Source organism: Mycobacterium leprae TN (assembly GCF_000195855.1).
GTDB lineage: Bacteria > Actinomycetota > Actinomycetes > Mycobacteriales > Mycobacteriaceae > Mycobacterium > Mycobacterium leprae.
Genome location: NC_002677.1, coordinates 576,715 through 1,038,087, shown reverse-complemented (window position 1 = coordinate 1,038,087; position 461,373 = coordinate 576,715). Strand labels below are relative to the sequence as shown.

341 protein-coding genes, 2 tRNA genes, 1 other RNA gene, 100 pseudogenes and 1 riboswitch (2 of these 445 cut by a window edge) are annotated in these 461,373 nt (G+C 58.6%); of the genes and pseudogenes, 180 read left to right on the top strand and 264 right to left on the bottom strand.

Annotated elements, in window-relative coordinates:
* On the top strand, positions 1 to 482 hold the end of the coding sequence (asnB, locus tag ML_RS04415; protein WP_041323738.1) for an asparagine synthase (glutamine-hydrolyzing). The gene continues 1,501 nt to the left of window position 1, outside the view; only the last 482 of its 1,983 coding nucleotides appear in the window; its start codon lies beyond the left edge, outside the window; its stop codon occupies positions 480 to 482.
* A 182-nt stretch (positions 483 to 664) separates the two neighbouring features.
* On the opposite strand, the gene ML_RS04410 is transcribed toward asnB, so the two are convergent.
* The gene (locus tag ML_RS04410) at positions 665 to 1,639 is read right to left on the bottom strand and encodes a carbohydrate kinase family protein (RefSeq protein WP_010907983.1); all 975 of its coding nucleotides are present in this window, start codon (positions 1,637 to 1,639) and stop codon (positions 665 to 667) included.
* A 192-nt stretch (positions 1,640 to 1,831) separates the two neighbouring features.
* Between ML_RS04410 and ML_RS04405 the strand changes: the two genes are divergently transcribed.
* Positions 1,832 to 2,473 carry an Rv0361 family membrane protein gene (locus ML_RS04405; protein WP_041322541.1) on the top strand — a complete coding sequence of 214 codons (642 nt, stop codon included), beginning with the start codon at positions 1,832 to 1,834 and terminating at the stop codon, positions 2,471 to 2,473.
* 34 nt (positions 2,474 to 2,507) lie between these two features.
* Here the strand turns inward: ML_RS04405 and ML_RS04400 are convergent, their stop codons facing one another.
* Together ML_RS04400 and ML_RS04395 are read right to left on the bottom strand one after the other, a co-directional pair.
* On the bottom strand, positions 2,508 to 2,864 hold the full coding sequence (locus tag ML_RS04400; protein WP_010907981.1) for a HesB/IscA family protein: 357 nt from the start codon (positions 2,862 to 2,864) through the stop codon (positions 2,508 to 2,510).
* 50 nt (positions 2,865 to 2,914) lie between these two features.
* A pseudogene (locus ML_RS04395) lies at positions 2,915 to 4,005 on the bottom strand (glycerate kinase).
* 252 nt (positions 4,006 to 4,257) lie between these two features.
* On the opposite strand from ML_RS04395, the gene ML_RS04390 reads away from it, so the two are divergent.
* The 3 genes and pseudogenes from ML_RS04390 to ML_RS04380 all read left to right on the top strand — a co-directional run.
* Positions 4,258 to 4,887, top strand: a complete 630-nt coding sequence (locus tag ML_RS04390) for a DUF3043 domain-containing protein (RefSeq protein WP_231846780.1) — start codon at positions 4,258 to 4,260, stop codon at positions 4,885 to 4,887.
* An 86-nt stretch (positions 4,888 to 4,973) separates the two neighbouring features.
* Entirely contained in the window at positions 4,974 to 6,032 is a 1,059-nt protein-coding gene (cobT, locus tag ML_RS04385; RefSeq protein ID WP_162618317.1) for a nicotinate-nucleotide--dimethylbenzimidazole phosphoribosyltransferase, read from the top strand.
* Positions 6,029 to 6,771 (top strand): annotated as a pseudogene (locus tag ML_RS04380) (adenosylcobinamide-GDP ribazoletransferase); the annotation flags it as partial. The gene cobT and the pseudogene ML_RS04380, both read left to right, overlap by 4 nt.
* A 29-nt stretch (positions 6,772 to 6,800) precedes the next feature.
* On the opposite strand, the gene ML_RS04375 reads toward ML_RS04380, so the two are convergent.
* The gene (locus tag ML_RS04375; protein ID WP_010907978.1) at positions 6,801 to 7,907 is read right to left on the bottom strand and encodes a branched-chain amino acid aminotransferase; all 1,107 of its coding nucleotides are present in this window, start codon (positions 7,905 to 7,907) and stop codon (positions 6,801 to 6,803) included.
* Positions 7,908 to 7,963: 56 nt separating this feature from the next.
* Positions 7,964 to 9,067 (bottom strand): glycine cleavage system aminomethyltransferase GcvT, encoded by a 1,104-nt coding sequence (gcvT, locus tag ML_RS04370; protein ID WP_010907977.1) that lies wholly within the window; start codon positions 9,065 to 9,067, stop codon positions 7,964 to 7,966.
* A gap of 166 nt (positions 9,068 to 9,233) precedes the next feature.
* Between gcvT and ML_RS04365 the strand changes: the two genes are divergently transcribed.
* Entirely contained in the window at positions 9,234 to 10,802 is a 1,569-nt protein-coding gene (locus ML_RS04365; RefSeq protein ID WP_041323734.1) for a leucyl aminopeptidase, read from the top strand.
* A 542-nt stretch (positions 10,803 to 11,344) separates the two neighbouring features.
* Here ML_RS04365 and ML_RS04355 read toward each other — a convergent pair.
* The gene (locus ML_RS04355; protein ID WP_010907974.1) at positions 11,345 to 13,135 is read right to left on the bottom strand and encodes an SDR family oxidoreductase; all 1,791 of its coding nucleotides are present in this window, start codon (positions 13,133 to 13,135) and stop codon (positions 11,345 to 11,347) included.
* Positions 13,136 to 13,374: 239 nt separating this feature from the next.
* Here ML_RS04355 and sucB point away from each other — a divergent pair, with 239 nt between their 5' ends.
* The 6 genes from sucB (at position 13,375) to ML_RS17290 (ending at position 18,549) form a co-directional block, all read left to right on the top strand.
* Entirely contained in the window at positions 13,375 to 14,967 is a 1,593-nt protein-coding gene (gene sucB / locus ML_RS04350) for a 2-oxoglutarate dehydrogenase, E2 component, dihydrolipoamide succinyltransferase (protein WP_010907973.1), read from the top strand.
* 15 nt (positions 14,968 to 14,982) lie between these two features.
* Positions 14,983 to 15,906, top strand: a complete 924-nt coding sequence (locus tag ML_RS04345) for a TIGR01777 family oxidoreductase (protein WP_010907972.1) — start codon at positions 14,983 to 14,985, stop codon at positions 15,904 to 15,906.
* Positions 15,907 to 15,967: 61 nt separating this feature from the next.
* Positions 15,968 to 16,678, top strand: a complete 711-nt coding sequence (gene lipB / locus ML_RS04340) for a lipoyl(octanoyl) transferase LipB (protein WP_162618236.1) — start codon at positions 15,968 to 15,970, stop codon at positions 16,676 to 16,678.
* Entirely contained in the window at positions 16,675 to 17,619 is a 945-nt protein-coding gene (lipA, locus tag ML_RS04335; RefSeq protein WP_010907970.1) for a lipoyl synthase, read from the top strand. The genes lipB and lipA overlap by 4 nt, the downstream gene beginning before the upstream one ends.
* 26 nt (positions 17,620 to 17,645) lie before the next feature.
* Positions 17,646 to 18,398, top strand: a complete 753-nt coding sequence (locus ML_RS04330; RefSeq protein WP_010907969.1) for a DUF4191 domain-containing protein — start codon at positions 17,646 to 17,648, stop codon at positions 18,396 to 18,398.
* Between the two features lie 22 nt (positions 18,399 to 18,420).
* Positions 18,421 to 18,549: a hypothetical protein gene (locus tag ML_RS17290; protein ID WP_269147067.1), complete on the top strand. Its 129-nt coding sequence runs from the start codon at positions 18,421 to 18,423 to the stop codon at positions 18,547 to 18,549.
* A 986-nt stretch (positions 18,550 to 19,535) separates the two neighbouring features.
* On the opposite strand, the pseudogene ML_RS04320 reads toward ML_RS17290, so the two are convergent.
* The 5 genes and pseudogenes from ML_RS04320 to ML_RS04300 form a co-directional block, all read right to left on the bottom strand.
* Positions 19,536 to 20,509 (bottom strand): annotated as a pseudogene (locus tag ML_RS04320) (nitronate monooxygenase).
* A gap of 55 nt (positions 20,510 to 20,564) precedes the next feature.
* Positions 20,565 to 21,950: a M16 family metallopeptidase gene (locus ML_RS04315; protein WP_414085554.1), complete on the bottom strand. Its 1,386-nt coding sequence runs from the start codon at positions 21,948 to 21,950 to the stop codon at positions 20,565 to 20,567.
* Complete coding sequence (locus ML_RS04310) at positions 21,928 to 24,249, bottom strand: polyribonucleotide nucleotidyltransferase (protein WP_010907967.1); 2,322 nt, start codon at positions 24,247 to 24,249, stop codon at positions 21,928 to 21,930. The genes ML_RS04315 and ML_RS04310 overlap by 23 nt, the downstream gene beginning before the upstream one ends.
* A 321-nt stretch (positions 24,250 to 24,570) precedes the next feature.
* Positions 24,571 to 24,840: a 30S ribosomal protein S15 gene (gene rpsO, locus ML_RS04305; RefSeq protein ID WP_010907966.1), complete on the bottom strand. Its 270-nt coding sequence runs from the start codon at positions 24,838 to 24,840 to the stop codon at positions 24,571 to 24,573.
* A 117-nt stretch (positions 24,841 to 24,957) separates the two neighbouring features.
* On the bottom strand, positions 24,958 to 25,929 hold the full coding sequence (locus tag ML_RS04300) for a bifunctional riboflavin kinase/FAD synthetase (protein WP_049769711.1): 972 nt from the start codon (positions 25,927 to 25,929) through the stop codon (positions 24,958 to 24,960).
* 183 nt (positions 25,930 to 26,112) lie between these two features.
* On the opposite strand from ML_RS04300, the pseudogene ML_RS04295 reads away from it, so the two are divergent.
* A pseudogene (locus ML_RS04295) lies at positions 26,113 to 26,783 on the top strand (metal-dependent transcriptional regulator).
* A 127-nt stretch (positions 26,784 to 26,910) separates the two neighbouring features.
* Here the strand turns inward: ML_RS04295 and ML_RS04290 are convergent.
* The 3 genes and pseudogenes from ML_RS04290 to ML_RS18745 form a co-directional block, all read right to left on the bottom strand.
* Positions 26,911 to 28,054, bottom strand: a pseudogene (locus tag ML_RS04290) (thiolase C-terminal domain-containing protein).
* A gap of 1,105 nt (positions 28,055 to 29,159) precedes the next feature.
* The gene (locus ML_RS04280) at positions 29,160 to 29,996 is read right to left on the bottom strand and encodes a CbiQ family ECF transporter T component (RefSeq protein WP_049769936.1); all 837 of its coding nucleotides are present in this window, start codon (positions 29,994 to 29,996) and stop codon (positions 29,160 to 29,162) included.
* 11 nt (positions 29,997 to 30,007) lie between these two features.
* A pseudogene (locus ML_RS18745) lies at positions 30,008 to 31,267 on the bottom strand (ATP-binding cassette domain-containing protein); the annotation flags it as partial.
* Positions 31,268 to 32,242: 975 nt separating this feature from the next.
* Here ML_RS18745 and ML_RS15445 point away from each other — a divergent pair.
* Positions 32,243 to 32,566, top strand: a pseudogene (locus ML_RS15445) (MarR family transcriptional regulator); the annotation flags it as partial.
* A 596-nt stretch (positions 32,567 to 33,162) separates the two neighbouring features.
* On the opposite strand, the pseudogene ML_RS18740 reads toward ML_RS15445, so the two are convergent.
* Positions 33,163 to 33,253 (bottom strand): annotated as a pseudogene (locus tag ML_RS18740) (hypothetical protein); the annotation flags it as partial.
* Positions 33,254 to 33,356: 103 nt separating this feature from the next.
* Between ML_RS18740 and ML_RS04270 the strand changes: the two are divergent.
* Positions 33,357 to 33,972 (top strand): annotated as a pseudogene (locus ML_RS04270) (acyl-CoA dehydrogenase); the annotation flags it as partial.
* A gap of 3 nt (positions 33,973 to 33,975) precedes the next feature.
* Here ML_RS04270 and ML_RS04265 read toward each other — a convergent pair.
* The 4 genes and pseudogenes from ML_RS04265 to ML_RS04250 form a co-directional block, all read right to left on the bottom strand.
* Positions 33,976 to 35,529: a nitrate/nitrite transporter gene (locus tag ML_RS04265; protein WP_010907961.1), complete on the bottom strand. Its 1,554-nt coding sequence runs from the start codon at positions 35,527 to 35,529 to the stop codon at positions 33,976 to 33,978.
* Positions 35,530 to 35,689: 160 nt separating this feature from the next.
* Positions 35,690 to 36,174 (bottom strand): annotated as a pseudogene (locus ML_RS04260) (LppP/LprE family lipoprotein).
* A 127-nt stretch (positions 36,175 to 36,301) separates the two neighbouring features.
* Entirely contained in the window at positions 36,302 to 38,206 is a 1,905-nt protein-coding gene (locus ML_RS14265; RefSeq protein WP_172591903.1) for a family 2A encapsulin nanocompartment cargo protein cysteine desulfurase, read from the bottom strand.
* Positions 38,193 to 39,116, bottom strand: a complete 924-nt coding sequence (locus ML_RS04250) for a family 2A encapsulin nanocompartment shell protein (RefSeq protein ID WP_010907959.1) — start codon at positions 39,114 to 39,116, stop codon at positions 38,193 to 38,195. Before ML_RS04250 ends, ML_RS14265 begins: the two co-directional genes overlap by 14 nt.
* A 382-nt stretch (positions 39,117 to 39,498) precedes the next feature.
* Between ML_RS04250 and ML_RS04245 the strand changes: the two genes are divergently transcribed.
* The 3 genes from ML_RS04245 to cysE are packed head-to-tail and all read left to right on the top strand — an operon-like array spanning position 39,499 to position 42,418.
* Positions 39,499 to 40,803 carry a TQXA domain-containing protein gene (locus ML_RS04245; protein WP_010907958.1) on the top strand — a complete coding sequence of 435 codons (1,305 nt, stop codon included), beginning with the start codon at positions 39,499 to 39,501 and terminating at the stop codon, positions 40,801 to 40,803.
* Positions 40,800 to 41,732 (top strand): cysteine synthase A, encoded by a 933-nt coding sequence (cysK, locus tag ML_RS04240; protein ID WP_010907957.1) that lies wholly within the window; start codon positions 40,800 to 40,802, stop codon positions 41,730 to 41,732. Before ML_RS04245 ends, cysK begins: the two co-directional genes overlap by 4 nt.
* A gap of 2 nt (positions 41,733 to 41,734) precedes the next feature.
* Complete coding sequence (cysE, locus tag ML_RS04235) at positions 41,735 to 42,418, top strand: serine O-acetyltransferase (protein ID WP_010907956.1); 684 nt, start codon at positions 41,735 to 41,737, stop codon at positions 42,416 to 42,418.
* Positions 42,419 to 43,661: 1,243 nt separating this feature from the next.
* On the opposite strand, the gene ML_RS04225 is transcribed toward cysE, so the two are convergent.
* From ML_RS04225 to ML_RS14250, 4 genes are all read right to left on the bottom strand, one after another.
* Positions 43,662 to 43,826 (bottom strand): hypothetical protein, encoded by a 165-nt coding sequence (locus tag ML_RS04225; protein WP_156511977.1) that lies wholly within the window; start codon positions 43,824 to 43,826, stop codon positions 43,662 to 43,664.
* Positions 43,823 to 44,206, bottom strand: a complete 384-nt coding sequence (locus ML_RS04220) for a class II aldolase/adducin family protein (RefSeq protein ID WP_010907955.1) — start codon at positions 44,204 to 44,206, stop codon at positions 43,823 to 43,825. Before ML_RS04220 ends, ML_RS04225 begins: the two co-directional genes overlap by 4 nt.
* Before the next feature lie 130 nt (positions 44,207 to 44,336).
* Positions 44,337 to 44,612, bottom strand: a complete 276-nt coding sequence (locus tag ML_RS14255) for a translation initiation factor eIF-2B alpha/beta/delta subunit family protein (protein WP_049769709.1) — start codon at positions 44,610 to 44,612, stop codon at positions 44,337 to 44,339.
* On the bottom strand, positions 44,596 to 44,793 hold the full coding sequence (locus ML_RS14250) for a hypothetical protein (RefSeq protein ID WP_049769708.1): 198 nt from the start codon (positions 44,791 to 44,793) through the stop codon (positions 44,596 to 44,598). Before ML_RS14250 ends, ML_RS14255 begins: the two co-directional genes overlap by 17 nt.
* A 735-nt stretch (positions 44,794 to 45,528) precedes the next feature.
* On the opposite strand from ML_RS14250, the gene ML_RS15440 reads away from it, so the two are divergent.
* Together ML_RS15440 and ML_RS15435 are read left to right on the top strand one after the other, a co-directional pair.
* Positions 45,529 to 45,828, top strand: a complete 300-nt coding sequence (locus ML_RS15440; RefSeq protein ID WP_231846736.1) for a hypothetical protein — start codon at positions 45,529 to 45,531, stop codon at positions 45,826 to 45,828.
* 56 nt (positions 45,829 to 45,884) lie between these two features.
* Positions 45,885 to 46,052, top strand: a complete 168-nt coding sequence (locus ML_RS15435) for a hypothetical protein (protein ID WP_231846735.1) — start codon at positions 45,885 to 45,887, stop codon at positions 46,050 to 46,052.
* Positions 46,053 to 46,234: 182 nt separating this feature from the next.
* On the opposite strand, the gene ML_RS15430 is transcribed toward ML_RS15435, so the two are convergent.
* Positions 46,235 to 46,516 carry a hypothetical protein gene (locus ML_RS15430; RefSeq protein WP_231846734.1) on the bottom strand — a complete coding sequence of 94 codons (282 nt, stop codon included), beginning with the start codon at positions 46,514 to 46,516 and terminating at the stop codon, positions 46,235 to 46,237.
* A gap of 190 nt (positions 46,517 to 46,706) precedes the next feature.
* On the opposite strand from ML_RS15430, the pseudogene ML_RS18735 reads away from it, so the two are divergent.
* Positions 46,707 to 47,039, top strand: a pseudogene (locus tag ML_RS18735) (malic enzyme-like NAD(P)-binding protein).
* Between the two features lie 132 nt (positions 47,040 to 47,171).
* Here ML_RS18735 and ML_RS04205 read toward each other — a convergent pair.
* Positions 47,172 to 47,244: transfer RNA gene (locus tag ML_RS04205), tRNA-Asn, on the bottom strand.
* 185 nt (positions 47,245 to 47,429) lie between these two features.
* Between ML_RS04205 and ML_RS04200 the strand changes: the two genes are divergently transcribed.
* Positions 47,430 to 47,687, top strand: coding sequence for a hypothetical protein (locus tag ML_RS04200; RefSeq protein ID WP_041323729.1), 258 nt, complete (start codon positions 47,430 to 47,432; stop codon positions 47,685 to 47,687).
* A gap of 14 nt (positions 47,688 to 47,701) precedes the next feature.
* On the opposite strand, the gene dnaG is transcribed toward ML_RS04200, so the two are convergent.
* Positions 47,702 to 49,630 carry a DNA primase gene (gene dnaG, locus ML_RS04195; protein WP_010907953.1) on the bottom strand — a complete coding sequence of 643 codons (1,929 nt, stop codon included), beginning with the start codon at positions 49,628 to 49,630 and terminating at the stop codon, positions 47,702 to 47,704.
* A gap of 694 nt (positions 49,631 to 50,324) precedes the next feature.
* The gene (locus ML_RS04185; RefSeq protein WP_010907952.1) at positions 50,325 to 51,614 is read right to left on the bottom strand and encodes a deoxyguanosinetriphosphate triphosphohydrolase; all 1,290 of its coding nucleotides are present in this window, start codon (positions 51,612 to 51,614) and stop codon (positions 50,325 to 50,327) included.
* 178 nt (positions 51,615 to 51,792) lie between these two features.
* Between ML_RS04185 and ML_RS17860 the strand changes: the two are divergent.
* Positions 51,793 to 53,795, top strand: a pseudogene (locus tag ML_RS17860) (TPM domain-containing protein).
* A gap of 1,135 nt (positions 53,796 to 54,930) precedes the next feature.
* Here ML_RS17860 and ML_RS15395 read toward each other — a convergent pair.
* Positions 54,931 to 55,051: pseudogene (locus ML_RS15395) on the bottom strand (RNA polymerase subunit sigma-70); the annotation flags it as partial.
* 1,302 nt (positions 55,052 to 56,353) lie between these two features.
* Here ML_RS15395 and ML_RS17285 point away from each other — a divergent pair.
* The 3 genes and pseudogenes from ML_RS17285 to ML_RS18730 all read left to right on the top strand — a co-directional run.
* Positions 56,354 to 56,476: a hypothetical protein gene (locus ML_RS17285; protein WP_269147066.1), complete on the top strand. Its 123-nt coding sequence runs from the start codon at positions 56,354 to 56,356 to the stop codon at positions 56,474 to 56,476.
* A gap of 92 nt (positions 56,477 to 56,568) precedes the next feature.
* Entirely contained in the window at positions 56,569 to 56,979 is a 411-nt protein-coding gene (locus ML_RS04170) for an IS3 family transposase (RefSeq protein ID WP_162618235.1), read from the top strand.
* 578 nt (positions 56,980 to 57,557) lie between these two features.
* Positions 57,558 to 57,640 (top strand): annotated as a pseudogene (locus ML_RS18730) (hypothetical protein); the annotation flags it as partial.
* 215 nt (positions 57,641 to 57,855) lie between these two features.
* On the opposite strand, the gene ML_RS04165 reads toward ML_RS18730, so the two are convergent.
* Positions 57,856 to 59,247, bottom strand: a complete 1,392-nt coding sequence (locus tag ML_RS04165) for a glycine--tRNA ligase (protein ID WP_010907951.1) — start codon at positions 59,245 to 59,247, stop codon at positions 57,856 to 57,858.
* 166 nt (positions 59,248 to 59,413) lie between these two features.
* On the opposite strand from ML_RS04165, the gene ML_RS04160 reads away from it, so the two are divergent.
* Both ML_RS04160 and ML_RS04155 read left to right on the top strand, forming a co-directional pair.
* Positions 59,414 to 59,836 (top strand): ArsR/SmtB family transcription factor, encoded by a 423-nt coding sequence (locus ML_RS04160; RefSeq protein ID WP_010907950.1) that lies wholly within the window; start codon positions 59,414 to 59,416, stop codon positions 59,834 to 59,836.
* A gap of 76 nt (positions 59,837 to 59,912) precedes the next feature.
* Positions 59,913 to 60,305, top strand: a complete 393-nt coding sequence (locus tag ML_RS04155; protein WP_119607924.1) for a Fur family transcriptional regulator — start codon at positions 59,913 to 59,915, stop codon at positions 60,303 to 60,305.
* Positions 60,306 to 60,987: 682 nt separating this feature from the next.
* Here the strand turns inward: ML_RS04155 and ML_RS18725 are convergent.
* The 5 genes and pseudogenes from ML_RS18725 to ML_RS19815 all read right to left on the bottom strand — a co-directional run bounded on the left by ML_RS18725 (position 60,988) and on the right by ML_RS19815 (position 68,307).
* A pseudogene (locus tag ML_RS18725) lies at positions 60,988 to 62,036 on the bottom strand (potassium channel family protein).
* 482 nt (positions 62,037 to 62,518) lie between these two features.
* Positions 62,519 to 62,701 (bottom strand): hypothetical protein, encoded by a 183-nt coding sequence (locus ML_RS17275; protein WP_269147064.1) that lies wholly within the window; start codon positions 62,699 to 62,701, stop codon positions 62,519 to 62,521.
* A 320-nt stretch (positions 62,702 to 63,021) separates the two neighbouring features.
* Positions 63,022 to 63,288, bottom strand: a complete 267-nt coding sequence (locus ML_RS17270; RefSeq protein ID WP_269147063.1) for a hypothetical protein — start codon at positions 63,286 to 63,288, stop codon at positions 63,022 to 63,024.
* Positions 63,289 to 64,151: 863 nt separating this feature from the next.
* Positions 64,152 to 64,667 (bottom strand): hypothetical protein, encoded by a 516-nt coding sequence (locus tag ML_RS17265; protein WP_269147062.1) that lies wholly within the window; start codon positions 64,665 to 64,667, stop codon positions 64,152 to 64,154.
* A gap of 536 nt (positions 64,668 to 65,203) precedes the next feature.
* Positions 65,204 to 68,307, bottom strand: a pseudogene (locus ML_RS19815) (PD-(D/E)XK nuclease family protein).
* A gap of 784 nt (positions 68,308 to 69,091) precedes the next feature.
* Here ML_RS19815 and ML_RS15385 point away from each other — a divergent pair.
* Positions 69,092 to 69,262, top strand: coding sequence for a hypothetical protein (locus ML_RS15385; protein ID WP_231846727.1), 171 nt, complete (start codon positions 69,092 to 69,094; stop codon positions 69,260 to 69,262).
* Positions 69,263 to 69,637: 375 nt separating this feature from the next.
* Positions 69,638 to 69,995: pseudogene (locus tag ML_RS04125) on the top strand (MGMT family protein).
* 27 nt (positions 69,996 to 70,022) lie between these two features.
* Here the strand turns inward: ML_RS04125 and ML_RS04120 are convergent.
* From ML_RS04120 to ML_RS04110, 3 genes are all read right to left on the bottom strand, one after another.
* Positions 70,023 to 70,877 (bottom strand): TIGR02569 family protein, encoded by an 855-nt coding sequence (locus ML_RS04120; RefSeq protein WP_041322530.1) that lies wholly within the window; start codon positions 70,875 to 70,877, stop codon positions 70,023 to 70,025.
* 93 nt (positions 70,878 to 70,970) lie between these two features.
* Positions 70,971 to 72,158, bottom strand: coding sequence for an adenylyltransferase/sulfurtransferase MoeZ (moeZ, locus tag ML_RS04115; RefSeq protein ID WP_010907947.1), 1,188 nt, complete (start codon positions 72,156 to 72,158; stop codon positions 70,971 to 70,973).
* Positions 72,159 to 72,361: 203 nt separating this feature from the next.
* Positions 72,362 to 73,387, bottom strand: coding sequence for a DUF3152 domain-containing protein (locus tag ML_RS04110; protein WP_010907946.1), 1,026 nt, complete (start codon positions 73,385 to 73,387; stop codon positions 72,362 to 72,364).
* A gap of 186 nt (positions 73,388 to 73,573) precedes the next feature.
* On the opposite strand from ML_RS04110, the gene ML_RS04105 reads away from it, so the two are divergent.
* The gene (locus tag ML_RS04105; RefSeq protein ID WP_010907945.1) at positions 73,574 to 74,260 is read left to right on the top strand and encodes a TetR/AcrR family transcriptional regulator; all 687 of its coding nucleotides are present in this window, start codon (positions 73,574 to 73,576) and stop codon (positions 74,258 to 74,260) included.
* On the opposite strand, the gene ML_RS04100 is transcribed toward ML_RS04105, so the two are convergent.
* Positions 74,247 to 74,495, bottom strand: coding sequence for a DUF3107 domain-containing protein (locus ML_RS04100; RefSeq protein ID WP_010907944.1), 249 nt, complete (start codon positions 74,493 to 74,495; stop codon positions 74,247 to 74,249). The two genes, ML_RS04105 and ML_RS04100, sit on opposite strands and share 14 nt — an antisense overlap.
* 298 nt (positions 74,496 to 74,793) lie before the next feature.
* On the opposite strand from ML_RS04100, the gene ML_RS17855 reads away from it, so the two are divergent.
* Positions 74,794 to 75,381, top strand: a complete 588-nt coding sequence (locus tag ML_RS17855) for an MmpS family transport accessory protein (protein ID WP_010907943.1) — start codon at positions 74,794 to 74,796, stop codon at positions 75,379 to 75,381.
* A 114-nt stretch (positions 75,382 to 75,495) separates the two neighbouring features.
* Here the strand turns inward: ML_RS17855 and ML_RS04090 are convergent.
* Positions 75,496 to 76,080 (bottom strand): annotated as a pseudogene (locus ML_RS04090) (ferritin-like fold-containing protein).
* A 322-nt stretch (positions 76,081 to 76,402) separates the two neighbouring features.
* Between ML_RS04090 and ML_RS04085 the strand changes: the two are divergent.
* Together ML_RS04085 and ML_RS04080 are read left to right on the top strand one after the other, a co-directional pair.
* Positions 76,403 to 77,971, top strand: coding sequence for a DEAD/DEAH box helicase (locus ML_RS04085; protein ID WP_041322529.1), 1,569 nt, complete (start codon positions 76,403 to 76,405; stop codon positions 77,969 to 77,971).
* A gap of 11 nt (positions 77,972 to 77,982) precedes the next feature.
* Positions 77,983 to 79,206 carry an Rv3212 family protein gene (locus ML_RS04080; protein ID WP_010907941.1) on the top strand — a complete coding sequence of 408 codons (1,224 nt, stop codon included), beginning with the start codon at positions 77,983 to 77,985 and terminating at the stop codon, positions 79,204 to 79,206.
* Between the two features lie 29 nt (positions 79,207 to 79,235).
* Here ML_RS04080 and ML_RS04075 read toward each other — a convergent pair.
* Positions 79,236 to 79,994, bottom strand: a pseudogene (locus tag ML_RS04075) (ParA family protein).
* 205 nt (positions 79,995 to 80,199) lie between these two features.
* On the opposite strand from ML_RS04075, the pseudogene ML_RS04070 reads away from it, so the two are divergent.
* The 3 genes and pseudogenes from ML_RS04070 to ML_RS15370 all read left to right on the top strand — a co-directional run.
* A pseudogene (locus tag ML_RS04070) lies at positions 80,200 to 80,454 on the top strand (histidine phosphatase family protein); the annotation flags it as partial.
* Positions 80,455 to 80,832: 378 nt separating this feature from the next.
* Positions 80,833 to 81,933 (top strand): isochorismate synthase, encoded by a 1,101-nt coding sequence (locus ML_RS04065; protein ID WP_041323726.1) that lies wholly within the window; start codon positions 80,833 to 80,835, stop codon positions 81,931 to 81,933.
* 50 nt (positions 81,934 to 81,983) lie between these two features.
* Positions 81,984 to 82,409, top strand: a pseudogene (locus ML_RS15370) (GNAT family N-acetyltransferase).
* Here ML_RS15370 and ML_RS04060 read toward each other — a convergent pair.
* A complete protein-coding gene (locus ML_RS04060) occupies positions 82,361 to 82,816 on the bottom strand; it encodes a hypothetical protein (protein WP_165443167.1) in 456 nt (151 codons plus the stop codon). The pseudogene ML_RS15370 and the gene ML_RS04060 sit on opposite strands and share 49 nt — an antisense overlap.
* 1,352 nt (positions 82,817 to 84,168) lie before the next feature.
* Here ML_RS04060 and whiB1 point away from each other — a divergent pair.
* Entirely contained in the window at positions 84,169 to 84,423 is a 255-nt protein-coding gene (gene whiB1, locus ML_RS04055; protein ID WP_010907938.1) for a transcriptional regulator WhiB1, read from the top strand.
* A gap of 59 nt (positions 84,424 to 84,482) precedes the next feature.
* Here the strand turns inward: whiB1 and ML_RS04050 are convergent, their stop codons facing one another.
* From ML_RS04050 to ML_RS15365, 4 genes and pseudogenes are all read right to left on the bottom strand, one after another.
* Complete coding sequence (locus ML_RS04050) at positions 84,483 to 85,985, bottom strand: sensor histidine kinase (RefSeq protein ID WP_010907937.1); 1,503 nt, start codon at positions 85,983 to 85,985, stop codon at positions 84,483 to 84,485.
* Positions 85,986 to 86,034: 49 nt separating this feature from the next.
* The gene (locus ML_RS04045) at positions 86,035 to 86,250 is read right to left on the bottom strand and encodes a biotin/lipoyl-binding carrier protein (RefSeq protein ID WP_041323723.1); all 216 of its coding nucleotides are present in this window, start codon (positions 86,248 to 86,250) and stop codon (positions 86,035 to 86,037) included.
* Between the two features lie 384 nt (positions 86,251 to 86,634).
* Positions 86,635 to 86,937: pseudogene (gene rsrA, locus ML_RS17850) on the bottom strand (mycothiol system anti-sigma-R factor).
* A pseudogene (locus tag ML_RS15365) lies at positions 86,930 to 87,560 on the bottom strand (sigma factor); the annotation flags it as partial. The pseudogenes ML_RS15365 and rsrA, both read right to left, overlap by 8 nt.
* A gap of 174 nt (positions 87,561 to 87,734) precedes the next feature.
* Between ML_RS15365 and ML_RS04040 the strand changes: the two are divergent.
* The 7 genes and pseudogenes from ML_RS04040 (at position 87,735) to ML_RS04010 (ending at position 94,527) form a co-directional block, all read left to right on the top strand.
* Positions 87,735 to 88,566: pseudogene (locus tag ML_RS04040) on the top strand (SDR family NAD(P)-dependent oxidoreductase).
* A gap of 73 nt (positions 88,567 to 88,639) precedes the next feature.
* A complete protein-coding gene (locus tag ML_RS04035; RefSeq protein ID WP_010907935.1) occupies positions 88,640 to 89,047 on the top strand; it encodes a YbaK/EbsC family protein in 408 nt (135 codons plus the stop codon).
* Positions 89,048 to 89,785: 738 nt separating this feature from the next.
* A complete protein-coding gene (locus ML_RS04030; protein ID WP_010907934.1) occupies positions 89,786 to 91,564 on the top strand; it encodes a nucleotide-binding protein in 1,779 nt (592 codons plus the stop codon).
* 1,333 nt (positions 91,565 to 92,897) lie between these two features.
* Positions 92,898 to 93,356, top strand: a complete 459-nt coding sequence (locus tag ML_RS18690; protein ID WP_145985177.1) for a PPE domain-containing protein — start codon at positions 92,898 to 92,900, stop codon at positions 93,354 to 93,356.
* Between the two features lie 89 nt (positions 93,357 to 93,445).
* Positions 93,446 to 93,535, top strand: a complete 90-nt coding sequence (locus ML_RS18685; protein WP_119607918.1) for a PPE domain-containing protein — start codon at positions 93,446 to 93,448, stop codon at positions 93,533 to 93,535.
* A 244-nt stretch (positions 93,536 to 93,779) separates the two neighbouring features.
* On the top strand, positions 93,780 to 94,112 hold the full coding sequence (locus ML_RS04015; protein WP_164920140.1) for a hypothetical protein: 333 nt from the start codon (positions 93,780 to 93,782) through the stop codon (positions 94,110 to 94,112).
* Between the two features lie 265 nt (positions 94,113 to 94,377).
* Positions 94,378 to 94,527, top strand: coding sequence for a hypothetical protein (locus tag ML_RS04010; protein ID WP_156511808.1), 150 nt, complete (start codon positions 94,378 to 94,380; stop codon positions 94,525 to 94,527).
* An 861-nt stretch (positions 94,528 to 95,388) separates the two neighbouring features.
* Here the strand turns inward: ML_RS04010 and ML_RS04005 are convergent.
* From ML_RS04005 to ML_RS03985, 4 genes are all read right to left on the bottom strand, one after another.
* Positions 95,389 to 95,568: a response regulator gene (locus tag ML_RS04005; protein ID WP_041322524.1), complete on the bottom strand. Its 180-nt coding sequence runs from the start codon at positions 95,566 to 95,568 to the stop codon at positions 95,389 to 95,391.
* Positions 95,569 to 95,645: 77 nt separating this feature from the next.
* Positions 95,646 to 95,822 (bottom strand): response regulator, encoded by a 177-nt coding sequence (locus ML_RS13930; protein ID WP_010907933.1) that lies wholly within the window; start codon positions 95,820 to 95,822, stop codon positions 95,646 to 95,648.
* Between the two features lie 842 nt (positions 95,823 to 96,664).
* Positions 96,665 to 97,051 (bottom strand): hypothetical protein, encoded by a 387-nt coding sequence (locus ML_RS17845; RefSeq protein ID WP_049769705.1) that lies wholly within the window; start codon positions 97,049 to 97,051, stop codon positions 96,665 to 96,667.
* 1,231 nt (positions 97,052 to 98,282) lie between these two features.
* Positions 98,283 to 98,462, bottom strand: coding sequence for a hypothetical protein (locus tag ML_RS03985; protein WP_145985175.1), 180 nt, complete (start codon positions 98,460 to 98,462; stop codon positions 98,283 to 98,285).
* 203 nt (positions 98,463 to 98,665) lie between these two features.
* Here ML_RS03985 and ML_RS03980 point away from each other — a divergent pair, with 203 nt between their 5' ends.
* Entirely contained in the window at positions 98,666 to 98,869 is a 204-nt protein-coding gene (locus ML_RS03980; protein WP_049769704.1) for a hypothetical protein, read from the top strand.
* A gap of 1,613 nt (positions 98,870 to 100,482) precedes the next feature.
* On the opposite strand, the gene ML_RS03975 is transcribed toward ML_RS03980, so the two are convergent.
* Positions 100,483 to 101,232: an SOS response-associated peptidase gene (locus ML_RS03975; protein ID WP_197492469.1), complete on the bottom strand. Its 750-nt coding sequence runs from the start codon at positions 101,230 to 101,232 to the stop codon at positions 100,483 to 100,485.
* Positions 101,233 to 101,293: 61 nt separating this feature from the next.
* Between ML_RS03975 and aroA the strand changes: the two genes are divergently transcribed.
* The 4 genes from aroA (at position 101,294) to ML_RS15345 (ending at position 104,716) form a co-directional block, all read left to right on the top strand.
* Positions 101,294 to 102,580, top strand: a complete 1,287-nt coding sequence (aroA, locus tag ML_RS03970; RefSeq protein WP_162618315.1) for a 3-phosphoshikimate 1-carboxyvinyltransferase — start codon at positions 101,294 to 101,296, stop codon at positions 102,578 to 102,580.
* Positions 102,577 to 103,560, top strand: a complete 984-nt coding sequence (gene rsgA / locus ML_RS03965; protein ID WP_010907930.1) for a ribosome small subunit-dependent GTPase A — start codon at positions 102,577 to 102,579, stop codon at positions 103,558 to 103,560. The genes aroA and rsgA overlap by 4 nt, the downstream gene beginning before the upstream one ends.
* 601 nt (positions 103,561 to 104,161) lie before the next feature.
* Positions 104,162 to 104,398 carry a hypothetical protein gene (locus tag ML_RS15350; RefSeq protein ID WP_049769703.1) on the top strand — a complete coding sequence of 79 codons (237 nt, stop codon included), beginning with the start codon at positions 104,162 to 104,164 and terminating at the stop codon, positions 104,396 to 104,398.
* Between the two features lie 156 nt (positions 104,399 to 104,554).
* Positions 104,555 to 104,716, top strand: coding sequence for a hypothetical protein (locus ML_RS15345; protein ID WP_231846723.1), 162 nt, complete (start codon positions 104,555 to 104,557; stop codon positions 104,714 to 104,716).
* Between the two features lie 61 nt (positions 104,717 to 104,777).
* On the opposite strand, the pseudogene ML_RS03955 reads toward ML_RS15345, so the two are convergent.
* The 21 genes and pseudogenes from ML_RS03955 to ML_RS15310 all read right to left on the bottom strand — a co-directional run bounded on the left by ML_RS03955 (position 104,778) and on the right by ML_RS15310 (position 128,120).
* Positions 104,778 to 106,037 (bottom strand): annotated as a pseudogene (locus tag ML_RS03955) (fatty acid desaturase family protein).
* Between the two features lie 108 nt (positions 106,038 to 106,145).
* Positions 106,146 to 107,243, bottom strand: a pseudogene (locus ML_RS14245) (flavin reductase family protein); the annotation flags it as partial.
* Between the two features lie 211 nt (positions 107,244 to 107,454).
* Positions 107,455 to 107,736 carry a DUF6912 family protein gene (locus ML_RS03945; RefSeq protein WP_414085520.1) on the bottom strand — a complete coding sequence of 94 codons (282 nt, stop codon included), beginning with the start codon at positions 107,734 to 107,736 and terminating at the stop codon, positions 107,455 to 107,457.
* A gap of 855 nt (positions 107,737 to 108,591) precedes the next feature.
* Positions 108,592 to 109,907 (bottom strand): annotated as a pseudogene (locus tag ML_RS15340) (wax ester/triacylglycerol synthase domain-containing protein); the annotation flags it as partial.
* Between the two features lie 855 nt (positions 109,908 to 110,762).
* Positions 110,763 to 111,920, bottom strand: coding sequence for a cation:proton antiporter (locus ML_RS03930; protein ID WP_010907929.1), 1,158 nt, complete (start codon positions 111,918 to 111,920; stop codon positions 110,763 to 110,765).
* A 4-nt stretch (positions 111,921 to 111,924) separates the two neighbouring features.
* A complete protein-coding gene (locus tag ML_RS03925; protein ID WP_010907928.1) occupies positions 111,925 to 112,407 on the bottom strand; it encodes a cation:proton antiporter regulatory subunit in 483 nt (160 codons plus the stop codon).
* Between the two features lie 675 nt (positions 112,408 to 113,082).
* Positions 113,083 to 113,259, bottom strand: a complete 177-nt coding sequence (locus ML_RS15335; RefSeq protein ID WP_231846722.1) for a hypothetical protein — start codon at positions 113,257 to 113,259, stop codon at positions 113,083 to 113,085.
* A gap of 284 nt (positions 113,260 to 113,543) precedes the next feature.
* Positions 113,544 to 116,366 (bottom strand): preprotein translocase subunit SecA, encoded by a 2,823-nt coding sequence (secA, locus tag ML_RS03915; protein WP_010907927.1) that lies wholly within the window; start codon positions 116,364 to 116,366, stop codon positions 113,544 to 113,546.
* Positions 116,367 to 116,445: 79 nt separating this feature from the next.
* Positions 116,446 to 117,060 carry a ribosome hibernation-promoting factor, HPF/YfiA family gene (hpf, locus tag ML_RS03910; protein WP_162618233.1) on the bottom strand — a complete coding sequence of 205 codons (615 nt, stop codon included), beginning with the start codon at positions 117,058 to 117,060 and terminating at the stop codon, positions 116,446 to 116,448.
* Between the two features lie 572 nt (positions 117,061 to 117,632).
* Positions 117,633 to 117,858: pseudogene (locus tag ML_RS03900) on the bottom strand (ComF family protein); the annotation flags it as partial.
* 92 nt (positions 117,859 to 117,950) lie between these two features.
* Positions 117,951 to 119,696: an MtrAB system accessory lipoprotein LpqB gene (gene lpqB / locus ML_RS03895; RefSeq protein WP_162618314.1), complete on the bottom strand. Its 1,746-nt coding sequence runs from the start codon at positions 119,694 to 119,696 to the stop codon at positions 117,951 to 117,953.
* Between the two features lie 20 nt (positions 119,697 to 119,716).
* A complete protein-coding gene (gene mtrB / locus ML_RS03890) occupies positions 119,717 to 121,405 on the bottom strand; it encodes an MtrAB system histidine kinase MtrB (RefSeq protein ID WP_010907922.1) in 1,689 nt (562 codons plus the stop codon).
* A 127-nt stretch (positions 121,406 to 121,532) separates the two neighbouring features.
* Complete coding sequence (mtrA, locus tag ML_RS03885; protein WP_010907921.1) at positions 121,533 to 122,219, bottom strand: two-component system response regulator MtrA; 687 nt, start codon at positions 122,217 to 122,219, stop codon at positions 121,533 to 121,535.
* A 92-nt stretch (positions 122,220 to 122,311) separates the two neighbouring features.
* Positions 122,312 to 122,944 carry a dTMP kinase gene (locus ML_RS03880; protein WP_010907920.1) on the bottom strand — a complete coding sequence of 211 codons (633 nt, stop codon included), beginning with the start codon at positions 122,942 to 122,944 and terminating at the stop codon, positions 122,312 to 122,314.
* 42 nt (positions 122,945 to 122,986) lie between these two features.
* Complete coding sequence (gene ahcY, locus ML_RS03875; protein ID WP_010907919.1) at positions 122,987 to 124,465, bottom strand: adenosylhomocysteinase; 1,479 nt, start codon at positions 124,463 to 124,465, stop codon at positions 122,987 to 122,989.
* Positions 124,466 to 124,601: 136 nt separating this feature from the next.
* Positions 124,602 to 125,133 (bottom strand): annotated as a pseudogene (locus ML_RS15330) (TetR/AcrR family transcriptional regulator); the annotation flags it as partial.
* Positions 125,106 to 125,288: pseudogene (locus tag ML_RS03870) on the bottom strand (rubredoxin); the annotation flags it as partial. The pseudogenes ML_RS03870 and ML_RS15330, both read right to left, overlap by 28 nt.
* A 1,369-nt stretch (positions 125,289 to 126,657) precedes the next feature.
* Positions 126,658 to 126,888, bottom strand: coding sequence for an amino acid permease C-terminal domain-containing protein (locus tag ML_RS15325; RefSeq protein WP_231846776.1), 231 nt, complete (start codon positions 126,886 to 126,888; stop codon positions 126,658 to 126,660).
* 51 nt (positions 126,889 to 126,939) lie between these two features.
* A pseudogene (locus ML_RS15320) lies at positions 126,940 to 127,488 on the bottom strand (amino acid permease); the annotation flags it as partial.
* Between the two features lie 27 nt (positions 127,489 to 127,515).
* Entirely contained in the window at positions 127,516 to 127,860 is a 345-nt protein-coding gene (locus tag ML_RS15315) for a hypothetical protein (protein WP_231846721.1), read from the bottom strand.
* Positions 127,854 to 128,120, bottom strand: coding sequence for a hypothetical protein (locus ML_RS15310; RefSeq protein WP_231846720.1), 267 nt, complete (start codon positions 128,118 to 128,120; stop codon positions 127,854 to 127,856). The genes ML_RS15315 and ML_RS15310 overlap by 7 nt, the downstream gene beginning before the upstream one ends.
* A gap of 693 nt (positions 128,121 to 128,813) precedes the next feature.
* On the opposite strand from ML_RS15310, the gene ML_RS18680 reads away from it, so the two are divergent.
* Together ML_RS18680 and ML_RS18675 are read left to right on the top strand one after the other, a co-directional pair.
* Entirely contained in the window at positions 128,814 to 129,128 is a 315-nt protein-coding gene (locus ML_RS18680) for a hypothetical protein (RefSeq protein WP_231846719.1), read from the top strand.
* The gene (locus ML_RS18675; RefSeq protein WP_231846718.1) at positions 129,125 to 129,592 is read left to right on the top strand and encodes a hypothetical protein; all 468 of its coding nucleotides are present in this window, start codon (positions 129,125 to 129,127) and stop codon (positions 129,590 to 129,592) included. Before ML_RS18680 ends, ML_RS18675 begins: the two co-directional genes overlap by 4 nt.
* Before the next feature lie 80 nt (positions 129,593 to 129,672).
* On the opposite strand, the gene manA is transcribed toward ML_RS18675, so the two are convergent.
* The 4 genes from manA to ML_RS03840 all read right to left on the bottom strand — a co-directional run bounded on the left by manA (position 129,673) and on the right by ML_RS03840 (position 133,969).
* A complete protein-coding gene (gene manA / locus ML_RS03855) occupies positions 129,673 to 130,905 on the bottom strand; it encodes a mannose-6-phosphate isomerase, class I (protein ID WP_010907918.1) in 1,233 nt (410 codons plus the stop codon).
* Between the two features lie 7 nt (positions 130,906 to 130,912).
* Positions 130,913 to 132,010, bottom strand: coding sequence for a hypothetical protein (locus ML_RS03850; RefSeq protein WP_010907917.1), 1,098 nt, complete (start codon positions 132,008 to 132,010; stop codon positions 130,913 to 130,915).
* A complete protein-coding gene (locus ML_RS03845; protein ID WP_010907916.1) occupies positions 132,007 to 133,413 on the bottom strand; it encodes a phosphomannomutase/phosphoglucomutase in 1,407 nt (468 codons plus the stop codon). Before ML_RS03845 ends, ML_RS03850 begins: the two co-directional genes overlap by 4 nt.
* A gap of 109 nt (positions 133,414 to 133,522) precedes the next feature.
* On the bottom strand, positions 133,523 to 133,969 hold the full coding sequence (locus ML_RS03840) for a DUF3499 domain-containing protein (protein ID WP_197492465.1): 447 nt from the start codon (positions 133,967 to 133,969) through the stop codon (positions 133,523 to 133,525).
* Positions 133,970 to 134,143: 174 nt separating this feature from the next.
* Between ML_RS03840 and ML_RS03835 the strand changes: the two genes are divergently transcribed.
* Complete coding sequence (locus ML_RS03835; RefSeq protein WP_041323718.1) at positions 134,144 to 134,563, top strand: metallopeptidase family protein; 420 nt, start codon at positions 134,144 to 134,146, stop codon at positions 134,561 to 134,563.
* A 28-nt stretch (positions 134,564 to 134,591) separates the two neighbouring features.
* Here ML_RS03835 and ML_RS03830 read toward each other — a convergent pair whose 3' ends face one another.
* Entirely contained in the window at positions 134,592 to 134,927 is a 336-nt protein-coding gene (locus ML_RS03830; protein WP_041322511.1) for a WhiB family transcriptional regulator, read from the bottom strand.
* Positions 134,928 to 135,323: 396 nt separating this feature from the next.
* Here ML_RS03830 and cofD point away from each other — a divergent pair, with 396 nt between their 5' ends.
* From cofD to ML_RS03805, 5 genes are all read left to right on the top strand, one after another.
* On the top strand, positions 135,324 to 136,325 hold the full coding sequence (cofD, locus tag ML_RS03825; protein WP_041322508.1) for a 2-phospho-L-lactate transferase: 1,002 nt from the start codon (positions 135,324 to 135,326) through the stop codon (positions 136,323 to 136,325).
* Complete coding sequence (locus ML_RS03820; RefSeq protein ID WP_010907911.1) at positions 136,322 to 137,695, top strand: coenzyme F420-0:L-glutamate ligase; 1,374 nt, start codon at positions 136,322 to 136,324, stop codon at positions 137,693 to 137,695. Before cofD ends, ML_RS03820 begins: the two co-directional genes overlap by 4 nt.
* Positions 137,696 to 137,726: 31 nt before the next feature.
* Positions 137,727 to 138,428: a hypothetical protein gene (locus ML_RS03815; protein ID WP_231846717.1), complete on the top strand. Its 702-nt coding sequence runs from the start codon at positions 137,727 to 137,729 to the stop codon at positions 138,426 to 138,428.
* Between the two features lie 21 nt (positions 138,429 to 138,449).
* Positions 138,450 to 140,117 (top strand): Eco57I restriction-modification methylase domain-containing protein, encoded by a 1,668-nt coding sequence (locus ML_RS03810; protein ID WP_010907909.1) that lies wholly within the window; start codon positions 138,450 to 138,452, stop codon positions 140,115 to 140,117.
* A gap of 217 nt (positions 140,118 to 140,334) precedes the next feature.
* A complete protein-coding gene (locus tag ML_RS03805) occupies positions 140,335 to 140,595 on the top strand; it encodes an NUDIX hydrolase (protein ID WP_010907908.1) in 261 nt (86 codons plus the stop codon).
* A 939-nt stretch (positions 140,596 to 141,534) separates the two neighbouring features.
* On the opposite strand, the gene manB is transcribed toward ML_RS03805, so the two are convergent.
* Genes manB through rfbD form a run of 3 tightly spaced genes read right to left on the bottom strand, consistent with a single transcriptional unit; the run spans position 141,535 to position 144,467 of the window.
* Positions 141,535 to 142,611, bottom strand: a complete 1,077-nt coding sequence (gene manB, locus ML_RS03800; protein WP_010907907.1) for a mannose-1-phosphate guanylyltransferase — start codon at positions 142,609 to 142,611, stop codon at positions 141,535 to 141,537.
* Between the two features lies 1 nt (position 142,612).
* Positions 142,613 to 143,539 carry a glycosyltransferase family 2 protein gene (locus ML_RS03795; RefSeq protein ID WP_010907906.1) on the bottom strand — a complete coding sequence of 309 codons (927 nt, stop codon included), beginning with the start codon at positions 143,537 to 143,539 and terminating at the stop codon, positions 142,613 to 142,615.
* Positions 143,532 to 144,467 carry a dTDP-4-dehydrorhamnose reductase gene (rfbD, locus tag ML_RS03790; RefSeq protein WP_010907905.1) on the bottom strand — a complete coding sequence of 312 codons (936 nt, stop codon included), beginning with the start codon at positions 144,465 to 144,467 and terminating at the stop codon, positions 143,532 to 143,534. The genes ML_RS03795 and rfbD overlap by 8 nt, the downstream gene beginning before the upstream one ends.
* Before the next feature lie 88 nt (positions 144,468 to 144,555).
* Here rfbD and ML_RS03785 point away from each other — a divergent pair, with 88 nt between their 5' ends.
* The 7 genes and pseudogenes from ML_RS03785 (at position 144,556) to ML_RS17835 (ending at position 152,305) form a co-directional block, all read left to right on the top strand.
* Entirely contained in the window at positions 144,556 to 146,025 is a 1,470-nt protein-coding gene (locus ML_RS03785; protein ID WP_010907904.1) for an LCP family protein, read from the top strand.
* Positions 146,013 to 146,177 (top strand): annotated as a pseudogene (locus ML_RS18670) (TIGR03089 family protein); the annotation flags it as partial. The gene ML_RS03785 and the pseudogene ML_RS18670, both read left to right, overlap by 13 nt.
* Positions 146,178 to 146,183: 6 nt before the next feature.
* Positions 146,184 to 146,683 (top strand): annotated as a pseudogene (locus ML_RS03780) (TIGR03089 family protein); the annotation flags it as partial.
* A 145-nt stretch (positions 146,684 to 146,828) separates the two neighbouring features.
* On the top strand, positions 146,829 to 147,107 hold the full coding sequence (locus ML_RS03775) for a DUF1490 family protein (RefSeq protein WP_010907903.1): 279 nt from the start codon (positions 146,829 to 146,831) through the stop codon (positions 147,105 to 147,107).
* A 22-nt stretch (positions 147,108 to 147,129) separates the two neighbouring features.
* The gene (gene ctpC / locus ML_RS03770) at positions 147,130 to 149,295 is read left to right on the top strand and encodes a manganese-exporting P-type ATPase CtpC (protein WP_414085553.1); all 2,166 of its coding nucleotides are present in this window, start codon (positions 147,130 to 147,132) and stop codon (positions 149,293 to 149,295) included.
* 859 nt (positions 149,296 to 150,154) lie between these two features.
* Positions 150,155 to 151,170 (top strand): annotated as a pseudogene (locus ML_RS03760) (class I SAM-dependent methyltransferase).
* Positions 151,083 to 152,305, top strand: a pseudogene (locus tag ML_RS17835) (CoA transferase). The pseudogenes ML_RS03760 and ML_RS17835 overlap by 88 nt, the downstream one beginning before the upstream one ends.
* Positions 152,306 to 154,102: 1,797 nt before the next feature.
* Here ML_RS17835 and ML_RS03750 read toward each other — a convergent pair.
* Positions 154,103 to 155,225: pseudogene (locus ML_RS03750) on the bottom strand (substrate-binding domain-containing protein).
* Positions 155,226 to 155,616: 391 nt separating this feature from the next.
* On the opposite strand from ML_RS03750, the pseudogene ML_RS03745 reads away from it, so the two are divergent.
* Positions 155,617 to 156,254, top strand: a pseudogene (locus ML_RS03745) (ATP-binding cassette domain-containing protein); the annotation flags it as partial.
* Positions 156,255 to 156,601: 347 nt separating this feature from the next.
* On the opposite strand, the gene ML_RS03740 reads toward ML_RS03745, so the two are convergent.
* Positions 156,602 to 156,745 carry a hypothetical protein gene (locus tag ML_RS03740; RefSeq protein ID WP_156511806.1) on the bottom strand — a complete coding sequence of 48 codons (144 nt, stop codon included), beginning with the start codon at positions 156,743 to 156,745 and terminating at the stop codon, positions 156,602 to 156,604.
* An 803-nt stretch (positions 156,746 to 157,548) separates the two neighbouring features.
* Between ML_RS03740 and ML_RS03735 the strand changes: the two are divergent.
* Positions 157,549 to 158,567: pseudogene (locus tag ML_RS03735) on the top strand (ABC transporter permease).
* A gap of 498 nt (positions 158,568 to 159,065) precedes the next feature.
* Here the strand turns inward: ML_RS03735 and ML_RS03730 are convergent.
* From ML_RS03730 to ML_RS03720, 3 genes are all read right to left on the bottom strand, one after another.
* Entirely contained in the window at positions 159,066 to 160,235 is a 1,170-nt protein-coding gene (locus ML_RS03730; RefSeq protein ID WP_010907901.1) for an acyl-CoA dehydrogenase, read from the bottom strand.
* Positions 160,236 to 160,329: 94 nt separating this feature from the next.
* Positions 160,330 to 160,845 carry a 5-(carboxyamino)imidazole ribonucleotide mutase gene (gene purE / locus ML_RS03725; protein WP_010907900.1) on the bottom strand — a complete coding sequence of 172 codons (516 nt, stop codon included), beginning with the start codon at positions 160,843 to 160,845 and terminating at the stop codon, positions 160,330 to 160,332.
* A complete protein-coding gene (locus ML_RS03720; protein WP_010907899.1) occupies positions 160,845 to 162,164 on the bottom strand; it encodes a 5-(carboxyamino)imidazole ribonucleotide synthase in 1,320 nt (439 codons plus the stop codon). The genes purE and ML_RS03720 overlap by 1 nt, the downstream gene beginning before the upstream one ends.
* An 87-nt stretch (positions 162,165 to 162,251) precedes the next feature.
* On the opposite strand from ML_RS03720, the gene ML_RS03715 reads away from it, so the two are divergent.
* Positions 162,252 to 162,938 (top strand): GtrA family protein, encoded by a 687-nt coding sequence (locus ML_RS03715; RefSeq protein WP_010907898.1) that lies wholly within the window; start codon positions 162,252 to 162,254, stop codon positions 162,936 to 162,938.
* On the opposite strand, the gene ML_RS03710 is transcribed toward ML_RS03715, so the two are convergent.
* Positions 162,893 to 163,411, bottom strand: coding sequence for a PH domain-containing protein (locus ML_RS03710; protein ID WP_010907897.1), 519 nt, complete (start codon positions 163,409 to 163,411; stop codon positions 162,893 to 162,895). The two genes, ML_RS03715 and ML_RS03710, sit on opposite strands and share 46 nt — an antisense overlap.
* A gap of 132 nt (positions 163,412 to 163,543) precedes the next feature.
* A complete protein-coding gene (locus tag ML_RS03705; RefSeq protein ID WP_172591953.1) occupies positions 163,544 to 164,341 on the bottom strand; it encodes a biotin--[acetyl-CoA-carboxylase] ligase in 798 nt (265 codons plus the stop codon).
* 89 nt (positions 164,342 to 164,430) lie between these two features.
* On the opposite strand from ML_RS03705, the gene ML_RS03700 reads away from it, so the two are divergent.
* From ML_RS03700 to ML_RS03675, 6 genes and pseudogenes are all read left to right on the top strand, one after another.
* Positions 164,431 to 166,080 carry an acyl-CoA carboxylase subunit beta gene (locus tag ML_RS03700; protein WP_010907895.1) on the top strand — a complete coding sequence of 550 codons (1,650 nt, stop codon included), beginning with the start codon at positions 164,431 to 164,433 and terminating at the stop codon, positions 166,078 to 166,080.
* Positions 166,077 to 166,331, top strand: a complete 255-nt coding sequence (locus ML_RS03695) for an acyl-CoA carboxylase subunit epsilon (RefSeq protein WP_010907894.1) — start codon at positions 166,077 to 166,079, stop codon at positions 166,329 to 166,331. Before ML_RS03700 ends, ML_RS03695 begins: the two co-directional genes overlap by 4 nt.
* Complete coding sequence (locus ML_RS03690) at positions 166,328 to 166,969, top strand: Maf family protein (protein ID WP_010907893.1); 642 nt, start codon at positions 166,328 to 166,330, stop codon at positions 166,967 to 166,969. Before ML_RS03695 ends, ML_RS03690 begins: the two co-directional genes overlap by 4 nt.
* A 200-nt stretch (positions 166,970 to 167,169) precedes the next feature.
* Entirely contained in the window at positions 167,170 to 168,060 is an 891-nt protein-coding gene (locus ML_RS03685) for a sulfurtransferase (RefSeq protein ID WP_010907892.1), read from the top strand.
* 10 nt (positions 168,061 to 168,070) lie between these two features.
* Positions 168,071 to 168,485, top strand: a pseudogene (locus ML_RS03680) (SufE family protein).
* 110 nt (positions 168,486 to 168,595) lie between these two features.
* The gene (locus ML_RS03675) at positions 168,596 to 170,392 is read left to right on the top strand and encodes an acetyl-CoA carboxylase biotin carboxylase subunit (protein ID WP_010907891.1); all 1,797 of its coding nucleotides are present in this window, start codon (positions 168,596 to 168,598) and stop codon (positions 170,390 to 170,392) included.
* A 7-nt stretch (positions 170,393 to 170,399) separates the two neighbouring features.
* On the opposite strand, the pseudogene ML_RS03670 reads toward ML_RS03675, so the two are convergent.
* The 6 pseudogenes from ML_RS03670 to ML_RS03645 form a co-directional block, all read right to left on the bottom strand.
* Positions 170,400 to 171,149: pseudogene (locus ML_RS03670) on the bottom strand (sigma-70 family RNA polymerase sigma factor).
* Positions 171,145 to 171,515: pseudogene (locus ML_RS03665) on the bottom strand (anti-sigma factor). Before ML_RS03665 ends, ML_RS03670 begins: the two co-directional pseudogenes overlap by 5 nt.
* A gap of 446 nt (positions 171,516 to 171,961) precedes the next feature.
* A pseudogene (locus ML_RS15280) lies at positions 171,962 to 172,273 on the bottom strand (protein UsfY).
* A gap of 108 nt (positions 172,274 to 172,381) precedes the next feature.
* Positions 172,382 to 172,758 (bottom strand): annotated as a pseudogene (locus tag ML_RS03655) (hypothetical protein).
* 104 nt (positions 172,759 to 172,862) lie between these two features.
* Positions 172,863 to 174,214 (bottom strand): annotated as a pseudogene (locus ML_RS03650) (aminotransferase class III-fold pyridoxal phosphate-dependent enzyme); the annotation flags it as partial.
* An 80-nt stretch (positions 174,215 to 174,294) separates the two neighbouring features.
* Positions 174,295 to 174,689: pseudogene (locus ML_RS03645) on the bottom strand (Lrp/AsnC ligand binding domain-containing protein); the annotation flags it as partial.
* Positions 174,690 to 174,975: 286 nt separating this feature from the next.
* Between ML_RS03645 and ML_RS19810 the strand changes: the two are divergent.
* The 5 genes and pseudogenes from ML_RS19810 to ML_RS03625 all read left to right on the top strand — a co-directional run bounded on the left by ML_RS19810 (position 174,976) and on the right by ML_RS03625 (position 178,171).
* Complete coding sequence (locus ML_RS19810) at positions 174,976 to 175,050, top strand: hypothetical protein (RefSeq protein WP_231846775.1); 75 nt, start codon at positions 174,976 to 174,978, stop codon at positions 175,048 to 175,050.
* 336 nt (positions 175,051 to 175,386) lie between these two features.
* Positions 175,387 to 175,596, top strand: coding sequence for a 2-oxoadipate dioxygenase/decarboxylase family protein (locus ML_RS19805; RefSeq protein WP_064430272.1), 210 nt, complete (start codon positions 175,387 to 175,389; stop codon positions 175,594 to 175,596).
* Complete coding sequence (locus tag ML_RS19800; RefSeq protein WP_438501726.1) at positions 175,521 to 175,808, top strand: 2-oxoadipate dioxygenase/decarboxylase family protein; 288 nt, start codon at positions 175,521 to 175,523, stop codon at positions 175,806 to 175,808. The genes ML_RS19805 and ML_RS19800 overlap by 76 nt, the downstream gene beginning before the upstream one ends.
* Before the next feature lie 244 nt (positions 175,809 to 176,052).
* A pseudogene (locus ML_RS17830) lies at positions 176,053 to 177,438 on the top strand (aldehyde dehydrogenase family protein).
* 61 nt (positions 177,439 to 177,499) lie between these two features.
* The gene (locus ML_RS03625; protein ID WP_010907890.1) at positions 177,500 to 178,171 is read left to right on the top strand and encodes a TetR/AcrR family transcriptional regulator; all 672 of its coding nucleotides are present in this window, start codon (positions 177,500 to 177,502) and stop codon (positions 178,169 to 178,171) included.
* Between the two features lie 75 nt (positions 178,172 to 178,246).
* Here ML_RS03625 and ML_RS17825 read toward each other — a convergent pair whose 3' ends face one another.
* Positions 178,247 to 178,444 (bottom strand): hypothetical protein, encoded by a 198-nt coding sequence (locus ML_RS17825; protein WP_330944638.1) that lies wholly within the window; start codon positions 178,442 to 178,444, stop codon positions 178,247 to 178,249.
* Positions 178,445 to 179,388: 944 nt separating this feature from the next.
* On the opposite strand from ML_RS17825, the gene ML_RS17820 reads away from it, so the two are divergent.
* From ML_RS17820 to ML_RS17805, 4 genes and pseudogenes are all read left to right on the top strand, one after another.
* Positions 179,389 to 179,667 (top strand): hypothetical protein, encoded by a 279-nt coding sequence (locus ML_RS17820; protein ID WP_064482976.1) that lies wholly within the window; start codon positions 179,389 to 179,391, stop codon positions 179,665 to 179,667.
* A gap of 1,037 nt (positions 179,668 to 180,704) precedes the next feature.
* Positions 180,705 to 180,752: pseudogene (locus ML_RS17815) on the top strand (hypothetical protein); the annotation flags it as partial.
* A gap of 94 nt (positions 180,753 to 180,846) precedes the next feature.
* Positions 180,847 to 181,296 (top strand): hypothetical protein, encoded by a 450-nt coding sequence (locus ML_RS17810; protein ID WP_049769695.1) that lies wholly within the window; start codon positions 180,847 to 180,849, stop codon positions 181,294 to 181,296.
* Between the two features lie 309 nt (positions 181,297 to 181,605).
* On the top strand, positions 181,606 to 181,776 hold the full coding sequence (locus ML_RS17805) for an Lhr family ATP-dependent helicase (protein ID WP_306455860.1): 171 nt from the start codon (positions 181,606 to 181,608) through the stop codon (positions 181,774 to 181,776).
* Positions 181,777 to 182,397: 621 nt separating this feature from the next.
* On the opposite strand, the gene ML_RS03615 is transcribed toward ML_RS17805, so the two are convergent.
* From ML_RS03615 to ML_RS03600, 4 genes and pseudogenes are all read right to left on the bottom strand, one after another.
* Complete coding sequence (locus tag ML_RS03615) at positions 182,398 to 183,312, bottom strand: extracellular catalytic domain type 1 short-chain-length polyhydroxyalkanoate depolymerase (RefSeq protein ID WP_010907889.1); 915 nt, start codon at positions 183,310 to 183,312, stop codon at positions 182,398 to 182,400.
* 250 nt (positions 183,313 to 183,562) lie between these two features.
* Positions 183,563 to 184,386 (bottom strand): annotated as a pseudogene (locus tag ML_RS15255) (pseudouridine synthase).
* The gene (locus ML_RS03605) at positions 184,383 to 186,140 is read right to left on the bottom strand and encodes a glycerol-3-phosphate dehydrogenase/oxidase (RefSeq protein WP_010907888.1); all 1,758 of its coding nucleotides are present in this window, start codon (positions 186,138 to 186,140) and stop codon (positions 184,383 to 184,385) included. The pseudogene ML_RS15255 and the gene ML_RS03605 overlap by 4 nt, the downstream one beginning before the upstream one ends.
* A 90-nt stretch (positions 186,141 to 186,230) precedes the next feature.
* Positions 186,231 to 187,652, bottom strand: a pseudogene (locus ML_RS03600) (NAD(P)H-quinone dehydrogenase).
* Positions 187,653 to 187,780: 128 nt separating this feature from the next.
* Here ML_RS03600 and ML_RS03595 point away from each other — a divergent pair.
* Positions 187,781 to 188,260 (top strand): gamma-glutamylcyclotransferase, encoded by a 480-nt coding sequence (locus ML_RS03595; protein WP_010907887.1) that lies wholly within the window; start codon positions 187,781 to 187,783, stop codon positions 188,258 to 188,260.
* A gap of 456 nt (positions 188,261 to 188,716) precedes the next feature.
* On the opposite strand, the gene ML_RS17795 is transcribed toward ML_RS03595, so the two are convergent.
* The 3 genes and pseudogenes from ML_RS17795 to ML_RS03580 form a co-directional block, all read right to left on the bottom strand.
* Positions 188,717 to 189,067 carry a hypothetical protein gene (locus ML_RS17795; protein ID WP_145985174.1) on the bottom strand — a complete coding sequence of 117 codons (351 nt, stop codon included), beginning with the start codon at positions 189,065 to 189,067 and terminating at the stop codon, positions 188,717 to 188,719.
* Positions 189,068 to 189,337: 270 nt separating this feature from the next.
* Positions 189,338 to 190,477: pseudogene (locus ML_RS03585) on the bottom strand (amidohydrolase); the annotation flags it as partial.
* Positions 190,478 to 191,716, bottom strand: a pseudogene (locus ML_RS03580) (zinc-binding metallopeptidase family protein); the annotation flags it as partial.
* A gap of 105 nt (positions 191,717 to 191,821) precedes the next feature.
* Between ML_RS03580 and ML_RS03575 the strand changes: the two are divergent.
* Both ML_RS03575 and ML_RS03570 read left to right on the top strand, forming a co-directional pair.
* On the top strand, positions 191,822 to 192,628 hold the full coding sequence (locus ML_RS03575) for a purine-nucleoside phosphorylase (RefSeq protein WP_010907886.1): 807 nt from the start codon (positions 191,822 to 191,824) through the stop codon (positions 192,626 to 192,628).
* A gap of 8 nt (positions 192,629 to 192,636) precedes the next feature.
* Complete coding sequence (locus ML_RS03570) at positions 192,637 to 194,241, top strand: phospho-sugar mutase (protein ID WP_041323714.1); 1,605 nt, start codon at positions 192,637 to 192,639, stop codon at positions 194,239 to 194,241.
* A gap of 12 nt (positions 194,242 to 194,253) precedes the next feature.
* Here ML_RS03570 and upp read toward each other — a convergent pair.
* Positions 194,254 to 194,883, bottom strand: a pseudogene (gene upp, locus ML_RS03565) (uracil phosphoribosyltransferase).
* Between the two features lie 150 nt (positions 194,884 to 195,033).
* Here upp and ML_RS14230 point away from each other — a divergent pair.
* From ML_RS14230 to ML_RS17260, 3 genes and pseudogenes are all read left to right on the top strand, one after another.
* Positions 195,034 to 195,865: pseudogene (locus ML_RS14230) on the top strand (alkaline phosphatase family protein).
* A gap of 69 nt (positions 195,866 to 195,934) precedes the next feature.
* A complete protein-coding gene (gene satS, locus ML_RS03560; protein ID WP_010907884.1) occupies positions 195,935 to 197,206 on the top strand; it encodes a protein export chaperone SatS in 1,272 nt (423 codons plus the stop codon).
* A 743-nt stretch (positions 197,207 to 197,949) separates the two neighbouring features.
* Positions 197,950 to 198,078, top strand: coding sequence for a hypothetical protein (locus tag ML_RS17260; protein WP_269147061.1), 129 nt, complete (start codon positions 197,950 to 197,952; stop codon positions 198,076 to 198,078).
* 40 nt (positions 198,079 to 198,118) lie between these two features.
* On the opposite strand, the gene ML_RS15245 is transcribed toward ML_RS17260, so the two are convergent.
* Together ML_RS15245 and ML_RS03545 are read right to left on the bottom strand one after the other, a co-directional pair.
* Positions 198,119 to 198,544, bottom strand: a complete 426-nt coding sequence (locus ML_RS15245) for a vWA domain-containing protein (protein ID WP_231846714.1) — start codon at positions 198,542 to 198,544, stop codon at positions 198,119 to 198,121.
* Between the two features lie 776 nt (positions 198,545 to 199,320).
* A complete protein-coding gene (locus ML_RS03545; protein WP_010907883.1) occupies positions 199,321 to 200,409 on the bottom strand; it encodes an adenosine deaminase in 1,089 nt (362 codons plus the stop codon).
* 393 nt (positions 200,410 to 200,802) lie between these two features.
* Here ML_RS03545 and sdhC point away from each other — a divergent pair, with 393 nt between their 5' ends.
* From sdhC to ML_RS03525, 4 genes are read left to right on the top strand one after another with little or no spacing between them, the layout of a single operon-like run.
* On the top strand, positions 200,803 to 201,159 hold the full coding sequence (sdhC, locus tag ML_RS18660) for a succinate dehydrogenase, cytochrome b556 subunit (protein ID WP_041322498.1): 357 nt from the start codon (positions 200,803 to 200,805) through the stop codon (positions 201,157 to 201,159).
* Positions 201,156 to 201,647, top strand: coding sequence for a succinate dehydrogenase hydrophobic membrane anchor subunit (locus ML_RS03535; RefSeq protein WP_010907881.1), 492 nt, complete (start codon positions 201,156 to 201,158; stop codon positions 201,645 to 201,647). Before sdhC ends, ML_RS03535 begins: the two co-directional genes overlap by 4 nt.
* Positions 201,648 to 201,667: 20 nt before the next feature.
* On the top strand, positions 201,668 to 203,422 hold the full coding sequence (gene sdhA, locus ML_RS03530; protein ID WP_010907880.1) for a succinate dehydrogenase flavoprotein subunit: 1,755 nt from the start codon (positions 201,668 to 201,670) through the stop codon (positions 203,420 to 203,422).
* A complete protein-coding gene (locus ML_RS03525) occupies positions 203,422 to 204,216 on the top strand; it encodes a succinate dehydrogenase iron-sulfur subunit (RefSeq protein ID WP_010907879.1) in 795 nt (264 codons plus the stop codon). Before sdhA ends, ML_RS03525 begins: the two co-directional genes overlap by 1 nt.
* Positions 204,217 to 204,797: 581 nt before the next feature.
* On the opposite strand, the gene ML_RS03520 is transcribed toward ML_RS03525, so the two are convergent.
* On the bottom strand, positions 204,798 to 204,965 hold the full coding sequence (locus ML_RS03520) for a hypothetical protein (RefSeq protein ID WP_156517076.1): 168 nt from the start codon (positions 204,963 to 204,965) through the stop codon (positions 204,798 to 204,800).
* An 899-nt stretch (positions 204,966 to 205,864) separates the two neighbouring features.
* Between ML_RS03520 and ML_RS03515 the strand changes: the two genes are divergently transcribed.
* Positions 205,865 to 206,104: a carboxymuconolactone decarboxylase family protein gene (locus tag ML_RS03515; RefSeq protein WP_064430266.1), complete on the top strand. Its 240-nt coding sequence runs from the start codon at positions 205,865 to 205,867 to the stop codon at positions 206,102 to 206,104.
* 200 nt (positions 206,105 to 206,304) lie between these two features.
* Here the strand turns inward: ML_RS03515 and ML_RS18655 are convergent, their stop codons facing one another.
* Complete coding sequence (locus tag ML_RS18655) at positions 206,305 to 206,481, bottom strand: hypothetical protein (protein ID WP_414085519.1); 177 nt, start codon at positions 206,479 to 206,481, stop codon at positions 206,305 to 206,307.
* A 434-nt stretch (positions 206,482 to 206,915) separates the two neighbouring features.
* On the opposite strand from ML_RS18655, the pseudogene ML_RS03505 reads away from it, so the two are divergent.
* The 6 genes and pseudogenes from ML_RS03505 to ML_RS03485 all read left to right on the top strand — a co-directional run.
* Positions 206,916 to 208,085, top strand: a pseudogene (locus tag ML_RS03505) (aminotransferase class III-fold pyridoxal phosphate-dependent enzyme); the annotation flags it as partial.
* A gap of 890 nt (positions 208,086 to 208,975) precedes the next feature.
* Entirely contained in the window at positions 208,976 to 210,211 is a 1,236-nt protein-coding gene (gene dacB1 / locus ML_RS03500) for a D-alanyl-D-alanine carboxypeptidase DacB1 (protein WP_010907878.1), read from the top strand.
* Between the two features lie 353 nt (positions 210,212 to 210,564).
* Positions 210,565 to 210,807 carry an MFS transporter gene (locus ML_RS14225; protein WP_064430264.1) on the top strand — a complete coding sequence of 81 codons (243 nt, stop codon included), beginning with the start codon at positions 210,565 to 210,567 and terminating at the stop codon, positions 210,805 to 210,807.
* A 279-nt stretch (positions 210,808 to 211,086) separates the two neighbouring features.
* Positions 211,087 to 211,251 (top strand): MFS transporter, encoded by a 165-nt coding sequence (locus ML_RS14220; protein WP_111480989.1) that lies wholly within the window; start codon positions 211,087 to 211,089, stop codon positions 211,249 to 211,251.
* Between the two features lie 794 nt (positions 211,252 to 212,045).
* The gene (locus ML_RS03490; RefSeq protein ID WP_111480988.1) at positions 212,046 to 212,276 is read left to right on the top strand and encodes a hypothetical protein; all 231 of its coding nucleotides are present in this window, start codon (positions 212,046 to 212,048) and stop codon (positions 212,274 to 212,276) included.
* A gap of 223 nt (positions 212,277 to 212,499) precedes the next feature.
* Positions 212,500 to 212,667, top strand: a complete 168-nt coding sequence (locus tag ML_RS03485; protein ID WP_156517075.1) for a phosphoheptose isomerase family protein — start codon at positions 212,500 to 212,502, stop codon at positions 212,665 to 212,667.
* 1,132 nt (positions 212,668 to 213,799) lie between these two features.
* Here ML_RS03485 and ML_RS03480 read toward each other — a convergent pair.
* From ML_RS03480 to trpS, 3 genes are read right to left on the bottom strand one after another with little or no spacing between them, the layout of a single operon-like run.
* Positions 213,800 to 213,955, bottom strand: coding sequence for a hypothetical protein (locus tag ML_RS03480; protein ID WP_156511805.1), 156 nt, complete (start codon positions 213,953 to 213,955; stop codon positions 213,800 to 213,802).
* A gap of 22 nt (positions 213,956 to 213,977) precedes the next feature.
* The gene (yhjD, locus tag ML_RS03475) at positions 213,978 to 214,919 is read right to left on the bottom strand and encodes an inner membrane protein YhjD (RefSeq protein ID WP_010907877.1); all 942 of its coding nucleotides are present in this window, start codon (positions 214,917 to 214,919) and stop codon (positions 213,978 to 213,980) included.
* Between the two features lie 11 nt (positions 214,920 to 214,930).
* Positions 214,931 to 215,962, bottom strand: a complete 1,032-nt coding sequence (trpS, locus tag ML_RS03470; protein ID WP_010907876.1) for a tryptophan--tRNA ligase — start codon at positions 215,960 to 215,962, stop codon at positions 214,931 to 214,933.
* Between the two features lie 113 nt (positions 215,963 to 216,075).
* Between trpS and ML_RS03465 the strand changes: the two genes are divergently transcribed.
* Entirely contained in the window at positions 216,076 to 216,909 is an 834-nt protein-coding gene (locus tag ML_RS03465; RefSeq protein WP_172591901.1) for an alpha/beta fold hydrolase, read from the top strand.
* Here ML_RS03465 and ML_RS03460 read toward each other — a convergent pair.
* Positions 216,906 to 218,117 (bottom strand): annotated as a pseudogene (locus tag ML_RS03460) (NADP-dependent isocitrate dehydrogenase). The gene ML_RS03465 and the pseudogene ML_RS03460 overlap by 4 nt on opposite strands.
* A gap of 149 nt (positions 218,118 to 218,266) precedes the next feature.
* A riboswitch (SAM riboswitch) is annotated at positions 218,267 to 218,385 on the top strand.
* Positions 218,386 to 218,542: 157 nt separating this feature from the next.
* Here ML_RS03460 and ML_RS03455 point away from each other — a divergent pair.
* The 3 genes and pseudogenes from ML_RS03455 to ML_RS03445 all read left to right on the top strand — a co-directional run bounded on the left by ML_RS03455 (position 218,543) and on the right by ML_RS03445 (position 221,741).
* Positions 218,543 to 219,819: pseudogene (locus ML_RS03455) on the top strand (PLP-dependent transferase).
* 11 nt (positions 219,820 to 219,830) lie between these two features.
* Positions 219,831 to 220,979, top strand: coding sequence for a homoserine O-acetyltransferase MetX (metX, locus tag ML_RS03450; protein ID WP_010907874.1), 1,149 nt, complete (start codon positions 219,831 to 219,833; stop codon positions 220,977 to 220,979).
* Positions 220,976 to 221,741: pseudogene (locus ML_RS03445) on the top strand (class I SAM-dependent methyltransferase). The gene metX and the pseudogene ML_RS03445 overlap by 4 nt, the downstream one beginning before the upstream one ends.
* Positions 221,742 to 221,936: 195 nt before the next feature.
* Here ML_RS03445 and ML_RS18650 read toward each other — a convergent pair.
* The 3 genes from ML_RS18650 to ML_RS15235 form a co-directional block, all read right to left on the bottom strand.
* The gene (locus ML_RS18650) at positions 221,937 to 222,527 is read right to left on the bottom strand and encodes a DUF222 domain-containing protein (RefSeq protein ID WP_081439318.1); all 591 of its coding nucleotides are present in this window, start codon (positions 222,525 to 222,527) and stop codon (positions 221,937 to 221,939) included.
* A 1,188-nt stretch (positions 222,528 to 223,715) separates the two neighbouring features.
* Positions 223,716 to 223,943, bottom strand: a complete 228-nt coding sequence (locus tag ML_RS15240) for a hypothetical protein (protein WP_010907873.1) — start codon at positions 223,941 to 223,943, stop codon at positions 223,716 to 223,718.
* A 100-nt stretch (positions 223,944 to 224,043) separates the two neighbouring features.
* A complete protein-coding gene (locus tag ML_RS15235) occupies positions 224,044 to 224,199 on the bottom strand; it encodes a hypothetical protein (RefSeq protein WP_162618211.1) in 156 nt (51 codons plus the stop codon).
* Here ML_RS15235 and ML_RS15230 point away from each other — a divergent pair.
* Positions 224,129 to 224,656 carry a transposase gene (locus ML_RS15230; protein ID WP_010907872.1) on the top strand — a complete coding sequence of 176 codons (528 nt, stop codon included), beginning with the start codon at positions 224,129 to 224,131 and terminating at the stop codon, positions 224,654 to 224,656. The two genes, ML_RS15235 and ML_RS15230, sit on opposite strands and share 71 nt — an antisense overlap.
* A gap of 348 nt (positions 224,657 to 225,004) precedes the next feature.
* On the opposite strand, the gene ML_RS18645 is transcribed toward ML_RS15230, so the two are convergent.
* Positions 225,005 to 225,385: an FAD-binding protein gene (locus ML_RS18645; RefSeq protein ID WP_172591900.1), complete on the bottom strand. Its 381-nt coding sequence runs from the start codon at positions 225,383 to 225,385 to the stop codon at positions 225,005 to 225,007.
* Between the two features lie 540 nt (positions 225,386 to 225,925).
* Between ML_RS18645 and ML_RS03415 the strand changes: the two genes are divergently transcribed.
* Positions 225,926 to 226,273, top strand: coding sequence for a DUF732 domain-containing protein (locus ML_RS03415; RefSeq protein ID WP_231846713.1), 348 nt, complete (start codon positions 225,926 to 225,928; stop codon positions 226,271 to 226,273).
* Here ML_RS03415 and ML_RS03410 read toward each other — a convergent pair.
* Both ML_RS03410 and ML_RS03405 read right to left on the bottom strand, forming a co-directional pair.
* Entirely contained in the window at positions 226,270 to 226,569 is a 300-nt protein-coding gene (locus ML_RS03410) for a DUF3017 domain-containing protein (RefSeq protein ID WP_269147089.1), read from the bottom strand. The genes ML_RS03415 and ML_RS03410 overlap by 4 nt on opposite strands.
* Positions 226,548 to 227,396, bottom strand: coding sequence for a bifunctional methylenetetrahydrofolate dehydrogenase/methenyltetrahydrofolate cyclohydrolase (locus ML_RS03405; RefSeq protein ID WP_010907869.1), 849 nt, complete (start codon positions 227,394 to 227,396; stop codon positions 226,548 to 226,550). Before ML_RS03405 ends, ML_RS03410 begins: the two co-directional genes overlap by 22 nt.
* Before the next feature lie 71 nt (positions 227,397 to 227,467).
* Between ML_RS03405 and ML_RS15225 the strand changes: the two are divergent.
* Positions 227,468 to 228,314, top strand: a pseudogene (locus ML_RS15225) (oxidoreductase); the annotation flags it as partial.
* Positions 228,315 to 228,664: 350 nt separating this feature from the next.
* Here ML_RS15225 and ssrA read toward each other — a convergent pair.
* From ssrA to prfB, 6 genes and pseudogenes are all read right to left on the bottom strand, one after another.
* Positions 228,665 to 229,033: a transfer-messenger RNA gene (ssrA, locus tag ML_RS03390) on the bottom strand.
* A gap of 1,066 nt (positions 229,034 to 230,099) precedes the next feature.
* Positions 230,100 to 230,582, bottom strand: a complete 483-nt coding sequence (gene smpB, locus ML_RS03385; RefSeq protein WP_010907868.1) for an SsrA-binding protein SmpB — start codon at positions 230,580 to 230,582, stop codon at positions 230,100 to 230,102.
* Between the two features lie 2 nt (positions 230,583 to 230,584).
* A complete protein-coding gene (ftsX, locus tag ML_RS03380; protein ID WP_010907867.1) occupies positions 230,585 to 231,478 on the bottom strand; it encodes a permease-like cell division protein FtsX in 894 nt (297 codons plus the stop codon).
* The gene (gene ftsE / locus ML_RS03375) at positions 231,479 to 232,168 is read right to left on the bottom strand and encodes a cell division ATP-binding protein FtsE (protein WP_010907866.1); all 690 of its coding nucleotides are present in this window, start codon (positions 232,166 to 232,168) and stop codon (positions 231,479 to 231,481) included.
* A 331-nt stretch (positions 232,169 to 232,499) separates the two neighbouring features.
* A pseudogene (locus tag ML_RS03365) lies at positions 232,500 to 233,448 on the bottom strand (mechanosensitive ion channel domain-containing protein).
* Positions 233,438 to 234,562: a peptide chain release factor 2 gene (prfB, locus tag ML_RS03360; RefSeq protein WP_010907865.1), complete on the bottom strand. Its 1,125-nt coding sequence runs from the start codon at positions 234,560 to 234,562 to the stop codon at positions 233,438 to 233,440. Before prfB ends, ML_RS03365 begins: the two are co-directional and overlap by 11 nt.
* Before the next feature lie 179 nt (positions 234,563 to 234,741).
* Here prfB and ML_RS03355 point away from each other — a divergent pair, with 179 nt between their 5' ends.
* Positions 234,742 to 236,112: an FAD-dependent oxidoreductase gene (locus ML_RS03355; RefSeq protein ID WP_010907864.1), complete on the top strand. Its 1,371-nt coding sequence runs from the start codon at positions 234,742 to 234,744 to the stop codon at positions 236,110 to 236,112.
* Here the strand turns inward: ML_RS03355 and ML_RS18640 are convergent.
* Positions 236,113 to 237,555: pseudogene (locus ML_RS18640) on the bottom strand (FAD-binding protein).
* Between the two features lie 153 nt (positions 237,556 to 237,708).
* Complete coding sequence (locus ML_RS18635) at positions 237,709 to 237,882, bottom strand: hypothetical protein (protein WP_414085518.1); 174 nt, start codon at positions 237,880 to 237,882, stop codon at positions 237,709 to 237,711.
* 31 nt (positions 237,883 to 237,913) lie between these two features.
* Between ML_RS18635 and ML_RS03340 the strand changes: the two genes are divergently transcribed.
* Positions 237,914 to 238,105: a hypothetical protein gene (locus ML_RS03340; protein WP_162618210.1), complete on the top strand. Its 192-nt coding sequence runs from the start codon at positions 237,914 to 237,916 to the stop codon at positions 238,103 to 238,105.
* Positions 238,106 to 238,112: 7 nt separating this feature from the next.
* On the opposite strand, the gene ML_RS03335 is transcribed toward ML_RS03340, so the two are convergent.
* A complete protein-coding gene (locus tag ML_RS03335) occupies positions 238,113 to 238,427 on the bottom strand; it encodes a hypothetical protein (RefSeq protein WP_010907862.1) in 315 nt (104 codons plus the stop codon).
* Positions 238,428 to 238,536: 109 nt separating this feature from the next.
* Here ML_RS03335 and hisN point away from each other — a divergent pair, with 109 nt between their 5' ends.
* From hisN to ML_RS03320, 3 genes are all read left to right on the top strand, one after another.
* Positions 238,537 to 239,322, top strand: coding sequence for a histidinol-phosphatase (gene hisN, locus ML_RS03330; RefSeq protein WP_162618313.1), 786 nt, complete (start codon positions 238,537 to 238,539; stop codon positions 239,320 to 239,322).
* Between the two features lie 76 nt (positions 239,323 to 239,398).
* Positions 239,399 to 240,796: an acyl-CoA dehydrogenase family protein gene (locus tag ML_RS03325; RefSeq protein ID WP_010907860.1), complete on the top strand. Its 1,398-nt coding sequence runs from the start codon at positions 239,399 to 239,401 to the stop codon at positions 240,794 to 240,796.
* 42 nt (positions 240,797 to 240,838) lie between these two features.
* Positions 240,839 to 242,041 (top strand): acyl-CoA dehydrogenase family protein, encoded by a 1,203-nt coding sequence (locus tag ML_RS03320; RefSeq protein ID WP_010907859.1) that lies wholly within the window; start codon positions 240,839 to 240,841, stop codon positions 242,039 to 242,041.
* A gap of 63 nt (positions 242,042 to 242,104) precedes the next feature.
* Here ML_RS03320 and ML_RS03315 read toward each other — a convergent pair whose 3' ends face one another.
* Positions 242,105 to 242,335, bottom strand: coding sequence for an aldo/keto reductase (locus ML_RS03315; protein ID WP_111480985.1), 231 nt, complete (start codon positions 242,333 to 242,335; stop codon positions 242,105 to 242,107).
* A gap of 386 nt (positions 242,336 to 242,721) precedes the next feature.
* On the opposite strand from ML_RS03315, the gene ML_RS03305 reads away from it, so the two are divergent.
* Together ML_RS03305 and ML_RS18630 are read left to right on the top strand one after the other, a co-directional pair.
* A complete protein-coding gene (locus tag ML_RS03305; protein WP_049769683.1) occupies positions 242,722 to 242,946 on the top strand; it encodes a hypothetical protein in 225 nt (74 codons plus the stop codon).
* A gap of 584 nt (positions 242,947 to 243,530) precedes the next feature.
* Positions 243,531 to 243,791, top strand: coding sequence for a hypothetical protein (locus ML_RS18630; RefSeq protein ID WP_414085552.1), 261 nt, complete (start codon positions 243,531 to 243,533; stop codon positions 243,789 to 243,791).
* A gap of 281 nt (positions 243,792 to 244,072) precedes the next feature.
* Here ML_RS18630 and ML_RS15215 read toward each other — a convergent pair whose 3' ends face one another.
* The 3 genes from ML_RS15215 to ML_RS15200 form a co-directional block, all read right to left on the bottom strand.
* Complete coding sequence (locus tag ML_RS15215; RefSeq protein ID WP_197492912.1) at positions 244,073 to 244,294, bottom strand: hypothetical protein; 222 nt, start codon at positions 244,292 to 244,294, stop codon at positions 244,073 to 244,075.
* 367 nt (positions 244,295 to 244,661) lie between these two features.
* A complete protein-coding gene (locus ML_RS15210; protein ID WP_231846711.1) occupies positions 244,662 to 244,856 on the bottom strand; it encodes a hypothetical protein in 195 nt (64 codons plus the stop codon).
* A 2,623-nt stretch (positions 244,857 to 247,479) separates the two neighbouring features.
* Positions 247,480 to 247,839 (bottom strand): hypothetical protein, encoded by a 360-nt coding sequence (locus ML_RS15200; RefSeq protein ID WP_231846710.1) that lies wholly within the window; start codon positions 247,837 to 247,839, stop codon positions 247,480 to 247,482.
* Between the two features lie 414 nt (positions 247,840 to 248,253).
* On the opposite strand from ML_RS15200, the gene ML_RS15195 reads away from it, so the two are divergent.
* Positions 248,254 to 248,757, top strand: a complete 504-nt coding sequence (locus ML_RS15195; RefSeq protein WP_049769681.1) for a DUF222 domain-containing protein — start codon at positions 248,254 to 248,256, stop codon at positions 248,755 to 248,757.
* Positions 248,758 to 248,885: 128 nt separating this feature from the next.
* Here ML_RS15195 and ML_RS15190 read toward each other — a convergent pair whose 3' ends face one another.
* Positions 248,886 to 249,152: a hypothetical protein gene (locus tag ML_RS15190; RefSeq protein ID WP_049769680.1), complete on the bottom strand. Its 267-nt coding sequence runs from the start codon at positions 249,150 to 249,152 to the stop codon at positions 248,886 to 248,888.
* 354 nt (positions 249,153 to 249,506) lie between these two features.
* Positions 249,507 to 249,741, bottom strand: a pseudogene (locus ML_RS03270) (helix-turn-helix domain-containing protein); the annotation flags it as partial.
* A 74-nt stretch (positions 249,742 to 249,815) separates the two neighbouring features.
* Here ML_RS03270 and ML_RS15185 point away from each other — a divergent pair.
* Positions 249,816 to 250,929: pseudogene (locus tag ML_RS15185) on the top strand (phosphotransferase family protein).
* Between the two features lie 1,069 nt (positions 250,930 to 251,998).
* Here the strand turns inward: ML_RS15185 and ML_RS18625 are convergent.
* Together ML_RS18625 and ML_RS18620 are read right to left on the bottom strand one after the other, a co-directional pair.
* The gene (locus ML_RS18625) at positions 251,999 to 252,136 is read right to left on the bottom strand and encodes a hypothetical protein (RefSeq protein ID WP_414085517.1); all 138 of its coding nucleotides are present in this window, start codon (positions 252,134 to 252,136) and stop codon (positions 251,999 to 252,001) included.
* Between the two features lie 6 nt (positions 252,137 to 252,142).
* Entirely contained in the window at positions 252,143 to 252,454 is a 312-nt protein-coding gene (locus ML_RS18620; RefSeq protein ID WP_414085516.1) for a hypothetical protein, read from the bottom strand.
* Positions 252,455 to 253,552: 1,098 nt separating this feature from the next.
* Here ML_RS18620 and ML_RS15180 point away from each other — a divergent pair.
* Entirely contained in the window at positions 253,553 to 253,930 is a 378-nt protein-coding gene (locus ML_RS15180; RefSeq protein ID WP_269147088.1) for an FAD-dependent oxidoreductase, read from the top strand.
* Entirely contained in the window at positions 253,816 to 254,106 is a 291-nt protein-coding gene (locus tag ML_RS17255) for an FAD-dependent oxidoreductase (RefSeq protein ID WP_269147087.1), read from the top strand. The genes ML_RS15180 and ML_RS17255 overlap by 115 nt, the downstream gene beginning before the upstream one ends.
* A gap of 398 nt (positions 254,107 to 254,504) precedes the next feature.
* Here ML_RS17255 and ML_RS03255 read toward each other — a convergent pair whose 3' ends face one another.
* Entirely contained in the window at positions 254,505 to 254,723 is a 219-nt protein-coding gene (locus ML_RS03255; RefSeq protein ID WP_145985173.1) for a hypothetical protein, read from the bottom strand.
* Between the two features lie 1,556 nt (positions 254,724 to 256,279).
* Here ML_RS03255 and ML_RS17250 point away from each other — a divergent pair.
* Positions 256,280 to 256,414 (top strand): hypothetical protein, encoded by a 135-nt coding sequence (locus tag ML_RS17250; RefSeq protein WP_269147060.1) that lies wholly within the window; start codon positions 256,280 to 256,282, stop codon positions 256,412 to 256,414.
* Between the two features lie 1,313 nt (positions 256,415 to 257,727).
* Here the strand turns inward: ML_RS17250 and ML_RS03250 are convergent.
* The 3 genes from ML_RS03250 to ML_RS03240 all read right to left on the bottom strand — a co-directional run bounded on the left by ML_RS03250 (position 257,728) and on the right by ML_RS03240 (position 262,080).
* Positions 257,728 to 257,804 (bottom strand) — tRNA-Met (locus tag ML_RS03250).
* Positions 257,805 to 257,960: 156 nt separating this feature from the next.
* Positions 257,961 to 260,912 carry a UPF0182 family protein gene (locus tag ML_RS03245; RefSeq protein WP_010907856.1) on the bottom strand — a complete coding sequence of 984 codons (2,952 nt, stop codon included), beginning with the start codon at positions 260,910 to 260,912 and terminating at the stop codon, positions 257,961 to 257,963.
* 145 nt (positions 260,913 to 261,057) lie between these two features.
* Positions 261,058 to 262,080, bottom strand: a complete 1,023-nt coding sequence (locus ML_RS03240) for a YlbL family protein (protein WP_010907855.1) — start codon at positions 262,078 to 262,080, stop codon at positions 261,058 to 261,060.
* Positions 262,081 to 262,181: 101 nt separating this feature from the next.
* On the opposite strand from ML_RS03240, the gene ML_RS03235 reads away from it, so the two are divergent.
* From ML_RS03235 to ML_RS03225, 3 genes are all read left to right on the top strand, one after another.
* Positions 262,182 to 263,582, top strand: a complete 1,401-nt coding sequence (locus tag ML_RS03235) for a zinc-dependent metalloprotease (RefSeq protein ID WP_414085551.1) — start codon at positions 262,182 to 262,184, stop codon at positions 263,580 to 263,582.
* 594 nt (positions 263,583 to 264,176) lie between these two features.
* On the top strand, positions 264,177 to 264,374 hold the full coding sequence (locus tag ML_RS14205) for a hypothetical protein (RefSeq protein ID WP_064430259.1): 198 nt from the start codon (positions 264,177 to 264,179) through the stop codon (positions 264,372 to 264,374).
* 311 nt (positions 264,375 to 264,685) lie between these two features.
* Complete coding sequence (locus tag ML_RS03225) at positions 264,686 to 266,020, top strand: macrolide-binding ATPase MABP-1 (RefSeq protein ID WP_041323706.1); 1,335 nt, start codon at positions 264,686 to 264,688, stop codon at positions 266,018 to 266,020.
* A 76-nt stretch (positions 266,021 to 266,096) separates the two neighbouring features.
* On the opposite strand, the gene ML_RS03220 is transcribed toward ML_RS03225, so the two are convergent.
* The 3 genes from ML_RS03220 to ML_RS03210 form a co-directional block, all read right to left on the bottom strand.
* Positions 266,097 to 266,366: a WhiB family transcriptional regulator gene (locus ML_RS03220; RefSeq protein WP_010907852.1), complete on the bottom strand. Its 270-nt coding sequence runs from the start codon at positions 266,364 to 266,366 to the stop codon at positions 266,097 to 266,099.
* On the bottom strand, positions 266,360 to 266,662 hold the full coding sequence (locus tag ML_RS03215; RefSeq protein WP_010907851.1) for a hypothetical protein: 303 nt from the start codon (positions 266,660 to 266,662) through the stop codon (positions 266,360 to 266,362). Before ML_RS03215 ends, ML_RS03220 begins: the two co-directional genes overlap by 7 nt.
* Positions 266,663 to 266,816: 154 nt before the next feature.
* Positions 266,817 to 268,961 carry an ATP-dependent DNA helicase UvrD2 gene (locus ML_RS03210; RefSeq protein WP_162618312.1) on the bottom strand — a complete coding sequence of 715 codons (2,145 nt, stop codon included), beginning with the start codon at positions 268,959 to 268,961 and terminating at the stop codon, positions 266,817 to 266,819.
* Positions 268,962 to 269,119: 158 nt separating this feature from the next.
* Here ML_RS03210 and ML_RS03205 point away from each other — a divergent pair.
* Positions 269,120 to 269,239, top strand: a pseudogene (locus ML_RS03205) (glutaredoxin domain-containing protein); the annotation flags it as partial.
* A 1,248-nt stretch (positions 269,240 to 270,487) separates the two neighbouring features.
* Here ML_RS03205 and ML_RS03200 read toward each other — a convergent pair.
* The gene (locus tag ML_RS03200) at positions 270,488 to 271,378 is read right to left on the bottom strand and encodes a decaprenyl diphosphate synthase (protein ID WP_010907849.1); all 891 of its coding nucleotides are present in this window, start codon (positions 271,376 to 271,378) and stop codon (positions 270,488 to 270,490) included.
* On the bottom strand, positions 271,371 to 272,177 hold the full coding sequence (recO, locus tag ML_RS03195) for a DNA repair protein RecO (protein ID WP_010907848.1): 807 nt from the start codon (positions 272,175 to 272,177) through the stop codon (positions 271,371 to 271,373). The genes ML_RS03200 and recO overlap by 8 nt, the downstream gene beginning before the upstream one ends.
* 61 nt (positions 272,178 to 272,238) lie before the next feature.
* Here recO and ML_RS03190 point away from each other — a divergent pair.
* Positions 272,239 to 273,634: pseudogene (locus ML_RS03190) on the top strand (amidase).
* A 69-nt stretch (positions 273,635 to 273,703) separates the two neighbouring features.
* On the opposite strand, the gene era reads toward ML_RS03190, so the two are convergent.
* From era to ML_RS03145, 9 genes and pseudogenes are all read right to left on the bottom strand, one after another.
* The gene (gene era, locus ML_RS03185; protein WP_041323703.1) at positions 273,704 to 274,606 is read right to left on the bottom strand and encodes a GTPase Era; all 903 of its coding nucleotides are present in this window, start codon (positions 274,604 to 274,606) and stop codon (positions 273,704 to 273,706) included.
* A 123-nt stretch (positions 274,607 to 274,729) separates the two neighbouring features.
* Entirely contained in the window at positions 274,730 to 275,056 is a 327-nt protein-coding gene (locus ML_RS03180; RefSeq protein WP_010907846.1) for a hypothetical protein, read from the bottom strand.
* Positions 275,049 to 276,361: pseudogene (locus ML_RS03175) on the bottom strand (hemolysin family protein). The gene ML_RS03180 and the pseudogene ML_RS03175 overlap by 8 nt, the downstream one beginning before the upstream one ends.
* Entirely contained in the window at positions 276,358 to 276,894 is a 537-nt protein-coding gene (ybeY, locus tag ML_RS03170) for an rRNA maturation RNase YbeY (RefSeq protein WP_010907845.1), read from the bottom strand. Before ybeY ends, ML_RS03175 begins: the two are co-directional and overlap by 4 nt.
* A 30-nt stretch (positions 276,895 to 276,924) precedes the next feature.
* Entirely contained in the window at positions 276,925 to 277,974 is a 1,050-nt protein-coding gene (locus tag ML_RS03165; RefSeq protein ID WP_010907844.1) for a PhoH family protein, read from the bottom strand.
* 299 nt (positions 277,975 to 278,273) lie between these two features.
* Positions 278,274 to 279,047: a 16S rRNA (uracil(1498)-N(3))-methyltransferase gene (locus ML_RS03160; protein WP_010907843.1), complete on the bottom strand. Its 774-nt coding sequence runs from the start codon at positions 279,045 to 279,047 to the stop codon at positions 278,274 to 278,276.
* A 31-nt stretch (positions 279,048 to 279,078) separates the two neighbouring features.
* Positions 279,079 to 280,215 carry a molecular chaperone DnaJ gene (gene dnaJ, locus ML_RS03155; RefSeq protein ID WP_010907842.1) on the bottom strand — a complete coding sequence of 379 codons (1,137 nt, stop codon included), beginning with the start codon at positions 280,213 to 280,215 and terminating at the stop codon, positions 279,079 to 279,081.
* A gap of 71 nt (positions 280,216 to 280,286) precedes the next feature.
* The gene (gene hrcA / locus ML_RS03150; RefSeq protein WP_010907841.1) at positions 280,287 to 281,318 is read right to left on the bottom strand and encodes a heat-inducible transcriptional repressor HrcA; all 1,032 of its coding nucleotides are present in this window, start codon (positions 281,316 to 281,318) and stop codon (positions 280,287 to 280,289) included.
* 191 nt (positions 281,319 to 281,509) lie between these two features.
* Positions 281,510 to 281,653, bottom strand: a complete 144-nt coding sequence (locus ML_RS03145; protein ID WP_162618229.1) for a hypothetical protein — start codon at positions 281,651 to 281,653, stop codon at positions 281,510 to 281,512.
* Between the two features lie 450 nt (positions 281,654 to 282,103).
* Here ML_RS03145 and ML_RS15175 point away from each other — a divergent pair.
* From ML_RS15175 to ML_RS15165, 3 genes and pseudogenes are all read left to right on the top strand, one after another.
* Positions 282,104 to 282,425, top strand: a pseudogene (locus ML_RS15175) (type II toxin-antitoxin system VapB family antitoxin).
* A gap of 94 nt (positions 282,426 to 282,519) precedes the next feature.
* A pseudogene (locus ML_RS17785) lies at positions 282,520 to 283,098 on the top strand (carboxymuconolactone decarboxylase family protein); the annotation flags it as partial.
* Positions 283,099 to 283,803: 705 nt separating this feature from the next.
* Complete coding sequence (locus ML_RS15165; protein ID WP_231846709.1) at positions 283,804 to 284,007, top strand: hypothetical protein; 204 nt, start codon at positions 283,804 to 283,806, stop codon at positions 284,005 to 284,007.
* 45 nt (positions 284,008 to 284,052) lie between these two features.
* Here the strand turns inward: ML_RS15165 and ML_RS03130 are convergent, their stop codons facing one another.
* Together ML_RS03130 and ML_RS03125 are read right to left on the bottom strand one after the other, a co-directional pair.
* The gene (locus ML_RS03130; protein ID WP_010907840.1) at positions 284,053 to 284,556 is read right to left on the bottom strand and encodes an MTB12 family secreted protein; all 504 of its coding nucleotides are present in this window, start codon (positions 284,554 to 284,556) and stop codon (positions 284,053 to 284,055) included.
* Positions 284,557 to 284,964: 408 nt separating this feature from the next.
* The gene (locus tag ML_RS03125) at positions 284,965 to 285,150 is read right to left on the bottom strand and encodes a hypothetical protein (protein WP_145985172.1); all 186 of its coding nucleotides are present in this window, start codon (positions 285,148 to 285,150) and stop codon (positions 284,965 to 284,967) included.
* 609 nt (positions 285,151 to 285,759) lie between these two features.
* Between ML_RS03125 and ML_RS03120 the strand changes: the two genes are divergently transcribed.
* On the top strand, positions 285,760 to 286,047 hold the full coding sequence (locus ML_RS03120) for a sodium-dependent bicarbonate transport family permease (RefSeq protein ID WP_269147086.1): 288 nt from the start codon (positions 285,760 to 285,762) through the stop codon (positions 286,045 to 286,047).
* A 732-nt stretch (positions 286,048 to 286,779) separates the two neighbouring features.
* Here the strand turns inward: ML_RS03120 and ML_RS18615 are convergent.
* The 5 genes and pseudogenes from ML_RS18615 to ML_RS03095 form a co-directional block, all read right to left on the bottom strand.
* Positions 286,780 to 287,011: pseudogene (locus ML_RS18615) on the bottom strand (ATP-binding cassette domain-containing protein); the annotation flags it as partial.
* A gap of 193 nt (positions 287,012 to 287,204) precedes the next feature.
* A pseudogene (locus ML_RS03110) lies at positions 287,205 to 287,830 on the bottom strand (ABC transporter permease subunit); the annotation flags it as partial.
* Positions 287,831 to 287,919: 89 nt separating this feature from the next.
* Positions 287,920 to 288,601, bottom strand: a pseudogene (locus ML_RS15160) (ABC transporter permease subunit); the annotation flags it as partial.
* A 58-nt stretch (positions 288,602 to 288,659) separates the two neighbouring features.
* Positions 288,660 to 289,706 carry a sulfate ABC transporter substrate-binding protein gene (locus ML_RS03100; RefSeq protein ID WP_010907839.1) on the bottom strand — a complete coding sequence of 349 codons (1,047 nt, stop codon included), beginning with the start codon at positions 289,704 to 289,706 and terminating at the stop codon, positions 288,660 to 288,662.
* 317 nt (positions 289,707 to 290,023) lie between these two features.
* Complete coding sequence (locus ML_RS03095) at positions 290,024 to 290,218, bottom strand: hypothetical protein (protein ID WP_197492460.1); 195 nt, start codon at positions 290,216 to 290,218, stop codon at positions 290,024 to 290,026.
* A 1,140-nt stretch (positions 290,219 to 291,358) separates the two neighbouring features.
* On the opposite strand from ML_RS03095, the pseudogene ML_RS03090 reads away from it, so the two are divergent.
* Positions 291,359 to 293,374 (top strand): annotated as a pseudogene (locus ML_RS03090) (glycoside hydrolase family 15 protein).
* A gap of 57 nt (positions 293,375 to 293,431) precedes the next feature.
* Here ML_RS03090 and lepA read toward each other — a convergent pair.
* Entirely contained in the window at positions 293,432 to 295,372 is a 1,941-nt protein-coding gene (gene lepA / locus ML_RS03085; protein WP_010907837.1) for a translation elongation factor 4, read from the bottom strand.
* Positions 295,373 to 295,479: 107 nt separating this feature from the next.
* On the opposite strand from lepA, the pseudogene ML_RS18610 reads away from it, so the two are divergent.
* A pseudogene (locus tag ML_RS18610) lies at positions 295,480 to 296,027 on the top strand (type II toxin-antitoxin system PemK/MazF family toxin).
* 69 nt (positions 296,028 to 296,096) lie between these two features.
* On the opposite strand, the pseudogene ML_RS03075 reads toward ML_RS18610, so the two are convergent.
* Positions 296,097 to 296,310 (bottom strand): annotated as a pseudogene (locus ML_RS03075) (CBS domain-containing protein); the annotation flags it as partial.
* Positions 296,311 to 296,524: 214 nt separating this feature from the next.
* On the opposite strand from ML_RS03075, the pseudogene ML_RS03070 reads away from it, so the two are divergent.
* Positions 296,525 to 297,362 (top strand): annotated as a pseudogene (locus ML_RS03070) (MBL fold metallo-hydrolase).
* Positions 297,363 to 297,376: 14 nt separating this feature from the next.
* Here the strand turns inward: ML_RS03070 and ML_RS03065 are convergent.
* The 4 genes from ML_RS03065 to ML_RS03050 all read right to left on the bottom strand — a co-directional run bounded on the left by ML_RS03065 (position 297,377) and on the right by ML_RS03050 (position 301,539).
* Positions 297,377 to 297,718: a hypothetical protein gene (locus ML_RS03065; RefSeq protein WP_041322476.1), complete on the bottom strand. Its 342-nt coding sequence runs from the start codon at positions 297,716 to 297,718 to the stop codon at positions 297,377 to 297,379.
* Positions 297,719 to 298,037: 319 nt separating this feature from the next.
* The gene (locus tag ML_RS03060) at positions 298,038 to 298,877 is read right to left on the bottom strand and encodes a transglutaminase family protein (RefSeq protein ID WP_010907836.1); all 840 of its coding nucleotides are present in this window, start codon (positions 298,875 to 298,877) and stop codon (positions 298,038 to 298,040) included.
* A complete protein-coding gene (locus tag ML_RS03055) occupies positions 298,877 to 299,854 on the bottom strand; it encodes an alpha-E domain-containing protein (RefSeq protein ID WP_010907835.1) in 978 nt (325 codons plus the stop codon). The genes ML_RS03060 and ML_RS03055 overlap by 1 nt, the downstream gene beginning before the upstream one ends.
* Positions 299,854 to 301,539 (bottom strand): circularly permuted type 2 ATP-grasp protein, encoded by a 1,686-nt coding sequence (locus ML_RS03050; protein WP_010907834.1) that lies wholly within the window; start codon positions 301,537 to 301,539, stop codon positions 299,854 to 299,856. Before ML_RS03050 ends, ML_RS03055 begins: the two co-directional genes overlap by 1 nt.
* A gap of 134 nt (positions 301,540 to 301,673) precedes the next feature.
* Between ML_RS03050 and rpsT the strand changes: the two genes are divergently transcribed.
* Positions 301,674 to 301,934, top strand: coding sequence for a 30S ribosomal protein S20 (rpsT, locus tag ML_RS03045; RefSeq protein ID WP_010907833.1), 261 nt, complete (start codon positions 301,674 to 301,676; stop codon positions 301,932 to 301,934).
* 36 nt (positions 301,935 to 301,970) lie between these two features.
* On the opposite strand, the gene holA is transcribed toward rpsT, so the two are convergent.
* From holA to ML_RS03020, 6 genes are all read right to left on the bottom strand, one after another.
* Entirely contained in the window at positions 301,971 to 303,140 is a 1,170-nt protein-coding gene (gene holA, locus ML_RS03040) for a DNA polymerase III subunit delta (RefSeq protein WP_269147059.1), read from the bottom strand.
* A 42-nt stretch (positions 303,141 to 303,182) separates the two neighbouring features.
* Positions 303,183 to 303,422 carry a hypothetical protein gene (locus ML_RS17245; RefSeq protein ID WP_197492472.1) on the bottom strand — a complete coding sequence of 80 codons (240 nt, stop codon included), beginning with the start codon at positions 303,420 to 303,422 and terminating at the stop codon, positions 303,183 to 303,185.
* 43 nt (positions 303,423 to 303,465) lie between these two features.
* Positions 303,466 to 303,699, bottom strand: coding sequence for a ComEC/Rec2 family competence protein (locus ML_RS17240; RefSeq protein ID WP_049769670.1), 234 nt, complete (start codon positions 303,697 to 303,699; stop codon positions 303,466 to 303,468).
* A gap of 561 nt (positions 303,700 to 304,260) precedes the next feature.
* Positions 304,261 to 304,401 carry a hypothetical protein gene (locus ML_RS18605; protein ID WP_156517073.1) on the bottom strand — a complete coding sequence of 47 codons (141 nt, stop codon included), beginning with the start codon at positions 304,399 to 304,401 and terminating at the stop codon, positions 304,261 to 304,263.
* Between the two features lie 12 nt (positions 304,402 to 304,413).
* Positions 304,414 to 304,707 carry a hypothetical protein gene (locus ML_RS18600; protein ID WP_156511799.1) on the bottom strand — a complete coding sequence of 98 codons (294 nt, stop codon included), beginning with the start codon at positions 304,705 to 304,707 and terminating at the stop codon, positions 304,414 to 304,416.
* A gap of 236 nt (positions 304,708 to 304,943) precedes the next feature.
* A complete protein-coding gene (locus ML_RS03020; RefSeq protein WP_197492459.1) occupies positions 304,944 to 305,114 on the bottom strand; it encodes a hypothetical protein in 171 nt (56 codons plus the stop codon).
* A gap of 1,303 nt (positions 305,115 to 306,417) precedes the next feature.
* Between ML_RS03020 and ML_RS03010 the strand changes: the two are divergent.
* Together ML_RS03010 and ML_RS18595 are read left to right on the top strand one after the other, a co-directional pair.
* Positions 306,418 to 307,518, top strand: a pseudogene (locus ML_RS03010) (acyl-CoA dehydrogenase family protein).
* Positions 307,519 to 311,091: 3,573 nt separating this feature from the next.
* Positions 311,092 to 311,355 carry a hypothetical protein gene (locus ML_RS18595; protein ID WP_111480980.1) on the top strand — a complete coding sequence of 88 codons (264 nt, stop codon included), beginning with the start codon at positions 311,092 to 311,094 and terminating at the stop codon, positions 311,353 to 311,355.
* Here the strand turns inward: ML_RS18595 and ML_RS18590 are convergent.
* The gene (locus tag ML_RS18590) at positions 311,339 to 311,719 is read right to left on the bottom strand and encodes a P-loop NTPase family protein (protein ID WP_111480979.1); all 381 of its coding nucleotides are present in this window, start codon (positions 311,717 to 311,719) and stop codon (positions 311,339 to 311,341) included. The two genes, ML_RS18595 and ML_RS18590, sit on opposite strands and share 17 nt — an antisense overlap.
* Positions 311,720 to 311,907: 188 nt before the next feature.
* Between ML_RS18590 and ML_RS18585 the strand changes: the two genes are divergently transcribed.
* Positions 311,908 to 312,030, top strand: a complete 123-nt coding sequence (locus tag ML_RS18585; protein WP_414085515.1) for a hypothetical protein — start codon at positions 311,908 to 311,910, stop codon at positions 312,028 to 312,030.
* 435 nt (positions 312,031 to 312,465) lie between these two features.
* Positions 312,466 to 312,573: pseudogene (locus tag ML_RS18580) on the top strand (hypothetical protein); the annotation flags it as partial.
* Between the two features lie 188 nt (positions 312,574 to 312,761).
* On the opposite strand, the gene ML_RS02995 reads toward ML_RS18580, so the two are convergent.
* From ML_RS02995 to ML_RS02960, 7 genes and pseudogenes are all read right to left on the bottom strand, one after another.
* Positions 312,762 to 313,109, bottom strand: a complete 348-nt coding sequence (locus tag ML_RS02995) for a metal-sulfur cluster assembly factor (RefSeq protein ID WP_010907831.1) — start codon at positions 313,107 to 313,109, stop codon at positions 312,762 to 312,764.
* The gene (sufU, locus tag ML_RS02990) at positions 313,084 to 313,581 is read right to left on the bottom strand and encodes a Fe-S cluster assembly sulfur transfer protein SufU (protein WP_010907830.1); all 498 of its coding nucleotides are present in this window, start codon (positions 313,579 to 313,581) and stop codon (positions 313,084 to 313,086) included. The genes ML_RS02995 and sufU overlap by 26 nt, the downstream gene beginning before the upstream one ends.
* Positions 313,578 to 314,834, bottom strand: a complete 1,257-nt coding sequence (locus ML_RS02985) for a cysteine desulfurase (protein WP_010907829.1) — start codon at positions 314,832 to 314,834, stop codon at positions 313,578 to 313,580. The genes sufU and ML_RS02985 overlap by 4 nt, the downstream gene beginning before the upstream one ends.
* A 2-nt stretch (positions 314,835 to 314,836) precedes the next feature.
* Complete coding sequence (gene sufC, locus ML_RS02980; RefSeq protein ID WP_010907828.1) at positions 314,837 to 315,619, bottom strand: Fe-S cluster assembly ATPase SufC; 783 nt, start codon at positions 315,617 to 315,619, stop codon at positions 314,837 to 314,839.
* The gene (gene sufD / locus ML_RS02975) at positions 315,616 to 316,794 is read right to left on the bottom strand and encodes a Fe-S cluster assembly protein SufD (protein ID WP_010907827.1); all 1,179 of its coding nucleotides are present in this window, start codon (positions 316,792 to 316,794) and stop codon (positions 315,616 to 315,618) included. Before sufD ends, sufC begins: the two co-directional genes overlap by 4 nt.
* A complete protein-coding gene (sufB, locus tag ML_RS02970; RefSeq protein ID WP_010907826.1) occupies positions 316,791 to 319,400 on the bottom strand; it encodes an intein-containing Fe-S cluster assembly protein SufB in 2,610 nt (869 codons plus the stop codon). Before sufB ends, sufD begins: the two co-directional genes overlap by 4 nt.
* A pseudogene (locus ML_RS02960) lies at positions 319,397 to 320,216 on the bottom strand (helix-turn-helix transcriptional regulator). Before ML_RS02960 ends, sufB begins: the two are co-directional and overlap by 4 nt.
* Before the next feature lie 115 nt (positions 320,217 to 320,331).
* Between ML_RS02960 and mptB the strand changes: the two are divergent.
* The 3 genes from mptB to ML_RS02945 all read left to right on the top strand — a co-directional run bounded on the left by mptB (position 320,332) and on the right by ML_RS02945 (position 323,854).
* Positions 320,332 to 322,113, top strand: coding sequence for a polyprenol phosphomannose-dependent alpha 1,6 mannosyltransferase MptB (gene mptB, locus ML_RS02955; protein ID WP_010907824.1), 1,782 nt, complete (start codon positions 320,332 to 320,334; stop codon positions 322,111 to 322,113).
* Positions 322,110 to 323,057 (top strand): ABC transporter ATP-binding protein, encoded by a 948-nt coding sequence (locus ML_RS02950; protein WP_010907823.1) that lies wholly within the window; start codon positions 322,110 to 322,112, stop codon positions 323,055 to 323,057. Before mptB ends, ML_RS02950 begins: the two co-directional genes overlap by 4 nt.
* Positions 323,058 to 323,143: 86 nt before the next feature.
* Positions 323,144 to 323,854: an ABC transporter permease gene (locus ML_RS02945; protein WP_231846707.1), complete on the top strand. Its 711-nt coding sequence runs from the start codon at positions 323,144 to 323,146 to the stop codon at positions 323,852 to 323,854.
* A 133-nt stretch (positions 323,855 to 323,987) separates the two neighbouring features.
* On the opposite strand, the gene ML_RS02940 is transcribed toward ML_RS02945, so the two are convergent.
* A complete protein-coding gene (locus ML_RS02940) occupies positions 323,988 to 324,227 on the bottom strand; it encodes a PPW family C-terminal domain-containing PPE protein (protein WP_231846706.1) in 240 nt (79 codons plus the stop codon).
* A 239-nt stretch (positions 324,228 to 324,466) separates the two neighbouring features.
* On the opposite strand from ML_RS02940, the gene ML_RS02935 reads away from it, so the two are divergent.
* The gene (locus ML_RS02935; protein WP_414085514.1) at positions 324,467 to 325,420 is read left to right on the top strand and encodes a COX15/CtaA family protein; all 954 of its coding nucleotides are present in this window, start codon (positions 324,467 to 324,469) and stop codon (positions 325,418 to 325,420) included.
* A 75-nt stretch (positions 325,421 to 325,495) separates the two neighbouring features.
* Here ML_RS02935 and ML_RS15140 read toward each other — a convergent pair whose 3' ends face one another.
* The 3 genes from ML_RS15140 to ML_RS15130 form a co-directional block, all read right to left on the bottom strand.
* The gene (locus ML_RS15140) at positions 325,496 to 325,633 is read right to left on the bottom strand and encodes a hypothetical protein (protein WP_231846705.1); all 138 of its coding nucleotides are present in this window, start codon (positions 325,631 to 325,633) and stop codon (positions 325,496 to 325,498) included.
* Positions 325,634 to 325,708: 75 nt separating this feature from the next.
* On the bottom strand, positions 325,709 to 326,074 hold the full coding sequence (locus ML_RS15135) for a hypothetical protein (RefSeq protein WP_231846704.1): 366 nt from the start codon (positions 326,072 to 326,074) through the stop codon (positions 325,709 to 325,711).
* Positions 326,049 to 326,186: a hypothetical protein gene (locus ML_RS15130; protein ID WP_231846703.1), complete on the bottom strand. Its 138-nt coding sequence runs from the start codon at positions 326,184 to 326,186 to the stop codon at positions 326,049 to 326,051. The genes ML_RS15135 and ML_RS15130 overlap by 26 nt, the downstream gene beginning before the upstream one ends.
* A 520-nt stretch (positions 326,187 to 326,706) precedes the next feature.
* On the opposite strand from ML_RS15130, the gene ML_RS15125 reads away from it, so the two are divergent.
* Complete coding sequence (locus ML_RS15125) at positions 326,707 to 327,042, top strand: MDR/zinc-dependent alcohol dehydrogenase-like family protein (RefSeq protein ID WP_231846702.1); 336 nt, start codon at positions 326,707 to 326,709, stop codon at positions 327,040 to 327,042.
* Between the two features lie 176 nt (positions 327,043 to 327,218).
* On the opposite strand, the gene ML_RS02920 is transcribed toward ML_RS15125, so the two are convergent.
* Positions 327,219 to 328,121 (bottom strand): heme o synthase, encoded by a 903-nt coding sequence (locus ML_RS02920; protein WP_041322471.1) that lies wholly within the window; start codon positions 328,119 to 328,121, stop codon positions 327,219 to 327,221.
* A 262-nt stretch (positions 328,122 to 328,383) separates the two neighbouring features.
* Here ML_RS02920 and tkt point away from each other — a divergent pair, with 262 nt between their 5' ends.
* From tkt to pgl, 5 genes and pseudogenes are all read left to right on the top strand, one after another.
* Positions 328,384 to 330,483, top strand: a complete 2,100-nt coding sequence (tkt, locus tag ML_RS02915) for a transketolase (protein ID WP_010907818.1) — start codon at positions 328,384 to 328,386, stop codon at positions 330,481 to 330,483.
* A gap of 16 nt (positions 330,484 to 330,499) precedes the next feature.
* Positions 330,500 to 331,627, top strand: coding sequence for a transaldolase (gene tal / locus ML_RS02910; RefSeq protein ID WP_010907817.1), 1,128 nt, complete (start codon positions 330,500 to 330,502; stop codon positions 331,625 to 331,627).
* A 98-nt stretch (positions 331,628 to 331,725) separates the two neighbouring features.
* Positions 331,726 to 333,116 (top strand): annotated as a pseudogene (gene zwf, locus ML_RS17235) (glucose-6-phosphate dehydrogenase).
* A gap of 182 nt (positions 333,117 to 333,298) precedes the next feature.
* Positions 333,299 to 334,087: a glucose-6-phosphate dehydrogenase assembly protein OpcA gene (gene opcA, locus ML_RS02900; RefSeq protein WP_231846699.1), complete on the top strand. Its 789-nt coding sequence runs from the start codon at positions 333,299 to 333,301 to the stop codon at positions 334,085 to 334,087.
* Between the two features lie 15 nt (positions 334,088 to 334,102).
* Positions 334,103 to 334,846, top strand: a complete 744-nt coding sequence (gene pgl / locus ML_RS02895) for a 6-phosphogluconolactonase (RefSeq protein ID WP_010907815.1) — start codon at positions 334,103 to 334,105, stop codon at positions 334,844 to 334,846.
* Positions 334,847 to 335,069: 223 nt separating this feature from the next.
* On the opposite strand, the gene ppc is transcribed toward pgl, so the two are convergent.
* The 9 genes from ppc to gap form a co-directional block, all read right to left on the bottom strand.
* Positions 335,070 to 337,874: a phosphoenolpyruvate carboxylase gene (ppc, locus tag ML_RS02890; RefSeq protein ID WP_010907814.1), complete on the bottom strand. Its 2,805-nt coding sequence runs from the start codon at positions 337,872 to 337,874 to the stop codon at positions 335,070 to 335,072.
* A gap of 30 nt (positions 337,875 to 337,904) precedes the next feature.
* Positions 337,905 to 338,138, bottom strand: a complete 234-nt coding sequence (gene secG / locus ML_RS02885; RefSeq protein ID WP_010907813.1) for a preprotein translocase subunit SecG — start codon at positions 338,136 to 338,138, stop codon at positions 337,905 to 337,907.
* Positions 338,139 to 338,149: 11 nt separating this feature from the next.
* Positions 338,150 to 338,380, bottom strand: a complete 231-nt coding sequence (locus ML_RS02880; RefSeq protein WP_010907812.1) for a hypothetical protein — start codon at positions 338,378 to 338,380, stop codon at positions 338,150 to 338,152.
* Positions 338,381 to 339,195: 815 nt separating this feature from the next.
* On the bottom strand, positions 339,196 to 339,414 hold the full coding sequence (locus ML_RS02875) for a hypothetical protein (protein ID WP_010907811.1): 219 nt from the start codon (positions 339,412 to 339,414) through the stop codon (positions 339,196 to 339,198).
* A 157-nt stretch (positions 339,415 to 339,571) separates the two neighbouring features.
* Positions 339,572 to 339,850, bottom strand: coding sequence for a hypothetical protein (locus ML_RS02870; protein ID WP_231846698.1), 279 nt, complete (start codon positions 339,848 to 339,850; stop codon positions 339,572 to 339,574).
* A 35-nt stretch (positions 339,851 to 339,885) separates the two neighbouring features.
* Positions 339,886 to 340,071, bottom strand: coding sequence for a hypothetical protein (locus ML_RS02865; RefSeq protein ID WP_231846697.1), 186 nt, complete (start codon positions 340,069 to 340,071; stop codon positions 339,886 to 339,888).
* Positions 340,072 to 340,144: 73 nt separating this feature from the next.
* Positions 340,145 to 340,930: a triose-phosphate isomerase gene (gene tpiA / locus ML_RS02860; RefSeq protein WP_010907808.1), complete on the bottom strand. Its 786-nt coding sequence runs from the start codon at positions 340,928 to 340,930 to the stop codon at positions 340,145 to 340,147.
* A complete protein-coding gene (locus ML_RS02855; RefSeq protein ID WP_010907807.1) occupies positions 340,927 to 342,177 on the bottom strand; it encodes a phosphoglycerate kinase in 1,251 nt (416 codons plus the stop codon). The genes tpiA and ML_RS02855 overlap by 4 nt, the downstream gene beginning before the upstream one ends.
* A 2-nt stretch (positions 342,178 to 342,179) precedes the next feature.
* Positions 342,180 to 343,199, bottom strand: a complete 1,020-nt coding sequence (gene gap / locus ML_RS02850) for a type I glyceraldehyde-3-phosphate dehydrogenase (RefSeq protein WP_010907806.1) — start codon at positions 343,197 to 343,199, stop codon at positions 342,180 to 342,182.
* Between the two features lie 471 nt (positions 343,200 to 343,670).
* Here gap and ML_RS02845 point away from each other — a divergent pair, with 471 nt between their 5' ends.
* Complete coding sequence (locus tag ML_RS02845) at positions 343,671 to 344,477, top strand: L,D-transpeptidase (RefSeq protein ID WP_197533041.1); 807 nt, start codon at positions 343,671 to 343,673, stop codon at positions 344,475 to 344,477.
* A gap of 989 nt (positions 344,478 to 345,466) precedes the next feature.
* Here the strand turns inward: ML_RS02845 and ML_RS17230 are convergent.
* Positions 345,467 to 345,595 carry a hypothetical protein gene (locus ML_RS17230; RefSeq protein ID WP_269147058.1) on the bottom strand — a complete coding sequence of 43 codons (129 nt, stop codon included), beginning with the start codon at positions 345,593 to 345,595 and terminating at the stop codon, positions 345,467 to 345,469.
* A gap of 3,242 nt (positions 345,596 to 348,837) precedes the next feature.
* On the opposite strand from ML_RS17230, the gene ML_RS02835 reads away from it, so the two are divergent.
* The 3 genes and pseudogenes from ML_RS02835 to ML_RS17225 all read left to right on the top strand — a co-directional run.
* Positions 348,838 to 349,122 carry a hypothetical protein gene (locus ML_RS02835; RefSeq protein ID WP_064430319.1) on the top strand — a complete coding sequence of 95 codons (285 nt, stop codon included), beginning with the start codon at positions 348,838 to 348,840 and terminating at the stop codon, positions 349,120 to 349,122.
* 242 nt (positions 349,123 to 349,364) lie between these two features.
* Positions 349,365 to 349,604, top strand: coding sequence for an ATP-binding protein (locus tag ML_RS18575; RefSeq protein WP_081439315.1), 240 nt, complete (start codon positions 349,365 to 349,367; stop codon positions 349,602 to 349,604).
* Positions 349,565 to 349,732: pseudogene (locus tag ML_RS17225) on the top strand (ATP-binding protein); the annotation flags it as partial. The gene ML_RS18575 and the pseudogene ML_RS17225, both read left to right, overlap by 40 nt.
* Positions 349,733 to 350,681: 949 nt before the next feature.
* Here ML_RS17225 and ML_RS02820 read toward each other — a convergent pair.
* The 12 genes and pseudogenes from ML_RS02820 to ML_RS02770 form a co-directional block, all read right to left on the bottom strand.
* On the bottom strand, positions 350,682 to 351,275 hold the full coding sequence (locus tag ML_RS02820) for a hypothetical protein (protein ID WP_010907804.1): 594 nt from the start codon (positions 351,273 to 351,275) through the stop codon (positions 350,682 to 350,684).
* 1,250 nt (positions 351,276 to 352,525) lie between these two features.
* Positions 352,526 to 352,750 carry a DUF3556 domain-containing protein gene (locus ML_RS18570; RefSeq protein ID WP_368730482.1) on the bottom strand — a complete coding sequence of 75 codons (225 nt, stop codon included), beginning with the start codon at positions 352,748 to 352,750 and terminating at the stop codon, positions 352,526 to 352,528.
* Positions 352,701 to 353,240: pseudogene (locus ML_RS15100) on the bottom strand (DUF3556 domain-containing protein). Before ML_RS15100 ends, ML_RS18570 begins: the two are co-directional and overlap by 50 nt.
* A gap of 546 nt (positions 353,241 to 353,786) precedes the next feature.
* Positions 353,787 to 354,222: pseudogene (locus ML_RS02810) on the bottom strand (wax ester/triacylglycerol synthase domain-containing protein); the annotation flags it as partial.
* A gap of 109 nt (positions 354,223 to 354,331) precedes the next feature.
* Positions 354,332 to 355,309 carry a DNA-binding protein WhiA gene (gene whiA, locus ML_RS02805; protein WP_010907803.1) on the bottom strand — a complete coding sequence of 326 codons (978 nt, stop codon included), beginning with the start codon at positions 355,307 to 355,309 and terminating at the stop codon, positions 354,332 to 354,334.
* The gene (yvcK, locus tag ML_RS02800; RefSeq protein WP_010907802.1) at positions 355,306 to 356,385 is read right to left on the bottom strand and encodes a uridine diphosphate-N-acetylglucosamine-binding protein YvcK; all 1,080 of its coding nucleotides are present in this window, start codon (positions 356,383 to 356,385) and stop codon (positions 355,306 to 355,308) included. Before yvcK ends, whiA begins: the two co-directional genes overlap by 4 nt.
* Positions 356,382 to 357,278 carry an RNase adapter RapZ gene (gene rapZ, locus ML_RS02795; RefSeq protein WP_010907801.1) on the bottom strand — a complete coding sequence of 299 codons (897 nt, stop codon included), beginning with the start codon at positions 357,276 to 357,278 and terminating at the stop codon, positions 356,382 to 356,384. Before rapZ ends, yvcK begins: the two co-directional genes overlap by 4 nt.
* On the bottom strand, positions 357,275 to 359,218 hold the full coding sequence (gene uvrC, locus ML_RS02790; protein ID WP_010907800.1) for an excinuclease ABC subunit UvrC: 1,944 nt from the start codon (positions 359,216 to 359,218) through the stop codon (positions 357,275 to 357,277). Before uvrC ends, rapZ begins: the two co-directional genes overlap by 4 nt.
* 314 nt (positions 359,219 to 359,532) lie before the next feature.
* The gene (locus ML_RS02785; RefSeq protein WP_010907799.1) at positions 359,533 to 360,003 is read right to left on the bottom strand and encodes a PH domain-containing protein; all 471 of its coding nucleotides are present in this window, start codon (positions 360,001 to 360,003) and stop codon (positions 359,533 to 359,535) included.
* Complete coding sequence (ribH, locus tag ML_RS02780; RefSeq protein ID WP_010907798.1) at positions 360,000 to 360,482, bottom strand: 6,7-dimethyl-8-ribityllumazine synthase; 483 nt, start codon at positions 360,480 to 360,482, stop codon at positions 360,000 to 360,002. The genes ML_RS02785 and ribH overlap by 4 nt, the downstream gene beginning before the upstream one ends.
* Complete coding sequence (locus ML_RS02775; RefSeq protein ID WP_041323693.1) at positions 360,479 to 361,756, bottom strand: bifunctional 3,4-dihydroxy-2-butanone-4-phosphate synthase/GTP cyclohydrolase II; 1,278 nt, start codon at positions 361,754 to 361,756, stop codon at positions 360,479 to 360,481. Before ML_RS02775 ends, ribH begins: the two co-directional genes overlap by 4 nt.
* A 156-nt stretch (positions 361,757 to 361,912) precedes the next feature.
* Positions 361,913 to 362,536, bottom strand: coding sequence for a riboflavin synthase (locus ML_RS02770; protein ID WP_010907796.1), 624 nt, complete (start codon positions 362,534 to 362,536; stop codon positions 361,913 to 361,915).
* A gap of 156 nt (positions 362,537 to 362,692) precedes the next feature.
* On the opposite strand from ML_RS02770, the gene ML_RS02765 reads away from it, so the two are divergent.
* Entirely contained in the window at positions 362,693 to 363,409 is a 717-nt protein-coding gene (locus ML_RS02765) for an LppX_LprAFG lipoprotein (RefSeq protein ID WP_010907795.1), read from the top strand.
* Entirely contained in the window at positions 363,409 to 364,938 is a 1,530-nt protein-coding gene (locus tag ML_RS02760; protein ID WP_010907794.1) for an MFS transporter, read from the top strand. The genes ML_RS02765 and ML_RS02760 overlap by 1 nt, the downstream gene beginning before the upstream one ends.
* Before the next feature lie 43 nt (positions 364,939 to 364,981).
* On the opposite strand, the gene ribD is transcribed toward ML_RS02760, so the two are convergent.
* The 4 genes and pseudogenes from ribD to fmt form a co-directional block, all read right to left on the bottom strand.
* Positions 364,982 to 366,001: a bifunctional diaminohydroxyphosphoribosylaminopyrimidine deaminase/5-amino-6-(5-phosphoribosylamino)uracil reductase RibD gene (gene ribD / locus ML_RS02755; protein WP_010907793.1), complete on the bottom strand. Its 1,020-nt coding sequence runs from the start codon at positions 365,999 to 366,001 to the stop codon at positions 364,982 to 364,984.
* Positions 365,998 to 366,696 (bottom strand): ribulose-phosphate 3-epimerase, encoded by a 699-nt coding sequence (gene rpe, locus ML_RS02750; RefSeq protein ID WP_162618309.1) that lies wholly within the window; start codon positions 366,694 to 366,696, stop codon positions 365,998 to 366,000. The genes ribD and rpe overlap by 4 nt, the downstream gene beginning before the upstream one ends.
* Before the next feature lie 23 nt (positions 366,697 to 366,719).
* Positions 366,720 to 368,039: pseudogene (locus ML_RS02745) on the bottom strand (RsmB/NOP family class I SAM-dependent RNA methyltransferase).
* 89 nt (positions 368,040 to 368,128) lie between these two features.
* Entirely contained in the window at positions 368,129 to 369,079 is a 951-nt protein-coding gene (gene fmt, locus ML_RS02740; protein WP_041323689.1) for a methionyl-tRNA formyltransferase, read from the bottom strand.
* Positions 369,080 to 369,265: 186 nt separating this feature from the next.
* Here fmt and ML_RS02735 point away from each other — a divergent pair, with 186 nt between their 5' ends.
* The gene (locus tag ML_RS02735) at positions 369,266 to 370,090 is read left to right on the top strand and encodes a class I SAM-dependent methyltransferase (RefSeq protein WP_010907790.1); all 825 of its coding nucleotides are present in this window, start codon (positions 369,266 to 369,268) and stop codon (positions 370,088 to 370,090) included.
* A gap of 181 nt (positions 370,091 to 370,271) precedes the next feature.
* Here ML_RS02735 and ML_RS02730 read toward each other — a convergent pair whose 3' ends face one another.
* Positions 370,272 to 370,757, bottom strand: a complete 486-nt coding sequence (locus ML_RS02730) for a MarR family transcriptional regulator (RefSeq protein ID WP_010907789.1) — start codon at positions 370,755 to 370,757, stop codon at positions 370,272 to 370,274.
* Between the two features lie 1,115 nt (positions 370,758 to 371,872).
* Positions 371,873 to 373,828, bottom strand: a complete 1,956-nt coding sequence (locus tag ML_RS02725) for a primosomal protein N' (RefSeq protein ID WP_010907788.1) — start codon at positions 373,826 to 373,828, stop codon at positions 371,873 to 371,875.
* Positions 373,829 to 374,566: 738 nt separating this feature from the next.
* Between ML_RS02725 and ML_RS18565 the strand changes: the two are divergent.
* From ML_RS18565 to ML_RS15080, 3 genes and pseudogenes are all read left to right on the top strand, one after another.
* Positions 374,567 to 375,557 (top strand): annotated as a pseudogene (locus tag ML_RS18565) (alpha/beta hydrolase fold domain-containing protein).
* 338 nt (positions 375,558 to 375,895) lie between these two features.
* On the top strand, positions 375,896 to 376,198 hold the full coding sequence (locus ML_RS15085) for an alpha/beta hydrolase fold domain-containing protein (RefSeq protein ID WP_231846694.1): 303 nt from the start codon (positions 375,896 to 375,898) through the stop codon (positions 376,196 to 376,198).
* Between the two features lie 805 nt (positions 376,199 to 377,003).
* Positions 377,004 to 377,141, top strand: a complete 138-nt coding sequence (locus ML_RS15080; RefSeq protein ID WP_231846693.1) for a hypothetical protein — start codon at positions 377,004 to 377,006, stop codon at positions 377,139 to 377,141.
* A gap of 14 nt (positions 377,142 to 377,155) precedes the next feature.
* On the opposite strand, the gene metK is transcribed toward ML_RS15080, so the two are convergent.
* The 14 genes and pseudogenes from metK to ML_RS02640 all read right to left on the bottom strand — a co-directional run bounded on the left by metK (position 377,156) and on the right by ML_RS02640 (position 393,047).
* A complete protein-coding gene (gene metK, locus ML_RS02705; RefSeq protein ID WP_010907787.1) occupies positions 377,156 to 378,367 on the bottom strand; it encodes a methionine adenosyltransferase in 1,212 nt (403 codons plus the stop codon).
* Positions 378,368 to 378,495: 128 nt separating this feature from the next.
* Positions 378,496 to 379,755, bottom strand: coding sequence for a bifunctional phosphopantothenoylcysteine decarboxylase/phosphopantothenate--cysteine ligase CoaBC (gene coaBC / locus ML_RS02700; RefSeq protein WP_010907786.1), 1,260 nt, complete (start codon positions 379,753 to 379,755; stop codon positions 378,496 to 378,498).
* A gap of 20 nt (positions 379,756 to 379,775) precedes the next feature.
* Positions 379,776 to 380,108, bottom strand: a complete 333-nt coding sequence (gene rpoZ, locus ML_RS02695; protein WP_010907785.1) for a DNA-directed RNA polymerase subunit omega — start codon at positions 380,106 to 380,108, stop codon at positions 379,776 to 379,778.
* Between the two features lie 81 nt (positions 380,109 to 380,189).
* Positions 380,190 to 380,816, bottom strand: coding sequence for a guanylate kinase (gmk, locus tag ML_RS02690; protein WP_162618226.1), 627 nt, complete (start codon positions 380,814 to 380,816; stop codon positions 380,190 to 380,192).
* A gap of 59 nt (positions 380,817 to 380,875) precedes the next feature.
* Complete coding sequence (mihF, locus tag ML_RS02685) at positions 380,876 to 381,193, bottom strand: integration host factor, actinobacterial type (RefSeq protein ID WP_010907783.1); 318 nt, start codon at positions 381,191 to 381,193, stop codon at positions 380,876 to 380,878.
* An 844-nt stretch (positions 381,194 to 382,037) separates the two neighbouring features.
* On the bottom strand, positions 382,038 to 383,654 hold the full coding sequence (locus ML_RS02680; RefSeq protein WP_010907782.1) for a PPE family protein: 1,617 nt from the start codon (positions 383,652 to 383,654) through the stop codon (positions 382,038 to 382,040).
* A complete protein-coding gene (locus ML_RS02675) occupies positions 383,651 to 383,959 on the bottom strand; it encodes a PE family protein (RefSeq protein WP_010907781.1) in 309 nt (102 codons plus the stop codon). The genes ML_RS02680 and ML_RS02675 overlap by 4 nt, the downstream gene beginning before the upstream one ends.
* Before the next feature lie 286 nt (positions 383,960 to 384,245).
* Positions 384,246 to 385,094 (bottom strand): orotidine-5'-phosphate decarboxylase, encoded by an 849-nt coding sequence (pyrF, locus tag ML_RS02670; protein WP_010907780.1) that lies wholly within the window; start codon positions 385,092 to 385,094, stop codon positions 384,246 to 384,248.
* A complete protein-coding gene (gene carB / locus ML_RS02665; protein ID WP_010907779.1) occupies positions 385,091 to 388,456 on the bottom strand; it encodes a carbamoyl-phosphate synthase large subunit in 3,366 nt (1,121 codons plus the stop codon). The genes pyrF and carB overlap by 4 nt, the downstream gene beginning before the upstream one ends.
* A gap of 82 nt (positions 388,457 to 388,538) precedes the next feature.
* Entirely contained in the window at positions 388,539 to 389,666 is a 1,128-nt protein-coding gene (carA, locus tag ML_RS02660; RefSeq protein ID WP_010907778.1) for a glutamine-hydrolyzing carbamoyl-phosphate synthase small subunit, read from the bottom strand.
* Positions 389,667 to 389,742: 76 nt separating this feature from the next.
* A pseudogene (locus ML_RS02655) lies at positions 389,743 to 390,256 on the bottom strand (PH-like domain-containing protein).
* Complete coding sequence (locus tag ML_RS02650) at positions 390,253 to 391,545, bottom strand: dihydroorotase (protein ID WP_010907777.1); 1,293 nt, start codon at positions 391,543 to 391,545, stop codon at positions 390,253 to 390,255. Before ML_RS02650 ends, ML_RS02655 begins: the two are co-directional and overlap by 4 nt.
* On the bottom strand, positions 391,542 to 392,507 hold the full coding sequence (locus tag ML_RS02645; protein ID WP_010907776.1) for an aspartate carbamoyltransferase catalytic subunit: 966 nt from the start codon (positions 392,505 to 392,507) through the stop codon (positions 391,542 to 391,544). Before ML_RS02645 ends, ML_RS02650 begins: the two co-directional genes overlap by 4 nt.
* Positions 392,504 to 393,047: pseudogene (locus ML_RS02640) on the bottom strand (bifunctional pyr operon transcriptional regulator/uracil phosphoribosyltransferase PyrR). Before ML_RS02640 ends, ML_RS02645 begins: the two are co-directional and overlap by 4 nt.
* A 464-nt stretch (positions 393,048 to 393,511) precedes the next feature.
* Here ML_RS02640 and ML_RS15075 point away from each other — a divergent pair.
* The gene (locus ML_RS15075) at positions 393,512 to 393,721 is read left to right on the top strand and encodes a hypothetical protein (RefSeq protein WP_231846691.1); all 210 of its coding nucleotides are present in this window, start codon (positions 393,512 to 393,514) and stop codon (positions 393,719 to 393,721) included.
* A 243-nt stretch (positions 393,722 to 393,964) separates the two neighbouring features.
* The gene (locus ML_RS15070; RefSeq protein ID WP_111480977.1) at positions 393,965 to 394,408 is read left to right on the top strand and encodes a hypothetical protein; all 444 of its coding nucleotides are present in this window, start codon (positions 393,965 to 393,967) and stop codon (positions 394,406 to 394,408) included.
* A gap of 478 nt (positions 394,409 to 394,886) precedes the next feature.
* On the opposite strand, the gene ML_RS02630 is transcribed toward ML_RS15070, so the two are convergent.
* The gene (locus tag ML_RS02630; protein WP_064430321.1) at positions 394,887 to 395,129 is read right to left on the bottom strand and encodes a hypothetical protein; all 243 of its coding nucleotides are present in this window, start codon (positions 395,127 to 395,129) and stop codon (positions 394,887 to 394,889) included.
* A 106-nt stretch (positions 395,130 to 395,235) separates the two neighbouring features.
* Here ML_RS02630 and ML_RS18560 point away from each other — a divergent pair.
* From ML_RS18560 to ML_RS15050, 4 genes and pseudogenes are all read left to right on the top strand, one after another.
* A pseudogene (locus tag ML_RS18560) lies at positions 395,236 to 396,226 on the top strand (serine hydrolase domain-containing protein); the annotation flags it as partial.
* 2,930 nt (positions 396,227 to 399,156) lie between these two features.
* The gene (locus ML_RS15060; RefSeq protein WP_231846690.1) at positions 399,157 to 399,375 is read left to right on the top strand and encodes a hypothetical protein; all 219 of its coding nucleotides are present in this window, start codon (positions 399,157 to 399,159) and stop codon (positions 399,373 to 399,375) included.
* 80 nt (positions 399,376 to 399,455) lie between these two features.
* Positions 399,456 to 399,785 (top strand): hypothetical protein, encoded by a 330-nt coding sequence (locus ML_RS15055; protein ID WP_231846689.1) that lies wholly within the window; start codon positions 399,456 to 399,458, stop codon positions 399,783 to 399,785.
* Positions 399,786 to 400,137: 352 nt separating this feature from the next.
* On the top strand, positions 400,138 to 400,275 hold the full coding sequence (locus ML_RS15050; protein ID WP_231846688.1) for a hypothetical protein: 138 nt from the start codon (positions 400,138 to 400,140) through the stop codon (positions 400,273 to 400,275).
* Between the two features lie 317 nt (positions 400,276 to 400,592).
* Here ML_RS15050 and ML_RS02610 read toward each other — a convergent pair whose 3' ends face one another.
* From ML_RS02610 to ML_RS02595, 4 genes and pseudogenes are all read right to left on the bottom strand, one after another.
* Positions 400,593 to 403,445: an aminotransferase class I/II-fold pyridoxal phosphate-dependent enzyme gene (locus tag ML_RS02610; protein ID WP_010907773.1), complete on the bottom strand. Its 2,853-nt coding sequence runs from the start codon at positions 403,443 to 403,445 to the stop codon at positions 400,593 to 400,595.
* Positions 403,446 to 404,102: 657 nt separating this feature from the next.
* Positions 404,103 to 404,555, bottom strand: a pseudogene (gene nusB, locus ML_RS02605) (transcription antitermination factor NusB); the annotation flags it as partial.
* A gap of 2 nt (positions 404,556 to 404,557) precedes the next feature.
* Positions 404,558 to 405,121 carry an elongation factor P gene (gene efp / locus ML_RS02600; protein ID WP_010907771.1) on the bottom strand — a complete coding sequence of 188 codons (564 nt, stop codon included), beginning with the start codon at positions 405,119 to 405,121 and terminating at the stop codon, positions 404,558 to 404,560.
* Between the two features lie 15 nt (positions 405,122 to 405,136).
* The gene (locus tag ML_RS02595) at positions 405,137 to 406,267 is read right to left on the bottom strand and encodes an aminopeptidase P family protein (protein WP_010907770.1); all 1,131 of its coding nucleotides are present in this window, start codon (positions 406,265 to 406,267) and stop codon (positions 405,137 to 405,139) included.
* Between the two features lie 33 nt (positions 406,268 to 406,300).
* Here ML_RS02595 and ML_RS02590 point away from each other — a divergent pair, with 33 nt between their 5' ends.
* A complete protein-coding gene (locus tag ML_RS02590; RefSeq protein ID WP_010907769.1) occupies positions 406,301 to 406,909 on the top strand; it encodes a B-4DMT family transporter in 609 nt (202 codons plus the stop codon).
* 88 nt (positions 406,910 to 406,997) lie between these two features.
* Here the strand turns inward: ML_RS02590 and aroQ are convergent, their stop codons facing one another.
* The 15 genes and pseudogenes from aroQ to ML_RS18555 form a co-directional block, all read right to left on the bottom strand.
* Positions 406,998 to 407,435 (bottom strand): type II 3-dehydroquinate dehydratase, encoded by a 438-nt coding sequence (aroQ, locus tag ML_RS02585; RefSeq protein ID WP_010907768.1) that lies wholly within the window; start codon positions 407,433 to 407,435, stop codon positions 406,998 to 407,000.
* Positions 407,435 to 408,520 carry a 3-dehydroquinate synthase gene (gene aroB, locus ML_RS02580; protein ID WP_010907767.1) on the bottom strand — a complete coding sequence of 362 codons (1,086 nt, stop codon included), beginning with the start codon at positions 408,518 to 408,520 and terminating at the stop codon, positions 407,435 to 407,437. Before aroB ends, aroQ begins: the two co-directional genes overlap by 1 nt.
* The gene (locus ML_RS02575) at positions 408,517 to 409,116 is read right to left on the bottom strand and encodes a shikimate kinase (RefSeq protein ID WP_010907766.1); all 600 of its coding nucleotides are present in this window, start codon (positions 409,114 to 409,116) and stop codon (positions 408,517 to 408,519) included. The genes aroB and ML_RS02575 overlap by 4 nt, the downstream gene beginning before the upstream one ends.
* 7 nt (positions 409,117 to 409,123) lie before the next feature.
* On the bottom strand, positions 409,124 to 410,347 hold the full coding sequence (gene aroC, locus ML_RS02570) for a chorismate synthase (protein ID WP_010907765.1): 1,224 nt from the start codon (positions 410,345 to 410,347) through the stop codon (positions 409,124 to 409,126).
* A gap of 228 nt (positions 410,348 to 410,575) precedes the next feature.
* A complete protein-coding gene (locus ML_RS02565; protein ID WP_414085513.1) occupies positions 410,576 to 411,406 on the bottom strand; it encodes a shikimate dehydrogenase in 831 nt (276 codons plus the stop codon).
* Positions 411,390 to 412,655 (bottom strand): endolytic transglycosylase MltG, encoded by a 1,266-nt coding sequence (mltG, locus tag ML_RS02560; protein WP_010907763.1) that lies wholly within the window; start codon positions 412,653 to 412,655, stop codon positions 411,390 to 411,392. The genes ML_RS02565 and mltG overlap by 17 nt, the downstream gene beginning before the upstream one ends.
* Positions 412,648 to 413,202, bottom strand: a complete 555-nt coding sequence (gene ruvX, locus ML_RS02555; protein WP_010907762.1) for a Holliday junction resolvase RuvX — start codon at positions 413,200 to 413,202, stop codon at positions 412,648 to 412,650. Before ruvX ends, mltG begins: the two co-directional genes overlap by 8 nt.
* Positions 413,203 to 415,929 (bottom strand): alanine--tRNA ligase, encoded by a 2,727-nt coding sequence (gene alaS / locus ML_RS02550; protein WP_010907761.1) that lies wholly within the window; start codon positions 415,927 to 415,929, stop codon positions 413,203 to 413,205. It abuts the gene before it with no gap.
* A 147-nt stretch (positions 415,930 to 416,076) separates the two neighbouring features.
* Positions 416,077 to 416,169 (bottom strand): annotated as a pseudogene (locus tag ML_RS02545) (secondary thiamine-phosphate synthase enzyme YjbQ); the annotation flags it as partial.
* An 831-nt stretch (positions 416,170 to 417,000) separates the two neighbouring features.
* Positions 417,001 to 418,356: a replication-associated recombination protein A gene (locus ML_RS02540; protein ID WP_162618308.1), complete on the bottom strand. Its 1,356-nt coding sequence runs from the start codon at positions 418,354 to 418,356 to the stop codon at positions 417,001 to 417,003.
* A 254-nt stretch (positions 418,357 to 418,610) separates the two neighbouring features.
* Positions 418,611 to 419,653 (bottom strand): annotated as a pseudogene (locus ML_RS02535) (putative zinc-binding metallopeptidase).
* A complete protein-coding gene (locus ML_RS02530) occupies positions 419,646 to 420,587 on the bottom strand; it encodes a transglutaminase family protein (protein WP_010907759.1) in 942 nt (313 codons plus the stop codon). Before ML_RS02530 ends, ML_RS02535 begins: the two are co-directional and overlap by 8 nt.
* A gap of 153 nt (positions 420,588 to 420,740) precedes the next feature.
* Positions 420,741 to 421,307, bottom strand: a pseudogene (locus tag ML_RS17775) (alpha-E domain-containing protein); the annotation flags it as partial.
* 98 nt (positions 421,308 to 421,405) lie between these two features.
* Positions 421,406 to 421,843, bottom strand: coding sequence for a hypothetical protein (locus ML_RS17770; RefSeq protein ID WP_064430351.1), 438 nt, complete (start codon positions 421,841 to 421,843; stop codon positions 421,406 to 421,408).
* Between the two features lie 251 nt (positions 421,844 to 422,094).
* Positions 422,095 to 422,771, bottom strand: a pseudogene (locus tag ML_RS18555) (circularly permuted type 2 ATP-grasp protein); the annotation flags it as partial.
* Between the two features lie 1,813 nt (positions 422,772 to 424,584).
* Between ML_RS18555 and ML_RS02515 the strand changes: the two are divergent.
* The 6 genes and pseudogenes from ML_RS02515 to ML_RS02490 all read left to right on the top strand — a co-directional run bounded on the left by ML_RS02515 (position 424,585) and on the right by ML_RS02490 (position 427,010).
* A complete protein-coding gene (locus tag ML_RS02515) occupies positions 424,585 to 424,854 on the top strand; it encodes a hypothetical protein (protein ID WP_041322436.1) in 270 nt (89 codons plus the stop codon).
* A gap of 86 nt (positions 424,855 to 424,940) precedes the next feature.
* Positions 424,941 to 425,147 carry a hypothetical protein gene (locus tag ML_RS02510; RefSeq protein ID WP_041322433.1) on the top strand — a complete coding sequence of 69 codons (207 nt, stop codon included), beginning with the start codon at positions 424,941 to 424,943 and terminating at the stop codon, positions 425,145 to 425,147.
* Positions 425,148 to 425,194: 47 nt separating this feature from the next.
* A pseudogene (locus ML_RS15045) lies at positions 425,195 to 425,293 on the top strand (transposase); the annotation flags it as partial.
* A gap of 477 nt (positions 425,294 to 425,770) precedes the next feature.
* Positions 425,771 to 425,968 carry a hypothetical protein gene (locus ML_RS02500; RefSeq protein WP_049769667.1) on the top strand — a complete coding sequence of 66 codons (198 nt, stop codon included), beginning with the start codon at positions 425,771 to 425,773 and terminating at the stop codon, positions 425,966 to 425,968.
* 134 nt (positions 425,969 to 426,102) lie between these two features.
* Positions 426,103 to 426,279, top strand: coding sequence for a hypothetical protein (locus tag ML_RS02495; RefSeq protein ID WP_156511882.1), 177 nt, complete (start codon positions 426,103 to 426,105; stop codon positions 426,277 to 426,279).
* 503 nt (positions 426,280 to 426,782) lie between these two features.
* Positions 426,783 to 427,010: a hypothetical protein gene (locus tag ML_RS02490; RefSeq protein WP_049769666.1), complete on the top strand. Its 228-nt coding sequence runs from the start codon at positions 426,783 to 426,785 to the stop codon at positions 427,008 to 427,010.
* A 2,159-nt stretch (positions 427,011 to 429,169) separates the two neighbouring features.
* Here the strand turns inward: ML_RS02490 and ML_RS18550 are convergent.
* From ML_RS18550 to aspS, 3 genes are read right to left on the bottom strand one after another with little or no spacing between them, the layout of a single operon-like run.
* Entirely contained in the window at positions 429,170 to 429,271 is a 102-nt protein-coding gene (locus tag ML_RS18550) for a hypothetical protein (RefSeq protein ID WP_414085512.1), read from the bottom strand.
* A gap of 8 nt (positions 429,272 to 429,279) precedes the next feature.
* Positions 429,280 to 429,426: a nitroreductase/quinone reductase family protein gene (locus ML_RS18545; RefSeq protein ID WP_414085550.1), complete on the bottom strand. Its 147-nt coding sequence runs from the start codon at positions 429,424 to 429,426 to the stop codon at positions 429,280 to 429,282.
* A gap of 53 nt (positions 429,427 to 429,479) precedes the next feature.
* A complete protein-coding gene (gene aspS, locus ML_RS02480; protein WP_162618225.1) occupies positions 429,480 to 431,255 on the bottom strand; it encodes an aspartate--tRNA ligase in 1,776 nt (591 codons plus the stop codon).
* A 279-nt stretch (positions 431,256 to 431,534) separates the two neighbouring features.
* Between aspS and ML_RS18540 the strand changes: the two genes are divergently transcribed.
* From ML_RS18540 to ML_RS02465, 3 genes and pseudogenes are all read left to right on the top strand, one after another.
* Positions 431,535 to 431,750 carry a hypothetical protein gene (locus tag ML_RS18540; protein ID WP_049769665.1) on the top strand — a complete coding sequence of 72 codons (216 nt, stop codon included), beginning with the start codon at positions 431,535 to 431,537 and terminating at the stop codon, positions 431,748 to 431,750.
* Positions 431,751 to 431,770: 20 nt separating this feature from the next.
* Positions 431,771 to 431,983, top strand: coding sequence for a ketopantoate reductase C-terminal domain-containing protein (locus ML_RS02470; RefSeq protein ID WP_049769664.1), 213 nt, complete (start codon positions 431,771 to 431,773; stop codon positions 431,981 to 431,983).
* Between the two features lie 89 nt (positions 431,984 to 432,072).
* Positions 432,073 to 432,895 (top strand): annotated as a pseudogene (locus ML_RS02465) (neutral zinc metallopeptidase).
* A 205-nt stretch (positions 432,896 to 433,100) separates the two neighbouring features.
* Here ML_RS02465 and ML_RS15040 read toward each other — a convergent pair.
* Positions 433,101 to 433,608, bottom strand: a pseudogene (locus ML_RS15040) (dihydrodipicolinate synthase family protein); the annotation flags it as partial.
* Positions 433,609 to 434,226: 618 nt separating this feature from the next.
* Here ML_RS15040 and ML_RS02455 point away from each other — a divergent pair.
* Positions 434,227 to 435,746: pseudogene (locus ML_RS02455) on the top strand (purple acid phosphatase family protein); the annotation flags it as partial.
* A gap of 418 nt (positions 435,747 to 436,164) precedes the next feature.
* Here the strand turns inward: ML_RS02455 and ML_RS02450 are convergent.
* The 5 genes from ML_RS02450 to ML_RS02430 form a co-directional block, all read right to left on the bottom strand.
* Positions 436,165 to 436,356 carry a hypothetical protein gene (locus tag ML_RS02450; protein ID WP_041322431.1) on the bottom strand — a complete coding sequence of 64 codons (192 nt, stop codon included), beginning with the start codon at positions 436,354 to 436,356 and terminating at the stop codon, positions 436,165 to 436,167.
* A 125-nt stretch (positions 436,357 to 436,481) separates the two neighbouring features.
* Entirely contained in the window at positions 436,482 to 436,742 is a 261-nt protein-coding gene (locus tag ML_RS02445; protein ID WP_145985170.1) for a hypothetical protein, read from the bottom strand.
* Entirely contained in the window at positions 436,739 to 436,876 is a 138-nt protein-coding gene (locus ML_RS18535) for a PE family protein (RefSeq protein WP_081439391.1), read from the bottom strand. The genes ML_RS02445 and ML_RS18535 overlap by 4 nt, the downstream gene beginning before the upstream one ends.
* Before the next feature lie 188 nt (positions 436,877 to 437,064).
* Positions 437,065 to 438,348: a histidine--tRNA ligase gene (gene hisS, locus ML_RS02435; RefSeq protein ID WP_010907757.1), complete on the bottom strand. Its 1,284-nt coding sequence runs from the start codon at positions 438,346 to 438,348 to the stop codon at positions 437,065 to 437,067.
* A 3-nt stretch (positions 438,349 to 438,351) separates the two neighbouring features.
* Entirely contained in the window at positions 438,352 to 439,008 is a 657-nt protein-coding gene (locus ML_RS02430; protein ID WP_010907756.1) for an MBL fold metallo-hydrolase, read from the bottom strand.
* A gap of 163 nt (positions 439,009 to 439,171) precedes the next feature.
* Between ML_RS02430 and ML_RS02425 the strand changes: the two genes are divergently transcribed.
* A complete protein-coding gene (locus ML_RS02425; RefSeq protein ID WP_010907755.1) occupies positions 439,172 to 440,059 on the top strand; it encodes a peptidylprolyl isomerase in 888 nt (295 codons plus the stop codon).
* A gap of 58 nt (positions 440,060 to 440,117) precedes the next feature.
* Here the strand turns inward: ML_RS02425 and ML_RS02420 are convergent, their stop codons facing one another.
* From ML_RS02420 to yajC, 6 genes and pseudogenes are all read right to left on the bottom strand, one after another.
* Positions 440,118 to 442,481 carry a RelA/SpoT family protein gene (locus ML_RS02420; protein ID WP_010907754.1) on the bottom strand — a complete coding sequence of 788 codons (2,364 nt, stop codon included), beginning with the start codon at positions 442,479 to 442,481 and terminating at the stop codon, positions 440,118 to 440,120.
* 96 nt (positions 442,482 to 442,577) lie between these two features.
* A pseudogene (locus tag ML_RS02415) lies at positions 442,578 to 443,097 on the bottom strand (adenine phosphoribosyltransferase).
* Positions 443,098 to 443,126: 29 nt separating this feature from the next.
* The gene (locus ML_RS02410; protein ID WP_010907753.1) at positions 443,127 to 444,794 is read right to left on the bottom strand and encodes an ABC transporter substrate-binding protein; all 1,668 of its coding nucleotides are present in this window, start codon (positions 444,792 to 444,794) and stop codon (positions 443,127 to 443,129) included.
* Between the two features lie 44 nt (positions 444,795 to 444,838).
* Complete coding sequence (gene secF / locus ML_RS02405; RefSeq protein WP_010907752.1) at positions 444,839 to 446,254, bottom strand: protein translocase subunit SecF; 1,416 nt, start codon at positions 446,252 to 446,254, stop codon at positions 444,839 to 444,841.
* A gap of 4 nt (positions 446,255 to 446,258) precedes the next feature.
* On the bottom strand, positions 446,259 to 447,974 hold the full coding sequence (gene secD / locus ML_RS02400; protein ID WP_010907751.1) for a protein translocase subunit SecD: 1,716 nt from the start codon (positions 447,972 to 447,974) through the stop codon (positions 446,259 to 446,261).
* A 117-nt stretch (positions 447,975 to 448,091) separates the two neighbouring features.
* Entirely contained in the window at positions 448,092 to 448,436 is a 345-nt protein-coding gene (gene yajC / locus ML_RS02395; RefSeq protein WP_010907750.1) for a preprotein translocase subunit YajC, read from the bottom strand.
* A 268-nt stretch (positions 448,437 to 448,704) separates the two neighbouring features.
* Between yajC and gabT the strand changes: the two genes are divergently transcribed.
* Together gabT and car are read left to right on the top strand one after the other, a co-directional pair.
* Positions 448,705 to 450,045, top strand: a complete 1,341-nt coding sequence (gabT, locus tag ML_RS02390) for a 4-aminobutyrate--2-oxoglutarate transaminase (RefSeq protein ID WP_010907749.1) — start codon at positions 448,705 to 448,707, stop codon at positions 450,043 to 450,045.
* A 137-nt stretch (positions 450,046 to 450,182) separates the two neighbouring features.
* Entirely contained in the window at positions 450,183 to 453,707 is a 3,525-nt protein-coding gene (gene car, locus ML_RS02385) for a carboxylic acid reductase (protein ID WP_041322427.1), read from the top strand.
* Between the two features lie 617 nt (positions 453,708 to 454,324).
* On the opposite strand, the pseudogene ML_RS18530 reads toward car, so the two are convergent.
* The 4 genes and pseudogenes from ML_RS18530 to ruvC form a co-directional block, all read right to left on the bottom strand.
* Positions 454,325 to 454,635 (bottom strand): annotated as a pseudogene (locus ML_RS18530) (DUF1304 family protein); the annotation flags it as partial.
* Positions 454,636 to 454,643: 8 nt separating this feature from the next.
* Positions 454,644 to 455,693 (bottom strand): Holliday junction branch migration DNA helicase RuvB, encoded by a 1,050-nt coding sequence (gene ruvB, locus ML_RS02375; protein ID WP_010907747.1) that lies wholly within the window; start codon positions 455,691 to 455,693, stop codon positions 454,644 to 454,646.
* Positions 455,690 to 456,301 carry a Holliday junction branch migration protein RuvA gene (ruvA, locus tag ML_RS02370; protein WP_010907746.1) on the bottom strand — a complete coding sequence of 204 codons (612 nt, stop codon included), beginning with the start codon at positions 456,299 to 456,301 and terminating at the stop codon, positions 455,690 to 455,692. Before ruvA ends, ruvB begins: the two co-directional genes overlap by 4 nt.
* Positions 456,298 to 456,864, bottom strand: coding sequence for a crossover junction endodeoxyribonuclease RuvC (gene ruvC / locus ML_RS02365; RefSeq protein ID WP_010907745.1), 567 nt, complete (start codon positions 456,862 to 456,864; stop codon positions 456,298 to 456,300). Before ruvC ends, ruvA begins: the two co-directional genes overlap by 4 nt.
* Positions 456,865 to 457,752: 888 nt before the next feature.
* Here ruvC and ML_RS15025 point away from each other — a divergent pair.
* The 4 genes and pseudogenes from ML_RS15025 to ML_RS18525 all read left to right on the top strand — a co-directional run.
* Positions 457,753 to 458,012 (top strand): annotated as a pseudogene (locus ML_RS15025) (DUF2617 family protein); the annotation flags it as partial.
* Positions 458,009 to 458,398: pseudogene (locus ML_RS02355) on the top strand (DUF4247 domain-containing protein). The pseudogenes ML_RS15025 and ML_RS02355, both read left to right, overlap by 4 nt.
* 65 nt (positions 458,399 to 458,463) lie before the next feature.
* Positions 458,464 to 458,757, top strand: a complete 294-nt coding sequence (locus ML_RS02350; RefSeq protein WP_049769663.1) for a hypothetical protein — start codon at positions 458,464 to 458,466, stop codon at positions 458,755 to 458,757.
* A gap of 127 nt (positions 458,758 to 458,884) precedes the next feature.
* Positions 458,885 to 459,521 (top strand): annotated as a pseudogene (locus tag ML_RS18525) (hypothetical protein); the annotation flags it as partial.
* Between the two features lie 1,450 nt (positions 459,522 to 460,971).
* On the opposite strand, the gene ML_RS02335 reads toward ML_RS18525, so the two are convergent.
* A protein-coding gene (locus ML_RS02335; protein WP_010907744.1) for a YebC/PmpR family DNA-binding transcriptional regulator crosses the window boundary here: on the bottom strand, positions 460,972 to 461,373 show its 3' portion. Its footprint extends 354 nt past the window's final position; only the last 402 of its 756 coding nucleotides appear in the window; the start codon falls outside the window, past its right edge; its stop codon occupies positions 460,972 to 460,974.

Here is a 461,373-nt window from a genome sequence, read left to right as displayed (position 1 = left end):
ATCTGTTCACCTGGCTACGTGGCGACATTTTGGCCAAGGCCGACAAGATGACAATGGCCAATTCGCTGGAGCTGCGGGTACCGTTCCTTGATCCCGAAGTGTTCGCCGTGGCGTCCCGGTTACCCATGCAGGCAAAGATCACCCGCACCACCACGAAATACGCACTGCGGCGCGCACTGGAATCCATCGTCCCGGCACACGTGTTGCATCGCCCCAAACTCGGGTTCCCGGTCCCAATCCGGCATTGGCTGCGCGCCGGCGAACTGCTGGAATGGGCGTACGCGCTGGTGAACTCGTCGCAGGCCGAACATCTGGTCAACCTAGCCGCCGTGCACCGGATGCTTGACGAGCACCGAGGTGGCATCAGCGATCATAGTCGCCGGCTGTGGACGGTGCTAATTTTTATGCTGTGGCACGCCATCTTCATCGAACACAGTGTGGTGCCACAGATCAGCGAGCCACAGTATCCGGTACAGCCGTAAGTAACTAACCGGGCCGCAGTTAAGCCGGATGCGCGGATAAGGGTACAGCCATGCGATGAAGGCAATAATTTAATTTAAGGTGACGACACCGAGCAGCTAGACCCGCGTATCGTGAGTTGCCGGAACCCTACTGCTCCGACCAAATAACTACATATTTAGGCTCACCTGGCCGAGCTGGTGCACTAGGAAAGCACAACGGTGATTTCAGCGGCAGCTTCCTCCCCATAAGCGCCAGCTAGCCGAGCCACAGCAACGTCGCGATCCCAACCCCACTGCTGGGTTCCGGTTGATTCCAGCACCAACACCGCGACCAACGAGCCCAGCTGCGCCGAACGCTCCAGACTCAGACCGGCGCTGCGTCCAGTTAGGAAACCGGCCCTGAACGCGTCACCAACGCCGGTGGGATCAACTTGGCCTGCCTCAGGCACCACACTGACGTGCACACGGGTGCCGTCGGGTTCTACCAGGTCCACCCCCTTGGCGCCCAGCGTGGTCACCCGCAGTTGAATCTGCGCCATCACGTCGGCCTCAGACCAGCCAGTTTTGGACAGCAGCAGGTCCCATTCGTAATCGTTAGTGAACAAGTAGGTGGCGCCGTCGATGAGGTTGCGGATTTCCTCGCCAGATAGCCGTGCCAACTGCTGGGATGGGTCAGCGGCGAAGGCTAGCCCGAGTTTGCGACACTCCTGAGTGTACCCCAGCATGGCGGCCGGGTCGTTGGCCCCGATGATCACCAACTCCGGCGTGCCGATGGTCGCTATCGCGTCGACAAGCTTGATGTTGCGGGCCTCCGACATGGCGCCGGTATAGAACGATCCGATCTGGGCCATGTCCAGGTCGGTGGTGCAGACGAAACGCGCCGTGTGCGCGGTCTTGGAGATCAGCACGCTATCGCAGTTGACTCCGTGATTTTGCAGCCAATCGCGATAGTCGGCGAAGTCGTCGCCGACTGCACCGATCAGTGCGACGTCACCGCCAAGCACGCCGATCGCGTAGGCCATGTTTCCAGCCACACCGCCACGATGAATTACCAGGTCGTCGACCAGAAAGCTGAGCGAGACCTTGTGCAGATTGTCGACGAGCAGTTGCTCAGAGAATCTGCCCGGAAACCGCATCAGATGGTCAGTCGCAATCGAACCGGTTACAGCGATCGTCACCAGATCTCACCCTTCGTCCATCAAGTCGTTTCACCTATCCACGGGTACAAACGTTGCGAATAGCCCCGATGCATCCGCGACCGCGGGCAGGTTTGCGCTAGCCTGCCTAGAGAGCTCGTCTGGTTGCCCCAAACGCCAATGTGGAGCGGCAACTGCTCGTCGCCCCATCCACCCCACCGCAGGAGAACCACGATGGACGGTCCGCATACGCCGAATCCTACTGTCGGCACCGACAAACCGTCACCTTATGCAGACACCGCCTTCGCAACCACCCAGTCCTCCATCCATGTAGAAGACAAAACACCCGCCTATCCCAGGATGCTGCCACCTGCAGTGTCATACCCGAGGCGACGGTCGAAGCGACTAATCATTAGCGTGCTGGTGGCTATCGCGCTGGTAGCCGCGATGACGGCAGTAATCATCTACGGGGTTCGGACAAACGGATCTAAAACAGGGGGCACATTCTCCGAGGTAACGGCCAAAACGGCGATTGAAGATTATCTGAAAGCCCTCGAACAGAGCAACATCAACACCATCGCCCGCAACGCGCTGTGCGGTATGTACGACTCCGTCCGCGACCAGCGGCCCGACCAGGCGCTGGCACAGCTGAGTAGCGACGCGTTCCGAAAGCAGTTCTCCCAGGTCGAGCTAACCTCGATCGACCAGATAGTGTACTGGTCACCTTACCAGGCCCAGGTGCTATTCACCATGCGGACATCACCTGCCACCGGAGGCCCGAAGCGCAGGCAGATACAAGGCATCGCACAGTTGCTTTACCGACGCAACCAGGTCCTGGTGTGCTCGTACATGTTGCGCACCGCGGACTCGCACTAGGCCGGCTACGACCGAGCCGACCCCTGCGGTCTCGTCAGTTGAACGAATCCCCGCAAGCGCAGGAGCCATTGGCGTTGGGATTGTCTATGGTGAAGCCCTGCTTTTCGATGGTGTCCACGAAGTCAATAGACGCGCCTTCCACGTAGGGGGCGCTCATTCGATCCACCGTCAAAGTCACACCACCGAACTCCGCAGTGAGATCGCCATCCAGGGTCCGGTCGTCGAAGAAAAGATTGTAGCGCAGCCCTGCGCACCCACCCGGCTGAACCGCGATACGCAACGCCAGGTCGTCACGTCCCTCTTGGTCCAGCAGCGACTTCGCCTTAGTGGCAGCGACATCGGTCAGGATCACTCCGTGGGTCTTGGCACTTAACTCGTTCTGCACAGCCATTGCTTCTCCTACATGCGTGATTATTTGGGTGGGTTCGCCAACCCATCACCTTAACGATACCTTGCAGTACCGCTATTCCCGAGTCGCTCCGCGACAACAAACGCCAAACCCATGACCTAGTTGACCGTGTTATTTCACGCTAGCCGCACCTAAACTAACGTATTTGACAATCGACTAAATAGCTATATTACCCGCTAATCGCGATGCGGACTTGTCCAGGCACATCTGCTCGACCACGACTACCGGAATTCCCAGCAGACCGGCTGCGTCAGATATCAAACTAACTACCATTTCGTGCAGGGACTGTTCGTCGAACCAGCTCTCACCAGTAACAATTAGCCCGGCCGCGACAAGACCATCGCCCAAGTGTGGTGTGTTCGGAGATGATTGCCGCGCCAGACTCACACCGGCCACCCAACACAAGTAACCCGGCGCCGATACCATCACCGGCACACGCACCAGGCTCGGCACTAAAATCCATCGCGCCCGACCTTGGCTGCCACCAATTCGGCGATTGTCCAGGCCACTAAGCGGACTTCATGCTTTGCGACGCTATGTTGTGTCTGCGCCCTTCTGCAGACCAAACACCCCGGACGCACCTCACGGTCCCAGCAGCCGATATTCAAAGTCTGAAACAGCGATCAGTTCGACGTCGGGCAGCTGAGCGCAGCAATCATTCTTTGTCCGCCATCACTGTACACAGTACCATCCACACTAACAGTAATATCCTTGTGTCACCCCGGCAACATTCTGGGTCACCCTGGCCCGGAGCGCCTCGGCGATGAATTGCCTTACCATCTGCTGTTACGCCAACAGCACAGCCTCTGATTTGGGCGAACTGCCAAGCGGAGTCAGACCGCACTCCAGGTACGGAGCCCACAACCGAACCGGTATCAAACATACACTTGAGCGTCCAGCGGCCTAAAAGCCTGCAACTCCCGCAGCTCCCCCAATCGACTGGCCAGTACCTCGACAAAACCGGGGACGCTGTAATAAAATTAAATTACTGTCAATAGTAATAATTATCTTTTGGGGGTGCGAGGAGGAGCCGATCGCCCGGATGTGACTGGGTCCAGCCGGTCGAGATAGCGGCGGTGGCTTGCACCGCGGACAAACAATTCAGCGGCACCAGCACGCGCATCGCAATCGCAGGAGGAACTGGATTCAAGGCTGGCGCATGGTCACGGTATTGAGCATCCGAGGCCATCGAGCCCGTTCATCACAGTGCAGTCGTTCATCACACACAGATTAGGACTCAAGTAACATTAACGCACGCACAATGCGGGCACATGCCAGTGGGCAGCCTATCTGCCGGCGAAGTAGCCTGGCTATTGTGAAATTGCTGGGCCGTAAGAAGAGCTACGGACAGGACATCGAGACATCGGACGACAATGTGGGTTCGGAAGCTAGTTTGCCGGACACGCTATCTCGCGGGTCCAGTACGACCGCTCCTAAGGGCCGACCCACCCGCAAGCGTGACGATGCCGACCGACGCCACACGAAAAAAGGGCCAATCACGCCGGCGCCGATGACTGCCTCCGAGGCGCGAGCTCGGCGCAAGTCGCTGGCTCCCCCCAAGTGCCACCGTGCGGAACGTAGGGCCAAGCGAGCCGCCAGCAAAGCCCAGATTACTGATCGCCGGGAGCGCATGATGGCCGGCGAAGAGGCATACCTGCCGCCACGTGATCAGGGCCCGGTACGCCGCTACATCCGAGACCTCGTGGATGCTCGGCGCAACGCGCTCGGCCTGTTCACACCGTCAGCGCTAGTTCTGTTATTCATCACGTTCGGGGTTCCGCAGCTACAGTTGTACATGTCTCCAGCGATGCTGGTGCTGTTGTCCGTGATGGGTATCGACGGAATCATCTTGGGCCGCAAGATCAGCAAGCTGGTCGACGTGAAGTTTCCATCCAACACCGAAAGCCATTGGAGGTTAGGCCTTTACGCCGCCGGTCGAGCATCCCAAATGCGCCGGCTGCGCGTACCCCGACCCCAAGTCGAGCACGGCAGCAGTGTCGGTTAAACCTCTCCTGAAAGCCGTCTCGACCCGGCAATGAAGTTGACCCGAGTGGTAGCCGGGCAGCCGGGACCAATCAAGGCACCGAGAACCTGATGGAGTTCGCGCCAGTGTCGCCGCCCGACGGCCACGCCGCAGCAGCTGCCCGCGCTCGCCAGGACACCCTGACCAAGCCGCGCGGCGCGTTGGGCCGTCTCGAAGATTTGTCGATCTGGGTGGCGTCGTGCCAGGGACAGTGTCCGCCACGCCAGTTCCAGCGTGCTCGGATAGTAGTGTTCGCCGGTGACCACGGTGTCGCCCGGTCCGGGGTGTCGGCATACCCACCGCAATTGACCGCTCAGATGGTAGCTAACATCGACCGCGGCGGGGCGGCAATCAACGCACTAGCGAGTATCGCCGACGCGACGATACGAATCGCGGATTTAGCTGTCGACGCAGACCCATTGTCGCAGCAGATCGGCATCCATAAAGTGCGACGCGGCAGTGGCGATATCGCGATCCAGGACGCGTTAACCGAAGACGAGACTGCCCGAGCGATCATAGCCGGTCAACGCATCGCCGATGAGGAAGTCGACCGCGGTGCTGACCTGTTAATCGCCGGCGACATCGGAATTGGAAACACCACCGCAGCGGCGGTTTTGGTGGCGGCGTTGACGAACGCCGAACCAGTCGCCGTAGTGGGCTTCGGAACCGGGATCGATGACGCCAGTTGGGCACGCAAAACGGCTGCGGTGCGCGATGCCTTATGTCGGATACGGCTGGTGTTGCCCGATCCGGTCGGGTTGCTGCGCTGCTGCGGCGGCGCCGACCTGGCCGCTATGGCGGGCTTCTGTGCGCAAGCAGCGGTACGACGTACCCCGTTGCTACTCGACGGCATGGTGGTGACGGCGGCCGCACTGGTCGCCGAGCGCCTGGCACCGGGTTCCTGGCAATGGTGGCAGGCCGGTCATCAGTCAACCGAACCGGGTCATGCCCTGGCTTTGGCAGCTTTGGACTTGGATCCGATTCTGGACCTGCGGATGCGGCTGGGCGAAGGAACCGGTGCTACGGCAGCGTTACTGGTGCTGCGCGCCGCAGTAGCCGCGTTGACGTCAATGACGACCTTCGCAGAGGCTGGTGTGGCCGGTACGTCGACCTCGCCACCATCGTGATGCGCTGTCTAGCAACATTTTTCGCATTTGCAACGGCGATTCCCCTCCCCAGGGCCACTAATAGCCCAACAGGTCACGACAGGATGACTGCATTGCCGGTGGTCGGCGCCGCGTTGGGCGTGCTGGCCACGGCCGTGTCGTGAGGTAGCGCACTTGTTTTCGGTCCGTCCAGCACGCTATCCGGACTGCTCGCAGTGGCGACACTGCTGATCGCGATCCGCAGCTTGCACATCTACGCCGTTGCCGATACGGCTGACGGGCTGGGCTGCTACGGTCCGCTGCAGCGTGCACTTACGGTAATGCGCGACGGGTCGACCCGGACCATTCGGGGTAGCGGGCTGTAGTATTGGCAATCACGGTACAGCGGCTGACGTTCTCAATGCTTAACGCGGCGGCCATCATCCTAGCTGTGTTTGCCGGCCGGGCCACCGCATTGCTAGCCTGTCATCGGTCGGTGCCAGCTACTGACGGAAGTGCCCTGGGCGCCCTGGTTGGGTTGCCGGTACCCGGCCTGGCACCGGTGGTGTTGGCCTGGTTAGCGGTGCTGCTGGTCATTGCACTGCCGGAAAGCCAACGACCGTAGCAGAGGCCGATCGCGGTGCCGGTGGCCGTGTGCTGCGGCATGCTCCTATCCTAGTTGCGCACTACTGTGTGCCGGTTCGACGACATCACCGGTAACATACTGGGCGTCGCGATCGAGCTCACCACAACGTTAAGCGCTATGCCACTCGTCGTCTTGGTGTCCGGTTTTAGCTGGCACCCAACCAACTATCCCAGCCGGGCCATCCAGCCGTGGGTGTCGGCAAAAGTACCGCGCTGGATTCCAGTTAGCGTGTCGCGCAACGCCATAGTCACCTCACCTGGTGCGCCACCGGCGATGGTAAACTCGGTATCACCGTATTTCACCCGCGAGACCGGGGTAATGAAGGCGGCAGTGCCGCAGGCAAACACCTCGGTGATCTCGCCAGCAGCAGCTTTCTTCTGCCACTCGTCGATATCGATCTTACGTTCTTCGACACTGAATCCGGCATCAATAGCCAACTGCAGCAACGAAGCGCGTGTGACCCCGGGCAGCAGTGAGCCAGACAGCTCCGGGGTGACCAGGCGTGCCGACCCGCCGCTGCCGAGCACAAAGAAGATGTTCATCCCGCCCATTTCTTCGACGAAGCGGCGCTCGACGGCGTCTAGCCACACCACCTGGTCGCACCCGTTGGCTGCGGCTTCGGTCTGAGCCAGCAGCGACGCAGCGTAGTTGCCGCCAAATTTGGCCGCACCGGTGCCGCCCGGGCTAGCTCGCACGTACTCCATCGACACCCAGACCGTGACAGGGTTGATGCCGCCTTTGAAATACGCCCCGACCGGCGAGGCGATCAACAGGTACCGATACTGCTTGGCTGGCCGTACCCCCAGCCCCGGCTCGGTCGCGAAGATGAAGGGCCGCAGATAAAGCGCCTCTTCACCGCCGACCCGGGGCACCCAAGCATTGTCGACAGCGATGAGCTGACACAGAGAGTCAATGAATAACTCGTCGGGCAGCTCGGGAATCGCGATTCTCCGCGCCGACGAACGCAACCTGGCCGCGTTAGCATCAGGGCGAAAAGACACGATCGACCCGTCCGCCCAGCGGTAAGCCTTGAGTCCCTCAAAAACTTCCTGCGCGTAGTGCAGCACTATCGCGGACGGATCCAGCTGAATCGGGCCGTAGGGAATGACCCGCGCATCGTGCCAACCTCGGCCATCAATGTAATCGATCGACACCATGTGGTCAGTGTGGTACTTACCGAAGCCCGGCTCAGCCAGGATCGATTCACGTTCCGCATCAGTCACCGGATGGGCCGAGAGTGACACCGTGAACTCGAGGAAGCCGCTGGTCATGGCGCCAATTGTATATGTGCGTGCGAACGGGTTTTTGTGGCGCTAAAGCAAAGAGGCTAGCGGGTCTTCACTTCGATGAAGGGCGGACGCACCACTTCGCACTCGACAGCACGGCCACGAACGTCGACGATAATTTGCTGACCGTCCTGCACCGCGGCTTCGCTGTCGATCAACGCCAACGCGACACCAACTTGCAACGTCGGCGAGAACGTCCCCGACGTGGTGACCCCGATCGGGATGTCGCCAGCACACACCGTCAGCCCAGGTCGCAAAACTCCCCGGCCAGCCATTCGCAGGCCCCGCAACAGCCGTCGCGGCCCCGCCGCCTTCTCGGCCAGCAACGCATCCCGGCCCAAGAACGCATCCTTCTTCCAGCCAATCGCCCAGCCACACCGGGCCTGCAGCGGCGAGATGTCAAGCGAAAGTTCGTGCCCATACAGCGGGTAACCCATCTCGGTGCGCAGTGTGTCACGAGCGCCCAGGCCGGCCGGCTCCCCGCGTGCGTCAACCACAGCGGCGACCAACGCGTCGAACACCACATCTGCTGACTCCCAGGGCGGCAGCAGTTCGTAGCCTTGCTCGCCGGTGTACCCGGTGCGGCAGACGCGCACCGGTACTCCCGCATAGGAAGCATCGACGTAACCCATGTAATCAATCCCAGTTGGCAGCCCGAGCTCGCCGAGCACGTCCGTTGATCGAGGACCCTGGACCGCCAACACCGCGTGGGAGCGATGCTGGTTGATGATGGTAAGGCCGGCCGGCACTACCGCCTGCAATGCGTCGACCACCGCGGCGGTATTGGCGGCATTGGACACCAAAAAGATCTCATCGTCATCGACGTAGTAGGCAATCAGGTCATCGATAACACCACCAGACTCTGAGCAGCACAACGTATATTGCGCCTTACCTGGCCGTATGCGGCCCAGGTCGTTGGTGAGCACGGAGTTGACGAACTGCGCGGCACCCGGCCCACGAACTAACGCCTTACCAAGGTGGCTGACGTCAAATAGACCCACAGCATTACGGGTGGCGCTGTGTTCACTGACGGTGCCAGCATACGACACCGGCATCAGCCAGCCACCGAACTCGGCAAAATTCGCGCCAAGCTCGCGATGACGGTCTTCCAACGGCCCCTTGAGAAGCTCTGGCGCATCGGTCACGTCGTCCCACCGTAATCCACCTCCGCTACTGGCTCACGTGGGGAGATTCCCGCGCGCTGATCAGCTACCTGGATGAAACTTCACGGCCGACGGCAGCCCAGATTGATTGGGCTTGAATTAGCAGACGCCGAGCTAATCTCTGCCCCGGTGACTAGGGTGATTGCCCGTGACCACCGATCCGGGCTACCAAGGCCCTTCAGTCCATGTTGCCGCGTCGCTGCCAAAACACGATGTCAGTTCTTCGGTATTGATCGTGCCCGTCGTCTCAGCCAGCGACAGCGACGAGTCCGAAGACCGGCCGGGCGCGGTCGTTGCTGCGGCCGAACCTTTCCTAACCGCAGCTGCGGTCGCCGAAATCGAGGCCGGCCTGCGCGCACTGGAAGCCACAGGTGGCAGTGATCAGGTACACCGGTTAGTAGCACCGTCGCTACCGGTAGGCAGCGTGTTAACGGTCAGCTTGGGTAAGCCGCGGTCAGAGTGGCCCGCCGATACGATCCGTCGCGCCGCTGGTGTGGCGGCGCGTTCACTCGGCAGAGCGGAAGTGGTTATCACCACACTGGCCGAGTTGCCTGGGGAATCCGGTGCCAGTATCTGCTCAGCCGTCGTTGAGGGGCTGATGCTAGGCAGCTACCGGTTCACCGACTTCCGCAGCCGCAAAACCGCACCTAAGGACAACGGACTGCGCAAAATCACGGTGCTAGCTAATGCAAAAGACGCTAAGAAACAGAGCGCGCACGGCGCCACTGTGGCAAGCGCGGTTGCCACCGCCCGTGACCTGGTTAACACTCCCCCAAGCCACTTGTTTCCCGCCGAATTTGCAAAATGCGCAAAGACTTTGGGCGAATCCGCTGGTCTTGAAGTGGAGGTGCTCGACGATAAGGCGTTACAGAAAGCCGGCTACGGCGGGGTGATCGGTGTCGGTCAAGGTTCATCGCGTACGCCGCGGCTGGTGCGGCTGATTCATCAGGGATCAAGACTGGCTAAGAACCCCAAAAATGCCAGGAAGGTGGCCCTGGTCGGTAAAGGCATCACCTTTGACACCGGCGGCATATCGATCAAGCCAGCGGCGTCGATGCACCATATGACCTCGGATATGGCTGGAGCCGCCGCGGTCATCGCGACCATCACGCTGGCCGCACAATTGAAGCTGCCGATTGACGTAGTCGCTACCGTACCAATGGCTGAGAACATGCCGTCGGGAACGGCGCAGCGGCCAGGCGACGTGCTGACGCAATACGGCGGAATCACAGTCGAGGTGCTCAACACCGACGCTGAAGGCCGGCTTATCCTGGCCGACGCCATTGTTCGGGCATGCCAAGACAACCCGGACTACCTGATCGAGACATCCACCCTGACCGGTGCGCAGACAGTGGCGCTGGGCTCCCGCATACCCGGGGTGATGGGCAGCGACAAGTTCCGCGACCGGGTTGCCAAGACCTCGCAGCAGGTCGGCGAGAACGGCTGGCCGATGCCGCTGCCCGACGAACTCAAGGATGACTTGAAATCGACAGTCGCCGACCTGGCCAATGTTAGCGGGCAACGTTTCGCCGGAATGCTGGTGGCTGGCGCGTTCCTCCGCGAATTCGTCGCCGACGGAGTGGATTGGGCGCACATAGATATAGCCGGCCCGGCATACAACACCGACAGCCCGTGGGGGTATACCCCCAAAGGCGCCACCGGTGTGCCAACCCGGACCATGTTCGCAATGCTCGAGGATATCGCCAACCACGGATAAACCGCTTCGCCGACGACCAAGCTGGCTAGATGAGGGAAGATCAACCAGGCGCGAGCTCAGAGCGGACAGGTTAGCCGGATCGTCTCGCGGCTCCAACCTGATAGCGATCAAAATCCTGTGGAAGGCCGACTGTGACTGTACAGCGGCTGATCTTTACACCACTAAGCACCGTGGTGCTGATAACCAGTGTGATCGGGGCTTGGTGTCCGGTATCGGTGCCGGCCAGCACCAGCCGGTTGTTGCCTGCAGAAATGCCCTCAACATCGATCTCACTACGGCCTGGAGCACTGACAACAGTAATCCTAGCTGCATGCCGATTATCGACCAGCCGATCCCGCATGCCAACTATGTGGTCCAATGCGAGCCATCCGTGTTGACCCGGCACGCGTGGAGTATGTCCCTTGTGCCGTTATCGGGGCTATTGCGGTGGTCGGCGTGTAACTGGATCGACAGCCGAAGTCAACGCCAGCCAGTAACCCAACCACAAAGCGCTCCGTCTGACTGCTGTCGTAAGCTCCGTCTGACTGCTGTCGTAAACTGGGCTAGATCACTCGTATCCGCGCGGTACTGCGCAATACTTGTGGCAGCACCCGGGAAATGCCATAGAGCGCGTAGGCCTCCGGCGCGACCGGGCGGATCGGCTTGTTCTTCTTAATCGCGGATAAGATCGTGTCAGCCACCTTGTCGGGTCCGTAGCGGCGCAACCTGAACATCATGTCCAGCTGCCCGCGCCGATCCCGGACTCGCTCTTGTTTTGCTGTTGGTGTGTCGATGCGAGTAGATTGGATAATGTTGGTGTCGATGACACCAGGACAGATTGTGGTTAACCCAACCCCGACGGCGTCGAGTTCGGCTCGCAAACAATCAGAGAACATGTAGGTGGCCGCCTTGGAAGTGCAGTAAGCGCTCAGCGACTGCAGCGGAGCGTAGGCGGCCATCGACGACACGTTGACGATGTGCCCGCCGGTGCCACGTTCCACCAGGCGTTGCCCGAATGCCCGACAGCAGTTCACCACGCCGCCTAGATTGACCGCAAGCACACGATCGAACTCCTCGGGCGGGGTGTCCAGGAACCGCCCAGCCTGCCCAATGCCGGCGTTGTTGACCACAATATCGGGGACGCCATGCTTAGCGCTGACCTGTTCGGCGAATGCTTCGACCGCTGCCGCGTCGGACACATCGAGTGCATAAGCGTAGGCGACACCGCCACTCGCGACAATCTGCGCTGCAGTATTCTTGGCAGCGGCCTCGTCGATATCGCTGACAACCACCTCGGCGCCACGGCGCGCTAAGGCAAGCGCGGTCTCGCGGCCGATCCCACTGCCAGCGCCGGTAACCGACACCAGGGTGTCACCAAACGTATCGCGGGAACGTCCTACCTGCGCACGCAATAGCGCACGGCTCGGCTGTTTGCCGTCGACCAGGTCGGCTAAGTCGTGCACCGCTGCGGCCATCACCTGCGGATGAGACATCGGTGAAAAGTGACCGGCCTTGATGTCGCGTCGCCACAGCCGGGGCACCCACCGCGCGGTCGCGTCGTACCCGTAGGGCCGCACATACCGGTCCATGGTGTTGACGATCAGCTGCACAGGCACGTTGACTACCGGGACGCCCTTGCCGCGTCGGCGTCCGGAGAACGCTCTAAAGTAGTTGGCGGGATAAGTTTTCACCGAGTGTGCAGCATCCCTGGCCAAGGTGGCGGAGTGATGGATCTGATCCGTGGAAATGTTGTCGACCATAGTGCGCCGAATCGTCGCACTCGACAGCGCGATCCACAGAACCATCGGCACCAAAACCGGTATCGAAAACAGCACCATATAGGTCAGCCTAAATAGCTGACTCACCGCGCGCGCGAAGGTACGCGGGCGCCAGGGCCGCCGCAGACCACTCAGGATGTAATCAACTAGCTGGTCCTGACTGGGGCCGGACACCGACGTGAAAGAGGCGACCCGGTCGCTGGCACCGGACCGGCTCAAGTACTCCCACACACCCACCGAACCCCAGTCGTGGGCCAGTACGTGCACCGGCCGATCGGGACTCAGCTCGTCGATCACCGCGGCGAAATCGTCGGCGAACCGGGTCATGGTGTACGCCGAAACGGGCTTGGGCACCGAGGACTGGCCGACACCACGGTTGTCGTAACGAACGATTCGGAACCGCTTGGCTAGCAGCGGAACAACACCATCCCACAACACATGTGAATCGGGGAAGCCGTGCACCAACACGATGGCCGGACCTTCGGGTTGGCCGCTTTGATAGATAGCGAGGCGGACGCCATCCGGACTTTCGACGAACTGGTGGGGCACCTTGTGTATCGACTGCGTTGCTGGCATCCGACCTCCGCCTACCGCTACCTGCTATAAGATCTGCTAATAGTTTAAGTCGCCACACAGTAGCAAGCCCATTGCGCTACCCTGTGTACCGCCATACGCTCCGCCCTGAGTGCATGCCGCCGAAGGCGTAGTGACAGGATGGTTCCGATATCCACTGGGTCCCCCGCCCGGTACACCGCGGTGTGGTAAGCCAGATGTCGACCTGCTCCTAACTATGAGCGATCGAGGAGTCAAAACAGATGGCCTGCTCCGTCCAGATGCCGGCACTCGGTGAAAGCGTCACCGAGGGGACAGTTACCCGCTGGCTCAAACAGGAAGGCGACACGGTCGAACTCGACGAGCCACTCGTCGAGGTGTCGACCGATAAGGTCGACACCGAAATCCCCTCGCCTGCCGCGGGTGTGCTGACCAAAATCATCGCCCAGGAGGACGACACCGTTGAAGTGGGCGGTGAACTTGCCGTTATCGGCGCGCCTTCCGAAGCGGCTGCAGCGGCGCCTGCGCCCCGGCCAGAACCTAAGGCCCAACCCGAACCCGCAGCATCATCCCAACCTGCCGCACCGGCCCAGCAACCTTCCGGCGCAGCAACCGCGACACCGGTTCTGATGCCCGAGCTCGGCGAGTCTGTAACCGAAGGCACGGTGACTCGCTGGCTTAAGAAGATCGGAGACTCGGTTCAGGCTGACGAGCCACTGGTAGAGGTATCGACCGACAAGGTAGATACCGAGATCCCGTCACCGGTGGCCGGCGTTTTGGTCAGCATCACCACCAACGAAGACACAACCGTCCCGGTTGGCGGTGAGTTGGCACGGATAGGTGTTACTCTCGACAGCATCGCCACCCCCGCGCCAGCGCCCAGAGCCGAATCCGTACCGTCCCGGCCGACGCCAGCCAGGAAAGAAGCCAATGGCGCACCGTACGTGACCCCGCTGGTACGAAAACTCGCCACCGAAAACAACATCGACCTGGCCAAAGTGATAGGCACCGGTGTGGGCGGTCGCATCCGTAAGCAGGACGTGCTGGCCGCGGCCGAACAACGGAAACAGCAGCAGGCACCGACATCCGCGCCATCAGCAGCCGCTCCCACCCCGACACCCGTGCTGGCCCACTTGCGAGGCACCACCCAAAAGGTCAGCCGGATTCGGCAAATCACCGCGAAAAAGACCCGCGAATCCCTGCAGGCCACGGCGCAACTCACCCAGACCCATGAGGTCGATATGGCCAAGATTGTGGGGTTGCGAGCCAAAGCCAAGGCAGCTTTCGCCGAGCGCGAAGGGGTGAACCTGACTTTCCTGCCGTTTATCGCCAAGGCAGCGATCGACGCCCTCAAAATTCATCCCAATATTAACGCCAGCTACAACGAGGACACTAAGGAGATCACCTATTACGACGCCGAGCACCTCGGCTTCGCAATCGACACTGACAAGGGCCTGCTCTCCCCTGTTATCCACTATGCCGGTGATTTGTCGCTGGCCGGGCTGGCCCGCGCAATTGTTGATATCGCCGCCCGGGCTCGGTCAGGCAATTTGAAACCCGAGGAGCTGTCCGGTGGCACATTCACCATTACCAACATCGGCAGCCAGGGCGCGTTGTTCGACACACCGATCCTGGTTCCGCCGCAGGCAGCAATGCTGGGCATCGGAGCCATCGTAAAACGCCCGCGGGTGGTCATCGATGCTAGCGGTAATGAGTCGATTGGGGTCCGCGCGATTTGCTATCTGCCGCTGACCTATGACCACCGACTGATCGACGGCGCCGATGCCGGACGTTTCCTCACTACCATCAAGCACCGGCTCGAAGAGGGAGCATTCGAGGCCGACCTAGGTCTTTAGGAGAGGCTTGCCAACGTGGCTCAAGCTAGTCGTAAGGCCGTTGTCGCGATAGCGGGTTCGTCCGGCATGATCGGCTCTGCTTTGGCCGCGGCGCTGCGCGCTAACGATCACCTGGTGTTGCGCATCGTGCGCCGGACGCCGGCTAACGCCGAAGAACTGCACTGGAATCCCGAAAGCGGTGAGTTCGATACCGACGCAATAACCGACGTCGATGCTGTCGTTAACCTTTGCGGAGTCAACCTGGGCCAGCGTCGGTGGTCAGGCTCCTTCAAGCAGAACCTACGGGACAGCCGCATCACTCCGACCGAAGTGCTGTCTGCCGCGGTCGCGGAAGCTGGTGTCAAAACCTTCATCAACGCCAGCGCGGTGGGCTACTATGGAAACACGCGGGATCGCGTGGTCGATGAAAATGACCGAGCAGGAACAGGTTTCCTGGCCCAGCTGTGCCAGGACTGGGAGGGTGCCACGCTGCCGGCTCAATACGCCGGTACCCGTGTGATACTCGCCCGAACAGGCATGGTGTTGGCTCAAGAGGCTGGTGTACTGAGCCGGATGCGGCCGTTGTTTTCTTTCGCCTTAGGCGCCCGGATAGGCAACGGCCGTCAGTACATGTCGTGGATAAGCCTCGAAGATGAAGTGCGGGCGCTGCTATTCGCTATCTCGCACCAATCGCTCTCCGGCCCATTAAATCTGACCGGCCCTGCACCTGTCACCAATGCGGAGTTCACCACCGCATTCGGTCGCGCAATCAACCGCCCGACTCCGTTGATGCTGCCCAGTTTCGCGGTGCGGGCCGCCCTCGGAGAGTTCGCCGACGAAGGGCTGCTCATCGGTCAGCGCGCCATCCCTGCCGCGCTGGAGCGCGCTGGTTTCCAGTTCCACCACAACACCATCGGTGAGGCGCTCAGTTACGCGACCACCCGACCGAGCCAGAACTAGGCTCGGGCCGCAACACACCCGACGACCCAAACACCCACAGGCTACGGGTAGCCTGGGCTCCGTGATGGATTCCATCCGGTCGATCCCGACCGCGATCGATGTCCGCCAGCTAGGCACCGTCGACTACCACATCGCCTGGCAACTACAGCGAGACCTGGCCGACGCCAGGGTCGCCGGCGGACCCGACACGCTGCTGCTACTGCAGCACCCGCCAGTCTACACCGCCGGACGGCGAACTCAGCCACACGAACGACCAAACCCGTCGCTGCACGGCGTTCCCGTTGTGGAAACCGACCGCGGAGGCAAGATCACCTGGCATGGCCCAGGGCAGTTGGTCGGCTACCCGATCATTGGGCTTGCCGAGCCGCTCGACGTAGTCAACTATGTTCGACGCCTCGAGGAAGCATTGATCAAGGTCTGTGCGGAACTGGGCCTGGACACCAGCCGAGTCAACGGCCGCTCCGGGATCTGGGTGCCGGGCAGTGCCGGTCAGCCTGCGCGCAAAATCGCCGCTATCGGCGTCCGGGTGTCACGTGCGACGACGATGCACGGATTCGCGCTTAATTGCCAGTGCGATCTGGACGCCTTCCACGCCATCGTACCTTGCGGCATCAGCGACGCCGGGGTGACATCGTTGTCCGCCGAACTCGGACGCACCGTTGCCGTCAACGATGTCCGCTCAGCGATCGCCGAGGCCGTCAACGACGCTTTGGACGGTTGGTTAGCCCTGAGCTGGCTGTCCACTCCTGCCAGCGTAACATCGACACTGTGACTGTTGCGCCCGAAGACTGCCGCTTACTGCGATTAGAAGTGCGCAACGCACAGACCCCGATCGAGCGCAAGCCGCCATGGATCAAAACCCGGGCCCGCATGGGACCAGAGTACACCGCGCTAAAAAACCTGGTCCGCCGTGTTGCTCTGCACACGGTCTGCGAAGAGGCCGGTTGCCCCAACATCTTCGAATGCTGGGAAGATCGGGAAGCCACCTTTCTGATCGGTGGTGATCAGTGCACCCGCCGGTGCGACTTCTGCCAGATCGACACCGGGAAGCCGGCTGCGTTGGACCGCGACGAGCCCCGACGGGTCGCCGAGAGCGTGCAAACCATGGGGCTGCGGTATACCACCGTCACTGGGGTCGCCCGCGACGACTTGCCCGACGGCGGTGCCTGGCTGTACGCCACAACCGTGCGAGCCATTAAAGAGCTCAATCCGTCGACCGGGGTCGAACTGTTGATTCCGGACTTCAACGGGCAGCCCGCGCGACTGGCGGAAGTCTTCGACTCACGCCCACAAGTGTTGGCGCACAACGTCGAAACCGTGCCACGCATCTTTAAACGGATTCGGCCTGCTTTCACCTACCAACGCAGCCTGGACGTGCTCACTGCAGCGCGCGAGGCCGGCCTGGTCACCAAAAGCAACCTGATCCTCGGCCTAGGCGAAACCGCTGATGAGGTGCGCACTGCCCTGGCCGATTTGCGCAAAACCGGCTGCGACATCGTCACCATCACCCAATATCTGCGTCCGTCGATGCGCCACCACCCGGTCGAGCGCTGGGTCAGGCCTGAGGAGTTCGTCGAGTACACGCAATACGCCGAAGGTTTGGGCTTCTCGGGTGTGCTGGGCGGGCCGCTGGTGCGGTCATCGTATCGCGCCGGTCGGCTCTACGAGCAGGCTGCAGGCACCCGGACCGTCGGTACCTCGGTATCCCGTTAAGCCGCACCTACGTATTCTTGATAACTATGGCTAAACCCCGAAATGCCGCTGCGCACAAGGCCGCGAGAGCGGAGGCGAAAGCTGCCCGTAAGGCCGCGTCTCGACAACGCCGCCTTCAGTTGTGGCAGGCGTTCACGATTCAACGCACGGAAGACAAGCGACTGATACCGTACATGATTGCCGCCTTCTCCTTGATGGTGAGCGCCTCGGTGACGGCAGGAGTTCTAGTCGGCGGATTGACCATGATCACCTTGATCCTGCTCGGCGTGGTGCTCGGCGCGTTGGTGGCGTTCATCATCTTCGGTCGACGGACCCAGCAATCGGTCTACCACAAAGCCGAAGGCCAAACCGGCGGAGCGGCATGGGCCCTGGACAATCTGCGTGGCAAGTGGCGGGTGAGCCCGGGTGTGGCCGCTAATGGCCACTTTGACGCGGTGCATCGGGTGATCGGCCGTCCTGGCGTAATCTTCGTCGCCGAGGGATCGGCTGCCCGAGTCAAACCGCTGTTAGCGCAGGAGAAGAAGCGCACCGCACGCTTGGTCGGCGACGTACCGATCTACGACATCATAGTCGGCAACGGCGACGGTGAGGTTGCGCTGGTCAAGTTGGAGCGCCACCTCGCCCGCTTGCCTGCCAATATCAGCGTAAAACAAGTCGACATACTGGAATCGCGGCTGGCAGCACTGGGATCGCGAGCTGGTGCGAGTCTTATACCGAAGGGACCGCTGCCCAACGCCGGCAAGATGCGCGGCGTGCAACGCACGGTGCGCCGCAAGTAGCGCTCGGCTCGCGGGTGACACCGTGGGCGACTGGTGCGACGACCCCGACCTTTCAAGCAGGGCAGTTATCGCTCCTTGCTACGACCGTAGGGTGTTGTTGATGTTGGGTTTGGTTTGGGTGGTGGTGTTGTGGTGGGGTGTGGGTGGTTGATCTGCGCTAGAAGGTTGCCGTATGTGCCGCCGACGGCCGGATCATCGATGCACTGTTCACTAACACGATACTGCTGCACCCGGCGGCATGCCTGCTTGCTGGCTGAGGGCCGGTCAACAAGCCGCCGACACCGATACCAGCGGCAGAAATGGTGCAAGGGATAACATCAGGTGCGAATAGTTATACCGTGCACGGGGACGTGCCTGTTCAGGTGCGGCCACATTGACCACGCCGACACCTCAAGGCCATGACATGCACACTAAAACGCCCCTACCCCGCGGCGCTAACAACTATCCTCACACCCACGCCTGCATCGATATCGCCTTCAGCACAGCCCAGGTGCCCAGCCCCTGGCATCATCAACATGTAGACCAAGCAGCACCCACCACCGACATGCTTACGTGCGCCGCGCTAATCGTGTCCACTGCGGCAAAGCACACGAAGCCTCATCGAAAGCAGGCAGTCAGCCACCCACCAACAAAAACCCCGCAACACAGCAAAACACGACAGCAACCTGCAGTTCAAGGGAAGCATTGGACTACAGCCCAGTTTCCACGGTGTGCTGATGTCGAGCAGATCACCCGGAAGCGCCATGTTGAGGTCGACCTCCCACCGGTCCAGCCGGGTGCAATCGCCGACGATGGAACGAACTAACCCTAAGCTACAGCGCGGCCATGCACAGGTGCGCCAACGGCATGATGTCGCCAGCCTGCGGTACCGTCACCGAAGAGTAAGGGAGCAGCGCCGCCAGATCAGTGAAAAATGTCTTGCTGCAAATAAAATTTCGTCGTGCCCAACTTTCTGCAGCACCCGCCCCGTTGGGGAGGCCTTAACGTCGAGCACACCGTGAACTGGACTTGTCCGCAGGAGGCTAGCACTGGCACAGTAGCCAACAGCCACCCACCGGCACAACATTGATGGCACAGATTCTTCCTCGTCCTAGTTTCTGTCCTAGCGAGCGCCACAACCAAGCTGCGCAATAATTTTCACAGTAGCGCTACGGCTGACCGCACGTCGGAAGCCAGCGAAGCGCTGATGTCAGCCACTAGCCCAGAGCATGTCTCCCTGTACACCGTTCCTGTCCACAGGTTTGCCCTGTTTGGATCATCCCATTCGAACGCGGGCGCCGTATGGGTGACGTCATCTGGTTTACTGGGGAATACTCTAACGCCACGTGATCCAGCAATAGGGTGAATTCATTCACCAGACCAACGCGCATACTTATCGAAGAACACTCACGTCACGACAGTTTTATCGAACAGCGGATGATTTAGCGCAAAGCTGGTGCCAGCTTCGTCGCTCAACAGCGCGGTAGCGACCTGCCGGCCCACCGTTCCCCTGCGCAATATGCCAGTGACGTCGACGGCGCCCAGGCAGTCTGCTGCGGTGATCGGTACATCGTGTGCGCTATCGATTCGCTCGAGTAGTGGCTCGGCACTGGGCTCCATGTCCACCACGAGCATGCCACGGTTCCCGCCGACACCGGGATTCTGGACCACCAGGCTGTCTGCGCCGGCGGAGTCAGCCACTCCCGCCCCGTAGGGCCCCTACGTCACCGGCAACCATCACCAACAGTACCAGGGGCGTCCCACTGCCGGATGACATCCGGGAATGGCACACCGAACGTGAACGACACCAACTCTGGGCGTACGCCGGCCACCACCTCGAACTTGCGCTCTCAGTAGTCGTTGTCACCGACATGGGGCTGACTGACTTCCACCTAGTAATGCTCGGCGACCTCCTCCAATTCTTCTGCGTAGCTACTCGAGCTACACCAAGTCGGCAACACTAGGTTGAGGCACAAAAAGTTCACACCAAGAGGACCGGTGGTGGCCGGTGCGCCTGGTGGTGATTTAGTCAGCAAACCACTCCAAACTCAGGTAGCCGGCGGGAATGAAGCCGAGCCCGTCCACATTGGACACCGCCGCGGCCAACGTGGAGAGACCAGGGCACCGAACATTGGAGCGCTCACAATGTTCCTCACTGCGATGTCTCAGAAAACCAGTACCATCCAGTTAATTTACCATTATCCGAAGTTGTCGTGGCAGAGTTTTTTTCGACGCATACGGACCCAGAACAGCGGCACCGTAGCGCTTGTTCAACAGCTGGTGAGCAAGCGCGTTGACCTGCTCGACGGTGACCTCATCGATTTGCTGCAAGGTATGCTCGATACCGCGGTACTTGCCGTAGTTCAATTCGCTGCGACCAAGCCGGCTCATCCAAGAATTGGAATCCTCCAATCCCAGGATGATCCCTCCGCGCAAAGAGCCCTTGGCAATACGGCACTCCGCTTCGGTGATGCCATCACCCGCCACCGACGCAAGCACCTCGCTGATTACCTGCATTACGTCGGCGAAACGCCCAGGAAGACACGCAGCATACACGGACAGCGCACCACTATCGGCGAAGATGTCCAGCGCGGAATACACTGAGTAGGCCAGTCCGCGGGTCTCGCGAATCTCTTGGAATAGACGAGAGCTCAGGCCTCCGCCCAGTGCAGTGTGCAACACCGACAGTGCCCAACGATGTTCCCAACTGCGGCCAGGAGTGCGTACCCCCAACAACACGTGGGTCTGCTCGGCGTCCCGCTTGCCCAGCGTCAATGCGGGGCCGCCGTTGATTCTTCCAGTGCTCTTGCGCGGCGGTGCTGACTGGCGCCCGCGAATCAAACGCGACCCAAAATGCTCACGCACCAACGCGACCATCTCATCGTGGTCGACGTTTCCGGCCACCGCAACGACCATCCGTTCCGGTGTGTAACGCCGCACATGAAAGGAGTGCAGTTGGGTCCGCGTCATCGCCGACACGGATTCCATAGTGCCGATCACTGGACGCCCCACCGGGTGGTCACCGAACAACGCCGCTAAGAACATGTCACCCAGCGCATCCTCGGGATCATCGTCACGCATCGCGATCTCCTCAAGCACAACGTCACGTTCCAACTCAACATCGTCAACGGCGCAACGACCATTGAGTACGACATCGGCGACCAGGTCGACGGCCAGTTCCAAGTCGCTGTCAAGCACGTGTGCGTAGTAACAGGTGTGCTCCTTGGCGGTGAACGCGTTCAGCTCCCCACCGACAGCGTCTATAGCCTGCGCAATATCCATGGCCGTGCGTGTCGATGTCGATTTGAACAGCAGATGCTCAAGGAAGTGCGCCGCCCCGGCCACGGTGGCACCCTCATCACGGGATCCGACACCCACCCAGACCCCGACAGACGCCGAGCGCACCGCGGGTAAGTGTTCGGTGACCACACGAAGACCGCCTGGCAGTGTGGTGCGACACACTCCAGCCGATCGTGCGGCCTTCTTTTCCGCCTTCCCCTCGGCGCCCTGCTTGCTCCGCCGCAAGGCACCCTTACCCTTAGCTCCGGGGTCAGCTACTGGCCGTCGCAGCATCGGCTGGCGCAGTACCCGAACCGAACTCCTGAGCAGCCCCAGCATCGGCCGGAGCTGCAGGGACGGTGGCCGAATCGTCGTCAGCCACCAAGACCAATGAGATCTTGCCGCGTTTTTCGATATCTGCGATCTCGACGCGCAACTTATCACCGACGTTCACGACGTCTTCCACCTTTGCGATGCGCTTACCCTTGCCAAGCTTGGAGATGTGAACCAAACCGTCACGCCCAGGCAGCAGCGACACGAAAGCGCCGAATTCCGTTATCTTTACGACAGTTCCAAGGAACCGTTCGCCGACCGTCGGCAGCTGCGGGTTCGCGATGGCATTAATCTTATTGATCGCGGCCTGCGCCGACAGGCCATCGGTCGCACCGACGAACACAGTACCGTCATCCTCGATAGAAATCTGCGCACCGGTCTCCTCGGTAATGGCGTTGATGACCTTGCCCTTGGGGCCGATGACTTCACCGATCTTATCCACTGGAACCTTGATAGTGATGACCCGCGGCGCATACGGGCTCATCTCGTCGGGTCTGTCAATGGCCTCAGCCATGACCTCGAGGATGGTCAGCCGGGCGTCTTTGGCCTGCGCAAGCGCACCCGCGAGCACCTGGGAGGGAATACCGTCAAGTTTGGTATCGAGCTGCAGCGCGGTGACAAAGTCCTTGGTACCGGCGCATTTAAAATCCATGTCGCCGAAGGCGTCTTCGGCGCCCAGGATGTCGGTCAAGGTGACAAAACGACGCTCAGTCCCTCCGTCAAACTCAACATCGTCGGAGACCAGCCCCATAGCAATGCCAGCCACCGGCGCCTTGAGCGGCACGCCGGCGTTGAGCAGCGCCAGCGTGGAAGCGCAAACCGACCCCATCGAGGTCGAGCCGTTAGAACCCAGCGCCTCGGACACCTGACGGATGGCGTACGGGAACTCCTCGACGCTGGGTAGCACCGGCACTAGAGCCCGCTCAGCCAGCGCACCGTGCCCGATCTCACGCCGCTTGGGCGAGCCGACTCGACCAGTCTCACCAGTGGAGAACGGCGGGAAGTTGTAGTGGTGCATATACCGCTTGGATGTTTCTGGCCCCAGCGAGTCGATCTGCTGAGCCATCTTGACCATGTCGAGCGTGGTCACGCCAAGGATCTGGGTTTCGCCGCGCTCGAACAGCGCGCTACCGTGCGCCCGCGGAACCACCGCAACTTCGGCCGACAACGCGCGAATGTCGGTGATCCCGCGGCCGTCGATACGGAAATGGTTGGTGAGGATCCGCTGTCGGACCAGTTTCTTGGTCAACGAACGGAATGCTGCGCCCAACTCCTTTTCCCGGCCCTCGTAGGTGCCGGCGAGCCGCTCGAGAACCTGGGTCTTGATCTCGTTGGTGCGTTGATCGCGCTCAAGCTTGGCGCCGATGGTCAAGGCCGCGGCCAACTCATCGGTAGCCATCGAAGCCACCGAGTAGTAGACGTCGTCGCCGTAGTCGGGGAACGTCGGGTACTCGACTGGCGGTTTGGCTTGGCGAGAAGACACAACGTCAGCAAGTTCCTGCTGCGCGGTACACAGCGCAGCAATGAACGGCTTGGCCACCTCGAGTCCTTGGGCCACGATGCTTTCCGTCGGCGCCTGAGCACCGCACTCGACCAGCTCGATGACGTTTTCGGTAGCCTCAGCCTCGACCATCATGATAGCGACATCAGGCTTGCCCTCGTCATCCGTGCCAACAATCCGGCCGGCAATCACCATGTCGAACACGGCCCGCTCGAGCTGCTCTACAGTGGGGAAAGCAACCCAGGTACCGTCGATGAGCGCCACCCGCACACCGCCGATAGGCCCGGAGAACGGTAGACCGCCCAGCTGAGTGGAGGCCGAGGCAGCATTGATGGCCAACACATCATAGAGATCGTTGGGATCCACGCTCAGAATCGTCACCACGACCTGGATCTCGTTGCGCAGGCCGTCGACAAAAGACGGGCGCAAAGGGCGATCGATGAGCCGGCAGGTAAGGATCGCGTCGGTGGACGGCCGACCCTCACGGCGGAAGAACGAACCAGGGATCCTACCGGCAGCATACATCCGCTCCTCAACATCGACCGTAAGCGGGAAGAAGTCGAATTGCTCCTTGGGGTTCTTGCTGGCGGTGGTCGCCGACAAGAGCATATTGTCGGCGTCCAGGTAGGCCACCACTGCGCCAGCGGCTTGCAAGGCTAAGCGCCCGGTCTCAAAACGGATGGCGCGGGTGCCGAAACTCCCGTTATCGATAGTAACGGTTGCCTCGAACACGCCCTCTTCGATTTCAGCTACAGACATAACCGTCCGCACAGCCTCTCTCGTTATTAATCTGTTTCGGCGCCACGCACGCAATCCCGGAGAGCACAGTCTGAATACGACTACGGCCATCGATCGAAGCGGCCGACCTGCTCCAGATCCGGAGAGCCCGACAGCCACTACCGAAGACCGCCCGATACAGACAGAGCAGCGCCCTCGGACTTACACAGTGACACACTGGAGCGGAACACGCGGATTTGCGAGAACCACACCACTTGCTTGGACCGAACCGGCCCAGAACTACCTCACTCTACACGGGTCACTAACGCTACATAAATAGGAACCGATCCCCCGCACCGCGGGTCAGCGGCGCAGACCAAGCCGCTCGATCAGCGAGCGATAACGCTGCACATCGATCAGCGATAGGTACTTGATCAGCCGCCGCCGGCGCCCGACCAGCAGCAGCAACCCGCGCCGCGAGTGATGATCGTGTTTGTGTACCTTGAGGTGCTCAGTCAGGTCCGCAATCCGCTTGGTCAACAACGCGATTTGCGCCTCCGGGGACCCGGTATCGGTGGCATGCAGGCCGTAGGAACTCAAAATTTCTTTTTTCTGCTCGCTTGTCAGCGCCACGAAAACATCTCCATCAATTGGTCCGCGATCATGGACAGTACTGCTGCGCGGCCACCGCGAACCGCAGCACGCACCGATGTCGTCCGGCAGTTTAGCAGCTCGCCGAACTAAGGCCAGTCAATCAGCCAGCAGGGCCCGCGCCCGGTCAATGTCCTTCTCCATCTCGGCGACTAAATCGGCCACCGAGTCAAATTTTCGTTGCCCACGAATGCGCCCAACGAAGTCCAGCGCTACATGCTGTCCATACAGGTCGGCGACGGCGTCGAGAACGAACGCCTCTACGGTGCGGGTGCGTCCGGAAAAAGTCGGATTGGTCCCGACAGACACTGCGGCCTGATAGCATTCACCTGGGACCACGGTACCAGTCACCGGACCGTGCCCAAGCACGGTGAACCACGCGGCATAGACACCGTCGGCTGGGGTGGCCGAATACATCGGCGAAGCCACATTCGCGGTTGGAAAGCCAAGCTCAGTGCCTCGGCCTTGGCCGCGGACCACCATCCCCTCGACGCGGTGTGGGCGGCCCAGCGCTTCGGTCGCCGCCATCATGTCACCGGCGTCCACACAGGACCGGATGTAGGTCGATGAGAACGCCACGGTCTCATTACCGCGATGTTCGGACAACAGTGACATCGACCCGACCGCAAACCCAAACCGCTGCCCGGCCCGACGCAACATGATGACGTTGCCGGCCGCTTTCTTGCCGAAGGTGAAGTTCTCCCCCACCACGACCTCCACCACGTGCAGGTGTTCAACCAGCAACTCGTGGACGTAGCGGTCCGGGGTGAGTTTCATGAAATCGGTCGTGAACGGCATCACCAGGAACACGTCGATGCCCAACTCCTCGATGAGTTCAGCTCGTCGGGTCAACGTGGTCAGCTGCGCCGGGTGGCTGCCTGGATAGACCACTTCCATCGGGTGCGGGTCGAACGTCATCAACACGGTAGGCACGTTGCGTGCGCGGCCAGTTTGCACCGTGTGTGCGATAAGCTCGGTGTGCCCGCGGTGCACACCATCGAACACCCCGATAGTAAGCACGCATCTGCCCCAATCCGTGGGGATCTCGTCTTGTCCCCGCCACCGCTGCACGATCGCAAGCCTACGGCTCCCCATGATCCGCCGGTGTGCAAGATCCAAATTGCGAGTTAATCCGTGCTGTACCAAGGGTTGCCGGGCGGGACGCCCAAGCAGTCAGTTCCCTACCCCAGGTTGCCTAAACATTTTCGCTGTGAGAGCTAACAACGAGCCTGGGCCGTCTAACCGTAGTTGTGCATGAACCATATTGTTAAAGTCATCGGGACTGGACAAGAGTGGTCGCTGGAAAAGGCCAGCACCCAGATGCTGGCCAAGAAAACAGCGTACCGGCCAGCACGGCTTCAAATTCTACACCACAAGCTGACCGAACAGTGGAGTGATCAAGTATGTCAAGTATTGGAACCGTGACCTTGACCGAACCGAGGCAGCGCTGGCTACGATCCGCCGGCATCAGCTGCTGGAGATCTTCCTAGTCAGTGAGCTTAGCTACACATGGGACAAGGTGCACGACGAGGTTGAAGTGTTCGAGCACACAGTATCAGATCGCCTGGTAAAACGCATCGACCCAAGCTAGGGTTCCCGCAGCACGCCCCGCACAGTGGCCCGATAACGACCTCCGATAGGCATGTGCCAACGGGGGGCCGCCCCCACGTCAACTTGGGCATGCAGCCACGGAGACGTCAAGACGGTAAACCCGCATCTCTGATGCCGACCCCGAGATGCTGCGCTATTTCGCCAGCATCGGGATCAATCTTGACTCGCGAGTGCGGATCTTGGCCCGCCGCGAATCCGCCAGGATAATCTCGGCGGCAATCGAATCAGCAAGCGCCGCGGCGACCACCGTCGAACTAGGCAACCCGGGCGATCCGGGTGGTGACCTAGCCGAACCTTGGTCGCTAGCGGTGTGAGTGTTGCCGACATTGACGTTAGCGCGAGGTCTAATCGCTCATTTTCGCGTTAGCGTCGATTTAGCCCACGCTGCACTGGAACCGGGTGCGGCAGATCGCAGCACAAACAGCCTAGCTACGATCGCGCTTAGCGGTCGGCCCGCTGATCGGCATCGACGACGGCACCACCTAGCCCGATGTTGTTGCAGTGCGGCGGTCACGTTGTCAACGTGTCGCTTGTCGGCAGTACCTCTCAGCTTCCAGGGTAGTTCGGCGCATTGCCCCAATTCAGTCACCCCCAGTGGATGCCCTGTTGGAAATCAAGCCGCTGGACGAATTCACCACCCAGCGTCCGTCATAAGTGGTGTCACCGTTGTCGATCAGCTTGGGCTCCTCACCTGGGCCACACAAGCCTAGGGCTTCATAGAACAGTAACTCGTTTGCCGAAACGTAGTCGTGCAGCTCGATCACCTGGAAGTCTTCGGAGACAAGTCCAGATTGGTTATAAACTTGTTGCACCGCATAAACATTCATATCGAAGCCGGTTAAGCCTCTTGGCGGTACCGTCGAAGGTCGATGTGAAGTCGGTCGTCATGGCCGGGCCGACAATCTTCAACGCTCGGCCGGCCAGCTCGTGCTTGTCTACATAAGACTCCGAAGCCAGGATTGCCGCGCCCGAACCACCCGATGTCGGTGAGCATTGCAGCTTAGTGAGCGTTCGGAGATCATCAGCGCCGCTAGGATGTCGTCTGGCGTGCAGGACTCTATGGAAATACGCAATACGGGTTGTTCACCGAGTACTTCCGGTTCTTTGCAGCCTATCTTGGCGAAGTGCTCCGCAGCGATGTCATATTACCCTCATACGCCTGCGACCCGCGGCACCGAACATCCATGGAGTGACGGGGCATCGCGAACGCGTCGATCTCGGCCATCGGCGATTCGCGGCCCTGGGTACCACTATTCAAAGAGCCAGATTGCATATTCTCAAAGCCCAGCGCGATGATGATGATGATGTAGTTAGAGCCTCCAACGCGGATGGCCTGTACCTCACAAAAAAGCGCCGTCGAACTGGTTGAGCAGTTGTTGACGTTGACGATCAGCATACTGGTCATGCCCAGCCTCGTAGAGCACCCGCTGCCCGGACGTCGAGTCACCGGCTACTTAGCCAACATAGCCCTGCTGCACCTCACGGTGGCCGATACCAGCATCATTGAGCGCGTTGAACTCGACTCCCTCGCCATCTAGGGATAGTACCAGCCCTCGCTAGGGCCGAACTTCCCGAACTTCGTCATACCAACACCGACAACGTAAACCCTAGTTGGGCCCGTTGATTGGGCATCCTGCTAGACATGCGCGCCGCTTCCGACCGTAAGCCGCCTAAACATCTAAATGTGCAACCTTGGCTACAACCAGGCACCGGCCCGGACCCCTACTAAGGTGGCCGGGCTGCTCAGGGGCCGAGGTACGTGGTGTAGCATCTAGGCCCTACCACGTGGTTGCCAACTTGGCCTGAGTGGCGTCAAAAATCGTGCGGTTCCCGGGCTCTGCTGTCTTGTGTCTGTGGCAGTGAGTTGTTCGGTTGGTTTCATAGGTGGTGGGTGAAATGGCTGTTTTTGCGTTTTATGACTGGCCGATATGTTCGGTAGTCGTGGGGGGCAGCCCGGAATCCTGTTGACGTGTTTTGCTGTGTTGCGGGGTTTTTGTTGGTGGGTGGCTGACTGCCTGCTTTCGATGAGGCTTCGTGTGCTTTGCCGCAGTGGACACGATTAGCGCGGCGCACGTAAGCATGTCGGTGGTGGATGCTGCTTGGTCTACATGTTGATGATGCCAGGGGCTGGGCACCTGGGCTGTGCTGAAGGCGATATCGATGCAGGCGTGAGTGTGAGGATAGTTGTTAGCGCCGCGGGGTAGGGGCGTTTTAGTGTGCATGTCATGGCCTTGAGGTGTCGGCGTGGTCAATGTGGCCGCACCTGAACAGGCACGTCCCCGTGCACGGTATAACTATTCGCACCTGATGTTATCCCTTGCACCATTTCTGCCGCTGGTATCGGTGTCGGCGGCTTGTTGACCGGCCCTCAGCCAGCAAGCAGGCATGCCGCCGGGTGCAGCAGTATCGTGTTAGTGAACAGTGCATCGATGATCCGGCCGTCGGCGGCACATACGGCAACCTTCTAGCGCAGATCAACCACCCACACCCCACCAGCCCACCACAACACCACCACCCAAGGCCTCAATCACCCCAACAATGCCCCGTCCGATGCTGACTCGCACAGGTCGCTGCGGTGCTGTGGCCCGTGTGTCGAACTCATTGGCGTGGTCGGCAACCGGCAGGATATGTCACAATTGACCTGACGTAGCCAACCGTACCCGCTGCAGTCTCAATGCATTACCCTGCACCTAGGAAGCGGTGTGCAAGATTGTCTCAAGCACCACCGCGGTGCTGCTGGTAGTGATCGTGATCGCCAGTGTCACCCAATCCGCCAATTTCGGCCGGGCCGGGTAGGCAGATAGTTGACCGATGCCACCACGGGCGGTGATCGCGTCGCCCATTTCGTCGGCGCGCCGCAGCGTCACGGTGATGGCAGCGGCAAGCAGGTCGATCAGCTCTCTGGCTTGTCGCTGTCGACGAGCCTTACGGCTGTTCAGAATTTGTTTGGGACGCAATCGGCGAGCTGCGTAGAGCACCTGGAACTCGTTGATCAGCATTGGGAAGGCGCGCAGCGCGAGCGCCACAGCCACTGCCCATTCGTCAACTGGGATCCGGAATATCCGCAACGGACGACCCAAAGTCGCCATTGCCGGCCCAATTTCGGCGACATTGGTGGTCCACGACACCATCGCCCCCAGCCCAAGTAACACCACCGACCAAGCTGTGATACGCAGGAAATTCAACACCCCGCCGAGTCCGATGTCGACCCCGCCCATCGAGACCACCGGACTGCCACCGGCCAGTGCAGCTGTGAAACCGCCCAGGACAACAACGATCCACAACCAGCGTGGCATCGACGGCAACACGTCGCGCGGAATGCGCGCGATCCAAGCTGCCCCACACACCAGGGCCGCCACCAAACCGATCGTCACCCAACCCGGATAGAAGGTCAGAAGCACCTCCACACCGAAAACAACCAGCAGCTTGGTTCCAGCCCACAAATCGTGAATGGTCGAAGTTCCAGGTACCGGAACCAACAACACAACCGGACGAGAGCGGCGACGAGGAACGTGATGTTCAGACATCGAAAGTGAGGTCACGACGTACCACCAGCGGTGGTCGACACCGATTCCAACGCACCATTACGCAAATGTACGGTGCGCGGACACACGTCCTCCAACCCGACGAAGTCATGGGAAGTAACGACCACCGTCAGACCCCGCTCACAGCGCAGGTCCTCCAGCAACCGCAGCAGGCCACGCTGGCTGACCGCATCCAACCCCGCCAGTGGCTCGTCAAGTATCAACGCGCGCGGCGAACACGCTAACAGACCGGCCAGCACAACCCGGCGCATCTGGCCGCCGCTGAGCTGGTCGATGCGCCGTTTGGCCAGCGCGGGATCTAGCCCGACAACGCCCAGTGCGGCAGCCACGCGGTCTTCGTCACGGGGCGAAAAGCCTGCCGCCGAAGCCACTTCCAAATCAACGCGACTGCGCATAAGCTGCAACCTGGCAGCCTGGAAAGACAATGCTACGGCGCCGACGTGCTCGTGAGTGGGCCGACCATCGATCAGGCATGCACCGGTCGTGGGAACCATCAATCCGGCCATGATCCACGCCAGCGTCGACTTGCCCGAGCCGTTACTCCCATACACCAGTACCCCATCTCCCTGCCTGACCACGAAGCTGATATCGTGTAGCGCGGCCTTGGCCCATGGAGTACCGCTGCCGTATTCGTGGCCAACACCTACAAGTTCGAGTACCGGTGCGTGCGGGCGGTGATCCACCGCAACGGTCGACACCGGTGGCGCAACGGTCTCAGCCATGCCGGCGTTGTCGGGTGAATCACTGAGGTTGATCGTTCGATCAGCGGTATCGGCTTCGTTGTTGTAGTGTGTGATGTGTACCAAGGCGATGGGGTGTCGTTTGGTGAGACCGGATAGCACACCCAGCAAGGCATCCCGGCCCTGTCGGTCAACCATGCTGGTGACTTCGTCGGCGATCAACAGCGATGGCTCTCGGGCTAAGGCCGCTGCCAGTGCGAGGCGCTGCAGTTCACCGCCGGAGAGGCTACCGGTGTCGCGTTCGGCGAATGCGTCGAGGCCGACCTCCCGAAGTAACCGGTTGACGTCGACATCGGTTCCCGGCGGCAACCCCCACACCACATCGTCGGCGACCCGGGTGCCCAGAACCTGGCTTTCGGGGTGTTGCAGAACAACGGCAGTGCCACCGAGCTTGCCCAAACCCACCGCGCCCGGACGATCCACTGTGCCCGACGTCGGTTCCCTGCCGGCAAGGATCAGCATCAGCGTGGTCTTCCCGGAACCGTTGGCACCAGTGACCGCCACATGTTCACCGACCCGCAGGTCCAAACTGACCTCACGCAACGCGTCTTGACCGGCGTGAGGGTAACGGAAGCGCACCTTGTCTAGCCACACCGGAACTGGCCCGACAGGAGCATCCTCGTTGCAAGCGCTTGGGGCGTCCAGTTTATGGACGTCGGGGATGTCACGAATCCGCTCCAGCACGCGCGATAAGACCCACCAACCGATCAACGACACGACCAGAATGGTGATGACAAAATAGCCGAGCAGCATCCACGGCCAGTGCTGCAACCCGTCAGCGAAATACCGCTTTAGCTGGACCGCGACCCACGGCAGATGCATCCAAGTCAGGGTGGCCGCAATGCCATCCACGTTTGCAGTCATCGCTTTAAAGATCAAGTGCCGCAGCCGGCCGAGCACGACCAGCGCAACAACGTTGGCGGCGCCGAAAGCCAATCCGGCGAACAGGGCAAGCGCAATCACCGTTAGTGTGCCCTGGCCTTTACGCTTGACGACTCCGGTCAACCCGCCGATATAAGCGCTGTTGACAACAGCTATGAAACCGCCCAACCCGGTGATCAGAAAGGCAATTACCCCGGCCGCAACCATCGCGGTCATCAGCACACGGAAGCGGTAGCGGTAGGCGAGCAAGCCCATGGGCACGGTACCAAGCAAGGCTAGTCCGGCCGCGAAGGGGACCACGACCGAGACGATCGCGGTGACCGCGCACAGGGCTGCCAAGACCGAAGCTTGTGCCAATTCACCCGGTTGCAGCGATCCGCTCCGATGATGCAAATGGCGTGGATCGTGCGCGGTCACTTTACCAATTGTGCCAGTCCCTGGGGCTAAGTCCGGCGCAGCGCACCGACCCAGTTGGGTTTTCCAGCGATGGCATCGCCTAGTGGCCTGGCATAGCAAAGCCATACGACGATGGATGCATAGATCCATCTGCATCGGGCACGTGACGCCAAGGTCAGCGAACCCACGAACATTTGAGCCCAAGAAGGCTTGAAAGTGGACCCACGAACGGTGGCCACGCAGCTGAACCTATTGACTACACAGCGCATCTAAACGCCATTGCCTTCTACGCAAGCCAAGGTGCTAGCCATTATAGAAGCCCACGGTGACGCACACATCGGTGACCTGGCCGCTGTCGATCACTGTTCGCCAACCAACGATGACCACGCAGGCGCGACGACTCCAGGATGCCAGCCTAGTTACCCGAACCATCGACCATCGAAGATGGCCGTGCTGTCCGAATCCGCCACCACGCCCCAAAGGATAAACACACTGAACGCGGTCCGGGCCGACCGCATTTACTTTGTCTTCCCGACCGGTCCGGCCATTCGTGTTTGCGGCACTGACACTCACTGCTCCCCGGCAAGTCCAACCTGGACCGGGCAAACTCGAACGGCCCTAACTCGCATGAGACCATCGAGATCCTAACCGCGGCAACGTTGCCGCGGTTAGGATGGGCCCCCACCTTGGCCAGCCGCAACATGGTTTCAGAGCCCATACTTTCCACCGTGAACGGACCCGTAGGATTCTCGACAGCAGCCGACCTTATCGGCTCCACAAGGTAGATCGTCTCTGACGTCACTGCCGCTATCCTGACCGCCATCATCGTCAACCTCAAAGGTTAGCCGGTGTACGACGCCGTGCTGTTGCACAACCCCAATGTCGAGCTCTAAGGGAACGTCGCCGCCATAGGCATCATCTCGGCGATCACCGTGCCGGCACTGGTGAGCCTGCTGCAGGAGGTCTTGCCACTACTTAGGCCGATAATCCTGGCAGCACTGCTGTTCACCAGAAGCCTGGTTGCCGTGGTAGGCAAGTGGTGGTTCCAGCAGATATTTTAGTTCATCCCGACGCAGTGGAGCTTCCGCAGCACCAGCGTCCACCGTAGATCTGCACAGGGTCGACTCAGTGGCGACAAACGCAGGATATAAGATATATGCCTAAGCTGACCATCACTTTCATGGTGCAATTGCCCCACAACGAGGTAACGATGTTGCGGCCGGGCTTATCCTCTATCGGCTACGGGAGCATCACCTGACAACTGCCACAAGCGAACCAGGCAAATAAGCGGCAACGACGCCGAAGAGCAACTGCCGCTACGCGCGCTTACGTTGACGATATAAACATGTATGCGCCCGCTCGAACTCGAATGAAGTGCCGCTTCGCCCGACCAACGCTGCCAGTGAGCGGGTAACAAAACGGACTGCAACCGAAACAATTTTGCAGAGAATGGTGGGCGCCCGCCAAGACAGCGAAAAGAAGGGCAGCCTATTCAACCGCGGCACCCAAGGCACTATCTTCGAGAAGTGCGAAGACTGTCTGCTATCCGCGGTCGCGCGCCGGCGGCAGGTCAAATCCAAAGAGATGTTCGCTTTCGACACATTCAACACCGTGCAGGATCACTTGCTGCACGCGGCAAACGAGCACACCGACCGAGTGGTATTGGAAACGTTCCTAGCCGGCATCGAATCATGCAACGACCCAGCGGCTCGCAAATTGCTAGACATCGTGTGCGACTTGTATGCGTTGTCAGTAAAGGCAAGGCATGGTACATCGAGCATCGATACCTCTCCACCGAGCGCACTAAAGGCGATCGCCAAGGGGAGCAGACCGATGCCGAGCGCTGCAGCCCTATGCCGAGACGTTGGTCGACGGTTTTCGGAGTCCCAAAGCAGTTGCGTTACGCCGAGATGCCGCACTTCGAGAATCTGCCCGTCTGAGCTTCAGCCCCGGTGAGTTCTGCTGGCTCCGACGCTGGCCGCAAACGCATTAGCCGCTTCGTCGTGCAAGTTGCCTGGCAATGGTCGACACACGTACATCTTCCAGGTCAGGACACCGGCCGCGGCATAGCACAACATGAATATCCAAAACGCTGCGGTAACCCCGCCAGTGTTGAGGTAGGACTCTCGCAACGCCAGGTCGATCCCAACACCGCCGAGTGCGCCGACCTCCGCGACAAAGCCAATGACGACCCCGGAAATCACTCGTGACCAGTCGCGGCACTCGTCGTCGTTGATTCCCAGGGAATGGCTGCAGGCCTCGAAAATTGTCGGGATCATCTTGTACACCGATCCATTGCCCAACCCAGACAAGATGAACAGAGTGATGAATCCAGCGAAGTAGCTGGCCATCATGACACCCCTGATCGGGCACACGCGTGAGCCCTCAATTATGCCCAGTACACCCAGCAACCCGGCGGCAAAAACCATGGCACCGAAGACCACCAGGGTGACGCGACTCCCTCCAAGTCGGTCGGCCAGTCGGCCACCCCAAAACCGGGCTACCGCGGCCAACGTCGGTCCGATGAATGCAAGCTCAGCGGCGTGCAACGCGGCCTGAGCCGTACTTTGTCCGCCGGCGACGAAGTTGGTTTCCAGCACCTGGCCGAATGCGAATGAAAAACCGATGAACGAACCGAAACTCGCCAGGTAGAGCAGCGCGAGAACCCAGCTATCACGCGTGGAAACCACGACGAACAGTACTGGCCGGATGGTGTTCACCCCGATACGGTGATGCTCAATGTCGTTCATGAACAACATTGCTCCGATCCCGGCGATTATCAACAGCACCACATAAAGTCCACACACAATGTAAGGCTTTCGGTCACCGACGCTGGCGATGACCAGCATCCCGACCACCTGGATCACCGACACCCCAAGGTTGCCGGCCCCACCAGCGAGCCCGAATGCCGCACCCTTGAGCCGATGCGGGTAGAAGGCGTTGGCGTTAGTCATCGACGCCGCGAAATTACCGCCGCCCAAGCCGGTCAGTGCCGCGCACGCCAGATAAGGCCAAAGCGGCAAGCCTGGATGAGCCAACAGCACCATGGTGGCAATAGTGGGGATCAACAGCACCATCACCGAGAAAATCGCCCAGTTGCGGCCACCGAAAAGTGCGGTGGCCAACGAGTACGGCACCCGCAGGCACGCCCCAACCAAGGTTGCGGTGGTAGCGAGCAGAAACTTGTCACCCGCGGAAAAGCCATATACGTCCTTGGGCATGAACAGCTCCATCACCGGCCAGAGCGTCCACACCGAATACCCCAGGTGGACGGTCAGGACCGACCAGAGCAGATTGAGCCGGGCGATGGTTTTGTTGCCAGCCTCCCAAGCCGCTTGATCCTCGGGGTCCCAATGCGAGATGCGACACGCTCTCCTCAAACGCAGCCGGAAAAAGCTCGACTTTAGACTGTGCCGATGGTCAATCGGTACAGTTTTCGATCTGCGACCGGGGCCGTACAGCGACTCCTCGGCTTGCAGCAACACCAGCTGATCCATCACCCTCCTTAACCCAGCTGCGCCTAAAGCCACGGACGCCCAAGGGTGACAGGCTTCGGGGCGCGAAACGCATCCCGGAGAGCCTGAACCTCCTGTAGAACTCCTGAAAACTCTGCCTATCTGGGCGAACCGTTGAGCCAAAAAAATCAGCGCACCAAGACTACTGGTGCGGGATCGTGCCGAGAGTTTTCAGCTTGCCGTCGGATCCAATCTGGAATCGCACTGTGCCAATACCGTTAGGGCAGCACGGCTGCTCATTGCCGACCCGCCATCGATACTGAACCGTCACCGCCTCCTCGCCAGGAGGCAGCACAGTTATATAGGGTTATAGGCCTTCGGGTTCCGGGTCGGTGCACCCAGCCGGGTGTTGTGGTCGAAAAACAACAACTGCTGGGGAGTCGATTCGGTAGCAATGGTAGGGGATGATCTGCACCCACTACAAATAGCAATTCTGGGTATGTCCCCGGGCATTTCGACCCAGATCGATCCAGCTGTCAGGATCGGAACTAAGATGATGGCCTGCTGCACTGTCTGGGTCGTCGATCCGTCGGAGACTTTGCATGTGTCGAGAGGCGGTGGTGATGGTGTCTGCGGCTTCCATCCACATCCGGTGCTAGCCAGACCTGGGCACAAAGCCAGCAACATCATGACCAGCTGACGACCTGCCCCGCGAGCTTAGCGAAGCCTATGAACCTACCGTTTGTTTCGCCGAAGTCCGCGTCAGGCCCAAGGCTCAACAACCTAAATGCAGTAGAGTATAAAGGACGACCGATCAGCCGATATTGGTACCGCCCTCTGCGATCCGACGCACCACATTGATGAAGACGTCGATCTCTTCGTATGTGTTGTAAAAGGCGAACGATGGGCGAACCGTGGCCTCCAACCCAAGGCGCCGCAGAACTGGCTGTGCGCAATGATGACCAGCACGCACCGCAATCCCTTCGGCATTGAGTGCCTTGCCCACCTCTAGCGGCTCGTGTCCAGCCAGCACGAACGACAGCACGCTGGCTTTCTCCGTTGCGGTGCCCACCAGGCGAACACCGGGTATGTCGGCCAGCCGAGGTGTCGCATAGTCGAGCAGTGCTTGCTCATGGGACGCAATACGCTGGACGCCCACCCGCTCGACGTAACGCAGCGCCTCCCCCAGTCCGACGGCGTCAGCGATATTCCCGGTGCCGGCCTCAAACTTGTTGGGCGGCCCCTGATATAGCGACCGTTCCAGCGTCACATCGACGATCATGTTGCCACCGCCCTGCCACGGTGGCATCTCCGTCAGCACATCCTCGCACCCGTAAAGCACACCGATCCCGGTGGGGCCGTAAATCTTATGTCCGGAAAACACGAAGAAATCGGCGCCGAGCTCGGAGACATTGATCGGCAGATGCGGAATCGACTGTGCGCCGTCGATCAGCACCCGAGCACCGTAGCGATGACCCAACTCAACGATCTTCTCACCTTGTGTAACCGTGCCTAATGCGTTCGACACCTGAGTCGCAGCCACCAACTTCGTTCTGGGACCCAGCAGATCCTCGAATTCCGACATTAACAAGTTGCCCGCATCGTCAACCGGTGCGACTTTCAGGATTGCCCCAGTTTGTGACGAAAGCAATTGCCAAGGAACGATATTAGCGTGATGTTCGAGATGAGTGATGACTACCTCGTCACCAGGTTGCAAATGCTTACCCCCCCACGCATAGGCAACCAGGTTAATCGCTTCAGTAGTACCGCGCACGAAGATGATCTCTTGGGCCTTGGCTGCACCGATAAAACGCCGTGCTGTTTCCCGGGCTTCCTCGTAAGCATCGGTGGCCCGAGCCGCCAGTTCATGCGCCGCGCGGTGAATGTTGGAGTTTTCGTGGGCATAGAAGTAAGACAGTCGGTCGATGACTACCTGCGGCTTCTGGGTGGTCGCGGCATTGTCGAACCAGATCAACGGCTTGCCGTTGACGGTCTCCTGCAGAATCGGAAAGTCCGCCCGCACGGCCTGAATATCGAAGACGTCGACCATCTCGTGTTCATCGGCCAACCGAGGCACTTGGGGGGCTGCGATCAGAAAATTGTAATTGTGTTCGTCGCCTCCAGGCACACCCGCTGGCACCGCATCAAACCAGTCCAAATCACTCACCGACGGCACATGGTACGGCCACTCGGGCCGCAAAACAGGCGCCGAATTGCGCGGGGCCACCGGAGCAGTCGGCGGCCCGCCGGCCAACACGCCAGGAACGGTGGGCACGATACCGTGGCTGGGCACTGCGAACCCACTCAGGTGACCTACCCCGGGCGGCAGATAGGGATCGGCCACACCCACGGTTGTCCCGGCCGCCGCCGGCACCGCCGTGGTGTCGGGGACATTGCCGCGTGAGAAGACTGGTGCCACCTGTGGTAATCCTTCGGGCTCGGGTGACGTCGGCGCTGGGACATAGACGTCAGCGACACCGATCTGCGCAACTGGTGCCGGGCACGGATCAGTGGTGCCCACGGCTAACTCGCCAGCCGACGCCACAGTCGTCGTGTCTGGCGCGCTGCCGCGCAGGGCAACAGGCACCAGCTGCGGCGGGCTGTCAAACCCGGGCCGAAAGCTGGCCGCATACAGCTGCGTGGCCCGCACGGCAAGTTGGGCAGCACTGACGAACAACTCGTCTTCGGCGTCTACCGGCCGGTACTCACTTGTACTCATGGAACTGATCCACAGCTACGTTGTCAAGCACAGCCAACGCATCGTCAGTGAGGACAGCCAAGGACGTGTAGAGGGTGACCAAGTAGGTCGCGATCGCTGCCTGGTTGATGCCAGTGAACCGCACCGACAGTCCCGGCGCCTGCTCACCGACCAAGCCCGGTTGGAACAGCCCAACCACGCCCTGACGTTCCTCACCAGTGCGCACCAAGATGAACTTGGTTTCACCGTCCTGCACCGGGACTTTGTCCGACGGGATCAGCGGAATGCCACGCCAGGTGATGAACTGTGCGCCGAACAGGCTCACGACTACGGGCGGCACACCACGGTAGGTGGCCTCGCGGCCGAACGCGGCGATGCCCTGCGGATGCGTCAGGAAAAAGCTCGGCATCTTCCAGACCTTGGTAATCAGTGCGTCAAGGTCGTCGGGCGTGGGAGCACCGGCAAAAGTCCGGATCGTCTGCTCCGGAGTCACCTGCGCGAGCAACCCGAACTCGGGACTGTTGACCAGCTCGCACTCCTGCCTTTCCTTGATGGTCTCGATGGTCAGCCGCAGTTGTTGGGTAATCTGGTCATGTGGGCTGGAGTATAGATCCGACACCCGTGTGTGAATATCTAGCAACGTCGAAATCGTGCGCAGCGTGTATTCCCGCGGACTGGTCTCGTAGTCGACGAAGGTCTCCGGCAGCGGTGCCTCGGTGCCGGCGCCAGCCTCGGCTTTGACTGCAACCCGCTCGGGGTTGACCACGCGGTTCACCCGATAGACACCCGCTTCCACCGGAACCCAGTTGAGCAAATGCAGCAACCAACGCGGCGTAATAGTTGAGAGCTGTGGTACAGTTTTTGTCGCGTTGGCTAGTTGCCCGGCAGCAAGATCGCCGAGTGCCTGAGACTCATTCTGAGCCGACGTCATCCTGGTCCTTCCATGTTGATCGAATACAGCAGCTGGCTTTGAACACCCTCCCGGTGAGCACCCACTAAAAATCGGGCTCGCACTGAAGTGCAAGTAAGTCTAAGTATGAGCAAAATGATTTAAACTGCAGGGGTCTCCAACTGGCGCGCTTAAAGTCACACGACACCTTATAGTGGACCTATGCATCAGTCCACACAGCCACGCTTTGTCTTTACGCGCCGCTTTACCGTGGACTGTTATTGTCGCTGTTGCTGATTCCTGACACCTTTTAACGCTCTCAGCAAATCATTCACGTTCTCGCCTACGCGAGCGCTATACCTGCGCGTCCGGCAGCATCGAGACGCGCGCTACCCAACTCGTCCTTTAGGAAGTTCAACCACCGATGACCGTGTTGTCCATATCCAGTCGCGCCCTAGCCCAGGTGGTGACCTGCCGACGCATCACAGTGAGACCGACCACCGAACTAACTCACATGACTCGCTACCGAAGCGGTACCTACTCCCACACAGTCGACACAATTATATTTGCCGACGGCACATGCGCACGCACCGATCTGATCAGGCTCAACCCCAACCTGCACGCTTACTCTCTCGATTTCACCGGGATCGCACCGCAACACCCGTCGCGTTATCGCCTGGGAACGTTCTCTGCACTACCGCACCTGAGCGCGCACTCCTGCGAAGCCGAGGTGGACTGGATTTTGCGTCACTCCTTCCCGATGCGCTCCACCACCGACCTGAGCCAACGGATACGCGAAGCCGGCTACCCACTAGGGCCAGCCAATATCAGCGAACACGAAGCAATTGCAGCAACCCAGGCCGCGATCTGGTATCTGACCAACGGCTTGGCTCTTGATACTCGACCGCGAAACGTACCCGTCGCGGTACATCGCTGCCCTGGACCGGTGATCACGTTCGAATTCGACGGCGAACCACAGCTCGGCGGCTATTCAGCATGGGTCGACGCGGAAGCCCCGGTCGACCTGAAGCTGCAAAAATCATCCAATGGCGTTGTTTGGCAAGATGTTTCCGGATCACAACGGACTATACCCGCCGGCATCGGCCGTCACCAACAGACACTTGGCGTCGGTAGCACACTGTTGGCCAGCAGTCACGGCCGAGGTGGACGCGGCTACCGCTACTACCGATTGATCGCCACCACCGATGCCGCTTCCCCAACAATCGATCACGTAGACTTCTGGTTAACCGGCACTCGCCATTACCACAACGCCGACCGAGTTGTATACCTCTACAACTACTTGCTTGCGGAGACAAGCCACGTTCTGCACCAAACCGACGAACCGGATCTAGTCGACACGAACGCCATAGCAGAACCCGAACTCGTGGGCCCGTTCCAGGTGCGAATACCGCTGATGTTCAATGCCAGCGACGGTCACACACTCGTCAACTCCTACGGCTACGTCATCGACGACATCATCCAACCGGGAACAGACTTCTACCTGCGCCAAACTGCAGGTAAGTCGACGACAACGCTGACCGCAACCACGCCACATAACGTCGCCGGTCGAGTAGTAACCGGAGTGGCAATCGAGGGGACACCACAGCGGCTAACCCCCATTGCCCTAGCCATCCCCACTGAAATGGCCATAGAGTTCGACATTAGCTGGGAGGCCAATGAGGCTGAGATGTTTGAAGAAGCCGAGCCCCTTGGAGATGAAGATAGATGAGCATTGCTGAAGACGTCACACAACTAGTTGGTAACACGCCACTGGTCCGGCTACGCCGAGTTACCGAAGGTGCGCTGGCTGACGTTGTCGCCAAGCTGGAATCCTTCAATCCCGCCAACAGCGTGAAGGACAGGATAGGCGTGGCCATGATCGACACGGCCGAGGAAGCGGGTTTGATCAAGCCGGACACCGTCATCCTTGAGCCGACGAGCGGGAACACCGGCATCGCACTAGCTATGGTATGCGCAGCACGTGGCTACCACTGCGTGCTGACCATGCCCGAGACAATGAGCATCGAACGACGAATGTTGTTGCGAGCGTACGGCGCCGAACTCATCTTGACTCCGGGCGCCGATGGCATGTCAGGAGCCATCGCCAAGGCTGAGGAATTAGCCAAGTCCGATAAAAGGTATTTTATACCACAGCAATTCGAGAACCCAGCGAACCCAGCCATCCACGCCGCCACAACCGCCGAGGAAGTGTGGCGCGACACCGATGGCAAGGTAGACATCTTCGTTTCTGGAATCGGGACCGGAGGCACTATCACTGGTGTTGCCCGAATCATTAAAGAACGCCGGCCCGCCACGCAGTTCGTCGCCGTAGAGCCCGCCGCGTCGCCGGTGTTATCCGGTGGCCAGAAGGGTCCTCACCCCATTCAGGGCATCGGTGCTGGATTCGTCCCGTCGGTGCTGGTCCTGGACCTGGTGGACGAGATCGTTACCGTCGGCAACGAAGAAGCGCTCGACCTAGCCCGCAGACTGGCTAAGGAAGAGGGACTGCTGGTCGGCATCTCCGCAGGGGCGGCCGTTTGCGCCGCCCTGCACGTGGCCCGCCGGCCAGAGAATACAGGAAAACTGATCGTCGTCGTGCTGCCCGATTTCGGCGAGCGATATTTAAGCACGATGCTATTCGCGGACTTAGCCAACTAGCCATGTTTGCGGCAATCCGGCGTGATATCCAGGCAGCAAGACAGCGAGATCCGGCACAGCCCACGGTGCTGGAGGTCATCTGCTGCTACCCAGGCGTGCACGCCGTCTGGGGTCATCGAATCAGTCACTGGTTGTGGAATCGTCGCGCCAGACTGGCCGCGCGGGCGTTCGCCGAACTCACCCGCATCCTGACTGGGGTCGACATCCACCCCGGTGCCGTGCTCGGAGCCGGCCTGTTCATCGATCACGCGACCGGCGTGGTGATCGGGGAAACCGCGGAAGTGGGCGATGACGTCACCATCTTCCATGGAGTCACTCTCGGCGGCACCGGCCGGGAAACGGGTAAACGTCACCCAACCATCGGGGATCGAGTAACCATCGGCGCCGGCGCCAAGGTCCTCGGTGCCATCAAGATCGGCGAGGACAGCCGGATTGGCGCCAACGCAGTCGTGGTCAAGGAGGTCCCAGCCAGCGCTGTGGCCGTCGGGGTTCCCGGACAAATCATCAGCAGCGACAGCCCGGCCAACGGGGACGATTCTGTGCTGCCCGACTTCGTGGGCGTCAGCCTGCAATCCCTGCTCACCAGGGTGGCCAAGCTGGAAGCCGAAGACGGCGGTTCGCAAACCTACCGCGTCATCCGGCTACCCGAAGCCGGGGTTTGGCACGGCGAGGACTTCTCAATCTGAGTGTTTTCGACATCAGGTCGACAGGTGGGTAATCAACTTCAGCAAAGGAATGACGCCAACAGTATAGGGGCGTGAGGAGTTCGGCTGGCCTGTGCACGCCATCTCGAGCACCAGCCAGCCCGCTGCGACGGCCACATCAAGTTCGTCGGGATAGTCGAACAGAAAGAGGATCCTCTCGCGTCTGGCACTTCTATCGCATCGGAGATCTTGTGGTAGGAAGCCACCTCGCGCTTAGCGTCCGCGCTGGTGAGATCGAACCAGCCACTGATCAACGACACCAGCTCACCTCCGCGCGTGGACAGACCAAGCCTGTTGATTACGAACAGAACCCAGTGAAAACACGCGCAAAGCAATACTCATGTCGTGCCACATCGTCAATGCCTGAGGTACGTCGAAGAAGAATTCCCAGCGCAGGGCACCACTGCGGAAACCAGTTACACAGATCAGACCTTGAGCTATCTTTAGCGGTTCGTCCTTCACATCGGAATCCAGCCGACTGCAAGAGATATTCGACTTCCTCCGCAGCATCAGCGCTGGGTCGTCCGACCAATTGCCGACTGTCGATGATAACCAAATCCACAGGACTGCTTCAGTTATCGACAAGCCACTGCGCAAAATGGGGCAATTGCACTCGTGCAGACACTCGCGCACCGAACTGGTCGGACTGGTGGTTTCCCCGATGGCGATTGCGGCGAGCACAGCGCGGATCAGCTGATCCGCGCTGTGCTCGCCGCAATCGCCGGGTTCCCTCTAAGAACAGAATCGCCACGAAATCGGGATGAACGCCCATGTCACACCAATGCCGGATACACGATGGCAACAACAACAGGTCACCGCCGTCGCACACTACCGCCACGATTTCAGGTTCCAGATGCAGGATAGAAGCAGCCTCAGCCGGCGACAAAGAAGCGCACTTCGTCCTCGGCGTGCAGGTGCTCGACAAGAAACTTCGAGCGGGCCACCTTGGGCATGTCCAGCCAATGCAAGTCTCACTATAGACGGGCTGCAGCCACGCCACGTCGATGTGCTGGTAGCGGCTATCGGCATTCAGTTCGGCAATGTGGTGGCGATAGTGCGCCCGGATTTCAGTGATCGGGGTGACCGCATCGAGGTCAGGCATCGTGGGCCAGCGATCAAAAATAATCGCCACGCTTGGTTCGTTCGACGCTAATGAGTTCCGCATCGTCGGTGCGCAACCGTACGTCGACAACGTCACTGTCGGATATGACCTGGACCAACGTCATCACACCTGTGCTCCGGTTTCGCGGCATCCGATCAGTGTCGCCAGGTCGAACATCGCCTCCAAACACTTGGCGCGATCGCGAGCTTGCGCGAGGCACGCATTCCAGGAGGTGATGTCGTAGCCAGCTACGAACAAGACCGGCGATGCATCCGGATTCCCGCTCACAGATGACGCTCAATATCGATGCCGACGCGCGAAATATCGGCGTGATCGCCAAAGACCGGAATGGCAATGGTTCGTCTGATCCCCAGCCGTTTGATCAGCTCATAGCCACTGAACCGCAGCACACTTGGGACGTCAAGCGACTGTGCCATCACATATGACAGATGGATGTGCACCACGGCATCGGTATAACTAGCACGGAAAACACCGGTGTGAATGATGGCCCCTGCCGACAGGCATCGTATTCCCGAAATAATTTGGGGATCAGCAATATTCACTTTTACCATATCGTCAGCGGTAAGCTCAACCTTGGCCAATCCACTGCCGGTGATTACTACGGTCCGCCCGCTGCGAACCGCAATGTTACTGGTCGTGTCTGGCATCTAACCACACATAGAGACCCGAGGTGATGCTGGCGATCTGTGGCCCGATCAAGATCGGTGGGCGACGACGCATCCGAAAGTCGATCTGCAGCGTAGTTATCCACCACATCATTCTCGGTGACGATCACAGTCACCAATTCAGATGGGGCGAGATCGAAGTGGCAAGGGTGACGACAGCGGTGTCGTCCGGGGTGATCGCGACCCCACCCAAATGAGTGATTTCATCTGCGGCCCGCTGTTTCACAGCGATCTCGCGCCCGGTGGCGGTAGCCGGACCACCCGTAGATTCAGGAGCGACCAAGATGAACGGAATGCCGTGCCGATAAGCGACGAGTGCCATGCCATAGGTGCCGATCTTGTTGGCGACCGAACCGTCAACAGTGATGCAGTCAGCACCGACGATCACACAGTCCACCTCCCCGGGTGGCCATAGCACACACCGCAGCCGAATCGATCGTCAGCCGTTGCGGGATGCCGGCATCGGCCAGCTCCCACGCGGCCAGCCAGGCCCCCTGCAGCAGCAGGCTGGTCTCGTCGACCAAGACAGTCGCGATCTGCCGGCACGTACAGTACCCGCAACGCACCATAGTGCGTTATCGAACGCGGTCGTGGCCAATAACCTAATATTGCAGTGGGCCAGAACGCGCACTGGCGGACCCGGCTTTAACCGCTGGATAAAGTCCGCCGCATGAGTCGCGGTCGCCCGGTCTGACCTGGTCATCTTCATTCAAATCCGCAGAACCTCATGCAGCACGGCCTGCTGCCCATCGTGCAACTTGGCCAGCGCCTGTTGCACGCCCCACGCCAGATTCACCGCGGCGAGCCGAGCCGAAATGCTTTCTCGCCAGCTTCAGCTCAACCTTTTCATCATCGACGGGGTGTGCCAAAACCGCCAACACCACCTCAAACGATCCAGCCACCCCAAGTGCTGGTGCCCCTCCCCGAACCACCCGGTTTTGATCGCCACAATGAGCTCGTCGACCGTTGCGATCCGCAAATGCTGCAGCTAGTAAGGCAGCACGTGCTAATTGACGAGAACCAGCGCGCCATCGGTCCACACAATCTAATTACGAGTATTGGGCTCGGACCGCTACTCAGGTGTCACCACAACAAACATCAGAACCACAAATCAGTCCCAACGCCAACCTTTGACTCGACCAGACTGGATTGCCCGGCAAGGCATGCGCCCACTAGCCGACGACGGAACCGGGCACCGTGGGGCGGTGACACCCGAACAGTAGGTTTCAAATGCTCGTCAAAACACGTTCATCTCGATCCGCGTTACCGTGATCACACACACCAAGACACCAATGGAGGTTTTGGTGAGCGACGCCCTCACGCTACTACCCCAGGTCACGATGTCCTCACCAACTCTCAACCGCGGGGTGGGTTTCACTCACAAAGAGCGGCGACGGCTTGAACTGACCAGTTTACTACCGCCGGTCATGCTAAATCTGAAACAACAAGCCGACCGCGTCTGGATTCAAGTGCAAAGCTTCGCAACTAACCTTGACCGGATCCTGCTTACGCAGTCGCATCACCGACACAAACTGTTCTACTGCAAGGTGCTGGCCGACCATTTACCGGAGCTGATACCGGTGGTCTACACCTACCGTAGGTGAAGCCATCCAACACTTCTCCGATCAATACCGTGAGCAACGGGGACTCCTTCTGAGCATTGAAGAACCAGACGACATCACCGCGGCCTTACCAAACCTTCGGATTAAGGCCCAACAACGTCGACCCGACCGCCTGCACCGACGCCAAGGCCATCCTAGGTATCGACTATTGGGATGTGGGTGGCATCCAAATCACGGTGGGCAAACCGACGCTCTACACCGCCTGAGGCAGAGTCGATTAGCACCGCTGTCTGGCGGTCTCCCTTGATGTCTGGAATTGATTAATAAGCAACTGCCGCAAGACCCCCGTTCTATCTCGGCAACCGCCACGCGTGGAACCGAATAAGACGAATTCATCAAGCGCTACATCGAGATCGCAAACTGGCTTTGTCCGCACGTAAACCTGCATTTAGAGGACTTCAGGCCAGGAAACACGCGGAATATCCTGCAGACCTATGGCAGCGACTATTGCATGTTTCAAGTATGACATGCCAGGCACGACGCCGTGGTGTTGTCCACCATGCACGACCGATCCCGTGTCACCGGTATCCCGGATACACGACCAGATGACCGTCGTCTTCGGAACCAGGACGACCGGGATCGATGTTGCTGAATCAGATACGCGACGCAATGGATCGACGACGGCGCCACCGTCAAGCAAGCCACGTCGTAGATCTAGGGCGATTGACAAGCAGAATCTGCTACTCAACGACATGGACTAACTATGCGATTTTCAGGTACCCGATGCGAAGGACCACCGACAGCTCGGTGTGGCTACAGGAGAGGAGAGCGGATCGGATTGGTCGCCGCGATCAAGATAGCATCACCCACCCTCCTGCTCAGCGGTGTTCGGTGCGTTCAGCCGGAAAGTTGTCGAGACGATGACGGTGTCCTGCGAGCGCCCGATGATCTTTCCGTTGCCCAACCCGACCTCACATGTGTGAAGCCATGCCTACAGACATTCTGTCCTGTTCGAACGACAGAACGCTGGTTACTACCGGCAGCCCGGTCCTCCCCGTTGAATAGGACGAGCACACCACCTCATTATTGGCCAGGCCAACAACACGCCGGTGTTTACCGGACTCGGAATGGACGTCATCGTGGCCGGTGCCAAGCGGCTAACCCAGGGAATGCAGACGCCACACCCAGAATCTGGTAAATGCGCTGTTGCCGGATGTTCGGAACTTGTGCGCCGTCGCTGCAGCTGTCTATGAAGCCGCCGTCGAAGACAGTGTAGTGACCAGGATCCAGACCGATGTCGCGCAAGCCATCCGCGACGCCACGTGGCGACCGGTTTACGGGTAAACCCCGCGCCGGCAGCATGCAACGTGTGCTGCTAACCACAGCTCCCCCGGGAGGACTCGAACCTCCAACCGTTCGGTTAACAGCCGAATGCTCTGCCAATTGAGCTACAGGGGACCACTCGACCCACGTGAACGATGGCGTAGATCGCGGGATGACTCTAGCGTACTGACCTACCCGAACCCAAGAACGAGGCCAGGCAACTAGCCGGCGGCCGCCCCAGCTCGCCCGGCTTCGGCGCGCACACATCCCGGTACGTGAGGCAGGATGGAGCCAGCCGCACCGTCGTGGGAGGAACCGCTTTGATCCGGTATGTCATCGTGCTTGGACTGGGTTACGTGCTGGGTGCGAAAGCTGGCCGCCGCCGCTACGAGCAGATCGTAGGTATATATCGCACGCTTACCGGTAGTCCCATGGCCAAGTCAATGATCGCAGAGGGGCGCCGCAAGGTCGCGAATCGGATCTCACCTGACGAGGGGTTTGTGACCCTGGCTGAAATCGATAACCAGACCACTGTTATCGAACGCTCTGCCGAGTGGCGGGAGAACGGCGGAAACTGAAAGCCAACACTACCTCAGGCGGTCATATCGTCGCCGCTGGCTTGCTCCAACAGGCTGCGTCGATAAGCTTCCATGGCGACCAGATCGCCGAACAGTTCATGATATTCGTCACCCTGGTCAATCGGCGACATACGCTGCAACTTGGATTTCACCTCGGCAATCTGTCGGCCCATCCACACTTCCTGCAAGCGAGCCAGCACCCCATCGATATAGCGCGGCAGCTTCTCGTCGTCGACCTGGATCGACTCCACACCTAGCTCATTGATCAGACCGGCGATCAGCGCCGATGTGGTTTGCTGGCGCACCACGTCGATCCATTGTGCTCCGGTGATGCCGGCCGACGCCCCGCCCGCCGCGTCAATGGCCGCGCGAACGGCTCCGTAGCCGGGATGAGTGAAACTCTCGACAGTAAGTGTGTCGAATACTGGGCCCGCCAGAACTGGGTACTGCAAAACCGATTTCAAAGCCTCACGCTGCGGCCACAGTGTTGGGTCACGCGGGTCAGGACGGGCGGCGAGTTGATCGGCCGGAGCACCCGGCGGCTGCATGAATGGTGACTGTTCAACGCTCACGCTGCGCCTTCTGGTGCGTTCCGGCACGCTACGTCGGTTAGCCTCTTCGCGCACTCGAGCAAGCACTTGCCCTTCGTCCGACCATCCCGTCCAGCCCGCCAGGCGTCGCGCGTATTCGTCGCGCAACGCATAGTCCCTAATCCGAGCAACCAGCGGAACGGATCGGCGCAGCGCATCCACTTTCGCCTGTGGGTCATCGTCAAGAACCATTCCGTCAGGAATCAAACTTCGAATAGCGAATTCGAACATTGGTTTGCGGCAAGCAACCAAGTCGCGTAATGCCTGGTCTCCAGAGCTGAGCCGGAGGTCGCACGGATCCATGCCATCCGCAGCGACGGCGACGAACGATTTTCCGGCAACCTGCTGGTCGCCGTCGAATGCCTTCAGAGCCGCTGCCTGCCCAGCCGCATCGCCATCGAAGACAAAGATCAATTCACCCCGATACCAGTTATCATCCATTATTAGCCTGCGCAGCATCGCCAGATGCTCATCGCCGAACGCCGTGCCGCACGACGCGACAGCAGTGGTAACCCCTGCCAGATGCATAGCCATCACGTCGGTGTAGCCCTCGACCACAACGGCCTGATGCCCCTTGACGATATCCCGTTTAGCCAAGTCGATGCCAAACATCACCGACGACTTCTTATACAACAGCGTCTCGGGTGTGTTGACGTACTTGGCTTCCATCGGGTCATCGTCAAACAACCGCCGGGCGCCGAACCCGATCACTTCGCCAGCCAATGTGAGGATCGGCCACAGTAGCCGACGGTGAAAGCGGTCCATCGGACCACGGCGTCCCTGCCGAGACAGCCCCGCAGCCTCCAGTTCTGTGAATTCAAAACCCTTGCTTATCAGATATTTTGTCAATGAATCCCAGCCCGACGGCGCGAATCCGCAGCCGAAATGACGTGCGGCATTAGCATCGAAATTGCGCTCCATGAGGTACTGGCGAGCCGGTGCCGCCTCGTCTGACTCCAAGGCTGCCGCATAGAACGCTGCTGCGGCCGCATTGGCCGCAATGAGCCTGCTGCGACTACCGCGATCGCGCTGCACGCTGGTGGCCGTGCCGAAATAGTTAATCGTGTGGCCAATCCGGTCAGCCAGCATTTCAACCGCCTCAACAAAGCTGACGTGTTCGATCTTCTGGATAAACGCATACACGTCACCGCCCTCACTACAGCCAAAGCAGTGGAAATGGCCATGGTTTGGGCGTACATGAAACGACGGTGATTTCTCGTTGTGGAACGGACACAGGCCTTTAAGCGAATCGGCTCCGGCGCGCCGCAATTGGACGTAATCGCCGACGACTTCCTCAATGCAGACCCGTTCACGGATAGCGGCAATATCGCGATCTGGGATACGGCCGACCATAGGCTCAGTCTAGAACCCCGTGTTCAGCTTGCTGCATAGCCAACACCGCTCCGGGCTAGTTCAGTAAGCCGGGACAATGACACCGCATGCGATCCGCTCCATCCATGGCATTATCCCTGTATTCGGTGCCGTGGATCATGACTGCGGTCTTGTCACCTAACAGCAGCTCTTCCCTGGTGAACACGTCACTTGTCGGCACCAGCAGAGCGGAGCCGTCTGGACATATCTCAAGCAACGTCAGGCAGCCGCTCGGGAGTTTCTCAGTGTACACAGGATACTGGTAATGCTCACAGACGGATAAGAATGTTGCCGGGCAGGTCGCCGGCTGGGGCAACTTAATTGGTTTAGCACTTGCCGATCGGGTGGATGTGCATCCCGTGAAATCCCGGAGCCAGGATGCCAGTAACAATCGTCTTGACGATGATAGCGGCGTAATCCGTGAAATCGAAGGTCGTCATGGCCACAAATCAACCGTACGGCGTTTTCAGTTGCACTGCAAGCGATTCACTACCGGAAGGCTGGCTGGCCGTTGACGACAACAGTGAGCCACTCTTGACCGCAGGTATGGTTCCCAGCTGGGTGTTTTTGACACTGATCCAGACTAAAGACAGTCATGACTACAACTGGAAGCAGGAACAACAGAGGGCAACGGCGCTGAGTTTGATCATGTCGGACGGCCTAACCCGACTATTTGCTATGGACTCGCCTGACCGGCATCGATACGCTCCAGCCGACCTTCGGTGTACGAGGCGATCTGATCGACGATGACCCGCCAGCGGGCGTTGTCGTCAACAGCGGTAGTGAACGCCGTGACAAAAACTGGGTCGAGGGTGCTTGGCGCCCCGGAGTACAGCCAATTCGCTACCCGGTGTATACGCTCACGTTGCCGAGCCTGGCCTTCCAGATGCCGCGGATCGGACATGATGAACTGCAGTGCCAAGATTTTCAGTACCGCGACCTCGGCACGCACCAGATCGGGCACCTGCAGGTCAGCCTGATAGCGCACCAACGGACCCGGACCGGCCACCGCACGTGTGGTCGCTATCGCGACCGAGGCAAATCTGCCGACCAGTTCACTGGTTAATCGCTTGAGCGCGACCGACGATGCCAACGTAGCGTCGTACTTGCCAACCGCAGCGACCACAGGAAGCTCCGACAGACGGTGCGCGGCGGCCATCAATTCATCGGCAGTCACCCAGGAGAATTCCCCCTCCCCCAGCTTGGCCAAAGCGGCAGTCTCGTACTCGTCAGCAAGCACGCGTAAGTCTATTCGTTGCGAAACGACGCCATCCTCAACGTCGTGAACAGAGTAGGCGACATCGTCAGCCCAGTCCATCACCTGGGCTTCCAGGCATGCGCGATTCGCCGGCGCATATACACGGACCCAATCCGCAGGATCGCGGTCTTCCTCGTAAAAACCGTACTTGCTTCTCCCATGTCCAAGCCCGCCTACACGAGTCCACGGATATTTGGTAACCGCGTCCAGGGATGCGCGAGTCAAGTTCAACCCCACGCTACACCCTTGTTCATCAATAACTTTGGGCTCAAGGCTGGTCAAGATTCGGAAATTCTGCGCATTGCCCTCGAAGCCGCCGTAGCCTACTGCCACCTCATCAAGAGCCCGTTCACCGTTGTGCCCATATGGCGGGTGGCCGATGTCGTGGGCCAGTCCAGCCAACTCAACGAGGTCGAGGTCGCAACCCAGCCCGACCGCCATGCTCCGCCCGATCTGGGCCACTTCCAACGAATGAGTCAGCCGGGTGCGCGGAGTGTCTCCCTCGTGGGGCCCCACTACTTGGGTCTTGTCCGACAATCGTCGCAGCGCTGCGCTGTGAAGCACCCGGGCCCGGTCCCGTGCGAACTCAGTGCGGTGCTGACCTTCGCTACCCGGCAAAACCGCAGTCTTCGGCGCTTCATGCGCCCGCCGCTGACGATCGAAGTCGTCGTAAGGGTCGTGCTGATTCGTGTTAGCCTTCGTAGTCACCGCCGCACAGTCTGCCAGGGAAGTCTACGAGAGGACCAAGGAAGAACCATCGCACCCGACTGTCCCCCGCCCCAGCAAGACGGGAATCCCCGCCACCTCCTCGCTCCCCTTATGCCTGTGCATCTTAGCCAGGCTAAATTAGCCCATATGCGCATTAATCGCCCGCTCACCGTAGGTTCTGGCGATCATCACCGCCGGACTGCTGTTGGCACCGTCTGCTGGCGCACAACCACCGTTTCAGCTTCCGGAGTACGTCACCGACAACGCTGGCACGCTGTCAGAATCCGGTCACACCGCCATCACGTTATCCATCGACAAATTGTACGAAGATCGCCAGGTCCGGCTGGAGGTGGTCTACGTTGACGACTTTGCCGGAACAGAGCGCAGTAACCTGGGCGCAGCGCACCATGCGCGCTAGCGAATTAGGTGACTATGGCGCTTTACTGACCGTAGCCACCACCAGTCGGACGTACGCTTTCTTAGGGCCGTCCATGTTCCCGGGGCCATCAGCGAAAGTCAAGTAGATAACCTGCGGCACAAACAAATCGAGCCAGCATTGAACAATGGTGGCTGGAGCAGCGCAGCAGTAGCTACGGCCAACGGTGTCAACAGGCTGTCTAGTGCGTCCAGGCTAGTCATGCTGCTGGTTGCACTGGGCATCATCGCCATCGTCGTGGTGGTCTTGCTGGTTGTCATGCACTAACGCCGTCGCCGACAGCACGCTGCCTAGTTGGCCGTGGCACAACAAGTCGACTCCACCGACACGAATGCGCTGCCCGCCGTAACGCTGGAAGCCCTCGACGATCTGTCTCGGTCGTACAAGTTGGTGGAGGTCGACAACGCGTTACACACCAGCGACAATGGAGCTAGCAATGGCGGTTGACGAGTTCGGCAACGATCGAACCAAACCCTTCACCAAAGCGGTAATCAACACTAAATCGGCTCTGTCCTGAGCACTCACGGTACACCGTAAACTTGACGATGGCACGCCATGGACCCCGGTACAGAGCCGCCAACTGCTCACCCAAGCGATCGTGTCCGTTGTGCGCATCGACCGCGAACTGCATTCACACACCGAGGCATTCAAGACGCTACGGAAGTTGGTGATTCAACACCCCGTAGCGACTCGATGTGCTGACCGAGCAATACGTCGAACTCACCGCACGCGTCATCCCGGTCGAGCAGTGACTGAAAAAGCTGCACAACGATTTCGACCCTGCCGCATTAGCCTTGGTATCCAGTAATGTCGTTGCCGCCAAAAAGCGGTTGACGTATGCTAACATATAATATCAGTTCGTCCTGTTATCTGGCCGTGCGGCTCGCGAGTGAGCAGCAGATTGGTTTTGGTGAATGCGGTTCGTGCCGCCAAGGTACCACTCGGGCACTGCTCGATGCGGTGGACAACGCAACTAGCAACATCCGGCACGCCGTAGCCGCGTTGCCGTCGTTAGCGGACAGCCTCTAAGCGGATTAATCCTACATGCCAACGAACAATTGCAAAAAACACAACATGCCAAATTTCTGACCACTAGGGAACTGGTCGCCGCGCGCGATGCGGCGGCCCGAGCCCTAGACGGCACCCGCAGGAGCGGCTCCGCCGACCCGCTAGCCGCGTTTGCCCATTTGGCCAAAGTCGACATGAACCTTAACCGTTTACTGGGCACTCTGGCTGAAAAGCAGATAGCCGCCCGATAGGCTCCAGCCACTGTTTCGAACAAGCGTTGTTCATCGCTGAGTCGCGGGTGCGCGAAGTCTCCATCTACATGGCCACCCGACGTGGCAACATCGAAGTTGGAGCTCGGACCCGACTCGCCGAAGCGAAACGGTTAGGTCGAGACCACACAAGATATATATATATATATATATATATATATATATATATAACGACTGACCCTACCGAAGCGATTGCCTATGCTAACGCGGCGTCGATGCTGACTGCTAGCGGGCAATCGCTGGCTAACGCCGACGTGCAGTCGGCCCAGCGCGCCTACACACGACGCACGGATAGCGACACTGGTGGCTATGATCAGCAGGACAATCGTCAGCGACCTGCTAAGCGGAGGTTTGCGAAGAAGGATGGGGATGGGCTGCTGGATCCCAGCTGTATATTTTATTGGCTCGTCGAACTCATCCGAGGACTCGCCCGACAGCGGCCTTAACAGCAGCGGCGGACGATTTTGAGTTGCTCACCAGCTTACAACTGAAGCCAGCCGCCGCAAGTCGACCCGAACATTACATTGTGCACGCACTGCGGTAGTTACGGAATCGTATCCAACACCATCATCACCGGTATACTGACGTGAAAAGAATAGTCTCAGACTGTGCCAGCAGCAAATTTGTCGTTGGCACTGCTATTCCATGATTTAGCGGATGGCGATCCACCCGTGGTCAGGGTCATTGACGCATTCACCATTAAGTAGGGAGCTTCGGTATAGTGTCGAAACGGAACCGGATGATAGTGTCATTGTGGTCAAGCGATTTGGTCATCGGGTTCCATCACTTTTGTTGGAATTCCGGCTACGGGGTGTTGAACCCGTTGATGCCAGAAAGCGTCACGAAAATAGTGATCAAACAACCTGGTCTCCTACACAAACAACACGAATGGTTCGATGTCGGTCAGATGACCGGGACACGGCCCAGTGCCATAAGCCTTTTCGATCACCGGATCAGCCAGCAACATCAAAACCCTCGCTCTGGTGGCGGTGGTAATTTTTGCCAAGCACTCCCGACAAACATTCCATTGATTTGGACTACCGCAGGAGCGCAGAGACGTCGAAGCCCCAGTTCGTACTCGCCTTGATCCACGCTTACTGAAGCGGTTGTAACGACTTCAGCAAGTGTAGTGCTACAGCCATATTTGGCCCGAAAGCACACCGTCGCTATTTCCAATGATGCGCCATCAGCACATGAGACCTCATACGGCCAGGATCGTATCATTTAGCACGGGATAATAATTCGATATGACCAGGCGAAGTGATGTTTTTCAACTAGTGCCGTAGGCGGGGGTGCACTATCTTCCGTGCGTTGCCCGTCCAGTGACAACTGCGGTTAGACTCCACTGAACCCCTAGGACCGAATCGGTACTGGCCATGTTGCTACCTGCGGTTTGCAACTTTGTCCGTGATCAGACACAACTGCACCACATGCGGACTCGCGCCACCGCAGCCCATCATCTCCCCAGGCATCCTCCCGCCGCCCATACCCATCAGCAAGCCACCACCAGTAGGAGCCGCCCTGCCATCGCTTCAGCGTTTGGCATCGCACCCCCAATCCCGACACATCACCTATCCGAGCCGACATTGACCCCTGCCACATCGGCGGCACCGACATTACCGCGCAGCACTACGTCGGGATGCAGCACCGACACCAATCGGGCGAAGTCGCCGCTACGCCAGGCTGCGCAGGAACGCGTCGACTGCTTCGCATTGCGCGGCTATGGTTTTCGTCAGGAACTGGAATCGGTGTACTAGATGCGTGGTGAACCCAGTCCACGCCGTTGACACGTCCGAAACCGCCTGCGACACCAACTCCATCAACCTCACCAAATTTCAGCGACGACGCAGAACGACGTCAATGTCGATGCCACCGACGTCGCCGCAGTAAATTACACCACCATTAGCGGCCACATCTTGAGCTCACATATCCACATAATGAAACTCCGTGGCCGCAATCACCAGGAACGTTAATACTGAAGATGCTCGTTGCTAACAAAGACGACAACGTCGTCCGATTCACCGTCACCGGAGGTATCGTGGCAGCCAACGCCAACTCCGCCTGTCCCCGCCGCGTTCAACCACCCCACGTACAATGTCGCCGCCTTCGCCATCAACACCGATTCCGGGATCACCTACCCAACCCCGCAATCACCGAGGCAAATGACTACACCGGCGACTGCAAACCCGATACCAGCCCATCCTAGGCCATAGCCGCCACAAATAATTGGCCCTAACTCGCCTCCGGCAAAAAGTCGGGCAGAGCTAATATCAGTCAACAATCGTAAAACATCCTAAAGCCATCACAACATCGATCCAATAAATCGGACCGGAGCGTCCGACAATAACCCACTTCTACCGCCGGATAGCAAGACAATCTTGCGCCAAAATCCCTCCCTTTACCAAATTTTTCCACAGCTTTGTTAACGACATTTTACAGCGGTCTCACCGCCCCCAACTGAGTAAGAGAAATCTCAAGACACTGCCAAGCAAGATGTCACACCGTTCGACAAAGGATTATGACGGCGAAACATACAAACGATGAACGAAAGTTGACTTAGCAGATTTGAACTTAGTAAGAGACAACCACCCGTACAGTCAGTTGAGCATTACACAACACACCGGCTGGGCCGCTGAGCAAAGTGTTTAGAACAGTCCTAGGACGAACTCAAATCGAGCGATTTCTCCACCACCTGGCCCTCCTTCAACGGGCATTCCCTATCCATCCCCACGCGTTACCACCGATGACCCCCAACATACCGGCCGCACAACATCCTAAAACTTGTCCGCACCAACAGAGCCCGTATTTTGGGCTTCCCCTACGTACCGTAGAGATATCGTCTTGAAGGAAGTGATGGTGATGGAAAGACGAAGTGTCGATCGAGAGTTCTGTGAGGGAACGGTCTCGTATCGTTCGGGGACGGGTAAACCGATCGCGCAGGTGGCTCGGGAGCTGGGGCTGCACGAAGGCACGCTAGACTTGTAGGCGAATCTGGACCGACGCGTGCTCGAGACGGTGAGGTCCCGTTGAAACAGAGCGAACGCGAGGAGCTTAACCGGCCGCGTAAAAAGAACGCCGAATTGGCGATGAAGCGCGAGGTACTCAAGCACTCAGCAGCCCTCTGGATCAAAGAAGCGATGCGGCAGTGAGCCTGGCAGCGCTGAGTACTATACCCAGAGAGGGTGCGGCACACTAATCCCGCGCATGTGATGTTGCGCCGGGCAGTGGGCGCGGCATAAGCGTGGTTTCACAAGTGGCCCCATGGGGATGGCTCACCGCGTCGTCAGCGGAGAAAAACACCTTGGCTGCCACCGTCGTCTACCTGATTCACAAACACAAGCAAACTTATGGTTCACCACGTATCACTACCGATCTGCGGGCAATGGGTTGGCGGGTCGCGCCCAACACCGTGGCGGCGATGATGTGCGAACAGGGTTTAGCAGTTCGACGCACACGCCGCCGGTGCGGCACCACCAAGCCGAATAAATCGGCACGTAAGGCCCCGGACTTGCTACGTTGGTACTTCACTCCGCACGAGGAGCCGAACGTGGTATGGATGGGGAGTCTGACCGAGATTTCGGTCGATGAAGGCAAACTGCATCTGGCCTCGGTGCTGAACCTGCATTACGGCGAGTGCCCAATTTTGCCATAGACATCCACCACAACGCCGCGTTGGCGCGAGCAGCGTTGTGTATGGCCACCGCGGTTCTCTGTGGGTCGGTAGCCAGAGTGATTTTCCAAACCGATCAAGGCGATGTCACGCAGTCGATAGGGCGTACCGGGTCCGATCTTGACGATGCTGTCGGGGAATCTTCGAACTCCCCCATTGAATGGTAATGATTGCGTAACAACCACTTCCATAATCCATAACCGGTAAGAAACTGTTCCACGCAGTTATTGCTGGACTAACAACTTAACAGGGCACATAAGCATCCCACCAACGGCATGCTCAGTCCGATCGATTACGAACACATCTGCACACAGCCGAACAACGCGACACCTGGCACCCAGCCCGACCACGGACAAATCACACGAACCCAGATGGAAGCGGCTCCACCGCCGCTGTTCTTTCCGCCCAGCACCGCGCAGGAGCAATGGCAAGCACAGAGCCCTGCCCCGCCGAATCACGCAGCTCCCAGCTTCACACCAACAATCACCCCCACTACAAACAAAACCTCTACAGTTTCAGGGGATTGGCGACGCAGCGCTGGATAGTACAGCAAGATGACCTTCGTCGGACCACTATTGGGGTCGTTGTCACGGATCTACGGTGGAAAGTAACCGATCGCACGGAAAGTAACCGCGTCACTCTGGGCGTGCTGGGCAGCAAATGACCCCAACCCGGGATGGACAAGCGGCAACCATCTCGACTCAGAGCCCAGTCCGCGGTAGAACGGTGCTACGACATCGCGCAACAATCAAACTCAATCAGCGAACAACTTCGTTCACACTGACACCCTGCAGCGCTTCGCGGTATATCATTGACAGTAGGGCCCCGACACGCTCAAACGACCCGAGAACACTTCCACTAGCTACCTTTGAGCCGCACTGCAAGATAATCGGCAACGTTAGTCATCGCGACCCGCTCCTGCGTCATGGCGTCACGCTCGCGCACGGTAACGGCGTTGTCGTCAAGTGACTCGAAGTCCACTGTCACACAGAACGGCGTACCAACCTCGTCCTGGCGTCGGTAGCGTCGCCCAATGGCGCCGGCATCGTCGAATTCGCTGTTCCAGCATTTACGCAATTCTGCGGCCAAGTCACGGGCTTTGGGGCTCAAATCGACGTGCCGGAATAGCGGCAACACAGCGGCCTTAATCGGTGCCAACCGCGGATCCAGTCGAAGCAGCGCACGTTTGTCCATCCCGCCCCTGGTATTTGGGGCTTCATCCTCGGTGTAGGCGTCAATCAAGAACGCCATGAACGATCGAGTCAGACCGGCTGCCGGTTCTATGACATATGGCGTGTACCGAGTATCGTTGACCTGATCGTAGAACGACAGGTCAACTCCGGAATACCTTGCGTGCGTTGACAAGTCGAAGTCGGTTCTGTTGGCAACACCTTCCAATTCTCCCCACGGGTTACCGACAAAACCGAACTTGTATTCGATATCGACGGTACGGTCGGAATAGTGCGACAACTTGTCCTTCGGGTGTTCAAACAGCCGCAGGTTCTGCGGATCGATACCAAGTTCGACATACCACTGCATCCGGGTGTCGATCCAGTACTGGTGCCAGTCCCGCGCGGTCGATGGCTCCACGAAAAACTCCATCTCCATCTGTTCGAACTCGCGGGTGCGGAAGATAAAGTTTCCCGGGGTGATCTCGTTACGAAAACTCTTGCCAATTTGTCCAATACCGAACGGAGGCTTGCGGCGGGCGGTCGTCACCACGTTTGCAAAGTTGATGAAGATGCCCTGCGCTGTCTCGGGCCGCAGATAGTGCAACCCCTCCTCAGTCTCGATCGGTCCGAGATAAGTCTTCAGCATCAAGTTAAACTCCCGAGGCTCCGTCCACTGACCGGGCTCGCCGGTGTCCGGATCGCGAATATCAGCCAGGCCGTTACACGGCGACTGCCCATGTTTAGCCTCGTAGGCCTCGATCAGATGGTCAGCACGGTAGCGCTTGTGGGTGATCAATGACTCGACCAGTGGGTCGTGGAAGATCTCGAGGTGGCCAGACGCCACCCATACTTGTCGCGGCAGGATGATCGACGAATCGATTCCCACGACATCCTCACGTCCGGTCACCACCGAGCGCCACCACTGCCGCTTGATGTTCTCCTTGAACTCTACACCGAGCGGACCGTAATCCCACGCCGATTTTGTGCCGCCGTAAATCTCACCCGCAGGATAGACAAAGCCGCGCCGCTTGGCCAGGTTAACTACTGTATCGATGACGGATGCCACGAGGCAGGGCACTCCTTTTCTAATCCGAACGGTCGCGCAACAACGATCCGTGTGCGCAAAGCATCAGTCATGGTAGCGATCACCTCCACCAGCTTTGACATGCGCCATCACGCATGTGACGGTGGAATTACCCTAACGAATTCAATACCAGGTACTCCTCGAAGGTGATGACCTAAATATGGTGACGTCCCCGTCAACATCGACCACCGTTGACCTCCCATCCACGACCACCGACTTAAGCTCAGGTTTAGTTGAGGGGCACGAGCACGGCGCTGATGGGATTTCGAGGTTAGCGGATTACCCCGCACCCCCACCGCGCGAGACTCTGGATGCAGCCGGGGAGCTGTTGCGCGCACTAGCCGCACCCGTTCGCATCGCCATCGTGCTGCAACTGCGCGAATCGCAGCGATGCGTCCACGAACTAGTCGACGCACTGGGCATACCACAGCCACTGGTTAGCCAACACCTAAAAATCCTCAAGGGGGCGGGGATCGTCGCCGGAGAGCGCTCCGGACGCGAAATGCTTTACCGGCTTGCTGACTACCACCTGACGCACATCGTCGTCGATGCCGTCGCCCACGCTGGCGTGGATGCACTGTGACCCGCGCCAGCTACGATGCAGTAGAGGCACCGCTCGCTTGCGAGGGACGACGCGATGAAGGGAAGCGGCGCAGATGATGACTGGAGCCAGCGTCCGTTCCACCCGACAACGCGCGGCAATATCAACGCTGTTGGAGACGGTCGATGACTTCCGCTCAGCCCAGGAGCTTCACAACGAGCTGCGCCGCCGCGGCAATAATATCAGCTTGACCACCGTCTACCGTACCCTGCAATCGATGGCAGAGGCGGGAATGGTCGACACGTTGCGCACCAACACCGGTGAATCGGTCTACCGCAGATGTTCCAGGCAGCATCACCACCATCTGGTGTGCCGAGGCTGCGGTTCCACTATCGAGGTCGGCGACCACGAAGTCGAGGCATGGGCGGCAGAAGTGGCCGCCAAGCATGGATTCTCTGACGTTAGCCACACCATCGAAATCTTTGGCACCTGCTCAGAATGTCGGTCCTGAAACCGCCTCAAGGTGTCGTCGTGATGGTCATTTGGTGGTTATTTTTTGCTGGTTTGGTTTGGGTGGTGGTGTTGTGGTGGGCTGGTGGGGTGTGGGTGGTTGATCTGCGCTAGAAGGTTGCCGTATGTGCCGCCGACGGCCGGATCATCGATGCACTGTTCACTAACACGATACTGCTGCACCCGGCGGCATGCCTGCTTGCTGGCTGAGGGCCGGTCAACAAGCCGCCGACACCGATACCAGCGGCAGAAATGGTGCAAGGGATAACATCAGGTGCGAATAGTTATACCGTGCACGGGGACGTGCCTGTTCAGGTGCGGCCACATTGACCACGCCGACACCTCAAGGCCATGACATGCACACTAAAACGCCCCTACCCCGCGGCGCTAACAACTATCCTCACACCCACGCCTGCATCGATATCGCCTTCAGCACAGCCCAGGTGCCCAGCCCCTGGCATCATCAACATGTAGACCAAGCAGCACCCACCACCGACATGCTTACGTGCGCCGCGCTAATCGTGTCCACTGCGGCAAAGCACACGAAGCCTCATCGAAAGCAGGCAGTCAGCCACCCACCAACAAAAACCCCGCAACACAGCAAAACACGTCAACAGGATTCCGGGCTGCCCCCCACGACTACCGAACATATCGGCCAGTCATAAAACGCAAAAACAGCCATTTCACCCACCACCGACAAAACACCCACAACACAGCACCAGTACTGCGTGTCGGACATAGAGCAACCGGTCGCTGGCCTCAATGACGTCCCCCACCTCAGGTGTACCGATGCGCAGTAAGTAGCCGTCATGCACCATAACCACGCCCGATATCGCGCAAATGCCGCGGGGATCTGCCGACCTCGGTCTGCTTCATCTCACGTTCAGCAATCACCAATTCGGTGTGCGGAGTTAGCAGCCCCCCCCCGATCACTTGCACGACACCGGGCGTGGCGACACCAAGGCCGAGCAGTCGACCGGAGGTCGCCTACGAGACCAGCACAAAGCCCGCACCTGATTGCTGTAACAGGTGCTCATTCTCGTACTCATGGATCGACACAACGATCTTGACGTTAGGAGACAGCTACCGAACCGTCAAGATGACCAACACGGCGGTGTCATCGCGACCTGTAGCGACGACGATCGAGGACGGCATGCTGGCCCCAGCCAACCGCAGCACATCGGATTTGGTGGCGTCGCCGTGCACCGTGACCAGGCCGTCGGTCGAGGCGTGGTCGAGGGCAGTTCGATCGATATCAACGACGACCATCGAGCCCTGCGCAGCTTCAGGGCTTAGCCTCGCGGTTACCGCCGTTTTACCCTTGGTACCGTAGCCGATAACGATGGCGTAGTTGCGCACTCTGTTCCTCCAAAGCTGGATCTTCCACACCCGCCGCAATCGCTTGAAGAAGACCTTCGAGCATCGTGCCAACCAACACAGTTAAGAACCCGATCCGCAGAGGCATAAAGACCACGGTATGGAGCAAACGCACGGCTTGAGCACACAAAATGATGTGGTTGTAGTCGATCGCCGATAGTGACACAGCCACAAATTAAAGGCGATCTAATGGTATCCGCTTCGGTCCAGGTAGACCACAACAGTGGCCGCGAACAACACCACCAAAGCAATGACCATTCGGCGTGTAGATCACGCGTACAAGGCTAGAGTGAACCTCAGGGATACGCCAGAACACCAACCAGGATAGATAACCCACCAGGGCTGGGCAGCCAATGTCCTATAGAGACCGCCGCGCTGCCGGCAACCTACCGCTCCGCACGGCGGTCTGTCATTGCCTTAACCTAGTACACGACACCTAATGTAACCACGATCGCTGGCTCCACTAAAAGTAGTTGAACAGCTCCCGTCATACGTTGGCAGCGCAGCTGCCAACGTAATCACCCAGCAGCCCCTCCAGATCGGTAGCGTCAAGCAACTAATCGGGGGTGACCGTAACTCCGCTACGCAAGTAGTATAAAGTCCGCACGCACCGATGACTCTGGGCATCCGCACAAAACCACCCACGCTAAGCGGTAGACGGCGGCCTGACGCATGGCCTCCGCCCCGCGCGGCGACTCACCGGTCATCCAATCCATCACGATGATGTAACCATAAAGATCGACTAACACTGCGTCAACGCAACCGCGCAGCGCGTTACCACCGATTGGGTATTTCGAATAGCACCTCGACCGCCACGGACGTGCGGATAGCCTACCGCTACCGGCCAAACGCCGCCTGCAACTCGGCCAACTCCCGGGTGTCTACGACGTCGGAATCTGCAGCACCTGGCAAGTAAGCAAGATCGAACAGCCGCTCTGCGCCGTAGAACCGATGAACCCGGGCGTGAAACGCATTACCCAGTAATGCGGGCGAGTAGGCAGCCGATGTATTAGCGGTCAAACCGCACCGATTGGATCTCGAGCCAGGCCCACCAAACCAGTGACCGACACTTAATAACTGGTATAACTGGGCAGAGTGCAGGCAAGACACCTTTCAGCGCTTGAACACTCGGCCAGTAGGGCATCGACGCCGGTAACCCAGCCTCGATACCGGTGCTGGGATTAGCCATATCGTCCACCATCGTGACGACCACCAACGCTGCCCAGTGTTCGACGTCACTGCGGATCCCGGACAACATGTAAGATAAGCAAGACAAAAACTTCGATAACTTTGTCGATCAGCGTATTTCGTGCACCAAAGGCGGGAGAAGATTCCCACTGTTACACCACCCCGCAGGGATCGCCGGCCGCGGCCGATCGGTCGATAATGTCCTTGAATGCACACAGGAAATCAAAAGGACCGCGGCGGCTTGATCTCAGTGGGACCCCGCCATGCCTGAAGACCAGCAACGTGTCCTCGACACTAATGGTGCCCACGTACAACAGACGGCGTTCCTCGCTGACACGCCATTGCTCAAATTGGTGACGATGAGCGAAGATCTTGCCCGACAGCTGCTTTCGCTTGGCGACATCCGATGGATCCAGCATCGGAATACCGAGTGCGCCAGCTTAGCTGCAGTCGACGCATTGGTCTCACTCGTCGTAGCGATTGCCCGCTCGGCATACTCGGCAACCACATAGGGGAAGGCGTCAAGATGTTCGGCACCGGACCAAGCACCCGAGAGCTGGGTGGCAGCGCTCGGACTTCGCAGTCGACACCCAGCACACGACGTATTTAGGCAACCAGGTCGAGCAACTAATTACACAGATGGCCGCGTAACGCATTTAGTTCGCCGGCGAACGCACAGATACGCTGATAGCCCGGAACCGAATACGAACTGTCTGGTCCGAGACCGCCGAGCGTGACGGTCAGACAAACGATATCAACATCAAGACTACCGGCCGCCATAACAATCTACTCCGGTAAAGCGTACCTCGCAGCAGTGTAGCCCACCCAACACCAACACGCCCCGCCGCAGCAGGGCTACATCGCAACCACCAAGCTGCTAACGGGGACCAGTCAACACACGCACTGCCGCAGCGCCGGTCGTAGAATTAGCGACGAACCGTAGCAACTACCACACCAGCGACTTCAGGGATGGATAGCAGGCCGGCCCGGCCGACCGACTTCCACCAGGATTCCGCGGGCGTGCAGAGCATAAGCGATTGGGTGCAGTGTCCTCATTACAATGCACCAGCACCGACGGCAGTCGGCGAGCCGACTGCCGTCGGTGCTGGTAGTGCGCGGATATGTGGTCGGCGATCTACTCGCGTCCGGCGCGCATGTCGGGAAGTAGCGCAGCGCGCGGACCGCAACCGATCCTCGTGCTTCCGCAGATATGTCGTTGCTTACGCGTAGAGTGCACAGCGAACTACGCCAGCTGACCCGCAGCTCTACCACCGGAATAGTCCTATCCCTGGATCGAGGGAAGTCGGTGGTGGAGCGAGGCAAGTTCGTCGCGGAAGCGCCAAGCCATCCGTACATGGACGGAATGGGAATTCCTACCACTGTCCACGCCAGTTCGTCGTCTCCTTCGTTCCCGCCACCCCCGAACAGTCCCCTGACAACGTGAGGCGCCGGGCATGTCCGGTGTCTTGGTACTCGTCCGAGCACCACCACCCGGTAGCGACTGCGCAGGTCTTGAGCAGACTTGCGGGAACGTCGCGGCCAAACGCGTCGCACAGGCCATCTGAACACCGAAATCCATCATCTTCGCGACGCGCACCCACTCAACCAGCGCGTCGAGCAGCAGCACCAGCACGGCGCGCCCAGTCTGGGTGACCAACATACGCAGCAACCACTGGCTGGAGCCGCAGTCACTCTGGTAGAAGCCAGTAAACAAGGCGTGCACCAGCCACTCCAGTTCCACATGGGTGTCACAGAACTGCTGGGTATCCACCAGATATTCCGTGAGTTGACCCAACAACCGGCAACACCATTGAGGTCACCGAAGTCGGGGTCTTGTCCGTATCGTACTCGCCGCGATACCCGTTGACGACGTCGAAGGGCAGCTGCCCACAGCTCGGTCTCGCTGAACAACCGGGTGTCAAACTCGACGGGTAACAACAAGCCATAGTCATGGAGCAGCGAGCCGGCGCAAACGTGATAGGTTATGATTCTCGATTCGACGGCTGCCAGGACCGCGGGACTAGTGAGCCCCGGGCCTGATACCGACCAACCGGGAACGAACGCGGCGCAGCAGCTGAGCTGGCGGCCTTGCAGTCGAACATCAAGCACAGAACCCGGCCTAGTTCGGCGCAGCCGTTGACGACCAACGCAGACCACCGGCGCGACCATCGTTTCCGTTTTGTCGGCACCGGTAATGACGACAAAACGGACCCTACGGCACGGCGATGGCGGCTGCTTGCTCGTAGGTGGGCGACAGTCCTAGGGTACCGACTAATCCAGCCGTGCGTGGCGAATCATCACCCACAAATCTAGTCACAGCGCAAACCCGTCGGTTCAAGCCGGACAATACGGCCGTATCGCACAGTGTGCGCAACCGGGCGTTGCGCCGGGTGATGAACTGCGGGACGGTTATCGCATTGATCTTCCGCCGAACAACGTTACACCAATGATCACGGTCAGCTGGTGTTATGTGCATCCTGCGCGCGTTCGATGGCGACCGCCGGCCCAATCCTGCAAATAAACTATGCGAGCACCGCCGGGCCCCATGCTGACGGGTCAGCTGGAAACATGCTTTCGGCCACCGCCAATTTATACGTCGCTAGCTGCGCGTGTTGTTGCATATCGTCCTTACTTACCGACGTTTTGCTGATTTTGATATCGGCGATCACCAGCCGGCCAGCTACGTCGCGTTCCAGCCAATCGGCCCGACCGCGCAGCCAAACATCGCCGGCTTGATCCTAAGACTCGCCCAGCTCACCAAGCGTTCTATCGATGCCGACATCAGTCAGTTCTTATCGAATATGGGCACGCCATTCGACAAACGTCTATATCACTGCGCGATACCGGGCAAGTTCGTTGAGCGAATGCCACCGGGCGTCGAAGGGCAGGTGCTGCCAGGCCCGGTCCAGCTCGGCCAGCAGTTGCGATTCCCTTTTGCCCGGTTCAGCGATCAATGCATACAGCACCGGGCTGATGGCCGACAGCAGATCTCGCGCATTGATTCCGCCGTGCCATTCGACTAGCCAACGCGGCTAACACTCGTTGAGTGTCTGCAGAGTTGACGGCGTCAACATGACAAGATCGTTGTCACCACGGAACCGATCACTACTGCTGACCGGGAATCATGCCATCCGACTGGGTCAGCACCCGACACACCAGCGTTAGCCAACCGCACCAATTGAGTTGCTGCATACGCTCGAGCTACGTCGTCCAACATACCGTCGAGCGCACAGAAAATGCCGTGTAATCGGCCCACCAGCGCCGCTGGTCATAGCACTCATGGGTACGAAACAAGCTACGCCACTTCGTGATCACTGTCACCAGCGGCCCATTTAACGATCTCGAGAAAGAACGCCGATGGCAACGCTGCTTCCAGACCCGGCCCGTCGGTGCCACTGTCTATGACAGTCACTAGCAACCGGCGGTAGCCCATCGCCGCTACCAAGAGCCGCAGCTCTTCGATCAGGAGTAGCGCCCGCACGGAGACATCCTCGGTGACACCGTCGAGCAGTCATTAAGTGTCCAGCACACCACCACACGAAACCGTGTTGGGCCACAACCCGTCCTGTATGCCTGCGTGACTATAAAATCCCATTCATGTCACAGTGCCGCGTGCGTACTGAGCACCCTAACCTGTGCCGTCGTCACTGGCTTGCACCTGCAGGTTGGCAACTGCAGCGCAGCAACATCTTCATCTTCCGCAAGCTCGCGCAACGACGCACCTGACGTGTGGCACACGTAATGATCAATAATGTCGCATTACACGGTAACCGTCTCAAGGTCCCTGGGCCCCGGCTGGGCCGCCGCGCTCGCTGGCCGCCAGCAGGCAATGTGGCAGACCAGACCGATGCCACGCCGCCCACAATATGTAGCGCGAATCTTCGCCGTCCCTAGGACAGCCTGCGGCCGCATCCAGGACGACACGCACCATTGCACCAGCCCTGACCACCCCCCGATACCGGTACCCAATCGGCCAGCACCTCCACCAGGAGGCTATCTCGAAATTCGCCAATCGACGATCAGAGTTCCCTGCGCTGCAGCGGTCGGTGCAGTTGCCGGAGCGAGACTGGGTCGACACGACCAATTGGCCCGGTCAGTAGTAACAACGCCTGTTCGCCATCAAGCCCTACAGTCGTCGCCGCCAACACTGTGAGCAACGCTGCATGCCGCAGGCTCCGCCGACAACGGCCCACTGATAGCAGGTACCGTGACCGAAACCCCGGCGGCAGCCAAACCGCGGGGCGGCTCGCGGCATCGACCGGACGACGACCGCCATCTGGCCGACCACGGCATCCTGTCGATTAGATACGCACGCCGCAGCGTATCAACGATTATCTACGTTTCCGCGTGAATCGAGGCTGCCAGTCATACCGTGACCGATCCATTCTCGACCCCAGGGCCATCGATCTGCCTGACACCGACGCCACCCGGTAGCCGACACACGATGCTGTTGACGGCGCGCACCGCCGCCGGTGCACAGCGGTGCGACCCGGTCAACGTCACCGACCGGGAAGCAGCACCCGGTTGCAGGAGATTATCGGACAGCAATCTGGCCGGCTCGCCGCTCCGAAAACTGAACACTGCCTGGTTGGGGTCGCAGGCAATCAGTACCCGCTCCGTCCTGGCCGCCAGCACCAGAACCAGGCGAGCAGCCTGCAGGTTAAGTTGCTGAGCATCATCGATCAGCAAGAGCCGAATCCGGTGTACGTTCGGCTGCTAACAACGCAGCATCGACCGTGAAAGCCGCTAACGCAGCACCCCCAAGTTCAACCGGCGCCCAGCGCCAGAGTCGTCGAATGCGGTGCTGCCACTCCGACCGCAGGTCGCAGCAGCATCGACTTGCTCATATTACCTTGCGAATTGGCCGACAGCGGTCCATTCTGGACGCCAGCACAAAGGCCGGACCAGTCGCTCCAACTCCAGCGCTTCTACATCGCGTTGGGCTGCAGCGCGCCAAGAAGTTTCGCAGCTCTCTGGCGAAATCCGCGGTGCTTACAGCGGGTCGTAGATAGGACAACCATGCCGTCGCGGAGTGCATTACGTCTGCTAGGTCACCGGCCAGCAGCTCGCGGATGATGGCGTCTTGCTCGGCGCTGATTACTAGGCACGACGGCACATCGCCGACCCGCCGCAAGACCGCGTAGACGTAACATGCACAGTGCGCACCAACGGTTCGCGGACAGCCACCCGACAAAGTCCAGTTGTGCGCGAACGCAGCAACGACGTCGTCAGCGCGCTGCACGCCGGTATACCGATCCGGCCAGAACCAATAAGCAGCAGAACCGATTCCGGTTCAACACCGATACCAAATGTGACATAACCGCAGCGTCAACCAGCAAGCTGCTCTTGCCGGTACCCGGGTCGCCCAGGATCAGGCAACGTGCACCCAGAACTAGAACAGCGCGCGCCTCAACATCCCAGGTGTATAGTGTTGACATAGTCCGCACGCAATCATGCTGATCTGACAAAGGTATGCGCTGTATCGCATCGCTCGCATCCGCCAAATAGCTGCGACATTGCCCCAGCGTAGCCCCCAACTCTATTCACTACCCGCGCTAGGGAGTGGGCCAACGGCAAAACTAGCAACTTGGCTGGTATTGGTCGGATACTCGTACCTGGAAAGCCGAAACACGCAGCTGCAAAACGACAACACAGTGTTGCTGTCCGACAACGCCAAACTGCTGGTCTCCCGAAGGCCAATTCCTGGCTGTCCTTAGATTAAGCTAATTAAGGAAAGGTTACGATCGTGAAGGACATCAAAGGCGCCATCCCTGGTAACGAAATGATTGAAGCCGATGCGTTATAAGAGCACCTAGCCATTGCTTTCGACGACCAAGCTATGTAACTCCGATCAAGCTTTTGTTGTCCCTGCTTCAGACGACAAATGGGATGCCCACCGAGTAGTCCGGCCGACACAGCACGCCGATCGCCCGCCCAGCCGAGAATACCCGCTGTCCCAACTGGCACCGTCGACGGGTAACCACTGACCCTCACGTGCACCGCTACAGTCCGCTCGACCCAATACGAACGCTAGCTATCCATGGACTGAACGGCCACGGGCAGCGCTGGCAACATGTGACTGAATACGTGCCCAAAACCGAGATTACCGCAACGGATCTGGTAGATCACGGCAGGTGATCGTGGGCTGCGCCGTGGACCATCAAAACTAACGTTTCGGCGCTGAGCGCATTACTCGAAGATGAGGCTGAGCCCCGATACTGTTTGGTCGGCCATTCGTTCAACGACACTACACTTATAGCGTTGCATCTGGCCGCGACTTATCCGAATCAGGTGGCCACCCTACTGTCCCTCGACCTGGCAATCGGCTTAGACGGAGCGTGGATGCGCAAGATCGCTGAGGCGATGTTTACCACCCCGACTACCCGAAGATGACACAAGCGCATAGAGAAATATGGACTCTTAGGCAAAGGTTAACCCCGCGTTGCCCGACGCCAAACTCAACAAACACCTAATCAAGCTGACCAGCGGACAATATGGCTGGCTCCTAAGCATACCGGCGATCATGTCACACTGGAGCGAGTTGGCCCGTAACGTCATGCTACCCGCCTGCGGGAACGATGACCAAGCTGACACGAGCGACGCTGAACCTGGCAACCCTAGGGCAGCGACCAACTCATCGCAAGGCTCCAACAAAGATCGGGATCCGATTGCTCACTGCTCGATTTAAACTGCGGTCACATAGTGGCCGCAGCCAGGACAGCCAAAATCGCCACGGTGATCCCGCAAGTAGTTAGAAACGCACTGACCGTGCTTCCGGTAACCGACGATCAATCCGAGCGGGTCCGCTCACTGATAGCAGCGATCCCGCCAAGACGCTTCACCACCTACGACAACATCGACTCTGCCGCAGGACTTTCCAGTCCACGGATCGCCGGCCAGATCATGCGGACTGACTCCTACGACCTGCCCTGGCACCGGGTGATAACCGCGTATAGGCATCCGGCGCGACATTTAACCACCCGACAACTAGTACTGCTACACCTCCGAAAGGATTCTCGCTGTTGACAACAAAGTGGCGCTACGCGAAACTCGCTACGAATTCCAAACCGAGCACGCCATCCAAATCAACTTTACCGAGGCGAACTTCGGGATGTCTTCGCAGTAACGTCGATGTCAAATGCCGCTCCGCGGCTTAGAGCACTAGCCGGACCAACGCCGCGGTTCGAGCCAACCCTGGGAACGCCTCGGCAGTCGACCGCGGATGCAATGCATGGACGGCAAGGCGAAACATCAATGCGCGCAACAACATCTGCGGCCATTCCGGCAGCGCGTTCCAACGTTCGATAAGCCCATCGTCGGCTTCACCCCAGGACAGTGCGTCCACGACAACAACACCCGCAGCCCACGATGCGGGCCGCCAGTAGGGCGTGATGTCGGTAATTCCCGGCGCCGCTGTACCTACGAAAAGCATTGTTCCGTAAAGATCTCCATGCACCAGCTGGTTCGGGCTCCTGGTCGGCTTGCGCAGACCAGCCAGCTGGTTGATCAGATCGACCGATCTTTGACCGTCAGTCGTCATGGGTGCGGCCCACACCCCGGAGGGTACCGACTGCAACGGCCGGCCCTCCCAGGCGGCACGGTCGGCGGCAATGAAAATATCCACGTCCGCCCAACGCGCCGTGGGCCCTTGGGTCAGAAATCGAGGACGCTCGAGTTTGCCGGTGGCCTCATGCAGTCGCACCGCCGCCGAGACGACTTCATCGTGTCTAGCCTCCGGTGTCCCGGCAACGAATGTGTTGGCCCGCCAGCACGAAACCACGTACCGACCGTCGGTCGAGCGGACCGGTCGGGCCAGGCGGATACCGTCGACGAACAACGTCTCCCGCACCCGGGCCGACCAGGCCGCGCGGGCGTTGTCGGCCACCATCGACAACACAACTTCACCACACCGCCAGCCACCTTCCCAGCTGGCTCCCAATGGGACGGGCTGCACACCAGTCAAACCGAACGCCGACAACACATGCTCGGGCGGCGGCTCAACTGTCACCCGGGTCAGCCTAGTAGAGCCCGACCGTGGCGACCGCAAGCGCGGCGAAACCGAACACAGCGCGTCACCACCAGCCCAAGATCGAATCTCGTACTAGTAGATCACCATGTCGGGTTGCACCTGCTTGGCCCATGCCACAATTCCACCCTGCAAGTGCACCGCGTCGGAGAAACCAGCCTTTTTCACAGTGGCCAACGTCTCGGCCGAGCGCACGCCCGTCTTGCAATACAGCACCGACATGCGGTCCTGAGGCAGCTTTGCCAGACCCTCACCCGAGTTGATCAACGATCGCGGGATCAGCTGAGCGCCGTCGATGTGCACGATGTCCCACTCGACGGGTTCACGAACATCTATCAAGGCCAGCTTCTTGCCGGAATCCAGCAACTCGCGCAATTCCCGCGGCGTAACGATGGAGCCGGTAGCCACCTGGGCCGCATCGTCAGACACCACACCGCAAAATTGCTGATAATCTGTAAGCTCCGTGATTTTCGGTCTGGACGGGTCCTTGTGGATCCTGATCCTACGGTAGCTCATCTCCAACGCGTTGTAGATCATCAACCGGCCGAGCAGCGGCGCACCAATCCCGGTGATCAGTTTGATCGCCTCGGTGCCCATCACCGACGCGATAGAGGCACAGACGATGCCCAGCACGCCGCCTTCTGCGCAGGATGGCACCATGCCAGGGGGCGGTGGCTCCAGGTACAGATCGCGGTAGTTCAGGCCCAGCCCGTCGGGGGCATCCTCCCAAAACACTGAGACCTGGCCTTCGAAGCGGTAGAGCGACCCCCACACATACGGCTTTTTAGCCAGCACCGCGGCGTCGTTGATCAAATACCGAGTCGCGAAGTTGTCGGTGCCATCGACGATCAGATCGTACTGCTTGAACAGGTTAACCACATTACTCGACTCCAGCCTGAACTCGTGCAATCGCACCTGGACGAGCGGGTTGATTGCGACAATCGAGTCGCGCGCTGACTGGGCCTTGGACCGTCCAACATCGGCTACGCCATGAATAATCTGGCGTTGCAGGTTCGACTCGTCGACGACGTCGAAATCGATGATGCCGATCGTACCGACGCCGGCCGCGGCCAGATACAGCAATACCGGCGCGCCCAGCCCGCCCGCACCGATGACCAATACCCGCGCGCTCTTGAGCCGCATCTGCCCATCGACGCCTATGTCCGGAATGATCAAATGGCGGCTGTATCGAATCACCTCATCGCGGCTCAGCTGGCCCGCAGGCTCAACTAGCGGCGGCAGTGATGTCGAGGATGTCGACATCGAATATCTCTCCTAGGGTAGCGTCGCAGTTCAACTTCTGAGGCATGTCGTCTACAACACATCACAGCAGGTGTCTGCATCAACGGCAACGACGCTCAATGTGTAATAACACCAGGACCGCCAGCGTTGCTTCATTGTGAGCTAGGTCTGGAGCCTGTCCACGAGAAGCTCAGCCAACACCACGGCGGGTACAGTCACCGGGGCTAAGCAATTGGATACGGCCAAGGATTGAATCGGCAGGTCTTGCCATCGGGCTTGACCCATTCCGGGTCGAACTTCGCTCCATCGTTATTGGACGTGGAAAACGTTTGCTGCATCATGACCGGGGCTAAGCCACCCTGCTTGTCGCAGGGCTCGTGGCGCACATACCCGATGGCATGGCCAACCTCGTGGTTGATCACGTACTGTCGGTAGGAACCCACATCCCCTTCGAATGGAAGGGCTCCGCGCAGCCAGCGCGCCTCGTTGATCAAAACCCGAGCCTGCCGGTCCGGACCAAACGACGGATTGTAACATGACGTCTCCAGTCGGAATTCGTACCCACATCCTGCACGTATAGTCAGCGGAGACACGAGCGAAATCCGAAAGTCGGGCATCCCGGTATCAATTCGGGTGAAAGCGAATTGCGGATTGTGAGTCCAACCTTTCGGATTAGCCAGCGTCTGGTCGACCATCTGGGCGAATGCGCCGTCGCCACCGAACATAGTCGGATCCAGCCCGTTCTCGATCTCGATGGAGTACTTGAACACCTTGGTGGCGCTTTGACTGATCTGCGGCATCGTACCCGGAACAACATGCCAGGTCTTGTCGCCCGCTTCAGTGAATGCCCCCCCGTCTGGCAGTGTCCCAGCCGGCAAATTGGCGTCGAACGCGGCAAGACCTCGAGGCGGCACGTCCATAATAGCCGTGCCCACCGCACCGATGACCGGTGGTTCCGTGATGGGCTCGCTCGCTGCCGGCTCCGGCGCGTTTGTCCCAGTTACCGTTTGGTATAGGACCACCGCCGTGAGCGCCATCAGAAAAGGCAGTGCATAAGCGCGCCAGCCAAAGACGGAGACGAACCGTCCTAGCCGTGTTTGCTTACGCCATCGACGCGACCGACCACGGTTAACCCGGACCCGCCCTTCGCCCCTGGCGAGCGGTTCACGCTGGGCCCGCAGTGGTGCTCGCCACTCTTCTCGTAGCACAGGTACACGACCGGGGCTGCCAACGGGCCCGGGGGAGCTCACTTTCCCAGGATTACACAGCTCGCATCGACTGGGAGCCTTGGCACGCCAGAATGCGTGCCAAGGCTCCACCTTGCCAACGCCGACAAAGCCGGCGCTGGTCGGGCAGACAACACGGGTAGTAATGTCATTTTGACGAGCCGGCAGCTGGGCCCGACTGTAATTGGCCAACGACCAGACAAGGATTCGATGAACAATCTCGCCAAAGCAGCACAGCGGCGTACTGTTAGGCCGATCGACCGCGGTCGACTATCTGATGATATAGCGACGCCCAACCAGCGCAGCAACCGATTATCCCGCGACAAGCGTCGTGGCCAATTGCTTATCGTTGCCAGTGACGTCTTTGTCGACCACGGCTACCACGCAGCCGGGATGGACGAGATCGCCGATCGGGCAGGAGTCAGCAAACCCGTTCTATATCAACATTTTTCGAGCAAGCTGGAACTGTATTTGGCGGTGCTTGAGCGGCACATGAACAATCTGGTGTCGAGCGTACAACAGGCTTTGCGCACGACTACCAACAACCGGCAACGGCTACACGCCGCAGTCCAGGCATTCTTCGACTTCATCGAGCACGACGGGCAAGGCTACCGGCTGATCTTCGAGAACGACAATATCACGGAACCTAGGGTTGCCGCACAGGTACGAGTAGCCACCGAATCGTGCATAGACGCAGTGTTCGCTCTTATCAGCGCGGATTCTAGGTTAGACCCGCACCGCGCCCGGATGGTCGCGGTAGGTCTAGTCGGTATCAGTGTCGACTGCGCCAGATACTGGTTAGACACCAACCGCCCCATTTCCAAATCAGACGCCGTCGAGGGGACCGTGCAGTTCGCCTGGGGTGGGCTGTCACATGTGCCGCTTACCCGTTTGTAGCTGACTCGGCCCCGATTCCAAAGCCTACCCGGCGAGCGTCGGCGACCCCGATCTCCACATAGGCAATCTTGGCACCGTGTATCAGGAAACGACGGCCCCTTTCGTCGGTCAGGACCAGCAAACCCAAGCCCTCGCGCAGTGCGGCGCTAACGAGCTCTTCGATTTCACCAGGTGTCTGCGCACTGGAGAAGGTCAGCTCGCGCGGACTGTCTGTGATACCGATCTTGACCTCCACTTATTGGCCCCTTCCGTGGGTATGTCTCTGCGATTCCATGCAAACGTGTCAGCAGCCAGGCTAGTGGACGAATCAACGCGTCCGGATACAAATACAAATGAGCCCACCGGATCTCCCCCGGCGACGTTTGGCGGCAAGCCTCGACGGACAGCTAGCCGCAGATAACGATTAGCTCCCAGCTAAGCTAACACGCTGCGCGACGCCAGATACCGGTTATTCACATCGGTAACATAGGAACCATCGATAACACAATGAACCGCCTTAACAGCAGCGTTCAGGGACTATCCCGACGAGAGCTATGCGACTAACGGAGACAACCTCTATCCGCCGGACAACTACGACGAGCTACTCTGGCCATCCAATCGTAGATGGCCGCCAAGTCGCCGCACTCCTCGGCAGCGTGGCGGCACTCTGCGCCATTGCGACCGCCGTCATCATCAACAGTGGAGACAACGCAACGACCAAGGCGATAGTGGGAGCACCAACGCCCCGCCCGGTGCTCACCACGCCGTCGATCCCTTTACCGGCGACCCCGTCCAGCACGCCCCCATTACTATTACTCCCAGACACAGCAACCGCCACGATACCGCACAAAGCTGCGCCACCAGCGCTACATCCACGCACCGTCGTTTACAACGTGACCGGCATGAAGGAGCTCCTCGACCTGGTAACTGTCGTCTACACCGACGCCCGTGGCTACCCCAAAACCGAGTTCAACGTGGTGCTGCCATGGACAAAGGCTGTAGTCCTTAACCTGGGCGTCAAAACCCAGTCGGTCGTTGCCACCAGCTTCCATAGTCAACTCCACTGCTCAATCGTCAACGCCGAGGGGCAACCAGTCGTGGCGTCAACCAACAACGCGGTCATCGCAACCTGCACCCGTTAGGCTCGCCAGCTTGCTCCACGAGCAATCGGGAAGAAGCCCTAGCGAAGGGACACCCCCGAGTTCGTACACTCGGCGGTCAAGTATCCGCTGCAAACGATCGAAAAACGAGCCGAGCTAGCTCGGACCACCGCCACCGGACACCACCAAGCCAACGAACTGATCGCCGTCGGCCAGCGGGTACTGCGCCTGGGTAACCGTTTCGCCGAACAGTCGACGCCCCCACAATGCCAGCCGGCTGCGCTGTTTGCTGCTGGCAGTCACCTCAGGTGCGCACCTTGGCCACGAGAAACTGCGTAGTGCGTGGTTTCCAACAGGACCAAACGCACCAAGTCAGCGACTTCATCCAGGCAACCCACCAAGCGATCTACCAAATAGTAAGTCGGAGGCTAAGGAATCATCGACATTGGCTTTCACCAAGGCTTCCAGCCACGTGCCCGGCGTGGTCAGCCAATGGTAATTTCCAGCGCCGACACGTACTTCGACATCGCCGACACTACGGTCAACACCTCGGAGCTCCAGGGCATCACGCAGCAACGCATAATGCCCCATTTCGACGGCGGCAATGCTCGCCATCGAGATCCGTACCAGCAAGCCCAGAGCCATCCGAGCCTCGCCGGTAAAAACGTAAAACGCGGCCACTATAAACCCATAAGCCAACAACGCGAACAATTCTTTGACGACCGAACGATCCGCCGGCAACCGTAACGCCGGCGAATCAGCCAATTGGCCCGCGGATGAAGGCGGGTGTATAGCAACACTCTGGTCGGCTAGTTTAGAAAAATGGCATCCGCTGGGTGACCGGCTATCATGCTCATGTAGTCTACATAGTAGCATTTTTGTGCTGCTGCCGGCGAAATGTGCGTGCACAGCTGTCCTACCCGGACTGAAGTTCCATATAGACTGAACGTGGAGCCGCCAACTCGGCGACCTATTCGGAGTCGGAGCAAATGCGCCCGTGAACCGCGACAGCAAAACACCGACACAAAACCGATTCAGTCACCGAAAGGCTTTTCACCCACATATGACTGCACCAACCAGTACAGCTGAACCGGCCTTCGCAAAACTTGGAGTCCGTGACGAAATAGTCCGTGCATTAGCCGAACGAGGCATTCAGCAACCTTTTGCTATACAAGAACTCACCTTGCCACTTGCACTCGCCGGCGACGACGTGATCGGCCAGGCCCGTACCGGGATGGGCAAGACTTTCGCCTTCGGCGTGCCGTTACTACAGCGCATCAGCGTCACTACCACAGCAAGGCCGCTGTCCGGCGCACCCCGAGGGCTGGTCGTTGTACCGACTCGGGAGCTTTGTCTACAAGTCGCCGATGACCTGGCCACCGTGGCAAAATACCTGACCGCTGACGACGACAACCGGCGGTTCTCGGTGGTGTCCATTTATGGCGGGCGGGCTTATGAGCCGCAGATCGAAGCACTACAGACAGGCGCCGACGTCGTGGTAAGCACTCCAGGGCGGCTGCTCGACCTGTGCCAGCAGGGCCACCTGCAGCTGAGCGGGTTGTCGGTGCTGGTACTCGACGAGGCCGACGAGATGCTCGATCTGGGCTTCTTTCCCGATATCGAGCGCCTCTTAGGACAAATCCCCACCGATCGGCAATCGATGCTTTTCTCGGCGACCATGCCGGACCCGATCATCACGCTGGCACGCACATTCATGGACCAACCCATCCATATCCGGGCCGAGGCACCGCACTCCTTGGCAGTGCACGACACCACCCAGCAATTCGTCTACCGCGCCCACGCATTGGACAAGGTGGAATTGATCAGCCGAATCCTGCAGGCGCGTGGACGGGGCGCGACAATGATCTTCACCCGCACCAAACGCACCGCGCAAAAAGTCACCAACGAGCTCAACGAACGCGGTTTCGCGGTAGGCGCCGTGCATGGCGACCTCGGACAGATAGCACGAGAGAATGCCCTCGAGGCTTTTCGGACCGGCAATGTCGACGTGCTAGTCGCCACCGATGTGGCCGCCCGCGGCATTGACATCGACGACGTTACCCACGTAATCAACTACCAGTGCCCTGAAGACGAAAAGATGTACGTCCACCGCATCGGACGCACGGGCCGTGCCGGCCGCACCGGGGTCGCGGTCACCCTAGTAGACTGGGATGAGTTGCACCGCTGGGAGACGATCGACAAGGCACTGGGCTTGGGCACCCCCGATCCGGCCGAGACATACTCCAATTCGCCCCATCTGTACACCGAGTTGGCCATTCCCGCCGAGGCCAGCGGAACCGTCGGCACGCCGCGCAAGGCGCAAGTCAAACGCCGCAAGACCGACCGTGACGGGGATAAGTCAGGAACGTCAGCGCAAGCCGCTAAGGCGGCGCGAACGAGCAATAGCGTACAGCGACACCGCATCCGCGGTGGCCAACCCGTCACCGGACATCCCACCAATAACCCGTCCGCCGACAGCCTGGCCACCAACGGCAAAGTCGTCGCGGAGACGCTGCCGAACTCCTCGTCGGGCTCCCCATCCACCAACGTCCGCCGTCGTCGACACCGCCGCAAGCCGACCGAGGTCGCCGAAAACGGTCTCGACAAAAACTTGGCTGTACAGGCCAATTGAGCTGTTGACACATGGTCAGACCCGAACGCCGGACCAAGGCCGACACCATAGCCGCCATGACGATCACGGTCGTCATGGCGGCTATGGTGTCGCTGATCTGGTGGACCAGCGACGCCCAGGCCACCCACAGCCGGCCGGCCACCATTCCAGCGCCCAATCCGACTCCAGCGCGGGAAGTGCCGACCGCCTTCAACCAGCTCTGGGCCGCTGCCAGTCCTGCCACCACCGCCCCCGTGGTGGTGGGTGGTGCGGTGATCACTGGCGACGGGCACCAAATAGATGGGCGCAACCCCGTCACGGGCGAGTCACGTTGGAGCTACGCCCGCGACAGCGATCTGTGCGGAGTGTCCTGGGTCTACCATTACGCCGTCGCGGTCTATCGAGATGACCGTGGTTGCGGTCAGGTCAGCACCATAGATGGATCCACCGGCCGTCGCGAAGCCGCCCGCAGTAGCTACGCCGATCCACACGTGCGCCTATCCTCCGACGGCACGGCGGTGTTGTCGGCCGGCGATACCCGCCTGGAACTCTGGCGCTCGGACATGGTCCGGATGCTCGCCTACGGTGAAATCGACGCCCGGGTGAAACCCCCGGCGCGGGGACTTCACTCCGGATGCACGCTGGAGTCCACAGCAGCTAGCTCATCGGCGGTAGCGGTGCTCGAGGCCTGTGCGAATCAGGACGATCTGCAGCTCGTGCTGTTACGCCCGGGCAAGGAAGACGACGAACCCCAACAACACCTGGTGGCCGAGCCCAGGGTCCGCTCTGGTTCGGGAGCCCGCGTGCTGACGGTTTCCGACACCCATACAGCTGTTTATCTGCCCGGAGAAGCCGGCACACAGCCCAGAGTGGACGTGATCGACGAAACCGGAACCACCGTGGCGAGCACACTGCTGACCAAACCGCCGTCGAGCTCGGCAGTGGTCTCGCAGGCAGGCAACCTAGTGACCTGGTGGACCGGAGATACCCTCATGGTCTTCAATCAGAGCAACCTCACCCTTCGGTACACCATTGCCGCAGGCGAAACGACTGCGCCAGTGGGGCCTGGTGTGATGATGGCCGGTCAACTGCTTGTACCGGTCACCGGTAAGATAGGCGTCTATGACCTGTTCAGCGGTGCGAATAACCGCTATATCCCGGTGCGTCGACCGCCGAGCAGCTCAGCAGTGATCCCGGCCGTTTCGGGTTCTACGGTGTTCGAGCAACGCGGCGACACCCTGGTAGCGCTGGGCTAGTTGCGGGGACCATGAGCTCGTACGGGCCGCTAAATCTCGACAGTGAACGTGGGCTGGAGGTTTGCCGTTCTATCCAATGCTTGCGCAGCCCCTATGCCAGTTCGCGATAGGCCAACGCCTCATTGAAGCGCACTGTGCGGCGAGATGGGCGGTGCCAGCACAGGCAGCGCATAGCGGTCTGCGAGGTCGAGCAGCATTTCACGAGTGTGGGGGTACGGAAATCCTACAGCGTAGGTAACACGCACCCAGCAGTCGCAGAAATCCAGGTTTGGTGATCTGCTGAACGTCAGCGACGGTGTACAGAAATTGGCCGGAGCCGCAGTGCCCCAGTATCTCGCACTGCAGCGGCACGATGGCCTTGTCGGCGGCCATCAAACCGTTGAGGGTGAGCACATCACGTGACAGCGGGCAATCCGATGACAGACCACGTCGAACTAGTCGGAGAGTTTGGCCAACGCACATTTGAGCCCATATTCGCGGCCCGTCCGCATCAGCAACACCGACTCAGCGTTGGCGAGGTCAATGTTGGCCGACAGCAGCGTCATTCCCTCCACCATCGTGACCAGCGAAACAATTTGGCTCGACCTCACCGAGCAATACCTCTCGTACACAGAAACCGGGAGTTTGTCGAGATCTTGGCCCAGCACAAGAGGTCAAACAACCCGGCGGATTTCAGATCGACAAGCAGTACTCGCTCCGCAATCGCCTCACCCCAGTGAGACCACCGTTGTCATCTTGACTACGCCCCCTTTCTGGTTGGCCACAGCCAGTACCCGGGCCTTAGTCACAAGCACTGTTCTCCCCCTGCAATGAAGAATTAGGGTTCCACACCCCACCTCATCGGAAATCATCTCCTCTGCGCATCGTCACCAGCGCGGTCACAGCGCTATGCTGGCACGTTCTCCTTGATATACCTCAGACGATGGCTCCGGCTCAGGGCGACAACCTATCGTCCGGCATGGGCTTAACACAACCACCGTCTGCTGCTACGACATGGCGATACGGCGTGGTCGAAATCGGGCCAGCACATTCGGCTGTACCGAGCTGGAGTTGACCGATACCGGCCGAGCACAGGCCAAGCTAGCTGAGCGGGCCCTAGCGGAACAGAAACTCGTTGATCCGATGATGGCCAGCAACCCACGTCAATGCGACCTAGTTACTGCCAAGTTGGCCGGACTTACCGTCGACAAAGTATCTCCATTACTAGCTGAATGCACCTACGGCTCCTACGAAGACCTCACCACCGCAAAGACTCGAGAAGCCGAACCTGCTTGGTTGGCATGGACGCACAGATACCCGAGGGGTGAAAAACGTCTGGCAAGTCAGCGAACATGCCGACCAGGCCGTCGCTATGGCGTTCGAGCACTTGGAGTCACGGACCATGTAGTCCGTCAGCCATGGCCACCTCTGCTGGGCGGTGATCACACGCTGGATCGGGCTGCCATTTGTCGAGGGCCGGCGCTTCGGTATGCGCATCAGCTCGATTGGGATGTGCGGGTTCGAGTACGGGCTACGGCAACTACACACGCTTGGGTCGCCTGGCTAGCCACGACCGGTCGCACCCGGGTGAACATCAACAATGACGACGACAAACGCCGCCCAGTGGCGCAGGAGAGAGCCGAACAAATGAGACCAAGCGAACCACCGTTCGCACTATGCGGACCACGTGGGACTCTAGTTGCCGACGGGGTGCACACACGCTACGACGATGTGTATTTAGCGCAAGCTGCACTGCGTTCTGGAGTTACGCCAATACTGTTGGGTGCATTACCTTTCGATGCGGAAAGCCCCGCCGCACTGATGGCACCTAGTGCTGTGCTGCGCACCGATACACTGCCAAACTGGCAGACCGGCCCGCTACCCACCCTGCGCATCACTGCCGCCGTCCCAACGCGTGCCAACTACCGCGTCTGGATAAGCAACGCACGCGAGCAACTCACCGCACCTGGCAACTCACTACACAAGGTAGTGCTTGCCCGCGCATTGCAGCTGGTCGCGGACGCTCCACTGGACGGCCGCGCCATCCTGCGCCGGCTAGTCACAGCCGACCCGACCGCGTACGGATATCTCGTCGACTTGACCGCAGCCGGCGGCCAGTACGCGGGTGTTGCCCTGGTGGGCGCCAGCCCAGAACTGTTGGTCTCGCGCTTCGGCGACCGTGTAGTCTGCCGGCCGTTTGCCGGTTCGGCCCCACGTGCTACCAACCCCGAAGTCGACTCCGCTAACAGCGCCGCGCTGGCCGGCTCGATCAAGAACCGTCACGAACATCAGCTGGTCATCGACGCGATACGTGCTGCCCTAGAGCCAGTGTGCGACAACTTGACGATCGCGCCCGAGCCGGAATTGAGCCGCACCGCGGCAGTCTGGCACCTATGCACACCGATCAGCGGCCGGCTGCGCGACACCTCAATCACAGCAATAGATTTAGCCTTGATGCTGCATCCCACTCCAGCGGTCGGTGGGGTACCGGCGGAAGCCGCATCCGAACTTATCGCAGCGCTGGAAGGTGACCGCGGTTTCTACGCAGGAGCAGTGGGTTGGTGCGATGCCAGGGGGGACGGTCACTGGGTGGTATCCATCCGCTGTGCTCAGCTATCGGCCGACCGCCGCATCGCCTTCGCCCATGCTGGCGGAGGCATCGTTGCCGAATCCGATCCCGATGACGAAGTTGATGAAACCACAGCGAAATTCGCCACGATTCTGAACGCGTTGGGAGTTAAGCAATGACCTAGCAATCCCATTGTACCAGACTGGAGAACGCCTCAGAAATTACGGCCATGATCCACGCATTTACCGAATTCGAACATGTTGACGATCAGTGCACTGTTAGCGAAACACGAATTTCCGCAGCGTTTTTTGGAAGTTCACTAAACTGGTTCAAAAGCACGTTACCGAAGTGGACGGTGAACTCGCCGCGGTGGCTCTATGGTTCCGTAACTTCTCCACATGGGACAGCGTTGCCAGCATCTATCTGTAAGGATCTGCTCGCACGAACGAGGTTGCGTCGGCGCGGCCTGGCTCGTGCACTGCTGGCAGCCGAATGCCTTGACAACAGCCACACCGGATTGTCATGGGCGGTGCTGAACTGGAACTCCGCTGCCATTGCGTTGTATTGAGTGGGATCGGCAGACATCCGGAGCGCAAAATGGGCCACCTACCGACTGTCCGCCTTGCGATTAGCTGAACTGGCCACACTACGCTGATAGGCACCTGCGGACCAGCGCACAGCCGGTGGACTGAAAAGCAATATCAACGCGATCAGCGCCACGATTCCCATTGGAAATCCGAAGGCCGACTGATGCGAGCCCACAACGAGATACCACGCTACAGGTAACAGCAGCAATTGGGTGAACACCGCCAGACCGCGACCCCAACGCTTGCCGACCAGCAACGCACATCCGGCAGCAAGCACCGCAACGCCGACCACAACGAACCAGATCGCTGTGCCCAAGCCGTTAACAATGCGCTGATCGGCGCCGGTGAGCCCGCGAACCACCAGCGCCGCAGCCACCACCAGCGCGACTGCACCTTGCACCACGACAATTAGTCCTGCGCCCCGCACAGCAGCCGGAGCACGCGAGAATACCGCCCGCTTATGTGGGAGTGTCACAACGTCAGCGTAGTCACACGGGCCGACGATCGCCCCGCTGCTAAGCAGCGCTATTACACGGTCCACATCGTCGCCGCCCCTAAGCTCATGCGTGCCGTGCTGATCGTCAACCCAACAGCCAAATTGACCACACCGACCGATCACGACCTGCTGACGCACACGCTCAAGAGGCGATCTTCAACTCACCGTTGAGCACACCAACAAACGGGGTTAAGGCACAGAATTCGCACACAAACAACCATTGAAGACTTTAAGAGTGGACCTCGTCATACAGGCGGCGACGGCACAGTCAACTGGAGTGGCTAATGGGGTTTACTCGGCCACACCGGTACCCGAGACCCGGTCCAGGGGCCACCGTCCGGGTGCCTGTGGTCATCGTGGCGCCTGGCAATTCGGCGAATGTGCTGACCCCTTTCTCGCGACCCGCTCGCTGCCACTAACCAGCTCATCCAATTACTCGACGATTACCGGCCGTTCTCAGATTTGATGCCGCATAGAGCTAAGTCGACTACGGCTAAAGGTGGGCCGTGTTCAACGCCGGAATTGGGTGTCGATACTGAAATAGTAGCCGCGGCCGAGGCCGGACGCCACAAGAGCGACAACGTCACACCATGGCGCTATAGCCGCTCGGCAGTACCCGCCCCGTACGGGGCTCTAAACGTGCCGTGAACCTAACCCTATTACACTGCAACTTCCCGGCCGTGAATCGAGAACCGTTGTCGGCTTTAATCTTTCGTGTCCAACTCGAGTCTATGGATTTACGTGAACGACCGATCAGTGTGGACCAACTCCCGGACGCAGCTTCGACGCTGGGCTGAGCGTGTTCGTTCCGACCAACCATGAAGCCGATCCCCACCTTGGCGAATCGTCCGACAGATGTTCACCAAACAGCCCAAGTTCAAGCACTTCATCACCGTGGATGACGTGCCGTTCCTACGAGTCACATCCACTGAAGCCCCCAATCGCCAGTCAGTTCGACGGGGATGATCTTGACGTGCGTGACACCATGACGTTTCGGGTGATTTTCGGACGGGCCGCTGGTCGTCGCTTCCGCTCGCCAAAACCGCACCTGAAATGTACTAACCAAGTATCTGATGCATGCCTGGTAAGATAGTTGTAGGAAGAAGTCGGCGGCGATTTCAGTAAAACGATGTAAGGACGTGGATGCCAGACGGTCAAAGTGAGGTTGCCCACGATCCACCTCTTGCTATTGACATATGTTGCCTTTGTGAAAGAATGGAAAGGTTGCACGCAATTGCGTAGAGGTACGGAACTTTTCTTGTGCATACGTTGACAGCCGAGGAAAAATATCCCGTGTGCTTTGCTGCGCAAACGGTAAGGAGTAACAAAGTATGGATTGGCGCCACAAGGCGGTCTGTCGCGACGAGGATCCGGAGCTGTTCTTCCCCGTAGGGAACAGCGGCCCGGCAATCGCGCAGATCGCTGACGCGAAACTGGTCTGCAATCGGTGCCCAGTCACCACAGAGTGCCTCGCCTGGGCCCTCAACACAGGTCAGGACTCGGGCGTCTGGGGCGGCATGAGTGAAGACGAGCGGCGAGCGCTGAAACGTCGGAACACCCGGACAAAGGCCCGCAGCGGGGTCTGACCCAGCTCGGAACAGTGCGACCTTGATAATAATATCGGGGCCGCATTGTTTCGAGTCCGCTACAGCAGCAACCGGGCCCGCCGGCCAATCGGCACCCGCAGCACCACATCGGTGCCACGATTGGGTGCTTTCCGCATGCCTAACGAACCGTCCAACTCGGAGGACACCAAGGTGCGCACAATTTGCAGGCCCAAGCTATCTGACCGTTCCAAGTTGAATCCTTGAGGTAACCCACGGCCGTCGTCGTGCACGACAACATCGAGCCAACGCGCCGAACGCTCAGCACTAATCGCCACAAATCCTTCTTGGGACGCCGGATCGAATGCATGCTCGATCGCATTCTGCACTAGTTCGGTGATCACCATGATCAGTGCTGTGGCACGGTCTGAATCCAGCATGCCCAGGTTGCCGACTCGGTTGATCCGAATCGGCCTGTCCACCGACGCCACATCGTTCATAATCGGCAGGATCCGATCGATGACCTCGTCAAGGTTGACTTGCTCGTCCACTGACATCGACAACGCGTCGTGCACCAATGCGATCGACGACACCCGTCGCACCGACTCGATCAACGCTTCTCGCCCTTCGGCGTTGGCCATCCTCCGGGCCTGCAACCGCAGCAGCGCCGCGACAGTTTGTAGGTTATTCTTGACTCGGTGGTGTATTTCCCGGATCGTGGCGTCCTTAGAGATCAGCGCACGATCACGGCGCTTCACCTCGGTGACGTCACGGACCAGCACGGCCGCGCCCACGCTCGAACCATGCACCACCAACGGCAGCGTCCGCAGCAGCACTGTAGCCCCACCGGCGTTAACCTCCACTCGCATGCTCGGTCCGCCGTCCAGCAAGTCCTGCACATGCTTGGCCACCTCCTGCGCCTCGAAGGGGTCCGACAGCAGTGGCCGAGTGACTTTCACCAGATTGCGGCCTTGCAATTCGGCAGTCAGGCCCATACGGTGGAACGCCGACAACGCATTGGGGCTGGCAAAGGCGACGACACCGTTGCGATCGAGGCGAATGAAACCATCGCCTGCCCGCGGAGTAGAGTGCGACACCGCCACGTCCCCCACGTCGGGGAAAGTGCCCTCTGCCAGCATGTGCAGAAGATCCGTGGCGCACGCCAAGTAGGCGATCTCCAAATTGCCGGGCCTGCGACGCGCTGCCAGTTCAACTTGGTGCTGCGTCAGCACCGCGACCACCTGGTCACCATACCGCACCGGAGAAGCCGCAACGTTCCGACCGAATGGCAACCACGAATACTGCTGACCCGCAGCGTCTTCATGCTGAACGGCACCAGAGGTAAACATCTCAGTGACAAGCGGCAGCATATCGGCGCTTGCGACGCTACCCACAGCATCGGTCTGCAGAACCGTCGGCGCAGTATGCGGCCGGCATTGCGCCACACAGACCAGCACCCCGTCATCACGGCTGACCCACATCAGGTAGTCGGCAAAGGACAGGTCAGCAAGCAGCTGCCACTCCCCTACCACCGCATGCAAGTGGCCAACGGCGTTGCCCGGCAGCACCGTATGTTCAGCAAGCAAATCACCGAGAGTAGACATTTGTCACTCCCGGAACGTTTCTCGGCGGCAGGTACGAAGACTCCACCGGCTAGCTGATCACAGCAATAAGGTCGCCGGCCTGAATAACATCGCCCACCGAGACACTCACCTTGCTGACGATGCCGGCAACTCCAGCCAAGACGGGGATCTCCATCTTCATCGACTCCAGCAGAACCAAGACGTCACCTTTGCCGATTTGATCCCCCTCGCTGACAACGACTTCAAGCACACTGGCCACGATCTCGGCACGAACATCCTCGGCCATCTTCACTCCACTCATTTCGGCCACTGGCGCATGCTGGCTGCTGGTATCTCAAGCTTGATCAGGCGCAATAACATATCGAACCATAAGATCGAGTCACGACGACACGTGGGCTAGTGGCACCCCGTGAGACACTGCAAGAACGACACCATGAGACACTGACCAGCAACATGATGGGTGCCGATCCCCTAGATTTTGGGGCAACAACGGAGGTTTCCCTAAGCCCACAAGAAACACAACACGCAAACGCAGCAAAGTCAACCACGGCAACCGAACTGTCTTAACCTAGCTACTATGCTCATCGCATCTGCATTTATGTGTTATAGGACTGCAGTTGCCACCTTCCACTTGCGGGAGAACTCAACAAATCACAACCGGACGTGACTGTTACAGTATATCATGGATGATGGTAGTTTTGCAGATCTCGCGTTTGAGGCGTTCCCGTAGGCCTTCAGGAACATTGTTGCCTTTGCACTGCGTCGCGATCAATGCTTTGATCCGCTCTTCCAGCCCGCAATGCTTCAGGCATCCAGAGCATGCCTACCATGTGTTCGCGCAACCTCTCTCGAATCTCAGCGGTGCATTCACCGTCAAGCAGTGATGCCATAATCCTGACAATATACTTCCGGCGCAACCGACGCTATCGCGATAATCGCTGTCCTCGGCGCCTGGACCGGATAATTCACTCATGACGACACCTCCTTGGTAGAGCCTGCAAGACGTGGACGAAACCCCGCTCCTTGGCCACAATAAGAACACTGAACACTACAGTGACGTCTGCCGCGATGAAGCCGCGTCATCGTAGTCCCCCAATTGGGGTATACTAAATCTAGGCGATCTCCTTGCAGGGAAACCCTCAACGTCAGCCTAGTAGACTGCCATTCGGAACTTTTCTGGCAATGCCTGCAGCGCTCGTTTGATCTCGATGTCCAGTAACGTCTCAAGAGCTTCGACTTCGGCCGAGCACAGCCAGACTAAGGAATGATCGGCAGACTAAGGAATGATCGGCGTTCGACGCCAATTGCCAATCGGTGATCTCGTCGCCTGGCTGCCACTGCTTCTCGCCATAGCTGTTGATAGCACGTGTTCTTCAGCATCCGGTATAGCCTCGCCTCGAGATTCATGCCCGTGCGGAACAAGCGACACCTGAGTAGACTGTCACCGTCGCCTCCTGGAGACGGTCCTCGGCATCGACGGGATTGCGCGTTATACGCGTTATACCCAGTACACCACCATTAGAGTTGACCCCACACGGGAATCGCTTTGCGCTCAAAACGCACAGTAGGCTTTTCGTCATCGGTCTCCTCTGGCGGCCAGGCTCGAAAAACTTCCTACCCGGCTCGCGCCGTCTCGATTAACCCGGCCCTTTTGGTTGCAGTGACACCGGACAGCGCTGGCCAGCGGACTATTTCCGAGTGCCAATGATCAACGAACTGGGTTAGGTACCACAATCCAGCCAAATCGGAAACGGCGTTTAGTGTGACGCCATGTCTCTCAATAGCAAGACCATAGTTCATCTCGGGCACCAGTCGCGGCATCGGCCTTGCGACCGCCAAAACGGGCTGCACATGGTGATGCCAGCATGGCCCTGATCGTCGAGACCGCCGAGTCACAGTCCAAGCTGCCTGGCGCGGTCTTCCCCGTGGGCAAGGAGCTCGAGAACACGAGCGACCAAGCACTGCCGATCGTCGGGGACATCCGCAACCTAGATTCCGTCGAGTCTGCGGTGGCCAAGACCGTCGAGCAGTTCGGCGGCATCGATATCTGCGTCAACAACCCGTCAGCAATCAACCTGGGACCCATCAACGATGTTCCTATTACGCCCACGGCGTCACAAGCGTGCATCCCACACACGAAGAACCGCCAGAAGAACCCGCACATCCTAACGTTGTCACCGCCGATACTGCCCCAACAACAAGAAGTGGCTGACACCGACGGCCTAACTTGATATCCCAAGTTGGGGTTGGGCATAACGCTGTGCGCGCTCGGGATCGCTGAGAAGATGCGTGACGCCGGTATCGCGTCGAAACACGTTGTAGCCACGCACGCTGGTGGCCCCCGCGGGGATGCAGAACCTGCTTGGCGGCGACGAGGCGATGGCGCGAACTCGGGCAACCCGAGGTATATGCCGATGTATCTTACGCGCTCTTCAACAAACCGGCCCAAAAAATACACCTGCAACTCCGTGCTGTAAGCAAGATGTGTTGGTGGAGTCCAGCGTCACCAACTTGTCGGTCTACAACTGCGTGTCGAGCAGGAAACTCAGCGTCGACCTCTAGGGTGGAAGAGGCCAACCGGCCGGGCTACCCCCAGCCCTAAGCATATGAACGCTACTAGATTTGCAGCCCCAGGACCCGTAGCACTGATACAAGCCATCTTACTACACGAGATCTTGCAATTCGACACCGTTAACAACCTATCTCGCAATACCCTGACACCGCGTCTGAGCAGGTATTCAAAAACACTGATTATCGCGCTACCTCGCGAGCTAGCCATCGCGATACTGTCGGCACCGTCCCGATTGTCGCTGAAGGAGACTGCCGCGGCGCCCGGTGTGACCAAAGCCAACACGGCCGAACCCGCTGCCGCTCAGCGGGCTACTAGCTATGTCGTCGGCGGGGTCTTCCCTTCTGGTCAGTGGAAGCGGTTGCGGACGGTTGTGGACACCTCAGCGTTGAGCTGGGACCGGGTGCTTTGCAACGCCGGTAAGCGGCATCGACTCCTTGCGCCAGGATGCCGAGGCGAACCAGGTTATGTTCGGCATCCATCCGGCTGGCGATCGGCCGAGCGGTGCTGGTGAGCAAGCAGGTCCAGCAGTGCGGCGAGCCCGTCTGGCTCGATGGCTGGATTCGGGATTTCGGGAACTCCCTAGGGGAATATATATATATATATATATATATATATATTCAAGTAACACAGCTGCTGACTATGAGCGCCCATCACCCTAGCTTTTCTCAACTGCGCAGCCATATCAGAAGCGCCAACCCGCATATTGATCAATCAACAAATTTATGATATGGATCACATTAAGTGACAGTTCGTGTGACTGTCACACAGACAACCCCATAGCACATCGCGAAACATCGAGCAGCAGACCATTGACGGCGCAACAGCCTTGACCCACTACACCTAGACATAGACCAGCGGCGATCCACAGCGCCATCAGCTGTCGACACTGCGGTGAAATAACCGCGTTCCAAACGACAAAACCTGTCGGCTCCGGAGCAGACGGCTATCGCGGCCGTCTGGTCGCACCACACCTATAGAGTTCCACCGCCTCGCGGGAACCCACAAACTACACCCGTCACGATCCACGTAGCCGAAGATGTCTCAACCCTCAATTAACGGCCACATCAAACCGTGTTGAACTCACACAACGTCACTATTACACAACGTCACTATTCTGGGCCGCGATCGGAATAGGCAAATACCAGCAAATCGCGGCAAGCGCCAGTAAGACTGGGCAATGGGCGCGTCTGCAAACTCGGTTGCATTGCAGTAGGCTCTGCAGCCGACCATTGACCAGGAGCAATAGCCAATGACTACTTTTAGAGAACGACGCACCATGTTCGACGCCGCCGTGGCAAGTTACCAGTCCGGAGACAAGACCAGCGCTGGGGCCGCTTTCGCGCGTCTCACCGTTGAGAACCCCGACATGTCCGACAGCTGGTTGGGGCGCCTAGCTTGCGGCGACCATAATCTCGACACTTTGGCCGGAGCCCACCAGCACTCGGAAGTGCTGTACTCTGAAACCCGCCGCGTCGGACTCAAAGACGGTGATCTGCGCGCCGAGATCGCTGCACCGATGTATCTGACATTGACGACATGGTCGCGTGCTACTATCGGCCTTGCATACGCCAGCGCACTTATTAACGCAGGCCGCTACGATGAAGCGTCAGTAGCTCTCGATGATCCAGTTGTCACCGAGGACGATGACGCTGCCCTAGCCCGCCAGTTCGTCATGGCAACGTTGTTCCACCAGACTCGCTCCTGGTCTAACGTTTTGAAAGTTGCCGAGGTCCCGCCACAGAACAGCAACACCGATGATCGCAATGAACTCACCGACGCCGTGGCGGCACTCGCTTCAACCGCCGCATCGAATTTGGGCCAGTTCCAGTTCGCGTTGGAACTCACCGAAAGAGTCTCGACCACCAACCCACAGGTGGCCGCTGACGTGGCGCTTAACAGGGCGTGGTGCCTGCGGGAACTGGGAGACGATAACGCTGCCAGGGCCGCCCTCACTGCCGCTCCCGTCAACGACATCCCAACTACACACAACACGGCCGAGCCGGCTAGCCGCCCGCAACCGACCACGTTTCGGCATCCCTACGACGACGGACGTGATCTCCTGGTGGCTCGTCGGCGTCCTGCAGCCGGGGACGGTTGGCGCAAGTTTGTGACCAAAGCGACTTTAGGTCGGGTAAATCCGGAACCAAGCGCCAAGGCCGAGCAGACGAATGAATTGCATCGCCGTATCTGCGCTCCGCTGGCCGATGTCCACAAAGTAGCGTTCGTCTCCGCCAAGGGCGGCGTGGGTAAGACCACGATCACGGTGGCGCTGGGCAATACCATGGCCCGGCTCCGCGGCGATCGGGTAATTGCCGTGGATGTCGATGCCGATCTGGGGGATCTTTCGGCACGATTCCGTGAGCGCGGTGGACCGCAGACCAATATCGAACATTTCGTGTCAGCACGGAACGCCAAACGCTACGCGGATGTGCGTGTACACACCGTTATGAACAATGACCGGCTAGAAATGCTTGGTGCCCAGAATGATCCGCGGTCCACATACAGGCTTGGTCCTGATGACTATGAGACTGCAATGAAGATCCTGGAAAATCACTGCAACGTGATATTGCTTGATTGTGGAACCCCGGTCAACGGGCCATTGTTCAACAAGATTGTCAGCACAGTCACTGGCCTGGTTGTGGTGGCATCCGACGACGTGCGTGGTGTCGAAGGAGCGTTGGCCACCCTGGACTGGCTGGATGCCCATGGGTATGCTAGGCTGCTTCAGCACACGGTGGTAGTTCTCAACGCAATTCAAAAAACCAAGCCCTTTGTGGATTTCGGAATCGTCGAGAACCAATTCAGGAAGCGGGTCCCGGATTTCTATCCGATGCCCTATGACCCGCATCTGGCCACTGGTTTAGCCGTTGAATACACCTCCCTCAAGCGAAAGACAAGGAAGGCGTTGAAAGAATTGGTTGGGGGTGTGGCACAATACTATCCGGTCATCCGAGCACAGCAACGCGACGAGGATGGTTTGGGAACCTGGATCGAAACGATACGCCAGGTGGAGATGACGTCTCGTTGAGCTTGACGAGTAGCATGCTGTCACAAGATTACGCACGTACCCGATAACGATCGAGCAACCGGAAAGCCAAAGGCAAAGTAAATCTTTACGATTTGGATGCCGAAATTCCGGGAGCAGATGTTTCGGAGCAGCGAAAAGCCCGGGTAACAAGACAGAGCAGGAAATAAAAATAATGAGCATGTGGCGCCAAGGTATGAAGAACAGACGAGTAAATCTCCAGCAGATCGCGTGGAAGGCCATGATGGAAGTATCTGCGACCTAGCTACTCATACGACATCCGCCAACGCGGCACCAAAGATGGTGTGTTCCTAGCTTAGGACTACGAGGAGGATCCGCTAATAAAGTAAGGTGGCGTTAACGGCCTCCAACGAGCCCAACCGGACCTGTATCCCGCTCTACCGCCGTACGGGCAACATCAGATGGACCTCAGCGACAAACGGGTACTATAGGTTGGCTCCAGACACGGCGCCGGAGCCTCATATCTCATCCGCACCTTGCACCCGGCCGACGCCCCGATCCGGATGCTTGCTTTCGCAAAGGGTAATCGGTGCGGAAGTTATGTGCGGGATCAGGATAGAAAATTCATGGCCGTGATTGCACGGACGATGCCCATTCATTGGTATCCACATTCAATTGGTATCCCTGCGCCACTTACAGCCCGCATTACCTTCGAAGACCCTCCGGAACCTGCAATCTCGTACCAGAGATACTGCTTCGTCAAGGCGTGAGGCAACGAACCCGCTCGGTAACGTTGCCCGTCTGATCGGGGTACTCTTCCACGTTCACATTGTCGCCTGCCTATATCTGTGTTGAGTACCTGTTCAGCACCGACCCGATGACCCGCAACCGCACCGGCAGAAAGCCTACTAGTCGGTCCTCATGACGCGCGGCTACTCACCGCCCAGCAAGCTGCGCTAGAACCGGATTAGCTGGCCAACGATCGGCCAGCACCGGTCCATGGCCGAATGTGGCGAACACATAGACAATTCCTTACTCCATCGAGTAAATACCAAAAAGCACCTACTATAAGCAGTGTCTTTCCCGTCCAGGCCGGCACTAAAAGTATCGAATTATACTACCAGGAAACCAGTAATAAATAGCAACTTCCATGCATTTAACGCAAATTGGTTCAATGGACTTTATAAACGGTCTGTTCGATGTTTATCGTTCCAATATAATTAACCAAAGTTAATATAAAGAAAATGACCAAGGAGATATAGTTTAGCATCGCGCACAATCATCGCGAACAATGCCGGACTGCGACCGGTGAGGTAAGCTCTCACGGAGCGCTGGCTGAGTACCGCGCTAGTGGCAGGCGGCAGGCCCAACGGGCTTGCCGCGGCCATCGACCCGGCCAAGCCAGGGCTTCCAAGTCACCGTGCTAGAGGCCGTCGACGACGTCAACCGCAGCACTGGTGTGCTGCACTACTCCGTCGGACATCATCATGCAGCCGCTGCTAAGGCTCCCGCATCATCCGCTGATGCTGACCCGGTTTGGTGCACCCACCTTACTTCAGGGCATCGACATTCGCCCAACCGTTTCGCACCGAGCAGGAGCGGGCGCTATTTGATGGATTTCGCAACGTTACCTCCGGAAATCAACTCCCCCAGAATGTATGCCGATCCAGGTTCAGGACCGATGATGGCGGCCGTAGCAGTCTGGGACGAATTGGCCACCGAATTACACTCGGCAGTAGCCTCCTACGTCACTGTGACCGCTGCGCTGGCCGGCGTGCGCCGTGGCAAGGCTGATTCAATATCAATCACATCCGTCGTCAGCGTGGATAAGTAGCACCACTACCCACGCTGCGCAAGCGGGCTCCCAGGCCAAGGCCGCCACGGCAGCCTTTGAAGCAGCTTTCGCCATGACGGTTTCCGCCGGTGGTGATCGCGGCCAACCGTGTCCAGTTAGCTTCGCTGAATGCGACCAACATCCTCGAGCAAAACACCCCCGTGATCGCAGTCACCTAAGCACACTACGCCAAGCTGTAGACCAGGATGTCACCGCCATGTATGCATACGCCGCCGTTTCGGCCACCGCAGCGAAATTGCCACCGTACAACCCCACCGCAGTTTTTCCTGCGCCGCCGTTCGGGTCAAGAGCCGCCAATTCTCATAATCACAGAGGGCTCGGATCCAGATCGCGTGTTGCTAGATCGATCCTTGCGGCCTCACCACGCTAGACGCGTGCCATCCCTCGTGGAGCAATCGGCTTGTGATCGCGCAGATCCGCGTGCATCATCTCGACGACCAGACCACACCCGAGACGGTGGTGTTCCAGACACCGCTACGCCAATTAGTGACGACGGTCAGCGGCGATAATGTGGTGGCTGTGATTAGCGCGATGGCTGGAGCAACAGGAATTTACCTAGTCGACGGGAACAGCCGCGCCCCAGGGCTGCTGGGGCTATACGACGACACGGTAGATGGCAATCAGGCACTGCTCAAAGTTGGAGCACGAAATCTGATGTATGAGATCACCATCCGAGATACACCGGCTGGCCGGGTCTGCCTCGTCGATCCGAGCTGCCCCACCCACGATGCGTAGCGCACCATGGTCACCCTGCCGCCTCGGGAACGTGCCCACTGGATGTACCGCATTGATCGAACCCAGCCACGAACAGCTGCGTTTCTTTAGCCATTAGCAGCGCATCTGAGGAACCTCTGCTGGTGTTGTACGACATGCATGGCCAACCTCCCTACGGTGTGCCAACACCGGGGTCAGGCCCAAGTACACTGACCAACTTGGCCAGCATGCCAGGTTATTTCGTACTGGCCTGGTTTCTATATACCAAATTCACGCCCCCGCGGCGGTGTACCGGCTCGACCTTGCGGATCGACTCGTCCACCTTGACGATGCGGATGATGCCCCGTCGCCCACCGGCGCAGCCACCACGATGCATCGGATGATCTACTCCGCCGACGACAACATCCGCATGCCGATCTATCTGACCGTGGCCTGACGGGATCACCGACGGACCGTGCCCGAGAATCCTGTGCGCTTACGGTGACCTCAGAGCGTAAGCCGCCGCCTACAGTCCCTCGGTGCTGGCCTTAGGTCAAGGCGGGCGGAATCTATGCTATCGCCAGGATTCCCGGTGGCGGGGTCACACGGCAGCTGGTGACGTGCTGCGGCGCACATCCGCAACAAAGCCCTCAGCGACTTCGACGCCACCGCACGATGGCTGGACAGCAGCGGTTCGACCACTCCCGCCAGCTGGCCAGCTCCGGAGAGCCCTACACAGCGAATTCACCATCGCTGTCACGCTCACCCACGACCTACACCTTTACGCGGCCACAGTCTACTCTCGTCCACCCACCGACATGATCAGCTACTCATGACTTGAAGCCGGAGCCTTATGGACAAAAGAATTCAACGATCCCAACAACCCCGAAGACGACAACACGCTCCTGTGCTACCCTCGCTACCACAACGTCAAGCCCGGCGCCGCCTTCCCGACTCGTCTTGCTAACCAGCCCTCGCTACGACGCCCGTGTTGACTCCGGGGCATGAACATGCACCAGACCGAGAGACGTGATGTTCGGAGATGGGTTCTTAGGCGGAATAGCTCGCGCCTAAATTTGATTATGAAGGACGTCGACCGACACCGACCCACGAAAGGTCATTGCACCAAATCTACAACGCATAACCTCTGACAAGGCAGCTCCCCCGATCCGAGACACTAAGTTTGTCGCACAGGTGCTGCACATGCGTCTCAAACTGTGCTCAGGCGTCCAATGAAAATGAAGAAGTCGCGTAGCAATTTCCGAAACCGGCTATACCCGTTGACCATTATAGCCACCACCTGGGTCTCGCACTCGACTCAAAAACGCCGCCGTTCCTCTGGCCCGTTGTTTGACTTCATGGACCAACCACCCGGCTGACCCGGTGGGCAGGTACGGACTTTGACCACAGCGTCGACGATCTTGTCGCTATCGAATTCCTTAGTCAAATAGCCTGAAACGCCACCGGTCAAAGCGTGATAGGCTAGCAGAACCGTCATCAAATGCGCTCAGCCATACTACCTGAGCGGATAAACGATTACGTGTAATCTCATGAGTAATTTCAAGGCCAGCTAGCTCAGGCTCTTGTAGTCGAAAAGGCGACCACTGGCTGCAGTTCCCGGATGGCGGGCAGCACCATGCGGCCGTCGGAAACCTCCACTCGTCCGCTAGACGTTAGGGTGCGCACCACACCTGGGCGGGTAACCGGGTAATCGTCGGCTAAGACGCTGATCTGGTCAGTGCGGTAGGTCATGGGCTGCTCCAAATGCTCTCTGCCAAGTTGGCTGAATCCGATCCACAAGAAAGATGGGTGCCCAGTTGTTGTTGCTTCTCACCAACCATCGCGGCAATTTGTCACCATAGACCGAGTTATCGCTAATCGCCCGGAATCACTCAGCTCCGAAGTCGGGTTGGTCGCTAAATAAATGCCGATAGCTAGTGCCGCACGGTACCTATCGTGCTCTGCTTGCCGGAGTCGAAGAGTTCACTGTCCTCATCTAAACTGAGGACAACATTTCTTCCATAAATTCGGTACTTATCCGCCGTGACTGCGGCCGCCGCCAGCCGATATTGGTCAAAGAGCCGAACACCGGCTCAAAATTTCCCAATCCACCCACGAAGAGATCAAATGTGAGCGACACCGCCTAGTCGAAAAGTAGTGGCAAGCAGAGGCATAACGTATTGTGGCGCGCACGGTACCGGCTATCAGCCGCGGCGTCGATGGTGGCGCTGGCCATAGCGGCTGGGGCCTCCAACATCACTGCCCCTATCAGTCGCCTAGGTCGATTCCTGCACCAGCGTCAGTGGCCGCCACGTCGACAGTTGGTGAGTACGCAGACGTCGCTAGCTCCGTCGCACAATACGCAGACTCATCGGACAACTCTTCTATCCGTCGCCCGCGGAATCCGCCCCAACACTATCCCGCGGGCAGCCTCTATGAAGGAACCAACGTAAGTCGGCATGTCAGCGTCAGCGGTTGCATCGACACAGACTAGTTGGCCCTGCTTAGTAACTCCGGTCAACTGAATGGAATTGATGAGGAACACCTGACCGCGGAGCTTGCACGAAGGGAATGATTATGATGTGGACTGCCACTCATGGCACCGACGACGTCACCGCTAAAACAGTAAGCCCACCAACTAGCCGTGACAGCGCGATGACGCCAAGGACCCTAACAGCCAGTATCCGTCGATCCCGAGGCTGCGCCCGCCGGCGGGCGCGCCAAACGTACTGATCATGTTGCTTGACGATGTCGTCTTCAGCTACCCTTGTCATACATCCACTGATGAGCGCGTAGTAACCAACTTTCCCAGGCTCACCCGCTTCCACACCGCTACACTGTTTTCGCTCACTCTCCAGGAGCTGCTGACCAACCGTAACCAACACTCGGTCAACGCCAATGACGTCACCGAACTTGCCACCTCGGCAACCGAATACATCAGCGTGCAGCCTAGAGACAAGGCACCTATTGCGGACGATCATCGGCTGAATGGGTATTCAACGCCCAGGTCGGGAAGTACCACGAGGTGACCGTTTGGGAAGTTTCCGCGGTTGGGCCGTTCCATTATTGGCGAACAGATCCCGAATTTGCAGAATTTTTACAGCTTCATCGTATCTTACAGCTTTGTCGGGGCCTAGGCGAATCGTATTATTCAGGGCGCTAAGAGGGAACCACCCCCAATCGACCCCCAGACACCCGAGGCAACCCACACATTCACCGAAGATCTTGCCGGTCGTACCATGAGCTGTGTACGCCGGCAGCAGGAACGCATCTCGGACACGTCGTTCTTCATCTACTTCGCACCGAGCGCCACGCACGCGCCACACCATGTGCCCACATATTGGTTGGACAAGTACCAGGGCAAATTCCATGAATGGCTGGTATCTGTTGCATGAGCACACCTTCCAGAGGAAAAGGAGTTGGGTGTTATCCCCGCGGATGCGGAATTGACTAGGTGCCAAAGGAGATTCCGTCCTGAGACGACATGCCCGCCGAGCAGAAACCGGTACTGGCCCGGCAAATGGAGATCTAAGCCGGCTTCCTGGAACAAACTGACTACGAGGTAGGTCGTGTGGTCGATGCGATCGAAGAACTGACGTTCCTGACAAGACCTTGATCATCATCGGCCACAACGGCGCCTCGACCGAAGGTACTCTAGTCAGCTGCTTCAGCGAAGCAGAACCACACTAGACGGGCTAGGTGGCATGGAAAGCGCCGATTTCTGTGGAGCAAGATCGACACCTGCGGAACGCCAAGCACCTATAACCACTATCCCATGTACTGGGCACAAGCGTTATACACTCCGTATCAGTGGGCCAAGCAGATCGCTTCGCATTGGGGCGGCACCTGCAACGGGACAGTTGTGCACTGAACCACCGGGATTACCGATAAGGGCCAATGCGGCCGAGAATCACGATTGCAATATCAATATTTCGAATTCCTGCGCAACCGAGGAATCTACTACCGAGGCGGGATAGCGGAGACTAAGCACTGCACACCGTGGCTGCTACGTTCCGGCATTCGACGACGATGCGTGGGAGCTCTACGGAACTGACGACTGGACCCAAATCTATGGTATCACCAAAGAAAATCTAGAGAAGTTCGACGCAGCTGCAAAGGCGATAGCTCATCGAGGCAGTGCATTAAGTACACCATAATGTCGCTCGATGGCCGTTCTCTCCAACGGTTCAATTCCGACATCGCCGGACTCCTCTAGCTGATCCGTGGCAATCGCCAACTGATGTTTCCGGGGATGCGGATCAGCGAAAACTCCATGTTGGTGCTCAAGAACAATCGTACACGGTAACCGTCGATATCACCGTGCCCGAAGCCGGCACCAACAGGGTGATCATCACCCAGAGTGGCCTCGTGGTGAGCGGGCATTGTATGCACACGAAAGCAGGCTAAGGTACTGTTATAACTTCTATAATTTCCTGAACATCAATCATTACATGGTGGATATTGACAAACCGATCGCTGCGGATAAGAACCAGGTACGTACGGAATTCCACTACGGCGGTGACGGATTCGCGAAAAAATCGGTGAAGTAACGCTATGTTACGCCTGAGTGCCAGTGGGCAAAGAACCGGGTGAACATGACCCAGTCCATGGCCTACTCAGCAAACGAAACATGCAACGTTGGCCACGACACCGGCTCGCCATGCTCGCCGGACCACGGGCCAAACGACAACGAGTTCACCAGCGAAATCGATTGTTTCCTAATGGAAATTGGTAACGACAACCAGGACCAGTTGATCAATCAGCAACATCAGCTACAGGTCACGCTGGCCAAGCAATAGGTTCCTAACGCCGGCTAATTCGTCCTCGCTCCACTACGAAGCAATGCTTAATCCGTCCTGCCAAATCTGGGCCGTTATGTGCATTTTGCTTACCTACCTGGACTCGTGGCGCCGCTCTTAGCCTTAGTGCAGGTTAACCTGGAAAGATGTCAACTTAAGCGGCGTTGCCGGTAAATAATTTGTTCCACTGTCGTTCTAGTAGTATATTACAGTAGCGTTTTTTAGAGACCCTCCGGAAGTTTAACAGTATGAATTCAAGCTGGTGTCGTCGATCGCGAGGCCATCACGACGACCTTTGGCGCCCTCTCGACGCCGCAATCGATGATGTGGTCATACTGAACGTCAAAGCATTGACCACCCGTAAGTGGTTGGTGTTGTTGGAGCGCTGTGAGCGGGTGTGTCGTCGGTTTCCTGCGATGGAGCATCCTCGGATCAATTCCCTTGCTCGACAATCCATTCCAGAAGCGCTAAACTGGGCGAGAAGCTCTAACACATGATCGCCGAATGGACTCTGATCAGCCGTATCGAGGCGTCCCGCCGTATCCGGGAAACCGCCGACCTGGGACCGCGGCGGAGGTTGACCGGAGGTGAAAAATTAAAGTCGCGCTGTTGGCGGCTACAGCTGCCAACAGCGCGAAAGTAAACTCGACACTAGTTATGTTTTATGTTATAGTGCGGTAAGTAAGAGATTATACTACAAATTGCCCAGCTAGATCGATCGGACCACTCGAAAGCAAAACAAAACCAATCTGGCTAAGCACGACAGCCAACACCGGCCCGAACAACTCGCTGGGCGAGCTGACATAATCGCCTATTGCGTCAACCCTGAAAGACGGAGACTACGATGAAAACCACGCAGTGTAGACACTTAACACTAACAACCAGCAAACCGAGAACATATTAAAGCGGCACGGCTAGCGCGCCCTCTGAAGCCCACGACACCATGAAATGCAGTGTGGGCCAAACTAGCCGCGCTAGATCATGTGCAACCCCCAACAACAACGACCAACCTTCTAAACAAGCCATCAACTAAGCTACCCGAGTGCCCGCCCAACGCAACCACGACAGACTCACCGCGTTGTGTTCCCTGTGCTAAATTCGGGAAAATATTCCCGCACAACAAATTACCAGACTTCATCATCTTCACCAGGACATTAATTAAAATAAAGACCACCACCGAAAAGGAACTCACCAGCGGTGGCAATACTGCTAATTAGCAACGTAATCCACCTGGCACGGCATACCCACCATTATCTCGCAATTTTTGATAAAGGCTAAAGCCATAGCACTCGACCACACCAAACGACTCGCCTCCCCTACACAGGGAATCACTATTCACACGGCAAAGACTGCAACCGCACAGGGTCACACCCTACACCCAATACCACATAACCGATATAAACCAGCTAAACTTCGTCTACCTGTAGCCATCACCCACTAGCCAAGAAAAACTAGACCATCCGCAAACACAAAGACGAGACCATCGAGTGGATTCCACCACCCCACTTCGACCACGCCCAAAAATGAATCAACACACATCCCACCACCCGAAGATGTTACCAAGCAAGGAAGACGACGGCGAAGACGCCAACTCAGGAGCGACATGACCACTGCTACAGCAGCGTTATTTGTCCCGGCTGTAGCAGGACCGGCTCGAGCAGCTCGGGCCCGTTGTTACGTACACTATTGACCAACGTTGACACCGGGCGCACGTCGATGTCGTGCACATCCGGCGATCGCGCCAGCAACTGGGGATCCAGCGGAATGTAAGGGTTGAGCCAGACATCCCAGTCATATTCGGCAAGGATGAGCGGCATCCGATCGTGTATCTCGGCCAGCTCCCCCACCGCGTCGGTGGTGATGATAGTGCAGCTCAACAACATAGCGGAAGAATTGGCCGGTTGCCATACTGACCACAGCCCAGCCATGAACAGCGTGGCACCGTCATCGCGGTTAATGAAAAACGGTGTCGTGGAAGCCTTTTTTCCTAGAGCCGAATCGACGTTGACCTGCCATTCGTACCAACCATCCATCGGCACCAGGCAACGCTTACTCTTGGCCGAATTCCGGAAAACCGGCGATGTCGCAACCTTGTCGGCACGAACGTTGATCAACAGCGGACCTTTAATGTCCGGGCCACCGTCAGAACTTGCTTTGATCCACGGCGGAATCAATCCCCACCGCATAAGTCGCACCCGACGGGTCGGCTCGTAATCAGACTCGCTATGGCGAGACACCACTGTGGCGATGGGTACCGTGGGAGCCACGTTGTAGTTGGGAGCGTCCACAGTTGCTTCGTCAACCGCCTTGATTTTCTCAGCTAATAGAGCCGTACTGGTAATGACCGCAAACCGTCCGCACACGCCTGCCATGATGCCCGATACCCATAACGCCCGCCAACACGGCAGGATGTAGCAGGTGAGCATCGAGTCCTGGACGGCCCCCGTCGCGTCGACACCGGTGCAGGCGAACGTGACAATTCCGGGCTCTAAATCGCAAACCAACCGAGCACTGATGCTGGCAGCGCTAGCGGCAGCACAAGGCCAAGGCACCTCGACCATCGGCGGTGCACTGCGCAGCAGGGATACCGAACTAATGATTTCAGCGTTACGGACACTGGGCCTACACGTCGACGAGGCCGGCTCTGTCTTAACGGTCAACGGCCGAATTACCCCCGGCGAAGACGCTCAAGTGGACTGCGGTCTGGCCGGCACAGTATTGCGTTTTGTCCCACCGCTGGCGGCGCTGAGCGCCAACCCGGTCACCTTCGACGGCGACGAACAAGCCCGGGCCCGGCCGATCACACCGCTGCTGGATGCGCTGCGTGGTCTGGGCGTCCCCGTCGATGGCGTCGGTTTGCCTTTCCAGGTGCAAGGCAGCGGGTCAGTCGCCGGTGGCACCGTGGCCATTGACGCGTCGGCGTCCTCACAGTTCGTCTCCGGCCTGTTGTTGTGCGCAGCGTCGTTCACCCAAGGAGTGACCGTGCAGCACACCGGTTCGCCGGTACCGTCAGCTCCGCATATAGCGATGACGGTTATGATGCTGCGGCAAGCCGGTGTCCAGGTCGATGACTCGGTTGGTAACCGTTGGCAGGTGCGACCCGGTACAGTTGCGGCCCGGCACTGGGTCGTCGAGCCCGATCTCACGAACGCTGTTGCGTTCCTGGCGGCAGCAGCGGTCAGCGGCGGTACCGTGCGCATCACGGGCTGGCCAAAAACCAGTGTACAGCCCGCAGACAATATTCTGAACATCTTGTTCCGACTGAATGTCGTTGTTAATCAAACTGATTCATTCCTCGAAGTACAAGGATCGACGGTGTACGATGGCTTCGACGTCGACCTTCGCGACGTCGGTGAGCTCACGCCGTCGGTAGCAGCGCTAGCGGCACTGGCAACCCCAGGATCGGTGTCGCAACTACACGGCATCGCCCATCTGCGCGGCCACGAAACCGACCGACTCGCCGCACTGAGCACCGAAATCAACCGTCTGGGCGGCGACTGTCAGGAAACGTCCGACGGTTTGATTATCACCGCGACACCGCTGCGGCCCGGCGTCTGGCGAGCGTATGCTGATCACAGGATGGCAATGGCCGGCGCGATCGTCGGGTTGCGGGTCTCCGGAGTCGAAGTCGACGACATCGGTGCTACCCACAAGACGCTACCCCAGTTCCCACAACTGTGGGCGAACATGCTCAAGAGGTCGACCGGTTGAAGCCCGACAACTACTACGACGAATCCGATGTCAAGATTCGCTCCGGCCGAGGCTCACGACCGCGGACCAAAACCCGTCCCGAACACGCTGACGCCAAGGCTGCTATGGTGGTCAGTGTTGATCGCGGCCGCTGGGGCTGTGCACTAGACAACTGTCCCGATCGACGGATCACAGCTATGCGGGCACGCGAGCTGGGCCACACCCCGATCGTCGTCGGCGACAACGTCGAGGTGGTTGGCGATCTGTCCGGCCGACCCGATACCCTAGCCCGCATCGTTCGGCGCTTACAGCGCCGAACGGTGTTGCGGCGCACCGCCGATGACACCGACACAAGCGAACGAGTGGTGGTCGCCAATGCCGATCAACTGCTGATCGTGGTGGCGTTGGCGGACCCACCGCCACGCACCGGCCTGGTCGACCGAGCACTGATCGCCGCCTACGCTGGCGGGCTGGCACCGATCCTGTGCCTGACCAAGACCGACCTCGCACCCCTGGAACCATTCGCTAAACAGTTTGTCGATCTGGACTTGACGGTGGTCACCGCAGGTGTTGGCGATCCCCTGCTCGCCGTAGCGGACTTGCTGGCCGGCAAGATCACCGTGCTACTTGGACATTCCGGAGTCGGCAAGTCAACCCTGGTGAATCGTCTTGTGCCCGAAGCGAACCGGTCGGTAGGCGAAGTCACCGACACCGGCCGTGGACGGCACACCTCAACTCAGTCGGTCGCACTGCCACTGGAAGGTTCTGGCTGGGTGATTGACACCCCGGGAATCCGTTCGTTCGGGCTGGCCCACATCCGACCCGACGACGTGGTGCTGGCCTTCTCGGACCTAACCGAAGCAACCGAGGACTGCCCACGCGGCTGCAGGCACATAGGGCCGCCGGCAGACCCCGAATGCACGCTGGACAACATATCCGGACCCGCAGTCCGTCGCGTGGCCGCCACCAGACGGCTGCTGGCGGTGCTCAGGGAGACCTAACCGACCTCCCCGCGAGGAACGAGTGTCTGAACGCCGACACGCCACGTTAATCTTAATAGAATACACCCGCACGCTCGCAGCCCATTGAGAGGCTCAACGCGACCTAGCCAGCCACACATGCCGAGCCCGTCGAACAGCACCAGGGATCCTTACAGAAAGGTAATCCAAATTATCTCTGTGCCTTGGATTGCTCTATAATTCCCTATCCCAAGCGCCAGAGTTGCCCGACAGTGTGGCAGCAACCAGCAAGCCATCAGCTTCGCCACCCAGAGCGTGCCCACCGACGCCTACGACCCCGTCATCGCCAGCGGTATAGAATTGATATCCCGCGTGCTGCTAGGCAGCTCGGTGCTGCCAGGCAACAATCCGTTTGGCGCGGACATAACGGGACTTTACCAAATACGGCCTCTTTGACGACGATCTAAGCCCAATCACCGAGTTAGAATCCGACGCTAGCATTCGACCTGCAACGACCGTAGAGACGCTGGCCCATTGCAGCCATCGTTCTCTAACGAAGCGAGGAAAGAGTGCTTACCGTAGATCAATCGGCTGATTACCACGGGTAACTCGTCGCCACTCTACGGATGGCAGAGCCGCGGTCTTGATCACCAGCAGCAAGATTGCCAACACACTGGGCCTGCGCCCGCTAGCCTGGATCCAGGCTATAACCGTGATCGAGTCGGCTCCGCTCTACATGCCGACTGGCATCATCACCGCCACCGGCAAGGTGTTGCATAGCACCCGCTGGTTGGCACTGGCCGACATCGACCGGCTCAAGGCTAACGAGGCGTTTGCACCGATCGTGCTGCCTGAACGCAGAACAACGGAGCGGGCCTGACCAGGATCAAAGCAACGGCGCCACCACTGCGATCGGGTACCCGCTAGAAGCTAGTGGCGCCGCATCATTATCACGCTGGTTAACACTCTGCAGCAACGCTATCCTCGGTACAAAGTATATACCTTTGCGTATATACTTTGTACCGAGGCTAACGGCATGACCAACGCCACAATCATCGAGCTGCTGTCCTGGGGACCGCGCAGAGCACACAGAACTACGGCGAACTGGTCGCCGCCTCAAGTCGGGCCATGCGAATTCATGCTGTTCGGCCAGATCGACCACGACGCCTGGATCTCGACAGCCGGCATCGACAATTGATCAGCGCCGCAACAGAACTCGACACGAAGTTGGCAGAGCTGGCCGCCAAGACGACCGGCAACTAGGCCGCCAGATCGTCATCAGCACTAAACGCGGCAGCTAAGGCCCGCCTGTTATGCCGCCAACTCCGCACCGTGACGACCGCGACCTTCAACCCACGTCGGCCCAACCGGGTTGCCGTCCAGCGTACATCCGCTCACTGCGAATCTTCGGCACGTTGTCGGCGTTATCAACCAAGTACTTGTTCGGCAGCTCCAGCATGGCCAGACTGCACCAGATCTTGTCGTACTGCACCAAAAACGACCTGTGGCGTACAGCAGATCATACGTGTCGCTAATTTCACGCACCCGCACCGAGATCTCGGCCAGCCGGTTGCTCAGCAGATCAGGATAACAAATGATGCGCGATCTGATGGTACAGGTTGCCACTCATGAACCACATCGCGGTCCCGGCGTTGAAATTGGCACTAACGAGCATCTGCCGCAGCGCAGGTACCACCGGTCCTTACTCTCGCTGATCATGTCGGTTTTGGTAACTTTCTCGGTGCCATCCGAGAAATGCCCGCAGAAGCCGACGGCGTTAAACCGCACGTTGCGGATCACGGTGGACCGGTACATGTCGCGCCGGGCGACAGCATAGTCAGCGCTGGGAAAGCAACGTAATCCTTGAACACTAGGCAACCGGCCTTTAGCCAAAAATTCAACCGATCCGTTGCCAAGCCTCCTGATGATCCAGCCGCCTCTTTACGATCTCGCCGATTCCACATGCTGCAAGGCGACACCCCGATTCGAAGCCGAACGGGAGCAAGGTGTTGAAAATAAGGTAAGGATGTTGAAGCTCTTCCAACACTGGTCTCAGGTGACCCGCAACATGCCCGTAACAGACGTTGTCGTCCATACCGAGGATGTTAGTGTACTTGTGGTACACGAAATTTGTTAATGAATTACCAATACTTTAACCCACCTCATCATGTCTCACTCCCACGAAAATAAATCTCAGGGTAGTTCATCCAAATCCCACATAACCGTGCATGACATTGTGGCCAATCTCCATGTTCTCGATGATCTTGGCCACACCCAGCGTCACCGCACCTACCCACCACGCCAAACACCGACCGTGAACTGGCGGCCAGTAGTACCCCGCCAGCCATCTCCAGCACCCGCCCCCCTGCGCCGCAATGGAGCGGCGAATGCAGCGGGCGTCCCGCTGCTCATCACGCGAGTCTCCAACGTCGCTGCGGATGACATCTAACTCAACGGCCAAGTTTTCAATACCAGCGTCCGTCTAAATGCGCGAATGCGCCGACGTCTGTGATCGCCATCGTCGTCATCTCACTGCAGTTCAGTGGGCAGGCCTAAACTTAATTATTTATTCCAGACTTACGGTAGCGTAATACGCTATTAGACTGGTTGCCCTTCAGTAGCCTGTAGACGTCGAGCACACAGTCGCCAGATGCGACCGACACCCACGTCTGAATCGAGGTTCTCTGTTCGTGTTCTTGTACCCGTTTTCAGGTCACAGACGTGGACTGGGACCAATCCCGACCACACACAACTGACAGATGTCCATCCTGCAGCAGAATGGCATCTTAACACCAACGGCCTTCGCCCGTATCCATCAACGACGTTCCGGCATCAACCGCCACGCTGAGTCGACTATGAGCAAATTGACTACACCGCCGGCTCCGGCGGGCGCGGCCTTTGACACCGCGAACCGCTCCAAGTGCAGCCGGTCGCTGATATCGTCCGCCGACCAGACTGTCCCTGCCTATTTAAGCAAACCTTCTGTCCTGTATACCCAAGTATAGCATTCACACCAATCCGGGCACACCTCTTCGCCGAGCCGGGCGAAGTCGAGTCGACCTTCGGTGCGGATGTGTCGCACGCGCAGCCGATAAACAGTTGTGGCCGGATGCCGGCCTAGGCCAACTCTCCGCTGAACATTACGTCGGATCCGGTGGGTACCGAATGCAGATACGTGATGTCCGTAATTTGGTTGCAGCACGCCAACGTGCGCAGCATCACAATATCACCGGGGCGATGCCGGATCCGGCGGTGAAGAACAGAATCGACGACAGCGCCGAGTCAGGTAATACGAAATTGACCTGGGGCGCGACCAACCGGACCATGGTTCCCGACTCGACACCGGCTACCAGGTAGGTAATCCGACATCGCTTTCACGGTGATAGTCACCATCCGCCCCAACCTGGCCCCAGACACCGCAGCCAAGCTAGACGTCAGCGAATACAACTGCCAGCGCCCATCCACTACACAACCCGACCGATGTACTAGCCGGACTGATAGCTGAAGCCCAGCTCGGCTTAATGACCAGGGTTCGCCGAGCCTTCTGTCTTCCGACGGACCATCAACACGCGACCCCGCAGCTCGCGCGGACCACAGCGGATTTGCCAGGTGCAATGTAGTCGTCGGGCAATAGCGGGGTGGTAACGCACGCGGCTATCTTGCACAGCGCATGCCAACTGGCTCCGACCACGGCGGAGACGCTTAGTGTCTCCGATATTGGCCATGACCGTTGTGATTAATTTCACTCACAGGAAATTCTTGCTCACGATCAGGCTTCTGGCTTGGCTTCCACCCACGCCTGGTCCGGTTCCACACCCACCAGATCTATGGGACCGTAAAGTACGCGATCATACCTAGGCCCCACGGTCCGGACTCCGTCACACCTTGAGGGTTTAGAGCAGGAATAGCAGCTCCTGTTTGACGTATCAAGCCAGATCATGGTCCTGCACATCGCCGAACAATTAGGTCGGCGCCATCGAGATCTGAACGGCGTGACATCGTCGGCCCCGACGACCAGCACGGCGCGCCGCAGCGGCAAGGCGGACTCGCCCGCCGATGTGGTCTCTGCGTCGGGGGGGTAGCGGCAGCCAACAGGTGCAGTAATGCTAGCGCCGCCTCGCGCAACGCCACCTCCAGCAAGTCATCGTCCTCCCCCTCGGCGTAAACCTCACGCCACATCGAGGTCACCGCGAATGCGGTTCCTTTGAACAGCCACAACGAACCGTCAGCGACAAACTGCTACAACATAGCCACGAGTAGCCAGGATATAGACCTGCAAAACAGCGCCAGTCACTCAACACTCAAGCAACGACCGCTTAGTCGGTGCTCTCGATCAGCTGTTCCAACAGTTTGACCTTTGGCTTCTCCGCATCGAATAATGGATCGTGGACGGCAAGGGTGACATCATGGTCAATCGAATTAATTTTTGATATACGATTCCACCGTACACATAGGATAACCGGAGTATTGACGCGCTCCATCATCTTGTCTTTGGCGTGAACAAAATTGCTCCACCAACGCACTGACGCGAAAGTCATTGAACTGGGTTTTTCCATTGTTGCAACGGGTTCTTCGATCGTGCCTTAAACCAGCGCAGCTGTTCTGTCGTCGAGACCGAAAACGGTACCAGAATCCCATGACTTTCTCGATGTCAGCGCAGTTGTGCGGTTGTACTGCGACCGATCGAACAGCACGACTTACCCTGGCAGGAAAATGGGCTATACAGCACTGATAATACCTACTGGCCGCGTTCCCGATCACTCGGCACTGGCTAACGCGGCAACCTGGGCGACACGCGGCTGAAGTATTCGGTGATCTGTTTGATCGCACCGGCCTTGTCAGCCCTCGAATATGGCGCGATACACACCCGGAACAACATAACCACCACTGTAGCTTCACACACTCCGTTTGCAACCGCAATAATTCGACTTCGTAGCCAACGTAAAAGATAATACGACTGGCTGGCTCACTTGATTTCTTCTTCGCCGACTCGCTATCGTTTGTCGCGGTGTTCACAGCAATCGATCGTATATCGTCGCAGCAGTTTTGACCCGTAACTACCGAGAACCTTACCATAAGCTCATCAAGTGATTGGCTTAACAATCCTGGCAAACAGGTCGAGACCACTCATAGCATCGCGGTCGGCGTTGATACCGAAATACGGCATGCCGTTATAATATAATGAGGTCAGACTGATCAGCCAACACCTGATTATGCAGCGGCGGCACCGCGTAAGTCTCTACCAACTTGGTACCGGCAATGTACATCTGCGACTGGGCCCCGGGAGCATTGGTGATCAACAGATTAAACAATCGCGAATCGCGCGGAAAAGCTAGTGGCGACCCGGATAACCATGGCGTGCAAGGTTAGGCGGCGCAAAACCCGACAGCATGACAATGGTCCTGACGTCGACCAAGGCCTGGCGGCCGTCGGATTCGACTCGGTAGCGTGCGCTATCTGCGACAATCGCACCACCGCATTGCCCTCCCCCCACCGGCAAGCCAACTAGGAACGGCGTCACCTAGCTGAATGCCTGGCCAGGCCCGGTCAAAGTCAAGTTGATCATCGGCATAGACGAACAATGATGCCAGCGCTCGTACCGTACGGTAGTCCTCAAGCCCGCCCCACTGGCGACAGTGGAACCGGAACCATCAATTGCGCGAAACGGTGGCATTTAGCGGGCTACTGGATATACGGTACCGTAGGCTATTATGCGAACAACATTGAAAAACCAGAGAACAACATCGATGAATTACCCAGATTTCGTTGCCAGACCGGCGCGCACGGACCCGACAACCTGCATTCGCGAGCCTGAGTCAATCGACCAGTCACCAATGGTGCCCAACAATTAAGCGATTGTTAACTGGGTCACGTCCAGGTATCCAGATGTCTTCAACTAACTATAGTGGACGACTATGCCAATCAACGATGACATGGCCGATCTCCTGCGCAGTCATGCCGTTGATCAACGCCCATTAAAATTCAGTAACAGGGCGACGCGGTTTTTATCCAGACCCTCGACAAGATACAATTCCCACATCGGCCGCATCTTATCCAGCGGCCGCGCAACCAACCAGGCAATCAGCTCATGCAGCTGCTCGTAACTACCCGGCGATGGCAGCGCCGATCGCCCCACGTGATAGGTGATGTCGAAATCGCAATCGTCGACCCCAGACGGGCCTGATCATGGGGCCCATATTGACTCCGCGAACCTTCTGCCGGTAACGCGGAATCTGAGGCAGTCGCTGCTCGACGGTGGCCAGTAGCGTCTAATAGCATAATCCCGCACGTGGACTACGCAAGATCCACAGCGATCCGACGTACATCCAGTAGGCGGTATTCTCCAGCCGATAAAACAACGCATCCAACGGGGAAAACCGAGTCATCATTACGGTCCTGTCCTCCTTGTCGATTCGGCGCATTTGAGCAATATCTCCCACCGTAATCGCCAGCCCAGACACATCACAGCGCGAGTACACGCCAGCCTCGGACGTGCGATGATGACCAACAGGAGAAGACAACTGAAAAATTATCTGTTACTCTCCAGCAGGCCCCTATCCAATCGCTCAGTTAGTTGAGAGTGACTGTTGGTCATTGGTCCCCTGACAAACCCACCTCACCGTGACAGCTTTCGCTGTAATATCCGTTGTTGGTACGAACCACCGACACGAAACATCCTCCAGTGTCGGCAATAATTGCCCGCGACGTACCACACCTTGAGTTCACCACACCGAAGTGGCAGGTAAGCCAGGTAAGCTAAGTGGCGCGCGGCCCTAGACAACGACCGCGATGGTGTTGTCGGAATCGATGCGTAAGGCGGCTATCTTCACAGACGCTGCGCTACACCGAGCGCTGCTGGAAGCCATCGACAGCCACCGGTCCACGACGCAGCTAAAGGGCGCTGCTGGCACCCAGACTCTTCAGAGTCGGTACATCTTCGGCGAGCCCGACAGACAAAAACCCCAGACAACCACCCGAACGCCAAGGGCGCCGCAGCGCTGCGCCGGACGCGTCTGCAACCTGTCGGGCGGCACAAACTGGACCACTGCCGCTGAAGTTTTCCGCGTACATACCGTGACGAGGACCAGATACATGCTATTGCGTGCCGCGTGGAACAGGTACCCGCCAGCAACGGAAGCCGCTGGCTGGTAGTTGTCTTGCATATCGGTTGAACGGTCTCAGGTAACAGCTCTAGTAGTGGCGAGCGCGACGCAGCCAGAGCGAAGCGAGTCGCCACCAGCTGCCTAGTTGGCCGACCCAGAGCTGGTCGGCAACGAACCAGGAGTGTAGCGAGCCAGCACCGGGCCAGCGATTGCCATGATGAAGACATACGCTGTGGCCAGCGCGGCCACGGCGGGGGTCGACGTGCCGACCAATCCGATGATGATCAACGAAAACTCGCCCCGAGCGACGAGCGCTGTACCAGCGCGCAACTGCCCGCGTCGTGCCACGCCGTCGTACCGGGCGGCCAGAATTCCGGTAGCCACCTTGGTCACCGCGGTGACAGTGGCCAGGATCAGGGCTGTCGGAAACATCGGCAGGAGTTTGTGCGGGTCGACCGATATGCCGATAGCAAGGAAGAAAATCGCTGCGAACAGATCACGAAGAGGACCGAGCACCTTACGTGCGCGTTCCGCGGTATCCCCCGTCAGGGTCAAACCGACCAAGAATGCGCCTACGGCGGCCGACGCGTGCAAGGACTCGGCCACCGCCGCCACGATCAGAGTCACCCCCAGGACCCTCAGCAACAACTGCTCGGAATCGGGATGCGCCACCAGCCGACCGACATGATGGCCCCAGTGATAGGACGCGGCAAACGCCGCGAATAGCGCACAGACCGCGACTATCATGCCAACGACGGCATCCAGCCAGCTGCCACCCGCCGCAAGTACCGCGAATAGTGGCAAGTAGGCCGCCATCGCAAAGTCTTCGAGCACCAACACAGACAGCACCGCCGGCGTTTCCCGGTTACCGAGCCGACGTAAGTCAGCCAGCAAGCGCGCAATGACACCGGATGAGGAAATGTACGTGACGCCGGCCAACGCGAGCACGGCGACCCCGTCCAAACCCAGCAGCCAACCGGCCACTGCGCCGGGCGTGGCGTTGAGGATGATGTCGACACCGGCTGACGGCAGGTGACGCCGCAGACTGCTGGCGAACTCGGTCGCAGAGAACTCCAGACCCAATGTCAGCAGCAACAACACAATGCCAATGGGCGCTCCCGTAGTGATGAATTCATCAGCGGCGGACACTGGCATGATGCCGCCCTTACCGAGTGAAAGCCCCGCCATTAGATAAACCGGTATCGGAGACAAAGAGTACCGGCGTGCGCCGGCGCCCAGCACAGCAAGTGTGGTCAAGAGGGCGCCGACTTGGGACAGCAGCGCCCCCGAAATTTCCATCTCCTCAGCCCTTGTCGATGATCTGCTCGACCCCGGCGATACCTTCTTCGGTACCTATCACGATCAACACATCTCGTGCCCGCAGCGGTTCAGCCGGGCCTGGCGAAACCACGACGTCCTCGTCGCGCACGATCGCGACGATCGATGCGCCGGTACGAGTACGGGCGTGGGTGTCGCCCAGAGGACGATCGACGAACAAGCTCTCCGGTGCGATGCGAACTTGCCTGGTTTCGAGCCCGGGAACTTCACTAGCCAGCTCAGTGAACCGCTCGGCAATCCTGGGTGCGCCCAGAATCTGAGCGACAGCTTCGGCCTCGTCGTCAGTGAGGCAGAAGACCGGCTGAGCCCAGTCCGGATCGTCGCGAGCATATACGACGACATCGAAATCGCCGCTGCGCCGCGCGATGATCCCGATCCGATCACCCTTGCGACTGGTGAACTCGTACCGCAAGCCCACCCCGGGCAACAGCACCTCCTTGACGTCCATAGCCTCAATCCTTAACGAAATGCCGCCGAGAAAGAAGTGACCACGGCAATACTCTTATAGCCCAGCGGAACTAACGTTAGCGAGTCAACGGAACTGTAGTGAGTGCGCGTCAAGCACGTCTTCGATACCCACCCCAATAGTAGCGTCGCGCTGCTGACCGACTCCGACAAACACGCCAGTTTTGACTGGTCGCATACTCTGCGAACCACACTACACGGACGTCGGTTCCGCTCTCGATGGGTACGACATTGACCGATGGCGATGCACACCGAGGACAGCATGCGCACCACCCTGGATAAGATCGCCAAGTTTCTCGAGAGCTAGTCCTGACCAAACCGTTTTGACAGCTCCCCGATGTGGCTAGTGTCTTCAAGGCAGCAGCATCGGCACGTCGCTCCGGTGACTCACGGTATTTGGTTGCCCAACAGCGCCCACCAAGTCGTTCTCTTCCAGTTGGGTAACGATTAAGATGTACGCTCGCGAATAGCAGGTAACCCACCCTCATCGTGGGTGCCGCCCAGCACACAATGAGGGAGCTGGAACTATGGAGCGGGTAGCGCGGCAAGCTGGTATAGCAATGGAGATCAAAAGCCAATGGCAAGATTAAGCTTTACCGCACCATGACAAGTATACCTGTCTAGGATTCGAACAGGTCAAGATGATTAATCATAAAAGTCAACGCGAAACACTATCGCCCACCCGAGCCAAAACAGCACCCACAGCGCCAACCGCCCAGCTGGCTTCCGGCCCCCCGAACGACCCTGTTGACATGGCCCGCCATTGCCAGTAGAGCAACAGCAACGTAGCGCTGGCCAGCAGCAAATAGGTGCTGCTCTCGATCGGGGCCGACACAAACCGCGTCCACCACCATATTGCACTCTTACCGTGCCATCAAGCTATGCTGGATCGCGAGCACACCAAAACATAGCCATATTAACTACAACCGCCGCGCTGATTGGCGTGACAATCCCGTGATTGGCATCGCACGGCACCACGATGCCGACCACGAATCCAACTGAACAGAGGAAAACTACGAGGAACATGACACGCCATAGCACCGTAGGCGGTCATCAGCGAGCGTTTCATCCCCCGGTTGATCGATTGGTCTACCTCAATATTCGAGGCGAAAAGTGCCGCTATCGTTTTTTCACCGATCTCGACGGCTTGGCACCGCGGCCTCGCCGCCGCGCAGCTTCGCGCCGCTCACGTCGACTGGCCCCAACCGGGATCCCGGCTGGCGTTTTCTGCCCACCGCCGCTGTTAAGCTGCACCTGTGTCGAGCCGTCTTCGGACGGCCCAGAATACGTCAGCCCGGTCGACTCGTTATCAATATCCTTGGTGCGCAACGCGCTTGAAGCCTCTTCGCGCGGTCGGATGGCCTCGACATCCGCGACCAATCCGGTGAACCCTTCGGGTATTTCCACCGGAGCCACATGGGAAGCAGGCACCGCCTCCACAGCAAGATTGAATAAGAAGCCGACCGACTCCTCTTTCACGCCATCGAGCATGGCCATGAACATGTCGTAGCCCTCGCGCTGGTACTCCACTAACGGATCGCGCTGGGCCATCGCGCGCAGCCCAATGCCCTCCTTGAGATAATCCATCTCGTAGAGGTGTTCGCGCCACTTGCGGTCAACGACGTTAAGCAACACATTGCGTTCCAACTGACGCATCGCACCCTCGCCGGCCAGTTCCGCGAGCTCGGCTTCCCTTGCGGCATAAGCATGTTGGGCATCTATAAGCAGCGCCTCGAGCAATTCGTCGCGGCTGAGCTCGTCACACTCGGAGTCCTCGTCTGCGTGCGTCAGCGACTCGTGCTTGATCCCGACCGGATAAAGCGTCCCCAGCGCCGACCACAAAGCATCCAGATCCCAGTCCTCGACGTAGCTGTCGGTAGTCGCACCGTCGATGTAGGCAGTGATGACGTCGCGAACCATGCCCAACGCCTGCTGCTGTAGGCTCTCACCTTCGAGGATGCGACGACGCTCAGCATAGATCACCTTACGCTGCTGGTTCATCACCTCGTCGTACTTAAGAACATTCTTGCGGACCTCAAAATTCTGCTGCTCGACTTGGGTCTGGGCGCTCTTGATCGCCCGGGTGACCATCTTGGCTTCGATCGGCACATCGTCGGGCAGGTTCAGCCTGGTCAACAAGGCTTCCAAAGTAGCGCCGTGAAACCGGCGCATGAGCTCATCACCCAGCGACAAGTAGAAGCGTGACTCGCCGGGGTCACCTTGGCGACCGGAGCGGCCGCGCAGCTGGTTGTCGATGCGCCGTGACTCGTGGCGTTCGGTGCCCAACACATACAGGCCACCGGCCTCAATCACCTCGGCAGCCTCTTGACCAGCCTCCTCCTTGACCTTGGGCAGTTCGGAGTGCCAGGCCTGCTCGTACTCGTCCGGCGTCTCCACCGGATCCAGGCCACGTCTGCGCAATCGCTGGTCGGTAAGGAAGTCGACGTTGCCACCCAACACGATATCGGTACCCCGGCCGGCCATATTGGTGGCGACGGTGACACCACCGCGCCGACCCGCCACAGCGACGATGCCCGCCTCTTGTTCGTGGTACTTGGCGTTGAGCACGTTGTGCGGGATGTGCCGCTTGGTGAACTGCCGCGACAGATACTCCGAGCGTTCCACGCTGGTTGTGCCGATCAGCACCGGCTGGCCCTTCTCGTAACGCTCGGCAACGTCATCGACCACCGCCATGTATTTAGCTTCCTCAGTCTTATAAATGAGGTCAGATCGGTCTTCGCGGATCATCGGCTTGTTGGTCGGAATGGCGACCACGCCCAGCTTGTAGATCTCGTGCAGCTCAGCCGCCTCGGTCTGGGCGGTACCAGTCATGCCGGCTAGTTTGTCGTAGAGTCGGAAATAGTTCTGCAGCGTGATGGTGGCCAACGTCTGGTTCTCAGCCTTGATCTCGACGTGCTCCTTGGCCTCGATGGCCTGGTGCATGCCCTCATTGTAGCGACGTCCAATCAACACGCGACCGGTGAACTCGTCGACGATCAACACTTCGCCGTCGCGTACGATGTAGTCCTTGTCGCGGTTGAACAGCTCCTTGGCCTTCAAGGCGTTGTTGAGGTAGCTGACTAGTGGCGAATTGGCGACCTCGTAGAGGTTGTCTATGCCGAGCTGGTCTTCGACGAACTCCATGCCCTTTTCGTGCACGCCGACGGTGCGTTTGCGTAAGTCGACCTCGTAGTGAACGTCCTTGTCCATCAACCGCACCAACCGGGCAAACTCGGTGTACCAGTTGGACGCTCCATCGGCGGAACCGGAAATGATCAACGGGGTGCGAGCCTCGTCGATCAGGATGGAGTCCACCTCGTCGACGATGGCGTAGCTGTGCCCACGCTGCACCAAGTCGTCCAGCGAGTGCGCCATGTTGTCGCGCAGGTAGTCGAAGCCGAACTCATTGTTGGTGCCGTAGGTAATATCTGCGTTATAGGCCACCCTACGCTCGTCGGGGGTCATGGATGCTAAGATCACACCGACCTGCAGACCCAGGAAGCGGTGCACCCGGCCCATCCACTCGCTGTCGCGTTTTGCCAGGTAGTCGTTAACGGTGACGATATGCACACCCTTGCCGGCCAGCGCGTTGAGGTAGGCGGGCAGCACGCAGGTCAGGGTCTTGCCTTCACCGGTCTTCATTTCCGCAACGTTCCCCAAGTGCAACGCCGCCCCGCCCATCACCTGCACGTCAAACGGACGCTGGTCGAGCACCCGCCAAGCAGCTTCGCGGGCCACCGCAAATGCTTCGGGTAGTAGATCGTCGAGGCTTTCTGGGTTTTTCTCGTCGGCCAGCCGCTGCTTGAATTCGTCGGTCTTGGCCTTCAGCTCAACATCGGTGAGTTTCTCGACATTATCGGACAACGTGTTGACATATTCGGCCACCCTTTTGAGGCGCTTGACTATGCGACCTTCTCCAAGGCGCAGCAACTTCGACAGCACAGCTATGTCCCCTGTGAGTTGGAGTCTTCTTCGATAAGGCGATTCCCATCGTAAGGGACGACACGATGCTGGCCGCCGATCAAGCCAGACGAATCAAGCCATAGTCATAAGCATGGCGCCGGTAAACGACTGACGGCCGCTCACTCTGCTTATCCAGGAACAAAAAGAAATCGTGTCCGACAAGCTCCATCTCATAGAGTGCGTCGTCGACTGACATCGGCTTGGCCGGGTGTTCTTTGGTACGGACGATCCGACCCGGCTCATAGTCTGTGACCGCACCGCCGTGATCGTGCGCCGGAGCTGGTTCGGTGTTGAAGGCCTTTTCTGGCGACACAGCGACCGCGGTCGCCTCCGCCACTGAAACAGGGGTCTTGTCACCGTAGTGTACTTTGCGTCGGTCCTTGCCACGACGCAGCCGGCTCTCGAGTTTGACGACCGCTGACTCAAGTGCTGCATAGAAGCTGTCAGCGCACGCCTCACCACGCACTACCGGTCCTCGGCCCCGCGCGGTGATTTCCACGCGTTGACAGAACTTACGTTGACGACGGTTGCGTTCATGATCTAGTTCGACGTCAAACAGGTAGATGGTCCGATCGAACCGCTCCAAGCGGGCAAGTCTCTGCGAGACATGGATACGGAAGTGATCGGGGATCTCGACATTGCGGCCCTTGAACACGATCTCGACGTTCGGCATCGGTTCAACCTGTTCGTCAGATGGAACCGGTGCGGAGTTGAGAACCTGACCGAAACCCACGGTTAACCTTGACATACGTGACAACTCGTTTCTCTTTTCACGTCACACGCGCCCTGCGCGCCTAGCTTTGATGAGTGGCAGCCCGCTGCGCTCGACTTCGCCGAGCTTGCGATCGCCACTAGCTGTACAAAACCACGCCGACGGGGTGGGAGCGATTCTGCGAAAAATCAACTGCGCAAGCTGCCCGCCGGTGCAAGATGTCGATTTTCTCACCTCCTGTCGCAAGTAGCGCCGCTAGGAAAATCGCTACGGAGAATCCCCAATAAGTTTCGAGAAAGTTGCCCTCGACGTTAGCTCGTGTTCGCCTTGCCATGCCACCAATTTGGCGAGCTGTTGCGAGTTCTTAACGTCTTCCCATCGAATTCAAGCATGATTCACCGGAATCAAGCTGGCCGCATTCATTACTTTCACCGGGGTTCCATCAAGCGCGACCGCGATCGCCAGCACCTTGGTCACCCACGTCCCGGCAGCGTGCAAGATCCGAGCCGACTCACGCACTGTCGGGTCGGTAGTGCAACCAAGTTGCGGCGGCCATGCTCCTTCATCGCAAGGATCGCCTGGCGACGGGCACCAACGTAACGACCGAGCACGACCACCGGCACCAGCGGGTCGACACAGAGACTCACCACACGCGGTTCGCCAGCAGCCACTGACAGCTCTGCGGTGCAGGCGTCACTCCATCGCGTGGCGAACACACCGCAGCCAGCCACATTCCAGCGGCAGGGCGAGATCAAGCATATCCGCAGTGCGCCGATCAACGGTGAAAAGGTGACTTCGACCGCGCCGAGGTTCAGCAACCGAACCCGGTGATGCCGAAGCCATCAAACCACTCAGCCCGGCAACACCGGCTCCGCCCCCATAACAGTCAACCCCGCGACCTCCGACCAGCCCTGCTGGCTTTCAGCAACGGACGCCGAATACTGCAACACCCCTTGCGGACCCGCTACATACACCGTCGACGGGTTGGCGGCAATCACCGACAACGGAACCTGCAAACCGCGGGCCGGCGCATCAGAATTGACCCCGTCGAGGTTCACGTACGATACCGGATGCGTGGCATCGGTGCGGGTCACTACGATGTCGTCGCCAGTTCGCCAGGACAACGACACTACCGAGCTGCCCAAGCCGAAGCCCAGTCGACGCGGATATGTCAAGGCAAATTGTCCGGCCTGGGTCTGCTCGACTCCGGCGAGAATAACCTGTCCACCGATCACCATCGCGGCACGCGTCCCATCCCGGGACAGCTGCAGGTCGGTAATCGGCCCCGGGAACCGGCTGGCCACCGCGGCGGAATCCACTGGAATACGCGCGGGTTGCCCCGATGCCGGTTCCGGGATGGCCCGCAACACATTATTAGTGTCGACCACCACCCAAACCGCGTCGTCTAGCGACCAGCTGGGCCGCGACAAGCTGTGTCCGTCGGCAGACTGGACCGCCTCACCACCAAGATCACCGATCCACAGCGACGCCGCCATATCTGGAGCGCCGCGGCGCAGAGTCACCACCGATGCCACCTGCCTCCCACTGCGGGATAGTGCAGCGCCGGTCTGGTAACCCATCCGCCCGAAGGCTCCAAGCACTGTGGTAGTATTTTGTCCGATCAACGATACCAGTGCCCCACCCACCAACGCATGCAACCCCGCGCCCGCGCCGTCGGCCACGCCCGGGTCGGTGGCAGCAACGTCGGAGGTAGTCCACCCGTCGGCGAACCTGTCGTCCAGCGGCGCACCATCAGCATTTATCACATAGGGCCCTCTAATATCCGCCCTGGCCAGGGTCCAAATGATCTGTGCGGCAAGCAATTGCCTGCTGTGCGGATCGGTGGTGGATAGTTTCTCCAGATCTATCCGCGCACCGCCGTAACCTCGCCCAATCCCACTCTTGCTACCGTCGGCCCGTGTCACCGGACCACGCAGCCGCAGCGGTGGAGCCAGCAGATTGCGGACAGCGTGGGCCATCTCGGGCCGTGGACCAGCCAGCAATTTGGAAACAAGCTCGGTGGCCAACTGATCATGACCGAGAACCGCGACGTAACGGGGATCGGGAACCACGGTCTTGCCAGTCGGATCGGCAAAGTAGAGCGTGTTACGTTTGTAAGTTGCCTGAAACTGCTGCCAGTCCAAGAAAACCCCGTTGGGCAGGCGGTCAATTCGCCAACCACCTGATGTCTTGATCAATTCGACCGGACCCGGGTCTGGCAGCACACCCTCTGCAGTCTCGAACACACCCATATCCGACAACGAACCCAGGATATCTGCCCGCATTGTCGCCGAAACACGTTCGGCACCACGGGTTTCAACGAACACCACATGGTCGATCAGTAGTGCGCGACCGGCGTCGTCCCAAGCGTTGGATGCCGACTGGGTGAGGAACTGACGCGCCGCCAGATGCCGATTGGCTGGATCGGCTGTGGCCTTGAAGAATTCACGCAACAGCACATCAGGATCCATACCGGGGGTCGGCTTGGGCAGATTTGACGGCACCGGTCGCTCTACGGTGCCAATCGCCTGTGGAGCCGACGAGTTGGGTACCCCGGCACAGCCAGTGAACAACATGCCCAGACACAACAGCCGCATGATCACTAGAACGCCCCGCATCACCGGCTCCTCTCAGCGTGCTCTCGCAGGCGTTGGCGTTGGGTGCCGTGTTGTTGGCCAGCTGTGCTGGCCTGCGGACTTGGTTGCAGAATCGGTTTCATGGGCAGCGGACTTGTGGTGACCTTGTGGCCGCGAACCAACGGAAGCGTCAGTCTGAAGCAGGCGCCCTGGCCAGGCTCGCCCCATGCTTCGAGTCGACCCTGGTGCAGCCGCGCATCCTCGATGCTGATCGCCAGTCCCAGGCCGGTACCGCCGGAGCGCCGCACCCGTGACGGGTCCGAACGCCAAAACCGACTGAACACCAACTTCTCTTCGCCGGGCCGCAGTCCGATCCCGTAGTCACGCACAGTGACAGCGACAGTATCTTCGTCGGCGGCCATACGAATCCTCACCGGTTTATGCTCGGAGTGGTCGATAGCGTTGGCGATAAGGTTGCGCAAGATCCGCTCGACTCGGCGGGCATCAACCTCGGCAATCACCTCGTCGACAGGCATGTCCACCAGCAGTTCAATACCGGCCTCCTCGGCCAAGTGGCCGACATTGCCCAGCGCGTTATTCACCATCACGCGCAAATCAACCGCCTCGACAGAGAGTTCGGCCACGCCGGCGTCGTGCCGCGAGATCTCGAGCAGGTCGTTGAGCAGTGTCTCGAATCGATCGAGTTCGCTGACCATCAGTTCGGTGGACCGCCGCAACGTAGGATCGAGATCGGAGCTGTGGTCGTAGATCAAGTCGGCGGCCATCCGCACGGTGGTCAGCGGCGTGCGGAGTTCGTGGCTGACGTCGGACGTAAAACGGCGTTGTAGGTTACCGAATTCCTCGAGCTGGGTGATCTGCCGAGACAAGCTCTCCGCCATGTCGTTGAACGACACCGCCAACCGGGCCATGTCGTCCTCGCCACGCACCGGCATCCGTTCCGACAGGTGCCCCTCGGCGAACCGTTCGGCGATCCGCGACGCGGATCGCACCGGTACCACTACCTGGCGCGATACCAGCAACGCAATACCCGACAGCAATACCAGCAGCACCATGCCACCGGTGGCCATCGTGCCACGCACCAGCGTGACGGTCGCCTGTTCGTTCTTCAGCGGAAAGATCAGATAAAGCTCGAGATTGGTCACCTGCGACGACGTCGGCGTGCCGATGATCAGCGCTGGCCCCGAGAAGCCTTCAGTATGTACAGTTGCGTACTGGTAAGCCGCCTGCCCGGCTTTGATAAAGCCACGCAACGAATTAGGCACCTGATCGACGGGTCCGGCCGTGGTCGCGGTGCGCGGGCCATCACCGGGCACTATCAGCACTGCATCGAAGGCACCGACGAGGCCAGCACCAGAAGTTGGGTCAGTTTTCGATGTCAACGTGTTGCGGGCCAGCTGCAGACTGCTGTCCAGCGAACGGGTCTCCTCACCGTTGACGATCCCTGTGACGGTGGTGCGTGCCCGCTCGATCTGCTCGATGGCTACCCTGACTTTGACGTCGAGGACACGGCTGGTGAGCTGACTGGTGAGCACGAAGCCAAGCGCCAAAATCACGGCCAACGAAAGACCAAATGTTAGTGCTACAACTCGCAGTTGCAGCGACCGGCGCCAGACAACACCCACGACTCGAGTCAACGCGCCCATGCCACGCATCATGGGGCCCGAACGCCCCCAGCGACCCCGGATCCGTCGCCGCGAACTAAAGATCACAGACGGCGTCCCCCACACGCGGGTGGGTATACCTCACATTGGTGGGAGCGTGCCCCGATGTCCGCATCGCAACGCGAGCGAGTAGAGACCCTACCGTATCTCTTCGCTCCGAATCGCCGCCAGCACGTCACGGGGGTCCGGCCTTGTATCCCACTCCTCGAACGGTCAACACCACGGTCGGGTTCTCCGGGTCTTTCTCGACCTTGGCCCGTAGCCGCTGGACATGCACGTTAACCAAGCGGGTATCCGCTGGGTGACGATAGCCCCACACCTGTTCGAGCAGCACATCACGAGTAAAAACCTGGCGTGGCTTGCGTGCAAGCGCTACCAGCAGGTCGAATTCCAACGGTGTCAATGAGATGTGTTCACCGTTTCGGGTGACCTTATGTGCCGGCACGTCAATGTCGACGTCGGCAATGGACAGCATCTCGGCTGGCTCGTCGTCGTTGCGCCGTAGCCGCGCCCGTACCCGAGCAACCAGTTCCTTGGGCTTGAACGGCTTCATGATGTAGTCATCAGCACCCGACTCTAAGCCCAGCACCACGTCCACAGTGTCGGTCTTGGCGGTCAGCATCACAATCGGAACGCCGGAGTCGGCGCGCAACACCCTGCACACGTCGATGCCATTCATACCAGGCAACATAAGGTCCAGTAGCACCAAGTCGGGACGTAGCTCGCGGACCGCGGTCAAGGCCTGAGTACCGTCACCGATGACCGCGGTATCGAAGCCCTCCCCACGCAGCACTATAGTGAGCATCTCAGCCAGCGAAGCGTCGTCATCGACGACCAAAATCCTTTGCCTCATGATGTCCATGGTGTCACCAGATCGGGACAAACCTAGGGCGCCACACGGGCGTTTCACACAATGATAAGCTCAATTACCGTGAAATCCTGCCGGAACACAGTCTAACAGCCCATCAAAGTTGCTACCAACCAGCCCGAATCGATATCCGCATCGACGACTAGCCACCGCCCGCCCCAATCTGCGGCAGCCAGGCCAGCGTATACCGCGCCAGTGCGCTGCTGAAGGCCGTCGTCGCGTTCGTAGCTGTCACGCAGCCGGTCGGGATCAGTGCGGGCCCGGTAGCGGGAACGCTTCCCAGCAAGCTCGACAGAGACCGCGAGCAACACTTGCCAATCGGGAGAGGGCAGCCGCAATCTCTGGTATTCGATTCGCTGTACCCAGGCCACCGCTCTCCCGCTGCAGTCCTCATGCAAACGCGCGGCGCTGTAGGCGGCATTGGACGCGACGTAGCGATCAAGAATCACTATGTCATGGTTGCGATCCAACGCTTCGATGTCCTCGACCGCCCCGGCGCGGTCGAACGCGAACAGCAGGGCCATCGCATACACTGACGACGCGAGATCACCGTGCTGGCCGTGCAGCGCCTCTGCAGCTATGTCGGCGGCTACTGATTGCCGGTAACGCGGGAAAGCCAACGTTGCTACCGACTTCCCAGTGGCCTCAAACGCCTGGCGTAACTCCTCGGACAAAGTGCGCTTGCCAGCGCCGTCAACACCTTCAATCGCGATCAACACGGCGCGAGCCTATCGGGCCCAACTGACGAACGCTCAGCGGAATCAGTAGCGATAGTGGTCCGGCTTGAACGGGCCGTCGACGTCGACACCGAGGTATTCGGCCTGGTCCTTGGTCAGCTTGGTCAGCTGGCCGCCCAGGGCCTCGACGTGGACGCGGGCCACTTTTTCGTCGAGGTGCTTGGGGAGCCTATACACCTCATTGTCATAGTCGTCGTTTTTGGTCCACAGCTCGATCTGGGCGATAGTCTGGTTAGCGAAACTATTACTCATCACAAACGACGGATGACCGGTGGCGTTGCCCAGGTTCAGCAGCCGGCCTTCGGAAAGCACAATGATCGACTTACCGCTGTCGCCGAAAGTCCACAGATCAACCTGCGGTTTGATGTTGAGCCGCGTCGCCCCGGAACGTTCCAGCGCCGCCATGTCGATTTCGTTGTCAAAATGGCCAATGTTGCCCAGGATGGCGTGATCCTTCATTGCCTTCATGTGCTCAAGTAGAATGATGTCCTTGTTGCCGGTCGCGGTGACGACGATGTCTGAATCAGCGATGACGTCCTCGACCCGCTTGACGTCGAAGCCCTCCATCAGCGCCTGCAGCGCGTTAATCGGGTCGATCTCGGTGATAGTGACCCGCGCACCCTGACCCTTCGCCGCCTCCGCGCACCCCTTACCTACATCCCCGTAGCCACAAATGAGCACGTTCTTGCCCCCAATTAGGGAGTCGGTACCACGGTTGATGCCGTCGATCAGGGAGTGTCGAGTGCCGTACTTGTTGTCGAACTTGGACTTGGTCACCGAGTCGTTGACATTGATCGCGGGGAAGGCCAGATCCCCGGCCGCGGCGAATTGGTACAGTCGCAGCACGCCCGTGGTCGTCTCCTCGGTGACACCCTTGACCGACTTGGCGATCTTGGTCCATTTGCCTTTGTCAGTCTCGAAGCGCTTCCGCAGCAGGTTCAGAAAAACTTTCCACTCGGCGGAGTCGTCGACCTCGGCAGGCGGCACTACGCCGGCTTTCTCGTACTGCACGCCTCGCAGCACCAGCATGGTGGCATCCCCGCCGTCATCCAGGATCATGTTGACCGGCTTATCGGGATCTGGCCAGGTGAGCATCTGCTCGGCAGCCCACCAATACTCCTCGAGCGTCTCGCCCTTCCAGGCGAACACCGGTACACCCTTGGGCTCCTCGGGCGTGCCGTATGGGCCAACGACAACTGCCGCTGCCGCATGGTCCTGAGTCGAGAAGATATTGCACGATGCCCAGCGAACCTCGGCGCCAAGTGCAGTTAACGTCTCGATCAGCACCGCGGTCTGCACCGTCATGTGCAGCGAGCCGGAAATACGGGCCCCTTTCAAGGGCTGCACTTCGGCGTACTCATGACGCAGTGACATCAGGCCAGGCATCTCGTACTCGGCGAGGTCGAGTTCTTTGCGGCCGAAATTCGCTAGCGACAGGTCAGCAACCTTGAAGTCGATGCCGTTACGAACATCAGGCATCAGCGAATTTTCGGTCGTCGTCATAACGTGCCTCGATCCTTCTAGAGCTCAGAGACTCACAAGGGCAAATAAACTATTTTACAGTCACTGTAGTCGTCTTACCTTTCTGAGGCCCTGGATCCTCACAGGTCAAGGTCAAGGCACGTTGACGATTCCATGACGCTAAAGTGAACGGCGTCATCAAACGCGTCAGGATGCCAGTGTCTTCATCGCTACTGGCAACCTAGGTCGGAGTGAACGCCGTCGCCAACCGAGCCAATGCGCGAGTGATGACAAGCTCGCTGTCAGGTAGTGATTGAGCTGCCACAAACCAGGGTTAGCGACACCGGTCAGCAACGAAATCACTAATGGGTCCGCCGCCAACTCGGAGAAAACGACCGAAAACCCTGCAGGAACGATTCGTATATACTGCCAACGTTTGAGATCCAGGACGGCATGGACGTTGTCGACCAGGCGATTAGCTAGACACAGCCTATAGCCCTGCGTTAAACTTTACCGTGAACCGAACTAGTTGTAAATAGTCTGCTGGCTGATACTAGCGACACGGACGACGTTCAACAAAGTGATAGCCGACCAGCCTCGGGTCAACAGCAGATCTCACTATTGCATCCAATACCGAATCACGCGACAAGACGCGCGCCGCTTCGGCATCAAGGAATCCGCTTCACCGGCGCGAGGATATCGGAGGATATCGTTTTGGGCGCTCACAGATGCGTAACCTCTTCTTCCATATCAAAGCCCGTCTTGACCACGGGCAGCTCCAGTCCTCGGGGAGGTCATCCCAGCGGATAACGGGCTCGGTGCTATCGTCCGGCCAGCCCTGTGACTCGTCGTAAACGTAGTCGCAGACCGAGCACTGCTAGGCAGCCGTCATTGTGTAGCGCCACAGTTGGCCAGCAGCTTCTCCCTCAGTCGGGTCTGCAAGTTAGCCTAGGCGATGAAGCTCGGGAGGTGAGGGCATTTAGTGCGCCAGCACCCGAGCTTCATCGCCTTGCGTCACAGCGACGGGAAATACATCAGCCTCATCATCGACACGTACCCACTCGGCAGGTTGGACGAGCCGTCGAAGCTACGCAGCATCTGATAGCGGCGAGCCGGATTGGCGTGGTGGTCGCTGTGCTGCTGCAGGTGTTAAAGGAACAGGTTGGTAACCAGATGGTCGAATTAGCCAGCCGATGCTCAGGGGCAGCGCGCGTAGCGGCCGGCCGCGGTATTTTGCCGCAGCAGTCTGTAACGCTCGAGATAGTTCACCGTCTCAAACATGGGGTCCAGGCGTAAAACGCCTGAATAACCGCCAACGGGATCAACGCCGGGCCGAACACCGTGATCAGCCCACCCCACAACACCACCGCTATCAGCCAGACGTTGGGCACGTCGTTGCGTGGATACGTTTTTGGATTCTATGGGCTCTGCTCCGGCGCCACAGCCGCCGATCCTCCAACCGCAATGCGGAGCGCAGGCCGCCGGACAACACTGCGCGGCAGAATCTTCCAAAATATCTCGCTGAAGCGGTCTGATGCCCGATCCTCGGACGTGGCCACCCAGACGTGGTGGACACGGTTGTGCTCGATGTAGCAGCGCTCGGTAGCAGCTTTGCACGGGGTCAGCTTGGGACAGCCACCGCTCTAGGGCTTCCTTCTTGTGCCCCAATCTCGTGCGCGGCGTTCATGCTGACTGCACCGAGAACACCAGTCGACAGCACCAGCCCGATTTTCGGCGGTCAGCACAGCCCAGCCCGGATAACCCAGCCAATTCAGGCCCCACGCCGTGAACAGGTAGACACCAACGATCACGCTGGCATATTGGGAAGGGAGGCTAGGTGCACATGCAGTATTTAGAAGTACTACCTTACTGTTAATGTGCTCCTGCCGCTCCACATCTGATCATACCTCTAATGCCTTGCCGGGCCGGGTTCTGCCTGTCCGGACCAAACTCCAGGTCGAAAGCGAGCAGCAGGACGCAGACCAAGAACGGTCCGATTCACAACAACGCCGTTAAGGCATCCTGCCAGCAAACCTGATTCATGCCCCAGATGATCGACAGGATCGCTAACAGCATCTTCGGGATAATCCGGTCTTATGATCCATTTAATGTAGCGCTTCTTGTAATGCCACACCGTGAGGTCAGGTCTAAGTTCTGCAGCCATGTGCCAACACACTATAGTCAGTAACACCGTAGGTAAAGCTAGGCAATACAGCAGATTTCGTCTTCAATATCTAGACATAACGCGTTGATTTGTACTCCCTTAGACGATGCGGAAATCCATGCACCAATGCGTTGCCGGTATCAAGATCGGGGTCACGTTTGATCTGGTTGACATGGTGGGTCTGGTGAACCTTTCGACGGCCTTGCACCGAGTGCTGATATCTGTATCCGACGTAGATTGCGATTCCCGCTAACAGCCAGACAGCGCACCGAATCCAGATCAACGCGGTCAAATTCAGCATCAGCCAAACTGAGGCACAAATCAATGCGATCGGAAGCAACGGCACACGGAACCCCCACTGCAGGTCCGGCCGTGTTCGGCGCAGGATAACCACCCCAGACGACATCAGGACGAACGCAAACAATGTTCCAACGTTGACCATCTCCTCGAGCTTGACTATCAGCAACACCGCCGCAGTAACACCCACCACCGCAGCAACTAGCGAGGTGGTCTGGACCAGGGTGCCGCGAAAACCGGTCCTCGCCAACCCCCGCGGCAATAGCCCGTCCCGCGCCATGGCGAACAAGATCCGGGCACTGCCCGAGCATCAGCACCATCACCACGGTGGTCAATCCAGCCAATGCCCCAATGGAAATGACTTTGCTTACCCAGTGCACCCCGTTGGCCATGAATGCGGGCCCAGGTTTGCCGGACCATGGCCGGGTACGGTCTTGAGCTGCGTGTAAGAAACCATTCCGGATAGCACGACCGACACCGCGACGTAGAGCAGGGTCACGATCCCCAGCGACGCTGGGATCCCCTTAGGAACATCGCTCTGAGGACACCTGGCCTCCTCAGCCACAGTTGCTACTACGTCGAACCCGATAAACGCGAAGAACACAATCGATGTCCCCGCCACTACACCGTATCAGCCGTAATTGCTGCTGTGGGCACCGGTGAGCAGCGAAAACACCGACTGATTAACGCCACTTGCGTCGTGTCCGGCTTCCGGGCTCGGAATGAACGGCGAGTAGTTAGCGGCCTTGATATAGAAGGCACCGACCACCATAACCAAAATCACCACCGCCATCTTGATGCCGGTGACTACCGCGGAAAACTTCGATGACAACTTGCTGCCCAAAGCGCACAGAGTGGCCACCACTGATACGATCAGCAGCGCACCCCAGTCAACCTGCACTGTTCCGAGTCCGAGTATGCCACCAACGAATCCGAGCACAGTATCCAAGTAGCTCGACCAGACTTTAGCTACCATAGCTGAGCTACCATAGCTGCGCCCATCACCATTTCCAACAGCAAATTCCAACCGATGAGCGAGGCAATGAATTCACCGAAGTTAGCATAGGAAAAAGCATATCCGCTGCCCGCCAACGGCGGCATCGAAGCCAGGTGGGCATAACACAATACCGCCAACGCACAAGTAGCCGCCGCAATCAGAAACGCGACACAGATAGCCGGACCGGTGATGTCGCCGGCAGTCGATGCGGTTACCGGTAAAGATACCGGGGCCGACAACCACCGATACCCCGAAAACTGCCTAGATCCCGCCAAGTGAGATCCTTGCGTAGCCGGGTACCGGATTCGTCAGTGTCAGCAATTGACTGTTCGACCGACTTCATCCGCCATTGACTGGCCATCAACCTGTCCCTTCGTCAGCCGTCGTAACGGCACAGTACCGAATAACCTCCGGGGAATGCGCACGGTAGCGGAAAGCACAAGGGGCCACGCTGTTGCCATCGGGGCCAGCACTGCTGGTTTATCCGCATCGCGGGTGCTCTTGGACTTCTAACAATTTTTCAAGCACAACGACCTGCCAACGGCACCGACAAACCGCGCCACAGTCCCCAAGACCGACACCTCAATCTAGCTTGGTGACCCGTGGGACAAACGAGTTCGAGGGCTTGTTTACGGGCCTGTTGAAGGATATGTGTAGCCACCGCCGTGCCGATACTTCAGAAGAACTAACCGGACTGCATCTATCCGGGCGTCGCGGGGCATATACTTAGAATGGAACACATCCTGCACGATGAATTCACCGCCTATGTGCCCAGTCGGTCGCATCTGGAGTGGCAGCTGCGACGACGGGGCCGCTGCATCGCCAAAGTCGAGATCGTGTGGAGGTCTATCCTGCCGCCACTGTTGGACCGTTCGCAGCACCGAGTGACCGGTGTGTTGATAGATTCCTGCTAGTCGAAGTGCCCAGAGGTCGTGTGCGCCGAATTTGTGGTCGACGCTACCGGCCACGGCATCCAGCTGCCGGTGTGGTTGTCGTCGTTGGGATGCCGGAAAGCAACTGAAGACACGGTGGACATCGGCATCCGCTATACCACCCACCAACGTGGTATCCCTGAGGGCCTGTTAGTGGAAAAGGTGGTTATCACCGGTGTATCTATAGCACAAGTCGCTGGAGGTTGGGCATATTATGCTATAGAGAATGACACCTGCCTTTGGTGTAGCCTACACCAAATTCTATCGACATTTCCTGATATGATTGCGCTGGCGCCGACACGCTGCTTCTCTTGAATCTGGGTGTCCCCCTGGCGCGCGCTGACTCGTGCGGCGACCCGGAGTCTTTCACGCTTTTCCGGCCAGCAGATGGCGCCACTATAGACAAACTGGACCGTTTCCCGAGCAGGATTGTTCCCTTCGGTTACGCCGTAGCCAAGCTGCAACCCCACCCATTCGGGGCAAGAAATGACGATGGCGTCGCTGCAGGCCAAGTCCATCTACAACGGGAGCTGGAGTCCCGCAACGGCGAACTGGCCCGCGTACTGTGTTCGGCCACCTCCAAGACCACCTACCTGGTATGGGCAATGAACACCATCGCTGATCTCTGTTTTTATCTCACTTCCGGACACACACACCTCTGTCTTACCGACCGGTCGGCCGGCTGGTTGACTAGTTTCTCAGAGCCGCCGAGACCGATCCCGTTTTCGCCGAATCGTTTCTGCACCGATTCCCCACCCTTCTTGACAGCCTGTACTTAGGTCCGCCCGGTCGAAATAAAATAAATGTCGCACCAGCGCTCACACACTCCGGTTGTAGCTACGTGAGCGAAGGCAAGCCGTCACAAACCGACGGTTGCCCTGAACAGCTTGGCGGGTTGCTGCGCGACCAGCCGAATCGGGCCGTCGTCGGCCGCCATCCAGACAGCCATACCGCGTTCTACGGTGAGTGCCTGGAACTTGCCGTGCACCGTAATTTCACCCTCGGTGCACAACAAGATCTGTGGGCCTTGCGACACATCGTGGGGTGACGCATCGACCTCGTGACCCAGATAATCGCCGTCGAGCGCCAATAGCGCTACCTCGAACTCATCGGTCGGGGTCTCGTAAACCACCGCAAAACCCTCGCAGCGGGTCGGCGGGCGCAGCGCCTCCTCGGGAGTTGGGTTGAAATCCAGCACCCGCAACAGCTCAGGCACATCGACATGCTTGGGGGTGAGGCCTCCTCGCAACACGTTGTCGGAGTTAGCCATCACCTCCACCCCAACACCTCGCAAATAGGCATGCAAGTTGCCGGCCGGCAAGAAGATAGCCTCGCCGGGAGTGAGGCTGATGCGGTTAAGCAACAACGATGCCAGCACGCCGGCGTCGCCGGGATAACGCTCGCCAAGTTCCATCACCGTCTTGACTTCCGCCAGGAACTCCGTCGCTCCGGAACTGACGTAGGCGATCGCCCCCTCCAGCACGGCAGGTACCAGCATGTCGATGTCGGTCTGGGGCGCGGTTATCCAGGTAGTGAACAGCGCACGCAGACCGTCGGCGTCGGACTGGTCGCTCAGCAAATGAATGAAAGGGTCGAGGTCGGAGACGGCTAACGCCGTCAGTAGCTCAGCAGTGCGTGACGACTGACGAAATCCAGCCAACGCCTCGAATGACTGCAGCGCCACCAATAACTCCGGCTTGTGACTGGTATCCCGGTAGTTACGTTCCGGCGAGGACACCGGAATGCCCAGACGTTCTTCGCGCAGGTAACCCTCGACCGCCTGCTTGGTGCTCGGATGGGCCTGCAGCGACAGCGGTTCGTCAGCTGCCAGCACCTTGACCAGGAACGGCAGCACGTCACCAAATCGAGCGCGGGACACTGAGCCAAGCTGCCCTTCCGGATCAGCGACCAGAGCCTCCAGTAGCGAAGTTTCGCCGTTCGCTGCTTGTAGCCAAACCGAGTCACCGGGGTGCGCACCGAACCAGAGCTCAGCTTCAGGGTGAGCAGCCGGCACAGGTCTTCCAGTGAATTCGGCGATAGCGGTCCGCGATCCCCACGCATATGTCCGCAACGCTCCGCGTAGCAGTTCCACTGTCTATCTATCCCCGTACCAATCGCAAATAAACCGCGGCCATTTCAAGCCGAACAGCTAACATTGCCAGCTCTTGCTCAGCGCGATCGGCGCCACCCGACACCGGTAACCCAGCCAAGCCGCTGGGCCCGTCTGGCACATCCTCAGCCGCGACGAGGTAGACGTCGTCGAGCCCAACGACCCGGGCAGCCACTACGGTCCGCTCGCTGGCCAATGTGAGCGCCAACACCCGCAGTCGCTCGGGTAGCGATCCATCGATCTCTTCGTCGTGAAAAAGAACATCCACCGAAGTAGGGGCATAGTCGGCAACGTCGACCGAGGAACGTACCGCCACAACAGCATCCGAGAGCCCGGTGGCGGATGTAACCTGGTGTGCAATCCGCAGCAGCACCGAACTACCGTGCCGAGCCAGCGCCAGCGTCGCAGCACAGTCGCCCGCCAACGCCACCCTATGACCGGACACACTCGCAGCTAGTGTCTTGGCCGGATTGGTAAAAACCTCGTAGCCAACGCTGTTGTGCAACGCTTCGGAGTCCAACTCGTCGGCGAGCATCGCCAGATCGAGGCGCAGCCTGGGGTCCACGGTTTGCAATGCGGCCAAGCCCGCAGCCAGGTACCGGCACAATCCGAACTCGTTGGGAATTCTCAGCCGCGGCTCGAGCACCGCAACACGGCCGGCCGTCGCGTCACGGAGCGGCCCCTCGTACGGCGCCACCACGACCACCCGCGCACCCCGGCCCACTGCGGTCGCGGCAGCACCGACCAGCGCCGGATCACCGGGGTCGTCTCCCGCAACAATCAGCACATCAAGCGGCCCGACCCAAGGCGGGGCCTCGCTCGCAACGACGATCGGCTCGGTGGTAGCACCACCGGATGTCGCGGCCAACATGGCCCCAGCCGTCTCGGCGGTGCCACGGCCGGCCACCCAGATCACGGTACGTGGACGATCATGAGCACGCAGCGTCTCCAACGCACCTTCCTCGGCCGCAGCAGCGATAGCGCGCACTTGGGCACCGGCCGACGAGGCGGCCCGCAGCAAGCCGTCCCGGTCAGCAGCAATCAAGCCCTTGGTGTCTTCGAGATCAATCAACCGAGTGGCGTTCACGGTTCCGCCTCCGGACCGGATATGTGGGCAGCAATTTGAGCACTAATCTGGGCGACCACCACGTCAACATCCTCGGTACTACGGCCCTCCACATTGAGCCGCAGCAACGGCTCGGTGTTGGAGTTACGCAGGTTGAACCAGCTGCCGCCGCCCAAATCCACTGTCACCCCGTCAAGGTGATCGATGGAATGAATCTGACTACCAAAAAACTCCACTACAGCATCCATACAGCTCGGCGCGTCCGCCACGGTAAAGTTGATCTCACCGGACGATTCGTAGCGCTGATAGTCAGCGGCCAGCTCCGAGAGCGGCCTTTGCTGCTCACCGAGAGCGGCTAGCACATATAGCGCGGCCAGCATCCCGGAGTCGGCACCCCAAAAGTCGCGGAAGTAGTAGTGCGCCGAATGTTCACCACCGAAAATCGCTCCAGTCTCAGCCATCAGCGCCTTGATGTAGGAATGTCCAACACGCGAACGCAGCGGTGTGCCGCCACACTCGCTGACCAGTTCAGGCACCGCGCGAGAGGTGATCACGTTGTAGATAATCGTGGCACCAATCTCCCGTTTGAGCGCACGAGCGGCCACCAAGCTGGTTACCGTCGACGGTGAGACCGACAAACCGCGTTCGTCAACCACGAAGCAACGGTCGGCGTCCCCGTCGAAGGCCAGCCCGATATCGGCGCCGGTGTCACGCACATAGGCCTGCAGATCCACCAGGTTCGCCGGGTCCAGCGGGTTGGCTTCGTGATTGGGAAACGAGCCATCGAGCTCGAAGTACAACGGCAACAAGGTGATCGAATCAATGGCGCCAAGCACAGCAGGTGTAGTGTGACCGGCCATGCCGTTGCCGGCGTCCACGGCGACCCGCAATGGACGCAGCCCAGCGGTGTTCACCAACGACCGCAAAAACACCCCATAGTCGGCCAGCACATCACGATCGGCAATGGTTCCGGGCCGCCCTCGGGAAAGCGGGTACGGTGGGATCCCGGCGATCACATCGTCGCGGATGATGGCCAGCCCAGTATCTGCACCAACCGGTTTGGCGCCGGCAAGACACAGCTTGATGCCGTTGTAGGCCGCCGGATTGTGGCTCGCGGTGAACATCGCACCAGGGCAATCCAGCAACCCCGCGGCGAAATAAAGCTGATCGGTAGAGGATAGACCAATCCGCACCACATCAACTCCCTGACCAGTTACCCCTGTCGCAAAAGCCGCGGCCAGCGATGGCGAACTGTCACGCATGTCGTAGCCGAGCACCACCTGTCGAGCACCTTCAGCGCGCATTAACCTCGCAAATGCCGCGCCGAAATCGGCGCTAAGCGACTCATCTATTTCTTTACCCACTAGCCCGCGTACGTCATATGCCTTGACGACACGGTGAACAGCCGCGGCGGGCCGAGACATGCGGGCCTCCTGATGACGGGGACTCTTGGCGCCAGCCTATCGGCCCAACAGAGATACGGGCACTAACGGCCTGTAACGACATCGGTGAATCACCGGCTGCTGGTCCGAACTAATCGGAGGGGTCGGGCAATACTCGCAGATGTCCACGCCGCCGTCCGGAACGCAGCTCGGATGGTGCGAGCAGACCACCGCTAGGCACGGTGGCATGAGCTCCTGCAGACTGTAGCTGGGGATCTGCGAAGCCACCTAGCGATGCCCTGGCTCCGTTCCCGTAGGACCCGTGCTCACCACCCGGGCCTTCGCGTACAGCGTCTGCCAGGGCAACCAGGTCGTCCTCGTCGGGATTACTGGGCAATGGCCCGGCATGGCGCACAAGTTCCCACCCACGCGGTGCAGTGATACGAGCGGCATGATCGACACACAGATCCCACGAATGCGGTTCCCGCACGGTAGCGAGTGGACCTACCACCGCTGTCGAGTCCGAGTAAACGAACGTCAACGTCGCCACAGCGTAGTGCGGACACCCGGGCCGGCAGCAGCGACGGGGAACATTCACGACCGAAAGGCTATCGTGCGAAAACGTCGCTGAAGCGCCGGACACGCGCATCCGTTAGACACGGAATATTTAACCGTTACCATCGGCCCAGTGAGTAATTCTTGCAGTTCCTCGAGGCATGGTCAGTGGTCTCGCCGGTTCTCTTCGCGCCGAGCCGCGAAACGGGGCCGCGACATCCGCGGTCCGCTACTGCCGCCAACGGTTCCGGGATGGCGTAGCCGGGCCGAGCGGTTCGACATGGCAGTACTGGAGGCCTACGAACCCATCGAACAACGCTGGCAAGGGCGGGTGTCGGAGCTCGACGTAGCGGTCGACGAGATTCCCCGCATAGCCGCCCGGAACCCAGAAAACGTGCAATGGCCCCCCGAGGTTATCGCCGACGGACCGATCGCGCTCGCCCGGCTGATCCCCGCTGGCGTCGACGTTCGCAGCAATGCCACGCGGGCGCGAATTGTCTTGTTCCGCAAGCCGATCGAGCGGCGAGCCCACGACACCGTCGAACTTGGTGAATTGCTGCACGATATTCTGGTGGCTCAGGTAGCGATTTATTTAGACGTCGAGCCTTCAGCCATCGACCCGACGATGGACGACTGAGCCGCTGGTCCAGAGTGGGCTCTAACAATCAGATGACACCACGTTTAAGGCGGCGACGCTCACGCTCGGAAAGACCACCCCAGATGCCGAAGCGCTCGTCATGTGCCAAGGCATACTCCAAGCACTCGTGGCGCACTTCGCAACCCAGACAAATTTTCTTGGCCTCGCGCGTAGAGCCACCCTTTTCAGGAAAGAAAGCCTCCGGATCCGTTTGCGCGCATAGTGCCCGGTCTTGCCATTGGTCACTCGACTCCGGCTCAGATTCGACTTCGAATGCGACCAGCGCTTTGGGAACCACGCTCAAATAAGGCCGGGTGATTCCTGCCTGCGCTATGCCGGACGGGGTGGGCGGTGTGCTTCCCATTACGCCCCGAAGGTCCTTATAGGACATGGTCGTCCGTCTCCTCACCGTGTGATTGAGGGTGATCTTTCCCCCCGTATGCAATATACAGACAAATCGAACAAGTGATCGAATCTCGGCCTGCGACACCGGAACCGACTAACCGTGAAATGACACTACTGTGATTAGACACGGGTTGACCTGCCGGGTCAAGCGTGACTGCGAATTTCCATACCATGTTGTGATCGAATTTCGGCGTTTCTGTTGCCGTCAGCCCTCGGCATGTCGAGCGCATCTGGTCACAAGCTCTGCGCAGATCTTTTCCCGCCTTCCCTGTTCCACGGGGTGCTGTGGGTCGGGCTCAATGCCCCGACTCTCCCCCGCAAGCAGGCGGTGAGCAGAGCGGTACTATCATGCGGTGTGAGGGTCACGGTTCTGGTCGGTGGTGTGGGCGGTGCCCACTTCCTGCTGGGGGTTCAGCAACTGCTCGGCCTGGGTCAGTTTGGCCCTCAGCAATGCCCAGATACCTTAACAACAGGCCACGAGCTAACTGCCGTTGTCAATATCGGCGACGACGCCTGGATTCACGGGTTGCGTGTCTGTCCAGATCTGGACACTTGCATGTACACCCTAGGCGATGGGATCGACCCGCAGCGCGGCTGGGGTCACCGCGACGAAACCTGGCACGCCAAGGAGGAACTCGCGCGGTACGGCGTGCAACCCGACTGGTTCGAACTCGGGGACCGCGATCTGGCCACTCACTTGGTACGCACCCAGATGCTGAATGCCGGCTACCGGCTGTCGCAGATCACCACTGCACTGTGTGACCGCTGGCAACCAGGAGCACGGTTGGTGCCAGCCAGTGACGACCGCTGTGAAACCCACGTGGTGATCACTGATCCGATCAATGACAGCCGGCGCGCAATCCACTTCCAGGAATGGTGGGTACGCTACCGCGCCCAGGTACCCACACACAGTTTCGCCTATGTTGGAGCGGAAAAAGCCAGCGCCGCAACTGAAGCGGTAGCAGCTATCGCTGACGCCGACGTCATTTTGGTGGCACCATCGAATCCGGTGGTAAGTATAGGCGCCATCCTGGCCATCCCCGGTATTCGCGGTGCACTTCGGACAACCACCGCTCCGGTCGTAGGCTACTCGCCAATCATTGATGGAAAGCCGTTGCGCGGCATGGCCGATAAATGTCTCACAGTGATCGGGGTACAATCCACAGCAACGGCAGTGGGCCAGCATTATGGAGCGCGCCGCACCACCGGGATTCTGGACTGCTGGCTGGTACACGAAGACGACCACGCTGAAATCGAGGGGGTCGCGGTGCGGTCGATACCGCTGCTGATGAGCAGCCCGAAGACAACGGCTGACATGGTTAACATCGGGCTTCAGCTCGCGGGCGTGTCGGCGTGACCAGTTCGGATTCGCACCGCTCTGCACCGTCGCCTGAGCATGGCACCGCCTCGACGATCGAGATCCTTCCTGTCGCCGGGCTTCCCGAATTCCGTCCCGGCGACGATCTGAGTGCCGCGCTCGCCGCGGCCGCACCGTGGCTGCGCGACGGCGACGTCGTGGTGGTTACCAGCAAGGTGGTATCCAAGTGCGAGGGTCGGCTGGTCCCGGCTCCCGAGGATACTAGAGGACGAAATGAACTGCGCCGCAAGTTAATCAACGATGAAACGATACGCGTGCTGGCACGCAAAGGCAGAACCTTGATCATCGAGAACGGGCTCGGGCTGGTGCAAGCTGCCGCCGGTGTGGACGGATCTAACGTCGGCCGGGGCGAACTCGCGCTGCTACCTGTCAATCCCGACGCCAGCGCCGCAGTGCTGCGCATTGGGTTGCGCGCGATGCTCGGCGTCAACGTCGCGGTGGTCATCACTGATACGATGGGCCGCGCTTGGCGCAATGGCCAGACCGACGTCGCGATAGGTGCGGCTGGTTTGGCTGTGCTGCACAACTATTCGGGTGCCGTCGACCGCTACGGCAACGAGTTAGTGGTCACCGAAATCGCGGTGGCCGACGAGGTCGCGGCGGCCACCGATCTGGTCAAGGGCAAATTGACTGCGATGCCGGTGGCCGTAGTGCGCGGCCTTAGCCCGACTGACGACGGCTCGACCGCACAGCACCTGCTGCGAAATGGCCCCGACGACCTGTTCTGGCTCGGTACCACCGAAGCCCTCGAGCTGGGTCGCCAACAAGCCCAACTCTTGCGCAGGTCAGTGCGCCAGTTCAGCGATGAACCAATAGCAGCGGAGCTCATCGAAACAGCCGTGGCCGAGGCCCTCACCGCCCCAGCCCCACACCACACCCGGCCGGTACGGTTTGTGTGGCTACAAACCCCGGCTGTCCGGACCCGGCTGCTAGACCGGATGGCCGACAAGTGGCGCTTAGACCTCGCCAGTGACGCCTTGCCCGCCGACGCAATAGCACAGCGTGTGGCGCGCGGCCAGATCCTCTACGACGCACCCGAGGTCATCATTCCCTTCATGGTTCCCGACGGCGCACATGCCTACCCCGACGCCGCCCGTGCCAGTGCCGAGCATACAATGTTCATTGTCGCTGTCGGAGCAGCGGTGCAAGCCCTGCTGGTCGCGTTGGCGGTGCGCGGGCTGGGAAGTTGCTGGATTGGCTCAACGATCTTCGCCGACGACCTGGTCCGCGCCGAGCTCGAACTACCAGCCGACTGGGAGCCGTTGGGCGCCATCGCGATCGGGTATGCTCACGAGCCGACCGATTTACGCGAACCGGTAAGGGTCGCCGACCTGTTGCTACGCAAATGAATCCTCACTGCGGCGATTAAGCTTCGCACCCGTGGCCGTCTTGCAGCCGATGCCTGGGATCAACCTGCCCAAAGATGAGCTCACCGCTTTCGGCCGAAAATGGCTCTTCAGCTCGAAGTTTTCCAAGAAGGACGGGATGGACTTTGGCACGTTGATCGACGTGGCTGTCGGGGGCGCACTGTCGGTGATGCTCGGAAACATCCCTATCGTGGTTCCCACCGCCAGCCAGTTGCAACCATCGCAGCCCGATTGTGTGGAAGTTGGTGCCGTGCGAATAGTCGGCGGCGTGCGCCCGCAGAACTTCGATGTGGGCTACCGGCCGGACGGTGCGCGCATCGCGTTTGACAGCAAGACGCTGAACGATCACGACAGCGTCGGGAAGAACTGGCAGAACATGATCAACGATTTGGCAACCGAGGCAACCACAGTCCACAGCCGGTTTCCCAGCGCTGTCGTAGGATTTGTGGTCGCCATCCCAACGCCGTGCCTAGCTCCAGGAGCACGAACGAATGCCATCATCGGGGCCTTGGCTCGGCTGGGTAACCGAGAACTTGTGGACGAGCCCGACCATCGAGCAGAAGCAATGAGTCTGGTCTCCTGGGATCCAGTAACCGGCCGAGTCGACTCCAACCTGCCCGACCCGCAGAGCCCACTGCGGATCGAACGATTCAACACCGACATGTACCACTCGTACCACGCCCGATTCCAGGGCCTCCCACCTCATGCCACCTAAGTTGTTCGACGCGCCCTATGGATGGTGATCACGTATATCGGTGCTGCCCCCGATACTTGTTCCATGACGACGTTCGCGGGCAAAACGGCCGCCTCTGCCGACAAAGTTCGCGGTGGTTATTACACGCCGGCGCCCGTTGCCCGATTTTTGGCCCGTTGGGTTCGCCAGGCGGGGCAAAAGATCCTCGAGCCATCCTGCGGCGATGGCCGAATCCTCCGCGAGATCGCTGCACTCACCACCCAGGCGCACGGTGTAGAACTGCTGGCGCATGAAGCGCGAAAGTCCCGGAAATTCTGCTCGGTCGACACCGAGAACTTCTTCACTTGGTTGAGCAAGACCCAAGTAGGCAGCTGGGACGGTGTTGCCGGAAACCCGCCCTACATCCGTTTCGGGAACTGGGCAGCCGACCAACGGGATCCGGCGCTGGAACTGATGAGGCATGTGGGCCTGCGCCCAACGAAATTGACCAATGCTTGGGTCCCGTTCGTCGTGGCAAGCACAACGCTGGTGCGCGACGGCGGGCGGGTGGGCCTAGTCGTTCCAGCAGAACTACTCCAAGTCACCTACGCGGCACAGCTGCGCGAATTTCTGCTGAGCCTCTATCGGGAGATCATCCTCGTGACCTTCGAGCGGTTGGTGTTCGACGGCATCCTGCAAGAAGTTGTATTGTTCTGCGGTGTCGTCGGTGCAGGCCCAGCGCAAATACGCACCATCAATCTCCGAGATGCAGAATCCCTTAACTCTTTAGCAGAGTCGAACCTGGGCGTCGAGTCTGCTCCGGCGCTGCTGCACGAAAAAGAAAAGTGGACCAAATACTTACTCGACCCCGCGCAAATCCGATTGCTACGAAAACTCAAGCATGCCAACGCGATGACCCGGTTTGGCGAAGTGGCCGATGTGGATGTGGGCATTGTTACCGGCCGCAACAGCTTCTTCACCTTCACCGACGCCGATGCGCATGCCCTAAAGCTACGCAAGCACTGCGTACCGCTCGTCTCTCGCAGTACCCAGCTGGCCGGCATCGTCTACGACACGAACTGCCGGGCCAACGATATCGCCGCCAAGCACCGGACTTGGCTGCTCGACGCCCCGCACCACCCGACAGATTCTGCCCTGGTCACACACATCGACGCAGGTAAGCGCGCCGGCGTGGATAAGGGCTACAAATGCTCCATTCGCAAGCCATGGTGGAGCACACCGTCGCTGTGGATTCCCGACCTGTTCATGCTGCGCCAAATCCACCTAGCGCCGCGGCTGACCGTCAACGCCGCCGCCGCAACCAGCACCGACACCGTGCATCGGGTCCGCCTTATCGCCGACGTTGACCCGACCGCTCTTGCCGCAGTGTTCCACAACAGCGCCACCTTCGCCTTTGCCGAGATCATGGGGCGCAGTTACGGTGGAGGCATTTTAGAGCTCGAACCCCGGGAAGCCGAGCAGCTGCCCATTCCCCCACCGGCATATGCCAGCACCGAACTTGGCCAAGACATCGATCTGCTACTGAAGGCTAACGAGATCGAAAAGGCACTCGACATCGTGGATCGCCGGGTGCTGATCGACGGACTAGGCTTGTCGCCGGACCTTGTCGCTCAATGTCGCACGGCTTGGGCATCACTGCGCGATCGCAGAACCAAGCGGGGATCCCGGGTGAACATCTCGCGACGACCATTCGACAGTCCGCCATCGTAGTCCTCACCGACTGACAAAGCCTAATCCGGTCCAGGATATCGTGGCTGGATGCGGCACTGGCCTTTATCCACAGTCAACCCGGCACGTGCCGCCGAGGGTGCGTCCCCTGATCACGTCACCGCTTAGTCGTTGGTGCTCAACGACACCGCCAGCCAGGGTGCTCCCGTATCTTGGCCGCTGAGTCCAGCTGGCCGGGCACGACGAAGACCGCGTCGCCGTGGCACTGCGCGAGGCCACCAAAGAGTCTGGCGTGGCCGATCTGCGGATCACGCCCGAACTAACCACAATTCACGTCCACCCGGTAACCTGCTCGCTAAGCGAACCAACCCGTCATCTGGATTTGCAATTCGTGGCGCACGCGCTAGACGGCGTGCACATCGTGGTCAGCGACGAATCGGAGGCCTTAAGGTGGTGGCCAGCCGAAGCCTTGCGGCCGAAATTGACAGTGGCGCGGAAAAGTGCGAGGAGGTCACGCTAACGCCGATCTCGGTGTTAGCCACGGCGAACCAACGCTTGAAGGACGCGGTTGAGGACGTCGTCGCTTGTCCTCGGCGATCACACGGATCACAATCCAGCCTAGGTCAGCAAACTTCGCCAATCGCCTGATCTCCTTGAGATGTTACTTTCGGTCGGTGCGGTGTTGGTTGCCGTTATACTCCGCAGCGACCAAGTAATCCTCCCAACCCATTTCTAAGACACCGAATAAGTCACCAATCGTCGTAAACCGGAATCTAAGTAGTTGGTTTCGATATACCGGCGTCAATAAGAAACAACCACAACCAGCTTGCCTTCGGCGAGGCCACGCCACTGTCCACTAAGGGCAGCACCTCCGCTGGCCTTTGCACTTCACGAGCACCGCGGTGTCGTTTTGCCAATATTCGAAAGCGAACGATGTGGCACGCATGAGCGAGTGGAGTCGCGCTCATGCGTGCCACATGGGCGGTCGAGGTCGAAAGCGGTGTGGGGGCAACCCCGGTGACTGGAAGCCGCCTGATGGTGCTCGCTTCATCGGCGTCGAGCAATTCGTTGCGAACGATCAGTCCACGCTAGGTCCGGGCGCTGTTTGTGACGAATTCAATCGTCGTGTCTGCGCCAACCCACTGTGCACCATGCAAACGCCCATGCTAAAACACTTGCGATCGGCCGCCTGCCGGCGCGACCACAGCAAGGTTCCACAAAATACAAATGCGATCCTCTCGTCCCACTGCGGTATGTAAACGTCACGAAAGATCGTCCGGCACCACCTGCGTAGCAGGTAGTCATTCAGCGCACCGGCATCGACCGCTTCACTACCAATGAAGACTTCCCCCAGGCACCGATCGTCGTCTAGCCCACCGACATGAGCACCGGAGATCGACGTCAGCGCGGAAAAGTTCGAGTAGTCATCCCGGTAGCGTCGATTTCGATGCCCAAGAAGCTAGACATCGGAGGAGTAACGAATCCCGCCGTCGGGAATCGAAACACCGGGCCACACTCGAGCACCACGCAACAACTCACAACGCGCACCGATATCAGCGCCGTCTCCAATTACACCGTCGCGTATCAGTGCCCGCGGCCCAATGCGGACACCGAAGCCGAGGATCGAGCGCTCGATCACACTGCCGGCCTCAACCTTGGCCCCGTCAAAAATCACCGCTCCGTCTAACCGGACACCGGGGCCGATCTCAGCACCACGCCCAACAACCGTGCCGCCGATCAGCACCGCACCAGGAGACACCGCCGCACCGTCATGCACTAAGTGCTCGCCGCGGTGGCCGCCCAAGGCCGGTGATGGGGCAATGCCGCGCACCAGATCCGCCGACCCGCGAACAAAGTCTTCTGGGGTACCCATGTCCCGCCAATACGTGGCATCAACGTAACCACAGACCTTAACGTCGGCGTCGGAGAGTAGGGTCGGGAACACCTCGCGTTCAACCGATACCTCACGGCCTCGAGGAATCCGGTCGATAACATTGCGCTCGAAGACGTAACAGCCGGCGTTAATCTGGTCGGTAGGCGGATCTTGCGTTTTCTCCAGAAAGGCGGTAACTCGACCATCTTCGGTGGACACACAACCGAAAGCCCGTGGGTCACCCACTCGCACCAGGTGCAAAGTGACGTCAGCGAAGTTGGTTCGTTGGAATCCCAGCAACTGCCCGAGGTCAACACCGGACAACACATCGCCGTTGAACACCATGACGGTGTCGTGACGCAGCTGATCGATGACGTTGGCGATACCACCTCCAGTTCCCAGCGGAGACTCCTCAATCACGTAGTCGATTTGCAGGCCCAGCTTGGACCCATCGCCGAACTCCGCCTCAAACACTGCGTCCCGATATGAGGTACTCAGAATCACGTGCTCAATGCCCGCCGCAGCGATCCGCGACAGCAGATGAGTAAGAAACGGCAACCCGGCGGTGGGCAGCATGGGCTTGGGCGCAGACAAGGTCAGCGGCCGCAGCCGGGTGCCCTTGCCGCCGACCAGGACCACCGCATCGACTTGCAAGGTTGCCAACTCAACGTCGCCCTTCTGCCAGTTGCCTGGCCTGCTTCGCAGCCTGTTTACGACGCGAACTACGCACCATCAGGCGAGAACGCACCACCAACGAGCCACGCAGCATCCAGCGCAGCGGGGCTCGCCACCAACCAGAATGTCGATCAGCCAAGAAGATATAGGTGCTTTTGTGGTGGGCCGCCAAATGGCTTACCGGGTCACGTCCGGTGGAGTGGCCCTTGTGATGCAGCACTTCGGCCGACGGCACATAGACGCTTAGCCAACCAGCTTTGCCGAGCCGGTCCCCCAAGTCGACGTCCTCCATGTACATGAAGTAGCGCTCGTCGAAGCCACCGACCTCACGGAAAGCCGAACGCCGCACTAGCAGACACGAACCCGACAGCCAGCCCACCGGCCGTTCGGTGAGCTCGAGCCGTTCCTGGCGGTAGGCAGCTGTCCACGGATTGCGTGGCCAAACCGGCCCCAACACTGCGTGCATGCCACCGCGAACCAAGCTTGGTAAATGACGCGCGGACGGATACACCGACCCGTCGGGATCACGAATCAGCGGGCCCAGGGCCCCCGCGCGGGGCCATCGGGCGGCGGCGTCCAGCAGAGCGTCGATACTGCCCGGACCCCATTGCACGTCAGGGTTGGCCACAATCACCCAATCATCGACCCAAGGTTGGCCGGTTGCCCCGCCCTCCTCAAAAAACTGTGCGATAGCGAGATTCGCAGCGGTTCCGTACCCGAGGTTGGCCCCGGTCTCAAACAACCGAACATTGACGTAACGTTCGACCGCCACCTGCGGTGTCCCGTCAGTGGACCCGTTGTCGGCCAACACCACGCTCACCGGGCGGTCAGTGGCCAATGCTAACGAAGCCAGAAAACGCTCCAAGTGCGGTCCCGGCGAGTAAGTCACCGCGACGACGGGCAGCACGTCAGTCACGCGTAGAGGGTAACGGTCGATCGACCGGGAGGCTGCGAGATACCGCGAGTGCCTCGACAAGTGCGCTGCGCCAGGGCCTTAGCGGCGTTAAGCCAGCCGCGACGGACTGTCGACCAGATAGCGCGGAATAGGCCGGCCGGGCCGCCGAACGCGGGTTTTGGGCGGTGCTAACGGGTTGCACTTGCAGCGGGTCAGCGCCGCATTCTTCGAACACGGCGCGGGCTTGGCCGAATCGTGAAACCTCCCCCTCGTTGGCGGCGTGTAGGACGGACCCATGCACACTGCCGTCGGCGACCTGCAGCAGTGCGGCAGCCAGATCGACAACATAGGTCGGCGAGCCGATCTGATCATCAACCACGTACACCGGGCCGTCCCCAGCAGCCAAGCGTCGCATGACAGCGACGAAATCCTTGCCGGTCCCGCCGGTGTAGACCCAGGCGGTCCGGACCACGGTGGCCTCGGGCATCGCTGCCAGTACGGCCTGCTCACCAGCAAGTTTGCTGCGTCCGTACACCCCCAGCGGCCCAGTTTCATCCGTAGGCTCATACGGACGCGGAGCAACCCTATTAGCGCCCGAGCCGAAATCACCACTGAACACATAGTCGGTTGAGACGTGAATCAGGGCAGCGCCGGCGCACCGGCAGGCACGCGCGATATACTCCGGACCGGTAGCATTGACCGCATACGCGGCCAACTCGTTGCTTTCGGCGCCGTCTACATTGGTGTAGGCCGCACAGTTCACCACGACATCATTTTTTTTGAGGGCGCTGCGCCCCATCCGTTCGGCGACCGCGGCATCGGTAATATCCCATTGCGACGAGGTCAACGCTAGCACGTCCCGGCCCGCAGCGGTGGCCTGCGCCGCTAGAGCGCTGCCAAGCTGCCCACCGGCACCGGTAATCACTAGTCTGCCTGACCTGTCCGACACGGTTCGAGTCTGGCATGCCTTAGAAAGCTCGGGCCACGCCACGGCTGGGCTACCCGGCAAGCTGCTATATCACAAGTAACCTAGTGGGATGCCTGTGCAACGTGTGGTTCGTGCGGTTGTCACTGCGCTAACCCTTGCTATCGTTCTGGGGACCGGGATCACGTGGACTAGCTTCCGGTCATTCGAAGACGGCATCTTCCACATGTCCGCTCCCTCACTGGGCAAGGGCGGCAACGACGGCGCTATCGATATTCTGTTGGTCGGTTTGGACAGCCGTACCGATGCCTACGGCAACCCGCTGTCGGCCGAGGAGCTGGCGACACTGCGGGCTGGCGACGAAGAGGCCACCAACACCGACACGATCATCCTGATCCGTATACCCAACAACGGGAAGTCGGCGACCGCGATCTCGATTCCTCGGGACTCCTACGTGCAAGCTCCCGGCCTGGGCAAGGCGAAGATCAACGGCGTCTACGGTCAGACCAGGGAGGCCAAGCGAGCGAGCCTCGTCCGGACCGGTGATTCCGCCGAAGATGCCGCGGCGCAAGGCACCGAAGCCGGTCGTGAGGCCCTGATCAAGACGGTCGCCGATCTCACCGGCGTCACCGTCGACCACTATGCCGAAATCGGTTTACTCGGTTTCGCATTGATCGTTGACGCGCTCGGTGGCGTCGACGTCTGTCTCAAAGATGCAGTGTTTGAGCCAATGTCGGGTGCCGACTTTCCGGCCGGCAGGCAGAAGCTGAATGGTCCGCAGGCGCTGAGCTTCGTCCGCCAACGTCATGAGCTGCCCCGCGGTGACCTGGACCGGGTGGTGCGTCAGCAGGCGGTGATGGCCTCGCTAGTCCACCGGGTCATCTCCGGACAAACCCTATCCAACCCATCCACAATAAAACATCTCGAGCAGGCCATCCAGCGTTCGGTAGTGATTTCCTCAGGATGGAACCTGATGGACTTCCTAAAGCAGTTACAAAGTCTGGCAGATCGCAAAGTCGCCTTCGCCACCATTCCGGTACTCGACGAGACCGGGTGGAGCGACGACGGCATGCAAAGCGTTGTGCGGGTAGACCCGCACCAGGTTCAAAACTTCGTTAGTGGACTGTTGCATAACCAAGCCCAAGACAAAACCGACGAGCTGGCCTACACACCCGCCAAGATCACCGCTAACGTGGCCAATGACACCGACATCAACGGACTGGCCGCGGCGGTATCAGATATATTGACCACCAAGGGTTTTATTGCCGGCTCCGTGGCCAACAATCAAGGAAGCCATGTGAAAAGCAGCCAGGTGCGTGCTGCGAAGTCTGACGACCTCGGAGCCCAGAAGGTCTCTAAGGAACTGGGCGGGTTACCCATAGTCGTCGATGGATCGATCCCCGCAGGATCGGTGCTAGTAATATTGGCCAACGACTACACTGGTCCGGGCTCTGGGCTTTTCGGTAACGGTTCGATAGCGTCAGACTATGCATCAAACCCCGGTGCTTCGGCTGACCCCAACATCCCGGTGCCATCGCCGATCCTTACCGCCGGCTCTGACCAACCCGAGTGCATCAACTGAACACACAAACAACGCTGAGCGAGGCGATTCTGAACCCGATGCTGAGGGCCGACTCGGTCGGTCCGCGGATCACCTACTACGACGATGCCACTAGCGAGCGCATCGAATTGTCCGCAGCAACCCTGGCCAACTGGGCAGCCAAGACTGGCAACAAGATGTTGGCTGTTTTGTTCGGGGCGTGGTGGATCGGCGCCGAAACACTCCTAGGCCCAGCCGACCCGACAGCCGACCTCGCGCTGTGCACCGCTGAACGGCTGCACGAGGCCCTAGCCAGCACAGCTCCCGACGGCGAGGTGGCGGTGTTGTTGCTCGACCCATTCGGCCAGACAACCCCGGCCTGCTGGTCGGAGTCACCGACTACGCGACCACAGTGCGGATGCACAGCGATCAGCTAGTTCCCGAACGCCACCCCGGTCCCACTCTTGCCGGCCAATCAGTCGAGGAGATCCTGGCTGACTGTGAAAAGTCCGTGACGGCAAGGGGGTTGACGTCGCGCGACCGGGTGCTTTCCACCGCGTCGTGGGAAAGATCCACTGATTTGATAATTGGCCTGTTGGCGGTCATGCCCGTCGGCGCGTCATTAGTACAGGTCGCTAACCCCGACCCGGCGATACTGCAGCGTAGGATTAAGACCGAAAAGGTCACCCAGATACTTTGAGATGGACAATCTTAACTAACCAACCAAGCCACTGCAATTGATATTTATATCACAATATTTACATGTTAATCTCACGGGAGCATCAGCTGACGCGGTGCCAACATGTCACGCTAGAAACAACAAACCAATAGGTAAGGTTCGAGCAATGGTGCAAGGACTATTGGCGAAGGCAGCAACCATGGTAATCACCGGCTTGACCGGAGTAACCGCCTACGAGATGTTGCGCAAGGCCGTTACCAAAGTACCGCTGCACCAAATCGCGGTCTCGGCCTTAGAGCTGGGGCTGCGCGGCAGCCGCAAGGCCGAAGAGGCCGCAGAGTCGGCCAGGCTTAAACTTGCCGACGTAATGGCCGAAGCCCGCGAACGCATCGGCAAAGAAACGACGGCGCCGGCCGTCAGCGACATCCACCAGCACGACCATTGAGCTGCTTGACATGACCCTTGCGATGGCTGAACAGATCGCAACAGCTGACAATCCGGCCTTCGTAGTGGTTTCTGATGCGGCCGGGCGGATGCGGATTCAAATCGAGTGGGTCCGCTCAAACCCCCGACGCGCTGTGACGGTCGAAGAAGCGATAGCCAAGTGCAACGGTGTGCGGGTCGTTCATGCCTACCCGCGCACCGGGTCCGTCGTCGTCTGGTACTCGCCCCGGTGCTGTGATCGCCAATCGATACTGGCAGCGATCAGCGGTGCAGCACACGTGGCCGCGGAACTAATCCCCACCCGCGCACCGCATTCGTCCGATATCCGCAACATCGAGGTGCTTCGTATGGCGATCGGTGCTGCGGCACTGACGCTGCTTGGCGTGCGCCGCTATGTGTTCGCGCGTCCGCTGCTGCTGCCGACGACCAGTCGGCTCGTCGCCAGCGGCGTAACCATATTTACCGGGTACCCCTTCCTGCGTGGCGCGTTGCGCTTCGGTAAGACCGGCACCGATGCGCTGGTCTCAGTGGCGACCATTGCCAGCCTGATACTGCGTGAAAACGTGGTGGCACTGGCCGTGCTGTGGCTGCTCAACATCGGTGAATACCTGCAGGATCTGACGTTGCGGAGGACCCGACGAGCAATCTCAGCACTCTTAAGTGGCACCCAGGACACGGCGTGGATTCGCCTGACCGACGGACCGCAAGCAGGTACCGAAATACAGGTGCCGATCGGCACAGTGCAGATCGGCGACGAGGTGGTAGTGCACGAACATGTCGCGATACCGGTTGACGGCGAAGTCATCGACGGCGAAGCAGTTGTCAATCAGTCTGCAATCACCGGTGAAAACCTGCCCGTCAGTGTCATGGCCGGATCTCACGTCCATGCCGGTTCAGTGGTAGTGCGCGGGCGCTTGATGGTGCGTGCTAGTGCCGTCGGCAAGCACACCACGATCGGGCGCATTGTCACCCGAGTCGAAGAGGCTCAACACGATAGGGCGCCCATCCAGACCGTCGGCGAAAACTTCTCCCGCTGCTTTGTGCCCACCTCGTTCGTTGTTTCGGCAATTACGTTGGCGATCACCAAAGACGTCCGCCGCACAATGACCGTGCTGTTGATCGCGTGCCCCTGCGCGGTGGGATTGGCCACACCGACCGCAATTAGCGCCGCTATCGGCAACGGCGCCCGCCGCGGCATCCTCATCAAGGGCGGATCCCACCTCGAACAGGCGGGCCGGGTCGACGCGATCTTGTTCGACAAAACCGGGACACTGACTGTTGGTCGCCCTGTGGTCACCAATATCGTTGCCATGCATAAGGATTGGTCTCCGGAGCAGGTGTTGGCGTATGCGGCCAGCTCGGAAATCCACTCTCGGCATCCACTGGCCGAAGCGGTGATCCGTTCGACCGAGGAACGCCACATCAGCATCCCGCCACACGAGGAGTGCGAGGTGCTGGTGGGTCTGGGAATGCGGACCTGGGCTGACGGCCGGACTCTGCTGCTGGGCAGCCCGTCGCTATTGTGCGCCGAAAAGGTCAAGGTGTCGAAGACGGCATCGGAGTGGGTCGACAAGCTTCGACACCAGACGGAGACACCGCTGCTGTTCGCGGTAGACGGCACGCTGGTAGGGCTGATCAGTCTGCGCGACGAAGTGCGGCCTGAGGCAGCCGAGGTGCTAACGAAGCTGCGGGCCAGCGGTGTTCGGCGGATAGTCATGCTCACCGGGGACCATCCAGACATCGCCAAAGCCGTCGCCACCGAGTTAGGCATCGACGAGTGGCGCGCCGAGGTGATGCCCGAGGACAAGCTCAAGGTGGTCCGCGATCTGCAGAACGAAGGCTACGTCGTCGGCATGGTCGGGGACGGCGTCAATGACGCCCCGGCACTAGCGGCCGCCGATATCGGAATCGCCATGGGCCTGGCCGGAACCGACGTCGCCGTCGAAACCGCCGACGTGGCACTGGCCAACGACGACCTCAATCGCCTGCTCGACGTGCGAGACCTGGGCGGGCGAGCTGTGGAAGTAATCCGCGAAAATTACGGCATGTCTATCGCTGTCAACGCAGCCGGGTTATTTATTGGGGCGGGCGGGGCACTCTCCCCCGTACTGGCTGCGGTCCTACACAACGCATCATCTGTCGCGGTGGTGGCCAACAGCTCCCGGCTAATCCGCTACCGTCTAGACTAAATGACAACCTTCCCATCGGATGTCAAAGGTACCATGAAGGTTGTATTCCCGCGCCAATCACAACCGTGGCCGCAATTTCGCCGATAACCGATACCTAAGGCCACAGTCGTGGCCACGCCAGGCTCGAATGCCCCGACACACCACCACGACGGCGATAGCCAAGCCGATCAGCACTCCGGCGGCTCATAGGTAATTCTGCGTGCCTTAACCTCGGTGGCCGCCGAAGGTAGCCAGGCATCCACTCTGGTGGTTGGCTCAACCGAGAATCGGCATCAACACCAAGGTAAGAGGCCGTTAACCCGATGCCAATTACCGACGTCTCAGCGTGATGCTGTCCAGTCAGGTCACGGATAGATCAGCAGGAATGCCGGGGGACAATCCGTTGAAATGATACCGTCACATCACGTTGTGCGCACCGCCCGGCGGTCTCCGACGCAATGCGAGCGCCAGTGTGAAACGCTAGAGCACCATCGCGCTGGCCAACCCCTCGTATCCGCCGCCAAGCGCCCACCCGGTCAATGCGATAGATCCTACTGCCACACCACAATGACGCCCTCGATGAGCAACACGGCAAGGCTGACTCAGGCCCACCATCGCGCCCCAGAGCGCTCCGCTACCATCCAGCATCGCGCGTATGAGGTGTCGCCAATCGACATGGGCAGCCGATTTCGATGGGACCGCCTATCATGCGGGAGGTCACCTGCATCAATGCCGGTTTCCCGGCAAGCGTCCTCAATTAGGCACGCTAGAGACCATGTCACTGCGCCAAAGACCCGCCACCGCGGGTAGATTGATTAATGTTCCTAATGAGTAGGGCGCGGCGCTAGGAAGGGAGCGCACCTACAACGCCAACTGGGACATGACGACCAGCGTAGGTGCTACCCACCGCTATAGTGGCCACGAGACGAGTCCAGGGCTACCAGGGACGCCCGGATCGACAACCGGTTCACAAAAATCACTGGTGCGGGAGGTTTGGCATAAATTTTTCACCCGATGGGCGATCGACGAACTCACCTCCGCTGAGGTCCATATCCCCGACGCCTGCTGGGGCATGCAGCGGATAATCAATGTGCTCATGGTGCGTACTCGTTACATCGACATATTTCTGGCCGAAGCGGTGTTTTCCGAGGAACCGGGCACCCGCCAGGTGGTCATTTGACTGCTGACCTCGATGCCCGCAGCTATCGACTTCCTTCGTCGACGGAAATGATGGTATTCGAGATCGACCAACTGCAAGTCATCAAATTCAATATCTCCACGTTAGCCGCCCTCGGCGCTAGGCCGACAACCAACTTTCGAGCGGCACCAATCGACCTCCGCCACGCTTGGCCGTTGGCGCTGTGCCAGGCCGATCTTGACCCGGAGCGCCCCACTGCGTGGCTCGCCAAAAGCCTACTCGTGTTTCTTCCCTCGCAGGACCAGGATAGCTTGCTGGACAACATCACCGAACTCAGCACCTACGGTAGTCGACTGATAACAGAGACGTCCCTCGACGCCCCAGAGGCCATACATGCTTTGGAAGCCGCGAATAAATTATATGAGCACGGTCTTGCCGTCGTACTCGACGACAACCTCGCCTATCTAGGCGAATGCCACGACGTCACAACCCACCTCGACATGCACGGCTGGAACGTGATGGGTACGCGGTTAGAACAGTTTTTGGTCGACAACGAATTACCGGTTCCACCGACAAAAGAGAGGCCAGGGCCAGCCGTTTCCGACAAAAAACTACTGAATCGCGTTGCTACACCGGGGAAGCCACACACTAGAGACAGCCGGCCAGAGACCTGGTTAAGGGTCATCCGTCCACGCCAAATAGCAACGCTGCCAAACCACTTTACAGCTTTTGGGTACTCGATTTCACCCAAAACGTAGCTGGACAGGTGCTGACCGATCTAGACGCCGAGGCCAGCAAGATTGAAACAACCAGTAATGAGGCAGCCCACCAGATCCCCTAGTCCTTCCCGGACACCCACCGCTGACGACATATTTTCTTCCCAACGACCGTAGCAATAAATCAGTAACTGTCGCCCTGACCAACGACGAGGCCAGACAACAGATACCGCAGCTCACCGACACTACCGACTCGTTCTAGGAGGTTTCTCTCTGGGGCTATAGAGCGAATAGTCTTGGAAATCAACGACTTGCGGTAACGCAATCCCAAGCTGATCTACGCGCACTTAACGGTGTTCAGTGGCAACGGTCCACATGGAAACCGACCAGGCGTCGATATTATGCTCACCGCCGAGGCCAGCATCCCCACCGGGATGCCCACACCGGACAGCAAACCGCAGATCATCCTGTTCCAACTCGTCGACAACGCCAGCGGTCACGTGCTGGCCCAGGCAGCGCTGTCGGCGCTGCTCAACCGCGAGCGCCACGAGTTTTCGGACATCGTCGCGAGTCGCGATGTACAACGTCGCGGTAGTCCTACAAACCAAACAGCTAACAATGCATCTAAACAATGCGGACGACACCCAGATAACCGCCAAGCCAGCTTCTGGTAATGATCCAAAAATTAAGCAGAGCAAATATTTAGATTTTACACCCAACCGTCGGACGCCTTCCTGTCCTTCGATAGGTAGGTCGTAATCAGCGTGTATGTTCCTAAACACTGGAAAAAGTTGTGTAGCACCATCAGTCAAACCGATATCGTTGACGACAAGCGATTCAGCGACCAACGCACGAGGGCGGTCAACTACGCTGAGTTGGCCAACGAACTTCAGACGACCCTGACCACCAAGGTAACCGTCGAGTGGGTTGAGTTGCCTCAGCAGGGCGGTCTGATAGCCCACCTAGCCCACACATGGAAACAAGTCGTCGACACTCCGTTGTTCGCAGAGAACGACCCCGCCCTGCACGTCGGCAGCGGTAGCCGCAGATTGGAGCCATCACAAGTGATCCACACACCGGCCCGCTACTCCAGCTTCAACGCCGCGGTCACTAAATCCACCATCGGGTTGCTGGCCAGCACAACGACGTGCCTCTAACTGGACCACACAGCGATTAGTAGAGTTAGGGAGTCAATTTGACGACCTGGTCGTTGTCGCGGTCGGCGACACAGAACTCCCGTTTTGTCCACCGCGACTACCAAGGGGGTGTTGAGGCCGCTCAGTGGCAGCATGGTCTGGGTGTTTGTCGCGACGTTGAGTATCCAACACCCGGTTGTGCTCGGTGTCGGTGACATAAATTCGCTTGTGGGCGACGTCCACCGCCAGTGTCTAAGGCTGATAGAGAAGCGAAAACGGCAACACCGTTGGGGTACTGGACTCCGGAACCAACTCCACCACCCACCTATGCATGCCTTCACTGGTGACATACACACGTCGCCGTTTTTTCTGACGTCAACCCCCGCTTGAAGACAGTCGAAAGTCGATGCCATTGCACTACAGCACCGGTTTGCCCGATTTCCTGCCCAGACTGCGCGACTAGAGGCGCGATCTCAGGACCTGCGTGTTGCACAGATGGCGGCAACTAGCACGAGCACAACAGCGCCGGCAAAGATCCACCGCGTGCTTTTGCAACACCGGGATTCAAGCCTGGTACGGGCACGACGGGTGGTTGACTAAACTTGGTGGGTCAACAGGACTGACGGAGCACGGCGGCCCAGGTGGACGCCAGCTGCCAGCGCCAATGTCGGTGGTTGCCGAACGAGCCACAGTCGCCTCGCCGGGCAACCGCTCTGATGACACCATTGACCTTGGAGCAGTGCTAGGGCCTGGGTAATGGGCCCAGCCGGCATTGCCCAACATGGCCGCGTTGTCTCCGTGCTGAAGAATTGTGGCTTCCTGCTGCCCGGGGGGCAGTCAACGGCTAGCTGGCGGACTTCGTCCTAGATACCCGACAGTAGTGTAGCGTTTTACGGAGTTTTCGGCCACGCCTTTAGTAATCATGTCGTCGAACGTCGCTGGAACCATTCCCGGTCGCAGTCTGCCGGGCCACGGTGCAGACTCGAGCAGATGCGGAGCAACCATCCTTTGGACAGTTTCGGCACAATAAAGCAACGCCCCGACCAAACACTCGCCCAACACGCAAACCAGCATCTAGATATCAGCACGGCCGGTAAGCCCGTTGCCGGTGAACCACTCCAGGGCCACATAGTTGTAGGTACCAATCTCAGTCCCGCTCTGGGTCAGAAACAGCGCGCGATCCCGAAATCCACCAAATAAGCGAAGTCCTTGCTGACCTACCATGATGTTTCCCGGTTTGACGTCGCGGTGTATGACACCGTCGCGTATGAGGCCTCCAGCGCAACCGCGACTTGGGACACGATAGGCCACCCGTACGTGCCGGGCTTAACAAGCCTTACTGTGACAACGCGGTACGCAGCGAAACGCTGTCGATGAGACGCATCTCCACATAGAACTGCGTGTTGATCACCTTAGTCATGGATAGGCAGGAGTGCAGCCCAGTAAAAAACCCCACCCATGTCAGCCTCGCACCGCATCTACGCGCAAAACTCCGAATCGCTTAAATATTAAGCTGAAACCAGCTTCAATGCCACCACCCGGCGCGTGCGTGTGTTCTCTTCTGCATAGACAGCGACCTTACCCGCGAAATAGTTTCACTCACCGTCGGTGCTCCCCTCAATTGGCCACCAATCCCGACGCCCTTCCTTAGCCTCCCACATCGAAAACGATTATACCACAAGGTAAATCCATAGTCACCGGGACACAGGAACAAACTGCGCAACACGAGGTGTCCTCTGGGTGTCGTCGAAGAACCATCCAAAGCCACTAGAGCCCTGAGGAATTGGTGGCGATGGCCGATGTCCGGCACGTCAAAGAATCTCGCCCGGGCACGGGAGTTATGCGATAGCATTCACCGCTGCCGCCAGGTTAGATTGGAACGAACTCGGCAATGGAATCGCCCTATTATAGAGTCTAATCCATACCAAATTGGTAACTAAATAAACACTTTCACCGCAGTGCCGGTGGCCAAATCCAGATACTTCAAGTAGAAGATCTCACAGATCGCCGGCGTAATCAGGTACGCACTATACCGCGCTGGCTCGTAGAACGGATTACGTGTTCAAACACCAAGTCATCACCCTGCCCCAGGATCCTGGCCCGTGCAACGGTCTTGCCGACGGAGTCGATAGTAATCGAGATCGGATCCGGACCCTCTGACGTGATGATCTGGGCCATATCCAACTGCTTGCCTACCGCAAACGATCATCCGGTGTAGGCGATCGACCCGTCGATGCTCTGCAGGGGCCGCCGACGTGCTACTGTTCCCCGCTGCGCCGGCACCCCCATTGAACGTCTCGCCGACCCCCTTGCCTCACGGACCATTGGATGCGGAATCGAGGTAAATTATATGTGGTTCCGAACTTGTCGGTGCGGAAGATGACGTGGCTAGGTATCAGACGGGAGCGGGGTGCCCCGTTGAGCGCGGTGATCGCCGGGTCGTTCCACGTGGTGAAGGTGCCATTGGAGATCTTTGCCGTGGCGGGCCCGTCTATCTTCAACGAAGTTACGCCGTTAATGTGATAGATGACCGCGCTCGGGCCAAACACCGTCGGCAGGTCCCACGCCGGCAAACCGCAGCGCGCCGCCGCGATCTGGGGTTTACCTATCAATGGATCGAACGGCACGTCAGACCCCGCCATATCGGTTTCGCTATTGATGCACTCCGTAACCCCACTGCCGGAGCCGTTTGCGTTGTTGTAGTCCAACGTGCAGCCCAGGAACGCCCAGATATAAAATAGGGAAATTGTTCCATAGCGTTCTCTTGGGCGGACGAGCCGGCGTCCTTAAGCTGCTTTCATGCCGCCGCAGTGCACCGGCACCGACGGGGTGCAGGATCCAGATGACGAGGTGTTGGCGATGTTGCCCCCGCCACGCTGATAACACCAGCACGGTGGCGGCCAACAGACGCAGCGCAGCGCCAGAGCAGGTGAACTTCGCGGAACTCCTTTCACGAGTCAGAAGACAAACGCACTCATTCCGCCACCGTGAAACCCCCTGGAATGCTCTCGCCGCACGCTGGTTTGGCGACAAACACACGGACCTATGGATATACACGCCTTGCCAGTTGGAAGCAGGATTAGAGGCGCTTTTGAAGCTTTCTTGGGGAATCTAAAAGAATTTAGCCGCAGCAACGTAGATAAGCAAATACTGATCGGAACCCTTAAGGATACATAGAAGATAGCCCCGCATGACAACTTGCGTGGGGTCTCGAAGTGGTTTTGGTGGGATGTTGATGAGTCCTGAACAGCTCGGCACCCAAATCGGTACCCCGAAAACTAATGCTGCTCCACTTGTCATGGCTGCGGTGAATCTAACGTTGAATTTCGCCGCCAAAACCGTGCTCGACTAAGTGAGCCTGGATTTTCCCTCCCGCGCGGTTACGTCCTTGCTGGAGCCGACCGGCTCAGGGAAGACAACTGTGCTACGCACTCTGAAGCGAATGAATGACAAAGGTATCTGGATACCGGTACAGCGATGACGTCCTGCTAGGCGGACAAAACATCTTCAACAGCGGCGACCTGTTGGAGTTTCGCAGCCTAGTCGGCATGCCGTTCCAGCGTCCCAATCCGTTTCCCAAGTCGATCATGGACAACATGGTTGCCAACGTGCACGCTAACAAAAGATGGTGTCGCGCAAAAATTCATAAGCATTACTTAAGCTCGACTGGCCGAAGTGGGGCTCTGGGATGCGGTCAAGGAGCAGCTAGGTGATTCGCCGTTCCGGCTTTCCGGCGGTCAGCAGCAGTTGTTGTGTCCGGTCCGTGCACTTGCGGTGGGGCCGGAAGTGGTGTTGCTTGAAAAGCCCACTTCTTCGCTGGACCCGACCATGACCGAAAAGATCGAGTAGCCCATTCGGTCACTGGCCAACCGGTCTGACTTTGATCATGGTGACCCATGATCAAAGTCAGACCACTCAAATTGGTCACCGTACGGCATCATTTTCTACGTCAGACTGATCGCGTAAGGACCCACCGAACAACTGTTCCTGTAACCCAAACATGCCGAAACGTTCTGGTACATCTCCGGGCTATTCAGCGACCGCAGGCTCCTCGGTACCAGATAAAGGCAAATCGGGACCACAGAAGCAAATGGCAGAAACCCGGAATGGACCGACAATAGAAAAGTCAATTGTGTGATGATCCGTTTGCGTACGTAGTTGGCTGCTGTGCTGCTGGTCTTTTGGTGGCAGCTGCGGTTCGAACTCAACAAGTGGTTCATCCAGTATCGGAGCCGGCGGTAAAAGTCACCACCGCGACGGCGACGTCGAAGGTCACGTTGTCAAAGACCGGAAGCACACTGATTAACCCCCTGTTCAATCTATGGGGTTCATACCTACTACGAAGTAAATACCCAAACGTCACGATCACCACCCAGGGTACCGGGATCGCGCAAGCCGCTGCCGGGACGGTCGACATCGGCGTCTCCGACGCGTACCCCACCGTAGGGCGACATAGCAACGCACACAAGATTGATGAACATCGCGTTAGCCACCTCCGCTCAGCGAATCAACTACAATCTGTCCGGCATCAACGAGCACCTCAAACTGAATGGCAAGGTGCTGGCGCAGCAGCCACCAGGGCACGATCAAAACTTGGAACGACCCGCAAATCACCGCTCTCAACCCGGGTGTGAACCTGCCGGGAACCACTGTCGTTCCACTGCACCTTTCCGACGGGTCCGATAACACCTTATTGGTTCATTTGTTCACCCATTATCTTGCCAAGCAAGACCCCGACGGCTGGGGGATAAGTCGCCTGGCTTCGGCACGACCGCCGACTTCCCCATCGTTCCGGGCACACTGGGCAAAACAGCAACGGTGGCATAGTTACCAGCTGCGTCGCCTACAGGCGGCATCGACTTCCTCGACCACACCAACTAGAAGGGGCGGTGCGAGAGCCAATCGGGCAATGTCTCCTGTAACTAACTGCTGTTCGACGCCCAAAGTATTCAGGCTGCCACAGCCAGCTTCGCCTCGCACACCCCGGCGCAGCAAGGTTATTCACCTGATCGACGGGCCGACCGCTACCCCAGGCACCTGTTCGTCAACTACTAGTACGCCAGCGTCAACAGCAGATAAAAAATACCGCCATAGCACAGACGTTGTAGGGATTCCTGCACTGGACGGTGACCAACAGTAACAGCACCCCTTTCCTGGACCAACCAGGTTCACTCTCAGCCGCTACCGGAGCCGGTGGCCAATTTGTCCGACGCACAAATCGCCAATTAAAGAGTTTTAGATAACCCTTTACTGGTCTTTCCGGCCTCAGGTTAGGCCGGGCCGCATGGACATACCGCGGACCGGCCTAAGCCAGTTTCGTAACTTCAGCCGCACCGGCCTCGCCATCCGGTGGACCGGCGATGTGGTTGCGGTGATCCCGATGCTAGCGTTCGTGTTCGTGCGGGCGGCGTTGGTTATCAAGGCACTGCCGGTGATCAAGTTCAAAGGGTTACATTTCTTCACGGCCACTTAATGGAATCCGGGCAACACCGTCGCCAGCCACGATGTTGCACATACGATCGGCGCTCACTACGGAGCATGACCGCCGATTTTCGGCACCCTGGGCAGCCCTGCGATCACCTTAACCACCACGGTGCCGGTGTTCATCAGAGCGGGTGTGACGACCGCCGAACAGTTACCGAAACGTCTCGCCTCAACCCTCAGCATGGTACTCGAATTTCTCGCCGACATCCCCAGCGTTGTCGTCGGCCTGTGGGAGCGCTGACATTCGGGCCGTTCATCGCTCACCATACCGCTCCGGTGTTCGCCCACAACGCTCCGGATGTGCCGGTGCTCAACTATTTCTACAGCAATACCGGTAACGAAGAAGACATATTTGTTCCCATCCTAGTGCTGGTGGTTATGGTCATTCCTACCATCGCCAGCCAGCACCACCCGTAACTTGGTTATACAGGTTCCCCTCCTGCCCCGTGAGGTTGAAAATGCCCGGACTGGGGAATGGCGCGCACCAAATCAACTTGCCGTGGGTGTCCAGCGGCATCGTCAGTGCCGTGGTTCTCGGACTTAGGCGCGCGCCGAGGAAAACCATGGCCATCGCAATGGTATCCGGTACGGAGTGAAGGGCAATGCTCACCAACATCTATTCGAGTATGACCACTATCGCCGCTACCGTTATCTGCCAGCTGGATTCGACACTGGCTAACTCCATCAACTTAGCAGTAATGACGCTCACCTAGGTTTCTCTGGTGTTGACGGTGATCGCACTGCTGACAAATGTGGCCGCGCGTGAGCTGGTACGCCGAGAATGGAATACCGGACTAACCAGTGGGACGAGGCATCTGATATCCTGGGAAAGACACGCCCAAAGCAAGCAGTGCTACGGTTAACGATCACCATCGCCCGCAACGTTCTGAATGCTGATCGGAGTTGTCAACCGTGCTTTTACAGTATTTGTACTACTGGTAGAGTACTGGGCACAGGGCGACTGCGGTAGCCTGAGCAACGTCATCATCGGTACCGTTGTCGTGGCTTTCAGGATCGTACTGGTAGGTAGTATGGGGGAACCTGTTGGCTGGGATCTACACGACCGAATCGCGGTTACACCGCTAACCATAGACCCGTGCAAGCACTACAGCCCAGTACCGTACCGTCTTACTATTTTATCAGAACCCGTGGCCAACCGGTCAGCCAGCGCGACACATGCCAGCATCGGACAAGCTAGCCGGCAGTTCAAGACTAACGATGGGTAACCCCGGTTGTGACGCCACAGGGTTGCACATGTTCGCCCTAGTGGTGACTGCTTGTCGAGCAAGCGATTTCGCCGGCCCAACGCACCCCGGATCAGCGCAGCAGCGCCCGCGACATCACCACACGCTGAATCTGATTGGTCCCCTCATAGATCTGTGTGATCTTGGCGTCGCGCATGAACCGCTCGACGGGGAAGTCGGAAGTGTAGCCCGCGCCGCCAAACAATTGCACAGCGTCGGTGGTGACCTCCATCGCAATGTCGGAAGCAAAGCATTTCGACGCCGCTGAAATAAAGCCCAGATCCGGCTCACCGCGTTCAGCACGGGCAGCGGCAGCGTAGACAATTAACCGTGCAGCCTCCACTTTCATCGCCATGTCGGCGAGCATGAACTGAATGGACTGGAAAGTGCTAATCGACTCGCCGAATTGCTTGCGGTCCTTGGTATAAACGATGGCAGCGTCCAACGCGCCCTGCGCAATGCCCACGGCTTGGGCACCAATCGTGGGACGCGTGTGATCCAACGTGGCTAGCGCTGTCTTAAAGCCAGTACCGGGCTCACCAATGATGCGATCACCGGGGATGCGACATTTATCGAAGTAGAGTTCGGTGGTTGGTGACCCCTTGATCCCGAGCTTCTTTTCTTTCGGGCCAATGCTGAATCCCTCATCGTCCTTGTGCACGATGAACGCCGAGATGCCGTTGGCGCCCTTGTCCGGATCGGTCACCGCCATAACCGTGTACCAGGTCGACTTGCCACCGTTGGTAATCCAGCACTTGAAGCCATTGAGAATCCAGTCATCCCCGTCAGCTTTGGCCCGGGTCCGCATCGACGCAGCGTCACTGCCGGCTTCGCGCTCACTTAATGCATAGGACGCCATCGCCCCCTCCGCAGCCAACGATGGCAGAACCTGTTTCTTGAGCTCTTCCGAACCGCGCAGGATGAGTCCCATGGTGCCAAGCTTGTTAACTGCAGGAATCAACGATGCAGAAGCATCGACACGCGCCACTTCTTCGATCACAATGCAAGCCGCTACCGAATCCGCACCCTGACCACCATACTCCTCGGGAACGTGGATAGCGTTGAAACCTGATGCATTCAGGGCTGCCAGCGCTTCCTCGGGAAATCGAGCACGCTGGTCCACATCAGCGGCATGCGGAGCGATCTCTTTTTCCGCCAACGCGCGGATGGTTGCCCGCAATTCGTTGTGTTCTTCTGGCAGCTTGAATAGATCAAACAATGGGTTTCCGGACCACCCAACCATCACTGCCTCCTTCTAACCTGACCATGATGCGGACGGATTACTTGCGGTCTGCGGTGGGACCATCCCCACCCGCGTGCGGGGAGAGAGTCAGACATTAGTCGCCGATTAACTTACCTCGAAACCGCTGTAAATCCGCATCCTTGGCCCGCACGGTATCGGCCAACCGGTCCTGGAACGCGACCAGCTGCGCTCGAAGCTGCAGGTCCGACGATCCCAAAATACGCACCGCCAACAAACCCGCGTTGCGGGCACCACCGATAGACACTGTGGCAACCGGAACTCCCGCTGGCATCTGCACGATCGACAGCAGCGAGTCCAGGCCGTCGAGCCTGGCCAGCGGCACCGGCACCCCGATCACCGGCAGCGGAGTCGCGGAAGCGACCATTCCAGGCAGGTGAGCTGCGCCGCCGGCGCCGGCAATGATCACCGCGATGCTGCGGTCGACAGCATTGCGCGCATAGTCGAACATCTCAGCAGGGGTGCGATGCGCCGACACCACCCGAACCTCGATCGGGATGTCAAACTCCGCCAGTGCATGGGCCGCATCTTGCATCACCGACCAGTCGCTGTCGCTGCCCATGATCACCCCGACTCGGGGCTGCCTGGTCATCAGCGCTGCCTCTGCGCATCGTTTCGTCCTCCGCAAGCGAGAGATATCTCCACTACATCGTCGCCGGCACGGTGTGGATCCCATCCATCCGTCCACTGCCCGTGTGATAGCCAATGCGCTGCCAACTCAGCGCGTTCACGCAGCTTAGTGGGGTTTTTTCGGTCTTTATCGGTGCCGCGAAAATTGATGTGCCCAACCTTGCGACCAGGACGCTCAACCTTGTCGTAAAGATGAACCCGAGCATCGGGCATCCGCGCAAACAGGTGGTGTAGCCGTTCATCCATAGTCACTACACTCAGCGTCGGCGGTTGTGGGGCGCCTAGCACGTTAACCATCACGGTCACCGGCGCGACGGCGTCGGTCTCGCCGAGGGGATAGTCTAGCACCGCACGGAGATGCTGCTCGAACTGGCTGGTGCGAGCACCGTCCATTGTCCAGTGTCCGGAGTTGTGCGGCCGCATTGCGAGCTCGTTCACCAGCAAAGCACCGTCGGCGGTTTCGAACAACTCGACCGCGAACACACCGACGACGCCGAGTTCAGCGGCCAATCGCAACGCCAGCTGCTGCGCAGCCGAGGCCAGGTCGTCGGCCAACGCCAACGCCGGTGCGACCACCAAAACGCAAATCCCGTCCCGTTGCACCGTCTCCACGACTGGCCAGGCTGCACCCTGGCCGAACGGCGAGCGCGCTACCAGCGCGGACAATTCGCGACGCAGTTCCACTCGCTCCTCAACCAGGACCGGCATTCCGTCGACTAGATATCCGGAGGCGACCTCGCGGGCGTGTGCCGAGTCGCGGACCATCTGCACCCCCCGGCCGTCATAACCCCCGCGGACCGCCTTGACCACCATCGGGGCATCTTTCGAACCCGTAAGGCGCTGCGCGAACGCATCGATTTCGGCCAAGTCGTCCACACTGTCTAATGCCATGAAGCGAGGCATCGCAGCTCCCAGCGCCGCCAATCGCCGCCGCATGACCAGCTTGTCCTGGGCGTGCACCAGAGCTTGCGGCGACGGTGCCACATTGATGCCTTCGGCCACCAGTTTGTCCAGCAGTTCAGTCGGGACGTGTTCGTGATCGAACGTCAACGCATCGGCTCCGAGGGCAACGCGGCGCAGGTCTTCAAGATCAGTGTGCGAGCCGATCACCACATCGGGGGTGACCTGAGCAGCGGGTTCGTCTGCAGCGGTAGCTAACACCCGCAGGGTCTGCCCCAGCGCGATCGCGGCTTGATGGGTCATCCGAGCCAGTTGACCGCCACCGACCATGGCAACCAATGGAGCAACTCCAAGCGAGCATCTACTCGGCACAGCCATCATGGTGTCATGGCGACAGAGAGCATATTGACCCGTAGTAATACCCAACCGTTAGGTAGCATTTTACGTCAATCCGTACACTGACGTGTTGTGTCTTTTCCCGATGCCACGATCACGCGCTTGCCCACAGTACTGCAGCCGTATGCGCAGCGCTACCACGAACTCATTAAATTTGCCATCGTCGGCGGCACCACATTCATCATTGATTCAGCAATTTTCTACACCCTCAAACTGACGATTCTCGAGCCCAAACCGGTGACCGCCAAGGTCGTCGCCGGCATCGTCGCTGTTATCGCATCCTACGTGTTAAACAGGGAATGGAGCTTTCGGGACCGTGGCGGCCGCGAGCGCCATAATGAGGCGCTGCTGTTTTTCGCCTTCAGTGGCATAGGGGTGCTGCTAAGCATGGCACCGCTGTGGTTCTCGAGCTATGTCCTGCAACTGCGCGCGCCCACGGTGTCACTAACCGTTGAAAACCTCGCCGACTTCCTATCAGCCTACATCATCGGCAATCTGCTACAGATGGCGTTTCGTTTCTGGGCATTCCGGCGCTGGGTGTTTCCCGACGCGTTCGCCCGCAACCCCGAAAAGACGCTGGAATCTGCCCTCACTGCGGGCGGCATCGCCGAAGTCTTCGAAGACGCCATCGATGGCGTCTTCGAAGACTTCGGCGATGCCCTGTTGCGTGCCTGGCGCAATCGCTCCCGCCGCCTGGATTTGAGTCCCGCGTCTCAGCTGGGCGACTCTTCGGAGCCAAGGGTGTCGAAAACCTCGTGATACAACAACGCGTACATCTGGCGCAGGCGCGGAATGTTGTAGAATTCCACTGGATCTTGTGACGCGGATTCGATAATCAGTGTTCCGGTGCGGAACATTCGCTCGAAAAGCCGGTCGCGGAACTCTACGCTGTTGATGCGCGCCAAAGGAATGTCGACCCCGCTGCGGGTTAGCGTCCCTTGCCGAAACATCACCCTCCGGTTAGTTACGACGAAATGTGTGGTGAGCCAATTAAGGAACGGCCACAACGTGAGCCAACCGACGATCACCAGCCAGACGCCCCAGAGGACACCGTAGATCACGTTCTTGGCGACCTGCGCCCAGTGCGTCGAGTTAACATACCCGGAACCAAACGAGACCAGCCCGGTCGCCAAGATAAGTACCACAGCAGGCCAAATCAAACGCTTCCAGTGCGGATGGCGATGCAAAACCACCTGCTCGCCAGCAACCAAGGTATTACCCGGATACCTCATAGCCGCGACATTAGCGGGCTTGGTCACAAGTTCGTCTGAGGTGGAATCGTCGAGATTGACGTTTTGCAAAGAAAATCTATAGAGAATACCTGCAAAACGCCTATCCCAACGCAAGCGGCGCCCCGGATGAAACTAGCGCAAATGCACCACGTCACCAGCCGAAATCACGACGGTTTGTCCTTTGGTAGGCCCTTCTGTTTTCAAGCACAACCTTCCCTGGTCATCGATGCCGCGCACGGTTCCGACCACGTCTTTGCCGCCGGGGAGCTCCGCACGCACACGTGACCCGATTATCGGGCTACGCGCCCGATAATCGGCCATCAACTGTGGGTCGGCGCTTCGCCACTGGCCAACCCGCGCATCGAGTTCTCGCAACAGCCAGCACACCAGCTGCTCCCGATCGGGTGCCGGCACGCCAAGGTCAAGCAACGAGGTAGCCCCAGGACCGTCGACCTCTTTTGGGGCCTGCGTGACGTTAAGTCCCACACCGACGACGATGACTGGTCGCACAACCTCAGCCAGGATGCCCGCGAGTTTACCTTTGGAGCCTGGTGGACCGGCCAGAACATCGTTGGGCCACTTGAGGCCGGCGTCAACGCCGGTCACGTCAATCAACGGGGCCACCGTGTCCAGCACCGCTACCCCAGTGGCCAGCGACAACCAGGCCCACGTGGCAACCGGAACGTCAGCGATACTCACACCGATCGACATCGTGATTTGTGTGCGAGGGCTAGCCGACCAGCCGCGGCCGTGACGCCCGCGGCCAGCGGTCTGGTGCTCGGCAATAAGCACCGCTCCGTCGATGTCGATGCCTGACGCTGCCCGCGCCAACAGGTCAGCGTTCGTGGAACCGGTTTGCGTGACGACGTCCAGTTGACGCCACCGGAGCCCCGTCCCAATCAGCTCAGCACGCAGTGCCGCTGGATCCAGCGGCGGCTTGAGTAGATCACTACCCAACTCATCTCCTCGCAAACCCAGCGTAACCACCACCACAGCAGCTGCCGATAACATCGACTCCCATGACAAGCGTTACCGACCACTCGGCTCATTCAATGGAACGCGCTGCCGAGCACACGATCAATATCCACACCACGGCAGGCAAGCTGGCCGAGCTGCATAAGCGGACCGAAGAAGCGCTGCATCCGGTCGGTGCAGCTGCCTTCGAGAAGGTACACGCTAAGGGTAAGTTTACCGCCCGCGAGCGCATCTACGCCCTATTGGACGACGACTCATTCGTCGAACTCGACGCACTGGCCAGACACCGCAGCACCAACTTCGGCCTCGGTGAAAACCGCCCGGTAGGCGATGGCGTGGTCACCGGCTACGGCACCATCGACGGCCGCGACGTATGCATCTTCAGCCAGGACGTCACGGTGTTCGGCGGCAGCCTGGGCGAAGTGTATGGCGAGAAGATCGTCAAGGTCCAGGAACTGGCGATCAAGACCGGCCGTCCGCTTATCGGCATCAACGACGGCGCGGGCGCGCGTATCCAAGAAGGCGTCGTCTCGCTCGGCCTGTACAGCCGGATTTTCCGCAACAATATCTTGGCCTCCGGCGTCATCCCGCAGATCTCGCTGATCATGGGAGCGGCCGCCGGTGGACACGTGTATTCCCCAGCACTGACCGACTTCGTGGTTATGGTCGACCAAACCAGCCAGATGTTCATCACCGGACCCGACGTCATCAAGACCGTCACCGGCGAGGACGTCACCATGGAGGAGCTGGGTGGCGCCCATACCCACATGGCCAAGTCGGGTACCGCACACTATGTAGCATCGGGCGAGCAAGACGCCTTCGATTGGGTGCGCGATGTGTTGAGCTACCTGCCGTCAAACAACTTCACCGACGCGCCGCGGTATTCTAAGCCCGTTCCTCACGGCTCCATTGAAGACAACCTGACCGCTAAAGACTTGGAGTTGGACACGCTTATCCCGGACTCGCCGAACCAACCGTACGACATGCACGAAGTGGTGACCCGCCTCCTCGACGAGGAAGAGTTCCTTGAGGTGCAAGCCGGTTACGCCACCAACATCGTCGTCGGGCTCGGACGCATAGATGACCGACCGGTGGGCATCGTTGCCAACCAACCCATCCAGTTCGCCGGCTGTCTAGACATCAACGCCTCGGAAAAGGCAGCCCGATTTGTGCGGGTCTGCGACTGCTTCAACATCCCGATCGTGATGTTGGTGGATGTTCCAGGCTTCCTGCCTGGCACCGAGCAAGAATATGATGGCATCATCCGACGCGGCGCAAAGCTGCTCTTCGCCTACGGCGAAGCCACCGTACCCAAGATCACCGTCATCACCCGCAAGGCCTACGGTGGCGCTTACTGCGTGATGGGCTCCAAAAATATGGGCTGCGACGTCAACCTGGCTTGGCCGACCGCACAGATTGCGGTGATGGGTGCCTCCGGCGCAGTAGGCTTCGTGTACCGCAAGGAACTGGCCCAAGCGGCCAAGAACGGCGCCAATGTTGATGAGCTACGCCTGCAGCTGCAGCAAGAGTACGAGGACACCCTGGTGAACCCGTACATCGCCGCCGAACGAGGTTACGTCGATGCGGTGATCCCGCCGTCACACACTCGCGGCTACATTGCCACGGCGCTTCACCTGTTGGAGCGCAAGATCGCACACCTTCCCCCCAAGAAGCACGGGAACATTCCGCTGTGAGTGCAGCGAACGACGGGAGTGAGACGAACAAATTGCCCACGACCCAAAACCCACATATTCAAATAACCAAAGGACAACCCACCGATCAGGAGTTGGCCGCGCTAATCGTGGTGCTGAGCAGCATCGGCGGTGCATCGCAGGTCAAGCAGCCCGAACCCACTCGATGGGGCCTGCCGGTCGACAAGTTGCGGTACCCGGTCTTCAGCTGGCAACGCATCACCCTTCACGAGATGACGCATATGCGCCGATGACCCGGCTGGTACTCGGGTCCGCTTCCGCCGGTCGACTCAAAGTGCTTCGCCAAGCCGGCATTGATCCACTGGTCGCAGCTTCCGGTGTCGATGAAGATCTGGTCACCGCAGGCCTCGGGTCAGACACTTCGCCGCGCGATGTGGTAAGCACACTCGCCCGAGCCAAAGCCACCCAAGTCGCGGCAGCTCTGAGCCACGCAGTCGCAGACGATTGCGTTGTCATTAGCTGTGATTCACAACTTTCCATCGATGGCCGACTGTACGGCAAACCGCAGTCCGTCGCCAACGCACGGCAACAGTGGCAGTCGATGGCAGGGCGCGCCGGCCAACTCTATACCGGTCACTGCGTTATCCGGTTACTAAACAACGAAACTACTTATTCTGTCGATGAAACATCAATGACCACAATATGTTTCGGAAATCCGTCAGCTGAAGACCTGGAAGCCTACCTGGCATGCGGCGAATCGTTGCAAGTCGCTGGAGGGTTCACGCTTGACGGCCTAGGTGGCTGGTTCATCGACGCGGTCTACGGCGATCCGTCAACCGTTGTAGGGATCGGACTGCCTTTGACGCGGTCGCTACTGTCCCGTGCGGGGTTGTCTATTGCCGCAATGTGGGCAGCCAATCCGGTCATCTAGAAATTCAGCCGTTGCACCTCAGCAGCATGATGCGTTACCTGCACTGCCTCCGGCTAGTACCCAGGCCACGGTTAGTGAACCGTGTGCCGATGGGTTGCTCGGACTACCCGAGATACCAGACTGACATAGCCCAATGGACATCAGCGCTTCAGACTCTAAGCATGATCACCAACAACATCAGGATGAGTAAGCTTTAAGGTGTGCCGCTACCCACAGATCCAAGCCCTTCCCTGTCGGCTTACGCCCACCCCGAACGGCTAGTAACCGGTGATTGGCTGTACTTCCATCTGGGCAAACCCGGTCTGGCTATAGTCGAATCCGACGAGAACGTACTGCTCTACGATGTCGGACATATTCCTGGCGCGGTGAAGGTCGACTGGCACACCGACCTCAATGACCCGAAGGTGCGTGACTACATCACTGGCGAGCAATTCGCCGACTTGATGAACCGCAAGGGCATCGCCCGCGACGACACCGTGGTGATCTACGGCGACAAGAGCAACTGGTGGGCGGCCTACGCACTGTGGGTCTTTACCTTGTTCGGCCATCCCGACGTGCGACTGCTCAACGGCGGTCGTGATCTATGGCTCGCCGAACGCCGGGATACCAGCCTGGCCGTGCCGAATAAGACATCGACCAGCTATCCCGTGGTAAACCGGAACGACGCACCCATCCGCGCATTCAAAGACGACGTGTTGGCCATCCTCGGCACTCAGCCGCTGATCGACGTGCGATCCCTCGACGAGTACACCGGCAAATGCACCGAAATGCCCGACTCCCCCGAAGAAAGTGTGCTGCGAGCCGGCCACATCCCCACCGCCAGGTCGATCCCGTGGGAAATGACAGTCGACAAAAGCGGTCGATTCCGCAGCAGCGAAGAATTGGAACGGCTCTATGACTTCATCACCCCAAACGATAAAACCATCGTATATTGCCGCATCGGCGAGCGATCCAGCCACACTTGGTTCGTACTCACCCATCTGCTGGGCAAACCGGGAGTGCGTAACTATGACGGCTCGTGGACCGAGTGGGGGAACACCGTACGAGTGCCGATCACTGCAGGCGAAAGCCCCGGAGCCGTACCTGTCTGATAGCCATTCCGTGAGAATACCCGCGCCCTCGGCCGTCCTGGCCTCAGACTTCGACGAAGTCTGAGGCCAGGACGAGCTAAAACTGTTGCTGGAATTTGCCGATGACCTGCCAGCCCTGCACGCCGACTCGGCCGAAGCAGCGATGGAGCCGGCGCCCGAATACCGACCTCGCTTTTTCTGCACATCGATACATCGATCCACACGACCGAAGCTGGGTGCGCCTGTACTTCAGCGCTCCGGCCGAAGCGCCGACCACCCGTGGGTTGGCCGCTGTCTTAGTCGCCGACTTAGACCACCAATCCGCCGCTACACCTAACGGTACCCAACGATTATGTTATGTCGGGCCGGGCGTAGCTGCTCTGATCAGCCCGCTGCAGTTACGCGGAATGTCGGCGATGCTTGCCCGGATCAATCAGCCATTCTAAACAGACCGGTTACCCCCACCACCACCTGGTCGCGTCGCCGACACGACGCTTAGACTTCCCGCGACATAATTGTAAAAAATCCCTTAAAATACCGCCAAACAGGAGGCGCAGTGGCCAGTCACGCCAGCTCGAGGATCGCCAAGGTTCTCGTCGCCAACCGCGGCGAAATTGCTGTCCGGGTGATCCGCGCGGCCCGCGATGCGAGACTGCCTAGCGTGGCAGTATACGCCGAGCCTGACGCCGAGGCGCCACATGTGCGGCTGGCCGACGAAGCGTTCGCGCTGGGAGGTCACACTTCCGCAGAGTCCTACTTGGACTTCGGTAAGATCCTCGACGCCGCTGCAAAATCCGGAGCCAACGCGATCCATCCCGGTTACGGGTTCCTTGCCGAGAATGCTGACTTCGCCCAGGCCGTCATCGACGCCGGCCTGATCTGGATCGGGCCCAGCCCACAATCGATCCGCGACCTCGGCGACAAGGTCACCGCCCGCCATATCGCCGCCCGCGCACAGGCTCCCCTAGTGCCCGGCACCCCGGATCCGGTCAAAAACGCCGACGAGGTGGTGGCCTTCGCCAAAGAACACGGGGTACCGATCGCGATCAAGGCCGCCTTCGGTGGCGGCGGCAAGGGCATGAAAGTGGCCCGCACCCTCGAGGAGATTTCCGAACTATACGAATCGGCGGTGCGTGAGGCCACCGTTGCGTTCGGCCGCGGGGAATGTTTTGTTGAGCGCTACCTAGATAAGCCCCGACACGTCGAAGCGCAGGTAATCGCCGATCAGCACGGCAACATTGTCGTCGCCGGTACTCGGGACTGCTCGCTACAGCGGCGTTTCCAGAAGCTGGTCGAGGAGGCGCCGGCGCCGTTCCTAACAGACGCCCAGCGTAAGGAAATCCACGAATCCGCGAAGCGAATCTGCAAGGAGGCCCACTACTACGGCGCTGGGACGGTAGAATATCTTGTCGGCCAGGATGGCCTAATCTCGTTCCTGGAAGTCAACACCCGCCTTCAAGTTGAGCACCCGGTCACCGAAGAGACCACAGGCATTGATCTGGTGCTGCAGCAGTTCAAGATCGCCAACGGCGAAAAGCTCGAACTGATCAAGGATCCTATCCCGTGCGGTCACGCCATCGAGTTCCGAATCAATGGCGAGGACGCAGGACGCAACTTTCTGCCCTCGCCGGGGCCTGTTAGCAAGTTCCACCCGCCCACCGGTCCCGGCGTGCGATTGGACTCCGGGGTAGAGACCGGTTCGGTAATCGGTGGCCAGTTCGACTCCATGCTTGCCAAGCTGATCGTGCACGGCGCCACTCGCCAGGAAGCACTGGCGCGCGCCCGCCGCGCACTGGACGAATTCGAGGTCGAAGGCCTGGCCACGGTCATCCCGTTCCACCGCGCTGTGGTATCCGACCCGGCGCTGATCGGCGACAACAACAGCTTCTCGGTGCACACCCGCTGGATCGAAACCGAGTGGAATAACACCATCGAACCCTTCATCGACAACCAGCCCCTCGACGAAGAGGACACCAGGCCACAACAGACGGTGATCGTCGAGGTCGACGGCCGCCGACTCGAGGTCTCGCTGCCCGCCGATCTCGCATTAGCTAACCCGGCCGGCTGCAATCCAGCCGGTGTTATCCGCAAAAAACCCAAGCCGCGCAAGCGCGGTGGACACACCGGCGCAGCGACCTCCGGTGACGCGGTGACCGCGCCCATGCAGGGCACCGTAGTCAAGGTCGCCGTTGCGGAGGGACAAACAGTGATGACAGGCGACCTAGTGGTGGTCCTCGAGGCTATGAAGATGGAGAACCCAGTCACCGCACATAAAGATGGTATCATAACGGGCTTGGCGGTCGAAGCCGGCACGGCCATCACTCAAGGCACGGTGCTCGCCGAGATCAAGTAAGGCTGGCCTACTCTAGCTGGTCCCACAGCCGCGCTAGCGATGTAGCCAACAGCCAATGTCACATCGATTTGTAAAATTCCTACCCTCTCAGCAATCTGCGTCATCGACTCGAAACGCGAAGCACTAAATGCCATATCGTTCCCACTTGGGCAACACCTCAAGCAATAGAGATAGCGCCTCCCGATTTTCGATCCGCTCAAAGCCTGCGTCCACGTCGCCCAACGTATCGGCGATAGCGCAGACGTCGTCGTCATCGTTGCCGCTGTCGATGGACAAGGTGTTCTGGGAACTGCCGGCAACCAGCCCCTCGACAACCTCGTTACGATCCATGCCGAGTTCGGATGCGGTGGGCGCCCGGTCAAGACGTTGTGACAGTTCAGCCGTCGCTGTGCCAAGTTGTAAGTGCAGTTCCTTCAGACGCCGGGGAACCTGGACCGACCAGAGCTGTTGTCGCGGAAGTAACGTCGAACCCTCACTCATGATCGCAGGCACCACAAACAAGATGAAATCTGATCCCGGTTTCGGGGTCGAAACGCACTACCCGAATTGACCAATCCGACCCGCACGATCTGGACAAAGTCGTCACACGGTGCGTCGCGGCCTACGAACCTCCTGGCGATGTGACCAACCAGCGACAAGCAGCGCTCCACAATCTCCTACCGGAGGCGTCAGGACTCCGCTGAGTCGGCGGTGGATACGGCAAGCTTACGAAACATCTCCGGGACTCGGCGTATTCGTTAAGGCGGCGAAGTCTAATCGCCGGTAGCTCGCACTGTCACCGGCCGCAGAGCCGCCCTTCGTGCCTTTAAAAAGGCTGCCGGTTTTATAGGGCCGTGGCAAGTCTGTACATGGTCGGTCAACGACATTAGGAAATGCCAACTGCCACAACATCGTAGGTGTCGCAAATCGCAGAAGCCTCCACCACCAATTCGTCGTCGCGTGAATCGACCACCAGAACGAGCGTTGAGTCCGAAGTTGCCGAGCGGACCAACCGTATGTATGCTTCGTCTACCGCCAGCAGCAAGTTCGCCACAGCGCCAAAATCCAGGTCTTCAAAGGTGCCGATCACACCGACCAAGATTTGGAGCAACACCAGGTGCTCCAAATGCGTGGCAACATGCAGTTCGACAGAGCGGTGACCTCGTTATCCCCGGTTTGGGACGTAATTCCGCATTACTCACTTGTTCTCCTGGCAACATCTGACTGACATTACTCCCAGTCCCAGTGAGAAGTCCGCCTTCGAGTCGGTTAGTCATGATTGCCGTTGAGTGTTCCACCGGATACGGAGCGTACCTGATGTACACGGAAGCGAGCGCGCAACGTGTTCACGTCGAGGTTATCACCGGGACCACGGTGGTCACTCATCACAGTGTACAAAGTGATATCCGCTCGATACGACTGGTAAAACCCACGGATATTAGGTTCCCGCCAGTGTCCAGCAGGACTGGCGACCTGTAGCGGCGGCAAAGCACGTCACGAAATCCCGGCTGCCCGTTAAATGAAGTTAAAGAAAGAGCGAAAGATTTTTTACCACCCCAGACTAGTCGACGCTGAACAACCGCGAGTTGATCACGCTAGGACACTGGTCGCAACTAGCCAGCGGACTTCGGGATGTTCGGGGTACCACCGATCTGCGATCTTGCGGATCCACCGGTGCTCGTTAGCAAGACGAGCACCGTCACGGTGATCGCGACTACACTTACCGTCATGCCCTGGTTATGATTTCCGGTCCCGAAGGCCGCAAGACTGGCTAACCATACCGATCATAGCCGCCACGACAAAAAGGTTACCAAGTCAGTGCAGTACGTCGATCAGAAACTCACCAACGAAGACCCGTGTCGTCCGCAAATGGTCGACCAAATCACGATAGGTGTCTCCCATAGCTACTTCTGTCCCGTTTGTTCGTCCCATCGTTTCGCCTGCGCAAGACCAAGGACCTAGCATCAGCGGTAGAATTCACAGAACAGGTTTGGCGAGAGAGCGGACGATTCAAAGTGCCATTATCGAGCCGGCAATCGGCGGCACACCTAAAAACAGCGTTAACACCATCAGCGTCAACAAAAACCAGCCGGCGCCGTCCCAGCACCACCAGGTACCCCGGTCGTGCCAGACGAAGTAGGCACGCACGAAGCCCCGCGGCGAACAAAATCAGCGGACCCCCGAACGCTAGCAACGTCAGCTGAGGCGGTCACAGGCCACCGCGTCGATGCCCGCTCCCCCGCAGGGGCTGACCCATAACGCGGCCGCGATCAGGAAGCCAACGCCGGCTACTGCAGCCAACATGGCGAACCGGATCGCGGCGCGAACCTCACCGTCCTCCTACCCAGATGATCACCACCACCTGATCGTTCACGTACTTTATCCATCCCCCGCAAACCTCATATCCGGTTGTTGGCCGCTACAACGTCGCTCTGGTCCCATAGATCCGCCACAACAATCCCAAAAAAGGCAAACCCGTTTGGCGACCCACCGTCACGGCCTCGTCAGCGCCTGCAACGCGCCGCACACGGCCAGCGATCAGCCGCGTGACCACAAGGAAGGCGGGACGCAACCATACGCCATCGTTGCCGTTGGGCAGCACGATCACCGCAGGTAGCAACAGCTGGCGGATCACCTCTGTCGCGACCGGCACTGGTCGGCATGTTGAAAGCACACATCCGACCGGCTGCGGCCGCTCGAGTCGAGAATCAGTGCCAGGAAATCGTCGGCGAACTCGCCGAGCCAAGCGCGCAAAGTAGCTGCCCTGCTGAGCCGCAGATTCGAACCACCCCTCGGTTTCGATCACCTCAAGGATCCGTCGGACGCACACTAGGTCGGTAAGATCGCCGCCCCACGTCGAGTTGATCCGGGAAGAGACCGTAACACATTGTCGGCTAATTTCGTCATCTCGGTGACCTGCCTTGACTCCACACACCTGCGTCCTCTTGCCGAAGTCGACTACGTCGGGTTGCATATCCAATTGTTTTTAGGCCCAAGGGGTTCCGATCAACCCACAGCCGGTCTGCACCTCGTCGAAAATCAGCAGAGCATTGTATTAGTCACGCAACTCACGCATCGCCACGAAGAACTCTGGCCGAAAATGTCGGTCGCTACCTTCCCCGTGGATCAGCTCGGCCAGAAAGTAAAGCGATGGAGTACAGGTGTGTCTAAAATGCCGCGCGCACCTGACTCAGTGATTCGGCTTCTAGCACATCCAAATCGACTCCGGACCAGATAAACCAGATATAAGGCACGTAAATGCATCTCCAGTCGAATGTCTAGAACCGGGCCACGGCAATAGACTTGGTATTGGTGAGCGGCAAAGTGTAGCCGCTGCGGCCGCGAAATACCCCACGCAAGTGCAGCACCCGAGTGCCCAGCAATGGATCGATACCGTAGGCTTCGTTGTACCGACCCGTCCAGGCGAACGCGACACTTGAATGCGTTCTCCACCGCCAGCACATCACCTTCGATGAAGAACAGATGCGGCAAGGCCGGATCACCCAGCACGCGCCCGAAGGTCTCGACCAAGCTGGCCATTGCCACCGAGTACACGTCGAAATTACTGGGCTTGTTCAGCACCACCGCTATGAGTTCAGCACAGATTTCGTTGTTCTTGACCAGCGCCGGATGATTTATGTCCGGTGCCTATGAAGCGTAGAAGGTGAACAGGTCGGAATAGCACTGACCGGTTCGGACATCGACCAGATACGAGCCGATCGAGCAGGTCAGAACCAGTACCAGGTCGAAAAAGCCGGTCAGAATGCTGTGCGCAAGCGCGTCATGCACCTGGTCTGGTTCTGTTTGTGGACCAACGAATGCAACCGATCTTAAAACAGCAATTGTAGCATGATGCTAGTGGTTTTTTTACAGAATTTTACATTGTATTTCATATTTATGTAGTAAAATTTCCGGGTATGTGCTACCTGTGGCTGTAAAAATAGTTTTAGTATTACCGTACTTCGGATCGTGACATTCGTCGCTGCCCGGATCCTTTGCAGCTGATCCTCCAGCGCACGTGCAGACGCGACACGTACTAGCAAGATGTAGCTTTCTTCACCGACCACCGAGTGACACGACTCGATTTCCTCGATGTGCTCCAGGCGGGTGGGCGCATCATCGGGTTAAGACAGATCACGAGGAGTGATTGCCACGAACGCCAACAGCAGCTACCCAACCGCCTTCTGGTTGATCAGCCCCGAATATTCAGACGCCACAACGCGATACTCCAACCTGCGCGTCCGCTCCTGAACCGCCGAAACCGACAGTCCGCCAACTCCAACAAAGTGGCGTGCCCGTCAGCTACCAGCTCACACATCAAGATCCAGTTGGCGTCATCTGGGTTTCACCCATGACCGGAGACTATCGCAGCGTCTCCGCATGAGCCCAATACAGCTGGCTGCCTGGCAACTGTGTACGATTCGCTGCCGAGTTGTCGGCCATATAGCCCAGCGAGGTGCCCGCATACGCCACGCTGGTCGCAGTCAGCAGCCTAAGTCACCTCCAACTACCTGACACGCCATTGGCGTGTACAGTGTTGCGCTTCAATGTAACGGGTCACCGCTAAGCGACACGACTCTATCCGTGTAGGCAACCCGGACGAATTGACTGCCGTCGCTGACCTCTTCGTAGCGTTCAGCATGTTGCCGGACGACTATTACGATCTTCGTTCCGAATAGTCTCTCATTCCATTGTCGTACAATAATTTTCGATCTATCGATGTAAATGATCTGGAGCACAACATGTTCCGGTTTTTCACCTAGATGCTAGCCACCCGCGATTCTCCGATACCTCGAAGCCAGTCGGCGCACCTGTGTAGAAAACCTTCCTGGGCCAACGTCAACTGTTCGACCCCGCATTGTTGGCTCAGACCCGACAAATCGCCGCCGGATGACGACTGTGACGCCGATCCCGATCCAGGAGCGTCCGTTTTTCTCTGAAGCGGTAGCGCTATTCGTGCTATTGCGCGAACCTGTCAAGAAGTCTTGGTACGGCGAGTTATCCCGAGTGTGGCAATGGCTTCCGACATCGCCTGCGTCGGCTACACCTACATCAATCATCTGACCCCGCGGGTCCCCGACATCGACTATCTACACAACAGTATGACTGCTCGTGGCATAACTATGATCGATGCCATACAGGAACCAGCATGCACCCACGGACCCGATGTGCTGTTGCAACAGAATTCGTTTCGTGCATTCGCCGAGCCAAACCTGTTCCGTTAGAACGGTCCAGGTATCAAGCCACCCTCACCCAAAGACAGCTTCAGGTGCGGTTCGGAGAAATCGAAGCGTGCGGTGTCGCACTGACGCCGCAGAGCCGCGAACGTTACGACGCTGTTATGGAAACTGCCGACACTGCCACAGTGTGGAGCAAATACTTTCCGTCGACTGCTGAAAAAATAGCCACTCAAAGACTGAGCCTATTATCGCAGTGACACCCCGTAGGCCCCGATTGTCCACCAGGATTTCCTGCTTGCCGCCGAGGACGCTTCCTACGATTCCAGTTACGACATCAGGCAGTTGGCTAGGGCTATAGCCCACAACATTCACGACCCGTACGCGCTATACGAAACGCTCTCCAAGGAAACACCCCAGTTAGCGTGTCAACTCGCGCCGACGACGATGCAGCGGGGCACCACCTGCTTGCGAGGCACGGAGCGATGGGGAAGAACGGCACTTATGACCACAAACGAGTTACGCACCCGGGTAAACAAGACGGCCCTCACAGCGATCGGCAGCTCGAACGGAACCCACGCAACGCTGGGAAAACTAGGCAAGCGCGGCTTACCCCCAGCACACCGATTACCAGCGAGGTCCTGCTCACCATCGCACAAACCACACCCGAGTAGGAGGATCGCACGATCGCGGATACCACCCAGGCGTTTTGGTCCTAGCGAAGCACACCGATGCCAGTGCACGGTGTCCTGGTAGTCCGGCTCGGCTAACTACTCACCCGCACACAAGAACGACCCCGCCACGCTAGTAACAATCGAGGTAGACAAATATCGCTTCCGAGGAGGATGGAGAAAGCCAGGAAAATCAAAGTCCAATTCACGGTCATCCTGTAGAGCCAACTCTACGGCTGGACCAGCGTATCGTAGCACCCTAACCATCGGTTATAGATAACTAGCATCCGCTTGGCGTAGTCGGTGCGATCACAGCGTTCAACTTCCCAATCGCAGTCTGGACGTGGAACGTGGCAATAGCACTGGTGTGTGGCATCACCGTGGTGTGGAAGCCCTCGAAGCTGACACCGTTGACAGGACCGGCCTGCCAGGTGCTGATTGGGCGAGCCACCGCAGACGGCGGTGCGCCAGCAGCGGTCAGCAGCCTAATTGTATAGCGACTACGAGCTCAACGGGGCAGCTGGCCGACGATCATCGGATAGCGTTGTGTCCCGGCCACCGGGTCGGTGCGAATGGATCAACAAGCTGGTCCACGCGTCGCGGCGCCGTTCGGGCTAGCGTTGCTGGAGGTGGTGGCAACAACGTAGCCCTCGTGACGCCGTAGGCCGACCTGGACCTGGCGGTGCCGGCATCGCTTTTGCCAACGTCGGCACCGCCGGTCATCTTTACACCATTTTGTCTAAACTCTTATCATACACCGCTTAGTGGCCGACAACGTAGTGGCGCACCTGGTCTCCGCGTGGTAGGCAGCTGTCCTATAAGCGACCTGTCGACGCTAGGTGCGTTGCTGTCCGGCGTGATCCGAATCCCGTCGCAGACCACCATCGTGACCACCGAAACGTTTACACCGATCCTCTACACGCTGACCTACGACAATTTTGACGAAGCGATCTCGCTTAATAACACTGTGTCACAAGGACTTTTATCGTCAACCTTCACTATCAACCTACGTGAGGAGGAGCGCTCCGTAAATGGACCGGACTGCGGTATCACCAACGTCAACATCGGCACATCGGACGCTAAGATTGGCGGCGAGAAGCAAACCGGCAGCGGGCAGAAAGTTAGTTTAGACGCGCAGAAGACCTACATGCGGCGCTCCACCAACACCGTCAACTACTCCGACGAGTTGCCACTAGCGCAGAGTATAAAATATAGGTAAGAGTTTGGCTGAGTCCACGCACCCGCAGGTCGTATACCCGCCATGGGTAATATTCTGTCACATGACCACAGCCAGGAGGCGTTTATCTCCCGAGGATCGGCGTGCTGAGCTGCTGGCACTGGGAGCAGAAGTGTTCGGGAAGCGACCCTATGACGAAGTCCGCATCGATGAGATCGCCGAGCGTGCGGGGGTGTCGCGCGCGCTGATGTATCACTATTTCCCTGACAAGCGCGCGTTCTTCGCCGCGGTTGTCAAGGACGAAGCTGATCGACTGTACGCGGCCACGAACATTCCGCCTCCTGCTGGTTTGACCATGTTCGAAGAAGTGCGCGTCGGTGTACTGGCCTATATGGCCTACCACAAGCAGAATCCGGAGGCTGCATGGGCAGCCTACGTCGGTCTTGGCCGTTCTGACCCGGTTCTGCTCGGCATTGACGACGAAGCCAAGAACCGCCAGATGGAACACATCATGTCCCGGATTGGGGATGTAGTGAGCGTAGTACCGGAGTCCAAACTGCATCCGGATATCGAGCGAGACCTGCGGGTAATCGTGCACGGCTGGCTGGCGTTTACGTTCGAAGTGTGCCGGCAACGAATCATGGACCCATCGACCGACGCCGATCGCCTTGCCGACTCCTGCGCGCATGCGCTGCTGGACGCCATCGCCCGGGTGCCCGAGATTTCCAAAGAACTGGCCGATGCGATGGCGATCGCGCGTCAGCCGCCGCAATAGTCCGCAGATGAGGTGCTTTCGTCTGCAGAATTGTCGTTCGCCACTGACACCATGGCTAGGCGAGCACTACGTCACCTAATCAGTCCCTGCCCCCCGTACCCAAAACTCGTTGGGCCAGTTCAGCATGATCACCCGCGAATGGTTCACCAGCACCTTCGACATCTCAACCACGGCGCAGGCCAGCTCCTGGGAAGTCATCGCGGATAGCCATAACACGTTAGTTATCGCCCCAACCGGTTCAGGTGAGATACTGGCCGCCTTTCTGTGAACCATCGCTAGTTTGTGCGGCCACCGTCACGTCGTCGTACCGGCCGGCGATAACTCGCTTGGCTGTACGTGTCGCCACTTAAGACGCTAGAAGTCGACATCGAACGCAACTTGCGTACCCAACCTGGCAGAGCTCACCCGGATCGCCTAGCATACCGCCCGGAGCGGGCCCGATATCCACGTCGGGATCCAATCCCGGTGCCACCCCGCCGGCACGCTACCGCCAACTGCTTGCCCAGCCACCCGATGTGCTGATCACCACCCCGGAGTCACTGCTTTTGATGCTGACTTCGACCACGCGCGAGACGCTGGTCGGCATACAGACGGTGACCGTCGACGACGATTAACGCCATCGCCGGCGGAAAGCGGGGCGCACACCTAGCCCTGCCACTGAAGCGGCTCGACGACCTGTCACACGCCTTTCAGCAAGGTCGGCCTGTACAGCGCAGGGTTTGTCTGCAACCGTACGTCCGCCCGAAGAGCTCGCGTGGTTCCTGTCTGGACTAGTCCCCCCTACTAACCCAACCACGATCATGGCTCCGCCATCGACCAAGGCTATCGAACTCACAGTGGCTGTTCCTGTACCTGATATGACCAATTTGGCAAATAACATCATCTGACCCTACATCGAGGCACACTTGGCCAATGTGATGAAATCACACAGCTCGACCATCGTGTTCGCCAACTCACTCCGAACCGCAGAGCGGCTTACCATACAGATCAACGAAATTCACGCAGAACGGTCCGGCATTTTGTCGGCGTCGGAGGCTAACCCTCAGATACCCGGCAGCACACCGGCGCATCGGCTACGTTCAGCGCCCCCGTGACTGGCACGCGCTCACAACAAACTCGGTCAACAAGAAGCAAGCGCGCACAGGGCGAAATAGAGCCTCAAACGCGGACATCTCAAGGCGGTGGTAGCAACCTCAAGCTTGGAATTGGGCATCGACATGGGCGCAATCGATCTGGTGATACAACACGTGAAGGCACCACTATCGGTGGCCAGCGGCCTGCAACGCATTGGGCGAGCCAGAAATCGCGTCGGTAAGATACCATGCGGGGGTGCTGTTCCCCAAGTACCGTACCGACCTGACTGGTTCCGCGATCAGCACCCAGCGGGCTCTCGCCAACCAGATCGAGACGATGCGTGTAGCCCTACCAGCCCGCTCGATATTCTGGACCAACAGACCGTGACGACAGCCGTGCTTAAACCATTGGACGCCGGCTAGTGGTGCAACACCGTCCGGGCCAGGACATCCCATCCGCGGTGCTGCCGCACAGCTTCTACGAGCCCACACCTGGACCTTTTGAGCAGCAAATATCACATCTACCGAGTTCGCCGAGCTGCGAACGCTGTTGGTCTACGACCGCGCGGCCTGGTGCGCAGCGGCTGGCTGTCACCTCCGTTGGCGCCATTCCCGATCGCGGGCTGTTCAGCATGTATCTAACCAGCTATCCGGACAGTCCTTCGCGAATAAGCGACCTAGACGAAGAGATGGTGTATGCATCACCGCGCTGGTGACGTTATCTAGCTGGGAGCCCCCAGCTGGCGGATCACCGAGAAAAGACTACCCACGACCGCGTTCTGGTCATCCCCACGCCGGACCAACCGGCCCAATTGTCGTTCTGACGCAGCGATAATGTCGTCCGCCCAGCCCAACTCGGCGCCGCGACCGGAGCACTGACCCGCCTGGACCACGACACATTCGGCAAGCGTTGCGCTGACTCGAATTTCGACTATTACGCGACCGCCAACCTGTGGGTGTTGCTGGACGACCAGCGCACCACCACTTTGACACTACACACCGACACCACTCTGCTCGGTCAAGCGATTCCGCGACTACTTAGCAACTGGAGGGTGAATCCTGTATTAGCCGTATTGGCTGCGAGTACACGAGCCGCTGGCGCTGGCGGTGGGTCGGCGGCTGCGGGGACACGCTACAGACCCGACCAGAAGCCGACTGCCTCCGACTATGGCATCGTGGTTTAATTGCCGGACCGCTCTTTCCTAATTTCACGTCTGCCTTCGCCTTCGATATCCGCAAGGCGCCAAGTTGTTTGTCTTCGACCCCGATGGAGACCGACCCGATTGTCACCGCAGAAGTGGGCGGTTCAGCGCTGTTTACGGTGCCGGTTCCGGGAATGTGCGGCCCACGCTTTGTTGCTGCCCGCCGGCACCCCGGCCGCTGCTCGCCGCTGTGGAACCAGTGCCAGCGCCCCGCCCAGTTACTGGAAGTAACCCGCAAATATCCTGGACTTTCCCATCGTGCTGGAGACCGTCCGAAAATGCCTACAGGACGTTTACGACGTCCCCGACCTGGTCGAGCTGATGACCGGCATCGCTTTGCGCCAGGTCCGAGTAGGCAAAAACGAAAACGGCGAAACTCTTACCGTTTACAGCGTCACTGGTGTTCGGCTACACCGGAACGTTCATGCACGAGGGCTCTATATCCCTATTTGCCGAGCGTCGCGGCGCTCTCGCTGGACAGCTACTCGACCACGTAGAACTGCGCGAGCTATGCAATCCCGAGGTCATCACCGCAACCGAGCGCCAGTTACAGAACCTGTTGGATAACCGGGTCGGTCACGACACCGAAGCGATCGCGGATTTGCTGCGACTGCTGGGTCCGCTCACCGCAGCTGATGCCGCCGCTTGGTCCAACGGGTGCTCTGACATCCACGGATGGCTGGAGGGCGTGCACGCCGCTAGGCACGCGCTAACGGTGTCGTTCGCCGGCAGCAGCTGGGGTGAGTGGCCATCGGAAGACATCGGCCAGCTGCACGACGGAGTCGTAGCGACGGGTCCGGTCAGCGTTCCTGTCATCTTCACCGTAGAAGTAGCCACCCCGCTGGGGTAAGCGGCTGCGCCGCTACGCGCCGCACCCACACCCCATTCACCACAGCGTCACCCGTAGGCTGAACCGGCCTGCAGGTGAAGACCGATGTGCTGGGCCTGCTGGTAACTCTGACGACCAGCTGGTGCTACACCGAATTGTTGCCGCATAATGCGGCAACAATTCGGTGTAGCACCAGCTGCGTGCCCAAGTCGAGTCGGTTAGCACCGCAGCTTACGCGCACTTTCTACTGGCCTTGTATTACAATGTCTTCGGGCCACTGCAGTCTTGATGAGCTGACGTCCGTCATAGATCAGCTGGCCAGGGTGGCGGATGCCGACCTCGGCAATCGAACCACTGGTGCTGACCCCGCGAGTCCGTGACTATACCCCGGTGATGCTCGACAAGCTGCTCACAACCGACGAGGTAATCCGTCGAGTGCCGGAACAATCTCAGGTAATGACGGCAGGATCGCACTGTACGCCGCCGAGTCCGCACCGTTGACGCTGTTCGCCGGCACTGGCACCCGCAAGAGTTTCGCTCCGGCACACCCCGCACGCCGACCGCCGTGGCTGAGCCGCTACGGCGTCACGCACCCACAGCACCAGACCCGACCGAGGCCGACTTTAGCTACGCCCGAGACGGATATCACGCTGGGCGAACACCTGGCCGGTCGCATATTGACACGCCGCGATATCGAGGCAACACACTGCTGAGATCGCGGACCGTTAGGAACAAAACCTAGATTGCTAGTACCAGGACATCGCGGTGATGGAGACCTCTGACGTGGCGGTGTACGACGCTTTGTCGACGATGACCCGGCGGATGCCTCCGCGGATTATTCCCGTAACCGGATTGGCCCAACAAACCACCACGGCCTAGCCAGCACAAAGCCACGTTCAACCAAGCCGATCCTACGACAAGCAACACGACGACGGCGCGAACCAACAGGAGTTGGCGTGGCCGTAATGCTTCGCATCTCGGATATGGTCTGGTGGAGTCAAGCCGACATCAGTTTCTGGGCGTAAATGCGTTGCAGCATAGTTCCTTCCGATAACCAGTAGTCAATATTCCGTCGTGGCCCTGGTGTGGCGGCCCGCTGGCAGCGCCCGGCGATTGCTCGAATTAGCTGCGAGCATGCGTCAGGAAAAACTGCGCGATAACTTCCGATGCGTCGAACACGCACGTGGTGGACCCGATGACTACCTTGGGTAAATATTGCTTGCCGCCCGGCCAAGTGTGACCGCCTTTGTTGATCTTGTAGAAGACCACTTCGGCGGAATTTGCACACACAGTGTAATCAAAGCGGCGGACGAATGTTCCGTCCCCAACGTCAGGCAATTCCTGTTGTGACGGATCGCCTTGACACCCATCGGCCGTGCGCCACTTTTCCACCATATTGGTAACCGAGACCACGTGACTGACCCCGCCGCGACCATGCACGTCCCCACCGTTGAACGGCACCAGCGGATCATCGGTTCCATGCGCGTCCATAACCGACACCGGTTGCGACGGATGGCAGGCCACATCGACGCCCAATGTTCCGGCCACCGGGGCGATAGCGGCAAACATATCGGCACGATCACACGCCAGCTTGTTGGACATGAAACCCCCGTTGGACATGCCGGTGACAAAGACATGGCCGGGGGCAACACCGAAGTCACTCTGCAGTTTGGCCGCCAACTCAACCAAGAAACCGACGTCGTCGACATGTCGACGATCCGCCGGCGATGCCCCTCGTCCATCGGCCCAGCTCTTATCGTAACCGTCAGGGTAGGCCACCAGCAGATTGTTTAAGTCGGCAACAGCATCAAAATCGGTAAGGCCCTGCTGCCCAGCTCCAGTGCCGCCTCCGCCGTGCAGGTTGAGCACCAGGCCCACAGGAGAGCCTGGCGGAACGTGCAGCACGTAGGTTCGATTCAAGCCGCCGAATTGAAAAGTCCCAGGCTGATCGCGAGAACTGGCCGATACCTGGCGCCCAACACATCCAGCCAGACAGACTGCGAGAACGACGGACGCTAGCCATCGCGCCACATTCAAGCCGCTGCGCCCCGTCCTACAACCTGGGCCACTGCATGCTCGTTGGGCATCTTGGGGCCGGAAACTATCATCCAGTTGCCCACTGACTCCGCCATAGTGCGGCAGATAGTACCGCCGAAATGCCTTGGGCTCAAGGCAGCCGGGTGCGGTCAGGGTTGAACTTACCGATGGCCTTTTCCAACGTTGTAACTACGCCTTTCCAGAATCGAACGACGCAATTCAGCAACCGATTTCATCGAAAAGACAGAAGTTACACTGTCAACCAAGACGGTATTGGCCCCGATAACCGGACTAGTTCTCGGCGGCTGACTAACTCGCAACACGCCCCAGTGACCGGATCATCGAACTCAATGCGCTACGCCAACCACTGCAACGGTGCACTGCAATCGTCAGCAGAGACGTAAACGATATTGGAATACAACGGATCGCCCACAATCTGCACACCCCCAGGACACCATGTGCAGCCTCAATTGGTGGGTCGTCCGGTATGCGGAGTCAGCCGACATAGCCCATTCGACGAAATCAGCTCCACCAGCGTCTCCGCGTTAGGCACACCGGGCTTGCAGAACCCCTGCAAGTTGCCCCGATGCTTGACGATGCGACCTCGGACCAAGCACGGCAATACTAAGGCCGGATCGCTCGCTGCACGAGCCAGGTAGATCTTTCTTGCGCACCACACCGTGGGAAAACAGTGTCTGGCATCGGTCATGCAACTAACGGCGGGTGATGAACAGCCAGCTACCTCGGCGGCCAGCCGACCAAGTAGGTGGACCGAGCTTAGCTCCGGCAACCCCAGTTCTCAGCGCAACCGCACCAGCCCGGCCTGCGCAATGTGTCGCCCCCGCGGCATAGTGGCCAAAAAGTTCGGCTTACTAACCACCACGATGTCCGTGTCTTGATGCAGCACCGGGATTGCAAAAAGCACAGACACTTCATCCGGCAGGTCACTATTACAATAAGATACAATAAGACACTAGCCCCGCTGGGCACCACGGTAGCCTCACCGTCCGAATAGACGACTTCTCCATTCAGCACTTTCGCGCGGGTCCCCGCGACACTTAACTGTCCGCTCAAGTTAGCGACACCGGTTCGATGATCTTGGTGCGCGCCTCGGGTGCGCTGGCTCGCAACATGTCCGCCGACACGTCGTCGGGCTGGGCCTGCGACAGTACCTCGGCCTCCACCCGCGCATTATAAGTCGCCACCTCGCGATCGATATCCTCGGCCGTCCAACCCAACACCGGAGCGACCACATCGGCCACCTCCCGGGCACAGGCGACGCCGCGGTGTGGATATTCGATAGAGACTCTCATCCGGCGGGCCAAGATGTCCTCGAGATGCAAGGCGCCCTCGGCGGTTACAGCGTAGCGGGCTTCCACCTTCAAATAGCCCGGAGCTTCCTGAATCGGACTGAGCAGGTCGGGTGCTTCAGCCGCCAAGGCCAAGACGTCACCGATAAGCGCGCCGTAGCGGTCCAGCAGATGACGCACCCGGTAGGGGTGCAGACCTTGCAACGCGGCGACGTGTTCGACCTGATTGATCAACGCAAAGTAACCGTCGGCGCCCAGCAAACCTACTTTCTCGGTGATCGACGGAGCTACCCGGGCCGGAACGAATGCAACCGCGGCGTCAATCGCGTCGGCGGCCATCACCCGGTACGTGGTGTACTTGCCGCCGGCGATCGCGACCAGACCCGCCACCGGCACCGCGACCGCGTGTTCACGGGTCAACTTGGAAGTGTCATCACTTTCCCCGGCGAGGAGCGGGCGTAGCCCAGCATACACCCCATCGATGTCGGCGTGGGTCAACGGGGTAGCCAACACAGTATTGACCGTCTGCAGGATGTAGTCAATATCCGCCTTGGTGGCCGCGGGATGGGCCAGGTCGAGATTCCAATCAGTATCGGTCGTTCCGATGATCCAGTGGTTACCCCACGGGATGATGAACATCACCGACTTCTTGGTGCGCAGGATCATCGCGACGTCACTGACGATCCGGTCCCGCGGTACCACTACGTGCACACCCTTGGACACGCGCACCTGGAATCGTCCACGCTGCTTGGACAACGCCTGAATTTCGTCGGTCCAGACCCCAGTAGCGTTGACCACAACGTGGCCGCGGATCTCAGTAACCGCGCCATCCTCCGAATCGCGAACCCGCACGCCGATCACTCGGTCGCCCTCGCGCAGCAATGCGACCACCTGGGTGGAGCATCGCACGACCGCTCCGTAATGCGCAGCGGTGCGCGCTACAGTCAAGGTGTGCCGGGCGTCGTCGACGACGGTGTCGTAGTAGCGAATACCACCGATCAAGGAGCTGCGTTTTAGGCCCGGACTTAATCGCAACGCACCGGCACGAGTCAAATGCTTTTGCGCCGGAACCGATTTAGCGCCACCAAGGCGATCATACAGGAAGATGCCGGCAGCTATGTACGGGCGTTCCCACCAACGTTTGGTTAGCGGAAACAGGAACGGCAACGGTTTGACCAGATGCGGTGCCAACGTGGTCAACGACAACTCACGCTCATAGAGCGCCTCACGCACCAACCCGAACTCGAGTTGCTCAAGGTAACGCAACCCCCCGTGAAACATCTTCGACGAGCGGCTCGACGTACCCGAAGCCAAGTCCCGCGCCTCGACCAACGCCACTTTGAGGCCGCGCGTGGCAGCATCCAGCGCACACCCGGACCCCACTACGCCGCCACCAATGACCACCACGTCGAACTGCTCAGTGCCAAACCGCTCCCAGGCCGCCGCACGTTGCTGCGGTCCCAACGCAGAAGCCGGCCATGTCTGCTCGCTCTCCGGTGCTTGGATCAGATCAGTCACGACACCAGGACTCCTCGGTTATTCGTCGGTAAGTTAAAGTTAAATTAGTGTGCCACCAAGGCTAGTTCGTCAGTCGACCAAAGATCGGCCTTAGTCCAGATCATCATGTGCTGTCAGCGTGATGCGCGACCTCGGTGATCGAGCCGGATAACGATGGGTGAACGGCTAGTGTTTGCGCCAACTCGTTGACGGTGATCCGGTTTTCACCGCCACGGCAATCGGTAGGATCAATTCGGAGGCGATCGACGCCACCACCACGCCGCCGATTACCACACCGATAGATGGGAAGCAAAACATCTTGACGAACCCATGACGCGCCTCGAACATCTTCGCCCACGGATTGGTCCGCAACGGCAGCATGATGGTCCGGGCAAATACCAAACAGTTGTCGACCGCCAATTACGGCATCCCCACCGCTGGGATCTCGTGCCTGGTGAAAACCTTTGTCGCGAAGGTGCGTAACCGGATCAGGCTGACGCCCTCATCCAACGCGTGGTACATCGCGATCCGACCCTGCATCGCCGTCACCGACGCCAGCGGCAACAGGCCGGTGCAGTCCTCCTGACGCGTAAATACCGGGCACCGATGTCCGCGACACCCGATCCACCGTCAAGTAGTTGCCCCGCCCCAACTCGAGGCCGACCCGATCCAGGTCAAGACAACCGGTGTTGAGGACCGACCCGATGGTCATAAGGGCGTGGCTACCTTCAATGGTGCGGCCGTCGATCATCTTCACCAAGACAACCGGTGTCGGTGCGGGTAACCGATTCCGCATGCGCGTTCTTGAACAACCGGACGCCACGTTCAGCGAACGACCCTTCCAAGACCAACGCTGCGTCGGCGTCCTCGTACGGCAACAACGTGGTACTGGCTAGCCACCACCATCACCAACACACCCAGTTCGATGTAAGCGTTGACAAACTCAGCACCGGTGGTCCCCTTGAACCCACCACGATGAAGTGGTCAGGTAACGCCGCCAAGTTGTAAAACTGCCGCCAGGTCAGGATGCGTTCGCCGTCCGGCTAAGCCGACAGCAGGATCCGTAGGCTGGCCTCGGTGGCAATCAACACAAAGTCGGCGTCGTATTCATCTAGTGCTCCCGTCAGCGGCGGTCACTTTCGATTGTGGTGACGAACCAAACCCGGAGTTGAGTAAGCCAGCCTATTCCTGGCCAGCAAGCATGTCTACGCCCATGTTGCGCAACTGGGCAGTAACGTCGGCCAACTGCGCCGCGGCCAGCGCCCTGACGCGGGCATGAATGCCAGGCAACGAGAATTTGGCATCGTCGATGTTGAAGCCAAGCCATTACGCTCGGTACAGCTCGCTGAGCAGCCCGGTGGATGCGATGAACGTCCTGGACGGTACGCAGTCGCCCAAGACAGCCGCCCCACCGATGCCACCGGAGTCGATCACGGTTACTTGGGCTTTTTGCGGGCGTGACGTGGTCGCTGCTACCAGTGCAGCCCCGTAACCGGCCGGACCTCCCCCGAGAATCGCGATCTGGGTCACCACAACCTGTAACCTAACTTAGCGACGATGCACTCCGCATGCAGCGCGGAATGAACCGGAGCCGAGCCCCCGCGGCCCGGCCAAACCATTGGTTGAACGCCAAGCGGGCGCGTGCCGATTAAGCTTTCCCCGTGCCGCTTTATGCCGCTTACGGACCTAACATGCATCCCGAGCAGATGCTCAAGCGTGCACCGCACTCACCAATGGCCGGGACAGGCTGGCTGCCCGGATGGCGCCTGACCTTCGGTGGTGAGGATATCGGTTGGGAAGGCGCGCTGGCCACGGTCGTCGAGGACCCAGATTCGCGGGTTTTCGTCGTCCTCTACGACATGACGCCGGCGGACGAGATGAACCTTGACCGGTGGGAAGGCTCCGAATTCGGCGTCCATAAGAAGATTCGATGCCGAGTGGAGCGCGAATCCTCCGACACCACGATCGACCCGGTGCTTGCATGGCTATACGTGCTAGATTCCTGGGAGGGCGGGCTACCGTCGGCACGGTACCTGGGCGTCATGGCCGATGCCGCCGAAATCGCCGGGGCTCCAAACGATTATGTCCACAATCTGCGCACGCGCCCGGCCCGCAACATAGGCCCAGGGACTACAGCCTAGGAATTTCGCGAGGCCCGTGTCTGTTCGCCGACACGCCGTCGTAGCCGGCATTTAGCGGACGGATGCCGCCCGACGTAACCGTAACATCGTCTACATCGTCTCGAGCTAGCGGACAAGTTCGCCCAGCCTAGAGCCTAGATATGACGTACTCGACCACTAAGTGGGCACCATCCCACCAGCACAGGCCCTTTAGCGGCCAGTACGCGTCGATCCTGGAGCAATGCTCCCGCCCGCTGTACCACCAGTCGAGGCCGCCGTACTCGGCGGCGACGGCGGTAGTTAGGACCAGGCGAAGTCAAGTCACCAAATCAAGTCCTCGATCTCGTATTGCAGGACTGGCCGGGGCAACCCGCCATCGAGCGTAACCAGCCGTGCCTCGTTCTCCATCGATGACTCAGCCTGCGACAAAGCCAAACCCAGCAGCTAGCGTACGGTGATGATACCCCGCCGACCAGACTATCGGTCGACAGCTCTATAAGCTCTATGTAGGTCGACGCGGGTGCACGTGTCACTGCGCAGCGCGGCGTCGAGCGTCGCCAGCGCAGTGTGCGAGCAACCTCGATAGCTGTCCAGGAAAGCGTCGTGGCCGGTCGTCCCGCGAACAACATCAACGGCGCGCCTTCGCGGCGATGCACAATCAGACAGTCGGCCGAACGCAAGCAAGCAGTGGCCGCAGTGATTGAGCACATGCAGATCGGGGGTTCCAGCGGTGTTTAAGCCGTAGGCAGCGGCGGCAGTGCCCAGGCACACCGCCACTGTCGTGCCGGCCGCCACGTCCAACCCGCACAGCCATAATGCCGTAGTCATTTCGCCACGACTATAGACACCACGCAAAACCTTCAGCAGTGCAACACAATTGAGTTGTACCTCCAAGCCGCTGCCGGTGGAGAAATGTCAATTCCTGGGCTGAACCTAACGACTCCATCTTGGACGTCAAGTAGTCAGCTGAACTCTGCGTATATGCTGACAATCGTCGGGGGAGTCGCCGATGCCACAATTGACCTCGCGAACGTCCGTAGAATGCCAAAGATGCGGTTTGTCTTTTTGCAGACACGCGCTCTCGTGGCTAGAAGGACACAGCCTGCTCAAAATGTTGACCATCACCCGCAGTCCAATAGCCAATGCCAGCTCGTCGAGGTCAAACGTCGGCTGATGCAGATCCAACTGCAGCCCCCATCCGGCCACACACCCAGTCGGGCCACCGCACCAGGAATTTCCTCCAGAATCCTCCCGGCCTTCGGACTGGCGGGTATCGACCAGCGCATCAGGGCCAACAGCTTCAAGCATATTGTGGGTCAGGATGGGTATCGAGATATATTCGTCCACGACAAGGAGTGCACCGCACTGATACTGTAGGACGTATTCGATCGCCAATGGCGACAGTAACGCGGAAGCAGACTGGCGGCTGATCCCCTCAAGATTCAACCTAGGTTTGCCGGCTGCTGGTGTGCCATGTACCAGTTAAGACGCCGGTTTGGGGTATGGCGTTGGCGACCACGCCCGCGTTGACCACGGCTTACACCAATACGGTGCTATTGCGCGGATCGACGCGGAACGACAGCACTCCAGGCAACCCAGTAATGAGTGCGCCAAGCCCGTAGACCAAGTCGGCAGTGAGGTGCGAGCGGGACGTTTTCCGCCAGGCGAATACAGTGTGATCTCTATCGAGTCGGCGGCCGAGGTAATGGAACCGTGTCGGACCGCGACCTTGCCCACTTAGAGTCGGGGCTCGCAGTGCAAAGCGAAAATTCGCACTCCCAGTGACGATGGCATCGATCAGAACCGCCGGGCATCAGCTCTTCGGCAAACTGGAAGATCAATCGCACGCCGACCGCGCTATTTCCTGCACCGACACCAAAACCACTGCAGTACCGAGCAGGCTGGCGGTGTGCGCATCACAGCCACAGGCGTGCACGACATTAGGCATCGTCAAGGCATACGGGGCGCGGGTACGTTCCGCTAAAGGAAGCGCGTTCATGTCGGCACACAGCGCGATCCTGGGCTCAGGTTCAGGACACAAATCGCAAGTCAAGCCGGTCCCACCCAGGCAGCACTTTGGGGTTCGACCCTGCATCGGCCAGCAGCTCGGCGACAAACTGTGTGGTGGCAAACTCCTAGCGACCCAACTCCGGATAGCGGTGGATGTGGCGGCGCCACGCGACCAGGTCGTCGTAGTGGGGAGCTTGGCCAAGAGTCGGCTGTGTCGACGGGGCTCAAACTTCTGCGCTGCTGCGCCGCCAGCACCCAGTCACGCTCATCAAGAGTTTCGGACGAGGCAAACAGTCGTGTGCGCCAGCATGACCGCACCGTCGAGGACTGCGTGGTCGCCGCTGGGACTGGCGGGACTGCGGCAAAGGCGCGCTGATGAACCGTGGCTCCGGCGGCGTTCACACCGATCACCGGTGCATCCCCGGCAGCACCTGTGTCACGTTTCCCCATAGCAGTGCTGCCCAGCGGAGGCCGCGTCTTGACGTCAGGCGCCACCGACTCGCGTCCGAGTTAGCGCACCTCCTCGCAGTACACGTCAGGTAACCATTAGTCTGGTTTCAACTTCGCATATGCCGCCATTACAGTGTGGTCGATTTCGTATTCACATCCACCTGCTAACACGCCCACAGCAAAGCACGTAACCGTTCTACTCTCCAGCTCACACAGCGAATCCGAGTTGACCGCCCGCATCGCATACTACAACCGCCGCGTGTCCGCGGGATTACGCCGCGTGTCCGCGGGATTACATTGATCGCCTGCCCCGCCGTTAGTGACCATGCCGGGCACACCAGTTGCCCTGGCGCCAACTGCTGCCGCAGCACCACAATGACCACCTGGCGCTACGACGACCGCATCAGCTATGATAACCCGCCAAGGGCGGCGCGACGACGGCATGCGATTCCTTGCCCAGGTATTCGATCGTGAGCTCAGACAACTCCAGGAACGGGCCGTGGCGATGTCGGTCGGTCGGCCCCGGATGCACCATCACCGCCACCGCGACATCGTCGCACCTCCTGGCCTGCAACATGAGCACTTTAACCACTGCCAACTTCCTCGGTGGAAGTCCCCACTTTAAAGCCACGGTGAGACCCAGGCCGCCGGCTACCTTAACAAGCTTAACAAGCGCTATCGCGGTACCTAACACCGACGCCGCGATCATGGATGATGGATATTGCGGCCGCAAGCATGTCCTGTCCGATCCCGGACAACCCATCATACTCGGCGCACACCCCGACGGGCAGGAGACCACTGCCTACAGTCGCGCGAAACGCCGTGTCCAGACCACAGGTGGGCACGGTGATCACGAAACCACGTTCGGCTACCAGCGCCTGCGTCTTGGCACAGCTACGGCGTTAGGCGAACGTCAGCTCCAGCTGAGCATGAATTGCGTACGACAAATCCACAAGATCGGCACCACGACGCCACACTCCATACTCGACGTTGGTCAAACGCTGTTACTGTGGGCACCCATGCAGTATCGCACCGACCTGCAGCTGCTCTGACCACAATGATGGCTCACTCGTCACTCACGCCGTTCCGGCACTCATCGTCGCTGGGCTAAGCTCGCCGACTGTGACTTACACCCTGCTCGATCCCGACGAACTCGCTCGGCGGGCCGCCCAGGTTATTGGTGAGCGCACCGGTATCCTTAAGCACGACGTCGCAGTCGTCCTCGGATCGGGATGGTCCTCGGCGGTTGCAGCGCTCGGCTCATCGAGAGCCGTGTTCCCCCAGGCCGAGCTGCCCGGGTTCATAACGCCCAACGCAGCCGGGCATACCGGCGAGTTGTTGTCGGTGCGTATTGGCGCGCATCGGGTGTTGGTGCTGGCCGGTCGCATCCATCCCTACGAGGGGCATGACCTTAGGCACGTCGTCCATCCAGTACGCACGGCGTGCGCGGCCGGTGCACGCATCATCGTTCTCACTAATGCGGCCGGCGGACTGCGTGCAGACATGGCGGTCGGCCAACTGGTGCTGATTAGTGACCACCTGAACCTGACGACACGTTCGCCGCTAGTCGGCACGCACTTCGTCGACTTAACCAACGCGTACACAACGCGGCTCCGAAAACTCGCCAGCGACACCGACCCGACACTGACCGAAGGCGTGTACGCGGCCCAGCCCGGCCCACACTATGAGACTCCCGCGGAAATCCGGATGCTGCGGATGCTGGGTGCTGACCTAGTGGGCATGTCAACGGTGCACGAGACCATCGCAGCACGGGCTGCGGGCGCTGAGGTGTTGGGCGTGTCACTGGTGACAAACCTGGCGGCCGGGATCACCGGCAAGCCACTTAACCATGCTGAGGTGCTTGCCGCGGGGACTGCGTCAGCGAACCGGATCGGGTCCCTGCTGGCCGACATCATAGCCCGGTTTTGAAGGCTGCCGTGACACCCGAAGAGTGGATCACGCACGATCCCGACCCACAGACAGCCGCCGAGCTGGCCGCGTGCGACCCCGATGAACTTGCGGCGCGGTTCACCCGTGCACTGCGCTTCGGCACGTCGGGCTTGCGCGGACCAGTGCGCGGCGGCCCCGACGCCATGAACCTAGCGGTGGTGTTGCGAGCGACCTGGGCCGTGGCACAGGTGCTCCTGCAACGAGCGGGCTCGCGGCCTGCAACCGTAATCGTCGGGCGCGACTCTCGGCACGGCTCGGCGGCATTCGTCGCTGCGACCGCTGAGGTGCTTGCCGCTGAAGGTTTTTCCGTTCTGCTGCTACCCAATCCGGCACCCACGCCGGTGGTGGCGTTTGCGGTGCGCAATACCGGCGCCGCGGCCGGGATCCAGATCACAGCATCGCACAACCCGCCGACCGATAACGGGTACAAGGTGTATTTCGACGGCGGCATCCAGATCATCTCTCCCATTGACCACCAAATCGAAAACGCGATGGCCGCTGCTCCCCTGGCCGACCAGATCACCAGGAAACCCGTAAACCCCAGTGAAAACAGCGCCTCCGATCTGGTTGACCATTATATTCAGCGAGCGGCCGCGGTACGGCGCTCCAACGGTTCAGTTCGGGTTGCCCTTACACCGATGCACGGAGTGGGCGGTGCGGTAGCCGTCGAGACGCTGCGGCGCACCGGCTTTGACGACGTGCACACCGTAGCGGCGCAGTTCGAGCCCGACCCCGACTTTCCAACCGTCGCGTTCCCAAACCCGGAGGAGCCCGGCGCCACCGACGCATTGCTGGCCCTGGCCGCCCATGTCGGGGCCGACGTCGCGATAGCACTGGACCCCGACGCCGACCGCTGCGCCGTTGGTATACCCACCAACTCGGGATGGCGGATGCTGTCCGGAGACGAAACCGGTTGGCTGCTAGGCGATTACATTTTGTCGCAAACCGACAAGCCGGAAACCGCCGTGGTAGCCAGTACCGTGGTGTCGTCGCGTATGTTGCCAGCAATCGCCACACACTACAACGCGGTCCACGTCGAGACCCTCACCGGCTTCAAGTGGCTGGCGCGCGCCGACGCAAACCTGCCGGGCACTCTTGTGTACGCCTATGAGGAAGCTATCGGGCATTGTGTCGACCCCACTGCCGTACGCGACAAAGACGGCATCAGCGCCGCGGTGTTAGTGTGCGATCTGGTTGCCGCACTGCACAAGCAGGGCCGCTCGGTGCCCGACATGCTTGACCAACTCGCCCTACGCCACGGCGTGCACGACGTTACAGCAATATCACGTCGCATTGGCCCCAAACAAACGGGAGTTGACGAGGCTGTCGACCTGATTCAGCGGCTACGCGCAGCCCCGCCGAGTCAGCTGGCCGGGTTCACCGCGACCACTACCGATATCACCGACGCGCTAATCTTCACCGGCGGTGATGATGACACGTGGGTCCGGGTAGTGGTGCGGCTATCAGGAACCGAACCGAAGTTAAAGTGCTACTTGGAAGTTCGCTGCTCGGTGGCTGGCAACCTACCATCCACCCGACAACGGGCCAGGGTGCTGCGCGACGAGCTAGTCACCTTGGTGCAGCAGTGGTGATTCTCAGGTGAGTCAGCGGGGCCCAAATTGGCAGTCGCTGGCGTCACCGAAACCCGGCACAATCACAATATAGTGATTGCTTCGTTGAGTCCCTTGTCAACGGCGGCACTGAGAATAATTGTGCTTTGGGAACGTTTTCTCTACTTCCGTAAGGCCCGCCGGTGGGTCCACCACAAAGAACACAATGATCTCTGTTGCCTGGCGGCGCAGCAACAGACCGGTGGTGTGTGGCATCGACTCGCCAATGGCCAGCATTGGGTCAAGAACCATTACCGGCTGGACAATTAGGTCGTCAAGCAGCGATTCCAGATACAGGACCAGCTGATGAGTCACCTCATCACTGGCAACCGACGAACCCAACCTGGACTTCGGGTAACGCAACATGACCCTCATCGACCATGCCCAGACCGGTGCGCAGCACCGGAACCAGTAGCGGCGGTCTGGCCAACCGGACGCTTAACATCTCAGTCAACGGCGTTAGGATCGAAAATGTTTCACAAGGCGTGTCCTGGGTAGCCCTGTAAACCAGCATCAACGTCAATCCACGCAAAGCCGCCGGGAACACAGCAAGCCGGTGCATTCGTCCCGCAGCACCGCCAGCCGGGCGGTGGCCAGCGGGTGGTCGATGACACGGACGTCCACAGGGTTGGACCCGTATAACAATCGGAATTAGCCCAGCTGACACACTTAGTTGTTCGCCCTAAGCAGGTCAACCCTGACCATATATTCCCCGAGTGAATCCCCGCGAAGGCTAATGAGCTGGGCATTCGAGCCTTCCGGATGTTCGGAGCCATGCTGGTATGCGGGCGGATGGGCTGCTCATTGGTCCCTCGTGTCGGCCTTGCCGCAGCAACACTTCCGGCCCCACACATGTTGGTAGGCGTAGTGGAAGAAAACCACTCGCAGGACAACGTCATCAGGAACTAATCGATTCCCTTCCTCGACTCGCTGGCCGCTAACAGCGCAATGATGGCCCAAGCATTCGCGGAGACACACCCGAACGAACCGAACTATTCGGCGCTGTTCGACGACGACACGTTCGGGGTGCGGAAAACCGATGCACGCTCAATGGCGATGCCTTTCCCAACCTGGGTTCTGCATTACTCACCGCCTGCTACACAATTCATGGGGGTCGCCAAAAACTTGCCCGCGGCCAGTTCCCCGGTCTGTGCTGCAGGCAAGTACCAACGCAAGCATGCACCTGAGTCAACTTCAGCAATGTACCGACAACGAATTCAGTGCCATTCTCTGCCTCTCCAATAGACAACTAGGCCAGCCCTGCCGACTGTGTCGTTCGTCATTCCCAACGACGGCAACAACATGCATAGCAGCTCGATAGTGGTGGCCGATGCCTGGCTCAACTGGCCACCCTTTCCGGGCACGCCAACTGGGTGGTGACCAACAATAGCCTGTTCACTATGGCCTTGGGACGAGGACGACAACACCAAGTCACAATCAAATCCCCATTGTGTCCTGTGCTATGGCGCACATGTGCAGCCGGGGACATACAACGAACAGATCAGCCACTACAATATTGCTTTTCATCCTAGAGCAGATGTACAGGCTACCCAAAACGGGTCACGCCACCAGTGCTGCGGCAATCACCAACATCTGGGCCGGGTAATCACCGGCGGGCTGAGCTACCCGTGGACTAGATCCGGCACCGTCTCGAGCTGCCGCTATCCTGTGCCGCATGGTTGCAGACCTCGTGCCCATCTGCCTGAGCCTGCCCGCTGGTGATCGCTACACCGTATGGGCACCCCGTTGGCGCGACGGCGGCGATGAATGGGAGGCGTTTCTCGGCAAGGACGACAACCTGTATGCCTGTGAGACAGTCGCTGACCTAGTCGCATTTGTGCGCACCGACTCCGACAACGATCTGGTCGACCACCCCGCGTGGAAAGACCTGACTTCCGTTCACGCACACAAGCTCGATCCTAGCGAGGACAATCAGTTCGATCTGGTCGTTGTCGAGGAGTTGGTCGCCGAGAAGCCGACCGCCGAGTCGGTGACCACGCTGGCAGCAACGCTGGCGATCGTGGCGTCCATCGGTTCGGTGTGTGAGTTACCCGCAGTGTCGAAATTCTTCAATGGCAATCCTAGCCTAGGCGCGGTGTCAGGCGGAATCGAGCATTTCACCGGTAGAGCCGGCCAGAGACGCTGGAATTCGATCGCCGAAATCATCGGGCGAAGCTGGGATGACGTGCTGAGCGCGATTGACAAGGTCATCAGCACCCCAAGGGTCAACGCTGCGATGTCGGCCAAAGCCGCCGACGAACTAGCCGAGGAGCCCGTAGAGCCGGAGGTAGAGCCGGATGACGAGGATGGTGCCGATAGCGCGACCGCTCAGGCAAACAACTCTGACGACACCGAAGACGAAAGCCGTACGGCCGGCGACACCGTCGTGCTGGGCAGCGACAAAGACTTTTGGCTACAGGTGGGTATCGACCCGGTCCGGATCATGACGGGGGCCGGCACTTTCTACACACTGCGCTGCTACCTGGACGATCATCCAATTTTCCTGGGCCGCAACGGTCGGATCAGCGTATTCAGCTCGGAGCGGGCGCTGGCCCGCTACCTAGCAGACGAGCACGACCATGACTTGTCCTATCTGAGCACCTACGACGACATCCGTACCGCCGCCACGGACGGCTCGCTGGCAATCGACATCACCGACGACAACATCTACGTTCTCAGCGGGTTAAGCGACGATCTGGCTGATGGGCCGGACGCCGTGGACCGTGACCAGCTGGACCTGGCTGTCGAGCTGCTCCGCGATATCGGCCAGTACTCCGAGGAAAGCGCCGTAGACACGGCGCTGGAAACGAATCGTCCGCTGGGCAAGCTGGTGGCCCATGTGTTGAGTCCCAGCGCGGTTGACAAGCCGGTCGCCCCGTATTCTGCGGCGGTACGGGAATGGGAGAAGTTGGAACAGTTCGTGGAATCGCGGCTACGACTCGAATAAAGGTTGCGTTCTGCTGACGCAGCGAGTCTGTCGGCGGTTACCCGCCGGCAGACGAGAAAGTTAACCTAATGTCACTTCCTAACATCAGACCGCTACCGCTGTTTGAGTTCCAACGACCGGGCACGTTCCTGTTCGGCTTAGTGCCGCTGACCCTACTCGCCGATGTCGTCGTACAGTAACGACGCGGACGACGCCTAAGCCGGTTCACCGAAGCATCGGTACCATAGGTCGCCGTGCCGGCACCTTCCCATCATGGTATAGTTGCTATGCCCGACCCTGCTTACCGGTGGCGCTGGCTACACCCACCCACGACATGCATATGCCACGCAGCCGCGCCGTCGTCATAGTGACCATCGACATGTCATAGTCGATACAGGCTAACCGACGTCAACCTCAAACGGCTTAAAGCGACCACACAGTTCGCTAGTAGGCCTGACACCAGGCATCATCTCGGGCCTGGTTGGCTTCATGGGAACGCCCCACCTGGTTATACCCCGACCCCGCGGCACTATGCAACCATTGACAGGTTGCAGAACTTCACAGTTTGACCACGGCACTGAGACCGGTGAGGCAATCTTGACCACACTGCATGCAATCAAAGCCTCGAGCGTAACCGGTGGAGATATCCTCCGCGCAGCCTTCCTGGACCATACTCCTGTCGATGGCGGGAAAACAAGCCATCAGATCCCAAGGATCTCCACTACAGTGGATAGACTGCGGCACGCCAAGCCAAAGATCAGGGGGTGACCATCTCAACTCTTGCGTTCGGAACGCAGGGCGGCATCAGCACGCTGGGCCAGCAACTGGTAGCTAGCCCAATATCAACCGAGCAGATAGCTCCGATCGCCCGGCTGGCAGGAGGTAAGTCCTAAAGTGCCACAAACATCAGCAAACTCAATTGGAGCTAGGACATCATCCGGGGTGAGATCGGATACCGCGCACGGTGTCGGGTGGCTGCGCCTCAACATCATCACAGCAATCATCGCTACCGGGTGGGCGACATTGATCAACCGGCGACTTCTGACCTGATCGATCAGGCAGACAGCCTGCGGTTGCAGAACACGCCGGCCAGTACCGCGCCAACCATGATGACCGCACCCAGCAAGATCCAGGCTGCGCTGCGTCGCGACCACAGTTGTCATAGCCAATCTGCCGCTGCAGAGTCGAATAGACCTGCTTGAGCGAGTCCAGATCGTAGGCGTGGAATACTTGACCGTCGGTGATCTCGCAGATCTTCTGCAGGGTTTGATTGACCACCAGAACCGGAATGACGGCGTCGTTGTACAACACGGAGCCGTCGCACATGCCGAAGGAGACAGTCAATAATATATCTGCCACTACCCCCCAGATTTATTATCGTCCGCGCCGCGGTGAAAGTTCTCTGCAGGGCCGTTGAGGTCCAAGGGCTCGTTTTCGGCGCCGTCCGACTCCAAGACGATCCGCGCGATGTAGCGGGCCTTCGCCGCCTCCCATCACCGTGCCGACCGGGGCTACTATGTCTGCAACGCGGCGGAGATGCGGTCCCGGTTGAGGTTTTCGGAGCAGCTCGCAGGCTGTCGATCGCCGCCTTCACAGCGCCACAGTTCGTCGTTGAGGCAACCAGCAGGGCAGCGGTAGCCACAAACTCCACCAGCCCAAAGTTAATAGCCGGCGTCACCTCGTCGGTGAATTGCTTATCGGCCTGCTGCGCTGCGACCAATCAACTCGGCGCGACATCGGTAACGGTCATCGACTCTTAGACATCAATCACCAACATCACGAACGCGCAGTCGCAGTTAAGTCTAATCCAAACATTGTTATATCAGACCCGCAATGGCCGTCGTCAGCAGTACCAACGACGTGGCGAACAGAAGCGTCAGCAGGTACCAGCACCGACCGGAGCAGCTTGGCGCGACACGCACCAGCACGTCCACGTCAGCGAATCGCAAAACCTACCGGCACCGAGTGAACCGCAGAGCAAGATACACACCCACCACTACCAACACGACGAACAAGAACAACCATCCATGCTGAAAGCCCGTGAGCAACATCGATCCCAGGAAGGGCAATTCAATTAATGTTCATGCCCCCAAACCTCGTAGCTTCCGGTTCTCCAATAGCGTTCTGCCCCAACGCTATCCGACCAGCACGGCGAACCGAGGCTTGATAACCTCATCGATTATTGCTAACCGTTGATCGAACGGAATAAACGCCGACTTCATAGCATTGATGGTGAAACGTTCGAGATCACCCCAACCGTAGCCGAACGCCTCCACCAAGCGGTGCATCTCCAGGCTCATCGACGTGTCGCTCATAAGCCGGTTGTCGGTGTTGACTGTCACCCGGAAACGTGCCCAGGCCAGCAGATCAAACGGGTGCTCGGTGATGCTTGCCACCGCGCCGGTTTGCAGGTTCGAGCTGGGGCACAGCTCCAGCGGTATTCGCTTGTCCCGCAGGATCGAGGCCAGGGGACCCAACCGGATGCCACCACCAGGATCAACGTCGATGTCGTCGACGATCCGCACCCCGTGGCCCAGCCGGTCAGCTCCGCAGAACGCGATCGCCTCGTGGATAGATGGCAGCCCGAACGCCTCACCCGCATGAATAGTGAAGCGCGCATTATTACTACGCATGTACTCAAAAGCGTCGAGGTGCCGAGTCGGAGGGTGCCCAGCCTCAGCACCAGCGATGTCGAATCCGACGACTCCTTTGTCCCGGAACCGGATCGCTAGCTCGGCGATCTCCCGCGACATTGCCGCGTGCCGCATCGCTGTGACCAAGCAGCGCACTGTGATGGCATTGCCCTCGGCGGCACAAGCCCTTTCACCGTCAGCAAAACCCGCCAGCACGCTTGCGAGGACCTCATCAAACGACAACCCCTCGTCGATGTGCAGCTCCGGAGCGAACCGGACTTCGGCGTAGACCACCGAATCAGCGGCGAGGTCTTCCACGCACTCATAAGCGACGCGGTGCAACGCCTCTGGTGTCTGCATCACGGCCACGGTATGAGAAAACGGCTCCAGGTAGCGCTCCAACGAGCCGCTGTGCGAAGCAGTGCGAAACCATGTCTCTAGCGACTCAACGTCGGTAGCGGGGAGCCTATCATAGCCGACCTGGCCGGCAATATCCAACACGGTCGCTGGGCGCAGCCCACCGTCAAGGTGGTCATGCAGCAGGGCCTTCGGCGCTTGCTTGATGTTTTCTAGGTGCAATGGCGTATTCATCGGGCGACTCTATCGATGATCAACGATCACGGCTCCGGCGGTGTGTCACCAACGCTCCAACCACGCTACAGCTTTTACGCCATTGCTGGGCCGAGGTATTCTGTAGTTTCGGTAGGCGAGCTGAATAACGGTTCGCCGGGAGCAACCAGCTCGCACTCAGAACACAGACCCACACATATGAGACATATTCCACACACGGGTCTGGATCAGCCTGTTGGTACCGTGCACATTCTCGCCACGTTAAGCTCGATTACCCGGCTAACTACTTTGATAGCGGTATTGAATGAGGTGAGGACAACGGCGACACCCGCGAATCCGGCTACATCGAGACCAGTAGCAGCATCATCGCGCAGACGGCGACCACCCACGACCACATACCGGGGAGATCCCGGTATGTGGTCGTGGGTGCTGCATCGTATCAGCGGCGCGACCATTTTCTTCTTCCTATTCGTCCACGTACTGGACGCTGCGATGTTGCGAGTGAACCCGCAGACCTACAACGCGGTGCTTTCTACCTACAAGGCCCCGATCGTCGGCTTCATGGAGTATGGCCTGGTGGCCGCGGTGGGATTCCACGGGTTGAACGGGATCCGGGTCATCCTGATCGACTTCTGGTCTGAAGGCCCCCGCCACCAGCGGTTGATGCTGTGGATCATCAGCGTCATCTTCTTGCTGCTCTTGGTCCCAGCCGGAGTGGTAATTGGCATACACATGTGGGAACACTTCCGAATGTGGGAGCACTTCCGATGAGCAACTCCGATCTTCAGCTCAGACCTCAAGTTCAACCTACATGCCAAAAAGGCCAGTTAGCCCCGGTGCGGCAGCGCAGCTACGACCGCCCCGCAAGCTTAGACAACCCTCGTTCACCGCGTCGACGCGCCGGCATCCCCAACTTCGAAAAGTTCGCCTGGCTGTTCATGCGGTTCTCGGGTGTCGCGCTGGTGGTACTGGCGTTCGGGCACTTATTCATCATGCTGATGTGGGACAACGGCGTGTACCGCATCGACTTCAACTTTGTGGCGCAGCGCTGGTCTTCACCGTTCTGGCGATTCTGGGACCTGGCACTACTGTGGCTGGCGCAAGTCCACGGCGGCAACGGCTTGCGCAACATCATCGACGACTACAGCCGCAAAGACCACACGCGGTTCTGGCTCAATAGCTTGCTGCTGTTGTCAATGGGGTTCACGCTGGTGCTGGGCAGCTACGTGCTGTTGTCATTCGATCCCAACATCTCCTGAAAGTCTGCGAAAGGCAAGCTTTGATCCAGCAACACCGATACGACGTGGTGATCGTCGGCGCAGGCGGTGCCGGAATGCGGGCAGCCGTAGAAGCCGGCCCCCGAGTGCGAACCGCGGTCTTGACGAAACTTTATCCGACCCGCAGCCACACCGGTGCCGCCCAAGGGGGCATGTGCGCGGCGCTGGCTAACGTCGAAGATGACAACTGGGAATGGCACGCCTTCGACACCGTCAAGGGTGGCGACTACCTTGCGGACCAGGACGCAGTGGAGATTATGTGCAAGGAAGCTATCGACGCGGTGCTCGACCTAGAGAAGATGGGGATGCCATTCAATCGTACCCCCGAAGGCCGCATCGATCAGCGCCGCTTCGGCGGTCACACTCGCGACCACGGCAAAGCGCCGGTCCGCAGGGCCTGCTACGCGGCCGACCGCACCGGCCACATGATCCTGCAGACGCTCTACCAGAACTGCGTCAAGCACGACGTGGAGTTCTTCAACGAGTTCTACGCACTCGACTTGGTCCTGACCCAAACCCCGAGCGGCCCAGTTACCACCGGGGTAGTGGCCTACGAGTTGGCGACCGGCGATATTCACGTCTTCCACACCAAGGCCGTCGTGATCGCGACCGGCGGTTCGGGCCGAATGTACAAGACCACCTCCAATGCGCACACGCTGACAGGAGACGGCATCGGGATTGTGTTCCGTAAGGGACTTCCTTTGGAGGACATGGAGTTTCATCAGTTTCACCCGACAGGCCTGGCAGGGCTGGGCATCCTAATATCCGAGGCGGTGCGCGGCGAAGGCGGACGGCTGCTCAACGGCGAGAACGAACGGTTCATGGAGCACTATGCCCCGACAATCGTCGACCTGGCTCCGCGTGACATCGTGGCCCGCTCAATGGTGCTCGAGGTCCTGGAGGGCCGCGGCGCTGGCCCGCATAAGGACTACGTCTACATCGATGTCCGTCACCTCGGCGAGGAGGTGCTAGAATCCAAACTTCCCGATATCACCGAATTCTCCCGCACCTATTTGGGTGTGGACCCGGTCCACGAGCTGGTCCCAGTCTATCCGACCTGCCATTACGTGATGGGCGGGATCCCGACCACCGTGACCGGGCAGGTGCTGCGGGACAATACCTCGACCGTCCCCGGCCTGTACGCGGCCGGCGAATGCGCATGTGTGTCCGTGCACGGCGCCAACCGGCTGGGCACCAACTCGCTGCTAGACATCAACGTCTTCGGTCGCCGGTCCGGCATCGCAGCGGCCAGTTATGCTTCAGCCAACGACTTCGTCGATATGCCACCGAACCCAGCGGAGATGGTCATCAGCTGGGTAGCTAACATCTTATCCGAGCACGGCAACGAGCGCGTCGCCGATATTCGTGGCGCGCTACAACAGACGATGGACAACAATGCGGCGGTGTTTCGTACCGAAGAAACACTCAAGCAAGCGCTCACCGATATTCATTCGCTCAAGGAGCGATACTCCCGAATAACCGTGCACGACAAGGGAAAAAGTTTCAACAGCGACTTGTTGGAAGCCATCGAGCTGGGCTTTTTGCTGGAACTGGCTGAAGTCACGGTGGTTGGCGCGCTGAACCGCAAGGAATCCCGTGGCGGGCATGCCCGCGAAGACTATCCGCACCGGGATGACACCAACTACATGCGCCACACCATGGCGTACAAGCAAGGCACCGATCTGCTCAGCGATATCGCGCTGGATTTCAAACCCGTCGTGCAGACTCGCTACGAGCCCCAAGAACGGAAGTACTGATGGCCGTTGAACCTGTCGAGGTCAAGTCGCTCGAACCTCCCCGACCGCCGATTTCGGATGACGCGGTGATGGTGACCGTGAAGATCGCACGATTCAACCCAGACAACCCCGATGCATTTGCGGAAACCGGTGGCTGGCAGAGCTTCCGGGTGCCCTGCCTGCCCACCGACCGGCTGCTAAACCTGCTGATCTACATCAAGGGTTACCTGGACGGCACACTCACCTTCCGGAGATCCTGCGCGCACGGGGTGTGCGGCTCTGATGCTATGCGGGTTAACGGCGTCAACCGGCTGGCCTGCAAGGTACTGATGCGCGACCTACTACCAAAAAAAGCGGGCAAGAACCTGACCATCACAGTCGAACCGATCCGCGGGCTGCCGGTGGAAAAGGACCTGGTGGTCGACATGGAACCATTCTTCGACGCCTACCGCGCGGTGAAACCCTACCTGATTACCAGCGGCAACCCGCCGACCCGAGAGCGCATCCAAAGCCCGACCGACCGCGCTCGCTACGACGACACCACCAAATGTATCCTGTGCGCATGCTGCACCACCAGCTGCCCGGTGTTCTGGAGCGAGGGCACCTACTACGGTCCCGCTGCGATCGTCAACGCGCATCGCTTCATTTTCGACAGCCGCGATGAGGGTGCCGGCGAACGCCTGACCCTCCTCAACGAGGTCGACGGAGTATGGCGGTGCCGAACCACGTTCAACTGCACCGAATCCTGCCCACGCAACATAGAGGTGACCAAAGCGATCCAAGAAGTCAAGCGCGCGCTAATGTTCTCGCGCTAACCGCGCTGGTGCTTGGCAGCCCTTGCAGCAACATTCACCCCCCAGGAGTACCGTGCCGCGACCGCCAGACGATCCACTGATGCGATATCGCATTTCGAAAGTCACCTGTCATTCTGACAAATTAAGGCTGAGCCATTTGGCACCCATAACGTGCTGTCACCAAGCCCATCCGTCCACCCCGGGCGAGAAGGTAGTGTGACATCCCCGAAAGGATGGGGCCACGTCGTGCTGTTGTCAGCAGACCACACGCAAGAGAAAACCAAGCTGTTTCTGTATTAACGGATTCTTGGCCGGATGTTTGGCTGTTGGGATGGCATAGTTCGTAAATCCGTAGCGGTCGGCGCACAGGTGTTGGGCCATTCCGTGTGACGGTAACTAGGTAAATCTCGGGCAGCTGCAACACCTCCTCTGGAGTCATACCGTTTACTGTGTTGTTGGGAGATCTTTTCGGCTGCACTGTGGCGATCGCCAGTGGACACTACAGCGTGAACCAAAGCGTACCGTTCAAGTTGATCGGCACAGTCACCGACGCACTTGCGGACGTATGAAATGCAGTCATCGATTTCAGCGGAAGTGGCGAGTCACATCATCCCTGGGACCTGGCCATGAACTTGGTAGATGCGGGCCAGGCTAACGACGCTGGCATGCTCGGCGGCGAGCTGCAGCATCCGGCTGCCGGTGCCGCTGATTATCAGCGGCACCGGCGGTCCGTAGCCGTTGAAGCCACGGCATTGGATCTGCCAAAGCACGGGAATATTTTATGCCGTTCGCATTTCAGTCTGTTGCGGATAGCCGTAAGGGCTGAACCGACTGGTGAATTCATCGATAGTTTAGCGTAGCCGTCGCGCCAGGGCAACGAACATGTCTAAGGTGATGTTGTCCTCAACATATTCCCATTTCATATTTTCGCTGACCAGAACAACATCCAGACGACTGTTGATCATAACTCCGGTTTTGGAGATATCTCATTCCAGAAGAACAGTTTTCAAGAACCCAATGTCGAACACCAGGACGCCGACTCGCAGACACTTAGTCACGGCCGGCCACCAGCGCGGAAAGCGGCGACGGAACTCCAAGACGATCAGTGACGAAAACGGTTTCATAGATATACTTTTCGGAAGATGGACAGGTAAAGATGAAGCTCTTAAGTACCTCGACAGCGAACACGTTGAAATAGAAACAAAAGCTGTCATCTGAGTCATTGTTCATTTGACAAATGGAGCGAACGTGCCATCACATTATTGCCTTCGGACCATGTTATCTAACTCTTTTTACAGTTATCGCGTTGACGAGGTCACATCTTGGCTTCCTGTCTCGTCTCATGGGTATGACACAAAAAATCGCATCGAGCCGTTATTCCTGAAAGACGCAAAATTTGTTATCCGACTGATGTACCGTATCGTTAAACAACGCTCCGGCGAGGAGCCCGAATCTTTCGCCGTCCATACGCACCATCCCAACCTAGCCCCTGACCGGCGACATCCATGAAAAATTTCTAGAACGTGCATAGCGCGCCACCAGCCAGTGTTCATAAGTTGGCCATGTACTAGACCACCCGGCCCGTAGGCTGCTTATGGTGTATCGACTTCAGCGCTATGCTGCAGTACCTGGATGGCCTGAATGTCAAGAGATTGAAGGACGGACAACTATGCATGCAACGTCTGCGTATTTCCCCGACAACGAACGCGCTTCCATCGCAATAACCAACGACCCGCGCTCAATTACCTACGAGCAAGTCGCCGAACTGCGCTCCCGCTTCAGCAAAGCTGACGTGATCGAACTAAGCTACCATACCGGCATCGAGAGCATGCTGGCACACATCAACACCGAGCTGGCCGTCACCGAATGTAGGTATTCAATTCCATTGAAAAGGATTGAATTCCGTTGATTACCCCGCAACGTATAGCCGATAAACCTATCGATGTTAGCCATATACAATATGGCGCAGTCCCTTCCGTCTTTCACCGTCATCGCGGTGATCCGCGGGGCCATCTCCCGATAGCCATCGATGCCGGAGTAACCTTCGGTGTAGGCGCCCAGATCACCGTTGACCAGTGCCAGCTAATTGATGGTAACGAACACCGGGCCTTAGTGGCGGGCTAGGGCAAACATGGACCGTGCCACCTTGTCCGTTCCGCTGATAACGTGAATTTCTTTGTTCACCTTGCTGTTTGAATCGTCGTTAAAGACAATATCGGGATTAAACAACAACACCACGGCTTCCAGGTCACCATTGGCCATTGCGGCCATCAGCTGGCTGATCACCTTGCTGTGGCTGGGATCGGGTTTGGGGCGACTCCGCGGTAACAGCTTTACGGGCCAGCGGCAGCGTAGCGGCCACGCTGGTCCCGAACACATCTGCCACATCGGCTAACCGTACAGCGCACCAGTCATGCAGCACGAACGCTACCCACTGACCGAGGCTGAGGCGTTCTAGTACAATCATTGCCACAAGCCAAGCACACTCGGCGGCCACCACGGTAGACAGCAGATCGACACTGTCCAAACCGACGACCACGGGTTCGTGGCAGCTAGTTACCAGTGTAGCCGCTCACGCCAGTGAGTCGCCGCCCCCAGTCGATCTAGGCCAAGCTTGACTTACCACCACGATCAACCAGCTTTGAGGTCCTCATTTACCGGCCACAGCTCCGGTCAGCCGGTAAATGACTGACATAGGATTCAGCCGCAGTTCCTTCTGGCAAGCCAGGACACTGGGGTTCTTTCCACTGTGGGGATACGCCACACCGCTTGCGATCGAATTCGCCGAACATCTAGCCCACTATGCTCTCCGGGCGACTTAAACAGAGTGTTCTTCATCAGCCGGCGGCACCAAAACGGTCGCAACCGCGTAGAAACTTGCCAATCAGTACTTCAGGCTCAACAGCAAACCCGACAAACATAAGGCCATTTCGTGCTCTATCGCCTACCATGCGCCACCCAAGGCGCACTAGCGATTACCGGACTACCATTTTTCAAAGCGCCGTTCGAGCCGGTGACGTTCGGCGGCTTCCGGGGTGTCAACACAAGCCCGAGCTGCTCCATACCCGACATCAAGGCCTTCGTGCAGTGGGCTGCTGACCGGACAACCGAGGTGAATCAAGTTCGAAGGACCCCAGACCGTTGCCGCGATCTTCTTGGAACCGGTGCGGAACGCAGGTGATTCCATTACCACCTCCTCCCTTGGCTATTTTGAGCGGGTCCGCGAGATCTGCGACGAATACGACGTACTACTTGTCTTCAACAAGGTTATCTGTGCGTTCGGCCGGACTGGGTCTATGTTCACCTGTGACGACTTCGGCTACCAGCCCGGCATGATAAAACCCGCGCCACCAGGCTGACGTTGGGCTATTCACTGCTGGGCGCGATAATCGCCAGTGACCGTCGTGTTCAAACTTTTCAACGATGGCAAGACGTTGTTTCCGCACGGCTATACGCTCGGCGATCACCCGATATCGACAGTCGTCGCGCTGGCCAACCTCGACGTCTTCAAGCGCGAGAACCTCAACTAGCCGGTAAAGCAGCACTCACCCGCGTTGTGCGCCACCCTGGAGAAATTGCATGACCTGCCGATCGTAGGCGATGTCCGCGGCGAGGGTTATTTCTTCAGCATAGAACTAGTCAAAGACCAGGCGACCAAGCAGACCTTCTCTGACGAGTAACGCCGAGAGCTGCTGGGTACCGTTTCGTCGGCGCTCTTTGCGGCCGGGCTGTATGGTCACACCGACGACCGCGGCGATTCCGTCATCCAGCTGGCGCCGCCGTTGATCAGTTGATCAGGCCAAGTTGTGGACACCATCGAATCCATCTTCCTGTGCGGCATGCTCACCGAGGCCTGCACGCGGCTGCAGGCGCACGCGATAATCCGATAATCGTTGAAAGCTACGATGTGCCGGTCGACATAAGTCGACATAATCAGCGCCGTGTTCCAGGAGGAGATTTGGGACCCCAACGTGGCACAGCGGTATGACACCCCAGATACCGAGATGGTTTGCACCCGAGGTACAAGAGCCGACAATTGAGTATCTCATCGAGATCGCGTCAGGTGGCCGGGAGTTAAAATTCGCTATAGACACTGGCCGAGTGGCTATCCCGCTAAGCGGGTGTGGTGTGTCCGTCACCGGCATCGCACTTATCCCATGCGATAACCGCCCAGTTCCGCGAAAAGGCCGCTGAAACAAATTCCCGTCGTCGCGGACAACATGACCACCACCGTGGCTGGCAGGCTAATATAGCATTTCCTAATATTCGCCTACAACACAATCTCCAACCCACTTCCCCAAGAAACCGAGCGGGACTTCTGCTTCCACAATGCAACACACTATAACTCGCCCCCAGCGAGCGCTTCGTAATCGAGTTGTTGTGCCAAAGCTACGCACACTCCCGCTCGGACAGCAGGAAGCGATGTTTGATTGCGAGCCCGACTAAATCAACCTGGATACCTAATGACGTCCTAACACCAGAGGTCTGTCTCACATGACTTTCGTTTCGGCAATGGCAAAACAGGCTCACCTGTTGCGCAGTCCGCGCTATGAATCATAGCACCAGCCGAACTTGACCTCATGGCTCAACTCTCCGGATTCCAATTAGTTTAGAGTCGGCACGCGGACTGGTCGGATACCGCGTTTACCGCGAAAGCCCGTTCGCACGTTGTCCGTATATCGCCTGCCAAGGTGAGTTAGCACACTTTGCAACTTCTGTACCATCAATCACAGCGTGGCTTACGCTAACTAGACGCCCGATCGCCTACTCTGCACACACGATGTCTTTTTTACGTTCCACCGCATGCCTGGCAGCAGCAGTTTTCGCGATCGTTGGACCAGTCGCGCTGGACCTGCCTACCGCCGTGCCAGTCGGACATGCCGAACCGAATGCCGGACCCAACGCCGGTCCAGCAACATGCCCATACCAGGTGTCCACTCCACCAGCGGTGGACTCGTCGGAAGTCCCCCAAACCGGTAACCCACCGATGCCGCTGGCAGTGCCGCCCAAACCGGTCGGCGGCGCGGCACTGAACAGCTGCGGAATCGTCACCGCTCCAGACACGCCGCCAGTACCAGGTGACCTCTCCGCCGAGGCGTGGCTGGTGGCGGATCTGAACAGCGGCGCCGTCATCGCTGCCCGCGATCCACACGGCCGACACCGCCCGGCCAGCATCATTAAAGTGCTGTTAGCCATGGCGTCCATCAACACGCTCAACCTTAACAAATCGGTCGCCGGAACTGCCGAGGACGCCGCCGCCGAGGGCACCAAGGTCGGCGTCCACGACGGCGGCACATACACTATCAACCAACTACTGCACGGGTTGTTGATGCAGTCGGGCAATGACGCCGCGCACTCGTTGGCCATGCAGCTCGGCGGTATGCAGCAAGCGCTGCAGAAGATCAACGTGCTGGCCGCCAAACTCGGCGGCCAGGATACTCGGGTAGCAACGCCATCGGGGCTGGACGGGCCGGGCATGAGCACGTCGGCCTACGACATCGGCTTGTTCTACCGGTACGCCTGGCAGAACCCCTCGTTCAGCAACATCGTCGCTACCCGGACCTTCAATTTCCCCGGTCCCGGCGACCATCCCGGCTACCAGCTGGAAAACGACAACCAGTTGCTCTACCAATATCCGGGTGCGTTGGGCGGCAAGACCGGCTACACCGACGACGCTGGCCAAACGTTTGTGGGCGCCGCCAACCGTAATGGTCGACGGCTGATGGCGGTGCTGCTACACGGGACCCGGCAGCCGATTGCGCCGTGGGAACAAGCAGCGCACTTGTTGGACTATGGCTTTAGCACCGCAGTCGGAACCCAGATAGGCACACTGATCGAACCCGACCCCACGGTGGCCGGTAACGCAGATCGGCACGGCCATGGCCTACAAGCCGCCGGAATCATGTCATCAAACGACACGCTTCCGGTACGAATAGGCGTAGCGGTCGTCGGTACGTTGATCGTGTTCGGCTTAATCATGATCACGCGTTCGCTAAACCGCCGGCCACAACACTGAACAGGCCTGAACAATCTGGATTTCATTCACAACATTTTGGTTGTGGTGGCGTCTCTGCCGTGATGAAGACCCTTAACCAGGACGTTTCCCTGGTTCTCGATGTGTCTTACCTTCGAACGCTCCGACCGTGTCCTTGAGTTGCGCAACGACCGGGTGTCGGTCAGCTGATTCGCCCTTAGCAGTACAGACTAATGGTTGGGCTCACCGTTGTCCAGCGTCGACATCATCTAAGACTAGGTCCTTTCCGGCATCTAAGACTAGGTCCTTTCCGGCATCGCCGGCAGCGCTGATGTTCATCACTGATCAATTCGTCCTTACCACAAGGCAACAAAAACTGCTGACGACGATCGACGGTGCTCGGCCAGATCGCCAAAGCGTTCAGCGCCAGCGTACTCACCAATGCAATCGGACGTCAGAAGTCGATAGTGCTGATCCCCGTAGGCTATATGGTCTTCGCACTCCTGGGTGCACGCTCGGTCTCGTCGCCTATGCTATTGGCTGGCCCCACCATCAGCATGACCGTGGTGATCGTACCGGTGTACCTCGGGGAATCCTCACCGGTCGCGGTGCGCGGATCGTGGCTGACCACCTATTAAGTGGCGATCGTCAGCGGTACCATCTCGGCTATCTGACCAATTACCTGCTGGTTGGTACGCACAGTTGGCAATGGATTCTGGGGTTCAACTGTGGTGGCCGCGGCGCTGTTGCTGTCGATAATTGGCGCGCATGCCATGCACTGCGCGCTGGTGCCAACTGAATGTCCGGGTCTTCGACGCCCGCCGGGCGCTGCAGCAAAGTGGAGCTCGAAAACCGCGTCGGACCGAGCTTGCCGAGATCACCCATGTCCTCAGCGAAGACAATGGTAGCGTAGCCCCATGCTGTGGTGGTCGTATCGGTGGGCCACCATTTTCGTGATCACCCTGGGCTTTCTCGCCCAGACTACCGGCATTAAATTGGTCGTCTACTACAGCTCTCAGCTGTTTGCAGCCATGGGCTTTCAGAACAACATCGCTCTGCTGACGTTGCCGGCTCTGGTGTAGTTAGCCGGCGTTGCGGCGGTGTGTACCGTGCTGGTTTTTGGTCGCCTGGAGAGGTCAGCGCCAGATTCTGTTAGCCGGCATCGCAGCCATAAGCACCGACGACGTCGTGTTGATTGCTTTGTTCACCCAAGGATTCAGCGGTGCTAGGCCGTTATAAGAATTCGGCAACGTGCTGTTGTTCAGCATAGACTTTAGCTTCGGGTTCGGCTTGCTAGTGTGAGTGTAAGCTGGCCAAGCATGCCCGACTCTGCTGCAGTCGATGGGGTCAAACGCCATGCTAACTTCCCTTCCAATCTGGTGACCAACGCGATCGTCGCCATAAGCTTACCGACTATACCTCATTCACTAAGTGTCACAGAAGCTTTAGCAGTGTTTAGGCTATTTGCTTCGATTGCTTTCACTGTTGTTTATCGGTACACGCCAGAGACCAAAGTTCGCCAACCCGAGGGGCTCTAACACTTCTGGGAAACGGGCAAGCTCTGGTTTGAAGAAACATCTACTGTCGCTAATAGTCGATTATGACCGCTCCAGGTCAGCGCTGAGATAGACCGGATCTCCTCTTCCGCAAATCGATTCACGTTTTTTATTGCTTGTTGTAGCAGTGACTACGCAGCACAAAAGCCCAATACCTCACCGAAATCATCCCCAGGTTGCCGGCCTGGTGTCCCCGTCAACGACAATAATAACGGGATCCGCACGAAACCGCACAACATGCTCTAACCGGTCTGGCGGCTCACCGGACCTGATGCGATCCGTCGAGATGGCCCGTCAGCTAGGGCACATTGAACCTGACCATGACCAACAACCCGAACTCCGACGTGGCGGCTGCCGCCGAAATCCACGTAAACGTGCTCGCCAGGACGGAGCGTTCGGTTGCAGCAACCAAGTCATACACCGCCGAACTGCTAACATTGTATTTACTGTTCGGTCAGCTAAGTGGTTCCGACGGTGCACACCCGACCCAGCTGCCGAAACTGGGTGAACACATGCTGGCGTACGATGTCGTCCCCTTCGCCCAGCACTAACGGTTCACTCAACGGTTGATCATCACCGGACATGGCTACTCCTATCCTACAGCCTGCGAAACAGCACTCAACCTGATGTAGACGTGCTACCTTTCTTTTCAGGCTTTTTCGAGTGACAACTTGCTGCACAGTGCGCTTGCCACAGTGGACACCCAGGTGACTGGTGTTAGCCATCGTCCTCGAAGGCACCAGCGGCCGAGCAATACTGCCGACGTTGTCTCGCTTGACAGAACGTGGGGCCGACATTTTCGTGATCGGCACTGGCCCCACGCCTGGGCACTTGGCAGGTCGGATCGCGTTGCCCAGCAGGCAACCCGATGAACTGTCGCCGGTGCTGAAAATCTTTCCGTCGCAGAAGCTAGCACTTCACCTGGCTATTGCCCACAGTTAAGAGCCCGATAGTCCGCTCGGGCTGCACAAGGTGACACGGACCCTGTGATCGTGATCAGTGCCGGAACAGTGGCCATCGACGAACAAATCTGCCGACCAAACTGGCTACAGACAGCCGGCTGGCAGATCTTGGCCTGCGGTACCGACACATCTCTTCTGTCTGAAGACAGTATTTTCCCAATTAATTGTAATTAATGGTTTTATCAACGTGAATGTGCACTTCCGCTGCAGATCGTACGTAGACGGAAAACGCCATGGGTGGCTATGAACTCCGAATTTCAACTGCTGCAATATATTACGATGACTCTGGCCAATTTGCTCAACGACATGCCTGCAGAATTCGCCGGCTCGGTATGAGAATTCGTCTAGGCAACGCGCCGGGGCATTGCGGCAAAAATTCACCTGGAGAGAACGTGGTTGAGCACGGCACAGTGCATAGCACACGACAGCACGCAGTTACGTTACCCGGATAACACTGGAAATCTAAGCCATACGCACCACCGGTGCTGAAGCGACCCGTATGGTCACACTGGCACCCGAGCTGCGTGGAAACGATCAACTACGCAGCACTTTCGTGACACAGGTGTTGTTGTCGCCGTGGGACATACGTATGAATCACATACGCAGGCAACCCAAGCCGTCACCCTGAGAGCGACCGTCGGAAACCATCTACGCGATACCGCCACCGCACCAGCGCGCACCCGGACCCGCGCTAGCTTTAATGGCCGACCCGCGCGTCACTGTCGAGTTCATCACCGACGGAACACATGTGCACCCCCAGCGCAGTGCACGCCGTGATTCATGCTGCGGGTCCTAACCGGGTCACCGTGGTATTCGATGCAATCACCGCGTCCAGCTGTGACTACGGAACGTTTCTGCTTGGTGCGGTTTAGATCGAAGTAGTGTCCAATGTGGTTCGCGTTCAGAAAACTTCGCTGTATTGCCAGCAGCACTCCTGCCGTGGATAGGGTAAACCCTTCTGCAGAGTTGTCCAAACCGGCTCAGCATCGGTTCAGGACTTTGATGCGGAGCTGGCCGCCGCAGTTCAGATGACCGCGGCGGCACCAGCCCGGGCTCTCGGATTCGACAGCGTGGACAGCCTTAGGGCAGATCTGTACTTCAATCTTGTTGTACTAGAACATGATTTGCAGATAACGTCCGTCATGGCTCATGGCAACTGGGCAGACAGCCGGCCCGGTCCACACCTGGCCTCCGTCACAGTAACCGGGGATCGGGTGATCAGCGGGATAGTCGGAAAATAACAGCGCAACAACGGCTCCCACGGCCATCGTGGTCAGCGCCTAACGTGTGCTAGGACCCGCTTTCGTCTCTACCCGGGAAAAGATATGACCACGGGAGCTGAACGCTGACAGGCTTCATGCACAACTCCGCTGTCGCTGCCCAGGAGGCTGCGAACAAAACCAAATACGCTGTGAAATAGGAGAACACCATAACACCAAGCACCGGACCAAACACGCTGCCTGCCGGGCTGCGTAGCACTATCTGCAGGTAGATCGACCCCACTTGCTTGAAAAGTTCGAACCCTACGGCAGCTATCAACCCGCCACGCATCGAGGCAACCAAATTGACAGACTTCCGCGGTAACCAGGCAATCATCCAAGTAAACAACAACCAGGACACCAGCGTTGACACCAAGACCGACGCACCCTGAAAAATCACACCGAACACAAAAAAGTGAGTTATTCCAATACATCTCAGTATAGCGGCCATCGGTGCCTGATGGCTCAGCACGGTGAGCGCTAGGGTGGTCAAGAATACCACGAATGTTCCCACCATCGCCAAGAGATCAGACAGTTTGTTGCGTAGCAAGCTCGATGGATCGATATGGTGCTCCCACCACATTTTGGTCAACGCCGCACGGAAATGCGACATCCAGCACAGACCAGCCCACGCCGCGGTAGCCAGGCCAACGACACCGACGGACGCGCGTGCATCGATCGCCCGATTCATCAAGTCGACCAGCTCCTGTCCCAGCTGACTAGATACCGCAGACCGAATGTGGTCATCGATCGTGGTCAATAACTCCGGACGACGAAACAGCACTAATCCCACCACCGAGAAACTTACCATCAACATAGGAAACAGCGCGAAGATAGTGTAGTAGGTGAGACCGGCCGCGAAAAAGCTGCCGTTGCGCTCGTCGAAGCGCTGGTGTGCGCGCACAACATGGTCGAGCCATCTGAACCGGCCCCGCAGCCGATCAATAATCCCCGTGTTGGCCGGTTCCGTCATGGCGATAAGCCTTACCCCCGTTGCGGAAGAAAGCCCAGCCGGTCGTAAACCCGCTGCATCGTCTTGCCAGCCACATCTTGAGCACGCTGCGCTCCGACCGCAAGAACAACCTCCAATTCGGTTAGATCGGCCATCAATTCGTCGACCCGGTCCTTGATCGGGCTGACGAACTCGACCACGGCCTCGGCGGTGTCTTTCTTCAGGTCGCCATAACCGTGCCCAACGTAGCGCTGCACAAGGGTATCGACATCAACCCCGGTGACCGCGGACTGGATGTTCAACAAGTTCGACACACCCGGCTTGACCTCCGGATCATACCGGATCTCCCGTTCACTGTCGGTCACCGCTGCTCGAATTTTCTTGACGGACAACGCCGGATCGTCGAGCAGGTTGATCAACCCAGCATCACTGGACGCCGATTTACTCATTTTCGACGTTGGGTCGGCCAAATCGTAGATCTTGGCAGCCATCTTGGGAATGAACATGTCGGGAACCACAAAGGTGTCCGGGAAGCGGCTATTGAACCGCTGCGCCAAGTCACGCGCAAGCTCCAAGTGCTGCCGCTGATCCTCCCCCACGGGCACCAGATCAGTATCGTAGGCCAACACGTCGGCAGCCTGCAACACAGGATAGGTGAACAGGCCGACGGTGGTGGAGTCGGCACCCTGACGCAGCGCCTTGTCCTTGAACTGTGTCATCCGAGACGCCTGTCCGAAGCCGGTAAAGCAGCCCAGCACCCACGCCAACTGCGTGTGGGCTGGTACATGGCTTTGCACGAAAACGACGGCGCGCCCCGGATCGATGCCCAAGGCCAGGTATTGCGCGGCAGTGACCAGGGTCCGACGCCACAGTGTCTCGGGATCTTGCGCGATGGTTATGGCGTGCAGGTCAACCACACAAAAGAACGCTTCGTATTCGTCCGGATGATCGTACTGCAGCGCAACCCACTGGGTGATGGCACCCAACGCGTTACCGAGGTGAAGCGAATCAGAAGTGGGCTGCACGCCGGAGAAAATCCTGCTGAATCCGGTAGCGGTACTCATAATGCCCCGATCTTTTCACGTGAGCCTTTTCATCCGTGCCGGCCTGCCAACACCAGCGACACCGGCCAGTGGTAGCTTGCGGTACCCGGGGTACCACCTTTAGAGTCGGCAGCATGCGCCAGCCGATTCACCTTGGTTCTGGAGAGCCGGTCCTCCTGCTACACCCGTTCATGATGTCCCAGACGGTGTGGGAGATTGTGGCCCCACAGTTGGCCAACACCGAACGATACGAGGTATTCGCTCCGACGATGGCCGCCCACCACGGTGGACCGTCCGCGAGCAGTTGGATGATGAGCGTTTCGACTCTGGCCGACCATGTTGAGCAGCAACTGGACGAACTGGGCTGGGATACCGCCCACCTGGTCGGCAACTCGCTCGGTGGGTGGGTCGTCTTCGAGCTCGAGCGGCGTGGGCGGGCACGTAGCGTCACCGGTATCGCCCCGGCGGGCGGTTGGACACGCTGGAGCCTGGCTAAGTTCGAAGTGATCGCCAAGTTCGTCGCTGGGATGCCATTGGTGGCGGTGGCCCGCGGGCTCGGTTCGCGGGCGTTATCCCTACCGTTCAGCCACCGGTTAGCCAGCCTGCCGCTGACCGGATCGCCGGCAGGGCTGAGCGAACACCAATTGCGCAACATCGTAGAGGATGCCGGGCACTGCCCAGCTTACTTCCTGCTGCTGATCAAGACGTTGCTACAGCCTGGGCTACGAGAATTGGCGGATATCACTGTGCCCGTTCTGTTGGTGCTCTGTGAGAAGGACCGCGTGCTCCCGCCGCCCAAATACAGCCGTCATTTCACCGACCACCTGCCCGAAAGAACCCAGGTCACCAAGTTCGATGGCATGGGGCACGTTCCGATGTTCGAAGCGCCCGAGGTAATCACCAAGCTCATCACCAACTTCATCAACCAATGCAGCAAGCCGGCCGAGGCCGCTAGCCCAGCGAGTTAGCCGAGCGCCTTCTTCAGATTGTCGGCGATTGAATTGAGAAATTCCTCGCTGTTTTGCCAGTCTTGTTCAGAACCGATTGAGGGAGGCCAAGTTCTTGGTAATCTTCCCCGCTCTCGATCGTGCCGATGACAACACTCTTCCAGCTTCTGGGTGAAGTCAACCACTTCCGAAGTGCCGTCCAGCTTGCCGCGATGCTGCAGTCCGCACGTCCAAGCTAAGATCGAGGTGATCGGATTTGTCGAGGTCGGCTTGATACTGTCGAAAATGCCGGGTGACGGTGTCGTGCACAGCCTCGCCCGCCTTACCGTCAGCCGTCATCAGTCCTAGCGAATCGTAGCTTTGCGCGACGATGTCTGTATTGCATGTCGCCGTCATACTTCTTGCAGACCCACACGTAGCCGCCCACCCACTCGAGGCAGGCTGCTAGCATCTCGTCTATAAGCCAACGCCCGTAGATCAGCCCGGCGGCTTCGAACTCGTCCTTGAATTCCTCGTCTTAGACTGCGACGGAACGTGTCTTTTAACATGCCGTCGCAGACCTTGAAAATGGTATTCTTAGTCAACAGGTACACCAGCCACTTAGCGTTCAAGCCATAAGAAAACGACGTGCACGAAATCGCGGATGGAATCCTTGAAGTTGTAGCGCCTTGCACGACACCACCATCGGAGGGGATCGACACCATACTTGATACTTGTGCACGATCGGCTCGTTGCCTTCGGATGAAGTGAAAGTGATTGAGAAGGAGCCGGACTGGCTAATTTTGAAGTTGATTGTCCGATACTGATCACCAAAAATTTTGGTTTACCATGACAATCTTTTTGGCCCAACTCAAAACCAGTAGCGATACATTAGCGATTACAAGCGGTTCGCGAAAAATATTTCCGATCAAAATATTTCGAATAGTCCCTTTGGGCAACATTCACATCTCCTTCAGATCGCATTCCTGGAAAGGGGCCTCGTCAGGGGTGGCCATGACACACTTAACATCCACACCGTGCTTCTTAATGGCATGGTCGGTGTCGATCGTTATCTGGTCGTCAATGCAATCGCGATGCTCGATGTCCAGTTCGTAATAGTCCAGGTTGATATCCAGATGCAACAGGATCAAACATGTCCTTTGATAAGTTTCCAGACTACGCAGATCATCTCATCACCACCGAGCTTCGACTACCGGGCCTTCGACTTTGATCTTGGGTTCATTGGACATTAGAGTCTAAAACCCTCCGCCCGTGTCAACTATTGCCTGTCAAGCAAGCCCCACTAACAGCCTTGATGGGCTAGTAGGGTCGCTAAACGGCCAGCTAAAGCTGTCAGAGTTGACGTCGGGTCGGGTGGCCACGCGATAGGCTGCAACGCGGTCATGAGCGCCAGCGTCAAGCCCCGACTTGCTGGCCGGCAACCCTCCAACCGCGTTGGAGTGCCCCGGTGATGACCAGGTTGAGTAGCCAGAACCGGCTACGCGGCAAGCGCGAGTCCGCCGTGACGGGCCCTCTTAGCAAACAGGGAAACGTGATATGCGGCTATGTGTATCGCTGCTAGCAACCAGCGTTGGTTGACGTCATTAGCGATGACGTCCTAGCCTGAGTACCCCAATTACACGATTAGCCCACTTCCGAGCAGAAGGCAGCCCAAGTGAGCTCTGAAAAACAGCCCCCGAGCCGAGTCGATCCGCATTGGGCATTCGCAACTAAACAGATTGATGTTAGGCAGAGCCCCGGCTCGGCCACCAACGCCCGTGCGCTGCCAAGCCAACAAACCACCTCCTACACGTTCACCGACACCGCACATGCCGCCGCGCTCGAGGGCGGCGTGGCCACACTGTTCCTTGCATCCGGGCAGGCCACAGAAACATTCGCCACCTTGAACTGGCCGGAGTCGGAGATCACATCGTGTCCAGCCCACGGCTCTACAGCGAAACCTGTAATTTGCTCCACTATATCGCTGGCCAAGATCAGAATCTAGGTCCTCTGCGTAGAGGATCCCGACCATCTGGATTCGTGATAGGCAGCGGTCTAACCGAACGCGAAAGCGTTCTTTGGCAAGATCATCTCCAACCCGCAGATCGACCTGCTGGATACTCCCGATGTCGTCGAGATCCCTCACGCCAACGGGGCTATCGCTGACCGTCGACAACACCATCGTGACGCCCTATCTCATCCAGCTATTCACCCCAGGGCACAAACATCGTGATGCACTCGGCGACCAAATATCTTAAATGGGCCTGGCGCCGCGATCGCCAGAGTGATAGTCGACAGCGGTACCTTGGGTTGGACACAAGACCATTTCCCCAAATTCATCACACCCGATCCCAATTACCATAGGGTGGTGTATCCTGAGCTCAGGACACTGGCGTATACACTCAAGGTGCGCATACAGTTGTTGCGTTACTACAAATCCGTGGCTTTTCACCTTATCAACGCATTCTTGGTGGCCGAAGGTCTCGAGACGCTGAGTCTGCGGGTGAAATGGCACGTCGTGAATGTGCAGCGGATCGTCAAGTTTTTGGCTTACCACCGAAACAACAACCAAGGCGTGGTGTTCGTGAACTATGCGGGACTGCCCAGTTCGCCATGGCATGAACGGGCAAAAAAGCTGGCGCCAAAGGAACCGGAGCTATTCTGTCGTTCGAGCTGGCCGGTTGCACAGAGTCTGGCAAGACGTTTGTGAACGCGCTGAAACTGCACAGTCACGTCGTCTACATCGGCGACGTGCGCTCGCTGGTGATTCATCCGGCTTCAACCACCCCCGACCAGCTGACACCGGAAGAGCAACTGTCCACCGACGTCAGCCTGGGCTTGGTGAGGATCGCCGTAAGCCTCGAAAACATCGACGACATCCTGACCGACCTGATGTTCGGCTTCACGACGACTTGCCAAAGCAATGATCCGCAGGCTATAGCAGCCTTTTGAGGGCTCCTGACATGACAATCTCCAAGGTCCCTACCCAGAAGCTGCCGGCCGAAGGCGAGGTCGGCTTGGTCGACATCGGCTCACTTACCACCGAAAGCGGTGCCGTCATCGACGATGTCTGCATCGCCGTTCAGCGCTGGGGGGAATTGTCGCCCACGCGAGACAACGTAGTGATGGTACTGCATGCACTCACCGGTGACTCGCACATCACCGGGCCCGCCGGACCGGGACATCCCACACCCGGCTGGTGGGACTGGATAGCTGGACCGGGTGCACCAATCGACACCAACCGCTGGTGCGCGATAGCCACCAACGTGCTGGGCGGTTGCCGTGGCTCCACCGGCCCTAGTTCGCTTGCCCGCGACGGAAAGCCTTGGGGTTCAAGATTTCCGCTGATATCTATACGCGACCAGGTAGAGGCAGATATCGCTGCACTGGCCGCCATGGGAATTACAAAGGTTGCCGCCGTCGTTGGAGGATCTATGGGCGGGGCGCGTGCACTGGAATGGATCATCGGCCACCCGGACCAAGTCCGGGCCGGGCTGTTGCTGGCGGTCGGTGTGCGCGCCACCGCCGACCAGATCGGCACCCAAACCACCCAAATCGCAGCCATCAAGACAGACCCGAACTGGCAAGGCGGTGACTACTACGAGACAGGGAGGGCACCAGAGAACGGCTTGACAATTGCCCGCCGCTTCGCCCACCTGACCTACCGCAGCGAGGTCGAGCTCGACACCCGGTTTGCCAACAACAACCAAGGCAATGAGGACCCGGCGACGGGCGGGCGTTACGCAGTGCAGAGTTACCTAGAGCACCAGGGTGACAAGCTATTGGCCCGCTTTGACGCAGGCAGCTACGTGGTCTTGACCGAAACGCTGAACAGCCACGACGTTGGCCGGGGCCGCGGAGGGATCGGTACAGCGCTGCGCGGGTGCCCGGTACCGGTGGTGGTGGGTGGCATTACCTCGGATCGGCTCTACCCACTGCGCTTGCAGCAGGAGCTGGCCGAGATGCTGCCGGGCTGCACCGGGCTGCAGGTTGTAGACTCCACCTACGGGCACGACGGCTTCCTGGTGGAATCCGAGGCCGTCGGCAAATTGATCCGTCAAACCCTCGAATTGGCCGACGTGGGTTCCAAGGAAGACGCGTGTTCGCAATGACCCGCGCTAGTGATGATTTCCAGCAACGGGGTAACAGGACGCAACAAGTCACACTTACGCAACCTAGCCACGACCGCTCCCTGTCGTTCGGCTCCGCGGCTGTTGCCTATGATATTAAGCGAAGACACCCATCTTACCCACCCGAAACGATCGACTGGCTGTGCCGACAGGAGCGTGCAAGGTTCCCGACCTGGGTGCAGACACCGGCAAACTGACCACTCGTCTGGTCGAACACAGCTTGGACGTCGTGGCTGTCGAACCGATTCCCGAGATGCTGGAAGTGCTGCGCACCTCGCTGCCAGACACTCGTGCACAGCTAGGAACTGCGTAAGAGATTCTTTTGGGAGCAACGCTGCTGACGTCGTTCTGGTCGCCCAGGTACAGGACTAGGGCGATCCCACACGAGCCATTCCCGAGGTGGCCCGGGTGCTCCGGCCGAGCGGCCAACTGGGCGTGGTATGGCATGCCCGCGACGGGCGACTACTCTGGGTGAGTGAGCTAAGTCAAACCATCGGACACGACGGCGACCCGGTCTGCAACGAAGTGACCCTGCCGGCACCGTTCACCGATATGGAGTGCTATCAAGTCAAATGGACAAGCTACCTTGCTCCGCAGGCATTGATCAATCTAGTGGCGTCTCATAGCTAGTGCATCTCGACCAGGTACGTGAGCTGCTGGCCACCTATCCCAGCGTTGACGCACTCGGCTGTACTGGCACTTCCCTATGTAACCGTGTGTATTCGAGCGACATTAGCCACCTAGCGCAGGCTAACTCCCCTCGTTGTCTTCGTCACTGTCACCTGCGCATAGGAATTTCGTTATTTAAGAAGGTAGTTAGTTCTGAATTAGCCTCGGTGAAGATGAGACCATGGCATCCACTTCGTGTCACCACTAGCGCGTTTTCGGATGATCCATCCACTGTTTTTGAGTTAGACGGTGTGGAGCCGCAGCCAAAGGTTAAGTTCTTGACCTCGATGGTGCGGAATCTGGCATAGTTGGTTGCATGATGCACCTCGCATTAGTAGCCAAACACTGTGCATCCCGAAATCTATCGGTTACTACCCTTGTCTTACAAAATAATTCGCTGTACCGGCGAAGACACCAGCTTCGTGGGATACAGGACCAGAGCGTTGCGCTTATCGAAAATCTCCAGATAATGCCGGACGTGGCGGACAGCTGGATCACGTCGAACATCAGCAATATGGCGCCCCAACCACTGAGGACCTTGCCGGGGGCGACTTCCAATTCATTCAGCGTCGTGTTGACGATGATGGAAGCCGATAATTCGTTGTGCTGGAACGGCTTACCGGACTCCGGCAGAGCACACAATGCTACCTTGAACCCGTCATTATTGCACTGTCCAGGGCTACGAGTGTAGCGCTCTATCACGTCTTGGCTGGGAACGCCGTCCACACGCACGATGTCATTGGTGAGATTACACATTCCGGGGAAGCCAGTTTGGCCAACACTAGCTTTTACAATGGCGCACAGATCAGGGCTGATCACGCAGCACAGACATGCCGTCGGCTCTTGCTTGCCCCAGGTCAGCCCACGCCGGCGGGACTAATCCTCATCGCTGTACGCGCTACACTAGGTAACATAGGAGTTGAGACAGTCGGCGAGTGTGTCAGCAAATCTAGCCAGCTGCTAGGGCCGAAACTGAGTTCTCTTCTTAGCCAAATCGGCTTCGGCGTGCTCGCGGGTCACCGTATCGACCCAGCCAGATAGCTGGTGACAAAACGGCTGGTCACCATGACCTGGCCGGTGCCGAGTCGTCCAGCGCGTTGAGCTTTGGCGGCGGCCAACTGTGGTGGCGGGAGCGCCGGTGAGCGCACACCGTTCACTGAGGCCGGCGGTATCGCGGATGCGTAAGGATGCTTTCAGTGCGGCTGATCAGCGTCCACTCGGCAAGCGTGTGGGAGATTTTCCGCCGACTTATTCTGGGGTAGCTTGGCGGGCAAAGGAATTGATCAATTATGATACACTAGTGGAAAACGAAGGCACACTCGCTCACAACGCTCCAACAAGGCCAACCATTCTGGGCTGATCAACACACCGAATGCCAGCGCGGCCACACCACCGACAGCAGCATCAAAAGCCACCGTGATCCTCTCCCGATCAACGACCCCGCCACAACGCCATATACTCAAACTAGACCAACCCACTGACATTTTAGGTTTGGTGAGTGCCCACAGACGGCCCAGTCTACCTACTGGAACACAATGGTGATTCCGGGTTTTTAAGTGGTCGTCCTCGGACACGGTCTGAACCGGCTGGTATCTCATCTGGGCTATTCTTGTCGAAAATCGAACTTCCTGGACCCCGACGAAAGGAATGTTTTTAAAGCTGATATTGGGTATCGACATGGCCTGCTGGGCTGCGCACCAAACATCGCTTGTTCGCCCTGATGAGACGATTGCGTGAACCGGACGCAAGTACCTTCACCCAGCCCGCTGAATTTGAAAAGCTCTGAACGCAGATCAGGCTGCGGTGAGCAAAAAGACACCTTGCGGGTGGTGATGGCACCACCCCGCAACGCATATACCCAGATCGCATCATGGTTTCGCCACCGCGACGTTCCCGTATCTCAATAGTGCCAACCACCCAGTCAGCATATCTGCGCACCTAGTACTCCAAATACACCAAAAGACCACCTGGACTCCAAGCTGGAGGCCCAACTACCGCTACTACAGTCAAAGGGATTGACCGAACACACCGGTGAAGGGCCCCGCCGAACTACTGCGACGGATGGTCAAGACCCGCACCTCGATCGTCAAGCGCCGTAACGCCGTCCTCCAACGCCTCGACGCCCAGTTCGAGCTGCTCGGGCCAGGGCTGGTACGACGCCGCTGGGATCCAGCTATAGTAAGGCCACACTGGCGCTGCTGGCCCGCTACCCGACCCCCACAGCCTGATCCTGTCTCGGGCATGCGGCCCCAGTCTGACCCGTTTTTGGTCCGTCACTCCCCGGGACGCCTGGCACGAACATCACGCCACCATTCTGCTGACTTCCGCTCAAGAACCACTGCAGTTGTGGGGATCTGGTGCTGAAATCCGGATCGACTTAGCCAAACTGACCGTCGACATCACCGCCGAGACTGAACAAGCCCAGATGCTCGCCGAGCATAACGAGGATTTCGCCGAAAACTGTGCCAATTTCTACTCCGAGACCAACCCGGCCGGAAATCATCGCATCCACCCCCGGCGTCAGACCTGTCACCTACGCTGTCATCGCCGGCCCATACCGGTTTCACTCCTTGGCCGCTATCTGGGCCTTATCCCCAAACTTAAGCCAGTCCGGACAAGCCGAACATCAACACGAGCTCACCAATGTCGGTGACCCCTTGCTACAGGAAACTCTCTTCACCGCCGCCGATCAAACTCGCAAGACCGAACAGCAACTGGCGGGAAAATACAAGCTACTCATAACCACCGAGCGCCACCACGACTCGGCTATCTGCCAAATCGCCATCATCCTGTTCATCCGCATAGCAACATGCTGGCGCACCGACCAACACAACATCTTCCGCATCGTCCGCATGCACTACACTGTCGACAAGAAGACCCGAATCAACGCCACCGCCAAGCGCCACTCACGGTGCCAGAAAGGTAGGACGGACCGGGAACAACAGAAGTCGCCAAGCACTTCAATTCACCAAACCGTCACCCCAGCATAAGATCCACCAGAGTCACTTGACTTCACTTAGTAACTAAAAACCCAACACCGAAAAGGTTGCACCGCAAGGTGTGCATGCATTAAGCAATTGCTTAACCACGGGCGCCTTGCCACTGTTGTACTGGTCGTATCACTGCAGTACAGTGGACCCACCGACGTCAGGGGAAAACTGAATCTTCCAGTGCCACATCAGGCGACTGCACCGCCCAGCAAGTCGACGAGCACCGACGCCGACCCGGCCGCCACAGGCCACCGCCCAAGCACGGTGGCGATGGAACGGTCCGCACTGCTACTCACCGCGGTGATCACATCCGAACCAGCAACAAAACCGCGAAAAGATAGCCTCGAGCTACCACTGGTTAATACACCACAAGGTCCGTAGGCTAAGTGTCTTGCGCTGAATTGCGCTGGACTGCAACCTAGCTGAATGTCTGATCGCATGACGCACGCCAACCCGGCCAGCGCCTGGTGGAACCACATACAGATGTAGTATCCATGTTACCGGGACATTGCCGCTGCCGCTATCAAAGTTCGCCGCAGCGGGCAGCCCGCGCAGGTAAAGCACCCTGATACCCGAGGCGGTCGACGCCCCAGTATACAAATGCCCACCACCACTCGGGGCGATCTTGAGCTTGTTCGCCGTCGCGGACGCAACCGCCTTCTGGACATCCGTCTGCAATGAGACCCTGACAACGGCCGCTGGATTAGAGCCTTTGTTATATTCATTCAAAACTTGCTTGCCCAGGGTAAACGCAGTGCCGCTGGTTGAAAGCAGAAGTATGCCTCCGATAGAGGGACTAAAGGACCCTAACCGACAGCCGGGTCCTCCATAACTCGCGCAGTGCCAAACACAGCTCCAGTCGTCAATACGCCGACGGCGCCGCGAAGAAACGCCTGCCGTGACATTCCAGATTCAGCGCACGGACCCGACTCGTCGTCATGGGCCGGACTCTTAGCCAACGCACACATAAGAAAACCGTTGTCGTGGCACGTGTCCAGATCACCGTGCGGCTTCGATCCGCCTTAAACACACTGCACCGCTCGCGATCTACTAACCGATACCCCTAGCTCACTGCGGGACAGTGAGTATAGTGCGCAAAACTTTATCTCCATGTGCTGCAAATGTGACTGCTATAGATCAATGTTCCTAAGGTTGATGTTGAGTGCCCTAAAGGCACTCCAAAGACTGGGGGCTGTCATGAACTCGCTGGCGAGAATTGACCACTGGATTTGGCTATTTCGCTGTCAGCCATTGACCATTCGGCTGCTGGTGGCGACCGCTGCCCTCTTCACCGCGGCAACAGCGTTTGAAGTACCAGCTGAGGCAGATGCGATCGACGATACCTTCATCAAAGCACTGAATCACGCCGGCGTCAACTTTGGCGAACCAAGAAGCGCGATGACAATGGGCCATTACGTCTGCCCAATACTCGCCAAATCGGGAGGCAATTTCGCCGCTGCCGTACAGCGCATTCGGGGAAACAGCGACATGTCCCCACAGATGGCCGAAACCTTCGCCAAGATCGCAATTTCGATATACTGCCCCACGATGATGGCCAACGTAGCCAGCGGCAACCTACCCAGTCTGCCACCAGGCCCGGGTATACCGGGAATCTAGCCGGTGCCTAGCGGGTCGATGGTCGACGCGATGTAGACCATCGCCATACCGACTAACGCCGTTGTAACCAAGTCGATGACCTTGCCGCGCACCATCAACAGGCCAGCCCGCTCATCGGATAACACCAGTCGCAGCACTGTTGCTACCCCGACACCGATACCGATTAGTAGCGCACCACGACGCCAAAAATTTGCCCCCACCAGCACGAACGCTCCAGCGAAGATCATCCCAACCAGCAGAATCGGCCATTGCGACCGCAACGCTGCACGCACGTTTACTGCCGTCCCTCGGCCAATTCGACAACGTTGGTCAGCAGAAACACCCGGGTAAGCGGACCAACGCCACCAGGATTCGGTGAGACGTGACCGGCGACTTCCCAGACATCCGGATGCACGTCGCCGACGAGCCTAGTCTCGACCCGGCTGACACCGACGTCGACCACCACAGCTCCGGGACGCACCATATCCGCGGTCAGCAGATGTGGAACACCGACGGCGGCTACAATGATGTCAGCCTGCTTGGTTAGCGCTGCCAGATTGCGCGTTCCTGTGTGGCACAAAGTCACCGTGGCGTTCTCGGAACGGCGTGTCAGCAGCAGCCCCAACGGGCGACCAACCGTAACACCGCGCCCGATGATGACGACGTGTGTTCCGGCGATCTCGACGCCGTAACGCCGTAGCAGGTGCAAAATGCCACGCGCGGTACACGGCAGCGGCGCCGGGGTGGACAGCACTAGCCGGCCGAGGTTCGTCGGGTGCAGGCCGTCGGCATCCTTGGCCGGGTCGACACGCTCCAGCGCCGTGTTCTCGTCCAGGTACTTGGGTAACGGCAACTGCACGATATAGCCGGTGCAGTCGGGGTTGGCATTCAGTTCCTCGATGGTGTCATGCAGCACGGCCGTTGTGATGTCGACGGGCAAGTCGCGGCGAATCGATGTGATGCCCACCTTCGCACAGTCGGCGTGCTTGCCACGAACATAGGCATGTGATCCGGGGTCGTCACCGACCAGGATGGTACCCAGTCCGGGCGTGCGACCGGATTCGGTTAATGCGGCCACGCGTTGCTTGAGGTCGATCAGGATCTCGTCTCGGGTGGCCTTGCCGTCCAGCGTGATTGCACCCACGTCTGACAGTCTGACATAGCCTACCGGCGTCAGTATGCTTAAGACCCGCTGCAGGCGGTTAGGCTCCAGATATGGCCAACACAACGGACGTGTTCAGCCGAGCGCAGCTCGATCCGTTCACGTTACGTAACCTTGTCATCAAGGCCGCAACATTCGAGGCGCGCACGCCAGATGCACTGGTGACCGATAACCTGATCAAATATCATCAGCAACCAGCGGGGTGGGCATAACCACCGTCACGTATTGCGCACTTTCCCTTGGTGGCCACACCAACGGCAATCAGATCTGGATGTGTTGGAGGCAGTAACCGGGTTATGTCGGCTGACCCAGGCGATCCACGCGTAGGGCGCGGCGGTGAACACACAGATCAGCTACGCGGGTCCGGTAACTGATGCCGGCTCCAACAAGGCCACTGCCCTGGTGCCAGTGCAGTTCTTCAATCCAATCGGGATGCGAATCGCCGATAAATGGTCCGACCCACTGAGCGGTGTCCCGCTGGCCTTCATTCACAAGACCCGCGATGATATCCACGATGTGCTGTGGCCTACGCCGACACCACCCGCCTGGCCGTCAACACCGGTTTCGACGCTGTCGAAATCCACGTGGGCCATAACTATTCTAGCAAATGCATTTCTGTCTCCGATGACCAACCGTCAAGATAGCGAGTTCGGCAGGTCGCTGCAGAACTGGGCTAAAGTCGCGTTTGGGTTGATGTTGGCGGCACGTCGGGCTGTCAAGCAACAGATCGCGGTGACCGATAGCTCAATATGGTCGACGGCGTGCGTGGCAGAATCGCCACCGACGAAACGCTCACCACCGCCAAATGGCTGTAGGACGATGACGGGCTGGACGCGATCAAATCCACCTCGGGCAGCTCGTCGGTGAACCTGACGTATTTTGTTCCACGGCGACGCGCCAGCTAATTAAAGAATACGCTGACGGTTTTCCGCAAGAAAACATAAGGACACGATATCGCATGTGACGAACTGGAAGCCACGGAACTCTACACGTGGGCATCCACGGCAGACCATAACATTGCCTGCCTAGCGTATATAACCAATATGACAGCCGTCGATGGAGCGGATTTCGAGAAGGGCAACCGACAAGAGTGTTACGTTTCACTCGTGGTTGCTTACGCCATTGCCCACCGCAACACTTGGCCGTCTTTAGCAACCCAGTAACACATCACCTGCATTCGCCCATGGAGGGTACCGCCGTGAATCGGATCGATATCGATCGATCGCGGGTATCCCGAACTAGCCATTATTCGGTGGAGCTGCCGGGAATCGAACCCGGGTCCTACGGCATTTCCCTCAAGGCTTCTCCGTGCGTAGTTCGCTATGCCTCTACTCGGATCTCCTGATCACGCGAACTAGCCAGGATGACGATCCCAGTCGCGGTTGGTGTCCCGACGAGTCCCGCGACCGAACCCATCGGTAGATCCCTCTAGCTGATGCCAGGCTCCGGGACGAGGGCGTTCCCGGTCTGACAGACTAGCCATCGCTTAGGCAGCGAGAGCATAGTCGCGCTGATATGAATCGGCGCTTATATTGCTGCAACGACGCTTACGGTGGTCTCTTGCCTGCACCGGCACGCTTCCCTTGATTCGATGCGCGAAGTCGAAACCTTTCAGCCCCTCGCGTCCCCGCCGACTTTCGACAGGATTATATACAATGATACGCTGCTATCAACGAACGGCAATGGAATTACCGTCCCGACATCCAGAAAGCCAGGATGGGCTGATCTCGCTAGTGAGCGAGTTTGGCGGGCGTCGAAAGATGTGCTACGTAGTTATTTTGCGCTGGCGTAGATCTCGGTGTTAACCCTCATACAGGGAGCCAATCGAGGCAGATCACGAAATTCAGCCGGTCGACAATGTGGAACTGCCAGGGGGCCTCCTTATATCCATCTAGTTCAACGTCATAGCTTGGCACGAGGAGCACATCGAGCCGACCGTCAGCAAGCCTGGTAAACTGCAGTACGTCCAGCTAGACAGCCGCCATAGGCTGCAACCTGACCAAGTCGTCTACCAGATTAGCGCAACTATCGACACTGACCCGGATACGACCCGGAGGGTGACCTGAACGCCCACTGTCGGGTAGCCTGGGCCACTTTGCCAACAACAAATCCCATAGTGGCCACGGTTTCATCGAGAGACAGTCGCGATGCGGACCTACCAAGCTCCTCGTCGGACGACAGGTTCGCCAATACCTCACGGCTGTCTTGCTCATACACCCAGCGGTCGAAGACTCGTATTCACATGAACCGCCCGTAACTCTAACCATACCTGCCGGGGTCGGGGTCGGTGCGTTCCACTTGTCATCGGTCATACTCAACAGCGCCGTGCGGCAAGCTCGAGTCACCGCGCGGTAGCCGCTTGCCGACGCTGGTCCCGGATTCACCCTGTAGCGGCGCACCCAGCATTCGTTTATCGCTCCGGTGCCATTGCGCACATGCTCAAGCAACTTGACATTGATGTCCAGGTGGGGCTATGTCCTGCAGAAATTACTCAGTGGCAATGATGCATGCTACGACAGTCTGCAGGCAGCGGCGTCGATGCGCGTGCCAAACTATCCTGGGGCCACCCTTGTAGTAGCGCGTCGATTGGTAGTCCCACGCAGTGAACCGACCCGGACAACACGTCGGGTGTCAAGTTGGGGGGTGAAACAGACGACCATAGGTCGGATATTAGGCCGATCTCGCTCAGAGCATGCCCTTGGCACGGCGACCGAGTTCACGGATTACTTCGCGCTGAGCATCGCGACGCGCCATGTCCTGGCGCTTGTCGTGCAGTTTCTTGCCGCGCGCCAGCGCAAGCTCGACCTTGACCTTGCCCTCGGCAAAATACAACGATAACGGCACTAGCGCGAGGTTGCCGTCACGGATCTTGCCAACCAGGGTGTCGATCTGGCGGCGGTGCAGCAGCAGCTTGCGGTTACGGCGAGGATCGTGATTGGTCCAGCTACCATGCTGATACTCCGGGATGTGCATGTTTCGCAACCACACTTCACCGCTGTCGACGGTTGCGAACGCGTCGGCCAGCGACGCATGCCCCTCCCGCAGACTTTTCACCTCGGTGCCAAGCAACGCCACCCCAGCCTCAAACAATTCAATGATTGCGTAATCGTGCCGAGCCTTGCGATTGGTGGCCACAATCTGCTTGCCGCCACGAGGGTTTCTGGCCACACTTACCGTCGCACGTAAATGCGCAATGTTGCGTAACCGGTCAACGCGGCCAACGCCACGCCGAGCAACAACAACCACGGGGAAACGTACAGGACATCGGCATAATCGACCCGGGCAATCAGATTAGCTTGATAGAACTGGTTCAGTGCATTGTTCAAAAACATTGCTCGCGCCACAAGCAGACCAACGATCGCGATGACGGCGCCTACGGTCGCAGCCACCATTGCCTCCAGCAAAAAAGGAAGTTGAGTATACCAGCGGCTGGCGCCGACCAGTCGCATGATGCCGATCTCGGTGCGCCGCGTATAGGCCGCGACTTGAACCATATTGGCAATTAGCAGGATTGCTCCGATAGCCTGCACTAAAGCTATGACGAACGCGACGTCGCTCAAACCGTCCAACACGGCGAACAGACGGTCGATCAGTTCCTTCTGATTGAGCACGGAAAGCACCCCGGGCTGGCCCTGCGTCGCGGCGTCAAATTCCTTGTGTTGAACGGGGTTAGCTAGCTTGATGATGAACGAAGCGGGGAAAGAATCCTTGCCCGCAACATCCCTGTACTGCGGGAATTTTCGGATAGCGTCGTCGTAAGCGTCCTGACGGTTAAGGAACCGTAAGGATTTGACGTCATCTCGAGCTTCGATCTTTCCCCGAAGCGCCTTACACAAGTTTGTGTTGCAGGTCAGATCGTTGGCGGAGATGTCATCGGTGAGAAAGACCTGTGTCTCGACTCGATCCAGGTAGATGCTTCGGGAGTTGTCGGCCAACCGGACCACCAGCAGCCCGCCACCAAACAAGCCAATCGAGATCGCGGTCGTCAAGATCATCGCTATCGTCATCGTGACATTGCGACGGAGGCCAGTCACAACCTCGTTGAGCAGAAAGCCGAAGCGCACTTAGCGATCCATCCCGTAAATGCCACACCATTCGTCCCGAACCAGCCTGCCCAAAGACAGCTCCACGACCCGTTGCCGCATCGAGTCGACGATGTGGTGGTCGTGGGTTGCCATCAGCACAGTAGTCCCGGTGCGGTTGATCCGCTCCAACAAATCCATAATGTCCTTACTGGTGTCTGGGTCGAGGTTGCCGGTGGGCTCATCGGCCAGCAATACCAACGGCCTGTTGACAAATGCGCGGGCTATCGCAACCCGCTGCTGCTCGCCTCCTGACAGCTCGTCCGGCAGCCGATTAGCTTTGCCAGACAGGCCGACCGTCTCGAGCACATCAGGCACCACCTGGTTGATTGCATCCGAGCGTCTGCCGATGACTTCCAGAGCAAAGGCGACGTTCTCGTACACCGTCTTTTGCTGCAGCAACCGAAAATCCTGGAAAACACAGCCGATAACCTGCCGCAGCCGCGGTATGTGGCGGCCAGGCAATTTGTTGACGTGAAACTTCGAGACCCGCACGTCACCGGATGTCGGTGTTTCGGCACCCAGCAGCAACCGCATAAAGGTGGATTTGCCGGAACCTGACGGGCCAATCAAGAAGACGAATTCACCCTTGTCAATTTTGACGTTGACGTTGTCTAACGCAGGCCGCGCCAACGATTTATACTTCTTACTGACATGGTCTAGGGTGATCATCACGGTTCGCAAGTGTAGCGGTGAATTTCCCTGGAACGCGATGATCACTAAGCGGGCACCTAACGAAGTAAGGTCTAGAGGCTCCGCCTAGAATTGTTGCACAGGTGAAGTGGTGGTGACAGTCACCGTAGATGGCGGCTGGTCCACTTTGCTGCGCAGCACTCACGCGTAGTTCGGGTCGGGGACGAAGCCCGGTGACATCACCTGGTTGGCCAATTCAACCATTAGAGGCTTCCAGTGTGCAATAAGTGCTATACCGCTAGGAACGGCCACGATCAACGCCAGCGTCGAGACGCGGGATCCGGCCGCCAAACATGTGACGGGGTCAGCGTCATCCACCGTCGGCGCCACCCTTCTTGAGGACTTTGAGCGTGAACTTCACGCCAATGCACAGAGATGCCAGCGTCTGGTCCTCGGCAGCCTTGGCCGTAGGTAAGACAGGATTCGCCAAGGCCGACCGGTGTATCGGCCACGGTAACGATGCTGGCACGAACGAATGCCCTAGTAACAACCACACGCAACTGACAGCCAGCCTTGAACTACTTGCCGAGCAATGCGCGAGCCACAACCCGCAGCGTGACAGTGCCGACTGCGATATTTTCCACTACCATCATCGTGATCATCGTGCGGGGCATCTAACAACAACTCCACCAGCATCGGGTTATTGCGGGCATGCTCACACTCGCTGGCGCGAGACCACGTTGACCAGTTGAGATCGGCGCTGGGCGCCACCGGGATGTCCGCCACAGCCCGCGCCCAGTCCTTAAAAAGGTTGACCGATTTGACGATTTGATCTGTTGGGGACCGTGAACACCTAGCCAGCGCAGGAACGTAGCCTGGCTACCCGCAACGTCACATCCTCAGCGGTGCCGCGGGCCTCGTCAGCGGCACCGCTTACGGTCAACGTAACCAGAACACCGAAACCCAACGCGACCAGCCCACCTATCGACAAGCGCAGCACATCGCTGATCTGAAGAACGACCCAGATCGCGGTAATAACGACTAACACCCACCAGATCACCGACGCGACGGCCTGGCGGTGTTTAGTTGCTTCCGAGCGCACCGAGGCGTCGCTTTCGACAAAGTTGACGTCTAAGCCCTCCTGGCGGGTCGCTTGTTACGCCACCAAGCTTACGAAGCGAACCGGCAGCACCGCCCCAATCAGTAGCATGACGATCCGCAGGCTCTTGTCGATGATCCAGTCACTGATCTCACCGCGCCAGAAGTCATGCCAACGCTTGCGTTAACGAAACAGCAAGAACTGTCGTGTTAGCTGATATCACGTCTGTTGCGCCAACGAATCCCGGCTTCCAGGAACCCGTCGATGTCTCCGTCAAGTACAGCTGTCGGGTTACCCACCTCGTACTCGTTTCGCAGATCCTTGACCATCTGATAAGGGTGCAGTACATAGGACCGTATCTGATTGCCCCACGAGCTGCCACCCCTACCCTTTAATGCATCTAGCTCAGCGCGTTCTTCTAAACGCTTACGCTCCAACAACTTTGCTTGCAGCACGCGCATCGCCGATACCTTGTTCTGCAGCTGCGATTTCTCGTTCTGGCAGGTAACGACAAGACCGGTTGGGACGTGAGTTAGCCGTACCGCAGAGTCGGTGGTGTTGACCGACTGGCCGCCAGGACCGCTGGATCGGTAGACATCGACGCGCACATCGCCTTCGGGAATGTCGATGTGATCGGTGATCTCCACCACAGGCAACACTTCGACCTCAGCGAACGAGGTCTGCCGCCGACTCTGGTTGTCGAACGGGCTGATCCGGACCAGCCGGTGGGTGCCCTGCTCGCTCGCCAACGTGCCATAGGCGAACGGCGCGTGCACGGCGAACGTGGCACTTTTGACACCGGCTTCTTCGGCATAGGAGGTGTCTAACACCTCGACGCCGTATTTGTGCTGCTCTGCCCATCGAATATACATCCGCATCAGCATTTCGGCCCAGTCCGCGGCATCCACTCCGCCAGCACCGGAACGTATGGTGATCAGCGCTTCGCGCTCGTCATATTCGCCTGACAACAGCGTGCGCACCTCGGTGGCTTCGATATCGACGCGCAGCGCCTTGAGTTCGGCATCAGCCTCAGCGAAGGCCTCCATTCCGCTAGCGGCGGCCGCAGCCCTTTCCTCAGCCGCTAATTCGTAGAGTACCGGCAAGTCATCTAAACGTCGCCGCAGCTCCTCGATTCGGCGCAGCTCGCCCTGAGCGTGAGATAACTCGCTGGTCACACGTTGCGCGCGGACTTGGTCATCCCACAGTTTCGGATCGGACGCCTCATGCTCAAGTTTCTCGATGCGGGTGCGCAGACCCTCCACGTCGAGCACCCGCTCCACCGTGGTCAAGGTGGAGTCAAGAGCAGCGATGTCGGTTTGTCGGTCAGGTTCCACAGCCGCCCACGTTACCGGCGCCCTACGGTGGCGACCAGCAGTGCTCTGGGGACCTCCCAGTAACAGCCACTAGTATCAAAGCGATCGTCATGTGAGCGGCACCATAACGACGTGACCGCTCAATATATTCCAACGCCTCCAGCGCCACAGGAACCAAGCACGAACAGAAGGCTCAGGTATTGCGTCCACACCACATACATCACATAGCCATAGTTGGCTCGGGGCCATCGGGATTTTTCGCCGCGGCATCCGTGTTGAAGGCCGCTGACGCCTCCGACGAGATCAACGTTGCCGTCGACATGCTGGAGATGCTGCCCACCCCGTGGGGACTGGTCCGCTCTGGTGTCGCACCCGATCACCCCAAGATCAAATCGATCAGCAAGCAGTTCGAGAAGACCGCTGAGGACCCGCGGTTCCGCTTCTTCGGCAATGTGATTGTCGGTAAACACATCGAGCCTGCCGAACTCGCCGAACGCTACGATGCCGTGATATATGCTGTCGGGGCGCAGTCCGACCGCGCTTTGAACATCCCCGGTGAAGACCTGCCAGGCAGTATCGCCGCTGTCGATTTCGTGGGTTGGTATAACGCACACCCCAACTTCCACGAGAGGTCACCCGACCTTTCGGGCAGTCGCGCAGTGGTTATTGGCAACGGCAACGTCGCACTCGACGTCACACGCATCCTAATCACCGATCCCGACGTACTGGCATTCACCGATATCGCCGACCACGCACTAGAGTCACTGCGCCCGCGCGGGATCGAGGAAGTGGTGATCGTTGGCCGCCGCGGGCCATTACAGACAGCGTTCACCACACTGGAGCTGCGTGAGCTAGCAGACATCGAAGGGGTCGACGTGCTTGTCGATCCTGCCCAGCTGGAGGGCATCAGTGACGAGAACGCGGCCGCGGCGGGCAAGACGACCAGGCAGAACATCAAAGTGTTACGCGACTACACTGTGCGCACGCCCAAACCCGGCCATCGTCGGATTGTGTTCCGATTCCTGACTTCCCCAATTGAAATCAAAGGCAAAGGCAAGGTGGAGAGGATCGTTCTCGGTCAAAACGAACTTGTCACCGACGACAACGGGCGGGTGGCAGCCAAAGACACCGGTGTTCGCGAGGAGCTGCCGGCTCAGTTGATTGTGCGGTCGATCGGTTATCGCGGCGTCCCTACGCCGGGGTTACCATTCGACGACAGTAGCGTAACCATCCCCAACACCAACGGCCGGGTGAACGGCAGCCGAAACGAGTACGTCGTCGGGTGGATCAAACGCGGGCCGACCGGGGTGATCGGCACCAACAAGAAGGACTCCCAAGACACTGTCGACACCTTGATGGAGAATCTGGCTGGCGCCAATGATACCGAAAAGTTCGGCGCAGACCACGCCGACCGGCTGGCCGAGTGGCTGGCCGAACGGCAACCGAAGCTGGTCACGTCGGCGCACTGGCAGGCCATCGACCGCTTTGAGCGAGCGGCCGGCGAACCGCACGGCCGCCCCCGCGTTAAGCTGCCGAACCTCGCCGAGCTGCTGCGGATCGGGCACGGCTGATCACAGGTCGACCAGTATCCCGGGGTTGACGCTCCCGGCCAGGTCCAGCACGGACTTCGCCGCACGCAGAGCTGCCACGAAGAGGTCCGGGCGCTGCCGGTCGTACTACAGGCGATAATCGCCTCGAACACAGCAGTTTTTGATCTCGTCCCATTGAGTATCCAGAGAGCCCCAGCTCCCGTCGACGTAGATCCCATAAATACGGGGCCGGGCTGTCGGGATAGACATGGGTTAACCGCCCGGTCGCTCCGCAGGCTCGCTCGAGCACTGTCCTGGCAACCTCGGTAAACCGCTGGCGTGCAGTGCGTCGAATCCGTCCCAGGTGCAAATGAGATGGCGAACTTCTCGGCGATGACAGCGCAGCAGGCAAGAGCGTCACGCTAGTAAGGCATGCACAGAAACGATGAGCACCAGCTTGCCGGAGCATAGTTTTTCTTTTGTGTCGCTTGCGGTGTCGGCGGCTGCCCCGCGCGGTCACAGTACCGCCGTACGCGGCAGCGATCTCTTGTGCCCGATGTAGCCACGCATCGATCAAGTGGTCAGCCGATTCGAAAACCAGCACCAGCAAACCGCAGACGACCGGCACACCGGCATTCAGGAACGCCTCGGTCGGATCCAGCAACCGGCAATGGGTCGGATAAAGGCCAGCTTAGCAATTGTCCAAGTAGCCAGGGCCGTCCCCAATCATCGAACGGCACCGATGCCGGTTACCTGCCAGCGCGAGCAGTACTGTAACCGTATCCACGCTCCAGTAACGATGCTGAGCGAACCCTCGGAGCCAAGGAACAACCGTCCCGGGTGCCAGTCCCGGGCAACCGACTAGCCTTAACTCACCCCGGCCGGGGTAACGATCCGCAGTGATTCAGTCAGGGCGTCGATGTGAGTGTACAGCGGTGGCAAAGTGCCCGCCGACGCGGGTGGCTAACCAACCCCAAAGCTGGAGAACGGGATGGACCGAGGTAAATGCCGCAACGTCAAATCGTGTGGGAGTATTGGTCCTCGATCGCCGGGCCCAGCGCGCCAGCATGGATCCGCGCAGCCCGACTGATATTATCGATCTTAAGCATTGCGCTCATTTCGGTGACGTCCTCCGTGACAGCCAGATCGTCAAATCGAGGCTCGACGCCACCGACAGCCGAGCTACCGCCGCCGTATGGGGTAGCGGAAATTCCCTCGCGAGCCAATCTAGTACGTTTATCATGTATAGTTGCCAGCGAGGTCGTGCGATTAGACTGGGGACGCGGTCGAGGCAGCCTTGCAAGTTGCGCGCGACACCACGAAATGCCTTGCCACGAGCATGACCGGTTAGGCCGACGAAGTCATCCGTGGTGTTGCAAACCCGAGCACGTTCGGGTCCGGCGGGCAGTAATCCGTCATGTCATGGCCGGGTAGCAGCGCCGCAACTCACCCTGTCAGATCCTTTATTTCCTATTCGGACAGCACGTCCTAGACGGTGCCCCGGCCCCACCACGAACACATGCCAGGTGCATCAACGTTTCAAGCCGACGGCAGCTCCGCCGACGAGCAACAGCACGACAGCAGCCACGATGGCCCAGCACATCCCGGCGAGCCACCATATGACGCTCAAAGCTACGATCACTGGTGAGAGTACGAAAGCACAATCCCAGAATTCTGCTTGATCACTTCTAGAGCACTCTTCACCCGGGGATCTATGTCCTTGCCTGCCATGCCTTCAGAATTCCAGACAACCGTCTTTACAGCCCGGTTGATCAACGACCACAAATTAGTCAAGGCGTTGCAACTCAGCAAAGAGCCACAGCATGTATCATGCTGAATATCGATGATAGACTTCACTATTGACGTCAGCTCAGGGTATTCCTCCGAGCACGCCGGCAGCAAGGGTAGTCAGGATCAACACACCAGGGTGAAAACGGACTGCTCGAAAAGCGTTGTGCTATTAACCATCGACGACACGCAACGCCATCCTGCGATACGCAGGGTCCAGCTCACTGGTGATACCGCGGCGAAATGACGGGCCACTAGTCGGGTAGCGCGAACTTCCAGTTGTCAGGATTCTTCGGCGAATACACCACCGGGTGCAACTGCCCCATCGCCGGCCATTTGCCGACGTCGACCACCATACGCCGATACACAGAATACTCGCTGACGGTGGGTCCGCTGATAAAACCGGCGATCGTGACAAACTGTTCACCGTGAGCGTCATCAGGTCGCGGGCTGACCCCGGTAACCAACAATGTGCCGCTGGCCAGGTCACTTTCGCACGGGAGGAACCGCTTAGCCAAGAAGACGCCCAAAATCGCCACCAACAAGAACAGCAAACCGAACTCCCACACTCATTCAGATTAGGGCCATGGTAAGAATGCTGACATAGATCGCTACGACGACGACGTAGACGTAGAGTGATCTAGGGGTCCCCAGCTTACGGGGAGAGGAGCGGTACGCATAGCTCAGGACAATCTGATGTTAGCGCTGACGCTGGCCGACCGCGCAGACGCACTGACTAGCGCCCGTTTCGGCGCACTCAATCTGCGCGTCGACACCAAACCAGATCTTACTCCGGTCACCGACGCCGATCGCGCGGTCGAAGCCGATGTGCGTGCGGTACTCGGGCGCGAACGGCCTAAAGACGGCATCCTGGGAGAAGAATACGGCGGTACAATAACTTTCAGTGGACAGCAGTGGATCGTCGACCCGATCGACGGCACCAAGAACTTCGTGCGCGGGGTGCCAGTGTGGGCCAGTTTGATCGCATTGCTCGAGGACGGGGTCCCCTCAATCGGCGTCGTCAGCGCGCCCGCGCTGCAACGACGGTGGTGGGCAGCACGCGGCCAAGGCGCGTTCGTGGCGGTCGATGGGGTCCCGCGCCGGCTAGCGGTGTCGGAGGTGGCCGACCTCAATTCGGCGAGTCTGTCATTCTCCAGCTTGTCCGGGTGGGCACAGCGCGGTTTACGCGACCGGTTCCTTGAGTTGACCGACGCCGTGTGGCGGGTACGCGCCTACGGCGATTTCCTATCTTATTGCCTGCTCGCTGAGGGAGCTATCGACGTCGCTGCCGAGCCGAAGGTATCGGTGTGGGACTTAGCTGCCCTCGACATCGTGGTGCGCGAGGCGGGTGGAGTTCTGACCGGTCTCGACGGGACCCCCGGCCCGCATGGCGGCAGCGCTGTGGCGACAAACGGTCGCCTGCACCAAGAGGTGCTGACCAGAATCGGCGCCACTGTGAAGTAGTTAACAGGATAATCCTACCTTACTCCAGAGTAAGGTAGGATTATCCGCATCGCCCCAACGATCTGAAGCTGCTGACATGACTGACACTGCTCCTAGTGCTAAGCCCTCTTCCGTTCGTCTCAAACGAGGCGGTCTTAGGTCCGGCGTCGGAATGCAGCCACACAAGCGGACTGGATTTGACGTCGCAATTGCGATGCTTACTCCGCTTGTCGGCCAGGATTTTCTGGATAAATACCATCTGCGCTATCCGCTCAACCGAGCGTTGCGCTACGGGGTTAAGGCGACGTTCTCCACTGCCGCCGCCACCAGCCGGCAGTTCAAGCGGGTGCAAAACCTGCGCGGTGGCGCAACCCGGCTACAGCCCAGCGGCAGGAACTACTTCGACCTGACGCCAGACGACAACCAAAAGTTGATCGTCGAAACTATCGACGAATTCAGCGCAGAGATACTGCGGCCTGCTGCTCACGACGCTGATGAAGCCGCGGCCTACCCGCCCGACCTTATCGCCAAAGCCGCTAAGTTGGGCATCACCACGATCAACATTCCCGAGTATTTTGACGGCATCGCCGAACGCCGTTCCAGTGTGACCAATGTGTTGGTGGCCGAGGCGCTGGCATATGGCGACATGGGATTGACGCTGCCGATTCTGGCCCCAGGCGGTGTGGCGGCTACACTAACCTATTGGGGCAGCGCCGATCAACAGGCCACCTACCTGAAAGAGTTCACCGGCGAAAATGTCCCCCAGGCCTGTGTGGCCATCGCCGAACCCCAGCCGTTGTTCGACCCCACCCGGCTGAAGACCATCGCCGTGCGCACCCCGTCCGGATACCGGCTCGACGGGGTGAAGTCATTGGTTCCGGCCGCGGCCAGCGCCGAACTGTTCATCATCGGTGCCCAGCTGAATGGCAAGCCAGCATTGTTCATCGTCGAGTCCTCGACTAAAGGCCTGACTGTCAAGGCCGACCCTAGCATGGGGATTCGCGCTGCAGCCTTGGGCCAAGTTGAACTCTGCGGAGTGTCGGCGCCCTTGGACGCCCGGCTGGGTGAAGACGACGCGACGGATAATGACTACTCTGAAGCGATCGCATTGGCCCGGCTAGGATGGGCGGCGCTGGCGGTCGGCACCTCGCATGCAGTGCTGGACTATGTCATGCCGTACGTAAAAGAACGCGAAGCCTTTGGTGAGCCAATCGCGCGTCGCCAGGCTGTCGCGTTCATGTGCGCCAACATCGCTATCGAGTTAGACGGGCTGCGGCTGATCACGTGGCGTGGCGCGTCCCGCGCCGAACAAGGCCTCTCATTCGCCCGGGAAGCAGCACTGGCCAAGCGACTCGGCTCCGACAAAGCCATGCAAATCGGCCTGGACGGCGTGCAACTGCTGGGCGGTCACGGCTTCATCAAAGAGCACCCGGTCGAACGCTGGTATCGCGATCTGCGGGCGATCGGTGTCGCCGAGGGCGTCGTAGTTATCTAGGGAATCTAAAATCTGCATCTTCTTCAAAGCGAAAGATCAATCATGGCAATCAACCTGGAGCTATCGCGCAAGCTGCAAGCGGTAATCGTTAAGACCCATCAGGGCGCCGCGGAATTGATGAGGCCGATCGCCCGCAAGTACGACTTGAAGGAACATACCTACCCAGTCGAGCTAGACACCCTGTTCAATCTGTTTGCGGGAGCAGCCGAATCGTTCGCCTTTGCCGGCGCCGACGCGCTCGGCGATGAGGACAACAAAGACGAAAATCACAACGGCGCCAACATGGCCGCGCTGCTACAAACCCTGGAGGCCTGCTGGGGCGACGTCGCGATGTTACTGTCCATACCGTATCAGGGTCTGGGCAACGCAGCCATCTCCGCAGTAGCCACCAACAAGCAGCTGGAACGCTTAGGCAAGGTGTGGGCGGCTATGGCCATCACCGAGCCGGGGTTTGGGTCGGACTCGGCAGCGGTGTCGACGACCGCCACCCTCGACGGTGACGAGTATGTGATTAACGGTGAAAAGATCTTTGTTACCGCCGGGTCGCGCGCCACCCACATCGTGGTGTGGGCAACCCTAGACAAGTCGCTAGGCCACGCGGCGATAAAGTCATTCATCGTGCCACGCGAACATCCCGGTGTCACAGTCGAACGCCTCGAGTACAAGCTAGGCATAAGGGGATCGGATACCGCTGCGATTCGATTTGATAACGTCCGAATTCCTAAAGACAACCTGCTAGGTAACCCAGAAATCGAGGTTGGCAAGGGTTTTTCCGGAGTGATGGAGACTTTCGACAACACCCGGCCAATCGTTGCTGCCATGGCCGTCGGGGTTGGCCGCGCCGCGCTGGAGGAAATCCGCAAAATCCTCACCGATGCCGGTATAGAAATTTGCTACGACAAGCCCTCGCACTCCCAGAACGCCGCCGCGGCAGAGTTCCTGCGGATGGAAGCCGACTGGGAAGCGAGTTACCTGCTGTCGCTGCGTGCGGCGTGGCAAGCCGACAACAACATCCCCAACTCCAAAGAAGCATCGATGAGCAAGGCCAAAGCCGGCAGAATGGCCAGCGACGTTACCCTCAAGGCTGTCGAATTAGCAGGCACCGCAGGCTATTCCGAGAAGGCCCTGTTGGAAAAGTGGGCCCGCGACTCCAAGATCTTAGACATCTTCGAGGGCACTCAGCAGATTCAGCAGCTGGTTGTTGCACGCCGATTGCTGGGCTTGTCCTCTTCCGAACTCAAGTAAATTCCCAGACTTATCGAACCAACCTAGTCGGTGTATCCCGCACACAGACGATCTCGATGCGTTTCAAGCGCATACAGCAGAGATGCTCACGGGTGATATTGCCAGGTCCTCGGGATCCGGTTGCAGGGCCTCGCGTATCAGCTCGTTGGAAATCTGTGACTCGTAGAACGAGGCGGTATAGATATGGTTGACACCGAGGTGCACAACACGCAGCAACATCGCGAGAGTCTCAACGCGATCGTGTGGTGGCTGGAAAAACCTGGAGCCGGGAAGTTGGACGGAGCCAAAAACGATGCAGGAAAACGAAAAAAAACGCTAAGCACGAAACACTCCATACCAGGAAGGTGGCCGTCAGCCTTTGGACAATTTTATCCTCTCGTCGTGCGCAAGGACGAGGATTTGCTGCGTCGTGCAGTGGTGCGCACGTCGCCGACGGCTTTTATATTTAAGCGGAGGAAGCTCTTGAGCCTCTCGTTGACGACGGAGGTGGCATGCGGACGGCACGAATAAACTCGGCTAGATGGCCCGGACGCTGTCGAAGTCACCGACGTCGACGTTGCGGGCTAGCGCCGGCGTTCGGGGCACCGCACGCCATCGCGGTGGGCAACACCGAGGCGAAGGCTCAGACTAACACCACGGCAGTGGTGTTAGTCTGAGGATTCAAAGGAACGGTAAAGAAGTTGACCAGCGGTCGCGGCGCCGACGTAGTAGTCGAGCCGGTCGGCGACGACCGAATGACCGATTCACTACACTCGCTTGCTCTGGGAAGACAGCTAATTACCAACGGCTTCGCCGGCGGTGAAATACCCAAAGTCAAGGTAAAAATGCTGTTGCTCAACAATATTGATGTAAGTCAATATTGGCTGGAGTATGTGGATCCGAATGCACCCCGAAGCCCTGTCTGAGCAGTAAAGCCAACTTGAGCAGCTGCTTACCTCCGACCAGTTGCCTTTACCAGATCCGATCATCTACCCACTCGGGAAGGCCGCTGGAGCAATCGCATGACTTGAAACACGCGCCGCTAATGGAAAAGTCTCATCGCGCGTCCACGACTATACGTGCCCCTGTATACCGGTCCTCCGATAGCCTCTAATATCTGGCTCACTTACCGACACCGCGGAGCGGGCTATCCCCATGAAGTTACGGAGACACCCACCGCGATGACGACGACACCGACAAGGAAATGTACAAAATCCATGGCTCCACACTATGAAACAAATCTGAGTAACTCGACAAGCTGCGGCAGGCGGTCGATAGCTTGATCGTTTGGCCGATCCTACCCCGGTTTCTCCGGGACGCAGTTACCGCGCAGAGTCCAGCATGCTAGCTGGACGGCATCCGTGTGCTCGAGCTCGGCACCTTGATCGCCGGACCTTTCACCGGCTGCCTTCGCTGCATGGCCAGTGGCTGCCCGTTCTATAGGAGATTTCGATCCTGACCATGGCGATCAGCACCAACACCACCGTGAACCAAACCGGCGTCAAGCCGAATACTGGCCTATTCATCGATCACACACATCGGCTTCATCCTTACCGGGGTGATCGCCGACAACGTGGCGGACCTTTCAGCCACGTTGTTCTATCTTGATCGCCTGCAGCTTGAGCACCGGAGGAATGCTAGCGGTCCTCGATCTGATCATCAACCGCGATGGCTCAGCAGCTTCAGAAAAAGCCGCACTGCCCCATTGGTTGGTCCGGACTCGGTAAGTTCTCACCCATTGTGGGTGCGATATTTCCAATGTTTCTGCTAGCTTTCTCCGGCATCCAGCCGGATAACAGCACACTTATATGTGCAGACATTGTGCTAACGTTCTTCATCGAAGCATCCGACGAAACATTACAAGTCGTGGAATCTGGCATCTTGAGCCAAGTCCCTATAGAGCGGCCCGCGCCACAGTCATGATAATGCTGGGCATCGCACCAAAGCCACTGTTAGACCTGGCTGACTAGGACACCCCACTAGTGCACTGATCCAGTCACGGCAACTCGCCGGGCGGCTACCGAAGACGGCAAACGCAATGACTCGCTCGGATCAAAGCAAGAATGGGTGGGTGGCCAACAAATAGATCGCCAGCACCGCCAAAGACAACCACGGCAACTGCCGCTTGAACGACTTCGCAGCTAATCCTACAAACGTAAAACCCACGACTACAACAATTGTCGACCAGCTTGCCATGACTACGGCGAACGGAGTGACGACAGCTAACCGTATATACCAAATAGGTAGAGGAGAAAAGTCCAGATGGCGCAGCAAGCTGTTGCGACTAACTGAACACCACGATCGTGTGCACAAAACAATACAGCAAGCGTTGTCTCCGATCGATACATGGTCGTTACTCCCACACAATCACGGTTACTGCAGCAGCGACAGCTGCCATACCCTCGGAGTCGACAGCAGCCAACCCCACCATCAGAAAACCGAAATCAGCCAGCAAGAAAATAATCGTGGAAAGTGAAATTGATTCCATGTCATTGCTTTCCGAGTAACAGTACCGAAATCGGATTCCGGAGGTTGGGCAGCACACCCATAGAACTGGTCGGGCTATAATCCTCTCGCCAGAACAGCACGTCAACAGCAACCACGACATGGCCCCCCTTGCGGAAGTCGATCAACGCTTAAGCTAATTCAGACCCGAGCAGCATAGAGAACGCGACAACGTCACCCCCTCGGGAAAGGCATTACGAAGAACCATTGTCCCAGCTTTTTCCAATCCATAGCAGGAACTGAACACGATATCGAGCACCCGATAGAACTGGCGCTGCTCGATATCCGCTCCCAGCCACCGCGAGTGGTTACCTCCGAGTGCAACGATCACGGCGCGATAGCGCGTTTCGCAGCACAGCCTGCACCACCTGAACTGCGCCGCGCACAACTCGTTCGTTGACGTCGATCTCCGTACCCAGCTACTACCGATACATGTCGATAAGCACCACCACATTGGCAGCGCAATCAGTGAATCGCTGTGTCACGTACAGTTGGCCACGGCGCACACTCACTGACCACTTCACGGAAAGCAATTGGTCGCCCGCATACTCAACACCCGGGCCAATGTAACAGATGAGGCTGACACTCAGCCAATCGAACAACTCGATCCACGAAATCAACGTGTACTGCGGCGGTATGAGCAGAAACACTACATAAGCAGGCCTCGTCGAGGGGGCCCGTTACCGTCAGTAGTCCACCGCGAGCGACGATATCTCCCCGGGATCGGATAGGTATAGGATCCAGAGTGCCGTCACTGCAGCAAACATTTTCTCTTAATGCGAATGCAAATCGATAATTTCGAGTCCAGTTCCGGTTACGGACAAAACAGCAAGTTATACCGCGAATGACCGGGATTCAACGCTGTTTTCTTGGTTCGCCCACATGGTTAATCGCTCCTGTTCATTTTCGAAGCATTGCTTAGAACCGTGCTCCCCGTGAACCTAAGTTCTTAGGCACCAGGAGCCGCAAGCTGATCGCGCATAGCATGCCTAATATCGGCGCAGCGAATGCAATCAGCCTCCAGTTTGTGTGCCCATAACTTCGATGGCCAGAGCAACCCCAGCGCAGATAGAGATTATCCTTGCCAATAAGGAATATCACCAACGTAATTCATCCGCACAATTATCTGTCACACCGAAATCATCCAGTTCTCTAAGGTTATCTGGCCTTTTGAGGGAAAGGTAAGCGCCGCAACAGTTCTCCGATGAGATCAGCAACCTAAAACTTTCTTACACCACATCTTCGAGTGCAAGGTGATCCGATACGCAATAGCCGTAATAGCAAGTAATAGCGAGCGCTTTCATATATTCGATAATAACCAAGTCCCGGCAGTACAGCAACGCACGATCGTGGTTGAGTTGGACAAGATCGATTTCTACTAGCAGGCTAGCACCCACAATATATTTGCGAATAGCTCCGGGTAGCAGTGGCCAGCGACACCACGTAGTGCAAAACGTCTTCGTGCACGCTCGGCTGCTTGACCTATTCACGCATGGCTAGCAGATCGTGCACGTCCACACCTTTATTCACCTTAAGCTTAGCAAAGCCGCGTCCGAGGCAGCGGCGCAGATCGAGATCGCGCAGCATTCGGCGAGGCACACACAGGTCCAGTTACATAGCGAACCTATCCAGCTGTGCCTTCAGTAACGGATAGATATCCTAGTGCTAGATCGGATTATTGGTAGAAAGAAAGATGAATAGTATTTGCAGCTTATGGATTTCGCTTCTGCACTCACCTGCACATCGGCCACTACCTCCAGCGGAACCGGCTGACTCTATCACGATGTTCGGCTAATATCTTTTTAGCAAGAAGCAGGTTGGTGAAAATGGATTCTGAACGGAACGCCAAGCGGCCAGACTGCATGTCATAAATAGTCAAACCTAGTAAATTTTCCGACAGCAGATCGAGCTAGGACTGAGATGAGAATGAGCACGTAGTACGTGCCCACCACAGCACGTTAGATCACGTTAGATTTAGTCAAGCACCGCCGCGCAGTGCGCAGTGGTCTTCCCGAAATGAAATAACAGCAGTCATACTTGCACCAATCTCTGAAGAATTTCTTCAAGCGTCGCACGAACGGGTCCGGTTTCGTGATCCCCGGTGCGCGTGATGTTATTTGAATTAGCCCATTCCCACAGTTCGGCACCGAAAAGCACGCAGCATGCGTGTATGAAATTCCGTCGGATCTTTGTCCTAACTTTGTCCGGTGGTGGTTTCTAACCGGCACACCAGTGTCGGACGCAAATGGCGGTCATAATCCGTAAAGATGGATTCAGACCAACAGATCGTAGTCTCAGTAGTGGACAGCCAGCAGCGTAACCCATCCCCATATCGTCAAGCTACCTATCAAACTTGGGTTCGTCATCGTGTCCTATTTTTTCCGGCGTATTGAGCAGCACCACGGCCAGAGCAACACCGGCCGCCCACAAAAACGAACCGGCAACCCCGCACTACCAGTACTAACAGATCAACTCAGGAGATCAGTAAAATTCCTATTTCTATAAGCCATTTCATAGTGGACGCCGAAGCTCAACAAAAACTATCAGCAGCACTTAGACCGCTATCTCACTATGTCGCTCATTCATAACATGCTAGATAAACCGTGTTTCTTCGAACAGGTTCGCCAACTGGACAGTGTTATCATCATGCAGCGCATGATGATCCACTTTTCGATCGAATTCCTAGGTCAAGGTGCCGCATTCCTGGGGAACATCTCCGAGAACATGCGCAAGTTCACGTTCCATCTCCACGTAACAGACGTTGATCGCCTCTCGTGGTTCTCACGTGAGGTCCTACATCTAGGCCAAGCCGAATTCGGCTGCTCGCAACAATAATTCCGAATGCTTCGTGAGTGTTACGGATGCGACGTTATCGTCAGTGAGGAAGACCGGCCGTGGTATCTGAGCCGCGCGCCACCGCCGTCGCGGCCCGATAACCGCACCCGCGACAACAATCAAAACATTGGTACCGCGCTTGCACGAAGGATTCCCACCATGTCCCCGGTATCGTGTTGAAGCTGCTTCGGTGGCGTTTCGGTATCCTGCACCACCAGCGGTACACTCGAATCCGTTATAGAAGCCGAGGGATTGACGTTGTGTGGCGCGAATAACCAGGCCAGCAATATCACGATCAGCAACCAGGCCACGATCACCGCGAGTCCGTTCAGTAACACGCTCCAGGTCGGTCTTGTCGTCCCACCTCCATGCATATCGATATCGGACAGCTCCCCAGCCCTGGTTGCCAAAGCGAGGGTTTCCGCAACTACACGATCACCATACAGCGCGACCATCGCAACGAGGACCGCTACAACCAAGATCCTCGCTGTCAGGCTGCTGCCTAGCTCGACAGGTGACTAGCGAGGGTGAACCGGAAGATACCCGAGCAACGCCGCAGCAACGAGGATCAGCAGCACAATCAGGACGACAACGCGCCTAGCCAGCTTGTCGATACAGGGCATTGGCACACCACGCACCGGTCGCCTACAACCGCTGCAGCCTGCGTTTTGAGTTCAACATAGCCTACTTGATACTGGCACATCAGACAGCGATTCGACCAGACATGCGACCAGGATTGGCCGCGAATTGCAAGACGGCAACACCACCGGTTTGTCCACAGTTGCCACTTCGTCCACAAGCCGTGCGTGACGCCCCACGAAGCATGTGGATCTGACGAAGAGGTTCCATACCACCGGGATATGTGACCATTCGCGAGCGCCAAGGAAACACAGGTGCAGATCAGCGCTACTCTCGACACTATCGATGCTACGCACGCCGTGCTGTGCGACATCAGCCCCGACGTGGTTGGTACAATTTCCGCATACACCATACACATCGTCGAACGACTAGAGACTCAGGACAGCTCCAAATGTGAAGTGATATATCGATTTTTCGCTGATATCGCCGATCCACCTGACGGCAACGAGTGCACACCAACGGTGCGTGAAGTGCTGTGGGCGCGAATGCGAATCACACCCAGAGAAAAGCATTCGCCGCTTCAAATTCACGGCCCGAATCCGGCCACGACAGTCGCTGACCAGTCCCCCGTTGTCTCCCAGAATGATCAAAACTTGCCACCGCGGTGGACGCAGGGTGAAGTCGGCGAAGAACACATCCGAGCGATATGCGCTGCGGTGGATGTACTGCCGTCGTGCACCTCACTTGCAGCTGAGACTGACGCCGAGCGCACGCTGATTAACGCATGCGACCTAACTCTACGCCGCTATCGTCACTGAGTTAGGTCAGTGCATCGCGGACTACCTCAATCCCGCTGGCCACTTCGACGACAACGACCGAGCACGCCGTCGAGGACTACACATTGCCGCGCAAGGATACCGACAGCATGTCCCGACTAGCTGGATTGCTAGCTCCCGAGGCCTGCGTCGCATACCTCGAAGCCACCCAACAAGCCGCCGTGCAGCTCGGCTGTCACCAAACCCGATAGCACCCAGCCTGAAGCGCACGACCAAACATACACCCGCTTAACGTTGCCACGACACACTTCAACTTCAACTTGAAAAACACTATAGCTTCCGGACAGCTCAAGGTACACCGCGGTCATCCCATCACCGTCATCGCCACAGCCGACCAGAAATTCATTTGTTACGCCCGCTACCAAGGCTGCACCCATCCCAACTGCCTTGAGCCTCGTTCTCACAGCGAAGTCCACTATTCACCAAATTGGTCCCACGGTGTGCGGAACGCACGCGAACAAGCTGTTCTTCAGCTGAAGCCATCAAAACTACCTGGCGAGCCAAGGCAAGTGGCGCACCAATGTCACCGGCAACGGGCGATTTGGCTGGGAACAAAGGCAGTGGCACACCCGAGATCAACCGCGCCCACCACCCCGATGAACTCCTCCAAGGAGATCCCGACAGGCCTGATTATGGACAACAATTTAACGGCGCGATCCACCGATATCTAGCCAAACCCTACAGCCGCACCGTGAGCCACCAGGATCCATGCCATGGCTAGCACCCGGTTAAAATGCCGCCTCGTGCACCAGCTTAGGCCTTACTCCACCATCGACGGTACAACGTAGATTTCGTGATGCTGGCGCGTTTGACGACCGCAGCCAAGCTGAGATTCGAGTAACCGCTTTCCACCAACAGTTCCGCAGTGGCTGACAGGATTGCAAAGTCGATACACGGATCTCGCGGACAGCCGACACCGCGGGTCTTATCAACGTCGGATGGGTCTACTTCCCTAACGCTATTTATCGTAGCGTTACTGCCGCAAATAAGTCTCAACTAATGAAGGTAACCCCACGGCCAACGAACCGGGGGTCGAGGCAATCGACCGACTTCAGTGCTCCGTTCGCAACGCGCCGACCCAGCCAACAGTACTGTCACAAGGGCTAGCGGGCCAGGACCCAACAAAGATAATACTGGACGTGGTTATCGATAACGGCGTAGAACACTACCGGCATGTCATCAGAAATAATCGTCGTGACCACCCGCTGGCAGCAGGGGCAACCAATAGAGCAAAACTCGTGGTGCAAGTGGCGTCTACCCCCACCGTCGCGCCAGTGTTTCCGTCGGATCGGCTTGATAACCAATTTGAGATTATACGGCTAGTCAGCGGAGCTGACCTACGTGCCCGGTACCGCAGGTGTGCTGAATCGAGACCACAGGCAACGTTTTTGGAACACCTTTTTCGTGATGGACTAAGTCGACCGCGTGGTATCATTCGACGTGATGACTTACGCCTTCGGGCAAAAACTAGTTCGCCGATGCTCCCAAGCAGCATCAGAGTGAAATGCAGGGATGCTGCCGTCGAGGTGTGGACCACATTGCATTCGATCCCGAACGTTAAGAACACACTTGCCTTTCTGGCGTAGATTAGAGTCGACGATGCTGCGCTATACAGACATCGTAATTTGGTGTGGTCGTGGTAAGACTGCGCGATACACGATATCGGCCGATCACCACCGCTGGAAAGGACTTTCGCGTGGCTGCAAGAGCACTGGTCGAACGAGGCCAGGCGTTCGCGAGTCCGTCCCTGCTCTGAGGCGATGCCCGAGTAGACAATGTCTTATACCGCTGACTTTTCAGCCGTTCGCAGTGTTTTACTGGGAAATGGTGACACTGGGTCACCGTGAACTCGATATAGCGTGGATTACCTACACGAACTTTATGTTTTTGTGATATCGCCGGTCTGTCGACGTTGCCTAACCTGACCGAAGTACGGTGTTAGGACGAATTCCACGCCATCTATCAACGGCTCGCCAGCATCGAAGTGGGTGAACTGCCTTGGTGCTACGTCCACTCCAGAGTGATGTGGTCCTGCGTATTTACCCGCACCGGGGAGCGACAAGTGCGCTTAGGGAAAACGACAAGCCTGAAGACTTAAAGTCATTGTTCTACCACGCAGTATCGCTGAAAAGTCTTATTGTAGAAAACCACTAATGCTAGGACTGATCGACTCATTCCCAGATCATCCTGTTGCCCAACCGACCACGTGGCTGGGTTCTCCCGACCTCAACTTCTATGATTGATCCCACTTCAACGCTCACGACCCGCACCGAGAGCCTCTTTTTGATCAACAGCGTCGGCTACTATCCCCAACCTCGGCGTCCAAGAAGCGTTCGTGCTCATCGATTGCACCAGTGCGTCAACAACTACCGAATCGGGATCATCGATCCTCTGCACGAACTACAGTCCATAATCAATGAAAAAATTTTCATTACAACAAATTTCACCTGTGAAATCCTATTGAATATCATACAGGATCAGTCACACATCCTGCGATCAGGAAACCTGATTAACCCTGAAAGCGAAGCAATTCCCCCAACTATCCGGTTGAAACGGACTGATTATCGTCGATGAGCAAAAGATCACGGTTGACTCCACTAACTAGCTTGACAACCGCGACCGGTACTAGGGCAGCTGGCCAATCAGTGAGCCCGAACCGGAGAAACGGACCGCTGAACCGACGTTCGAATGCACGTGGCTACTGTACATGCCGATGACATTCGAAGACTTCACTCGTAGTACTGATCATCCAAAAAGGAAAACACGGTTTTCGTTCGCTTAACGACTGAGCTCAGGTGTGGAGCGACAGCCGGGTCGAGCAGCTAGACTAGCCATGGGTCACCATCCACTACTGTTCCAGCACCTGCACCAGCACCGGAGCGACAATCGACGCGATCCGCGCCGACAGCACCGGAGTCCGGTTCTATGTAGAGTCCAAACTAGAGAGACCTATCCACACATTGGCGGCTATGGCGACGATTCGTATTAGCTGTACAACACGTGTAAGGGCGAGAAGTGCTTCAAACAGCTGACTTACGATATGACCGATCAGGCAATCGTCGCACGATCCGATTTCTACGTCATCAATATGTTCGCCGCGCGGTGTACCACAGCAGCAACTGGATCCCGGTGGAGAGGGCTGAGGTCTCTACGAACACGGCATTCTGGGCCGCCACGACCCGTCCGGCTTCGCCGACTAGTTCACGATGTCACCCTGACGAGGTCAGCCACGTAGCTCGTCGATGATCACGCTAGTGTTTTCAACCCAATTAGTGCGGGCTGTTACACACACGGTGTCGGGGATCTCGTCGACCCGGCCGCGAATGTGGGCAACAACATCAGTGGGCGTTCCGCAAGCCACGATGGTTTACATCATCTCGTCACCAATCAATGTCACCAACCGACAAAAAATTTCAAGAATGACAGCGAAATATCTTCCTAACAGACCACTTTCCAGTAAGCCGTCACGCACGGCAGGCACCATGACATGGTGCAAAAATGCTTCGAGCCGAACGACATCACCAACAGACCATCGACGTGCTCGGCGGCGGCCCGGTACGGTTTTCGGTACTGGGTGGAAAGCCGACGTCATCAGCGTGTTCCGGTAGTAATCACCGCAAAAGTTCAAGCTACCGCCAGAATGCCACGCATCGAAGATCGCCCACAAAACCACGATCATCTCGGTCATGCTAGTCACCGGATGGTCGAATTAGGCTCCGAACCGCTTTTCGATCTGTGGCCGAACCTGGGTACCAAGGTCGAGGATGAACCGGACGACACTGAGCAGTTAGTGATTGTTAGTCTGTGATGCTCCAGGTGAATTGGATTGCTTAGGAACGCTATCGCAACATTCTTCAGCAAATCGAAGCCTCCTACTGCGTCGACCAAGCTCAACGGAGCAAAGATGTCATGCGATCATTCGAAAGTGACAACGCTGCTCACGACAGCGTCGCGTAGCACCCGAGCACGCTCAGTAACGTCCGTGAGCCCATATAAAGCGGTAAAGATTTTCAACGCGCTGCCTGACGACGATGGGATTCGTGCTACAGTCCCGGAAAGCCGGAGATTGTCGTGCGATAAAACCGCACCGTACGAAGCCAGTAAAATGCGGTTGACTGGAACTCGTACCAAGCCTTGCGCCTTGGACTGTTGGTGTTGTCGTAGTGAGTGGCGGTTTTCGCCGGGCTGACTGCGGCTCGCGAACTGACGCATCTGGGCCACGATACTGGTCTTGGAGTGCCACAACCGGGTGGGTGGGCACTTGTTCATTGGCAGTGTTGCAGGCTTACCCGCTGATCTGAGCGTCGCTTTCGTCGAGCCAGCTCAAAACGCCGCACTCATACTGGCGGCCGAGCTCCAGGTCCCGACCACCTCAACCTACCGCGACGCAAACACCTAATTCATTGGCAAGACTGAACGTTCCCCAACTACAGCAGCATCCCCCAAGTTGTTGTTAATCGGACTGCTTGATATCGTCCGGCTGCGTTAGCAATTCGACAAAATTGTCCGCGACGTCCCGGTAGCGGCACCTTGGGATGCCCAGCGAGCGTACTAGCTCGGCCATCCTCTCCCTCGGTTCCTGGTTACAATCGGTGCACGCCACCACTTCATAACATGACCTGCTAGCAGGCATGGCCCTGGGTGACATGAGGATGTGAACCCGACGACGTGTCTATGCTGCACACCACGTGCTACACACACGGCTGGCGATCTGGACTAGCTACTTAACGCTAAGAACGTTGCCCAGCAGAGCCTTTTCCCCAATGGCACACAGCGGATTGCTGAAGCTACAACAGCTGAACTCGGTAACCGCGTTGTACTGAACGCACCGGTTCATAGCATTGCCAGACACGATGCTGGCGTGACAGCCACCGCCGACGACGTACAAACCGAGGCCGGATTCATCATCGTCGGCATACCGCCGGCTCATCACACCACCATCGAGTTCACTTCGCCGTTTCCCACCACGCGAGTTACGCGAAGCTCGCTCAGCATTGACCATAGGGCCGGCTCAGCAAGGCCTACGCCGCTTATTCCACGCTGTTTTGGCGCGCCCCAACGAATTATCTTCCCCGGCATGGGCCGCTGTCCGACGACGGCCTGGTATTCATCACCTTCGACGTCAGCCCACCAGGCGAAGGGCGGGGCATCCTGATGGATGTCACCGACGCCCGTGTGTTCGACACGCTACCCACCGAGCAACGCCGCCGCAACACGTTACGCTGCTTGGCGTCGCTATTTGGCGACAACCCACTCAATTCTCTCGGCCATTCAGATACTAGTTGGAGCACAGAGGAATTCGCTCCGAGAGAAAAAACTGTAGCAGTATAGGGGCGTGAACACGATCCGGGTGGTGGCTACACGAGCCGACAGGACCAATTCATTGGGCTGGCCAGCGATCAGCAGCCGAGATCGCCACGCTAGTATTAAGATTGCCTGCTGCAACCGGTGGACAGGTCACGGATGCGGCAAGTGCACACAGCTAGCAGTTTACCTCTTTGTGTCGCTATAGCATCGAGCAATGCCCACTGGGCAACTCAGCAAGGCCACCACATCGGGCGCGGTGCGGACAATCCTGCAGGGCTGGCTGATCGGCGTTAATCGATCGTGTGCACTACCGACGATGAGCGTCGGCATCGTTAGACCACCCAGGCCAGGACGGCAGCACAACAAAAAGCGACTTGGTATGCTGCTGACAGCACCAGGAAGCGTAAACCCGACGAGCGCATTTACGAGAGCCCGGCCAACCACCGCTCAAGCCGAAGACAACTCGCGGGGAAACCGATAGCTAGTTTTGCCTTACGCACCCGATCCCCGGTCGTGGTGTTGATCACCGCTCCGGCGTCAGCGAGCCGGTGAACCTTGTCGCGGTAGCAGTCCGGCCAGGTAAAAATGGTAATGCCTCCCATCGAGTGCCCAGCTAGAAGCGCGCGTTCGTGCGGGGTCAAGGTCACCTATCTAGCACCGAATCGAAGTTGGAAATAAGGTGCTTGAGGTTGTAGGCACCACACGATGGTACACCGCTACGTCCGTGGCCGCGGTGATCGAACACGATCACCCATTATTCAGCGGCCGAGTCGATGATCTGACACAACCACACTCGGATCACCCGGGTGAAACCGAGTGTTAGTATTAAGCATATTTATGTTGTAGTAACCATCGGTCACCCTGAACACTTATGTATACTAGTGGAGTGCCGCGTGGACAGGTAAGGCGTGGCTCGGTTGTTAACGCATCGTGCAATAGGTCGGTTGTAGGGTTGATTTTGGGCTACACCGAGGTAGTCTATAAACTTTCATTGCCGCTCCTTCTCGAACGCGGCGGCATTGCTACCCGTTGGATAGTCGCGAGTTTAACCTGACTTCGACAACGAAGGCACGAATCGGCGCCAATTCGGCACAGCCGTCCAAGCGCAAGCCGTACCGTAACAGGGTGTTAGACGCTAGAAATCGTGTCCCCCGATGTTGCGTCGGGAGCTGTTGGCGGCAATGATGGACGTGGTTTAATAGCAGGCGGTGTCGATCTCCGGCCCCCCAGCCAGCTATCCCGGCGCCAACGACGAGGACCGACTGACTTGGTGTCTGGCTGACGGTGGGCGAGCTAAAGCGTAAGCCGGCCTGCTATGCGTCGTCGATTCAAGGCAAGACAGGCAATCCGCTGACAGAACTAGTGGAAAACGTCAACTACACGGACCACCGACCCCAATACGCGCTGCACCTATTTTCATTCCACGCTCCAGCTTTACCTAGCGAACAGGGCCGTCAGCAACAACCTCCCGCTACTGTGCTCCAGTGGTCATTGCTCTGCCACTCAACTGATGAGCCGATGGAGCCGTTGACGCTGTGCTGTCAGTAACTTTCGAACACGGCGACACCGCGCCAACTTGGCCGGATCGTCTCCCAGATCCGGTGAATTCGTCCGTTGCGGTAGACAGCAATGGGTACGACCCCGATTCGGGCCAGCTTCTCGCCTAGGTGTGCCGTAGTAATCCAGATCCGGCCGACAACCCCTCGTCGGCAGCCCCGATCCATGCCGGACCGTCGTATTCGATCGGGTATATGATTGAGGTGGAGTAGATCATCACGACGACTGTCACGGAACTCGGTGAAGCTACGCGTCAGTCCATCGAAGTACATCAAAATTCGAGGTGGTCGTAGTGCTCTACAAGCTGTGTTCTACAAGCTCGGCATTTTGTCGACGACCATATTGATCGAACATCTCACGAAGCAGCGCAATCGACACACGATGAGTAGCCGCACGCAGGCACCGAGTATACAAACGGTTGACTATGGCGCCAAGTTTGTTCGCTAGCTTTGAGAAACTGCAAGCGCGTTCGTGCAGCTAGCAAGAACCAAGTGGAAGCTGCAGCGAAGAAGCCAGTCGCACCGGCGAGCGTGACCGCGCTCTCGTTAGGGTGACCCTGTCGATATATATATATATCACCCTTGCCATCGTCGCATTGGTCGGGTGGGTAACCCTAACTGGCATCACCTAGAACAACACCGTGGCTCCCACCACGACACCGCCACCGCAGCGCCGGACACGGTTGCGGCCGGGTACTACAGCTCCGCTGTTGTCTGGTCTCGGCGACGCCAAGGACATCACCGGCGACCAGAACCTGACAGTAGAGCAAACGTAAAACCACATCACAGGGGGTACATGCAAAGACATATCGGTCGCCCGACTTGCTGGGCAAACACCCGCCCTAGCACACCGGACGCCTAAAACGTCGAAGCCGTCTTCAGTTATCGCGCGTCACAATTCTCCGACACACGTGACCCCAGCAACTTGATGCAAATCATTGCTGCGGTCACAGCTTTTCGTGGCGCAGCACAGCCCAAACACAACTGACGAACCTGTTGCCGGACTGGCGTCAATGCGGTGGCTTCGACGTGAAAGTGACTTTTTCCTTCCGAGCAAACGTTGCCTTTTTCGCTAGGCGTTCCCGTCGACGGCAGCAACGGCAACATCATAAAAAGCGTAGACAAACCCGCCGGCAAGTTAGGGCGCATATTCCGGAAAGACGGGGATCTACGATTGGGAGTGACAGCAAAATAACCGACATCGCAAGCCACAAGCCGGGCCCACTTCCATCGACCGACGGTCCGCACACTACTGCCACAGAATGATCCTTCTTCCCTCTAGGGAGGTGAATCCGGGGGAGTACAGGTAAACACACCTGAAGTCTCGGGTCCCGACAGGTGTCCGGGTATGTGGCTAAACTACTATTTATATTATTATCGTATTACCGCCACATTCGTGTAGTTCGATAGGGTGGAGTTCGTGGATGGGCTTCCCTGATATCCCGTCGGACCCGGCTGTGGTCGTCCACGACCCCAATGATCAAATCACGCCAGAGTCGTTCTACCGCCTAGCTTGATCGTCGTCAGGTGGAAAAACCAGTCGATCCCGGGGTGGCCGGGTTGCTGACCCCCTCGCCTAAGCGCGCCGCTGGCGAGGTGTGAACCCGATCGTCATCGACACCTCCGCTGACGTCGAACTGCCCGCCGACCCGCTGCGCGGGCGAGCGCTATAGGCGTCGTTGCCGGACGACTGCCTTGGGTACACGAACTGTTCTTAGCGAAGTGCGGGGCGGTTGCGGGCAAATGTCACCTGCGCTGACGCAAGATACATGACGTTCGCCGAGCACCTTGGCACCGACCTGCTTTCGGATGATCGCCGACTGGCTAACGGCTACTGGCATGCCAATTCGGGTGCTAAAGCTCCCCAGGAGAACAGCTTTTAGCGGTGAATTTCTGGGAAACCGCGTTTGGCAAACGATGACGAAGACACCGTGGCACAGCGGACCGCAATCATCATAAGCAAAGAAAGGGTGGGACCCAACCCACGAAACAGACTTCTCAGGCAACTAACAAGTCTAGCTAATGTGTCCAAAGCGTGCTCATCGAGCATGAAAATAGCTCTCGAAGAAGTCTCCGAGGGCCATTTTCCTGGTAGCGGGGACAGGATTCGAACCTGCGACCTCTGGGTTATGAGCCCAGCGAGCTACCGAGCTGCTCCACCCCGCGTCGATAAATGCAAGGTTACCGAACACCGCCGAATGTCAGCAAATCGCCTGTCCGAAGCGGTGGCACGCACGGCGAACACACGCAGAATCCCAGAGTTTACGGCGTGCCGGTGTACAGACACGCCGCTCGCGGCGCGGCAAAACCGATACGGACTACCTACTTCGTGCTGTTGAACTTAGTGATGGCGTCGTCGAGCCGCTGTAGCGCCGAACCATAGGCGACGAAATCACCCTTTTTCTGTGCTTCGCGAGCCGCGCCAATCACCGCCTGAATCTCTTGCAGCGCGGCGGCCTTGGCGGCCGACAATGCAACCGACCCGTCTGGGGCTGACGGCACCACCGCGATCGGAGGCGTCGAAGAACCTGCGGGTGACTTTGGCGGTACCGCTTCGGTCGGTTCGATGCCGGTAGCAGCGGAAGCCGCGCCGGGCCCGAATAGGCCGGTGAGCGCGTCACCGACGGTGGGGCCGTATCCAATCTTGTCGTTGTACATCATTGCCACGCGAATAAGACGCGGGTACGACGAGGCGGCGTCGCTGACACCCGGTGATGCATAGACAGGTTCCACGTACAGCAGCCCACCCTGAGCCACCGGCAGCGTCAGCAAGTTACCCCAACGGATCCGGTTTTGGTTGTCCCGCCCAATCACACCCAGATCCTGGGATACCGCCGGATCGGTGGTGATCGCGTTATTGGCCAGTTTGGGACCGTTGACGTTTCCAGGAATGGTCAGCACAGTGATCTTGCCGTACGTCTCAGGATCAGAGCTGGCGCTGATGTAAGCGGCCAGGAAGTCTTGCTTGAACCTATTCATCGCGCTGGTCAGCTGGTATGATGCCGACCTGTCGTTCTTGAGAATGTTTTTCGCGACGATGTAGTACGGCGGCTGATAACTGCTGGCAGTCGGATTCGGATCTAGCGGCACGTCCCAGAAATCCGATGTGTTGAAGAACGTTCCGGGATCATTGACATGATACTTAGCCAGCAGCATCCGCTGCACCTTGAACAGGTCCTCGGGATAGCGGAGATGCTCCGCCAGTTCGGGCGTAATGTCGCCTTTGGGTCGGACGGTGCCCGGAAAGACCTTCATCCACACTTTTAGCACCGGATCATACTCATCCTGCTGATATAGCGTCACGGCGCCGTCGTAAGCATCCACAGTGGCCTTCACCGAGTTCCGGATATATGCGACTCGCTTATCGGGAGCCAATCGATTGAAAGCCACCTCGGTAGAGTCGGCAGTCGCCGACGACAGCGAGGTACGTTCAGAGTAGGGATAATTGTCCAGAGTGGTGTAGCCGTCGATGATCCACACCAGTCGCTTGTTCACGATGGCCGGATAAACGCTGCTGTCAGTCGTCAACCAAGGCGCCACCGCTTCCACCCGCTGCGCCGGATCGCGGTTGAACAAAATCTTGCTGTTGGAACCAATCACGCTGGAAAACAAAAAATTTCGCTCGGCAAATTTCGCAGCGAACACACTACGGGACAGCCAGCTGCCGATCGGGACTCCCCCGCTGCCAGCGTAGGTGTATCTCTTGGTATCGGTGTTGGTCTCGTAGTCGTATTCGCGGTCATCACCATTTTTTCCGACGATCGCATAATCGGCGGAGGTATTGGAGATCACCGGCCCGAAGTAAACGCGGGGTTGATCCAGCCGCGCCGGCCCTTCGGACACCACGGTACCGTTCCCGACGACATTGACCAAGAATTGAGGATAGCCACCATTTTGGTTCGGGTCATTGGCGATACCGCGTACGGTGTTTGCCGGCGACGCTATGAATCCGTTCCCGTGCGTGTAAACGGTATGCCGGTTGATCCAGTCACGCTGATTGTCAATCAACCGGTCCGGGTTGAGCTCACGCGCCGCCACAACGTAGTCACGGAGGTTACCCTTTTTGTCAAGGTAACGGTCGATTGACAGCTGGTCGGGGAAGTAGTAAAAGTTCTTACCCCGCTGGAATTGGGTAAACGCAGGGCTGACGATCGTGGGGTCGAGTAGCCGGATGTTCGAGGTGGTAGCATGATCAGTGGCGATCTGCTGGGCGATCGCAGGCGCGTCGCCGATATAATTCCGATAGGTCACCACATCTTCAGTCAGGCCATAGGCATGCCGGGTCGCGGTGATACTTCGCCTGATGTACTCGCTTTCCTTGCGTACCGCATCCGGCTTGGCGATGAGCTGTTCAACGATCAACGGCCAACCCGTACCCACGATCAACGACGACAGCATCAGCAAAACGAGGCCGATGGCAGGAATCCGAAAGTCCCGCAACGTGATCGCGGAGAACACGGCAGCGGCACAAATCAGCGCAATCGCTATCAAGATCAGCTTGGCGGGCTGCACCGCATTGATATCAGTGTATCCAGCGCCGGTGAACGGCTTACTGCTACGCGTACGCGACAGTAACTCATATCGGTCCAGCCAATAGGCAACAGCTTTAAGTAGCACCAGCACACCGACCAAGCTGACCAACTGGAGACGCGCCAAGCGGCTTAGCGCGCCAGTGCGTCCGGACAGCCGGATTCCACCGAAGATATAGTGCGCCAACAGGTTTACGACAAAAGCCAGAAATACCGCAACAAACACGTAGCTGAGAACCAGCCGGTAGAATGGCAGTTCGAACGCGTAAAAACCGAGGTCCTTGCCGAACTGTGGATCCCTGATACCAAAGTTATCGCCGTGCAAGAACAGTTGGATCCGGACCCAGTAGCTCTGCGCGATAATGCCGGCCAGCAGGCCGATCGCCGCCGGGATCCCGACACCGATCAACCGGAGCCGCGATAACGCCATGGCGCGATACCGCGCCACCGGGTCGTTGTCGTGACTCGGGACAAAGACCGGGCGAGTTCGATAAGCCACCGCGAGTCCGGCAAACACAATGCCGCCGACCACCAGCCCGGCTACCAGGAACACCACGACGCGGGTAACCAGCACAGTACTGAATACCGAACGGTAGCCAAGCTCACCGAACCACAGCCACTCAACGTACGCATCGACCAGTCGCGGACCCGCAAGCAGCAACACGATCACACCCAGTGCGACCATGATCAGAGTCCGGCTACGCCGAGTCAGTTTCGGCATCCTTGCAGCGGGCCGCATCCCCACTAGCTACGCTCCCTGCTCGACTTGACTGGCTTCGATTTTGTTGGCACCCGTACTGCAGGGCCTGTTGCCAGATATCTTCTTAACGGTCACAACTCTACGCATCTACACACCTCGGTATCCTTTGATGGCAGGCGAAAAGGCCAGATTAGCAGCTCGGCAGCTGGCCCCCCGACGTCATAGCGTGCAACGCGTCCACGGCTTGGCTGAGGCTCTCGACCTTAACCAATCGCAGGCCGGTGCGGTTATCGGAGCGCGCCTCGTAGCAGTTCTTCGCGGGCACTAGAAACACCGTGGCGCCGGCAGCGCGGGCGGCAGCCATCTTGTGCGCGATGCCTCCAATAGGGCCCACCTTGCCGTCGATGCTGATGGTTCCGGTGCCCGCGACGAACGTAGACCCGACCAAGTCGCCGGTGGTCAGCTTGTCGACAACCGCCAGGCTGAACATCAGTCCGGCCGAGGGACCGCCAACGTTGGCGAGGTTGAAATCCACCACAAATGGCGCCCACGGCGCATCTAGCACCGCGACACCCAAAAAGCCGTAGTCGCGATCTTTGTTCGCACCCAATGTTATCTGTACCACACCGGGTGGCTCGTTCTTGCGACGAAAGTCGATGGTCACCACCTCGCCGGGCTTAGTTTTCTTCAGCAATCCGGTGAATTGCTCGACATTGGCCACCGGGCTGCCGTTGACCGCGTCCACGGCATCACCAGACTTCAGTTTGCCCACTGACTGACCAGGATCAGTGACTTTAGCAACGGTAACTGCAGACGGATACTGCAGGTATCCCAGTGCGGCATAAGCTGCACTGTCCTCGGACTGTTTGAAATCAGCGTAGTTGACCTTGTCAACGTCTTCCCTCGACTTTCCCGGCGGGTAGATTAGGTCGCGCGGCACCAGCTGTTCTTGTCCGGACAGCCACAATGTCAGGGCTTCACCCAAGGTCAGATCGTCGCGCTGGGACACCGTTGTCATGTTGAGATGACCAGACGTCGGGTGCGTGTGCGCGCCTTTGATCGCGACGACCTGCTTGCCGTCCACCTCACCGAGTGTGTCAAAAGTGGGACCGGGGCCCAGCGACACGAACGGCACCGTCACCACCGCAAGCAACACGCCGAAGACCAGAATCGGCACCAGCGCAACCAACAAGGTGAGAATCCGCCTGTTCACGCCGCTTAGATTAGACGTACTCTCATTTCATCGTGCTCGTTCAGCTATAAGCATGACCCGGGGTGGCGCATTCTGGCTCACCTGTGAGTACCGTTGACGGTGTGGCTAACCCACCTTTCGGCTTCTCTTCCGGAAACGACTCCCCAAACGACGAGTCGGGACGCGACAAGCACGGAAAAAACGGCCCCGATTCCGGCTCGAGCGGATCAGACCCGTTAGCTTCGTTCGGTATGAGTGGAGACTTCGGCATGAGCGACCTGGGACAGATCTTCACCCACCTGGGTCAAATGTTCACCAACGCTGGCACCGCAATGACCGCGGACAAACAACTCGGTCCAGTCAATTATGAATTGGCGCGACGAGTCGCGTCGAGTTCAATAGGGTTTGTCGCGCCCATCCCGGCAACCACAAGCTCGGCAATCGGCGATGCGGTACATCTCGCCGAGACCTGGCTGGACGGGGTCACCGCGCTGCCCGCGGGTACCACAAAAGCGGAGGGCTGGACCCCCGACGACTGGGTCAACAACACCTTGGAGACGTGGAAAAGGCTATGTGACCCGATGGCCCAACAAATCTCGACCGTGTGGGCAGCGTCACTGCCGGAGGAGGCCAAGAGTATGGCCAGCCCGCTGCTGTCGATGATGTCGCAAATGGGCGGCATGGCCTTTGGTTCGCAACTAGGCCAGGCATTTGGTCAATTGTCCCGCGAAGTGCTAACATCGACAGATATCGGTCTCCCGCTGGGACCCAGGGGCGTAGCGGCGATAATGCCGCAAGCTGTCGAATCCTTCGCCGATGGGCTCGAACAGCCGCGGTGCGAGATTCTGACATTCCTGGCCACTCGTGAGGCCGCACACCACCGCTTATTCAGCCACGTGCCCTGGCTGGCCAGTCAATTGCTGGGCGCCGTGGAAGCCTATGCCGCGGGTATGAAGATCGACATGAACGGAATTGAGGAGCTAGCACGCGATTTCAATCCAGCCTCGCTGTCCGATCCCACCGCCATAGAGGAGCTGCTGGGTCAGGGTGTTTTCGAACCCCAGGCAACCCCAGCACAAACTCAGGCACTGGAACGGCTAGAAGCCCTGCTGGCACTGATCGAGGGCTGGGTGCAGGTAGTAGTGACCGCGGCTCTGGGCGATCGGATTCCAGGTGCTGCCGCGCTCGGCGAGACGCTGCGCCGACGTCGAGCCAGTGGCGGCCCGGCCGAACAGACATTCGCCACGCTGGTCGGCTTGGAACTGCGGCCACGTAAGTTGCGGGAGGCTGCCGTGCTATGGGAACGCTTGACCCAAGCTGCCGGCGTGGACGCCCGTGATGCTGTCTGGCAACACCCGGATCTGCTGCCCTCTGGAAAGGATCTCGACGACCCGGCCAGCTTCATCGATCGAATCATCGGTGGCGATACCAGCGGCATCGACGAAGCGATCGCCAAACTCGATCTAGACCGTGGCAACTCCGATGGTAGGACCCCCGGCTCTGGCGGTCCTGTGGATAACTGATCGAGACTTGAATGTCCGGCATGGCTAAAGTCTCGAGTCATGCCGGAAACTGCGCTCTAAACCTCTATACGCTGGACCCCGCGATGCCATGCCGGTGCTGCTGCCGGCCGGACGGCGCGGTGTAGGTCGGTTGAGATCTCCGCAGGACCGCGCTGATCCACCCACCGGTACGGCCCCGCCGCGGCGGAGTTAGTCGCGCTGCTGCAATCAATCCATGTGATAATCGACACCGATAGCCAAGTTGCAGGGGCAGGCCGGCATATGGGCATATGGAAGTCGGCCGCCCCGAAGACCCGGCGAACCTCGTCGCGCAACTAGTTTTGGTGCCGGTGTCGCAACCCGCGGATACCGGCAGTCCCGTGGCCGGACAGCCGCGGCCCCGCTGTCAGACCTGCTGGTGGAGACGCTACACTGCTCTCGAGCCCGAGATAACGCACAGCCAGCCAATATGCATACCAGTCACTTCCGCAGTGGACCTGGTAGTCGTTTTCGTACCCACCTGGTCGCTGACCCGCGCATGGTGTGCGATTTGTATAGCCGGGGTGTATCGGACACCTTCCGGTCCACGTCCGTAACGGCACGAGGCCTAACCTGATGGGGCTGCTGGTCATTACCGGCGTAACTAGCTGCCAAGCCTGTGCAGACCTGCACGGCAGCGACTGCGACACCGTCTGGCCGGCGTTCGCCGCCCAGCTGCAAGACACCATCGGGGTGGCCAACCAGGCCACCCCACTCACCACCGCGGCACTGACGCTAAGCCCGGTGGATCGAGTGATCGTCGCGGTGTACTAACAGGAGGTGTTACTCGGTTCCGGACCACCCTCGGCGTTGAACACCACACTGGAGTTCGAGATCTGGGCGCCGGCTCTATCGTCGCGCACCAATGGAGCAGATATCCGTTAGAGCATCGTGTTACGTTTGCTTTACTGCCATGGCTTTTCGGTACCACCCTTCGAACATGCGTTTCAATGAACCACAAGATTGAACCTGCACGGAGAAAATTGGCTCGACGCTGGATGATGCGGGTGAAAGCCCGAATGAATAATGAATGTAGCCGTTTGATCATTGATTGCCATATCACGTCCATGGCACGCTTCACCGTCATGGATGATAGACGTGTGGCAGACATCAAACGTGGTCAGGCTGCGCGCAACGCGAAGCTAGCTAGCATTCCGGTCGGCCTTGCCGGGCGGGCGGTGCTCGGGCTCGGGAAACGACTGACTGGCAAGTCGAAAGACGAGGTTAACACCAAGCTGATAGAGAAGACCGCCCACCAGTTGTTCAGTGTCCTGGGCGAGCTCAAGGGCGGGGCAATGAAGGTCGGCCAGGCATTGTCTGTGATGGAAGCCGCGATTCCTGAAGAGTACGGCGAGCCCTACCGCGAAGCCCTGACCAAGCTGCAAAAGGACGCCCCGCCGTTGCCGGTCAACAAGGTGCATCGGGTGCTCGACGCCCAGTTAGGCACCAAGTGGCGGGACCGGTTCAGCTCGTTCAACGACACCCCGGTGGCCTCGGCCAGCATCGGCCAGGTGCATAAAGCGGTATGGTCCTATGGCCGCGAAGTGGCGGTCAAAATCCAGTATCCGGGTGCTGATGAGGCGTTGCGCGCCGATCTCAAGACCATGCAGCGGATGGTTGGGATACTCAAACAGCTCTCTCCCGGTGCTGACATCCAAGGTGTGGTAGACGAATTAGTCGAACGCACCGAGATGGAACTAGATTATCGGTTGGAGGCTGACAACCAACGTGCTTTCGCCAAGGCGTATCAGGGCGACCCGCGCTTTGTGGTGCCAAACGTGGTGGCAAGCGCACCGAAAGTGATAATCCAGGAGTGGATCGATGGTGTTCCGATGGCCGAAATCATCCGTAACGGAACCGCCCAACAACGTGACCGTATGGGAAAACTGCTACTCGAACTCACCTTCGATTCGCCACGCCGATTGGAAATGCTGCACGGCGACGCTCACCCAGGCAATTTCATGCTGCTGTCCGACGGCCGGATGGGCGTCATCGACTTCGGCGCTATCGCGCCACTGCCTGGTGGTTTCCCGGTAGAGCTGGGAATGAGCATCCGATTGGCCCGGGACAAGAACTACAACCTCTTGCTGCAGACGATGGAGAAGGCCGGCTTAATCCAAAAAGGCCGACAGGTGTCTGTGCGCGACATTGACGAGATGATGCACCAGTACGTAGAACCGATCAAAGTCGAGGTTTTCCACTACACACGTAAATGGCTGCAACAGATAAGCCTAGACCGATCGGTGTCGCACATCAAGACGGCACGCCAGTTGGATCTGCCGGCTACACTGGCCCTGCCTATGCGGGTGATCGCGTCGGTGGGCGCGATCCTCTGCCAACTCGACGCGCATGTGCCGACCAAGGCTCTGACCGAGAAGTTGGTTCCCGGCTTCGCCGAGCCCGATACTGCCATCGTCTAACGCCCCAAAAGTGCCACTACTGAGGCCGTCTCTTCAAGGAACAATTCGACAATTGCACTTTCGTGACCTTGTTTCTCTAAACAACGACGACATCGTTGCACGGTCGTCCACGAGGACGTTTGCGACTCACGATCAAGCCTCGATCGAAAATTTCACCGCCCCACACACCCCAGGGTTCGGCCCGTTCCATCGCTGCCTCCAGGCACGGGCGGCGGATCGGGCAGTTCGCGCAGAGCGTTTTGGTGCACTCCAGGTCTGCTGGGGTCTCAGCGAACCATAGGTCGGAGGTGTCGGCATGGCACGGCAACCCGGGCAGCGTCTGTTTAGGGATTGTCAGTGTCAACATGTCCTTTTCATCTGCTTCCTGGTCTGGTGGCTGTCTTTCTTCAAAAAGGATCTGTACCAGGTTGGGAGGCTATTTGCCCAAAAACTGTGCCACGGATCCTGGTGATTTCGGTTCCGTGGCCATCTGGCGAAAATCGGGCTGACTTCGTAGTTCAGTATAGCCCCGATCCACGGACGGGTTCCTGTCGCGGCTACGCGGTACTGACCCGCTGCAGCCGATGTGGCGGCATGAGGGGTTCCCGCGGTCGACACAGCTGCAACCACGCCCGCACCAAACACGTTGTTGTAGTCAATCACCGTGGCTACCCTCCATATATCCGTTTCGCCTGCCTGCAAACCTGACTTCAGACGGCCAGCAAAGCGCGGATTTGAGCACAACGGTAACAGCCAGCAGTGGAAACTTATTTTTATCTGCGCGTTTGTCTGCTATCAGTTAACTAGGTACGATCGATCAGGTCTGCGTCCTAACCGCGACGGCACGGCAGCGAACCAACTGCAGCACGTCCGACCCGTATTGCTCAATTTTGCGTACACTCATACCCGGGACAGCGATCAACGCGGCCTCATCGGCGGGCAGCAACTCAGCAATCGCAATCAACGTGTTATCGGTTAAAACGACGTAAGCAGGCACGTTCTGTTCCTTGGCAGTGCTAAGCCGCCACGCTTTGAGCTGCAGCAACAATTCTTCGTCAACGTCTGCGGCACATATCTGACACCGCTGCAGCATGACGGCCGCAGGCGTGGTCAGGTCGTTTTTGCAAATACGGCAGCGCAAAGTAGCGGTCCGATTACGCCGAGATCTGCTCGACGCAGGATTTTGACCCATCTGTGGCGCGATGTCGTTGAGGAACCGCGACGGCTTGCGGCTCTGACGTCCACCCGGAGTTCGCGATAACGCCCAGCTAAGTGCCAAATACACTCGGGCCCTGGTGATTCCAACATAAAGCAGCCTACGCTCTTCCTCGACAGGCTCGCTTTCAGCACCATGCGCCAACGCACGCGAGATGGGTAGTGTTCCGTCGGCCAATCCGACTAAGAACACCGCATCCCACTCAAGTCCTTTAACGGCATGCAATGAGGCCAACGTGACGCCCTGTACCACCGGTGGGTGCCGGGCATCGGCCCGCAACCGCAGCTCGGCCAGCAACCCCGGAAGATCCAGCCGCGGATGCTGAGCCACTTCGTCGTCGGCCAGTTCGGCCAATGCGGTCAGCGCCTCCCAACGATCCCGGGCGCGGCTGCCGACCGGTTTCTCAGCCGTTAGCCCCAATGGCTCCAGAACACCGCGGACCACGTCCGACAATGGGCTGTTCGGTTCTGTTTGGGAGCTGCGCTCCGCACTACGCTGCAGGGCTAGTAGCGCCTGTTTGATCTCCTGGCGGTTGAAAAATCCCTCGCCGCCGCGGACCTGATAGGCAATCCCCACCTCGGTCAACGCCTCCTCGTACGCCTCGGACTGCGCATTGACCCGGTAAAGCACCGCGATCTCGGATGGCGAGGTGCCGAATTCGATCAGTCGAGCAATTGATGCTGCCACGGCAGCGGCCTCAGCAGGCTCATCAGAATACTCGTGAAATGACGCGGCCGGACCCGGCTCACGCTGGCCGGACAGCTGAAATTTGCTGTCCGCAACCCGGCCATGAGCCGCTGCGATCACCTGATTTGCAAGCGACACCACCTGCGGAGTAGACCGGTAGTCGCGCTCCAGCCGCACCACCGTGGCATCGGGAAACCGTCGGGGGAAGTCAAGCAGGAAACAAGGTGAAGCCCCAGTGAACGAGTAGATGGTCTGGTTGGCGTCGCCGACCACAGTCAGATCGTCTCGATCACCCAACCAGGCCGAAAGCACCCGTTGCTGTAGCGGGGTGACGTCTTGGTACTCATCGACTACAAAACAACGGTAACGGTCCCGGAACTCCTCGGCTACCGCTGCGTCGTTCTCGATCGCGGCGGCGGTGTGCAGCAGCAGATCATCGAAGTCGAGCAGCGTGACCCCTGGGACGCCATTGCCGCGGGCCTTAAGAGCTTCGTAGGCAGCGTAGACACTCGCGATTTGCGCGGCGTCCAGCGGAGTGTCTCTACCGATAGCGGCCACGGCGGCCACGTATTCTTCGGGCCCAATCAGCGAGGCCTTAGCCCATTCAATCTCGCCGGCGAGGTCACACACGTCATCAGTGCCAGCATGCAGCCTGACACTACTAGCCGCCCGCGCAACGGTGGCAAACTTGCTGTCCAACAGCTGCCAGCCAGTGTCACCGATCACCCGTGGCCAGAAATATCGCAACTGGCGGTGCGCGGCAGCATGAAAGGTCAGGACTCGCACAACGCCAAAATCCGAAACGGCTTGTACGGCAGCGCCAAGCGCCCTCAACCGGGACCGCATCTCCGCCGCTGCACGCTGGGTGAATGTCACCGCCAGCACCTGCCCAGTGGCGACGTGACCAGCACCAACAAGGTGGGCAATGCGGTGAGTGATGGTGCGGGTTTTACCCGTTCCGGCTCCCGCGAGCACACAAACAGGTCCGCGTGGAGCCAGCACGGCCTCGCGCTGCTCGTCATCCAGTCCAGCAGTCAATGGATTTACGACCATTACCATAGGATCCATCTTGGCAGCCAAGACCGAGAAACCTTGCACATCGCCAAGCCCGTTGCCTCGCCCGGTGTCAGGTCCTGCTCACCAAGCCCGCATAGTCGTAAAGCTATGTTAACTATTTATGTGGCCAATGTTACATTTAACTATGTTATTACACAACGTCGTGGTGCGGCTTCTGCGTTCGGCTAAAGGCAGCACTCGAAGCCAACGCACCCTGCTACGACGAGGTCGACATTGACCAAACTCGAGCGCAGTCCAGACTAGCCGATATCACCAGCTAACGACGTCGGCGCCGACCTCCATAGTCATGCTGGAGCCCAGTCAACTGCGCCGATGGTCTAATCGTCTGAACTTATGTCTCAGCATTGCATCCGGACGCCCTTACCCAATACGGTTGAAACACAGCATTTGCTAGCGACGATGCCCGGGCCATAATGCCAAAACTCCTGACCGACCCAGGACAACGGTCCACAGAAAGCGTGCATCACGATTGAAACCAACAGATTCAACTTACCAAGCCGTAAGCATTCCGGCGAGATGGATTAAAAGGCCATTGTCGTTGATTCATAAAACGTCTAACTGTAGATCGGCCTTCATCATCTGCGGCCCTGCGATTGGCATACCGGCTTGTTCACACCCGAGTGCTCCGGCTAAACCGACCACGGACATGTCATTCACTTGGCGACGTGAAATCGTTGATTGTCAGCGTCGTTGATGCAACCCACATTGCCAACTTCGCCGACCTCACACCACAGACAATGGAGGACTGTTCGTCAGACATCTGTGGGAAACATGATCACTCCCGGACCGTGCCGGGCCATTGGGAAATAGCGTTTTCACATTCGCCAGCTGCTGGACACAGCTTCGTGGGATAGCCGTATAGCGGTAAGACCGATGACCTAGAACCGGATAACATGACCCCGGTCGATCAGGTCAGTCAGGCTGTCGCCGGGTATCCAAATAATGGTGTCGCGCGCGGCACTCAATCAGTTGGCCACATCGCTGACAGAATATGCAGCCTTGCAACGATTCCGCTTTGGAGAAATTGGACCCCACCACCTTGAGATTGAGCTTCGTCGGATGGAACCAACAATGTCACGTCAAGTCGTCAATGTTGATGTCCATCGGTGTGCTGGTCACTTAAACCAGCACACGAGATCGTCGATAACGTCCTGGAGGACGACGCCAGGAAGTCTTGTACCTCAGCATCACGTCCGCAATTTTGAGGCCAGGCTTTTCGGAGTTACGTTGCGCAGCCTATTCGTTGACCTTCCCGACCAGGATCACCGTACCGAGATTGGTATCACGTGTACACCTTGCCACTCGGTCACTGATCCTCTTGGTTCAGCAACAAATCCCACGTCAATATTTAAAAATGAGTGACACCATGTCGAGGTCGGAGACGATATTAACCACCCGCAACAAAGCTAACGTACAGTGAATTCTCACCGTGAACGCGCCGTCGGTTTCCTCCTCGGTGAGTAACACGACGCGGAGGACCAATGCGAGTCGCTCTTGTCAAGAGTGCACTATGCGCTTCCGAAGCGCCGATTGCGCGACGCATATTCTTCACACGCCGCCCACAAGTCACGGCGGTCATAATCGGGCCACAACTTATCCTGGAAAATGTATTCAGTATACGCCGCCTGCCACAACATGAAATTGCTGGACCGCTGCTCCCCCGAAGTCCGCACGAAGAGATCGACATCGGGGATGTCTGGCCGCTGCAAGTGCCGTGTGATCGTGGACTCGGTGATCCGCTCCGGATTGAGCCGGCCCGCAGCTGCCAGACGAGCAATTTCTCTTGTAGCTTCTGCGATTTCAGTGCGACCACCGTAGTTGACACAATAATTGATGGTGATGACGTCGTTGCCCGCCGTCATGTGTTCCGCAATGGCCAATTCATTGATGACGCTGCGCCATAAGCGCGGTCGCGACCCTACCCATCGGATCCGGACCCCCATCTCCTTGAGATTCTCCCGACGCCGTCGCACTACATCGCGGTTAAAACCCATCAGGAAACGGACCTCTTCGACAGACCGCTTCCAGTTCTCAGTAGAAAAAGCATAGAGACTGAGCCATTTGATCCCGAGTTCGATAGCGCCGCAAGCAACGTCGATGACCACCGCTTCGCCCATCTTGTGGCCCTCGGTGCGGTGCAGTCCGCGTTGGTTAGCCCAACGGCCATTGCCGTCCATCACGATGGCGACATGAGTCGGCAATTGGGCGGCCGAGAGCCGTGGAGCGACAGCTTTTGACGTGTGCTGCGGCGGTCGCCTCGGCCCGCCGTCGGGTGATGGCGGCAGCATCGGGAAGACAACCGGCCAGGTCGACTTGTCGGGAAAGGTCGGGTAGTCGTCGGGCGCAGGGGGCAGCTGCGGAAAATCCGTGGACTTCAGCGTGCGCTCGTTCCTAACCACAGGCCATATCTTGCCGGACCAGCGCTGCGCGCCGCTCCGCGATGGAACGATCGACCTGGTATGCTTGATGTGTTCGTTCCACCAGAGGTAAAGTTTTCAGCTGTCGTTCCAGATGCCACTGCAGGTGTGCGGCCACCAATCCGCTGGCGTAGCTGCGGTGGGACTGCGGCGCTTGCTGGGCAGTTCCCCAATCGCCGTCGTGCAGCGCAGACATTAGTTCCAGCACACCCCGCGGTGGTGTAGTCGAACCGGCCGGACGGCAATGCACACAGACGCTGCCCCCAGCGGCAATGTGAAAAGCCCGATGCGGACCGGGCGTGGCACAGCGGGCACACGCGGTCAACGCTGGAGCCCATCCGGCGATCCCCATGGCACGCAGCAAATAGGCATCTAACAGCAGGTCGCGAGGCCGGTTTCCGTCAGCCACCGCGCGCAGCGCGCTCACCGTAAGCCGATGTAAAGTCGGGGCGGGCGCCCGTTCTTCACCAGCGAGACGTTCGGCGGTTTCCAGCATCGCGCACCCGCAAGTGTACCGACCGTAGTCACTAACGATGTCGGTGGCGAACGCGTCAATCGAGACAACCTGAGTAACGATATCAAGGTTGCGGCCGGGGTGCAGTTGCGCATCGATATACGCGAACGGTTCCAGGCGAGCGCCGAATTTACTGCGAGTGCGACGCACACCTTTGGCCACCGCACGCACCAGCCCGTGATCGCGGGTCAGCAAGGTGACAATCCGGTCGGCTTCGCCGAGGTTGTGCTGGCGCAGCACTAACGCCCAGTCCCGATACAATCGCATCACAACAGTTTTGCACCTCACCACGATATCTCGGGTATCCGCGCCGATAGTCTCGTAACCTGTGGTTGGAGCTTCTTTATCCAGCAATAAGCGCCTACCCACGCTAAGCTGACTTGCTTTACCAACTGGCCACACACTCAGCGACTGCCCAAGAGTTGGTGCACCGGTCCCTACAGGCCATCGAGATCAGCAAGCCCGCGTTGGACGCTTTCTATGTGGTGCTCACCGAGTCCGCACGGGCCGACGCAGAACAGGCAAACCGATGACGGGCCGCCGGCGACACGGCGCCGTTACTCGGTATCCCAATTGCAATCCACGATAACGTCGACATAATAAGAATGCCAACTACCTTCGGCGCCGAAGGGTATATACAACCCGCCACCCACGACGCTGAATTCGTTTGCCACCTGAAGACGGCCGGGACAGGGACCTTCAGCAAAACAACACCTATGAACTCAGCTAATAGCCACTCACTAATGGGTCCCAGATTCAATACCTACCCGCAATCCCTGGTAACGTCAACACACACCAAGCGGATCGTCCGGCGGTAGCGCGGCCGCGGTGGTTACGGTCCTGGTCACCGCCGCCATTGGTTCCGATGGCGGCGGTGACCAGCTCCCTGCAGCATGTACGCACCTGGTGGATATTAAACCGCAACACGGTCGCATCTCCACCTGACCGTTGCCGGAGGCATTCAGCGGCATCACGCTCAATGGCGTGCTAGTCTGCACAGTGGCCGACCCGGCATTGGTGATCGACTAAACATCCGGCAACATTGAGGGCGACCTACGCAAACCACGCCCGACGACGGTATCAGACTACCTTGGCATCACGCCTGGATCGCTCAACATCCCGATGTCAACTCGGTTCCCGTTAAACGGGTTTCGGGCCAAGTTGCACCCCGAGATGTTGGTCGCTACCCACAGGGTAGCCAAACAATTTGAGCTGCTTGTCCACACCGTAGTAACCGGCAACCCAGACCACGGCCTGCGGTTATCGTGAAACTTTCTCGCCCGTTCCACCTCCGGCCTGGCGTACTGGTAGGGACGGCTGGGCGACGGCATTGGCCTGGACCGCCGCACCGTTACCAATCCGCGCACAGGTCATGTGCTCGGGGAAGCAATTCTGCGCAGCGCGCGCCGACACGAAGAGGTTGACCAGCGTCGTGTCGGTTCTATCTTCGACATCGTCAACGTCGTCCTGACGCCCACCACCGCACAACCACCACCACTGGCACGAACCTTCAATCGGTTGGGCTCTTTTCGCATTGATCGTGCCATGACCGCCGCGTCTCCGGTGACTTGGCCGTGGAACGTACTGAGCTGACCGTTTATCAATATGCCAGCAGGGGGTTCACCGCCGAGGGGTTGCCAATCGGTGTGCAATTGATGGGACCAACAAACAGCGAAGGCATGCTGATCTCGCTGACCGCCGACCTGGAAGCCGTTTGCGGCTAGGCAAGCAAGCGGCCGGAAGTATTGTAGAACACCGTCACGCCGCAAAGCTCCACGCAAGATTGAGCTACCTCAAAACCCTAGTCGACCAAGTTGTTTAGGGTTGCGCTGCCAGTTCTTGGCGACATTGACATGCAAGTCGAGATAGATGTTGGTCCCTAACAGCTTCTCGATCTGGCGACGCGCCGCGATACCCACCTCCCGCAACCGGGCACCGCTCTTGCCAATGACGATTCCCTTCTGACTTGGCCGCTCGACATAAAGCACAGCGTGCACGTCAATCAGGTCGCCACGCCCTGCCCGCGGGCTGACCTCGTCAATCACCACCGCCAGCGAATGTGGTAACTCGTCATGCACTCCCTCCAGCACGGCCTCGCGGATCAGTTCTGCCATCAGAAGCTCTTCCGGCTCGTCGGTCAGTTCACCGGCGGAGTAATAAGCCGGACCCGGTGGCAAGGCCGCAGCCAGCACATCTATCAGCACGTCGACCTGTTCACCCGTCACAGCCGACACCGGCACGATCTCGGCTGAGTCGGCGACGAGGTCGCTGACAGCGACCAGTTGTGCGGACAGCCGGTCCTTGGGCACTTTGTCAATCTTAGTGACGATAACGACGAGGATCGTTTTCGGGGCGACCGATCGAATCTGGTTAACAATCCATCGATCTCCCGGACCGGTGGCCTCATCAGCCGGGATGCACAGTCCGATTAAGTCCACCTCGGTATAAGTGTCGCGCACCAAGTCGTTGAGCCGCTTACCCAACAGCGTGCGCGGCCGATGCAGACCGGGAGTGTCAACCAGAACGATCTGGAAGTTACCCTCCCTGTGTACGATCCCTCGAATGGTGTGTCGGGTGGTTTGCGGCTTCATCGAAGTGATCGCTACCTTGGTGCCGACCAATGCGTTGGTCAGTGTCGACTTGCCAGTATTCGGACGACCGATCAAACATACGAAACCCGAACGGAATTCAGCCATATCCACCAGAGACGATACGCGCCGTATAGCGCCTCGCGATGAGGAGGCCGTCCGCTTGCGGGAGAAAACCGGGAAATCGGATCCGGACTACCGCCAAATTTTGCGCCAAATACACAGTCGTCGTCATACGCGGTTCCCGTTTCTATCAATCAGGATTACCACTGCTGTTGAGGCCAGCTCACGAACCATGGCTATATCGGGCTCGTCCACGGACCCAGCCACCAGCACCCCGACCTCCAACCCACTCACCACACTGGACGCACTGAACGCGGCGGCGGCTTCCTCCTGTAGACCGATCAGCTCGAGCGTTGACAAGGTCACTGGCGCAGCGGCATATGTGCGACCGTCGAAGTCACGCACTACGGCACCGCTGCCGGCTTCAGTGCGCGCCATCGCAGCCCGCACCAGCACCACCAACTTGGCATCCTCAGTGTTCAGCAGCTCAGCCATACCAACCACTCCTCACACCATCAGAGCCTTCAGATTCAGCTGGGATCAACAGCACAGTGCCGATCCGCATCACCCCCAAAGATCCGGGCCGCCTTAAGCGTGCAGTGGCAAGCCATGCGACACCACTTCGGCGCCAGGTAACGGGACCCGGACCAATTCCAGAGCCAGCAGGCCGCCCACCGTGTTGACATCGAGATCGTCGTCGAATTCCATGCCGTACAGCTCACCAACATCTTTGATCGGCAATCAAGCTGAAAAGCGGAAACGTTTGCCACCCAAGAATTCTACTGGAGAGGTCTCGCGTGGTCATATTCGTCGGAGATATCTCCGAAGATTTTCTTCCAGAACCTCATTCTATACTGACCAAGCCGGCTATCGTAGCGTACCCGTCGACCAACAGCGCCATGTGGCTACAGTCACGCTGTATTTCACGCAGCAACGTGTCCAACAGCTTGAAGTCCGGAACCAAACACCGCCGGAAGCATCACTTGCGCCACAACCGTGCCTCGACCGTGATCAGGAAAGAAGAACGTATGTTGAACCAGGTCTCTCAGATAAAACACCCCAACGATGTTGTAGACATTCTCACCAATTACCGGAATATGTGAATGACCACTACGGACGGCCAGGGTTGTCACTTGAGTGGCCGACATGTCACTTTCGATCCAAATCATCGCGATGCTAGGCACCATCATCTCACGGACTAGTGTGTCGTCGAGTTCGAAAACTGATTCGATCATCCGGTGTTCTTCGGCAGCAACCACGCCACGTTGCTGCGCCAGATCGACGGCATCGCGGAGCTCAATCTTGTACGCAAATAGTCCGTTTCGCAAGCTGCAGCCCGGGGTGAGCGCGTTGCCGACGACTACCAACAATCAGCTGATCTGTATCAACAGCGATGAGATCGACTGCAAAAGAAGTGCTGTCGCCAACGAAATCGAGTATGCGTTCTGGCGTCCCAAGTTGCGTGGACCAACGCCAATAACCACGCAGCTGACCACCACCATGGCTGGTCGCGGCACCGAACAAGGACCAGTTCAGGCCAAGGTTGCCATAAAGGAACACCACTAGCATTACGGTAGCGGTAATTTCACACGCTATCCGCAACAACACATCACCAGGTTGATGTAGCGTGGCCGATCGACTATCACCTTGAACAGTCGTCCCGCGTCAGATAGTTCTTCGCGAACTAACTCCTGCACCCGAGCCAGCGACACGGTGCTAATGGCGGCGTCGATCGGCAGCAAACAACCCACCCAGTCCAATCAACGCGATCACGCCGATCAACTGATTCAGGCCGGTCACAAGTAGCCGAAATACCCTGACTTGTACAGCAATCGACAGTCTTTCTCGTTCTGACGGTCATGCTGATAGGCCCGTACCTGTTCGGCCACCCACTCTTCCAGTAACCTGCCCTGCAGGGCGAACATCTCCTTCTCCTCGTCTGGCTCACCGTGGTCGTAGCCGAGCAGGTGAAGTACGCCGTGAATTGTCAGCAGCGCTAACTCATGTCCGAGGCTGTGGCCCTCTGCGGCCGCCTGCTGCGCGGCGAACTCTGGGCACAGCACAATGTCACCCAACATGGAGGGCCCTGGCTCAGCGGCGTCAGGTCGACCACCCGGTTCGAACTCGTCCATCGGGAAGCTCATTACGTCCGTTGGCCCAGGAAGGTCCATCCAGCGCATATGTAGATCGGCCATCGCTGCGGTGTCCAGTAGCACCATCGACAGCTCTGCTGCTGGGTTGACGTCCATTTTGATGATGACAAACCGCGCGACGCTAACCAGTTCCACTTCAGAAACGTCGAAGCCTGACTCGTTAGATACTTCAACACTCATAAGATGCTCATGGGACTATCCACGCCACCATCATCGACGATTGCGAGCGCCGGACGCTCGCCGAGCCGCCCGATTCATCCCCAAGTCGTGCTCCTCATATTCGGCATAGGCGTCAACAATCTCCGACACCAGCCGGTGGCGCACCACATCCACACTGGCCAGCTCCGCAACGTATATGTCGTCGATGTGCTCCAGGATATCGACCGCCGCGCGCAGACCCGACCTGGCACCTCCCGGCAGGTCAATCTGCGTGACGTCCCCGGTGACAACAACTTTCGAACCGAAACCCAGTCGGGTAAGAAACATCTTCATCTGCTCAGCGGTGGTGTTCTGCGCCTCGTCGAGGACGATGAACGCATCGTTAAGTGTGCGACCTCGCATGTACGCCAACGACGCCACCTCGATAACACCGGAAGACATCAGCTTCGGGATCAGCTCGGGGTCCATCATGTCGTACAGCGCGTCGTACAGCGGCCGCAGGTAAGGATCTATCTTCTCGCTCAGAGTACCCGGCAAAAAGCCAAGGCGTTCACCAGCTTCCACTGCTGGACGAGTCAAAATGATCCGAGTTACCTGCTTAGTCTGCAACGCGTTGACCGCCTTGGCCATGGCCAGATACGTCTTCCCGGTGCCGGCCGGACCGATTCCGAAGACGATAGTGTTCGCATCGATCGCGTCGACGTAGCGCTTCTGATTTAGCGTTTTAGGCCGGACCGTTTTACCGCGGCGCAACAAAATGTCCAAGGTGAGGACTTCAGCCGGTGATTCGTTACCGGTGCCGACCAGCATGGCTACACCGTGACGCACCACTTCCGGCGTCAACGGATGACCGCTGGCCACGATGGCGACTAACTCAGAGATCGCCCGCTCGGCAAGTGCAACATCGGCTGGCTCGCCCGAAAACGCAACGGTGTTGCCACGCACATGCAGATCGGCACTCAACATGCGTTCGAGGGCGCGCAAATTCTCGTCTGCTGAACCCAGCAAGCCCACAACGAGGTCGGGCGGAACATCGATGGTGCTGCGAACGTGCATAGAGGCCGATGATGCGTCAACAGCGCTGGTCTCGTGGTGCGTCACGTGGTTACCGATGCCTGCTTTCTTGGCCTGTACAAGAGCGTGTCAACACGGGTCGTGCCAATATTTTAGCCTACGCTAGGGGCCCTAGTTCGTCAGCTGTTCATCAGCGTATTCGCTGGCAGGTCCTTGTCCAGCACCTAGTGAGTCTGGGCGGTGCTAGCGACCGGCAGTAAGTCGCCGTAAACCGCAGCTCCCGACCTGCACCAGCAAACACCCCTGATCGCAGCTGCTGGTCATCGCTTGAGCCCCCTATTCGTACTTCGTGAGACTGTAACGACGCGGTAGAAACGTGACTTGGATTACAGAATCGATGAAGCATCCCACCGGGAAGTGAGCACGCCTAACGCGCCCAATGCCACCGCAGCCGCGGTCGATGACCGCAGCACGGTGGGACCGAGCCGGACCGCGACGGCGCCCGCCTCAGTCAATGCGGCAATCTCGTCCGGCGCGATACCTCCTTCGGGACCGACCAACAACACTAGCGAGTTTGCTTGCGCCACAGAGATATCCGCAAAGACATCGGACAACCGATCGGTCGCCGACTCGTGCAAAGCCAGCACAGTGGCACCGGCGGCTACCTCATCCCGGATCCGCTGTAGCAGCGCCGCAGTGGTCAACACCCCATCGACCGAAGGTATGTGCGCCCGGCGAGACTGCCGAGCTGCCGCGCGGGCTACCGCACGCCACCGGCGCAGACCCTTGTCCACCCGGACCCCGTACCAGCTGGCCACGCAACGATCAGACTGCCACGCCACGAACGCATCGGCACCGGCCTCGGTGGCCATTTCGATAGCCAACTCTGAGCGTTCAGCCTTGGGCAACGCCTGCACCACAGTCGCCGGCGGTAGCCCCGGCGCTACGGTCCAGTGCCCCAGCACCCGGGCATATAGCCCATCGCGCCCGGCCCGTTCGACCAAGCAGTGAGCAAGGCCACCGACACCGTCACCGAGCACCAGCTCCTCGCCGGGACGGATCCGACGCACCGTGACCGCGTGAAACCCTTCGTCGCCACCCACCACAGCTACCGTACCGGTATCGGGCAATGCGTCGACGTAGAACAATGTGCTCACCACATGTGGAGCCCCTAAAACCGTTAAAACCGTGCTAACGATTGGTAAAGGTCTCGCGCAGCCGGCTGAACAGTCCGCCGCCGGCCGCATGCGTCGAACGAACCTCGGCCACGTCACGGCTGCGACGGCGCTTCAGTTCGCGTAGCAGTTCGGTGTCATGCTGGTCCAGCCGAGTGGGGACCATCACCTCGACGTGAACATGCAAATTGCCCCGCGTGTTGGAACGCAAGTGCGGCATCCCTTGGCCACGCAGTTCGATGACCGAACCCGGTTGGGTCCCCGGCGAAATATCGATCTCACTCATACCATCCAAGATGGCATCTACGGTGATCGTGGTGCCTAGAGCCGCATCGACCATCGGCACCGAAACTGTGCAGTGCAGATCGTCTCCGTCGCGCACAAAGATGTCGTGGGCCTGCTCGTGGACCTCGACATACAAGTCGCCTGCTGGCCCTCCCCCGGGCCCAACCTCACCCTGGGCGGCAAGTCGGACCCGCATCCCGTCGCCAACACCGGAGGGGATCTTGACGGTGATCTCCCGACGGGCGCGCACCCTACCGTCGCCAACGCATTGGCAGCACGGGTCGGGGATTACGACCCCAACACCCCGGCAGGTGGGACATGGCCGCGCGGTCACCATCTGACCTAGCAGTGAACGCTGCACGGTCTGCACCTCCCCGCGACCCCCGCATGTGTCGCAGGGTATCGGCGCAGAATCACCGTTGGTGCCCTTGCCCTGGCATCGGTCACATAGCACTGCAGTGTCAACGGTGACCTGCTTGGTGACACCGGTTGCGCACTCTTCAAGGTCGAGCCACATCGGCAACAACGAGTCCGAGCCCGGCCGCACCCGGCCGATGGGACCACGTGATGCCGAACTCCCGCCAAAGAAGGCTTCGAATACATCACCTAAGCCACCAAAGCCACCGAACCCTGACGGAGATGCTGCGGCGTTTTCCATCGGATCCCCGCCCAAATCGACGATCCGACGCTTCTCCGGGTCGCTCAGCACCTCGTAAGCCATGCTGATTTCCTTGAATTTCGCCTGCGCGGCCTCATCGGGATTGATGTCGGGATGCAGTTCGCGCGCTAGCTTGCGATAGGCACGCTTGATGTCCGCATCGCTGGCATTCCTGCTCACGCCGAGCAGCCCGTAATAATCGCGTGCCACGCCTAACTCTCCTAGCAGCGTCTTATGCCGCTTCTAAGCGGCTGTCCACAGATTCCGTAGCGGGTGCGTGTTCACCGAGCACCCAAAACTTCGCCGATATACAAAGCAACCGCAGCGACACTGGCGATAGTTCCCGGATAATCCATCCGGGTAGGCCCCAACACACCCATGCCGCCGTAGACGGTACCCGAGGTACCGTAGGCGGTGGACACCATCGAGGTACCCATTATTTGCTCAGCCGCCGTTTCGTGACCAATACGCACAGTCACCTTGCCAGCCTCCTGTTGGGCGGCCAGCAGTCGCAGCACCACCACCTGTTCTTCGAGGGCTTCCAAGATGGATCGCAGTGAACCACCGAAGTCCGCAGAGTTGCGGGTCAGGTTGGCAGTGCCACCCAGCAACAAGCGTTCTTCGGTGTGTTCGACTAGCGATTCCAGCAATACGTTCGCCGAGCGGCCGACGGCATTGGCCAACCCGCCCGTACCCCGAAACCGTCCGACGAGGTCGGCTACCGCGGCCGAGGCCGCCGACAGTTTCTTGCCTCCCATTGCCTGGCTGAGCATTTCACGCAGCTGGGAGAGCTGGTAATCGTCGATAACATCGCCGAGTTCGGCGATGCGCTGATCCACCCGACCGGACTCGGTGATAACCACCATCAGCAACCTGGCCGGGCTCAGCGCGATTACTTCCAGATGGCGAACGGTCGACGTCGACAAGGTGGGGTACTGCACCACGGCCACCTGACAGGTCAGCTGAGCCAATAGTCGCACAGCGCGGCGTAGCACGTCGTCGAGGTCGACACCGGACTCCAGAAAGCTTTGGATCGCCCGCCGCTCGGCCGCTGATAGCGGCTTAACGTCTTCGAGTCGATCAACAAACTCGCGATAGCCCTTCTCCGTGGGCACTCGCCCGGAGCTGGTATGCGGCTGAGTGATGTACCCCTCGGCCTCTAACACCGCCATGTCGTTGCGGATGGTTGCGCTGGACACGCCTAAGTTGTGACGCTCCACCAAAGCCCTCGATCCGATCGGTTCCTTGGTGGCGACGAAGTCGGCTACAATGGCGCGCAGCACCTCAAAGCGACGCTCGTCGGCATTCCCCACCGCCAGTCCACCTCCTTAGTCGCGTTCATTTTACGTTCTCACAATGGCGCTGGCCGCCATGAGCGGCCGTCGGGCGGTGGTACCACCCCCACCCAAGCCGCTTAGAGGCTGGCCTTGCGATCGAAAGGACCAAACGAAATGCCAGCTCGACGCCCCCAGCATGGTGGGCCTTGGAGATTGGATGGGCAATCCTAGATGATCATGAAGGTCAAAGACTGAACTTGTTCGTTGACTCGGATCGCCGAAAAGTTGTTGGTATGGCTCACGCCCACCCCAGCGCCGGCCCACCATCCGCTAAGCCAAGTCTTGATGACCTGGCAAAACAACAAGTCCACCGAGTGAGCGTTAGGATATCTGGACATCACCCACCGTACCGCTGCACACTCACACAACCCAGATGGACATCCTGCTGTCACTACACGAAGAATTCACCAACACCTGCGAACCCGCTGGAAGAATTCAGTGATGCTACAGAATACCGGACCCATGTTTGCAACACCACCACAGATCGGCGTCTTGATCAGCCGATTAAAGAAACTGTCGTCAGCGATGACCACCGACCCGCAACGGCGGTTATCTTAAATCGACCTAACTCGATGCGCCTGAGCCAGTTGCCCCACCAACCTGAACGCTAAGTTCATGATCGATGTTTTGTCTTGGAACAGACAAAATTGTCGGCAGCCCTCCGTGCAGCCAGGGTGCGACCTATTAGGCCCGGGATTTTCCGGCTAACCTGGGCTCATGACCCAGTCGATCTTGAGCGACGCGTCAACAAAGTTGCATGGATGATCTTCAAAGGCGCCAGACACGGCAAACCATACCCCCCCCGAGCATGGGCTATGCTACCGGAACTGGACAAAAATCCAATTGTAGCAGATTTTAGGCTCGACGAATTTGGCTACCACCACGACCGTTTTCGCGTTCGACCTCTTACTGTCGGAAGATTCCACGTTCTATGGCAACCTTTCCCGCATACGGTGAGGTGGCAGGGGAGGCATTTATCGCGAGGATGGCCTACATTGGGCAGTGCACGCCGCACTACACAATCGCACGTTGCTACATGCGCGGGGCTTTGACATGAACGTGCCGATGGGAAGACGGACTTAAGGCCCGAGCGCATGGGTAAACCGGTCACGTTTCGCGGCCACCAGGTGTCGACTAAGTGAAGACAAAGTCTTAGCCCTATGTCAGGAAGATCGCCATGTCCCGGCCAATCGAAGTCGCCGACCACGACGCCGGCCTAAGCGCCAAAATCGCCTTTTTCTTCACTAAGCGGAAGCTGGCCGCAGACGGCTGGTCTGGAAACTGCCAACATGATACAATCGCTGCAGATTATACGCAGTATATATCAAGTCTATTGAATGCCTAAAGCAGGCTAACGCAGGCCTAATCGAAACTGGGTGTTCTCCATCCGCGCTACCGCACACTGGCCTAACCGGAAGGCATCGACAACGGTTCACTGCGAATTCTGCATCGACTTGAGTTCGCAGATCGTCCGCGAATAGAGGATCACCGACGAAGAACTGCTGGCGATGGCCGATTACCAGCACGCCTCCCGCTTCTCCGACGTCGACAAACCGATCTTGGAATACACCACCGCGATTAGCTACATCCCGGTCGGAGTGAGCTACGAATTTTTAGATAAGCTACGCCCCCACTGCAAAACCGCCCAGCTGGTGATACTGACCCACATCATCACGCTGGGCAACCTGCGTGCCCACTTCACAGCATCGGGTCATTCGGCTTTTCCACCGGCCGAGTCTGCGCGCTCCCCTACACCAGCCAGCAGCCGGATGCCGGCGGCACATGTATTGTGGATGCGTCCGAAACTCCCTTGACGGCGCGCTTCGACGCGAAGCCCTAACCGCCAGTCGGGCGCCCTCGAATACCGCATGCTGGGCTCGATTTACGCTCAAGACGCCGTGAAGAAGGAAGCGTGGCTACGGCTGAGCAGCACCGAGGAGCCCACGCGCCGACCATCGTCAATCTAGGAACTTGGCTGACCACCGTGGTGGCCCGCATTTGCCTAGATCGCTGCGACTGTCGGTCGCGATCACCAGGACTGGCCTCACATATAACAGATCCGGTGGTGGATCCAGTGGGTGAATTCGACACCGAACATCGGGCAAATAGCTGATCAAATGCGGTGGGGCTGGCGCTGTTGGTGGTGCTGTATACGTTGCAGCCGGCGGAGCGGTTGGCGTTCGTCTTGCACGACATTCTTCGCCGTACAGTTCGAACAGATCCCATTGGGGATCGGACCCCGGAGACAACCTGCAAGCTGAACAGTTGTGCACCGACGCATCTAGCACACCGATTCCGGTTCCTGACGAAAACCATAGCCGCGCAATGCGAAGCAGTCGACGCGTTCCTGCGCAGCCTGGCGTAGCGGCGACTTCGCCCGATTGGTGTCGGTGCTGCATCCCGACGTAGTGCTGCGCGGTAATGTCGTACCCGGCGCCGCCAGACCCGTGCTGTCCAGGGTGTGTCCTCAGTCGCCAAACTGGCCCGCAGCTACACGCTGCCGGAACGCGAAGTGCGCACTGCAACCGTCAAAGGCACCGTAAGCACGGTCATTTACGTAGCCGGTCAAGCAACAACGATCATGGGGTTCATTACACGCGACGGACGGATCACCGCGATCGAAGTACTGGCCGATCCGCATCAGATCAACAAACTCAACCTGTAGAGCCTTGAATCGGTAAAGCGCAGACAGTGACGGGATCCGCGGTGCTCAACGCCCCGCGGCCTGCAACAGCTCCATCGCGGAGTGGCGCGACAGCACCCAGCTGCCCTTATTGATGAAGGTGATGTTCTGCGTGACCGGCGGGTTGAGTTTCGGACCCGACACGGAAACGTCAGCCGTGGCTGAACCACTGGTACCCGGTCGAATATTCGTCACACTGAACAACAACGGCAGTTCACCCTTCTGAGCCGCATTTTTCAACTCGCGATCGCCAATATGAGCCTCCGCAGAACCGATTCCGCCCTCGACCAACTGGCTCTTGTGCATGAACGAAACATCAGGATCGACAATTTTATTGAGCAAACTGGTCAATTCGGCTGCGGTCGGCACATCCGCAGCCGGTGCCGGATCTTGCGGCAGCGGCACACCGAAGGCAACGGGTTGTATGTGGGACGCGGCCGGGCCCGTCGGGATAGCCATCGATGTCAGGCCGTCGACGGCGGCTCCGATTATGGCCAGCGCTGCATAGGTGGCGATGGATTTCATGGTCATCTCTTTCTCTTCGATTAGGATGCATTGTGGCGGACGGTCACAGACTGATGAAGCCGTTCACGTGTTCCATGGACGATGCACATGATGCATCCGGTGCACACCTTGTTCCTGGTCTTTCGTATCTCGAGCGACCATGCTACCTCCGAGCTAGGTTCGGCTTCGCCGGGCAACCTGTGTCGAAGCTATGCAGCAACTCAGGATCTTCTATCTTCTGCTAGCAGGCCTGGTTAACCTACGTTGGGCAAGCGATGTCGGCACTGAATACTGCCGCATAGACAACCTGCGCCACCGCCAGCGGCGTCCAGGTCAATCACTCGGTGTATCAGCTCCAGTCGCCAGGCGACGCACGCGACGACCATGCTGATGATGCACCACGACGGCGAGTAAACCGACGCAGGCTGACCACCACTACATACCGGTAGAGCGACGCAAGCGCCATGGTTCCAACGCTCCCACCCAGGTAATAGACAAGTAGTAGAACGTCAGATACAACCCAACCCGACTGGATCGCTCCGCACCACCGGCCTCAGCCGGATATCCGGTCGCGCAGGATTGCTCAACAGAACACGCCAGTGCAAGACACAGCGAGGTCAACGATCACAGTCGGTGTCGTCGGGATGAACGTGAGGCCTAGGCCAACCAACGATACCGCGCTGGCCAGACAGTAGGTGCGCAGCCGACCTAGACAGTTGATTCAACGCTCCAGCCGCAGGTGGGACGACGGCGACGAAAAAGACCGTGAACACCGCCCCGATCTAAACCGTGTTTAGGCGCGAACCGTGTTGCCATCGGGGTGGCAAGCCGTGATACGTTGTAAACGCTGCGTCGAAGTGCACCCTCGTTGGTTTCGAACGCCCAATAGTGGTCCTGTCGATACCTAATAGACTGTCTCGTCGATGCTTATTGACTGTCTCGGCCGCCTTGCATCAGGGCTTACAGGGCACATCCATAATCCAGTTCACAAGCCCGCGCGTGTACCGAGCTGCGGATTAGCCTGAGCAAGTCTAAGTGTCGACATTTGCTTAGATGTTCTAGGTCAGCTCCGGCTAACATTCGATGCTTCCGTGAGCACCGTAGCAAGCACACACAAGAGGGCCGCTCAAATGTTTCAAGAATTTTGGGATAACTTCACCCACAACCTGTTCAAGCCACTCCATGCTGTTCTTCTAATGTAATGCGGGTTTTTGATCCCCATCCAGAAGGATAAGCTTCGAATTTCCATATGTGATCTACCAGAGCTTCACCATGTATCTTTTGCTGGCCATCGGCCGGCACGGATGCGAAGAACTAGCCAAAGACAAGCCTAGCGAAATCAACAACATCGCTGGCTTTTTGGTGCTCGGCTTCGTGTTGAACTTCCTCATCAGAAGACTGGCCTACTTGTTTGTTGAGCCGCTTGAGTTGGACGCGGAGAGTGGACGTAGCGACTGTCGCTGGTTATTACGCGCCGTACTCGGCAGAAACAGTATACAACTTGCCTGGCCACACTGACCACCATCAGCATGACATTCACCACCTACAGGCCTGCCATGCTTGCAGTAATGTACAGACCAAGCCACCTGATGACAGTACATTTTGTCGGGCTACTCCGGCAAAAGGGTGTAAACCAAGCCGGGTACTGCCCGGTAAGCCAGGCTACACCAAGCCAGTCACGGCAGGGGTCGGACCATGCTGCGGCCAGTATATGGCCAAAACTCTGGAGGCCCAGAGCGAACGGGGCATCGAGCAAAAGCTGTAGCTGTCGATGAAAAAGCTAGCGCATCCAAACTGGGAGCCCAACCAGCGCGCACCGATGGAGAAACCCCAGATAATGCCAGTGTTCTCCCTTAAGTTGTCGCAGGAAATTTTCCTCAACCCTGGACCCGTCCTTCTCATCGGTAGCATCCTCATCAGCGGGCTGCATAGACATTAAAGTCGTTCAAGGCGACGACAAATTCTTCGTCCTAGCGATCCATAACGATCCCCGAGGCCAGCCCAGCCCTGCCGTTAGCCACATAACTGGGCTTGACATTGTCAAGATCCTAGGCCTGATCCTTGGGAACCAAGCACTGTGGTGACGTGCACATCGTCATGCAGGCACTGGATCCAAACCCGCAGATCCTAGCGAACCTCAGCGTCCAATGCGCCCAAGAACTCATCGAACAGCAGCACCTGCAAATCTACCGCCAGGGCTCGAGCCAGCACCAGATCGACCTTAAGGCGCCTACGAATCTCAAGCCCTTAGGCCACATTGTCGCGCACAGTCATGTGCTCAAAGACAACATAATGTCAAACGATGCCGCGGCGTTGCGGCAGCACCTGGGTAACGTCGCGACCGTGATTGTGATGGTTTCGGTGTCCGGGTGGTCAAGGCCGGCGATGATGCGCAGCAGCGTCAACTTACCCGAACCGCTAGGCCCCAACAACGCCATCAGCAAACTGGCGGGCACGATGACGCCACGTGGCCCAAGGCCACGAAGTGGCCATAGAGTTTGTAGACGTTCGCGCACGATGATCGTTGTGCGTGTCCTGGCCAGTCCCTTCATCGGCCATCTCCACGTCCCTTAGTCAGACGTTTCTGCCTGCTCGTACCCGGCAGGAATCAAAACCCACCTGGATACTCAAAAGACCACCGCGGATACCGTAATCAACAAAGTTAACAACTCATAAGCACCATATTCACCCAACGTACAGGCAACGGTTAACACAATGGCGTAGGCTACGTGCCGCCGGTTGAAGAGTAGCATAATCCGCTAGAATTTCTGCCACCAGCTAGATCCTCGTATTGCCGCAACCTGGTTTTGGTCGGACCCCAGTTAGTGCAGCATCGGTTCAACCTCGCGTACCACAAACGGCAGGGTGACGAAGACGCTAGCAAGCACGATGCCGGACAGGCCAAAGATGATCGTTAACTCCAAGCCTTTCTCCACGAAGCCCAGCGCACCGCACGATCCCCACAGCACGACCAGTGCAACACCTACTATGACGGATGAGACCGCTAACAATAGATCGATGATCGTCTGCAGTGCACCTTTTCGTCGAAATATGTTGATAAAAAAACCAATGTCGTCGGAATTCCGAAAACCACGTTCAGCGGAACCGGGATGTCCACTACCAGAAGCGACAAGTTCAGCGCCAATCCCTCCTCTGACGTGCTGACTCAGGCGTAGAATTGACCGAAGCCCGGTGCAAAGGTCCGCCATAAGATCAGCGCAAACGTCATAACCAGTAGCACAACAATGTAGGCAAAGGCGACATACAGGATCAGATAGCTAACTTGCGGCAATGTCGCCATGTGGCTATCTCCTCGCATCAGTCCTCATGCGCGCCTACGACCTGCAGTAAAAAGAGCACGACACACGAGATCGACAGCAGTGCAATCTATATTGCGGTAGCACCAGTGCGGTCGTGATTCTCGATCAAGGTCAGGAATCCACTACGATGACACTGATATCTTCCTCGTCACCGGACCATCAATCAGCACCATCAAACCGAAATCGCCAAGCATCCGCGAAAACTCCAGGCCCGCAACTGATAACAACACCGGAGTCACCGACGGCAAAACAACCGCCGAGATAACGATTTTTCGGACTGCTGGCACCCAACGACGCCACCGACTCTTTGGCCGCCCGGACTGATCTCCAACAGCACCGATTAGGCAGTAAGCACTACGAACGGCAACGTGATGAACGCCAGCGCCGCCCACACGCCCCATCCGGTGTGCTGCAGATGAAGACCAACCAGGCTGTTGTTCCCATACAGAGCCAGCATCGCCAGGCTGGCGACAATCGTAGGCAACGCAAACTACACATCGATACCGCCATCGACCGACCGCTTGCCGACGAAGTCATCACGCACCAACACCCAAAGAATCAGCAGAGCGAATACAATGTTGATTACCGCAAACCCCAGCGGAGATGGTCAGCATCTACCCGCAGCGAGTCCATCACGGCGTGCTATGTGACCACCAGACAGGAAAGGGCGCCAGCAGCCGGCGTTCTGCCACACAATGGCAGCCAAGGGCAGCAGCACGATCACCGAAAGCCCACACTATCGCCGCACCAACCCCAAGCTACGTGGTAGTACCGAGCCGACACAACGAACGAGTATCGATTAACGAGCCGTCATCCGGTGGCCTGCATATAGACCTTGGTGATGCTACCGGTGTTCTTGTCGAATAGCTGCGGATCCACCGTGCTCCAGCCACCCAAGTCGGCGATCGTCCACAGTTTCACCGGTGCCGGGAATTGGTCGCTGAAATCGGCACTGACCGCCGGATCCACCGGCCGAAAACCTGCCTGCGCCCACAACCCCTGCGCGGCAGTGGTGTATTGGAAGTTCTTGAACGCGGTCGCGACCTCGAGGTGCGCGCTGGTGCTCACCACCGCCAACGGATTTTCGATCTTGAAGGTAACCGGCGGGTTGATGTGTTCGACCGGCTTGCCCTGCCGCTCGGCGGCGATAGCCTCGTTCTCATAGCTGATCAGCACATCGCCGCTGCCCTGGACAAAGGCATCGGTAGCTTCGCGCGCAGATCCTAGCCGCAATTTGACGTGTTCGGCCACCAACCGGTTCACAAAATCAATCCCCGCCTGGCTATTGCGGCAACCTTCGCTTTTGGCGGCGTACGGAGCAAGCAGATTCCACTTGGCCGAGCCCGAGCTAAGCGGATTGGGCATGATCACCTCCACACCGGGGCGCACCAGATCATCCCAATCTTTGATGTTCTTGGGATTACCGGTGCGCACAACCAATGTCACCACTGATCCGAACGGGATGCCCTTCGTGGCGTCGGTATCCCAGTCCTTGGACACCTTGCCTACCTTGACCAATCTGGTGATGTCCGTTTCAACCGAGAAATTCACGATGTCAGCTGGCTTGCCATCGACAACACCGCGGGACTGGTCGCCAGAGGCTCCATACGACGTTACCACTTGCACACCATCGCCCGACCGAGCGTCATTAAACGCCGGAATCACTTTGCCCCAACCAGGTCCCGGCGCCGAGTAAGCGACCAGGGCGATACTCGTATGCGCATGGGCCGTCCCGCCGCCAACGACGTCACTGGCACCACCATGACACGCAGCAACCACATCGGTGGTCGAGGCAAGCGTGACCCCGACGACCATCGAGTGCCGCCAGCGCATGAATCGCCCAATGTCTTTAAACATTAGCCGCCTTCCAGTGAGGAACGTAGGCATCTCAATCCCGTTGGTACGCAAGGGCCACCTAGAACTAGGGAAAATTCACGAACTCCGTACCAGACCGCGCACGGGTTTTGGAGTCAGCAACAATAATCCACGAGGACACAGCACTCCCAAACACCGGGTGCTACGTGCATGGCGCAAAACTTAACAGAATCGGCTGCCCCATCACAGCTAAGCTGGTTAGCAACCCAATGCTACTCAGCGCGTCAGCAGCCACGCCACTATCACCAGCGCCACTAGAACGAACAGCACCAACGTAACATGTGACCGAGGCATTCAGGTTACCCGCGCGCCGAATCAGGGTGATAGGCTCGACGCATCAACTGGATGCCCTTACCGAGCGCGAAATCTAACACTAATGCGGTGCCGTAGGCAAACGCAAGGACAACCGGCATAACCAAAGCCGCCTGTAACACGAAGGCGAGCCCTGACAGCCAAAGCTCGATGCTGTCCCACCAATTCAGGAACCCGTTCACCGGGCTCACACTAATCCCATTCGTCCCATTCGCCGTCCCCGCATCGTAAAACACTGTGTCAAGATCGCCCAATGCTGTCCGTGCCTTCCACATCCGACAAAACTACATGCCTCATTGCTGGAGGCGGACCGGCGAGCATGATGCTTGGCCTGCTTTTGGCCAGCGATCCGATTGCCATGGCCCGCAAGCACCTTGTGGCTACTTGACGAACTCGATCTGTGACCCACCTATTCGCACAAATTCTGCATCGCAAAATCGACACCATCCAGATGGAGATACAGGGCAAGTGAGTCAATCTGGACCTGAGCCGCCTGCTCGGCACACATCAACGCATCATCCTGGTAGCCGCAGTGGAACTTTCTGGAGATAATGGCTGCCGGTGCCGAGATGGAGCCCACGTTCCGACTTATGTGCAGCACCGCGGTGACCTAAGTGATCATACGCACCGACTTAGCGGTGGCCTGCGATGGCCGCCCCGTCGACCATGCGCTCAGCAATAGCACTGACACCGCGTAGCTTCGGCGCTCCGATGAACGTGTGGTGGTTCCGATTGCCTCGCCGGCCCAACGACCCGTTCGGCCTGGCCGATATACTCACGCGGGGCACACTACGATCACGATCGACAGCGGCGACTACATAATAATACATACATAAATCACCGCCATCATTTACATAAACGACGCTGCGCACGTGATGCCGCGGTGGCCAGCGTAGGCATAAACCTAGTGGTAGCGGCCGCTCCCCGGCTGACCTGTCCTCTGTGTACGGAACGCGTGTCAACCTGGCAGCTAGTTCGAGTACAGCTACGCCACTGGATTCCGACGACTATCCTGTAGGCGGCACACCGGGTTATCCATGACAACATCATCGCTGTCGCGGTGGACAGCAGTGACCAAACACCACCGCAAAAGGCTCGGATGGTGAGCCGAACACTGGCATTGCGACGGTTCGTCGGTTACCTGGTCGCGATTGGCCTGTTATCCGAACAACATGCCTAAGTACGCCAGGCACGCCGGGTAGAGACCACAACCCCTCGGGCAAAGAAGCAAACGATGGACACCAGGAAGAATCGACAGATTATGGCGGAATGGTCCTGCACGCCGCCCCCCTCCTATCAACCCGCCAAAGCCGACGACAAGGCTGCTGCGGCTAGCAGTGTTTACCGCAGCCCAAGCCGCCAAACCCGCGCCTTTCGATTTCAACTCGCAGGCGCTAGTTGCCTCCAGCGGCGTGCTACGCAACCCGTTTCCGTCGATCGCTGACTACGCATTTCTTGTCCGACTAGGAAACGACGTGCCTGATCTCGTCGGCCGTTTCGGTGGAATGTCTATGGAGTATAGGCTGCCCCAGCCTGACTCTCCGAGTGTGTTCGAAGCGATCCTGGACTAACAAGCGCCGGCCATTTCCGATTGGGCCCCTACGGCGGCCTCGGTACCGTCGACCCGCCGCTATTTCCCAGCAGCTTGATCATGGAAACCACATGGCAGACCACACACCGGATGGTTAATCGTGCGGAACGTGCCGGTTATGGGGGACATGGCCATGACATCGAGCGCCGATCACTAACGCATCACGATGGATTAGGACGCCAAGCACATCCTGCTGTGCACGGTGCTCTGCATAAGCGGCACCGTTGAGCTGATGATGAGCTGCGAGCCGGCGTTTGACTACCATCGCATCGGCGCCGTGTGAGAATACTTGACCCATGCCTACGGCGAAGCCATCACACATGCCAGCAAACAACCTGACATCCACCCGGCGCCATGGTTAACCACCAATATGAATATGCAGATCAGGTTGGAGATCCGTAAAACACGGGCACGCATCCGGATGAAATAGGGCGACGACGTGTTCGTCACGCTAAGCTGGACCAAACACCCGGTCCCACAGACCTATGTAGAAGCAGCAGACAAGATGTGACAGGTCACCCAATGCTGGCGGCAGTGGATCAACATCGGCCACTTCCCCGACCACCCGTCGCGGGCATACCTGTAATACAGCACGCTAACACTCAACAGGTTCCCGTATCCTCCCACCGGCGCGCTGGCTAACGGCCCGGCAGCACTAAGTCACTTCCGGAAACGTCACAAAGCGAACGCAACTGGGAGTACCACGATACCTGGGTGAGCGATTCAACGTTCGCGTTGTGGGGGGCTTTACACCCTGGGACTCGACCACGAAACCGACGACTTCTCCGCATACATCGTCAATGTATCCGGCGCCAATAACGACCAGCGCCATCTGCTGCAGGTGATGGTAGGCGACGAACGCCGCCTGGTTGAAGACGGATTATATCATCTGTTCGGCTACGACCACGCGCGGCCGGTGCGAATCGGCAAACGACTCCTACGACCAAGTTCAGCACGATATCTAGGGCTGGATTCTGGACTCGTTCTTCTGCACACCAAGTCGCTCGAGAAAATCTCAGAAATATTGTAGCCAGTATTGAAAAAGCAGGTGAAAGAGGTGATCGCGCACTGGTGTGAGCCCGACCGCGGAATCTGGGAGATTCGCGGCGAGCCGCAACACTTCACGATGTGTTGGGACGATGTGTTGGATGGCTCTGGACCGCGAGGCCAAGCTAACCGAACGGTAGGGTAAGAAAAACGCACCCAACAGTGACTGGCCATCGCTGAAGAGATCAAGACCGAGATTCTCGAGCATGGGATGGACTACCGCGACGTATTCACCCAGCGGTATGGCAACGACGCGTTGGATTCCTCACTGTTGCTAGTGCTACTGACCAGATTCCTGGCACCTGACGACCCGCGCGTGCTTAACACTGGGCTGGCTGTCGCCAATTAACTCACCGAAGAGAGTCTAGTGCTGCGATACCGGATAAAAGAAACCAATTAAGGGTTATCCGGCGAAGAAAACATGCTCACCATTTAATCATTCTGGCTGGTGTCCGCGCTGGTGGAAATCGGTGAGGTAACCTGCGCTAAGCGACTGTTTTCCTACACGAGCCCACTGCACCTCTACGCTGAAGAAATCGAGCCACGCACCGGGCGGCACCTGGACAACTCCCCGGAGGCGTTCACCCGTCTGGCGTTGATAAACGAAGTGGTCCATGTGATCCGCGCCGACAAGGAAGCCGACAACGCGGGGATGTTACAGCACCCGAATGCGCCAAGAGTATGCACGCTTAAATATTGAATGTGCTTGCAGAACAATCTTTTGATGCTTCAGTTCGTCAACATAAAGTCGAACAGGTTATTTCTTGTCCTTGTCTCCTGCGGCATCGGCGGACAACGCGGCGACAAACGCTTCCTGCGGCACCTCGACCCGCCCAATGGTCTTCATCCGTTTCTTGCCTTCCTTCTGCTTTTCCAGAAGCTTACGTTTGCGGGTGATATCGCCGCCATAACATTTCGACAGCACATCCTTGCGTATCGCCCTAATATTTTCGCGCGCAATGACTTTCGATCCAATAGCCGCCTGTACTGGCACCTCAAACTGCTGACGTGGGATCAGTTCTTTGAGCTTGTTGGTCATCTTGTTGCCATAGGCAGAGGCTGAATCCTTGTGCACAATCGCGCTGAATGCGTCGACGGCCTCGCCTTGCAGCAGGATGTCAACCTTGACCAGTTGGGCCTCCTGCTCGCCAGCCTCCTCATAGTCGAGGCTAGCGTAGCCCCGGGTGCGTGACTTCAGCGAATCGAAGAAATCGAAGATGATTTCCCCGAGCGGCATAATGTAGCGTAACTCGACTCGCTCAGGTGAAAGATAGTCCATGCCACCTAATTCGCCACGGCGCGACTGGCACAGCTCCATGATCGTTCCGATGAACTCGCTGGGCGCAATGATGGTGATCTTCACCACTGGCTCGTACACCGTTCGGATCTTGCCCTCCGGCCAGTCTGACGGGTTGGTCACCACAATCTCGGTGTTATCTTCTGTCACCACACGGTATACGACGTTGGGCGACGTGGAGATCAGGTCCAGGTCGAACTCGCGCTCTAAGCGTTCGCGGGTTATATCTATGTGCAGCAAACCGAGGAAGCCGCACCGGTACCCAACGCCCAGCGCCACCGATGTTTCCGGCTCGTAGGTCAGCGCCGCGTCGTTGAGCTGTAACTTACCTAGAGCGTCACGCAAACTCGGGTAGTCCGAACTGTCGACGGGATACAGCCCGGAGTACACCATGGGCTTGGGTTCTCGGTAGCCAGTTAACGGTTCAGTGGCACCATAACGAACCGTCGTTACAGTGTCGCCGACTTTGGATTGGCGGACGTCTTTAACCCCAGTAATCAGGTAGCCCACCTCCCCCACGCCCAGGCCCGCGCTGGCCTTCGGTTCAGGCGACACGATGCCGACCTCGAGCAGTTCGTACGTCGCACCGGTGGACATCATCGCGATGCGCTCACGCGGGCTGATCTTGCCGTCGACCACACGGACGTAGGTGACCACGCCTCGGTAGATGTCGTAGACGGAGTCGAAGATCATCGCGCGGGTAGGCGCATCAGGGTCACCTTGCGGATGCGGCACCCGACGGACCACCTCGTCAAGAAGGTCAGAAACCCCCTCGCCGGTTTTGCCGGACACCCGAAGCACATCGCCTGACTCATAACCAATGATGTGGGCGATCTCAGCGGCGTAACGGTCCGGATCGGCAGCCGGCAGGTCGATTTTGTTTAGCACCGGAATAATCGTCAAGTCACGCTCCAGAGCGAGATAGAGATTGGCCAAGGTCTGAGCTTCGATGCCCTGGACGGCGTCTACCAGCAGCACCGCACCCTCACAGGCTTCCAATGCTCGCGATACCTCGTAGGTGAAGTCCACATGGCCGGGGGTGTCGATCAAGTGCAACACATAATTCTCAGTCGTCCCACCAGCTGTGACACTCCAAGACAGCCGCACGTTCTGCGCTTTAATCGTGATTCCGCGCTCACGTTCGATGTCCATCCGGTCCAGGTACTGGGCACGCATCGACCGCTCATCGACGACACCAGTCAGCTGAAGCATCCGGTCCGCCAGCGTGGATTTGCCGTGATCAATATGAGCGATTATGCAGAAGTTCCTAATCTGCGCCGGCGCGGTAAAGGTCTTGTCAGCGAAACTGCTGATGGGAATCTCCTGGGCTCCAGTTACTAGAGAATGTTTGAACGGCGATTCGCCGGTGTCCGGCTTATCCACGCGAAGTGACCAAGACACACTGGCACAGCAATCTCGCCGGGCCTTTCGGTCCTATACTGCGAATATGGCGTCAGCCTGGCAGTCATAGTGGAAAACATTACAACGGCTTGCCAAGAACCAAGAACATGGTATTAAGCCGGACTCCACACCTCTCCCGTCACGTGCAGAATTCGCAAGCCGTGCTGCGGGAACTCCAGCATGAAATCAAAGTCACCGTGAATGTGTATAGCCGCAGCTGCGCCAAAACCACCTGTCGCGATTACCGCGGGCCGGCCAGTGGCAAGCGCTTAGTTCCCCTCCCCCACCGCGCAGCGAACCCGTGAGCTACTCTACGCCCCCCTGACCTGGATGGCCGAGCTAATCCTGCAAAATCGCGTGGAAGTGGGTCCTCCATATGAGGACGACCCGACCCGGAGCCAAGACTGACCGGTCCTCGTCGTGAGCCGCAACAACAATATTGTATTGGGACTGATGGTGTCCAGCCAAGAACGCCACGCAGCCTACCAAGATTGGGTTGGCATCGGCCTCTAGCAGTTGGGATTACGAAAACCGAGAAAGCTGGATCCGGCTAGACCGGGTGTTCGACGTGCCGGAGGAGAGTATTCGCCACGAGGACACGATCTTGAAACGTGAAATCTTCGATGCCATAGCCAGCCCGCTGCGTGCCGACTAATCCTGGCGCTGAGCCGCGCAGTTAACCTTGAGTGATATAGGACAGGACCAGCGGCAGCTGGCAACCAACGCTAGTCATAATCTTGGAGATCGGGCAAGACAGCACGCTGACGCCATACGCATGAAGCTGACGTACGATGTTACGCTCCGACACCGATGCCGACCCCACCATGGCACCGATGTTCTGCTCGACAAGACCGGCCGATCCGTTCCCGAACATTCGCGTCACGATTGATCGTCACCACCGTCGCACCCTTGCTCCGTAAGACGCCCGCGATCTGCATCTAGGCCTCCAGCCGAAAGTTATGATCTCCTTGACACCAGGCTACGGCTAACTCGGCTGATGGGAAAGTCGACAAAAAACACACCACCAATAACGCTCGAACGTTCAGGTCGACAACCAGCATCTCGCCCACGTCGAGAAGCCGAAACCCTTGCTCACCAACCGAATGAATAAATTGCGCCACTGCGCACCCGTCTAGTTACAAGGATGGGACCATGATCGAGACCACACTGCTCAGCACCGGAAGTCCCCTATTCCCGACCCGACCCGCGCCGGCCTTCTCGACGCGGTGCAAGCTGGCAGACAGCTGTTCCTAGTGGACTGCTGGCTTGGAGTGTTGCAACGTGCGTCGGCTGGTCCGACGCACACGCCAGCTGTTTGTCAGCGCTGCTGCTCAACTCATCTGCACGGCGACCGCATCAGCGACCTTGGCGATCTGCTCATCACGCATTGGGTAACCACCTTCGCGCTGGATCCCCCACCGCTGCCGATCATCGGATCTCCGGACACCGCTGAAACGGTAGAGGCAAAGCTGAAGGCGTCCGGTCACGACATCGAATATCAGATCACCCATCACACTTACCTGAATACGCCCCCACTGATCGAAGTATACGAATACACCAAAGGTTTTGTTGGAGCCCCCCCCGATGGCGTGTCGATCCGGGGTTCCACGAATCACGGGCCTGTGACGCCGACGATCGGATTCCGGATCGAATCCGGACCGACCTCGGTGGTGCTGACCGGAGGCACGGTTCCCTGCGCCAGCCTGGACGAGCTTGCCGCCGAGGCCGACGCATTGGTGCACACCATAATCCGCAAGAACATCGTCATCCGCGTTCACCAACAAGCAGATCAAGGACATCTGCAACCCCCACTCGTCAATCGAGCAAGCGACAGCAACCGCGGCGCACGCGGGCATAGGCATCCTGGTCATAACGTACTATGTCCCTAGGGAAAGAGAAACGGTGACGAGAGCTGACCGTGTCCAGGTTCAACTGGCAAATCAAGTTTGACAACGACCTACACCGAATCGGGGTTGGCAAGCATCCATAGCGTGCCGACCTCTATCAGCCGGAACAACGCAGCGACGCGTACGACCGACAGTAAATCCGCACCCGGCAGTCGGCCAGATCAACACCAGTGTTGTTTCTGCGGCGAGCGCCAAGCCTGTACATACCAAATGATCTGGGCATGAGACCCCGCATTAGGCTGGGTACGCCATACTGGCGACCAGCAAACCCAACACCACCAGGTGCCCTGGGCTGCCAACCAGAAAGAGATATCAGCAACGAACTCGCCCGAACCAGCGCAATGTCCGCGTTGACCTCCAGTTGCGACAGCGGGTAGACCAACAATCCGGTCAGCACCAATGCGCCGGCAGTCAAGACACCGCCAGTTAACGCTATCACGGCGGCAGACGCGGTCGCTACCCAACTGACACAACCGGATACTGACCATAGCCGCGTAAAGCGCCAGCGGCGCCGAGGACGCAAACGTACTAGTGGCTATAGCTTGCACCACGATTGGGTTCGGCAAAAGCGTATGACCGCAACCCCAGCTATCGACCCGTAGGACAATGGGATCACGCAGCCCAGCGCGACGCCGAGAGCAAGTCCACCGAACAGCCACCCCATGCAGGCCAGTCCCCGACCGGGCATAAGTCGACTCCGCAGCGCCTTGGTTATACCAGCACTGTTGATTCTTTGCGCCGACCAATCATTCATGCGACTAAGCCAACCGAGTGATCTCCACAACCACGTCAAGGTCGGTTGCCCCCCGACCAGAGTAGATTCCCTTCAACGGGGCCACGTCTGTGTAATCGCGCCCCACACCTACGCTGATGTATTGTTCGGTGATTTCAACGTCATTGGTGGGATCGTAATTCCACCACCCACCCGTCCAGGCCTGAATCCAGGCGTGACTGCGTCCTTCAACCGTCTTTCCGACGACCGCGTCGCGTTTGGGGTGCAGATACCCTGACACATAGCGACCGGGAATTCCCATGCTGCGCAACACAATCAACGTCAGATGCGCGAAGTCCTGACAGACTCCCCTACACTGGTGCAGTGCGTCCAAACCGGACGAATGCACACCGGTAGTGCCTGGAATGTAGTCCAGCTTACTTCGCGCCCACCGGGCTGCGGCGACGACGGCTTTCCGAGGTTCGTGATTCTTGGCGATCCGCTTGCCGACGGCCGCTACACGAGTGTTTACCGGGGTGTATGCGGTGGGCTGCAAAACTTCGTCAAATCGGTCTATTACGGCCATCGACTGCAGTTCAGTCCAGGTGATCCGGCTCACCGATGGTTCAAGGCTTTCAGTCTCGACAACCGACGAAGACGTCACTGTCAGCTCGGTGTGCGGCGCGCGCAAGTCAAACGCTGTCACCACGGTACCCCAATAATCGATGTAGCGATAGGACCGAGTGGCCGGAATGGTTTCGACACGATTGAGGATGACGGTTTGCCGTGTATTAGATCGCGGCGTCAGCCGGGCTTCGTTGAAGGAGGCGGTCGCCGGCGATTCGTACACGTATCCGGTGCTGTGCACCACCCGCATCCGCCACATCAGGCTTCTCCCCGCTTGCCAACCATTCGTCCCCGGTGGCCGGCATCCGACCACGCTACCCACGGCGCGACGTGAAAATACTGCAACACCAATGCGTCTCCAACATCCCTGCAAGTGGTCTGCAGGCTAGCCAAGCGGCTGTCCAGTGTCTTCAGCAGCACACCGGGTTGCACGAATTCCAGTTCGCTGCGGGCCTGCCCGAGTAACCGCTGCGCTTCCGTTGTGGCACCAACTCGGCTCTGCGGATTGCGCAACAACTCGTCAAGGTTGTGTTCGGCCAACTTCAGCGAGTAAAAAATCGAACGTGGAAACAGCCGGTCGAGCAGCATGAATTCGACCACCCGGGCTGCATCCAACACACCGCGGTAGGTGCGCAGATAGGTGTCATGCCCACCAGCCGAGCGTAGCAGCGTCACCCATGCCGGTGACGACGCGCTATCTCCCACCCGGGACAACAACAGTCGCACCGTCATGTCGACCCGCTCTATAGCGCGGCCCAGCAGCATGAAGCGGTATCCGTCGTCACGCGAAAGCGTCGAGTCAGCCAGGCCGGCGAACATCGCCGCCCGACCCTCGATGAAAGACAAAAATTCGTGTGGACCAAGGCGTTTAGCGGCGCGTTCGCGTTCGGCGAGAGCATGGTATGTGGTGTTGAGACATTCCCAGGTTTCACTGGATGTCACTTCCCGTGCCGATTTTGCGTTTTCCCGCGCCGCCGAGATCGCATCGACGATCGAAGAGCCGCCCTGAGCATTGGTACTGAACGCCACCAGATCGGTCAGCGACCAGACGTCCAACTCGTGGTCCGGGAGCTCGATGCCGAGCACCCGCAGCAACGTCCTCGAGGCGTGGTCGGGATCAACGCTGGAATCTTCCAACAATTGGTGCACAACGACGTCGAGAATGCGCGCGGTGTCGTCGGCACGTTCGACGTAGCGACCGATCCAATAGAGCGCCTCGGCGTTACGGGCAAGCATCAGGGCAACATTATCTGCTGTTGCGGTTGCTGCGCTTGCTCGGCTTGCGCTTGCTGCGGCTGTTGTTTTGGTCGCGGCGATCCGTCGGGCACTGGGTCGGGCGACGACTGCGGCAATGAACACACGATTTCAGCGGCGCCCAGCTCACGTGCGCCATACGACGCATGCGGCGCCAGCACCCAGGTGTCCTTGGAGCCACCGCCCTGACTGGAGTTGACCACCCGCGAACCTTCGACCAGCGCAACACGAGTAAGTCCACCCGGCAGCACCCACACGTCGTTGCCGTCGTTGACTGCGAACGGCCGCAGGTCGACATAACGCGGCGCCAGCGTACTACCAACCTGGGTCGGCACAGTCGAGAGTTCCATCACTGGTTGCGCGATCCAACTTCGGGGATCGTCGCGAATCTTTTTACTGGCAGCAGCGAGCTCTTTCTCGGAGGCATCGGGACCAAAAACGATTCCGTAACCGCCGGAACCTTCAACCGGCTTGAGAACTAGGTCGTGGATCCGGTCAAGCACTTCTTGGCGTTCGTCATCCAGCCAGCAGCGCAAAGTATCGACATTCGCCAGCAACGGCTTTTCCCGTAAGTAGTACTCCATCATGGTAGGCACGTAGGTGTACACGAGTTTGTCGTCGCCAACACCGTTTCCTATCGCACTCGAGATGACGACGTTGCCCGCGCGCGCAGCGTTCACCAATCCGGCCACCCCCAGTACAGAATCAGCACGGAATTGCAACGGGTCTAGAAAAGCGTCATCGATACGCCGATAAATGACATCGACCTGGCGCTCCCCCTCGGTGGTACACATGTATACTTGGTTGTCGCGACAGAACAGATCACGTCCTTCGACCAACTCGACACCCATCTGGCGGGCTAGTAACGAGTGCTCGAAGTAAGCCGCGTTGGCCACCCCCGGAGTCAACACCACCACCGTCGGGTCTGCCTCATTGGTGGCTGCCGAGTTACGCAGCGCCCTCAGCAAATGCGAGGCGTAGTCGTCGACCGCTCGCACCCGATGGGTGGCAAAAAGATTCGGGAAAACCCGCGCTATGGTGCGCCGGTTCTCCATCACATACGACACCCCGGACGGCGAGCGAAGATTGTCCTCGAGCACCCGGAAATTGCCGCTGTCATCGCGAATCAAGTCGATGCCCGCGACGTGGATGCGCACGCCGTTGGGTGGGATAATACCAACCGCCTGGCGGTGAAAGTGCTCACACGAGGTAATCAAGCGGCGCGGGATGACGCCGTCGCGCAGGATTTCCTGATCGCCATAGATGTCGTCTAGGTACATCTCAAGAGCCTTGACGCGCTGGGTGATACCCCGCTCCAATCGGCTCCACTCGGATGCCGAGATCACACGCGGCACCAAGTCCAGCGGAAAGGGCCGCTCCTGACCCGACAGCGAAAACGTGATACCCTGATCTATGAATGCGCGAGCCAACGCTTCGGCGCGAGCTTTCAGCTCGGACGCATCCGACGGCGCCAGCTCAGCGTAGATGCCCTTGTACGGACCACGAACATTGCCTTGAACATCGAACATTTCGTCAAAGGCCATTGAATAGATGTCCGAGGTGTTGTACCCACCGAAAATGCGCTCAGACCGGGCGGAGGACCGGCAACGAGACTGCAACCGTGGTCCAGTCTCCTTGAGCTGGCTGGGAAGACTCACCTGAGACATGCTGCCTCAAATTGTCCGTTCCAGCAGCACAAAGTTGTGCTTTTGTGAGAAAGCGTAGCCGACTGGTACTCTAAAAGTTTGTCGCCGTAGAGTAGAAGAGCACTCGCGCCTAAATCGACAAAGGAATTTAACGCGTGACCAACATCAAGTCGCAGCAGAAGCGCAACCGCACCAACGAGCGCGCCAGATTGCGCAACAAGTCGGTGAAGTCTTCGCTTCGTACCGCTGTCCGCGCGTTCCGCGAGGCGGTCCATGCCGGCGAGAAGGAGAAGGCAGCGAAGCTGCTGGTGTCGACCAGCCGCAAATTGGACAAGGCGGCCAGCAAAGGTGTGATCCACAAGAACCAGGCGGCTAACAAGAAGTCGGCACTGGCTCGTACTCTCAACAAACTCTGAGCCAAGCTAAGGCCGCAGCTGACGATTATCTGCAACTCATCGGCTCCCATCGGCGGCCAGCTCAGCAACTTTCCTGACCGCGGATTCCAGAGCGTAGTAGGCGTCCGCGGCGGCCCCTTTCACGTCGGCGTTGAGCGCAGCCACCACTCTCATCGCGGCTGCCACTGTGTCACGCGACCAACGCCGAGCCTGTTGTTGTGCCTTCTGCACCCGCCAGGGCGGCATTCCCAACCGCGACGCCAGGCGGTAGGAATCACCGGACAGCGGCCCAACCCGGCCGATCGTGTGCACTGCTTCGGCCAGCGCATCAGCCAACACCACCAGTGGCTCGCCGCGCATCATCGCCCACCGCAACGCCTCCACTGCTCCTGAGACATCGCCACCGACCGCCTTGTCGGCAATGTCAAAGCCCTTCACTTCCGCTTTGCCGCTGTGATAACGCTGAACCGCGTCGGCGTCGACATCACCGGCGGTGTCGGCTACCAATTGCGAACAGGCCGAAGCGAGTTCGCGCACGTCAGAACCAACAGCGTTCAGCAGGGCGGTCACTGCCCCCTCGTCGACCTTGACCCGCAACGAACGCAATTCTTTTCGAACAAAATCAGTACGCTCGCTAAGCTTAGTGATCCGCGCGCAGGGATGCACCGTAGCACCCAACGACTGCAGCTCGTTAGCCAGCGCTTTGGCTCGACCACCACCTGAATGCACCACCACCAGCACCGTGCCTTGCGGTATGTCAGCGGCAGCCGACACGATCAGCGCAGCGGCCTCCTTACCCGCTTCAGCGGCGGCCTCTAGCACGACAATCCGCTCGTCGGCGAACAATGACGGGCTCAGCAGTTCGGTGAGCTCATAGGTGCCGACGTCACCGGCTCGCATTCGGCTAACGGGGACGTCCTGGGTGCCTGCCCGCTGCCGCGCCGACCGCAACACCTCCCCCACGGCCCGCTCAACCAGCAGTTCCTCATTTCCTAGGACCAAGTGCAGCGACGAAAACTTATTACTCACTCCGTAGATGGTGGCACGACGAGCCGACGAGCCCGCGATAAGCCCGCCGGTCAGGAACCCTGACAACCAATCAGGCAAGCACGCAACGGCGACCATCAGTGCTGAAATCATCGCCACCCGAAAGCACCGCCACAGGACCAACACCAGCAGCAGCACGCCGAGGGCACTAGCCGGACCGGGAACGATTGCCGCAGGCACACAGGCCGCATAACACAGCCACCACGGTAATCGGTGCTATTATCACAGCCACCACCGCGAGATTGGCGGCAGCGGTAACAAGGCTGAACCGGGCCAAGACGCCAGCACCAGTGGAGCGGTAACCACGTACGTGGCCCACACGACGGCCAGGGCATCGGTTAGCGACTCGGGGCACCTCCGCGCGACCAAGTGCCGTAACCAGACTTGCGCGATGACTACCAGTAGGGCCTTGGCCAGCACGGACAGCCCGAAGTTCACGTCAACGGCCAGGTGAAGGAACAACGGCTAACAAGACCAACGCAGTGGCGAACAGCGTGGGAATCGTTTATCGCCAAAGCGAAGACAGTATGCCGTGACAACACGATGGCGCCGCACGCAGCACGCTGGCTGTGGGCTGTTCGATGATCACAAAGGCCAACAGTGCCACTGCCACGAACACCACGGCCACGCGCGGGCCAATCAGCCGGACCGAGAACAGCACCGCCGCGCACACGACCGTCACGTTGTCCCCGGATACCGCCGTCAAGTGCGTAATGCCTGTAGCGTTAAGGACCGCCACCGTCAGATCAGATCATAGCTGGCCAGGCGGGTGCTACTCGCAGCGAACCACACCGGCTGGCCAACCATCACTGTGTTGGTTTCGAGGGCGGTTTGCGAGCCGAAAGTCCGATGTCCGGCGCGAAAGCCACTTACCTGGCCCGACATCTCTTCGGCGCGAAGCCTATAGGGTCGCGCGAAACATGAGCCGGTGCTGACCACCTGGGCCCACCGACACCGCACTTTCCTTGGGGATGACCATCACCGAAGCGTGTTCCGAAAACTGCGATAATCGGGTGCTGACTCACCGTGTTTGCACGCAATGCGGTCGTTAGCCCACACTCCACACCAACCATACCGATCGCCACCAGGCCGGTGCTGATTAGCCGAAGCCACGCGGTTAAGTTTAGTAGATCAGCCATAGCATACCAACAGCAGTCACGACCCACCTGGTGAAAGCTGTCGGAACCAGGAGCACATCAACCGGAGCCACCGCGGATTCCACGGGGCCGAGGTGGCACACAGGCGTCAAACACGGACCAGAGCACATAGGCCCTCCTCTAGCCGCGCCGAACCGACGCCATCAACACCGACGAGCTGGTAAACAAACGCAAATGAACTTGCCGTTGGCCTGCCGCCAGGCCACAATCACTACGACGGAGACCAGTCCTACCCCGAACCGAGCGTCCAGCTGCTGCACGGTCGCGGTATTGTGGTCAAGCATCTCATTCGCCTTCTACATGACCGATCCCGATGACAGCCCTGATTCCAGTGGCGTGGCTGAGCCCGAGATCATCAAGCTGCTTAGCACTCTCGGCTGCCCGAAGAGAGACCAACCCAACAACGATCTGCCCTCCGTCGCCCAGCGAACGAGCCATGTGCAACCCGATGGTGTCCGCACCGCCCACAGACTCTGCCCCGCATCGACGATCCACACGTCAGGCACCAGCATGACTAGCCCAGAGGTATGCACCAGACCAACCACGCTGAACCACCACCGGCCGATCAGGACCAGCTGGCTGTCCGGCACCCGTACGTGTGAACGCTCTAGGGGTTACCGACACAACCTTTTCTACCGGGGAGCTTCGCTGACATCACCGATGCAAGCCGGTCCAGCATCGAGGTGAACACAGTGATCAACACCGCGAGGGCACCACCACCGCTAATGCGATGGCGCCAGCACGTCTGGAATCGGCGCGGACTGTGGCCCTGGCTATCCAGCCCGTGCCATTGGATGCGTCGGGAACCCGGCGGGGAAGCAAGGAATTAGGGAGTGTCAGCGTCTTCGATCGCATCAGCGTTAGCGAGCAAATCGGTATGCGAAACAGCCACCAACCACCAATGCAGTTGCTGAGTGGGGAAATTCTGTTCGCATGAGCCGACAGTAAGCGGGGTGGCGACAATACTGATCGCGACCAACACTGCCGCGGCTCGCACCTGTAGATTAACCAAGGCTATATGTACAGATTGAGCACGAAATGAGTCAAGATGAAGTTCGGGGTGAACGACTAAGTGCCGAACGCACTACTGTCTTCGATCGGAAATGTTTCAAGACACCGTGAGGTTGCCATGAAACTGGCATTGACCACTAATCAAGCCACTTTGCGTGGCCAGCTCATCACATTTCTACACCTACGCAGATCCCTGACGGGATCCACGCGCTGATGCGCCAGGGCTCCGCGACGAGCCACAACCAGATCGTCACCAGCCAGAAGATTCTCAACGATCACGAGTTCACAGTACCGAATTGGTCGGTTAAGTGGGGCAGCAAGAACTGAACACCCACCCAGCACCAGATCTGGACCTGACGAGATGCAGTTGGCATGTGCCCAGCACCACGGAACTTCAACACCAAGATGGTTGGCCCGGTGATCGCCGAATTCGGATCCCAGAAACTCAAACAGCGCTTTCTGCCGCTGACCGTCAGCATCGATATCTGGTGATACCAGGAGTGCCGGAGCCTGAAGTCGACTCCAACCTTGCCTCACTGCGCACAACCGTGGTGGGCGACGGCAGCAGCTACGTCGTCAATGGACAAAAGACGTGGACAACACTCAGCCTAGTACGCGGACTAGATCTTCTGCACGATGCGTACCGACTCGCAAGTACTCAAATGTTATTCTAACATCTCATTTTTTACTCATAAACATAGCCACACCAAGCATGATCTTTCCGGCCGGTCAAGACGATCGATGAGGGCCACGAAGTCAACAAGGTGTTTTCTCCGACGTTCGAGTACCGGATTAGCTTGTTGGACAATAGAACCAAGGCTAGGTTTACGCAAAATTCCTGCTCAGTAATAAGCGCATCGACATAGCCGCTGTTAGCAGGATCAAAGTGCACTTCGCCGAGATGAAAAGCACGCCAAACAGACCGATTTGTTGGGAGATCCGTTGTTCACGGCGCGAGTAGCTAAGTAGGAAAATACTGTTCCGGCTCTGGAAATCCCTAAAGCACAGGTGGTCTCAGACCTCTGCGGACGGCAAGCCTAACCCGGCGTCATCGGTACTCGAGCTGCGCGACAGCCAAGTGCAACAAGTGACGACCGAACTCCTGGTCTAGGTGGCCGGACCCTATGCATTGTAGACCGACTGCGGCCAAAATATCGCCTCCCTCGACTGGGAGAGCAGTCCAACGCCTCGCGCTATACTCAACTACTGGAAGACATCGATCTACGGCGACAGCAACGAAGTACAGCGCAATGTCATCGCGTCAAACATTCTCGGATTGCAAAGAATCCATGGACTTTCAATTGAACAACGAACAGCTTCTGCTCATCAAGACCACCCGTGATCTACTTTCGTGCAACTATGATCTTAGAGCTGCAACAAAGTTATCGATACCGAGCTTAGTTGGAGCCGTGATGTCCGGAATCAGCTCGCCCGAGGTCGGTATACCCCGGCTAGGGCTTCTACCAATCTTAGGAAGGCCAGATCGAAATCATGGTTATGCTCACTGACATCGGGCTGTGGTTGGCGCCCGAACCGTTGGTGCATACCGCACACTAGCACCTGGAGCACTGATCGCCGAACTTGGCAATGACCCACAGCGGCAACTGCTGAACGAGGTCGCGGCGAGCCAAAAACTACTTGCGTTCACTCACCTTGAGACCGATTACCGAAAGTCTACCGATAATGCCGCTATTCATGTTGTACAGCAATGTTATTCATAGAAATTGAGCGGTGAAGAACCCGATCTTGACCCATGACTGCACCGACAAGCTGGTGGCCAGCGCCGCGTTGCCAGACAGCAGCACCGGGTTGTTCCTAATCAGCGTTAGTACCGTAAGTAGACATTCCTAGCAAACGTTCGACAGTCAGCGCGGCGATCAGATCCAACTAGAATCCACCTCAACCTAGCCTCTCGGCCAACACCGCTCAGGTGCAAGACTCCTCTCCTGCCATACACGACGCCATAATCCGTATCCAGTCGTCGCTATGCGCCGAAACTATCGGTGCGATGGAGGAAGTTGCTTTGTCTGACCACCTATTCCCTTAAGACTCGCAAGCAATTCGGCATAAAATTCAATAAGTTCCAGACACGCCTCCAGCGTACTTCGGACATGTACATTTCGCTGGCATTGGCCCACAGCATGAACCTCTACGCTGCGATGTCGATCGCCGACAGCACCCGCGACCCAGTCATCGCATCACGTACGAAGCTGTAGATCGTCTGGTAGAGCTAGCATATCGCACAGAAGGCGATCCAGTTGCGGAGACATCCGTATGACCACGAAAATATCCTGTTGTCTACTACGCAGCCTGGCTTACCACGATTGAGCACACATTGGGTTCCTCGCAGGATCATCTCTATAGTTCTTATTGACCACATTGCGCAGTAGGACTTGGCCAGGCTCTGAAACAGTTTCTTTCATAAGATCCTTGGGGGCTAAGGCGAACAGTCAGCGGAGCCCATGCCGGGTAGCACCCGCGAGTACCGACGTGGTGTAAGGACCGTTATCGACCTCCCCGCCAAATTCTTCAGCCCATGTCAGGCTTCTCGCAACAGGGCACACGATCGAAAAACAACTAGGAAAACCAGTGTAGGTCGGCATCACCGCTCACACATTGAAATCTGTCAACGTCACTGAAATTGACTCAGCAAACAACGTTAGACCATTAACCAGGCCATCGACTACACACCGTTTCACCAACTAAGCCTTCATATCACGACCATCACCCAGATATGACAAAACGTTGCGCGAGTCTATTACCCGACATGCCGTCCCCGCTGGAACGACTCGCGATCCACAGCGATCAGATCAAGGTCCCCGCGCTGTCACGGTTGCCGAGCACGGCACGTCATGCAGCAAGACGATCTCGTCGAACCTAAACATCAAGCCCCAACGTGGCCAATCAGCGGCCATTAACGGTGTCGTCGGCCACGCCCGCAGCGATCATGTAGAACCGATCACCGGGTCTCCCCGGCGAGGCTTCGCAGGTTGGCCGTGGCGGGCACCATCGCTTCAGCAGCGACGGCAACACTGCACTAACGTCGGTGCCGGTGGAACATACGCTACAGCGCCGACTAACCCCACACAGGCAGCCAACGCCAAGCCAGCCGCGGGCACAACAACCTCCCCGATCGCCATCAGCGTAACCACCAAATCTAATTATTAAGTGGCCCGGCCAAGGACACGTGCCAAACGGCGTAACTCGACAATGGATAGCAGCGCAAGCCCACCTTACCAGGCCCACCGGCACCGAAGAGTGTCATGACTATCGTGACACCCTCTGCCCGAGCCTCAACCCATGGGCCACCGAAGCGCTCGCAACGTACCAAACACCAAGCACTGTAATGTTGACGACTAACAGTGGGGTGACAGCAGTGGCCGAGAAGTTGCGAGGGTCGCATGGACCCCGCCTCCGACCGTGTTCAGGTCGGCTCGCGCCGATCAGCCACGAGTCCGCGACGCTGGTCCGTTACTCGGCCCAGGATCCGTCATAAACGAGTGGAACCACAATCAGCAGCGCCGCACCAGCCCCAAGGCGCAGGCGACCGCCGACAGGACAAAGTCCAGTATATGCCCACCAGTTTTAGCGTCAGACCCACCAACGCCGGCCCGACCAGCACCGCCCGACACTCACCAAAGAACTGGCTGCAGCGTTGACCTCTACCTCGGCCACGGTGTCGGCCCCAATCGCACGACAAGCGAATCGATCGCCAATATGACTCCAAACGGCGGTACGCTCAGTACCGTGATGAGAGTTGCCACCATAACCGCAAGCGTGCACCAATCCCGATCGCCAAAATGCAGCTGGAGCAGTTGAGCTGGTTGGACCAGTGACGGCGGATACGCTCGCAACTATCCAACCGTCAGGTCCCAGTTAGTCCGATACTGGTGATGAAGACACCAGCACGTTAGCGTCCGCCCCCATCTAGATTTAACCTATATCCCCGCTAGTACTTGAACCGGGCTCCAGTCTAAGTCTGTGACGTTGGAGTGGTTGGCCTACGCGGAAAAGACGGATCTGCAAGATTGTTGAATTGTACTTTGTGTGCATGTTCTGTTGTGGGGGTGGAGTAAAGGGTGGCGGTGTGTTGCAGTGTTGTGAGTTGATGTGATCGATCGTTAACCGTTCGTTTGGGTTGGGTGGGGGCGGGGATCGTGCGTGAGATCACCAGCAAGGGTGGGGCCCGCGTGTTTGCGGGTTGCTTTGGGGGTTGCACTGATTCGACACCAACTATGCTGGCTAAGACGCTCAATCGGGTTACTGAGCTTGTATTGCTTAGCTATGCAGTGAGCAGTGGGCCAGTGGCTTTAAAGGCCGGCAAGGTGAGCGTTGTGGGCAGCTGCGTACGGAGATAGACATGTGTGCTGGCCAAGAAGTACAGTCCCGAACAAATTGTGGGGGTGTTGGCCCAAAACCTATCCCGACCGGCCCGAAAGATGCAGGTGTCCTATAAAACACTTTACAAGGCGTTCTACATGTAAGGACGCAGGGAACTATGTTGAATTGTTTCTTGGTTTCGCTGGAGGCTTTTTGTACAGGGAGAGGGTAAGTATGGATGGCATCACAGTGGAAGTACTCGCGGGAGTTGTGGGAGCGGCAACGAGGATAGCGGGAGAAGTCAGGTGGGCTCCGGTGGTAGCCAGAGGCGCGATTAGGCCGAGCGTGAGCGTGAAGTGCAAGAATTGAAGCTTGTCAACGAGATTCTGCGAATAGCGAACGCGTTTTTCACCGCGGCGGAAGTCGATCGCCGACTGCGGTGATCCTTTCGCGCGCAATTCTTTGCAGAGTACATCAATGTCCACCGCGAAGAATGCGGGTCGATCCAATCTGTCATGTACATGTTTGAGCAGGCTGACGTGCAGGTCCCCCCGTCTACCTACTACACCGTCAAGCAGCAGGGTTTTGTGCGGGCAGCCGATCTTACCGACACGTACGACGGCAAGATCCTGTTTGATCTGTGGATGGCTAACCTACCGATCTTACTGTGTGCACAGGCTTTAGCCCGCCACTACACACGCAGGTCACAGTTGAGGTCCAGACAGGGCGACACGGCTGATGTGTATCGCCGGTATTGACGATGTAGGCTGCAATAAGTGCAGCATTCGTACGACTGAGTACGACAAGTCTTCGCCGCCGCAGCATCCCGACCGGCTCGATCGTTCCTGCTCAATGCTGTCATTACCCGGATCAGTGGCAGGTAAGGGATTGCACATATGTGTGGACGCTGCAAAGGGTGTGCCATACCACGTTTTGTGTGGACGTGTTCTCCCACCCCATCCTGGGCTGGCAGGTGATGACCAGCAAGACCGCGGGTGCTTGGTCACATCGGTGCTTGAGCAGACGCTACTCACCCCCTATTGCACATAGCTCCATTCTCTATAACCGATTTGATTCATCACTTGGACGCGGGATCAATATACGTCGATCGCGTTCACCGAGGCGCTGCACGAGGCCGGTATCGCCGGATCCATCAGCAGTGTCGGCGACGCTTTGGACAACGTGTTTATGGATTCTGCTATAGGGACGGTACAAATCTGAATTAATCGACCAACATGCGACCTTCACCGGTCGCGTCGAACTGGAACGGGAAACCACCTCCTGGGTGCACTAGTACAACACGATCGAGACTCCACCTCATCAATATCAATCCAATACCGACCACCAGTCGCATACGAACAGCGCTACCAGCAGACAGCCACCCCGACCGAAGTGACATGAACCAATAATCTCCGACAGCTCCAGAACAGTTCAAGATGCTGAGACGAGCGGGGCAGGACATACCTTTGGTAATCACGGCACCCAAACTGTCGACACCAGCGTAAAAAGAGACGCTATCGACCTTGGTCGCTATGAGTGTGTGACCGCGGTCATGGCCAGGTTACGGTTGCATACTTTTCCAAGTCGGACACACACCAAGGAGTGACTATCGGTACTGGAGGGAACTGCATTGAGCCACTACTTTGCTAAAGTCCGTGATCTCGCGTTCAACCTGTTTCGAGGTCCTTTATCTAGCAGCCGTCCTCGGCACTAGACGTTACGACGATATCGACGTTGACACAGTGCGAACAATATTGACCGAAGCCGCTCGCTTGGCGGAAGAACTGGTTGCTGAGTCTTTTGGCTACGCAGAACGCAACCCACCGGTGTTCGACCCCGCGATCCACACCATCAGCATGCTCGCCGAATTGGTCAAGTCGGTCCAAGCCATCAAAGAAGCTGAGTAGGCCTCCTGGGTCTGACCGAGGAGATCGGTGGCAGGGCCACACAGCCGCCGTTGACCTGGGTTGCCAACGCAATGATCTTCTGCGCTAATCCCTCAGCGTACTCTTCAATTTGGTCCCGGTGATGGCCAAGGCGCTCTACATCGAAGGCAACAAACAAGCAGCGACGGGGGTGTCTAGCGCTAATGGCCTGACGAGCCCGGCCTAGGCCAAGGCCGTCGAATAACCCGACGACACCTGGCACATCGAGGAGGTCAAGCGATTCGTCTCTGGAGGAGACGGCGCCAGTACCGCCGAACATCTTCCATTTAGTGCCTGCCTGGCTCGAGGACGTTAGTCCGGGTACTAAAGGGGTAAGCTTGTTCATATATCCCCAAAAACCTTTTAGATCCCGAAGCCTTCGAATTCGGTCCCTACAACGGCGTTTTTGTTATCGTGCGATATGGCTTAAGTCCTCCCCCACGTACGAGCTGCTTTCGGCGCCACTGACGTACCCGCCGTTGGCTATCTGACCGGTGGCGTGCACAACGGGATCGCACAGATAGTCGCCAATCATTGAAGTACACTCGCATGACGATCGGCGTTAAGTCGACCGGCATGCTGTCCACCGGCTACCTGAACCCGCTTGTCTACGCGCAGAAACAAGTCCAAGGCGCAGATTTGACCCAAATGACCTAATAAGACCACACCACAGGTCACGATCATGCACCACCCTGATGTGTGCCGCAGTCTTATGCCCAAGAAGGCCTACGTCGAGGACATACGGGCCTTAATCTTTATGCCACAGCACACCAGGGTGTCTATGATAGTACAACAAGTTTTGTGCGCAGATCCCAACGGGGTACACCACCGTGACCACGGTCAAGCATTACAACACATAACAGCTCGGACCAGTCACACCATCGAAAACTGCAATAAATCAATGAAAACCGATGCCAAGCTGCTTGTGACTGCGCTCGACGACATCACGGCGATGACGGGTGCGCTGACCAGAATACCTCATGTCCACCGCGCAACACCTCACCTATATTCACGAGGTGGGGCTCGAATCAGTGCGTTACCTGCCGGCCGCCGACGATCTGTTGATCGAATGACGATTACTGGTACAAGTCTATAATTGCACGCACCACACTAGCCAACATCGCGACACGCAAAGACACAAAAACTGATTCAGCGTTCTATCAATGCAAAATCACGGCCGCAACGTTCCTCGCCAAGGACATGTTGCCGAGATTGACCGCACTGCGCGGCATCATCGAATCCATCGATGATGAGATCATGCTCGTCTCCGACGAAAACGTTCTGACCGATCACGCACAACTTATATACACCCCACTTGTAGTGGCACTCGCCGATCCTGAAGTCACCGGGAACCCGCAGGGAAGGAAGAAGGTTGATACCTTTAGTTTTCAGACGGTAAAGCCGAGAGCGCGCAGTTGTTCACGCCCGTCATCGCTGATTTTGTCCGGGCCCCACGGCGGGTTCCAAACCCAATTGATCCGCAGGTCGCTGACCAGACCACTGCCGACCAACGCGCTGCGTGACTGCTCTTCGATAACGTCGTTCAGTGGACAGGCTGCCGACGTCAACGTCATGTCAACCAAGGCGATCATTCCTTCTTTGCCCTCTTCAAGACCCAAGCCATAGACCAGTCCGAGATCGACGACGTTGATCCCCAATTCTGGGTCGACGACGTCACGCATAGCCTCTTCAACGTCGGCAAGCAACTCGTCACCCGACGCGGTGATTTTGCTCATCCATGACCTCCTCGAGGACTTTATCTGCCGAATTAGCATGTATCAAAGCATCTTTGCAAGCCATCCAGCCAAGTAACGCGCATTTGACACGGGCCGGGTACTTGGCTACTCCGGCGAACGCTACCCCATCACCCAGGACGTCCTCGTCACCCTCAATCGTTCCGCGCGAGGACACCATCTCGGTGAACGCGGAGATGATGTTCAGTGCGTCAGGAACACTCTGACCGATCACCTGCTGAGCAAGCACCGAGATCGACGCCTGGCTGATCGAACAACCTTGTCCTTCATACGAAATATCTGCGACACTAGCACCGTTGTCGGATAATGCCACGCGCAAGGTGATCTCGTCACCGCAGATCGGGTTGACGTGGTACACTTGAGCACAGAACGGCTCACGTAGCCCGCGATGCTGGGGGTGTTTATAGTGATCGAGGATCACTTCCTGATAGATCTGTTCTAGACGCAATATCATTCTCTCCCAAAGAAATCCAAAGCTCGTAACACACCTGCCACCAAGCGGTCGACTTCATCGACGGTGTTGTACACGGCAAACGACGCCCGCGCAGTGGCCGCTAAAGCAAACCGGCGATGCAGCGGCAACGCACAGTGGTGCCCGACCCGCACGGCGACGCCGTCGTCGTCTAACACCTGACCGATATCGTGCGCGTGCACGCCGTCGACGACGAACGACACTGGCGAGCCGCGGTTCTCCATCGACTTCGGCCCGATTATGCGTACACCATCGATTCTGGACAGACCCTCAACCGCCGCTGCTACCAACTCGCGTTCGTGGGCTTCGACGGCTTTCATCCCGATGGCGTCGAGATAGCGTGCGGCTGCGGCTAATCCAACCACCTGGGAAGTCATCGGGGTACCGGCTTCAAACCGCTGCGGCGCCGGAGCATACGTCGTACTTTCCATAGTAACCGTCTCGATCATCGAACCGCCGGTAAGAAATGGAGGCATCACCGATAACAGCTCACGCCGCGCATATAGAACACCTATCCCGTTGGGGCCCAACATTTTATGTCCGGAGAACGCTGCGAAGTCAACACCCAAACCATGCAAATCGACCGGCTGGTGCGGCACCGACTGACAGGCGTCCAGAACTGTTAGTGCACCCACCTCCTTGGCTCTCGCTACCAGCTCACGCACAGGAGCCACCGCACCAGTCACATTGGAGTGATGGCTGAAAGCGACGACCTTGACGCGCTCGTCGAGCTGTAGCGAGTCCAAGTCGATTTGCCCGTCGTCGGTGACTCCGTACCAGCGTAACGTCGCACCAATACGCCGGGCTAGCTCCTGCCATGGAATCAGGTTAGCGTGGTGCTCGAGCTCGGTAGTGACAATAACATCACCACCGTCACCGGACGTACCCTCGAACCGATTGTCGCCGAAGACATATGACACTAAATTGAGCGACTCGGTAGCGTTCTTAGTGAAGACCAATTCGTCGGCGGCAGCACCGATAAATGCCGCTATGTCGACGCGCCCCCGCTCGTAGGCGTCAGTGGCCTCTTCCATCAATTGGTGCGCACCACGATGCACCGCACCGTTGGACGTAACAAGAAACTCCCGCTCAGCGTCGAGTACCTGAACCGGGCGCTGCGACGTCGCCCCAGAATCCAGATATGCTAACTGGTTTCCACCCCGCATGACGCGCTTTAGGATCGGAAAATCCGCACGAATCGCCGAGAGATCCAATGGGGTCAGCGAGATAGTCATACTTAGACTCCGGTTGCCGCCGGTTGGGAGAAACGTACGTAGCCGTTCTGCTCAAGTTCGTCGGCCAGCTCCGAGCCACCAGATTCGACGATCCGGCCGCCGACAAACACGTGTACGAATTCCGGACGAATGTAGCGCAGGATGCGCGTATAGTGGGTGATCAACAAAATGCCGCCGTGCTCCGAATCAGCGTAGCGGTTCACCCCATCGCTAACCACACGCAACGCGTCGACATCCAACCCGGAATCGGTCTCGTCTAAGATGGCGATTTTAGGCTTGAGCAGTTCCAGTTGCAGGATCTCATGGCGCTTCTTTTCGCCACCGGAGAAGCCCTCGTTGACACTGCGTTCGGCGAAAACCGGATCGATCTCCAGCGCACCCATCGCGGCTTTCACCTCTTTGACCCAGTGCCGTAGTTTAGGCGGTTCGCCGCGAATGACGGTCGCGGCCGAGCGCAGAAAGTTCGACACCGATACTCCAGGAACCTCAACGGGATACTGCATGGCTAGAAACAACCCGGCTCGCGCGCGCTCGTCAACGCTCATCGTTAGCACGTCCGCGCCGTCTAGTGTGATGGCACCCGAGATAACCCGGTACTTGGGATGGCCCATGATAGCATAAGACAACGTGGACTTGCCGGATCCGTTGGGGCCCATCAACGCATGCGTTTCCCCAGATTTCACGGTCAGGTCGACGCCATTGAGGATGGGGATCTGGCACTCGGATTCAGCGGCGTTGGGATGCTCAACGCTTACGTACAAGTCTTTGACTATCAAAGTCGTCATGAGGCTGTTGATCTCGATTCCGTGATGGTCAGTTCGTGTTCGATAGCTGCGATCAGCCGCTCCCGCACCTGGGGCACCGCGATCTTGGAGATAATTTCGCCGAAAAAGCCGCGGACCAGCAGCCGGCGGGCTTGCTCTTCACCAATGCCACGGGAACGCAGATAAAACAGCTGTTCATCGTCAAAACGTCCGGTAGCGCTGGCATGTCCGGCACCAACAATTTCATCAGTCTCAATCTCCAAGTTGGGCACCGAGTCGGCACGCACACCGTTGGTGAGCACCAGATTACGGTTCACCTCGAAGGTGTCGGTGCCAGTCGCCTCGGGGTGAATCAACACGTCCCCGACCCAAACGGTATGAGCATCTGGCCGTGACGAGACCGGATCTCCTTGCAGTGCACCTTTGTACAGCACATTCGATTTGCAGTCGGGATGAGCGTGATCGACCAGCAGCCGGGACTCGAGGTGCTGCCCGTCGTCGGCGAAGTACAAACCCAGCAGCTCGGCATCGCCACCGGGCCCGGAGAACCGTACATTGGCCGACACCCGGACGACCTCGCCACCCAGTGTGACAGTGATATGCCGCAGCACCGCATCTTTGCCCAGCAGGGCATGATGTGCGCTGAGATGAACCATATCGTCGGCCCAGTCAGCAATCCACACCACGGTGAGCCGTGCGGCGGCCTCGACAATGAACTCGACGTTGTCGGCGTAAGTTCCACTCCCCCGGTGGTCAATGACCACGACAGCTTCGCCAAATTTGCAGACCCTGATCTGTAGATGACCGTACACCACTGCGCCTTTGTCGGGCCCGGTTACGGCGATGTTGATCGGGGTAGCGATCTGCATATCCCGCCCGACAGTGACCACCGTCGCGGACTGGAACGACGAAAATGCCTGGGCTGCAACACGATCAGTGGGGATGCCGCCCTGCCCCAGCCGTCCGTCGCCACGGCCCACGATCTCGGTCTGCACACCAGACTGCTGGCTGACTCTAATATGCACCTTGCCATTGGCCACGGCCGAGCCGTCGTGTAGGCCGCGCAACCTCCGCAGCGGCGTAAACCGCCAAATCTCGTCACGGCCACCGGGCACTTCGAAAGCGTCGACATCAAACGACGCGAACAACCTCCCCTTATTCAATGCTGTAAGTGAAGATCCTTCAACAGCGGTCATCCGACCGCACCCTCCATCTGCAATTCGATCAATCGGTTGAGTTCCAGCGCGTACTCCATCGGTAGCTCCTTGGCTATCGGCTCGACGAAGCCGCGCACCACCATCGCCATTGCCTCATCCTCGGCCAACCCACGGCTCATCAAGTAGAACAACTGGTTCTCGCTGACCTTCGAGACGGTGGCCTCATGGCCCATCGTGACGTCGTCTTCGCGGATATCGACGTACGGATACGTGTCACTGCGGCTGATCGTATCAACCAGCAGCGCATCGCATTTTACGCTGGAGCGCGACCCGTGTGCACCTTTATTAACCTGCACCAGACCACGGTAGGAGGTGCGGCCCCCACCTCGGGCCACCGACTTGGACACAATATTACTCGACGTGTTCGACGCCAGGTGCAGCATCTTGGCCCCGGTATCCTGGTGCTGGCCTTCACCAGCGAACGCCACTGACAACACCTCACCTTTGGCGTGTTCACCGGTCATCCAAACCGCCGGGTACTTCATGGTGACCTTAGACCCGATGTTGCCGTCGATCCACTCCATGGTGGCACCCGTTTCAACACGGGCGCGCTTGGTGACTAAGTTGTAGACGTTGTTCGACCAGTTCTGGATGGTCGTATAGCGAACGCGAGCATGCGGTTTCACGATGATTTCGACCACCGCGGAGTGCAGCGAGTCCGACTTGTAGATTGGTGCGGTACAACCCTCAACGTAATGCACGTACGAGCCCGTATCGGCGATGATCAACGTCCGCTCGAACTGACCCATGTTCTCGGTATTGATCCGGAAATAGGCTTGCAGCGGGATATCAACGTGCACACCCGGCGGGACATAAATGAAGCTGTTGTGCGCCACGATCCCGTTTGCAACGAAATTCTCCAAACCCACAACCTGGATGTCGTAGGTGGGCTTCTCGCCCACCAGCGTCTTACTCTTCAAACGTGCGAAGCCGACGGTATCGGTGGACAATGACGAGAAATTAAGCCCAGCGGCAGCAACATACCGCTGTCTTCTCCCCTTGTTGCTCACCGGTTTCCCTCGCTTGCCAGGTGTACGAGTACCTACTCGGTCGAGACTGCCCTGAATCCGCAACCGCCAACTCGTGCTCGTGACGATGCGACCGTCCCTGCAGGTTGCACTCCGTGTTCGCTCAACGAGCGCCCCGTCGGGGTATAGCCCGCAACCGATAGCAAGTTGCCTGACGTCTTCGAGCAGCTCCCGGCTGGCAAACGCGATCGACATGGTGGCACCACTGCTCTCGGTCCAACCATCAGCATCGACCAGTCCGCCAATAAGCGCGAGCTGGTGCTCATGCGGCAAGCTATAAATCCAGGCAGGCAGCCGCTTGGTTTTCTCGTCTCCGGAAAATCCAAGTTCTGCAAGCCATGTCTCGAAAGCCTTGGAACTCACGATGAATCCACAATTCACCACTGTGACGTTGGCACCGAACTGTTCACTCACCACCCGGATGGCAGTGTGATGCACTGGATCACCTGCAGGGACCGAGAACGCGACTTGCCGCATGTGCTTATGCGGTGCAGCGGTATGACCATCACCTAGCCACAATCCCAAGAGCCAAAGCAGATCAACGCTGTTCTGGCATGGAAAATAGAGACACTGCCGGGTTCGGTTCTTGATGTCCAGTTCCGACTCGGAGAAGAAAATGGTTCCGCTATCGTCGGGCAACACGCGAGCGACCGCGATCGGCTCACCCGACTCAATCTCCTCGAGTGGTGCCCAAACGGCCGTCCACCGTGTGCGCTTACCCTCCTCGACTCTCCTTGCCACTAAGAATTGATGGTTTCCGGTTGCTTCGAGGGCCCGACCTGCAACGTGCATCTCGTATACGGGCTTGGTGCCGCTTGCCACCTTAGCCAACACTTTGCCACGCTCGAGTTCGCATCCAATATTTACACCAAACACTTCATCACCGGGCTGGACATCGGCAATACTCACCAAGCCCTTGCCCTTGACATTAATACGAGCATCGGCGGTTAGACACCCGCCACTCCACACTGCCGTATTCAATGCGGAAAACTTATTATCGCCCGCCGGGATCACAGTGCCTAAGTACTGCTTGAAGATGTCAGGGTATTCCCGCAAACCCGTTTCTGTGTCGAGGAAGACGACACCTTGATCCTTCAAGTCCGCTCTGATTTGGTGGTAAACTACCTCTGACTCGTATTGCGCCGCTACGCCGGCAACGAGACGCTGCTTTTCCGCGTCCGGGATTCCTAGCCGGTCGTAGGTGTTGCGGATGTCTTCTGGCAGCTCATCCCAGCTGGCGGCCTGCTTCTCGGTAGAGCGCACGAAGTACTTGATGTTGTCGAAATCGATCCCATCGAGATTGGAACCCCAGCGCGGCATGGGCTTACGCTCAAAGACACGCAACGCCTTTAGCCTGGCCTGCAGCATCCATTCCGGCTCATCCTTTTTCGCTGATATGTCCCGAACAACATCTTCGGAGAGCCCGCGCCGCGCGCTGGCGCCCGCGACGTCGGAATCCGCCCACCCGTAACCGTATTTACCCAGCGAGTCGATTGCCTGCTGCTGGGTCAACAACTCGGGAGCCGGCGACTTCGTAGTCTCTGACGTGCGTGTCATCTGAGCGCTCCTTTGGTGCTCGTTGTGTGGCGCGGCCTGAGTGCCGCACTGCTAGGTCTTGCTTGGTACCGACATGAGTGGCACGTGGGTAGTACAGGCACAATCTCCGTTGACGATCATCGCCAACCGCTGCACGTGGGTTCCGAGCACCTCGGCAATGGCCTGCTGCTCGGTTTCACACAACTCGGGGAATTCCTCGGCGACATGGGACACTGGACAATGATGCTGGCAGATCTCCACTCCGTGGATCGGTCCGCCCACCCGCGCGGTGGTTGCGACGTAACCGGCGTCACTCAGCGCACTGGCAACCCGGTTGGCGGCTGCCTCAACGTCGGCTCCGCCACCGGCTGGCTCAACATCGGCCAAGATCGCGTCGATACGTTGTCGAGCGAACGTGCGAACAGCGTCCTCCCCGCCGATTTCCCGCAGTTGTCGCATAGCAGCCGACGCCAAGGTGTCGTAAGCATGACCGAGCTTGGCCCGGCCCACCGCGGTCAGCCGATAGTGCTTGGCGGGGCGGCCGCGGCCAACCTGCTGCCAGGGCGCCGCAGTCGCGGACTCAGCGTCGCCCATCTCGATGAGCACATCGAGATGACGTCGCACGCCTGCGGCCGACAGACCCAGACGGTCGCTGATTTCACCGGCGGTGATCGACCCGGACTCCAGCAACAAGCGCACCACCGCGCGGCGAGTGTGACCATCCGACACTGCGACTGTCGTAGCAGCATCCAGCTCCGACCGGATTTTCACAACACCAGTGTGACGCAATTCTGGCGATCGGTCTAGGGAAGGGTACCCTCGGTGAACGTTGAGCACATCACATCCTGAACCTTGCCCCAGCGCCGGCTGGCATGCTGCTAAGCCTGATAACCCCGTCCCGCAACGGCTCGCGTTCCGGGACTCGCCTCGTCGTTAGGGCTACGCTCCTCTGATGGCAGCCCGCCACCACACACTGAGCTCATCCATCGCCAGCTTGCATGGTGATGAGCAGGCAGTGGGCTCACCACTGAACGATGCCGACCGTGGCGCACTACAGCGCACCCGCTTGTTTGGGGCTACCGGCACCATCCTGATGGCGATTGGCGCGCTCGGAGCAGGGGCCAGGCCCGTCATCCAGGACCCCACGTTCGGGGTTCGGCTGCTCAATCTGCCGTCAAGAATCCAGACGGTCTCGTTGACGATGACTACAACCGGGGCGGTCATGATGACGCTGGCCTGGTTGATGCTCGGCCGGTTCGCGCTGGGCAGGAGACAGATGTCGCGCGGCGAGCTGGACCGCACCCTGTTGCTGTGGACGCTGCCGCTATTGATTGCACCACCGATGTACAGCAAGGATGTCTACTCCTACCTCGCGCAAAGCCAGATCTCCCTACAGGGACTCGACCCTTACCGGGTAGGTCCGGCGTCCGCACTGGGACTAGGCCAGGTGTTCACGCTTTCGGTACCCAGCCTATGGCGGGAAACACCCGCACCCTACGGCCCACTGTTTTTGTGGATCGGGCGCGGAATCTCAGCACTGACCGGAGACAACATCGTCGCCGCGGTACTCTGCCACCGGTTGATGATGTTAATCGGCGTCGGCCTGGTCGTGTGGGCAACCCCGCAACTGGCCCGACGCTGCGGCGTGGTCGAGGTTAGCGCGTTATGGCTAGGTGCAGCCAACCCACTGCTAATCATGCATCTAGTCGCCGGCATCCACAACGAGGCACCGATGCTAGGGCTTATGCTCACAGGGGCCGAATTCGCTCTGCGTGGCATTGACTTCTCGTCCACAACACGAGTGATACCCACCTCCTGGCGCGGTGGAGGTACCGGCAGGCAACACAGCGGCACGCTTACAAGCCAGGCAATCCGGTTCGGCTCGAATTGGGAGCCGCTGGGCATGTTGCTGGCCGGTTCGATCCTGATCGTACTGTCTTCACAAGTGAAGCTGCCGTCGCTGCTGGCACTGGGATTCGTCGCGATGGCGCTAGCCTGCCGACTTGGCAGTACCCCGCAAGCACTGCTAATGGTCAGCTTGTGGATGGCAGGATTGTCTCTGGCAGTGATGGGCATCGTTGGCTGGGCCAGTGGACTCGGGTTTGGCTGGATCTACACGTTGGGCACCGCAAACGTAGTACGCAGCTGGATGTCACCGCCGACGCTACTAGCTCTCGGTACCGGGCACGTGGGTATTCTGCTGGGTCTGGGGGATCACACCACTGCAGTGCTGTCGTTGACCCGCGGCATCGGCGTACTGATCATCATGGTCATGGCCTGTTGGTTGTTGCTAGCTGTGTTCCGCGGTCGGCTACACCCGATCGGCGGCCTCGGCGTCGCGCTGGGCGTCACGGTGTTGCTGTTTCCCGTCGTGCAACCCTGGTATCTGCTGTGGGCCATCATTCCGCTAGCCGCCTGGGCGACCCGCACCGGCTTCCGAGTGGCTGCAATCACCGTCACCATCGTCGTGGGCGTCTTCGGCCCTACGGCCAACGGTGATCGTTTCGCGCTGTTCCAAATTGTGGATGCCACCGTGGCCAGCACCATCATCGTGTTGGTGCTCATTGCACTAACCTACACCCGCTTGCCATGGCGACCACTCCAGATGGTCCCAGCCAAGAGGAGCGAACTGGATCAACAACTGGTGAGGGTTGTTGCACCGGACCCGGAGACCTCGCAGAACTCCGCGTCTCCTGCGACCCGGCTGCCGACCGCCTACGCTAACTTAACATGAGCTCGGCCTGCACAGTCCCCGAAACTCCCGAAGTCGTCATCCGGCTACGCGGGGTATGCAAGCACTACGGGTCCATATTGGCTGTATCGAACCTCGATCTGGACATCCATTCCGCCGAGGTACTGGCCCTGCTGGGGCCCAACGGCGCCGGCAAGACGACGACGGTTGAGATGTGCGAGGGCTTCGTACGTCCCGATGCCGGCACGATTGAGGTACTCGGCCTGGACCCTATCACCGACAACGCACGTCTGCGCGCCCGTATCGGAGTAATGTTGCAGGGTGGGGGCGGTTACCCAGCAGCACGCGCAGGAGAAATGCTCAACCTGGTGGCCTCATATGCCGCTGACCCGCTGGACCCAGAGTGGCTGCTGGAAACCTTAGGCCTCACCGACGTTGCCCGCACCACCTACCGGCGACTGTCCGGCGGCCAGCAGCAACGGCTTGCCCTGGCCTGCACGTTGGTCGGCCGTCCCGAACTGGTATTCCTGGACGAGCCCACCGCGGGCATGGATACGCACGCCAGGCTGCTGGTGTGGGAGTTGATCGACACGCTGCGCCGAGACGGCGTGACAGTGGTGCTGACCACTCACCAACTGAAAGAGGCTGAGGAACTCGCCGACCGACTGGTCATCATTGACCACGGACGCATGATTGCCGCCGGAACGCCGACCGAATTGATGCACACCGGCGCTAAAGACCAGCTGCGGTTTAGCGCGCCGCCGCGGCTGGACTTGTCACTCTTGGCGTTCGCACTACCGGAGGACTACAAGACCACGGAGCTCACTCCGGGCGAGTACTTGGTCGCAGGCCCCATCGACCCCCAGGTGCTGGCGACCGTCACGGCTTGGTGCGCACAAATCAATGTGCTGACCACCAATATGCGGGTCGAGCAACACAGCCTCGAAGACGTGTTCCTGGATCTCACCGGCAGGAAGTTGCGGTAGTGACGCAAAACAACACACTAAGGAACAGCCCACTATTTCCCGCTGGCACTTTCACTCCAAATCCCCGACCCAACGCCGTGACCCGGATGGTGGCCGCACAGTTTATGCTGGAGCTTAAGCTGCTGCTACGCAACGGCGAGCAATTGCTGCTGACCATGTTCATCCCGATCACCCTGCTGATCGGCCTCACACTGCTGCCACTTGGCTCCTTCGGCCACCATCGCGCCACCACGTTTGTACCGGTCATCATGGCGCTGGCAGTGGTCTCTAGCGCATTCACCGGGCAAGCCATCGCGGTTGCTTTTGATCGTCGCTACGGCGCACTCAAAAGATTCGGAGCCACCCCGCTACCGGTTTGGGGTATCATTGCCGGCAAGTCCCTGGCAGTCGTAACCGTTGTGTTCTTGCAGGCAATCATCTTGGGCGCCATTGGCGTTATGCTGGGTTGGCGGCCGGCGCTGATCTGTTTGGCGCTGGGTGCGGCGATCATCGCGCTGGGCACCGCGGGCTTAGCGGCACTTGGCCTGCTGCTCGGCGGCACCTTGCGGGCCGAGATCGTCCTCGCAGTAGCCAACCTGATGTGGTTCGTGTTCGCCGGACTTGGCGCGCTAACTGTCAAGATGAACATGATCTCGGCGGTGGTTAAGTGGGCAGCCCGCCTAACCCCCTCGGGTGCACTGACAGAGGCGCTGTCGCAGGCGATGACTCTGTCGGTGGACTGGTTCGGGGTCATCATCCTGACGGCATGGGGCACGCTCGCGGCGCTCGCGGCACTTCACTGGTTCCGGTTCACCTGATCCCGATACGACGACCACGACACGGCAGCTACGGAACCGAACATCACCCGCCACCCAGTGACTGGGTCTGACCACGTCATTGGCCACTTAAGTGGTGGGGTAGCCCGTTAACTCACTACGCCAAGCAAACCTACTACCAGGTGCCCGGCAGCATCGCCACCCGCGGACCAGCGCCGAATCCATCACCGCTCAACGTGCACAATCTGGCAGGCTGCACGACCGTCTCCTTGGCAGCCGGTCCCCACAAACCCCAGTGCTCGCACTCCTCGATCAGAGCAGCCACCACCACAAACACATCATTTTGTTGACCCGCCGTCCGCGTGAGCTGGACAGGCCTAGCGGCCAAAAATAGAATGTCAAGGCTGCCAATCACCACTTACTAGCCTAACAGCCAGCCCACTACCGAGCGAGCAACCACCTAACCGGGCTACTTGGTACCCACGGCGTCGCGATACCGCGCTGCGCTTGCTGGAAGTGGCCATCGAACGCCCACTCGCGCCGGATCCACCTGTTGCACCGAAACCGTATTGAACCAGCCCCGGGAATGGTCCTGCCAGGCTGCAGTTACAGCACCCGACTGTACCAATCCCCTACTACCGGGTGTAGTTTTCATTGTCTTACGATCGTGCGGTGCTTGTCGGACGAATTCTGTTGCGACTAGTCGACCTAATACCCGACCCTGGTCTGCGTGTCCAGCGGATCATTGCCGCGACCGTCCTCCTAACCCAGGGCGGTATTACCGTCACCGGCGCGATCGTTCGCGTCACGGCGTCCGGGCTAGGCTGTCCCACCTGGCCACAGTGTTTTCCGGGCAGCTTCACCCCGGTCGCCGTCACCGAGGTACCACGAATCCACCAGGCAGTCGAATTTGGTAACCGGGTAGTCAGCATCGCAGTGGTCATCGCCGCGTTGCTGGCCGTTTTAACCGTTACCCGGGCGCGACGACGCACCGAAGTTCGGGTCTACGCTTGGCTAATGCCGATCTCGACGGTGCTGCAGGCGGTCATCGGCGGCATCACCGTGCTTACCGGGCTGCTGTGGTGGACAGTCGCCATCCATCTACTGACATCGATGATTATGGTGTGGCTGGCGGTGTTGCTCTACGTTAAGGTCGGTGAACCCGATGGTGGAATTGCTTATGAGCGGGTAATCCGGCCGCTGTGCGCACTGACAGCCCTAACCGCAGTAAATCTGGCGGTGGTGCTGGTAACCGGCACGCTGGTGACGGCTGCTGGCCCGCACGCGGGAGACCGCAGTCCCAGCCGCACGGTTCCCCGGCTAAGAGTCGAAATCACCACCCTGGCGCACCTGCATTCGTCGTTGCTGGTCGCCTACTTAGCACTGCTGGTTGGGCTGGGCTTCGGGCTATTGGCGGTCGGTGCCACCCGGGCCATCCTGGTGCGGCTCGCCGTGTTGTTCGCTCTGGTTTGCGCGCAAGCCGCTGTTGGCACCACACAATACTTCACCGGGGTGCCTGCCGCCCTGGTCGCAGTCCATGTAGCTGGTGCTGCGGCGTGTACCGCAGCCACCGCAGCGCTATGGGCCTCAATGCGAACCCGGTCCTAACCCGAGTCGCTCTCACGCTAACTCCACACCCAGCGCAAATTCGCATTGGGCATGGTAGCGGATACCGGCGTCCAATCATCGCCAGTCTAGCGACGGTTCCACCAGCTGCAATTCCAGTAACCGAGACTTCCGGCGACCATCGACCAAGTGGGCGCGCACATACAGCCACTCGCCGACGTCGATGCCCGCCTCGGTTGCCGCAGCCTTTAGCAACGCCGATATCCCAGATTTCGAAATCGGGCTCGGCCTGAACCAGCATGTCCTGCTTGGTAGACGTGCGCTACAGCCTCACCACTGATGAAGATCGGTACCGTTTCTTCGCCCAACCCGCCGTCTGCACGAGAACGGGGTCGGTCCACCCTGGCTCAGTTCAGCCACGTAGGTAGCCACCGCGGACCGATCGTTGCAACACCATGTGCCGGTGCCGACGGTCGGGCTGACGAAGACAGCGCCAGGACCCGGCCACCGGACCTGATCGCCTGGAGCTAACACCTTAGCCGACACCGTCGACCCCCCTCGATTCCCCGGATCCGCCAAGTAACGCCGGTCGACATTCCAGGTGGCGGCGATGGATGGATTCAGCAGATTGGGCACACCAATGGTCCAGGCCAGGTACTCGTCGAGCTGTTCAGCGTAGTCGTAGATAGCCCGCAAGACTACCAGGTCCGCGCTCGCTGCCGAGCTCGGGATCGTCCCAGAGCAACCACTGGGCGTGTAGGCCGTAGCGTCGCAGCAGCCAGAACGAGCCCGGCATCATCGCCGGCACCAGCAACCTGCTGGCGAGAACCCGCCAACACGATGTGGGGATGGAAGAGGTCTGGTCGTGCGATCTTCATGCCCGGGCATGGATAAGCCACATGCATGCAACCGAAATCGTCGAAACTGGCGACCCTGAAGTCCTGCGCTATGTCGACAAGCCGCCGCCCAGCCCACGCAAGGTAAGCTACTGATCACGGCCGAAGGTATTGACATAAACAACTTCATCAACACCTAATTTCCTTCAACGAAAACGTATCCGCCCAGTGCCGTTCATCCTCGGCTCGAAAGTATGCGGTACTGCCGTTGTTGCTGGCGAGGACGTCGACACCAACGGTGTCGACGTAGGAGACCGGGTGGTTAGCGCCACGGCTAACGGAAGCTAGGTTGAATCTTTCTCTTTAACAGCATTTTTGACCGACAAAGTGCCCATGAGGAGTATTTTGAGGCGGCAACGTAGTACTACTAGATGCCCTGGCCGCCCACTCTTTACTGAAGTCGGTGCACCCGGTGCGGAGCTGGTGATATGGATGGGGGGAGCTGATCACCGTCTCGAATGCGGAAAAGCACAATTGTCCAACGGGGCTGACGCCGACAAGGTGCTGTACTGTCCCGAAGCTGCCCAATTCGGCCAGCAAATTCGGGCACTCAACCGAAGGTGCCCCAATGTGGCAGCGTTTTATGCCAGCTTAGAGGTAACCAACTTTGACGCCAACATGGCTGTCCGCGGGACACTGGCACTTTTTCGTGACACAAGCGGAACCGCTGTGCCTGTCGATCCGCAGCACCTCAACGCCGCCGGCTCACTCTACCTCACCCGGCCGACGCTGGCCAATTTAATCCGAACCGGCGAGGAGTTCAGCTGACGGACCCAGTCTAACTGTTCGAAGCAATCGGCAGCGGAGCCGTCACCATCGAGGTCGGTGTACACACTACCCGCTGTCCGAAACCACCCGCACCCACGAAGATCTGCAAGGCCGCAAGACCGTCGGCTCGGTCAAGTTGCTGCTTTAAGCTCGAGCCACCAAAGAGGTGATCAAAATCAAAATAGTGTCGGCAAGGCGAGCACCGAGTCGACCGCTAACGCGCAAAACACCACCGCCAGATAGTTGTTTGATTGCAGGAACAGCCGTAGCGGCTTGACCGGCTCACCGGCACAGACCCCGACGTATAACTGATGGGCCATCGTTAAAAACCATGCCCCGGCGACGACGGCCACCGCCATGTACAGCCACCCCGTCGCCAGTGCCAACACCAGCGTAGACAATGCGGTGAGCCAGGTATAGATCAATATCTGTTTGGTGACGTGACGCTCGGTCGCCACGGCCGGAAGCATCGGGACGCTGGCCACTTTGTAGTCGTCCTTGTAGCGCATCGCCAATGCCCAGGTGTGCGGCGGAGTCCAGAAGAAGATGATGGCAAACATTGCCAATGCTGGCCAGCCGATAGTGTCGGTGATCGCCGACCAACCAATCATCACCGGCATACACCCAGCCGCACCGCCCCACACGACGTTTTGCGACGTCCGGCGCTTGAGCAACAGCGTGTAAACGAATACGTAGAACGCGACGGTGGCGAGCGCCAGCAGCCCCGACAGCAGATTGGTAGTCCACCACAGCCAGAAGAATGAACCCGCAGTCAACGCCAGCCCGAGCACCAAGGCATTTCGGGGGGGCACCGCGGCCCGCGCCAGCGGCCGCCGGGAAGTCCGCTTCATCAGTTTGTCGATATCGGCGTCGGCAACACAGTTGAACGTGTTGGCACCTGCGGCAGCCGATATCCCGCCGAGTAACGTATTGAGGATCAACAGCGGATTAGCGCTACCGCGGTCGGCGAGCAGCATCGCTGGTATGGCGGTGACCAAAAGCAGCTCGATGACGCGCGGCTTGGTCAACGCCAGATATGCCAACACTCGGCTCCGCGCTAAGCGCGCGCGAACGCTCACGTACTTAACTCCTCGAGATCGCAGCAGCGCGCAGCTTCTACTACGCACGATGGTAGACCGCATGCCCGTAGCCAACAGCCCGACAGGTCTTTCAACGCAGATTTTTCCCAGATTGCAAAGAGGGCGCGAACAGACGCAGGCTAGTTGCGCCACAGCGAACCGTAGGTACCTGGAAACCGGGCCCTGCAACAGGCCCGCACTTCCACACTAGGGTGAGATTAATCAGTTTGATGACCTGAACAGCTGACCCAAGGACTGATTCGTGACCACACTCGACCAGATCTCCACGCTGACCCAACCGCGCCATCCCGATGACTGGACCGAGATCGATTCGGCTGCAGTCGACACCATCAGGGTGTTGGCTACCGACGCGGTCCAAAAAGCTGGCAACGGGCACCCGGGGACGGCGATGAGCTTGGCCCCGCTGGCCTACACTTTGTTCCAGCGCACTCTACGCCACGACCCCAATGACACCGCATGGCTGGGTCGTGACCGATTCGTGCTGTCGGCCGGGCATAGCAGCCTGACCTTATATATACAACTCTATCTCGGCGGCTTCGGTCTCGAACTATCTGACATCGAATCGCTGCGCACCTGGGGATCCACAACTCCTGGGCATCCAGAGTTCCGGCACACTAAGGGTGTTGAGATCACCACCGGCCCACTCGGCCAGGGTCTAGCATCAGCAGTCGGGATGGCGATGGCATCACGTTACGAACGTGGCCTGTTCGACCCCGACGCTGAACCGGGAGCCAGCCCTTTCGACCATTACATTTATGTGATCGCCTCCGACGGGGACATCGAAGAAGGGGTGACATCGGAAGCGTCGTCCCTGGCCGCAGTCCAGCAACTCGGCAACCTCATCGTGTTCTACGACCACAACCAGATCTCGATCGAAGGCGACACCAAAATCACGCTGTGCGAGGACACCGCCGCACGCTACCGCGCCTACGGCTGGCACGTACAAGAGGTGGAAGGTGGCGAGAACGTCGTCGGCATTGAGGAAGCCATCGCCAACGCGAAAGCCGCCACCGACCGGCCGTCGTTCATCTCACTGCGCACCATCATCGGTTATCCCGCGCCAACCTTGATAAACACCGGCAAAGCGCACGGTGCGGCCCTTGGCGAAGACGAGGTAGCGGCCACTAAGCGAATCCTTGGGTTCGATCCCGACAAGACCTTTGCAGTCCGCGAGGACGTAATCACCCACACCCGCGGCTTGATAGCCCGCGGCAAAGAAGCCCACGAACGCTGGCAACTAGAATTCGAAGCGTGGGCACAGCGCGAGCCCGAACGCAAGGCACTGTTGGATCGGTTGCTCGCCCAGCAGCTTCCCGACGGCTGGGATGCTGACCTGCCGAACTGGGAGCCGAGGTCCAAGGAATTGGCCACCCGCGCCGCATCTGGTGCGGTACTATCCGCGATAGGACCGAAACTCCCGGAGTTGTGGGGCGGGTCGGCCGATCTAGCGGGCAGCAACAACACCACCATAAAAGACGTTGATTCCTTTGGGCCGCCGTCGATTTCGACCGACGAGTACACCGCACATTGGTATGGTCGCACCTTGCATTTCGGTGTTCGCGAACACGCGATGGGCGCCATTCTGTCCGGCATCGTGCTGCACGGCCCCACCCGCGCATATGGTGGTACATTTCTACAATTCTCCGACTACATGCGCCCGTCGGTGCGACTGGCGTCGTTGATGGATATTGACACGATCTACGTGTGGACGCACGATTCGGTCGGACTCGGCGAGGACGGCCCAACCCATCAGCCCATCGAACACCTCGCAGCGTTGCGTGCTATCCCTCGATTGTCGGTGGTGCGTCCCGCCGATGCCAACGAAACGGCATATGCCTGGCGCACAATCCTGGCTCGCGGCGCCAACAGCGGTCCGGTCGGGCTAATCCTGACCCGGCAGAGTGTGCCAGTGTTGGAAGGCACCAACACCGAAGGCGTCGCCCGAGGCGGCTATGTGCTAGGCGATGGTGGCAGCTCTGAAGCTAAGGAGCCTGACGTCATTTTGATCGCCACCGGATCCGAGGTCCAACTCGCTGTCGCAGCTCAGAAGTTGTTGGCGGATAAAGACATCATTGTGCGGGTGGTGTCGATGCCGTGTGTGGAATGGTTCGAGTCACAGCCGTACGAGTATCGCGACAGTGTGTTGCCCCCGTCAGTGTCGGCACGGGTGGCCGTCGAGGCCGGCGTCGCGCAATGCTGGCATAAGCTGGTCGGAGACACCGGCAAGATTGTGTCCATCGAGCACTACGGCGAATCCGCAGATTACCAGACTTTGTTCCGTGAGTACGGCTTCACGCCGGAGGCCGTGGTTGCCGCAGCGGAACAGGTATTGGATAACTGAAAAAAAGGCGATCTGTATGACCTCAAAAATTCAGAACCCCAACCTCGCCGCATTGAGCGCTGCCGGAGTGTCCGTTTGGTTGGACGACTTGTCGCGAGACCGGTTGCAGTCAGGCAACCTACAGAAGCTGATTGACACCAAGAGTGTCGTTGGCGTGACCACCAACCCGTCCATCTTCCAGAAAGCATTCGCAAACGGCCACGCCTACGATGCCCAAATTGCCGAGCTGGCCAAGCGCGGCGCCAACGTAGATGTCACCGTCCGCACCGTCACCACTGACGATGTTCGCCACGCATGCGACGTGTTGGCGTGTGAATGGGAAGCTTCCCACGGAAAAGATGGCCGAGTCTCGATTGAAGTCGATCCCCGTTTAGCACATGACACCGACAAGACTATCGCGCAAGCCGTCGAACTATGGAGAATAGTTGACCACCCGAACTTGTTCATCAAGATCCCGGCGACTAAGGCTGGCCTACCGGCGATCACCGCCGTTTTAGCGGAAGGCATTTCGGTCAACGTCACGCTGATTTTCTCTGTACAGCGGCATCGCGAGGTAATTGACGCCTACCTGGCCGGGATAGAAAAGGCCGCCGAAGCTGGACGCGACCTATCCAAGATAGTCTCAGTAGCATCGTTTTTTGTCTCCCGCGTGGACACCGAAATCGACAAGCGACTAGAAAAACTTGGTTCCGAGCAAGCACTCGCGCTACGCGGCCAGGCCGGTGTCGCCAACGCCCGATTGGCCTACGCGGCCTACCAGAAGGCCTTCGAAGGTGGCCAGCGCTACCAGACACTCATGGCCCGCGGAGCCCAAGTACAGCGCCCGCTGTGGGCGTCAACCGGTGTCAAGAACCCCGATTACGCCGACACCCTGTACGTCACCGAGCTGGTAGCTCCAAACACGGTGAACACTATGCCGGAGACGACGATTGATGCCGTAGCCGATCACGGTGTGATCCGTGGTGACACGATCAGCGGTACTACTTTGTCCTCCCAAAAAGTGTTCGACTCACTGGTGGCGGTCGGAGTCGATCTGATTGATGTGTTCGCGGTACTAGAACATGAGGGCGTGCAGAAGTTTGTGAAATCCTGGAACGAGCTACTCAAGGAAACTCAGGAACAGCTGGACTCCGTCGCCAAATGAACCCAGTAGCCACACGTACCTCCACTGCAACTCAATGGCAGAACCCGCTACGGTACAAGGCTAATAGGTAGCTACCCAGAATAGCCACCCGGTGCACGATGGTGATTTTAGGGGTCACCGGCGACCTGTCCCACAAGTTAAAGTGATGTCAGCAACTTACGATATGGCCAGCCGGAACCTGTCACCACCCATGTTTTCCATGGTAGATCTTCGCATGACGCGATTTTAGCACCCAGGATTGCAGTGACGTCGTCCACAACGCCGTCAAAGAGCACTGCCGGACGCATTTCTGCAGGCGAACTGAAGCCAGCTGGAGGAAGGACTCCGGTTCGTATCGGGCTCTTTATGACAATGATGATGCGTTCGCCCGACTGGCCGATGCCATGGACAAGCTGGACACCAAGCCCACCACCAGCGGCAATCAGGAATTCTAACTGGCGATCCCACCCAAATCTTTCCCGGTGGTCTGTGACCAGCTTCATAAGTCTGAATTGGCTCGTCCACAAACCTACAGCTGGAGCCGGGTTGTCACCGAGCAACCCTTCGGCCACGACCTGGACAGTGCGCGCGACCTAAACAAGTCTGGCAACACAGTCTTCCCGGAAGAAGCTGTTTTCGGTATCGACCACTACCTGGGCAAAGAAACGGTACAGAACATCTTGGCGCTCCGATTCGCCAATCAACTGTGGATTCCTATCTGGAACGCACACGTGCAGATCACCGTGGCTGAAGACATAAGAACTTAGTTACCGAGCCGGTTACTACGACGGCATTAGTGAGGACCACGATGTCATCCAGAATCATCTGATGCACCTGCTGACGTTGATCGCGATGGAAAAGCCAGTCAGCTTCAATCCAGCTTGGTTGCAAGCTGAAATGATTAAATTGCTGTCGGCGGGTCACCTCACCGTCCCGTTCAACGGTACCATCAACTGCGGCCACGGCCAATACGCCGCCGGCTGGCAAGGCGGCGAAAAGTGGTCAGGCTGGTCGACGAGGACGAGTTCGCCACGGACTCCAACACCCAGAGCTTCGCCGCTATCAAGCTCGAAGTTGATACTCGGTGTTGAGCCAAGGTGCTATTGTACCTACGAGCCGGGAAACGACTAGGTCACAGGGTGACCGAAATCGCTCTGGTCTTCAAACGCGGGCCGCATCATCCTTTGCAACGCCACCATACCGACGAGCTCTGCGCCAACGCTTTGGTCATCCACGTACAGCCCGGCGAAGGGATTACCTTGCGGTTAAACTCCAAAGTCCCGGACAGCTCGATGGAAGTCAACGACGCCGAATGGACGACGAACTACTCGCCAATCGCCTAGGATACACCGGAGACCGACGAGCAACTGATCCTTGATGTGTTGCTTAGCTGGCCGTACCTGTTTCCGGTCAATGCGGAGGTCGAATTTAGCTTGGGAAACACTCGACCCAGCCCTTGCCGATTGGGTGGACACACGGCAAGCCCGATCTGCCCGATATAGGAACCTAGGGTCCAGAATTATCCTTCGAGATACTATAGCGCCCTAGCCGGGAATGGCAGCGACGATGCAGAACGAAGCAATGGTGAGGAACAACACAAAATGATCGTTGATTTTCCCGACACCACCACAGTGGTCAATATAGAAACTAGACGAGCTCTGCGAAAGGATCGGCGCCATCACGATGAGTCGAGTGCTTACGCTGGTCATCACGCCGTACAGCAAAGCCATGCTCAAAGAATCTATCGAGGCCGCCAACGGAGCCAGCCACAAGTATCCCAACCGAATCATCATCGCGATGAGGGTCAATTCGTACGCGAATAAAGCGCGCTTGGATGCACAACTGTGGGTGGGTGCCGATACAGGCGCCGGGGTGGTGGTGTCTAGAACTCTTGCTGTTTACGCCCACAGCGTCGTTATCTCGATACTGCTCCCTGACATCCCGATGGTGGCCTGGTGGCCGAACATCGCCCCAACGATGTCCGGCCAAGACTCCCTGGGCAAGTTGGCAATTCAGCGTATCACCAACGCCACCAACAGTATCGACCCGCTGGCAACCATCAAGAGCCGGCTATCCGATTACACCGCCGACGACACCCACCTGGCATGGGACCTAATAACCTATTGGCGTGCTCTGCTGACCTCCGCGGTCAACCTGCCACCTCACGAGCCGATCGATTTGGCACTGGTTTCCGGCATGAAGACCGAACCCGCGCTCGACGTTCTGGCCGGCTGGTTAGCCAACCGGATCAACAGACCGTTGCGCCGAGCGGTCGCCGATCTGAAGGTCGAACTGATACGCAATAGCGAAACCATCGTCTTAAGCCGACCTCAGACTTGGGTGACCTCTACCCTGATCCGAACCGTGAAACCAGATGCACTAGTTCCCTGGGGCGCGCAGGGAAGCCGAGGAGTTCCTAGCCGAAAATCTGCGACGACTGGATCCCGACAAGTTCTACTTCAATGCCTTCGAAGGCATTGAAAAGGTTCAGTACCTGTGAGCGCCAGTGTAGAGATCTTTTCAGACAGCAAGACCATGGTCGGAGCCGCCGGAAAACGACTTGCCAGCACCATCCAATCCGCCGTGGCTGCCAGAGAAAGGGCACTGATTGTGCTGACCGGTGGTAGCAGCGGCATTGGACTACTGCGGGATTTAGCTACACGTGGACAGCAGATCGATTGGTCTAGGGTGCATCTATTCTGGGGCGACGAGCGCTACGTACCCAAAGACGACGACGAGCGCAACGAGAAACAGGCACGTGTAGCGTTGCTCGATCACATAGACATCCCGCCCAGCCAGGTGCACCCGATGCCTGCGGGCGACGGTGAATTCGGCAACGATCTAGAAGCAGCGGCACTAGCTTACGAACAGCTGCTGGCTGCCTACGCCGCACCCGGTTATCCCACCCCGAATTTTGATGTGCACCTGATGGGCATGGGACCCGAAGGACACATCAATTCGCTGTTCCCAAATACCGTAGCTGTGCGCGAGACCAGTCGTATGGTGGTCGGAGTCAGGAACTCTCCAAAACCACCTCCAGAACGAATCACCTTGACACTTAATGCCATTCAACGTTCTCGTGAGGTATGGCTGATGGTTTCCGGGACGGCAAAGGCCGACGCAGTGGCAGCCGCCATGGGTGGCGCTCCCTCTGCCTCAATACCGGCCGCCGGAGCTGTCGGGCTTGAAACCACACTCTGGCTGCTGGACGAAGAAGCCGCAGCCAAGATTCCTGGCTAGTGGCGTCATAATGACCTTCATGGCTGACAGAACCGTGCGCAGCAGACTGGAGCGAAGGCGATTATCTACAGAGATGATGCTGTCGCGGTTATCAGCCACCGAATACGCCGGTCCGTGGTGTGCTAGATAGGCTCCGAAATCGGACCATGCAATGCAAATAGCACAGCCAGCTATCCGAGGCCTGATGATGTCGCCTCCCCCCGATCCCGAGCCTCGCCCCGGGTTAGCCGCTGTTACGTAGCGCGCTGGCCAATCCGTTCATTGTCAAAAGGATGCCGCGTTGCACCATTTCGTCGTCGTGACCCGAGCGGTAGCGGCGCAATAGCTCCACCTGAAGGTGGTTTAACGGCTCCAGATACGGGAAGCGGTTGAACACCGAACGCGCCAGAGCCGGGTTGTCAGCAAGCAGATCGTCATGACCCGTAATGAGCTTGTGGATGGCAATGGTTCGCCGATGCTCGTCGGCGATCTTGTCAAACACTCTGCGCCGCAAGGCTTCGTCGACCACCAGCTCAGCATAGCGGGCCGCCAGGCCCAGATCACTTTTGGCCAGTACCTGCGCCATGTTCGACAGCACACTTCGAAAGAACGGCCAACGCTGATAGAGGTCATGCAGCATTTCTACCCGCTGTGATTCACTTTCGGGTCCAGCCGCAACCCACTGCTGAAACGCCGATCCGGTGCCATACCAACCTGGGAGCATGACTCGCGATTGGCTCCATGCCAGTACCCACGGAATAGCACGAAGATCCGCGATCGACGTGGTAGGCTTACGTGATGTCGGTCGGTTGCCAATGTTCAACGATCCGATCTCGCTGACCGGCGTGGAAGCTTGGAAATAGTCAACGAAACCCGGTGTGTTGACTAATTCAGCGTAGGATCGCCGCGCGAGGCCGGCTACTTCATCGAGTATGGCGTAAGCAGATTCAGCCGCATCGCCTAAGCCTTCAACATCCAAGAGAGTTGATTCTAGGGTCGCGGCCACCAAACTCTCTAGGTTTCGTCGTGCTATTTGCGGTTCGGCGTATTTGGCGGCTATGACCTCGCCTTGCTCGGTGAGACGCAACGAGCCGTTTACCGCCCCCGGGGGTTGCGCCAGAATAGCTTGATAGCTAGGACCGCCGCCACGTCCGACAGTGCCGCCACGACCATGGAAAAGTCGCAAACGGATTCCGGTTTTGCGGGCCACGTCTACCAGAGCGAGCTCGGCGCGGTAAACCGCCCAGTTGGCGGCCAGATAGCCGCCATCTTTGTTGGAATCGGAGTAGCCGAGCATCACTTCCTGCCAGTTACCGCGAGCAGCCACCAGCGTTCGATATAGCGGAAGTTCCAGCATCGCGTGCAGAATGGCCGCCCCGTTGTGCAGATCGTCGATCGTCTCGAACAGCGGCGAGATGCCCACCGGACAGTACGGCTGCGACCCGGAGGCGTCTAACAGGCCAGTCTCCTTCAAGAGGATCGCGACCTCCAGGACATCCGACACAGACTGACACATCGAGATGATGTAGTTGGGCACCGCGGCCGATCCGTAGAGCTCAACGGCGTGGGCAGCGGCCGCAAGAACGGCCAGCTCGCCGCGCGCCAAATCGGATAATTGCGCACGATCCCCGACCAACGGGCGGCGGTTACCGAGTTCGGCCACCAGCAGCTTGACTCTTTGATCTTCGGGCAACGAACTGTAGTCCTGGTGCATCCCGGCCCACGCCAACAGCTCAGCGACCACCTCTTCGTGCACGTCGGAATTTTGCCGCATATCCAGACCGCACAAGTGAAACCCAAAGACTCCAACACCTTCTCGCAACAGCGCCAACCGATCGTCGGCTAACAACGCGGCGCCGTGCGTGCACAGGGAGGCTTCGATGGTGTCCAGATCGGCACATAGTTCGGCTGGCGTCGAATACGGTGGCAAACCCAGACCAAGCTGGTTGGGTGGCTGCTGATCCAGGATGTGGGCGGCAGTCGAGGACAATCGACCGCGGATCACCCGCAATGCCCGCCGGTACGGCTCGTCGGCACAGGCCGCGTCCTGACAGCTAGCGGCCAGCGTGGCCAGCTCAGGGGTGACGGTTATCAGTCGCGCCGACATCGACAGCTCCTGCTCGAGGTGGGTGAGTTCAGCCAAATAGTGCGCCACCACGGTGTAGGCAGCGCTGCCGGTCGCTCGCCGCACCACGTCGGCAGTCACGTTCGGGTTTCCGTCCCGGTCACCACCGATCCACGATCCGGGTTGCAGTATAGGGCCGGACAGCAGCTCGGCGTCGGGCCACCGGGCACGCAACGCGTTGCGCACCTCGGAATTCACCTGCGGAATCACATGGAAAAGCGCGGCAGAGTAATATCGCAGCCCTACGTCGATCTCGTCGGAGATCTGCAATCGCGCCAACCGAATCAATGCCGTCTGCCACAGCGTGAGAATTTGACGGCGCAATTCACGCTCAATGCTGCGGCCATCGGCGGTTTCGGTGTGTCCCTCCGCGTGCAGCCGCATCAACTCGGTAATCCGGCGTTGGGTAACAAATACGGTACGCCGACGGGTCTCGGTGGGATGCGCAGTAATCACCGGCGAGACCACTGCACCAGTAAGGGCATCTGCCACGGTGGCCGAATCTAGTTTTGCCAGATCAAGTTTCGCGTAAGTGGCCGCTAAACTGCTATCCCGCAGTGGCTCGCCGGCGTCGAGGTGAATATGGCGCCGACGCTCCCGGTGGATGTCCTCGGCAACGTTGGCCAACAATGCGAAATGGCTAAACGCCCGGATGATCGGGATGGCCAGGTGAATGTCGAGACCAGAGAACATACGCGCCATATCGGCCCGATCAATCTCAGAACGCCGCACCCGGAACGACTCGACCCGGACTCGTTCGACGAGATCGAATACCTCATCACCGTTCTGCTCACGCAGAGTATCACCAAGAATGGTACCCAATAGCCTGATGTCGGCCCGCATAGGTTCAGTCGCCTCGCGACCGACTCGAGTCCGCTGGACAGCACCGATCGGTTCCAGTATAGCATCGGAAAACTCAACCATGTGTGCGGGGATCTACTTGAAGTAACAGTGCTAACGGTATTTAGTTAGCAGGGCTACGCCGATAATGGATACCAGCCAGATTCCGGTGACGAACAGCGTCAACCGGTCCAGGTTCTTCTCCACCACCGTCGACCCGGACAGACTGGATTGCACGCCACCGCCGAACAACGTCGACAGGCCACCACCCTTCGCACGGTGCAAAAGTACTAACAACACTACGAGGATGCTGGTGACAACCAGGGTGATCTGCAGGGCCAACTCCATGGTCAACTAGACTACCTGTCTACCGTCGAACGGCCCCAGCATAGTCGAGTCACAGGCTGGCACACCCAGTCCTCTTGCTGCTCGTGGATCAGCAGCGTCAGCACAGCGACGAGTCCGGCCGACAGTACAGCAAGGCCGGGCCAGTCTTCCGCGGTCCTCGCGTTCCCGGTACCGACCGAAAGCAACAGAACCTCGACGATGACCGCGAACACGTCCTGCAAGATATTGACACCAGACGCCATCCAGCCCCCGTACCCGCGGCCTCAAGGATTACTCCACCGACGAGCGGGCCGAGCTCGACCAAAAGGTCACCGTGTGCCGTTGCCGAGGTTACGGCGATGCCGGTTTTTCCAGTACTGCTGCCAGTGACCAATAATGCCGACCGATCATTCCAGCGGAGACAACACATTAGCTTCCGATGTACACACAGCACAGCTATACTGCATTTTCGTTTAATTTCCGCTACGAGCATCGGAGAGATGCATATCCTACCTCACCCTAACATCGGGTCATAACACGAAATCTGATGTGATCCGGTGGACTGGTACCGATATAGTGTTGAAACAGCGGCCAAACCCAGAGCCACTGCACGACATCCCTTCCTAATTGCATCATAGTAGCACACCCCCACCCGGTGCGCCTAGCCCGGATCCTGACGGTCCGCATAGTGCGGGCACCTGGCGGTGGGAGCACGCGTTCCGGCGGCCGCTTAACTTAAGCGCCACGGCAGTCTCTGATCGAAGCGGTTCAGCCGACGCTGTACCTCATTGATCAGCGTGGTCGGATCCCGACCCGGCGTACACTGCCGAACTGATCGCGTACACAGCGTCCTCCAGTTCAATGGTAGCCGAAATAATCTGCTCAGCATGTGGAACTCACTGCCAGTTGCCAGAGGCTCCAACACCGCGGCCTCGACAGTGGCACAAACCTGATGCGCAAGCCAATAGACGTAGTCGCGGGACAATTGCTAACATAGGCGTTTGCTAGCATAAGCATTGACCGGATGATTTGACCGCCTCGACGAGAATAGCTCCGGGCCGCACCAAGCCCGGGCGATTCAGGCAACCACCGATCTCCCGGCCACAACAGGTATACGACACACAACCACCACAGTGCTGATTAGCATGTCTACTAGGCACACCGCGGGCGCTACCGGATACGCAAGGCAGATCGATTGCGACAACAACGCCGCGGAAGTGATTACAATAACGCCGAAACCATACAGTTTCGGCACCGATAGCACGACAAAACTCAGCGCCAGCACGGTTGCGACCACCAAAGCAGGCTAGCAGCGCAAACCGCCAGCAATCAGTCACAGCAACGCACCAATCACCGTGCTGAAGACCAATGAACCGTACGGACGAACACCGAAGCATACCCTGACCACACCATTACGGCGGTGGTCAACAGCAGCCAAAACGAGTGGAGAGCTTTCACGCATCGCGCATAATAATGCCGGTGGCCACGGCCAGGAAAGTCTGATTCGCACGCTGTTGAACAGGACGGTATGGGAAGCTAGCGGCACAAATCAACACCGACAGTCGGCGAGTCGCTAGCACGGCATCCCCCGGCGCGCCAACTTCTAGGCTGAGCGCATCCACCAACTCCACCAACCCAGAGTCCCGACCGGCATCCACCACCGCCAACTCGACCGATACCGACCATGCACGCTTGAATCTGGTTGCCGTACTAGCAAATCGCAACGATCGCATCGTCGAATACCGTGCGAACCTGGGTATATGTAGGGTCACCACTGGTCGCGGTAGAACCCGGTAGCAACCAGGCTAACGCCGCAGAACGCGCCTAGGAACACCAGCACGACAACCTGAAAGATCGCTGACAGCACACCGATGCCCGCGATCAACGCCACAGTGGCCACCACACCCACCCGACAGGCACACTGAACCCATAGCGAATTAGCCACCCACAGCACTGAGCTAACGCTACGGCTAAAGTCTGCAGCATAACCTATCACCAAGTCAGTGCAAGACGCCCCGAGGGCTTCCCTAGGGAAGAGGCCCACCGGCGGCGATGACCGCGAGCGTCGCGAATTGCGCCCCGTCCAGCGACGCTCCCCCAACCAGACCACCATCGACGTCTTGCTGGGCGACGATATCGCCAATGTTTTTGGCGTTCAACGAGCCACCATAAAGCACCCGAACGGTTTCGGCCACCTGCGGTGATGCCAGCGCACCCAGCTCTTTTCGGATCGCCTCGCACACCTCTTGGGCGTCGGCTGCACTAGCCACCCGCCCAGTCCCGATCGCCCAGACCGGTTCATAAACGATCACGACATTGCCGATCTGTTCAGGCGACAGCCCAGCCAGCGAGCCGCGTAGCTGGTTCTGGCAGTGGCTGACGTGTTCACCCACCTCTCGGATCTCGAGGTACTCGCCGATGCACACGATCGGAGTCAAGCTGTTTTTGAGCGCCGCAGCCGTCTTCGCGGCCACCAGCGCGTCACCTTCGTCGTGGTAGGTGCGCCGCTCAGAGTGCCCCACCAGCACGAAGCTACAGCCCAACTTAGCCAAGAAGGCCCCACTGATGTCTCCAGTGTAGGCGCCTAGGTCATGTTGCGAAAGATCCTGGGCACCATAGGTCAATCGCAACTTATCGCCATCGACCAGGGTTTGCACGCTACGCAGGTCAGTGAATGGCGGAAGAACTGTGACATCAACCTTGTCATAATACTTGTCCGGCAATGAAAAAGCGATTTTTTGCACCAACGCAATCGCCTCGAAATGATTCAGGTTCATCTTCCAGTTGCCGGCGATGAGCGACTTGCGGCTCACGAGTCTCCTCCCCTTGGCTGCTCACGACCTAGTACCTCGATCCCGGGTAGCGTCTTGCCCTCAAGGTATTCCAACGACGCGCCGCCACCGGTGGAAAGGTGCGAGACACTGCCTTCGGGTAGGCTGAGCGCCCGCATCGCAGCCGCAGAGTCACCGCCGCCGACCACGCTGAAAGCTCCCTTGCCAGTAACAGCCACGATTGCTTCAGCAACACCTCTGGTGCCCGCGGCGTACGCAGGGAATTCGAACACGCCCATCGGTCCGTTCCAGAAAATGGTCGAGGCGTTGGATAACAACGTAGCGAACCGCTTGACCGATTCCGGCCCGATATCCAGTCCCATCAATCCATCTGGGATAGCGTCGGCGGCGACGGTCTGCGGCGGCGAATCAGCGACGAACTTCTCTGTCACCACAATGTCCATAGGAAGCCGAAGCACGTCAGCGTAGGTGTCCAACAGACTACGACAGGTCTCGATCATCTCGGTTTCCAATAACGATTTACCTACTGAAAATCCTTGTGCAGCAAGAAATGTAAAGCACATTCCACCTCCGAGTACGATGCTATCGGCTTTTGTCGCCAGCGACTCGATGACGCCGAGCTTGTCGGATACCTTCGACCCGCCGAGCACCACTGCGTAGGGGCGTTTGGCCGAACTAGTCAATTGCTCGAGTATCCTTATCTCGTCAGCAACCAGTATGCCGGCGTAGTGCGGCAATAGCGTAGCGACGTCATACACCGAAGCCTGCCTGCGATGCACCACACCGAATCCATCCGAAACAAAAGCTCCTGCTGACCCGACCAATTCAACCAATTGCTTGGCCAGAGCGAGTCGTTCGTCGTCGACTTTGCTGGTCTCGCGCGGATCGAAGCGGATGTTCTGCAGCAGTAGGAGGTCGCCGTCGGTCAGCCTCTCAACACAGGCGAGCGCATCACCCCCGACAGGGGAACGATCGGTGCTGCAGACCAACTGGACGTTTTGGCCCAGCTGCTCACCGAGCGCCGCGGCGACCGGCTCCAGTGACAGCTTTGGGTCTGGCCCGTTCTTGGGGCGGCCCAGATGGGCGGCAACCACAATCTTGGCTCCGGCCTCAAGCAGCGCTTTCAACGTAGGCACCGACGCGGTGACCCGACCGAGGTCGGTGATGGCGCCATCATCCCCCAGCGGGACGTTCAGATCGCAGCGCACCAACACGCAGCGACCAGAAACACCTTCCTCAAGAAGATCTTTAAGATTAGGAATGCGCACGGCTAAAGTGACTTGCCAACCAGGCCGACCAGATCAACCAGACGGTTGGAGTAGCCCCACTCGTTATCGTACCAGGACACCACCTTGGCCTGGCTGGCGATAACTTTGGTAAGGCCGGAGTCGAAGATCGAACTGTGCGGGTCGGTGACGATGTCGCTAGAGACGATCGGGGCATCAACGTACTTCAGGATGCCTTTAAGCCGACCCTCAGCGGCGTCCTGAAACACCGCGTTGATCTCATTGACACTGACGCACTTGGACAAGTCGGCTGTCAGGTCGGTAACCGAGCCGGTAGGGATCGGCACCCGCAGTGCGTAACCGTCAAGCTTACCCTTAAGCTCAGGCATCACCAGGCCGATCGCCTTGGCCGCACCGGTAGAGGTCGGCACAACGTTCAGCGCGGCAGCGCGGGCACGACGCAGGTCAGAATGCGGTCCATCCTGCAGGTTCTGGTCTTGAGTGTACGCGTGGACGGTGGTCATCAAACCCTTAACGATGCCGAATTGGTCGTGCAGCACTTTCGCCAGCGGTGCAAGGCAATTCGTCGTACACGACGCATTGGAGATGATGTTCTGGCTGCCGTCGTACTTGTCGTCGTTGACCCCGAACACGATGGTGATATCGGGATCAGTGGCAGGTGCCGAAACGATCACTTTCTTGGCGCCGGCCTCCAAGTGCCCTTTGGCCTTGGCCGCGTTGGTGAACAAGCCGGTCGACTCGACGACAACGTCGACGCCGAAGGCATGCCACGGCAATGCCGCTGGACCTTCTCGAACCGCAAGAGCCTTGATTTTCTCGGAGCCAACCACGATTGTATCCTCTTCCTCGAGGCTAACATCGTGTGGCAGCCGGCCCAGGATGGAGTCGAATTTGAGCAGGTACGCCAGCGTGCTGTTGTCGGTGATGTCGTTGATGGCGACTACTTGCACGTCGGCAATACCATGTTCCTGTTGGGCCAATAACGCCCGGTAGAAGTTGCGTCCGATGCGGCCGAAGCCGTTAATGCCCACGCGGACCGTCACTGGTCTCTCCCTTGTCGTCTTCAATCGGCTAATGAACTGCTCGCCGTCACCCTAGATCAATGACAGGTAGCCGAAGTCATGGACCGGTTGAGCATGTCACACTGCAGCAGCTACGCCTAACAAGCGTCGATGGACGCATATAACTCATATAAATATAGAATATACGATAACTCATATAACTATATATAGAACATACGACCGAGACTGTCCGCCGCTAATCCTGGGGGCCGGTGTCTGCAAACAGCCGCTGAACACATATCAACTTCTCGGTCACCATGCCGATACAACACAGCTGGATACCGAGTCGCGGCAGCGGAATACGAGCATCTCCCCCAGGTGCTGAACGCGCAACTAAAACTTGACCGAGACTTGACCAAGCTATCTAGCGCGTGCGTACCCGCTCACTCGGCATGGACCCCTACCATCGCCAACATCAACAACATTTTGGTCATCTCAAAGGTGATGGGAATTATGCGGGCAGCAATTCGAGGTGTTCTTGTGGTGATCGGGATCGCGGCGACGGTGATCGCGGGACCGGTGCGTGTAAGCCTAGCGGCGGTGAACCATGCGCATGGCTTCGCCATCACGTCAATTCTACCTACACGGGACGCGGTGGTGGGTGTGGCGCACCCCGTGGTAGTGACATTCGGCGCACCCGTCACTAACCGTAAGGCGACCGAGCTTTCCCTTAAAGTGCGCTCGGCGCCAGCGATGAACGGCAAGTTTGACTGGCTCGACAGCAAAGTTGTGCAGTGGGTTCCTGACCGCTATTGGCCAGAGCACAGCACGATCGCACTCACGGTGGGCAACCTGTCCACCAACTTCAAAACGGGTCCTGCCATTCTCGGTATTGCGGATATCTCGAATCACACGTTCACGGTGACGATCGACGGAGTCGAGGCGGAGACACCCCCTCCACTGCCTTCACCCCACCATCGGCCCCACTGGGGAGAAGAAGGGGTGATGCCGGCCTCGATGGGTAAGACAGAATTCCCGACACCTACCGGTAAGTATACCGTCATGTCCAAGGATCGCTCGGTGATTATGGATTCGAGTAGTGTCGGCATACCTGTCGACGATCCCGAGGGGTACAGGCTCTCGGTGGATTACGCCGTCCGTATCAGCAGCCGTGGCCTCTACATCCATTCGGCTCCGTGGGCGGTGCAGTCAATGGGTTTTGATAACACCAGCCACGGCTGCATTAGCTTAAGCCCTGCCGACGCAGAATGGTACTACAACACAGTTAACATTGGTGACCCGGTAATCGTGAAGGAATAACGGGTGTACACTCGCTTTTTCCAAGACGTGGCAATGGAAAATCGATTGAAAGTTGACACCATCGTCTGTCTGGATGATCTATATCTATACGAGTGAAGAGCAGTCGTTCAAGGGCACCCGTAATCGGGAGTAGTCGAGAATCGCGGATAAATTAGCATTCACCGATTGTCGTTGCCGATTGTTTCGCTAAGAGACACGGAGGCGGTTGAGGCCAAGGCGTTCAAGATTCGCCTAGAGGCCGGAATTGGACACCACCCATGTCGTGGTAGTGTTACCGTTACATTACAGCTATCTTAGCAGATTCTAAGCTAGCTTAGCTAGTCTCAGCGAAGCTAAATTGTTGAGTCAAGTTTAACATGCCAGGTTAGGTAGTTGGTGTTAGGAATCGAATTATTTTGTGCGACTGAAGGTTTCGAGAGCAATCTTGTAATTACGAAAAGCTGCTTGCAGTGGCGGTGTGGTCGGCGAAGTGATGGATGCCCAACTAAGATGCAACAGCCAGTCAACCAACCACGGCTCAAGGTCATACGGCCTACCGGCACGCCGTTCACGGCCTTCACCCGCCAAATCAAGACAACCCCAGACACGCATAACCGGACTGGGGCAAACGCCGGTTAGCACTAAAGGCGTAGGCTTCGATGCTCGATACGCTTCTGCTGCAACATGACCTGACCGAGCTAGCCTACGCTACCATGAATAGCGTGGCAGCCATCCTCTCGATTGTCGTTGCAAGCGCGCCCTGGCGTGGTTTGACACGTTCGATGCGAACCGGGTCACCGCTGCACGGCATGTTGGGGATGACCACCTCAGCATAGCTGCCCAAACAAGCAAATTAACCCAGCGAACCGAACTGCTTGCACCCGACTCGAGCAATGAGCTTGAGCACGAACGGATCCCTCCACCAACTCGGGTTAAGCAAGCATCGTCATCACGCACCACGGCACCGGTACGACGACATGAACGACAACCCCGGCACCGATATACAAATCTCAACCCGCCCAGTCGTCCTCGCAACCCAATTCGCCAACGTAATTGATAAGATGTTCGGCCGTCGACACCGCGGACCAGTCCCCGTCAGGGGATTCGGCCCCCAGATTGCGTACTGTGTTCGTAGCCACGATATGCAAGAAATCATGTCCAGCTGTGTCCCGGATGTTACCATCACGATGAAGAATTCCACCACACGGTCGTCCTATTCGTCAGAAGGATTGGTCGTGATCGCATCCCCACCACTGCATCCAGGCCAAGCTCGTCAGTGTCCGATTAGAGTTCCTCCGTGACAGCGCCCTACGGAGTGCTGGTTACCAAACGCACATATCGACCCCGTAGGACCGTCACGCGGCGTGTAAGCCCGGGCCGGGTCGTGTTTTACCATGGTGTCGCCGGGAAAAATGATCTCGATCTGCAGAGCGGGCGTGTCCGGACCGGGCAAAGCAAGGAATTGCGCACAACTATCCAGCAGCGCACCATATCGCTTGGGAAGCTTGGCGGTAATTCATTTCGGGTCTTGAAGTCCACGAAACCGTAGGCGCAGTGACCGACTACGCCACCGAGGCCGAGGAAGCTCCCTCCTCACCCTGCGTTGACTGCACTAGGTAATGTCAGAGCCGGTCAACGAACGCGCCTGTCATTCGCTTACAATTCCCTCGAGTTTTACGTAGCGGGCTAAGCTAAAGTTACTGCTCCATAAAGCCTTCTGAACTGATGTAGACGCAGAATTAATACGATTCTGGAGTAACCAAAAATTCTGGCTACCTTCGATGTGATCTGGCATGTCTTTCAACGCCGATCTTTTTCCGCAGCACAGCCCATTTCAGTGATCAGATGCGCGATGTAACCAGAATAGCTCGGCTCCGCTCAAAATATAAAAACCGAGGTTAACTCAATTTTTGTGTAAACAGGCAGCAGGAACTTCGAAGTAGGTCGTTGGTGTTATGCGGCGAAGGAACTGTTCTGGAGCTGTCGGAGATTATTGGTTCATGTCACTTCGGTCGGGGTGGCTGTCTGCTGGTAGCGCTGTTCGTATGCGACTGGTGGTCGGTATTGGATTGATATTGATGAGGTGGAGTCTCGATCGTGTTGTACTAGTGCACCCAGGAGGTGGTTTCCCGTTCCAGTTCGACGCGACCGGTGAAGGTCGCATGTTGGTCGATTAATTCAGATTTGTACCGTCCCTATAGCAGAATCCATAAACACGTTGTCCAAAGCGTCGCCGACACTGCTGATGGATCCGGCGATACCGGCCTCGTGCAGCGCCTCGGTGAACGCGATCGACGTATATTGATCCCGCGTCCAAGTGATGAATCAAATCGGTTATAGAGAATGGAGCTATGTGCAATAGGGGGTGAGTAGCGTCTGCTCAAGCACCGATGTGACCAAGCACCCGCGGTCTTGCTGGTCATCACCTGCCAGCCCAGGATGGGGTGGGAGAACACGTCCACACAAAACGTGGTATGGCACACCCTTTGCAGCGTCCACACATATGTGCAATCCCTTACCTGCCACTGATCCGGGTAATGACAGCATTGAGCAGGAACGATCGAGCCGGTCGGGATGCTGCGGCGGCGAAGACTTGTCGTACTCAGTCGTACGAATGCTGCACTTATTGCAGCCTACATCGTCAATACCGGCGATACACATCAGCCGTGTCGCCCTGTCTGGACCTCAACTGTGACCTGCGTGTGTAGTGGCGGGCTAAAGCCTGTGCACACAGTAAGATCGGTAGGTTAGCCATCCACAGATCAAACAGGATCTTGCCGTCGTACGTGTCGGTAAGATCGGCTGCCCGCACAAAACCCTGCTGCTTGACGGTGTAGTAGGTAGACGGGGGGACCTGCACGTCAGCCTGCTCAAACATGTACATGACAGATTGGATCGACCCGCATTCTTCGCGGTGGACATTGATGTACTCTGCAAAGAATTGCGCGCGAAAGGATCACCGCAGTCGGCGATCGACTTCCGCCGCGGTGAAAAACGCGTTCGCTATTCGCAGAATCTCGTTGACAAGCTTCAATTCTTGCACTTCACGCTCACGCTCGGCCTAATCGCGCCTCTGGCTACCACCGGAGCCCACCTGACTTCTCCCGCTATCCTCGTTGCCGCTCCCACAACTCCCGCGAGTACTTCCACTGTGATGCCATCCATACTTACCCTCTCCCTGTACAAAAAGCCTCCAGCGAAACCAAGAAACAATTCAACAGCCGTATTGTGTGGCTGAAATTTCCGAAAGTAATGTTGTAGGGGCACGAAGCTACTTGCAGTGGTGGCGTACCGGTGTAGTCAGTGAGGTGTATCAGGACGATAGATTAGGAATCGGTCATGCACGCAGGTCAGGAAATGGGCAATGTGTAGGCCGTACTCGGTGCATGGTATAGCAGCGGCTGTACTCAAGGCCTCCCGCCGCTCAATTTATAAAGCGACAATCCTACTCATCGAAAGTGACTATCCCCTAGAGGCGACTCGCCGTTTGCAATCCGCTGGTTGTAGGTAGACCCAGTCTTGGCTGTGAGCGTTGGATTACGAAAGTAATTAGAAGGGAACATGTCTCGGATGTTCGCATGAGAGTTCGTTGTGTAAGTACAGGAACTAAATAAACAGGGCTGGACAGTCAACCCGATCGCCCACCATTTACCATTTAGGAGTAACCCAGGTCACGGTGCGCGGATATCTGGCTAGTGAACAGATTTCCACTGGCAAGCCCGCTGGACGCTGGGCCCGTTGGCTCAGTATGTCGAGTAACGTCAGCTGCGATTGGCAGCCGATCCGCATCTGTGCGACTACCACGTTATTCAACGAGGTCACCACACTGGGTTGCACTAGACTGTATTCGGTGTTTACTCGAGTGCTTCGCAAACGAGCGTTGTGCCCGCTGCGCCGTTATACAAGCAGATCCGAAGGCCCGATCGGGCGGTGATCGAGCATCCATTGGGTGCTGAAAACCAATGGGATTGGGTGGCATTTTCCGATCCTGCGGCCTTGTGAGGGCTGAGGTAAAACGGCCAGTGTGCTGATTGGGACGTTTGTCGCATTAGGGACGCGGCTAACTGAGTTGACCAATCAGCCGCATCTGGCGGAGAGCTTGGACATGGTGGCACTTTGACTGGATGCTCACGGTGGCCTAGCCGCACAGTAGCCGACTTTAGATGTTGTTTGAGCCAATCACCCGTAACTATACGGTCGGTATTGACGTGTGCCCACGCCTATCACGCCTGGTGCAAGGGCGCGGTGGTCGCGATGATCGCTCAATACTGGTGGCGCACGATGCACAACCAGGCACGGATTTCGTTCCGCGCCAAAAGCTATTCGATGCCACCCGAGTAACGCAGGCCGACGTCTGCTGGTTTGTCAACTGTGCGGTGAGTTGAAGTTGGACGTGGTCACCTACACCGGGGTGATGCTGGCCCGGCACCACCGCACACCTGATAGCGCCGGCACGGTGGTGTGCGCCGCTTATCATGTAGTAGCCCCGAAGAAGGTTATGCTGACCAATTGTCCGACAGGCCTAGATGTCGACGCAAACACCGACACCGAACCACCGCGCAGGAGCTGGCCACGGCCGACCGGATCCGACAGAACAACCAGACGCTGCCCAGCTGAGCAGGTAGTGACCGATGTCGCGCTACACCGCAATCACCCCGACCAATAATACAGGGACAGAACCTATGAGCACCACCACAATAGCCAGGCCTCCCCCTACGCGATTATCTGCACGTACTTCGGCTTCCGCGGCGACCGAGGTGCAGACAGGGATGTTGGATGACGGACTGTATCAGGATCTGTCTACAGTGGCCATGCTCGAACAGCTATTAGTAGTTGGTTTATCTGCCAACCGACTTCCGTTTCGATGAGTTCGATTTCATCGCCCAGCCCGGCGTTGCTTGAGAACTCATCCGCGAGCTGGCTTCGTTACGGCTCCTCGACAACATCGGCAATGTGATTTTTGTCGTGCCACCGGGTACCGGCAAGACTATGCTGGCCACCGAGTTGGCCCGTGCGGCAGTCCAGACCGATCATCGCGTCTACTTCACCACCGCCTGTCGATGGTGTGACCAAGCGTTGCCACAAAGGTTGCACTCGAAGGCCAGTGGACCACTCGCATGCGGTTCTTGTCCGGTCCACGGTTACTGATCATCGACGAATGCGGGCCCCTCCACAATCCCGATTCCGAAGCCAACACCGCGCTCTTCGAAGTGATTGCTCATCACTACCTGAAATCATCGACAATTTTCACCTTGCATACCGGCATAGCCGTGTAGTGCTGAGCACCTCTGCAACCCGCTATTCGTCGCTGCGGTTTTAGATCGATTGTTGCACAACGAGATAGTGGTCTACATCGATGTCCACCATATCGGATGCGTGCTCACCAGCAAAGCAGGGATGCGCTTAACAGCGCGTTGCACCCCGAGGCCAAACCATGACCATTGCCAACTGTCTCAGTTGTGGGCACCGCCATCACGGTCAACACTGACGACACCACACGGATCCAAACCCCAGGAAGCGATCACATAGCACTACCCCGAACAAGGGCCAAAGCGGTCAATTTTCATTGAGCAAAACTGGGTTGCTTTCGATGAGCGCCAACACGGACAGGACATCGCTAACAAATCACGCTATGGCCATGATGGACTATGGTCATTCGACCGCCCAGCATAGGCCAACCAACTGCATACACGGTTCATATATCTCATACATCAGCGCCGCTCTTCCCGGTCACGGGTCTCACCCCGTCCGACCGGAGCCCCCCGAAACCCATACAACCCCAGGGACACATCACCGGGCTGGGGTGCGCAACCCTGGGGAGTCACTCTGCCGCAGATTGAGGACCTTCCCGACCAACATCGACGTCGGTGGCGTCCGGTCTATCGCGCAACCCTAACATAATTTAATTACCATGGCCCGTCTATGCCTTGCTACCGGCAGCAAATCTTACCAACAGGATCCCCATAAGTACCGACAAGCTACAGACCCCTCTTATTTAGCCGCTATGGCTGACACATCTGTGTCTCCTAGTACTAGCAGACACGGACTGTCAAAGAGATACGTTAATTTTAGCATTTCAATCACGCAACGAAATCGTATCCAACCGGCAGGTAAGCCACCCCCACCGAGAGGCCGGGAATTAGGCAAGGCCAGGCCCATTCGGGCCGCTGCAACACATCTGCGAACGGCTAACCCAACCGAACCACTGACACCTACGAATCAGAACTACCTGACCGGTGGTGCCGCCTCCCCACAGCACAAAAGAGGCGTGGCAGCCGCCACCACGGGTGCGGCGGCAGGAGGCGCCTCGACGCTGGCAGGCGGACCGGGCAGAACCACTAAACCAGACAAAGCCGCCTGCGGCGAAGCAGTCGGCACGCCCTTACCCGCCAAAATCCCACTCCCCAAAGCCGCCGAATCCTCAGCCAGTAGAGGTCCTACTGCCGGAGCAACCCCAGGCGGCACCACCGGGGGAAACCCACCAGGCGGCACCACCGGGGGAAACCCACCAGGCGGCACCACCGGGAGAAACCCACCAGGCGGCACCACCGGGGGAAACCCACCAGGCGGCACCACCGGGGGAAACCCACCAGACGGCACCACCGGTACAGACGGCACGGCCCCTGCGACCGGACCAGGCAGAACCGCCGGAACGGCTGCAGGCACAGCACCCAGACCGGCCATCTGCTCAATGCATGTGGGACCGCCCGTTGGCATTGACAGCGGTGCAGCCGCTGCGCTGGGACTGAACGCCAAAGCGGCCCCGCACAACCCGGCGCTGACAAGTATTGCGGTGTTGAATCGATCAAAAACCTTCAACGCTAACTCCCTTATTTTCCCTTATTTGTCGCTAACTCCCTGTATCCTTTGTGTCCTTTTTTCATACCCAATATACCTCCGCTAATCGCGGCTAAACAGCACCTTAGCGTTTGTGCCGACATCTTGCCTAGGTAGACTACGAATTGGTTGTCTAATCGATGTAGAACAATTGCAGAACCGATGTGAAATACAAACCATGCCGTAACCGTGTCTTTTCCACACAATGACTGATGGCGTCGTTGGACGTGCCCAACCGTGGGCCCAGGACCTGACCAACCGCCCATCGTCATCACCTGCCGTAAGAGCTAAGTTACGTTGTTAGCGTGGATGGGGAATTCATCACCCGGCTCGAGCCGCGGCTGGCGGGTCAGCATGTACGCGACCTCGACGTAACCCGCCTCTAATCACCGCGGCGGTGTTGGCGTCGAGAATGCGTTACCTCTGCTTTTAGATATGGATCTAGATATGGATCGGTTGCCCTTCGCGGATAATGACACGGACGTCACCCTCGTCGAAGTTGCACCGCCGCTACAGCGCGGCCCGTAACTGCTCGCTGTGCAGGTGACCTTCACTTAAGTTCCAGACTGACCAAGCGACCCGGCAACTATTTCGCCCTCGACGAACACGGTAGCCGGCTTAATTGCCTATTATCGGGGCGACAGCCCGCTGAGCACCCGGCTATACGTGTTCATCGCGCGGAACCCTGTCATCTAGTCTGACATCATTTGGTCTGGTCAGCCACTCCTGTACAGCTTGGCCAGCTGATTGGCAACGAGCGCGGAGCTGTTGACAATATTGATCTCTCCACTATTTTTACTTTGGTCTCTCCACTATTTCTTCAGCGTCAAAGCGGAAACACGACAAGCTGGTGGCCCTGTTTCCGACAGGGGTAGTGCATTGCGGACAGGAACCAAATTTTTTTCCGGTAACGGGTTCCCCGATCATTACGGCCACCGCGGCGATCACCAGAGCCAACACGCAGCGGTCGCCGAAGGTCGGCGGCACGGGTCGAGTCATAGTGTCCGAAGAGGTAAAATAAAGAACACGTCCCGCTCCAACGGAACTACCATCGGGAAGTTGGACAGGATGTTTGAATCGGAAAATCACCATGAAACCGATAAGAAACCACCACAGTTCACCACCAGTGTCCAGGACCAGAATCCCGGAGCAAGAAATTCCGCGGTGGTGCCACAGACATTGGCCATCAACTTCGGTAACTAGGAGGGGCGCAGGTCGTTGATCGGGTCGATCTAGAACATGTGCTTGATCGGGTTAAACAGCTTGCTTCGCAGTAACGCATTATTGCTGTTCATCACTGCAACGACGTACGGGAAGTGGTGATTCACCTTTCCCCATCTCTGCGCAAGCATGATGCGCCTGAAAGCTACAATTTGATCGATGAACGGGAAAAGAACACGAAAAATTTCAGCCAATAACGCTCTCCACGAGCAACCAGAAAAAAATGGCTCTGGCACGCAGACCTAACAGCACCAACACGCCAATGGTCGGCACCACCAGAACGGGGTTGATCAAGCCGACGTTGCCCGCAGCGGTGAGACCGAGCCCGCCTTGATCGATTAGCCGGGTGACAACAGTGTCTACGTTCCGCCGAGCAACACGATGACCGTAGAGTACGACACCGGCACTGCCACGAATATCACCACTGGTGAGTAGAACCTTGACTGGCCAAGTCGGAAGTCGAATTATTTTGGGCAGCAACTAATAAAAGCAACCACCGATCGGTGGAATGAACCTACCGGTCAGCGAGCCGAATACGCAACCGGGGCCTAAAACCTCGAACAGCAACGTGAAAACGATGACTTCCTGGTACAGGATTGTCTGTATCCACCAGTCGCCGATGTGACCCAGGCCGCCCAGGCCAAGGGATAGCCCAGGGAATGAGAAATGATCACGGCAGGGGCGACAGTATACACCGCGATTCTTGAGCAGGAACAGCAGATACACCGCAAGGGAGTTCCGAAGCCGTGTTGAACCCAGTGTTAGGTCACAACTTGCAGCCGCCTTGCCCGCGGCGCGGTCTGCCAGGTGTCACGATCGACGTCCGGAAGCTCCGGTGTAATGAATCCCACGGCAGCCTCATTCTACGTGTCCAACCAATTGGCGAATTCAATGTATTCCGTTAGCGCACAACGACGTCTCCCCAGATAATACAAATCTAGGCACCGGTCTGGAGTTTTGCGCCCGACTCCTCACCACGCGCGGATCCTTACTCGATGCTGCCACACGAGGCTCCTCCGGTCCTACCGGACCACGGACCGCGCCCCTAGTAAAGAGATCTGGGCAACCACGCCCAAGACCGGAACGGGAAATCGCCGCTGCAGGTTTTCGATCACTCCCTGGCTCCTTTGCCAGTTCTGTTCTTTTACGAGCGCTAAGCCCAGAAAGCCGGGGGCTTTGGGTATTGCCTCCAACTTCGGCTATGACGATCGCTTTTTGGTATTTTATCAACCCGTCATCTACATTGGATTAGCAGTCCCAGAAGACGCCCTAGACCCCATCAACGATGGCATGACACGCATTTTGGTCAGCGTCGCGATGCGGCCACCGCTGACGTCCTCGATCACCCAGAGTTCCCACAACGATCGTGAGCGGTCTAGTTTTGTAGGACATCAGGCCGGTCCGCGAGCTCGTCAAGTTCACGTCGACATCCAAGACCAGGAACCGGTACGGGAGAACGTAGAAGTCGACGTCAAAGTCGTCGTCTTCAACAAACCGCAGCCGGTCCAGCCCGGGCTAGGACGCCGATAACCCGCCACCGCAACTGCAGTAACTCAGACAGCCGCTCGTTGATCAGATCGCGGAGTCTCTGAAAGCTGTAATCGGGAGCGTTAGTGGGATCGCAGATCGTCAACGCACCAACATGCATGTGCCATAACGCTGTCTCTGCAGACCAAAACGCCACATCAACACTCGAAAGCTGCTTCATGCCCCGAACACAACCGTAGCACGCGAGCCGCACAGAACTATCCCGAACAATCACACAACCCGACCCAACTCTTCCTCACACCGTTGCGCGGCACACATGGTCGTTGAGCTTAAGCGTCCTCCAACAAGTCCGGCGTGACCGCGGACTCGGTGTCGGGGATACCTTCGACCTTCGCTTTGCGATCAGCCATCGACAATAACCGCCGAATACGTCCTGCCACAGCGTCTTTCGTCATCGGCGGGTCGGCGAGTCGACCCAGTTCCTCCAGCGAAGCTTGTCGATATTCGACGCGAAGTTTACCTGCCGAGGCCAGATGATCGGGCACCGTATCCCCGAGTATCTCCAACGCCCGCTCCGCTCTGGCGGCCGCCGCGATTGCAGCACGCGCCGAACGGCGTAGATTGGCGTCGTCAAAATTGGCGAGCCGGTTGGCCGTCGCCCGGACTTCGCGACGCATCCGACGTTCCTCCCAGACCAGCCGGGTGTCCTGGGCGCCCATTCGAGTCAGCAGCACGCCGATCGCCTCACCGTCGCGCACCACCACACGATCGGCGCCACGCACCTCGCGTGCTTTAGCATTCACTCCTAGCTTACGCGCCGCACCCACCAGCGCCAGCGCGGCCTCCAGACCAGGGCAGCTGACCTCCAATGCCGACGAACGTCCCGGTTCAGTCAGTGATCCATGCGCCAAAAACGCCCCTCGCCACACAGCTTCAGCATCGATAAGACTGCCGCCCACGACCTGTGCCGGCAAACCGCGTACCGGGCGACCACGCATGTCAAGAAGACCAGTCTGACGTGCCAGTGCCTCACCGTCGTTAGCCACCCGCAGCACATACCGAACACTCTTGCGAATCCCGCTGGCCGACAAGACATGTACAACAGCATTGTAACCGTACAGGTCAAAAATGTCCTTGCGCAGCCGGCGCGCGATATTTTCCAGGTCAACCTCAGCTTCGATCACCACACGACCACCGACGATGTGCAACCCTCCAGCAAACCTCAGCAGAGACGTGACTTCCGCACGACGAGCGCTGATCGATTTCACCGCCAGGCGGCTCAATTCGTCCTTGACTTCGATCGTCATCGCCACGCGTCGTCACCCCTTGGTCCCTTGCCAACCGGTCCATTCACCCCGGTCTGTGGACGTTTACCATCAAGCCGTATCTGTTCGGTGGCCGCCACCGTAGGCGCTGACGAGTCCTGGTTACCCACCCGCACCCCGTCCAGGGCTGTAGCCAGCTTGCCCGGGTCATGTAAAGATGTACCAGGTCTGGCCACGTCGACGAAGTGAACCTCGGCCTGCAGCAATGTCGCGGCGCGGCGTAGCTGCTCCCGTTCCCGGTTATTCGGCACTCGGTCGGCGTCGATGATGATGTCGTGGACGGTGAACCCGGGCGCGTGTTGAGCAAGCACGTGCAGGTGACGCTCCACGGAAAATCCCGCCGTCTCCCCCGGCCCTGCCGCCAAGTTGAGCACCAGCGCTCGTCGGGCGGTGGTGGCCCGCAACGCCGTGACAAGCCCAGGTACCAGGACATGCGGAATCACGCTAGTGAACCACGACCCCGGCCCTAGCACCACTAAGTTGGCAGCCATGATAGCGTCAACAGCCTGCCTGGTCGCAGGCGGATCTACCGGAAGCAACCGCACCCGCCGCACCTTGCCCGGTGTGGACGCGATCGCCACCTGGCCACGGATCAGCCGGAATATCCGTGGGTCGGCCTCCAGACCGGAGACGTCGGCTTCTATCTGCAGCGCGATCGGACACATCGGCAGCACCCTGCCTTTGACCCCGAGGATGCGTCCAACCTCATCGAGTGCAGCGACCGGATCGGCCAGCACCTCACTGAGGCCAGCCAGCATCAAATTGCCGATCGGATGTCCGGCCAGAGCACCGCTGCCGCCGAAGCGGTGCTGCAGGATGGTTGCCCACAGTCGTCCATACGGGCTGTCGGATGCCAACGCCGCCAAGGCCATTCGCAAATCACCCGGTGGCACCACACCCAATTCACTGCGCAGCCGGCCCGAGGAGCCTCCGTCATCAGCCACCGTCACGATCGCTGTGACGTAGGGGGTAAGCCGACGGGCTGCCGACAGCGTCACGTACAGACCGTGCCCACCACCCAGTGCAACGATGCTTGGAGGACTTCCAGGCGAGATCATTCGCGACCCAGATCCCGGTGCAGCACCCGCACCGACAATTGCAGATCCGACTGTAGCAGTCCCATTAATGCTTCCGCGATCGCCACGCTGCGATGTTTGCCACCGGTGCAACCTATAGCGACTGTCATATAGCGCTTCCCCTCCCGTCGGTAGCCGTCGACAACCAGAGAAAGCAATCGACGATAAGTCCGCAGAAACTCAGCCGCGCCGGGCTGGCCCAGCACATAGTCGCGCACCGCCGAATGCTGGCCAGTGAGTGAACGTAACTCGTCGACCCAATGCGGATTCGGCAGGAACCGCACATCCATGACGATGTCGGCGTCCATCGGCAGGCCGTACTTGAAGCCGAAGGACTCCACAGTGACGCTGGTAGTCGCGCTGGCATCACCGCCGAACGCACGCTCGATGCTTTCCCGCAAGCCGGGCACGGACAACGCCGATGTGTCGATAATCAAGTCGGCCGTAGCACGAACCGGAGCCAACATCCTACGCTCAGCGGCAATGCCCTCGGCCAACGTCTGCTCGCCCTGCAGTGGATGGCTGCGTCGATTCTGTTCGTAGCGGCGCACCAACATGTCGTCAGATGCTTCCATGAACACCACACGCGGAATGATGTTGCGGGTGGCGAGTTCGCGGCGCACCGAGTCCAGATCGCCGGTGAAGCCACGTGATCGCACATCCATCACCACCGCCAGCTGGGTGATCCGCGATCCGGCCGCCAACCCGAAATCCACCATCCAGGTGATCAGCTGAGGCGGGAGGTTGTCAGCGACATACCAGCCAAGGTCCTCTAGCACCTTGGCCGCGGTGCCGCGCCCGGCCCCGGACAACCCGGTCACCAGAACGACGTCGATTTCGGCCGAGGCGTCTCCCGGGTGGTTGTTCCCACTCATTCCGAGGCCTCAGATGAATCCGGTCGCAGCGCCTCGAGGACGGCAGTAGCCGTTGCCACGCCGATACCCGGAACGGCAGTGATCTGTTCTACGGTGGCATCTTTGAGGCGGGCTATAGATCCGAAGTGGGTAACCAGCGCTTTGCGGCGATGCGCTCCCAACCCCGGCACCGAATCCAGCGCCGATGCGGTCATTCGCTTGGATCGCTTGCTGCGATGGTAGGTGATGGCAAATCGATGTGCCTCATCACGAACCCGCTGCAGCAGAAACAGGGCCTCGCTGTTGCGCGGCATGATGACCGGGTACGGCTCGAACGGCACCCACACCTCTTCGAGCCGCTTGGCCAGACCAATCACAGCCACATCAATGATACCGAGTTCCTCAAGCACGGTGCTGGCCGCATTGACTTGTGGCGCGCCACCGTCAACGACATACAGATTAGGCGGATAGGCAAATCGGTGTGATTTTCCTTCCGGAGAAAGCAGATTCGTATCGTTCTGATCGTGAAGATGCTGCAGGAATCGGCGTCGAGTCACCTCAGCGATGGAGGCAACATCATCAGAGCGCCCGTTCCCAGCAGCTTTCCGGATCCCGAAGTGTCGGTAGTCCGACTTGCGCGGCAAACCGTCCTCGAATACGACCAGAGAGCCCACCACGTCGGTGCCCTGCACGTGGCTTATATCGACGCATTCAATTCGCAGTGGTGCATAGGATAAACCCAGTGTGTCTTGAATATTCTGCAACGCAGCGGATCTAGAGTTAAAGTCACTGGCACGCTTCAGTTTGTGTTGCTGCAATTCTTCTTTCGCGTTTCGCTGCACCGTCTCAGCTAGCGCACGTTTGTCGCCGCGCCGTGGCACCCGCAGCGCGACCCGGGATCCACGCAGACCGGACAGCCAACTGGCCAACTCGTCGGCGTTGGAGGGTAAACACGGCACCAACACCTCGCGGGGAACCGGGTTAGCGGATTCGTCTGCAACAAAGTCTAACTCCGCCTGTTCGCCATAGAACTGTGCCAGGAATTGCTCCACCAATTGCTCCTCCCCGGTATCACCAGGGTCATCGGACTTTTCAACAATCCAGCCGCGCTGGCCACGCACCCGCCCGCCGCGAACGTGGAACACCTGCACCGCCACCTCCAGTTCGTCGTAGGCGAATGCCACTACGTCAGCGTCAGTACCATCGCCGAACACCACCGCCTGTTTCTCCATAGCCCGCTTGAGTGCAAAAAGGTCGTCACGAAGCCGGGCTGCTCGTTCGAAATCGAGTTGCTCTGCAGCTGCGCTCATTTTTCGTTCCAAGTCACGGGCATACCGATCGGTCTTGCCGGACAAGAAGTCGCAAAAATCTGCCACGATTTGACTATGCTGCTCGGCACCAACCCTGCCCACACACGGCGCCGCACATTTGTCAATGTAACCAAGTAGGCATGGACGATCGATTTGCTTGTGCCGCTTGAACACTCCAGGTGAACAGGTTCGTGCTGGAAACACCCGGGTGAGCAGATCCAGCGTTTCCCGAATGGCCCACGCGTGCGAGTACGGTCCGAAATAGCGCACGCCCTTGCGCCGGGGACCGCGATAGACCATCAGTCGAGGAAACTCCTCACCCAGGGTGACGGCCAATACCGGATAGGACTTGTCGTCGCGGTAGCGGATGTTGAAGCGCGGATCGAATTCCTTGATCCAATTGTACTCCAACTGCAGAGCCTCAACCTCAGTGTTGACCACTGTCCACTCGACCTTGGCTGCAATGGTCACCATTTGCCGAGTCCGCGGGTGCAGGTTCGCGACGTCGGCAAAATACGATGCCAGCCGGCTACGCAGGCTTTTGGCCTTGCCTACGTAAATGACGCGCCCGTACGGATCCCGGAATCGGTACACACCAGGCTCGACCGGGATGGATCCGGTCGCGGGGCGATACGTCGCGGGATCTGGCACGCATCTAGGCTAGTGGTCGCTCACAGGGACCACTAGAAAGGCTGGTGTCCGTCGAGCTAGTCCGATCAAGGAAAACTATCCACTCCTCACAGGGACCTTCGAACAACCAATTCGAGCCACCCACTAGAGTCCCCGGTTGCGATACGCCAACCTACGGAGATATCATGTCCAATTATGTCAATAACGTGACAGCAGGAACCGAGACTATATCGACAATATGGCCGTTCAGCTGGATACATCATCGATGCTGGTTGAGCCCGTTCATTGGGCAGAGTATGACGGTCGCTAACCAGATGTTTCAGTGTGCCGTTTTGTCAAGGACCATAAGGTCCGGCCCGATATCGGGCCAGCAGTGCACGCACAGCGTCCATGGCTTCCACGGCACGCTCTTTATCGACAGCCTGAATCGCCATCAACGGGATGTACTCATCGTCGGGCAGGTCGATTCGCGCCCAATGACTTCCTAACGGAAATGACACGTCAACCACATGCGACCACGGAATTATCCTATAAAACATGATATTACGCACCAACAATCCTGCGGCACCGACCCTAAGGCGCGGCCGCGTGAGCAACAGCACGGCGCTCGCGATAACCAGCCCCAACGCACCGATCGCTACCTGATCGGCGGTCCGGAAGACCACTCCACTGGACTTGATTCTGAGCAGTAAGCCCACTGTAATATGCGCTGCCGCGATCAGAAACGCTGCAGCGTAGGCAAATAACGGCGTCCAGTAGGGACGCAATTCCACATCCCAATCGTCCCGATCCAACTGTGCGGTCATATCCGAGAACGCAAGTTAAGCAGGGTCAATGCGGTGGTCAGCGCAGCAGCTGCCGCCTGGGCCCCCTTGTCTTCGGCCGACGTCGGAAGCCCAGCCCGATCCAGCGCCTGTTTCTCGGTATTGGTGGTCAGCACACCGTTGCCAACCGGCGTCGAGGTATCTAGCGCTATGCGCGTCAAGCCTTGCGTTACGGAATTGCAAACATAATCGAAATGTGGTGTATCGCCACGGATCACGACACCCAGGGCAACAACTGCATCGTGGTGGCGAGCGAGCTCCTGCACCACTACCGGAATTTCGATGGCACCGAGCACACGGACTACTGTCGGGCCATCGATACCCGAGTCGGCAGCAACTTTGCGCGCGCCCGCCAACAGCGCATCGCAAATTCTGCTGTGCCAGGTGCTTGCGACAATACCTAGCCGCAGACCGGAAGCGTCGATCCCCGGAACCTCCGGAATACCGGCTCCACCACTCATAAAGCACCGCCGAATTCACCTGGAAAATAGTTTGATTCATGAAAATCATCCAACCCGCCCAGGTCGTGACCCATCTTGTCACGCTTGGTCATCAAGTAACGGATGTTATCCGCGTTGGCCCGCACCGGAAGCGGCACCCGCTCGATGATCTGCAGTCCGTACCCGTCCAGCCCAACCCGCTTGGCGGGATTGTTGGTTAACAGTCGCATCGAGCGCACTCCGAGATCGACGAGTATCTGCGCACCAATTCCGTAATCCCTTGCATCAGAAGGGAATCCAAGCTTGATGTTAGCGTCCACGGTGTCCGCGCCAGCATCCTGTAGCTGGTATGCTTGCAGTTTATGCATCAGCCCGATACCTCGACCTTCATGGCCGCGCATGTATAACACCACACCGCGTCCTTCTCGCGCCACCATAGCCATAGCGGCATCGAGTTGGGTCCCACAATCGCAACGCCGTGAGCCGAACACATCACCCGTCAAACACTCGGAGTGCACCCGGACCAATATGTCATCGCCGTCACCGCTTGATCCGGCAATTTCGCCGCGGACCAGTGCCACATGCTTAACGTCGTCGTAAATACTAGTATAGCCAATAGCACGAAACTCTCCATGACGGGTTGGGATCCGCGCTTCAGCAACCCGCTCGATGTGCTTCTCATGCTTGCGCCGCCATGCGATCAGATCGGCAATGGTGATCAGCGCCAGATCGTGCTCATCAGCGAAGACCCGCAACTCGTCGGTCTGTGCCATCGAGCCTTCGTCCTTCTGACTGACGATCTCGCAGATCGCTCCTGCGGGCTGCAATCCTGCCAGCCGGGCCAAGTCGACGGCGGCCTCTGTGTGACCCGGCCGGCGCAACACACCGCCGTCCTTGGCACGCAACGGAACCACATGGCCGGGGCGGGTGAAATCGTCAGCGACACTAGCCGGGTCAGCTAATAATCGCATTGTGGTAGCCCGATCAGAAGCCGAAATCCCGGTTCCTACACCGTTTCTCGCATCGACAGTGACCGTGTAGGCAGTCCCATGTTTGTCTTGATTCACCGCAAACATCGGCAAAAGTCCCAACCGGTCGCAGATCGCACCATCCAGTGGCGCGCACAAGTATCCCGAGGTATAGCGGACCATAAAGGCCACCATCTCCAGCGTTGCCTTTTCGGCGGCGAAGATCAGGTCGCCTTCGTTCTCGCGGTCCTCATCGTCGATGACGACAACGGCTTTACCAGCCGCAATGTCGGCAACTGCCCGCTCGACGGAGTCCAACCTCGTCATCTTTGCCACCTTGCTATCAAAAGGGCCCACACAAGCAGCCCACACGCTGCATTCAGTATGAACCACCGTGCTGCCACGGTCATTGCCACAGCTTTTCAAGGCAGATTAAGTGGCATGAGCCGCACAGTTGCGCGGCTCATGCCACTGCAGGAAAGGCTATCGAGTCAAATCCCCGGTAGGAACGCTCTGGAGTAGCCGCTCAACATATTTGGCGATGACGTCCACTTCAAGGTTCACCTGCGTTCCCAACGGAGTACGGCCAAGGGTGGTCAGCTCTCGGGTCGTTGGGATCAAAGAAACCTCCAACCAGTCCCGAGGTTCAGCACCGAGCCCGGAGACCGTCAGCGAAATCCCGTCGACGGTGATCGAGCCCTTTTCAACGAAATAGCGAGCCACCGCCGGGGGCACCTCTATCCGCACCACCTCCCAGTGGTCTGAGAGGGTGCGAGCCACCACCTCGCCGGTGCCGTCCACATGCCCCTGCACGATATGCCCGCCGAGCCGGCTGTTAATAGCCACAGCGCGCTCCAGGTTGACCCGATTGCCGACTCGTAGCTCACCCAAGTTGGAGCGATGGAGCGTTTCTGCCATCACATCAGCACTGAATTGGCCGTCGGGCAGCACCTCCACCACTGTAAGGCACACGCCGTTAACCGCGATCGAATCGCCATGGCCAGCGTCGGCGGTGACCGTGCGACCGCGAATGATTAGGCGCGCCGCATCGGCATGGGCGTCCCGACCGACCACCTCTCCGAGTTCCTCAACAATTCCGGTGAACATGGGACAAGACTAGTTTGGCCGTCCGCTCGACCCCTGTCAGGCACGGCAAACGCCGTTGTCAAGCAGCGTCGCCGCTCCGTGTTCACCCCCTTAACACTCTAATAACACTCCCCGTGCTTTCCGAATCGGTCACTGTCACCCTCTACGATGCAGGGTATGCAAGCCCCTAAACATCATCGCCGGCTCTTCGCCGTCCTCGCCACACTGAATACCGCCACCGCCGTGATCGCCGGCTGCTCATCAGGCTCCAACCTGAGCAGCGGACCACTGCCCGACGCGACGACTTGGGTCAAACAGGCCACTGACATCACCAAGAACGTCACGAGCGCACACCTGGTATTGTCAGTGAATGGCAAAATCACCGGACTGCCCGTAAAGACGCTGACGGGTGACTTAACCACGCACCCGAACACCGTCGCGTCGGGAAACGCCACGATCACACTTGACGGGGCCGATCTCAATGCCAACTTCGTAGTTGTCGACGGAGAGCTATATGCTACCCTGACGCCGAGCAAATGGAGTGATTTCGGTAAGGCCTCCGACATTTACGATGTCGCGTCCATCCTCAATCCGGACGCCGGTCTAGCCAACGTGCTGGCGAATTTTACCGGCGCCAAGACCGAGGGCCGCGACAGCATCAACGGTCAGAGCGCCGTACGCATCAGTGGAAACGTCTCCGCAGATGCCGTTAACAAGATCGCGCCGCCGTTCAACGCCACGCAGCCCATGCCGGCCACCGTCTGGATTCAAGAAACAGGTGATCACCAGCTAGCGCAGATCAGGATAGACAATAAGAGTTCGGGCAATTCCGTCCAGATGACACTGTCGAATTGGGATGAGCCGGTACAGGTAACCAAGCCCCAGGTGAGCTGATGAGCACGCGGGCGGGACGCCGAGTTGCGATCAGCGCCGGCAGCCTCGCAGTACTGCTGGGGGCTCTGGACACCTATGTCGTGGTCACCATCATGCGCGACATCATGCACGACGTTGGCATCCCGGTAAACCAGATGCAGCGGATCACCTGGATCGTCACGATGTATCTGCTGGGCTACATCGCCGCAATGCCGCTGCTGAGCCGAGCTTCCGACCGATTTGGCCGCAAGTTGCTGTTGCAGGTCAGCTTGGCCGGATTCGCCATCGGGTCAGTGATGACCGCACTAGCCGGACAATTTGGCGACTTTCATATGCTGATCGCAGGCCGCACCATCCAGGGGGTCGCCAGCGGCGCGCTGCTACCGATCACCCTTGCACTGGGCGCCGACCTGTGGGCGCAGCGCAACCGCGCTGGCGTGCTCGGTGGCATTGGCGCCGCGCAGGAGCTCGGCAGTGTGCTGGGTCCGCTGTACGGCATCTTCATCGTTTGGCTATTCAGCGATTGGCGATACGTGTTCTGGATCAACATCCCGCTGACCGCGATCGCCATGCTGATGATCCAAGTCAGCCTGTCAGCGCACGACCGCGGTGACGAGCTGGAAAAGGTCGACGTGGTCGGCGGTGTGCTGTTGGCCATCGCGCTGGGCCTGGTGGTCATCGGACTATACAATCCCCAACCCGACAGCAAACAGGTGCTGCCGAGCTATGGGGTGCCCGTACTGGTCGGGGGGATCGTCGCCACGGTGGCATTCGCGGTCTGGGAGCGCTGCGCACGCACCCGGCTGATCGACCCTGCCGGTGTGCACATCCGACCGTTCCTGTCCGCACTGGGCGCATCGGTCGCTGCGGGCGCGGCGCTAATGGTGACACTGGTCAATGTGGAGCTGTTCGGCCAGGGCGTGTTGGGAATGGACCAAACCCAAGCAGCCGGGCTGCTGGTGTGGTTTCTGATCGCGCTGCCGATCGGGGCGGTGTTGGGCGGGTGGGGCGCCACCAAGGCTGGTGACCGCACGATGACCTTCGTCGGGCTGCTCATCACTGCGGGCGGCTATTGGCTGATCTCACATTGGCCAGTCGACTTGTTGAACTACCGGCGCAGCATCTTCGGGCTGTTCAGTGTGCCCACGATGTACGCCGACCTGTTGGTGGCCGGCCTGGGACTTGGCCTGGTGATCGGTCCACTGTCTTCGGCTACCCTGCGAGTTGTCCCGACGGCGCAGCACGGCATCGCCTCAGCGGCAGTGGTGGTCGCCAGGATGACCGGCATGTTGATCGGAGTAGCCGCACTGACCGCCTGGGGGTTGTACCGGTTCAACCAGATCCTTGCGGGGTTGTCTACGGCGGTCCCGCCCGATGCCACCCTGATTGAACGCGCGGCTGCGGTAGCCGACCAGGCCAAACGTGCATACACGATGATGTACAGCGACATATTCATGATCACCGCCATCGTGTGTGTCATCGGAGCACTGCTGGGTCTGCTGATCAGCAGCCGCAAAGAACACGCGAGCGAGCCAAAAGTCCCCGAGTAGCGGACCACAAAAGACCCAATGCCAACACCGTAACGGCTACGCGCTAACGCGTCACCAGACTAATCACTAAATCCGAGCCAGCCCGGTCGATGCCGTCGAACTGCCAACGTAGCGCCCGCGCAATGTTGGGAACCCCCACGTCGTCGACTGCAGTGACGGGGCCGCCCAGCAAGATCGGCGCGACGTAGGCCAGGATCCGGTTGATCGTCCCAGCCCGCAGAAAGGCTCCGGCCAGGGTAGGCCCCCCCTCCAGCAGCACGTCTGTCCGATCTGCAAGCGCCTTGAGGACCTCCATGGGATCGTGGGTACGAATCACCATAGTAGGTGAATCGTCGTTGAGAACGTTCGCTTCTAGCGGTATTTCCCGCATGCCCACCACCACCCGCAACGGTTGCCGGTCAGCCAGCGCACCATTGGCTAGGCGGGCCGTCAGGGTCGGGTTATCGGCCAGGACGGTGCCGGTGCCAACCACAATGGCGTCAGCTGTGGCGCGGCGACGATGTAGGTCTGCGCGCGAGGCTTCGCTAGAGAGCCACCGACTCGAGCCATCGGCAGCAGCGCTACGACCATCTATGCTGCTGGCATACTTCCACGTCACGTGAGGCAGCCCGGTCCGCTGTTTGTGCAGCCACTCCCGCAGCGGTCCGGCGGTCACCAGATCGGCCAATACCCCAGACTGCACATGCACGCCGGCTGCCGTCAACCGAGCCGCACCGCCACCAGCGCTTGCGTTCGGATCGGCGATGGCATATGCTACCTTATCCACTTTGGCCTCCAGCAGCGCGTTCACGCATGGCGGAGTCTTGCCGTAGTGGTTGCACGGCTCAAGGGTGACCACTGCAATGGCACCGGCCGCTGTAACGCCGGCGCTGCGCAGCGCCACCACTTCAGCATGGTCGCCGCCGGCCGGCTCGGTGGCGCCCACGCCAACAACCCGCCCATCGGGATCCACAATAACCGCACCCACCGGTGGATTCGGATAGGTGGCGCCCTTGACCAGGTAAGACTGTTCAACAGCCAGCCGCATGGCGGCATCGAGGCTGTCGACCGTTTGAACGTTCACCGGCGTAGATGCGGCGACACGGCACCAGCCCGTCGCCGTAAAGCAGCTACCGCGGCACTGGGGTCGGCTGCGCCATAGACGGCCGATCCAGCGACGAAACAGTCCACACCGGCTTCGGCAGCTTGCTCAATAGTGTCCGCATTGATGCCGCCATCGATCTCGACCAGGATCGTCAACTCACCCGCATCAACCATCTTGCGTACTGTACGCACCTTACTCAGCACTTCGGGGATAAATGCCTGGCCTCCGAAGCCAGGTTCCACCGACATGATGAGCAGGGTGTCGAAGTGCGGCAGGATGTCCAAGTAGGGATTCAGCGGTGTCCCAGGCTTAACTCCGATCCCCGCTTTAGCGCCAGCGGTCCGGATGTCGTGGGCTACTCCTACCGGATTGTCGGTAGCCTCAGCGTGAAAGGTGACGTTATAGGCGCCGGCTTCGGCGTACGGCGGTGCCCACCTGTCTGGGTTGTCGATCATTAGATGACAATCCATCGGGATGTCGCTGGCAGCTAGCAGACTCTGCACCACCGGCAGTCCGATAGTCAGGTTTGGCACGAAGTGGCCGTCCATCACATCGACATGCAACCAATCAGCGCTGGCCACAACGGCGGCTTCGTCGGTGAGCCGGGCGAAATCAGCGGCCAGGATCGACGGGGCGATCAGGGGTCCCATGTTGTTGCCAGGCATGAGCCGCAGACTACTGAACCCCGCTACGCGGATCACAGCAGGCGGCACAGTACAGCTGCGAACATGGCGTCAGTGCCGTGCCGGTGCGGCCAAAGCTGCACATACGGACCAGCTCCCAGACCCTCGACGATCAGCTCAAACAACTATCGAGTGTCCAACACGCACAACAGATTACGATGCAACGCGTTGGCTACCACTCCTACCATCTCGGCCAGGTGAGGCGAACACGTCGAATAAAGCAGCACGCCATCCGGTCGAGTCAGCGCTATCGCAGCGTTCAAAAACTCGCACTGCAACTTTGCTAACGCTGGCACGTAACTGGGCTGATGGCGCCAGCGTGCCTCGGGCCTACGGCGCAATGCGCCTAATCCGATGCAGAGCACATCGATGAGCACCCGGTCAAGCCCGGGTCGAGGCCGGACTGGCGCCCGTCGACACGCAACACGTTTACCGGCAACCCGCGGGTGTTGTCCACCACCAGATCAGCGCGGCGCCGGCTTGACCGCGGTGACCCGAGCACCGCAGTCGTCACCCAGCGCGGTCTTGCCACCCGGCCCGGCACACAAATCCAGCCATAGGCCAATGTCACCGTCGACCGGTACCACGGTTAGTGCGCGGGCTACCAACTGACTTCCCTCATCCTGGACCAGGGCTGCACCGTCGCACGCCGACGCCAACTGTTCGGGGTCGCCACCAGATAAGTACACCGTATACGGCGAGTACCGCCCGACGGTGCCGTGCACCATGTCGGCTAGTTCTGCGGCGCTCAGCATTCCCAGGTGGGCCCCCAAGTGCACCTAGAGTCGTTCGTCGTCGCTGGCACGTATCGCATCGAGCTCTGTAGCCGCCGAGCCCAGAGCATCCGCGAAGGCCTGGGCAATCCAACTGGGATGGGCATGGACGAAGGCCGTGTACCCGATCGGATCGCTTGATGGGTCGGGAGCCAGCTAGTCCACTCAGGAGCGCTCGTCTCGCTTGGCGCGAGTACACAACACGATTTTGACGAAAACCGCTCGCGACAAGTCAAATTCGATTCGTTCCTGTTCGACTGTGGTGGACATTGCGGCGTATGCCTCAACGCGGGTGCGCAGCAACTGGTAGGCACCCAGTCGGAATAGGTCGAGTAACACTGGATTAATCGCTTGCAGCGAAAGTCCTTCTGCTACAACGATGACCGCGTCAAACCAACCTCGGGTTCGGCACGCACCGCAAGCCAACTCGGTGGCGAACGCCGCGTCACAGCCGCTAGTACCACATTGCCACAGCAGTGCGGACAGCGCAAAGTTCGCATACGTATAGCGCTCACTGACCACTCGAAGTACCTCGAACGCAACGTCACGCGCCAGGACCAGAGGTCGGCTGCGGGGTCACCGTCCTAGGTTTTGCTGCCGGATTAGTTTACAATCTAGCTAAATTCGGTGTGATTTGTCCTGAACCGAAGTCATGATGCCCGCGCTGCGGGATCCAGTCGGGCGCCATGCGCCCAGTCTACAGCGTTCATGAATTTCTTTCCCTGCGGTTGCACTTTGCTCAACCGCACCGGATCTGAGCCAGTGCCGATCCAGACGCTTTTGTGGTCTACATGAATACCACCGGGCAGCAAGGGCTTTAACAACCTCGGCACCTCAACAGCGCCAGAATCAAAGCGCACCGGTCCAAGTTTGACCCGTAACTTACCGACAAGTGTCCATGCACCCGGATTGGGCGTGACCGCCCGAATACGACGCTCAACAACCGGTGCCGGAAGATCCCAACACACCCGGGCCTGCTCAACAGTTATTTTCGGCGCGAAGCTGACCCCGTCGACAGGTTGCTGTCGCGGCGTCAATATAGCGTCGGCGATGCCGTCCAGTGTGCTCGACAGCAGTGTAGCCCCGGAAACCGCCAGTCGCTCAAGCAGATCGCCGGCGGTGTCAGTCGGCTGGATCGTCTCGGTGACCACTCCGTAAACCGGTCCAGAATCCAAGCTCGGCTCGATCTGGAACGTTGTCGCTCCGGTGATCGTGTCCCCGGCGGCGATCGCCGCTTGCACCGGCGCCGCGCCACGCCAAGCCGGCAGCAGCGAGAAGTGCAAGTTAACCCAGCCCCGCGGGGGCACTGCGAGCAACGGACTGCCCAGCAGTGCGCCGTAGGCCACCACCACACAACACTCGGGGGCCCACTCCGATAGTTCACTAACGAACACGGGCGAGTTCGGCCGCGCTGGCCGCAGCAACGGAATGCCACGGTCAAGCGCCTCGCGGGCCACAGGAGACGGCTCTGGCTTGCCTCGCCGACCAGATGCGGCGTCGGGCCGGGTCAACACCGCAATCACGTCATGACGGGGCGAGTCGATAAGACGACACAGCGCGGGCAGCGCAGATTCAGGGGTACCGGCAAACACGAGACGCACCAGCACAGTCTAAAAACGGTCTCCAAGTCCTTGCTATCCCGCAACCTGTGCACATGTGAAGTAAGCCACATAAGCGATATACGTACATATACAGATGTTATATACATTTATCATATGTTATGGACATTTACCATTGCTAGTGCTTATTATTTCTAGCGAGCACGATTGCACTTGGGAGGAGACCGAATGAACCTCTACACCCCCATCCACGAGGATCAGTCGCTTGCGGCTATTCATCGGGCGATGTGGGCACTGGGCGACTACGCCCTGATGGCCGAAGAGGTGATGGCCCCACTCGGACCAATCCTGGTCACCGCCACGGGCATTCGACCGGGCATGCAAGTACTCGACGTCGCTGCCGGCTCTGGCAACATCTCGCTTCCCGCTGCCAAGACGGGCGCCACCATTGTCTCCACCGACCTGACGCCGGAGCTGTTGCAGCGTTCCCAAGCCAGGGCCACTGAGCTCGGATTGACGCTCGAATACCGAGAAGCCGATGCACAAGCCCTGCCGTTTGGTGACGGAGAGTTCGATGTCGTGATGTCAGCAATCGGCGTGATGTTCGCGCCAGACCATCGACGCGCTGCCAGCGAGCTAGTTCGAGTTTGCCGACCCAACGGGACAATCGGTGTGATCAGCTGGACACAAGAGGGATTCTTCGGCCGAATGCTGGCTACCATCAGGCCATACCGGCCAAGCCTCTCTGCAGCTTTACCCCCGGCGGCACTATGGGGACGCGAGGCCTACATCCGAGGGCTACTAGACGACACCGTCACCAACGTCAAAACAGAACGCAGACAGCTCGAGGTAAAGCGGTTCAACTCCGCCGAGGGCGTCCACAATTACTTCAAGAACCATTACGGCCCGACGATCGAGGCCTACACAAACATCGGCGACAACTCAGTACTCGCCGCTGAACTCGATGCGCAACTCACCGAACTCGCACAAAAATACCTAACCAACAGCACTATGGGTTGGGAATATCTATTGCTCACCGCGCAAAAACACTGAAGACCGGCCGCCTCGAGCTCGGCCCCCCCCTCCCCCAATGCCGAGCTCGAGGCGCTGCCACAAGGAAGAAAGAATTAGCCACGCGCTATTAACAGCTAACAGCAGAGCCGTGGCCCCACCTACATTACATCTCATTATCATGATTTATATTGAGATTATAATTACATCTCATTATCATGATTTATATTGAGATTATATCGAGACGTACGTCTGGCTCACCGCCAGCAGTGCTGAATGCAGTCAGGGCTCGCACCAGTCCAAGACGTTCGGAGGGCGGCATTTTTTCTACGATTCGAGCGATCTCGACACGCCGCTGTGCGGTGACCCGCCTAACGACCTCCCGTCCACGCTTGGTCAACGCTACGAGCAGTTCCCGCCGAGAGGTCGGATGCGGCAAGCGATCGATTAGCCTGGCGGCGACCAAGCGATCGACCATACGGCCGGTAGCCGACGGTTGCACACCCAACAAACCAGCCAAGGTTGCCAAGTTGACCGGACCCCGATTGGACAAGATCACCAGTGTTCGAAACTGCGGAAAGGTAATGGTCTCGTCGACTTGGCCGATTGAGTGAGCTGAGACAGCAACCAACAACCGGGACGCTGTCAGCAAGGCATCGGTGATGTCATCCAACGACTCATCAGCTACAGTCGCATCGTCCGTTACCATCGTGCCCCCATGTCCAAAGCCTTCTCAGGCCGCCAACGTCATTGTTGCACTACACGGACTAAACGCATAAAAACTGTAACAGCCTTACAGCGTGGCAACTATAAAAGACTATTGCACGCACACACTATTGCTGCGGAACATGATCTAGGTTGCTAGTAGAAAATTCCTGCCCTCGACGGCGAGGTCGGATCGGAGTTGAAGTCCCTCGTTGTGTCATGTTGCATTCTCCAAGAAATCCGATGGTTTTCGCTGCAACCAGTGGACCCGAGCAGTACGCTCCTTATCCCAACGACCACGCATCAGGCACTGTGGACCCTGGGTTACTCACGCGTCCATAACCGACGAGGTCCTGGCGACACTTCGAGGGGACCAACGTCGCCCAACGTACAACCTTGTTGTTCTGCCACCGGCATGCGTTCCAGCTATCGCGTGCTTGACGTAGGCGCCGGCTGGTGCAAGGTCTCACTCCCCTGCCGCTATAGCCGGTGCCCATGTCGTTACCAGCGATCTGACACCCGGGTTGCTGCCGCCTTGATGAAGGCGGCAGCAACGAGTCTTGAGCTCGACTGGCGGGACGCCAACGCCGAAGCTCTGCCGTTCGGCGTTGGGGAATTTGACGCATTACTCTCAGCAACCGGAGTGCTGTTCGCCCCACCTCATCAACACGCTACTGATTGCACTAGCCCGGGTGTGTCGTCGCGGTACGATCGGATTGATCAGCTGAACACCCGAAGGAGTTCTACTGTCGATTGTTTTCCACCATCAGATTGACACTGTACCGACCGGCTTTCACGCCGGATGAGCCCCCGGAGGTGTGGTGAGGAAGCGAGGATTATGCGAACGACTTCGACTTGCTGCGCAACCACGTCAATGATATTCGCACACAACACGAATGCTTGACAGTGGAACGGTTCTGCTCCCCCAAAACATACCGTGACTACTTCGAGACCGTATACGGCCCGATGATCGATTGCCTAACTCAACATCGCCGACGGCCTCAAACGCATAGCGGCACTCGATGCCAAACTCGCCGAGCTCAGCCGGCAACGTCTGAAGTAGGGGAGCAATAAGTTAGAGTGACAATACTTGATTTTCGTCGCCCGCAAGCTGTGAGGCTATCCGATGTGCAGCGGGTCAATCTGCACACGGACCAGTTGATGAGTTTGCCGCACGCTCAGCACGCCGATGCCACGCCGCAGACTCGCTGCCAGTTGCCAGCCCTGCTCACGAGGCACCCGTACCAACAGCCTGCTGATCGGTGCGCCGAGGGGGGTGCCTGCTGGGCGGCGCACACCCTGCGGCAGGTCCACCGGGCCGAGCAAATCGGCTTCATCGGGCAACCGGGCCTCCTGCAACAACTCGTTAACTGCGCCGGTGGTACCATCGACTGCCGCGATGTGCACGCTAGGTGGCAAGCCAACTTCGGTTCTAGCCGCCAGTTCAGCCTCCGCGTGACTGGCCGGATCCCAGCGCATCAAGGACTGCACTGTCGGAATAGATGCTTCAGCGACTACCATCACCACCCCCCCATCACCCCGCGCACGCACTAATGCGGCCGCGGTCATCCAACGCCACAGGGCTTCCTCGGCCGCTCGCAGATCTTGCCGGCCTAGCAATGCCCAGGTATCCAGCAGCAGCGCTGCCCCGTACCCACCTGGAGCACGCGGTTCAGCCCCGGGGGTGGCGACCACCAGAGCCGGTCGGGCACCGACTTCCGGCACGATGGTGTCGCCCACCGAGGTGATGACCGGCATACCGGCGAACGCACGGCCGAGCTCTTCGGCCGTGCGGCGAGCCCCAACCACCACCGCGCGCACCACCTCCGACCCGCAGCGCGCGCAACGTAACGTCAGATCGGCTCGGCCGCACCAGCAACAGACGGTACCGGGGGTGGCACGGTCTAGCAGCGAAAGCGGACCCGTGCAGTGTCGACAACGGGCTAATGTACGGCAACGCCCGCAGGCCAACGATGGCACATACCCACGCCGCGGCACCTGCACCAGCACCGGTGCTCCAGCCGCAAGCGCCGAGCGGGCCGCGCGCAGTGCAATCGACGGAAGTCGCGCAGTGCGGGCTGCCGGGTCACTTTCCTCGGCGTATCCGCTGTCGTCGAGAGCCACTACCCGCGGAGCACGAGCACGAACCACAGAACGTGCGGCAACCACATCGTGGGCCCATCCGCTGCGCACCAACGCGTGGGCTTCTGCCGTCCGGGTGTAGCCGCCGATCAATGCTGCGCAGCGTGCCTGATACGCGCGCAACATAGCCACTTCACGGGCATGCGGATAGGGTGCCCGCGGCTCGGCCAACATGTCGTCGGCATCAGACCAGACCATGACCAAACCCAGGTCGTTGACCGGCGCGAACACCGCACTGCGGGTGCCGATCACTAGCCGCGCGCTGCCGCGCAACACCTTCAGCCAACGCTGATACCGCACTGCCTGACCCAGGCCCGCTGAGAGAGCCACCACACTACGTTCGTCGACCCGAGTCGTCACGGCCCGCCACAGTACATCCAAATCCCGTTGATCAGGCACGATCGCCAATGCCGCCCGTCCGGCGCGGATGGCTTGCGCGGCAGCCTCGGCAAATCGGTCCGCCCATTGCTCGCCGGGTAGCGCTTGCCAGACGGCGCGGGCGGCGCGCGACTCGGCCAGCGCAGTCAGGAACTGCCCGCCACGACCGTAAACCTCCCAGCCCGACGGGTCGACCGGCCCCGGAATCAACGGGAGCGGTGACACGGGGATCGCAAGGGTTTCTCGCTCCACTCTGGCATGCCGAGTTGGCACCGCCAACCGCAACACATCCGGTCTAGTCCCAGCATAGCGAGCCACTACCGCGTCGACCAGCCGACGTACTTCTGCGGTGAGTACCGGTTGAGCGGATACTACACGATCCAGCCAGCCCAATTTGCCGAAGTGCTCTGTGTCATTACGGCGCTCCAGCACAAACCCGTCGACCAGCCGACCATGGAACCGCACCCGCACCCGCACCCCCGGTTGAGCATCGTCAGACTGCTCGGCGGATACCAGGTAATCAAACTCGCGATCCAGATGCGGCACCGACAGCATCGGCAACACTCGCGCGATGGGCTCCACCGCAACGGGCGTGCGGGCACCACTGGCCCGGATCACGTCGAGCCAACCGACCAGCCACAACGGTTGTCTCGATATCCAAATCTTCGCCGAAATATATTTCTATACAACAACTTTCCTATAATTTCGCAACCTACGATACTGCAGCCGGCATTCTGACGGACAACCTTGTACACGGTAGCCGCAACCACTGAACCCCTAAAATTCAGCGGACTCGGGTGCGTTATTCGGCTACTCTCGACCGAAGAAAACCTAGCTATGATCAAGATCACGTCCGTGGCATACGACCACCAGATAAACATCGCCACCACCTCGTTGCCCAGGATGAACCGGACGACGGCAATCGTCGCGCCCGACTCCGCGAAACAACACCGGCCTCACCGCGGTCCAGATCGTCGGCAGCTACGCCAGTAGCTCAGTGCAGATCATTTGAGCATAAAACGACAATGTAGACCGTCACCGGAATCGTCAGTTTGTTAGCCGCCCAGGTAAGACCAGAACCAGGTCAGCAGAGCCACCGGAGGGTAAACACACCAGGATAACGCAGGTCACACAAGTCCAGGACGGCGCCAGCAGCAGCACTAATACAGCCAGGAATAGACGTGCGCCAACAGGAATGTAGCCAGATGATTCTGTCAAACACGAGATCGCCAACAAGCAGTCGCCGGCCGCCGACAACAGTAACTCGGAATACCCCAACGCCGCTCGCGGAGGATGGGGTATTCCGCCGCAACGACCGAACCCATCTTACCGAAGGTACTCGATGAGGTTACGTTCCGGCTATCCGCCAGCGATGGGATCGAGGTAGTCCGGCAACGGTTGCGTAACCTGCTGCGCCGAACTGCCCACCCCGAACTGCACGTCGAGAATCGGGCCTTCCCGACCCAAAAGACCCTATCGGCATCCGGATCTATTGGCCACCATCCATCCTGTGCGCAACATGGGAAATTACCGGCACCCCATCATGCTGTATTTCCACGGCGGAGGCTTCGTCATAGGCACAACCTCGATACCCATGATGGATCCTACCGCCTGCACGTCGTGAGCGCCGACGCGACCATGGTATCCGTCTAGGTACCAATTGGCACCCGCACCCCCCCCGCTGCCATCGAAGAAGCCTGGGCTGCAACGTTATGGGTAGCCCAAACACGAACCCGAGATTAGGTGGAAACAGAACTCAGAAGGCCGTCGCCGGGAACTCAGCGGGTGTAACCACCGCCGTGGTGATCACGCAACGCGCCCGCGACCATGCCCATCCCGGCACCCATAATGGCGGACCTCCGCTAGCGGGCGTCCCAGCTGTTGTGGTACTACTCCACGCTGTGGTACCTGTCCTGCCGTCGTTTCAAGAGAACGCCACTGCCCCGAATCTTGCTGTCGCAGCGATAGCTGCGTTCTACCGTTGGTAGACAGGAGAAATCAACTGATATCCAACCCGCAAGCCGGGGTGGGCCAAGAACCTACCCGATCTGCCAGTTTCCTATATCGGCATGGCCGGTTATGACCAGTTGGACGACAACGGGATACGGTACGGGATGTTGCTGACAGCCGCTGGAGTCCCGTCAAGATGCACAATGCCGGGACGGTGGTGCACGACTACACGGGTGTGATGCCCGCGGCCACCACCACGCTGGATCGTGAACTAGCCGCGCTGCGGGCAGCGTTGCACTCCTTAGAGCCCCCGGTACGTACGGTAGACCAATGACGGAGCCCACGGCCTCACGGCCCAGATATCGACCCGACGCTCAAGGCGCTGCTCGACGTATTCCCGCCGACCTTAAACGTCGCCGACGGCATCGAAGTCGCACGCGCGAAACTCAAGCAGTTCGAAGCACCTCCGGAGATGTTTCCCGACTTGCGGATCGGACCGTCGGATATAAGCGAACTCACCGACATCCCGGTTCGGATCTATTGGTCTCCCACTAGCATCATTTAACAGCTGGCCCATTGTCGTCTACTACCACGGCGGCCACTAGTCTATCGGGAGCCTGGACACCCACGACGCGATCAGCCGCAGGCACGCCGCCGACATGAACAGCCATCGTGTTGTTTGTCAGCTACCGACTGGCACCGGAGCATCCGTTACCGGCCAGAATTGAGGACAAGCGGGTAGTTGAGCATGTCGCCGAGCTAGGCGGTGCCCCACGCAGGATCGCTGTCGCTGGTGATTCCGCAGGTAGCAACATCTCAGCGAGCATGACACAGCTGGCCTGCGACAATCGTGATAGTGGCGGATCGAACGTAGTTTTCCAATTGTTGCGGTACCCGCCAACCACGGCTGACCTATCGCTACCCGTCTTTCACCCAGAATGCCGATGCAAGGATTCTGGCCCGCAACGTAATTGAATGCATTTCTGACCTGGTACGTTCCTGCCCTCGACATCCGCGACTACACAACACTTCCTGCCACCCAGCCCCAGCCAATGCCGCCGACCTATATTATTCGGTCTACTTCCTGCCTTCATCGACGTCACCGAACATGACCTCAATGCGATACGACGGAGCTCAGTACGCCTACCCCTCAACTCGGCCGGAGTGCCAACAAAGTGGCGCCACGAGCGACCATGTTGCACGGCTACATCAGCCTCGCTCCCTGGTTGCGCCCGACGCCGAGGCGATGAGCCGGGTCCTGAAGGCGCTGCATTCCTCGTCACAGTAGGCTGGCTTCTCTGGTTAGCCCATGATGTGTTGGAAGGAGATTCTCGGTGGTGAAGAAGTTTTCGCACCTTAACCCGCCGCTGCGAGAATTCATCGGCAAACAGGCCATGCCTTTCCTAACAACTACACCGCCCCAAGGAAACCGAATCAACCTCTCGCCCAAGAGATACCCTGATACAAGGATACAAGCGTGGTGCTAGACCACCATACCGTCAACTATTTTCGATCTGTTCGTTAGCGGAGCTGAAACCATCACCCACTTAAGTGACAATGGCTGTATCACCATTATGCTCTGCTCGTTACCCCGCAGCTCGCTAATCTTGTTACTATTAGGCACAGGCCGGGTCGTGTGGCGAGACAACTTTGAATTGGACAATCTGCAAACGCATTTCGGTTCCCCGCAGCAAGGTCTGCAGGGAACCATCGTCATTGACGTCGAGATAATCGCCTATGCATGCGGATGCTCTACGCAGTAGCTTAATACGAGCTGTCGATGAGCGGCCAACGCTCGTCGCGGCGTACAGCAAAGACCACCCATGAGAAGTTAGCTCACCTCGCCGAAGTCAACCGACTCAGCATCGACGGCCTGCCCGCGCTTGACCACGACCACCCCATGCCACCCGCCATGTGAACGATGCGGCGCCCCTAGATGGCGCGCTTGAGATCGTCGACTTTGTTGAGCTGCTCCCATGGCAGTTCGACGTCAGTGCGACCGAAGTGCCCATAGGCAGCGGTTTGCGCGTAAATTGGGCGCAGCAGATGCAGGTCGCGGATGATCGCGCCGGGACGCAGATCGAACACCTCGCCGATGGCTTTCTCGATTTTGGCCGGATCGACCGCCTCAGTGCCAAAGGTCTCGACGAACAAACCGACCGGGGCGGCTTTGCCGATGGCGTATGCCACCTGCACCTCGATTCGCTCCGCCAGCCCGGCAGCGACGATGTTCTTGGCCACCCAGCGCATCGCGTAGGCTGCCGACCGGTCCACCTTGGACGGATCCTTGCCAGAGAAGGCGCCGCCGCCGTGACGCGCCCAGCCACCGTAGGTGTCGACGATGATCTTGCGACCGGTGAGCCCGGCATCGCCCATCGGCCCACCTAGCACGAACTTGCCGGTCGGGTTTACCAGCACCCGCACCGACGATACATCCAAGGTGTCATGAGACAGATCGTCAATAACGGTGTTGAGCACCTTCTCCCGGATATCAGGAGCCAGCGTGGCATCCAGGTCGACACCAGCGGCGTGCTGAGTGGAGATGACCACAGTGTCCAAACGCACTGGGACATTGTCCTCGTAGGCGATAGTGACCTGGGTCTTGCCGTCGGAACGCAGGTAGGGCAGCACGCCGTTCTTGCGTACCTCGGTCAGCCTTCGCGCCAGTCGGTGGGCCAGTGCAATCGGTAGCGGCATCAGTTCCGGGGTGTCATTGATCGCGTAACCGAACATCAGGCCTTGGTCACCAGCACCCTGGGCGTCCAGCGGATCCGCCGCGCCCTCGACGCGTACTTCATGGGCGGTATTGACGCCTTGAGCAATGTCAGACGACTGAGCGCCGATGCCAATGTTAACTCCGCACGACGCCCCATCGAAGCCCTTGTCCGACGAGTCGTAGCCGATATCGAGAATACGTTCGCGGACCGTATTACTGATATCAGCGAACGCCGTCTTGGCCAACGTCGTCACTTCACCCACCACATGCACCTGCCCGGTGGTGACCAACGTCTCGACCGCGACACGTGAGCAAGGATCCTCCGCCAAAAGTGCGTCAAGGATCGAGTCGCTGATCGCATCACAGATCTTGTCGGGATGTCCCTCAGTCACCGACTCGCTAGTGAACAGCCGACCCTTCTCACTCACTATTGACTATTTCCTTTCCATAATTAGCTAAACGAATTTATATTCGCTGGCATCAGACTCAGTACATCCACTCGAAAAGGGATCACCCAACACTTGCACAGGAGCCTTACAGAACACGAGCCAGTCAGTCACCCGCCTCGCAGATCGGGAAGGCCATGCAGAAACGTGACAATCCCATCAACGATACGACTGGCCATGAGCATCTTGGAGCCGTGCTGTAGCGCCAACTCGGTACCGTCGGACGCCAGCAGCCAGCCGTCGTTGTTGTCCACCTCAAAGGCCCTGCCGTCACCCACAGCATTCACGACTAAAAGGTCACAGCCCTTGCGCCGCAGCTTAGCGCGAGCATGAAACAACACATCGCCGCTGGCATCCCCGGTTTCTGCGGCGAATCCCACAATGGCCCGCATGTTGGGCAACTGCCCATGCGTACGGGCCCGCACCGCGGCAGCCAACACGTCTTCGTTGTACACCAACTCGATCAGCGGCTCGTCCTGGTCATCGGGGCCTTTTTTGATCTTGGCGGTAGCAACTTGGGCGGGCCGGAAATCAGCCACGGCCGCTGCCATCACCAACACGTCAAAGTCGGGAGCGTGCTTGGAAACGGCGTCTCCGAGTTGCTGCGCCGAGCCAACATGCACCACATCGACCCCAGCAGGGTTGGTCAGCCCCGCGGTGTGCCCAGCGATCAACGTGACTTCGGCGCCGCGCTGAACAGCGACCCGCGCGACAGCATAGCCCTGCTTACCGGAGCTGCGGTTCCCAATGAAGCGCACCGGATCGATCGACTCGCGGGTACCACCGGAGGTCACCAGAAGTTTTCTGCCCGTTAGGTCATAGGGTAAAGCGTCGTGCCGCTCCAGCAGTAACTGGGCAAGGGTTGTGATCTCTTCCGCCTCGGGCAGGCGTCCCGCTCCGCTATCGGTACCGGTGAGGCGCCCGGACGCGGGTTCCAGAACAATCGCGCCGCGGCGACGCAACGTGGCCACGTTGTCGACGGTAGCCGGATGCAACCACATCTCGGTGTGCATCGCCGGCGCGAACATGATCGGACACCGTGCGGTGAGCAGGGTCGCGGTTAACAGATCGTCGGCTCGGCCGTGCACTGCGCGGGCCAATAGGTCGGCGGTGGCCGGCGCCACTACCACCAAGTCGGCCTGCTTGCCGAGGTACACATGCGACACTGCCGGAATATCGTCGAACACGTCGGTGTACACCGGTTGGCCGGAGAGTGCCTCGAAGGTGGCAGTTCCGACGAAGCGCAACGCCGACTCAGTTGGGATGACCCGCACCTCGTGACCGGCGTCAATGAGCTGACGAACCACGGTACACGCCTTATACGCGGCGATACCCCCGGAGACGCCGACAACGACCCGCTTGCAGTCCATCACCTCCGGCCCTGCCCTGTTTACTCGCCCTCGGTGTGCTCGAGCAGATCGGCGTGAATCTCGCGCATCGCGATGGACAACGGTTTCTCCTGCAGCCCAGGCTCCACCAGCGGACCAACGTATTCGAGGATGCCCTCGCCGAGCTGATTGTAGTGGTCGTTAATCTGGCGCGCCCGCTTGGCCGCGTAGATCACCAGGGCGTATTTGCTTGAGACACGGTCCAGCAACTCGTCGATAGGTGGGTTGGTGATGCCCAGAGGGGTGTCGTAAACGCCTTGCCCACCTGACGATGGATCAAACTGATCCACGGCAATGACAGCGCTCAAAGACGTGTTGGACTGCGGAATACTCACGTAAGACAATCTCCTGGCGGGATAGAACGGTGATGAATGCAGTTAAGGAATTCGGTGCTCGGGTCCGGTTGGCTGGATGGCTCATGCCGAGCCCGACACGGCTCCCACCAGCAAGGATACCAATTCGGCACACGCAGACTCCAATCGACGGTTGACCACAACTTCATCGAAGTCATCTTGTGCCGCCAATTCGATGCGCGCGGTCTCGAGCCGGCGCCGAATGGCCTCGGGTGTTTCGGTGCCCCGGCCAACCAGCCTGGCTTCCAAATCCTCCCAGCTGGGCGGCGCTAAAAACACGGCGATGGCCTCAGGCATCGCCTTCTTGACCGCCCTGGCTCCGGCCAGGTCAACCTCGATAAGCACCGGAAAACCGGCCGCAGCGGCGACCCGCACCGGCTCGGCCAGGGTGCCCGAACGGTGCATCCCGCCGTGGATTTCAGCCCATTCCAGCAATGCACCCTGGTCGATCAGCTGTTGGAATCGGGCGGGGCTGACGAAGTGATAATCGACACCGTCCATCTCATCTGGCCTAGGCTCTCGCGTCGTGGCCGACACACTGAAATGCAGGTTCGACACCCGTTCGCGCAGACACCTGACCACCGTTGACTTGCCGACCGCCGAGGGACCGGACAGCACAACCACACGTCCTTTATCCGTTTGCTCACTCCATGCCCAGTGCTCAGCATCCGGTGCCCCGCGCGCGCTCACTGGCACTCCTGCGCCGGTGCCTCCATAGATCAAGCAGCCTGCATCGTCGGCTGGGCTAGCTAAGCGGAGCCGAACTTTTCCAGTAGCGCTTTGCGCTGACGCTCGCCGAGGCCGCGCAGCCGGCGGGTCGGTGCGATGTCCAGCTCGGTCATGATTTCCTGCGCTTTGACCTTGCCCACCTTCGGCAATGCCTCCAGTAGCGCAGACACCTTCATCTTACCCAAGACTTCATCACTTTCCGCATCCTTTAGCACCTGTGTGAGGTTGGTGCCGCCGCGCTTGAGCCGATCCTTAAGCTCTGCTCGTGCTCGACGTGCGGCAGCAGCCTTCTCCAACGCGGCCGCGCGCTGCTCGTCGGTCAACTGGGGAAGGGCCACGATTCCTCCGTCTCTCAATCCATGGCAATCGATCGTTATTTGTCTCAGCCGGGGGTACTCCAGCCGGCGGAGACGACCGTACCCACGCCTCCTGACGAAATCTAACCCGACCCCCTACTTTCACTAACGTTTATCCAACATAAGCCCAGCTCAGTTCGTTCTCCTGACACCGCCTAGCTGTCCGCCAAGCATCGTTGAAAGCAACCGAATACGTCGGCGTGTTGGAGCAGACATGTTCCTCCCCTGCCCCCGGTCATTCCTTCTACCAGTTATTTTAGCTTGTGAGCCAGTCCCAAGCCCGACGGCACAGTGTCTACCTGTGGATGGCGGTGGCCGTCGGCCATGTGCCACGTGCGACGGATCACGCAGTTTAGTGTGACGTGTCGCGCGTGTCGCCTGGTTTGTCGGAACGGCCACTCGATTCGATGTCTTCGCTTCGGCATTTACGATTTACGGCACTGAACAAACAACCTTGCGCAGCAGTTTGCACGTGCACAGCTGCCTGGCACCGGCTTGGTAAACCGAGGCTCCAAATTGGAGCGCCAGACCGCTACCGGTGGCTACAACTGCACCCGCGGCACTTGCCAGATTTACCTCTGCGACATCCAGTTTTAAAATGTTAACCTTGGAGACCACCGCCACACACTGGACGTTGGCAGCCTGACACATTGTCGCCCATCTAGCAACAAAACGTCTGCGCCCACCAGTCGGAACCGCCTTGACAGCAAACCCAACTGCGGAGTTACCGGTTAAGCAATATAGGCATCAAGCGACCCGTCAAAAAATTTGCTTGCGAACTCAGCTTCAGGGCTTCGCTGCGCTTCGCAGTCCCCTTGACGTCGTATCACCGTCCCTCGTCGCTTGACTCCCTGGCCGGGGCCCAGGTACCCGGTACCATCGGCATCGTTGGGCCGCCACCGAAATCATCACCAGCCAGCGTAGTCAACCCGGCCACTTCGACAACGGCCTCCTTGCTTACCGTTCCAGCAAACCCGAAGGATCCCGCGCCACAATCGGACACCCGGGAACCTGTCTGGTCAACTGGCGACGGAATTGCCGCGTCGAAACCCGTGTTCATCGTAATGACCTCTTCACGATAGCCACGTTCTTTCGCCGCCGAGCGCCGCCGCCAAGCCCTCGCCTGCTCACGCGCCGAGGCCTGGGCAGCCGCCTCAGCCACAGCGGAATCGGAGACCGACTCCGAGACCTTGTTGGCGTAAGCCGACTGTCGTCCGGAGCCGAACCCAACGCCTGGACCGCGACCGTCGACGAGGTAAGGAGAAAAACCCCCGAAACCAGTACCCGGCGGCGCCGGGGCGGCCGCGGCGGCGCTGGCCGCCGACGCTGGTGGGGCGGCTGAGGAGGGCGACGCACCTGGAGCAACGACTGCCGGGGCCACCCCGGCACCCGCCAACATAGCGGGCACAGTCGCGATGGGTGCCGACTCCGGTACAACGGTGGGTATCGCAGCAGACGGACCGGCACTCAGGCCAGATGATAGCCCCGCCAAGCCGGTTACCGCTCCCAGGTTGGCGATGGTACCACCGAGAGCAACCAACAGCAACTGCGGATACTCGGCCAGCCAGGTACCAAGTTGGACTATGTGCGTCGGCAAATCCAACACAACGATGTAAAGGAGGAACTGAAAAGCCGCTGTCGGATTGATAAACAACAGTTCCCAAAACTGTTCACCATCCTGAAAAAACTCAAGGCCTCGAGCAAGCCACCAGATCGGCTGACCCGGGTAGACATAGTCGTCGTAGTCCAGTCCGTTCAAGGTGCCATTGAGAGGGTCCCAAACTAGGCGGCCTCCGCTGACGTTACGCAGGATGTCTGCAAACACCCTATCCATCGCGCTGGCGTGACCGCCATGGCTGTGACCGTCATGACGAGAGTCCTTCTCAACGTCATCGACTAGCACATTGGATTTCAGGATCAGCGGCGGGGGAGTGGCCTGCGGCGTCGCGGCTAATGCCGACTGAGAGATTGCCGAATAGGTCGCCATCGTAGTGGCGGCCCGAACCCACATCTGCACATACTCTTCCTCGTTGAGCGCAATGGGGATAGTGTTGACACCAAAGAAATTGGTCGCCATCAACACCCCACGCACGACTCGGTTGGCGGCCAGCTCGAATTGTGTCGGCATGGCCTCTACTGCGGCGGCGTAAGCCGCGGCCACGACCTCTTGTTGAGTGGCCACGTCCATGTAGTCGGCGGCGGCTTTCATCAGCCATGCCAGAAATGGCATACACGAGCCCACAAACATCTCGACGGCTTGCCCCTGCCACCCCCCGGACCGCACTTCCCTTAGCAATGCCTCGACCTCTGATGCAACCCAGCGGTACTCGGCGCTGAGCCATAAGTTGTACGAGGCGGAGTTCAACATGGGTCCGACCCCTGCACCGAAGTTCAGCATCGCCGACTGTACCTCGGGGGGGAAAGCCATCCATGGGTTCGTCATAGCCCACCGCCAAGGTACGATGCTACCGCGAACGCATCCCGAAGCGCATAACTAACACCCGATTCGGCCACTCCGACGCCCCAGCGGCCAAGCTCCTCCGCCCCGTGAGCAGTCATCGCCACATACTGGCAACCGTGAACGTTGAAACCAACCTGATTCTGCACCGACACCGAGCCAGACCCAGGTGGGATAACCTCCATGATAAAGGGAGCCGCTTCGGCATGCACGGTAGCCAGATGGGCGGTCAACGCTTCGATAACAGCACTGGCACCTTCCAGGCCTTCGGGAATGACTCCCAACGTCATAACAAAGACTCCATACTGTTAGAGATGCACGGGGGGATTCGACAGGCATTCCACGCCACTAAAAATTGAATATGAATATCGTTGTTAACAACAGGTTAAAGCACAACGTGGTGCAGGACCAAAGACGGTGAGTGTAGTCACACTACCGCTAATCTTAGAGACCCCGCTCGGAGAGTTAGCGGTGCCAAATCTGCAGATAGAGGCCACCGATGAATTTCAATATTCTGGCCGAGCAGCCTTACCGGTGACGCAATCGTCTCGCAATGACAGGCTGCGGCACTCAACACTAAACAGCAGCGAGATAGGCGACTGCATCACGCATCTGTTCGCCAGCTGCTCGCAGCTCTGAAACACCGGGGCCGGCGCGCAACACTGCACGTGACACCGCAGGCAACAGCTGACCTGGCGCCGCCCCACCCAGGCCGCCGAGCGCCTCGGGGTGTCCACCCTGCGCCCCCACTCCGGGCACCAACACCGGTCCACCCAGCGCGCTGACATCCGGCGCCCCGAAAACCGTTGCGCCTACGACTACTCCAACATATCCCAAGCACCCCGGCTCAGACCGATGGAAGGACCGGTTCATTTCTCTGTTGACGAAAGCCGCCTGGTCAACAATCAGTTGAGCTACTATGCGACCGTCAAACGTGGCGCGCTGGACGGTGGCACCCTCAAGGTTGGACGTTGATGCTAGCACGAACACGCCCCGGTCGTGTGCCGCGGCTACTTCTAGTAGCGGCCGCAACGAGCCGAACCCAAGATACGGCGAGGCCGTCACCGCGTCGGCGGCCAACGGCGAATTGCCTGCCCAAGCAGCAGCGTAGGCCGCCATCGTCGACCCGATATCCCCTCGTTTGGCGTCAGCCAACACCAGTACGCCGACAGACCGCAACGCGGCGATGGTATACTCCAGCACCGCGAAGCCGGCAGCGCCGTAGGCTTCAAAAAACGCCACCTGTGGTTTGACTATGGCGAAACCGGAAAACGCCTCCACACAGATGTCGCAGAACGCAGCCAGCCCGTCCGCGGTAGTCGGCAAGTCCCATGCGCGCAGCAACTCAGGATGCGGGTCTATACCCAAACACAGCTGCCCGCGGCGTGACGTCGCCTCGACCAGCCGAGCGCCAAAACCGGTCATTGGACCTCATTATCAGCCGCGATCCCCGCACCAATGGCACTGTGCAGTTCTTGCAGCGACCGTACGCCGATGTCACCTCGGATCCCCGCTTCGATGCCCTGCACCGCGGCGGAAGCACCCTGCACCGTCGTGACGCAAGGAATATTGACCGAGACTGCGGCCGAGCGGATCTCATAACCGTCGATACGCGGGCCGGAGTTGCCGTAGGGCGTGTTGATCACCATATCCACGTCACCGGCCCGAATCGCATCGACCGCGGACAACGCGGGGCGGCCCGCTTTCGGCGGCTCGAAATGCTTGCGCACCTCATCGCAAGGAATTCCTTTGCGACGCAACATCTCCGCAGTTCCCTCGGTGGCTATAACATGAAATCCAAGATCAGCCAGCCGCTTGACGGGGAACACCAGTAACCGCTTATCCCGGTTAGCCACCGACACGAACACCGTACCTTGAGTCGGCAACGAGCCATACGCAGCGGTCTGGCTCTTGGCGAATGCTCTGCCAAAATCGTGGTCGATCCCCATGACCTCACCGGTCGATTTCATCTCCGGACCGAGCAAGGAATCGATAGCGGCTCCGTCGGCCCGCCGGAGCCGGTTAAACGGCAACACAGCTTCTTTGACCGCGATCGGGGCGTGCGACGCCACGTTGCCGCCGTCACCAGAAGCCGCCAGCATCCCTTCGAAACGAAGCTGGGAAATACTGGAACCCAACATGATCCGGGCACAAGCCTTGGCAAGCGGGATTGCAGTAGCCTTGGAAACGAACGGCACCGTTCGGCTCGCGCGCGGGTTGGCTTCCAGTACGTAGAGCACGTCTTCTTTGAGAGCATATTGTACATTGAGTAGTCCCACCACGCCAATCCCGCGTGCGATGGCTTCGGTCGCCTGACGCACCTTCTCTAGGTCACTGCGACCCAATGTTACTGGGGGAAGCGCGCAAGCCGAATCACCGGAGTGGATACCGGCTTCCTCTATGTGCTCCATGACTCCGCCGATGTACACCTCGGTGCCGTCGCACAGTGCGTCGACGTCGATCTCAACCGCATCCTCGAGAAAGCGGTCCACCAGCACCGGATGCTCGTGTGACAGCGCGGTAGCACGCGTGATGTAATCCTTCAGTGTCTCCTCGTCGTAGACGATCTCCATACCGCGACCGCCCAGCACATACGAGGGCCTCACTAAAACCGGATAGCCAATCTCAGCAGCGATACGGCGTGCTTGAGCGAAAGTTGTTGCAGTTCCATATTTTGGCGCCGGCAGCCCGGCGGCTGTCAGCACGTCTCCGAACGCTCCGCGATCTTCGGCAAGATCAATGGCCTCCGGCGAAGTGCCCACGATAGGAACCCCGGCATCGGCGAGCCGTTGTGCAAGCCCGAGCGGGGTCTGGCCGCCGAGTTGCACAATGACGCCGGCTACCCCGGCACCGCCCGCCGCAGACTGCTCTTCGGCATAGAACACCTCAAGGACATCTTCGAACGTCAGCGGCTCGAAGTATAACCGGTCGGCAGTGTCGTAGTCGGTGGACACCGTCTCCGGGTTGCAATTAACCATAACTGTCTCAAAACCATTATGCGATAACGTAATTGCTGCATGAACACAACTGTAGTCGAATTCGATTCCCTGGCCAATGCGGTTGGGGCCGGACCCTAGGATCAGCACCTTGGGTTTCTCTGTTTGCGGGACCACCTCCGTTTCAGCGGCAGGATCTAGTTCGTAGCTGCTGTAGTGGTAAGGAGTTTTGGCCTCGAACTCCGCAGCGCATGTGTCGACCGTCTTATACACCGGATGAATGCCCAGCCGTTTACGCAGCGACCGAACTCCGTCTTCCCCCAGTAATTCTGGGCGTAACGCAGTAATCTGTCGATCCGATAGCCCGTTGTGCTTAGCGCGCCGCAGCAACTCGGCGTCAAGGACCGGGGCAGCGACCAGCTCGTCGCGTAGCTTCACCAGCTCACCGATCTGCGCTACGAACCAGGGATCGATGCCGGAAACCTGTGCCACCTTTTCAGTCGAAGCACCCAGCCGCAACGCCAGTTCGACGTCATAGAGTCGGCCTTCGGTCGGGGTCTTCAGCCGGAGAAGCACCTGGTCGACGTCACCCTGCGGGTCGGGTGCCGTCCAGAAACCGAAGCGGCCGGTTTCTAACGATCGCATCACCTTACCGAGTGCCTCAACAAAGTTGCGGCCCAACGACATTGCTTCTCCGACGGATTTCATCGTAGTAGTTAGTGTGGGATCAGCGCCGGGGAATTTCTCGAACGCGAACCGCGGCGCCTTAACCACGACGTAATCCAATGCCGGCTCAAAGCAAGCCGGCGTTTCTTTAGTGATGTCGTTGAGGATCTCGTCTAGCGTGTAGCCGACAGCCAGCTTGACTGCGATCTTGGCGATCGGGAAACCGGTGGCCTTGGACGCCAACGCACTGGACCGAGATACCCGTGGGTTCATCTCGATGACGATAAGCCGGCCGTCATGGGGGTTGATCGCAAATTGGATGTTGCAGCCACCGGTGTCCACGCCGACCTCGCGCAGGATCGCGATGCCCAGATCCCGCATACGTTGATATTCCCAGTCGGTCAGAGTCATGGCGGGTGCTACGGTGACCGAATCACCAGTGTGCACACCCATCGGGTCAACGTTCTCGATCGAGCACACCACCACGACGCTGTCGTGTCCATCGCGCATTAGCTCGAGTTCGAATTCCTTCCAACCATAGACCGATTCCTCGATCAGCACGTTGGCACTAGGTGAAGCTACCAGCCCGGCGCCGGCCATCCGGCCAACCTCCTCGTCGGAGTGAGCCATGCCCGAACCCAATCCGCCCATCGTGAAACTTGGCCGCACCACCACCGGAAGGCCAAGATCCTCGACTGTTTCACGCACCTCATCCATGGTGAAACACACTTTACTGCGAGCGGATTCACCACCAACCTTAGCGACGAGATCTTTGAATCGCTGCCGGTCCTCACCACGCTGGATAGCCTCGAAATCAGCACCGATGAGCTCGACGCCATAGCGCTCCAACACTCCGTTTTCGTACAGCGCTACCGCTGTGTTGAGCGCGGTCTGCCCACCTAAGGTGGCTAGCAAAGCGTCAATCCTGTTGCCACGCTCGGCCTGCTGAACAATCACCCGCTCCACGAAGGCCGGCGTAATCGGCTCGACATAGGTGTGGTCGGCGAACTCCGGATCGGTCATGATGGTGGCCGGGTTAGAGTTGACCAGACTCACTTGCAAGCCCTCGGCCCGCAGCACTCGACATGCCTGGGTGCCAGCATAGTCGAACTCGCAGGCCTGCCCGATGACAATCGGCCCCGAGCCGATCACCAGTACATGGTTGAGATCAGTCCGCCGCGGCACTAGCGTCCCCCTTTCTGGGCGCAAGCGTCCTCATTTGAACAGTGATTGCGACGTGTCGTTTTGCAAACGCGCGGGCTCGCGGTCATCGCTGGGCTGCCATGAGTTCGACAAAACTATCGAATAGGTACTCGGCATCGTGCGGGCCGGCGGCCGCCTCCGGGTGATATTGCACCGAAAATGCACGCCCGTCAGCGAGTTTGACACCTTCCACCACCCCATCGTTGGCACAGGTGTGACTGACCACCGCTGAGCCAAAAGGTGTGTCGAAGGACTGGCCTGCCTCCCCTTCCAGTGCGAAACCATGGTTTTGCGCGGTCACCGCGACCCGTCCGGTGGCGTGGTCGATGACCGGTATATTGATACCGCGGTGGCCGAAGACCATCTTGTAGGTCGACAGTCCTAGCGCCCGGCCCAAGATCTGGTTGCCGAAACAGATACCGAACAAAGGAATTCCGGCGTTCAGCACCTCTCGAGTGAGCGCAACGACGTGGTCGGCGGTAGCCGGGTCACCAGGGCCATTGGACAAAAACAGGCCATGCGGTTTGATGTCGGCAATTTGGTTGAACGTCGCCGACGCCGGCAGCACATAGCTGCGAATCCCACGCCGAGCGAAGTTGCGCGGCGTGTTGGTCTTGATCCCGAGGTCAAGCGCTGCCACCGTAAAGCGTTCCTTCCCTTTGGGTTCAACAACATATGCATCCAGTGTGCTGGCTTCGCCAACAAGATCAGCACCCAGCATCGACTGCTGGGTGCGCACATGTTGTACTAGCGCCTCGATATTTAGGGGCTCGATCATTGCCTTGCCAGAAAACACACCCGCCTTCATCGAACCGTATCTGCGCAGATGACGCACTACCGCCCGAGTGTCGATACCGGCGATCCCAACAATACGCTGGCGGACCAGCTCGTCTTCCAGCGTGCCGGTGGCGCGCCAGTTCGAGGCGCACGGAGACGGGTCACGCACCGCGTAACCCGCGACCCAGATTCTATCGTCGCGACTCTCACCGTCCTGGTCGTTCCAGCCGGTGTTGCCGATCTGCGGGGCGGTGGCCACCACGATCTGACGGTGATAACTGGGATCGGTCAACGTCTCCTGGTAGCCGGACATGCCGGTGGAAAACACGGCTTCACCCAACGTTTGGCCAATCGCACCAAACGGCATGCCGGTGAAGACGCGGCCGTCTTCGAGAACCAGTAGGGCTTTGCTCACGAGAGCCACTCCTTTCTCCCGCAAGCGGTAGGTGACCCCACATCGCTCTTTCGCTCTGCATCATCGCCGGCGCGGCTCACGCGGCTTCTCCTGTCTGAGGCTCTAGCCACTCGCGGTATTCGTTGCGGTTATTTGCCCGAGTCCCGGTATCGAGCTCAACGCCCGACGGGATCCACCACCGGATCGCAAGTATCCTATTGCGAACAGCAATCTTTCCGGCGATGCTGCACTCGGTACAGATGGCAATAATCGACTCCTGCGGAATCCAAATTTGTCGGATATGGATGCACTGCAACATGATTCCCTCAGGATAGCGGGTCAGCACCGCCCTGCTTCGATACCCAAAATCACCGGCCGCGATCCGCTCGTTCCAGACTGACGCCATCGTGTACCCGACGTACATGACGCAGGTAGTCATAGTTCCTCACCCGCCTCAGCAAGCATGTCGGGCAGAATGCTAATCAGCTCCACCTGCCGCCGCCCACGACACCGCCATCTACACATCATCAGTTGAATTATCACTGCCAGCAACACAACACCACCAGCAGAGCCGTGACAACCAGCGACCCCACCAGCGTGCCAGAGTTCATACCGGACTCTTCTGACCCCGGGCGGTGACCTTCCCGCGCAGCAGGGTCGCAGTCACAGTGGCGGGCAGGGTCATCGCCTCGTACGGCGTGTTGGCTGACCTGCTGGCCAAGCCGTCGCCGGTGACCGTCCAGGTAACGTCCGGGTCCACCACCGTCAGGTTAGCCGGTTCACCCACCTCCAGTGGCCGGCCATGATCGGGCAACCCGGCGATGCGGGCAGGGTTCTCACTCATCACCTGCGCGACATCGCGCCAGCTTAATAGGCCAGGCACCACCATCGTGTGCACCACCACCGACAGCGCCGTCTGCAAGCCCAGCATGCCAGGGCGCGCTGCGGAGAATTCGACGCACTTCTCATGATCGGCATGCGGGGCGTGGTCGGTAGTCACACAATCGATGATCCCATCAGCCAACGCCTGCCGCAGTGCGACTGCGTCGGCGGTTTCGCGCAGCGGCGGGTTGACCCGATTCACCCCGTCGTAGCTGGCTAACCTGCTGTCATCGAGCAAAAGATGATGTGGTGTTACCTCGGCAGTTATCGAAATACCTTGCTCTTTAGCCCATTTCAGGATCTCTACGGTTCCTGCGGTAGAAGCGTGGCAGATGTGCACCCGAGCGCCGGCATCACGGGCCAACAGGGCGTCGCGGGCAACAATTGATTCCTCGGCCGCTCTGGGCCATCCCGACAATCCCAGCCTGGCGGCCGTAGGTCCCTCGTGCGCAACAGCGCCGACAGTCAGCCTCGGTTCCTCGGCGTGCTGAGCGATCAGCACCCCCAGGCCAGTGGCGTACTCCAGGGCACGGCGCATCACCAACGGGTTATGCACACAGTTGCCATCGTCGGAGAAGATCCGCACCTGTGCGGCACCGGCAGCCATCATACCCATCTCGGTGAGCTCGGCTCCGGCCAGCCCGACGGTGACCGCACCGACGGGGTGCACATCAACCAGGCCGACCTGCTGGCCACGACGCCAGACATGGTCGGTAACCACCGGACTGTCCGCTACAGGGGTGGTATTGGGCATCGCGAAAACCGCAGTGTAACCACCAAGAGCCGCTGCTGCCGAACCAGTTTCGATGTCCTCAGCATATTCGCGGCCCGGCTCGCGCAAGTGGGTGTGCAGGTCCACCAGGCCGGGCAGCAGCACCTGATCGATGGCATCAATCACATCAGCAGTGTCGGGAATATCAATACCAGCACCAATGTTGGCGATCTGCTCGCCCTCAACCAGTACATCGACTTGTTCACCCTCGCCATACAAGCGGACACCACGAAGTAACACGCTCATGCCGCACCCTCTTCTTCGGCCGACTGGGTCCCAACCAGAACATGGAAAAGCACTGCCATCCGCACATGCACACCGTTGGAAACCTGTTGCAAAACAGCTGATTGCGACGAGTCAGCAACAGAAGAGGCGATCTCCATGCCACGTAGCATCGGCCCTGGGTGCAGCACCACTGCATGGCCGGGCAACAGTGCCTGGCGCCGCTCGGTTAGCCCGTAGAGACAAGAATACTCGCGTACCGACGGGAAAAACCCGCCATTCATCCGTTCGGCCTGTACTCGCAGCATCAGCACCGCATCGGCGGCAGGCAGTTCAGCGTCAAAGTCGCATGAGACGGTGGCTGGCCAGCCGTCAACCCCAATCGGCAACAAAGTCCGCGGCGCCACCAGCACCACCTCAGCACCCAGGGTGTCTAGCAGCACGACGTTGGACCGCGCAACCCGGCTGTGCAAGATGTCGCCGACGATCAAGATGCGCCGGCCTTCAATGCTACCGAGCCGCTGACGGATGGTGAGCGCGTCCAGCAGCGCCTGGGTCGGGTGCTCATGAGTGCCGTCGCCGGCGTTGATCACCGCCGGACCATCCTCGCCGGTCTCAGCAGCAGTCCAATCGGCAAGCAGATGGGCAGCACCGGAAGCCGGGTGCCGGATAATCAACGCGTCAGCACCGGCCGCACGCAGTGTCAGCGCGGTGTCACGCAACGATTCGCCCTTACCCACCGACGATCCAGCCGGGCTGACGTTGATCACATTGGCGCTCATCCACTTGCCGGCCACCTCGAACGACACGCGGGTGCGAGTCGAATTTTCGTAGAACATCGTGATTACCGTGCGACCTCGTAGCGTCGGCAGCTTCTTGATCTCGCGACCCACCAGAGCATGCGCGAACCGGTCGGCATCGTCGAAGATGGCGATGGCATCGTCGCGGCTCAAATCACCGGCGTTCAGCAGATGTCTGCGCATCACGCACCGTCCCTGGATATCACCACGCCGTCGCTGCCGTCGTGCTCACACAGCAGTACATGCACACTCTCACGGTGCGAGGTAGGCACGTTCTTGCCCACGTAGTAGGCGCGGAGCGACAGTTCCCGAGGGCCGGGATCGACCAGCACGGCCAACTGAACGGCTCGCAACCAGCCTCGCATAGAGAGCGGCACACACCGAGCGCCTGGAATACACCACGTCGTCAACACCGCCGGCCAGTATCGATGTGACCTCCAGCGGCCGCGGCGGCTGGATCATCGGGTCACCGCGGCACAGGGTGATGTCCAACCCACCGCGACCCACCTCAATTCCAGTGTACTCGCCAGTGCTGCTGGCCAGGATGACTCCGTGCATCGGGCTTCCCAGCAGCACTAACCGGGGCGCATCGGAACCATCTAACGCAGTCTTCTCAATGATCTGGTGAGCAATACGGGAAATAGTGCGGCCGACGTCAGCTGCGGACATAAGTTCTCGGGATTCTCTGGATCCCAGGGCAAAAGCGGGGTCATCCGCGGCACCCATGCGAGACATGGTGGTACGCAGACCTCCTTCTCCGCCTCTCCGGACGGATCGATAAAGGACGTCGACTGCCGGGCAGCCTAGCACTACTGACCCCCGGTTACGATGCGGGGCACCCAGCGGGATCGCTGGCTAAATATCCCTACATCCCTACCAAGTCAACTTGTCGACACCCGGATCCAGTATCCCAAGTATGTTCGATCTAGGTGGCTGGCAGCGGTAGATCCGCATGCCAATGAGGCGATACTGGTCGCTCGAATCGCCACGTTGGAGCGGGTGAAATCGGCAGCCGCCGCAGCTCAAGTGGAGGCGGCCGTGGCGCTGTACGCTGCGCGTCGCCCAAATAGATAGTTTATGCGGAGGTGCCAGCACTGCAGCGCTGCAGGGGGCAGTGAGATCTCGTTGGTGCGACGGGATTCGCCCACTCGGGGCAGGCAGCATCTGGGATTCACCCAAGGCGTTGGTGTATGAGATACAGAACACACTCACCGCACTGGAGACCGGGCCGGATATCTCGAGTGGCGGGCCACACCGCTACACTGACCGTGCAGAGTCAACATGCTTGGACATTTAGGCCTGGCGCCGCACTGGACGCCGAACTCTGCACCGAAATGTCGAAACTGGACGGCATGGGTGATGCGCGCAGCGCGACCGTGGCAAAGCAGATTGCCTATTAGCTCAACACGCAGGCAGTGGTGGATCGGACCTCCAAAGCCGAACGCATCGTGACACTATCCAGTAGGCCCCGACACCGTAACCGGGGTGATGGCGTTGCTTCCAGTCGCCCGAGGTGTGTCAGTGCATACGACGCTTAAGCGGGCCGCCGACACTACATTCGACAACCGCACGCGTGGCCAAGTGATGACCGAATACATCGATCGCACACATCACAGGCTGACCGGCGTAGGTGGCTCAACCGGTTGCGGTTAACCTACGTAATCTTCGACGAAACGCTGCTGAGTGGCGACAACACCGCAGCGATGGTCGACGGGTATGGCCTCATACCGGAGGCGGTGGCGTACAACCTAGTCAGTGACGCGATCACCGATACCCGGTCACGGGCTACGCTGCGCCGGCTCTATCATCATCCGCGCTCGGGAGCCTTGGTGGTCATGGAGTCACGGGCGCGCTACTTCCCGAAGGGGCCGGCCTGCTTAATCGGGTTGTGGGATCAGCGCTGTCGTACCCCATCATTCTGTGATGCCCTAATCCGTCACTGCGACCATGCCGAGCCATATCATCACGTCGGACCGACAACTGCGGCAAACGGGCTCGGATACTGCGAGCGCTGCAACTATGTCAAGAAAACACGTCAGCTGACGTGTCAGCACAAGGACAGACGAAATAGACTGGCACAGAGCTAAATCCAACACACCCACCGGGACACACTACCGCTCAGCCATCATCGGGTCGACTTGAGATACTCATTAGTGAAATGTAGACCAGGATTGATTTAGCATTGAACAAATTCACACCGCGCAAGTAGCCCGACGGCCACGCTAAGCGGAGGACTAGGACGAACTTCCCACGGATGGACTTCGAGTACCCTATATCGCAGTAAGAGCCCAGGCGACGACGTCCCGGCGATAGTCCACACCACCCATGGGTTACCAAGGCGCCCAAGGAGAATGTCATCGGGTTGCAAAGCGGAGACTGGGTGCACGGAGATGTTCTCGACATCAGCTGCGAGTTGAGCGACAACGCCGCCTAAACTGGCCAAAAACGAATTTACTTTACCGAGTCGGATATCTCGTCGACCGAGCTGATCACCGCCGAGGGGCGGACCAAGGACGCCGGAAGCGAGGTAAGTTGCGCGGTAGCCGACTCTAGCAAACTCGGTAGCTACGCCAATGCATTCGACACCGTATCGACAGCGGCACGTTCAATTGCCTGGACGACGACGGCAAACGCAGCTGGACCGCCGTAGTTTATCGTGCCACCAGACCCGGCGCCACCCTGTTGATCAGCTGCTTCTCCGACGCCAACTCGTCCAACGTGACAAGGCCGCTGCCCGCAGTCTTCAACCAGACGTTGCAAGACATCCTTGGCGACGCAGTGGGATATTGGGTCGCTGGAATCCAGCACGGTTCGCCGCTAACAGAAAGGAACCGAAATAAAATCTGGTATTCTGGTGCGTCCACACACAGCAGCGAGCATCGAGCTGAACCGGGTGAATCGCTACGGCAATTAGATCTCCATCCGTGAGGTTTGCGATGCCGACTTAGTTGCCGACGCGTTGACAGTGTTCTGGCATCGCGGAGAAACGTTGCAGATCAAAGAGATCGGTTACCGCAACATCAACACAGGCCCGCTGATGCAAAAAGACACGCTGTTTTGTATCGCGTCGATGATCAAACCGGTAACGGTGGCCGCGGTGATGAGTCTACTCGGCGAAAGCAAGCAGACATTGCACGACCCGATCGCGCGCTGGGAACCGGAATTAGCCGAGCTGCAAGTACCCGACCAACCGGACGGTCCGTTAGACCGGACGGACCCAGCACAACGCGCCGCCCTCCTCGAGATCTGCTCACCCATACAAGCAGTCTGACCTATCGATTCTCGGTACCCAGGTAGATTTCGTAAAGTAAACTTGTTACTGCCGTCCCATCGGAGGTCAGACTTCTGGCTAAAAAATTCCCGCTAGTGCATTATCACATTTATCGAGTCACCTACAGCCACTCGATAAATGTGCTGGGCGTGATCGCATCCCGCATCGAGGACAACCTGCTTGACCAGGTTCTCGATGAACGAAATTCTAGGCTGGGCAGGCATGACTGACACCGGGTTCTTCATCCCCGCCGACATAAGATCTAGGCGCAGCGACCATGTACCGACTCGACGAAAAGGGCCAGTTACGACACGACGGGCTAGAGCCACCACACATCAAGCCACCGTCATTCTGTAACGCCGGCGGCGGATGATGGTCGACCGCCGGCAGCTACCTGCGGTTCGTGCATATATTGCTCGGCGACGGAGCAATCGACAACGTGTGGGCTGTCCGCAGGGGCGGTGCGTCTGATGCACCCGGATCGGCCCACCGACGAAACACAAGCGACGCGCCCTTGCTTGGGACGCCATTCTAGGTTGGCCGTAGGCGTGGGTTGAATCGAATCTGTCGGCAGTAACCGACCCGGCGAAACGCGCGCCGTTACTTCGTTCCGGGTGGGCTCGGGACATTTCGTTGACCTGGCGCCTATGGTGACGTAATGGCAGGCCGACACGGCTACCTACTTGAGATCCTGCTCTTCTGGTCCAGAATTCGCCTATGCTGGCCGCCGTCGCGCGGTAACACTTCCCAGACAAAGTTGGCTAACAGCCACAACTCAAGTTCGCCCGCCACACCTAATCGCAAAGCTCGGGCTTTAGCGGAGCTGGTCAATTTACCCTACCGGACCGGATGGTCGGGCCCCACGACTGCTGCTGTACCTACCCAAGCCCGACGAAATCGACCAGATTTTCAATTGGGGCACCCACCCGATCCCCAGGTCACGTGATACTTGCTGTGGACGCCACACCCTGACATCGCGGCAACGCGATGGGTCATCGCCGAGCGCACCAATGTCAGCTATAACGAGCGGACCTGAACCATAACGCTGCGAACCAGTTGCGATGTGATCGAGTTGACCAGCTGCCAACACCCAGTTGGGCACTACATCGAAGTTGATTACTGCCTCGGTCGGTGGTGGTGCAAAGGTTTGATGTCGGAGGCACTCAACCAGATTGCTCACCACGCCGAACACCGGACCAGATGTGTAAAGGGTCTGGGCCACCTGCAACATCGATAACACGCGTTCGGCGCAACTTATGGAACGAGCCGACTTTCCCGCCACGCCGTCTACCCGCTTATGGGCTCTAAACCGCGCGACAGTTTGTTTTACGCAAAAATCTTGCGCTGACCTCAGCTGGCCTGTCAAAACGCTCGATTCTGACACGTTGTTATTGTGACCGAAATGAACTTACGGCTAATTAAAACAGATTCAATTTTTGTCCCCGTGACTTTAGATTATCTACGGTACCACTGTGGATATCAATGATGTTATTTGACCACCTTCGGCCATCGCTGAGCAAGCTATACAATTTTAGTGGACTGCAATATCACAGAAATTCTGTATGACACCTATATGTTTGCTAGTCAACGAGATGAAGAATTCACATACCGGAAAACTTTCTAGCTTTTGACCAAAAATAAACAAAAAGAGACCCAGTAATAACGTTGCAGACAAGCCGCGTGACAAATTTGAGTATTGATGACGCCGCACAACCAAATTTAGCGATCAAAATCCGCTTATAATTCATATTAAGATTAGGAACATTTGATGTAGTATCGTTTTTGTTGTATGTCTGGAAAATCATTGGTTTCACTGTGCTAGTCATGTCAATAATGGAAGCTCTCACAATGGGGATATATACGACTGAAAGCAAGAATTTATTGGTAAACCCTTACACCAAAGTCAACAACCCATCATTCATCATTGTCGGGATATTAGAGTTTAGGTGACCATCCCGGGTTGAACCGTAACAGTAATATCGACGGCGATCAAATCACGGCACCATGTCCCGTCTGCCGTTCGTCCCTTTCGTTGCCAACGTTACCTTTGTCGTGGCCGCCGGGATTTTCCAGCGTCCACGACCCTGTCCCGATGGTGGCAATCAGTTCTTCGGCGGTGGAAATGTGGGAACTTCACACTCAACTCAAAAAATCGACCTCCTCCACGTGGCGTCCAAGATTGACAACCAGCAGAGTGCTTTAGACATTGAGCTGATGGCTCAGCAGCTGGTTAAACGACCCGTTATAGGCGTCGGTCACAGTAGATTTTCTGGCATCAGAACAACAGCAATTTGGCACCGGGAAAAAAGATTGGGCCGGTCGGAGTGTCAAATAGCCGGCTTGACTATGCTGCTTCAATGCAGTACCCTTTTGGAGTTATGCTTGTCAGGCACCTCCGCCAGTGCGGTTTGTGGTCGTGACCGTGAGAGATCGCAACCCAGTTGCTAGTGAAGCTATAACTACGTCTACACCGGTAATCTGTCGTTTCACCATCGGTGCATTACTCCCCGCCCCCCATCCACAACACCGGTGTCGATGGTGGGGTTTTCTTGATCACATATTCGTGGTTTACCTGGAAAACCATGGCGTGAAAGGACATCATCGGCAGCCCCAACGCGCCCTACATCAAGCATCAAGCAGCCTCATCAACGCCTACGGATATGGGATCAAATTACTATGCCTATGCCCGGGCTCAATCCCAGCGACCCGAACTACACGGCAGTCAGTGGTGGATCTGACTTCGGTATCAACTGGAACTGCCACGCGGACTGCTATGACCAACCTGGCAGGCAACATCGAAGCGGCGGGCAAGACATGAACTGACTACGTGGAAGCCATGCCGCAGCGATGTTTTCATGCACCCCGGCCCGGCTATGCTACGCCACGAAGTAGCATTTCTGATTTTCTGTAACGTTTCCTCCAACGTTACCCGCTACGAAAAACACATGTTACTGTTTTCGAAAATGACTGTGAATCTCGCTTAGGCTGTCACTGCCCTGAAATTCGTGTGATTTGCTGCTAGTAGAGCGCGGGATATGGAAAATAATAACTAACTCCTCTTTATCCACAATTAAATCGGAAATTATAAAGCGATGTCTCCTTCGGCGACAGTTTCCTCGCGGACATGATACCAAAGATCATAAATTTTCCCCCATTCATGATTCATGACGTAAAGTTCTGCCATTCTCATGACATGAAATTAAGATTCCAAAAAACTGTTGCTGAGCATCAACAATCAAGGCAACCACGTCCCGATGATCGTCATCACATCACTGAATTCCAGGCTACATCAAAGCGGTTTCTAAGCCGTCTACTACAACAATCATTACACCCTGGCTTACACCATCTAAGAAATTTTCCAACTTTCCCAGGTCACCAACAATAACTGATTCGCATACCCGATGAACGAATACTGGCCCCATTGAACGAATACTCGTCATAGCGAAGCATTTCTGAACAAGCAGAGGCCGTGCCACAAGCTAAGCCCCATATCAAAGCCGACAGTTCTGATCAGCGGCCCAGGCATAGCTGGCCCTGCCCCTCAACCGGACCAGTTACCACATAGTGGTGCTTGAGATCGCCGACGGCATCCACCCGAGCGGCCAGACCGTCGACCTGCACGGCGCGGTGACATCGGTCGTCGAGCGGATGAGCCTAACGGACGGCATGTGCAAGCGCAACCTCGACCAGCGGAACATCACCTCGATAACCACCGACAGGCGACGCCGCAGCGAAATTCCGGTCGAAGTATTCTGCGGCAACAGACATAGTCAACAAACCTAAAGATCCTTCGCAAGGACCTGGCCTACGCGCTGTATCAGGCCACTGCAGTCAACACTAAGTACCGAACCGGCACCCGCATAATGGGGTTGGCAACCAAAGACAACGCTATCCGAGGACGTGGTGGTGACGTTATCCGACAACACGACGGCGCGCGACCAACCTGGTGGTCAGAGCCGACGGGCCGCATTCAGCGGTGCAACGGCTGCCCTTCCAGCCTCGAGGAAAATTTCGTGAGGCGGCTGGGCGGCTACAACGCCTGGTTCATCGGTCCCGACACCGTCGGCCTGGACAGCTGGTTTATGTATCAGGCACCCGGTAAGCGTAATATATCGATACGACCGACGGATGACCGGACGATCGCTAATATCGCTAATGACGGGGAGCCCGCGTTCCGCTTACTATCTATATAGTAACCCTAGCGGCCAACGCAACCTGCTAGCCGCCCGGTTCGCCGGTGTCCGGTAGACAATCCCATGCACTAGTTGTCGCTGCACGTGTAGCCAACGACTTCTATTTCGACGCGTTAGCCCAGGTACACATGAACATCTAGTCTGCTGTACGCGTCACGCTGGTCGGAGACACCGGCTACTGCACGTTACCACTGAGAGGCATGGACACCAGGCCTAAGCCTTGGTCGGCGCGTACTTGTTGACCACGAATTGGGCTACGCCGACACCGTAGGTTAAAAAGGCGAGGGCAATCTAATCCCGGAAACCACTGGCGACCGCTCTGGACCGCTGTCAGACGATGATGCGGCCCTAGGTGGACAGGTGCCATAAACTACCGAACGACATCAACGGCTATCTGACACGGTACGCTTCCGACATCGCCATTACCGCGGTGATGACAAAGTACATGCAGCGCTGGCCGTTGTTCCGGCTGTTCGCCGAGCGGAAATGATTCATCACACCCTCCACGATCGAATTGCCCGACTATGCAGCGTCGAATTCCAGCGCCCAACGCAGGTAAACTTGCACATTCACGTCGAACAGGGCTGTCACGCATCCTTTTCAAAGGTCACGCGCGATATCCTCGGAAGTCACCCTAGGGGGCAGGCTGCGGGACATCCAAGACGGGCAACCCGTCGACCTCGACAACCCCACCTGGACGAAGCGGGCTTCGTGCAAGGCCAGAAATCATCACACCGACCGAATGGCCGCCTGGCTGCGCGATGTTACGCACCCTTCCAGAACATCGCTTTGAGACAGGAGACCAAATCACGCGTCTTCTGCAACAGCCTCGACTCTGTCGCCGTTCACGTCCCCGCCCATAGCAGCAGAGTCCGATGGGATCTCGAAAGCCGCGAACGCAGAACCCACCGCGGCCGACGCCGCGTTGCGCCTCGCGATCATCCGAGCCAACGCTTTCTCAGTGAATACTGATAATCCCAGTTCATGGTTGTATCCGTGAATTTCCTTCACGTCGAGCTGAGCCAAGAAGTAGATTATCTCCTTAGAAACCACCTGACCAGGGACTAGTACCGGGAAGCCGGGCGGGTAGGGCACCACGAACGTGGTGGACACCAGGGTCCTCCCCTCAGCAAGCTGACGCCCGGCCGTGCCGATATGCACGTACTCGCGGTCCGATTCTTCGTACCCGGCGTAGAAGGCCGACCGCATGTCACCGAACGAGCTGGCATTTTCGGGACGGAAGGCAACATCGAACTCGCTGAAGTCGGGCAAGTGGGGCAAATCCTGGGTGATCTCCTCAACATGGCGCTGATGCAGCGCGAGGTCGGCCCCGCTGGCCACCTTCTGAATCCTGTCAAAGTCACTGGCCACCCGGCGTAACACATCTAGCAGATAATGCACGCTCGACCACGTGACACCGATGGTGAAGATCAACAGCACACTGTTGATGGATGTCTTGTTGATCTGTATGCCGAATCGCTCCATCAAGATCTTCTCGCGGAAGTCATATCCGTTCATTCCGGTCTTCCCGACGAACAAGGTGACCCTCGTCGGATCCAGCACGAACTGGTCGGACCGCCATGCCTCATTCCACTCCGCCAGAGCACCCTGCCGAACCTGACGGTACGAGCTGACCGCCGATGCCCGGTACTCGTCGGGCACCAGGTCGGATTCATCGAGGATACGGAACCATTTGCTGATCAGCCGGTCTTTGCGGACGCGGTGACGAAAGACCAGCGCCATGTCGTACACCAGCCGGACCAGTTGAAATCCCTCGATGTCAACCTGGCGGCGCGCCAGATCCAACGACGCGAGAAGTTGTTGGTTCGGCGATGTCGAGGTGTGCGTCAAGAATGCCTCACCGAACGCATCCCGGGCTAGCGCATTGAAATCTTGATCGCGGACATGAATCATCGACGCCTGCCGAAGCGCCGACAGCGACTTGTGAGTAGAGTGTGTCGCATATACGCGAATCCGCGCCCGATTGGGGTCCGGCAGTAGCCGCTGGTCAACCCACTGGGACCGAGGGATCTCGGCCATCGATGCGCACCAATTCCGATATTCCTCGGCGTATTCGACAGACCACAACTTCTGTTCGAGTTGCTCAGCAGACACCATTGCGGTCCGCTGACGAGCCCACGGCACGGCAGTGGCAAACGCATACCACGCCTCGTCCCATAGGAAGCAAATGTCTGGCTTGATCGCCAGCACCTCCTCCATTACCCGCTGCGGGTTACAGACGACGCCATCAAAAGTGCAGTTGGTGAGCAACAACATGCGGACCCGATCCAGTTGTCGGACTGCCTCTAGATCCAGCAGCGCCTTCTTGATTGTGCGCAGCGATACCGCTCCATAGATCGCGAACTGCGGCAACGGATAAGCATCCAAGTACATCGGGTATGCACCAGCCAATACCAGGCCATAATGGTGCGACTTGTGGCAGTTGCGGTCTATAAGTACAATGTCACCTGGCCGGGTCAACGACTGTACGACGATTTTGTTGGCTGTGGAAGTTCCGTTGGTGACAAAGTAGGTGTGGTTGGCGCGCCAAGTAACTGCGGCTTTGTCCATCGCTTTTTTGATGTTGCCGTGCGGATCCAGCAACGAATCCAGGCCACCAGAGGTGGTCGATGTCTCGGCCATGAAGATGTTCCGACCGTAGAACTCGCCCATGTCTTGCAGCGACCTAGAGTTAAAGATACTGGCACCACGCGCGACCGGAAGAGCATGGAATTGGCCGACCGGTGCTGCTGCGTAGGCGCGCAAGGCATCGAAAAATGGTGTGGCGAAACGGTTTCGCAAGCCTGCAAGTACGGTGCTGTTTAGGTCGGTAACGTCGTTGAGTCGATAAAACGTCCGGTCGTAGACATCGGGCTCGTCATCATTGCCCGCCGCGATCGACTCGTCGGTGAGCAGATAGAGGTCGATATGGGGCCGCAGCTCCCTGATCCACTCACCGCATTCGACCCAGTCGTGTGGGCGGTCAATGGTGACCAGTGCGCCCTCCGAGTCGTTGGCCCCAAGCAAGGTATTCATCAACGGCACCCGGTCGCGGGACCGCAGTGGCAGGTCATGGCGGATGATCGCAGCCTGAATCTCGCCGTTCAGCGCGACCGCGGTGATGGCGTCCTCAACACTGGACACAACAAGGAGCTCGAACTGCACATCGTCGGATGGATTGCGCAGCTCCCGCAAGCTCTCTGCCAGACAGTCGGGAGCCGTGGATGGGGCATCGTCGGCGAGCAACACGGTGTAGAACTGTTGCTGCTTGGCTTGGGCCACCAGCTCCTGGTCGGCCAGCGGCGCTGAAGTATCAAAAAGCGCTGTGCGGTCACCATATTCAGACAACAGACGGACGGCCAGCGATACCTCTTCGGTAAGCTGAACCGTCGCCATGGTGGCAAGATAGCCGCGGAACGCCGCCAGATTTGCCGCACCAGGGTACAGCCAGTACCGTTCGTAGGCACCGATGCGGTCGAGCAAACGCTTAACACGCGCAACATCGTGGGCGGTGTCCAGCCCGGCGCGGTCGACCTCAGCCAAGTGACGGCAGGCGTCATCGAGCACGTTCCACGTGTCAATGCGCGTGTATGACGGGTTGGCTACTGCCGCCAGCGCGGAAACACGAAGTCGTCGCGGATGGCCACTGTCTCGATTCATATCGTAACCTCTTCTGGTGCGGGTAACCGCCGTCGGGGCAACTCGTAATTATCACGGGCGATAAGGGAACAAGGACCGGTACCAGTATTTGTGCATGTCACTTACCATGCAGGGGGCGACGTGGACGTGGCCCAAGTGTGGTAGCGGACTGTGCACGCCGTGACGGCTGGTTCGTCCATCGCACCCATAGGGCATTCGAGTTCGTCGACGGCGACGCAAAAAAAACCGGTTGTCCGCATCGGGTTTCATTCCGCTTCCGTCCAAGGCGTGGCCCGATCCATTTTGCCAAGTCCAGCAAATACTGTGACTCGTCAGCACTCAATGCGCGATCATGTAGTAGACTCGACTCGACTGGCTCGGTTCAGTGATCCAGTTCGACGCCACAGCCTTCACTATCCAGGATCCGCCGAGCGCTCCAATTGGCCAACGGGTTCTCAATCCAGCGCGGAACTGGAAGCTCCCAACGGCGCGCAAACAGGCCAGTGACATCGCTGGGCGAACTTAGCACACCCTGCGTCAAACCCATGATCGCGACCATCACCGGCAGACAGCAGCGACTTGGCCGCCGTTCGAATCGTCCTGACCCAATTGGCCAGCAGCCGGCTCACGCTGCGGTACGTGATCCTCGGAAGTACCGGCAGCCATGCGCACCGCCTGCTGGACTGCTTGAGCGGCCGCACGGATCTGCGGCGTAACCAGCATAACTTTGCCCAGCAATCCGTTGACGAAGCCAGGTGAGTCGTCAGTAGACAGCTCCTTGGCCAGCTCGACCGCCTCGTCGACAGCGACCGGTTCGGGCACATCGTCAGCGTATAGCAGCTCCCATATCGAGACTCGCAAAATGGCGCGATCCACTGCTGGCAGCCGATCGAGCTTCCAGCCTTGTAGATGCGAGATTATCAGTTCGTCAATACGGGCGGTGTGCTCGCTAACACCTTGGGCTACCACGACCGTATACGGATGCAGCGGCGCTACATCCAGCTTGGATTTCGCCAATGCGCTACGAACCTCGATTATCTCGAGTGGGCTCAGATCGCGGGCCTCGGCTTCGAACAACAGGTCGACGGCACGCTTACGGGCCTGATGGCGTCCCTTGACCGGATTAGACATGATCAGACGTTCACACGTCCCAGGTAGCTGCCGTCGCGTGAATCCACCTTGAGCTTGTCGCCGGTATTAATGAACAGCGGAACATTTATCTGAGCGCCGGTCTCCAAAGTTGCCGGCTTGGTTCCGGCACTGGACCGGTCACCCTGCAATCCCGGCTCGGTGTGCGTGACCTCTAGTTCGACGGTCACCGGCAGCTCGACGTACAATGGCACACCGTTGTGGAACGCCACCTGCACCGACATGCCCTCCAACAGAAACCGGGCAGTATCGCCAACCAGAGACTCCGGCAGCGGATGCTGCTCGTAGTCTTGGCTGTCCATGAACACAAAGTTAGCACCATCGCGGTACAGATAGGTCGTGTCACGCCGGTCAACGGTGGCCGTATCCACCTTCACCCCAGCGTTATACGTCTTGTCGACGACCTTGCCGGACAGGACATTTTTAAGCTTAGTACGCACGAAGGCCGGGCCTTTGCCAGGTTTGACGTGCTGGAACCCGATGATTGTCCAAAGCTGTCCATCGATTACCAGCACAAGCCCATTCTTGAAGTCGGCAGTGGTCGCCACAGTGTACTGAGTCTCCTACAGGATTGCCAGTTCTTTAGGGAACCGGGTCAACAATTCCGGAATGAACCCGGTGGGTCTAGAAGTTATCGGCGTCTCTGACGTTCCTTTAGCGGCCACCACCAGTGTATCCTCGATCCGGACACCGCCTCGGCCAGATAAGTAGACACCGGGCTCCACGGTCACGACGGAACCTGCGAGTAGTGTACCGGCAGAGGTAGTCCCGATACCCGGCGCTTCGTGGATTTCCAGGCCCACGCCGTGGCCCAAACCGTGGCTGAACTGTTGGCCGTAGCCCGCGTCGACGATCAGTTGGCGTGCCGCTGCGTCCACGTCACGCAGGTTGGCACCCGGCCGCAACGCCTTCCGACCTGCACGTTGCGCATCGGCGACCAGTTGATAGATTTCCAGCTGCCAGTCAGCAGCCGGGCCCAGCACAAAGGTGCGAGTCATGTCGGAGTGATATCCAGCTACTAGCGCACCAAAGTCGATCTTGACGAAATCGCCCGCCGCCAGCACCGTGTCGGTCGGCCGGTGGTGCGGGATAGCCGAATTCGGCCCGGCGGCCACAATCGTCTCGAACGACAGCGCGTCAGCGCCGTGGTCGAGCATCAACCCCTCCAACTCGCGGCCCACCTCACGTTCGGTAAGACCGGGCCGCACTCCGCCACGCGCCACCAGCTCCGTCAGCGCGGCATCAGCCGCCTCGGCGGCCAACCGCAGCAACGCAAGCTCACCAGCATCCTTGACCTCGCGCAGCACCTCCACGGTTCCAGGGGCACGCACCAACTCGGTGTGCCGGCCTTCGAGCTCGCCGGTCAACGCGTCCAGGCCGTCGACCGTGACCACATGGCTTTCAAAGCCTAGTATGCACACGCCGTCGTCGGCTGCCCGGCCAGCCAAATAGCGCCCGCAGGACTGCTCGATGGCGACCTCGAGCTCGGGTACTTGCTGCGCAGCCTGAGTCCGGTAACGGCCGTCGGTGGCGAGCACAGCGCCGCGTTCGTCGGCGAACACCAGCAAAGCACCGTTCGATCCAGTGAAACCTGACAGGTAGCGCACATTGATCAGGCACGTCACCAGCATCGCGTCCAGCCCGGTGGTCGCGATTTGTGACTTGAGATTGTCTCGACGCTGGGAATGTGTCATAGCTGTTGACGCTACTCGCTACGCTGAGGACTCATGAATAACTGGATGCTGCGCGGTTTGGTGTTTGCCGCCCTGATGATCGTTGTCCGCCTGATGCAGGGGACGATGATCAACGTGTGGCAAGCGCAGTCAGTGTTAATCAGCGTGGTACTGCTGGCCGTGTTCATCATCGCGGTGGTTGTGTGGGCGGCGCGCGACGGCCGTGCCGACGCCATCGCGAACCCGGATCCGGACCGACGCCGGGATCTGGCGATGACCTGGCTGCTAACCGGCATCCTAGTGGGAGTCCTCAGCGACGCGGTGGCCTGGGTCATTTCGCTGTTGTATAATGGTATCTATACTGGAGGGCTGGTAAGTGAGTTAACCACGTTCTCTGCGTTCACCGCTCTGATTGTTTTTCTAACTGGGATCATCGGTGTGGCATGTGGTCGTTGGCGTGTTGACCGCAGGAGCCCGCCAGTACCCGAGCATAGTAGATCCGGACAAAACCGAGCTGACAGTAATGTCTTCGCAGCTGTCTGCACCGACGACGACACACCGACCGGAGAGCTCTCCGCGGCGCAAACTAAGGAACAGACCGCGGCAGTTGCCACAGCCGAAAGCGAGGCACCCACCGAGATAATCTACCACCAGCGAGCGTGACGACACTCCCATCGAGATGATCCGCACCTACGCCACCGCGACGCATGATATCCCGAAATAAGGAGACGCGTGATATCCCGAAAAAAGATTAGTTCCCAGCTATCTCAGCCAGATAGCGCAAGGCAAGCAGGTAGCCTTGGACTCCCAGCCCGGTAATCACTCCTGTCGCTAGCGGGCTGAGATAGGAATGACGCCGAAACTCCTCGCGGGCATGCACATTAGAGATGTGCACCTCAATAAACGGTGCGCTTAATTCAGCGCACGCGTCGCGCAGCGCCACTGACGTGTGCGTCAAGCCGCCGGCGTTGAGGATAACCGGTTCTCCAGCATCAGCGGCCAGATGGATCCAATCCAGTAGCTGTGACTCACTATCACTTTGCCGCACAACAGCTTTGATCCCAAATTCGACAGCCGCACGCTCAATCAGAGCCGACAGCTGTTCGTGGGTGGTGCTGCCATAGACATCGGGTTCACGCCGACCCAGCCGGCCCAGGTTCGGACCGTTGATGATGTTAACCATCGTCATCAGGCACTCAATCCTGCGTAAGCAGTCACTAACAGCCCTGGGTCCGGCCCCACTAACCGCCCCGGCTTAGCCAGCCCATCGAGGATCACGAATCTAAGCACGCCAGCCCGGGTTTTCTTGTCCCCGGCCATATATTCCAGCAGCTGCGGCAACGCATCAGCGTCATAGCTGACCGGCAAGCCAAGCGAGGTCAGAATGGTGTGATGTCGCTGCGCCGTGGCATCGTCGAGCCGCCCCGCAACTCGGGCCAGTTCGGCTGCGAACACCAAGCCCACCGACACGGCGGCGCCATGACGCCATTCATAGCGCTCCCGGCGCTCGATTGCGTGTGCCAAAGTGTGGCCATAGTTCAGGATTTCGCGCAACTCGGATTCCTTCTCATCGGCGGAGACGACGCCCGCCTTGACGGTGACGGCCCGGCGGATCAGCTCCGGCAACACGCCACCCATCGGGTCCAAGGAGGCCTGTGGGTCGGCTTCGATGAGGTCGAGGATGATCGGGTCAGCAATAAATCCGGCCTTGACTACTTCGGCCATACCGGACGCAATTTCTTTGCGCGGCAAAGTTTCCAAAGTCGCCAGGTCAGCCAACACGGCGAGAGGTTGATGAAATGCGCCGACCAGGTTCTTGCCAGCCTCGGTGTTGATACCAGTCTTGCCCCCAACCGCTGCGTCGACCATACCTAACAACGTGGTCGGCACATGTACGATAGAGACACCGCGTAACCAGGTAGCCGCCGCGAACCCAGCTACATCGGTAGCGGCGCCGCCGCCAAAACTGACCAGTGCATCTTTACGTCCAATTCCGATGCGGCCCAATACTTCCCATATGAAATCCATGACAGAAAGATCCTTGCCGGCCTCGGCGTCAGGTATTTCGATGCGGTGCGCGTCGACCCCCTTGCCGGCCAAGTGGCTTCGGATCGCCTCCGCAGTTTGGGTCAGTACCGGTTGATGCAGTATCGCGACCCGATGTCGGTTGGCAAGCAGTTCATCCAATTGATCCGACAACCCGGTGCCGATCACCACTGGGTATGGCGGGTCGACAGCCACCTGCACAGTGACCGGTGCGTCGATATTTGTCATTTGACGACCTCACTAGATTTGCGAAGTGGCGCCCCACTACGCTCGGCTTCGCTACTCTTGCGATCACCACCAGAGACAGGAGTGGCTAGTTGAGCCTGCAACCGGGCCATGATGTAGCGGACTACCGCCCCCAGATTGTGGCAGTTGGTATCAACCCGGATAGTCGCAACTCGCCGGTAAAGAGGAACCCGTCTGGCCATCAGATCCTGGAATTTTTCAGCACGGTCGGGCCCGGCCAGCAACGGTCGCACGGTACTGCCACAGGCACGCCGCATTGCTTCTTCGGCGTTGATCTCCAGATAGATGACAATGTGGCCAGCGAGCGCCGCGCATACCCCTGGGCTAGTGACAGCACCGCCGCCAAGCGACACCACACCGTCATGCTCGACTAAAGCAGCCCGCACCACGCCCTCTTCGATGCGGCGGAACTCTTCTTCCCCGTCGATGGCAAAGATGTCAGCGATGCTGCGACCGGTCTGCTTCTCAATAGCAGCGTCGGTATCGAGCAAGCTCACCCCTAGCGCCTTGGACAGTCGCCGCCCGATGGTGGACTTGCCGGCTCCTGGCAGACCCACGAGTACTGCCTTGGGTGCCATCGCGCCCCTACCCGCCTATCCCCGACTCGCCGCAGTACTGAGCAACTGGCGCTTCCCGGTCAGCGACCGCGCGCTGGTACGCTGCAAGATTACGACGAGTTTCACCCAGTGAGTCACCGCCGAACTTCCGCAGCGCTGCGCGGGCCAGCACCAACGCAACCATGGTCTCGACAACGACTCCGGCGGCCGGCACCGCGCACACATCCGAGCGCTGGTGGATTGCGATGGCCTCTTCACCGGTTGCCAGATCGACGGTGGCTAGCGCCCGCGGCACAGTGGAGATCGGCTTCATCGCCGCGCGCACCCGCAGCGGCTGGCCATTGGTCATGCCGCCTTCGAGTCCACCTGACCGGTTGGTTAAGCGGACGACACCGCCAGGACCAGAATACATTTCGTCGTGAGCGCAGCTGCCGCGGCGACGCGCAGTCGCGAAGCCGTCACCGATCTCTACGCCTTTAATCGCCTGTATCCCCATTACGGCTGCGGCTAGCTGGCTGTCGAGCCGGTCGTCACCGCTGGTAAAGGACCCCAGCCCGACTGGCAGGCCCAGCACCACGGCCTCTACTACCCCGCCGAGGGTATCGCCGTCTTTCTTGGCCGCTTCAATCTCAGCGATCATAGATTTTTCAACTTGTTCGTCAAAAGCGCGCACCAGACTAGCATCGATTACGGTTAGGTCTTCGGACCCCGGCGGTGGCCCATCGTAGCGGGCCGACGCACCGATGGAAATGACGTGCGAAAGCACTTCGACCCCCAGAGCTTGGCGCAGAAACTGCCTCGCGATCGTCCCCGCCGCGACACGGGCGGCGGTTTCTCGAGCACTAGCCCGCTCCAACACTGGACGAGCGTCGTCGAAACCGTACTTGAGCATACCCGCATAGTCCGCATGACCCGGGCGCGGCCTGGTGAGCGGGGCGTTGCGAGCGGAGTCTTCCAATTCCGCGGCGTCGACCGGATCGGCGGCCATCACGGATTCCCACTTCGGCCACTCGGTGTTGTCGATCTCGATGGCTATGGGGCCACCCAAAGTAACGCCGTGGCGTACCCCAGACAACACCGTCACCCCGTCGCGCTCGAAGGCCATCCGGGCACCGCGGCCATAGCCAAGTCGGCGGCGCGCCAACTGATCAGCGATGGCGGTGGAGGTAACTTCGACACCGGCGACCATGCCTTCGACAACGGCCACCAGAGCCCGGCCATGCGACTCCCCGGCGGTGATCCAGCGCAACACTTAACTATCCTGCCATGCCATTTCGGGTTCACTCAAAATGCGCGCAAACATCGAAATCGACGCCAACATGTAGGGGGCTCTCGCACTTTTCCATGCTGCCGTGGATTTCGATGGAAGGCTACACAAGAGCCAGGCTCATGGTGGCCAGGGACATTGATGTCATAAACTCAGTACCGGCCAACCAGATCAGCATCACACAAACGGCCCCTATCCTGCATACGCGGCACGCTAATGCAAACCCGCCAGAGCACAAGCCATCGCCTCTCGCGGTGCAGGCATCCCGGTGAATTGCTCCACCTGCGCAAACGCTTGATGCAACAGCATTTGCAAGCCGCTGATCACTCGGCCGCCCGCCGCGGACACCGCTGCGACCAGTGGCGTAGGCCACGGGTCGTAGATTGCATCTAGCAGCACCGGGACCGTCGCGAAGACATCGACATACCGCGCAGCCACATCTGCCGGTACCGTACTAACCAGCACTTCGGCAGCCTTCACCTCATCTGCCAAGCCACCGCTGTCCAGACCGCACAATCGGGTCGCCACACCGACCTGAACCCCGAGATCGACCAACCGGGACGCCTTGTCGGGATTGCGTGCCAAAACGGTGATATCGGTGACGCCCAGTTCAGCCAACCCCATCACAGCCGCCGGAGCAGTGCCGCCCGACCCGCACACTAGCGCACGCCCTGCCAAAGGCCCGATCGCCGCCAGCGCCCCCGCCACACCATCAATGTCGGTGTTGTCGGCCCGCCAGCCGCGCTGGGTCCGCAGCAGCGTGTTAGCCGACCCAACCAGGCTGGCACGTGCAGTGTGCTCATCGGCGAACCGCAGCGCGGCGAATTTGCCCGGCATGGTCACTGAAACGCCGACCCACTGCGGCCCGAACCCGCTAACGACAGTCGGGAGCTCTTCAGCATCGCATTCGATCCGCTCATACGTCCAGTCGTGGAGACGCAGTGCACGGTAAGCGGCCAGGTGCAAGTGCGGGGAACGGGAATGCGCGATTGGAGAACCAATAATTCCAGCTTTTCGCGGCCCCTTGTTAGCGCACGCTGTCAAGGACACCGTTGTGCTTCGCGAGTTCGATATTGGTTAAATGCTGCTGATAATCCCTGGTGAACAGAGTTGTCCCCTGGGTATCAACGGTGACGAAGTACAGCCAGTCACCGGGCTCGGGATGCTCGGCAGCGTACAACGCATCGATGCCGGGAGAACAGATCGCAGTGGCCGGCAATCCTGGCGAGACGTAGGTGTTCCACGGCGTCCACAGGCCACGATCGGCGTCACTGGTAGCCACCTCGCGGCGGTCCAACGGATAGTTCACGGTCGAGTCAAACTCCAACGTGCGATGTTCATACAGGCGGTTGTATATGACGCGCGCCACCTTCGGGAAGTCCTGCGGGCTGGCCTCCTGCTGCACCAGCGATGCCACCACAAGGATGGCGTAGGGTGACAAGCCAAGGGAGCGCGCGGTGTCCACCAAACCGGAATCCGTGTACCCCACGGCACTGGTGCTGATCAAATTGGCCATGATGCTATCGGCTGAGGCCGATGGGTCGACATTGAAGGTCCCCGGCGCAATGAGTCCCTCGATCCGGCGATGGTCGTTGCCCAACTCAATCACCGATTCAGTCGCCCAAGCCGGCACCGACAGCTTGGCTAACGAGGTTCTTCTCGTCGCCGCGCGGAGGTCGTTCAGTGAAACACAATGCCGGTTGCCGTCGAGATCCACACAGGTGGCACGGGAGATCAGCGAAAATATTCCAGGATTCACCTTGCCAGTTGTCATGTCGGTGGCATCATCAAGTTGACGACCTTCCGGGATAACCAGCTTCCCCACCCGGTTCTCCGGATCAGCAAGCCGCGCTGCCGCAGCAGCGGCCGGGATTTCGGTGCGCATCCGGTAGAAACCCGGCTGGATCGACGAAATCGCGGCGTTGCCATGCGAGGCATCGACGAATGCCCGGACCGAGGCGACCACCCCCTGGTTGCGCAGCGTCTCACCGATCACGGTGGTCGAATCACCGGCATGAATCTGAATCATGATGTCGTGCTTGCCGGCTCCCGCGTAATCCGTGTAACCGTCAGCAGACCCGAACAGCGTGTGCCACAGCCGCAAGCCGACAAAGGTGGCCAAGACGACGACCACGACTAGCAGGCCAAATACTATTTTGTCGGCGAAGCGTCGACAACGATATCCGCTCTTGGCCAGACGGCGCCCATCCCGGTCCCCGCTGCTCATCTGGTGGCGGCCCAACCCGGCCGCCTCGGGTGCGAGACGGTGGCGTGCTAAATAGGAATCACCCATCGATAACTTCTCCAGCTACCGATCCAGTCGTAGGCTCATCCGCCCTCGCCGGAGTAGCAGCGCGGCATTGATCGAGCCAATTTTGCAGAATCACCACCGCCGCCGCCTGGTCGATCACCGCCCGCTGGTCTTTAGCGCGTACACCTGCAGCACGCAGCAAACGCTGCGCGCTGACAGTGGTCAGCCGCTCATCAACGAGTCGAACCGGTACCGGAGCAACCCGCCGTGCTAGTGCCTCGGCGGTGTCGATGGCGTCCTTTGCCGACGAGCCGGTCCGGTCGGTCAGTGTCCATGGCAAGCCGACGACCACCTCGACAACCTGCAATTCGACGACGAGCTCAGCTAGTCGGCGCAAGTGCTTAGCGGAACGGTAGCGGCGCACCGTCTCCACCGGGGTAGCCAGGATGCCGTCCGGGTCGCTGAAAGCCACACCTATGCGCACACTACCCACATCGATGCCGAGCCGCCGTCCCCGCTCAGGGTCTAAGTTTTTTGACAGATCAGGGCCACTTGGCTGGTAGAGCAGGCGGTGCTGTGACGAAAACACTCAACCGACCTGCGCTATCTGTGCACGTACCGTGTCAAGCGCAGCGTCGATGCCAGTCGGGTCCTTTCCTGAACCTTGCGCCAGGTCGGCCTTACCGCCGCCGCGCCCGTCTACGACCATAGCGAGCTGTTCCACCAGATCGTTGGCGCGAATTCCCAGATCCTGGGCGGCGGGATTGGCAGCGACCGCGTACGGCACAGTTGCGGTCGGCCCATCCGAAGTCACCGCGATCAGCGCGACCACCGCCGGATCACTGCCCAGTTTGCCGCGGATATCGCCGACCAGGAAGCGTAAGTCGTCTGGTGCTATCGGGCCGGACATCCGTTGCACCACAACCCGCACATTACCGATCCACTCAGCACCCGCCGCGGCTTTGGTCGCCGCCGCCTGGACGTTTGCCTGCCGAGCGCGCTCGAGTTCCTTCTCGGCGGCCTTCAGCCGCTCCACCAGCGTGGCTACCCGAGCGTGTACCTCCTCGGAAGGCACCTGCAGTGATGATGCCAGCCCTGCCATCAGCGCACGCTCTTTGGCCAGGTGGCGAAACGAATCCAGTCCGACGTATGCTTCCACCCGGCGCACCCCGGAGCCGATCGACGATTCACCCAGGATCGTGACCGGGCCAATCTGCGCCGTGTTGTGCACATGCGTGCCGCCGCACAACTCCAGCGAGAACGGTCCGCCCATCTCCACCACCCGCACCTCGTCGGGATAGGCCTCACCAAACAGGGCTATGGCGCCCATCGCTTTAGCTGTGTCGAGCTTTTCGGTGAAGGTGTGTACCTCGAAGTCGGCTTGCACAGCTTCGTTGGTGACTTCTTCGATTTGGGTACGCTGCTCACCAGTCAACGAACCCTGCCAGTTGAAGTCAAAACGCAAGTAGCCCGGCCGGTTCAGCGAGCCAGCCTGAACGGCGTTGGGCCCCAGCACTTGGCGCAGCGCGGCGTGCACGATGTGGGTACCCGAATGCCCTTGCGCGGCGCCCCTGCGCCAACCCGGGTCGACTACCGCAACAACGGTATCACCCTCGACGAATTCCCCGGATTCTAAGTTAACCCGGTGGACATGAAGAGTTTTAGCGATCTTTTGCACGTCGGTGACCGCCGCCCGGGAGCTGGCTCCGGCACCAATTCCGCTGATGGTGCCGGCGTCAGCAATCTGGCCTCCCGACTCAGCATAAAGCGGAGTGCGATCCAACACCAGCTCTACCCGATTGGTGATGCCAGCTTGGCCTCGAACGGCGTGCGCGACTACCGGGACCCGCTTGCCTTCGACAAAGATGCCGAGAATTCTTGCCTCGGTAGTCAATTCGTCGAAGCCAGTAAACTCAGTCGGACCGGCGTCGACCAGCTCACGGTACGCAGTCAGGTCGACGTGTGCCTGCTTGCGGGCGGCGGCATCGACCTTGGCGCGCTGACGCTGTTGCAGCATCAACTCGTGAAATCCCTTCTCATCCACGGTCAGACCGGCTTCGGCCGCCATCTCCAAGGTGAGCTCGATTGGGAAACCGTAGGTATCATGCAGGGTAAAGGCGTCCAAACCGGCGACCACGGTGGAGCCCGACGCTACGGTGGCGCCGACGACGTCGTCAAACAGCTTCGAGCCAGAAGTCAGGGTGCGGTTGAATGCCGTCTCTTCAGCGACGGCAATGCGGTTGATCCGGTCAAAGTCGGTGACCAGCCCTGGATAAGCTCGCCCCATCGCATTGCACACGGTAGCCATCAGGTCGCCCACGATCGGGCTATCGATGCCCAACAGCTTGGCCGAACGGATTATCCGGCGTAGCAAACGACGCAACACATAACCACGACCGTCGTTGACGGGACTTACACCGTCGCCGATAAGGATGGCGGCGGTGCGGCTGTGGTCTGCGATAATGCGGTAGCGGACGTTGTCGGCGTGATTGGTGTCTTCATTTTCGGGGTCATACGGGCGCGGTGCGCGGGTCGCCACTAGGTCAATCACCGGCCGCAGCAGATCGATCTCGTAGACGTTGTGCACGCCCTGCAGAACCAACGCAATCCGCTCAACACCCATGCCAGTGTCGATGTTCTTGCGTGGCAGCGGTCCGCGGATCTCGTAGTCCTCCTTGGTAGTCCCCTCACCGCGTTCGTTTTGCATGAACACGAGGTTCCAGACCTCGAGGTAGCGGTCCTCATTGACGATGGGACCGCCTTCGGGGCCGAACTCGGGCCCGCGGTCGTAGTAAATCTCCGACGACGGCCCGCATGGCCCAGGGATGCCCATCGACCAGTAGTTGTCGGCCATACCACGACGCTGGATTCGCTCAGGTGGCAGTCCGGCGATCTCCTGCCATAGGCCTGCAGCCTCGTCGTCATCGAGATACACCGTGGCCCAGAGTCTCTCTGGGTCCAGCCCGTAGCCCCCGTCGGCAAAGCTGTTAGTCAGCAACGCCCAGGCCAGTTCGATAGCCCCGCGCTTGAAGTAGTCCCCGAACGAGAAATTGCCCGCCATCTGGAAAAAGGTGTTGTGCCGGGTGGTGATACCCACATCGTCGATGTCAGGAGTGCGGATGCATTTCTGGATGCTGGTGGCCGTCGCGTACGGCGGCGTACACTGCCCCAGAAAGAACGGCACGAACTGGACCATGCCAGCGTTGACGAACAACAGGTTGGGGTCATCGAGGATTACTGACGCGCTAGGCACCTCGGTGTGGCCCGCCTTCACAAAATGATCAAGGAACCGCTTCCTGATCTCGTGTGTTTGCACTCTAAGTATTCTTCTTCCCTAGTTCCCTTAATTCCGGCGGCTCTGCCGGGACAACATCGCAACGTGCTTGGGGTCGATTCCAAAACCTATTCGCCAGACAATTAGAAGGCCGTCTAACGACACTTTCGACTGCAAAGACTACCGGTCATCGCTGTGAGTCGGGCCGAATTCGCGTACCGCGTCGGTAAGATCCACGATGCGACGACACGCAGTGTTCACATCCAGCACATCGGTATGCACGCAGCCCAGCCTACGGGCGTGGCTTGTCGACCTGCCAATCCGATACACAACCCGGGAGAAAGCCCCGCAAGCAGCATTGCCACGCCTAAGTGGTCGGAAGAAAGCAGCTTGATGAACCGGTAGCGTTACCGGGACTCTGCCTCAGAGATAGGATTGGAGTCGATCGTGTACGCACGCTCTACCACCATCCAGGCGCAACCCCTGTCGGTCAACATAGGAATTGCACACATTCCATTCGCGATGTAGTCATGACCTGCCCTGCAGGAGATCGACGGGTGTATCAGAGTGTCGCTTTTTGTCGACCGAACAGTCCGGCAGATGCATCACCACCAGCTCACTCGGGAGAACGTGCAGGCGATGGGCGGCTGGCGCGCATTCGCGATCAGGCTGTGCAGATGTTCAACGGCAGCACACAGGTCGAAGAATGGGAATCGCTCTGCTGGCAGCGTAACCACCGCTCGTGCAAGGGCGCATGCACACGGGCTATCTGGCTCAAAACGGTATCCGACCAGCGCAGCCGATCGATGGATCGTACCGGACATGAGTGCTTCCAGAACTGGAAAAACTCAACGGGTTCTGCAGCACCAGCCTGATGGTCGACTATCCCGTATTCCGGCGTACGGTGTCCTGCTCGACGTTCGACAGCATCAACGCAATGGCGATCAGCAACCGCGACCGGTCAACCAAGTTAAAGTTGCGCAGCAAACAGGTCTGGATTTGTGGAAGCCGAGGTACTCAACGTGGCCGAATTCGATCCGGCGATCGCGCACTTGAGGGTGCTCAAGCTGGTCTGATGCCAAGCGTGCAGCCAGCCGCACACTACTCGAACGGCTAGCCTCGCCGGCCGCGGATTATCGCTCGCAGCCGGTCTAGTCGACCGACGAGCTCACGTTCACCGCCACGACCGGTAGGCCGATAGTAGTCCACTTCCACCAGCTCATACGGCGGATACTGTTGGGCAACAACACCGTCGGGGTCATCATGGGAATACTTGTAGCCTTTGGCGTTGCCCAGCGCCGCCGCACCGGAGTAATGTCCGTCGCGCAGGTGAGCCGGTACCAAACCGGCCTTACCAGCTTTGATATCATCTATTGCGGAACCCAGCGCGGTCATGACGGCGTTCGATTTCGGTGCAGTAGCCAAATGAATGGTGGCATGTGCCAGCGCCAGCTGGGCTTCGGGCATGCCTATTAGCTGCACAGTCTGCGCGGCAGCGACCGCAAGCGGAAGCGCGGTCGAGTCGGCCAGGCCGATATCTTCGCTAGCCAGGATCAGCAGCCGGCGCGCGATGAATCGTGGATCCTCCCCGGCAATCAACATGCGCGCCAGATAGTGCAGCGCAGCATCCACGTCAGAGCCACGCACCGATTTGATGAAGGCGCTGACGATATCATAATGCTGATCACCGTCCCGGTCGTAGCGCACTGCAGCGTTGTCCAAGGATTGTTCAATGGTCGCGACCGTCAGCTCGTCACCGGTTTGGACGGCTTCGGCGGCCACCTCCAATGCGGTCAAAACCCGTCGGGCGTCGCCGGCGGCCAACCGAACTAACAAGTCGACGGCCTCGGGTGCCACAGCGATCTGTCCTCCCAGGCCGCGGGGATCATCGACGGCCCGCTGCACCACGGCACGGATGTCGTCAGCGTTCAGCGGCCGCAACTGAAGGATCAGCGATCGAGACAGTAGCGGCGCCACCACTGAAAACGACGGGTTCTCGGTGGTCGCCGCGACCAGCAACACCACCCGGTTCTCCACCGCGGAAAGCAGGGCGTCCTGCTGAGTCTTGGAGAATCGGTGCACTTCGTCGATAAACAGCACAGTCCGCTTCCCCGAGAGCAACGCACTACGTGCAATCTTCAAAACAGCTCGAACGTCTTTGACACCCGCCGACAACGCCGACAGTGCCTCGAACCGGTGCCCGGTCGCCTGCGAGATCAGCGCTGCCAGGGTCGTCTTACCGCATCCCGGCGGGCCATGGAGAATAGCCGACACCACACCCGAGCCCTCGACAAGGCGGCGCAGCGGCGATCCCGGCGCCAACAAGTGACCCTGTCCAACCAGCTCGTCCAGCGATGCCGGACGCATCCGCACCGCCAGCGGGACCCCGGTCGAGCCACCCAGGCCGTAGTCGGTCGGCTGCGGCGCGCCAGGCAAATCAAACAGACTGTCGGACACAACATTAGAAATACCACGAAGGACAGACAAGTCAGTCACGGTAAACCCCGATGATTCGGGTACCCAACGGGTCCCCACAACAAACTAGCAAACGAATCAAAGTAATAAGCCAACCCCGAACTATCTAGCTAACCCGGCCAACTAGCAGAGCGGCAACCAGAACCTTTACGACTATCCACCACCGTCTGGTTACGGAGCTTCTCCCTCACCCCCAGTGACGGTCCACTGCCGCCGGGTCCCAATTCGCCTAACCACGGCCACGTACCTCATGTGCTGCTGTTTAGGTTGGCAGTCACATCGTCGACGACGGCGTGAGTGAACTGCATCTTGTCCAAAACGGCGGACATCAACACGAACGAGTATAGGTCGTCATGGCCCATCGAACGGTTGACCATGTTCAGCAACCAGGACAACGGCAGCCACATGTCGATGATGGTGGGAAAAGCACTGAAGCCGAACACACTTCGCTCAAAGGTTACTGACGCCGACGTCAAACCGCACCACACTAAAGATGTCCAGGACATCGCGTATGTACAGTATTGTGAACAAACATCTCAGCATAATCCTGAGCAGCGTGCATGGCATCATACGATGACACAAAGCATTCCTACCAGTCAGCGGGCAGGGCGCCACAAGCTAACAACTCGGGGTAGTTGGCGTCGAGATCACCGAACAATCCGCGGCAATAGTCCAAGTATGCACCCGAATTGGTGATCAACTGGTTTAATTAATAAATGTAGTCACTCCCGATCCCGTGGCGGAAGTGCCCGAGCAGGGTGCGGGTATGACTCGTTCATTTCAACCCGCAACTGCTTGCGGTGAACATCATCACCCTCGGTTAACTCTAGGGCGATTATGCCGCCGTCATGCTCGGTGACTACCTTCTAGTGCTCGCTGGACAACAGATGAACGCCAGTCCAAAGTCGGGATTCTGGTCACGCTCGACAATCGGCAGCTTTAGTTCGTTGAATTCCGCGATCAGCCGCCGCTTAGCCTCCTAGACTCGGACGAACTCAGCCAGGTCAATGGTGTGTGTACGCATCGTGCTGCCGTTGTTGAGTCCAACACGCATGACGTGCACAGCCCGCCAGGTTGATCAACGGGGACCAACCAATTGCATTGGTCCAGATGAAGATTTGGCACACGGTTGATAATCTCCGGCAACAATGGCACCGACGTGCTCGGCGTCACCAATCACCAGCAGCGCCATATCCTTCAGCGAAAACCCCAGCGCGCTGCCGTAGGACAAACACACGAAGTTCTCGAACGTCAGGCGCTGACCGCAGTTAGAACATCGGAAGTCAAGCATACAGTGCGTCGCCTTCGCAGGGCGCTACGTCAACGGCAACGTCGATCACACTGTTCTCAGAGTTAGTGTAGATGATGCCGCGCAGCGGTGGCACGTTCACGTAGTCGCGGCCCTGGCCGACGACAATGTATCGCTCGTCGACCAGCTGGTCATTGGTGGGATCCAGTCCCAACCACTCGCATTGGCCAGACTGTTGCGGCGTCCAGACCGAGGCCCAGGCATGGGTCACATCGATACCAACCATACGATCCTTCCCCGGTGGAGGATCGGTGGCCAAGTACCCGGATACATAGCTAGCCGCCAGACCGTTGGCACGCAAGCAGGCAATCGCCAACCGGGCGAAATCTTGACATACCCCTTCTCGGGCCAACAGAACCTCGTTAACTCCGGTGGAAATCGTCGTAGAGCCCGACCGATAAGTGAAATCGGCGTAGATCCGTGTGGTGAGGTCGCGCAGAACCTCGATCAGTGGACGCTGCGGCTCGAAACTTGGCGCAGCGTACTGCCGCACTTCGTCAGTGATCTCCGGCGGATTCAGATCCAGGGTGAATTCAGTGGCCAGCACTCCCCGCCTCCCGGTCGGCCGGGCCGCCTCCCACGGTGCCGACGCCGGCCCACTGGTGAACAGCTCGGGTGGAGTCGGGTACACGTCGACGATGGATTCACTGGTGACAGTCAGGGTGCAGTGCGGCTCGGTGACGTGGAAGTAGGAGCTGATGTTGCCGTAGCTGTCGCGGCTTATCGAGCTGTCAGCGGGAACAGGCACGATATGCAACCGATGGTCGACACAGCGCTGGCGCAAGGAATCGCATGGCGTGAGGAACCCACGGCCATAGGAACTGGTGACAACGTCGGAATAGCGGTATTCAGTACGGTGACTAACTCGGTACCGCCGCGACGTCAGCTGCGTCCACTTCATGTGACATGATAGCATCACCCAACGCTGGTCTGGTACCCACATTGGCTGCATTTCGCCGGGCAGCGAGAGCTGGGTGGCGGTGGTAACGTCGGTCGGGTCAAGCAGCCCATTGTGTATCCCGGTCAACAACCCCGCCAACTTGGCGCGCTCCCCGTTGGCAGTGACCACATCGAAATCTGCCGGATCGAGCCGGCGCAACCGGATACTTATGTCGTCGGCCAACCGTTCAGCCCGCGACGAGCCCGAAGCTCCAGGTAACTGCCACAAGTCGGTCCGCAGCCGCTCCAGCGGGTAGACCAGCAACCTCGGGTTCTCGACCTCGAAAAGTACCAGCTCGGCAACCGTAGCAACATTCACAGCACGAAGGTTGTGCCGCAGGTAGATCACCGACGATTCGCAGGCCATCTGCGTGGACTCAATGATCGTTTGCTCGGCAGCACGGCTGCGGTCCTTCGATGAGATGGCCTCCAACAGCGAGGTCAGCCACTCCCTGCGTTCGATCCGTTTGCCGATATTGGTCATGGTCAAGTCGACATCACGCACCACCGATTCGGCCGCCACCTGGGACAACGCCAACGTCGTGGCGTGCACCGGGGCGAATTTGATGTCGTCAGCGAGCTCGGATGACTCGCTGGATTGGCCAGTTTGCCCGGTTCGAGGGACTGCCCAGACGTCACCGGGACCGATGCAGACAGCTGCGTCAGTGACCACTCGACACTGCCGAGCACCATCCATATGTCCTTCGACATTTGATCCCGCACCACCCACTCAACCAGTCCAAGCCATGCGACCGACTGCGTCAGCGATCTTGAACGCTCCGAGACATAGGTCAGTCACCAAAGTGTCGCTTGCGCGTCAGCAATATCGATGCCGATGACCTGCCCGAGTGCAGCGAGCACGGATTCGCTACCGTCAGTGTCCTCGCGGTGATGGAATTCATGGTACCGCTCGCGGGTGAAAACCAGTAATCGAGCCATGACCTCAGCGAGCTCGGCGCAATGCCCAACCCAAAACATGTCGAACAGCAACCTTGGCGAGCTGATGCCGCGAGTGCCGCCAGCCTTTACCGCCGCCAAGTCAACCGACGGAATGGTGACCCCGGAGCGGTCCCGGGTCGGCGTCCTGAACCGGATATCCTTAGCCGCAACGGTATTAAGATTGCATGAGACGTTACCCGGGGCAAGGGTGTACCCCAGGCCACCGATCATCGGTGCGTAACCACCGCATTGTGAGACGATGAACAACCGCACCCCAACACCGGCGACATTCAACCCTCCTAGGTATGTGGTCAGTGGACGCAGAGGAAAAATGTGACAGCTCCTGACCAACCCACTGCCAGGGCGCGTCCTCGACACGGACGGCCACCAGCAGCAGCGGGGCTCCGCCAAGCAGCTACAGCGACAACTCGGACAATAACCGCATGATCCCTGCGCTTTCCAGGATACCGCTGCCCAGAGCGTTGACCACAGTCACGCGCCCCGCGTTACAACACTTCGACCAAACCCACCACGCTCGGCCTGAAATCGGACAGCAAATCCAGCTGATCGGCGTAGTCGGCATTGACCCGGTGCAACACCATGTCGACCCGGTTTCAGGGTGCTCAACGACCGCATCCACAGCTTGCCATCGCGGACCACTAAGTCAGCACTTCCCACCAGCGGGAAACCCAACACAAATACTAGATAGACCTGGTAGAATTCTATTTCGAAGCGGATGCCGGGGGTGGGCACCACAACCACCGGATCTTCGAAGGCCTCGGGTGTGGCATCGATCAGCGCCGGCAGCAACGTCTGCGCGAACGGTGATGCCGGGGGCAACCCGACCCGTTCGTACAGGTCAGGAACAGCGTGCGCGACGACCCGACGGTCGGCCAGCGCATACCCGGCTCCCGCCAGTACCTGCGGCCAATCCAGATTGACAGTAAAGCTCCCGGACCGGTTCCGGCTGATGGCACAGCCATGTATAAAAAAACTGATTACGGCCCGGTACTTCGATCGCATTGACCGCCCGGACGTAGCCAGGGTGGCCGAACAGCAGCACAGCCGGAAACACTCCGCTGGTGACGCAGCGACGCGGCCCATACAGGTCAGTGAGCACCGCATCGAGCAACCGGCTAGGTTGCACGACACTGGATTCCAATGTGGCCCAGTCTTCCAGAGTAAGCATTAACGGCAGTGCCTCCTGGTGCCAGAGTGTGGGCACACTGGCACCAGGACGGTGCAACCAGACCGGCCATCACGCACGTCAAACAACAACTGCTGCGCCCACATGGCGCGATAATCGGCCAACAACTGGTCAGGATCGCGAGGCCACCGACCAGACGCGCGGCTGGCGGCGAATCACACAAGTCGTCAGAGGGCAACGCGCTACTTCCTGACAAAAACAACCTCCCGAATCTTCGATACCGACCTACTCCACGAGACAAGCCCGGTGGTCCAACAAGGCCGATTACATCACGCTTGTCCCTCGCGTGGGCTCAGCCAACAACCGACACCAAGCTTCACCATAGTCGACACGTGGCCACGTGGAACGACGTCGCAAAGCATCGTGGGGCGGTTGCCACGCACCACCAAGCAGTCCACCGCACATTTGGCGAGTCAGTAAGAAACCGATGCGTGGGAACGACCCCTGCGCAATCTGACCGTGACGCTCTGGCAGCACACTGAACCGACCCACCGAGCGGCAACATTATCGATATCCGGGTCTTCTGATACGGGTGTCAAGTTCGCTTTAAATCGCCGACGACCCAGGAGTATATTTCACCACCCTCATTTCGACGGCTATCCAGAGATGTTGGTCAAACTCTCCTAGATCGACATCCCCGATCTCGGAGAGTTGATCACTGAAACCTGGCTGCACAGGCTCCTTAAGAAGCTAGTCTTCGACTAGCTTCTTAAGGAATGAGCGCTTCTTAAGGAATGAGCGCCACCACTTGACTAGCTGCTATTGCACTAAGCACGACGCCTTCTGCACCGACTTAACCTGGTTAACGACCTGCAGCGGCTCCATAAACGAAGTCACCAACGACACCTCTTTGGCACAGATTGTTTCATCACCCAGGTATGATTTGCACAGTACTCCCAGTATACAGCCTCATTGACCGCTATCAATGAATAATTTTCCCCGAACCTGCACTACGTTACCGGCAAGTCAATATAAGCGCGGCGTTCACCTCCAATGTTAGCACACTGAAATCCGCCAAATTCAAATTTAAACAACCTATTTTCTCCTTTCGTTTGGTAACGATTGCCGCTATTCTTGTCGCTTCTGCTGTGCTAGAATTTCCTACAGAAGGATAGGAAAAATTACATCAATTTGCCTACGAAATACATTGCAGCATAGAGTCATCAAGGATCTTCGTGAAGGCGTATCTTGTTGCACAAATGAACTGTGGCCGTAGCCATGTGAAAGTCCCCATGAACGACCAGATGGATGTTCCCACTGGTGGCTAGGTAATGAAGTCTCGTTTCCTTGCTTGTCATGTCGATCAGGAAGCTCGCAGCCGGGACGGTGACAGTGATTTGCGCCAACAGTCACCCGAACCGACCAGGTGAGGAATGATTATACCCCTGGCTGAGCACTCGCGGGTGGTTGAAACTTGGTGGTACGTCACCCGCTGCTGTCGGCTCATATTGGCATTTTAAAAGTTTGTATTGATTTTAGAGTGACGCTGGAAGTGCACGACGGGAGGTACTCCGGATTGCTGCTGTGAGCACATGCCTGGGTTTCGAATGTTTCGTACGCTCCGCGAGTGACACACCTTAGTGGTGAGCGAAGGAAGCGTTGATGATGGAGATCGTGTTCTCGAAGGTTGCCGGAATCAATGTAAATACGCGACAAGTGGCGGTAGCAGTCCACGTACCGGACGATCGTAGCGGCGCGACGAACCACGTGCGCAGAAAGTGAGTAAGGTCGTGATGTTCTACGGGGAGTTTATATAGATAACGGAATGACTTCACGCCGGACAAGTTACACACGTAGAATGGAGGAAACGGAAGTGTACTGAAGGCCTGTGTTTCATGCCTTGGCTGAAGTCAATGGATTTGAAATCCTGCTGTGCAAAGCTAACCACGTCAAGAATGTTCCATTTCGCAAGACCGACGCCACTGATGCGGTCTGGCTGGCACAGTTGCACGAGGTGGGTCTGCTGCGCGGGAGTTTCATCACGTCGGCGGAGATCGCGGCGGTACCGGGAATTTACCCGATACCACCGGAAGTTAACCGAGGAGCATACTCAGGAAACCCTGAGGCTGCACAAAGTATTCTAAGAAGACGGCCTTGAACCGGATTCTGTAGCCTCCTATTACCTCAGCATGTCGGGCAGGACAAGGATCACTACGTTGATATCGAGGGGAGCGCGATCCCGCGGTGCTGGCCGATTTGTTCTGCTGGCTGATACTAAAGAAAATCCCTTATCTAACAAAGACTTTGGATTTTCTGATGGCGGATCAGAATACTCCGCTGGCCAGACTGCAACTGGCCCACATTGATGGTTTCAACTTGATGATCAACCGGTTGAAAGTGCGCATAGATTCGACAGTCACCCCCCGTTCGCTCGTCAACGGGATCCTCTGATAACGACTCCTGGAATTGGTAAGCTGGCAACCCAGACGGTCATCGCCGAAATCGAGGTAAATATGTCGTGGTTCCCAACCGCCGATCATTTAGCTTCGTGGATCGGATTATGTCCGGGTAACAACGAGTCCATCGGCAAAAGGAGGAAGACGACGTCCCCGCAATGGCAACGCTGCAGTTCTGCAGCGTTGCCATTGCGGGGACGTGGGCGGTCTCTCATAACCCGTACGCGTCTGAGCACGCGATTCCGGAGTCTGCACCGCCAATTCGGCAAGGCAAGCTGAAATAAAAGCTGCTACCGCGATCGAACACACCATTCTGGCGATCATCCACGCCCAAGTTGCCTACACCGACTTGGGCATCGACTACTACACAGTACAATGATACCGATGATCAGAAGGCTCGGTTGGTGCGCCAGCTCAAAGAACTCGGCTAAAATATCTAGACCAGTCCCTCCACCTGACAACTGCGATCGAGAGCTTCGTGGCAGGTCGCGTTGTTCGCTCACTTCAGTTTTGTCTGAGTCTGTGAGGGAGCAAATGAACATCATTCTACCTGTCAGGAAGCCGGAACCGATCGTGAGACCGCAGAGTTGTGCCGAACCAAGCACAAGACCGTCAAGCGTGTGGTGGAACGCGCCTAAGCCGGCGGGCAGCCTCGGCATGCACCGGCTACCACGCCATCTCGACCACGTGCGCGATTTGGTCGCTGATCGGGTAGCGAAATCGGCGTGCTGGATCGCAACCAAGTGGCCGTTGCCGATCACCCAGGCTACCGGCTATAAAGGTTTGGCGTGCAATTTCCGCCGCCTAGTCTCCTAGCAGAAAACTTTGTGGTGTAAGGACAATAGTGCGGATCGCAGTCAGGCTGCGCGGACAGCTAGTGAGTATCTGCTAATCGACTGGGCCGAACCTGCACCAGGGTTGTTTATGTTCTACGCGGTGCTGGCGTTCTCGTGGTGGAGAATCGTGCGTTTTTCTCCGACCAAAATGCTACCACCATGCTGGCGATGACCGCCGAGGTGCTCGCCGCGATCGGCAGGGTCCCGACGCACGTACTGGCCGATCGGATAAGCTGTTTGAAGGGCCGGGTAGTCGCCAGCATAGTCGTCTCCACAACCCAATATGTCTGATTTGCCACCTATTACGGGTTTCGCCCGGATTGGTGCCAGGCCAACTATCCGACATCGCGGGACATTGTGTAGCACCTGTGCGGTTACTCCGCAGTCCGACTTATTGATGCAGCTTCTTTGACCTAGGCCAAGGTCACCATACAACCGGTGAGCATCTCTGAGGGCAACGCTGCCGCTGCGGCGTGGTGAACGGAGGTCAACGCCGCGATACACTCGGTAGATCGTCACCTAATAAATTCCTATAAATAATGAGCGCCTTGCGACCGAGCGCAAGCTGCTGGCGGCGCTGCCGTCGTTGTGATTCGAGGTCGGCGCGGCGTCGATCACCCGTAAGGTCGACCTACTCTCCCACATCCAGTACAGCTCGGCCCGCTACTCCGGTACCAACCCCGATTGATCGGGGCAAACGTGGCCATCGTCATCGACCACGAGGCGCTACTATGTGGTGAAGCCGGCCACCAAGGCGACCGTGGCCGAACACGAACTCGTCGCACTCGGGGAAGATGTCAATTCTCGACAAGCACTACGATGCGCCCCGAACTATACCCAGCCGCGGTCCGCGCCCGAAACCCCACAGTGGAAACAGCCAGTGCTGCTCCCTCGACGAGGGTGCGCAAGCGTTCCTGGGCAGCGTAACCGCAATCGACAACACTCGCCTGAGTCAAGAACTCGAGATCCTGCTACGCGCTGAGGTGATCATTGTTGACGAACTAGAGTTCACCCCAATATGATGACACCGGCACCTATCTGCTGTTCTGGCTAGCAACCGCTGCCTACTAATGCCACTCCCCTAGCCCTCGCCTCCCACTGGCCCTGCAACGCTTCTTGCTGCCCGAGCACACCACCGTCGCCAGCATTTTCGCTCGACGGGCTCCTAGGCCATGCCAGCGCCGTTATCTACCGATGACGAGTTGTTCCTCATGCAGCCCACGCCCAACACAAGCGAGGTGACCGCCCTTGGAGTAACGTCAACCTCTGACCACCAGCAGATACTTCAATACGGCCACAGACATACGGTCGACCCCCACGGGCGCGGCACACCCCCCAGTCACACCGGCATCGATGTAAAGTTTGTGCCTCCAACACAACAAAACATCACCTAAACACCTAAACGACCCCGACCAGCATTGCAAGCTCAACGACTACCTCACCTAACTACAACAAAATCTTTCCATGGACTAGACGCACACAACTCTGCAAATCGTATCGGCCCAACACCACCCCACAACGAATAACCGAACTAAGCGGTTCTGCGGGAAGTGGCATCAGCTGGATCAACCCGGTGTTGTTGGTGATCGACGGCGGCTACTTCAACGAAGGCAACCTTGACAACAGTATAACGACAACCTACGCCTATATCTTATTCATCGCCTAACCGTCTTCAACCCAGCACCTTGCATACTCCCGGCCACGTGCCGCGATCTCTATTTCTATACTATAGTACGAACCCGCTGTTATTGACCATATTCGCTCTCCAGGCGCGGTGAATCGCGATCCACCCCGAATACACCATCTCGGTATGTGCATCGCGAAAATCTGGCACTATAGCTATTAGGTTTGTTCCTCAATCTCAGAGAACTGCCTCACCGAGGTCATTCAGCCACCTCAGAAATAGCTTGACCGCATCAGTTTTCTGTGTCGCCGCGGCGACCCAACCAGTGGTCCAAAGCGATATGGAGTAGAATTCGATTGACAACAATCTAATGGCCCTCAACTCCTAACCCACCGCCTTCCACACCTGGGCAGCGAGTATCAGCGAGTAAGAATCCAAGCCGGTATACATGTTGCCCAAGTTTACCTTTGGTAGTAACGGTTCAGAATACATCTTTTTGTTAGTTATTCCTTCCGGCTCGTAAAGACTATATACAATTCTTTTAGCTCAAAATCTTGGCGTTATCGGCTTCTAGGACCGCATACCACCGCCTAAGGATAGTCTTTCGATCCTGCTGCGCATAACTGAACCAGATACGGTGTCACCCTTTGTGATTCCGAATTGATAGCAGAAGGATTCATGGCGGTTGTTGCTAGAGCCACCTTGTTATCGGCAACAACCTCACAATCAAAAATTTTCACACTTTACATAGAAACTTACTTGTAACACCCCAACCTCTACACTCACAAAGACATATTAATTCTACTTTAGTAATTAATGAACCCACACACGTTTACCGGGCTTATAAGCTATAATTATAGCACAATATTAAGAGGTGAATTACACATAAATTACTACAAATTAGATCTATTCGAGATAGACACCATCGCCAAATGAGTATACCTATCATTCCATTACAAACAGTGGGAGTATAGTATTCAGAAATTCAGTATACGTGGCCCGACATGCCAGGTGTGGTCTGTCGGGGACAAATCGCGAAATACGATCTTCACGCAGCGACCCCACGCAAGACCAAAGATCATGCAACATTCGGGTTGACTCCTGATAGTGGACAGCGAACCAGTGGTACTGTTGGTGTCTAGAGAAGGATCCCCGTACATCGGAAAACATACTGAAGTACAACCCAGAGTTGCGAAAGCTGGCTTCCCAACTAGTGATTGAGAGCGGCGGTCTGGTAGTGCACGGCGCCGCTGAGATCGGTTCCGGTGAACACATGCTGGGTGGTGGGTGTGGCTTCCAACGTCAAACGGCCGCAACTGGCGATGCTGGACGCTAAGGGACGCGCAGAGTTGGAGTCCTACTCAGTGAAAACTCCTAATTGCCTTGAGAACATGAGTTTTTGACAAACACGGGGACTCGGTCTATTACCTGCTACTAGATCAGGTGCAGCTCTAACAGCGGGATCACCCGGCTGGTTTTGACTTGTCCCGTTGCGGAGAAGGGAGGGAACTTTAGGGAAGATCTGTTCGCGCTCAGTAGAAGACAATTCACGCGCCATCACGTCGAACGCTTCGAACCCCGATCTCGACGTGTTCCCGTAGGGTTGGCCTCCAGGTTGTGCACCCAAGCCGGACTAACCGAGGCACCGACAAAGGACACGATGGTGATCAGCTTGCCGTCGCTGCGGAAAAATAGGTCAGTGGCGAAGCCCGGCGTTGGCCAGATTTAGCGCTGGTCGTTGTTAGCAGCCGCAAGTTTGAATTGGCGAATTGCCCACCGACCTTGCCGCCGTTGTCCTGGAACTCGTCGACGATGGTTTTGTTGAACTCCTTTACCGTTTCAGCGTCCGGAAACTATTCTGTCATGCCTACTCAACCTCTTTGGGCTTGGTGTCTATTCCGGATTCCTTGCGCTGCTGAGCGGTTATCGAAGCCGGCGCATCAGTGAGCGGGTCGACACCACCGCCGGTCTTGGGGAACGCAATCACCTCACGTATCGACTCCATCCCGGCCAGCAAGGCATTGGTCCGATCCCAGCCAAAGGCGATACCGCCGTGCGGAGGCGCACCAAACGTAAAAGCCTCCAAAAGGAACCCGAATTTCTCCTCCGCCTCAGCCTTTTCCAATCCCATAACCGCAAACACCCGTTCCTGGATATCACGGCGGTTAATACGAACCGAGCCGCTACCAATCTCGTGGCCGTTACAAACGATGTCGTAGGCATCGGCCAACACGCTGCCGGGATCGGACTCTATGCTGTCCTCGAATTCCGGTTTCGGCGATGTGAAGGCATGATGCACCGCAGTCCACGCACCAGAGCCCACTGCCATTTCGCCGACCTTGGTGGCCTCGTCGGCGCGTTCGAAAAGCGGCGGGTCGACTACCCAGACGAACGCCCAGGCCTCGGGGTCGATCAAACCCAGCCGGTTGGCGATCTCACCGCGGGCGGCCCCCAGCAGTGCCCGCGACGACTTCGCCGGGCCCGCTGAAAAGAAGATGCAGTCCCCGGGTTCGGCGCCTACGTGGGAGGCCAGGCGAGAGCGTTCGGCATCGCTGAAGTTCTTGGCCACCGGTCCGCCGAGCGTACCGTCATCGGTCACCAGCACGTAGGCCAGGCCGCGATGCCCGCGCTGTTTGGCCCAGTCCTGCCACTCGTCCAGTGTGCGCCGCGGCTGTGCAGCACCGCCGGGCATCACTACCGCACCGACATACGGTGCCTGGAAGACACGGAACGTTGTGTCGCAGAAGAACTCTGTGCATTCAACAAGCTCCAGCCCGAACCGCAAGTCGGGCTTGTCAGAGCCGAACCGTCGCATAGCATCCGCATAGCTGATCCGCGGGATCGGCGCCGGAATGTGGTAGCCTATCAGCATCCAGAGCTCGGTTAGGATTTCCTCGGAGATCGCGATGACATCCTCGGCATCGACGAAGCTCATCTCCATGTCGAGCTGAGTGAATTCGGGCTGGCGGTCGGCACGGAAATCCTCGTCGCGGTAGCAGTGGGCAATCTGGTAATAACGCTCCATCCCGGCCACCATCAGCAACTGTTTGAACAATTGCGGGCTCTGCGGCAGAGCATAGAACGTGCCCGGCCGCAACCGGGCCGGAACTAAAAAGTCGCGCGCCCCCTCCGGGGTTGAGCGGGTGATCGTCGGGGTTTCGATCTCAACGAAATCGTGGCGCGCCAGCACTGCACGAGCAGTGGCATTCACCTTGGAACGCAACCGAATTGCCGATCCAGGACCGTCGCGGCGCAGGTCGAGGTAACGGTACTTCAACCGCAATTCCTCACCCGCAGGCTCATCGAGTTGGAATGGTAGCGGCGCACTCTCACCGAGCACGGTCAGCGAAGTGGCGTTGACCTCGATATCGCCGGTGGGAATCTCGGCATTGGCGTTACCCTCGGGGCGAATCTCGACTACGCCGGAAACCGCGATGCAGAACTCAGCGCGCAGCCGATGCGCCTGGGCCAACACGTCAGGCTCGCGAAACACCGCCTGTGTGATGCCCGAGGAGTCGCGCAGATCAATGAAGATGACGCCGCCGTGGTCTCGACGGCGAGACACCCAGCCAGCTAATGTTACCTGCTGCCCGGCATCGCTTTTCCGTAACACACCAGCGCCGTGGCTACGCAGCACAAACACTCCCCGTTTTAGTTGACAACTAACGACTGCCCAGTCTAGAGGGTGGTGCAACTTTCAGCCGTATCGCTACCAACCCCACAACCAAGATTTCATTGGTCGGACCCGGCGCTGTCGGAACGACAGTCGGCACATATTGCATGCGGCCAGGCATTCAGTCCTGGTATGTGGTAACACTCCGCGCGACAGCATCTAAATTCGTCCCGGCGGCGACAATCGTATCGTGGTACCAGATAAGGTGCGCACCGATTCTGGCGAAGGTAACCTGGCCCGGTCGACGTTGTGGTGCTGGCAATCAAATCTATCCAAAACAATGATGCTCACGGGCGGCTGACTGGGTTGTGTTACGAGAACACTATTGTCACCGTGCCGCAAAACGGTGTTGCACAGGTCTACCAGGTTGCAGCCGCTCTGCCCGTCGTCAGCCGTGGTTCTGGGGAGTTTCTGGTATTCCGCCGAAAAGCTACTCTGTATATTGACCACCAAACCCGAGGCTAAGACGCTCTCTGAGCTACTGCGTGATTCCGGTTGCCGGGGTAGCAGAAAACCCCAATTTCCGCATCGCGGCCTGGGGCACACTGATCCTGGCCGACCGGGAAAGCCATCGGCGGTTGGAATGGGATATCCGCAACGGGGCGATCATCCGCAAGGCACGCGCCCACAGTCTGGCGACCCCGATCAGCGATGTCGTGGTGCCGCTGCTGGCTGCGGTCAGCGGCGGACCCGGGTAGCAATGCTAGCATGCCAGGGGCTGCGGTGTGCAAAGCTGGACTGCAGGCTGGGTCAGAAATGCAAGGGTCAAAGCGCAACGAAGAGTACGTTGCTCTTCAACGAGAGTACGCAGATAAACACTAACACCACGTCGACCTCTGGCGGCGAGCGGTTGGTCGTGGTGGTGGCGATATTCCTGGGCATGGATCCGGGCGGCATTCTGAGCCAGCGGCGAATCGACACTACCGATAACTTAGCGCCCAGTTTCGACTTGAACAGGGAAAAACCCGAGGTCGATGCCAACAAATACGTGCAGTGCTGGGTAAGTAGTCACCAGTAACTCCGTGGACACTGTATGGAAACAACTGCTGCGCAGCTACACCCGTCCGCACAAACAGGTTGTTCAACAGCCAGATAAACAGCAGCCACAGACTGACCACTCGCGCAGTGAGACCATTCTACTGTCCGGTGGACCAGGCGACGTACTTTGACACCGACTTCCTCGAAGTACTGATAGACAAATTCAGTTCCAGCGGCAACCCACTTGGCGGAGAATAAATGGTCGCTCACGAATACGACCATCATCTGCAAACCGGCAGGGGGCGCTCCGCCTCGCCCAGCAGGGCGCCCACGGCAACGGTGCGCACACCGAGTTGCAGGCGGTGTGTTAGCCACACTAGGCGTCAACGATCAAGCAGAACAGCACTGGTGTGCCTTATCTGGAGCCGTTGAACGACAAGGACATCCAAGATGCCCTCTTGGCTGCGTCCTCAGTGAGCGACGATCATATCCAGAAAGCCACAACCAGAAATACCAACCCAGAATCGTGGACACACGATTCCTCCACGCAACAGCAAAAGTGGCTCACCATGGGGCATCAGAGCGGTGGCCCGAAGAAGTGTAACACCTTCGACGCCACGAATTTGGGATAGCCACGACATATTATACACTGGCCAACCGATCACGGTAGGAGGAAAGGAGCACACACGAAGTGTGTAATGCAGCTCAATTACTCCGAACCCACAATCAAAACATCATTCACGACATATTGGTCCGTGTCGTCGCGCATGGCATTCGCTCTGACGTCCTCTAGTAATCGTCCCGATCACAGCCTACCGTGCTGGGTTGAACGCCGACTCAGGCGACAGTGAACAGCTTACGCAACTCGGCATGTCCTTGTTCAATCGAGCGGCAGCAACGACACACGCGGATCTCCAGCGAACAATCCCAGCAAATTGAGACCGGCTTTCACGGTGGTGACCAACCCGACTGTGATTATGAACTGCAGAGGCTCCTTGAGGTCGTCGTAAAGAATCTATGCTTTCTCCAGACCGCTGACGCGCACTGCGTTTTACAGGTCGATGTACGGCGGCGGACGCAAAGTGGGTGCGGCCGTGCGGTGCGCCAACCGGATGCACCAACCTTCAGCGCGTCGAACACGAGCAGGTTACTACCGCTGTAGAAGGGCAGCCGTCCGACATTGAGTTCGATGATGCGCAGCATCCGGTACAATTCACCGAATGGATTCTTTGAGCATGCTGATATTGTCGATGGACTCGAACATGCTGACCAGTAATTCAGTGCTCATATCGATGCCGCTGCTGTCCGGATTACTATAGGCCATAATAGGAAAAAGGGCAAGATCACCACCTACCAGGCTCACGATCGCATCTAGCGGCTATTGGCTACGTGCCGAGTAGAAAGGTCCCGTCAAGAACCAGACGCGGCTGCCACCGTTTTATGATACCACCACCTGACCGTCCACCGCGATCTCACGATACAATTGAACATTGATCCGCAGCCCACCCGCTGAACGGTAACAATCGTCCACTAGTTCGGATTGCCACATTGCGATATAGCCCAGTGGCTGAACACCGGAGATCTGGGGTGGACACAGTGTTCAGATATTTCGCTGAGTCAGCGTTAAAGACCGCTTAACTGGGCGGATCGGTGTTCATGTAGTGGATATTGACGATCAGATCACTGGTGATTATTTTGTTAGTATAGACCAGCTGGGTCTGCGGGTGCCGTCGGTGTAGTCGTTGCGACTTCCGGCACCACCCCAAACGTTGTGATCGCGACCGCGCTGATCATTTTTCGCAGGTTCATCATGACAAAAACACTTACCGGATTCAGTTACCCGCGTAGCAGTCCCGGCAGACGTTCACCGGCCAGATACATCAGCGGTCGCCCAGCTCGGGGTATGAAGCATGAATAAGCGAGATCCGCAACGGGACGATGGTCCTGACCCGACCACCCGAACATCAGAACCGCCGTCAGCCGCCGCAGGTTAACGGCGAGTACGGTAGCGGCGATCATTGGTGCGGGCAGAGCTGCACTGTTGTGATCTCACCCACGCGGTCACGGATACATACCCCGGTCGGACCGACATAGCGCACCGCCGGTGGGTGGTCTGCATCTGCAATTTGGCAAAAACGCCGCAACCGAGGTTATCGTGTCATGGCACACCACCGACGCCATCCGCAGACCGCGAGTCATGTTCGACACGCCGACATCTGGGCTCGGTAAAACCGTGCCAACATAAACCCGAACATACCGAGACGCACAGTCCACACCCAGGTCCGCACCAACCACACCCACTTGACGAACCTGACCGCGGACACCGACTACATCTACGCCGCGGTCCATCATAGGTATGGAGCCCGGGCTAAGGACCGTGCACACCGCACCAGAATGACGAAAAATGGCTGCTATTAATACAGTTTCAGTGGTCGATCTACTCCGGAGTTAAGCCAGTTGACCAATAATACATAGCATTAATCAACAACATTGGCTCGCCCACAGCCGACGATACCACGATCGCGATCAAACGCATCGCCCTGCTGTTCAACCTCGTGCACGGTGACCTATGCTAGGCTGAACTCGCCTAAGACCGGACCCGCACTTGGTTGGGCCGGCTTGACAACACCACCCGATTCGACGCATTAACTGTCGTTGATGCCGGCCTTCGGCAATCACGAGAGCGAATTAGGCAATGGGCCAATTAGTTACGGTTCCTATGAGATCTACTTTGCGGTGAACAATTTGGGATCTAGTCCTCAGCTCTATGCTACTCATTCACCGCTAACTCTGTGCGGGTAATCAGCCGGAACAACGAGGACGTGGCCTTACAAGATGGCCGCAATTCGTACGTGCATAAATACTAGGTAGGAAAGCAAAAGCGCTAACTTGCAGACAAATTAGCCGACGCACGAAACGACCCAGATTTTGACTGGGTGGTCGTTTGTATTCATCAGGCGACAATCTCCACCACTGACCGCAACAATGGCGTCGACATCGGGATTTCGCGAGGAATGGTTGAGGTTGTTCGACGAGCACCAGGTCGATCTCGTGATGCGCAGCCACGAACACCATTACCGAACGCTCACACCCATTGCGCGTAATATTGGGTGCAGACACCCGAAACACCAATTCCCGTCGACCTCATCGACGCCACCCAGGGCACAGTGCACATGGTTATCGGCGGCGGTACCCCGCTGCCCAGCAACGCGCTGCTGTTCCCTCCAACCTTAGTGCCCTTAGTGCCGCGTGGCTTACCGACGTCGGTACATTTGATCCCGCTATCGGACGTAAGGTGCCGATATACATTTTATACAGATGCGGCGCGGTCGGTGTTTCACGACCGCAACAATCCTTACGGCTTTCTACGTCAATCCGGGTCAACCAGTCCACAATATGATGTCAATCAAGGCAACGTATTACGCGGTGAGCGGGCTGTTCAACGCCATCACCGCAATAGACCAGTTCGCTACTGGCGTGCCGGTGGTGCTGTGTGACCCGGAACCGCCGCCGATATGGTCGTCAATGGCCACCGGCGGTGATCACCCATCAGCTGATACCTCGTAATCAGCAGCGCAGCACGTTGCCGAAACATCTCACGGTAGCTCAGCGGCAGATAGGCTCTACACTGGTAGAATTCCTGGTACGGGCCGACGAATTCAGAATGCGCACAGGCCAACCAGGATATGAATCAGCCGCGGGTCGAACCACGCAAATGTAGGACGAAAACCTTCACACCGGCAGCCACGTTCCCGTCCAAGCAACCGGTCAAGGTGCTCGATGGAGTCGGTGAGATACGGCCAAACCAACAACCATCACATGCCAGTCCAGACCGGCGTAACGGATTGCGCTGATCAGCCCCAGAAGCTCCTGCGGTATCCGATGTGCCCAGTTCGACATCTCAGTGTAACTCTGCATCAGCTACCGCCAGCGACGCCGACACCTGTTGCACCTCGTCGGCGATGAGCGACAGGTCCCTACCCAGCAGGGTTCCGTAGGGCGAAAGATTGACAGCAGCGTGCCGGACCCCGACGAGCGTGTTGATGATGCCGGGCATCAATACGTAGCGGCTCTCGAAATGCGGAACGCGCACGCTTATGGACGAAACCGACCCGCTGCAGCCGCCAGCAGCACCCCGTCGTCGACAAACGTCCCGTTGACTACGAAGTTTGACCAGCCCAACACATGTTTATATGCGAACATCAATCCCAATATTCGTCAAGTCCACACGCGGAAGGGCTGCACCGCACCCATCATCCCCGAAGTGCCCGCCAATTGACCACCGTTGCCTTTCATACCGCCATTGCCAATCAGCGGATGTCCCAGCAACGTCTCGGTGGACGCATTGACCAAACCCAACAGCTCCTGCTCCAAAGTCTGCAATAGCGAGGCATTTACCGACCTAGCACTGACATAACGCGTCGCAGTGACATTGAGCGCCTGCACGAACCTGTTAATGAAATTGCTCCACCTGATCACTGAGCGCCCGGTAGGCCAGACCGTACCCGGAAACAACGTCGTAGTGGCCGCCGAATTTCGTCATCACCGGCCGCCAGTACTCCAGTTGTTTGCGCGGCAGCCGCGGCGTCGACTTCGCTCAGCGAAGTGCCGATTCCCTACAGATCCGTCGCTGTGGCTGCCACCAGTTCAGGGAGCACAATAACAAACGCCATGTCTTCGCTCCCAACACCTCAGCATCCCCGCGAGCCGGCTTCTGCGATCACGTCAATAACCGTATGGTCAATAACGCCGACCCCTGGTTCAGACGAACGACAAATTTCGTCTGACGAAGTCAGCCGAGCTAACTCGGAGCTATTCTCGAAATTACTTCGGCGACAACAGAATCTACAGCTACCGAAATCTGTTCACCGGTGGCTAGATCCCTCACACCGACACCGTCGGCCTTAATGGCGCAATCATCTACTATCAACGCGATGCGAGCACCGGAACGGCCCGCCGCACGCATCGCTCCCCTGATCCCGCGATCCCCGTAGATCAGGTCGACGCGGACGCCGGCAGCACGCAGTTGCCCGGCCAACATCGCCACCTTGAGTTTAGCAGCTTCACCCAGCGACACACCGAATACGTCGCAGCGTGTGGTTTCCCCCACGGTCTTGCCTTCGGCATGTAGGGCCAGCAAGGTCCGGTCCACCCCGAGTCCGAATCCGATGCCCGACAAGTCCTGCCCGCCGAGCTGACGCATTAGACCATCATAACGTCCACCGCCGCCGATGCCGGATTGCGCACCTAAGCCGGGGTGGACGAACTCGAAGGTTGTTTTTGTGTAGTAATCCAGCCCTCGCACCATCCGCGGGTTGATGACATATGGCACCCGCAGAGCGTCCAGGTGAGCCAGCACCGTATCGAAGTGCTGCTTGGCGCCATCGGACAAATGGTCTAGCAACACCGGAGCTGCGGCTGTCATCGCTTGCACCTGGGGTCGTTTGTCATCAAGCACCCGCAGCGGATTAAGCTCGGCGCGTCGGCGGGTATCTTCGTCAAGGTCGAGCTGCAAGAGAAACTCCTGCAACAGTTTTCGATATTGCGGGCGACAAGTACCATCGCCCAGCGAAGTGATTTCCAACTGGAACCCGTCCAGACCCAGGGAGCGGAAGCCAGCGTCGGCGATGGTGATCACCTCGGCGTCTAGGGCCGGGTCGTCGACACCGATTGCTTCAACGCCGACCTGCTGCAGTTGGCGACATCGGCCGGCCTGGGGACGCTCGTATCGGAAAAACGGGCCCGCGTAGCACAGCTTCACCGGCAACGCTCCACGGTCCAGACCGTGTTCAATCACCGCACGCACCACCCCAGCGGTGCCCTCGGGACGCAGCGTAACCGAGCGATCACCACGGTCAGCAAACGTATACATCTCCTTGGCTACCACGTCAGTGGACTCACCAACGCCGCGAGCGAACAACGCGGTGTCCTCGAAAACAGGTAACTCGATATCGCCGTAACCGGCCCTGCGGGCGGCAGTGAGCAAACCATCACGTACCGCGACAAATTGCGCCGAGTCCGGAGGAAAATAATCCGGTATCCCCTTGGGCCCAGAAAACGAAAACACAGTGCATGACTCCGTCACAAGCTACAGGCCCTCGAGGAACGGATTGAAACGACGCTCGGCACCGATGGTGGTGGAGTTGCCATGCCCGGGTAGTACCACGGTCTTGTCGTCGAGTACCAACAATTTTTCGACGATGGAACGGTATAGGTCACGACCACTGCCACCAAACAGATCGGTGCGACCGATGGTGCGCTCGAACAGCGTGTCGCCGGTCAACACCACGTCGGTATCTGCGGCGACCCAAAAACACACCGAGCCGCGGGTATGTCCGGGGGTATGGTCGACGTTGACGGTCACACTGCCCAAATCGAGCTTATCGCCATCCCGGTCCAGCTCGACGACCTGCTTGGGCTCACGAAAGAACGCTCCCGTGACGACCTGCGCCACCCGCGGACCGAAGCCGAAGAGCGGATCGGTCAACATGAACCGGTCCTCGGGATGAATGTACGTCGGACAACCATAGGTGTCGGACACTTTCTGGGCCGACCACATGTGATCGATGTGGCCGTGGGTGAGCAGCACCGCCGATGGAGTCAAACGATTCTCGTCAAGGATGCGCCGCAGCGGGCCCATCGCACGCTGGCCGGGGTCCACTATGACGGCATCCGTACCCGCCCGGTCGGCCAGCACGTAACAGTTGCACTGCAGCATCCCGGCGGGAAATCCGGTGATTAACACACCCCCAGTTTCCCATCCCTTAGCCGTCGACGACAATGCGGTCCACTCAGCAGCCGAGACAGACGCCGCGAAACAAAAACTTGACACAGGTCGAGGCGTTCACATTAGCCTTGGCTGGCAACTCGGCCCCAATTAATCGAACAACCATGGAGGCATACCGGACGTGCCGACCAACGAACAGCGACGCGCAACAGCCAAGCGCAAACTGAAACGACAGCTGGAGCGCCGCGCTAAGCAGGCCCGATGGCGCCGAGTCCTGTTGATAAGCGGTGGCGTGGTAGTGGCAGTGGCCGTAATTATTACGGTAGTGGCTACCGTCGTGATCAGCAAGCTTGGCCACAAGCACGATACCGCTTCGTCGACCGCCAGTAACTCCCTGACAGCGACTAAGACTCCCGCCGTTACGCCGTCAGTTCTGCCATTGCCATCATTCCAACCGTCGACCAACCTGGGCGTCAACTGCCAGTACCCACCATCAGCGGACAAGGCCGCCAAGCCAGTCAAGCCGCCACGGGCCGGCAAGGTGCCGACCGATCCAGCCACAGTGAGCGCAAGTATGGCTACCAACCAGGGCAATATCGGTCTATTGCTAAACAATGCCGAATCACCTTGCACGGTAAATAGTTTCGCCAGTCTAACCGGCCAGGGCTTTTTCAACAACACAAAATGTCATAGGTTGACCACTTCCCTGATGCTGGGCGTCTTACAGTGTGGCGACCCGAAAGTCGACGGCACCGGCGGCCCAGGATACAAGTTCGCTAACGAGTACCCCACAGATCAGTACCCGCCCAACGACCCTAAATTGAAGCAACCTGTTCTGTATCCGCGTGGCACACTGGCAATGGCCAATAGCGGTCCGAACACCAATGGCAGCCAATTTTTTCTAGTCTACCATGACTCACAGTTACCGCCTGAGTACACCGTCTTCGGCACGATCCAGGCTGACGGGCTGGCCACGCTGGACAAGATAGCTAAGGGCGGAATCGCCAGCGGCGGTGATGACGGGCCACCAGCCACCGAAGTTACCATCGAGTCGCTGCGGCTCGACTAAAGCCGTCCGGTCATCCACGTCAAAGCAGAGGGGGATTTGCCGAGTAACCACCCGAACGTCAAGACGCAGACATCACCCGATAGACATCGTAAACGCCTTCGACATTGCGGACCACATTGAGCAGATGTCCGAGGTGCTTGGGGTCACCCATCTCGAAGGTAAACCGGCTGATCGCCACCCGGTCACCCGACGTGGTGACCGACGCCGATAGAATGTCCACCCTTTCGTCGGCTAACGCGCGTGTTATGTCCAACAGCAGCCGATGCCGGTCGAGCGCCTCCACCTGAATCGCCACCAGAAACACCGACGACGACGACGGCGCCCACAACACCTCGATGATGCGCTCGGCCTGCTGCTGCAGCGATGCCGTGTTGGTGCAGTCGGTGCGGTGCACACTAACCCCGCCGCCGCGGGTAACGAACCCCATGATCGCATCGCCAGGTACCGGCGTGCAGCATTTGGCTAGCTTAGTCAGCACACCTGGGGCGCCGGGGACCGAAACCCCGACATCATCGGTGCTGCGTTGACGGCGCAGCATGGTCGTCGGTGTGGACCGTTCGGCCAGTTCCTCTTCAGCCTGATCGATACCGCCCAACTCGGCCAACAGCCGCTGCACGACGTGCCGGGCAGACACGTGTCCTTCACCAATTGCGGTATACAGTGCGGACACGTCAATGTAATGTAGCTCACGGGCCACTGCCGCCATGGACTCACCATTCACCAAGCGCTGCAAAGGAAGTCCACCGCGACGTACCTCGCGGGCCATCGCATCCTTACCAGCCTCCAGTGCTTCCTCACGCCGCTCCTTGGCGAACCATTGACGGATCTTCGTCTTAGCGCGCGGCGACACCACGAACTGCTGCCAATCCCGCGAAGGCCCGGCATTGGGAGCTTTGGATGTGAAAATCTCTACGAATTCCCCGTTTTCCAGCTTGCGCTCCAGCGCCACCAGTCGTCCGTTGACTCTGGCACCAATGCATCGGTGCCCGACCTCGGTGTGCACCGCATAGGCAAAGTCCACCGGCGTTGACCCAGTCGGCAACGTGATGACGTCCCCTTTAGGAGTGAACACAAAAATCTCTTGCACTGCAAGGTCGTAACGCAACGACTCCAAGAACTCACCTGGTTCGGCGGCCTCTCGTTGCCAGTCGAGAAGCTGCCGCATCCAGGCCATATCGTCGATCTCTGCGGCTGCATGTGGATGCAGAACACCGTTGCGGCCCTTGGCTTCTTTATAGCGCCAGTGCGCTGCTATGCCGTATTCGGCGGTACGGTGCATATCGCGGGTACGAATCTGTACTTCCAAAGGCTTGCCCTCGGGCCCAACGACCGTGGTGTGCAACGACTGGTACACACCATACCTCGGCTGAGCAATGTAGTCTTTAAACCGTCCCGCCATCGGCTGCCACAACGAATGCACCACGCCGACAGCGGCATAGCAGTCGCGGATCTCGTCGCACAGGATACGGATGCCGACCAAGTCGTGAATATCGTCGAAGTCTCGCCCCTTGACGATCATTTTCTGATAAATCGACCAGTAATGCTTGGGCCGGCCCTCCACCGTCGCCTTGATTTTCGACGCACCCAGGGTACTTATGATCTCGGCACGGACCTTGGCCAGGTAGGTATCGCGGGACGGTGCACGGCCCGCTACCAGCCGTACGATCTCCTCGTATTTTTTGGGATGCAAGATCGCGAAAGACAGGTCTTCCAACTCCCACTTAACACTGGCCATACCTAGCCTATGCGCTAGTGGTGCAATGACTTCCAATGTCTCACGGGCCTTGCGCGCCTGCTTTTCCGGAGGCAGGAAGCGCATGGTGCGCATGTTATGCAACCGGTCGGCCACCTTGATAACCAACACCCGTGGATCACGGGCCATTGCGGTAATCATCTTGCGGATGGTCTCGCCCTCGGCAGCACTGCCCAGCACCACCCGATCCAGCTTGGTCACCCCGTCGACGAGATGGCCTACCTCGTCGCCAAATTCTTCGGACAGTGCCTCGAGCGTGTAACCGGTGTCCTCGACCGTGTCGTGCAGTAGCGCAGCCACCAGGGTAGTGATATCCATGCCCAACTCAGCCAAAATGTTGGCAACGGCCAGCGGATGGGTGATGTACGGATCACCGGAACGCCGCAGTTGACTGGCGTGCCGTTGGTCGGCGACTTCAAAGGCTCGCTGCACTATCGAAAGGTTTGCCTTGGGATAAAACTCTTTATGCACAGCCACCAGCGGCTCGAGCACGGGACTGATGGTGCTGCGTTGAGCGGTCATCCGACGGGCCAACCGAGCCCGGACCCGACGAGACGCACTGCTAGAAGTCTTCAGGGTTTCGACCGGCGTCTCCGGTGCCTCAACAGCAGGGCCGGGGACCACCTGAACTGGTTGCAAAGCTTGCGCCGTACCTTGGTCGTCCGCCACGTTGGTCACCTCCGACCTTAAGGATATCCCTGAGTCCGATTGACCTGCTTCTCCCAAGCCATTCCAGCACGGAGGGGAAGTACCCAGATAGCGAGGCTAGGCGCGGCTCAAACTTTGTACCTGCAGCGGTGCGATCGCCTCGCGACCACCCAACGCCGTGAGTTCCATAACCTACCGCCGCCGCAATGGCACCGGACCCGCTGCGCTCCAATAATCGGCACACCACACCGAGAGTGCCGGCAGTCGCCAAGACGTCGTCAATAATCACCACGTTGCGGCTGCGTAGCTCGACGCTGTCAGCGGGTACCTCGATGATGCCGCTGGCCGTTACTCCATGATGTAATCTTCGCTGAGCACAGACAGCGGCAGCTTGCCGCTCTTGCGAATGGCCAATACACCGATGTCGAGCCGGGCCGCTGTAGCTGCAACCACCATAGTCCCTCGAAACTCGAGGCCGGTGACCAGATCAGCGCCAGCTGCAACGTCTGCTAACGCATCGATCACCGCTGGCCATCGCCTGTCAGTCAGCGAACAGCGGAGTAAGGTCCTTGAACTGGATGGCTGGCGTCGGGAAATCGGCCGCATTCCGAGTCAAGGCAGCGATAAGGTCGGCCACGGAGACACCTCCTCAAACCTTAAAGCTTTTCATCGTACTAACGCCCATCGATCCATGTTCCAACCCGCGCCCCAACGGGTCGGATTCCTGGTAACTGCATACATTGTCTTCGACATCAGCAGCATTCGCTGCTGCCGGTATAGAGGCAATGTCGGCATATCCGCCCAGAGTACAGGTGCACTATCGGCGAGGAGCCGAACACGCTCGGCTGGGTCAGCGGATACCGCCAACGCGCCGATATTGTTGTCAACCTGCGCGTTTGCATAGCCAGACAGGTTGTTGCCGTTGCCGGTGTGTAGGTCATAGGCATCCATCGAAGATGACCCACTCGATCCGCTGCCGGTGGCGCCACCAGTGCTGGCCAACAGCACGTCGATCTTTCCGTCCCGAAGCGCCTGCGGGCCCGAGGGGTCCGTCGAGGAGTCCAAGGTAACGCTGGACACACTGATACCAGCTACAGCGCACGCCTTGGCGATAGTCCCGACGGTGGCCGCCAACCGTGCGTTGGGCCCTTGGTAGCCGATCCGCACCGGCAACGTCTCACCACTAAGTGCGTCGTGCGCTGCGGCGGGATCCGCCTTGCTGAACTGGCCGGCCTCGCGAGCACCGTCGGCCGCAGCGATGGCATCCTCGGTAGCCGGGGACAGGCGTGAGTTGGCGATCGACAACCCCGCGTCTCGAGCGACCACGTCGCGGGGCGTACACAGCGCGAGTGCGCGGCGGGCGGCAGCCGCAGCCAGCAGCCCCTGCGGCGCAAAGATCAGCTGCTCGATGCCCGCCGACGGCGAGTCGATGCGCGCGTAATTGTCCGGAGTGGCCAGCGATCCCGACGACCCGACCGCGACATCGACGACGTCGACGCTGCGGTTGTTGACTCGGTCCTGGATGTCGGCTTCCTGTGGCCGTACTGTGATCCGCTTGGTGGTCGCCTTGAGACCCCACCAACGGTCGTTGGCTACAAGCACTACAGCGCCACCGTTCAAGACGGATTCGATCTTGTATGGGCCTGACGACGGGAAGCGTCTCAAATCGACAGCTGGTTTGAGGTCCCAGGTGGTGTTCCACAATCGCGCGATCTGTTCCACCAATGTCGCATTGTGGGTCAGCAATGCCTCCGTCACGTCGATATTCAGTTGGTCAGCGATGACGTGTGACGGCATCATCGAGGTCGCGGCGAACAGCTGTTCATAATCGACAACGCTGCGGTCCGGGACGAAGAACACGCGGGATTTCTTCTGCCCGGCCAGGCACTCGATATTAGCAATGTCGCGGTAACCGGCCTGGGTGGCAGCATCGAAGCCGGGAAACCGCCCAGACTGGGCAGCCCAGGTCAGCACCAAATCATCGCAAGTCACCTGCTTGCCGTCGGAGTAGACAGCATTGTCGGCTATCTGGTAGTCGAGCACTAATGGCACCCCGCCCACCACCGTGATGGTTCCGAAGTCGTGGTCAGCGACTATCTGTCCATCGGGGCCGTGATAGCCGAAGCCGATGAGCGTGCGGGCAAACGCCTGCGCTCCGGCCGACGCAGCACCGACGATGGTGTTAGTGTTGTAGGTACCCAACGCCCCGTCGACCACATAGACGATCTCCCCCGCGGCGCTTCCAGAACACGCAGTCAGCGCCAAAGAAGCCACCAGCGTCGCGACCAAGCCTACTGCAGTCCACCGCAAAACCCCGAATAAGCCGGACCGCAAATCGTACTCACTCACGGCTTGCCAACCTCGGGTAGCCACCTTGACTACCGCCGACCGACGTTGTTTCGCTTGCCGGTAGGACGTCGGGTACCGGTCGGCCGCACCGGACGCACTCCCGGTGCCAGCTTGCTGAGTACCGTGGGCACGGACGCGGTGGCGACCTCGGTGCCCTCCTGCGACGATGCGTCAGCGCAGGATTCCGCTTGATTCTGCGGTTTTCGGGTGCCTGCTGCAACGTGGCTGTCAGCGTTTTTTTTGCCCACTTGCGAACCGAGGGTGCGCCGTTTGACTACCCGGCGGGTGTGGGTGCGTACCAGCTCTGTGCGTTCACGCAGCGTGACCAACAGTGGAGTTGCAAAGAAGATCGACGAGTAGGTGCCGACAATGATGCCGACCAGCTGCACTAATGCCAGGTCCTTGAGCGTACCGACGCCCAGCAACCACACCGCGACCACCATCAGCGCCAACACCGGTAGTACCGAGATCAGGCTGGTGTTGATCGAACGCATGAAGGTCTGATTGATCGCCAAGTTAGCCTGCTCAGCGAAGGTGCGCCGAGTGGTGTGCTGGAAACCGTGGGTATTCTCCTCAACTTTGTCGAACACGATAACGGTGTCGTAGAGAGAGAAACCGAGGATCGTCAACAAGCCGATGACAGTGGCCGGAGTGACTTCGAAGCCCACCAGCGAGTACACGCCGGCTGTGACGGTCAGGTCAAAACACATGGTAGTCAGTGCGGAGATAGCCATATAACGCTCGTACCGCACAGTGATGTACAGGCCGACTAGCACCAGAAACACCACAAGAGCGATCACCACCTTCTTGGTGATCTGACCGCCCCAGGTCTCCGATACCGCCGCGTCGCTGATTGCCTGCTTGCTAGGCTTAGCGTCGGCGCCTTTGGGTCCGAATGCGTCAAACAAGGCGTTACGCAGCTTCGACGTCTGGTCATTGGACAGCGTTTTCGAACTGATCCGCACCGTTGCTGACGCGCCGTTACCAACAACGACCACCGATTCCGGATCACTGCCAAGGGTCTTCTTGAAGACATCGGCAACCTGCGCAACCTCAATTGCGCCTGTCCCCCCCACTCCGGGCGAGACAGGCATGGACACCGTGGTGCCGCCCTTGAAATCAATCCCGAAAGTAAACCCGCGAACGATAATGGACAGGACCGCAACCGCCACGATGACGCCGCCCACGCTGTACCACAGCCGCCGGCGTCCCACCACCTCGAACACACCGGTGCCGGTGTACAGTCGAGAAAGGCCGGTGTAGAACCGAGCAAGAAAGCCGTGCTGCGGCAGCTGTGTGGATATATCGTTAGTCAGCTCCACGGCATCCTCGGCGGCTTCGGTGACTTCGACCGCACCGGCGCCATTGTCGTCGGTGTTGTCATTTCGGTCTGGTTCGTCGATACCCTTGGTGGTCTCGGCGCCGACTTTGGCTCTGGAGACCATCGCGCTACCCCCGTCCTGTCTTGGCGGAAGCCCGTCGTTCGCGGGCAACCTGTTGAACGGCGCCCAAGCCGTTGTATGCCGGCCTTGCCAGCAACGGAGACTTGGAAGCCAAGTACACCAGCGGCCAGGTCACCAGGAACACCACCACCAGGTCCAGGATCGTGGTAAGGCCGAGGGTGAAAGCAAATCCCTTTACTTGGCCAATCGCCAGGAAGTGCAGCACAGCAGCCGCCAGGAAGGTGACAGCGTTGCCGGACACGATCGTCTTGCGGGCACGCACCCAGCCACGAGGAACAGCCGACCGGAACGAACGGCCTTCGCGGATCTCATCTTTGATCCGCTCGAAAAACACCACGAAGGAGTCGGCAGTGGTGCCGATACCGATGATCAGACCCGCGATACCCGCAAGGTCCAAAGTATAATTGATATATCGACCCAAGAGCACCAAGATCGCAAAAATTATTGTGCCGGAACAGAAAAGCGAAAACGCGGTGAGCAATCCAAGTACCCGGTAATATAGCAACGAGTACAGCAACACTAGGCTCAGGCCGATCGCACCTGCGATCAGACCCGCCCGTAACGATGTCAACCCCAAAGTCGCCGAAACTGTTTGAGCTTCCGACGGCTCGAAAGATAGCGGCAGCGATCCGTATTTCAAAACGTTGGCCAGCTGGCGCGCGGTTGCGGCGGTGAACGGCGGATCTCCACCACTGATCTGGGTACGCCCGCCCAAAATTGCCTCGTTGATTACCGGGACGCTGACCACCTCGGAGTCCAGGGTGAAAGCGGTCTGAGTACCGATGTGGGCGGCGGTGAAGTCAGCCCAGACATCTGCGGCCGCAGACTTGAACTGCAGATCGACGACGTAGCCGACCCCACGCTGGTTCATGCCGGACGTGGAGTTTTGGATCTGGTCGCCGCTGATGATCGATGGCGCTAACAAATACGCCATATTATGGTCGGTCGAGCAGGTCGCCAGAGGCAGATTCGGGTCGTCATTGCCGGCCAGAATGTCGTCTTTGTCGCAGTGGGTGGATTCGAACTGCAATGCGAGGAACTGAATACTCTGTTTGGTGCTTTGCCGCCACTTCTTCTCCTCGGCAATGCGTTCAGCTAGATCCTTACGCGGATCCGGTGGCGCGGGCTGCTCAACCGAGGGAACCTCACCCGGTAGTGCCGCTCCGGTTGGCACTGGACTTGGCATCGGATCTGAGCTAGGTGATGACGTCGGATCTTGCAGGTAGGGGCGTGGTTGCGCGCCTGGGTGGTCGGGCGGCATCGGCGCGAAATTGGGCAACGTGCCGGCAGGGGAACCCGGCTTGGGGTCTTGACCACGTTGCACGGGTAGCGAGTTAAGCACCGGCCGGATGTACAGACGCGCAGTCTGGCCCAGGTTGCGGGCCTCGTTGCCGTCGTTGCCGGGCACAGTGATGACCAGGTTGTCGCCATCGACGACCACTTCCGAACCCGATACTCCGAGCCCGTTAACCCGGGAGCTGATGATCTGCTGCGCCTGTGACAACGCCTCCCGGCTGGGGCGCGAGCCGTCGGGCGTGCGCGCGGTCAACGTTACGCGGGTGCCGCCTTGGAGGTCTATGCCGAGCCTGGGAACGACCCGCTTGTCTCCGGTGAGAAACGCTAACAGATAGACCCCGATGAATAACACCAGAAACATCGACAGGTAGCGGCCAAAATGCACTGGCGCCGAAGACGATGCCACGTTCCTTGTATCTCCTCGAAATCGGTTTTTCCCGACAGAGCCTACGTGTCGCATCACTAGGCCCTTCACACAAGACACAAGCGCCGTCAGGAATCCCTCATCACTCGTTCCTCGACGTTAGCTGGAGCCGTCGGACTCTTCTAGCTCATCGCAGTACACGAAATCCCCCGGTTCGGCCTCGTGTTCGTCCATATACGCATCGTCCGGGAGAATCCGATCACGAATCGCCAGCTTCATCCAAGTAGTTACGACGCCTGGCGCAATCTCAAGATCGACGGTATCGTCCCCGACGACAATGATGGTGGCCTGCAGGCCGGAGGTGGTATTCACTCGGTCGCCTGGCTGTAGCGAGTTGTACAGGTCGATCGTGGCTTGCATCGAGCGTCTTTGACGCCGCGACGCGAAAAACATGAACCCACCCATGATGAGCAGGAACAGTAAGAGTAAAACCAAACTCTCCATCGACCCATCAACCCACCTGTATTTTGTATGTATTTTTTATTTGGTACTGGGCGCAACGCTGGCCAGCTGACCGGCGGACGCGCACCAAAATAACCGTTCAGTTTGTGCTCATCTACTCTGGCAGGTCCCAAGTCGCACCCAACCCGGCACAGTGCGCACACTGTCGCCCAGAGACGTGGCCTAGCCACACTCGCCCGGTGTGAGAACCCCGATAAAGGCTATGCTTTATCTGCGATACAACCGGCGTGTCGTAGTCAGGAGGATCCACGTGACCAGCGTCGAGCAGAGCCGTCAGCTGGTCACTGAAATCCCCGGCCCCGTGTCACTTGAACTAGCCAAACGCCTCAACGCGGCGGTGCCTCGTGGGGTGGGAGTCACCCTGCCAGTGTTTGTAACGCGCGCCGCCGGCGGCGTTATCGAGGACGTCGACGGGAACCGGCTTATCGACCTGGGTTCTGGAATCGCCGTCACCACAATCGGCAACTCGTCGCCTCGCGTTGTGGACGCGGTGCGCGCCCAGGTGGCCGACTTTACCCACACCTGTTTCATAATCACACCTTACGAGGAGTACGTCGCCGTCACCGAGCAACTCAATCGAATTACCCCAGGATCCGGCGAGAAACGCTCGGTGCTGTTCAATTCCGGCGCCGAGGCAGTGGAGAATTCTATCAAGGTCGCACGTTCGTACACCCGCAAGCCCGCAGTGGTCGCGTTCGACCACGCCTACCACGGTCGCACCAACCTGACAATGGCACTGACCGCCAAGTCCATGCCGTACAAAAGCGGCTTTGGTCCTTTTGCGCCGGAGATCTACCGGGCGCCGCTGTCCTACCCCTATCGGGACGGCCTGCTCAACAAAGACCTAGCCACCGACGGCAAGTTGGCCGGCGCACGGGCCATCAACGTCATTGAGAAGCAGGTTGGCGCCGATGACCTGGCTGCCGTGATCATTGAGCCGATCCAGGGCGAAGGCGGTTTCATCGTCCCGGCCGAAGGGTTTTTAGCTACTTTGCTGGATTGGTGCCGCAAGAACAACGTGATGTTCATCGCCGATGAGGTGCAAACGGGGTTTGCGCGTACCGGCGCCATGTTCGCCTGCGAGCACGATGGAATCGTGCCCGACCTGATCTGCACCGCCAAGGGCATCGCCGACGGATTGCCGCTGGCGGCGGTAACCGGACGGGCTGAGATCATGAACGCCCCGCACGTCAGCGGCCTCGGTGGCACTTTCGGCGGCAACCCGGTCGCCTGCGCGGCGGCTTTGGCAACCATCACGACCATCGAGAACGACGGCCTGATCCAGCGAGCCCAACAGATCGAACGGCTGATCACCGACCGGTTGTTGCGACTTCAGGACGCCGACGATCGGATAGGTGACGTACGTGGCCGGGGTGCCATGATCGCCGTCGAATTGGTAAAATCCGGCACGGCTGAGCCCGACCCCGAGCTGACCGAAAAAGTAGCCACCGCAGCACACGCTACCGGCGTCATCATCTTGACGTGTGGCATGTTCGGCAACATCATCCGACTGCTGCCGCCTCTGACCATAAGCGACGAACTGTTGGCCGAAGGCCTTGACATCCTAAGCCGGATCCTGGGTGACTTCTAGACTAGACCAAGAACCCCTGAAGTGGACGATCTCACATCTGTAACCCAGCCACTGAGGAATATTTTAGCACAGCTAATTTTCTAATTGTCTGTGCCGTGTGGCGCCAACAGTCTATTTCTCATCGCAAGGAATCTGTTATGTCGACTATCACTAAGCAGGAAAAGCAGCTCGCACGCCGCGTTGACGACCTCACCGCCAACGACCCGCAGTTCGCCGCCGCCAAACCCGACCCGGCGGTAGCCGCCGCCCTTGCCCAGCCCGGGCTTCGACTGCCCCAAATCATCCAGACCGCGCTGGACGGTTACGCGGAGCGGCCGGCACTGGGCCAGCGCGTCGCCGAGTTCACCAAAGACCCTAAGACCGGACGCACCTCGATGGAGCTGCTCCCCAGCTTTGAGACCATCACCTACCGCCAGTTGGGCGACCGTGTCGGAGCGCTGGCGCGCGCCTGGAGGCACGACCTACTGCACGCCGGCTACCGGGTCTGCGTGCTAGGTTTCAACAGTGTCGATTACGCCATCATCGACATGGCGCTCGGCGTGATTGGTGCTGTGGCGGTTCCACTGCAGACCAGTGCGGCGATCACCCAGCTGCAGTCGATCGTGACCGAGACCGAACCCAGTATGATCGCGACGAGCGTAAACCAGCTGCCCGATACTGTCGAGCTGATCCTGTCTGGCCAGGCGCCAGCGAAGCTCGTTGTGTTTGACTACCACCCCGAGGTCGACGAGCAGCATGACGCAGTGGCAACCGCCCGGGCGCGGTTGGCGGACAGTAGCGTGGTGGTCGAGAGCCTGACCGAGGTCCTCGGTCGCGGCAAGACGCTGCCAGCTACGCCGATCCCCGTGGCCGATGACTCTGCTGACCCGTTGGCGTTGCTGATCTACACATCTGGCAGCACCGGCGCACCCAAGGGCGCGATGTATCTGCAAAGCAATGTCGGCAAGATGTGGCGCCGGTCAGACGGAAACTGGTTCGGGCCAACCGCCGCGTCAATCACTCTTAACTTCATGCCGATGAGCCACGTCATGGGCCGCGGAATCCTCTACGGCACGCTCGGTAACGGCGGCACGGCTTACTTCGCCGCCCGCAGCGACCTCTCGACGCTGCTGGAGGATCTCAAGCTGGTGCGGCCGACCGAGTTGAACTTTGTACCGCGCATCTGGGAAACCCTCTACGATGAATCCAAACGCGCAGTTGACCGTCGGTTAGCCAACAGCGGCTCCGCCGACCGTGCAGCCATCAAAGCCGAAGTTATGGATGAACAGCGGCAATCCCTGCTGGGAGGACGGTACATCGCGGCTATGACGGGCTCGGCGCCAACCTCCCCGGAGTTGAAACACGGGGTCGAGTCCCTACTCGAAATGCATCTGTTGGAAGGCTACGGCTCCACCGAAGCCGGCATGGTCTTGTTTGACGGCGAAGTGCAACGTCCGCCGGTTATCGATTACAAGCTGGTCGACGTTCCGGATTTGGGCTACTTCAGCACCGACCAGCCTTATCCGAGAGGTGAATTGCTGCTCAAGACCCAGAACATGTTCCCCGGCTACTACAAGCGTCCTGAGGTTACCGCCACCGTGTTCGACAGCGACGGTTACTACCAGACCGGAGACATTGTCGCCGAAGTCGGTCCCGACCGGCTCGTGTACGTCGATCGCCGCAACAACGTGCTGAAACTCGCGCAGGGCCAGTTCGTCACCGTCGCGAAACTCGAGGCAGCGTTCAGCAATAGCCCACTGGTCCGGCAGATCTACATCTATGGCAACAGCGCACACCCCTACCTGTTGGCTGTTGTGGTGCCGACCGAGGATGCGTTGGCTACCAATGACATTGAGGTGCTCAAACCGCTGATTATCGATTCTTTACAGAAAGTAGCGAAAGAAGCCGACCTGCAGTCCTACGAGGTGCCGCGCGACTTAATCGTCGAGACTACACCGTTCAGCCTGGAGAATGGCCTGCTCACCGGTATTCGCAAGCTGGCGTGGCCGAAGCTCAAGCAGCACTACGGCGCGCGACTCGAACAGCTCTACGCCGATCTGGTTGAAGGTCAGGCAAATGCACTGCACGTGCTAAAACAAAGCGTGGCGAACGCTCCGGTACTGCAGACGGTGAGCCGAGCCGTGGGCACCATTCTGGGAGTGGCGACCACCGATTTGCCGTCGAATGCGCACTTCACCGACTTAGGAGGAGACTCGTTGTCCGCGCTGACATTCGGTAGCCTGCTACGCGAACTCTTCGACATCGATGTGCCGGTGGGCGTCATTGTCAGCCCTGTCAACAACTTGGTGGCGATCGCCGACTACATCGAGCGCGAGCGGCAGGGCACGAAGCGGCCCACTTTCATTGCCATACACGGTCGTGACGCTGGCAAAGTGCATGCCAGTGACCTCACTCTAGACAAATTCATCGATGTATCAACGCTGACTGCCGCGCCCGTATTGGCGCAACCCGGCACCGAGGTGCGCACCGTCCTGTTGACCGGCGCTACCGGCTTCCTGGGGCGCTACTTGGCCCTGAAATGGCTCGAACGGATGGACCTGGTCGAAGGGAAGGTAATCGCTCTGGTAAGAGCCAAGTCCAACGAGGACGCTCGGGCCCGGCTCGACAAGACCTTCGATAGCGGAGACCCCAAACTGCTGGCGCACTACCAGGAACTGGCAACCGACCACCTGGAGGTCATCGCCGGCGACAAAGGCGAAGTAGATCTGGAATTGGACCGGCAAACGTGGCGACGACTGGCCGACACGGTCGATCTGATCGTCGACCCCGCCGCCCTGGTCAACCACGTGCTGCCGTACAGCGAGCTATTCGGCCCCAATACGTTAGGCACCGCCGAGCTGATTCGGATCGCGCTGACCAGTAAGCAAAAGCCGTACATCTATGTGTCGACAATCGGCGTCGGTAATCAGATTGAGCCAGCAAAATTCACCGAAGACTCCGACATCCGAGTCATTAGCCCGACGCGCAACATCAACAACAACTATGCCAACGGCTACGGCAACAGCAAGTGGGCCGGCGAAGTGCTGCTGCGCGAAGCTCACGACCTATGCGGTCTGCCGGTCACGGTCTTCCGCTGCGACATGATCTTGGCCGACACCAGCTATGCCGGTCAGCTCAACGTCCCCGACATGTTTACTCGAATGATGCTGAGTCTAGCCGCCACCGGCATCGCACCCGGCTCGTTCTACGAGCTAGACGCCGAGAGCAATCGGCAACGCGCCCACTACGACGGTCTGCCCGTCGAGTTCATCGCCGAAGCGATCTCCACCCTGGGAGACCAAAGCCTGCACGATCGAGACGGGTTCACGACCTATCATGTAATGAACCCGCACGACGACGGCATCGGTATGGACGAGTTTGTGGACTGGTTAATTGATGCCGGCTGCCCTATACAACGCATCAACGACTACGACGAATGGCTGCGACGGTTTGAGATTTCGCTGCGCGCCCTGCCCGAAAGGCAGCGTCACAGCTCACTGTTGCCGTTGTTGCACAACTACCAGAAGCCGGAGAAGCCATTGCACGGGTCGCTGGCACCCACAATCCGGTTCCGTACGGCCGTTCAAAACGCGAACATTGGTCAGGACAAAGATATTCCGCATATCTCGCCGGCAATCATCGCCAAATATGTCAGCGATCTGCAGCTGCTCGGGCTGGTTTGAAGACAGGCGGGTCGATCGCCAGCCTGAGTACCGTTTTGGACGTTTCAGCCTGCCCAGGTTGAGGCAGCCGAGAGACTCTTGTCAAGGGCACTCCGGGTACTTAGTACCGTGGCGGCGAAGGCCAAGGAGGTAGTGGCTCCTAAACACCATCAGCGCCTAGGGCGACGCCAAGCAGACCCTTTGGTTAGCATCGAGCAACACCGAAGCCAGCGGCGGACACTGGCAAGGACGGCTGCTCGGACTTCTCTAGACACTAGCGCGACGTCGATCACGAATGTTATTGCTGATGCGGCCAACGCACATAATTGGCATCAGATGCGCCGGCTGCCGCGCCCACACGCTGTCGATGCGGCTACGCCCGTGGCGTAGCCGCATCTGGTGAACTACGCCACGAGCGTTGACTCCTACGCGGCCGAGACGAACGGCACCGAAACCACCCGCTGCGGCAGGTGCTGCGGAGCAATGTAGCGGACCAACCGTACAGTAAGACGCGCCAAAACGACGCCAGCACCAGCTGAGTACCCTGATGCTGCAGGATGCAGCCTGCACGCTTGCGCCCGAGGATTTCAGCAACCGGATTGCAACAGGTGTCTCTGGTGTTACGACAGCAAGCCAAGAACCAGCAGCACGACCGCGGCCAAAACCATAGATCCGACGCCGGCGAAAAGGAGGGCAGCCCAACGGCTTCATGTCCCAGCGCAGCCCCGGCAATGCCGATGCCACTCACAATAGCCAGAAATAACAGAAGTAAGTTTTGGAAGCCCTTGGGTGAGCGCAAGTAGTGTTATGGTCTCAGGCTTCGTACACAGTCATGCCGAACATGGCTTGGGTGCGCGCAGAAGTCCACGTCAACGATTCCATGGTGAAGACGTAGACGTGCAGTACCGCCGGCGAGGGCGACGCAGATCAAACCGGCGGCAATCATCATCCCGCTCCTCACGACTCGAATAACCCCGGCTGACTCAACCCGGTGACCCCGACCGGCGGTGTCATGCACAGGTACGTCCAGGCCTGCGCAGTAGCCACCCGGCCGCGCGGGGTCCGTGCCACCATGCCGGCACGCACCAGAAACGGCTCACACACCTCTTCTACGGTGGTCGCCTCCTCCCCGACCGCCACCGCTAACGTCGAAACCCCGACCGGACCGCCGCCAAAGCTGCGAGTCAGCGCCGACAATACCGCCCGATCCAGTCGGTCCAGGCCCAGCTCGTCGACGTCGTAGACCGCCAGAGCCGCCTTAGCGACATCGCGGGTGATGACGCCATCAGCACGGACCTCGGCGAAGTCACGGACCCGGCGCAGCAACCGGTTAGCGATCCGCGGCGTCCCACGCGAGCGTCGAGCGATCTCCGCGCCTGCCTCGACGCCCAACTCGATGCCCAGAATCCCAGCCGCGCGAGCCAACACCCCCTCCAACTCAGTAGGCTCGTAGAAATCCATGTGTGCGGTGAACCCGAACCGGTCACGTAACGGTCCGGTCAGCGCGCCGGACCGTGTGGTAGCGCCGACCAGAGTAAAGGGTGCGACCTCTAAGGGAATCGATGTCGCTCCAGGCCCTTTTCCGACGATCACGTCGACCCGAAAGTCTTCCATCGCTAGGTACAGCATCTCCTCCGCAGGCCGGGCAATACGGTGGATTTCGTCGATGAACAACACGTCGTGCTCGACCAGGTTGGATAGCATCACTGCCAGGTCACCTGCGCGTTCCAGCGCAGGACCGGACGTCATCCGCAACGAGGAACCGAGTTCAGCAGCGATGATCATTGCCAGCGACGTCTTACCTAACCCCGGAGGACCGGACAGCAGAATGTGATCCGGTGTGGCGCCACGATTCTTGGCCCCTTCAATGACCAGCTGGAGCTGTTCACGCACCCGCGGCTGACCGATGAACTCCCGCAATGAGCGGGGCCGCAGGCTGACATCGATGTCGGCTTCGCCGACGGTCAGCGCCGGGGAAACATCCCGATCCAAGTAGTCCTCGCTCATCGGGTCTTGCCCAGCAACGACAGAGCAGCCCGCAAGGCGCTGGACGTTGCCACCGCCCCATCTTTTCCAAGTTCACCGTCGAGCACCTGGTCGGTCGCTTCCTCGGCCTGCTTGGCCGCAAAACCCAGCCCTACCAGGGCTTCGACCACAGAACCTCGCACCGCGTTGCCGTCAGCAGCAGTACCCACAGTCAATCCAGACGCCCCTACCGGGCCAACCTTGTCGCGTAACTCCAGCACTATCCGTTCGGCACCACGCTTGCCGATACCGGGCACCCGGGTCAGCGAGGCGACATCACTATCGGCCAGTGCCTGCCGAAGCGCCGCAGCGTCGTGCACGGCCAATGTCGCCATGGCAAGGCGAGGCCCAACTCCCGAGACTGACAGCAGCGCTAGGAATAGGTCACGGTTCTCGGCATCAGAAAACCCGTACAACGTCATCGAGTCCTCGCGCACGACCATTGCGGTGACCAGTCGGGCCTGGCTGCCCTGCCGCAACGTCGCCAACGCCGACGGCGTCGCGTTTACCCGATAGCCGATACCGGCGGCTTCGATGACGGCGTGGTCAAGTGCCACCTCGAGTACCTCGCCGCGTACCGAGAAAATCACCGGGTGGCCTTAACCTCGCCAGCTACCTTGGCCCGATAGGCCTGACGGTGCCGCGCGCCCAGCGCTTCGGCTTCTGCCATCCGCGCGATCATTGGTGCTCTCCAGCAGTGGCAGATCGCCAGGGCCAACGCGTCGGCCGCATCGGCCGGTGTCGGTTTAGCTTGCAGTGCAAGGATTCTGGTCACCATCGCGGTAACTTGCGCTTTGTTGGCGGCACCATTGCCGGTAACTGCGGCCTTAACCTCACTTGGGGTATGGAAATGTACGTCGATACCGCGTCTCGCCGCGGCCAACGCGATCACACCGCCGGCTTGTGCCGTACCCATCACCGTCGACACATTCTGCTGAGAAAAAACCCGTTCGATGGCCATAACATCCGGATGATGGGCGTCCAGCCAGTGTTCGACGACATCGCTGACAGCCAGCAAGCGCTTGGATACCGGTGCGTCCGATGGTGTGCGCACCACATCGACATCCAACGCAACAACTTGGCTACCGCGCCCATTTTCGACGACAGACAACCCGCACCGCGTCAACCCGGGATCGACGCCCATCACGCGCATCACATACTCCCCATCTAACAGCGCACAATGTTCGATAGCCTAGAGGCCAGTCTAGACAGCATCTGGTAGGACACGCGGTAGCATGGCTTGTCGGCCGGCCCGTTACGCTGCCGAGCCCACCGACAAATCTTAATTCTATTAGGTACAGGCACGAAAAGGTCTGTATGAGAGAACTGCCGGTTGTCCTTGCTACGGTGCTGCTCACTGTATCCATCGTTATTCTCGTCATGGCTTTGCGGCGACCCAGGACAACGGCACCGACAGGCTAGCGCCAAGACCTGCTTTCTTGTTAACACAATGCCGCAATTCGCGTCTCGGCAGTTCGGACCTGGAACCATCTTCAGTTACGGCAACGTGGACTAAACCAGTTTCGTGGAGCGGTCACCTATCGTGAAAGCCCCTTGATCTGGTAGGAGCATCTGCTGAAAAGTTGCGACCAGCTGCTCTGGTTCAGCATCGAAGACGACGATGGACGCCTCAAATTAATAATTAATGTGGTTTACCCACAACGACATCAAGTGGTTGCGTCCCGACAACTAACAAGTAGTTGACGGCGTGACGTTTAGCCGATCCGAACGTAGCCGCGCTAGCTACACCACCGAAGGGACGACGAGCCTACCACCCGGCGGGAGATGGACTTCGTCGACTGCGCCCCACGTCAACGAGACCGCGCTGATGTCTTTCGAGCGCTGGGCGCCGGATTATACCGTGGTAAATATCGACCAACAAGTCCATGCTAACCGACTAACGCACCATCTACCCCGCGCCCCAACTATACAGCATAAGACCGCAGAGGATTAGGTCTGGTGCCTGCTTTCATCAGCTCACCATAGTTCCTGCCGACAGCGACGGCAGAAGGTTCGGACGCGCAGCACTTAACGCGGCCGCGGCTACCACCTTACGTTCCGCACCGACCACACACGACTAGAAGACGTTTCGTCTGCTCGCAAACAGACTCTACGAACGATGCGCGCAGCAAGTCAGGTGGCTTGGTGACATGTTCCCCGGTGATGATGCCACGTTCATCGCATTTGCCGCCGAACCCGCCGGCACTGACTGGCGCTGGCAGACGTGGCACCTGTATCCACGATGTCCTTTGAGGTCCCGGAGGGACGGTGGTCCACACCGCGAGCCGGTGGCGTCCATGAGTCGCAATCGTCTTTTTGTGATTGCCTGCACTCTGATCGTCGTCACCACAGTGTCGCTGATTTCAGAATCATCTTGCCGGACAAGAAAATTAGCTCGTATATTGCATCACGCTATCACGAACATTCCCATGATGTCAACGGAATTCGCTGCGTCTGCAACGGATCACCCACCCAAGTAATAGCACAGACACACACCGGCTATCAGAAACCCGAGGCGCGCACTGCCAACAACACCAACCAATACCTGCGCTACAGCAACAACATTGTGACCGTAGGCTTGTTCAGCAACTACATGTGCAAGCATCCGCGTCGAACCGCTCAGCGCCGGATACAGTCACGGGGCGTTCATATTCCTCGGCCGCGGGTTAACCCCAGGATCACCATAGGGGTGGTACCAGACGGAGGTCTCGCCCCGAAAACCTCAGCGGAACCAATAAGGAGACATACAGCCATGAACTTCACCGTCCAGACCGACACCGTCAACCTCAATCCCATCTTGCGCGGCGTGGTTGCCAGCTTCCTGTACTTCCTGGTAGTCGTAGCCATCCTGGCCACCAACTTCGTCACGGTCGATGCGTTGATCCCAGGACAGTTGCAGCAAATGGCTTTAATTAACCGCCGGCCTAACGCCGTCGTCACCATCAGCACCATCGCCAGCGGCGTGAGCCAGCTCAGTCAGGGGCTCGTCGGGGTGGCAATATATGGTTTCATGGGCGTGGTCATATTAAGGGATATCTCTGGTTGACACTAGAGCATAGTGACACCCGGCAATTTCCATAAACACGTCGAAAAACCCGAGCTGCATCCGGCCCCATGTTCGCGACGGCTCTGATGCTGCTGTTAGTGCGGGGAGTAACCGCCACCGCGCTGTCATGAATTCTATTCCGGTGCTCGCAATCAGCTGGCTCACCGAGTTGCCACGACGGTGGCGAGCCGTGCTTCTGGCCGTCGTCGCCGCGTGTGTGACATGCGGCATCATCTATGAACTCGCACAACCGACCCTGCCGACAAGCTTGAACGGCAGCGGCATCGTCGCAACTTCACTGATCGTCGCGAGCTACATCGCCGTGTTGGGTGCTGAGGCCTTAGCAGTCAAACTGCTGCTAACGCACATGCGGCTATCACATTCATCGCGGTCGATGCGCTGCCGGACATCATCAACGGCCTGTCTGCAGCGGCGCTCTAGCGTTTATGGGCGGGGTTAACACGGGTCCTGGCGGTGAGTACAGCGCTGATCGATCGTCTTGGTCGGTGCCGAGGTGCTGCTGCAACGCGGTCCTACGAACCCCGCTACGGATATCGGGATATCTCCGCCCCAATCATCGCCTACCGGCACACCGGCTGTCTACCAGGAGGTAGGTAACCCAACGTGGTAACGACATACGGCTGTACTTGGACGGGGTTCTGCAGTTTTCCACCCAGGACGACTACCAGTACACCTAGAGCCTCGTCTACCCCGCACTCGGTAATAATGCATACTCGGTATTGGTGCCAGACGCCGCGCCCGGCCAGTAACCAGTAACTTGTCCGTTTAGACTTCAAGGTGTCGTCGTGATGGTCATTTGGTGGTTATTTTTTGCTGGTTTGGTTTGGGTGGTGTTGTGGTGGGCTGGTGGGGTGTGGGTGGTTGATCTGCGCTAGAAGGTTGCCGTATGTGCCGCCGACGGCCGGATCATCGATGCACTGTTCACTAACACGATACTGCTGCACCCGGCGGCATGCCTGCTTGCTGGCTGAGGGCCGGTCAACAAGCCGCCGACACCGATACCAGCGGCAGAAATGGTGCAAGGGATAACATCAGGTGCGAATAGTTATACCGTGCACGGGGACGTGCCTGTTCAGGTGCGGCCACATTGACCACGCCGACACCTCAAGGCCATGACATGCACACTAAAACGCCCCTACCCCGCGGCGCTAACAACTATCCTCACACCCACGCCTGCATCGATATCGCCTTCAGCACAGCCCAGGTGCCCAGCCCCTGGCATCATCAACATGTAGACCAAGCAGCACCCACCACCGACATGCTTACGTGCGCCGCGCTAATCGTGTCCACTGCGGCAAAGCACACGAAGCCTCATCGAAAGCAGGCAGTCAGCCACCCACCAACAAAAACCCCGCAACACAGCAAAACACGTCAACAGGATTCCGGGCTGCCCCCCACGACTACCGAACATATCGGCCAGTCATAAAACGCAAAAACAGCCATTTCACCCACCACCTATGAAACCAACCGAACAACTCACCGCCACAGACACAAACACGACAGCTTGACATCGGCACAATCGTTCAAGTGGAGCTCAATCCCGCAGTGATCAACGTAAGTAACGCGCACCACACTGCGGGGCGCCAACAGCGGCGCACTGGACAACCCGCGGTGGCCGTCGTGATCTACGACCCAATGAACTGGCTGCGCACCTCCACTGTGAGCTTGCGCTCCGCCGGAGGCTTTGACACAGTTCATCATCGACCTTACCGACCCTGATACCCCCATGCTGAGCCGGCCGTATTCCAACGAGTTCTGTGTATTTGGCGCGCATGCGCTGGCTCCCGCAGAGCTGATGGTCGTGCAGGAAGCCCGTTTTCCACCCCGACAACGTTTTGGAGGATAGTCTCGACGATCCCCGGCCGGCCTGTGCTATGCTTTATCATCTCTGCGTGCCCATCTTAGGTTATTGGAAATGTGTCTTGGCACCCCCGGGCGACACTGCGCCCACACCCGGCATACCGAAACAACGTTTAGCCGCGGCGATTCTTCAACCCGCAAGTGCTCGAGACCGCAACCGTGTTCTCCAGCGACATCGGGCCGCTGACACACTCGGCCCGTCGACTTTCCAGCACCCAAGCACCATCGAAGACAGGCGTCACGACTATCAAACTAATGGAATCTGCCGATGGCCAGAGCCGTCAGTGGCTTCCGATCTTACTGCACCCTTGACCCAGTGTGTCCCGCTGTAGCTCACTCGCCGTCAAGGGCGGCCAACACCTCGTCGGATACATCGGCATTAGTCCAGACATTATGCACGTCGTCGCTGTCCTCTAGCGCGTCGACAAGCTTGAATACCTTGCGGGCGCCATCGAGGTCAACTGGCATGCTGACCGACGGCTGGAAACTAGCTTCAGCTGACTCGTAGTCGATGCCGGCATCCTGCAACGCGGTGCGGACCGCAACCAGATCACCTGGCTCGGCAATCACCTCGAAGCTGTCACCAAGGTCGTTGACCTCCTCAGCGCCGGCGTCTAGCACCGCAGCGAGCACATCGTCTTCGGTGAGACCGTTCTTCTCCAAGGTGACCACGCCCTTGCGAGAGAACAGGTAGGCCACCGACCCTGGATCAGCCATGGCACCGCCATTGCGAGT

What these genes read in the sequence shown, in the direction of transcription:
- ML_RS04405 (WP_041322541.1), top strand. Translation starts at nt 1,832, where the DNA reads ATGGACGGTCCGCATACGCCGAATCCTACTGTCGGCACCGACAAACCG.
- ML_RS04400 (WP_010907981.1), bottom strand. Translation starts at nt 2,864, where the DNA reads ATGGCTGTGCAGAACGAGTTAAGTGCCAAGACCCACGGAGTGATCCTG.
- ML_RS04375 (WP_010907978.1), bottom strand. Translation starts at nt 7,907, where the DNA reads ATGACCAGCGGCTTCCTCGAGTTCACGGTGTCACTCTCGGCCCATCCG.
- ML_RS04355 (WP_010907974.1), bottom strand. Translation starts at nt 13,135, where the DNA reads ATGCCAGCAACGCAGTCGATACACAAGGTGCCCCACCAGTTCGTCGAA.
- sucB (WP_010907973.1), top strand. Translation starts at nt 13,375, where the DNA reads ATGGCCTGCTCCGTCCAGATGCCGGCACTCGGTGAAAGCGTCACCGAG.
- ML_RS04330 (WP_010907969.1), top strand. Translation starts at nt 17,646, where the DNA reads ATGGCTAAACCCCGAAATGCCGCTGCGCACAAGGCCGCGAGAGCGGAG.
- ML_RS04315 (WP_414085554.1), bottom strand. Translation starts at nt 21,950, where the DNA reads ATGCTGCGACGGCCAGTAGCTGACCCCGGAGCTAAGGGTAAGGGTGCC.
- ML_RS04310 (WP_010907967.1), bottom strand. Translation starts at nt 24,249, where the DNA reads ATGTCTGTAGCTGAAATCGAAGAGGGCGTGTTCGAGGCAACCGTTACT.
- ML_RS04280 (WP_049769936.1), bottom strand. Translation starts at nt 29,996, where the DNA reads ATGTCTGAACATCACGTTCCTCGTCGCCGCTCTCGTCCGGTTGTGTTG.
- ML_RS04265 (WP_010907961.1), bottom strand. Translation starts at nt 35,529, where the DNA reads ATGGATCAGCTGGTGTTGCTGCAAGCCGAGGAGTCGCTGTACGGCCCC.
- ML_RS14265 (WP_172591903.1), bottom strand. Translation starts at nt 38,206, where the DNA reads ATGAGTACAAGTGAGTACCGGCCGGTAGACGCCGAAGACGAGTTGTTC.
- ML_RS04250 (WP_010907959.1), bottom strand. Translation starts at nt 39,116, where the DNA reads ATGACGTCGGCTCAGAATGAGTCTCAGGCACTCGGCGATCTTGCTGCC.
- ML_RS04245 (WP_010907958.1), top strand. Translation starts at nt 39,499, where the DNA reads ATGACCGTGTTGTCCATATCCAGTCGCGCCCTAGCCCAGGTGGTGACC.
- cysK (WP_010907957.1), top strand. Translation starts at nt 40,800, where the DNA reads ATGAGCATTGCTGAAGACGTCACACAACTAGTTGGTAACACGCCACTG.
- cysE (WP_010907956.1), top strand. Translation starts at nt 41,735, where the DNA reads ATGTTTGCGGCAATCCGGCGTGATATCCAGGCAGCAAGACAGCGAGAT.
- ML_RS04220 (WP_010907955.1), bottom strand. Translation starts at nt 44,206, where the DNA reads ATGCCAGACACGACCAGTAACATTGCGGTTCGCAGCGGGCGGACCGTA.
- ML_RS14250 (WP_049769708.1), bottom strand. Translation starts at nt 44,793, where the DNA reads ATGGTGCGTTGCGGGTACTGTACGTGCCGGCAGATCGCGACTGTCTTG.
- dnaG (WP_010907953.1), bottom strand. Translation starts at nt 49,630, where the DNA reads ATGGTCGGCCGTATCCCAGATCGCGATATTGCCGCTATCCGTGAACGG.
- ML_RS04160 (WP_010907950.1), top strand. Translation starts at nt 59,414, where the DNA reads ATGGTGACGTCCCCGTCAACATCGACCACCGTTGACCTCCCATCCACG.
- ML_RS04155 (WP_119607924.1), top strand. Translation starts at nt 59,913, where the DNA reads ATGACTGGAGCCAGCGTCCGTTCCACCCGACAACGCGCGGCAATATCA.
- ML_RS17270 (WP_269147063.1), bottom strand. Translation starts at nt 63,288, where the DNA reads ATGCTGGATCCATCGGATGTCGCCAAGCGAAAGCAGCTGTCGGGCAAG.
- moeZ (WP_010907947.1), bottom strand. Translation starts at nt 72,158, where the DNA reads ATGTCGACATCCTCGACATCACTGCCGCCGCTAGTTGAGCCTGCGGGC.
- ML_RS04105 (WP_010907945.1), top strand. Translation starts at nt 73,574, where the DNA reads ATGAACAATCTCGCCAAAGCAGCACAGCGGCGTACTGTTAGGCCGATC.
- ML_RS17855 (WP_010907943.1), top strand. Translation starts at nt 74,794, where the DNA reads ATGCGACTAACGGAGACAACCTCTATCCGCCGGACAACTACGACGAGC.
- ML_RS04085 (WP_041322529.1), top strand. Translation starts at nt 76,403, where the DNA reads ATGACTGCACCAACCAGTACAGCTGAACCGGCCTTCGCAAAACTTGGA.
- ML_RS04080 (WP_010907941.1), top strand. Translation starts at nt 77,983, where the DNA reads ATGGTCAGACCCGAACGCCGGACCAAGGCCGACACCATAGCCGCCATG.
- ML_RS04065 (WP_041323726.1), top strand. Translation starts at nt 80,833, where the DNA reads ATGAGACCAAGCGAACCACCGTTCGCACTATGCGGACCACGTGGGACT.
- whiB1 (WP_010907938.1), top strand. Translation starts at nt 84,169, where the DNA reads ATGGATTGGCGCCACAAGGCGGTCTGTCGCGACGAGGATCCGGAGCTG.
- ML_RS04050 (WP_010907937.1), bottom strand. Translation starts at nt 85,985, where the DNA reads ATGTCTACTCTCGGTGATTTGCTTGCTGAACATACGGTGCTGCCGGGC.
- ML_RS04045 (WP_041323723.1), bottom strand. Translation starts at nt 86,250, where the DNA reads ATGGCCGAGGATGTTCGTGCCGAGATCGTGGCCAGTGTGCTTGAAGTC.
- ML_RS04030 (WP_010907934.1), top strand. Translation starts at nt 89,786, where the DNA reads ATGACTACTTTTAGAGAACGACGCACCATGTTCGACGCCGCCGTGGCA.
- ML_RS04005 (WP_041322524.1), bottom strand. Translation starts at nt 95,568, where the DNA reads ATGACGGTTCTGCTAGCCTATCACGCTTTGACCGGTGGCGTTTCAGGC.
- ML_RS13930 (WP_010907933.1), bottom strand. Translation starts at nt 95,822, where the DNA reads ATGACCTACCGCACTGACCAGATCAGCGTCTTAGCCGACGATTACCCG.
- ML_RS17845 (WP_049769705.1), bottom strand. Translation starts at nt 97,051, where the DNA reads ATGATCGTCCGCAATAGGTGCCTTGTCTCTAGGCTGCACGCTGATGTA.
- ML_RS03980 (WP_049769704.1), top strand. Translation starts at nt 98,666, where the DNA reads ATGACCCAGTCCATGGCCTACTCAGCAAACGAAACATGCAACGTTGGC.
- ML_RS15345 (WP_231846723.1), top strand. Translation starts at nt 104,555, where the DNA reads ATGACCAACGCCACAATCATCGAGCTGCTGTCCTGGGGACCGCGCAGA.
- ML_RS03930 (WP_010907929.1), bottom strand. Translation starts at nt 111,920, where the DNA reads ATGGAAATTTCGGGGGCGCTGCTGTCCCAAGTCGGCGCCCTCTTGACC.
- ML_RS03925 (WP_010907928.1), bottom strand. Translation starts at nt 112,407, where the DNA reads ATGGACGTCAAGGAGGTGCTGTTGCCCGGGGTGGGCTTGCGGTACGAG.
- hpf (WP_162618233.1), bottom strand. Translation starts at nt 117,060, where the DNA reads ATGCCGAACGTCGAGATCGTGTTCAAGGGCCGCAATGTCGAGATCCCC.
- lpqB (WP_162618314.1), bottom strand. Translation starts at nt 119,696, where the DNA reads ATGCGGCTGTTGTGTCTGGGCATGTTGTTCACTGGCTGTGCCGGGGTA.
- mtrA (WP_010907921.1), bottom strand. Translation starts at nt 122,219, where the DNA reads ATGGACATCATGAGGCAAAGGATTTTGGTCGTCGATGACGACGCTTCG.
- ahcY (WP_010907919.1), bottom strand. Translation starts at nt 124,465, where the DNA reads ATGACGACGACCGAAAATTCGCTGATGCCTGATGTTCGTAACGGCATC.
- ML_RS15325 (WP_231846776.1), bottom strand. Translation starts at nt 126,888, where the DNA reads ATGCTGAATTTGACCGCGTTGATCTGGATTCGGTGCGCTGTCTGGCTG.
- ML_RS15315 (WP_231846721.1), bottom strand. Translation starts at nt 127,860, where the DNA reads ATGGTAGCTAAAGTCTGGTCGAGCTACTTGGATACTGTGCTCGGATTC.
- ML_RS03845 (WP_010907916.1), bottom strand. Translation starts at nt 133,413, where the DNA reads ATGTCTCGGCCCGCCGCGGCTGTTCACCGTGTCGTCAAGGCATATGAC.
- ML_RS03830 (WP_041322511.1), bottom strand. Translation starts at nt 134,927, where the DNA reads ATGGGAAGCACACCGCCCACCCCGTCCGGCATAGCGCAGGCAGGAATC.
- ML_RS03810 (WP_010907909.1), top strand. Translation starts at nt 138,450, where the DNA reads ATGGTGATCACGTATATCGGTGCTGCCCCCGATACTTGTTCCATGACG.
- ML_RS03785 (WP_010907904.1), top strand. Translation starts at nt 144,556, where the DNA reads ATGCCTGTGCAACGTGTGGTTCGTGCGGTTGTCACTGCGCTAACCCTT.
- ML_RS03775 (WP_010907903.1), top strand. Translation starts at nt 146,829, where the DNA reads ATGGTGCAAGGACTATTGGCGAAGGCAGCAACCATGGTAATCACCGGC.
- ctpC (WP_414085553.1), top strand. Translation starts at nt 147,130, where the DNA reads ATGGCTGAACAGATCGCAACAGCTGACAATCCGGCCTTCGTAGTGGTT.
- ML_RS03740 (WP_156511806.1), bottom strand. Translation starts at nt 156,745, where the DNA reads ATGTTCATCAATCTTGTGTGCGTTGCTATGTCGCCCTACGGTGGGGTA.
- ML_RS03730 (WP_010907901.1), bottom strand. Translation starts at nt 160,235, where the DNA reads ATGGTTGGGTGGTCCGGAAACCCATTGTTTGATCTATTCAAGCTGCCA.
- purE (WP_010907900.1), bottom strand. Translation starts at nt 160,845, where the DNA reads ATGACCAGGCAGCCCCGAGTCGGGGTGATCATGGGCAGCGACAGCGAC.
- ML_RS03720 (WP_010907899.1), bottom strand. Translation starts at nt 162,164, where the DNA reads ATGATGGCTGTGCCGAGTAGATGCTCGCTTGGAGTTGCTCCATTGGTT.
- ML_RS03710 (WP_010907897.1), bottom strand. Translation starts at nt 163,411, where the DNA reads ATGAGGTATCCGGGTAATACCTTGGTTGCTGGCGAGCAGGTGGTTTTG.
- ML_RS03700 (WP_010907895.1), top strand. Translation starts at nt 164,431, where the DNA reads ATGACAAGCGTTACCGACCACTCGGCTCATTCAATGGAACGCGCTGCC.
- ML_RS03690 (WP_010907893.1), top strand. Translation starts at nt 166,328, where the DNA reads ATGACCCGGCTGGTACTCGGGTCCGCTTCCGCCGGTCGACTCAAAGTG.
- ML_RS19805 (WP_064430272.1), top strand. Translation starts at nt 175,387, where the DNA reads ATGGCTTCCGACATCGCCTGCGTCGGCTACACCTACATCAATCATCTG.
- ML_RS19800 (WP_438501726.1), top strand. Translation starts at nt 175,521, where the DNA reads ATGCACCCACGGACCCGATGTGCTGTTGCAACAGAATTCGTTTCGTGC.
- ML_RS03625 (WP_010907890.1), top strand. Translation starts at nt 177,500, where the DNA reads ATGACCACAGCCAGGAGGCGTTTATCTCCCGAGGATCGGCGTGCTGAG.
- ML_RS17825 (WP_330944638.1), bottom strand. Translation starts at nt 178,444, where the DNA reads ATGGTTCACAGAAAGGCGGCCAGTATCTCACCTGAACCGGTTGGGGCG.
- ML_RS17820 (WP_064482976.1), top strand. Translation starts at nt 179,389, where the DNA reads ATGGGCGCAATCGATCTGGTGATACAACACGTGAAGGCACCACTATCG.
- ML_RS17805 (WP_306455860.1), top strand. Translation starts at nt 181,606, where the DNA reads ATGCCGACCTCGGCAATCGAACCACTGGTGCTGACCCCGCGAGTCCGT.
- ML_RS17795 (WP_145985174.1), bottom strand. Translation starts at nt 189,067, where the DNA reads ATGACTACGGCATTATGGCTGTGCGGGTTGGACGTGGCGGCCGGCACG.
- satS (WP_010907884.1), top strand. Translation starts at nt 195,935, where the DNA reads ATGGTTGCAGACCTCGTGCCCATCTGCCTGAGCCTGCCCGCTGGTGAT.
- ML_RS03545 (WP_010907883.1), bottom strand. Translation starts at nt 200,409, where the DNA reads ATGAATACGCCATTGCACCTAGAAAACATCAAGCAAGCGCCGAAGGCC.
- sdhC (WP_041322498.1), top strand. Translation starts at nt 200,803, where the DNA reads ATGTGGTCGTGGGTGCTGCATCGTATCAGCGGCGCGACCATTTTCTTC.
- ML_RS03535 (WP_010907881.1), top strand. Translation starts at nt 201,156, where the DNA reads ATGAGCAACTCCGATCTTCAGCTCAGACCTCAAGTTCAACCTACATGC.
- ML_RS03525 (WP_010907879.1), top strand. Translation starts at nt 203,422, where the DNA reads ATGGCCGTTGAACCTGTCGAGGTCAAGTCGCTCGAACCTCCCCGACCG.
- ML_RS03515 (WP_064430266.1), top strand. Translation starts at nt 205,865, where the DNA reads ATGCATGCAACGTCTGCGTATTTCCCCGACAACGAACGCGCTTCCATC.
- dacB1 (WP_010907878.1), top strand. Translation starts at nt 208,976, where the DNA reads ATGTCTTTTTTACGTTCCACCGCATGCCTGGCAGCAGCAGTTTTCGCG.
- ML_RS14220 (WP_111480989.1), top strand. Translation starts at nt 211,087, where the DNA reads ATGCTGTGGTGGTCGTATCGGTGGGCCACCATTTTCGTGATCACCCTG.
- ML_RS03490 (WP_111480988.1), top strand. Translation starts at nt 212,046, where the DNA reads ATGACCAACAACCCGAACTCCGACGTGGCGGCTGCCGCCGAAATCCAC.
- ML_RS03480 (WP_156511805.1), bottom strand. Translation starts at nt 213,955, where the DNA reads ATGGCCGTGGGAGCCGTTGTTGCGCTGTTATTTTCCGACTATCCCGCT.
- yhjD (WP_010907877.1), bottom strand. Translation starts at nt 214,919, where the DNA reads ATGACGGAACCGGCCAACACGGGGATTATTGATCGGCTGCGGGGCCGG.
- trpS (WP_010907876.1), bottom strand. Translation starts at nt 215,962, where the DNA reads ATGAGTACCGCTACCGGATTCAGCAGGATTTTCTCCGGCGTGCAGCCC.
- ML_RS03465 (WP_172591901.1), top strand. Translation starts at nt 216,076, where the DNA reads ATGCGCCAGCCGATTCACCTTGGTTCTGGAGAGCCGGTCCTCCTGCTA.
- metX (WP_010907874.1), top strand. Translation starts at nt 219,831, where the DNA reads ATGACAATCTCCAAGGTCCCTACCCAGAAGCTGCCGGCCGAAGGCGAG.
- ftsE (WP_010907866.1), bottom strand. Translation starts at nt 232,168, where the DNA reads ATGATCACCCTAGACCATGTCAGTAAGAAGTATAAATCGTTGGCGCGG.
- ML_RS03340 (WP_162618210.1), top strand. Translation starts at nt 237,914, where the DNA reads ATGATAGACTTCACTATTGACGTCAGCTCAGGGTATTCCTCCGAGCAC.
- ML_RS03325 (WP_010907860.1), top strand. Translation starts at nt 239,399, where the DNA reads ATGACTGACACTGCTCCTAGTGCTAAGCCCTCTTCCGTTCGTCTCAAA.
- ML_RS03320 (WP_010907859.1), top strand. Translation starts at nt 240,839, where the DNA reads ATGGCAATCAACCTGGAGCTATCGCGCAAGCTGCAAGCGGTAATCGTT.
- ML_RS15190 (WP_049769680.1), bottom strand. Translation starts at nt 249,152, where the DNA reads ATGGGTGCAGCCTTGGTAGCGGGCGTAACAAATGAATTTCTGGTCGGC.
- ML_RS18620 (WP_414085516.1), bottom strand. Translation starts at nt 252,454, where the DNA reads ATGATCGTGGTTTTGTGGGCGATCTTCGATGCGTGGCATTCTGGCGGT.
- ML_RS14205 (WP_064430259.1), top strand. Translation starts at nt 264,177, where the DNA reads ATGGGGCTGCTGGTCATTACCGGCGTAACTAGCTGCCAAGCCTGTGCA.
- ML_RS03225 (WP_041323706.1), top strand. Translation starts at nt 264,686, where the DNA reads ATGGATGATAGACGTGTGGCAGACATCAAACGTGGTCAGGCTGCGCGC.
- ML_RS03220 (WP_010907852.1), bottom strand. Translation starts at nt 266,366, where the DNA reads ATGTTGACACTGACAATCCCTAAACAGACGCTGCCCGGGTTGCCGTGC.
- ML_RS03210 (WP_162618312.1), bottom strand. Translation starts at nt 268,961, where the DNA reads ATGGTAATGGTCGTAAATCCATTGACTGCTGGACTGGATGACGAGCAG.
- recO (WP_010907848.1), bottom strand. Translation starts at nt 272,177, where the DNA reads ATGCGATTGTATCGGGACTGGGCGTTAGTGCTGCGCCAGCACAACCTC.
- era (WP_041323703.1), bottom strand. Translation starts at nt 274,606, where the DNA reads ATGGCTGAATTCCGTTCGGGTTTCGTATGTTTGATCGGTCGTCCGAAT.
- ML_RS03180 (WP_010907846.1), bottom strand. Translation starts at nt 275,056, where the DNA reads ATGGCTGAGCTGCTGAACACTGAGGATGCCAAGTTGGTGGTGCTGGTG.
- ybeY (WP_010907845.1), bottom strand. Translation starts at nt 276,894, where the DNA reads ATGAGTGTTGAAGTATCTAACGAGTCAGGCTTCGACGTTTCTGAAGTG.
- ML_RS03130 (WP_010907840.1), bottom strand. Translation starts at nt 284,556, where the DNA reads ATGACCATGAAATCCATCGCCACCTATGCAGCGCTGGCCATAATCGGA.
- ML_RS03100 (WP_010907839.1), bottom strand. Translation starts at nt 289,706, where the DNA reads ATGTTTAAAGACATTGGGCGATTCATGCGCTGGCGGCACTCGATGGTC.
- ML_RS03060 (WP_010907836.1), bottom strand. Translation starts at nt 298,877, where the DNA reads ATGTGGCGGATGCGGGTGGTGCACAGCACCGGATACGTGTACGAATCG.
- ML_RS03055 (WP_010907835.1), bottom strand. Translation starts at nt 299,854, where the DNA reads ATGCTTGCCCGTAACGCCGAGGCGCTCTATTGGATCGGTCGCTACGTC.
- ML_RS03050 (WP_010907834.1), bottom strand. Translation starts at nt 301,539, where the DNA reads ATGTCTCAGGTGAGTCTTCCCAGCCAGCTCAAGGAGACTGGACCACGG.
- ML_RS18605 (WP_156517073.1), bottom strand. Translation starts at nt 304,401, where the DNA reads ATGCTTGACCACAATACCGCGACCGTGCAGCAGCTGGACGCTCGGTTC.
- ML_RS18590 (WP_111480979.1), bottom strand. Translation starts at nt 311,719, where the DNA reads ATGAACAAGCTTACCCCTTTAGTACCCGGACTAACGTCCTCGAGCCAG.
- ML_RS02995 (WP_010907831.1), bottom strand. Translation starts at nt 313,109, where the DNA reads ATGAGCAAAATCACCGCGTCGGGTGACGAGTTGCTTGCCGACGTTGAA.
- sufU (WP_010907830.1), bottom strand. Translation starts at nt 313,581, where the DNA reads ATGATATTGCGTCTAGAACAGATCTATCAGGAAGTGATCCTCGATCAC.
- ML_RS02985 (WP_010907829.1), bottom strand. Translation starts at nt 314,834, where the DNA reads ATGACTATCTCGCTGACCCCATTGGATCTCTCGGCGATTCGTGCGGAT.
- sufC (WP_010907828.1), bottom strand. Translation starts at nt 315,619, where the DNA reads ATGACGACTTTGATAGTCAAAGACTTGTACGTAAGCGTTGAGCATCCC.
- sufD (WP_010907827.1), bottom strand. Translation starts at nt 316,794, where the DNA reads ATGACCGCTGTTGAAGGATCTTCACTTACAGCATTGAATAAGGGGAGG.
- sufB (WP_010907826.1), bottom strand. Translation starts at nt 319,400, where the DNA reads ATGACACGCACGTCAGAGACTACGAAGTCGCCGGCTCCCGAGTTGTTG.
- mptB (WP_010907824.1), top strand. Translation starts at nt 320,332, where the DNA reads ATGGCAGCCCGCCACCACACACTGAGCTCATCCATCGCCAGCTTGCAT.
- ML_RS02950 (WP_010907823.1), top strand. Translation starts at nt 322,110, where the DNA reads ATGAGCTCGGCCTGCACAGTCCCCGAAACTCCCGAAGTCGTCATCCGG.
- ML_RS02945 (WP_231846707.1), top strand. Translation starts at nt 323,144, where the DNA reads ATGGTGGCCGCACAGTTTATGCTGGAGCTTAAGCTGCTGCTACGCAAC.
- ML_RS15125 (WP_231846702.1), top strand. Translation starts at nt 326,707, where the DNA reads ATGGGGGGAGCTGATCACCGTCTCGAATGCGGAAAAGCACAATTGTCC.
- tal (WP_010907817.1), top strand. Translation starts at nt 330,500, where the DNA reads ATGACCTCAAAAATTCAGAACCCCAACCTCGCCGCATTGAGCGCTGCC.
- ppc (WP_010907814.1), bottom strand. Translation starts at nt 337,874, where the DNA reads ATGGTTGAGTTTTCCGATGCTATACTGGAACCGATCGGTGCTGTCCAG.
- secG (WP_010907813.1), bottom strand. Translation starts at nt 338,138, where the DNA reads ATGGAGTTGGCCCTGCAGATCACCCTGGTTGTCACCAGCATCCTCGTA.
- ML_RS02880 (WP_010907812.1), bottom strand. Translation starts at nt 338,380, where the DNA reads ATGGCGTCTGGTGTCAATATCTTGCAGGACGTGTTCGCGGTCATCGTC.
- ML_RS02870 (WP_231846698.1), bottom strand. Translation starts at nt 339,850, where the DNA reads ATGCGATCGTTGCGATTTGCTAGTACGGCAACCAGATTCAAGCGTGCA.
- ML_RS02845 (WP_197533041.1), top strand. Translation starts at nt 343,671, where the DNA reads ATGCGGGCAGCAATTCGAGGTGTTCTTGTGGTGATCGGGATCGCGGCG.
- whiA (WP_010907803.1), bottom strand. Translation starts at nt 355,309, where the DNA reads ATGACGATCGAAGTCAAGGACGAATTGAGCCGCCTGGCGGTGAAATCG.
- yvcK (WP_010907802.1), bottom strand. Translation starts at nt 356,385, where the DNA reads ATGATCTCGCCTGGAAGTCCTCCAAGCATCGTTGCACTGGGTGGTGGG.
- rapZ (WP_010907801.1), bottom strand. Translation starts at nt 357,278, where the DNA reads ATGAGTGGGAACAACCACCCGGGAGACGCCTCGGCCGAAATCGACGTC.
- ML_RS02785 (WP_010907799.1), bottom strand. Translation starts at nt 360,003, where the DNA reads ATGACCGCACAGTTGGATCGGGACGATTGGGATGTGGAATTGCGTCCC.
- ribH (WP_010907798.1), bottom strand. Translation starts at nt 360,482, where the DNA reads ATGAGTGGTGGAGCCGGTATTCCGGAGGTTCCGGGGATCGACGCTTCC.
- ML_RS02775 (WP_041323693.1), bottom strand. Translation starts at nt 361,756, where the DNA reads ATGACGAGGTTGGACTCCGTCGAGCGGGCAGTTGCCGACATTGCGGCT.
- ML_RS02770 (WP_010907796.1), bottom strand. Translation starts at nt 362,536, where the DNA reads ATGTTCACCGGAATTGTTGAGGAACTCGGAGAGGTGGTCGGTCGGGAC.
- ML_RS02765 (WP_010907795.1), top strand. Translation starts at nt 362,693, where the DNA reads ATGCAAGCCCCTAAACATCATCGCCGGCTCTTCGCCGTCCTCGCCACA.
- ML_RS02760 (WP_010907794.1), top strand. Translation starts at nt 363,409, where the DNA reads ATGAGCACGCGGGCGGGACGCCGAGTTGCGATCAGCGCCGGCAGCCTC.
- ML_RS02735 (WP_010907790.1), top strand. Translation starts at nt 369,266, where the DNA reads ATGAACCTCTACACCCCCATCCACGAGGATCAGTCGCTTGCGGCTATT.
- ML_RS02730 (WP_010907789.1), bottom strand. Translation starts at nt 370,757, where the DNA reads ATGGTAACGGACGATGCGACTGTAGCTGATGAGTCGTTGGATGACATC.
- ML_RS02725 (WP_010907788.1), bottom strand. Translation starts at nt 373,828, where the DNA reads ATGCTGTCGGTGCCGCATCTGGATCGCGAGTTTGATTACCTGGTATCC.
- ML_RS15080 (WP_231846693.1), top strand. Translation starts at nt 377,004, where the DNA reads ATGAGCGGCCAACGCTCGTCGCGGCGTACAGCAAAGACCACCCATGAG.
- coaBC (WP_010907786.1), bottom strand. Translation starts at nt 379,755, where the DNA reads ATGGACTGCAAGCGGGTCGTTGTCGGCGTCTCCGGGGGTATCGCCGCG.
- ML_RS02680 (WP_010907782.1), bottom strand. Translation starts at nt 383,654, where the DNA reads ATGACGAACCCATGGATGGCTTTCCCCCCCGAGGTACAGTCGGCGATG.
- ML_RS02675 (WP_010907781.1), bottom strand. Translation starts at nt 383,959, where the DNA reads ATGACGTTGGGAGTCATTCCCGAAGGCCTGGAAGGTGCCAGTGCTGTT.
- pyrF (WP_010907780.1), bottom strand. Translation starts at nt 385,094, where the DNA reads ATGACCGGTTTTGGCGCTCGGCTGGTCGAGGCGACGTCACGCCGCGGG.
- ML_RS02650 (WP_010907777.1), bottom strand. Translation starts at nt 391,545, where the DNA reads ATGAGCGTGTTACTTCGTGGTGTCCGCTTGTATGGCGAGGGTGAACAA.
- ML_RS15075 (WP_231846691.1), top strand. Translation starts at nt 393,512, where the DNA reads ATGAGATACAGAACACACTCACCGCACTGGAGACCGGGCCGGATATCT.
- ML_RS15055 (WP_231846689.1), top strand. Translation starts at nt 399,456, where the DNA reads ATGGGGTTGGCAACCAAAGACAACGCTATCCGAGGACGTGGTGGTGAC.
- ML_RS02610 (WP_010907773.1), bottom strand. Translation starts at nt 403,445, where the DNA reads ATGAATCGAGACAGTGGCCATCCGCGACGACTTCGTGTTTCCGCGCTG.
- ML_RS02595 (WP_010907770.1), bottom strand. Translation starts at nt 406,267, where the DNA reads ATGACACATTCCCAGCGTCGAGACAATCTCAAGTCACAAATCGCGACC.
- ML_RS02590 (WP_010907769.1), top strand. Translation starts at nt 406,301, where the DNA reads ATGAATAACTGGATGCTGCGCGGTTTGGTGTTTGCCGCCCTGATGATC.
- aroQ (WP_010907768.1), bottom strand. Translation starts at nt 407,435, where the DNA reads ATGACGATGGTTAACATCATCAACGGTCCGAACCTGGGCCGGCTGGGT.
- aroB (WP_010907767.1), bottom strand. Translation starts at nt 408,520, where the DNA reads ATGACAAATATCGACGCACCGGTCACTGTGCAGGTGGCTGTCGACCCG.
- ML_RS02575 (WP_010907766.1), bottom strand. Translation starts at nt 409,116, where the DNA reads ATGGCACCCAAGGCAGTACTCGTGGGTCTGCCAGGAGCCGGCAAGTCC.
- mltG (WP_010907763.1), bottom strand. Translation starts at nt 412,655, where the DNA reads ATGGGTGATTCCTATTTAGCACGCCACCGTCTCGCACCCGAGGCGGCC.
- ML_RS02530 (WP_010907759.1), bottom strand. Translation starts at nt 420,587, where the DNA reads ATGCTATCATGTCACATGAAGTGGACGCAGCTGACGTCGCGGCGGTAC.
- ML_RS02490 (WP_049769666.1), top strand. Translation starts at nt 426,783, where the DNA reads ATGTCAATTCTCGACAAGCACTACGATGCGCCCCGAACTATACCCAGC.
- secF (WP_010907752.1), bottom strand. Translation starts at nt 446,254, where the DNA reads ATGGTCTCCAGAGCCAAAGTCGGCGCCGAGACCACCAAGGGTATCGAC.
- yajC (WP_010907750.1), bottom strand. Translation starts at nt 448,436, where the DNA reads ATGGAGAGTTTGGTTTTACTCTTACTGTTCCTGCTCATCATGGGTGGG.
- car (WP_041322427.1), top strand. Translation starts at nt 450,183, where the DNA reads ATGTCGACTATCACTAAGCAGGAAAAGCAGCTCGCACGCCGCGTTGAC.
- ruvB (WP_010907747.1), bottom strand. Translation starts at nt 455,693, where the DNA reads ATGAGCGAGGACTACTTGGATCGGGATGTTTCCCCGGCGCTGACCGTC.
- ruvC (WP_010907745.1), bottom strand. Translation starts at nt 456,864, where the DNA reads ATGCGCGTGATGGGCGTCGATCCCGGGTTGACGCGGTGCGGGTTGTCT.
- ML_RS02350 (WP_049769663.1), top strand. Translation starts at nt 458,464, where the DNA reads ATGAACTTCACCGTCCAGACCGACACCGTCAACCTCAATCCCATCTTG.